This is a genomic window from Microbacterium sp. NPDC088619 (assembly GCF_044752825.1).
GTDB lineage: Bacteria > Actinomycetota > Actinomycetes > Actinomycetales > Microbacteriaceae > Microbacterium.
This window is the reverse complement of record NZ_JBIVLZ010000001.1, coordinates 449,070-892,263: the sequence shown is the minus strand read 5'-3', so window position 1 is coordinate 892,263 and position 443,194 is coordinate 449,070. Positions and strand designations below refer to the sequence as shown.

The window sequence follows — 443,194 nt, the reverse complement described above, 5'->3', positions numbered from 1 at the left end:
GGCCTGCGACCGGCAGACGACGGCGGGCGGAGGCGGCCTTCATGGCATGACTGTAGATCACGATCCCGCCGTCGCAAATTCCTACGCGTGACGCGCCGTAAACTGGGAGGCCTATGAACCCTGAAACGCTCGCCACAGCCCTCCTCGCCGTCCTCGCACCGATCGCCGAGGAACGACGTCCTGGCGAGCCGCTCGGGCTCACCGCAGCCGACATCGTCTTCGAGCGCCCTCGCAGCCGTGACCACGGCGACTGGGCCTCGAACATCGCCATGCGCCTGGCGAAGCCGTTCGGCACGAACCCGCGTGAACTCGCGCAGCAGATCGCCGACGGACTCGCGCAGGTCGATGGTGTGCAGACCGCGGAGGTCGCGGGCCCGGGCTTCATCAACATCCGCCTCGACGCGGCTGCCGCCGGCGCCCTGGCGAAGCTGATCGTCGATGCCGGCGCGGAGTACGGACACAACGATTCACGCGCGGACGAGTCGATCAACCTCGAGTTCGTGTCTGCGAACCCCACCGGTCCCATCCACCTCGGAGGCACCCGGTGGGCAGCCGTCGGCGACTCGCTGGCCCGCATGCTCAAGTCCCAGGGCGCACAGGTCACCCGCGAGTACTACTTCAACGATCACGGGGGGCAGATCGATCGCTTCGCGCGCAGCCTGGTCGCCGCGCACCTGGGAGAGCCGACCCCCGAAGACGGGTACGGCGGTGGATACATCCTCGACATCGCGAAGCGTGTCGAACTCGCGTACGACGGCGACCTCTCGACGCTGTCACCGGAAGACCTGCAGGAGGCCTTCCGCGCGAATGGCGTGAACCTGATGTTCGACGAGATCAAGGCGAGCCTGCATGAGTTCGGCGTCGACTTCGACGTCTACTTCCACGAGAACGACCTGCACGAGTCGGGGGCGGTCGAGCGCGCCATCTCTCGGTTGCAGGAGCTCGGTCACATGTTCGAGGCCGACGGCGCTCTGTGGCTGCGCACGACGGAGTTCGGCGACGACAAGGATCGGGTGGTGGTGAAGTCCGACGGTCAGCCCGCGTACATCTCCGGCGACCTGGCGTACTACCTGAACAAGCGGGAACGCGGCTTCAACCGGTGCATCATCATGCTGGGCGCCGATCACCACGGATACGTGCAGCGTCTCATGGCGATGTGCGCGGCATTCGGCGATGAGCCGAACGTCAACCTGCAGATCCTCATCGGGCAGATGGTCAACCTGGTGCGCGACGGCCAGCCGATGCGCATGTCGAAGCGTGCGGGAACTGTGGTGACGCTCGAAGACCTCGTCGAGATCGTCGGCGTGGATGCGGCGCGCTACGCACTGACTCGGAGCTCGACCGACTCCAACCTCGACATCGATCTCGACGTGCTGCAGAAGCGCACGAACGACAACCCGGTGTTCTACGTCCAGTACGCGCATGCCCGCACGCACAACGTCGCGCGCAACGCCGCCGACTCCGGGGTGGACCGCTCGGAATTCGCCCCCGAGACGCTCACGCACGAGACCGAGAGCGCGCTGCTCGGCGCTCTGCAGGAATTCCCTCGCATCGTGGCGTTCGCCGCTGAGGTTCGCGAGCCGCATCGTGTGGCGCGTTACCTCGAAGAGCTCGCCGGCCTGTACCACCGCTGGTACGACAACTGCCGCGTGATCCCTCAGGGCGACGACCCGATCGAGACCGTGCACCGCACGCGCCTCTGGCTCAACGACGCCGCAGGTCAGGTCTTCCGCAACGGGCTCGACCTGCTCGGTGTGTCTGCGCCAGAGCGGATGTGACTCCTGCTGCCGTCCGGCGCCGTAGGGCAGGATGGCAGCATGAGCGACGACAACCACACCCTTCCTTACCCCGCTGCGGATTCCGAGCATCCGACGCTCGTGATCCCCGGGGGAAAGGACGGTGCTGCTGTCGACGGTGCCGCGCCACCGGCACGCACGCGCAAGCGCTGGCCGTGGGTACTGCTGATCGTCGTCGTGGTTCTGGCCGCTCTTGTCGTCGCGGCCGAGCTCATCGCGCGCGCGGTCCTGCCTGGCATCGTGCGGGGGATCGTGGTCGAGCAGCTCGATCTGCCCGCTGACCAGCAGCTCGACGTCGAGGCCGACGGCATCCTGCTGCCCCAGCTGATCGGCGGAACGCTCGACAGCCTGCACCTCTCGACCGACTCCGTGACCCTGGAAGGGATCACAGGTGCCGTCGACGTCACCGCCACGGGTGTCCCGCTGCGCGGCGGCGACCTGCGCGGCGCATCGGGCACGATTCGCATCGACGAGTCGCAGTTCACCGATCTGCTGTCGAACACCGATCTGCCGATCGACACGGTCACCCTCGATGCGCCGAACGCGACGGTCGCAGGCTCCGTGAGCGTACTGGGCATCGCGATCCCGATCTCCCTCACGGTGACTCCTGGCGTCGCGGAGGGAGACCTCGAACTCACCCCCGTCGGGCTGACGATCGGCGGACTCGAGGTCGACGCGGATCAGGTCGGCTCGACCCTCGGCGCCCTGGGAGACCGGCTCACCGAGACGCAGCGCATCTGCATCGCCGATCAGCTGCCCGCCGGCATCACACTCACCGGCCTCGAGATCGATGGAGCGGAGGCTGTGATCGACGTCGACGTCGACGGGGCCATCGCGACCGACGAGAGCCTGCTCGAGAAGGGCACCTGCCCTCAGGGCTGACGCTCAGTCGTCGTCGGAGCCGAGGCGGGCCTCCCGCTCGGCCTTCTGCGCCGCGCGGAGCTCCGACGTCGCGAGCGCGACCTCGGCCTCAGCGCGCTGTACCCGTCGCTGCGGGAAGGTCGTCGCACCGAACCGAGCATGCACGCGGTCCTTGCGCTCCTCTTCCGACGTGACGATGTAGGCGCAGGAGATCAGGATGACCTGGGTCGACAGGTTGAGCCAGATCAGAAGCGCCAGCAGCGTGGCGAAGGAGGCGAGCAGCGGATTGCTCGTCGCACCGCCGATGAACAGCCCGGACAGCTCCTGCAGCACGAGCAGGCCGACGCCGCCGATCAGCGCGCCGATCCAGAGGGAGCGCGCCGCTGGGCGGAGACCGGAGAGCAAGCGGAACACGCCCGCGATGAGCACGGTGTCGAGCGCGAGCACGACGATCAGCGAGACGATCCGGATGCTCCATGACGCGACGGCTGATTCCTCGGAGAAGCCGAGCAAACCGCTGAGCCAGGTGATTCCGAGTCGGCCGGCAAAGGTGACGGCCGCCGCGGCGACGAACAGCACGGCGACGCCGGCCGCGAGCAGCAGGTTGCGGAGCATGACCCAGATGAACAGCACGTCTGCGTGCGCGGTTCCGGCGAGGACGCGCACCGCTGTGCGCAGAGACCCCACCGCACCGAGCGCCGACCCGATCAGAGCGATCGTCGACACCGCGCCGGCGATCGACAGTGAGATCGGCTCCTTGAGGTCGTCGGGATTCACCACGCCGTCCTCGCCGATGAGGCCCGGCACCACGGACTGCACGGCGGAGATGATCGCATCCCAGACATCGGGGTTGCCGGCGAGCCACAGTGCGGCGATCGAGAAGCCCAGGAGAACAGCGGCGAACACACTGAACAGTGCACGGTAGGTCACGCTGTCGGCGAGCATCGGACCCCGACGCTCGGAGTACAGAAGGAAGGCCCGCACCGGACGACGTGTCAGGGCCCAGCGGATCGCCGCAGTGCTGACGCGCGCGATCGGGCCGGGGCGTCGGGCATCGGGTGCTGCGGATTCGGTGCTCATCTGCACCACCTTACGAGGCGGCAGGATGTGTCCGCAGGGGGTTGACGCCGAGCGTCACCATGACTGATGCGGCATGCCTGGTGCCCTAGAATCGGGGGCAACCTCGCAGTGCGCGTATCCGCCCGAGACCCGTCCCACGATTGGTGTTCCTTGCTTTCCCCTGCCGATTCGCTCGCCCCGGAATGGCTCGTCGTGCCCGACGACGTGAATGATCTCCCCTCCGCCGTCTGGCCGGCCTCCGCGGTGCGCGGCGACGACGGAGCGTTGCAGATCGCCGGCATCTCCGCCACCGCTCTCGCTGAGACATACGGCACGCCGCTGCTGGTGATCGACGAGGACGAGGTGCGTTCCCGCGCCCGCTCCTTCCGCTCGGCTTTCGATGCCGCTGCGGCCGACCACGGCACGACCGCACAGGTGTACTACGCGGGCAAGGCGCTGCTGACCACGACGATCGCGCGCTGGGTGATCGACGAAGGACTCCGCATCGACGTGTGCACCGGGGGAGAGCTCGAGGTCGCGCTCGCGGCAGGCGTCTCCCCGGCATCCCTGGGCTTCCACGGGAACAACAAATCGGTCGCCGAACTCGAGCGCGCCGTGGAGGTGGGCATCGGCACGATCATCGTCGACAGCGCGATCGAGATCGAGCGTCTGGCGGCGATCACCGCCAGGACCGGCACTGTGCAGCGCGTGCTCGTGCGGGTCATCAGCGGAGTGCACGCCGAGACCCACGATTTTCTCGCAACTGCTCACGAAGACCAGAAGTTCGGCTTCCCGCTGCCCGAAGCCGAACAGGCCGTCGCGCGCATCCGTGAGATCCCCGGTCTCGACTTCGCCGGACTCCACTGCCACATCGGATCTCAGATCTTCGGTGTCGCAGGCTTCCGCGAATCGGCGTCGCGCGTGCTGGAACTGCACGCCGCACTGCTCGACGGCGGGCCCGTCCCTCAGCTCAACCTCGGCGGAGGGTTCGGCATCGCGTACACGAGCGTCGACGACCCCACTCCGATCGAGACGCTCGCGGGTGAGATCGTCGCGGCGGTCGCCGAGGGCTGTGCTGCTCGCGGGATCGCCGTGCCCGCCCTGTCGTTCGAACCCGGCAGAGCGATCGTCGGCACAGCCGGCGTGACGCTGTACGAGGTCGGAACCACCAAGGACGTCGCTCTCGACACCGGAGCCACTCGGCGGTACATCAGCGTCGACGGCGGCATGAGCGACAACGCCAGGACTGCCCTGTACGAAGCACAGTTCTCAGCCCGCCTCGCCTCACGGTTCGGCACGGGCGCGCCTCAGCTGAGCCGAGTGGTCGGCAAGCACTGCGAGTCCGGCGACATCGTCGTCGACCATGAGTACCTCCCCGCTGATGTGTCTCCCGGTGACCTGCTGGCTGTCCCCTCGACCGGCGCCTACTGCGCCCCGCTCGCGAGCAACTACAACCATGTCCCTCGCCCTCCGATCGTCGCCGTGCGCGACGGCCGGTCTGCGATCATCGTCCGCGGTGAGACCATCGCCGACGTCCTGTCACGCGATGTCGGTGTCGAGGCGCCTGAGAACCACGGGTGATCCGCGCGACGAACGACGCGATCGCCGACGAAGCATGACTGAACAACCCTCCTAAGGAGAGATGCAATGACGACTGAGTACCGACGACTTCGGGTGGCGCTCCTCGGCGCCGGAGCGGTCGGCTCCCAGGTGGCCGCACTCCTGCTGCGACACGGTGACGAACTCGCCGACCGTGCGGGTGCCACGCTGGAGCTGGCCGGTATCGCCGTGCGCAACCTCGACGCGCCGCGCGAGACGGATCTGCCCAAGGAGCTGTTCACGACGGATGCCGAGTCGCTGATCCTCGGCTCGGACATCGTGATCGAGCTGATCGGCGGCATCGAGCCTGCACGCACGAGCATCCTGCAGGCGATCGGCTCCGGTGCCGATGTGGTGACGGCCAACAAGGCGCTGCTCGCGACCCATGGTCCCGAGCTCTTCGAGGCGGCCGACCGCGTGGGCGCCTCCGTCTACTACGAAGCGGCCGCTGCGGGCGCGATCCCGATCATCCGCCCACTGCGCGACTCGCTCGCCGGTGACCGCGTGGTGCGCATCATGGGGATCGTGAACGGCACGACCAACTACATCCTCGATCGCATGGACACCGAGGGCGCCGACTTCGCCGACGTGCTCGCCGACGCGCAGCGCCTCGGTTATGCCGAAGCAGATCCGACTGCCGACATCGAGGGTTTCGACGCCGCGCAGAAGGCCGCGATCCTCGCGAGCCTCGCCTTCCACACGGCTGTTCCGCTGGACGCCGTCTACCGCGAGGGCATCACGACGATCACGGCGTCGATGATCGACGAGGCGCGAGCCGCCGGCTTCGTGATCAAGCTCCTCGCCGTGTGCGAGCGCATCGAGGCGAACGGCACCGAGTCGATCTCGGTCCGCGTCTACCCGGCACTCGTCCCCACGTCGCACCCCCTCGCCTCCGTGCACGGCGCCAACAACGCCGTCTTCGTCGAGGCTGAGGCGGCAGGCTCGCTGATGTTCTACGGCGCAGGGGCTGGCGGCGTGCAGACGGCATCCGCGGTGCTCGGAGATGTCGTGTCCGCCGCTCGCCGGCATATCGCCGGCGGCGTCGGCGTGGGGGAGTCCACCAGGGCCAACCTCCCCGTGGTGCCGATCGGTCACGTCACGACCCGATACCAGATCACTCTCGAGGTCGCGGACGCTCCGGGCGTTCTCGCGACCGTCGCAGGCATCCTGAGCGACGGAGCGGTGTCCGTCGCCACCGTCGTGCAGACCGTCGAAGGCGAGGGCGAGCCGACCGCTCGTCTCGTCATCGGCACGCACCGGGCCACGGATGCCGCGCTCAGCGCCACGGTCGATGCGCTCGCCGGCAGCTCTGTCGTCGAGCGGGTCGTCTCGGTGCTCCGCGTGGAAGGCGAGTGACGATGCCGGTGGGGCGCACGGTCGAGGTGACGGTTCCCGCGACCAGCGCCAACCTCGGGCCCGGTTTCGACACCCTCGGACTCGCGCTCAGCGTCTACGACACGCTCCTGGTGACGGAGCTCGCGGCAGGCGCGCTCGAGATCGAGGTCTCCGGGTCCGGCGCGGAGGAGATCCCGCGCGATGACTCGAATCTCATCGTCCGCACGATCGCGCATGTCTACGCGGACGTCGAACGACCCCTTCCGGGGCTGCGCATCGTCGCCGAGAACGGCGTACCGCACGGTCGTGGACTCGGATCCTCCGGTGCGGCGGTGGCTGCAGGCATCCTCGCTGCCAAGGGACTGCTCGAGGGCGATGTGGAGATCAGCGACGCAGACATGCTGCGCCTCGCCACCGAGATCGAGGGACACCCCGACAACGTGGCGCCCGCGCTGTTCGGCGGGCTGACGATCGCCTGGGTCGGTGAGCGAGGACCCCAGCACAAGAAGCTGCTGGTGCACCGCGGCGTCTCCCCGCTCGTGCTCGTGCCGTCTTACACGATGTCGACGTCGAAGGCGCGGTCTCTGCAGCCGCCGCATGTGTCGACCGCCGATGCCGTCTTCAACGTCTCGCGCTCGGCCCTGCTCATCGCTGCACTCATGCAGAGCCCCGAGCTGCTTCTCGATGCGACGGCCGATCGTCTGCACCAGGACTATCGAGCCGAGGCGATGCCCGAGACTCAGCGACTGGTTCAGGCTCTTCGCGCGGCAGGCTTCGCCGCGGTGGTGTCCGGTGCCGGCCCCAGCGTGCTGGTCCTCGCTGACGGCCCCGGAAGCCGACAGGACGCCGTGGAACTCGCCGAATCGACGACCGACACCCCGTGGGACGCGCTGCTGCTCGCGGTCGACGTGCGTGGTGGTACAGTGGGGAATCGAGCGGAGGGCTCCACGTAACTGCGTGAATCTGGCCCCATTGCAACTCTGCAAGACCCGCACGCAAACCCCTGTGGCACTGCTCTCACCGAGAATTCTGTTCTTTCCGAGAACCCAGTGCAGAGGCTGGCTGACGCCGAGCGTCAGTCCGTGCGATCGCGCGCAGCACCCGTTGTGCGCGTGCCGCTCATGTCCCCGAGACCAAAGAGGGAGTACTCGTGGAGAATTTCTCCGAGACCCAGAACGACCAGGCGGCACCTGCCGCCGAGGCTGTGGCGAAGGCCGCAAGCTCCGACGCCGCGACCACTGCCGCGACCGAGGTGGCACCGGCCCGCAAGCGCGCTCCGCGCCGCGCGAGCACCGCGACCGCCGCCGCGAAGGCCGAGAAGGCCGCCGCATCCGCAGACAGCGCACCGGCTGCCGAGGCCCCCGCAGCAGAGGCCCCCGCCGCTGACGCCGCCCCCAAGGCCAAGGCCCCTCGCCGCAGTCGTGCGAAGAAGACCGACGCCGACAACGCCGAGGCCTCCGCAGCAGCCGCCGAGGCTCCTGCGACGTCCGCTCCTGCTTCCGCCGAATCCGCCGAGGCTCCCGCGGCCAAGACCGCAGAGGGCAACGCCTCCGCCGACGCGGGGTCCGCAGACGCAGGTTCCGCAGACGAGCCGAAGAAGACCACCGGTCGCGGACGCCGCACCGCCAAGAAGCCCGCGGCCGACACCGAGGCTCCGGCCGCCGAGAAGCCCGCCGAGTCCGCCCCGGCAGACTCCGCTCCTGCCGCCGATTCCTCCTCCGACTCCGCTGACGGCGGCGACGAGCAGGGCGGCCGCAACCGCAACCGCAACCGCAGCCGCAACCGCGGTCGCGGTCAGAACGGCACCGGACAGGGCGGCGAGCAGCAGCAGCAGCAGCCGCAGAGCGCGCCCGCCGAGGACGAGGGCGGCAACGGCCGCAACCGTCAGCGCAACAAGCGCCGCGGCGGTGTGCCGACCGATGAGTTCGACACCGAGATCGGCGAGGACGACGTCCTGGTGCCGATCGCCGGAATCCTCGACGTGCTCGACAACTACGCCTTCGTGCGCACGACCGGCTACCTCGCCGGCCCGAGCGACGTCTACGTCTCACTCGGACAGGTCAAGAAGTACAACCTGCGCAAGGGCGACGCGATCGTCGGCTCGATCAAGCAGCCCCGCGAAGGCGAGCAGCAGGGCCGTCAGAAGTACAACGCTCTCGTGAAGGTCGACTCGATCAACGGCCTGTCGATCGACGACGCCGCGACCCGCGTGGAGTTCGGGAAGCTCACCCCTCTCTACCCGCAGGAGCGTCTGCGCCTCGAGACGGTTCCCGAGAAGCTGACCCAGCGCATCATCGACCTCGTCGCTCCGATCGGCAAGGGACAGCGCGGCCTCATCGTCGCACCGCCCAAGGCCGGCAAGACGATCGTCCTGCAGCAGATCGCGAATGCGATCGCGCAGAACAACCCCGAGGTCCACCTCATGGTCGTGCTCGTCGACGAGCGCCCCGAAGAGGTCACCGACATGGAGCGCACGGTCAAGGGCGAGGTCATCGCCTCGACGTTCGATCGTCCGGCAGAAGACCACACCACGGTCGCCGAGCTGGCCATCGAGCGCGCCAAGCGTCTCGTCGAGCTGGGCCGCGACGTCGTCGTCCTGCTCGACTCGATCACCCGCCTCGGCCGTGCGTACAACCTCGCGGCTCCGGCATCCGGTCGCGTGCTCTCGGGCGGTGTCGACGCTTCGGCGCTGTACCCGCCCAAGCGCTTCTTCGGTGCTGCGCGCAACATCGAGAACGGCGGATCCCTCACGATCCTCGCCACGGCTCTCGTCGAGACCGGCTCCAAGATGGATGAGGTCATCTTCGAGGAGTTCAAGGGCACCGGCAACAGCGAGCTGCGCCTGTCGCGTCAGCTCGCCGACAAGCGAATCTTCCCGGCAGTCGACGTGAACGCGTCGAGCACGCGCCGCGAAGAGATGCTGCTCTCGGCCGATGAGGTCAAGATCACGTGGAAGCTGCGCCGAGCCCTCGCCGGACTCGACCAGCAGCAGGCGCTCGAGGTCGTCCTGGGCAAGCTCAAGGAGACCCACTCGAACGTCGAGTTCCTCGTGCAGATGCAGAAGGCGATTCCGACGCTGCCTTCGGGTCCGCACGGACACGACAGCAACATCCGCTGAGCGGAGCCGGAGTGTTCGAGTCCGTCCAGACTCTGATCGACGAGCATCGCCGGGTGCAGGAGGAACTCTCCGACCCGGCGGTGCACGCCGATGCTGCGCGGGCGAAGCGTGTGAACCGCCGCTACGCCGAGCTGTCGAGGATCGTCGCCGCCTACGAGGCGTGGGTGGCGGCGTCAGACGACCTCGACGCCGCGCGCGAGCTCGCCCGTGAGGACGAGGCGTTCGCCGCAGAGGTCCCGTCACTCGAAGAGGGCGTCGAGGCGGCGCAGGAGAGGCTTCGACGGCTGCTCATCCCGCGGGATCCCGATGACGCGCGCGACGTGATCATGGAGATCAAGGCGGGGGAGGGCGGTGCCGAGTCGGCGCTGTTCGCCGCAGACCTGCTGCGCATGTACATCCAGTACGCGGCCTCGAAGGGCTGGAAGACCGAGCTCCTCGAGCGCAACGAATCCGACCTCGGCGGCTACAAGGACGTGCAGGTCGCGATCAAGGGCTCGTCCACAGACCCCGCTCAGGGCGTCTGGGCCCATCTCAAGTACGAGGGCGGCGTGCACCGCGTGCAGCGTGTGCCCGCGACCGAGTCCCAGGGGCGCATCCACACCTCGACCACCGGAGTGCTGGTGTTCCCCGAGGTCGATGAGCCCGACGAGATCGCGATCAATCAGAACGATCTCAAGATCGATGTCTTCCGCTCGTCCGGCCCCGGCGGTCAGTCGGTGAACACGACCGACTCTGCCGTGCGCATCACGCACCTGCCGAGCGGCATCGTGGTGTCGATGCAGAACGAGAAGTCGCAGCTGCAGAACCGAGAAGCGGCGATGCGTGTGCTGCGTGCGCGACTGCTGGCGAAGCAGCAGGAGGAGCTGGATGCGGCGGCATCCGATGCGCGCAAGTCGCAGATCCGCGGCATGGACCGCTCCGAGCGCATCCGCACCTACAACTTCCCCGAGAACCGGATTGCCGACCACCGCACGGGTTTCAAGGCGTACAACCTCGATCAGGTGATGGACGGTGCCCTCGAGCCGATCATCGTCAGTGCCATCCAGGCAGACGAAGAGGCTCGACTCGCCGCGGTGGGCTCCGACTCCTGAGCCGATCGCGCGTGTCTCCTGGTCTGTCCTTCGATCAGGTGCGGGCCGCGTACCGGTGCTCGGGTCGTCCGGTCGCACCGTAGCGCAAGCGCACCTCCACGACGGCTCGTGCGGCGAGAGCCGCGAGGTGCCTCTGTGCGGTGGCGCGGGAGATGCCCACGAGCTCCCCGACCTCGGCCGCCGAGGCCTCGCCGTCGCCGAGAGCGGCGAGCACCAGCTGCTCCGTCGCCGAGCGCGAGACCGATACCGGCTCTCCCGCCCCGTGGAGGATCGCGAGAGCGCGATCCGCGTCCTCCTGCCGCAGGGGTCGGTCGCCGGCGAGCAGGTTGCGGTACCGCGCGTAGCGCTCGAGCAGGCCGACCAGCGCGCGACGGTCGAACGGCTTGAGCAGGTATCCGACGGCACCTGATCTGAGCGCTCGGCGCACGGTCGGCGCGTCGTCGGCAGCCGAGATGAGGATCGCGTCGACACTGGCCTCCCGCACCAGGGCGATGCCGTCTCCGTCGGGGAGGAACACATCCGCCAGGAGCAGGTCAGGGCGCGACGAGCGGATGCCGTCCCTCGCCTCGGCGAGCGAGCGCACCGGCTCGAGCGCGGTGAACCCAGGTTGGTCGTCGACGATGCGCTGATGCAGCAGGCCGACGCGGAAGTCGTCGTCGAGGATCAGAACGCGGAGGGGATCGGTCATTGCTTCTCCTGGGTCGTCGGGGGGTCGGACACGGCGCGGCCGATGCGAGCAGCGAAGACAGCGCCGTGCTCCTCGCCCCCCGCGTCGATGATCCAGAGGTCGCCGCCGCGGCGGCGCGCGATGTCTCGAGCCAGGGGAAGACCGAGACCGTGCCCGTGCACGCGATCGGGCTCGTCCTCGCCCGGCGGACGCGGCGCCATCGGATCGACCCCCTCGAGTCCCGCCCCGGAGTCCGCGACCGTGACCACCAGCGCATCGCCGTCTCCCAGCACCGCGACCTCCACCCAGCGAGGAATCCGCTCTCCCGAGACTGCTGCCGTCACCGCGTTGTCGACGAGGTTGCCGAGCACGGCTGCGACGTCCTCCGGCTCTGCCACGCTCCCGATCAGGTGGGTGTCGTCCGCGATGCGCAGCGCGACCCCGCGCTCACCGGCTTCGATGCCCTTGGCGCCGAGGAACGACTGCAGGAATGGGTCGCTGAGCAGGTCGAGCCTGGCGACGGGGAAGCCGACCGAGCCGCGCTCGACGAGCTCGTCGAGAAAGTCCCTGGCGTCGTCGATCCTTGCCGCATCGATGAGTCCGGCGACCACATGCATGCGGTTGGCGAACTCATGACGTTGCACACGCAGGGCAGCGGTCACAGCGCGGACGGTCTCGAGCCGCTCCGTCAACGCGATGAGGTCGGTGCGATCGCGGATGATCAGCACGTCTCCGAGCGGTCGCCCGTCGCGGACGACCGGTCTGGAGTCGAAATACAGCACGCGTCGGTCCACGACGGCGGTCGACGTGGTGCGCCCGCCGGTCGCCGTCTCGACGACGGCCTGCGGCAGCCCGAGGCCCGCCAGCTGCAGTCCGACCGGCGAGTCGAGGCCGAGCATCCGATCGGCCGCGTCGTTGCTGACCCGAACGACTCCGGAGATGTCGACCGCGAGCACACCGTCGTCGACCCCGTTGAGCACTGCTGTCTGGTTCTGCACGAGCGCGACGAGCTCTTCCGGTTGCACACCGAGCGTGAGCCGCTCCCAGCGACGCCGCAGCAGGAGGAACGCGCTGATCGCCAGAGCGACGGCCGCCGCAGCGGTGGCCCCTATCACGGCGAGCAGCGGCGGAAGATCGTCGAAGACTCCGGTGCGCTCGAACCCCACGCTGACCTCGCCGACGGGCACCCCGGCGTCGTCGCGCACCGGAACCTTCGCCCTCGCCGACTCTCCGAGGGTCCCCGTCTGCCAGTCGACGACCTCGTTGCCGGCGAGAACCTCTGCGAACGGTGTGCTGACCATCTCGCCGATGCGGGAGCTGGTGGGGTGGGCGAGACGGATGCCGTCTGCGTCGGCGATCACCACGAACAGCGCGCCGGTGCGCTCGGCGACGCCCGACGCGATGCGCTGCAGGTCTCCGTTCCTGAGCGCCTCGGCATCGGGTTCCTCCTGGGCTGACGAGATGCGTGCGACTTCGGCTCGAACCTGAGGGTCCTCGGCGAGAGTCCTGGCGATGCCGAGTGCGGTCGACTCGGCCTCGGTGCGCAGCTGCTGCACGGCGAGCACGAGGTAGACGCCGGTGCACAGCGCGACCACGAGCGCGACCGTGGCGAGGTGCAGCAGCAGCGTGCGCGTCGCGAATCGAGGTCTCGTGGTCGCCTTCGACACTGTGATCCCTTCGCCCGCACGATCGCGCAATATGCGCAGAACTCACGCTACGCGCACAACGTCCGGGAATGCGGCATACCGCGCTCGCGAGCGTCGGATTGCCTAGTCTCGTCAGGATCCGTCGCAGTCGACGGAGCTTCGACGAAGGAGTCACAGCATGCCCGACGTACTCACCGGCCTGTCAGCGGCCGCAGAAGAGGCGCCGACGTACGACGTCGCGTTCGTTCCGCCGGAGTGGGTGCTCGTGCTCCTCGGATTCACCATGGTGCTGGCCTTCATGACCCTGATCATGACGAAGCGTCTGACTCCCATGGTGGCCTTGATCCTCGTGCCCACCGTGTTCGGACTGTTCGCCGGTGCCGGGCTCGGCATGGGCGACATGATCCTCGATTCGATCGCCACCATGGCGCCGACAGCCGCACTGCTGATGTTCGCGATCATGTTCTTCGGCATCATGATCGACGTCGGTCTCTTCGACCCGCTGATCCGCGTGATCACGCGAGTTCTGGGCGATGACCCCGCAAAGGTCGTGCTGGGCACGGCGATCCTCGCCGGTGCGGTCTCCCTCGACGGCGACGGTTCGACGACGTTCATCATCACGACCTCGGCGATGCTGCCGATCTACCTCCGTCTCGGCATGAGCCCGGTCGTCCTCACCTGCGTCGCCGGCTTGATGAACGGCACGCTGAACATCGTGCCGTGGGGTGGGCCCACCGTGCGCGCCGCGACCGCGCTGGGCCTGCAGCCGACCGACATCTTCGTTCCCATGCTGCCGGCGCTCGGCGTCGGCATCGTCGTGACGCTCGGCTTCGCCTGGATGCTCGGTCTGCAGGAGCGACGTCGCCTCGGACGTCTCGACTCCGAGGCGCTGCTCACGGGCGCAGACGGCGGTGCTCTGTCGACCGTTCCCAAGATCTTCCGCGGTGCCGGCCCGAAGCCCGGCGCCCGTGCGGCGCTTCGCACCGGCAACATCGTCGTCGTCGCGGGCGGGCACGGTCCCGTGGCCGCGGCGAGTGTCGATCCTGCGGACACCGCGATGGCTGACACCATGCTCGACCCGGCACGACCGACCCTGCGGCCGAGGCTCATCTGGTTCAACCTCGCCCTCACGCTCGCCGTGATGGTCCTGCTCGTGCTCGACATCATGCCGCTCCCATACGTCTTCATGGTCGGCGCCGCTGTCGCGCTGCTGGTCAACTTCCGGGGGATCAAGGAGCAGGCGTCCGAGATCGTCGCCCACGCCCCCAGCATCGTCGGAGTGGTGTCGATGGTGATCGCCGCCGGGGTGCTGGTCGGCGTCCTGACCGGCACCGGCATGGTCGACGCGATGGCCACGTGGATCACCGATGTGCTGCCGCCGGCGCTCGGGCCCTTCCTCGCACCCATCACAGGCGTCCTGTCGATCCCGTTCACGTTCTTCATGTCCAACGACGCCTTCTACTTCGGCATCCTGCCGGTGCTCGCTCAGAGTGCTGCGACCTTCGGCATCGACCCTGTCGAGATGGCGCGTGCGTCGATCATCGGTCAGCCGGTGCACCTGCAGAGTCCTCTGGTGCCGGCGATCCTGCTGCTCGTGTCGCTCGCGAGCGTCAACCTCGGCGATCACCACAAGAAGGTGCTCTGGCGTGCGGTGATCGTGTCGCTGGTGATGCTCGCCGTCGGCATCCTGTCCGGAGCCATCCCCTTCTTCGTCGCGCAGTGAGGGCGATATGCTCAGCGCGTGATCACGTTCCTCTTTCGCGCGCTTCTGTACGTCGTGTCCGCCGGGCTCGGCCTCATCGTCGCCGATCTCGTGCTCGACGGCTTCCAGATCCAGTGGGACAAGTGGTGGGGCTTCGTCATCTGCATCCTGATCTTCGCGATCGTGCAGAGCGTGCTCGCTCCCTGGGTCAGCAAGATCGCCGATCGCTATGCGCCCGTGCTGATGGGCGGCATCGGGATCGTGTCGACCCTGATCGCCCTGGTGGTGGTCGTCCTGCTGCCGATCGGCGGTCTGCGCATCGTCGATCTCACCGGCTGGCTGCTGGGCGCAGTGATCGTGTGGCTCGTCACGGCGCTCGGCAGCGTTCTGCTGCCGCTGATCTTCCTGCGCAAGAGGGTCGAGAAGGCACGCGCTCGCTGAGACATGCCGGCCGGCGCCGGGTGCTCTCTCAGATGGAGTAGTCGGGCGCCGTGAGCACGGCCTTGGTGTCTTCGCCGAGGATGCGTGCCCGTGCCTTCGCAGGAACACCGACGAGGATGCTGTCGGCGGGTGCGTCGCGGGTGACCACGGCGTTCGCGCCGACCACCGATCCCTCGCCGATCGTGATCGGTCCGAGGATCTTCGCCCCCGCACCCACGGCGACGCCGTCACCGAGCGTCGGGTGCCGTTTGCCGGAGTCCCTGGTTCGGCCGCCGAGCGTGACGCCGTGATACAGCATCACATCGTCGCCGACCTCGGCGGTCTCGCCGATGACCACGCCCATGCCGTGGTCGATGAAGAATCGGCGTCCGATCCGCGCGCCGGGGTGGATCTCGATGCCCGTCAGCCATCGCGAGACCTGTGACGTCGCGCGTGCCAGCAGGCGGAGCCGCCGGCGCCAGAGCGCGTGCGAGACCCGGTGCGCCCAGATGGCATGCAGTCCGGGATAGAGGAGCGCCACCTCCGCGGCGCTGCGAGCGGCGGGGTCGCGAAGTCGAGCTGCCGCGATGTCCTCGCGCATTCGGCCCATCATGCCCATCGGACGGATCAGGATTCGCGCAGGTGCTCGTACAGGGCGGTCGAGAGGTAGCGCTCACCGAACGAGGGGATGATGACGACGATGGTCTTCCCTGCGGCCTCGGGACGCTGCGCGACCTGCAGAGCGGCCCAGATCGCGGCACCGCTCGACATGCCCACGAGGATGCCCTCTCTGCTCGCCGTCTCGCGTGCGACCCGGATCGCATCGTCGAAGGTGACATCGATGACCTCATCGAGGATGTCTCGGTCGAGGATGGGCGGCACGAAGTTCGGTCCGATGCCCTGGATCTTGTGCGGTCCGGGGTGCCCCTCGGTCAGGATGGGCGAGTCCTTGGGCTCGACGGCGACGATCTGAACGCCGGGAATGCGCTCCTTCAGCACCTGTCCGACGCCGGTGATGGTTCCGCCGGTGCCGATGCCCGCGACGAAGTAGTCGACGGAGCCCTCCGTGTCACGAAGGATCTCCTCGGCCGTCGTCCGGCGGTGGATCGCGGGGTTCGCCTCGTTGGCGAACTGCTTCGCCAGCACGGCACCCGGCGTCCGGGCGGCGATGGCCTCCGCCTCGGCGACCGCGTGCGTCATGCCCTTGGTGGGGTCGGTGAGGACGACCTCGGCGCCGAACGCCTTGAGCAGCATGCGCCGCTCCTTCGACATCGACGCGGGCATCGTGAGGATCACCTTGTAGCCGCGCGCAGCGCCGACCATCGCCAGCGCGATGCCGGTGTTGCCGCTCGTCGCCTCGACGATCGTGCCCCCGGGCTTCAGCTCTCCGGACGCCTCCGCAGCGTCGACGATCGCGATGCCGAGCCGGTCCTTCACGCTCGACGCCGGGTTGTAGAACTCGAGCTTGGCCAGCACTGTGGCGCCGAGGCCCTCGGTGACCCGGTTCAGGCGAACCAGGGGAGTGTTGCCGAAAGCGGTGGTGATGTCGGAGTGGATTCCGGGCATGGGGAGAGCCTTCCTGTGCGGGGGGACTGCGCGCTCCAGCCTATGCGAGGGCCCTGGAGGGGTGGGCAATATGACACCTGCCGCGCTCTACGCTTGATCCATGCCCGATCTCTCCCTCGCCTCCGCCGTGCACGCCGCGGCAAGGCAGCTCGCCGATGCGGGCATCTCGGACCCCCTCGTCGACGCCGAGCTGCTGGCGGGCCACGTCCTCGGAATGCGACGAGGCGAGGTGCAGGCCGGCATCATCCGCGGCGATGCGCTCGATGAGGGGGGCGCAGAGTCTCTGCGAGCGCTGGTCGCCCGCCGCGCCGCGAGAGAGCCTCTGCAGCACATCACCGGGACCGCGCCGTTCCGGCATCTCGAGCTCGCGGTCGGTCCCGGAGTCTTCGTGCCCCGGCCTGAGACGGAGACGGTCGTGCAGTACGCGATCGACGCGCTTCTCGGCTCCCCGCTTCCGGAGCCGATCGGGATCGACCTGGGCACGGGCAGCGGGGCGATCGCTCTCGCCATGGCCACCGAGGTGCCCCACGCGCGCGTCTTCGCCACGGAGCTCTCGCCCGACGCCTATCCGTGGGCGGTGCGGAACACCACGGGTGTGGCGAACCTCACGCTCGTGAACGAAGACCTCGCGCATGCGTTCCCCGAGCTCGACGGCACGGCCTCCGTCGTGATCTCGAACCCCCCGTACGTCCCTGACGCAGCTGTTCCCCGTGACCCCGAGGTGCGGCTCTTCGATCCCTCGATGGCGCTCTACGGGGGAGTGGACGGTCTCGACATCGTGCGCGTGCTCAGCGTGCGCGCTCTCGAGCTGCTGCATCCGGGCGGACTGCTCGTCCTCGAGCACGGAGAGCTCCAGGGCGAGGAGATCCGGAGCATCCTCACTCGCGACGGATGGCGGGCGGCGGCGACGCATCGCGACCTCACCCTGCGAGACAGAGCGACGACTGCTCTGCGCCCGTGACGCGCAGACACGAATCGCACAGGCATCCCCAACTAGAATCAGATCGTCATGTCCTCCATCTTCGATTGCGGCGATGAGGCCCAGCTCCTCGCCGGCATGCGTCACGCCCGCCAGGCGATCAGCCGCGGCGAACTCATCGTCATGCCCACCGACACCGTCTACGGCGTCGCGGCCGATGCCTTCTCTCCCGCAGCGGTTCAGCGTCTCCTCGATGCCAAGGGGCGAGGGCGCAACCAGCCCCCACCCGTCCTGATCGGCACGAAGGAGACTCTGCATGCGCTCGCAGAGTCGGTGCCGGAGCCGGTACAGCGTCTCGTCGATGCGTTCTGGCCCGGCGGGCTGACCATCGTCCTCCCCGCCCAGCCGTCTCTCGTCTGGGATCTGGGCGACACGCAGGGCACAGTCGCCGTCAGGATGCCCGAAGGGCGCGTCGCGCTCGAGCTTCTCGCCGAGACAGGGCCGCTGGCGGTCTCCAGCGCCAACCTCACCGGTCGTGAGTCGGCGATCTCGGCGCTCGATGCCGAGCGCATGCTCGGAGACAGCGTCGCCGTCTACCTCGCAGACGGCGTCAGTCGCGACGGGATCGCGTCGACGATCGTCGACGCGACATCCCTGGTGCCCCGTGGTGCCGAGCCCACCGCCGGCGGCGTGCGCATCCTCCGCGTCGGCGCGGTCAGCCGTGAACGGCTGGAGGAGGTGCTCGGCGACCTGCTCGAGCCTGAGCCCGACGCATCGGAATCGGACGGGGATTCGTGAAGCAGTACCTCTTCACGATCATCCTCACCGCCGCGATCACATTCGCGTTGACCTGGGCGGTTTGGCGGCTGAGCCTGCGGTTCAAGCTCTACCCGACCATCCGCGAGCGGGATGTGCACACGACCCCCACCCCGCGTCTCGGCGGGGTCGCGATCTTCCTCGGCATCGCCGCAGCGATCGGATTCTCGGCCGCGAACCCGTTCTTCGCCACCATGTGGATGCCGCCGCAGACCATGTGGTCGATCCTCGCCGCGTCGCTGCTGATCGCCGTCATCGGCGTCGTGGACGACCTGTGGGACCTCGACTGGATGATCAAGCTCGGCGCGCAGTTCCTCGCCGCGGGGATCATCACCGTGGGCGGCGGGCTGCAGATCCTCTCGCTGCCGTTCGGCGATCTGATCGTGTTCTCGAGCTGGCTGAGCATCACCATCACCATGTTCGCGATCGTCATCGTGATGAACGCGGTCAACTTCATCGACGGACTCGACGGTCTCGTCGCCGGTGTCTGCCTGATCGCCAACGGAGTCTTCTTCGCCTACTCCTACATCCTGACGCGCGACACCGGAGCATCCAGCTACTTCAATCTCGCGTCATTCCTGGCGGCCGTGCTCATCGGCGCCTGCCTCGGATTCCTGCCCTTCAACTGGAGCCCGGCGAAGCTCTTCATGGGCGACTCCGGGGCGCTGGTCCTCGGCCTGCTGATGGCGACCTCGGCGATCGCCGTCACCGGCCAGCTAGAGCCGTCCGCCCTCGACCCGGAGCGCCTCGGGCGATCGCAGCTCCTCGGAGCGTTCATCCCGATCCTGCTGCCGCTGCTGGTGGTGCTGCTGCCGCTCCTCGATTTCGGGTTGGCCGTTCTGCGCCGCATGAACGCCGGCAAGTCGCCCTTCTCTCCCGACCGCAAGCACCTTCACCACCGCATGCTCGACCTCGGCCACCGCGACCGTGATGCCGTGCTGATCTTCTACGCCTGGACGGCGGTCATCTCCCTCGCCGTCCTCCTGATGTACGTGGGTGCCCGCGAGGACTGGCCCGGACAGTACCTCCCCGGCGTCGTGTTCGGCCTCGTGGGAATCGCCGCGTGCCTCGTCATCACCCTCAATCCCCTGCGCCGACGGAAGCCCGCGGCGTCTGCTGAGCCCGACCCGACACCCGTGGAGTCCCCGTGAGCCCGAGCCCCGTTTCCAGCAATCCGATCCTGCGGAGGACGCTGCTCTGGTCCGCCCTCGCGATGGTGGTCCTCGCCATCATCGCCGGCGGGATCGGTCTCCTCGTGGGTGGGGGAGAGGGGCTCGTGAGCGGGCTTCTCGGTGTCGTGCTCGCCATGCTCTTCCTCGGCATCACCGCGCTCAGCATCCTCATCGCCAACCGCTGGTTCGGCGACCCGCTCTACGTGCAGCTGTTCTTCGCGATCGTGCTCGGCGGCTGGCTGCTGAAGCTCGGTGTCTTCCTCCTCGTGATGATCCTCCTGGCCGGTCAGCCGTGGCTGAACCCCATGGTCTTCTTCCTCTCGATCGTTGCAGGCGTGATCATGTCGCTGGTGATCGACGTGATCGTGCTCACCCGGATGCGACTGCCCAATGTGAGCGACGCCTCTCTTCCCACCGAGGCTCCGACCGACCACGCCCCCGGCGTGCAGCTGCCGACAGTCGTGCCCGAGGATCGCGCCCCAGGACGGCACAACCTGATCCCCGAGCCCCGTGACCAGGAAGGGCCGAGCGAAGAGGCCCCGCGGTCTTAGGACACCCTCAGATTCTGATAGTGTTGACACGTGCCCGCCGCTCGTTCGCGAGCGCTTGCGCTTGAAGCACACCGACCATCGTCGCCCCGGTTCTGACCGGTGCCCCGAAGCTGGAGCCCGCGCTGTTCAATCTTGCTGCGACCCTGATGCCCAAACTCGCCTCTGACGGCGAGTTCCACGGACCTTCGATCGACGAGTTCTTCCCGGAGATCCTCTTCAACGCGTTCGGGGTCATCCCCGTTCACCGGATCCACCTCGTGCAGTTCCTCGCCGTCGTGGTGGTGGTCCTGCTCCTGGTTCTCGGAACCCGTCGTATGAAGATCGTCCCCGGACGCTTCCAGAGCGTCGTCGAGATGGGGCTGGACTTCGTCCGCAGCAACATCGCGCACGATCTGCTCGGTCGCAAGGACGGCAACCGATTCCTGCCGATCCTCACCACGATCTTCTTCATGGTGCTGTTCATGAACATCACCGGAATCATCCCGTTCCTGAACATCGCCGGAACGAGCATCGCCGCCGTGCCGCTGACGCTCGCTCTCGTGAGCTATGTCACCTTCATCTACGCGGGTATCAAGAAGAGCCCGCTCGGCTTCTTCAAGAACGCGCTCTTCCCGGCCGGGGTCCCGTGGCCGGTCTACATCATCGTGACGCCGATCGAGTTCCTCTCGACCTTCATCATCCGGCCCGTCACGCTTATGCTCCGACTCCTGATGAACATGGTCGTCGGCCACATGCTCCTGGTGCTGTGCTTCGCGGCCACCCAGTTCTTCTTCTTCACCGCAGGTGGCGGCTGGGCCGCTCTCGGTGTCGGAACCCTCGCCTTCGGCGGCGCCTTCACTCTCTTCGAGATCCTGGTCGCCGTTCTCCAGGCATACGTCTTCACCGTCCTCACCGCGGTCTACATCCAGCTCGCGGTCGCAGAAGAGCACTGAGCGGGTCGGCAACTGCCGTCCCACCCAACGAAAGGAAAAACCCGTGGACGCTACTACGGTTCTCGCAGACATCAACGGTCACCTCGCGTCGGTCGGCTACGGCCTCGCAGCGATCGGACCGGCTATCGGCGTGGGCATCGTCGTCGGCAAGACCATCGAGGGTGTCGCTCGTCAGCCCGAGCTGGCCGGCCGCCTTCAGGTCCTCATGTGGATCGGTATCGCCTTCACCGAGGCGCTTGCATTCGTCGGCATCGCCGTCGGATTCATCCCCTTCCCGTAATCTCTACCGACTTCTGAAGGAGACAGGATGCTGAACGCTCTTGTCACGAACCTCGCAGCAGAGGGTGAAACACCCAACCCGCTGATCCCTGCGTGGTACGACATCATCTGGTCGGGTTTGTGGTTCCTCGTCATCCTCGTCGTCGTGTGGAAGGTCGCCCTTCCGAAGTTCACGGCGATGCTCGACAAGCGGTCCGCCGCCATCGAGGGCAACATCGCCAAGGCTGACGAAGCACAGAAGCAGGCTGAGGCCGCGCTCGAGGAGTACACCCGGCAGCTCGCCGAGGCACGCACCGAGGCCGGTGAGATCCGTGAGGCCGCCCGCGAGGACGGCAAGAAGATCGTCGCCGAAGCCAAGGATGCCGCGTCGAGCGAGGCTGCTCGCATCACCGCGACCGCGCACACGCAGATCGAGGCCGAGCGTCAGACCGCTCTCGTCTCGCTGCGCAGCGAGGTGGGCTCGCTCGCCATCGACCTCGCCGGCGGCGTGGTCGGCGAGACGCTCTCCGACGATGCACGTGCGACCGCAGTGGTCGACCGCTTCCTCGCAGACCTCGAAGCATCCGAGAAGGCGGCTCAGTAATGGGCAGCGCGACCACTCAGGCACTCGCGGCATCCACTCAGGCGCTTGCTGCAGCGAAGGACGTCTCTCTCGACACGGCACGGGAGCTGTTCGCAGCTGCGCGTGCCGTGACGGAGTCGTCTCATTTGAGCGGCGCGCTCGCCGACGCCTCGGCTCCGGTCGTGGCGCGACAGAACGTCGTCGCAGCGGTCTTCGGCGGTTTCTCTCAGGATGCCCAGAGCGTCTTGAAGACCGTCGTCGCTGAGCGCTGGTCCTCGGCTTCACAGCTCGTGGACGGCATCGAGGAACTCGCCATCCGGGCTGCGGCTATCGCTGCACCTCAGGCAGATATCGGGGGAGAGCTGTTCGGCTTCACCCGTGTCATCGCCGCCAACGCGGAACTCGAGCTCGCGCTCGGAAGCCGCCTCGGGGGAGAAGACGCCAAGGGTGCACTCGTCGACAAGCTGCTCGCGGGTGGCGTCAGCGACGCGACTGCGGTGATCGTCTCGTCGCTGGTGCGTCAGCCTCGAGATCGCCGTGTCCGGCAGATGCTCAACCGGGCGACTCGGATCGTTGCAGATCAGGGCGACCGCGTGGTGGCGACGGTGCACAGCGCCAAGCCACTCACCGATGCACAGCGCACTCGTCTCAGCGACGCACTCTCGCGTCGTTACGACGGCAAGATCTCGCTCAACGAGGTCTCTGACCCCGCCGTCGTCGGAGGCCTGCGCGTGCAGATCGCCGATGACGTCATCGACGGCAGCATCTCCGCCCGTCTCGCCGATCTTCGCCAGAAGCTCGCCGGCTAACACGACTTCGCGCGGGGAACCGCGCACCCAGATACAAAGGGAAGACAATGGCAGAACTATCGATCAGCCCCGACGTCATCCGTGACGCGCTGAAGGACTTCGCCGCAGCATACGAGCCCACTGGGGCCGCGGCGACCGAGGTCGGCACCGTCATCGACGCGGCAGACGGCATCGCGCACGTCGAGGGACTTCCCGGCGTGATGGCGAACGAGCTCGTCACCTTCGCAGACGGCACCAAGGGACTCGCGCTCAACCTCGACGAGCACCAGATCGGTGTCGTCGTGCTCGGCGAGTTCACCGGCGTCGAGGCCGGTCAGGAAGTCACCCGCACGGGTGAGGTCCTCTCCGTTCCCGTCGGCGACGGCTACCTCGGCCGTGTGGTCGACCCGCTGGGAAACCCGATCGACGGCCTCGGCTCCATCGCCACTGATGGCGTGCGTGAGCTCGAGCTCCAGGCTCCCGGTGTCATGCAGCGCAAGTCGGTGCATGAGCCGATGCAGACCGGCATCAAGGCCATCGACGCGATGATCCCCGTCGGCCGCGGTCAGCGTCAGCTGATCATCGGCGACCGCCAGACCGGTAAGACGGCCATCGCGATCGACACGATCATCAACCAGAAGGACAACTGGGAGTCGGGCGACGTCAACAAGCAGGTTCGCTGCATCTACGTCGCCATCGGCCAGAAGGGCTCGACCATCGCTTCGGTGAAGGGCGCGCTCGAAGAGGCCGGCGCTCTGGAGTACACCACCATCGTGGCCGCTCCTGCATCCGACCCCGCCGGTTTCAAGTACCTCGCCCCGTACACGGGTTCGGCCATCGGCCAGCACTGGATGTACGGCGGCAAGCACGTCCTCATCATCTTCGATGACCTGTCGAAGCAGGCTGAGGCCTACCGTGCCGTATCGCTCCTCCTGCGCCGTCCGCCGGGCCGCGAGGCCTACCCGGGTGACGTCTTCTACCTGCACTCGCGTCTGCTCGAGCGTTGCGCGAAGCTGTCCGACGAGCTGGGCGCAGGCTCCATGACCGGTCTTCCGATCATCGAGACCAAGGCGAACGACGTCTCGGCGTACATCCCGACCAACGTGATCTCGATCACCGACGGCCAGATCTTCCTGCAGTCCGACCTCTTCAACGCCAACCAGCGTCCGGCGGTCGACGTGGGTATCTCGGTCTCGCGAGTCGGCGGTGACGCTCAGGTGAAGTCGATCAAGAAGGTCTCCGGAACCTTGAAGCTCGAGCTCGCGCAGTACCGCTCGCTCGAGGCGTTCGCGATGTTCGCGTCTGACCTCGATGCGGCTTCGCGTCGTCAGCTCTCCCGTGGTGCGCGTCTGACCGAGCTGCTCAAGCAGCCTCAGTACTCGCCGTACCCCGTCGAGGAGCAGGTCGTCTCGATCTGGGCCGGAACGAAGGGAAAGCTCGACACCCTCGAGGTCTCGGACGTCCTGCGCTTCGAGCGCGAGCTGCTCGACTACCTTCGTCGCAACACGAAGGTTCTCGAGACGCTGCGCGACACCAACGTCCTCGACGACGACACCGTCGCCGAGCTCGAGAAGCACACTGACGCTTTCATCCTGGAGTTCCAGGGTGGCAAGGGACACGCCATCGGCGCTCCCGGCCACGAGGAGCACGCTGCAGCAGAGGCTGAGGACGTCAACCAGGAGAAGATCGTCAAGGGTCGTCGCGCGTAACCGCGTGAGGAACTGAATTCATGGGCGCTCAACTCAGGGTCTACAAGCAGAAGATCAGCTCTGCTCAGACGACCAAGAAGATCACGAAGGCGATGGAACTCATCGCGGCTTCGCGCATCCAGAAGGCGATGGGACGTGTCAAAGCGTCCAGCCCCTTCGCGCGAGCCGTGACGAGGGCCGTGTCTGCCGTCGCGACGCACTCGAACGTCGACCACCCGCTCACCCGCGAGCCCGAGACGATCCGTCGCTCTGCGGTCGTGATCTTCTCCTCGGACCGCGGTCTCGCCGGAGCCTTCAACTCGCAGATCCTCCGTGAGGGTCTCGAGGTGGCGGAGCTCCTGCGCGGGCAGGGCAAGGAGCCGGTGTTCTACCTCGTCGGCCGCAAGGCCGTCGGCTACTTCCAGTTCCGCCGCATCGCGGCCGCTGCGGAGTGGACCGGCGACACCGACACCCCGTCGTTCCACACCGCAGAGGAGATCTCGGCGAAGCTGCTCGAGGACTTCGGGCGCGGTGCAGACGACGGTGGCGTCGACGAGATCCACCTCGTGTACAACCGTTTCGTCAGCATGATGACGCAGTCGCCGGAGTCCGTGCGTCTGCTTCCGTTGGAGATCACGGAAGCCGATGACTCGGAGGCGGGCAACGCCGTCTACCCGCTGTACGAGTTCGAGCCGGACGCCGAGACCGTTCTCGACGCGATCCTGCCGGTGTACATCCAGAGCCGCGTCTTCAACGCTCTCCTGCAGTCGTCTGCCGCCAAGCAGGCCGCGACGCAGAAGGCGATGAAGTCGGCCAGCGACAACGCCGACAAGCTCATCACCGACTACACCCGTCTGCGCAACAACGCGCGTCAGGCGGAGATCACGCAGCAGATCGCAGAGATCGTCGGCGGCGCCGACGCGCTCTCATCGAGCAAATAGACCATCAGGAGAGAGACGAAAATGACCCCCACCGCTACGGCTGACCAGCCGGCGACCGCGGTCGTCGGGCGCGTCGCACGCGTCAACGGTCCGGTTGTCGACATCGAGTTCCCGCACGACTCGATCCCCGACATCTACAACGCACTCAAGACCACGATCGTCATCGGCGATTCTTCGGTCGAGATCACCCTCGAGGTCGCTCAGCACCTCGGCGACGACCTCGTTCGCGCCATCGCTCTGAAGCCGACCGACGGCATCGTGCGCGGCCAGGAAGTGCGCGACACCGGCGAGGCCATCTCGGTCCCCGTCGGCGACGTCACCAAGGGCAAGGTCTTCAACGTCATCGGCGAGGTCCTGAACCTCGAGCCCGGTGAGACCATCGAGGTCACCGAGCGCTGGCCGATCCACCGCAAGGCTCCGAACTTCGACCAGCTCGAGTCGAAGACGACCATGTTCGAGACCGGCATCAAGTCGATTGACCTTCTGACCCCCTACGTGCTGGGTGGAAAGATCGGTCTGTTCGGTGGAGCCGGTGTCGGAAAGACCGTCCTCATCCAGGAGATGATCCAGCGCGTCGCGCAGGACCACGGTGGTGTGTCGGTGTTCGCCGGTGTCGGCGAGCGTACCCGTGAGGGCAACGACCTCATCCACGAGATGGAAGAGGCGGGTGTCTTCGACAAGACGGCCCTCGTCTTCGGCCAGATGGACGAGCCGCCGGGAACGCGTCTGCGCGTCGCCCTCTCGGCTCTGACGATGGCGGAGTACTTCCGTGACGTGCAGAAGCAGGACGTGCTGCTCTTCATCGACAACATCTTCCGCTTCACGCAGGCCGGTTCCGAGGTCTCCACGCTGCTGGGCCGCATGCCCTCCGCCGTGGGTTACCAGCCGAACCTCGCCGACGAGATGGGTGTGCTCCAGGAGCGCATCACGTCGACCCGTGGCCACTCGATCACCTCGCTGCAGGCGATCTACGTGCCGGCCGATGACTACACCGACCCGGCCCCGGCGACCACGTTCGCCCACCTCGACGCCACCACGGAGCTCTCGCGTGAGATCGCGTCGAAGGGTCTGTACCCGGCCATCGACCCCCTGACCTCGACGTCGCGCATCATGGACCCCCGCTACTTGGGCGAGGACCACTACCGCGTCGCCACCACGGTCAAGCAGATCCTCCAGAAGAACAAGGAACTGCAGGAGATCATCGCCATCCTCGGTGTCGACGAGCTCTCCGAAGAGGACAAGATCGTCGTGTCGCGTGCACGTCGCATCCAGCAGTTCCTCTCGCAGAACACCTACATGGCCAAGAAGTTCACGGGTGTCGAGGGTTCGACCGTCCCGCTCAAGGAGACCATCGAGTCCTTCGATGCGATCACCCGCGGTGACTTCGACCACGTCGCCGAGCAGGCCTTCTTCAACGTCGGTGGCATCTCCGACGTCGAAGAGCAGTGGGCGCGGATCCAGAAGGAGAACGGCTGATCATGGCATTGCATGTCAGCCTTGTCTCCGCGGATGCGGAGGTCTGGACGGGAGAGGCGAGTCTCGTGGTCGCCAAGACCGTCGAGGGCGAGATCGGATTCATGGCCGGCCACGAGCCGGTCCTGGCGATCCTCGCTCAGGGCGAGGTTCGGATCACGCAGACGGATGGCACCAAGGTGCTCGCCAACGCACAGGACGGATTCCTCTCGATGGAGAGCGATGTCCTGACGATCGTGGCAGGCAACGCGGCTCTCATCGCCTGAGCAGTCAGTTCATCGCGTCCGCCTCGGCTCCCCTGTGGAGCCGGGGCGGACGCGTCTGTATCCCCGAGGTCCCATGAAGATTCTGCTGCCCCCGTCGGAGACCAAGCGACCGGGAGGGAACGGTGCACCCCTCGACGTGAGCGCACTCGCGCTTCCCGGTCTGGCCGCTGCGCGGCACGAGGTGATCGACGCTCTCATCGATCTGGCGGGAGATGAGGATCACGCCCGGAGGGTGCTGAAGCTCAGTGCGAAGCAGGCGGGCGACATCGCGCACAATCGGATGTTGCGCTCGGCGGCCACCATGCCGGCGGTGGATCGCTACACCGGGGTTCTGTTCGATGCTCTCGACTCGGGCAGTCTCGCCCCCGCATCCCGTCGCTGGCTCGGTGCACACGTGTGGATCCACTCGGCGCCGCTCGGCCCCATCGGTGCGCTGGATCCCATACCGCCGTACCGACTGGCCGCGGGGACCTCGCTGCCAGGTCTGCCCCCGTTGCGCCGGCACTGGGCTGACGCGACCACCGAGGCGATAGCGGGGGAGGACCCCGACTTCATTCTCGACCTGCGGAGCGAGGCGTATGTCGCGCTCGGCCCGGTGCCGGACGCGGTGGCCTCCTGTTATGTCCGGGTCGTCACGGAACACGGTCGCGCCCTCAACCACTTCAACAAGAAGTCCAAGGGGCTGCTCGTGCGGGCTCTGGCGGAGGACCGGGCACGGCTGCGATCCCTTCGGATGCTGCGGACGTGGGCCGATCGCCGAGGATTCGTTCTCCGCAGCGCCGATGAACCCGGCGTCGAGGAGCTCGTCGTCGCGGAATGACCGCGCATGACGCGCAGCGGGCTCTCCGCGCGTGTGTCGTTGCCCCGCATATCGGCACACCGATATGGTTGGTGTCGCGGCGCGCACAGCGTCAGCTCCATCGGATCCGGAGGGGATCATGTACAACGACTATTACGACAACGGGGCGGCTATCGCCGGTCTCTTCGTCGTCTTCTTGATCAGTCTGCTCTTCGCACTGGCGTTCTATGTGATCTCGTCGATCTTCCTGATGAAGATCTTCGAAAAGGCAGGTGTCCAGGGCAAGTGGCGCGCGTGGGTGCCGGTGTACAACACGATGGTCTTCGCGAAGCTCGGAGACATCTCCCCGTGGGTCGTCCTGATCGGCATCGGTCTCTCGTTCATCCCGTACCTCAACTTCCTGACGGGCATCGCCCTGGCCGTGGTTCTCGCTCTCGCTGCATGGCGGGTCGGACTCAAGCTGCAGAAGGACGCTGTCTGGGTCGTCCTGTTCGTTCTGCTCTCGATCGTCTGGTACGGCATCAACGCCTTCGACAAGTCCCGCTGGAACCCGAACATCGTTCCTGCTCCGTGGGCAGGCAACGGCTTCCTTGCTGACTCCACCGTCTGGGACGGCGTTCCCGTACAGCCGCGCCCGGTAGCAGGCCCCGGCTATGGCGCTCCCCAGGGCTATGGCGCTCCTCAGCAGGGCTACGCGCCTCCCGCTCCTCAGGGGTACGCGCCGCCTGCCCAGCCCGGCTACGCGCCGCCGGCTCAGCCCGGGTACGCGCCGCCCGCTGCTCCGTCGACCCCGGCGGGCCCCGGTGTTCCCCCGGCTGCGCCGTCCAGTCCGCCCACGGCTCCGCCCGCACCGCCGGCAGCGCCTCCGGCGGCTCCGCAGGTTCCGCCCACGGATCCCACGCAGCCCCCGGCGTGATCTGAACGTCACACAGAGCCCTCGACTCCGGTCGGGGGCTCTGTGCTGTGCGGGGAAGACATCTCGCCGTGGCGAAGAGCGTCGGTGGAAGGCGATAACGTGGAGGAATGGTCATTTCGCAGCCGACGATCGACGCCGCGCGACTGCGCGTGACGGTCGGCGGTGCGAGTGCGACCGGGGCAGCGTCCACTACGATGTGTGAGTGTCCTGGGGTAGCCCGACCCGCAGGCGATCCGGAGGCGACGAGTGGCTGAGACGACGACGAAGACGCGCAGCGTCACGGTTGCGCAGCGCCCGCTGCTGCTTTCCTGGGCGGGCGTCACCGACGTGGGTCGGCGACGCGAGACGAATCAGGATGCGTTCTTCGCTGATTACCCGCTGTTCATCGTCGCCGACGGAATGGGCGGTCATGCCGGCGGCGAGATCGCGAGCCAGAGCACGGTCAAGCGACTCGATGCCGTCGTCGCAGCAGGAGCAGTCGATCGCGGATCCATCGAGGGAGCGCTGGAGCTTGCGGTGGCCGACATCGCCGACCACCCCGAGACCACGGACGAAGGAACCGGCACCACACTCACCGGAGTCTTCCTCGAGTTCGAAGACGACGAGCCGCACTGGACCTCTCTCAATATCGGCGACTCGCGCGTATATCTCCTCAGAGACGATCGTCTGGTGCAGATCACCACCGACCACTCGGTCGTCCAGGAGCTAATCGCCGCAGGAAAGATCAGCCCTGAAGAGGCCGAAGGGCATCCGTACAGCAACGTGATCACGCGAGCGGTGGGAGCGAGTGAGCTCACTGCTCCTGATTACGTCACGCTCGATGTCCGGCCGGGCGATCGGTTCGTCATCTGCTCGGACGGCCTGACGAAAGAGTTGACCGATTACGGCATCCAGCATTTCCTCCGCGAGAACGCCGATCCTGCGGCCGCTGTCGATGCGATGCTGGCGGCGGCGCTGGAGAACGGGGGCCGCGACAACGTGACGCTTGTGATCGTGCAGGTCGCGGACGAGTCCTCGTCTGCCGAGGGCGAGTCCTTCTCCACAGCGGGCCAGTCCTCCGAATAGCGTCCGATCGCTGTGGAGGGCGCTCTCCGCGCCTCTCCCGTGAGGTCCACTGGGAGCATGGACTCTCTGCCTATCGCGATCCCCGCCGCACCCGCGCAAGCGCGCAGACCACCGACGCCGTTCATAGCGGCGCTCGTGCCCGTGGCCGCCGGCGTGGTGCTCTGGCTCGTCACCGGTTCCCTCTTCTCCCTGTGCTTCGCCGCGCTCGGTCCGCTGATGATCTTCGCGTCGCTGCTCGACGGATCGCGCTCCCGGCGAAGGGCGCTCCGAGTCGCCGAGACGGAGAGCGCGGCGGCGTGGTCGCTCGCTGAGGCGCAGCTGTCGCGGCTCCACGATGATGAGCGTCAGATGCGATGGCACCGTCGTCCAGACGCGGCGGCCGCCCTGGCGCAGCCGCCCTTGCGCGGCCTCGAACCACCGGACGCCGATACGGAGATCGTCGTGGGCAGCGGCGTCGGCGACAGCGCAGTCCGTGCATCGGGGGGCGACGGGGAGCGTGAGCGCGACTTCCGGATGCGATGCGCCCGGCTCGAGCACGTGCCGGTGACGGTTCCGCTCAGCGGCGGCGTCGGACTCCGCGGAGCCCTCCCCGTCGTCGCCGCTGTCGCGAGAGCGCTCGTGATCCAGTTGTGTCTGAGATTCGGAGCCTCTCAGATGTCGGTGGTCGGCCCACATCTCGAGGAGTTGGGGATCTCGGGGTTTCCACAGGCGCGTTTCGCGCGGCGCGGTTCGTTTCGTCTCGCGGTGGCTCGAAGCGGTGACTCCCGTCCCGCGGCTGACGCTGTGATCTGGCTGCTCGGCCGAGACGAAGACGTCCCTGAGGGCATCACGACGGTCGTCGACGTCCTCGAACCGCACCGGGCGAGGGTTCGTACTCCGCATGGCATCGTCGAGGTCGCGACCGAGTGCATGTCTCGCGATCAGACGGTCGCGACCGGCGAAGAACGCTCGGTCGAGGGCGAGGAGCTGGACTCGCTCCCGGGCGGGGTGGCACTCAGCGATCTCAACCAGCCCGAGTCGCCGGTCGGGCTCGCTGCGGTGGTGGGCCGAGGCGAACGCGCAGACATCGTCCTCGACATCGTCGATGACGGGCCGCACGCCATCGTCACCGGCACGACGGGCAGCGGCAAGAGCGAGCTGCTGGTGTCGTGGGTGACGGCTATGGCGAGCGGCCATGGCCCGGACCGAGTGACTTTCGTCTTGGCGGATTTCAAGGGGGGCACGGCCTTCGAGCCGCTTCGGATGCTCCCGCAGGTCGCCGCGGTCATCACCGATCTCGACGAGGAGGGCGCCCGCAGGGGAGTCTCCAGCCTGACAGCAGAGCTGCGCCGCCGAGAGTCCGTTCTCGCGGAAGCAGGCGCACGGGATGTGCGGGAGATCGGAATGGCGAGGCTGGTGATCGTGGTCGACGAGTTCGCGGCGTTGCTCCAGGATCATGCCGATCTCGGGGTCGTGTTCACTGATATCGCCGCCAGGGGCAGAGCCCTCGGTATGCATCTGATCCTCGGGACCCAGCGTGCTTCCGGTGTGATTCGCGATGCTCTGGCCGCCAACTGTCCGCTCAGGGTGAGCCTGCGTGTCTCAGACGCCGCAGACAGCAGAGCCGTCATCGGCACCGACGACGCGGCCGAGCTTCCGGGCGGTGTGGAGTCCAGGGGGCTGGCGCTGGTCCGTCGTCCTCAGGACGCTGACCCGATGGCGATGAGAGTGGCTCTGACGGGCGCCGCAGATCTGAGGGCGATCGCATTGAGATGGGCTGATGCAGACATCCCGCCCAGCCCGTGGTTGCCTGCTCTTCCGCGCATGCTCCCGTTGGCGGCGCTACAGGCCGAGACCCGGAAGGGCGAAGCCATCCTGGGGCGTGCTGACGATCCCGAGCGTCAGCGACAGCCGCTCGAATTCCTCTCGATCGGCGCCGAGCGCGGAATCGTGTTCCTGGGCGGATCGGGATCGGGGCGTACTTCGGCCCTGCGTGCGCTTGCCAAACAGCACGCGGACCCGATCTGGATACCTGCTGATCCGGAACGTGCTTGGGACTCCGTCGTCGCGCTGGCGGCAGACGGAGCGCGTGTCGCAGGTCTCGTCCTGTGCGATGACATCGACGCCAGGATCAGCGAGCTGCCTCTCGAATACGGCCAGCATCTCGCTCAGCTCTGGGAGAGGATCCTGAGGCACGGCTCCGGAGCCACCTTCGCGCTCACTGCGACCAGAACCTCGGGACCCCTCGGGCGGCTTCTCGACGCGCTTCCGCGCCGAGGGCTGCTGAGAATGCCGAGCCGCGTCGATCATCTGGCCGCAGGCGGCGAGTCCGCGGGCTTCGATCGAGACCGACCGCCGGGGCGGATGCGGATGGGGGACCGGGAGATCCAGCTCGCCTGGGTCCCCGAAGAACGATTGAGATCGTCGGGCTCTGCGCGCGGTGCTTCTCGATATCGGGAAGACCACGATTGGGCGCCGAGGTCTGCTCTCACGGCGCTCATCAGCGGTGGAGTGTCGGCGGTCGCCGAATCACTGGCAGCCGCCCATCCAGGGTGCGACGTCGTGGTGCTTTCAGGTGAGCCTCGCGACTTCGAGGCCCCGGCGCGTCCGACGATACTGCTCGGCGAGGCGGATGCGTGGCAACGTAACTGGCCGCTGTGGCAGCGGGTGCGCAGGGGCGGGGAGGCGCTCATCCGGGCAGAGAACGCGGCCGAGCTCCGGCAGCTCGCGGGCGTGCGAGAACTCCCGCCCTACGCGCGACCGCATGCCGGACGAGCCTGGTCGCTGATCGGGGACGCCGGACCTCGTCGTGTCGTGATCCCTGCCCTCGCGCCCAGGTGATGAGCAGCGCGGTGCGCCGTGCGGTCAGATGCCGCTTCCGGGGCGGACGGCTCCGACCTCCGCGCCGCCGCCGAGCACCTCGAGAGGCAGAGCGGCAGCGAGCGTCGCGACCTCGGAGTCGGTGAGCCCGCCTGCGCGGGCGAGCAGAGTCGCAGCCACGATCGTCGACGCGCGGGCACCGCCATCGAGCATCTTCAGCGCGACGGTCGTTCCGTTCGGAGCGACCATGACCATGATGCCCTCGGCGCCGCCTTTCGCGAACACTCCGAGCTTCTCGATCGCGATGGTGTCAGGGCGACCGGGACCGTCGATGGTCCACGGGTGCTCACGCACCGCGCGAACCAGGGAGCCGGCGACCCGGTGCAGAGCGAAGGGGGAACGGTCCGAGGCGGTGCCGATCCGATGGATCGACCGCGCGAGGCCCGTCAGCGTGATCGCATAGACGGGAGCGCCGCACCCGTCGATCGCGGTGTGGGCGACCTTCTCACCGGTCAGACGCTCGATGACTTCGCGGATGTGCAGCTGAAGCGGGTGCGCGGGGTCCAGATAGCTGTCGGTGGGCCAGCCGGTCGCGACGCAGGCGCGAAGCATCGCCGCGTGCTTGCCCGAGCAGTTCATGCGGATCCGGGTCTGCGCGCCGTGCTCGCGCACGAGTTCGTCACGGGCGGAGGTATCACCGGGCCACGCCGGCGGGCAGCCCAGATGATCCTCGGTGAGACCGCCCTCGGTGAGCACGTCGCGCACCACGGCGGCATGGCGGTCGGTTCCGCTATGACTCGCGGTCGACATCGCGAGCTGCTCCCCGTCGAGAGTCGCCCCGGCGGTGATGCATGCCACCGCCTGCAGCGGCTTGAGGCTCGAGCGAGGCAGGATCACGGCATCCGCGTTTCCATAGCGCGCGACGACATCGCCGTCAGGCGAGAGAACGACCGCGGCCCCCGCATGGCGAGACTCGATGAATCCGCTTCTTTCGACGACGGCGAGTTCCACGGCATCTTGAACGGTGAGAGTCTCCAGCACCTCCCAAGGATATCGTCGGTTGGGCGAACGCAGCGCCAGCCTCCGTGATCGTCGCGCCCATCCTGGTGGCAGACTGTCGCCATGGCAGATCGATCAGCCCCGCTCGGCGAGCACCGCTATTCACTCAGCTCCACCTGGACGGGCAACTCAGGCACCGGCACGAGTGGCTATCGCGAGTATCGGCGCGATGTCACGCTCGAGGTCGCGGGCAAGCCCGACATCCTCGCCTCCGCCGACAAGCCGTTCCGAGGCGATCCGTCGCGGTGGAATCCCGAGGATCTGCTCCTCGCCTCGCTCTCCGAGTGCCACCTGCTCTCGTACCTGCACGCCTGCGTCACCGCAGGCGTCGTCGTCGTCTCCTATCGAGACACCGCCTCGGGGATGATGCGGGAGGACGGCAAGGGCGGCGGCGCTTTCGTCGAGGTGATGCTGCGTCCCGACGTCGTCGTCGCCGACGTATCGATGATCGACGCGGCAGAGCGCGCTCATGCGCAGGCCAACGAGTGGTGCTTCATCGCGAACTCGATGAACTTTCCCGTGCGACACGAAGCGTCGGTGCGCGCCGCGACGAGCTGAGCGGCCGGTGCGCGTCAGCGGCGCTCGTGAGGAAGCGCCTGCTTGATCTTCTCGATCGTGCCCTGCGCGGGAGCCTCGTTGTAGGCGTCGGCCAGCTCCTGGCCGGAAAGGGCATGGATGGCGGCCATGATCTCGTCCGTGGCGAGTCTGCGGGCGCGACCGCTCGTGGCGGGGCCATGGGGGGAGAGATCGAGCGGTTCTCCGAAACGCACCGTGATGCGTTCCTTCAGCGTCGGCATCTTCGCGCCGACCGGCATCACCTTGTCCGTGCCGATCAATCCGACAGGGACGACCGGTGCTCCGGTCTGCAGAGCCAGGAAGGCGACGCCGGTGCGCCCCTTGTACAGGCGTCCGTCGGTAGAACGTGTCCCTTCGGGGTAGAGCGCGACGGCGAGGCCTTCTTCGAGCAGCTGGCGCTGCACATCGAGGGCGTCGAGGGCGGCCTTCCCCGCGCCGCGGCGCACGGAGATGGCGCCGATCGACTCGAAGAACGTCTTGCTGAGCCAGCCTTTGAATCCCGTCCCCTCGAAATAGGTGGACTTCGCCAGGAAATGCACGGGGCGCGGTGCGGCCACCGGAATCGCGATCGAGTCGATGAACGACAGGTGGTTGCTCGCGAAGATGACCGCGCCGTCTTTCGGGACGTTCTCCCTACCCTCGATGCGGGGCCGGTAGATCGTGCGCGCAAGCGGGGTGATGAGGCTGCGACCGAGCGCATAGGCGAAGCCTGCGTGACGAGGCTTCTCAGTCTCTGCGGGCGAAGTTTCGGGCTCCACGGACTGATCTGACGTCATCAGAGCAGATTACCCCGGCAATCATGCCGCGGCGGGAATGAAGCGCCAGCGCGCGCCTCCCAGCATCAGCAAAGGGGCGTGAGGGATGATGGGGTGTCCCGCCCGCGATCCTGAGGTTCAACTGTGCGCAAGCGTCCGCTTATCGTCCTGTCCACCGTCGCCGCGGCGACCCTTCTGCTGGCGGGGTGCTCCGGCGGCTCGACGCCCGAGTCGACCGCCACCCCCGACGCCGGTGCCGAGAGCTCCTGCCTCGCCGACATCGCGTCGGGTGCAGGCTCTGATGCCGTGACCGTCGAAGGATCCGGTGCGGATGTCAAGGTCTCCGTTCCCGAGGGCGCGGATCTTGCTGAGGCCGAGCGCTCGGTGGTGGTCGAGGGCGACGGCGATGACGTCATGCCCGGAGATCTCGTATCCCTGCGGTACCAGCTCATCGATGCCACCACCAATGAAGTGCTCAGCACGTCGGAGCGCGGCCCCGACGGAGTCCTGTCCGCTCTCCTGGCCGTCCAGCAGCCACAGCAGATCGTCGATCCCACGCAGTCGACGGTGTTCACCGTCGCGGCCGAGTGCCTCCCGATCGGATCCAGCGTGGTGCTGACCCTTCCTTCGGCGCAGGAGGGCATGAACCCCAGCGTCCTCTACGTCGAGACGATCGAGCAGCTTCCGACGACGGCGACCGGTTCCGAGGTCGACGCGACCGATGGCATGCCCGTCGTCGAGCTCGACGATGCCGGATCGCCGACGATCACGATCCCCGACTCCGATGCCCCCGCCGAGACCGAGGTGGCCGTGCTCAAGCAGGGCGACGGCGCCGTCGTGGGTGCGGGCGACCTGGTCACGGTGCAGTACCGCGGCGTGAAGTGGTCCGACGGCTCCGAGTTCGACTCCAGTTGGAGCCGGGACGCCGCCCCGTCGCAGTTCCCCACCAGCGGAGTGGTCCCCGGGTTCAAGATGGCACTCGAGGGCCAGAAGGTCGGTTCGCAGGTCGTCGTCGCGATGCCTCCGAAGGACGGCTACGGCGAGGGCGAGATCAACGACGCGGATCTGACCGGCGAAACCCTGGTCTTCGTCGTCGACATCCTCGCGACGACGCCGGTCGAGCAGGCCCCGTAACGCAGAGGAGCCGAGGGCTTGCCATAGGCTGACGGCATGCGTCGCATCATCGTCCTCGGCTCCACAGGCTCCATCGGCACGCAGGCGCTCGACGTCATCCGCGCCAACCCTCGTCGTTTCGAACTCGTCGGCCTTGCCGCCGGGACGAACGCCGAGATGCTCGCGGAGCAGGCCGCGAACTTCCATGTCGACAGCACCGCATTGGGCGCCGCCGAGGCCGAACAGCTCGTGCGCGATGTCGAGGCCGACGTGGTGCTCAACGCGATCACCGGATCGATCGGGCTCGGTTCCACCCTCGCAGCGCTGAAAGCCGGCAGAACCCTCGCTCTCGCGAACAAGGAATCCCTCATCGTCGGCGGCGAACTGGTTCTCGCAGCAGCGGCCCCCGATCAGATCGTCCCCGTCGATTCAGAGCACTCGGCCCTCGCGCAGGCGCTGCGCAGCGGCACCCATGCCGAGGTGCGACGCCTTGTCGTGACGGCGTCCGGTGGGCCGTTCCGCGGTCGCGCGCGTGAACAGATGCTCGAGGTCACGCCGCAGGAAGCGCTCGCGCACCCGACATGGGACATGGGCCGCATGGTCACCACGAACTCCGCGACGCTGGTGAACAAGGGTCTCGAGGTGATCGAGGCGCACCTGCTGTTCGACATTGCCTACGACGACATCGAGGTCGTCGTGCACCCTCAGTCGATCGTGCACTCGATGGTCGAGTTCATCGACGGCTCGACGATCGCCCAGGCATCCCCGCCCGACATGCGTCTTCCGATCTCACTGGGGCTCGACTGGCCGAGTCGCGTCGGTGGGGTCGGACGCCCTCTCGACTGGACCCAAGCGACCTCGTGGACGTTCGAGCCGCTCGACGACGTCGCCTTCCCGGCCGTCGACCTCGCCAAGGCCGTGGGCCGTGCGGGCGCGACATTCCCTGCGGTCTACAACGCGGCCAACGAGCAGGCGGTCGATGCGTTCCACGAGGGACGGCTGCCGTTCCTCGGCATCGTCGACACGATCTCACGCGTGGTCGACGCCCACGAGCCGCCGCAGACGCTGACGGTCGAATCGCTCGCCGAGGCCGAGGAGTGGGCGCGCCGAAAGGCCGATCAGCTGATCGCGCGCGTCTGATCTCCGGCGAGGCCGCGACTCGCCTGAGGGGAGTGGCGGTCGAGGAGCCGGTGCGCAACCGCTGATCGCGACGGCACCGGCGCTCGAGTCAGTCTTCGTCGGGGTAGGGGACGGGCCAGTGCGAATCGGGCACGGGCCACCCGGCCGCGCGGAGCGCCCGTCGTGCCAGCTCTCGGGCGGAATAGGGCGTGCGCACTCCCCGGATGTCGCGATAGTCCTGATGCCCGGGGCCTGCCCACAGGATCGAATCGCCCTCTCCGACCAGTCCGACCGCCGCCACGATGGCCGCCTCGGGCGGCGAGTACTCGTGGATCTCGGCGTCGGGGCGCGCGGTGCGCGCGCCTGCGACGAGAGTGGCCCTGATCGAGTCAGGGTCTTCGAAGCGGGGGTGGTGGTCGGTCACGACGAGGATGTCGCTGCCCTCGACGGCGGTGCGCGCCATGTCGAAGCGTTTGCTGGCGTCGCGGTCCCCGTCGGCACCGAACAGCATCAGCACCTTGCCCGGGGTCACGCGGCGGACCGCGGCGAGCGTCTTCTCGAAAGCGTCGGGCGAGTGCCCGAAGTCGACGAAGACGACAGGGCCGGTGTCTCCGGAGACGAGCTGCGTGCGCCCGGGGAGATGAGCATGGATGCCGCCGTCACGATCGAGGGCGGCGACGATGCGATCCCAGGCATAGCCGCCCTCGAGCAGCATGACGATGGCCAGAGCGGCGTTCGCCGCCATGTGCGGACCGATCACCGGCACCGTGGTCGTCACGGATCCGGCAGGGCCGGTGAGCGTGAACGTAGTCCCCGAGGCTCGTTCGTCGTCGATCACGACGACCCAGTCGGCGCGGGCGGCGGCGTTGGGATCGGCCGCGATCGACGGGGTGCCGACGGTGACGACAGGGATCTCCGCACGCTGCACGACGATCGCGCCGTTGGGCGAGTCGAGGCACACCACTGCGCGCGTCGCCCGATCCGGTCGGAACAGCGGCAGCTTGGCCTCGAAGTACTCCTCCATGTCGGCGTAGTCGTCGAGGTGGTCGTGGCTGAGATTGGTGAAGCCGGCGACGTCGAAGCGGATGCCGTCGACGCGATGACGAGAGAGCGCCTGGGCACTGACCTCGACGGCCACGGCTTCGACATCGCGCTCGCGCATCAGCGCGAGCAGCGCGTGCATCTCCGACGCCTCCGGGGTCGTCAGTCTCGAGACGATGACCTCACCGGCGATGTGGCGCTCGGCGGTCGAGGAGAGTCCGGTGACGACGCCGAGCTGGTCGAGGATGCCCTCGAGCAGATGCGAGACGCTCGTCTTACCGTTGGTCCCGGTGGTGGCGAACAGCAGGGGGAGCGGCGCACCCGCGCCCGTGCCGTAGACCCACGCGCTCAGTGCGCCGAGGACGGCGCGGGGGTCGTCCACGATGAGCACAGGGAGTCCGGCCGGTTCGGCGATGTCGGCGCCGTCCTCGTCGGTGATGATCGCGACGGCCCCCTTCTCGGCGGCGGTGACCGCGAACTCGGCGCCGTGGCGATTCACGCCCCGGATCGCGACGAAGGCTTCGCCGGGACGGAGGTCGGCAGTGGCGAGGGTGATGCCCGACAGGGCGACACCGTTCACCTCGCCGCGGACGTCTCGTGCGAATCGAGAGGCGAGTTCGGACAGCTCGCGCCGGGGCGGGTTCGCGGGGCGGAGCACGGGAGGCAGGCTCGGTTGTTGTTCAATCGACATGTCGCATCCATGATCTCACGGCTCCGGTGGGATCACGGGGTGCGGCACGTCTCCCCGGCTCCATCGAGCCGAGGAGACGCGCCAGGGCGTCACGCCTTGCGGCGGTAGGCCACTACGGAGACGACGAGTGCGGCGATGCCGGCGACGAGGCCGCCCGCGCCCATCGCCGTGCCGAGCGCGTTCGAAGAGTCTGCTTCGTCGGCGGCATCCGAGTCGGCGGCATCCGCGTCTTCGGCTTCCTCCGCGGAGCCGTGCGCCCCGTGTCCGTCAGCGGACGCGGCGACGACCTCGACCACCGGAGCGGGCGCATCGAGGCTGTGCGGGTCTTCGCCGTCCTCTGCGAGCTGCGTCCATTCGGTGCTTCCCTCGACGCACGTCTGGACGACCGGGAAAGCGAGCGAGTCGGGCGTGTCCTCATCGAGCCCGACAGCCATGCTCACTGCGCCGCGCAGTTCGTTGGGCACCGGTGCGACGGCGGTGTAGGTCACGGCGCTGACGAGTCCGTCATCGCCTTTCTCGATGTCGATCGACCAGTTGCTGTCCATGGTGGGCGCGACGGAGGCGAGCCCCTCGGGCATCGTCACCTTGAGCGATGTCGTCGGGGAGTTCTCGCAGCCGTGGGCGAACGAGAAGGTCAGCACGCCGTGGTCTCCTGCGGTCAGCTCGTCCGGGCTGACACTGACGTGGGCGCTGGCCATCGCAGGGATGGCGAGGGCGAGGATCGCGCCTCCGACGAGTCCTGCGGTGACGTTGCGGCGGGTGGTGGTGGAACGCATGGTGGTACTCCTGTGTGCTGATCTGCGGGCGCGGCGGTGTGCGCGGCATCCGCGGGAAGGTGGAACGCCTCGGAGAGGCGATGCGAGATCAGACGTGTGCAGGAGGACCGCGGCGCGACACCGATACCGAGAAGTCGCTCTCGGCCGGCACTCGGATCGCGAACACCGGGAATGCGGGGCTTTCGTGGGCCGGTCGGAACAGCGCGACCGCCTGACGCAGGCGTGCCTGCACCCAGCCGGCGATCGCTCGCACCGACGACTCGCCGTGACAGACCAGAACGGTGGTGATGATCGCTGCGATGACGTGTCCGACGAGCATGAGGGCATCAGGAGCGGTCGTGGCGACCACCGGACCCAGAGCGGCGAGATCGAGATGGTGTGCGTGCCCCGCGAGCGCCGTTCCATCGGTCGGGGTGCCGAGCAGCTGGAACACGAGGTGGAAGAGCCCCTGGCTGACCAGCACGGTCAGAGCGACGCGCGTCCGGGACACTCGGGCGCCGATGAGCAGCGCTGCCAGAGGCACGAGGAGCGTCGCGACGGCGAGCACCAGAAGCGGGTGCGGGGCGGCTCCGCCCGCGGTGGTGTGCGACGCCGCAGCGACCAGAGTGGCGGCGCCGGATGCCGTGGCTGCGCGCAGAAGTCGCAGCTGGCGGGAGGTCACAGGACAAGCCTAACGGTGCGACGTCTGCGCCCCATGCAGCACATGGGGCTTATTCCTAGGCGGCGAGCACTAGCTTGGGGGAGTGGAAGCACTGCTCTATCTGGGTGGCATCGTGTTCATGCTGATCGGCCTCGGCCTGTCGATCGGTCTGCACGAGGTCGGCCACCTCCTGCCGGCGAAGCTGTTCGGCGTGCGCGTCGGCCAGTACATGATCGGCTTCGGCCCGAGGCTCTGGTCCAAGCGCATCGGCGAGACCGAGTACGGGTTCAAGCTTCTGCCGCTCGGTGGATTCATCTCGATGTCGGGGATGTACCCGGCTTCCGCCGCATCCGGTCCGGCGAAGGGCGTCTTCCGCGCACTCGTGCAGGACGCGAGGTCCGCGAACGACGAGACGATCGCGGAAGGCGCGGAGGACCGTGTGTTCTATCGCCTGCCCGTGTGGAAGCGCGTCGTCGTGATGCTCGGTGGTCCGCTGATGAACCTAATCCTCGCGGTCCTCATCTTCACCGTTCTCGTGTCGGGTATCGGGGTGCAGCAGGGAACCACGACGATCGCCTCGGTGAACCAGTGCGTCCTGCCCGCGGGATCGACGGCGACGGAGTGCGAGGCAGGCGACCCGGCGACGCCGGCAGCAGAAGCCGGGATCAGACCCGGTGATGTGCTGGTGTCCGTCGACGGGCAGCCCGTGTCGACGTTCGCGCAGGCGACCGCCATCGTGCAGGCGGCTCCAGGGGAGACCCTGCGACTGGTGGTTCTTCGAGACGGCGCCGAGGAGACGCTGAGCATCACGCCGATCGAGGCTGAGCGCACCATCACAGATGCGAGTGGACAGCCGGTTATGGGCGAGGACGGTCAACCCGTCGTCCGGGAAGTCGGATATGTCGGCATGGCGGCGCAGATGGGCTTCGTCCAGCAACCGTTGTCGGCAGGACCCCAGATGGCGGCCGACACCGTCGCGCGCGTCGGGTCGATGATCGTGACTCTTCCGGTTCGCATCTGGGACACCGGTGTCTCCCTGGTCACGGGGTCTGAGCGCGACCCGAACGGGCCGCTGAGCGTCGTGGGCGTCGGACGCATCGCGGGTGAAGTCGCGGCGATCGATGCGCCGATCCTCAACCGCTTCTCAGTCCTCCTCGGGCTCCTCGGATCTCTGAATGTGGCGCTGTTCGTGTTCAACCTGATCCCACTGCTGCCGCTCGACGGAGGTCATGTCGTCGTCGCGCTGTGGGACGGCATCCGCCGTGCCTGGGCCAAGCTGTTCCGTCGACCGCCGCCCCCGCCCGTCGACGCCACCAGGCTCGTGCCGCTGACCGTGGTCGTCGCCACGCTGCTCATCGTCATGGGGGCTGTGCTGCTCCTCGCCGATGTCTTCAACCCGGTGAACATCTTCGGAGGCTGAATCGCCTTCGAGGCGCGGCTACTTCGGTAGCCGAGTTGCCCCGGCATCCGCTCTCGGATCAGGCCAGCGCGTGCGAGACCAGACGCTCGAGCGTGCGGATGCCGTCCCGCGACAGGATCGATTCGAGGTGCCCCTGGACCGACGCGAATCGGTCGCCACGAAGCGCGTAGACATCGCCGGACTCGGGGTCGGCTGACACGTCGACCGGTCCCGTCGATGTCGTACCGGGGGCCACCCTGGCCGTGAAGGTGTTGTAGAAGCCGATCGATGCGTCCTCGCCGAACACGGGGACCGATTTCTGGAGTCCCTGATGCGGCGCGGCGAGTGGTGTCAGAGCGATGCCGAGACGATCGCTGAGGATCTGATGGCTCAGGCACACAGCGAGCAGCGGCGATCTCGCGTCCACGCGTCGGGCCACGACCTCGCGCAGCCTGCTGATGCGGTCGCTCTCGACGTCGCGGGGATCACCCGGCCCTGGGCCTGCGACCACGAGGTCGGCTGCGTCGAGCTCCGCATCGTCGACGTCGCTCCAGGCGCGGATCGTGACCCCGAGTCCGAGGTGACGCAGCTGGTGGGCGAGCATCGTGGTGAAGCGATCCTCGGCGTCGACGACGATCGCGGATCGGCCGGCGAAGGGCCCGGTCAGCTCATCGCCCTGCGGATTCAGCCAGAAGTCCGCCAGCCGCGCATTGCGCGAGGAGAGAAGCTCCGCGATCGCGGGGTCGTCGGCGAGAGGCTGCCGTTCACCCGGGGCGTCCGCATCATCGCGCGCTTCGGCGACGCTGTCGCGATCGATCGCCCCGATGGCGCCGAGAACACCGGCGGCTTTGCCGTGGGTCTCCGACACCTCGCCGTGCGGGTCCGAGTGCCGCACGAGAGTCGCGCCCACGGGCACACTGAGCGAGCCGTTCTGCAGGTACACGGTGCGGATCAGGATCGGCGCATCGAGGTCGTGCCCGCCCGCATCGTTCGGAGTGAACAGGGCGGCCACGCCGGAGTAGTACCCACGCGGCTTCTTCTCGTGACGGCGGATCACCGCGCACGCGTTCTGCATCGGCGAGCCGGTCACGGTCGGCGCGAACATCGTCTCGCGCAGGATGTCGCGGGGGTCCAGCGTGCTGCGGCCGCGGAGCATGTACTCGGTGTGGGTGAGGCGCGACATCTCTTTCAGATGCGGGCCGGTGATGCGTCCGCCGTCGGAGCACACCGCGCTCATCATCTTGAGCTCCTCGTCGACGACCATGAAGAGCTCTTCCGTCTCCTTCGTGGACGAGAGGAAGTCGATCAGGGTGTCTCGCGTGGCTCCACCGGAAGGGTGGCGGAAGGTGCCCGAGATGGGATTCATCGTCACGACGCCGCCGCGCGCGACGACGTGCGCCTCCGGGCTCGCGCCGACTGCGATGTGTCCGGGTGTGACGACCGCGAAGGTCCAGTAAGCGCCTCGCTCGTGCGTGAGGAGGGCGCGGAACCAGGTGAGCGCGGCTGTCCGGTCGTCGACGTCGATCTCGGCGGTGAAGTCGCGGCGGATCACGAAGTTCGCGCCTTCGCCCCGTCCGATCTCGTCGGCGATCACGGTCTCGACGATCCTGGCGTACTCCTCGTCGGGGATGTCGAACCCGCCGTCGCTCAGCGGCACGGGATCTGAAGGCAGCGTCGAGAGCAGCTCGGGCGTCGCGATATGCAGGTGCTCATCGACCACGATGCATCGCAGAGGTGCGCCGTCGTCCTGGGCGACGAAGCCGCGCTCGCGAACCTGACGGTATGGAACCATCGTGAAGATCTCGCGGGGGGTGCCGTCGATCGACAGCGGTATGTCAGCCAGCAGTTCGACATCGACGACCTCGCCGGTGAGCAGTTCCACCGATTCGGCGCCGTCGCGTGCGATGAGCACGAAGGATGCGGCCGGGTCTGCGGTGAGCTCGGCAAGACGTGAGAGGGTCATCGGGGTCTCCTGTGCGTGGCTCCGGCTCGGCTCAACGAAAAGACCGCCCCGGAGGCGGTCTGGATTCGTGGGAACGCGAACACACCGCCTAAGAGGCGGGCCACCAGGTGAAGTTCGCGAGCATGGGCTGAAAACTATCACACCGCACGCCAGGGCCCAGGCCGCATGACGCGCGTCAGGGGCGGGCGACTTCCAGCCTGCGTGCATTCAGGCGGCGTAGGCTGGGCGTTGTGCCAGCAGTGAATCTTGGGATGCCGAAGATCCCCGAAGTCCTCGCCCCGCGACGCAAGTCTCGTCAGATCAAGGTGGGCAAGGTGCTCGTCGGTGGTGACGCGCCCGTCACCGTCCAGTCGATGACCACGACGAAGACGACGGACATCAACGCGACCCTCCAGCAGATCGCGGAACTGACCGCATCCGGGTGTGAGATCGTCCGTGTGGCCGTCCCGCATCAGGACGACGCCGACGCGCTCAAGATCATCGCGATGAAGAGCCAGATCCCCGTCATCGCCGACATCCATTTCCAGCCGCGCTACATCTACACCGCCATCGATGCGGGGTGCGGCGCTGTGCGGGTCAACCCTGGCAACATCCGCGAGTTCGACGGCAACGTCGGCAAGATCGCCGAGGCCGCCAAGGCTGCGGGCGTCTCGCTGCGGATCGGCGTCAACGCGGGCTCGCTCGACCGCCGCATTCTGACCAAGTACGGCAAGGCGACCGCTGAGGCGCTCGTGGAGAGCGCCGTCTGGGAGGCTTCGCTGTTCGAGGAGCACGACTTCCACGACTTCAAGATCTCGGTCAAGCACAATGACCCGATCGTCATGGTGAAGGCGTACCGTCAGCTCGCCGAACGGGGCGACTGGCCGCTGCATCTCGGTGTGACCGAGGCCGGTCCCGCGTTCCAGGGCACGATCAAGAGCGCCACGGCTTTCGGCATCCTGCTCGGCGAGGGCATCGGAGACACCATCCGCGTGTCCCTGTCAGCGCCGCCGGCCGAAGAGGTGAAGGTCGGACACCAGATCCTGCAGTCGCTGAACCTCCGCGAGCGCAAGCTCGAGATCGTGTCATGCCCGTCGTGCGGGCGCGCTCAGGTCGACGTCTACTCGCTCGCCGAGAACGTCACCGAGGGGCTCAAGGACATGACCGTGCCGCTGCGCGTCGCCGTCATGGGCTGCGTCGTGAACGGTCCCGGTGAAGCGCGCGAGGCCGATCTCGGGGTCGCCTCGGGAAACGGCAAGGGGCAGATCTTCGTCAAGGGCGAGGTCGTCAAGACCGTTCCCGAAGCGGATATCGTCGCCACGCTGATCGAAGAGGCCAACCGGATCGCGGCCGAGATGGGGCCTGAGGCACCGCTCGGCACCGCTCAGGTCGTCACGGCCTGACCGACCTGCACCCCCCGCCGGTTCGACACGAGGAGTTCCATGCCGTCGTCCACGATCGTCTCCTTCGCGGGAGGCGACCTCACTGGGTCGAGCACCGTCGCACGAGTCGAGACGTCATCGCGGGGAACCGTCGTCGTCGTCGACGCGACCCCGTTCCATCCGGTCGACCACACCTGGCCGGACCAGCCGGGAGATACAGGTGAGCTGTCTGCAGAGGGGAATGCCGTCCGCATCGCCGAGGCCGTGATGGCCGCGGTGTCGGACGAGGGAGAGTTCGCCGTCGGAGCCGAGATCCCCGTCAAGCGGGGCGTGGAGGGATGGACCTGGCTCGTCGGACACCCGATCGACGGCGATGCTCCCGCCTGGCTCGCCGAGGGCGCACGCGTCGAATTGTCGGTCGATGCCCCGCGACGGGCAGGGCTCAGCCGCGGTCACACCGCCTGCCACCTGGCATCACTGGCGTTGGACATCGCTCTCGCCGACCTGTGGCGCAAGAACCCCGGTTCCGATGCTCTGGGCAACCCGAACTTCGAGGCACGGGCGAACCAGTCCAGCCGTATCCATGAAGACGGCGCGGTCGACGAGTACCGCCTGGGCAAGAGTCTTCGCAGGGCCGGATTCGACACCGAGACCTTCGCGACGACGCTCGAGGTTCGCGAGACCGCGATCAACTCGCAGCTGGCCACGTGGGTCGCCTCCGGCGCGACGAGCCGCGTGGTTCCCGAGGGCCCCACGATCGTGGACCGTCGCAGCTGGCACTGCGAACTGCCGGATGGTGACGCGGAGATCCTCTGCGGCGGAACCCACGTCGAGTCTCTCTCCGAGTTCGTCTCCATCTCGGTCTCGCTCGATCTGACCGATCCGCAGCTGCTGGTGATGACCACGAAGGCCGTTCCCGCAGTCTGAGCCTGCTCAGCGTACGAAACCGGCTTGGACGCGCCCGCCGGCGCGGTCGAGCTCAGCCGAGACGCGGGCCGCGAAGGTCGCATAGTCGCTCTCGATCAGAGGGAGCGCCAAACGGTCGGCTCGCTCCATGCTCAGCTCGCGGAGACGCCGAGGGAGCCATTTTCCCGCCCCGATCCAGCGTCCTTCGGTGAGCAGAATGAGCTCTGCGATTCGCTCGAACAGGATGGATGCCTCCACTCGCTGCTCGAGAGGGTCTGTCGAATCCTCCAGATCGTCGAGCACATCCGTGATGACGTACCGGCGGAACGCGCACTCCTGCGCGCTGAGCGAAGGCCCCGCGTCGAGCACGCTCTGCCAATGCGTGCGGAGTGATGCCAGTCGGCCATCGTCGCGGATCGCGGTGCCGTCGACGAGCATGTGCACCGTCACCGGCCGATGCTGCGCGATGCCTCGCGCCGCCCACTCGTCGAACCCCGTCGGGGTGTATGCGAACACCTCGAAGATCTCGCCCTCGAACTCGTGCGTCGAGGCTTCGCTCGTCTGCCCCTCGACGCTGAAGAGCCGATCTCCGAGCACCAGCAGGTCGATGTCACTCGTCGCGGTGCGGTCGCCCCGTGCAGAGCTCCCCGCCACGAGGGCGACGTCAGCTGTGGGGTAGTGAGCGGTGACGAATCGTGCTGCGACGGCGAGGTGATCCACCCCGTCAGCGTAGCCCTCGGTGCGCAGGCGGGTCGGGTCAGAGGGAGACGGCACCCAGCCTGGCGCCTAGCCCGCCGGCGAGCACATGCGCTTGAGCGAGAGGGATCCATCGACAGGTCCACGAGGCCGGAGAGCCGCCGGTCGCCGGATCGGCTTCGCCTGCGCGCCAGACCGCCGTCACCTCGGCGTCAGAGGCCTCCATCTGGAAGAAGTGACGCCGTGCGATCTCGTTCCGCGCCGGTGCCAGGTCGTACAACTCCGTTCCGAGACTCCGAGTCACGGAGCCTCGGAGACCCGTCTCCTCGAACAGCTCGCGTGCGGCAGCGTGCGCAGTTGCCTCGTGCTCTTGAACGGTTCCGGCGGGGACCTGGACGCCGGTGACCAGGATGTCGACATCATCGTGCGTGAACACCAGCAAGTGCCCCTCGGCGATCACGTAGCAGACGGCCTTCTCGACGATCGGGGTCGACGTCGCGGCAGGAGTCCGGATGAAGTCGGTCGCATCTGCGAGGATTCGGTCGACGCCTCGATCGCGTCGCAGCCCTGCGATCTCGTCTATCGCGAACCATCCCGTCTCGGCCAACTCTCCGTCGGCGAAGATCAGAGGCGAATCATCGGGGATCGTGCAGAGGAACGCGGTCGTGACGTAGCTGACGACGTCGTCGTTGGCGTACCGGACGAGGAGGTCCTCCCCGCCGTACGCTCCGACGAGACGATCGATGTCGGCGCGGACCCCGAGCTCTTCGCGCACCTCCCGCCGCACGGCATCCTTCGGATCCTCACCTGGTTCGACACCGCCGCCGACCAGGCCCCATTCCGACGAGTCCACCCGCCGACACATCAGGAAACGGTCACCGCGCCGGATGACAGCCGTCACCGCGGGGAGCAGCAGGAGATCGTGACCGATGCGTTCGCGGATCCCGCTGATATACGGCGATGTGGGCATGGAGCAGAGCCTAGGTGTCAGATCGCGAACTCGATCTCACCCCGGGCGATATCCGTGCTGACGACGCGCAAGGATACGCGCCCTCCGGGCACTGTTCCGGCGGGTACAGGTGCGGATGCGGTCACGGCGGGATCCGCGATCTGGACCGTCGCGCGCTCGCCGCGTATCTCGATCACGGTCGCCTCGACCGTCCCGCCCACGAGCGGGGTGAGCAGTGCGGCTTCGACGCAGTTGATGGTCGCCGAGTCGAGTCTGGACGCGCGCTGCCCCGAGCTCTGCATCAGCGCAGGGAGTTCGGGGAGCGACTCGCGAACCCAGCCGGGCACTTCTCGACCTTCTGACACGGCGAGACAGATCTCGAGGGACCAGCGATCGACGAGGCGACGCAGGGGAGCGGTCGCATGGGCGTACGGAGCCGCAATCGCGGCCTGCTCCGCGTCGCTCGGGGCCGCGCCGTCGAATGTCACATAGCCCGCGCCCCGGAACAGGGTCGCGGCCGCTTCGAGGACGGGCAGGGTCATCGGGTCGGCGCGATCCAGCTGACGGAGGTAGTCGCCGTATCGTCCGGTCGTCCAGGGGCGCCCGAGCGCCTCGGTCTGATGGCGGAACGCGTCGAAGGACTTCTCGTCGGGTTGCGGCATCGTTCGAAGGATGCCGATGCCGGCACCCAGCATGAGGGACGCGGCTGCCATGCCGGTCATGAGCGAAAGCTGCGCGTTCCACTCCTCGACGGGAAGCGGATGCCGGCGCTCGATCGCGTAACTGCCGTCGGCTGCTCTGGTCACCTCCTCATCCGGAAGGTTCAGACTGGCGCCGCCGCGGATCTTCTCCTGTTCGATCCGCAGCCCGCCGATCTCCGGCAGCAGCGCCGCCGGACCGCCCTCGCCGCGGTCGAGCGCGGCCTGGGCGCTGGCGTAGTCCAGCTGGGCTCGGGACCGGATCAGAGCCCGCTCCAGACGGAAGTCCGTGACGACGCCCGAGGAGTCGAGTGCGAACGTCCAGACGAGGGCGGAGCGATCGACATCGGGGAGGAGGGAGGCGCGGTCCTCGCTGAGGACCTTGGGGTGCAGAGGGATCGTCCCGTCCGCGGCGTACAGCGTCTGGCCTCGACGCTGAGCCTCCGCGTCGACCTCCCCACCGGGCGCGACGAACCCGGGGACATCGGCGATCGCGTAGCGGACCGCGTAGCCGGAACCGTCTCGTTCGAGGTGGAACGCCTGGTCGAGGTCGCGTGACCCGAGAGGATCGAGTGTCGCGAAGGGGATGTCGCGCAGATCGAGTTCGGGAGTCGCCGCTTTCGTTGCTTCTGCTTCGGCGATGACCGCGGCGGGGAAGTCTGCCGGCGCGTCGAGAGACTCTCGGAGGGCCGCGAGCGCTGCGGCCAGTTCGGTCTGCGCGGCGGACGGGGCAACGTGCGATCGGCGCTGAGGCATGCCCCCACACTATGACGCCGTGGACACAGGACGGCGTGATGGCGGGCATGGTCGCGTTGTCTTCCCACGGTCAGAAGGGTGGTGGGGAGTCGTCTTCTGGGACTGTGGTGGTGGCGACGGTGACGGCAGTTGCAGTGGTGGTGTTCTGTGGGGGTGGTGTGTCGATGTAGGTGTGGCCGGTGGGGCTGGTCCAGGCGAAGGTGCCGTCGCCGAGGTGTTCGAGGTGCCAGGGGGTGTGGTGTTTGAGGGTGTGGTGGCGACGGCACAGGACGCCGAGGTTGTCGGCTGTGGTTGCGCCGCCGAGGGCGTGGTCTCGGGTGTGGTCGAGGTCGCCGTCGCGGGCGGGGTGCCCGCAGGTCGGGAATCGGCATCGTTGATCGCGGGCTCTCAGGTGCCGTGTCAGGGCGGCCGAGGGGCGGTAGCGGTCGACGGCGAGCATCGCCCCGGTGATCGGATGGGTGAGGATCCGATCCCATCCGGTCGCGGCGCCGGCGAGCAGACGCGCGGTGCGGATATCGATCGGGATGCACCCGTTCAGCTCGGCCGGGACGGTGCTGGCACCGATCAGCGACATCACGGGGACGGCGACAGTGACGGTCGGAGTGATCGCGGCGAGCATGCCGTCGGCGGTGTCGTGACCGGCGGGTGCACCCGTGAGGAGCAGGTCGAGAGCGATATCACAGCGGGCCTGTCCGAGTGTCCGCGAGTCATGAGCCGACGGAGCACGGGAGTCGCTCGAGGAATCCGCGAGGGCGGCTTTCGCCATCGCCGTGACCCGATCGAACGCCCCGTGCACGAGAGTGGCCGGGCCGAAGATGCTCACCTCGGCCATCCCGTCTGCCCGGTTCTTCACCCATACCCCGCGCTCCCGGCGGGCATCCGTGTGACGATTGTCGATGCTGCGCCGCTGGAATCGATCGGCTACTCGCCGCGCCATCCGCCCCACCCGATTCGGGGATTCCGTTCGCGCGAACTCGACCATCTGCCCGGCGTACGCGTCACGGTCGGCCGCATCGTCGAGGTGCGCACCGGCGTCGACGATGACCCGGGCATGCGCGGCGCTGATCAGCCCCGCACCCTGCGCCTGCCACACCCGGGGAAACCGTGACACGACGAGTTCCGCATCGAGCATCCGCCGCTGCACCGTCCGGTCGCTGACCCGCAGCGCCGCCCCGAACTCCGCCGCCACCGCCCGCACCGCCAGATCGACACCATCCGCGCTCGGCTCGTCGCCCTGACCCGCCGCCTCGACAGCGATCCGCGACCCGAGCACGAGGAGACCGTCGCGCGCGGCCAGCAACGACCCGATCGTCCGATCGACCTCGACGAGCATCTCAGCCACCGCGCCCAGCGCACCCACCTGCTCAACCGTCGCGTCCATCAGTGCCGTCATACCCGCATCACACCACCCACCACCGACATTCCCACCCCAGATCAGCCACGAAAACAGCACCACAACACGAGAACAACAGCATCCCGGAATGTGCGAGCGCACAGCCTCCGCCGACACCTCCTCAGCGCGCCGAGAGGCGATGCTTCGGACGATCGCCGATGCGCCAGGCCCCTCGGGAACCTGTGATTCGCGTGTCCGTCCGACCTAGACCGGAATACTGGGCGCTAGCGTGGAAGCATGACCACTGCTGCGAAGGCCAAGACCCTGATCGGACTCTATGAAGCCCCGGAGATCCTCCGCGTCGTGAACGTGTGGGACGTCGTCTCCGCCCGCGCTGTCGCGAAACTTCCCGAGACGAAGGCGATCGCGACTGCCGGTCACGGCATCGCCGCCTCGTTCGGTTTCGAGGATGGCACGATCCCCCGAGACATCATGATCGACATGGTCGGTCGCATCGCGGCATCCGTCTCGGTTCCGGTCACCGCCGACCTCGACGACGGGTACGGCGACGCGGGGGAGACCACACGCCTCGCGATCGGTGCCGGCGTCGTGGGAGCCAACGTCGAAGACCGCCTGAAGCCGTTCGACGAGTCCGTCGCGGCGGTCGAGGCGATCGTCAAGGCTGCGGAGGCAGAGGGCGTCCCGTTCGCGCTGAACGCGCGCACTGATGCGTTCGTCCGCGCCGGTCACCGCCCCGTCGCCGAAAGCGTCGCCGACGCGATCCAGCGCGGCCGTGCCTTCCTCGACGCCGGAGCCACAGCGGTGTTCGTGCCCGGCATGCTCGACGCCAACATCACCAGGCAGCTCGTCGAGGGACTCGGCGAAGGCAAGCTCAGCGTGATCGGCCTCCCCGGCACCCTCGCGGCGTCGGAGTACGAGAAGCTCGGCGTCGCCCGCATCTCCTACGGACCCCTCCCGCAGCGCGTGGCCCTGACTGCCGTGCAGGAGCTCGCATCGAGCCTGTACGCCGGTGGCGTCATCCCCAACGGCCTGCCCGCACTCAACTGACGTGTAGCGACTGACGTATCGCGAAACCGAGTGACCACCGGTCAGTAGACTTGCCCGGTGGTCACTCGTCTTTCGAAATTCTTCCTCCGCACACTCCGCGAAGACCCTGCAGGCGCAGAGGTCGCGAGCCACAGGCTGCTGATCCGCGCCGGATACATCCGACCGCAGGCCGCCGGCATCTTCGCGTGGCTTCCGCTAGGGCTCCGCGTGAAGAGCAAGATCGAGACCGTCGTCCGCGAGGAGATGGCCTCGGCAGGTGCCCAGGAAGTGCACTTCCCCGCTCTGATGCCCCGAGAGTCGTACGAGGCGACCGGGCGTTGGGACGAGTACGGCGACCTGCTGTTCCGTCTTCAGGATCGCAAGGGCGGCGATTACCTGCTCGCCCCGACGCACGAAGAGGCCTTCACGCTGCTCGTCAAGGACCTCTACTCGTCCTACAAGGATCTGCCCCTCACGATCTACCAGATCCAGGACAAGTACCGCGACGAGGCGCGTCCCCGCGCGGGCCTGCTCCGCGGGCGGGAGTTCACCATGAAGGACGCATACTCCTTCGACGCGTCCGATGAGGGTCTGGACGTCAGCTACCAGGCGCAGCGCGACGCCTACGAGCGGATCTTCCAGCGCCTCGGTCTCGAGTACGTGATCGTGCAGGCGGATGCCGGGGCGATGGGCGGCTCACGCAGCGAGGAGTTCCTGCACCCGACGCCGGTCGGTGAAGACACCTTCGTGCGCAGCGCCGGTGGGTATGCAGCCAACGTGGAGGCGTTCTCCACCGCCGTCCCCGACGCGATCCCCTTCGACGCGGATGCAGCGCCGGTGATCTTCGACTCGCCGAACACGCCGACGATCGAGACGCTCGTGGCCCACGTCAACGCGAACCTCGACGGCGAGTACACCGCGGCCGACACGCTGAAGAACGTCGTGCTCGCGCTCACCCACCTCGATGGCACCCGCGAGCTGGTGATCGTCGGCATCCCGGGCGACCGTGAGGTCGACGAGAAGCGCGCCGAGGTCGCCTTCGCGCCCGCCGAGGTCGAGACTGCCACCGCCGAGGACTTCGAGAAGAACCCTCTGCTGGTCAAGGGCTACATCGGGCCGTGGTCGCCGACCGGGGCCGTGCTCGGCGAGGAGTCCGCCACCGGCATCCGCTATCTCGTGGACCCCCGCGTCAGCGAGGGCACCAGCTGGATCACCGGCGCCAATCTCGATCAGAAGCATGCGCACTCGGTGGTGGCCGGACGGGACTTCTTCGCCGATGGAATCGTCGAGATCGCGAACGTCAGGGCGGGTGACCCCGCGCCCGACGGCTCCGGGCCCGTCGAGCTGGCTCGGGGTATGGAGATCGGCCACGTCTTCCAGCTCGGACGCAAGTACGCTGAGGCTCTCGGTCTGAAGGTGCTGAACGAGAACGGCAAGCTCGTCACGGTCACGATGGGCTCGTACGGAATCGGCGTGACCCGCATCCTCGCGATCATCGCGGAGCTGAACAACGACGAGAAGGGTCTGATCTGGCCCGCATCGGTCGCACCGTTCGACGCGCAGGTCGTCGCGGCCGGTCGTGACCAGGTGGCTTTCGACGTGGCGGCTGATCTCTCTGCCCAGCTCGAATCCGCAGGCCTCGACGTGCTCTACGACGACCGCCCCAAAGTCTCTCCCGGAGTCAAGTTCGGCGACGCCGAGCTCGTCGGCGTGCCGAAGATCGTCATCGTCGGTCGCGGTGCTGCCGAAGGTCAGGTCGAGCTGTGGGATCGCAGCACCGGGGCTCGCGAAGCGGTGTCGGTCGCCGAGGCCGTGCAGCAGCTGACCCGTCGTCGCTGACGGTACAGACCACGAATGCCGCGCCCTCGACCGAGGTGCGCGGCATTCCGTCTGTACGGAGCCGAGTCGCCGGTCAGCAGACGATGTGGCCGTGGTTCATGATGTCGTCGTCAGGCGTGTCCTTCGTGACGAGAGCCTTCAGGGCCCCCGCCGCCATCGCGATCTTGCCCTTGGCGGGTTCCCAGAACTCGGTGACGGTGGGAGTGACCTTGAGAAGTGCGATGCCGGGGGTGTCGAGCCCGTCTTCGAACCAGATGTCGAGGGAGGGCGAGTAGAGCTCTTCCATCTTGGCGCGGTCGTGCACCACGGATGCATTGCCGGCCACAGACACGTAGCGCATTCCCTTCGCGTCGCAATACGAGAGGCCGACCTGGCGGTGGGCCCGCGCTTCTTCCACCTTCTCGGTGTCCTCTGCGGTGAAGAACCAGATGTCTCCCGCGTCGTCCATCTGCCTCGTCGACATCGGCCTGCTCACCAGGTTGCCGTCGTCATCGTTCGTCGTCAGCATCGTGAAGTCGATGTCCTCGACGAGTTCGTGTACGCGTGCGAGTGCTTCGGGTCCAGTGATCTCTGTCATGCGGCCACTGTGCCGCGGGCCGGCAGACTCCACACGGGCGTTGACAAGGCGCCGCGCGCGTGGTGAGGGCGGAGCGCGGCGTTGCGGAGACCCGCTCGACCGGGGCTCGTGACAGGCTGAGGGCATGACGGACGAACCGCTGCCCGAGTCTCTGAGCGCCGAGATCAACAACGTCCTCGACGAGGCCGGAGTGAAGACCGATCGCCGACTGGTCATGCGCATGATGCGCACGGCGGTGCTGCTGGGAGAGGACGGCACGAACCGCCTCGACCTCAAGATCGCCTCCGCCGCCCTCGCCGAGATGAGGGATGCCTTCCGCTTGTTCGCGCCGTTCGAAGGGGTACCGAAGGTCACGGTGTTCGGCTCGGCGCGTACCCTCCACGACGATCCGCTCTATGTCCAGGCGCGTGACGTCGCGGCTGCTCTCGCTGCGGACGGATGGATGGTGGTGACCGGAGCAGGACCGGGAATCATGCAGGCAGCCGCTGAGGGTGCCGGCCCCGCGCTGTCGCTCGGCGTATCGATCAGATTGCCGTTCGAGGAGAAGGCCAACAGCCTGATCGCGGCGAGCGAGCACGTGGTGGCGATGAAGTACTTCTTCACCCGCAAACTCATGCTCATCAAGGAGTCCAGCGGTTTCATCTGCCTCCCCGGTGGGTTCGGCACGCTCGACGAGATGTTCGAGCTGCTGACCCTCCAGCAGACCGGAAAGGCCGAGCCGACCCCGATCGTGCTGCTCGATGAGCCCGGCGGCACCTTCTGGCACGGACTCAAGCGGTTCATCGACGAGGATCTCGCGCCCACCGGCGTGATCTCCGAGGGCGATTTCGACCGCGTCGTCATCACAGACTCGGTCGAGTCGGCAGCGGCGGTGATCGCAGGTTTCTGGCGAAACTACGACTCACTGCGGTGGTTCGGAGACACCCTGGTGCTGCGCCTCCGGGCCGAGCCATCCGATGCCGAGGTGGAGCAGCTCAACGAGCAGTTCGCCGGGATGCTGGCGAGCGGACGCATCGAGCGGACTGCTCCGCGTTCGCCCGAGGTCGCCGATGATGACGTGCTGCATCTTCCTCGTCTTGCTCTGCACCTCGATCAGCGTCAGGTCGGCGGTCTCTTCCGCCTGATCGGCGCGATCAACTCCCTGGATTCCGCTCCCGCGCTGTGATGCCGGGAGTTCATTCGGCATTAACCCCGCCTTCATCTGTGACGACGATGCTGACCGCACCCTGTCGAGGAGGATCAGATGGCTGTGGACGACACTCGGAACCGGCTCCCGCTGATCGGCCATGCGCGTGGCAAGCGCTCGTCGGTCACCTGCGAACTCAAGTGCGCGAACGCGTGTCTGGGGCCGGAATGCAACACATCGTCGAACGACGACTTCCGTTCGATCGCGTCCGCGGTCTTCTCACGGCGCGCGCTGTTCGGTCTGGGGGCAGCCGCAGCCGTGGCGATCGCGGTCGGAGTGGACCGCTCAGCACCCGTGTCGGCACCGGCGGCGGCCGGAGCCGGGTCGGTCGGACTCGGAAAGCCGGGATCTGCCGGGCTCGCCTTCACCGCCATCGCCCCGGTCTCCGCCGATGTCGACGCGTTCACGGTTCCTGAGGGGTTCACGTGGGCGCCCCTGATCCGTTGGGGAGATCCGCTCTTCTCCACGACTCCGACCTTCGACTTCGCGGCCCAGTCGCCGCAGGCGCAAGCCGGTCAGTTCGGCTACAACAGCGACTACCTCGACATCGTCCCGGATCCGAGCGGCAAGTCCGGGGTCCTGGTCAACAACCATGAATACGTGAACCCCGGCATCATGTTCCCGCCGACGACCGACCTGGCCGAGCTCCGTCGGCGAGGCGACGTCTACAAGGCGGCCCAGGGGATGTCCGTGGTCGATATCCGTCGCCGACGCGTCGGCGACCCGTGGACCTACGTCGTCGCCGGGCGCCGGAACCGGCGCATCACCGTCGAGACGGTGTTCGAGCTGACGGGTCCTGCCGCGGGTTCGGATCTCGTCAAGACGGCGGCGGACCCGGACGGCCGGTGGGTCCACGGAACTCTCGGGAACTGCGCGGGTGGGACCACTCCGTGGGGGACGATCCTCTCGGGTGAAGAGAACTTCAACGGATACTTCGCCTGGGCTGCCGACACGACCGAGCAGAGACGGTACAGCGCATCGAGCACGGCGACGACCTCCACGGGCTGGGAGTCGTACGACCCGCGCTTCAACGCCCATGACCCGGGCTTCGTGAACGAGCCGAACCGCTTCGGGTACATCGTCGAGATCGACCCGCAGGACCCGACCTCCACCCCGCGCAAGCACACGGCGATGGGGCGCTTCAAGCACGAGGGCGCGAACGTGCACGTCGCCTCCGACGGTCGAGTCGTCGCGTACATGGGTGATGACGAGCGCAACGACTACCTGTACAAGTTCGTCTCGAAGAACCGCATCTCGGGTTCGCGCAAGAAGAACCTCTCGCTGTTGAGCGAGGGCGACCTCTACGTGGCGAAGTTCGCAGGCAACTCTCCGGCGACGGAGATCACCGGATCGGGAGCACTGCCCGCTGACGGCGCGTTCGACGGCACAGGAACCTGGATCCCTCTCACGCGGAGTGGCCGTAGCGCGGTCCCCGGCTTCACGACGGAGCAGGTGCTCGTCTACACGCGACTTGCCGCGGATGCCGTCGGCGCGACGAAGATGGATCGCCCTGAGGACGTGCAACCGAGCCCGACCAGCGGCAAGGTCTACGTCGCGCTGACCAACAACTCCAGCCGCAAGTCCGTCGACGAGGCGAACCCGGTGACGGGAAATCGCTACGGTCACGTGCTGGAACTCACGGAGACGAAGGGGCACAGCGGGACTTCGTTCGGTTGGAGCGTCCTGCTGCTGTGCGGCGACCCGGGGACGTTCGACAACGCGTACTTCGCCGGGTTCCCCAAGGAAGCGGTCTCGCCCATCTCCTGTCCCGACAACCTGGCCTTCGACTCTGCGGGGGATCTCTGGATCTCGACCGATGGCGCTCCGAGCACCATCGGCCTCGCTGACGGTCTCTTCAAGGTGCCCCTCACCGGATCCGAACGCGGACACGTGCAGCAGTTCCTCGCGGTGCCGCGTGATGCCGAGACCTGCGGTCCGGTGATCCATGACAAGGAAGGGCTCGTCTTCGTCGCCGTGCAGCACCCGGGGGAGGACGGGACGTTCGATGCGCCGACCTCCCTGTTCCCCGACTACGGCTCGGACGCGCCCGGTGATGTTCCGCACGCGCCGCGTCCCGCCGTCGTGCAGGTCTACCGTCGCTGACGCCGGAGGCGCGCGCCGCTCAGCCGCGCGGTGCGGCGACGGCGCGAGCTGCCACGCGCGCGGCGAAGCGGCTCGCGTCGACGTCGCGCCCGAGAATCCGCTCCGCCGCGCGGTGCCCTGAATAGAAGGCCGCCCCCACGGTCGCGGGCTCGTCACCCCACGTCGCTTCGCCGGCGAAGTGCAGCACTCCGTCGACGGGCCCCGCGAGTTCGTTATGGTCGTGGTGCGACGACCCGAGCGCGAGATGTGAGTACGAGCCTTTCGAGAACGCGTCCTTCCCCCAGCGGGTGATCCAGTGAGCGATGGGCTCGCCGACCGCATCAGGGTAGAGGGCGCGGAGAGCGCTCACGACATCCGCGACGATCTCTTCGTCGGAGAGCTCTTGCATCCTGCGGCCGAACGGGCCGGCAGCGAAGGTCAGCAACGTCGGAACTCCGCTCACCGCTGATACGTCATACCAGGAGTGCCAGTGTTCTCCCGCCTCGCCGAGGGCCCGCAGGACGTAGCTCTCCTCGTTCCAGAAGCGTTCGGGGAACTGGATGAATACCTTGTTGAACACCCCCATGCCCAGTCGGGCGATCGGCCCCGCGACACTATCGGGCAGGGGAGGAGAGAAGTCGATCGATCCCGCCTTGAGCACGCCCAGCGGCACCGTGACCAGCGCACTGCGCGCCGAGAACTCGCCGTCGTCGGTCGACACCATGACCCCGGCATCCGTGCGCGCGATGCGGGTGACCACCTGGCTCAGACGGATATCGAGCTCGGCGGCGATGCGCCGGGGGAGCTCGTCGTACCCACGGGGGAAGATGACCTCGTCTCCGTCGATCGCGTCCTCGTCGAGCCCGTGCGCGTCGAGGTCGCCGATCCATGCTCCGCACTGCTCCTCGACGCGATGACGGAAGAACTCCCGGATCTCGTCGATGCGCTCAGGATCGAAGCCGGTGCGGTCGAGCGCGCGCTCGGTGACTTCGAGATAGGTCTCACCGGGCGAGGACCGCTCGATCTCCTCGACCAGCAGACGGTCGGCCTCCTCGACATCGGACACCCACTGCGAGGTGCGCGCGGCATCCATCGGCCTGCCGTCGCCGTCGAAGTTCTCGATCGGCCGCCCTCCGACCTGGAAGCTGCCGACGGTGTACTCGAGCGTCGGGATGCCGAGTGCCTGCACGAGGTCCCACAGCTCGGAGCGCGCTATGCCGTGCACCCAGGACGCGCCGAGATCGACGGGGAAGCCTGCGGCGCGATCGGTGTGCATCCGTCCGCCGATGCGGTCCCTCGCCTCCAGGACGATGACGTCCGCTCCGGCGTCGGCGAGCATGCGAGCCGCCGTCACCCCGGACATCCCTGCCCCGATCACGATGGTGTCGTACGTCGTCACTGAGTCCTCCTGCACGCTCGGCACCGCATCGCTGCGGTTGCCCTCGTGGCGACCGGCGGTGGGCACAGGGTATCGTGGTACGGATGTCGCGCGTGCACACCCGCGCGACGAGAGCTGAATAGGGAGTCGTCATGGATATCGAACTGAGTCTGCTGCGTGGGATCGAGAAGGAGAAGGCGATCCCCTTCGATGAGCTGGTCTCGATCATCGAACAGGCCATCCTGACCGCCTACTCCAAGCACGTCTCCGCAGAAGGAGCCACCCCCGAGGGCGTCCGCGTCGAGCTCGATCGTCGAACCGGGCACGTCGCCGTGCTGCAGGTCGTCAAGGACGAAGAGGGCGCGATCATCGGTGAAGAGGACGCCACGCCGGATGACTTCGGCCGGATCGCCGCCTTCGCCGCGAAGCAGGTCATCAGCCAGCGTCTGCGCGACATCGCGGATGACGTGGTGCTGGGGGACTTCAAGGACAAGGAAGGCGACATCGTCGCGGGCGTGATCCAGCAGGGACCGAATCCCCGCATGATCCACGTCGATCTCGGAGCTGTCGAGGCGATCCTTCCGCCGGAGGAGCAGGTGCCCGGCGAGGAATACACCCACGGCTCACGCCTCCGCGTGTATGTGACGAGCGTCGCGAAGGGGCTCAAGGGGCCGCAGATCACCGTCTCCCGCACGCACCCCGGCCTCGTCCGCAGGCTGTTCGCACTCGAGGTTCCCGAGATCGCCGCAGGTCTTGTGGAGATCGTCTCGCTCGCCCGAGAGGCCGGTCACCGCACGAAGATCGCCGTCCGAGCCAACGACCCGGCGATCAATGCCAAGGGCGCGTGCATCGGTGAGATGGGGCGCCGTGTGCGCGCCGTCACCGAGGAGCTGTCAGGCGAGAAGATCGACATCGTCGATCACGACCCCGAGCTCGCCGCCTTCGTCGCGAATGCGCTCTCGCCTGCCAAGGTGACCAGCGCGTTCATCCTCGACGCGAACACCAGGGCCGTGCGTGCACTCGTGCCGGATTATCAGCTCTCCCTCGCGATCGGCAAGGAGGGGCAGAACGCCCGTCTGGCTGCGAAGCTCACCGGCGCGAAGATCGACATCCAGCCCGACAGCGTCCTGGACTGACCTCTCGTCACGTCCGACTCGCGCTCGTCGCGTGAGTCGGACGGGAACACAGGTGTAAGATGGAACCCGTACGAACGTGCGTCGGCTGTCGCACGCGTGCTCCCCGCGCCGCTCTTCTCAGAGTGGTGTCCCAGGACGAGATCCTCATCATCGATGAGCGAGGCGTTCTGCCAGGGCGAGGCGCGTGGGTGCATCCGACACCGGAATGCATGGATGCCGCTCTGCGGCGCCGTGCTTTCGGCAGAGCACTTCGCGTGTCCGGCAATCTGGACACGCGGATCATCGAACAATACCCACCAAGAAACAAAGGCTGAACGGCTATGGAAACAAAGTGAACGGCTCGAAATGAGACCCGTCCGCGACTAGTGGTCTGCCCTGTCTGGGTGGACCGACCCCAGACAGGAGAATTGTGGCTGGTAAACCACGCGTACACGAGATCGCCGCCGAACTCGGCGTCGACAGCAAGATCGCACTTGCAAAGCTCAAGGAACTCGGAGAGTTCGTCAAGAGCCCCTCTTCGACCATCGAACCGCCGGTGGCGCGCAAGCTTCGCGCTGCCATCGAGTCGGATGCCTCGCTGAAGGCATCCGCTGACGCGGCTCCCGCAGCGGCCAAGACCGGTGCAGCCAAAACCGGTGCAGCCAAGCCCGGTGCTGCAGCACCCGGTGCTGCAACACTCGGTGCCTCGAAGCCCGGCGCCGCCAAGACCGGCGGACCGACTCCCGGGCCCAAGCCCGGGCCCAAGCCGGCCCCCGCGCCGGAAGAGCCCGTAGCCGCCCCGGCTCCCGAGGCTCCCGCCCCGGCCGCTGAGGCTCCTGCCGAGGCTGCCGCTTCGACGGATGCAGCGTCCGGATCCGCTGCGCCGAAGTCGAACGACGGCGGCGCGCCGAAGCCCGGCGCACCGCGTCCCGGCAACAACCCGTTCTCGTCGGCGCAGGGCATGGGCCAGCGTCCGGCTGGTCCGCGCCCCGGCAACAACCCCTTCGCCTCGGCGCAGGGCATGGGCCAGCGGCCGAGTCCGACTCCCGGCAACATCCCGCGTCCGCAGGCTCCGCGTCCCGGTGCCCCGCGTCCGGGTGCGCCTCGCCCCGGTTCCCCCCGTCCCGGCGCTCCGCGCGGCGGGCAGGGCGGTCGTCCCGGTGGCGCACCGTTCCAGCAGCGTCCCGGCGGTCCCGGTCGTCCCGGCGGTGCCGGTGGACCCGGTGCCGGTCCCGGTGCTCGTCCCGGCGGTGGCTTCGCAGGCCGCCCCGGTGGTGGCGGCGGTCGCGGTCGTGGTCCTGGCGGAGGTACCGCAGGTGCCTTCGGCAAGGGCGGCGGCAAGAGCAAGCAGCGCAAGTCGCGGCGGGCGAAGCGGCAAGAGTTCGAGATGCGGAGCGCCCCGGTCGTCGGTGGCGTCAACGTCACCCGTGGCAACGGGGAGATCATCCGCATGCGCCGTGGTGCGTCGATCGCGGACTTCGCCGACAAGATCGAGACGCTGACCGGCTACACGGTTCAGCCCGGAACCCTCGTGACGATCCTCTTCAACCTCGGCGAGATGGCCACGGCCACCGAGTCGCTGGACGAGGCGACGTTCGAGGTGCTCGGTGAGGAGCTCGGATACAAGATCCAGATGGTCTCGCCCGAGGACGAGGACAAGGAGCTCCTCGAGGGCTTCGGACTCAACCTCGCGCAGGAGCTGGAGGAGGAGGACGAAGACGACCTCGAGATCCGTCCGCCCGTCGTTACCGTCATGGGTCACGTCGATCACGGTAAGACCCGACTGCTCGACGCGATCCGCCAGACCAACGTCATCGACGGTGAGGCCGGCGGCATCACGCAGCACATCGGTGCGTACCAGGTGTGGACGGAGCACGAGGGCATCGAGCGTGCCATCACCTTCATCGACACCCCGGGTCACGAGGCGTTCACCGCCATGCGTGCTCGTGGAGCGCAGGTCACAGACCTCGCGATCCTCGTGGTCGCAGCCGACGACGGCATCATGCCCCAGACGGTCGAGGCGCTGAACCACGCTCAGGCGGCGAATGTGCCGATCGTGGTCGCGGTGAACAAGGTCGACAAGCCCGACGCCAACCCGGCCAAGGTTCGTCAGCAGCTCACCGAATACGGTCTGGTCGCCGAGGAGTATGGCGGAGACGTCATGTTCGTCGACGTCTCGGCTCGGGCGAACACCGGCATCCAGGAACTCCTGGACGCTGTGCTGCTCACGGCTGACGCGGGTCTCGACCTCACGGCCAACCCGAACAAGGCCGCTCGCGGTGTCGCCATCGAGGCGAAGCTCGACAAGGGCCGCGGATCCATCGCCACGGTGCTGATCCAGTCCGGAACGCTCCGGATCGGTGACGCGATCGTCGCAGGAACGGCGTACGGCCGTGTGCGTGCGATGGCAGACGAGAACGGCGAGCAGGTCCTCGAGGCCTACCCGTCGCGTCCGGTGCAGGTGCAGGGTCTGAACTCGGTGCCGCGTGCAGGCGATGTCTTCATCGTCACCGAAGAAGACCGCATGGCCCGTCAGATCGCTGAGAAGCGTGAAGCGGTCGAGCGCAACGCCCAGCTGGCCAAGGCCCGCAAGCGCATCTCGCTCGAGGACTTCACCCGTGCTCTCGAAGAGGGCAAGGTCGAGTCGCTCAACCTCATCATCAAGGGTGACGTCTCCGGTGCCGTCGAGGCACTCGAGGAGTCGCTGCTCAAGATCGAGGTCGATGACTCGGTGCAGCTCCGCATCATCCACCGCGGTGTCGGTGCGATCACGGAGTCCGACGTCAACCTCGCGACGATCGACAATGCGATCATCGTGGGCTTCAACGTCCGCCCCGACACGAAGGCGCGCGAGCGCGCCCAGCGTGAGGGTGTGGACATCCGGTTCTACTCGGTGATCTACAACGCGATCGACGAGGTCGAGAGCTCGCTCAAGGGCATGCTCAAGCCGGAGTACGAAGAGGTCCAGTCGGGTGTCGCCGAGATCCGCGAGGTGTTCCGCTCCTCGAAGTTCGGCAACATCGCCGGTGTCATCGTGCGATCGGGAACGATCACGCGAAACGCCAAGGCTCGCGTCATCCGCGACGGTGTGGTTGTGGCCGATGGCCTCGCCATCGAGTCGCTGCGTCGCTTCAAGGACGACGTCACCGAGGTGCGTACGGACTACGAGGCCGGTATCGGCCTCGGCAAGTTCAACGACATCCAGATCGGTGATGAGATCGAGACGACAGAACTGATCGAGAAGCCTCGCGGCTGATCGAGTTCGATATCTTCGGGCGAGGGTGCGTGATGCATCCTCGCCCGAAGAGTACGTAGAGGGAGAGAACAATGGCTGGTGAACGACAGGCCCGACTGGCTGATCGCATTCGAGTGATCCTTGCGGAGCGGCTCGAGAAGGGGCTGCGAGACCCGCGCCTCGGCTTCGTCACGATCACGGATGTCCGTGTCACAGGAGACCTGCAGCATGCCTCCGTCTTCTATACGGTGCTCGGCACCGAAGAGGAACGTCTCTCCAGTGGCGAGGCTCTGACCTCCGCCACCGGAATGCTGCGCAGCGAGGTCGGGAAGCAGCTGAGCACGCGCCTCGTGCCCACGCTCGAGTTCATCCCGGATGCACTGCCCGAGAACGCCGACCACATCTCGGCTCTCCTGCGCGAAGCGCAGCAGCGAGACGCCGAGGTGGCGAGGCTCGCGTCCTCGGCATCCCACGCGGGCGAAGCGGACCCGTACCTCCGCCAGGAAGACGACGACACGAAGTCCTGAATATCGGAGCCCTCGTCTGCGGGTCCGACTGTCTTGATAACCTCAGCTCGACGGGCGTTCGCCCGCGGGGACTGGGGGGTTCGACATCGACGTTTCGCGTGCGCTGGGGGCGGCAGCAGTCGCGCCTGTGGCTGTCGAGAAGATCCTCGACGACCTGCTCGAGAACGACCTGAGTTGCGCGCCGCATGTCGCGGCGCGACTCGCGTTCGAGCTGTCAGAAGATCCGCGCACGATCCTGGCGGTCGCCGCTCGGCTCGACGCTGCTCAGCGCCACGGTCTCAGCGCGCTCCCGTCGCCGTTGCCGATGGTGCCATCGGTCGAGGCGCTGTTCGCTCAGTTGGAGCTCGATGATCGAGACCGTGAGGTCCTCGTCGCCGTGTCGCTGCGGCTCGACGACAGGCTCGACCCGCTGGTGGATTTCGCGGGTCGGTCCGCCGCAGAGCTCACCCGAGGTCCGCTCGGAGCGCTTCTCGACATCCACGCGGGCCGAGTCCGCCTCGCCGACCCCCGGCTGGCGATCTGGTTGCGCGCGACGACGGCGTCGGCCGCGGCCGCCTCGGTGCACGCGAGATTGAGCAGGCTCTTCGATGAACGTGGTGAGCGGGTCGACGCCGACTGGCATGGTGCTCGTGCAGCGATGCACGGGGAGCCCGTGACCGCCGACGAGCTCACCCGAATCGCCAGAGCGCATTCGGAGGCGGGCCTGAGCGAGCGGGCTTTCCACCTCGCGGCCGAGGCCGCGGCGCACTCGAGCGGCGTGGAGCGGGATGAGGCGACTCTCGTGGCCGGTGTCGCAGCGATCGCCGCAGGCTACGCCGTCGAGGCGGCGAGACGACTGGGGAGTCTCTTTCCGAACGGCGCAGAGCTCTATCGTCTGCAAGGTCTCGGCGGGTGGCTGGTCGCCGAGGCGCATCTCCGCGGCGGTGTGCCTGAGGTCGACATGAGCGCGGTCCAGCCTCGCGTCGATGATGCCGAGCATTGGTACTCGTGGGCACGGTCCACGGCGTTCGCAGCGATGCTGTGTGCCGAGCGCGGTGACCGCCGGGGGATGCGGTCGTGGCTCGAAGCTCTGCGGACGTCGAGTGCGCGGGTCGACGCTGACCAGGATCTTCGGGACCCGGTGATCGCTCTCGCCTGGCTCGTCATGGGCGACGGCGAGATCGACCATGTGCGCGGCGCGGGTCCGCTCACCGGAGGCATGCTCCGCGCTCTGCAGGCCGCGCTGGACGGGGACGTCGACAGGGGCCTCAGCCTGCTTGCAGCGGGAGACTCGCCGGTCGGCGGGGGAGTGGACCCGTTCGTGGCCGGTTTCGAGCTCAGCCCTCTCATCGCGGCGTATCGAGCGGTGGTCGAGGTGCTGCTGCTGATGTGGCGTGGTGACATCGGAGCTGCGCGCGACAGGATGATGCGTGCGGCCATCGAACTGCCCGTCGCCGTGCCGTTCGCCGGGCTCGGCGTCGTGATCGCTCGGCGCCTCGACCTCGCGGTTCTCGGTCGGCTGGGGCCGATCGCGAGGGCTCTCACTGCTGCGCTTCCCGCCCCTCTCCGCATCGATCAGCTTGTGGATCGAGGCATCGAGGCGTTCCTGTCAGGGCACTCAGCCGAGGCGGCGGCGTGCATGCGGCTCTGGAGAGATCGCGGCGCCCCGCAGCCGACGCTGTCGGTTCCCGGACTCGAGGAGGCCATCGTCGTCACGCATGGCGCATCGTGGACCCCTCGTCGGATCGAGCCGCCCGAGATCGCGCTCGCCCAGCGACTGCGGGTGCAGATCACCAGCTGCTCGGACGATGAATGGCGCGTCGAGCGTCCGCTCGTCGTCGCTGCCGCTCGCACCTTGACCTCGCCGTTCTCACGCGGGCGAGTCGAAGCGATGATCGGCACGAAGTCGCTGATCAAGGGCGATCTCGAACTCGGCCGAGAGCATCTGTCGATGGCACGGAACCTTCTGGAGGTCTCCGGTGCGACCGCCTGGGCGAGGGCCATCTCGGTGCGTCTCGAACGGGTGGAGAGGGCGGACGGGGTCAGCGTCCTCGGCGACCCGCTGTCGGCGTGCCGGCGAGTCTGGGAGTCGATGCTGACCGCTCGCGAGCTCGAAGTCGCGATGCTGGCGGTCGGCGGTGCCTCGAACCGCGACATCGCCGACTCGCTCCATGTGTCGGTGCGCACGGTGGAAGTGCATCTGGGCCGCGTCTTCGCGAAGCTCGAAGTGCGGACCCGCGTCGAGCTCACGGTGCTCGCCCACCGCATCGGGCAGTTCATCTGACCCGCATGATCAGCGGGGGAGCGACAGCATCTCTCCATCGGCTTCGGCGAGGCCGTCGACGATGAGAGAGTCGATCGCACGGTCGCGCTGAAGAGCATCCGGCCACTCGGCGAGCACGGAGTCGATCAGAACGGGCTCAGGTGCCGCGGCTCGCAGGATCCGGAGCACTGCTCCGCGGGCCTGACGGTCGGAGCCCTCGAAGGCGGCTTGACGCCTACGGGTGTCGCCGGTGTCCGGCCGCCCCGCAGCCACCCACGCGCACCCGTCGACCAGAGGGCATATATCGCAGCGCGGCGACCTCGCCGTGCAGACGGTCGCGCCCAGCTCCATCGCCGCAGCGTTGAACACGGCGGAATCCGCCACATCGGCGGGGAGCAGCGAATCCATCAGCTCCAGATCGCGGCGCGAGGGAGGGCCCGGCTGCGCCTGTCCGAGGATCGCCCGTGCCATCACGCGTCGTGTGTTCGTGTCGACGACGGGGTGTCGAGCTCCGTAGGCGAAGACGGCCACCGCTCTTGCTGTGTAGTCGCCGATTCCCGAGAGCCTGAGCAGGTCGTCCACGTCCTCGGGGACGATTCCGCCATGTCGTTCCGTGATCTCGACGGCAGCGCGGTGCAACCACAGGGCGCGGCGGGGATAGCCGAGGTTGGCCCATTGCTGCAGCACGTCGGAGGTCGAGGCGGCAGCCATCGCAGCGGGGGTGGGCCACCTGTCGAGCCACGCCTCGAGGTGCGGAATCACCCGGTTCACGGGGGTCTGCTGCAGCATGAACTCGCTGACCAGCGTGCCCCAGGCGCCGAAGTCCTCATGGAATCGCGGGCGCCTCCACGGCAGATCGCGTGCCGCGCGTCGATACCAGTGCGCAAGAGGCAGAGCCACCTCGGCGGCGGGACGCGATGTCGAAGGCACCTCGACAGCCTAGGCGAACAGGGATCCCCTAGGAGGGACCAGGGGGCATGGTCGGCGTGCGTGCGTGCGATGAAGCGCTCGCACGCATCGTAGGCTTGAGAGATGGTCTCGCCCGGCATCCTCCTCGTCGACAAACCAGCTGGACTGACCAGCCACGACGTCGTCGCACGCACCCGGCGTGCACTCGGCACCCGCAAGGTCGGGCATGCGGGAACCCTCGACCCCATGGCAACCGGTCTGCTCGTGATCGGCGTCGAGGGCGCGACGCGACTGCTGACCTACATCGTGGGAGCCGACAAGACCTACGAGGCCACGATCCGTCTCGGGCAGACGACGGACACGGACGACGCCGATGGCGAGATCCTGACGCGGGCCGCTGCGGAGTCCTGGGACTCGGTCACCCCCGACCGCGTGTCCGCCGGGATCCGGGCACTCACCGGGGCGATCTCGCAGGTGCCGAGTTCGGTGTCGGCGATCAAGGTCGACGGACGCCGCGCGTACGACCGCGTGCGCGCAGGGGAAGAGGTCGTGCTGGCCGCGCGCGATGTCACCGTCTCGCGCTTCGAGGTCATCGCCGAGCGCTCGACCGCAGGGTCTCTGGACCTCGACGTCGTCGTCGACTGCTCCTCCGGCACCTATATCCGCTCGCTCGCTCGTGATCTGGGTGCCGCCCTCGGTGTCGGTGGGCACCTCACAGCTCTTCGGCGCTCACGCGTCGGCGACTTCGACGTCGCAGATGCGGTGAAGGTCGACGATGTCGTGGAGACGGCGCTGCTGACCCCGGCCGCGGCGGCCGCGCGGGTCCTCGATCCGCTGCCGGTGTCGACCGAGGAAGCGAGAGACCTCCGTCACGGTAAGAGGCTGATCGGACAAGCCGATCGGATGACCGGCTCCCTGGCGGCCGCGATCGATGAGGACGGCGTCCTCGTCGGAGTCGTCGAAAGACGCGGGGCCGATCTCAAGAGCGCCATGAACATGCCGGAGGCAGTCGGATGATCCTCTGGCTGACCATCGCCCAGGTGGCGGTCGCGGCCGCTGCTGGCGTGTTCTGCGTCGTGCTCGGTCTGGCCGGTCGGCGTCCGAGCGACTACACCGTCGGAGCGCTCGCGCTGGTCGAACTGCTCCTCGTCGTCCAGGTGGTGGTCGCGATCGTGGCGCCGTTGGCAGGAAACCCTCCTACGGGTGATCTGCTCGAGTACTGGGTCTACCTCGTGTCTGCGGTGCTCCTGCCCGTGGGTGCCGTGCTGTGGGCGCTGATGGAGCGCAGTCGCTGGAGCACCGTGATCCTCGGTGTCGCTGCTCTCGCCGTCGCGATCATGGTCTGGCGTATGCACGTCATCTGGACCATCCAGGTCGCCTGAGCCGGTCGAGCGCGCATCCGAGTCCTCCCGCCCGGATCTAGAATGGGGGACGCTATGAGCACCACCGTTCCCACCTCCCGCATGACCGGCATCGGCCGTGTCCTCGTGATCGTCTACGCCGTGATGGCGCTGGCGGCGACCGGTCGAAGCTTCGTGCAGATCTTCCGACAGTTCGGCGAGGCACCGCTTGCCTACACACTCTCGGCACTCGCCGCAGTCGTGTACATCCTCGCCACTCTGGCGCTCGTTCTCGCGAGTCGTCGCGGCTGGTACGCGGTGGCGTGGGTGGCGATCGTCTTCGAGCTCGCCGGAGTCCTGGTGGTCGGTTCGCTCAGCATCTTCTTCCCCGAACTGTTCCCGCACGACACCGTCTGGTCGATGTTCGGGCGCGGATACCTGTTCATCCCGCTCGTGCTGCCGGTCTTCGGCATCTGGTGGCTGCGCACCCATCGGCCGGCCCGCGAGGCACAGCCATCTCTCCGCGCCGAGGTCGACGCATGATCGTCTTCCGGGACCCGAGCGAGGTGCCCGCCGGCTTCGGCCCCTCAGCGGTGGCCATCGGCAAGTTCGACGGCGTGCATGCCGGTCACCGAGCGGTGATCCGGCGCCTGAAGGAGATCGCGGCGCAGTCGGGAGTCCGGGCCGTGGCAGTCACCTTCGACCGCAACCCGCTCGCCGTGCTCCGACCGGATCGCTGCCCCGAGAACGTGGTCACCGTGGGCCGCAAGCTCGAACTGCTGAGCGAGCTCGAGCTCGATGCCACGCTGCTTCTGACCTTCGATGAGGAGTTCGCGGCGCGCAGCGCCGAGGACTTCGTCGCCGGCATCCTGACCGGTGCGCTCCATGTGTCCACGATCCTCGTGGGAGAGGACTTCCGGTTCGGCAGGGGCGGAGCAGGTGACCCCGAGCTACTCAGAGAACTGGGGCCGAAGTACGGCTTCACCGTCGAGGTCGTGGACGACGTGTTCCTCGACGGGTCGGACCGCCGAGTCTCGTCGACATGGATCCGAGAACTCCTGATGGCCGGCGACGTCACTGCCGCGGCACGCGTGCTCGACCGCAATGTCGATGTGCGCGGCGAGGTCGTGCATGGACTCAAGCGCGGACGGGAACTCGGTTTCCCCACCGCGAACCTCTCGGCATCGGTCGACTCGTTCGTCCCTGCCGACGGGGTGTACGCCGGTTGGCTCGTCGACCATGAGACCGGACTCCGGCATCGAGCAGCCATCTCGGTGGGCACGAACCCCACGTTCGACGATGTGCTCGAGCGGCAGGTCGAGGCGCACGTGATCGGCGAGACAGATCTCGACCTGTACGGTCACGACGTGACCGTCGAGTTCGTGGAGCGTCTGCGCGGCATGGTCGCGTTCGAGGGGATCGAGAAGCTGAAGACGCAGATGGCTTCCGACGTGACGGATGCCGAGAGCGTGCTGTCGCGTCGCTCCCGCTGAACTCCGCCCGAACTCTGCGTGTCCTGATCTGCGTCGCTCAGGCCGCATGGCATAGAATGGGTCTCGGTGGTCCTTGATCCTCGAGCGACATTCGCTCGTAGACGATCACCGGAAATACTGTTCGTACGGTCCTGGCTCACGCCACACGCGGACACCGAGAACGGCCGACTCATCCCATGGATGCTCCGGCCTTCACGCTCAGGAGGAGCATGCCGACCACGGCAACCGCCGCAACACGGCGCAAGAAGACATCTCGTCGCGATGATGAGGCACCCCTCATCCCGATTCTCGCCCGCAAGGTGCGTGAGATCGAGGCGAAGTCGCAGCGAGGAAAGCTCGGGCCCACCAACCGGGTCAAGTTCCAGGTCATCGCGTTCCTGGTGCGCGAGGAGCGCGCGAGAGTCAAGGCCGATCCCGAGATCGCCGACGCCGCGCGTGCCGAGCTGCTCAAGCGCCTCGACGGCGTGGCCACGATCCTGGCGAAGACGGCAGCACGCGACACATCGCTGATCCAGCTCCTCGAAGCCGATCAGGCGACCTCGCCCGTTGCGAAGCGCATGCGACGCGACTGGCTGCTCGAGTCCGGTGCCGAACTGGCCCCCGAAGAGCTCATCATCGCCGACGTCGCCCCCGTGCAGACGCCGATGGTGTCCGCCGGGATCGCGGAGCGCCAGGTGACGCCGCCCTCCGTCGAGGCGCGTCAGCTGGCGAACCCGTTCCTCGCCCCGGATCTCACCCCGCGTGCCACCACGACCCCTCGTCGACGCCTGGACGGCTGGGAGCTGATGGGGCCCCTGTACAAGGCATTCGAGACCGGAGCCGGGGGAGGAGCCGCGAGCATGGACCTGCCGCCGGCTCCCGAGTACGATCACCTCTCGCCCAAGGGCCTCGAGGTCATGGTGCACCAGTCGCGCTTCCTCGAAGCGGTGCGCGAAGGACACCGGAGCTTCCTGCTCGCCGACGAACCAGGCCTCGGCAAGACCGCGCAGTCGGTTCTCGCCGCATCCGTCGCCGGCGCCTACCCGCTGCTCGTCGTCGTTCCCAACGTCGTCAAGATGAACTGGGCGCGAGAGGTCGAGCGGTGGACTCCGCAACGCAGGGCGACGGTGATCCAGGGTGATGGCACCGACATCGACGCGTTCGCCGACGTGTTCATCGTGAACTACGAGATCCTCGACCGTCACATGTCGTGGCTCGCGTCGATCGGTCTTCGCGGCATGGTCGTCGACGAGGCCCACTTCATCAAGAACCTCAGCTCTCAGCGTTCGCAGAACGTGCTGTCGCTCGCGAACCGTGTGCGCGAGCGGACACCCGGCGGCAACCCGTTGATGCTCGCGCTCACGGGCACGCCGCTGATCAACGACGTCGAGGACTTCGATGCGATCTGGCGCTTCCTCGGCTGGACCACAGGTGAGAAGCCGGGGCCGGAGCTGATGGAGAAGCTCGATGCGACCGGCTTCACGCCTGCCGACAAGGCGTTCTACCCGGAAGCGCGTGAAGCCGTGATCTCGATGGGGATCGTCCGGCGCAAGAAGAAGGACGTCGCAGCCGATCTGCCCGACAAGCTCATCGCCGATCTGCCCGTGCAGCTGGACGATGAGTTCGGGCGCGGCATCCGTCAGGCCGAGCGCGAGCTGGGCGAGCGGCTCGCCGCTCGATACCGGCGGATCATCGAGGCCCGAGGGGACCGCGGACTCGCACCGGGCGAGATCGACCAGGACATCGTGCGTCTGGTCGCTCAGAACGAGCTCGAGGAGTCGAAGGCCGCCGGCACCGGCGGCGACAACGTCTTCACCATGGTGCGCCGCATCGGTCAGGCGAAGGCGCATCTCGCGGCCGATTACGCGGCCCAGCTCCAGCGTTCGGTGGGCAAGGTCGTGTTCTTCGCGAAGCACATCGATGTGATGGACCAGGCAGAGGCGCACTTCGCCTCCGCCGGCATCCGGTCGGTCTCCATCCGCGGTGACCAGACCTCGACCACGCGCCAGCAGGCGATCGACGACTTCAACAGCGACCCTTCGGTGGGCATCGCGGTGTGCTCGTTGACCGCTGCCGGCGTCGGCCTGAACCTGCAGGCGGCATCGAACGTCGTCTTGGCCGAGCTGTCGTGGACTGCGGCGGAGCAGACGCAGGCGATCGATCGCGTGCACCGCATCGGACAGGATGAGCCCGTGACCGCTTGGCGGATCATCGCGGCCCACACGATCGACGCGAAGATCGCGGAGCTCATCGATCAGAAGCAGGGGCTCGCAGCGCGTGCACTCGACGGCGAAGCTCTCGATGAGGCTGCTGCCGAGCCCGTGCAGCTCGGTGCTCTCATGCATCTGCTCCGAGAGGCTCTCGGAGCCGTCTGAGCCCTGCGTGATGCCACGGAGATCGGCGTTAAGAACCTCGGTTCTTGACGCCGATTTCTCGTGATGAGCGACCTGCTTTCTCATTTGTCACGAATCGTCTCGGATCACCCGCAAGATCACCGGTTTTCATCGCCTCGAATGGCGCCCGGTCGGTTCGGAGCGCTAGTGTCGATCGCAGGCACCGTCGCCTGTTCCCCCTTCCACTGAACCGTCTGAGGCAAGCATGAAGATCGGCATTCTGACGAGCGGCGGCGACTGCCCCGGACTCAACGCGGTCATCCGCGGCATCGTGCTCAAGGGCACCACCACCTACGACCTCGAGTTCGTCGGCATCCGCGACGGCTGGCGAGGCGTGGTCGACGGCGACTTCTTCCCCCTCACGCGGCATGAGGTGAAGGGCCTGTCGAAGGTCGGCGGCACGATCCTCGGCACCAGCCGTACCAACCCCTACGAGGGGGAACGTGGTGGCGCCGAGAACATCGCCAAGACGCTCTACGGGCACAAGATCGACGGCATCATCGCGATCGGCGGCGAGGGCACCCTCGCAGCGGCCGACCGCCTCGCCAAGGATGGCATCAACGTCATCGGCGTGCCGAAGACGATCGACAACGACCTTCGCGCCACGGACTACTCCTTCGGATTCGACACGGCTGTCAACATCGCCACGGACGCGATGGACCGCCTGCGCACCACCGGCGACTCCCACCAGCGCTGTATGGTGGCCGAGGTCATGGGCCGTCACGTCGGCTGGATCGCTCTGCACGCGGGCATGGCAGCGGGCGCGCATGCGATCTGCATCCCCGAGGTGCCGATGTCCATCGACGACATCACCGCACTCGTCTCGAGCGCGCACGACCGCGGGCGTGCGCCGCTCGTCGTCGTCTCCGAGGGGTTCAAGCTGCTCGGAATGGACGAGGCCTACAGCGACAAGGGCCTCGATGCGTTCAACCGCCCTCGTCTGGGCGGCATCGGCGACCAGCTCGCTCCTGCGATCGAGCGCATCACGGGCATCGAGACGCGCGCGACGATCCTCGGGCACATCCAGCGGGGCGGATCGCCGTCAGCGTTCGACCGTGTGCTCGCCACCCGCCTCGGACTCCACGCGGCAGACGCGATCGTCGAGAAGGCATGGGGCCAGATGGTCGCGATGCAGGGCACCGATATCGTCCGCGTCCCGTTCGCAGAGGCACTGGGCGAGCTGAACACGGTTCCCCGCAGCCGTTACGACGAGGCTGCAGCGCTCTTCGGCTGATGCCGGAGCAGTTCCCCGTCAGTCCGCACGGGCGTCGACGCGAGACCAGGGCCACCGACGTGAATCAGGAGGATTCCGATTGAAGTCTCCTGATCTCAGGCGGTTGTCCTGAACTCGGTTGGTGACGCGACTCATCCCCGCCGATGCAACTGCTGGGCGATCGCCGTACGCATCACGTTCAGGACCAGTTGTGGTTGGAACAGCACCTGGTGGTAGTCGAATCGGAGCACGGTGTAGCCGCGCACGCGCAATCGCGCGTCTGCCTCGATATCGCGCCGTCGATCCTGGGCACTGCTGTGGTGGGCGAATCCGTCCAACTGGACCGCGAGGCGATCACCGATCAGGGCATCCGGCGGGTGCCCGTCGATCCATACCTGCTGGACGACGACCACCCCGATCGAGCGCATCAGTATGACGAAGTGGGTCTCGAGCCCGGAATCGGACAGGACGTCAGCGACCGCAGCGATGCGTGATGCTCGCGCGCTGCGCCATTCGATGCGGCTCAGTACTTCCGGGGCGATCAGGCGCCTGTTGAGTGCGGACTCCCAGACGGCGAGCGCCGTGGCGGGCTCCTGGCATCGCGCGACGTGATGCAGCACGTTGATCAGCGGATCCAGGACAGCGTGTGGTCCGGTCGGTGCCGGTCCAGATGACCAGTGCACGTGCAGGCCGGCTGAGTCCAATCGCGCCGCATTCGGAGCGACGGCGATGTGGATCTCGGCGGTAGCCGGCGTCCACAGCGCGAGTCGTCGTGCGGCGGTCACGCACGTGAGACGCCCGCTGACGCCGACGGCTGCGAGAACCGCTGGATCGCATGTCCTCGATGCGATCCAAGAGCGGCGGAGCCGCAGCATCCGCCCGGAGTCGACAGCCGAGGCGACAGCGTGTCTGCTGAATCCGGCCGCGTAGATCTCCGTGGTGTGTGCTGCGCCGTCGCGCTCGCGAAGCCAGTCCTCCAGTTGCATCCAGTCACTCTGCAGCCGCACGCCCTCTCATGGGGCCAGGCGGCTCTGATGTGTATCGAATCGGATCAATCGCCGAATGTGCAGGAGCGAGTGCAGCTGTCGGAAGCAGGACAACGGTGCCAGATCAGGTTGATGCTGTGTGTTGCGTCCTGATCTCAGCACGTCGCCCTGAACTCAGATCACCGAGTGTGGAGCGTCAGTCCGAGGCGAGCCCGACAGTGTCGAGGATCCAGGCGAGCTCGAAAGCGCGCTCCTTCCACGAGTTGTACCGACCGCTGACACCGCCGTGTCCGGCCACCATCTCGCACTTGAGCAGCGCGTCGGTCGCGCCGGCGACGCGCAGGGCTGCGATCCACTTCGCGGGCTCGACGTAGAGGACTCGGGTGTCGTTGAGCGAGGTCACGGCGAGGATGCGCGGGTAGCGCACCCCGTCGCGAACGTTCTCGTACGGCGAGTACGACTTCATGTACTCGTAGACGTCGGCGCCGTGCAGCGGATCGCCCCATTCGTCCCACTCGATCACGGTCAGGGGGAGCGAGGGGTCGAGGATCGTCGTGAGCGCATCGACGAACGGCACAGCCGCCAGCACACCGGCGAACAGTTCGGGAGCGAGGTTCGTCACCGCCCCCATGAGCAGTCCGCCGGCGCTTCCCCCCTCGGCGACCAGGCGCTCGGGAGTCGTGACGCCCTGCTCGATGAGGTGCTCGGCGCATGCGACGAAGTCGGTGAAGGTGTTGCGCTTGTTCAGCAGCTTCCCGTCCTCGTACCACTGCCGGCCCATCTCACCGCCGCCGCGGACGTGTGCGACGGCGAAGACGATCCCTCGATCGAGTTCTGAAAGGCGTGCGACCGAGAATCCGGGATCGATCGAGTGCTCGTAGGAGCCGTAGCCGTAGAGGTGCACAGGTCGCGCCTCGGAGCCCGGCTCGCCGAATGAGCGCTTCCAGACGAGCGAGATCGGCACGCGCGTGCCGTCCGCTGCCGTGGCCCAGTCGCGCTTCTGGCCGTAGTCGAGGGGGTCGTACCCGCCGAGCACGGTGACCTGCTTGCGCAGGTGGAGCTCGCGGGTGGCGAGGTTCAGCTCGTAGACGGTTCCCGGGGTCACGAACGACGTGTATCCGAGTCGGAGGAAAGGCGAATGCCACTCCGGATTGCCGCTGACGCCCGCAGAGTACAGGGGCTCCTGGAAGACGATGTCCTCCACCGCATCCGTGGCGTAGTCGAGGAGCCCGACACGCTCGAGCCCCTCGCGGCGGTACTCCACCGTCGCGAAGTCGCGGAACGCGTCCATCCCGAGCAGCCGGCGGCCGGGCTCATGCGCCAGGACCACGCGACGGTCTCCCTGAGGGTCGGATGCTGAGACCGAGACGAGCTCGAAGTCCAGGGCCTCGTCGTTGTGCAGGATGAACAGGCGGTCCTCGCCGTCGACCACCGCGTGCTCGAGCGAGTACTCGACGCCCTCTCGGCGTGGCCACACGACCTGAGGTGCGGCGGTCAGATCGCCCGAGAGATCGACGAGGTACTCCTCGCTTGTGATGCTCGATCCGACAGCGATCACGAGGTACTTGCGGCTGCGGGTGATGCCGGCGCCGAGCCAGTACTTCTCATCTGGCTCATGGAAGAGCTTCACGTCATCCGAGACCGGCGTGCCGAGGCGATGCAGCCAGAGGGTGTCGGGGCGCCATGCGTCATCACGGGTGGTGTAGAGGATGCCGGTGCCGTCGGGCGTGAAGAACGCGCCCCCCGTGTCGGGGATCTCATCGGCGAGGGTCTCGCCGGTGACGAGGTCGCGCACGTGCACCGTGTAGAGCTCGTCGCCCTCGAAGTCGGTCGCCCAGAGCAGCTTCGTCGCGTCGTCCGAGGTGTCGAACGCGCCGAGGGAGAAGAACTCGTGGCCTTCGGCCTCGGCGTTGCCGTCGAGCACCACGGCCTCGCCCGGCACCGCCACGCCAGGCTCCAGCACCGGGGGAGTCCAGTCGTCCTCGGCCGCGGCGGTGCGGCAATGGATGCCGTACTGCGCGCCCTCCTCCGTGCGGCTGTAGTACCACCAGTTCCCGCGACGCGTGGGGACGGACAGGTCGGTCTCCTGCACGCGGCCCTTGATCTCCTGGAACAGCGTCTCGCGCAGGTCCGCCAGGTGGGCGAGTTCGTCCTCGGTGTGGGTGTTCTCTGCTTCGAGGTGTGCGATCACCTCGCCGGAGTCCTTCTCGCGGAGCCATTCATAGGGATCATCGAATGTATCGCCGTGGTGCGTGCGGAGGGTCGAGCGGCGGTCTGCGATCGGGGCATCAGTCACGAGTTCCACGCTAGCCCAGGTCGAGTTGACCGGTACCCGGGAGGGTGGGAGGATCTACCGGGGCCGGTTAACGGAAGTAAAACCCACGGTGAACTCTTCGTTCGTCACGTCGATCCCGTCGACACCTCTCCTTTCTTCCTCAACGACCGAAAGCGAACGGTGGAAACCGCAGCCCTCATCGTCGTGCTGGTTATCGTGCTGGCACTCTTCTTCGACTTCACCAACGGGTTTCACGACACGGCCAACGCGATGGCCACGCCCATCGCGACAGGTGCGCTCAAGCCCAAGACAGCTGTCCTTCTCGCGGCAGTGCTGAACCTCGTCGGCGCATTCCTCTCGACGGAGGTCTCCAAGACCGTGTCGCACGGGATCATCCGCGAGGACACCATCCAAGGCGACGTGTTCCTCCCGATGATCTTCGCCGGTCTGATCGGCGCGATCACCTGGAACATGCTGACCTGGCTGCTGGGCCTGCCTTCGAGTTCGTCCCACGCTCTCTTCGGCGGACTCATCGGGGCCACGCTGGTCGGCGTCGGGGTCGGCGGCATCGACTTCGGCATGGTGCTGTCGAAGATCATCCTCCCCGCGCTCATCGCCCCGCTGACGGCAGGCGTCATCGCGTTCGCCGCGACCAAGCTGGCCTACTCGATCACTCGGCGCTACGACGGCAAGCCCGATGGGCGGGACGGCTTCCGCTGGGGCCAGATCTTCACCTCATCGCTGGTGGCACTCGCGCACGGCACGAACGACGCCCAGAAGACGATGGGCGTGATCACCCTCGCCCTCATCACAGTCGGTTGGCAGAACAGCGAGCAGGCGGATCCGTACCTCTGGGTCATCATCGCCTGTGCGGTCACGATCGCCCTCGGAACGTACCTCGGCGGGTGGCGGATCATCCGCACGCTGGGCAAGGGCCTGACCGAGGTCAAGCCTGCGCAGGGCTTCTCTGCGGAGAGCTCGACAGCCGCGACCATCCTGGCCTCCAGCGCCTTCGGCTTCGCGCTCTCGACCACCCAGGTGGCATCGGGGTCGGTCATCGGCTCGGGACTCGGTCGCCGTGGATCGACGGTTCGCTGGCGGACCGCCGGTCGGATCGCGATCGGGTGGCTCCTCACGCTTCCGGCGGCAGGTGCCGTCGGCGCTCTCGCAGCCCTGCTCATCACGTGGCTCGGGCTCTGGGGAATCGCGATCGACACGGTCCTCGCTCTCGCCGTGATCATCGGCCTGTTCCTCCGCTCCCGCAAGGACGCCGTGACCCCGGCGAACGCGATGAGCGACGTCGCCGAATCGGGTCTCGCGATCGACCACCCCGACTCGCCTCCTCCCACGCGCCGGCAGCAGCGGATCATCGAGGCGAAGGCCGAGGCGAAGGCCCGCGCTGAAGCCCGAGAGACGGCCAAGGCCGCGGCCCGGGCCGACGCGAAGGCGAAGGCGGAGGCGAAGGCCGCGAAGAAGGCGCCGAAGACGGGCGCCGTGACGAAGACCGTCAGCCCTGAGAAGGCGGACAGCGAGGAGTCGAAGTGAGTGTCGGCATCGACTGGGGCGCATTCGTCCAGGTGTTCCTCGCGGCTCTGATCGGAGCCTGCGCGGTGGTGACGTTCTACGCGTTCGGCCTTCGACTGCTGGTCCGCAGCGGCCATGCGCCGGTCGTGAGCCCGGCGGAGTTCACCGACGCCATCACCGTGATCTCCGAGAAGGAACTCAAGCGGGCGGCGAAGCAGGCGGCCAAGGCGGCGAGGAAGAGTCCACTCACCGAGGGACAGCGACGCATCGCGCTATACGGCGCTTACGGGTGCTTCGCGCTCTGCGCAGTCGCTGTGGTGGCCGGCATCCTGATCATCGTCGTCGGGCACTGACCGCGACGTCCGGCATCGACCGGATTCAGCGCAGGAGGCCGGCGACCAGGTCGTCGACGATCTCGTCGGTCGACGTTCCGGGATCGATCGGAGTCGTCAGCCGATCGAGCAGGAGCCCGTCGATCGCGTAGTGGAAGAGTGCGATCTCGCGTCGACCCCCCGGGAGACCGGCTGCCGAGTTGAATGCGACGTCGGCGTCGAGCCCCGCTCTCTGCCACGCACCCAGGAGGGCGCCGACTTCGGGGCGCCGGCTGCTCTCGAGTCGCAGCTCGAACAGCGCCAGCGTGACATCGCGGTCGTCGGTCAGACGCCTGACGATATCTCTCACGTAGTCGGCGAAGAGCTCCCTGCTGGGCTGCGCGGTCGACCTTCGGGCGAGGTCGGCATCGCTCGGGGCGAGGCGTTCGCCGATCCGCTCGACGAGGCCTTCGACGAGTGCGTCCCGGCTGCGGAAGTAGTTCGACGTGGTCCCCGACGGCACACCGGCCACGGTGTCGACGGCGCGATGTGTGAGCCCGCGAGAACCGTCCGTCGCCAGGACGGTCAAGCCCGCATCCGCGATGATCCTTCGCCGTGCCTCGTTCTTCGCCATCCGAGCACACTATCGCGACTACTACAGCTGACGTGGAGCCGTCATGGTCCGATGTCGCCATGCGGCCTAGGCTGAGAGCATGTCAGCGCCTTCCGACAGCGAGTTCGTCTTCGGTCGACATGAGCCCGCAAGTCATGTCGTGATCCACGTGAGCGACCCGCACTTCCTGGCGGGGGGAGTGCGGCTCGGCGGACGCTACGACGTCGAATCGAATTTCGCCCGCACTCTCGAGGCAATCAGGGTCGTGCACCCGCACCCGGCGGCCATCGTCATCACCGGTGATCTGACGGATCTGGGGGAGCCGGATGCCTACCGGCGACTCCGCCTCGCGGTGGAGCCCGTCGCCCGGGAGCTCGGAACGACCGTCGTCTGGGTGGCCGGCAACCACGACGAGCGCCCTGCGCTGCGTGAGGGGCTGCTCGACCTGCCCCCGACCCAGGAGCCGGTGACGGGGGTATGGGATCTCGACGGACTGCGGCTGATCGCGCTCGACACGAGTGTGCCGGGCTGGCATCACGGTGACCTGGACGCAGATCAGCTCTCGTGGTTGGCAGAGGTTCTGCGCGAACCGGCGCCGCACGGCACTCTGCTCGCGATGCATCACCCGCCGCTGCCGAGCCACCTTCCGCTCTTCGACATCCTCGAACTGCGGCACCAGGACGAACTCGCAGCGGTCATCCGCGACACCGACGTGCGCGGCATCCTCGCCGGACACCTGCACTACTCGTCGCACGGCACCTTCGCGGGGGTGCCGGTGAGCGTGTCCTCGGCGACCTGCTACACGATGAACGTCGCCCGCCCTGCCGCCGACGTGAACGGCATGGATGCCGCACAGGCTTTTCAGATCGTGCATGTGCGTCCCGAGACGATCACGCACACAGTGGTGCCCGTGACGGACGCACCGACCGGTGATCACTTCTCACTGGCATGGCTGGAGAAGATGGCGCGCCTCAGCCCGGACCAGCGCCTCGAGGCCTTCTCGCGCAAACGCTGACCCGCCGTCGTATCCCCGGCAGCGCATGCATGCAGGCGTAGACTGGATGCATCCCCCGCACCACACACTCGCCACTACCCACAAGGATGTGACATGGCTTCTGCCGCGCCTGCCCCCACCCGCACCGAGACCGATTCGCTCGGGAGCATGGAGATTCCCGCCGACGCGTACTGGGGGATCCACACTGCCCGCGCCGACGCGAACTTCCCGATCACCAAGCGTCCGATCTCGGTCTATCCCGACCTCGTCGTCGCGCTCGCGATGGTCAAGCAGGCCAGCGCCAGGGCCAATCGCGAGATCGGGGTCCTCGACCCCGAGCGCGCCGATCTGATCGACCGAGCGGCTCAGCGTGTCATCGACGGAGAGTTCCACGACCAGTTCACCGTCGGTGTGATCCAGGGTGGGGCCGGCACCTCGACGAACATGAACGCGAACGAGGTCATCACCAACATCGCGCTCGAGCTGGCCGGACGGCAGAAGGGCGACTACGCGTTCCTGTCACCGATCGATCACACGAACCGCAGCCAGTCGACCAACGACGTCTACCCGACTGCCGTCAAGATCGGTCTGTCGCTGACGCTGCGGTCTCTGCTCGAAGAGCTCGATCTGCTGCGCATCTCGTTCCTGCAGAAGTCGCACGAGTTCCACGACGTGCTCAAGGTCGGACGCACGCAGCTGCAGGACGCCGTGCCGATGACTCTGGGCCAGGAGTTCCACGGCTTCGCGTCGACGCTCGGCTTCGATCACACCCGCCTCACCGAGAACGCCTCGCTCATGTTCGAGATCAACATGGGTGCTACGGCGATCGGCACCGGCATCACCACCCACGTCGACTACGCGCCCGCCGTGCTGAAGCATCTGCGCGAGATCACCTCGCTCGACCTCGTCACCTCCGCCGACCTCGTCGAAGCCACCAGCGACACCGGCTCGTTCATGTCGTTCTCGTCGACGCTGAAGCGCAACGCGATGAAGCTCTCGAAGATCTGCAACGATCTGCGGCTGCTGTCGTCGGGGCCGCAGGCCGGTTTCGGCGAGATCAACCTGCCCGCGATGCAGGCGGGTTCCAGCATCATGCCCGGCAAGGTCAACCCGGTGATCCCGGAGGTCGTCAATCAGGTCGCGTTCGCGGTCGCCGGTGCCGACATGACGGTCACGATGGCGGCCGAGGCGGGTCAGCTGCAGCTCAACGCCTTCGAGCCCGTGATCGCCCACTCGATCTTCCAGTCGATCACGTGGATGCGTCAGGCGATGTGGACGCTCCGGGTGAACTGCGTCGACGGCATCACCGCGAACCGCGACCGCCTCGGTGCGATGGTCGGCGCCTCGGTCGGCGTCATCACCGCCCTCACGCCGTTCATCGGATATGCGGCAGCGGCCGCTCTGGCGAAGACCGCGCTGCTGACCAACCGCAACGTGGCCGATCTGGTCGTCGAGGCGGGTCTGATGTCGCGCGAAGAGGTCGTCAAGCAGCTGTCGCCCGCGCGCCTGTCCGGTCTGGAAGCGATCACGGCCGCGATCCCGGTGATCTCAGCCGAGGACCTCATCGAGATCTGACGAGACGTGCAGAAGGGGCCCCGGCGGATATCCGCCGGGGCCCCTTCGCTCTGTGTACGTACGAGGCGTCAGTCCAGCACTCGACAGTGGGTGGTGAGCTCGCCGATCCCGTCGATGCCGACCGTCACGGTCGAACGATCACGGAGGAAGATCTGCGGGTCGCGAGAGTAGCCGGCTCCTCCGGGGCTGCCCGTGGAGATCAGCGTGCCGGGCAGCAGAGTCAGCGACTGCGAGAGGTGCGCGATGAGCTTCGCGACCGATCGGACCATCTGGTCGGTGCTCGCGTCCTGCACGGTCTGGCCGTCTACGACCGCCCAGATGTGGAGGTCCTGCGGGTCGGCGACCTCGTCGGCCGTGACCGCGAACGGACCGGTCGGGGTGAACCCGTCGAAGGACTTGCACCGTGACCACTGAGCTTCCGAGAACTGCACGTTCCTGGCGGTGATGTCGTTGACGACGGTGTAACCCCAGACATGCGAGAGGGCGTCGGCCTCGGCCACGTCCTTCGCAGGCGTGCCGATCAGCACGCCGAGCTCTGCCTCGTAGTCCACGGCCTCGCTCAGCGCTCGCGGCCACGACGTCGTCTGCTCATGGCCCGTCAGCGAGTTGGGCCACAGCGTGAAGACGGTCGGAGCCGCGTCGGTCTTCAGGCCGAGCTCGCTCGAGTGGGCGGCGTAGTTCAGGCCGACTGCGAGAACCGCGGGCGGGGCGATGACTGCTGACGAGAACGTCCAGTCTTCGAGCGGATGCCGGGTGGCGGTGCCGCTCTCGACAGCGGAACGAAGCGCGGCGAGCGTCTGCTCTCCTCCTTCGATCAGCTGCTGAAGCGTCGCAGGGGGGTCGGGAAGGAGGTCGGAGACGAGGATGGCATCGGCACCCTCCACGACTGCGAGATGCGCAGCAGGGGAGTCGGCACGACGCAGATGAGCGAACCGCATGTTCCTACGCTATCCGCTGCTCGGGTCGATTGGATGGAGGAAGTCACCAGACCCGAGGGAAGTTGGTTGTTCGCCATATGCTTTGGCTATGAATTCCGGAGGACCGTCCCAGCCATCGCCGTACACGCCGCCGCCCGCGCAGCAGCCGCACTCGCAGCAGCCGACGTATCCGCAGCAGCCGCAGCAGTACTCCGCTCAGCAGTATGCGCAGTCGAACTACGCGCCGGCCCAGTTCACCCAGCACCCGGGGTATGCGTCGGTCCTCGCCCAGCCGACTCCCTACTCCCCGCCGGCCCCGGCCGCCCCATCACCTGCCCCGGGTCTGCCTGCGCTGCCCGCAGCGCGCCGAGGTGGCCGGGCCGCCCTGTTCTCGCTGTTCGGGTTCCTCGGGCTGCTGATGCTCGGGCTGATCGCCTACTTCGGGTTGTTCCTCGGGCCGCTGGCGTCGATCATCGGTCTCGTTCTCGCGCTCGTGCCGCTTGCGATCGTCTTCTTCGTCGTGCGCATGATCGACCGATGGGAGCCCGAGCCCAAGTCGCTCGTGTTCTTCGCGATCGCCTGGGGCGCCATCGCCGCCGTGGGACTCACGCTTCTCGTCGACCTGGGCCTGACCGCCGTGCTGGGGCTCAGGGGGGAGGTCGCAGGCGCCGTGATCCAGGCGCCCATCGTCGAGGAGTTCTGGAAGGGCTTCGGAGTCTTCCTGATCTTCGTCATCGCGCGTCGATCGTTCGACGGACCGGTCGATGGGGTCGTGTACGGAGCCCTGGTCGGCGCCGGATTCGCGTTCACCGAGAACATCCAGTACTTCGCCATCAGTCTCATCGAGGGCGGGGGAGAGCAGCTGACGGTGACGTTCATCCTGCGCGCGATCATGTCGCCGTTCGCTCACGCCATGTTCACCTCGCTCACCGGCCTCGCGATCGGTCTGGCCGCTCGACGCCACGCCTCGACGGGTGCTGCGCTCGGTTTCGGTCTCCTCGGGATGCTGGGGGCGATGGTGCTGCACGGGCTGTGGAACGGATCGTCCTTCGCGAACTTCTTCCTCCTCTACTTCGTCCTCCAGGTGCCGCTGTTCGTCGGATTCATCCTCGGCATCATCGCCTTGCGGAGAGAGGAGTCGCGTCTGACGAAGGCGCGTCTGGGCGACTACGCGGCTGCCGGATGGTTCACCCCCGAGGAGGTCACGATGCTGGCCACCCCTGCGGGGCGCAAGACCGGTCTCGCCTGGGCGTCCCAGTTGCGCGGTGATCGACGTCCGCTGATGCGCGAGTTCATCAAGGACGCCACGACGTTGGCATCCGTCCGTCAGCGGGCGATCACGGGCCGCGACCCGATGGCTCCTGCAGACGAGCAGGCCCTGCTCGCTCGCACGCGCGCCGCCCGGGCCGCCCTGCTGGCGTACTGAGGCAGCCCCGTCATGACCCGCTTCATCCTCGTCCACGGAGCGGGTGACACAGGGTGGTCATGGTATCGGCTCGCTGCCGCCCTGCGGGAGCGCGGACACGAGGTGATCGCGCCGGATCTGCCGGGCGACGACGAGTCCCTCACGCTCGTCGACTATGCGGATGCCGTCGTGGATGCTGTCGGCGGACGACGAGGGGGAATCGTCGTCGGTCACTCGTTCGGCGGGTTCACCGCGCCGATCGTCGCCGAGAGGCTGGCGGCGGACTCTCTCGTGTTGCTCGCTGCGATGATTCCGATGCCGGGGGAGTCTCCGGATGACTGGTGGTCGAACACCGGCTTCAGTGCGGCGGTGGAGGCGCAGGCTGCTCGCGACGGCGGTCTCACGGGGAACGATGATCCGTTCGTCGGCTTCTATCACGATGTACCTCGAGCGACGGCGGAAGAGGCGATGGATCGCGAGAGAGCGCATCCTTCCGGAGCCGCGATGGCTGCTCCCTGGCCTCTCGCCGACTGGCCGAGCGTGCCGACGAGGTTCGTCGTCTGCACCGAGGACAGGTTCTTTCCACCTGCGTTCCTCCGAGAACTCGCGCGCGAGCGACTCGGCGTCGCCGCAGACGAGATCCGGGCCGGTCACTGCGTCGCGCTCAGTCGCCCGGAAGAGCTCGCGTCGATGCTCGTCGAGTATTCGGCCGAGGTGCGTGGCTGAGGATTTGCGAAGAGCTCCCCGTCGCAAGACTCAGCGCCCGGTGCTGCGGCGATGCCTGCATGTCTACCGGGCGCTGAGTTGGTCTGTAAACAGGGTGCACCCGGTGCGCACGAGTGTCAAGGGCTTGGAAAGGGAGAGCGACACTGAGCGCATCGCGGTTTCGCCCTCAGCGGAGCGATCCCGTTGACCGACGGCCCACGGCTCGGGTTGGATGGAGAGCATGACTGATCGCACAAAGCCTGAGTTCGACGCCCCCACCGGCCCCGCCCCCGCGGAGCTCGTGATCCGCGACATCATCGAGGGAGACGGTGCCGAGGCGAAGCCCGGTGACACCGTGACCGTGCACTACGCCGGTGTCGAGTTCGAGTCCGGCGAGGAGTTCGACTCCTCGTGGGGACGCGGCGAGACCATCCAGTTCCCGCTCCGCGGCCTGATCCAGGGCTGGCAGGACGGCATCCCCGGAATGAAGGAAGGCGGGCGCCGCGAGCTCGTCATCCCGCCGCACCTCGCCTACGGCCCTGTCGGCGGAGGACACTTCCTCTCGGGCAAGACCCTCATCTTCATCATCGACCTCGTCGCCGTCGGCTGACCGGATCACCGCCGGAAGGCGCCGTGCCCCATCGGGGTGCGGCGCCTTCTTGCGTGCGCGGAGGGGATTCCGCACATTCCGGGAATACATGCATGTGCATGTAAGTTGTAACGCGTGACGCCGTGAACGCGGCCCCTCATCCGTTGCCGCGCAATGCGGCTGATGTCTCCCGAGGAGAAACCATGACCAGCATCGACATTCCCGGTTACCGTCCCGGCACCTGGGTGCTCGACCCGTCGCACAGCGAGGTCACCTTCAGCGTGCGCCACATGATGATCTCGAAGGTCCGTGGCACCTTCGGCGTCAAGAGCGCGACCCTGATCGCCCCCGAGAACCCCCTCGACGCCCGCGTCGAGGCCAGCGTCGACGTCACGTCGATCGACACCAAGGACGAGGGGCGCGACACGCACCTCCGCTCCGGCGACTTCTTCGACACCGAGAACTTCCCGACCATGGAGTTCGTCTCGACCGGTGCGCGCACCGAGGGCGGCGAGCTCTTCGTCGACGGCGACCTGACGATCCGCGGCATCACAAAGCCCGTGAGCTTCGAGCTCGACTTCGGTGGCTTCGGTTCCGACCCGTGGGGCAACTACAAGGCGGGCGCGTCGGCCAAGACGGTCATCAACCGCGAGGACTTCGGCCTGACCTGGAACGCAGCCCTCGAGACCGGCGGAGTGCTGGTCGGCAAGGACGTCACGATCAGCCTCGACCTGCAGGGTGCTCTGCAGCAGGACTGATCAGCTGATCTCGAGAACCCCGGGCCCCTCAGGGCTCGGGGTTCTCTGCGTCGTACGCACGGAAGCCAGGGCTGCGGCGCGCGAGCAGAGCGACCAGGGCGATCACGAGCAGGCCGCCGATCAGCGGGGGGACCCACAGTGTCGTGAGGGTCGCGAGCGTGCCGGCATAGAGCGCGCCGATGCGAGGGCCACCGGCGACGACGATGATGAAGACGCCCTGCAGACGGCCGCGCATGCTGTCTGGCACCGCCGCCTGCATCATCGTGTTGCGATAGATCGAGCTCACATTGTCGGATGCGCCCGAGAGGGCGAGTGCGACGCACGCCGCAATGATCAGCCCGACATTCGGAACCTGTTCGGTCGCTCCGGCGGAGAGGGCCCCGGCCACCAGGACCGCGCCGAACAGCAGGATGGAGGCGCCGTATGCCTCGACCGCACGCTCGATGCCGCGTCCGTGCCAGCGGTACTGCACGACCCGTCCGGAGAAGAGGCTCGAAGCGAAGGTGCCGGCAGCGACGGCCGCGGTGAGGATGCCGGTCGTCACCGCTCCTCCGCCGAGGAGGACTGTCCCGAGAGCGGGGAACAGCACGAGCGGCTGTCCGAAAGTCATGGCGATGATGTCGACCACGTATTGCATCCGGATGTTGCTCGCTCGGCGCAGGAATCTCCATCCGTCCACGAGCGACGCGAAACCCGGCCTCACGATCTCGCCCTCGGGGCGAAGCGGAGGCAGGCTCCACAGCCCGAGGAACATCGACAGCATCAGGATCACATCGAGGGTGTAGGTCCATCCGTACCCGGTGAGTGCGACGAGGATTCCCGCGATGGCGGGTCCGGCCATCACCGTGAGTCCGAATGCCACCCCGTTGAGGGCGGACGCGGCGGCGAGCTTGTCGCGGGGGATGAGCCGCGGCACGATCGCCGTACGGGTGGCCATGCCGACCGAGTTCGCCGCGGAGTTTACGATGCTCAGCACATACAGCCACCAGATGGTCTCCGTGCCCGTCCAGGTGAGCGCAGCGAGCAGCGCGGTCGAGGCGAAGGTCACCGTGGCGGCGATCAGTGCCACCCTGCGACGGTCGAATGCGTCGGCGAGCATCCCGCCGTACAGCCCCGCGAGGATCATCGGCACGAGTCCGGCCACGGCGATCATCGAGACCGCGAAGGTGCTCCCGGTGAGTGCGAACACGTGCAGCATCACCGTGACGATCGTCAGTTGGCCGCCGATCCCCGCGAGGACCGAGCCGATCCACATCCGCGCGAACGCCGGGCTGGCCTTGAGGGGGCTGAGGTCGATCAGGTGGCTGCGCGCGGCGCTCACGCCGAGTGTCCGTCATGCATGGTTCGAGGTTATCCGAGGCGCCATCGGGCGCGCGCAGTCGCGGTCTTCCAGCGGCATCGAGTCCTGGTAGACTCTTCAGGTTGCCGTTTGATCGGCCGCGGATAAAGAGAGCTCACGCATCAGGCGTCGGGCACCGCGCAACAAGCAGAGAGGGGATCGAATCTATGGCACTGGAAGCAGACGTCAAGAAGGCGATCATCGAAGAGTACGCGACGCACCCCGGTGACACCGGATCCCCCGAGGTGCAGGCCGCGATGCTGACGCAGCGCATCAAGGACCTCACCGAGCACCTGAAGGAGCACAAGCACGACCACCACTCGCGTCGTGGCCTGTTCCTGCTCGTGGGTCAGCGCCGTCGTCTGCTCGGCTACCTCCAGAGCGTCGACATCGAGCGTTACCGCTCGCTGATCGCACGCCTGGGTCTCCGCCGATAACGCAGAGCGCTCCAGCGTACAATCGCGCAGAACATTCTTGAGAAGGCCGCCCCAGGTGTGGGGCGGCCTTCGTCATGTTCCAGGGGTTGACCTCGCACCAGCTTTCCCGTAGGAAAGTAGGGAGCTTTCCATCTGGAAAGTAAGAGGGGGGCATCATGGAGCAGAAGCCTGTCGACGGCTACGAGGTGCTCGCACCTCCCAGCGCGGACATCGCCAAGAGGTATCTCGACGAGGCTGAAGCGGTCGCCACGCGCCGTGAGCTCACGGTGGATCGTCGAGCGCTGGCATGGCTGCAGATCGTCAATGCCGTGGCCACGGCGGCGTATCTGGCGGTTTTGGCGTTCGCCCTCCGGGCTGACAGTGTCCTCGCCTCGCAGACCATCGTCTTCAGCTTCCTCGTGTGGGTTCAGCTCGCGAGCGGAATGGCGCAGCGCAGCGGCATGCAGCGTCGCCCCTCGTGGTCGAACTGGCCGATGCTGGTCGCAGGCGGGCTCCTCGTCACCGTGGCGCTGGTCGCTTTCGGCTTCGCTGTCTGGGCGCCGGGCTTTCCGGCGATCGGAGTGCTGATCCCGCCCGCACTCGTCCTGTTCGGCTTGGGCGGCTACGGAGCGGCACAGCTCGCCCGTGCGTCCGGCGACGTCCGCCCGCCGCGCTCGCGCCCACAGCCTCTTTCGCGCGTCATTCGATGGGGGACGATCCTCGTCGGCGTCGCGCTCGGGGTGCTGATCACGCTCGCGTCGGCGCCGAACGGAGTGCTCGCGAGCGTTCTGGTCATGCTCGTCCTGCTGATGCTGTTCGTCTGGATGTTCGCGTTCAGCAGCGATCTCGGGCTGCCTGCGATCGGTGCATCCTGGCGATGGCCGCACCTGACCGTTTTCGCTATCTCGGTCTCGGCGCTCTCCGCGGTCGTCCTGCTCCCCATTCCCTTCGATGGGGGAGCGCTGGCGGGGGCCTCCGTGATCATCCTGTTCGTCGCCGTCTCCTTCATACCCGGGCGTGATCTGCGTGACTGACGGGCCCGCGGCGCCCCACCCCCGCACCCGGCTCGACGACAACTTCGCGTCGCCGATCCGCTTCTCGCTGATGGCGTCGCTCGGGGATGGCATCGAACTGGATTTCGCGACGCTCCGCGAGATCCTCCAGTGCGGTGACTCGCCGCTGAGCAAGGCCATCACGCACCTGCAGGCGGCGGGGTACGTCATCGCGCGAAAAGGGAGCCTCGGCAGCCGTCCTCGCACCTGGGTCTACTCGACCGCCGCAGGCCGCGCGGCCTTCGCCGGCCACCTCCAGGCGCTGCGCGAGATCGTCGCGCTCGGAGGCGGTCCCGCGCTGTGACCGGTGTCAGACCTTCGCGCCGACCAGGTCGGGGTGATGGATCGCTGCGACATCAGGATGCGCGCGCAGACGTGACTTCATGGCGTTCTCGCCGTAGGTGGCGTGGATGGGGTTGCTCGGATCCTCGGTGATGCCGGTCGCCTCCGCGGCCAGGTCGGCCGGGAGAGACAGGAGCGGCAGCTGCTGGTCGAGCGCGGGGTTGAAGAAGAAGGGGATGGAGATGCGCTCCTCCGGTGCCTTGGGGGAGATCACCCGGTGATTGGTGGCCTTCAGGTAGCCCCCGGTCGCATACTCGAGCAGCTCCCCGATGTTGACGACGAACGCGCCGGGCACGGGCGGAGCCGACACCCACTCGCCGTTCCGCTCCACCTGCAGCCCACCCTTGCCGGGCTCGACCCAGAGCAGGGTGAGCACACCGGAATCCTTGTGCGCGCCGACGCCCTGCTGGGGCTCCGGCTCATGCGTGCCCGGGTAGCGGACGATCTTGATGAGCGTCGACGGGTCGCGGAACGGCACATCGAAGTACGACTCCTCCGCCCCGAGGGTGACCGCCCATGCGCGCAGCAGCTTGTGTGCGACCTCGGTCAGCGTGTCGTGCCACTCGGTGACGACCGCCTTGAGCTCGGGCTGGGCTGCCGGCCAGAGATTCGGTCCGGTGAGGCGGTTGAAAGCGGGTCCGCCCTCGATGGGTTCGCGCTCGGGGCCGATGTCGATCTGCTCACGCCAGTCCACCTTGCCCTGCGTCCGTTCGCCCCCGACGCGGGTGTATCCGCGGAAGTGGGGGCTGTTGACGTTCTCGATCGCGAGCTTCTCCTCTTCGGGAAGAGCGAAGAAGTCGAGCGCGGCCCGGTGCAGGCGAGCTTCGAGCTCGGGGGAGACGCCCGTGCCCGTGAGGTAGAAGAAGCCCACATCATGCGTCGCTGCGCGTAGTTCGTCTCGGAATCGCGCTGCGGCCTCGGGGCCGGCATCGAGCTGGGACAGGTCGAGGATGGGGAGCGAGAGATCAGCCATGCATCGAGCGTAAATCGGTCGTGAGGCGGACGGTCGAGTGTTGCGTCGCATTACTCTCCTCGCTCCTCGGCGCGTGTACGAGGCGACGGCGATCTGATGATAATCTCTCCGAGGTAAGGGATGCCTTACCTCAGTCTTATCGCAGAGAGTCTCATTCCGTGCTCGCAACGTTCCTGATCGGTCTTCGCGAAGGCCTCGAAGCCGCTCTCGTCGTCGGCATCCTCGTGGCCTACCTACGTCGCCTCGGCCGAAGCGACGCGCTGCCGCGACTCTGGGCCGGCGTAGGGCTGGCGATCGCTCTCGCTCTGGGCATCGGTGCGATCCTCACCTTCGGGGCGTACTCGCTGACGTTCGAAGCGCAGGAGCTCATCGGCGGACTGCTATCCCTGCTTGCTGTCGGCATGGTCACCTGGATGATCTTCTGGATGCAGAAGGCCGGGCGCACCATGAAGGCGACGCTCGAAGGGGGGCTCGATCGGGCTCTCACGCACGGCGGCCTCTGGGCCCTGATCGCGATCGGCTTCGTCTCCGTGGCCAGGGAGGGGATCGAGACGACTCTGCTCCTGTGGTCGATGGTCCAGTCGTTCGGAGACGCCCCCGCCGCACTGCTCGGAGCGATGCTCGGCCTCCTCACCGCCGTCGTGATCGGATGGCTGCTCGCCCGCGGCGCCGTCCGACTCGACCTCCGCCGGTTCTTCACCTGGACGAGCGGCTTCCTCGTGATCGTCGCCGCCGGCGTCCTCGCCTACGCGATCATGGACCTTCAGGAGGCCGGTGCGCTGCCCGGACCCTTCACTTCTGCAGCCCCCATCGACGCCCTCACCGGCGCCGTGGCACTCGGTTGGGCGGCGTTCCCGTTCGGGTGGGCGTTCGACGTGACGAACGTCATCGCCCCGGACGGAGCATGGGCCACCATCCTGCAGGCGACCGTCGGCTTCATGCCGCGGATGACGTGGCTCCAGGTCACGGCATGGGCCGTCTATATCGTCGTCGTCGGATTCTTCTTCGTCCGCGGACTGCGCGCGCGTCGGCCGAGCACGCCTCGTTCGTCGACGTCTGCAGACCGTGACGTCTCGACCCCCACTCTCACCCAGCAAGGAGCAGCATGACCACCTCTCGCCGAATCCTCGGTGCTGTCGCCGCAGCCGGCGCCGCAGCGCTCGTCCTCAGCGGCTGTGTCGCCAAGAGCGATGCCGCAGCAGGCGCCGCGTTCGACGTCTCGTCGACCGACTCAGAGTGCGCCGTCTCCGCGACGACTGCCGAGAGCGGCACGCTCACGTTCGACGTGACGAACGACAGTGCACAGACCTCGGAGTTCTACCTGCTCGCCGACGACGGACTGCGCATCGTCGGCGAGGTCGAGAACATCGCGCCGGCCGCCTCCCGCACACTCACCGTCGTGGCGCAGCCCGGCAAGTACTTCACGCTGTGCAAGCCCGGAATGATCGGCGAGGGCGTCGGCAAGTCGGAGTTCACGGTCACGGGCGACCGGGTGGAGGTCGAGGGAGAGGACTCGGAGCAGAAGCAGCAGGCGGTCGACCTGTACGCGGCATTCGTGAAAGACCAGGTCGGGCAGCTGGTCCCCTCCGTCGACGAGTTCGTCGCCGCGTACGAGTCGGGTGACGACGAGGCCGCTCGCGCTCTCTTCCCCCAGACCCGCGCCTTCTACGAGCGCATCGAGCCCGTTGCGGAGGCGCTCGGCACTCTCGACCCGCGCATCGACTTCCGCGAGGTCGACGCCGTCGCCGACGGGATCGACTGGACCGGCTTCCACCGCATCGAGAAGGATCTCTGGGTGCCGGCTCAGGATGCACTCAACGCCGACGGCGAGACGCCCGCCTGGCAGGACTGGGCTCCCTCGACGACCGAGGAGCGCGCCGATTATGGCGACCAGCTGCTCGCGGACGTGCAGGAGCTGTACGACTATGTGCACTCCGACGACTTCACGACGGCGCTGGACGACCAGGGGATCGGCGGGATCTCGAACGGTGCGATCGCACTGCTCGACGAGGTCGCGACCGGCAAGATCTCCGGTGAGGAGGACTGGTGGTCCGGAACCGACCTCTACGACTTCGCCGCCAACGTCGAGGGCTCCAAGATGGCCTTCTCTCTCGTGCAGGACTTCGTCACCGCGCAGGGCGATGACGGCGCAGCGCTCGTGACCGAGATCGAGGACGGATACGCGGCTCTCGAAGAGTCGCTTGCGGCGCACGGCTCGCTCGACGAGGGCTTCGTCGGTTACTCGGAACTGACCGACGCCGACAAGCGCGAGTTCACCGACCTCATCAATGCGCTCGCCGAGCCGCTGTCGCAGCTCACCGGCACAGTCCTCGACTGATTCGAAGGGTACGATCTCGCAGGTGAACGAACGCTCGAAGGATGCAGCGGCTGCCGACTCCACGCCGGAGTCGGCAGCTGCTGCCTCCTCTTCCACGGGCCTCAGTCGACGTGGCCTCCTCGGCCTCGCGATCGGCGGGGGAGTCGCCTCCCTCGCAGTGGGAGTGGGCGGCGGACTGGCCGGTGGCGTGGCCCTCGGCCGTGCCAGAGCAGACGCGGACTCGCAGGTCTCGTACGAGTTCTTCGGCGCGCATCAGGCGGGGATCACCACTCCGGTGCAGGAGCATCTGCACTTCGCCTCGTTCGACATGATGCCGCGGACTGATCGGGACGATCTGATCACACTGCTGCAGGACTGGACGTATGCGGCGTCGCGAATGACCAAGGGGCTCGAGGTGAGCGCGACGGGCGCCGTCGGAGGTGACTCCGAAGTGCCACCGGATGACACCGGTGAAGCTCTCGGCCTCCCGGCCGCCGGGCTCACGATCACGTTCGGCTTCGGGCCGAGCCTGTTCGAGAACGAGGACGGCGACCGCTACGGAATCGCCGCTCAGCGGCCGCAGAAGCTCGAGCGGCTTCCCGCGTTCGTGGGCGACGACCTCGACCCGCAGGCGTCGCACGGCGATCTGTGCATCCAGGCCTGCGCCGATGACCCGCAGGTGGCTGTGCACGCGATCCGCAACCTCAGCCGTATCGCCTTCGGGCGCGCACGCCTGCGCTGGTCGCAACTCGGTTTCGGCAAGACCTCTCGCACGACCTCCGCTCAGGCGACCCCGCGCAACCTGTTCGGATTCAAGGACGGCACGGCGAACATCCTCGCCGACGACGCCACCGCCCTCGACGCGAATGTCTGGGTCGGAGCATCGGATCAGCCCTCCTGGATGGCGGGAGGCTCGTATCTCGTCGCTCGGAAGATCGCGATGCTGATCGAGACCTGGGATCGGGTGCGGCTCTCGGAGCAGAACACGATCGTGGGGCGCGACAAGGGCGAGGGTGCTCCGCTCTCCGGCGGCGACGAGTTCGCCGCACCGGACTTCGGCTCCTCGGCGATAGACCAGAACGCGCACGTGCGGCTCGCGCACCCGGAGCAGAACAACGGCATCCGGATCCTTCGCCGGGGTTTCAACTACGTCAACGGCAACAACGACCTCGGCCGGCTCGACGCCGGGCTCTTCTTCCTGTCGTATCAGCGCGATCCTGCTCAGTTCATCTCACTGCAGCGACGGCTGTCGACCGACCGGATGAACGAGTACATCACGCATGTCGGCTCGGGCATCTGGGCGATCCCCGCCGGTGCGAAGCCCGGATCGTACGTCGGCGCCGGGCTCTTCGCCTGACGGTCGCGGGGCGCGGTCAAGCGCCCAGCGTTTCCGCCACGAAAGCCGACATGGCGTCTGCGCCGAAGTGGTCGTCAGCGGTGATCGTCACGACGGCATCGCCGCGGAAGATGAGCAGCTGCCCGTAGGCGCCGTGCAGTCGCCAGGCCGCGCCTGGGCCGTCCCATCCGGACAGCGCATAGCGCTCGTATCCGGGGTTCTGGCCCGCCGTCACCCAGTCGGAGTGCATCGCGTCGATGAGTGCCGGGGAGACGAGACTCCGCCCCTCCCATTCCCCGCGATCGCGGATCAGTCGGCCCAGGCGGGCCATCTCCTCGGTGCGCAACGCGATGCCGCCGCCGGCGACGATCCGGCCCTGCGGGCAGCGCTCCCACTCGATGTCGTCGAGGCCGAGAGGAGAGAGCAGCCGTGGACGCAGATAGTCGACGATGTCGCCCACCCGTGTTGAGAGGACCGCCATCGCCGCGTAGGTGCTGGCGTTCGAGTACTGGAAGACGGGTCCGCGCGATGGGCGCGAGAGGAATTCGTGTGCGAGGTCGGGCCAGTCGGTCATCATGGTCTCCGACCAAGCGAGGTCGATGCCGCTCGACATCGAGAGCAGGCGTCGGAGCGTGATCCGATCGACTCCGTCTCCGAGCGCGAGATCCGGGACGTACGCGGCGATCGGAGCGTCGAGTGACACGAGGCCCTCGTCGGCGGCGATTCCGGCCGCGAGGACGCACACGCCCTTCGCCACCGAATGGATGTCCTCGCGGACGTCGGCTGTCCACCGGTGCTCTGCGGCATCGCCCCCGACCAGCACATGAAGCCCATGGGCGCCGAACCCCGAGACGTTCACGTGGTCCACCAGGCGGTCGCGGATCGCTTCGGCTCTGGTCACTCCTTCAGGTTAGCCGCTGCCCTGTGGCGCGGCCGACGGGATCCGGTGGGGTCGCTGCGGTGGCCTTCGCGTCGGGCCAGCTCAGGGTCTCGGAAGAGCCATCGCGGACGGGGCTCGACCAGGGGGCGGAAGAGCCAGCGCACGGGCTTCGTCGCGAGTGCGAGGGCCAGCACCACGGACAACAGGGTCACGAGCGGCAGCCACAGCCATGTCGGATCGAGATCGCGCAGCACGCCGGACTCGCGGAACGGGTAGAGCACGAACGAGTGCAGCAGGAACACGTACATCGTGTACTGGCCGAATCTCGTCCACCAGTAGGTGCCGCGGGGGATCATGGCGAAGAACGCGGCGCTCAGGAGCACTGCCAGCAGCATCAGGGCGATGCGCACGCCACCCGCCCACCACTGCTCTCCACCGAGGTCCGCGTACGCATCCTCATAGAACAGCCAGTGGCGCAGGTCGATCTCCTTCCAGACGTCGATCCACTGCCAGGCGGCGAAGCCGGCCATGCCGAGCACGGCTGCGCTGGCTGCACGGATCCACCAGGGGCGGACTTCGAGGAGGCTGAAGCGGGCGACCACATCGCGCTCGCGCAGCCACCATCCGAGCGCGAAGAACGGCAGCAGGCCGAGAGTGCGCGACAGTGAGAACGTGCTGTCGACGTTGGGCAGATAGCCGACCCCGACCGAGATGATCACCGTCCACAGCAACGGCCATCGGAGCAGCGCGAGGTAGGGGAGCACGAGACGGAAGATGCCGAGTGCGAGCAGGAACCACAGTGTCCACGACGGCTTGGTGAAGTTCGGGTCGGCCTGTCCTTCGACCAGCCACTTCGTCAGAGTCCACAGGAATTCGAAGATGACATAGGGCAGCAGGATGTCGGTGATCACGCGCGCCATCTGAACTCGCGTGGGGGACCCGGACTTCGAGAAGTAGCCGGAGATGATCGCGAAGGCCGGCATGTGGAAGGCGTAGAGAGCGAGGTACGAAGCGAGTGCGATGTCGGAGTCGTAGGTGAGGCGCTGGATCGCGTGCCCGAGAACCACCAGGACGATGCAGGCGTAGCGGGCGTTGTCCCAGAACGGGACGCGCTTGCGGGGCTTCTGCACGGATCCGGTGGCGGGGTTCGTCGTGTCGGCTCCGGCACTGTTCATCCTCTGAGGCTACTCGGGGAATAAAGTTGCTCGCATCGCGTTGACTCAGATACATTCAAATGAATAGAACCGGATGCAGGGCACCCGATTCGGAGAAGACGGAGCAATCATGAGTGAGCAGGCAGGCGTCCCGGTGCAGTTCGGAATCATGTCGGTCAGCGACATCACCCGCGACCCGACCACCGGCGAGACGCCGAGTGAGCAGGAGCGGATCAAGGCGACCCTTGCGATCGCCAAGCACAGTGAAGAGGTCGGCCTCGACGTCTTCGCGATCGGCGAGCATCACAACCCTCCCTTCTGGTCGTCGAGCCCCACGACATTCCTCGCGGCACTCGCAGCGCAGACGGAGCGTCTGATCGTCTCGACGTCGACCACTCTCATCACGACCAACGACCCGGTGCGCATCGCCGAGGAGTACGCGATGCTGCAGCACGTCTCCGACGGGCGTATGGATCTCATGCTCGGCCGCGGCAACACCGGGCCGGTCTATCCGTGGTTCGGCCAGGACATCAGGCAGGGCCTCCCGCTCGCGATCGAGAACTACGCGCTGCTGCACAAGCTGTGGCGGGAGGACGTCGTGAACTGGGAAGGCAAGTTCCGCACCCCGCTTCAGGGCTTCACCTCGACCCCGCGTCCGCTCGACGGAGTCGCGCCGTTCGTCTGGCACGGATCGATCCGCACCCCGGAGATCGCGGAGCAGGCGGCCTACTACGGTGACGGCTTCTTCGCGAACAACATCTTCTGGCCGAAGGAGCACTATCAGCGTCTGATCGAGCTGTACCGTCAGCGCTACGCGCACTACGGTCACGGCACCCCCGAGCAGGCGATCGTGGGCCTCGGCGGGCAGGTCTTCATGGCTGCGAAGTCGCAGGACGCGGTGAACCAGTTCCGCCCCTACTTCGACAACGCCCCCGTGTACGGTCACGGACCGAGCATGGAGGACTTCACCGAGATGACCCCGTTGACGGTGGGCTCGCCTCAGCAGGTCATCGACCGCTACGCCGCGATGCGCGAGCACTACGGCGACTATCAGCGCCAGCTGTTCCTCATCGACCACGCGGGCCTGCCTCTGAAGACGGTGCTCGAGCAGCTCGACATCCTGGGCTCCGAGGTCGTGCCGGTGCTCCGCAAGGAGCTCGCGAAGGACCGCCCCGCATCGGTCCCCGATGCTCCGTTACACGCTGCGCGGGTGAAGGCGGAGTTCGGCGACGGGCCGACGCGTCAGGCGCGTCCCGGTGCGAACCGTGGCGACAACCTGACGGGCGATTCGCCCTATCAGGACTCTCCCGCCCCCGCGGGCGCAGCGTTCGGACTCAGCCGGAAGGAGGCTTGAGATGACCACTCGTCGTATCGCAGTCGTGTCTGCCGGGCTCTCGAACCCGTCGTCCACGCGGATGCTCGCGGATCGCCTCGCGGCGGAGACCGTGAAGGCCCTCGCGGGCCACGACATCGAGGCGAGCGTCGACGTGATCGAGCTGCGCGACTACGCCCACGACATCACGAACAACCTGCTCACCGGATTCGCGCCGCCCGCGCTCGAGACCGCGATCAACACCGTGGTGTCGGCGGACGCGCTCATCGCCGTCACGCCGATCTTCTCGACGAGCTACAACGGGCTCTTCAAATCGTTCATCGACGTGCTCGATCCGGACGCCCTCACCGGGAAGCCGGTGCTGATCGGAGCGAACGCCGGCACGGCTCGGCACTCGCTCGCGATCGATTACGCGATCCGACCGCTCTTCGCCTACCTGCATGCCGACGCGGTCTCGACCGGCGTCTTCGCCGCATCCAGCGACTGGGGCGGGGCCGGTGACGACGTCGCTCCGCTCGCGAAGCGGGTCGAGAAGGGCGCGCGCGAGCTCGCCGAGGCGATCGCTAAGCGCGAGGTGGCTGCGGCAGCCGACCCGTACGACCCGGCGACGTATCTCGGGGAGGGCCGTTCGTTCGGCCACATGCTCGGCGGTCTCGCCGGCGAGTAGACCGCGCGAGCCGGATCGCGGGTCGCCCGATGGGCCATGACGCCATCGACAATGTCCGTGGGGCATCGTACGGTGACGTCATGGCCCACCTGTCTGTGCTGGACGCTGCGCGACGCGCGCTGCGCGGAACCCTTCTTCTCCCCGGTGACGAGGCTTTCGATCGCGCCCGTCGACCGTGGAACCTCGCGATCGAACAGCATCCGGTCGGTGTCGCCGTTCCCGCCGGTCTCGACGATCTGCGCACGCTCGTCGGCGCAGCGCGCGATGCGGGTGTCACGATCGCCGTGCAACCCTCAGGGCACGGTGCCTCCGGCGATCTCTCCGGCGCCGTCATCCTGCGGATGACGGCATTCGACGAACTCGAGGTCGACCTCGAATCCGGAACAGTGCGCGTCGGCAGCGGTGTCCGCTGGGGAGCCGTGGTCGAGGCGCTCGAGGGCACCGGCTGGGTCGCCCCGGCGGGGACGAGCCCGGTCGTCAGCGTCGCGGGCTACACCCTCGGCGGCGGCCACTCGTGGTTCAGCCGCACGGCCGGGCTGGGGTCCGACAATCTCCGCGCTGTGTGGATGCTGCGCAGCGACGGCGCGCATGAGCGCGTCGACGACGACAGCGATCCCGAGCTCATGTGGGCGCTGCGGGGCGCGGGTGGGGTCATCGGCATCGTCACCGCGCTCGAGATCGACCTGGTGCCTGCACCCGCCGTGTGGGGGGCTGAGCTCACATTCGACGCCTCGGATGCTGGCGCGGTGGTGCGGGCCGTCCGAGACCTCGCCGCCGACGCGCCGTCTTCACTGAACGTGTTCATGAACTCGATGCGGATGCCCGATGTCCCGCAGCTGCCGGAGGAGATCCGCGGACGCAGCTTCATCACCGTGCAGGCGCTGTCGACGAACGGCGCTTTCGATGATCTGCTCGAGGGGGTGAGCCGAGCCGGCACGGTGCGCCGCTCGGTCTCCGGGGCCACATCACCGAGAACCATCGCCGCGTCGAGCGGGGAGCCCACCGATCCGACGCCCGGGCGAGGCGTGTCGGCAGCCCTCTCATCGCTCGACGACGAGACGATCGATGAGTTGATGCGTTTCCGCGAGCAGCCGGACCAGTGGCCGATCATGGGCATCGACATCCGCATGCTCGGCGGAGCGCTGGAGAATCCGAGACGTGCGGGTCTCGCGACTCTGCAGGGGGTCGATTGGCTGATGCACGCTCTGGTTCCTGTGTTCCCGGGAGCCCCGAGCGAGCCGGGAGACGCGAGCATGGCGGGGTTCAGTGACGTGCTGGCACGGGCGACGGCGCCGCACACGATACCCACCTTCCTGGGCCCGGGGCAGACCCTGGAGCGCTGCGCCGAGGCGGCATCGATCGACCGCCTCCGTCGCGCTCGCGCGCTCGCCGACCCCGAGGCGCTGCTGCACGAGGGGCGCCTTTCGCGCTGACTCGCGGCGAGCGGCAGGCAGGCAGGCAGCGGAGAGCGCTGAGAGCCGCGAACGGCAGCCGACGATCCGGCACTCAGACGGATCCGTCGGTGCGACGGTTCCACTCGTACTCGGTCTCGGGACGTCCGCGAGCGCCGTAGCGGGCGCTGCGGAGGACGATTCCCGATGCAGCGAGATGCTCGAGATACCGGCGTACGGAGACCCTCGACATCCCGAGTCTCTGAGCTGCCTCACTCGCCGAGAGGGCGCCGGCCGTGCGGAGCTCGGCGGTGACCTTCTGCAGAGTCGCCCCTGAGAGCCCCTTCGGAACCGGTATCGCTGTCGTCGTACGACCGAGCAGCGCGTCGATCTCCGCCTGGGTCGCCTCGCCATCCGTGGATCGTGCCTTCTCGCGGTGCGCTCGGTATGCCGTGAGACGCTCGTCGAACACCGCGAAGGAGAACGGCTTGACGAGATACTGATACACGCCGAGAGCGACCATCTGCCGCACGGTATCCGCGTCGCGGACGCCGGTGATCGCGATCACATCGACCGACGCCGCACGGGCACGGAGTGCGCGCAGCACGTCGATGCCCGAGCCGTCAGGCATCGTGATGTCGAGAAGGATGAGATCGAAGGCCTCTCCACGCGGCTGCTCGAGCACGGCGCTCACCGCGGCACGTGCTCGGGTGCTCTCGCCGGCGACGACGAAGCCATCGATCCTCTCGAGGTACGAGCGGTGGAGCTCCAGCGTGAGAGCGTCATCGTCGACGATCAGTGTGCGGATCACGGTGCGCGCCTCTTTCGCGTCGGTGGCAGAGCAACTCGGAATGTCGTCGGGTCGGCCTCGACGTCCACGGTCCCGCCGACGCCGAGGACCACGGATCGCACGAGTGCGAGTCCGACCCCGCGCCCCTGTGAGCCTGCCGGTTTCGTCGAGAACCCTTGCAGGAAGATCTTCGTCCGCAGCTCGGAAGCGATCCCCGGCCCGCTGTCCGCGACAGCAAGCACGATGCCGCCGTCGATCGACGGCTCGAGCGTCACCTGAACCCATCGTTCGGTTCCTGCGGACGCGGCATCCATGGCGTTGTCGATCAGGTTGCCGAGAACGGCCACACTGTCGACCGGCGAGAGGGGCGATCGCGGAGTGTCGGGATCGATCTGCAACCGCCAGTCGATCCCACGCTCCTTCGCCTGCGAGGCCTTGCCGAGCAGTAGTGCGCCCACCGTGGAGTCGCCGGCTTGTCGCGCAGTGACCTGATCGATGAGCGATTGGCTCTGACGTGAGGTCTCGGTCAGTATCTCGATCGCCTCGTCCGCGCGCCCCAGCTCCAGCAGAGCGACAGCAGTGTGCATGCGGTTGCCGTGCTCGTGCGTCTGCGCCCGCAGGGCATCGCCCAGCGTGCGCAGTGACTCATAGGACGACACGGCGTCGCGCACCTGCCCCGGCGGGAGATCGCCCGCGATGCGCCGCGTGAAGCGGCGAGCGGCCCAGGCTCCGAGAAGACCGAGGGCGACCAGGCCCGCGGTGATACCGAGCGACAGAGGGAGCCTGCGGATCAGGGTGTCGGAGATCGATTCCGTCGTCACGCCGGCTGACACCCAGCCGACCAGGTCGCCATCGGCCGCGGTGACCGGAACGATCGTCCGCACCGAAGGGCCGAGAGTGCCGGTGAAGACCTCAGTGAAGGTTCGGGGGGTGTCGGGGATCGTGCCGAGGTACCTCTCACCGATCTGCTCCGTGTCGGGGTGAGTCACCCGGGTGCCCTCCGGCGTCATGATCGTCACGAAGTCGAGATCCGCGCCGACGATCACGTCGAGTGCATAGGGCTCGAGAGCGCGAGTGGCCGCGTCGACGTCGCCGGCGTCCAACGAATCGGTCACCAGCGGTGACACGGCGAGTGTCACGGCTGCCGCCGCCGTGACCCGCTCAGCCTCTGTGTGCGTGGTGCGCTGCGCATCGGTGACGAGGAAGACGGCGACCAGGGCGCCGACGACGAGCGCCGCGATCAGGAGCACGACGAACACACGTGAGGCGACGCTGCGGGCGGGTCTCATCACGTCCTTCCGATCATCGGTGATCGCGGAGCCGGCATATCAGTGGTGACCAATACGACCACAAATGGCGTTGCCGTGTGAAGTCCGCGACGGTGAGCTTACCGAAGGCGACGGCGCCCGAGGGCATGCGACGAAGACGTTCATGATCAAGGAGGAAAACATGGCCATCACGACAGGGTTCTCACTTCCCGGATTCCACTGGCGGCGGGGCAAGCAGGCGTGGGACAGGCACACGTGGCTGTATGTCTCGGTGATCATCGCCGTCGTGCTCGGCGCGGCGGTCGGCCTCATCTGGCCTGAGGTCGGAAAGAGCCTCGAGCCGATCGGCACAGGCTTCGTCGCCCTGATCAAGATGATGATCGCGCCGATCATCTTCTGCACGATCGTGGTGGGCGTCGGGTCGATCGCCAAGGCTGCGACGGTCGGCAAGATCGGCGGCCTCGCATTGCTCTACTTCATGGTCATGTCCACGTTCGCGCTGGCGATCGGTCTGGTCGTCGGCAACATCATCCACCCGGGCGCCGGCCTCGACATGGCCAACTCGACCTACGACGCGACGAAGACCGAGGCGAAGACCACGACGGAGTTCATCCTCGGGATCATCCCGACGACCTTCTTCTCGGCCTTCACCGGCGAGAGCGTGCTGCAGGTGCTGTTCATCGCGCTGCTGGTCGGCTTCGCGCTCCAGGGGCTGGGCGACAAGGGCGCTCCGATCATGGACGCGGTGAAGAACCTGCAGAAGCTGGTGTTCCGCATCCTCGGCATGATCCTGTGGCTGGCACCTCTCGGCGCCTTCGGGGCGATCGCCGCCGTCGTCGGGAAGACGGGCATCGCCGCCATCTGGAGTCTCGGCGTGCTGATGATCGCGTTCTACATCACCTGCTTCCTGTTCATCGTGGTCGTGCTGGGGACGCTGCTCTTCGCGGTGACCCGGGTGAACATCTTCAGCCTCGTGAAGTACCTCGCCCGCGAGTACCTGCTGATCGTCGGCACTTCGTCGTCGGAGTCGGCCCTTCCGCGGCTCATCGCGAAGATGGAGCACATCGGCGTCTCGAAGCCGGTCGTCGGGATCACCGTGCCCACGGGATACTCGTTCAACCTCGATGGCACGGCGATCTACCTGACGATGGCCTCTCTCTTCATCGCGACCGGCATGGGTCAGCCGATGACGATCGGCGAGCAGATCGGCTTGCTCGTGTTCATGATCATCGCGAGCAAGGGGGCAGCCGGCGTCACCGGCGCCGGACTCGCCACGCTCGCCGGTGGCCTGCAGGCGTACCGTCCCGACCTGGTGGACGGGGTCGGCGTGATCGTGGGCATCGACCGTTTCATGTCGGAGGGGCGCGCGTTGACCAACTTCACCGGCAACGCGGTCGCGACCCTGCTCATCGGCACCTGGACGCACCAGATCGATCGCGCGCGGGTGCAGCAGGTGCTGAGCGGTGCGCTGCCGTTCGAAGAGTCGTCGCTCGATGGCGTCGACGACCACGGGATGGCAGACGAGAGCAACGCCGTCGACATCCAGGGACTCAAGGAGTCCGCCCTCGACGAGATGGCCGCGAAGGAGGAGAGGGCGCGAGCGCGAGCAGCGCAGAACTGAGCAGGAGACGGAGAAGAGGGATGCGGGAGCCGACGACGGTCGGCTCCCGCATCCGTGTGGTCAACCGCTCTTGCGTCGGAACTCGCGCCGCGTCTGCGGGGCGGGCGCGCCGTGGACGGCGGAGTCGCCATCCAGGTGGGCTTCGCCCTGCCGGTGGTGCGCGTTCTTCTTCTCGAGCGCTTCCTTGAACTTGCGCTTCATCTCCTCGCTGGAGGAGGCGCCTTCTTCGGTGCTCATGCTCGCCAGCCTAGGGCACGCTCCTGACCGGTGGGTGGATCACTTCCGGGCCCGGCGCGACACGACGTCGATCACAGCGCCGAGACCGACCGCGATGGCCACGGATACCGCGACCGCGACCACAGGGCCACCTGGCACCAGCGCGCCGACGACGGCACCGACGGACGCCTGGTAGACGGCCCACCCGAGGGCCGCCACTGAGACGAGCAGCAGATATCGGCCGGGGTGGATGCGCGAGGCGCCGGCGACGAGATTGATCGCCAGACGGGCGAACGGCACGAAGCGTGCGGTGAACAGCACTGTGGCGGTCCCGCCATCGAGGCGACGTCGCGCCCAGGCGAGGGCCTGGCGCACACGTGGCGCGCGCATCCATCTCCAGCGTTCGGTGCCGACGGTGCGGCCGATCAGGTAACACGCTGTGTCGCCGGCGGCGGCCGCCACTGCAGCGCACACGATCACCGCCCAGAGCGGGGGAGTGCCGGTGGTCGAGGCGACGGCACCGAGCGCGGTCACCGCGATCTCCCCCGGGATGACCACGAAGAATGCGTCGCCGAGGACGAGGAGGCTCATGATCACGAGGGCCCAGGGGCCGCTGAGCAGGTCGGTCGGCACACCTCCACAGTGCTCGGCGGAGGTGAACGGGAACCAACGTCCGGATAGCCGGTGACCAGCGCTCCAGCATCCGGTGAACTTCTGGTGCCAGGGGTCGTTTCCTGCATGCCGCGTGCGCCGGTGGCAGCATTCTGAGGATGTGAGAGTCGCGATCGTGACAGAGTCCTTCCTTCCGCACATGAACGGTGTCACCGGGTCAGTACTGCAGATCCTCAGCCACCTCGAACGCGCAGGCCACGACGCGCACGTGGTCGCCCCCGACGCGGTCGGCATGCCCGCCGAGCTCCACGGAGCGGCCGTCGAACCCATGCCCAGCCTCCCGCTCCCGGGTTATCGCAATGTACGGGTGGGGACCTCTCCGGCACGCCAGGTCGCGGCATCGCTGCGCCGCTTCGCTCCGGATGTCGTGCACCTGGCCTCGCCCTTCGCTCTCGGATGGCGAGGCGCGCTCGCCGCGGAGCAGCTCGGCGTGGCCTCGGTCGCCGCGTACCAGACCGATGTCGCGGCATACACGCAGAGGTACCGCATCCCCGTGGCGACGGGTGTCGCGCACGCGCACATCGCCCGGCTTCACCGCCGTGCGACCCTGACGCTCGCTCCATCGCCTGACTCGGCGCACCAGCTCGCCGCGCTGGGCGTCGATCGCGTCCGCCTGTGGGGCAGAGGGGTCGATTCCGAGAGATTCCAGTCGGGCCGCCGCAGCGCGTCGCTGCGTGCGGAGTGGGGGCCCGAGGTCGTGATCGGCTATGTGGGGCGGCTGGCCCCGGAGAAGCAGGTCGAGGATCTGGCGATCCTGCAGACGATCCCGGGGACGCGCCTCGTGATCGTGGGCGACGGACCGAGCAGGTCCCGGCTCGAAGCCCTGATGCCCGGCGCTCTGTTCCTCGGGCACCTCGAAGGCGACGTGCTCGCGGCGGCGATGGCATCGTTCGACGTGTTCGTGCACCCGGGGGAGAGCGAGACCTTCGGCCAGACCCTGCAGGAGGCCCACGCCAGCGGGGTGCCCGTCATCGCCACGGGTCGCGGCGGCCCCCTCGGCCTCGTGCGCATGGGGATCGACGGCTGGCTCTATCGGCCGGGGGATCTCGACGATCTGCGGATGCGCGTCGCCGACCTCACCGGGGACGCGCGCAAACGCCGGGCCTTCGGCGCCGCGGGACGCGAAGCGGTGCAGGGGCGCAGCTGGGCGAGCATCTGCGATCAGCTGCTGGGGCACTTCGACGAGGCACGCGAGCTCCGGGCAGTGGATGCCGGGCTGCGCGCGCGCCGCCTGTCGCGTCCCGAGCCCAGCATCCCGGTCGACTCCCGCCGTTGGCAGCGTTACGTGGCATTGGGGGACTCCCTCACCGAGGGGCTGTGTGACCCGGCACCGGACGGTGCCCTGCGCGGATGGGCCGACCGACTCGCGCTCCTGCTCGCCGCGCGTGGCGGGCTCCACTATGCGAACCTGGCCATCAGGTCGAAGCGCGTGCGCGACCTGTGCGTCACGCAGCTTCCTCGTGCTCTCGAACTCGAACCGGATCTCGTGTCGATCCTCATCGGCGCCAATGACCTCGTGAAACCGAACGCCGACGTGCCGGCGCTCGCCGCGGAGCTCGAAGGCGCGGTCATGCAGCTCCGGAGCATCGGAGCGGATGTCCTCCTCGTCACGCCCTTCCTTCCCCGTCGGCGCGCGGCCGCGATGTTCACGCGGCGGTTCGCGGCGTTCGCCACGGCCCTCACGGGCATCGCGGCACGCACCGGCGCCATCCTGATCGACACGGACCTGCACCCGTCGCTTCCCGATCGCCCGAACTGGGGCGAGGACCTCGTGCACCTCAGCAGTCGTGGCCACAGATTCCTCGCCTACCGGGCGGGGGAGGTGCTCGCTGTCCCGCACGCTGACGCCCTCGGAGTCCTCGACGCGGCTCTGCATGAGAACGAGCCCATCGGGCCGGGGCTCTGGTGGCGCCGACACGCGCTGCCGTGGGTATGGCGACGGCTGCACGGACGCGCTGCGGGAGACGGACGCGTCGCGAAGCACGACGGGTACGTCTACCTGGGGCGATCGAGCGCCCCGCGCAATGTCGCCGTCAGCTGACCTCTGGAGTCTCGCCGCGCGCGTGCGTGCGGTCGTCAGAGTCCTCCCGGAGCGCGCCGCCGCAGGCCGGTCCGACGACCCGGCGCTGCGATGCCGAGGAGTTTCGATGCGGCGCTGATAGGCTGGACGCGGTCGGCGTGTGCCGACCGGACAATTTCATATCGACTCATGGAGCGATCGGCGGAGAGCTGGTCCCCTGTGGTGGGTTCCTCGGCACGACGTCGGGTGGCTTTCTACTGGTGGCCAGCGCAGGTGAGATTCGCGGGAATGCCCGCGCGCCCATATCCGTCAGCATCCGCTCCTTCATGAATGCGCTCGCGCGTCATACGGACTCGCGAGTCTAAACAAAGAAGGAGAGACCTCTTGGAAGGTCCTGAAATCACCGCCACCGAGGCCGTTCTCGACAACGGCCGCTTCGGCACCCGCACCATCCGCTTCGAGACCGGCCGCCTCGCGCAGCAGGCTCAGGGCGCAGTCGCCGCGTACCTCGACGGCGAGACCATGCTCCTCTCGGCCACCAGCGCCGGCAAGCACCCTCGCGAGGGCTTCGACTTCTTCCCGCTGACGGTCGATGTCGAAGAGCGCTCGTACGCCGCAGGCAAGATCCCCGGCTCGTTCTTCCGTCGTGAGGGCCGCCCCTCGACCGAGGCGATCCTCGTCTGCCGCCTGATCGACCGTCCGCTGCGTCCGTCGTTCGTCGACGGTCTGCGCAACGAGGTCCAGGTCGTCATCACCGTGATGTCGATCGCTCCTGGCGAGTTCTACGACGCTCTGGCCATCAACGCCGCTTCCGCGTCGACGCAGATCTCCGGCCTGCCCTTCTCGGGTCCGGTCGCCGGTGTGCGCCTCGCGTTCGTCCCCGGCCACGGCGAGCACGCCGACCAGTGGGTCGCGTTCCCGACCGCCGAGCAGGTCAGCGAGGCCGTGTTCGACCTGATCGTCGCCGGTCGTGTCGTCACCAAGGCCGACGGCACCGAAGACGTCGCGATCATGATGGTCGAGGCTGAGGCGACCGAGGGCAGCTGGAACCTGATCAAGGCCGGAGCCACGAAGCCCGACGAGACCATCGTCGCGCAGGGACTCGAGGCCTCGAAGCCGTTCATCGCGCAGCTGGTCAAGGCTCAGGCAGAGCTGGCAGCCACCTCGTCGAAGGAGCCGGGCGTCTACCCGGTCTTCCCGGCGTACAGCCAGGAGGTCTACGATTTCGTCGCCGGCCGCTCGTACGACGACCTCGTCGGCGTCTACCAGATCGCCGACAAGGTCGAGCGTCAGACGTCCGACGACGCGATCAAGGATCGCGTCAGGGCCGAGCTCATCGAGGCGACCGAGGCGGGCAACCTCCCGGCCGCCGCTCCGCTCGAGTTCTCCGCGGCGTACAAGTCCGTCACTAAGAAGATCGTCCGTGGTCGCATCCTCACCGAGGGCGCTCGCATCGACGGTCGTGGACTCGCGGACATCCGTCCGCTCGACGCTGAGGTGCAGGTCATCCCGCGCGTGCATGGCTCTGCGATCTTCCAGCGCGGGGAGACCCAGATCCTGGGTGTCACCACACTGAACATGCTCAAGATGGAGCAGCAGATCGACTCGCTGTCTCCCGTCACGAGCAAGCGTTACATGCACCACTACAACTTCCCGCCGTACTCGACCGGTGAGACCGGCCGCGTCGGTTCGCCGAAGCGTCGCGAGATCGGGCACGGCTTCCTCGCCGAGCGCGCCCTCGTGCCGGTGCTGCCGAGCCGCGAGGAGTTCCCCTACGCGATCCGTCAGGTGTCCGAGGCGCTGAGCTCCAACGGCTCCACGTCGATGGGATCTGTCTGCGCGTCGACCCTGTCGCTGCTGAACGCGGGTGTGCCGCTGCGCGCAGCCGTCGCCGGCATCGCCATGGGTCTCGTCTCCGATGAGGTCGACGGTGAGACCCGCTACGCGGCGCTGACCGACATCCTCGGCGCGGAAGACGCTCTGGGCGACATGGACTTCAAGGTCGCGGGTACCGGTGAGTTCATCACCGCCATCCAGCTCGACACGAAGCTCGACGGCATCCCGACCTCGGTCCTCGCCGGTGCGCTCACGCAGGCCCGCGACGCTCGTCTGACGATCCTCAACGTCCTGAACGCCGCGATCGACGCGCCCGACGAGATGGCGCCGACCGCGCCTCGCGTCATCAGCGTGCAGATCCCGGTCGACAAGATCGGCGAGCTGATCGGCCCGAAGGGCAAGACGATCAACGCGATCCAGGACGAGACCGGTGCTCAGATCTCCATCGAGGAGGACGGCACCGTCTACATCGGCGCCACCGATGGCCCGTCGGCCGAGGCCGCTCGTGCCCAGGTCAACGCGATCGCCAACCCGACCAACCCCGAGGTGGGCGAGCAGTTCCTCGGAACCGTCGTCAAGATCGCGACGTTCGGTGCGTTCGTCTCGCTGCTTCCTGGCAAGGACGGCCTGCTGCACGTCACCGAGGTGCGCAAGCTCGCCGGTGGCAAGCGTGTCGAGAACGTCGACGACGTGCTGTCGGTCGGTCAGAAGATCCTCGTGAAGATCACGAAGATCGATGACCGCGGCAAGCTGTCGCTCGAGCCCGTGCTCGACGACGCTCCCGCAGCTGACGCAGCTTCTGCTGAAGAGGCCGCCGCCGAGTAATCGACGCCGTCTCCACACGGAGCCCGGGTCGTCCTTCACGGACGGCTCGGGCTTCGTCGTATCCGATGTGACCAAACCGTTATCGGAAGTTCTCGCGCCGTTCCCCGGATTGGTCGGCGCGTTCGCGGATCTCGCTTACTCTCGAAGTACGCACCGGGGGGTGCAATCGAGGCAGTGACGCAGGTCGGTACGCACCGATCGACGGGGGTGAGGATATGCGGTTGTTCAGCGTAGGCGCAGGAGCGTCGGCTGAGCGTGCGCAGCAGGGCACGGCAGAGCACCCGTCCGCGCCCATACCCATCGTCGGCCCCGGCATAGGAGAGAGCATCCGCGTACCTCTCGGCGAGACCGGTCTCGATACTTTTCCGCTGATGCTCGGCGCGGCCGAGTTCGGCTGGAACGTCGATCTCGAGACGAGCCACGGGATCCTCGACCGCTACGTGGAGTTCGGCGGCAACGCGATCCACACCGCTGACGGATTCTCCGGCGGCCGCAGCGAGCACATCATCGGTCAGTGGCTGCAGTCCAGGGGGCGGCGCGATCGTGCCCTGTTGAGCGTGCGGATCGGAGCCCACGCCGACAACCCGGGCCTCGGCTCGGTGAACCTCGTCCGCGCGGTCGAGGGCTCGCTCGTACGTCTCGGCGTCGACCGCATCGACGTGCTGTATCTCGACGCGACTCTCGATCGCACGACGAACCTCGAAGACACGCTCGCGACCGTCGAGTGGATGGTCGACGCCGGGAAGATCGGCGCGCTCGGGGCATTCGGCTTCGCGCCGGAGCGGCTCGTCGAGGCTCGAATCCTCGCCTCCGCGGGCTACCCGCGCATCGAGGTGATCGATTCGCCGTACAACCTCGTCCGTCGTCAGCCCTTCGAGGGCGATCTCCGTCTCGTCGCGGGCGCTCAGAACCTCGCCGTGACGCCGTCGCACGCTCTCGAGCACGGCTTCCTCTCCGGAAGGCACCGCAGCAAGGCTCTGACCTCGCGCGGTGTGCGCGGAGAACAGCTGCGCGGCCACCTCAACCGTCGCGGCACGAAGATCCTGCGGGCCCTCGACCAGGTGGCGACCGAGCTCGAGGTGCCGGTGGCTGCCGTGTCCATCGCCTGGCTGCTCGCGCAGCGCACCATCGCGGCACCGATCGTGAACACGTTCGCGACCGACCATGTCGACGAGCTGATGCAGGGCGCGGGCGTCACTCTCTCGCGCGCTCAGGTCGCCGAACTCACACGCGCCGGCAACTGAGCGTCGTAACGCCTCTGTCACAGACCTGACATAGGGTGGAGTGAATCCCGGCGGACGCTGTCGATGAAGCGAGCGAGTTTGTGACGCATTACATATATCTGGTCAGACACGGTGAACATCAGGACGCCGAACACGGTCTCGCTGACGGACCCCTGTCGCCACGCGGCCAGCGTCAGGCCGAGCTCATCGCCGACAGGCTCTCAGGACTCCCGCTCGATGCCGTCTGGCACTCACCCCTCCTGCGGGCGAACGAGACGGCTCGGGCGATCGCTCAGCGGCTCCCGTCGGTAGACCCTGAGCCCACCGCGCTGCTCTTCGACTGCGTGCCCACGGGGATGACCGACGAGACCCCGGCCGCCTACGAGCCGTTCTTCGGATCGGTCACCGAGGCCGAGCTCGACGCCGGCCGCGCCCAGATGTTCGACGCGGTCAACGAGTTCCTGGTGCGCAAGCCGGGCGACGTGCACGAGGTGCTCATCACTCACAACTTCGTGATCTCCTGGTTCGTGCGAGAGGTCCTCGGCGCCCCGGAATGGCGATGGATGACCTTGAATCAGGCGCACTGCGGGCTGACCGTGATCGCGCAGAAGCAGGGGCGTCCGTGGACGCTGCTCACTCACAACGACACCGGGCATCTTCCTGTCGAGCTGCGGACGGGCATTCCCGACGCGATGCCGGTCTGATTCCCGATACCCCGGCCCGCCGCGGCTGGCCGCGTGCCGTGGAGAAATAGACTGAGCGCATGACCACGCAGGTAGCACTCGTCGGCGGAACCGGGAAGCTCGGATCGATCATCGGTGCGGTGATCGATGGGCTCGAGGGCTTCGAGGTGAGTCGCGTGCTCACCTCTCGAAGTGATCTCGCGGAGCTCGACGGTGCGGATCTCGTGATCGATGCCACCACGCCCCAGGTGAGCGTCGACGTCGTGCGCGCTGCGGTGGAACGTCAGATCAACATCCTGGTCGCGACCTCCGGATGGTCCACGGAACGCATCGCTCTGGTGCGTCCTCTGGTCGAGAACGCGGGTACGGGGGCGGTCTTCATTCCGAACTTCTCGCTGGGCTCCGTACTCGGCTCCGCGCTGGCCTCCGCAGCTGCGCCCTTCTTCGGATCGGCTGAGATCGTCGAGGCGCACCACGAGGCGAAGGTCGACTCTCCGAGTGGCACCGCGGTGCGCACTGCCGAGCTCATCGCCGCCGCACGAGCCGAGCAGGGCCCCGTCAGTGCTCCGCATGCCGACCAGCGTGCGAGAGGGCAGCAGGTGGGCAGCGTGCCGATCCACTCGCTCCGGCGTCCTGGCGTCATCGCGAAGCAGGAGGTCATCCTCTCGGGACCGGGCGAATCACTGACGTTCACTCACGACACGGTCGAGCCTGCGCTCGCCTACGCGCCGGGCATCCGTCTGGCTGTCCCGTTCGCGGCCCAGGCGAATGGAGTCTTCGTCGGCCTGGAGAGCATGATCGACATCGGCATCCGCTCGTGATGTCGCGTATCGGCGTCGGCCTCATGGCCGCGGCGCTGCTGGTCTATCTCGCGGTCGCCGTCTGGTTGGCCGTGATGTTCTTCGCCGTCGGGACGCCGGTGTCGATCGGCATGGGCGTCGCCCTGATCGTCCTCGCTCCGATCGGCGCGTGGGCACTCGTCCGCGAGATGCAGTTCGGATTCGCGGCCGATCGCCTGGGACGTGCACTCGACGCGGAGGGCGGTATGCCCGAGGCGGAGTCCGAGCTCACGCCCAGCGGGCGTATCGCCCGAGCCGACGCCGACCCGCTGATCGCGAGATACGCGGAGATCTCCGACGCCGACCCGACGGATTGGCGTGCGCGGTACCGCCTGGGCGTCGTTCAGGATGCGGCGGGGCGTCGGAAGGACGCCCGCGCCAGCATCCGTGAGGCGATTCGAGTGGCTCGCGGCTGACCGGACTCAGGCGAGCGTCGCCTCGAGCGTGATCTCGATGCCGGCCAGAGCCTGGGAGACCGGGCAGCCGACCTTCGCCTCGGCGGCGATCCTCTGGAAGTCGTCGGGGGAGAGACCGGGAACGACGGCGTTGACGTTGAGGTGGCTTCCGCTGATTCCGACGCCGGGCTTGAAGGTGACCGATGCGCTCGTGTTGACGCGCTCCGGCGGAGTGCCGTTCTCCGAGAGCGCGTGCGACAGGGCCATGCTGAAGCACGACGCGTGAGCCGCGGCGATCAGTTCCTCGGGCGTGGTCGTCGTGTCGCTGCCCTCGCTGCGAGCCTTCCAGTTGATCGGGAAGGTGCCGAGCTTCGACGAGGAGAACGCGACGGTGCCCGAGCCCTCTGCGAGAGATCCGGTCCAGGTGGTGGTGGCTTCGCTGGTGACGGGCATGATTCCTCCGTTGTATCGCGCGCTGCTCGGTATGCGGATCGCGTGTCCGGCCAGCCTATCGACCGGGTGCGCCGGGCGGAACAGCGGCCTCAGGCTGCGCGTGCGGCGCGGCCGACGACACCTGCCCGCTGCAGCAGCAGATAGATCTGGCACCCGAGGCAGAACGAGAACGCGGCGTTGAGGAAGGCCGCGATGAACGCCGCTGCCGTCGCGACGGGCAGCGCCCAGGGCACCCCGGCGAGGTGAAGCACGAGTCCGATTGTCACGACGAAGAGACCGACGCCCTGAGCGAAGCGAGGAGGACGCGGGTCCTCGAGCTCGGTCGGAGGTGCCAGTCTCGGGCGCACGAACCGGCGGAACAGCAGACCCCAGGGCGCGGTCCTCGGCGACAGCACACTCCACAGGAACAGGAGCGCGATCACCACGGTGAGGAGGAACCCCGGGTCCAGCGCCCGCTGCGCGAGCGTCGCGGAGCTGACAGCCCATGTGTCCGAACCCAGGCCGGCCGAAGCCAGCGGCTGGTAGGCGAACCAGCCGAACGTCCTGGCGGTCGAGATGCCGACCAGCCCGAGGAACGTCGCGACGAGCAGCAGCACCGCCGTGATCGTCGCTGCGAATCGCGGCCCCCTGGGGTCGACGCCTGCGGGTGCGGTCATCTGTGTTCCATCCTTTTCCGTCTCATACGGCGGCCAGTGCTTCGTCGAGTGCATGGCGATGGGGCACGCCGTGGAATCGGGCGCGGACTGCGCCGGAGCCGTCGACGATGAAGGTCGTCGGTGTCTGCAGCACGCGGTAGCGGGCTGACAGGTCCGGCCGATGAGTCAGGTCGACCTCCACGTGGTGCAGGCCGACCGACTCGGCGGCGTAGCCCCTCAGCATCCGCCGCACCTGAGGACAGCGAGTGCACATCTCGGTGCTGAACTGCACGAAGGTCGCGCGGTCGCCCAGCTCCAGGTCGCCGGCGTCGGCCGGGTCGAATCTCAAGTGGCCGCCCCGGCGACGTCTTCCGTCCAGGAGACGCAGCACGATTCCGATGGCGACGGCGAACACCAGCAGCGCTGCGGCGATAGCGAGGGCGAGCGCGGGCGACATGGGTCGAGAATACGGTGATCCGAAAGCGTCGAGGCCGATGTGTCGCATCGTGACGATCCGACTCCTCCGCCCTCGGGGCGGGTAGTCTGGCACACATGAGCGCAGCCGTCCCGACGCCGTATGAAGACCTTCTCCGAGACGTCCTGGAGTCGGGCACCCACAAGTCGGATCGAACCGGCACCGGGACCACCAGCGTCTTCGGCAGGCAGATCCGCTTCGACCTCTCGAAGGGGTTCCCGCTGATCACGACGAAGCGCGTGCACTTCAAGTCGATCGCCTACGAACTCCTGTGGTTCCTCAGGGGAGATTCGAACGTGAAGTGGTTGCAAGACCACGGCGTCACCATCTGGGACGAGTGGGCCGACGCATCCGGAGATCTCGGCCCCGTCTACGGAGTGCAATGGCGAAGCTGGCCGACGCCCGAGGGCGAGAGCATCGATCAGCTCGCGCAGGTGATCGAGCAGATCCGTCAGACACCCGACTCCCGTCGCCTCATCGTGTCTGCCTGGAACCCGGCGGACATCCCCGACATGGCGCTCGCGCCCTGCCACGCCCTCTTCCAGTTCTACGTCGCAGACGGCAAGCTCTCCTGCCAGCTCTATCAGCGCAGCGCCGATCTCTTCCTCGGGGTCCCTTTCAACATCGCGTCCTACGCCCTGCTCACGCTGATGGTCGCGCAGCAGGTCGGACTCGAGCCCGGCGACTTCGTCTGGACGGGTGGTGACTGCCACATCTACGACAACCACCTGGAGCAGGTGAAGGAACAGCTCACTCGCGACCCATTCCCGTACCCCACGCTGCGGTTCGCTCAGAAGCCCGAATCGATCCTCGATTACGGCTACGAGGACTTCATCGTCGAGGACTATCAGCACCACGCTCCGATCCGGGCGGCGGTCGCGGTATGACCTGGGTGGGGCTCATCTGGGCGGAGGCGCATGGCGGCGTCATCGGCGCAGAGGGCGGCATGCCCTGGAACGTCCCCGAAGACCTGGCGCATTTCAAAGAGGTCACCCTCGGCGCTCCGGTGATCATGGGACGTAAGACGTGGGATTCGCTTCCTGAGCGTTTTCGTCCGCTCCCGAGGCGCGAGAACATCGTCGTCACCCGTCAGCAGGACTGGACCGCAGACGGGGCTCGTCGCGCGGCGGCCGTGACGGATGCCGTACGCGGCCACGACAGGGTCTGGATCATCGGGGGAGCCGAGATCTTCCGCCTCGTGATCACGGACGCGGACCGCCTCGAGGTCACAGAGCTCGACATCGACGTCGCCGGCGACGCCTACGCGCCTTCCAAGGCGGGGTGGCGCCTCGTCGACGAGGGGGAGTGGCAGACGTCACGCTCCGGAGTCCGATACCGCTTCCTCGGTTACGAGCGCTGATGCCCACCGCATTGATCACCGGTGCGAGCGCCGGACTCGGTGCCGAGTTCGCGCGCCAGCTCGCCCGACGACGAACCGACCTGATCCTCGTCGCGCGATCCGCGCAGTCCCTCGACGCCGTGGCAGCCGAACTTCGAGGTGAGTACGGGGTCGCGGTCGAAGTCATTCCTGCGGATCTCTCCGAGTCCGAGGGAGTCGAACGCGTGGCTGCGCGTCTGCGCGACACCGCGGATCCTGTGGATCTGCTCATCAACAACGCAGGATTCGGTCTGCCGCTCCGGTTCGCAGACAACGACATCGAAGACGAGGTACGCCACCTGCGCGTCCACGTCGAGGCGTCGATGCGTCTCATGCATGCTGCGCTCCGATCGATGCGCGGACGCGGCGGCAGGATCATCAATGTCGCCTCGGTGGCCGGCTTCATCTCGCGCTCGACGTATTCGGCGTGCAAGGGGTGGCTGATCGGGTTCAGCCGATGGGCGAATGCGGAGTACTCCCGGGACCGTGTCACGGTGACTGCAGTGTGCCCCGGGTTCACGCACACGTCCTTCCACGAGCGGATGGGGCTCGAACCGGGGCACGAGGGTGTTCCCGGATTCATGTGGCTCGATGCGCGCAACGTGGTCCGAGAGGCTCTGCGGGACGCTGCTCGCGGTCGTGCCGTCTCGATCCCGTCCCTGCGCTACAAGGCCATCGTGGCCGTGGCTTCCATCCTGCCGAGTTCGCTGACGTCCGGCGTCGCACGGCGCGGCCGCGTCTGACGAGAGCGCAGGTGCGCCTGCGTCAGCGGAATCTGCCCAGGCGGATACAGGCGTAGGCGATCGCCGCCACGGTCTCTCCATCGGTGATCCGGCCGTCCGCGATCATGTCGAGGACCTCGGCGAACGGAACCCAGGTGACGGCGTCGATGCCCTCCTCTGCCTGGCTGTGCGTCGAGTCATCCGCCGGCGTCATTACGCGGGCGAGGAACACATGCTCTGGCGCGTGGGCGATCCCGTTCAGGGCGTTCATGGTTCCGAGGGACGTCCAGTCCTCGGCGACGAACCCTGTCTCCTCGAGCAGCTCGCGCTGCGCGGCTGTGAGCGGATCCTCACCGTCGCTTCCTCCGGCAGGCACCTCGATGGAGACGCCTGTCGTGTATCGCTCGAGCGAGACGAGGCAGACACGGTCTTCGTCATCGAGCGCGACGACGAAGACAGCCGGATGCCGCATGGTCACGACGCCGTAGATTCCGTCGCCCCCGGGGCCGGTGACCTTGTCCTCCCGCACCTCGATCCACCGGTTCTCGTACACCGTCGACGACTCGCGTGTGACCCATGTCATGGAGTCGAGCCTATGCGGATCCCTAGTATCGACTGCATGGGATGGCTGTTCGGGAGGAAGCGCGACTCTGAGGATGCCAACGAGCTGCTGCGCCGGTACAACGAGGCCGAAGCAGCGCGACTCGCTGCGATGACCTCCGGCGTTGCCGAGGAGACGGCGATGGGCGTCAGTATTCGCGTTCCGGGGTCGGCTTCGCTGTCGGTGCCCTCGAGTTCGACCACGTTCCTGGTCGAGGACGTCTTCACCATCACCGGGCGCGGAACGGTGGCGACGGGAAAGGTCACGTCGGGCACGCTGCGGGTCGATGACGACATCGTGGTGCTGCGCGACGGAGCTCTGCAGGCCCGGACGCGGATCACCGGCATCGAGATGTTCCGGAAGCACGTGGACGAGGCGATGGTGGGAGAGCTGTCCGGTCTGGTGCTCCGTGAGAAGATCGCGATCGCGCGCGGAGATGTCATCCGCCTCGCCCCGTCTGGGTGAGCGGCACGCTAACCGATACGCTGGGGGCATGACGCACTCGGGCAACCCCTTCGGACAGGTTCTCGTCGCGCTCGTCACTCCGATGACGGCCGACGGTGAAGTCGATTGGCCCGCCGTCGAGAAGCACATCGATGACGTCATCACCGCTGGTGCTGACGGGATCGTCGTGACGGGAACGACCGGCGAGACCTCGACCCTGACGGACCCCGAGAAGCTCAAGCTCGTCGAGGTCGGGAAGTCGGTCTCCGCTGGCCGCGCCAAGATCATCACAGGCGGCGGGTCCAACGAGACCGCGCACGCGATCGAGCTGTACAAGGCCAGCGAGAAGGCCGGCGCAGACGGGATCATGATCGTCACGCCGTATTACAACAAGCCGACGCAGGCCGGCATCCTGACCCATTTCCGTCTCGTGGCCGATGCCACCGACCTCCCGGTGATCCTCTACGACATCCCCGGTCGCACAGGCGTCCCCATCAAGTACGAGACCATCCTCCGGCTCGCGAAGCACCCGAACATCCTCGCCATGAAGGATGCCAAGGGAGACTTCTCCGAGGTGAGCCGCGTGTTGAACCAGACCGACCTCATGTACTTCTCCGGAGACGACGCCAACGTGCTGCCGCACCTCGCGATCGGCGCGACCGGCTTGATCGGTGTGACCGCGAACGTCGCTGCGGCGCCATACCGCACCATCATCGACGCCGTCAACCGAGGCGATCTCGCGACCGCGACCGCTGAGCACAAGCGGCTCGAACCGCTGGTGCGCGCCGTCATGACCCACGTGCCAGGCACCGTCGCGGCGAAGTACATCCTGCACGGGCTCGGCCGCATCTCGAGCCCGCGCGTGCGTCTGCCGCTCGTCGGACCCGAAGAGTGGGAGGCCGCTCTCATCGAGGACGAGCTCGATCTCGTCAGGGACGTCCCCGGCGCAGACTTCTCCAACTTCCGCCCCGACCGCAACGCGGCCGCGGGCGGTGCCCTGCCGAAGGTGCACGGCACAACCCGCTGAGACCGAACGCGGTGAGCCGCGTCACAAGGAACGAACGGACGCGTCGCGCGTCCGACTGAGGAGACAGCATGTCCATCCCGATCGCAGACCCCGCAGCACTCGAAGAGGGGACGCTTCGGGTCACCCCGCTCGGCGGCCTCGGCGAGATCGGTCGCAACATGACGATCTTCGAGTTCGACGGCAAGATCCTGATCGTCGACTGCGGAGTGCTCTTCCCCGAGGAGCACCAGCCGGGGGTCGATCTGATCCTGCCGGACTTCGAGCCGATCAAGGGTCGACTCGATGACATCGTCGGCGTCGTCCTCACCCACGGGCACGAAGACCACATCGGCGCGGTTCCGTATCTTCTGCGTCTGAAGAGCGACATCCCGGTGATCGGTTCCGGCCTCACGCTCGCACTCGTCGAGGCGAAGCTCAAGGAACACCGCATCAAGGCATACACGCTCACTGTGAAAGAGGGGCAGCGCGAGAAGGTCGGGCCCTTCGACCTCGAGTTCATCGCGGTGAACCACTCGATCCCCGACGCCCTCGCGGTCGCGATCCGCACGCCCGCCGGCCTCGTGCTCGCAACCGGCGACTTCAAGATGGATCAGCTCCCGCTCGACGGGCGCATCACCGACCTTCGTGCCTTCGCCCGCCTGGGTGAGGAGGGGGTCGATCTCTTCCTCGTCGACTCGACCAACGCCGACGTGCCGGGGTTCACCCCCACCGAACGCTCGATCGGCCCGGTGCTCGATCAAGTCATCGGCAAGGCGCCGCGACGGGTCATCGTCGCGAGCTTCTCGAGCCATGTGCACCGAGTGCAGCAGGTCCTCGACGCCGCAGCGGCGCACGGCCGCCGGGTGGCTCTGCTCGGGCGCAGCATGCTGCGCAACATGACGATCGCCGAAGACCTGGGCTACCTGAAGGTCCCGAGCGGTCTGCTGATCGACTACAAGAAGGCGCGAGACCTTCCCGACGACAAGATCGTCTACATGTCGACCGGCTCTCAGGGTGAACCGATGGCCGTGCTCAGTCGGATGGCGAACCTCGACCACGCGATCGAGCCGGGTGAAGGTGACACCGTGATCCTCGCGTCGAGCCTGATCCCCGGAAACGAGAATGCCGTCTACCGTGTGATCGACGGACTCACGAAGCTCGGCGCGAACGTCGTGCACAAGGCGAACGCCAAGGTGCATGTCTCGGGGCACGCCGCGGCCGGCGAGCTGATCTACTGCTACAACATCCTCAAGCCCAAGAATGTCCTTCCCGTCCACGGCGAGTACCGTCATCTGATCGCCAACGCCAAGCTGGCTCAGGACACGGGAGTCGCCGCCGAACGCACGATCATCGCGTCGAACGGCACCGTCATCGACCTGAAGGACGGCGATGCACGCGTGGTCGGCCAGCTCGACCTCGGATTCGTCTACGTCGACGGGTCGACTGTCGGCGCGATCACCGACGCCGATCTCAAGGACCGCCGGATTCTGGCTGAGGAGGGCTTCGTCTCCGTGATCGTCGTGGTCGATGCTGCAACGGGGCGCATCATCTCTGGGCCGGAGATCCACGCTCGCGGCATCGCTGAAGACGACTCCGTCTTCGACGACGTCACACCGAAGATCATCGCCGCGCTGAAGGAAGCCTCCGGCAACGGCGTGCGCGACACCCATGCGCTCTCACAGGTGATCCGCCGCACGATCGGGCGCTGGGTCAATCAGAAGCTCCGTCGGCGCCCGATGATCGTTCCGCTCGTCATCGAGGCGTGATCGCAGCCGCGCCGCTCGCGGGTTCACAGTCGACCGACACTCGGCTGTAACGCGAGCGGCATACGCTCTCCTCATGCCGGACGACTTCTCGATCCGACCCGCCGAACAGGCGGACGGGAGCTTCCTCGGCGACATGGTCGTCGAGGCGGCGAATTGGCGCTCGGGCGGGGCGCGACCACGCCACGAGATCCTCACCGCGGTCGAGCATCGACGCTACGTCTCCGGATGGATGCGACCGGCGGATGCGGGCTTCCTCGCCATAGACGCGGACGGGCGGCCGATCGGCGCAGCGTGGTACCGAATGCTCGCGCCCGACGACGCGGGTTTCGGATTCGTCGGAACTGCGGTACCGGAGCTCATCATCGGCGTGCAGCCGATCTGGCGTGCGCACGGAGTCGGGCGGACTCTGCTCCGGCGCCTCGTGCTGCACGCCGGCGAGCAGGGGCACCCTCGGCTCAGTCTCAGTGTGGAACGGGACAACTTCGCTCGAACGCTGTATCGATCGGAGGGGTTCGTGGTCACGGACGAAGGAAGCGTGCGCGACACGATGGTGCATCGCGGGTCCTGACCCACGGCTGCTACGCGGGCGGATGACACCGGAATGCCGCGTCATTACGGGGATTGTCGGCCTCTCGACGTAACGTGAGATCATGGCCAGGAGTACCACGAAGTCAGCGCGCGCGTCCGAGAGCGCCACGCCTCGCCCGAAGAGGCAGGCTGCTCCGAAGGCTCAGGCAGCGCCCAAGAAGTACATCGACGAGATCGACAAGCCGCCTGTGGCGGTGCGGGCCTGGAACGGCCTCGCCCATGGTGTCGGCGGACTGTTCCGAGCATTCGGTCCCGAGACCCTCGAGAAGGACGATCGGCGCGACGGCTTCCCCCTCCTGCTCGTGCTGTTGGCGATCGCCGGAGCGGTCAACGAGTGGTTCTTCATCGGCAACGAGGTCGCTGCCAACATCAGCGCCTACTCGGTGGGGCTTCTGGTCGGACGCGTGGCCTTCGTCATGCCGGTCCTGCTCCTGCTGCTCGCCGGCTGGCTGTTCCGTCACCCGTCGTCCGTGCATGACAACGGGCGGATCGGCATCGGGTTCGGACTCTTCATCCTCGCGCTCGCGGGCTTCTGCCACACGGCTGCCGGCCGTGCCGATTCTGCGGGGCTGCTCGTGCGGCCACAGCCCAAGGACGGCATGCCCGCGCTCAGCGAGGCGGGCGGACTGTTCGGCTGGATGCTCGGCGAGCCGCTCTCCTACCTCACCGCGGTCGGTGCGTACGTCGTGCTGTCGGTCCTCGCCGTTCTCAGCGTCCTGATCCTGACCAAGACCCCGCCGAACCGCATCGGTCAGCGCCTCGGAGATCTGTATGCGTGGATGTTCGACGCCGAGCGCACCGAGAAGCCGGCCAAGGACGCCGCCGCGGTCGATGAGGCAGACAAGGTCGACGATCCGGATGTCCTGCCGTGGTGGCGACGCAACAAGACCGGTCGCGAGGAGGATCCCGACGAGGGGACTCTCGGATCCGACGACATCACCGCTCTGCTCACCACCTCGGAGCCGACTCCTGCATACGACCAGGCCGTCGTCGTGGAGAACCCCTCGGATGCCGCGACTGAGGTGCTGTCAGACGTGCGCTCGGTGACCGAGTCGTTGGCCGGGCAGCAGACCACCGCACTTCTCGATGACGAGTCCGACACAGGCGAGATGCCCGAGCTGCCGGGACTCGACGGCTTCGGAACCGCAGGGCCGGGGGAGCGGGGCCCGCAGGCGCCCGTGACTCCCTACGTGCTTCCCTCGCCGGGACTCCTGGTCGAAGGCCCACCCCCGGTCATGCGGTCCGAAGCGACCGACAAGGTGATCGAGCAGATCACGAGCGTGCTGACGCAGTTCAAGGTCGATGCGAAGGTCACCGGATTCTCGCGTGGTCCGACGGTCACCCAGTACGAGGTGGAGGTCGGCCATGGTGTCAAGGTCGAGAAGATCCTTCAGCTGAGCAACAACTTCGCCTACGCGGTCGCATCCAACGACGTGCGGATCCTGTCGCCGATCCCGGGCAAGAGCGCGATCGGCATCGAGATCCCGAACGCCGATAAGGAGATGGTCGCGCTCGGGGATGTGCTCCGGTCTCCGGCAGCGCACAAGAGCACTCATCCGATGACGATCGGCGTCGGAAAGGACGTCGGCGGCAACATCGTCATCGCGAACCTCGCGAAGATGCCGCACCTCCTGGTCGCCGGTTCCACAGGGTCGGGTAAGTCCAGCTTCGTGAACTCGATGATCACGAGCCTTCTCATGCGCGCTCGGCCCACCGACGTGCGGATGGTCCTGATCGACCCGAAGCGCGTCGAGCTGACCAGCTATGCGGGAGTGCCGCACCTGATCACACCGATCATCACGAACCCGAAGAAGGCCGCCGAGGCTCTCCAGTGGGTCGTGAAGGAGATGGACATGCGGTACGACGACCTCGCGTCGTTCGGATTCCGCCACATCGACGATTTCAATCGGGCGGTGCGCGCCGGAGAGGTCGAGCTCCCGGTCGGAAGTGAACGTGTCCTCAAGCCCTACCCGTATCTCCTCGTGGTGGTCGATGAGCTCGCAGACCTGATGATGGTCGCGCCGCGAGATGTCGAGGACTCGATCGTCCGCATCACCCAGCTGGCGCGCGCGTCCGGCATCCACCTGGTGCTCGCGACGCAGCGACCGAGCGTCGACGTCGTCACCGGTCTGATCAAGGCCAACGTGCCGTCGCGCCTCGCTTTCGCCGTGACGAGCGTCACGGACAGCCGCGTGATCCTCGACAGCCCCGGTGCTGACAAGCTGATCGGCCAAGGTGACGCCCTGTTCTCGCCGATGGGATCATCCAAGCCGTTCCGTCTGCAGGGTGCGTGGGTCGATGAGAAGGAGATCGACGCGGTCGTCAAGCACGTCACGCGTCAGGCCCGTCCCGACTACCGCGCGGATGTGCAGGAAGCGCTGGAGCCGACGAAGAAGAAGGAGGTCGACGAGGACATCGGGGACGACCTCGAACTCCTTCTCGCGGCAGCCGAACTCATCGTGTCTTCGCAGTTCGGCTCGACGTCGATGCTGCAGCGAAAGTTGCGTGTCGGCTTCGCCAAGGCAGGTCGCCTGATGGACCTCCTCGAGTCGCGAGAGATCGTCGGCCCGTCCGAAGGGTCCAAGGCACGTGACGTGCTGGCGACGGCCGAGCAACTGCCCCAGGTCATGGCGAAGCTGCGAGGTGACGATGCTCCGCCGAAGCCCGCCGCTCCCGCCGCCGCGACCGCGGCCGGAGCGCCGCACGACCCGATCGAGGCCCAGTTCCAGGGGCTGCCGGTGGTCGAGGCTGAAGACGACGGCGACGAAGACGCCTGGGGACTGACAGGAAGAGACTGATGAGTATTCCACGGCAGCTTCCCAACGCGATAACCATCGCGCGCATCCCGCTCGCGGTGATCTTCTTCATCCTGCTCCTGATGGGCGGAACGTACGGGCTCGACGACATCGTCATCCGATGGGTTGCGGCGATCCTCTTCGTCGTGGGCATCTCCACCGACTGGGTCGACGGCTACCTCGCACGTCGCCACAACATCGTCTCGGACTTCGGCAAGCTGTGGGACCCGATCGCCGACAAGCTGCTCACCGGGGCGGGCTTCATCGGCCTGGCCGTGCTCGGTGAGCTCAACTGGTGGGTCGTGATCGTGATCCTGATCCGCGAGTGGGGCATCACGATCCACCGCCTCATGGTCGCGAAGGAGCACGTCGTGGCTGCCGCGTGGATGGGCAAGATCAAGACTGCGGTCCAGGCCGTGGCGCTCTCCTGGGCGCTGCTCCCGCTGCACGTGGTGATCGGGGCCCAGCTGTGGGTGGTCGGGACCGCCATCCTGATGATCCTGGCGCTGATCCTCACGGTGGCGAGCGGCATCGACTACATCGTGGCTCAGGTGCGAGGGTCACGGAAGCCGTCGTGACGTCTGCGTCGGAGGTGCTCGCCGCGCTGGTAGATCGTGGCTGGACCCTCGGTATCGCGGAGTCGCTGACGGGCGGCGCTCTCGCTGCAGAGTTCGTCTCGGTGCCAGGTGCATCGGCGGTGTTGCGGGGAGCGATCGTCGCCTACGCCACCCCGGTGAAGCACACACTGCTGGGCGTCGACGACGGACTGCTCGACGCGCATGGACCGGTGCATCCCGGCGTCGCGCTGCAGATGGCAGCGGGGGTGTGCCGCGCCCTGGAGGTCTCGGGAACTCCCGCCGACGTCGGCGTCTCGACAACGGGGATCGCTGGACCGGAGTCACCGGACGGTCAGCCCGTCGGAACAGTGCACATCGCCGTCGTGACGCCGGATTCCTCTGTGAGCGAGTCATTCAGGTTCGACGGCGATCGCGCGCAGGTCCGGGCTCAAGCGGTCGACGCGGCCGTGGCGATGCTCGCGCGGATCCTCCGGGAATAGCTGATGCGGACGTTCCGTTATCCCCTATGTGCTCACACCGAAAGCACAGCGTGCGAAGGTAGATTTTGTGAAGGTCGGTAGGACTAGACTGGCGGTCTCCTTGAGGGAGACCTCGAGAAGGCGATCTGGGAGGAGGTTCCGATGATTCTTGTACGACAAGAAATCGGCGATGTGCTGAGGGACTTCCGCCTGCAGAAGGGGCGTACGCTCCGGCAGGTTGCGAGCAAGGCATCTGTGGCACTCGGCTATCTCAGCGAGGTCGAGCGGGGCCAGAAGGAGGCGTCGAGCGAGATTCTCGCCTCGGTGGCCGATGCTCTGGATGTTCCCATCTCGATCATCATGCGAGAGGTGGGAGACCGCATCTCCGTGCTCGAGGGCATCCAGGTCTTCCCTGATGTCGTTCCGGATGACCTCGTGGCTTCCGTAGAGCCAGAGCTCTCGCTCCACTGAGCTTCGGATCCTCTTCATCCTCTGATGCGTCGCAGTGAGTTCCTCCGCGCAGTCGACGCGGAATTCGGTGGTCGAGGGTCGTCTCTCATCAGCGACCTCATTCTGACTCAGCTGTCCGGCCGTACTGCCGACCAGGCATTGGATGCCGGCGTACCACCGCGTGACATCTGGCTGGCGCTGTGCGCCGAGACCGATGTGCCTCAGGAGCGCCGGCACGGCGCCGGGCGCCTCGAACCGCGCAAGCGATGACGCCCTGACGCGTTCGACACGCGTTCGACTAACGACACGCGGTAGCGGCGTGTCGTCGAATATGTGTTCGAAACGGGCGTAGTCTTCTGCACAAGTGGTTCAGAGACGGTGTTCTCCCTGTTTCGCGGAGCTGACGACGCAATGTCCGAGGTGCCTCGTACGGTGAAAAGCAAGCCGAAGAGCCATACGCCTTGTCGGAGAGTTCCGCCCAGCCGGGAGGACCGCGACAGCCTACAGGCGGCACCACGCGAGCATAAGGAGCACGTCATGCCATCACCCGCTGACCGCGAGAAGTCCCTCGAGACAGCCCTCGCCCAGATCGACCGTCAGTTCGGAAAAGGCTCGGTCATGAGACTGGGCAGCGACGAGCGCGCACCCGTCGCCGTCATCCCGACCGGTTCCATCGCTCTCGATGTCGCCCTCGGCGTCGGAGGGCTCCCTCGTGGACGAATCGTCGAGATCTACGGCCCCGAATCCTCGGGTAAGACGACGCTCACGCTGCACGCGATCGCGAATGCACAGCGCGCTGGTGGGATCGCGGCCTTCATCGACGCCGAGCATGCGCTCGACCCCGACTACGCCGCGAAGCTCGGTGTCGACATCGACGCCCTTCTCGTCTCGCAGCCCGATACGGGTGAGCAGGCTCTCGAGATCGCAGACATGCTCGTCCGCTCCGGCGCCATCGACCTGATCGTCATCGACTCCGTCGCGGCTCTCGTGCCCCGGGCCGAGATCGAGGGCGAGATGGGTGACTCACACGTGGGTCTGCAGGCCCGACTGATGTCGCAGGCGCTGCGAAAGCTCACCGGTGGGCTCAACCAGACGAACACCACGATGATCTTCATCAACCAGCTGCGCGAGAAGATCGGCGTCTTCTTCGGATCACCCGAGACGACCGCAGGTGGAAAGGCGCTGAAGTTCTATGCGTCGGTCCGCATGGACATCCGCCGCATCGAGACGCTGAAGGACGGCACCGACGCAGTCGGAAACCGCACCAGGGTCAAGGTGGTGAAGAACAAGATGGCTCCGCCTTTCAAGCAGGCGGAGTTCGACATCCTGTATGGCATCGGCATCTCGCGCGAGGGCAGCTTGATCGACTTCGGTGTGGAGCACGGCATCGTGAAGAAGTCCGGCTCGTGGTACACCTACGACGGTGACCAGCTCGGTCAGGGCAAGGAGAACGCTCGATCGTTCCTGCTCAAGAATCCCGACGTCGCGCTTGCGATCGAGACGCAGATCAAGCAGAAGCTCGGCATCGGGGGAGCCACCGAGGCGCCTGCCGACGAGCTCGCCGAGCGCCGTCCGGCATGACCATGATGGTTCGCGGTTGTGAAGCAGCCGGAGCGAACCGTGAGTGATGGCGGGGGCGGGCCCGAGCAGCTCGCCCCCATCATCCCTCTCTTCGGTCGTGATGACACGCGGGCGAAGCAGGCCCGCAGGGATCCGGAGGGCGAGGGCGTGACGACTCGTTCGTCCGCCGACGCCGGGCTGTGGAAGTCGACAGACGACGACGGATCGACCCGTGATTCGAACCCGGTCGCACCCATCGATTCGCGTGGCCCCAGTGAGCGTCATCCCGCCCGCGGCGCAGCAGCTCGGTCTGCCCCGAGGTTGCGTGCATTGCAGGCCCAGGACACGGGATCAGACGACGTCGTGGGAGTCGACCCCGCGCAGCTGCGCGCCGAGGCTGAGGAGCTTCTCGTCCGCAAGCTGCGGACTCGATCGCTCTCCCTGTCAGAGGCGCGGATGGTTCTGAGGGGCTATGGACAGAACGCCGAACGGCTCGATTCGGCGGCGATCGACGACGTGATCGACGATTTCTGTCGGCGCGGCTACCTCGACGACGCCCTTCTCGCGGGACAACTCGTGACGTCCGGAATCGAGCGCAAGGGGCAGGGACGGGTAGCGCTGTCGAGGGCACTGTCGCAACGCGGCATCCCTCGCGAGGTGATCGATGCGGCGCTCGACGACGTTCCCGACGATGACGCCGAGCGCGCGCTCGAATACGCGCGATCGAAGGCGCGAGCGATGTCTCGGCTGGACGGCGACACTGCGTTGCGGCGCCTCGTCGGTCAGTTGTCTCGCCGTGGCTACAACGGCGCCATCGCGATGACGGCCGCGAAATCTGCTCTTGCTGAGGCCTCTTTCGGGTCGTCGTCATCCGGCGTGCGATTCGTCGACTCGGACTGACGACGGCGAGGGCCTCGAGCTCTCGCCACAGCGGCGACGTCTGGGATCGGCTCGTAGAATGGGGAGATCATGACTATGCCTCGCAGTGAGCCGACGATCATCGCGTCGTCGTCAGCAGCAATCGACCTCGACGGGCGCCAGCGCTCGTACGAGGTCCGCACTTTCGGCTGCCAGATGAACGTCCACGATTCGGAACGACTCTCGGGTTCGCTCGAAAGCGCCGGATATGTCCGCGCGACTGATGGCGCCGAGGCCGACGTGGTCATCATCAACACGTGCGCGGTGCGCGACAATGCCGCAGGCAAGCTCTACGGCACACTGGGCCAGCTCGCGTCGGTCAAGCGACGCAAGGACGGGATGCAGATCGCCGTCGGCGGTTGCCTGGCGCAGATGGATAAGCAGGCGGTGCTCGATAAGGCGCCCTGGGTCGACGTCGTCTTCGGCACACACAACATGGGTTCGCTTCCCGGACTTCTCGAGCGCGCGCGCCACAACGGAGACGCGGAGCTCGAGATCCTCGAGTCGCTCGAGGTGTTCCCGTCGACGCTTCCGACCAAACGGGATTCTGCGCACAGTGGTTGGGTCTCGATCTCGGTCGGATGCAACAACACCTGCACCTTCTGCATCGTTCCAAGCCTTCGTGGCAAGGAGAAGGACCGCCGCCCGGGCGACATCCTGAATGAGATCCGCCTGCTCGTCGACGACGGCGCCATCGAGGTCACCCTGCTCGGACAGAACGTCAACTCCTACGGGGTGGAGTTCGGCGATCGGCAGGCTTTCGGCAAGCTGCTTCGCGCTGCGGGTGAGATCGACGGGCTCGAGCGCATCCGCTTCACGAGTCCCCACCCCGCCGCATTCACCGACGACGTGATCGACGCGATGGCGGAGACTCCCAACGTGATGCCGCAGCTTCACATGCCGCTCCAGTCGGGCAGCGACCGCATCCTCAAGGCCATGCGCCGTTCGTACCGCAGCGAGAAGTTCCTCGGAATCCTGGATCGCGTCCGTGATCGTATTCCGCACGCTGCGATCACCACCGACATCATCGTCGGATTCCCCGGTGAAACCGAGGAGGACTTCGAAGACACGATGCGGGTTGTCGAACAGGCACGGTTCTCGAGTGCCTTCACGTTCCAGTACTCGATCCGCGAGGGCACACCCGCTGCGACCATGGAAGACCAGGTTCCGAAGGCGGTCGTGCAGGCACGCTACAACCGGCTGATGGCGCTTCAAGAGCGCATCTGCCTCGAGGAGAACCAGAAGCAGGTCGGACGCATGGTCGAGGTGCTCGTCTCGACGGGTGAAGGCAAGAAGGACGCCGAGACCCACAGACTCACCGGACGCGCCGAGGACAACCGCCTCGTGCACTTCGAAGTCACCCCCGGATCCGCTGTCCCGCGACCCGGCGACGTGGTCTCGGTGACGATCACCCATGCGGCCCCGTTCCACCTGCTCGCAGACGACCCGACGGGCTCCGCGCTGCGGATCCGCCGCACACGCGGTGGGGATGCCTGGGACCGCGGACAGGCGGAGTCGTGTGCCGTGCCTGCACCGAGCTCCGGCGACGGCACCCGCGCCGTGTCACTCGGCCTTCCGACGCTCCGCGTCGGCAGGTGACCGCTGCTCGAGGCATGACTGATCCGGCGTCGAAGGGCGCGGACAGGGGGCCGAGGCTCTGGGCGGTCGTGGGTGCGACGGGCACGGGCAAGAGCGATCTCGCCCTCGATCTCGCAGAGGCGCTGCGCAGTCGAGGCAACGCCGCCGAGATCGTGAACGCCGATGCCATGCAGCTGTACCGCGGAATGGACATCGGCACAGCGAAACTCGCGCCGGCTGACCGCCGCGGTATCCCGCACCACCTGTTCGACGTCCGGGAGGTGCACGAAGAAGCCGCCGTCGCCTGGTACCAGCCGCTGGCGCGTTCCGTGATCACCGACATCCAACAGCGTGGCGCCGATGCCATCCTCGTAGGCGGGTCGGGTCTGTACGTCTCCAGCGTGGTGTTCGACTTCGCCTTCCCGCCGCGTGATCCGGTGATCCGTGAGCGGCTGGAGCGCGAGCTCGACAGTGAGGGCGTGCACGGAATGCTCGAGCGACTGCGTGCGCTCGACCCCGCGACGGCGTCCCGCGTCGATCCCAAGAACGGCAGGCGAGTGATCCGCGCTCTTGAGGTGATCGAACAGGGCAGTGCCACGCACGGCGCCGCTCTGCCCGAACAGCCTGCACTCTGGCAGTCCGGCACGCGTCTGATCGGTCTGCACGTCGAACGTGCAGCGCTGGTCGAGCGGCTGGACGCCCGGGTCGAACGCATGTGGAAGGCGGGACTGGTCGATGAAGCGCGAGAGCTCCGAGGGCACGGGCTCGAAGACGGCGTGACGGCGCAGCGCGCCATCGGCTACACCCAGGCTCTTGCGCAGATCGATGGCCGCCTCGCCCAGGTCGAGGCCATCGCCGAGACGCAGGCGCTCACTCGGCGCTACGCCCGCCGCCAGGTCTCCTGGTTCAAGCGGTATCCCGGACTCGCGTGGTACGAACCGCCCGTAGACGTCGCGTCGCTCGTCGCGCCCTGAGGCGCCCGACGCACCGGTCTCGGTGGCTGATGTCGGTGCCCGATGAGAAGGTTGGAAGATGGCAACGCACTTCTACACCGCGAGCAGCATCGACGGCTTCATCGCGACCGACCAGCACTCCCTCGACTGGCTGCTGAAGCAGGACATCGACGAAGACGGCCCCATGTCCTACGCGTCCTTCGAGAAGACGATCGGTGCGTTGGCGATGGGAGCATCGACCTTCGAATGGGTCATGAACCATGAGGAGGGCCGGTGGGGGTATGAGCAGCCCACCTGGGTCTTCGCCCACCGACCACTCGAGCTTCCGGCCGACGCGAACATTCGCATAGCCGAGGGCGATGTGACCGCGGTTCACTCCGAGATGGTCGCCGCGGCAGGCGGAAAGGATCTCTGGGTCGTCGGCGGTGGTGATCTGGCCGGGCAGTTCGCCGACACCGGTCTTCTCGATGAGGTGTGGGTGCAATACGCGCCTGTGACACTCGGTTCAGGGGCGCCGTTGCTGCCGAGGGCTCTGGATCTCGAGCTTCTCGAGGTCGCCCGCAACCGTGACTTCATGTGCGGCCGCTACCGCGTGCGTCGTGGCTGAGTCGTCGACTACCGTGCCCTCGACGGAGAACTGGGCGGTGAGGGCCTTCGATCCGTCCGACACTGAGTCTGTGGTCGCTCTGTGGACCGAGGCGGGACTCACACGGCCATGGAACGACCCCCGGCTCGACATCGAGCGCAAGCTCACCGTGCAGCCCGAGCTGTTCCTGGTCGTCGAGGACGGCGAGGCGAGGCCGACGTCACCGCGGATCATCGGCACGGTGATGGCTGGTTACGACGGGCACAGAGGATGGCTCTACTACCTGGCGACCGCAAAGTCGCACCGCCGTCAAGGGATCGCGCGCTCGCTCGTCCGAGAGGCCGAACGGCTGCTTCTCGATATGGGATGTCCGAAGGTGCAGCTCATGGTCAGAGAAGGCAACGAGGGTGCGCTGGGCTTCTACGATGACCTCGGGTACGAGCGCTTCTCCGTGTCGAACACGGGAAGGCGTCTGATCGTCGACGCCTAGCCGAGATCTCTAGACTGGGTGGATGGTCGCATTCACCAAAGGGCACGGGACCGGCAACGACTTCGTCATCATCGCCGACCCCGACGGCGTTCTCGAGTTGAGCGCCGAGCAGGTCTCCGTACTCTGCGATCGGCACCGAGGCATCGGCGCCGACGGCATCCTTCGCGTCGTTCGCTCGGCGGCGATCGCCGACGGGAAGGCGGCACTCGCGGAAGAGCCGGCTGCCGAGTGGTTCATGGACTACCGCAATGCAGACGGTTCCCTCGCCGAGATGTGCGGCAACGGCATCAGGGTCTTCGCGCACTACCTCGTGCGCTCCGGCCTCGCCACGATCGAGCCCGGCTCCACGCTCCCGATCGGGACACGTGCCGGCGTGCGTGACGTCACACGCAGCGATACGGGTTACCAGGTGGACCTCGGCCTGTGGAAGCTCTCCGGCGACGACCCGCTCGTCACCGCCGACGGGCTGCCCGTCACGAGGCCCGGCCTCGGTATCGACGTCGGAAATCCGCATGTCGTGGTCGCACTCGCCTCCGACGCAGAGCTGGCGTCCCTCGAGCTCCACCGCGCTCCCATCCTCGATCCGACACCGCCCGCAGGTGCGAACGTGGAGTTCGTCGTCCCGGGGGAGCCGCTCGTGAGGGACGGGATCGGACACGTCTCCATGCGCGTCTCAGAGCGCGGGGTGGGGGAGACCCTCAGCTGTGGCACGGGTGTCGCTGCCACTGCTCTGGCTGTGCGCTATTGGGCAGGTGAGAAGGCGCCGGACAATTGGCGCGTGGACGTGCCGGGCGGCACGCTCGGCGTGCGCATGTTCCCCGCCGAAGACGGTGAGCACGTCGCCCTCGCCGGACCGGCCCAGCTCGTCTTCAGCGGCGAGGTCGACCTGATCTGATGCAGGCGACCGACCGGCCCGACCTGGTCGTCTTCGACTGCGACGGTGTCCTCGTCGACAGCGAGAAGGTGTCGATCGAGGTGGACCGCAGGGTTCTCGCGGATCTCGGATGGGCGATCTCACACGACGAGATCCTGCACCGATTCGTCGGACGCTCCTCCGCGTATTTCCGTGCTGAGATCGAAGCGCATCTCGGGAGATCGCTTCCCGACGACTGGGAGGCGCCGTACCAGTCGTGGTACCTCGACGCGTTCGCACGCGAGTTGACGGCGGTGGCCGGGGTAGAGGCAGCGCTCGACGAGATCACGACGGCGACATGTGTCGCATCGAGCGGATCTCATGCGAAGATCCGGAGGAACCTGGCGCAGACCGGCCTTCTTCCGCGATTCGCTGGACGGATCTTCAGCGCCGACGACGTCGCGAACGGCAAGCCTGCTCCGGACCTGTTCCTGCACGCGGCCGAGCGTCTCGGTGTCGACCCGGAACGCTGCGTGGTGGTCGAGGACAGCCGATTCGGAGCGCAGGCAGCCCGGGCCGCGGGCATGCGGGTTCTCGGCTACGCCGGTGGACTGACCCCGGCCGAGTGGCTGGAACGCGAAGGCGCCACAGTGTTCACGGACATGCGCGATCTTCCCGAGCTCGTGCGTCGATGATCACCGACGACGCGACGCCTCAGACGAGCGTGATCGGCTCGGTGGGCGGGGTGCCGTGCTTGCGCACCTTGAGGATCCGGTATCCCTTCGAGGTCGCAGTCCGGTGGACGCTGAAACCGGGATGGAACGTCGCGCCGATCCAGCGCTGCAGCGAATCCGCGCCGAGGTTGCGCTGCACGACGAGCCACGCATCGCTGCGCTCGTCCAGCCGAGGGATCCACTTCTCGAGCAGTCCGTGAAGTTCGTTCTTGCCGACTCTGATCGGAGGATTCGACCGGATCGAACGGAATGTCACATCGGCGGGAACATCCTCGGGGAGAGATGCGTTGATGTTCTTGAGACCATGAGCCGCGGCGTTGCGCCGCACGAGATCGAGGGCTCGCTCGTTCACGTCGACAGCCCAGACGGTCGCGTGAGGTGAGGCCAGGGCCATCGACAACGTCACGGGCCCCCACCCGCTCCCGAGGTCGAGAAGATTGCCTCCCGGCGGAACGGGAGGCATGTTTGCGAGAAGGACGGCAGTACCGGCATCCAGCCGATCCGGGCTGAAGACGCCACCAGCGGTGGTGACGTCCAGCTCACGGCCTGCGAGCGTCACACGGATCGATCGCAGGTTCTCGGGGCTTGCCGGGGCCGCGGTGAAGTAATGGTCGGACCCCATACCGTGAGCGTAGCGGACAGTGCGGGCTAAGGTTAAGGCTCGCAACAAAACCCAGAGATAAGGGACGGATGACGGAGACCAGCACACACTCCACCGGTGACGAAGCAGTCGATCGCGTACTCGCGAATGCGGAGAAGCGAACGGAGGCACGTGTCTTCGGCGCCGCACAGGCGCTGCAGGACCATTCGACGGCCTCGCACGCGTCCTCGGACGGCGACCAGTGGGACCTCGAGGATCGTCATGCGCTGCGGCGCGTCGGCGGTCTCTCCACCGAACTCGAAGACGTCACAGAGGTCGAGTACCGTCAGCTCCGGCTCGAGAACGTGGTGTTGGTCGGCGTGTATCCGCAGGGTGCCCAGGACGATGCAGAGAACTCGCTCCGCGAGCTGGCGGCACTCGCCGAGACAGCAGGCGCGGTCGTGCTCGACGGCGTTCTCCAGCGACGGCCGCATCCGGACGCTGCGACCTACATCGGCCGCGGCAAGGCTCAGGAGTTGAAGGGCATCGTTGCAGCCACCGGTGCGGACACCGTGATCGCAGACACCGAACTCGCCCCCAGCCAGCGACGCGCCCTCGAGGACGTCGTCAAGGTCAAGGTCATCGATCGCACCACCGTGATCCTCGACATCTTCAGTCAGCACGCCAAGAGTCGCGAGGGCAAGGCCCAGGTCGAGCTGGCGCAGCTCGAGTACCTGCTGCCGCGTCTGCGCGGCTGGGGCGACTCGATGAGCCGTCAGGCGGGTGGCCAGGTCGGAGCCGGCGGTGCCGGTATGGGCTCACGTGGCCCCGGTGAGACGAAGATCGAACTCGACCGTCGCCGCATCCGCACCAAGATGGCGCTTCTGCGGCGTCAGATCCGCGACTTCGGTCCGGCCCGAGAAGCCAAGCGTGCCGAGCGCAAGCGCAACACGATCCCATCTGTCGCCATCGCCGGATACACCAACGCCGGCAAGTCGAGCCTGCTCAACGCGCTGACGAGCGCCGGGGTCCTCGTGGAGAACGCCCTGTTCGCGACGCTGGATGCGACCGTACGCCGGTCGGAGACCTCGGACGGGCGGGTCTACACGCTGACCGACACCGTCGGGTTCGTTCGCAACCTTCCGCACCAGCTCGTGGAGGCGTTCCGTTCGACGCTCGAAGAGGTCGGCGATGCGGATGTCGTGCTGCACGTGGTCGACGGATCGCACCCCGATCCCGCCGGTCAGCTGCAGACAGTGCGTGACGTGATGGGCGACGTCGGAGTCCGCGACATGCCGGAGCTTGTCGTCTTCAACAAGGCGGATCTGATCGCCGACGACGAGCGCCTCGTGCTGCAGGGCCTCGAGCCGAGAGCGCACTTCGTCTCGTCGCGGTCGGGTGAGGGCATCGAGGCGCTTCGAGCGGCCATCGAGGAGGCGCTTCCGAAGCCCGCAGTCGAGGTGCACGCGGTGGTTCCTTATGACCGCGGTGATCTGGTCGCAGCGATCCATGAGACGGGGATGCTGCTGTCGGTCGAGCACAGCGAACAGGGCACCGTCGTGCACGCGCGAGTGTCGGAGCGGCTCGCGGCCGATCTCGCGCCCTTCGCCGTGCGCGCCTGACGGGCGAGGTTCAACGCGCGAGGAACCGCGCCTCGACTGTTGTCGAGATGACGATCTCGTCGGGCTCGTACTCCATCGACGCTCCACCCGCGTCTGCGGACTCCTGCATCATGGCCCCACGCATCTTCGCCGTCCCGGTGAACGGCTGGACGGGGGCGGGCGCGATCAGTCCGACATCGGCGATCTCGACAGGGACGACGGTGCCGAGTCCGAGCGCTGTCGCGTACGCCTGTGCACGGGTGACGGCCACTCCGACCGCCTCGGCCGCGACCTCTCGTTCTATCCGCGAACTCGTCTCGGTGGTGAGATGCCAGTTGACCCAGCCGACCTCGACTCCGTCCCATGCCGATACGTCCGAGACCCAGAGCGAGAGCTCGGATGCCTCGCCGAAGGTCGCAGTCAGATCGATACTGGCGTAGTACACGGGCGCGAGTCGCTTGCCCTCGTTGTTCCAGGGCCGTTCGGCGCGAACGGAGAGGCGTTTGCTCGACCAGTCGACGACGATGCCCGTGTCCCGCCGCGTGGTGATGCTCTCGCGCACCGGCTCGGTGAGATGCATGACGCGGTCGACCACCGATGCGCGGTCGGCGCCTTCTGCGCGGACGGTGACACGGATGGTGGCGCGTTCGGGCGCGAGCCGCGCCTCGTGTTCGCCGCGGACGGTGACAGTGACTTCGCTCATGCCGTGACTCTACGCCAGCGCGCTGATGAGGCGAGGAATGGCGCAGCCGCTTCGAACGTTGTAGTCTATGAGGCTCGGGGACTCCGGTTCCCGAGGTGAAAAATCAACAGTGTGACAGCGGCTCCTTCGAGAGAAGGACCACGGGGCTGATCGGTTTCGACAGCGCCTGTGAATCCACGAGAAGCGGGCCGAGGATGCAGAGTTATCTCGTAAACGCTCTCTGCAAAAAAATAGTTGCCGAAACCAAGCGCAACGACTTCGCCCTCGCTGCATAAGCGAGCCCGATAGTCCGTCAGGCCGTATGTGATTCCGATACGGATCCTGGCGTCATTTAGGAATCTTGCTGCGTGATGGCGTCTGGACGTCACGTGGGACTCTTCCCAGGCTGGGCTCGTCGACTTAGGTGTCTGTGACAAAGGTCGGAGCCGAGCAGAACGGCTTCACAGACTGCGCCCGGAGAAGGCGTGGAGACTCAGCGTTGGACGGGGGTTCGATTCCCCCCAGCTCCACCACGTCGCTGTCACAAGCAAGAAGGCCCGCCTCCCTGGTGATCACTGGGGAGGCGGGCCTTTCTGCTCTGTCGTGAGTGCGGCGGCTCCAGCGGCGACGACGGCGCTGGCAGTGTGTCACCGGGGTCGCCCGGTCGCCCGGGTCGCTAAGGGCCGGGTACACCCGCGGCGGGCACGCGGAAGCTGTCGCCTTCGTGCCACCACACGCTGGACCACCTGGCGAGGACTGCATCCCGTTCGGCCGCGTCCGCCGTGTAGAAGTGATGGGCGGCGGAGTTCGACCAGAATCGAGCCACCGGAACGGTGTCGGCCTGCGGGGAGTCCACCGGGTACACGTAATAGGCGACCCCTTCGTCCTTCCAGATGTTCGGCCACCTGGCGGAGACCGCAGCACGCTCGGCCGGGTCTGCGGTGTAGAAATGCCCCGAGTACGTGCTGCTCCAGAATCTGTAGAGCGGGATGGTGCCTGCGACCTGGGTCGTGAACGCGGTGTAACGCTGTCCTTCATAGGTCCACACGTCGGGCCAGCGTGCGATGATCTGATCGCGCTCCGCCGGGTCTGCGGTGAAGAAGTGCCCCTGGTAGACGGGGCTCCAGAATCGGTGCACGGCGACGGGCTCTGGCAGCGGCGGTGCGGATGGCTGCCCGACAGACGGCATCGCGGGGAGCCAGGCGTCGGGTTGAGCGCCGCATTCTTTGAGGAGCGTCTGGATGGCGTTCTTCTCGGCAGGGTCGACGGACAGGTTCCAACGCCATTTCACCGCGACCCATTCGGCGACGTAGGTGCACCGAACGTGACGGTAGGACGGCAACCACGAGGCGGGATCCTTGTCGGCCTTCGCCGTGTTGACGGCCGCGGTGACCATGGTCAGAGTGCGGTAGTCGTCGACGTCGTTGGAGTACGCCCTTCGCTGTGCGTCGGTCCACGACCATGCGCCGGATACCCATGCCTCCCTGAGCGCGACGAGGTGATCCATCTCCACTGCGGCGGGGTCGACATGCGTGACGTTGTCGTAGTAGGACAACCACTGACCCGCGGAGACGGTGCAGACGCCGGTGACGGTCGCGGGCACGTCCGTCTCCTCGAGGAGCACCTCCTGGCGGGTGCGGCATCCATCCCGGTCGAGGTCCGCCCCTTCGAAGAACAGGTCGCGGTCGTACTTCACGGTGGCAGGCGCTTCGACGCGCAACTGATCCAGGAGCGTGGCGACGAGTATCCGTTCCTCCGAGGTCGGAGGCGCTGCCAGAGCCGTCGAAGGAGTGAGCCATACGACGACGACAGCGACCGCCACGAGAGAGGCACCCAGGATCCGATTGCGCATGCCGCTCCCTGTGAAACGGGCTCCGCCGTGGAGTCCCGCGCTCAGGATACACACAGAATACCGGTACGCTGACGAGCGCGTTCGGGTGCGCGTGTTCCAGCCGACCCGTCTTCGCCGCCGGTGATCAGCGGCCGGTGAGTCGGTCGAGGGCTTTCTGTGCGGTGCGGAGATCTTGTTCCGACTCGCGCACGCGCTGTGTGCGAACCTCTTGCTCGGTCTCCGCCTTCTCGGCGTCCCCCCGCACACGCTCTGCTTCGCGGCGCACTTTCGCCAGATCGGCTTCGAGATCCTGCTCGCGGCGTGTGAGGTCCTCGATCTTCACCACAGCATCGCGGAGCGCTCGATCGGCTGCCGCCGCTTCGCGCGCCGCGTCGTGGTGCGTCTTCTCCGCTTCTCTGAACGCCCTTTCCGCGTCCCGCCGCTCTCTGCGAGCCTTGACCTCGTCGAGAGGCTTGGCGGCGACCGAGGGCGTGCCCGGTGCCCCTCCACCGACGATGCTGTCGACGATGTCTGCGAACGTGCCAGCGGGTTCCAGCTCCCGGACGAGCCTGGCGGAGGCGACGGCCGCGGCGGCGGTCGGATCGAAGAAGGCGGCGCTGATCGTCTGTTGAACCGCCTCGCGCGTCGACGCAGTGATGCGCTGTCCCCGGGCTTCGGCGAGTCCGGCGGCGTCGGCGGCGAGTCTGCTCGTGAGTGCACGTCGATCTCGGCCGAGCTGCGCGAGAGCCCGAGCATCCAGATCTTCCTGCGCTTCGCGCAGCTCCTCCGCGAGCTGCAGGGCCTCTCCGAGCTGGGAGCTGCGCTCGTGGGCGAAGACGTTCACCACCCAGGCTGCGACCGACGGCTTCTTCAGAGCACGGATCCGAGCCGCGAGATCGGCGTCTTCGACGTCATCCGCTCTCCTGTCGCGTGCGGCCACGAAATCCGCCGGCGATCCGGTGTAGAGCGTCACCGCGATGTCAGCGAGCTCGGAGTCCATGCGAGCGACGATACACCGCGCAAGTCCCGTGCCCCGGGGCGGCGTCGCGTGCACGTCGAACGCCGCCTGAATCAGTATTCTGGTTGGCATGGCAACGCTGTTCTATGGCGCGTCGGACGTTCCGATCCACATCGAGGACCGGGCACTCGCGCATCTGAAGATCGTCATCGCGACGAAACTCCGCCGACAGGAGAGTTTCACTCTGTCGTGGCGTCACCCCGAAGGGGAGCCGGGCGGGCGGTCCACCATCTGGATCCATCCGTCCATCCCGCTTCGCTTCACCTTCGACGAGCCGGAGCAGCCTCAGCTGAACCCGCGGTGGATCGACGACCTCATGCAGTCGGTGAACTCCACCGGCGGCATTCTCCTGGTTGACGAGGTGATCGACGCACCGGCGCAGTGAGCGCGCCGCGCGGCCGGTCGGGGTCCGATCAGGCGGACCACTCGATCAGGATCAGGCCCTGGCGCGTGTCCGCGAACTTCACCCATCCATCGCCGAACAGGTAGGTCATGCCGTATCCGTCTTCGTCGGTGCCCATCGCGAACTGCGGGTTCTCGGTGATGTAGATGCCGTCAGGGCCGTCTTCTCGGGTCCAGCCTTCTGCCAACAGCGCGGACTGCGCCTTCGTGGCATCCTCAGCGCTGATCGGCGACCAGCCGTAGAGCTGACCATGGTCGGAGGCGACGCTGTAGTCGGCCCAGAAGCAGAGGAGGCCGTCGGCCAGCGTCACGCCGCCCACTACGAACTCCTTCTCCTCGAACGACCATCCCTCGTCGGTGAGGACCTGCACCGTGCCGGCTGACACGATCGTGTCGCATGCGGGCTCCCCTGAGGGCGTGGGAGGCGCAGTGCTGGCGGGCTGAGACGTGGCTGCGGGAGAGGGCTGCGGTGCGTCCGGCGTGGGGGACGCTGAGCCGTCGGGCGCGCCTGCGCAGGAGGTGAGCGCGAGAGTGAGCAGCAGAGCGCCCAGCGCGGCGGAGGTGAAGCGGTTCATCGGGCGAGCCTTCATCGGGGTTCAGTCGTGCAGAAGATCGAGGAAGGCGTCATGGAGGATGCCGTTGGTGGCCAGTGCCGACAGGTCCGAGATCGTCTCAGCGCCATCGAATCCGGTCATCCGGCCGCCGGCCTCGCGCACTATCGGCACGGCAGCGGCGACGTCGTATTCCTTGACGCCGAACTCCGCGACCATGTCGATTCGCCCCTCGGCGAGGAGCATGTAGGCGTAGATGTCGCCGTAGGCGCGATCACGCCAGACCCGGTCGGCGAGCGCGAGCAGCTGATCGATGTGCCCGGACTCGGCCCACTGGGTGATGCTCTGGAAGCTGACGCTGGCGTCGTCGAGAGACGACACTGAGGAGGCTCTGACACGACGGGGGCCGCTCTCCGTCGCGGTCCATGCTCCCGAGCCTGCGGCGGCCCACCAGCGGCGTCCGATGGCCGGCATGCTGACGACGCCCACCTGGGGGACTCCGTCGACCGCGAGGGCGATCATGGTGCCCCACAGCGGCACTCCGCGGAGGAAGTTCGCTGTTCCGTCGATCGGGTCGATGATCCACTGCCGGTCGGTGCTGCCCTCGGCGCCGAACTCCTCGCCGAAGATGCCGTCGCTCGGTCGTTCGGTGGCGAGGATCTCGCGGATCGCCCGCTCGGTCGCGAGGTCGGCATCAGTGACATGCGAGTGGTCGGCCTTGGTCGAGACCTCCAGGTCGGGGCTGTCGAACCGGGGGAGGGACTGCGCGTCGGCGGCGTCGGCGAGTCGGAGGGCGAGTGCGAGGTCGCGAGAGAGGTCGTCGACGCGGGGGGAGGCGGTCACGAGTCCAGGATAACCGCCCGGACACGGGACTCTGAGAGGGGTTGACATGATGCGACACGCGCGGCAAACGCCGAGGACCCGGCTCGATTTCGCCCGGCGGCGATCGGCTGGTAATGTAATTCCTCGGCCGGGGAATACCGCGCCACGCACCTCTAGCTCAATCGGCAGAGCAACTGACTCTTAATCAGTGGGTTCTCGGTTCAAGTCCGAGGGGGTGCACGGATCAGCCTCGATGACTCTCGCCAGTCATCGGGGCTTTTCTGCACCCACGGAGATGCCGAGGATCAGGCTTCCGGTGCGCTAGCGTGATGCAAACGCTAGGGGGGATGGCCATGTGGAGACTGGTGAAGGTCTGTGCCGTCGTGACTGTCGCGACATCTCTCGGCTGGGGACTGACGAGTTGCTCAGCCGCCGAGAAGACGGTCGACCACACGACCTCGTCTGTCACACTCGCGCCTGAGGAAGCCCTCGTCGTCGATTTCGGCGAGATCAATCCGTCGGTCGGCGACGCGTGGGTGATAACTCGCGAGCCCGACCCGGCCGTGCTCGGTCCCGGCGATGAGCGGACCCGATATCTCGGCCAAGACGGCGAGACCGGCGCTCCCAGTGAGGTGTCGTATCGTTTCGCGCCGGTCGGCGACGGCACCACGGTGATCCAGTTCGAGTACCAGTTCCGCGGGACAGTGCCCGAGGACGTCGACGATCAGCAGACCGCCGAGATCACGGTCACGGTGAAGTAGCGGTCGGTCACCCGACCGCGATGACGTCTCCGTCGGTGAGGTGCCGAAGGGAGTCGAAGGTCAACGGCATCACCGTGTGGGGGTGCCCGGCCGCTGCCCAGAGCTCTCGGTGCTCGCGGAGATCCTCGTCGATGTAGGTCCGCAGTCGCGTCGGATGCCCGACCGGGGCGACTCCGCCGATCGCCTGCCCGGTGGCGTCTCGGACGACGGATGCCGGTGCCATCGCGATCGTGGTGGCGCCGATGCTGCGTGCCAGGACCTCGAGATCGACCCGGTGTCCACCGCTCGTCATCACCAGCACGGGGGTCTCGTCGGCGACGAACACGAGGCTGTTCGCGATCGCTGAGACATCGCATCCGATCGCGGCGGCAGCCTCGCGGGCGGTCCGCGCGGAATCAGGCAGGACGCGTATCTCGGCCGTGACGCCCGCGTCGATGAGGTGCTGCTGGACGAGCCTGCTGCGCTCGGGGAGGTCGTTCATGACCCCACGGTATCGAACGCAGCAGGCGCGAGTCTCAGGCGGCGTCGCCCAGCAGGATGGCCTCTGCGTCTTCGACGGCGGCGTCATCCGGCTCGTCGTCGATGTGTGCGAGGATCCTGCGCCCGAGGAAGACGGTCAGAGCGGCGACGAGCACCGCGATGCCTGCCACGAGGTAGGGGACCGTCGCATCGAATGCGTGCCACAGAGCTGCCGCGAGCGGCGGAGCGATGGCTCCGCCGAGGAACCGCACCGAGGAGTACGCCGACGAGGCCACCGAGCGGGGCAGATCCGTCGCCTCCATGACCGCTTCCGTGAGCACGGTGTTCATCACGCCGAGGAGCAGCCCGCCGACCACGATGCAGACGACGAGGGCGACTGCCGACTCGACCAAGAGCCCGGCGACGATCAGATCGACCGCGAGAAGCGGGAGGACCGTGAGGAGGACACGCGTGCGTGACATCCTTCGCATCAGCAGCGGTGCGACCCACACGCTCGTCACGGCGAGCGCGATGCCCCAGCCGAAGAAGGTGAAGCCGATCCCCATCGCCCCGAAGCCCAGTGGGAACGGCGAGAAGGCGAGCAGGATGAAGAACCCGATGTTGTAGAAGAACGCCGCAGTCGCCAGCACCGCGAGCGCGGGGTTGCCGAGGGCCTTGAAGGGCGCCGAGAACGGCACGGGGGTGCGCTTCTCGCCCGGCCCGCGCAGCAGCACGAGGACGGCGAGGAACGCGATGGCCATCAGCGCCACGACGCCGAAGAACGGTGCGCGCCAGCTCTGTTCGCCCAGGAGGCCCCCGAGGAGCGGGCCGATCGCGATGCCGAGGCCGAGAGCCGCCTCATACAGGATGATGGCCGCGGAGCTGCCCCCTGCGGCCGAACCGACGATCGTCGCCAATGCGGTCGAGATGAAGAGCGCATTGCCGAGTCCCCACCCCGCGCGGAAGCCGATGACCGCGTCGACGCTGCCGCTGAGCGCGCAGAAGAGGGCGAACACGACGATGAGGGCCAGTCCGATCAGCAGGGTCTTCTTGGCGCCGATGCGGCTCGAGATCCAGCTGGTGACGAGCATCGCGAGTCCGGTGACCGCGAGGTAGCTCGTGAACAGGAGCTCGGTCTGGAACGGGGTCGCCTGGAGCGACTCCGCGATCGCCGGGAGGATCGGGTCGACCAGGCCGATTCCCATGAAGGCGACGACGCACGCGAAGGCGACGGCCCAGACCTGGGCCGGTTGCTTCCACACTGAGGTGGCGGGGGTGTTCACTCTGCTGCTCCTGTCGAGTCGGTGATGGTGTGTGCCGCGAGGATCTCGGCGGCGCGTGTCAGGATTCCCCACTCGTCGGCATCGAGGTCGGCGAAGCGCGGAGCGAGCGTGTCTCGGAACTCCTCGCGCCACGCCTGCAGTGCGCGGGAGCCGGCCGCAGTGATGGCGACGGCTGTCGCGCGGGAGTCCTCGGCGACGGGGGACCGGAGGACCAATCCCTCGCGCTCGAGATTCCCGATGAGCCGGGTCATCCCGGGCTGGGTCGTGCGTGCGGCTGCCGCTAGCTCTCCGACCCGTCTCGGCCCGGACTGCTCGAGCAGACTCAGCACCCGCCACTGCGCGGCAGGTGCGTCATTGCCGGCGTCCTGTGCGGCGATCCGGCCGAGCGCATACCCGGAGAGCACGAGCGAGGGGATGACATCCTGACGATTCATACCAACAAGTATATAACAGAAGGTATGTAATGATTCCGAGTCAGCGTCGGGCGCCGGCGATCCGCGCTGAGAGCTGGTGCGCGTGGGCGAGGAGTGTCCTGCCGAGGTCGCCGATGCGATCGGGGCCGAAGCGGAATCCGACACCGGTCAGACTCAGAGCCCATTCCGGTCGTCCGGAGCGATCGAACACGGCCGCGCCGAGTCCCCAACTGCCTTCGACGATGAGTCCTGGATTCACCGCGTAGCCCCGCTCCTTGGTCTCGCTCAGGCGAGTTCTCAGAGGTCGGGTGCTGTGCTGGCGACCCCAGGTGCTCTCCAGCTCGGGATGACGGTCGAGATAGGCGTCCACATCGTGGTCAGGCAGGAAGGCCAGGATGGCGAGGCCAGCGCTTGCCACTCCGAGCGGGAACCGGACTCCCTCGCTCAGCACGAAGGACCGGATCGGAAATGACCCTTCCTCGCGGAGCAGGCAGACCGTCTCGTCGGCCCTGCGCACCGAGAGGAAGGCGCTCTCCTCAGTCCTCACCGCGAGGGAACGGACGATGTCCCTGGCGAGTGCGGTCACATCGTAGCGCGCGGCAGCCACGGATCCCATGAGGAAGAGCTCCGGCCCGGGCATCCAGCGCGTGCTGGACTCTTCGCGGTCGACCAGCCCTTCCGCCCGGAGCGCGGACAGGAGTCGATGGGTGGTCGAGCGGGACAGGTCAGCGGAGCGGGCGAGATCCTGCAGTGACGCGCCCTCGTGCCCGCTGGCGGTGACGAGTCGGAGGAGCTTCGCGGCGCGAGCGATCGCCTGCGCTCCCGGAACGACGACGTTCGATTCCATAATGTGGACGCTACGCCCCGATGCGACCACATGGCAACATGCGCCTTTCACTCAGGCGACCAGGAGCGGATGCTGAACAGGTATGCCTTTCGAAGGAGCAAGCGTGATCGACAAGCAGTGGGCGAGCGCCGCAGAAGCGGTCGCAGACATCGAGGACGGTGCGTCCCTCGCCGTCGGGGGCTTCGGGCTCTCCGGAAACCCGATCGCGCTGATCGAGGCGCTCCTCGCTCAGGGCACGAGCGGGCTCAGCATCGTGAGCAACAACTGCGGAGTGGACGACTGGGGGCTCGGCATCCTGCTCGCGGCCCGCCGCATCCGCAAGATGACCTCGTCGTACGTCGGGGAGAACAAGGAGTTCGAGCGGCAGTTCCTCTCCGGCGAACTCGAACTCGAGCTGACCCCGCAGGGAACGCTCGCCGAGAAGCTCAGGGCGGGAGGGGCTGGGATCGCCGCGTTCTTCACCCAGACCGGCGTCGGCACGCAGGTCGCCGAAGGTGGACTCCCGCGACGCTACAACCCCGACGGCAGCACCGCGGTGGCGTCTCCGGCGAAGGATGTTCGCACCTTCGACACCGCGGAAGGACCACGTGAGTATGTGCTCGAAGAGGCGATCACCACCGATTTCGCGCTGGTTCATGCGCTGGCGGGGGACAGACACGGGAATCTGATCTTCAACAAGGCGGCCCGAAACTTCAACCCGCTCGCGGCGATGGCCGCACGAATCTGCATCGCGCAGGTGGAGCAGCTCGTCGAACCGGGCGAGCTGGATCCGGACCGCGTCCATCTGCCGGGTGTCTTCGTGCACCGTGTCGTCGAGGTCGGCACCGACATCCCGAAGCGCATCGAACGTCGAACCGTCACGCCGGAAGGAGTCTGACATGGCGCTCACACGCGATGAGATGGCCGCTCGCGCTGCCGCAGAGCTGCGGGACGGCTCCTACGTCAACCTCGGCATCGGGCTGCCCACGCTCGTGCCGAACCACGTGCCGGAGGGCATCACCGTCGTGCTGCAGTCGGAGAACGGCATCCTCGGAGTCGGGCCTTACCCGCACGAGGATGCGGTGGATCCCGACCTGATCAACGCAGGCAAGGAGACGGTCACCGTCCTGCCGGGTGCTGCGTACTTCGACTCCGCGATGAGCTTCGGGATGATCCGGGGCGGAAAGATCGACGCAGCGATCCTCGGCGCGATGCAGGTGTCCGCGAGCGGAGACCTTGCGAACTGGATGATCCCCGGAAAGATGGTGAAAGGCCCGGGCGGCGCGATGGATCTCGTCCACGGTGCCGCGCGCGTCATCGTGCTGATGGAGCACGTCGCGAAGGACGGATCGGCGAAGATCGTGCACGACTGCTCGCTTCCCCTGACCGGCCGTCAGGTGGTCGATAGGATCATCACCGACCTGGCGGTGATCGACGTCACACCGGAAGGTCTCGCCCTCGTCGAGCTCGCACCGGGCGTGACGGTGGAGCAGGTCGTGGCGGCGACGGAGCCGGCACTCACGATCCCCGAAGAGCTGCACGACAGATGAACGCACAGAACGGAGGGGCGAAGATGACCGCCCAAGACCACTTGAGCGACGCGGACGTCGTGATCGTCGCCGCGGCGCGCACTCCCCAGGGTCGCCTCAAGGGACAGCTGGCGAGCTTCAGCGCACCGGAGCTCGGCGCATTCGCGATCCGAGGTGCCCTCGAACAGGGATCCATCGATCCCTCGGACGTGGACGCCGTGATCGTCGGCCAGGTCCTCGCGGCTGGCTCCGGACAGAACGCCGCGAGACAGGCGGCGATCGGAGCCGGCATCGGCTGGGACGTTCCCGCCCACTCCGTGAACAAGGTGTGCCTCTCGGGTCTCACTGCGATCATCGACGCGGCTCGGATGATCCGGACGGGAGACGCGGAGGTCGTCGTCGCGGCCGGGATGGAATCGATGACCAGGGCCCCGCACCTGCTCATGGGGTCGCGGGACGGCTGGACGTACGGCAGCGTCGAGGTGCTCGATCACATGGCCCACGACGGCCTCACCGACGCGTACGACAAAGAGAGCATGGGCGCGTCCACCGAGCGCCACAACGCCCGCTATGAGCTGACGCGCGCGGCTCAGGACGAGGTGGCGTCGCTGTCGCATCAGCGTGCCTCGGCGGCTCAGACCGCCGGCGTGTTCGACGACGAGATCGTGTCCGTCGCCGTTCCCCAGCGCCGGGGTGAGCCGTTGCTCGTCACCGCCGATGAGGGCATCAGGCCTGACACGACCGTCGAGTCGCTCGCGGGCCTTCGGCCGGCGTTCGCCGAGGGCGGCTCGATCACGGCCGGCAATTCGTCTCAGATCTCCGACGGAGCGTCGGCGGTCGTCGTGACCACCCGCGCCACGGCGGCGACCAGAGGCTGGCCGGTGCTCGTGACCGTCGGCGCGAGCGGGCAGACCGCAGGGCCGGACAACTCGCTGCAGGCCCAGCCCGCGCGGGCGATCGAACGCGCGTGCGAGAAGCAGGGCATCACACCCGCAGACCTCGATGTCGTCGAGATCAACGAGGCGTTCGGAGCGGTGGTCGCACGGTCTCAGGTCGAGCTCGGTCTGAGCAGCGACGTCGTCAACATCCACGGCGGCGGCATCGCGATCGGTCATCCGATCGGAGCATCCGGCACGCGGCTCGTCGTGCACGTCGCGCATGAGCTCGCGCGCCGCGGTTCGGGCACCGCTGCCGTCGGGCTGTGCGGTGGCGGAGGACAGGGCGAGGCGCTGATCCTCACCCGCTGAGGCGAGTCAGCGCTTGAGGGGCTTGATGCCCTTCGACTCCTTCTTCGCTTCCTTCTCGTGCTCCCTCTGCTGCTTCGCGTAGACGGGCGAGTCCGGCGAGACCGGTCGTCCCTGCTTCGCGCGGCGCGTGTCGATGACTGCTCCGATGGCGAGGGCCAGACTGATGCCCCAGCTCACCCACGCGAGAGCGGATCGCCACGTGAGCCGCGTGTCGCGGGAGCCGCGAAGAAGGGTGGTTCCCGTCATGATGGCGCCGAGGAGTCCGGTTCCCGAGAGGTAGTTCATGCCCTCACGCTACCTTCCGTTGGCCAGGCCGCGCTCAGCCTTGACAATCGGGGCCGGATTCTGTCAGGCGAAGCTGCGATGAGCGTAAGGTACTCGGACGCCGTTCTGCCGCGCGCGGTACGATGGGGGAGTCGCGGCTGGTCCGCGGCCGCAATCCGTGTATCTACCGGCCGCCGGCTTTCCGGCGGACAGCGGCGGCACCCGACCCCGCGTCTGCGGACGCGCGAGAGCCCATGACACACGCAACTCCCAGCCCTCAGAACCACGCCCCGACGCCGACCCCGACGCCGGAGGCACCTGGACTGCTCCGCATCGCGGGCCTGCCGTACTTCATCATCGCGTTCATCGCCCGACTGCCGTTCGCGATGATGGTCGTCGGAGTCCTCACCGTCGTCGTCTCGGCGCGAGGCTCGCTCTCGCTCGGCGGTCTCACCTCCGCAGCCGTCGGCCTGGGCACGGCGTGCTTCGGTCCCCTGCTGGGCGCCGCGGCCGACCGTTTCGGCCAGCGCATGGTGCTGCTGATCCTGGCGATCGCCAACGGGGCGATGCTGGTGCTGTTCACCGTCGTCGTCTACACCGGGGGAGCGGACGCTCTCGTGCTGATCTCCGCCTTCGGCATCGGCGCGACGGCCCCGCAGGTCGCCCCGATGTCACGATCCAGACTCGTCACGATGATCGCCGACCGGATGCCGGAGTCCCTCCGCACCCGCACCGTCTCGGGAACCATGGCGTACGAGTCCGCCGCCGACGAGACCGTGTTCGTGTTCGGGCCCTTCATCGTCGGCATCCTCGCGTCGGCGATCGCGCCGTGGGCCCCGCTCATCGGTGCGGCTGCGCTCACGGTGGTGTTCGTCGGCGCATTCGCCCTGCACCCGAGTGCGCGTGCCGTCTCCGTGCACCGAGATGAGCACGGCAGGGCACCGTCGTCGGTGTCGGAGCTCTTCAGTGCGCGTCTGCTGATCGTCGTCATCGGCATCCTCGGAGTGGGGATGTTCTTCGGCACGATGCTCACGGCGCTCACATCCTTCATGGCCGATCGAGGCGCCCCTGAGCAGGCAGGGCTCCTCTACGGTGTCATGGGCGTCGGCTCGGCGATCCTCGCCCTCGGCGTCGCGTGGCTGCCGGTGCGCTTCTCGCTGCGCGCTCGCTGGTTGATGTTCTCCGGCATCCTGCTTGCGGGCAGCCTGCTGCTGCTCCTCGTCGACTCGCCCGCGATGATGATGATCGCACTGGCGATCATGGGCATCGGAATCGGACCGACCCTGGTGACGCAGTACAGCTTCGGCGCTGCGCGCAGTCCGCTCGGCCGCTCGGCCACCGTGATGACGATGCTCGGCTCGGGGATCGTCGTCGGCCAGTCCCTCGGAGCGGCCGTGGCAGGGGAGCTCGCCGAGAGCGTGGGAACGGGCAGCGCCCTCGTCCTGCCGATCATCGCCGCCGGCGTAGCGTTCGCTTCCGCCCTTGTCAATTGGCACCTCAGTGCGACCGGACCTCGCGTAGCCTCGGTCTGAGCTTCTGTAGCCTGAGGAGCAACCCCACTGCATCGTCAGGAGCACTCACCAATGTCAGTCGCAGATTTCGTCGTCGTCGCCAACCGACTTCCCGTCGACCGGGTCGTGGGTCCTGACGGAGACGAGGAGTGGCGGACCTCCCCGGGCGGTCTGGTCGCGGCTCTCGAGCCGATGATGCGCAGCGCGCGCGGTGCCTGGGTGGGATGGCCGGGACAGCCTGACATCGAGCTGGACCGATTCGAGATCAACGGCATCGACCTGATCCCCGTGCCGCTCAGCGCCGAAGAGGTCGCCGACTACTACGAGGGCTTCGCCAACGACACGATCTGGCCGCTGTACCACGATGTCATCGCGCCCCCGCAGTACCACCGCGAATGGTGGGAGGCGTATGTCAAGGTCAACCGTCGGTTCGCTGAGGCCGCTGCCGACGTCGTCGCACCCGACGGCACGGTGTGGGTGCACGACTATCAGCTGCAGCTCGTGCCGCAGATGATCCGGGAGCTGAGGCCCGACGTCACGATCGGGTATTTCCATCACATCCCGTTCCCGGCGCACGGTCTCTACGCGCAGCTGCCCTGGCGCGATCAGGTGCTCAAGGGACTGCTCGGCGCCGACGTCATCGGATTCCAGCGTGCGCAGGACGCCACGTACTTCCTGACTGCCGTGCGCCGTCGCCTCCGCTACGAGGTCAAGGGGTCGGCCGTGGCGATCCCGACGGACGACGGAGGCACCCGCACTGCGGTCGCCAGGGCCTTCCCGATCTCCATCGACACGGCTCCGTATCTCGAACTCGCAGCCCGCCCCGAGGTGAGGGCGCGGGCAGCCGAGATCCGAGCGAGCCTCGGCAATCCCAAGAAGATCCTGCTCGGCGTCGACCGGCTGGACTACACGAAGGGCATCCGGCACCGCATCAAGGCCTACGGCGAGCTGCTCGAAGACGGGCAGCTGAGTGTCGACGACGTCACGTTCGTGCAGGTGGCGAGCCCGAGCCGTGAGCGCGTCGATGCCTACGTGCACCTTCGAGACGAGATCGAGCTGGCGGTCGGCCGCATCAACGGCGATCACGACACGATGGGCCACACGGCGATCCGGTATCTGCACCAGGGCTATCCGCGCGAGGAGATGGTCGCGCTGTACCTGGCCGCCGACGTCATGCTCGTGACCGCCCTGCGCGATGGCATGAACCTCGTGGCGAAGGAATACGTGGCGACCCGGGCCGACAACCGCGGGGTGCTCGTGCTGAGCGAGTTCACGGGTGCCGCCGATGAGCTGCGACAGGCGGTGCGGGTCAACCCTCATGACATCGCCGGGCTGAAGGACGCGATCATGACGGCGGTCGCCATGACGCCGGCCGAGCAGGGCAAGCGGATGCGGTCCCTGCGGCGCCGCGTGCTGGAGAACGACGTGAACGCCTGGTCGTCGTCGTTCCTCCGCGCGCTCGCTGACGTCCGCCGACGCTGATCCGCCGGGTCATACTGGGAGGACACCGCCTCGATTGGAGACCCTGTGACCCGTAGCTGGACCCCCGGAGAAGCAGACCCGGCGCTGAGCGCCATCGCAGCCACGCCCAGGCTGGTCGTCGCCCTGGACTTCGACGGCACGGCGTCTCCGCTCGTCCCTGACCCGATGGCCGCGCGCGCTCTCCCAGAGGTCGCGACTCAGGTCGCTCGGCTCGCTGCCCTGCCAGACACAGTGGTCGCCTACGTGTCGGGGCGAAGCATGCACGACCTGAGGGTTATCACCGAGCACACGGACGATTCGCTGATCGCTCTGGCCGGTTCGCACGGCGCCCAGTACTGGTACCCGGGAGTCGGCGATGCCCCGACCGACGGTGCCGAGACCGCTGAGGGGTCCCGTGAGGAGCTGTGGGAGGCTGCGCGACCGATCATCGATCGTTACGAGGGTGCCGAGCTCGAGCCCAAGACCTTCGGGATGGGCGTGCACACGCGCACTGCCACGCCCGAGGTCGAGAAGGCGGTGTTCGCCGAGATCGACGCTCTCGTGGCCGAGCGGTTCCCGCACTGGCGTCGGCGTGCCGGGCACCGCGTGCTCGAGTTCTCGTCGAGGAACGAGGGCAAGGATGCCGCCATGGCGGCCCTCCGCGAGCACTTCGACGCGACCGGAATCCTGTTCGCGGGCGATGACGTGACGGATGAAGACGCGATGCGCGTGCTCACCGACGGTGATCTGGGCGTGCGGGTGGGCCCGGGGGAGAGCGCCGCCGTGCTCCGTGTGGGGAATCCACAAGAGATGGCTCAGCTTCTGGAGGCGCTCGCGGACGAGCGCACCTCTCGGCGGGAATAGACTTCCGTCATGTCCTCGCATGATCCCTCCAGCAGCGCGCCCATCGACATCAAGCCCCGCAGCCGCGTCGTCACCGACGGCATCGAGGCGACGACCTCCCGAGGCATGCTCCGTGCCGTCGGCATGGGCGACGCCGACTGGGACAAGCCCCAGATCGGCATCGCCTCCAGCTGGAACGAGATCACCCCCTGCAATCTGAGCCTGGACCGTCTCGCTCAGGGTGCGAAAGAGGGGGTGCACTCGGGCGGCGGCTACCCGCTGCAGTTCGGCACGATCTCGGTGTCCGACGGAATCTCGATGGGCCACGAGGGCATGCACTTCTCGCTGGTGTCGCGCGAGGTCATCGCCGACTCGGTCGAGACGGTCATGATGGCTGAGCGTCTCGACGGATCGGTGCTGCTCGCAGGCTGCGACAAGTCCATCCCCGGCATGCTCATGGCCAGCGCACGCCTCGACCTCTCCAGCGTCTTCCTCTACGCCGGCTCGATCGCACCCGGTTGGGTCAAGCTGTCGGACGGCACCGAGAAGGACGTCACGATCATCGACTCGTTCGAGGCCGTCGGCGCGTGCCGCGCGGGTCTCATGAGCGAAGAAGACCTCAAGCGCATCGAGTGCGCGATCGCCCCGGGTGAAGGCGCCTGTGGTGGCATGTACACGGCCAACACCATGGCGTCGGTCGCCGAGGCCCTCGGCCTGAGCCTTCCCGGCTCGGCCGCACCGCCCGCTGCGGATCGCCGCCGCGACTACTTCGCGCACCGCTCGGGCGAGGCCGTCGTGAACCTGCTCCGTCAGGGCATCACGACCCGTGACATCCTCACCAAAGAGGCGTTCGAGAACGCGATCGCCCTTGCGATGGCCCTCGGCGGTTCGACGAATGTCGTGCTGCACCTGCTCGCGATCGCGCGAGAGGCCGAAGTCGAGCTGAGCCTGCACGACTTCAACCGCATCGGCGACAAGGTGCCGCACGTCGCAGACATGAAGCCGTTCGGCAAGTACGTCATGAACGATGTCGACCGCCACGGCGGCATCCCGGTGATCATGAAGGCGATGCTCGACGAGGGTCTGCTGCACGGAGACGCGCTCACCGTGACAGGCAAGACGCTGGCCGAGAACCTCGCGGACCTCGACCCGCAGCCCATCGACGGCGAGGTCATCCACACGTTCGACAACCCGATCCACGCGACCGGCGGCCTGACGATCCTGCACGGGTCGCTCGCCCCCGAGGGCGCGGTCGTGAAGACCGCGGGCTTCGACGCCGCCGTGTTCGAGGGCTCCGCCCGTGTGTTCGAGCGCGAGCGTGCCGCCATGGACGCCGTCGCCAACGGCGAGATCGAGGCGGGCACCGTCATCGTGATCCGCTACGAGGGCCCGAAGGGCGGACCGGGTATGCGTGAGATGCTCGCGATCACCGCGGCCATCAAGGGCGCGGGGCTCGGAAAAGATGTACTACTCTTGACTGACGGACGATTCTCAGGCGGCACAACCGGCCTGTGCATCGGCCACATAGCACCCGAAGCGGTGGACGCAGGTCCCATCGCCTTCGTGCGCGATGGTGATCTGATACGGGTCGATATCGCAGCTCGCTCTCTCGACCTACTCGTCGACGAGGCGGAGCTCGCCTCCCGCCGTTCTGGCTGGGAGCCGCTACCCCCGCGCTATACCCGTGGCGTTCTTGCCAAGTACTCGCGTCTCGTGCGGTCCGCCGCCGAGGGCGCGACGACCGGCTGATCCACGTCGGCTCCGGCTTCCCGCCTCCGACGTCGCCAACAGACCATCAGAAGGAGTGTCATGACTGCTGACACCGTCTCGGCTGTGCCGAGGCCGCCCGCACCCAAGTCCGCCGCACCCGAGATATCCGGAGCCGAGGCCGTGGTCCGCACGCTCGAGCTCCTCGGCGTCAGGGACGTCTTCGGTCTTCCCGGTGGCGCGATCCTGCCCGTCTACGACCCGCTTATGGACGCCGCCGAGCTCCGGCACATCCTGGTGCGACACGAGCAGGGAGCAGGCCACGCTGCCGAGGGCTATGCCTCCTCGTCGGGCAAGGTCGGCGTCTGCATCGCGACCTCCGGTCCCGGTGCCACCAACCTCGTGACCGCGATCGCGGACGCCTACATGGATTCGGTGCCGCTGCTCGCGATCACCGGTCAGGTGTTCTCGACCCTGATGGGCACGGACGCGTTCCAGGAAGCCGACATCGTCGGCATCACGATGCCGGTGACCAAGCACTCGTTCCTCGTGAAGGACGCGTCAGAGATCCCCGGTGCCATCGCCGCGGCATACGAGATCGCATCGACGGGCCGTCCCGGTCCGGTGCTCGTCGACATCACCAAGGACGCCCAGCAGGCCATGGCGCCGTTCGTGTGGCCGCCCAAGTACGACCTGCCGGGGTACCGACCCGTCACGAAGGCCCACGGCAAGCAGATCCAGGCGGCCGCTGCGCTCCTGGCCGAGGCCAAGAAGCCGGTGCTCTACGTCGGAGGCGGTGTGATCCGCGGTCGTGCGTCGGCCGAGCTGCTCGCTCTGGCCGAGACGACGAACGCACCGGTCGTGACGACCCTCATGGCTCGCGGCGCGTTCCCCGACTCGCACCAGCAGCACCTGGGCATGCCGGGCATGCACGGCACCGTTCCCGCGGTGCTGGCGCTGCAGGAGGCCGACCTGATCGTGTCGCTCGGCGCGAGGTTCGACGACCGTGTGACCGGCAAGGCCGCACTCTTCGCACCGAACGCCAAGGTCGTGCACGTCGACATCGATCCGGCGGAGATCTCGAAGATCCGCACAGCCGATGTGCCGATCGTCGGTGACGTCCGCGACGTCCTGGTGGATCTCGAGTCCGCGTTCCGCACGGCCGTCAGCACGACGACCCCCGACACGGAGGAGTGGTGGTCGTACCTCGACGGGCTGCGCACCGAGTTCCCTCTCGGATACGCGCCGACCACCGACGGCCTGCTCGCGCCGCAGTACGTGATCCAGAGGATCGGCGAGCTGACCGGCCCCGAGGGCATCTATGCCGCGGGCGTCGGACAACACCAGATGTGGGCCGCGCAGTTCATCAAGTACGAGCGACCCAACGCCTGGTTGAACTCCGGCGGTGCGGGCACGATGGGTTACTCCGTCCCCGCAGCCATGGGCGCCAAGGTCGCCGAGCCCGATCGCGTGGTGTGGGCGATCGATGGCGACGGATGCTTCCAGATGACGAATCAGGAACTCGCCACCTGCACGATCAACAACATCCCGATCAAGGTCGCGATCATCAACAACTCCTCGCTGGGCATGGTGCGCCAGTGGCAGACGCTGTTCTACGACGGCCGCCACTCGAACACCGACCTGAACACGGGCCACGGCACCGTGCGCATCCCCGACTTCGTGAAGCTCGCCGAGGCCTATGGCTGCCTCGCGATCCGCGTGGAGAAGGAGGAGGAGGTGGACGCGGCGATCAAGCTCGCACTCGAGACGAACGACCGCCCCGTCGTCATCGACTTCGTCGTCAGCGCCGACTCGATGGTGTGGCCGATGGTTCCCCAGGGCGTGAGCAACAGCTACGTCCAGTACGCCCGCGAGCACGCGCCCGCTTTCGACGAGGAGGACTGACCATGTCGACTCACGTGCTGAGCCTCCTCGTGGAGAACACCCCCGGTCTGCTGACCCGTGTCGCGGGTCTGTTCGCACGCCGCGGATTCAACATCGACTCGCTCGCGGTGGGTGTGACCGAGGTGCCTGGCATCTCGCGCATCACCGTCGTCGTCGACCTCGAGGATCTTCCTCTGGAACAGGTGACCAAGCAGCTCAACAAGCTGATCAACGTCATCAAGATCGTGGAGCTCGACTTCCCGACCTCGGTGCAGCGGGAGCACATGCTCGTCAAAGTCCGCACCGACAACGCGAACAGGTCGAACGTCATCGAGGTCGCGAACCTGTTCCGCGCTTCTGTCGTGGACTACGCGTCCGATGCGCTGGTGATCGAGGTCACCGGCGATCGGGGCAAGGTCGACGCCCTGCTCCGCGCCCTCGAGCCGTTCGGCATCAAGGAGATCGCGCAGTCGGGTCTCCTCGCCATCGGCCGCGGCGGCAAGAGCATCACCGAGCGCGTCCTGCGCGGCTGATCAGACTTCACACACGTACACGAACACCAATCAAGGAGAAAACCAGTGAGCACCGAGATCTTCTACGACGCAGACGCCGATCTGTCGATCATCCAGGGCAAGAAGGTCGCCATCGTCGGCTACGGCTCGCAGGGTCACGCGCACGCGCAGAACCTTCGCGACTCGGGTGTCGAGGTCGCGATCGCTCTCAAGGAGGGCTCGAAGTCGGCGCCGAAGGCGGAGGAGGCCGGATTCGCGGTCAAGACCGTCGCGGACGCGACGCAGTGGGCCGACCTCATCATGATCCTGGCGCCGGACCAGCACCAGCGCACGATCTACAGCGAGTCCATCGCCCCGAACCTCGCCGAGGGCAAGACGCTCGCCTTCGCGCACGGCTTCAACATCCGCTTCGGTTACATCGACGCTCCCGAGGGCGTCGACGTCATCCTCGTCGCTCCGAAGGCCCCCGGTCACACCGTCCGTCGCGAGTTCGTCGCCGGTCGCGGCATCCCCGACATCATCGCCGTCGAGCGCGACGCATCGGGCAACGCCTGGGCGACCGCCCTGTCGTACGCGAAGGCCATCGGCGGCACCCGTGCCGGTGTCATCAAGACGACCTTCACCGAAGAGACCGAGACCGATCTGTTCGGCGAGCAGGCCGTGCTGTGCGGTGGCGTCAGCCACCTCGTGCAGGCCGGCTTCGAAACGCTCACCGAGGCGGGCTACCAGCCGCAGATCGCCTACTTCGAGGTGCTCCACGAGCTGAAGCTGATCGTCGACCTCATGTGGGAGGGCGGCATCGCCAAGCAGCGCTGGTCGGTCTCCGACACGGCCGAGTACGGCGACTACGTGTCGGGCCCCCGCGTCGTGACCCCGGAGGTCAAGGAGTCGATGAAGGCGATCCTCGCCGACATCCAGAGCGGCGCGTTCGCGAAGCGGTTCATCGACGACCAGGACAACGGTGGCGAGGAGTTCCTCGCACTGCGGGCCAAGGAGGAGACGCACCCCATCGAGGCCACCGGCAAGGAGCTGCGTTCGCTCTTCGCATGGAAGCAGCAGGACGAGGACTACGTCGACGGCAGCGCTGCGCGCTGATTCGCAGACGCAGAAGGGGCCCGGTGCGAATCGCACCGGGCCCCTTCTACATGTGTGAGAGGTCACTCGGACGGGGCAGCGTCCTCGACCTCGATGGGAGCATCCGCGGCATCGGCCCAGACGGGGGCGGGGAGAGCGGTGTCAGCCGCGCCGGCCTGGATCTCGCGCAGCGCGTCTTCGATCTCGTCGGCGTTCTGAGGCACGGGAAGCCCGCAGGCGTTCAGCTCAGACGCGAACTTCAGCGTGAGGCGGGATTTGCCGGCCTCCACGGCTTCTGCTGTGGTGCCGATGCGCTTCTCGCTGCCCGTCTGGATGTCCGACACGTCTTCGCAGACGTGGTAGACCGCGCCTCCGTCGACCCACACGACCTCGTCTTTGCCGAGGAGCTGGATCACCGCAGACTGATCTGCCGTGTACTTCTCGACGGACGGCGGGTTGAAGTCCACTCCGATCACCGTGGCGAGCAGAGCGAGGACCACGCCGACGATCCCGGCGGTGGTCTTCTGGCCCTTGCTCATGTCCTTGTTAAGGAAGATGAGGATGACCAGGGGCAGGAACGCGACGATCGCGATGATCGCGCCGAGTTGGTTCTGCACGAAGAAGCGCACCGTCTCGGACCTGCGCGCGGGGTCGAGACGGTTCGCCTTCTTCCACAGGATCGAACCGGTGATGGCGAGGGCTGCGATCAACACGAGCAGCACGAGGAGCGTGATGAACGCCCACTGCGGGAACACCACGGTGACGCCGCGGTCTTCAAGCAGACCGGTATCCGGATCACGGACGAGGGCACCGTCCTCGCCGACGTATTCACGCTGGCGGAGCAGCCAGAAGATCGCGACCGCTTCGGACGCGATGGCGATCGCCCACAGCGCGGCCGCTATCCAGCGGAACATCGTGGCCTTGGACTTGGCGGCGGCCGTCGGCTTCCACCCGGCCGCGGGTTCGTCGACGGAGCCGCCAGAGGGGCTCTGGTCGGCGCTCTTGTTCTGCTCGGCCACGATCGTCCTTCCGGAGAGGGCCCCGGTGGCCCAGATGCCCCCGAGCATAGTGGACGACGTGTCCTACGCTGGGGACATGACTTCCGATTCCGACGACGCCCTGAGCTGGGACGGTGACGACGGCGTCGCACCGAAGGCGCCCGCACCCGAGAAGTCCGACACAGAGGCATCCGCGCCCCGTGGTGGCGCCTCCGAAGATGCAGCCCTGCCGGACGGGTGGAACGCCGTCGGCCGGGGGAGCGAGGCCGTCGGGCGCGTCGAGACGGATGGCTCGGTCACGATGCCCGAGGAGCCGGAAGCGACTCACCTCAGCACAGCGATGCTCCTGACACTCGGGGTCGTCGGTGGGGTATACCTGCTCTACAGCATCGGCTGGGTCGTCGGAGGCCTGCGGCTCAAGCCGCTCGCCAATCTGATCGTCGCCGATGCCATGTACGTGCCGTGGTTCGTGCTCGCGGTGGCGGCGCCCGCGCTCTGGTTCCTCGCGGTGTGGGTCCTCACCCGGGCCAAGGCCGCCTGGATCCGCATCGGCCTGCTCCTGCTCGGAGTGGTGCTCCTCGTGCCGTGGCCCTTCGTGACGGTGGGGGTGATCGGATCATGACCGAGCAGCAGTCGGCACAGCCGGCAGCCACCGGATCCCCTCGGTGGCTGAGCGCGGTCGTGCTCGGCATCGCAGGGCTCTTCTACGCCTACGCGGTCTGGAACGCCGTGGCCCACCTGATCTCGATGGCACAGAGCGGACTCACCGGGATCGGCTGGGTGACGCTCCTCTTCGGTGTGGTCTTCCCGGTGATCGTCTTCGTCTTCGCCTATGGGATCGGTCGACGGCGTCGAGCAGGCGAACTCGCGTTGGTGCTGCTGGCCGGCCTCGGCGTGGTGGCGGTGTTCTGGCTCAGTCTGATCGGCTACAGCATCCTCAATCTGTCGGAGCTCGTGACGTCGGTGGTCTGATCCACACCGTCACACGGCACGGAGCAGCAGGAGCGCTCGGGTACAGTTGAGGTGATCGCGCCCCCATGGTGTGCGGCGCATCGGCCCCCTGTCGCGCTGCCCCGAAGGATCCCTGTGCCGAAGCCCGTCGTGCTCATCGCCGAAGTTCTCTCTCCCGCCACGATCGAGGCCCTCGGCCCCGACTTCGACGTCCGCAACGTCGACGGCACCGATCGTGAGGCGCTCTTCGCCTCGCTCGCGGAGGCCGATGCGGTGCTGATCCGCTCGGCGACGCACATCGACGAGGAGGCGCTGACGCACGCGCCGAAGCTCAAGGTCGTCGCCCGAGCAGGCGTCGGACTCGACAACGTCGACATCAAGGCGGCCACCGCGGCCGGCGTCATGGTCGTCAACGCTCCGACGTCGAACATCGTCTCGGCCGCGGAGCTCACTGTCGGACACATCCTCAGCCTCGCCCGCCGGATCCCTGCAGCGCATGCATCGCTTGCGGCCGGTCAGTGGAAGCGCAGCTCGTTCACGGGCGCGGAGCTCTTCGAGAAGACCGTCGGCATCGTGGGGCTCGGCCGCATCGGTGCGCTCGTCGCCGCCCGCCTCGCCGCGTTCGACATGCGCGTCGTCGCGTACGACCCCTACGTCACGTCGGCCCGCGCGCAGCAGCTCGGCGTGCAGCTCCTTTCACTCGACGAGCTCGTGGCTGAGGCGGACTTCCTCACGATCCACATGCCCAAGACGCCCGAGACGACCGGCATGATCGGCGCCGAGCAGTTCAAGGCCATGAAGAAGACCGCCTTCGTGGTGAACGTCGCCCGCGGTGGCCTCATCGACGAAGAGGCACTCCACACGGCCCTCGTCGCCGGTGAGATCGCCGGTGCAGGCCTCGATGTCTTCACCTCCGAGCCGCCCGCCGAGGGGGGAACCGCTCGTCCGCTGCTCGACCTCCCCAACGTCGTCGTGACGCCGCACCTCGGTGCGAGCACCGAGGAGGCGCAGGAGAAGGCTGGCGTCTCGGTCGCGCGTTCCGTGCGTCTCGCGCTCGGAGGCGACCTCGTTCCCGACGCGGTCAACGTCGCCGGTGGCGTCATCGATCCGTATGTCCGCCCCGGTATCTCGCTTGTCGAGAAGCTCGGTCAGATCTTCGCCGCTCTCGCGACCTCGCCTCTCACGAGCCTCGACGTCGAGGTGCACGGCGAGCTGAACGACTTCGACGTCAGTGTCCTGAAGCTCGCGGCGCTCAAGGGCGTCTTCACGAACATCGTCAGCGAGACGGTCTCGTACGTCAACGCTCCGCTGCTCGCCGACCAGCGCGGCATCGCGGTCCGCCTGCTCCAGGACGACGTGAGCGACGAGTACCGCAACGTGATCACCCTGAGCGGCGCGCTCTCGGACGGATCGCAGCTCTCGGTGTCCGGCACCCTCACCGGTCCCAAGCAGGCCGAGAAGCTGGTCGCCATCAACGACCACGCACTCGAGCTGCCGATCGAGAAGCACCACGTCGTGATGCTCTACACCGACCGCCCCGGAATCGTCGCGGTCTACGGGCAGAAGTTCGGTGAGGCGGGCATCAACATCGCGGGCATGCAGATCTCGCGTCTCGGCGCCGGCGACCAGGCCCTCAGCGTGCTCACGCTGGACTCGCCGGTGTCCGACGACCTCCTCGACGACCTGCGCAGCGAGATCGACGCCGACCTGTTCCGTCAGATCGAGATCACCGACATCTGACCAGCGCAGACCCGGATCAGCGGAGCGGGAGGGCAGGCCGAAAGGCCGCCCTCCCGCTTTCTGCGTGTGGGGCCGGGAGGTCAGGGTGCCGTCGCGCGGAGCACGAGAGCGATCAGGTCGGAGAGCTCGTCGCTGCGGGGGACCAATCGCTCCGGTCCGTGCACATCGAGCGAGTTGTTGAAATAGAGCCCGTCGCTCAGCAGCATCACGAGGTCGAGGCTCGCTGCATCCCGCACGTGGGGGCGGATCGTGTCCTCCCACCGGTCCCGGTTCCTGCGCAGCGCGTCGGCTGCCGGAGCCGAGCCGCCCTGGGCGAGTCGCGTCGCAGCGATCAGTACGCGATCCAGCGCATCGTCCTCCATGACGGAGGTGCGCACGTAGTACGCCACCGGCCCCTCTTCTGCCGTCGTCATACGCTCGAGATCCGCCGTCGTGAGCGCGTCGAGGCGTTCGATCAGCCCTGCGGCCAGATCTTCTTTCGATCCGAAGTGGTAGAGCAGCCCACCCTTCGACACGCCGGCGGCCTTGGCTGTCGCGTCGAGGGTGGCTGCGCGCTCACCGTCTTCGATGACGATCGCTTCGAAGGCGTCGAGAACGCGTTCTCGGGCCAGGGGAGGTCGGGGCATCGGGGTCCTCTGTTCGTCTTGCATCACAGTAGCGCGGCAGTGTGACGATTCTGTTACTATACCATCTGGACGGTTTAGTAACGAGGCCGTCGTGATCCTGAGAGGTGTTCCATGACCCGTACTGCGTCGATCCCGACGACAGAGACGGATGCTCCCCGCGTCGGAGCCCGCGGCTGGGCGGCGCTCGTCGTCCTCATGCTGCCGGTTCTCCTGGTGTCGGTGGACAACACGGTGTTGAGCTTCGCGCTCCCTGAGATATCGATCGCACTCGCACCGACAGGTGCCGAGCAGCTGTGGATCATCGACGTGTACCCGCTCGTGCTCGCCGGCCTGCTCGTGACGATGGGAACCCTCGGCGACCGCTTCGGACGTCGTCGGATGCTGCTGATCGGTGCGACCGGTTTCGCCGCAGTCTCGGCTCTCGCCGCCTTCGCGCCGACCGCGGGTCTGCTGATCGCCGCTCGCGCACTTCTCGGCTTCTTCGGGGCGATGCTGATGCCCTCGACGCTGTCGCTCCTGCGTTCGATCTTCCAGAACCGCGACCAGCGTCGCCTGGCCATCGCCGTGTGGGCGTCGGCGTTCTCCGCCGGTTCTGCGCTCGGTCCGATCGTGGGCGGGTTCCTGCTCGAGCACTTCGACTGGGGGTCCGTCTTCCTGATCGCCGTGCCGGTGCTCATCCCGCTCCTCATCGCCGCGCCTCTGCTGGTGCCCGAGAGCCGCGACCCGAACCCGGGGCGCATCGACATCGTCAGCATCGTGCTCTCGATGGCCGCGATGATCCCCGTCGTCTACGCGATCAAGTCGCTCGCCGTCGACGGTCCGAGTCTCACGGCCGCAGCATGGGCACTGCTCGGCGTCGCCATGGGCTATCTCTTCGTGCGACGTCAGACGCGCGCCGAGGTGCCGATGCTCGACATGGCACTGTTCCGCCGCGGCTCGTTCTCCGGAGCGATCCTGGTGAACCTGCTGAGCGTGGTCGCGCTGGTCGGCTTCCTGTACTTCGTCTCGCAACACCTGCAGCTGGTGCTCGGCCTCTCGCCGATGACCGCGGGAGCAGCACTCGTCCCGGGCATGGTCGCGATGATCGTGGCAGGGCTCTCGGTGGTGCCGATCTCGCGTCGGGTGCCCCCGCACATCCTCGTCCCGGCAGGACTCGTCTTCTCGGTGGCGGGCTACCTGCTCGTCGCGTTCACGACGGTCGACTACGGCGTCGCCCCCCTCATCCTCGCGTTCGTCGTGCTCGGGATCGGCATCGGCGGCGCCGAGACGATCTCGAACGAACTGATCCTCTCCAGCGCTCCGGCGGAGAAGGCCGGAGCCGCGAGCGCCGTGTCGGAGACGGCCTACGAACTGGGCGCCGTTCTCGGCACGGCAGTGCTCGGTGGCCTCATCACCGCGTTCTACCGAGGCGCGCTCGTGGTTCCGGATGGCATTCCCGCCGAAGCCGCGCATGCAGCGACCGAGACGCTCGCAGGCGCCTACACGGCCGCGCAGGAGCTTCCGGCACAGCTCGGAGATGCGCTGTGGGACGCGGCATCCGCGGCATTCGGCTCGGGCGTCATGGTGACCTCGCTGATCGGCGCGGGGCTGGTCGTCCTCGCCGGAGTGATCGCGGCCGTCACACTGCGCAAGGCTCCCACGCACTGACCAGTACTCTGGGAGAACCGGCCCGCTCGGCATCCGCCCGAGTGCTGGCCGGTTCATCCCGATGCAAGGAGTGTCATGTCGCGTGTCGTGAAGCTGGCCGTCATCCCCGGTGACGGAATCGGCCCAGAGGTCGTCGCCGAGGCCGAGAAGGTACTCGATGCGGTCACCGCCTCCAGCGATGTGACGTTCGACAAGACCCGCTTCTCGCTCGGTGCGGCCCGGTACCTCGAGACGGGGGACACGCTCACCGACGGCGACCTCCAGTCGATCTCCGAGCACGATGCGATCCTGCTCGGCGCGGTCGGCGGCACGCCGGGCGACCCCCGGCTCAAGGACGCGAACATCGAGCGCGGCCTGCTGCTGAAGCTGCGCTTCACGCTGGACCACTACGTCAACCTGCGTCCGTCCAAGCTGTTCGCGGGTGCTCCCGGACCGCTCGCGAACCCGGGCACGATCGACTTCGTCGTCGTGCGCGAGGGGACCGAGGGGCCGTACGTCGGCAACGGCGGCGCGATCCGCAAGGGCACACCTCACGAGGTCGCCAACGAGACCTCGGTGAACACGGCGTTCGGCGTCGAGCGAGTCGTGCGCTACGCCTTCGACCTCGCCGAGCGGCGCAGCAAGAAGGTCACGCTCGTGCACAAGACCAACGTGCTCGTGCACGCCGGTGCCATCTGGCAGCGAGTCGTGAACGAGGTCGCCGCCGAGCACCCCGATGTGGCTGTCGACTATCTGCACGTCGACGCAGCGACGATCTTCCTGGTGACCGACCCCTCGCGCTTCGACGTGATCGTCACCGACAACCTGTTCGGCGACATCCTCACCGACCTCGCCGGCGCGGTCACCGGAGGCATCGGCCTGGCCGCCTCGGGCAACATCAACCCCGACGGTGCGTTCCCGTCGATGTTCGAGCCGGTGCACGGATCCGCTCCCGACATCGCGGGTCAGCAGAAGGCCGACCCCACCGCGGCCATCCTGTCGGTCGCGCTGCTGCTCGACCACCTCGGATTCGCTACGGAGGCCGCTCGTGTGAGCGTCGCCGTCGAATCCGACATCGCGACCCGCTCGGGTGCGCGCAGCACGGCGGAGATCGGCTCCGCGATCACTGCTCTGCTCTGACCGACAGGCGTAGGCTGAGACGGCGCGAGGATGCGCGCCGCACGAGGAATGGATGACGAGATGACGACCATCGACGCCGAGACCACCGTGGCTCCACTGGAGTTCGCGGTGACCAAGAACCTGACCGCCGCGACGCCGGGACGCGTCGCCGAGGTTCACGAGAACCCCGGCTTCGGCGTGGTCTTCACCGATCACATGGTCGACATCTGCTGGTCCGTCAAGGGCGGATGGCACCGCCCGCGCGTGCAGCCGTACGGTCCGATCCCGCTCGACCCCGCCGCCTCCGTGCTGCACTACGCGCAGGAGATCTTCGAGGGCATCAAGGCTTACCGTCACGCAGACGGTTCGATCCACACCTTCCGCCCCGACCGCAATGCCGCCCGGCTTCAGGCCAGTGCACGTCGACTCGCGCTGCCCGAGCTGCCGACCGAGTACTTCATCCAGTCATTGCGCGAGATCATCGCGGTCGACGGCCGCTGGGTGCCGTCCGGGGCCGACCAGAGCCTCTACCTGCGCCCCTTCATGTTCGCCAAGGAGGCCTTCCTCGGCGTCCGCGCGGCGCAGAAGGTCGCGTACTACGTGATCGCCAGCCCCGCGGGCGCCTACTTCAGCGGCGGCGTGAAGCCCGTGCGCATCTGGCTCTCGGAGGACTACGCCAGAGCGGGCAAGGGCGGCACGGGCAAGGCCAAGACGGGTGGGAACTACGCGTCGAGCCTGCTCGCTCAGAGCGAGGCAGCGTCGAAGGGCTGCGACCAGGTCGTGTTCCTCGATGAAGAGCGCAACGTCGAAGAGCTCGGTGGCATGAACGTCGTGTTCGTCTTCAAGGACGGCCGGGTCGTCACGCCCGAGTCCGACAGCATCCTCGAGGGCATCACCCGGGATTCTCTGCTCCAGCTCGCAGAGGACCGCGGTTACACGGTCGAGAAGCGACCGATCTCGATCGACGAGTGGCGCGAGGGCGTGGCATCCGGCGACATCGTCGAGGTGTTCGCGTGCGGCACCGCCGCGGTCGTGACGCCGATCGGCGCCCTGGTGGGCGACGGATTCGACGAGCCGCAGCCGCTCGGCGAGCTCGCTCTGTCGCTGCGTGAAGAGCTCACCGACATCCAGTACGGCCGCCGGGACGACAAGCACGGCTGGCTCCTGCGCCTCGACGCCTGAGCACGTCGCACTGACGAGGCCCCGCTGTGCGCACGCTGCACAGCGGGGCCTCGTCGTCCGGCACTCTGGCTAGGCTGGTGGGATGAAGATCGCCCGATTCAGCCATGACGACGCCATCCTCTTCGGGATCGTCGACGACACCGACCTGGTCGTCCTCGCGGGCGATCCGCTCTTCGCCGGGTACGAGCCCACGGGAGACCGTGTCCCGATCGCCGATGCGGTGATCCTCGCGCCGGTCATCCCTCGATCCAAGATCGTGTGCGTCGGCAAGAACTATCACGACCATGCCGCCGAGATGGGGGGAGTGGCCCCCGACGAGCCGCTGCTGTTCCTCAAGCCCAACACCGCCGTGATCGGCCCCGGTGACGCCATCGTGCGCCCCTCGATCTCTGAGCAGACCGAATACGAGGGCGAGCTGGCTGTCGTCATCGGACGCGTCGCGAAGAACGTGAAGGCGGCGGACGCTCTCGACCACGTTCTCGGCTACACGATCGCGAACGACGTCACCGCGCGTGACCTCCAGCGCAAGGACGGCCAGTGGGCTCGGGCCAAGGGCTTCGACACGTTCTGCCCTCTCGGCCCGACCATCAGCACGGAGTTCGATCCGTCGGTCGCGACGATCGAGACCCGAGTCAACGGCGAGGTCCGTCAGAAGGCCCCGCTGACCGACATGATCCACTCCGTCGAGGCGATCATCGAGCACGCATCGGCTGCCTTCACACTGCTGCCAGGCGACGTCATCCTGACGGGCACACCGGCCGGTGTGGGCGAGTTCGTCGCCGGCGACACCGTCGAGGTCGAGATCACCGGTCTGGGTATTCTGCGCAACACCGTGCGCGACGCCGTGCGCGCATCATGACCGTGGTCGCCCTGACGGCGGCTCAGCAGACAGCGGTGCAACGGAGAACCGTGCTGGTTCTCTCCACAGGGCAGGTCCTGGGCGGGATCGCCTTCGGGGCGACGGTGTCTCTGGGTGCGCTTCTCGCAGCCGACATCTCCGGCAGCGACGCACTCTCGGGGCTCGCGACGGCGTCCGTCACCCTCGGCGCCGCGCTGTGCGCCATCCCGCTCGCGCGCCTGGCTGCCAAGATGGGCCGACGCCGAGCCCTCACATTGGGAAACCTCTTCGCCCTCGTCGGCATCGCGGTGGTGATCCTCGCGGCGTCGTTGCGGGTGTTCCCGCTGCTGCTCGTCGGCATCCTGATGATCGGCGCCGGCAATGCGGGTAATCTGCAATCGCGGTTCGCCGCGACCGACCTCGCCGCACCGCAGCATCGCGGAAGGGACCTCTCGATCGTGGTCTGGGCGACCACCATCGGCGGTGTCGCTGGGCCGTTGCTGCTGGGGCCGGGGGAGATCGTCGGGGCCGCGATCGGCATGCCGCCACAGACCGGTTCGTACGCCTTCTCGTTCGTCGCTCAGTGCGTCGCGCTCGTCCTGTACCTCGTTGCGCTCCGGCCCGACCCGCTTCTGGCAGCGCAGCGGCTCGCCTCGGCGGCCGCGAAGGCGACGGGCACTGTCGTCGCCGACCGACCTGTGGTCGCGCGCTACGCGATGTTCGCGGTGGCCGGTTCGCACGTGGTGATGGCCTCCGTCATGGCGATGACCCCTGTCCACCTCGCCCATATGGCGCACGGTGCACACGGCATGGCGCCCACCCCGGCCGATGTCTCGGCGCTCGTGGGCATCACGATCGCCCTGCACGTCGGAGGCATGTACGCGCTGTCGCCCGTCTTCGGCATCCTCGCCGACAGATGGGGGCGGCTACGAGTGGTTCTGCTGGGTCAGATCCTTCTCGCCGGGGCGCTCGCCTTCGCCGTCTTCGCGAACGATCGGGAATGGGGCGTGATCGTCGCTCTCATCCTGCTGGGGCTCGGATGGAGCGCGGCGACGGTGGCAGGGGCCGCGCTGCTGACCGAGTCGAGTGCCCCCGAGATCCGCACGCGCAGGCAGGGCCGCAGCGATTCGCTGATGAGTCTCTCGGCCGCAGCAGGCGCTGTGCTCGCGGGTGTGGTGCTCGCGAACTTCCAGTACGCAGGGCTCGGGATCGCGGCATCGGTGATCGTCATCGCCATCGTCGTGCTGTCGCCGCTCGGCCGCTCTCGCGGATGAAGGACTGGGCGGGCACCGGACGCGCATACGCCGACTCCTACGCGTCGCTCTGCGTCGGGACCGCGGAGGCCCTGCTCGGAGCGTTCGGAACCCCTGGGGAGCGGACGCTGCTCGACGTGGGGTCGGGCACAGGAATGCTCACGGCCGCATTCGCCGATGCCGGCTGGGAAGCGACCGGATGCGAGCCTGAGCCGACGATGCGAGACGTGGCGCTGCGCGAGCATCCCGCGATTCCGGTGCGCGACGGAACGCTGCCTGACCTGCCTTTCGAGGACGGCCAGTTCGACGTCGTCGTGGCGAACTTCGTGCTGAACCACGTCGCCGACCCGCGCGCATCGGCCGGTGAGCTGCTCCGTGTCTCCGCCGACCTCGTCGCGGCCACGATCTGGACGAACTCGCCGACGTGGCTCTGGCGAGAGGTGTGCGAGCGTGCGGCACTCATTCCTGCGACGGGGGAGCGACTGCCGCCGGAGAAGGACTTCGAGCGCACCGTCGAGGGCTTCGCGACGATGCTCGACGACGCGGGGTGGGTGCGCCCGCAGGTGAGGGAGATCACCTGGACGTGGTCGGTGAAGTCGACAGCGCTGTGGGCGTCCGCCGAGGGAGGCGTCGGGGGAGCCGGGCAGTTCTATCGAGCACTCGACGACACCGGTCGGCGGTCGTTCCGCGCGGCCTTCGACTCCGTGTGCGACGAGCGCTCAATCGCCGGCCGCCTTCCGCTGGCCCATTCTGCTGCGGTCGCCGTCGCGTCGCGGCGCTGAGTCCGGGCGCGGTCGGAGTGCTCCGCGATCCCTCGGCGCCGAGACCGCCTGCGCGGGAGCGGCGCCGAGGGTGCGGCAGCGCGGAGCTCAGGTGTACCAGGTCGGCTCGGGCACCTCATTGCGGAGCACGTAGTCGCCGACCTCCCGCTTCTTGTACGCGATCGGGTCGTGCAGGCTGTGCGTGCGCAGGTTGCGCCAGAAGATGTCGAGGCCGACCGAGTTGGCGGACGCGCGTGCACCGGTGAGCTCGTAGATCTTCGTGGCCACCTCCAGGCCGTCGTCGATGATGCGCAACTTCCCCGCCGCGATGCGCACGGCGATCTCGCCCCGTCTGCGTGCAGTGAGCTCTTCGCGCGGGGCGTGCAGCACCGCGCTGATCTCGGAGCCCACCGCATCCAGCAGTGCTTCGTCCGCCCACAGCTTCGAGGCCAGCTCGCCGTAGCCTTCGAGCAGATACCACTCGTCCGTCGCATGCTGCTTGTCGTCGCCGCCATACGGCCAAGGGCGGGTGGTGGATCGGGTGTAGGCGGATGCCGTCTCGAGCGCACCCTGTGCGATGCCGAGGTAGAAGTTCGCGAACACGAGCTGGATGGTCGGCACGTTCAGGGTGTTGTAGGTCAGAGGCTGGAACACCCGATCGACGAAGCCGGCCGCCGCGGACCAGGGGACGCGGACGTCCCGGATCTCGACCGAGCCCGATTCGGTGAGTCGCTGGCCCAGGTTGTCCCAGTCGTTCGCGAAGACGATTCCCTCCTGCGCCGTGGGGACGATCGCGAAGATGTGCGTCTCCGTGCCTTCGAGGACGCCTTCGAGAACGGTCAGATCTGAGATCTGTCCACCTGTCGAGAAGGACTTCCTGCCGGAGAACACCAGGTCGTCGCCGTCCTCGCGGACCACGAGGTCGGAGTCTCGGGGGTTGACGGCGCCGCCGAAGACGAGGTCGTTCGCGGTGTACAGCTCCTCGACCGCGGCGATCTGCTCTTCCGTTCCCACGAGACGGGCGGCCCACGCCCACAGGTAGTGGTAGCCGAGGACCTGTCCGAGCGAGCCGTCGCCGCGGGCCACCGCCCTGATCACCCGGTACGCGGTGTCCCAGCTCTCGCCGGCACCGCCGTGGTCGCGAGGGCCCAGCAGCGTGACGAGACCCGAGTCCTTGAGCAGCTGGACTTCGGCCCGGGGCGTCGCGTTCGCCCGGTCCCTCTCGACGGCATCCACCGCGAGGATGTCGGCCACCTCCTCGGCGCGGTCGATCCATTCGAGGCTCGTCTGAGGTCGTGGTGCGCCCCTCCAGCGATCGCTGAGGCCTGTCGTCACTGCATCCGTGATTGTCACGTCGTCACCCTTCCGGTTGGTCGATGCGGCAACGATAGGAGCGCGACGGGGCCGAGTGCGGGTTGTTACCCAGGGTGAGGGACTGTTACCCACGGTGACCACTCGTCACCGGGCCGCGATGGCGGGCGGATCGGAGCGGTCGAGACGGCACCCGGCAACTAGAATCAATGGGATATGGCTACCCCGCACCCCCTCACCACGACCGCCAGCGGAGCCGACGTACGCGTCCGCTTCTGCCCTTCGCCGACCGGACTGCCGCATGTCGGCATGGTCCGCACAGCCCTTTTCAACTGGGCGTACGCCCGCCACAACGGCGGGAAGATGGTGTTCCGCATCGAGGACACCGACGCTGCCCGCGACAGCGAGGAGAGCTTCCGACAGCTCGTCGACGCCCTGACCTGGCTCAAGATCGACTGGGACGAGGGCGTCGAGGTCGGCGGCCCGCACGCTCCCTACCGTCAGTCCGAGCGCCACGACATCTATCGTGGCGTGATCGACAAGCTCCTCGCTTCCGGTGCCCTGTACGAGAGCTTCTCCACCGCGGAGGAGATCGACGCTCGCAACGAGGCCGCCGGCCGCGCCAAGCAGCTCGGGTACGACAACCACGACCGGGACCTCACGGCGGAGCAGAAGGACGCGTTCCGCGCCGAGGGGCGTCAGCCCGCGCTCCGTCTGCGAGTGCCGGACGAGGACCTCACCTACGTCGACCTGATCCGTGGCGAGGTCACCTTCCCCGCAGGATCCTTCCCGGACTTCGTGGTGGTGCGTCCGAACGGCATCCCGCTGTACACCTTCGTGAACCCGGTCGACGACGCGCTGATGGGCATCACCCACGTCCTGCGCGGTGAAGACCTGATGCCGTCGACGGCTCGCCAGCTCGCGCTCTATGCGGCGCTGATCGAGGCAGAGGTCACCACGTTCGTGCCCCGCTTCGCCCACATGCCCCTGGTGCTGGGGGAGACCGGAAACAAGAAGCTGTCGAAGCGCGACCCGCAGGCTGATCTGTTCCTGCACCGGGATCGCGGCTTCATCCACGAGGGGCTGCTGAACTACCTCGCGCTCCTCGGCTGGTCGATCGGCCACGACCGTGATGTGTTCACACTCGACGAGTTCACCGAGGCGTTCGACATCGTCGACGTGAATCCGAACCCGGCACGCTTCGATCAGAAGAAGGCCGAGTCGATCAACGGCGACCACATCCGCAATCTCGACGAGAAGGACTTCGCCGAGAGGACGATCCCGTACCTCGCTGCCGCGGGCCTCTTCGATGAGCCCACGCACGAGCAGCTCGTGCGCGCTTTCCGCGTCGCGCCGCTCGTGCAGGAGCGCGTGCAGCTGCTCGGCGACGTGCCTGGCATGGTCGGGTTCCTCTTCACCGACGATGTCTCATACGACGCCGACGCGCTCAAGGGGCTGCCCGCGAACGCCGGTGAGGTCCTCGATGCCTGCGTCGTCGCGCTCGAGCCGGTCACCGAGTTCACGCCCGAGAAGATCCAGGAGGCGCTCGCCGAGGCGCTCGTCGAGAAGCTCGAGCTCAAGCCTCGCATCGCCTACGGCCCTCCCCGAGTCGCGATCACCGGCCGTCGGATCTCGCCCCCGCTGTTCGAGTCCATGGAGCTCCTGGGCAAGGACGAGTCGCTGCGGCGCCTCCGGTCGCTGTCGGAGTTCCTCGCGAACTGACGATGCCGTCGGGCGGGGGAGCATCGGCTCGGTGCTCTCCTGCCCGTCGTGATCGTCGAGTGCCTGCAGCGACCGGCGGGCGACGCGCCCGGACGGATCGAGGCGTTTTGGCATTCGGGCCACGGCTCGGGTAAGCTTGACTCTCGGTGCGAGACTCCGGTTTCGCCCTTGGGGTATGGTGTAATTGGCAACACGGCGGTTTCTGGTTCCGTTGTTCTTGGTTCGAGTCCAGGTACCCCAGCAAGACGAAAACCCCCGCTCAGGCGGGGGTTTCGTCGTTTCTGGCGGACTGCCTACTCGCACTCGCCGATGAACTCGAGGTAGCACACCGCCTCGTGGGTCACGGCAGGCTTGTAGTCGTCGTTGGAGACCTGGCGAGTGTCGATCTCAGGTGTCTGATGCAGGCTCCCATAGCTGCCGAGGGTCGCCACGTAGAAGCCGTCGCCGTCCTGTGCCTTCATCTCGTCGATCGCGGCGCTGTACTCCGTGCACAGGAGCGTCGCGGTCTCGGTCAGCTCGACATCGACGCAGGCGGCCGTATAGGTCGCGACCATCAGGTTCGTGCAGTCGGTCCAGTCCTGGTTCACCGAGCACGGGTTCACGTCATCCATCGTGACGTCGACGCGGCCGGTCTCGTATTCTTCGCTGTGGAAGGTCTCGGGTTGTTCAGCCACATCGGTCTTCGTCCAATGACGTGCGGTGGCGAAGGCGAAGACCACGACGATCGCCACGATCAGCAGCAGAGCACCGAGGATCGACAGGGTCACCCACAATCCGACCCGCTTCCTCTTGCCGGACTCGCCGTCGGGCGCCACCGGAGAACCCGGATACACGGGTGAAGCGCCGGGAGCGACCCCATACCCCGGGTACGCCTCAGCCGCTGCGTAGGCGGGTTCGGGCGAGCCTGCGAGCACGCCTGGCAGCGGTGTGGTCTGCTGCACGTCAGGGGAGGGGATGCCGTCGTATTGCGCGGGCGGAGGAGCGTCGTGCGACCGCGCGTCGTACGCGGGCGGAGGGGGTGTCGGCTGAGTCGACAGCCAGTACGAGTACCAGCTCTGAGTGGAGGCTGGGTCAGCGGCGACCTGCCCCGCCTCGATATCCGTCAGCTGCAACCCGAGGGCGGCCCGCAGATCTGCTCTGGTCAGGGATTCGCGGAACTCCTCGAGTGTCATCGTCATAGTGATGAGGATGTCAGACGCCCGGTGCTGTCGACAATCCTCATGCGTCGGCTCTGACGAGGGCCTCCTGGGCCTGATCGCCATCACCTAGCAGGTCGAAGGCATCCGGCGCCATGCCCTTCACCGGACGACGTGGCGACGGCATCGTGATCGACGACGCACGATGCGGCGAGAGGACGAGGATGGCGCTCACGAGAGTTGTGCCCGGCGAGACACCGGGGATCCGGCGTGTGAGATCGGGCTCCGGATTCCGATATGTCGATGCCGGCAACACGCCGGTGGACGAGCCGGATCGCGAGCGCATCCGCGATCTGGCGATTCCCCCGGCCTGGAAGGACGTCTGGATCGCCGCCGACCCGCTCGCGCACATCCAGGCGGTCGGCACCGACGACGCGGGCCGGCGCCAGTATCTCTACCACCCGCTCTGGCGCACGGGGAGGGATCAGCGCAAGTTCGCCCGAGCGCTCAAGCTGGCAGCGGCCCTGCCTGCGGCCAGGGCAAAGGTCACGCGCGCCATCGGCGGACCGGGCCTGACGCGAGAGCGGGCGCTGGCGGTGTCTTTCCGTCTGCTCGACGACGCCGCGCTGCGCATCGGGTCGGAACGATATCTCGTCAAGCACGGCAGCCGGGGGCTCAGCACGTTGCGTCGCCGTGACGTCCGAGTGGACGGAAGCACCGTCTCACTGAGTTTCCCCGCCAAGAGCAAGCAGGTCGCGTCCATCGAGATCACGGACGCACCGCTGGCCGATGCGCTCTCGGAGTTCGCCGTCGGGTCGCCGCGTGCGCCTCTGCTGGCCTATCGGAAGGGGAGGAGACGCGTGCGCCTGACGTCGGGCGAAGTCAACGACTACCTGCGGGAGGTCGCCGGGACGGCTTTCACGGCGAAGGACTTCCGCACGCTGCACGGCACGATCCTCGCGGCTGACGCCCTCGCACGGATCGGTCGACTCGAGACGAAGAACGAGCGGCGGCGCGCCGAGCGCCTCGCTGTCCAGGCGACGGCGACGGCACTCGGCAACACGCTCGCGGTGGCGCGGGGGAGCTATATCGACCCGCGCGTCTTCCGTCTCTACGCACGTGGGCGGACACTCGACCTGAGCGTCTCGCCCGAGACGGCGATCCGCCGGCTGCTCGGGCGCTGAGGGGACTCAGCTCTCTCGGGGGTAGGTGTAGAAACCTTCGCCGGTCGCCACGCCCAGCTTGCCCTTGTCGATGTACTGCTCCTTGAGCAGCTCGGCGAAGCGCTGCTGCTTCTCGCCTCCCATGCGGGAGATGTTGTATGCCGTGGTCAGCCCGACGATGTCGTAGATCTCGAAGGGGCCAGCCGGGGAGCCCGTGCCGATCCGCCACGTGGCATCGATCGCCTCCGGTTCGGCGATCCCGTCGACGAGCAGGTCGGCGCCGGCCTGGAGGAAGGGCACGAGGAGCGAGTTCAGCAGGTACCCGGCCTTCTCCTTCTTGATCTGGATCGGGACCATGCCGATCTGGGCCGCGAACTCGACGACCTTCTCGTAGACGGCGGCGTCGGTGGCGGGTGTGCCCATGACCTCGGCGGTGTTGTGAGACCAGATCTCGTTCGCGAAGTGCAGGGCGAGGAAACGGTCCGGGCGCCCCGTGGACTCTGCGAGTGCGCTCGGCAGCAAGGTCGAGGAGTTCGTCGCGAAGATCGTCGTCGCCGGTGCGGCGTCGGCGAGAGTCCGGTAGATGCCCTGCTTGAGCTCGATGTTCTCCGGAACGGCTTCGATGATGAGGTCGGCCGAGGCTGCGGCTTCTGCGAGGTCGGATGTGAGACGGATGCGGCCGATCGCCGCCTGCGCGCCGCCGTCTGCGGCGTTCTCGACACCTTCGGCGACGTAGCGCCCGACGAGACCGTCGAATCGCTCGGCCGCGCGGTCGAGCGCAGGCTGATCGATGTCATATGCGACGACGTCGAAACCGTGGAAGGCGGTCTGGAACGCGATCTGCGATCCGAGCACGCCGGTGCCGAGAACGGTGATGTTCTTCATTTCTCTTCTTCCTCTGGTGGCCTTGTGGGCCGTGGTCAAGCTTGGTCGTCACCTCTGTCGAAGCGCTGGAGGTCGTGCGCGAAGCGCTGCACCTCGGCATCCGTCCATCGGGCGAGATGCTCATCGATCACGCCCTGCAGCGAACGCAGCGTGTTGCGGAAGGCTTCTTCGCCCTCGGTTGTCAGCTCGAGCGGACGGCCACGCCCTGAAGATGACGGTGTCTCCTGCACCAGGCCGAGAGAGACGAGCGTCGAGAGCTGACGCGACACGGTCGATCGGTTGAGGCGGAACATGCGGGCGATGTCCGTCGAACGGATCCCAGGGGCGTCGGCGATCGCCATGACGATGGACTGATCGGTGATCGACAGGCTCGGTTCTTCGGCCCGTGCGTCGACGAGGCCGCGACGCGTGATCGCGACGAGGGATCGCAGGACGGCGGCGCTGTCGCTCTGGCGTCCGTATGAACCCTCCTGCTGTTGCATAGTGCAACTCTACGCCTGTTTGTTGCGTGATGCAACGCAATGGTCGTCCTCCTCCGCTGACCTCAGATGGAAGGATGGAGACATGGACACAGCCAATCTCTCGCGAGAGGAGACTGCGGCGCGATCCGCCGCCGTCTCCGTGAGCAGCATCCGCGTCGAACTCGACCTCACGGGTGCACCCGAGCGGGCGCGCAGCGGGTTCTCCACGACCACCACGTTGGAGTTCACCACGACTGCGCACTCGACCTGGCTGGACTTCATCGGAGAGAACGTCGAGCGAGTCGTCGTGAACGGCGTCGAGCGCGATGTGGTCTACGACGGTGCGCGCATCGAGCTGCACGACCTCTCCGACACGAACGTGGTGCGTGTCGAGGCGGTCGGAAGCTACAGCCGCTCCGGCGAGGGGCTGCACAGGTTCCACGACCCCGTCGATGACCGGACCTACTTGTACACGCAGTACGAGCCGGCCGACTCGCGACGCGTGATGGCCTGCTTCGAGCAGCCGGACATCAAGGCGCCGTACACCTTCGTGATCGATGCCCCTGCGGGCTGGGAGGTGCTCTCGAACCAGGTCGCGGCGACCGTCGACGCCGGAGTCGGGGTGCAGCGTGTGGAGTTCGCCCCGACGCTCCCGATCTCGAGCTACATCACCTCCGTCGCGGCGGGACCTTACGCCCGGGTCGACGGCGAATGGGCGCGCGGTGATCAGCGCATCGCGCTCGGCGTGTTCGCTCGGCAGTCGCTCGCGCAGTACCTGGAGTCCGAGGAGATCCTCGAGATCACGCGCCAGGGGCTCGACTTCTTCACGGATGCCTTCGCCTACCCCTATCCCTGGGGCAAGTACGACCAGATCTTCGTGCCCGAGTACAACCTCGGAGCGATGGAGAACCCGGGACTCGTGACGTTCACCGAGGCGTACCTCTCGCGTGGCGCTGCGACCGACGCCCAGCGCGCTGCACGGGCGAACACGATCCTGCACGAGATGGCGCACATGTGGTTCGGCGACCTGGTGACGATGAAGTGGTGGGATGACCTGTGGCTCAAGGAGTCCTTCGCGGACTACATGGGCTCGCATGCCTCAGCGGTGGCGACGCGCTTCCATGACGCCTGGGTCAAGTTCGCCGCCAACCGCAAGGCGTGGGCCTACCAGCAGGACCAGCTGCCGACGACCCACCCGATCGTCGCGGACATCACCGACCTCGAGGCGGCGAAGCTGAACTTCGACGGCATCACCTATGCCAAGGGTGCCGCGGTGCTGAAGCAGCTCGTCGCCTTCGTCGGTGATGAGGCGTTCTTCGAGGGTGCCCGTCGGTACTTCGCCGCGAACGCCTTCGGCAACACGACTCTCGACGACTTCCTCGTGCAGCTGAGCGCGGTGTCCGGCCGCGACATGACCGAGTGGTCGCAGGCATGGCTGCAGACGACCGGGGTCTCCACGCTGCGCCTCGAGCGTGAGGCGCATGGCGGCGCCGTACTCGTGCAGAGCGATCCTCGCCCGCATCGTCTGCGCATCGGTCTCTATCACCGCGTCGACGGGCGGGTGGTCCGTCGCGACCAGCTCGCGCTCGACATCCACGAGGAGCGGACGCCGATCGACGTCCCGGACGCCGATCTCGTGCTTCTCAACGACGACGACCTCACCTATGCCAAGGTTCGGCTCGACGACACCTCGTTGACGACGGTGCACGAATCGCTGTCTTCCATCGACGATCCGCTCGCGAGGGCCGTCGTGTGGTCGTCACTCTGGAACGCCACGCGCGACGGCGAGCTGACGGTGGCGAGATACACCTCGATCGTGCGCGCGCATGCCCCGCACGAGCCGAACATCGGTCTGCTCGCCGGCATACTCGCGAACACCCTCTTCGCGATCCGGAACTATGCGAGCGACCACGAGCGACAGGATGAGCAGCGGGCGTGGGTGGAGACGTCCTGGGCTGCGCTGCAGGCATCGGATGCCGGCAGCGATGCGCAGCTGTCATGGGCGCGTGCTCTCGCGTCCGCGTCGGTGTTCGACGACGTGCACGCGACGGAGGTCCGCGCGCTTCTGCGCGGCGAAGCCCCGGCGGGTCTCACCATCGACCCTGATCTGCGGTGGCAGCTGCTCACAGCTCTCGTCACGACAGGACACGCAGGGGCCGATGACGTCGCCGCCCAGCTGGAGTCCGACGATACGGGAAGCGGTCGCACGGCTGCTCGCAGGGCACTCGCCGCGCAACCGGATGCCGCGGTGAGGGCCGCAGCCTGGGATGCAGCCTGGAACGACGGAACGCTCAGCAACGATCATCTGGATGCCGTGATCGCGGGCTTCCGGGCTGGCGGACGCCGTGATCTCATCGCGGGGTTCGACGCCGAGTATTTCGAGAGGATCGGTGACGCGTGGGGCACGAGGAGCATCGAGCTGGCTCAGCGGCTGGTCGTGGGGCTGTTCCCCGCCTCGCCGTCGCTCGATCTCGTGGATGCGTGGCTCGAGGACAACAGCTCGGCGCCTGCGGCGCTGCGCCGGATCGTGATCGAGCAGCGTGATCACCTGACCCGAGCGCTGCGCGTTCGAGCGTTGCAGGGCTAGTCCGCGTCGAGTTCGTCGGCGGTGCTCGCCCCCACGGCGAAGTACTCGGGTCGGTCGTCGCTCTGGGTCAGGAGGACGAGGGCGATGTACGCCGCCCACGCTCTGGCGCGGATCCAGGTGGCCTCGTCGTATCGGGCTCCGGTCGCTCTGCGGAAGGTCTTGCGACCTGATGCGTCGAAGATCATCCACGACGACGCGAGGTCGTAGGCGGGGTCGCCGACCGTGACGTCGCCGAAGTCGATGAGCGCAGTGAGCGTGCCGTCTGCCACCAGCACATTGCCCGGGTGTAGGTCGCCGTGGATCCAGACCTGCTCCGAGCAGACCGATGCGGTGAGACCCGCGGCCCAGGCGTCTCGAAGCGTCGTGCGATTCGCGAATGCGTCGAGTCGTGGCCGTATCGCGTCGTCTCGAGTGCTCAGGGCGCGTCCTCGAACCGGGTTGAGCGGAGCATCCGCGGGGGCGGGGACATGCAGCGCACTCAGGGCGTCTGCGAGTCGCGGCGCCCACGCCGTGTTGTCCGAACGTGACGATGCGAGCGCTGTCGTTCCGGAGATCCAGGGGACGACCGACCAGGGGCGCGGGAACAGCGCGCTCGGCTCGCCGGCGACCAGGGGCACTGGAGTGCCGATGCCGACGGCCGCCAGTGCGGGGCCGATCGACGGGAGCGCACGCTGCTCGTTCTTGACTAGTGGCACGGCGAGCTCGCGCCGCGGCAGTCGCACGATGAGCTCCGAACCGAGCCTCCACATCGAGTTGTCCCAGCCATCGGCGAACAGTCGCAGCGGCAGTCCGGCGAGACCAGGGCTCGTCTGCCAGAGGAGCTCTCGCACACCGCTCTCGTCGAGCGAGTACTCGGCGGAGGGGGAGTCCGCCATGGTCAGATGTCGAGCGAGTCGCCCGGTTCGAGCACCGAGAACTCTCCGCCGCCCTGCTCGGTCGCCCACTGCAGTCGCTGGCGGTGCATCGTCTTGCCTGCGACAGACAGGGTCATGTCGTGAGTGCCGAACGCCCGACGCGGGTGCACCGCGAGGACGTAGTCCATGGCCTCGCCGATCTTCAGCCAGGGGGCCCCGAGCGGAGCGGCGAGCGTGCCGACCTCGACGCCCTCCGGCACCGCGTAGGAATCGCCGGGGTAGTAGAAGTCGTCGTTGACCAGCACGCCCACGTTCTCGATGGTGGGGAGTGACGAGTGGATCACCTCGTGCGTGCCGCCGAAGAAGCGGAGCGTGAACGCGCCGACCGTGACGGTCTCGCCCGGAGCGACCACGGAGATGTCGTATCCCTCGGCCGCACGGGCGACGCCGCCAGGAGCGTAGACCGGAGTGCCGGGGGCGGCGCGGAGGATCCGATCCAGGTGCTCGGGCGTCCAGTGGTCGGGGTGCTCATGGGTGATCACGACGGCGACGAGACCCGAGAGATCGGTCAGGGGAGCGGTGAACGAGCCGGGATCGATCAGGAGGATGTCATCGCCTTGCTGGATGCGAAGAGCGGCATGTTCGAATTTCGTGATGCGCATGAGGTGAGTCAACTCCTTCGCGGCCTCGCTGGCAAACCGTCGCGTCACTGCGCCACGCCCGGGAATCGACGATGCCTCGGCTCGATTTGGCGGCGCGAGAATCGTCATGGCATACTTGTTGAGTTGTCGCGGCACGGAAACGTTCCGCCAGACGGCCCCATCGTATAGCGGCCTAGTACGCTGCCCTCTCACGGCGGTAACGCGGGTTCGAATCCCGCTGGGGTCACAACAAGCGAAAGCCCTCGGTTCTCCGAGGGCTTTCGTCGTATCAGGGGCGCACCGCCGTCCGCGAGGAGGTCAGGCAGCGTTCCTGCGTGCCCCCGTCAACCACAGTGCGAGAGCGACGACTCTAGCGGCGACGGGAGGCTGTCGACGGGAGCGGCCGCAGGCGCGGTCAGGTCGTCGGTGCGAGGGCGAGCTGCCGGAATGTGCGGTTGCTCAGCGGCAGAACCATGAGCGCCATCATCGTGCCGCCGAAGAGAGCGAACGGCACCCAGACGGCCGTGATCGAGGCCAGCAGACCGAACCCCGCCATGGCGACGGGCATGAGACAGTCGTCACCGAGACGGGTGATCGAGCCCATCCGGCCGAGGTAGGCGGTGTCGACCGTGGCAGAGAAGGTGGCGCTCAGGAGGACCGAGGCGTATCCCGCGGTCGCGCCGATGACGAAGGCCGCGGTCGCGACCGCCCACGCCGGGCCCCAGCCGAGTGCGATGATTCCGGCGCCTTGCACGACGAGCGCCCAGAAACCGGCGAATGCCTCTCTTCGCGGTCGCCACTTCACGACCGAGACGGCGCCGAGAGCCGCACCCAGTCCGAGCAGCGCCTCGAACAGTCCCACCGCCTGGGCGCCCCATCCCTCGTCGTGCGCGCGCAGCGCGAGCCCGATCCCCACCGCCGGACCGACAGCGAGGTTGAGTCCTGAGAGCGCGATGACGAGGGTGCGGGTCGTCGGGTGACTGCCGAGGTGGGTGAATCCGCGGGCGATGCCGTGCAATGTGGACTCCTTCGCCGCACGGGCGAGCAGGAAGCGCGGCCGGAGCCAGATCGCGATGAAGGCGATGACGAGACTGAATGTGAGGGCGTTGACGGCCGCGCTGCCCACGAGCCCCGTGTAGGCGACGAGCACGCCGCCGATCGCCGCGCCGGCCATGGTTCCGAGGCGCGACGCGGTCTGTGCGAGCGCACCATAGGAGGGGAGATCGCCCGGGCGTACGAGCTGGCGGGCGACGGTTCCGGCCGACGGCTCGTAGAACGCGTCGCAGATTCCGAAGGCGATCGCTGCGAAGAGCAGGACGCCGACGGTCGGCGGGGTCGCGACGACCCAGACGGCCACGGCGACGAGCACGCCGACTCGCAGCACGGTGAAGAGCATCATCACCCGCCGGGCATCGGAGCGGTCGGCGATCACACCGCCGAAGAGCAGCACGATCGCCCGAGGGATCGTCCCGGCGGCGACGATGAGCCCGGCGATCGCGGGCGAGGCCGTCTGCACGGCCGTCCAGGCGAGGGCGATGGTCCACAGGGCATCCCCGGCATCGGAGAGCGCCTTGACCGCGATCCAGGCGTGCACACGGCGGTCTCGTCGAAACGCCGGTGGCTCCGACAGCTGCACGGGGCCGACCGCGGTGCTCATGGCGTCGTCGGGAACGCGTGCGCGAAGAAGAAGATCGGCGTGCGCTCCTGCCCGTCCTCGAGGTCGACGGACGCCCGCCATTCCTCCATCGTGCGCAGAAGGCGCGCGCTCAGATCCCGGAGCTCGTCAGGAGACGCCCAGGCGGTCGTCTCGGTGTTCGAGGCATCGTACGCCGCATAGGCGGGGTCGCCATGGCGTCGCTGCCACCGCTGAAGGCGATCGATCTGCATCCGGATTCCCTGGCGCTGCGCCTCGCGTGCCAGCAGAGCGTCGGCGGGGGAGTCGACGTAGTCCTCCGCCGACCAGGTGAGGCCGCGTCGAGCGAGCTTCCACCAGCTGGTACGACGGTCGCCGGAGGGGTCTTCATCGCGTTCGACGAGCCCGGCTCGTTCGAGCATCCTCAGGTGGTGACTGATGCTCCCGACCTGACTCCCGAGCGATCGTGCGAGCGTGGTTACCTGCGAGGTGCCGTACAGCAGCAGGTAGTCGTAGATGCGGCGGCGCAGAGGGTGGTGCACCGCCGTGATCACCGAGATGTCTTCCATGGATGCAACGGTAAAACCGGGTCCAAATTCGCACAAGACTTCTTGTATACCCCGGAAAAACAACGAAAAGGCCGCCCTCACTGGGAGGGACGGCCCTTTCGGGGGATGCGGCTCAGCCCTCGGCGGGCGGTTCGCCGACTGCCCGGCGAGTGCGCCGTGCGCGCCGGATGAGCCAGATCACCAGCACGACCGCGCCGGCGAGGGCGAGCCACGGCAGGAGGAAGCCGAGCGCCACGACCAGTGCGTTCAACGACACCACGAGGCCGTTCCAGCCGGCGAGGAGGCCGTCTGCGAAGCCGGCCGGATCGGCGGTCGTCGGCGGCGTCGTGCGGGTCAGCTGCACCTGGAGGCTCGACATGGCGACCTGGTCGTCGAGAGAGGCGAGCTGCTGTTCGTACGACTCGAGCTGCGCCTGGCGGTCCGTGAGCGCGACCTCGGCCTCGATGAGCTCCGCGACCGTGCCGGTCTGGGACATCAGCTCGGTGAGTCGCTGCACCGATGCTCGGGTGGCATCGATGCGGGCGCGCAGATCGATCGCCGTGGAGGTGACATCCTGTTTCGAGATCGACGACGAGAGCACGTCGCCCGAGTCGGCGAGGTCGTCCATGACGGCGGCGAGATCGGCCGAGGGCACGCGGATGCTGATCCAGCCGTATCCGGGGTCGGAGGGCGCAGGCTCCGAGGTGCCGTCGACGGCCACGCTCTGGCCGATCTCGGTGCTCTCGACATAACCGCCACGAGACTCGGCGAGTGCGGAGATCGCGGCGGCGGCGTCGCCGATGTCCTTCACCTGCACTGTGGCGTTCGCCGTCGCGATGATCTCGCGGTCGGCGACATCGACGGCGCCGGGTGCCAGGTTCGATGACTCCGCAGAGTCGGATGCGGCTCCGGGTGCGCTCTGATCGACGGATCCGGAGCGCGAGTCCTCCACGGCGACGCCCGCAGGCATCTCCCCGCTCCCCGCAGTGCTCATGGCGCTGCCGCCCACGATGCCGAGGATCGGGGGAGTGACCAGGACGCCCACCACGAACGCAGCGGCTATCCCGGTGCCGGTCAGCCAGCGGCGGCGGCGCGTTCGCGACCTGGCAGCGGCGGGGGTCTCGCGGGGGCGCTCGGCCGTGATCTCCGCGAATACCGAGCGCTCGATGCGCGCCACCGCGGCATCGGTGAGCTCGGGCAGCTGCTCGGAGGTGGTCTTGTCGTTCATGCGTCGCTCGCTTCCTTCACGGCACCGCGCAGTCGGGTGCGGACTCGGGAGAGACGGTTCCGGACGATCGCCTGGCTCACGCCCAGCTCCTCGGCCGCTGCCTGGTAGGCGTAGCCCTCTGCGGCGCAGAGGCGGAAGATCGCGCGGTCGAGGTCGCTCAGGGTGCCGACCTCGGCGGCGATCCGCTCCGCGAGTTCCGCGGTGATCACCTGCTCCTCGACGCTGATCGTCGAAGGCAGGGTCTCATCCGCCGCATCCGTCGTGTGGGCCTGGTCGCGCCTGCGCTGACGTAGGCGGTTCGCGGCCTGGAAGCGGCATATCGTTGCGAGCCACGGGAGGATCGAGTCCCCCTGCAGCTCGAACCCCGGCAGCTTCCGCCACGCAGTGACGAAGGTCTCCTGGGTCACATCCTCGGCATCGGCGGGGGAGCCGAGCATGCCATGGGCGATCCAGTAGACCGGGCGGACATACGAGCGGTACAGCTCGCGGAAGGCGCTCTCGTCACCTGCCGCGGCCTGAGCCGCCCATTTCTGATCACTCGTCTGCACTGGCATCCCGATTCCGTTCGGTGTCTCTCACCTGGGAAGTGTCGGAAGATGCCCCATCGTCTCAGATCAGTGCGCGGGCTGGGCGTGTGCCTTCGCGAGCGTCTGCTGAGACATGCGGTCGATCCAGGCGAGTGCCACTGCCGACACGATGAACACCATGTGGATGACGACCTGCCAGAGCACGCCGATGGGGGTGTACTTCTCGCCGTCTGTGCTGATCCCGTTCTCGCTCATGCCACCGACCTCGATGAAGGTCTTGAGCAGGTGGATCGAGGAGATCCCGATGATCGCCATAGCCAGCTTCACCTTGAGGACGTTGGCGTTGACGTGCGAGAGCCACTCGGGCTGGTCGGGGTGACCGTCGACATTGATGCGCGAGACGAACGTCTCGTAGCCTCCGATGATCACCATGATGAGCAGGTTGGCGATCATCACGACGTCGATCAGACCGAGCACGGCCAGCATGATCACCGCTTCGTCGAGGTGGGAGATGTCGTGGATGACGCCCTCGATGAGGTGCCACAGCTCGACCATGAAGACGATCACGTAGACGAGCTGCGCGACGATCAGCCCGAGGTACAGCGGGGCCTGCAGCCAGCGACTGACGAAGATGAGGGATCCGATCGCCCGAGCCCAGGAATTCTGCGGCCTGGAGGCGAGGGGAGGCATGTCGTTCGTGGCGCTGTCTGGGCGCGAGTTCGAGGTCACGTCGACTATTCCACCACGGCCCCTCCGCTCCGCTAACATTGGTGACGCGAGAGGGAGTATCCCGCAAGCGCATCCACCGTCATCACGAGCACCGTCATCGCTGCTCCGGTCGTGCGACGCACTCTGTGCGTGGGAGAGACTTTCGGCGTTCTTCCTACCCTCCCGAAAGGTGCTGTACGCCCTTGGACATCCCCGTCTGGTTCGAGATCACCTCGATGATCGTCCTCACGATCATCCTGATCGGCGACCTGCTTCTGATCCGCCTTCGCCCCCACATCCCCTCGACCAAGGAGTCGACGCTGTGGGTCGTGTTCTACGTCGGACTCGCACTGCTGTTCGCGGTGCTCCTCGGCAATGTCGCGGGGTGGCGCAATGCGGGCGACTTCATCACCGGCTGGGCGCTCGAATACAGCCTGTCCATCGACAACCTCTTCGTCTTCGTGCTGATCATGGCCCAGTTCGCGGTCCCGCGACGCCTGCAGCAGCAGGTGCTGATGGTCGGCATCATCATCGCGCTCGTCCTGCGTGGCGCGTTCATCCTCGTCGGAGTGGCGATCGTCGAGCACTTCTCGCCGATCTTCTACATCTTCGGTGCGTTCCTCATCTACACCGCTATCAAGCAGGCGATGCCCGAGGGCGATCACGACGGCGAGGTCAAACGCGAGAACTTCGTCGTGCGGCTGCTGCGTCGTCGCATCGACATCAGCGAGGAGTACGACGGAGCGAAGCTCCGCACGACCGTCGGCGGCAAGCGCATGTGGACGCCGATGGTCATCGTGTTCATCACGATCGGCGTCACCGACCTGATCTTCGCGATCGACTCGATTCCCGCCATCTTCGAGATCACCACCAACGGATTCCTCGTCTTCGCCGCGAACATCTTCGCGCTCATGGGGCTGCGTCAGCTCTACTTCCTGCTCGGCGACCTGCTCGACCGCCTGCGTTACCTGCATTACGGCATCGCCGTGATCCTCGGCTTCATCGGCATCAAGCTGATCCTGCACGCACTGCACGAGAACGAGCTGCCGTTCATCAACGGCGGCGAGCATGTCGAGTGGGTGCCCGACATCGACAACATGGTCTCGCTGGGCGTCATCGTCGTGGCGATGACCGTCGCGACGGTCGCGAGCCTCATCGCGTCTTCGCGCGAGAAGTCAGCGGCGAAGAAGGCACCGCTCGTCGAGTGATCGCAGCTCGCTCACTCGGCTGACCAGAGGAGCTCCGCTTCGAGGGTGAGATCGATGACCTGACCCAGCAGGGCGCCGAGTGAGTTCGACTGCAGCAGAGCGTACTGGTCGTACTCGCCCAGTGGTGCGATCGCGGCGAGCTGCCAGGCTGCGGCGAGCGGGTCCTCCGACAGCTCGGTGTCGGCATCCCAGGGCGAGTCCGCGCGCGCGAGGACCCGACGCACGATCGCCTCGGCTTCGGTGCGCAGGGGTGTGAGGGCGTCGTTCCAGGTCAGCTCAGGCAGCTGCGTCACCTCGGCGCGCGGGAAGGGCGCGTCGTCGAGCCACTGATCGACCGTGAAGCGGGCCGTGCCGACTGCGAGGGTGTGCAGCACCTGCGCATCCGCCGCCACGCTGACCAGCCTGGCCATGGTGCCGATCCTGCTGCGTCGATCGCCGCCGCCGACCTCGTGACCGCGCTCGATGAGCACGACGCCGAACTGCGGGTCGTCGTCGTCCAGCAGGCGCCCGATCATCGTGAGGTATCTCGGCTCGAAGACGCGCAGCGGCAGCGGCGTGTAGGGAAAGAGCACCGAGCCGAGCGGGAACATGGGCAGTTCAGCCATGCCCCCAGTCAACACCCCGGGACGTACAGTGAACAGATGCGCAGACCTCAGCCCGTCGTTCCATCGTCCGGACAGGAATCCGTGTGGGACTATCCGCGGCCGCCGCGGGTCGAGCAGGTGCGCGAGCGCATCACCATCCGCCTCGGAGGCGATCTCATCGCCGACACTCTGAGTGCTGTGCGGGTGCTCGAGACGAGTCACCCTCCGGTGTACTACCTGCCGATGGCCGACTTCATCGCGGGCGCTCTCGTGGACGCCCCTGGCTCATCGTTCTGCGAGTTCAAGGGCGCCGCGCGCTATCTCGACGTGCGCGGCGGAGGCCTGGTCGCACCCGGTGCGGCATGGAACTATCCGCATCCGTCCCCCGGCTTCGAGGTGCTCCGCAACAGCGTCGCGGTGTACGCAGGGCCGATGGACGCGTGCACCGTCGGCGGCGAGGTCGTCGTTCCGCAGCCGGGCGGGTTCTATGGCGGCTGGGTCACGTCGTCCGTCGTCGGGCCCTTCAAGGGCGTTCCCGGCTCGATGGGCTGGTAGCCCGCCCGATCAGAACGCGCGAAGGTTGGCCTGCAGTCCGCCGTCCACGTACTCGCGACGCAGGATCCCCCGGCGACGCAGCACCGGCACGAGCTCATCGAGCGTGCGGTGCAGCGTGACGGGGTGGAAATCGCCCCACAGCAGCACGCCGTCGTTGCCCCACTCGCCGAGTTCCTCGATCAGATCGGCAAACTCCTCGGCCGTCCCGACGAAGCCCGAACGGTCGGCGATGCGACCGGCGCGGGCGAGGGCGGTGAGGTGGGCGCGCAGCGGGGCATCCTCTCCGCGGTCGCCGATCAGACGCTGGATGCTGCCGCGCGAGACATGCTCCCCGAAGATCGACACGTCGAGCGGCCGGTCGAGATCGAGCGAGGTGAGGTCGGTCTCGAGATCGCTCGACTGCTTGCGCGCGATCTGCACGAGTGCCGTGTCATCGGGGTGTGCCGATGCGGCGACGATCCGGTCGGCCTCCTCCGCAGATGGAGTGATCACGGGCTGGATCGCGAAGAGGATCTTGATGTCGGCGGCTGAACGCCCGGCGGCGATCGCCGCACCGTGGATCTTCGCGCGATAGGCGCGCACGGATGCTTCGTCCAGCGGAGCGAGGGCGAGCTGGACATCGGAGTTGGCGCCGGCGAATCCGAGGCCGCGCCCCGAGCCGCCGGGGGAGACGATCGCCGGCTCACCGTCGGTGAAGGGCACGGCGTTCAGAGGGCCGTCGAACGAGAAGTGCTCTCCGCGGTGCCGCACGGTGTTCAGGTTCGACCCGTCCGCGAACACATCGGTCTCCCTGTCTCCGACCAGCGCTCCGTCTCCCCAGCTGCGCCAGAGCGAGCGGATGCCCGAGAGCCATTCCTCGGCTCGGTCGTAGGCGGCATCGTGGCCGAGCTGCGCTGCCGCTGAGAAGTGACGCGCGCTGCCCGTGTCGGTCACCACGTTGAGCCCGAGACGGTGGCCGCTGAGGTGCTGAAGGGTCGAGAACTGCCGCGCCGCCGTATAGGGGAGGTACGCCGCCGGATTCACGGTGGGCACGACTCCGAGATGCTGAGTCGCCTGGAACAGGTAGGGAGCGAGGAGCAGCGGATCGTGTTTGGGGCCGCCGAAGGCATGGCGCACGCGGAGGTCGATCGTGTCCGGCGAGCCGAGCGACGGCGCATCCTCGATGATGACGAGATCGAAGCCCGCCTGCTCGAGCGTGCGCGCCGCCTCCTGATAGATCTCGGGTCGGGTCCAGTCGTAGTCCCAGTCGAGAGAGGGGTATCCCCACCCCTGCGGGCCGAAACCACGGGCGAGGAACCAGCCGAAGTGCTGAGGCCTGCTCATGCGACGGCTTCCCGCGCCGGCTCCAGCACCCGCGCGAGGTCGGCGATGAGATCGGAGACGTCTTCGATGCCGACCGACACCCGGAGCGTTCCCGGCCGCACGCCGAGCAGGTCGCGCTCGTCGGGCGTCCGGTGCGAGTGGCTGGTGGTCGCGGGATGCAGCACGAGCGAGCGCACGTCGCCGATGTGGGTCATGTGCGTGAAGACCTCCACGCTCTCGATGAAGTCGCGTGCCGCGTCAAGCCCTCCGCGCAGCGTGAACGTGAAGATCGATCCGTACCCGCCGTGCAGGTACTTTCGAGCGAGTCGATGATCCGGGTGGCTCTCCAGGCCGACGTAGTCGACGCTCTCGACCGCGTCCTGGGCTGCCAGCCACCTGGCCACCTCGAGCGCGTTCCGGGACTGGCGCTCCACGCGGAGCCCGAGAGTCTCGGCGCCCTGTCCGATCAGGAACGCGTTGAGAGGCGACGGGGACGCGCCGAAGCGGGGAGCCACGGATTCGCGGGCGTAGGCGATCCGAGCGTTGCCGCCGTGGCGAGCGACGACACTGGGGAAGCCACCGCGTCCCGGAAGCACCAGGTGCGGTGCGTTGTGACCGGCCCTCTCCGCGTCGAAACGACCGTCGTCGAGGATCACACCGCCGAGCACCGATCCATGACCCGCGAGGAACTTCGATGCGGAGTGCACGACCATGGCGGCGCCGTGCTCGATCGGACGGAGCAGGAACGGCGTGGCGAGGGTGTTGTCGACGATGAGCGGGATCGCGAACTCATCCGCGATCGCGCTCACCGCGGCGATGTCGAGGATGTCGTTCCGTGCATTCGCGATCGACTCCGCGAACAGTGCGCGCGTGGTGGGGCGGATCGCATCCCGCCACGCACCCGGGTCGGCGATCTCGTCGATGAACGTCGTCTCGATGCCGAGACGAGCGAGGTTGTCGAGCAGGAGCCCCCTGGTGCCTTCGTAGATGTGCGTAGAGGAGACGATGTGGTCTCCGGCGCCGGCCACGGTGAGCAGTGCCGTGACGACGGCGGCCTGACCGCTCGCGACGAGCACCGCTTCCGCGGCTGACTCGAGGGAGGCGAGCTGTCGTTCGACGGCGCGGATCGTCGGGTTGCCCGTGCGGGTGTAGCCGAAACCCGCGCCGGTGCCGAAGTGGTCCGCGGCGTGATCGAAGTCGTCGAATTCGAAGCCCGCCGTCAGATAGATCGGTGTCGCCCTCGACGACGCGGCACCTTGATTCCGGGCGGCATGGACCGCTCTGGTGGCGAAGCCGGTCGTGTCGTCGGTCATGCGGATGCCTCTCGAAGGTGCGGGTGACAGTAGCGTGTCACGCGGCGACTCCGGTCGCTGAAGCGGTGGTAATCTGACGTCATGCGGATCGTGCTCCTCCTTAGCGGCCGCGACGAGACCTCGTTCTGAGCCCCTCCTCGTCGCGGAGTCCATCGTGGGCCGAACCGCCAGCCTCAGGAGAGACGCAATGAAGATCCCCGCAGCAGATACTGCTCCCGCCCGACCCAGGACCCTCGCTGAGAAGGTCTGGGACGACCACCTCGTCGTCAAGGGCGAGAACGGCGAGCCCGACCTCATCTACATCGACCTGCACCTGGTGCACGAGGTCACGAGCCCTCAGGCGTTCGACGGCCTGCGATCCGAGGGTCGTCCGCTGCGTCGGCTCGACCTGACGATCGCGACCGAAGACCACAACACGCCGACATGGGACATCGACAAGCCCATCGCCGACCTCACGAGCCGCACCCAGATCGAGACGCTGCGCCGCAACGCCGCCGAGTTCGGCGTCCGTCTGCACTCGCTCGGTGATGCCGAACAGGGCATCGTGCACGTCGTGGGTCCGCAGCTCGGACTGACCATGCCGGGCATCACCGTGGTCTGCGGAGACTCCCACACGTCGACTCACGGTGCTTTCGGTGCCATGGCGTTCGGCATCGGTACCAGCGAGGTCGAGCACGTCATGGCGACCCAGACGCTTCCGCTCAAGCCTTTCAAGACGATGGCGATCACCGTCGAGGGCACTCTGCGACCCGGGGTCACCGCGAAGGACATCATCCTCGCCGTGATCGCGAAGATCACCACCGGTGGTGGTCAGGGATACGTTCTGGAGTTCCGCGGCAGCGCGATCCGCGCGCTGTCGATGGAGGGCCGGATGACCATCTGCAACATGTCGATCGAGGCCGGCGCCCGCGCGGGCATGGTCGCCCCCGATGAGACGACCTTCGAGTACCTGAAGGGCCGCCCGCACGCACCCGAGGGTCAGGACTGGGACGACGCCGTCACCTACTGGCGCACGCTGCCGACCGACGAAGGGGCGGCGTTCGACGCTGAGGTCTTCATCGACGCCGACGAGCTCGAGCCGTTCGTCACCTGGGGCACCAACCCCGGTCAGGGCAGCTCGCTGTCGGCAGCGGTTCCGGACCCCGCTCAGATCGCCGATGCCAACGAGCGCGCCGCCGCCGAGCGTGCCCTCGAATACATGGATCTGACCCCCGGCACGCCACTCAAGGAGGTGCCGGTCGACGCCGTCTTCATGGGGTCGTGCACGAACAGCCGCATCGAGGACCTCCGGGCGTTCGCGTCGATCATCGAAGGCAAGAAGAAGGCCGACGGCGTGCGCGTCATGGTCGTGCCCGGTTCGGCCCGCGTCCGCCTGGAGGCCGAGGCTGAAGGCCTCGACAAGATCATCAAGGATTTCGGCGCTGAGTGGCGATTCGCGGGCTGCTCGATGTGCCTCGGCATGAACCCCGATCAGCTCGCTCCCGGGGAGCGTTGCGCATCGACATCGAATCGCAATTTCGAGGGACGGCAGGGCAAGGGCGGTCGCACGCACCTGGTGTCGCCGCTGGTCGCCGCGGCGACCGCGATCCGCGGCACGCTGTCGAGTCCCAGTGATCTGAACGAGATGGCGGAGGTCTGACCATGGAGAAGTTCCTCACCCACACCGGTATCGCCGCTCCGCTGAAGCGCTCGAACGTCGACACCGATCAGATCATCCCTGCCGTCTTCCTCAAGCGGGTCACCAAGACCGGCTTCGAGGACGCGCTGTTCCACGGTTGGCGCCAGGACCCCGATTTCGTGCTCAACCAGCCCGCCTTCCAGGGGGCGTCGGTGCTCGTCGCCGGACCGGACTTCGGCACCGGATCGAGCCGGGAGCACGCGGTCTGGGCGCTCCGCGACTTCGGGTTCGCGGTCGTGCTGAGCCCTCGGTTCGCCGACATCTTCCGAGGCAACTCGGGCAAGCAGGGCCTCCTCGCGGCCACCATCTCCGAAGAGGATCTCGAACGGATCTGGGCCGAGATCGACCGGAATCCCGGGGCATCCATCACAGTGGACCTCGAGGCGCGGGTCGCGTCGATCGGTGAAGTCCAGGCTGACCTCGGGATCGACGATTACACTAGATGGCGGCTCCTCGAAGGGCTCGATGACATCGGGCTCACTCTGCGCAACGAAGACAAGATCGCGCAGTTCGAGGCCCGTCGCGAGTCGTGGCGGCCCCGGACCCTTCCCGTTCAGTGAACGGCGGGGCGGGGGAGCAGAGGGCGACCCCGCCCCGAATTCCGTTGAATGAAGTGAGGCTCCGAATGACGACACCTGTGCGCGACGCTCTTCCGGACGGAGTCCCCCCTTTGACCGGAGACGTACTCGCCATTCGAGGCGGACGCCCGTTGCGCGGCCGTGTCGACGTCAAGGGCGCGAAGAACCTCGCGACCAAGGCGATGGTGGCCTCCCTGCTCGGCGAGACCGTCAGCGTGCTTCGCGACGTGCCAGCGATCAGCGATGTCGCAGTCGTCCGCTCGCTGCTCGAGGTGCACGGTGTCCGGGTCTCCGACGGCGATGAGCCGGGTGCTCTCGTCTTCGATCCGAGTGATGTCGAGTCGGCGCACTTCGAGGAGATCGACGCGCACGCCGGTGCCTCCCGCATTCCGATCCTGTTCTGCGGCCCGCTCCTGCACCGTCTCGGCCAGGCCTTCATCCCAGACCTCGGCGGATGTCGCATCGGCGACCGTCCGATCGACTTCCACCTCGACGCGCTCCGCAAGTTCGGCGCCATCGTCGAGAAGCTGCCGAGCGGCATCCGCCTCTCGACGGGCGGAGCCCGCCTGCACGGCGCCAACATCCACCTGCCCTACCCGAGCGTCGGTGCCACCGAGCAGGTGCTGCTGACCGCAGTCAGGGCCGAGGGCACGACCGAGCTGCGCAACGCCGCCATCGAGCCCGAGATCATGGATCTGATCGCCGTCCTGCAGAAGATGGGCGCGATCATCTCCTACGAGCCGAACCGCGTCATCCTCATCGAGGGTGTCGAGACACTGCGCGGTTACGACCACCGGTCGATCTTCGACCGCAACGAGGCGGCCTCGTGGGCGTCTGCGGCGCTGGCCACTGACGGCGAGATCTTCGTCGGCGGAGCCAAGCAGCAGGAGATGCTCACCTTCCTCAACATCTTCCGCAAGGCGGGCGGCTGGTTCGACATCCAGGAGGACGGCATCCTCTTCCGCCGCGACGGCGAGCTCAAGCCCGTCGTCGTCGAGACCGACGTGCACCCCGGCTTCATGACCGACTGGCAGCAGCCGCTCGTCGTGGCGCTGACGCAGGCGAACGGCCGCTCGGTCGTGCACGAGACGGTCTACGAGAATCGTCTCGGCTTCACCGATGCGCTCGTCAAGATGGGCGCCGACATCGTCGTGCACCCCCGCGGGCTGCAGGACGGGCCGCGGCGTGTCCCTCGCCGGGATCTCGAGCAGGCGGCCGTCATCACCGGGCCCACCCCGCTGCACGCCGCAGACATCGTCGTGCCCGACCTGCGCGGCGGATACAGCCACGTGATCGCAGCGCTGACGGCCGAAGGCGAGTCCAGGGTCTCCGGAGTCGACATCCTCAGCCGTGGCTACGAGAAGTTCCTCGCCAAGCTCGATGCCGTGGGCGCCGACTTCGACGTCATCCGGTGACCCGGATGGGTTCCCGATCGCGTGAGACGACGCGGCCCAGTGTGTTCTGGCCGCTCGCGGCGATCGCCGTGCCGTTGATCTCCCTGCTCGCGAAGATCCGTATCAGCGGGGCCGAGAAGCTCCCCCGGGACGGCTCGTTCGTGCTGGCGCCCAACCACTATTCGGAGTTCGATCCGCTCATCGTGGCGCTCGCGGTGTGGCGGATCGGGCGCGCCCCCCGATTCATGGCGAAGGAAAGCCTGTTCAAGGTCCCTGTGCTCGGTTGGATCCTCCGTCGCACCGGGATGATCCCCGTGGCTCGTTCGTCGTCGGCATCGGCCGCGAAGCAGACGCTGAAGCAGTCGGCCGAGCTGGTCGAGCACGGACGCGGCGTGATCGTGTATCCCGAGGGAACTCTGACGCGCGACCCGGACATGTGGCCGATGCGCGGCAAATCGGGTGCAGTCCGGCTGGCGCTGACCGACGGCATCCCGTTGATCCCGATGGCCCAGTGGGGCACGCAGGAGATCATGGGGCGCTATCAGAAGGGTCTGAGCCTGTGGCCGCTGCGCAAGCGGGTGGATGTCGTCATCGGCGACCCGGTCGACATTTCCGATCTGCGTGGTCGCGCAGGCGAGACGGCAGCACTGAACGAGGCCACCGACCGGCTGATGAACGCGATCACGGCGCTGCTCGAAGAGCTGCGCGGCGAGAAGGCGCCGGCTGAACGCTGGAACCCCGCCTCACACGGACAGAAGGAGACGGGTCGCCTTGACTCCTAAGCGCAACACGCCCGCGGGCCCGCGGGTCGCCGTCATCGGCGCAGGCAGCTGGGGAACCACGTTCGGAAAGATCCTCGCCGACGGCGGCGCACAGGTCACGATGTGGGCCCGCCGTGCCGAGCTGGCGCACGAGATCGACGAGGCCAAGCGCAACTCTCGCTACCTGCCGGGCATCAATCTGCCGCGCACGATGGCGGCGACGCATGAGCTGGCGATCGCGCTGCGTGATGTCGACCAGGTCTACCTCTCGGTGCCGAGCCAGTCTCTGCGTGAGAACCTCAAGGCGCTGCGGCCCCTGCTGGCCGAGAACGATGCGAAGATCGTCAGCCTGATGAAGGGCGTCGAGCGCACCACGGGGTTGCGGATGAGCCAGGTCATCGAACAGGAGCTGCGGTGCGATCCCGATCGGATCGCCGTGGCCTCAGGGCCGAACCTCGCGCTCGAGATCGCCCGTGAGCAGCCCACGGCCGCCGTGATCTCCTCGCGCAGCCAGGAGACGGCCGAGGAGGTCGCTCGCGCCGCACGCAACAGCTACTTCCGCACCTTCGTGAACACCGACGTGATCGGCACGGAGTTCGGGGGAGTGCTCAAGAACCTCATCGCCGTGGCGATCGGAATCGTCGACGGCGTCGGGTACGGCGAGAACACGAAGGCATCGATCATCACGCGCGGTCTCGTCGAGATGACCGACTTCGCCGTCGCGAACGGGGCCCACCCTGAGACGCTCCAGGGCCTCGCCGGGCTCGGGGACCTGATCGCGACATGCCAGTCTCCACTGAGCCGCAACAACACGGCCGGGCGCCTGCTCGGCCAGGGCTACAGCTTCCAGGACGTCGTCAAGCAGATGCAGCAGACAGCCGAGGGCCTCGCGTCCGTCGCGCCGGTACTGCAGCTCGCCCGCGAGTCCGAGGTGCACATGCCCATCGTCGAGCAGGTGAAGATGGTGCTCGACGGCAAGATGAACCCGCGCGACATCGCACCCCACCTGACGACGGACGACGACACCCCGCAGGGTGAGAGGACCAACCATGGACAAGCAGACGGTGGTGGTGCTCTTCGGAGGGCGCTCCAGCGAGCATTCGATCAGTTCCGCAACGGCGGGCGGAGTGCTGGGCGCGATTGATCGTGACCGCTACGCGGTGATCCCCGTCGGGATCACGCGCGAAGGGGCTTTCGTCCTCGAGGACGACGACCCGTCGAAGTTCCCCCTCGATGCCGCGCATCTCCCCGAAGTCGCAGACAACGGCACCAGGGTGCTGTGGCCGGAGCCCGGCGGAGACCGGACGCTGCGCGTGGTTCGCCCGGACGGAAACACCGAATCGCTCGGCCGCGTCGACGTCGTGCTGCCGCTCCTGCATGGACTGCATGGTGAGGACGGAGCCATCCAGGGGTTCTTCGAGGTCATCGACATGCCCTACGCAGGCTGCGGCATCCTGGATTCGGCGGTCTCGCTGGACAAGCACTTCACGAAGCTGGCACTCACATCCGCGGGTATCGCAGTCTCGCCCGGGATCACAGTGCGCAGGAACGAGTGGCAGGACGCTCCGGCGATGGTCCGCGATCGGATCGCCGCGCTGGGCGACGTGGTCTTCGTCAAGCCGGCGAGCGCCGGATCGAGCGTCGGCGTGTCACGCGTCGACCATGGGGACGGCCTCGACGCCGCGATGGAGATCGCGTTCGCCGAAGACGGCAAGGTTCTCGTCGAGACGCAGGTCGTCGGCCGTGAGATCGAGGTCGGTGTTCTCGCAGGGCGCGCCGGAGAGCGGGCCCGCGCCTCGCTGCCCGGAGAGGTCGTGCTCACCTCGCGGAGCTTCTACGACTTCGAGGGCAAGTACCTCGGCGGTGACGGTGTCGAGATCGTGTGCCCCGCCGACGTCGACGATGCGCTGATCGAGCGCCTCCGCGAGACCGCGGTGCGTGTCTTCGAAGCGGTGGATGGCAAGGGACTCGCCCGCGTCGACTTCTTCGTCACCCCGGCAGGCGACCTCGTCGTCAACGAGCTGAACACGATGCCGGGATTCACGCCGATCTCGATGTTCCCGAAGTGCTGGGTGGCATCCGGACTCAGCTACGGCGACCTGATCTCCGAGCTGATCGAAGCGGGTCTGCACCGCTGATCAGGGGGCGTCCGGTCAGCCTTCGGTCGATCCCGCGTCAGGGGAACCCTCGGTGGGCACCCGGTCTGTGCACTGAGCCGTCGCCGGTTCGAGGCCGGACTGGATGCTCGTCGAGAGGCTCTCGACCACCGCGCGGAAGTCGATCTCCTCGCCTCGGCGGATGATCACCTCGACGGCTGGATCGCGACCGTAGGTCACCAGACGCTGGCGTTCTTCCTCCTGGTCGAGAACGAGCCAGTCGACGCTGCCGATGGTCGTGCAGACTTCGGTCGATGGGGCCGGCGGTTCGACGCCGCAGCGGAGTACGACCGTCGGGTCGCCCCAGGCGCCGGTGGCTTGGGCATCGGTCCACACGCGGTCCAGATCGCCGACGGCGTCGGGAAGCAGCACGGAGACCTCTGCGCATGCCGGATTGTTCGCATCGTCCGCCGGCTCGAGGTGGATCGTGGTCGAGCATCCGGAGAGGGCTGCGACGAGGACCAGCGACCCCGCGATGACGGCGAGACGACGAGAGCGGGGCATGCATCCAGGCTACCTTTGACAGCATGCCCTCCCGACCTCGCGACGATGATCCGACCCTCGGCGATCTTTCGGAGGGGGAGATCCTGCGGGCGATCCTGGCGAGGACTGCGCAGGCCAGTCACACGATCATCGGTCCCGGTGACGATGCGGCGGTGATAGCTGCTCCGTCGGGGTCCGTGGTCGCCACGACGGACACGCTGGTGCACGGTCCTGACTTCCGACTCGCGTGGTCGTCGGGCTATGACCTCGGGTGGAAGGCTGCGGCAGTGAACCTCGCCGACGTGGCCGCCATGGGGGCGCGCCCGACCGCGCTGCTCGTCGCGCTGGCGGTTCCGCGCGATCTGAGGCTCTCTTTCATCGAACGGCTCGCCGACGGCTTCCGCGAGGCGTGCGCGGCCCTGGCTCCGGGCTGCGCGGTGGTCGGCGGAGACCTCACCGTCTCTGACGTCCTCACCGTGGCCGTCACCGCGCTCGGCGACCTCGAGGGGCGGACGCCGGTGACGCGGTCGGGTGCGCGGGTCGGCGATGTGGTCGCGGTGGCGGGCGAACTCGGTCACGCCGCGCACGGACTCGCCGTCCTCTTCGGCAGGTTCCGTGAGGGTGACACACCTGTCGCTGTCGACCCGTCGGTGCTCGGACAGGGGGAGAGGGCCGCGCTGGCGGCGCAGCTCCGCCCGTCGCCGCCGATCGGCCTCGGACCTTTCGCGGCTACAGCCGGAGCCACAGCGATGATGGACATCTCGGATGGCCTCGCACTGGACGCGCGGCGGATGGCGGCGGCCTCGGAGGTCACGATAGCCCTAGACAGCGCCGCGCTCGGAGACTCTCCGCAGCGTGCTCTCGCCGGCGGTGAGGATCATGCGCTGCTCGCCACCTTCCCTCCGGGGATGCTGCCGTCGGGCTTTCGCATCATCGGGGTCGTGAGCCCACAGGGCGAGCATGATCTGCTGGTCGATGACGCTCCCGCAGACGTGAGCGGCTGGGACCCCTATCGTGACTGGGATTCGGCCTCGGGCTGAGGTGTCTCGGGTGCGACCGCGGGCTCGGCCCACCACAGAGCGGTGTCGCCGTAGGCCCTCTCACGGATCAGATCCAGGCCGGCTGCCCGGAGGTCGGGAGGCGTGGAGCGCCGTGCACGCTCGATGATCACGAGGGCGTCGGGTGCGAGGCACGGTGCGAGCGCGATGAGATCCGCGGTCATCGCGTCGTCGTCGAGGTCGTAGGGCGGGTCCGAGAAGACGAGGTCGTATGGACCGGAGGCTCGCAGCAGGAACGACCTGACCGTGCTCTGGTGCACCCTCGCGCCGGGTGCGCCGGCCTTCGCGACCGTGGCTGCGTTACGACGGACGACTCCTGCAGCCTCTCTGCCGTGCTCGACGAGATCAGCACTGGCCGCGCCGCGGCTCAGCGACTCCAACCCCAGCGCGCCCGAGCCCGCGTAGAGATCGAGCACTCGGGCGCCGACGATCGCGTCGGCCGACTCCAGTGCTCCGAAGAGCGACTCCCTCACGCGGTCGCTGGTGGGTCGCGTTCCCGCGTGGGGGACGTCGAGCCGCGCGCCACGCGCCTTTCCGGCGATGATCCTCGTCACCCGTTCACGATACGACAGCTCCGGCGCACGTCGTGTCCGTGCGGCCTCCTAGACTCGGATCATGTCGCTCACGCTGGATTCGTCGCTGGAGGATGCGCTGGGCTCCACGCCGGCGAAGTCCCTCGATCGGGCGTTCGGCATGAAGACGGTCGGCGATCTCGTGTCGCACTATCCCCGGCGATATGCCGACCCTGGGGAGCTGACTCCCATTCGCGAGCTTCCGCTCGGTGAGACGGTGACGATCGTCGCCGAGGTGCTGTCGTCGAGCGCCAGGGCGATGCGCAATCGGCGGGGCGCGATGGTCGATGTCGTGATCGGCGACGGCATCGGCAAGATGTCTCTGACGTTCTTCGCGAAGAACCTCGGCGCGGCCAAGTGGCGCTCCGAGGATCTCGCCGTCGGTCGGCGAGGCGTCTTCTCGGGCAAGGTCGGCGAGTTCAATGGGATGACGCAGTTCGCGCACCCGGAGTACGAGCTGTTCGATGACGAGGATGCGGCCAGGCGGCGTGCGGACGCCCGCGCCGCCGTGCTGATCCCGATCTACCCCGCGACGTCGACGCTGCAGACCTGGCAGATCGCGAAGTTCATCACCCGCGTGCTCGATGGTCTCGGTGACGTGCCCGAGCCTCTCGCCGCGGATGTCCGGCAGCGGGAGGAGCTGCTGACCGCGAGAGAGGCGCTCGAGCAGATCCATCGCCCGAAGACCCGGAACGACATCGATCCCGCAGTCCGCACTCTGCGGATGCACGAGGCGCTCACGCTGCAGACAGCTCTCCTTCAGCAGCGCGATGCAGTGCGAGCGCTCTCCGCCACGGCGCGTGCGGCGAAGCCCGGCGGGCTGCTCGAGCGCTTCGACGCGTCGCTGCCGTACGACCTCACGCCCGATCAGCAGACCGTCGGCGAGCAGGTCGCGAAGGACCTCGTCGGCTCGTGGCCGATGAATAGGCTCGTGCAGGGAGAGGTCGGCTCCGGCAAGACGCTGGTCGCTCTGCGTGCGATGCTCCAGGTCGCCGAGTCCGGCGGCCAGGCCGCGCTCATCGCGCCGACCGAGGTCCTTGCGGGCCAGCATCTGCGGTCGATCTCGAAGATGCTCGGACCCCAGCTGGCTCCGCTTGTGATGCCCACGCTGCTCACCGGGCAGATGCCGGCCGCAGCGCGTCGCAAAGCCGCCCTGCGCGTCGCCTCCGGGCAGGCGCTGATCGTCGTCGGCACCCACGCACTGCTCGGCGAGAAGACGACCTTCGCAGATCTGGGGCTCGTCGTGGTCGATGAACAGCACCGGTTCGGCGTCGAGCAGCGCGAGGCTCTCCGTGCCAAGGGCTCCAGCCCGCACGCCCTCGTGCTCACCGCCACACCCATCCCGCGCACCGTTGCGATGACGGTCTTCGGCGACCTCGACACATCGGTGATCCGCACGATGCCGAAGGGGCGGGCGGGAATCGAGTCGTTCGTCGCCCCGCTCGCCGAGCATCCGGGGTGGTTCAACCGCGTCTGGGAGCGCGCCGCCGAGGAGATCGCCCAGGGGCGTCAGGTCTTCGCGGTGTGTGCCGCGATCGACACCACGAAGAAGACGGCAGAGGCGGGAGAGCCCGCAGTCCTTCAGCCCGAGGGTGCATCCGGACCGCGGTGGGGCGTCGTTCAGCTCGACGAGGCGCTCGCGACGCATCCGAAGCTCGGCGGTCTCCGTCGAGCCGTGTTGCACGGACGCATGCCGTCCGATGAGAAGGACGCGGTCATGCAGGCCTTCGCTCGGGGTGAGATCGATCTGCTGCTTGCGACGACGGTCATCGAGGTGGGCGTCGACGTGCCCAACGCCTCGACCATGATCGTCCTCGACGCCGACCGCTTCGGTGTCTCCCAGTTGCATCAGCTGAGGGGTCGCGTCGGCCGAGGTGGCGTACCAGGATTGTGTCTGCTCGTGACCGAGGCGGAGGCCGGCTCGGTGGCGCGCGAGAGGGTCGACGCGGTTGCAGCGACCCTCGACGGCTTCGCCCTCGCTGAGGTCGATCTCGAGCTCCGAGGCGAAGGCGACGTGCTCGGCGCAGCGCAGGCGGGCGTGCGGTCGTCGTTGAAGCTGCTGCGCGTGGTCAAGGACTCCGGCCTGATCGTCAGGGCGCGCGAGCTCGCAGAGGTGATCCTCGCAGCCGACCCTGGCCTCGATGCGAACCCCGGGCTCAGATCTGCCATCGAACGACGGGTGAGCGACGATGATCGCGCAGCCCTGGCGAAGAACTGACCAGCACGGCGTGCCCTAGGCTGGGGGCATGAGCAGCCGGATCGCCGTCGTCCCGGGTTCCTTCGACCCGCCGACCCTTGGCCACCTCGACGTCATCCGTCGGGCGGCCAAGCTGTACGACGAGCTGCATGTGCTCGTCGTTCACAACCCCGGCAAGGAAGCGATGCTGCCGATCGCGGCGCGACTCTCGCTCATCGAGCAGTCCATCGCCGATGAGGGCATGGACGGCAACGTCATCGTCGGATCGTGGAGCATGGGCCTGCTCGTCGACTACGCGCGTGACGTGGGAGCCGGCGTGCTGGTCAAGGGGATCCGGTCGCAGATCGACGTCGCCTACGAATCGCCGATGGCGATCGTCAACCGGCACCTCGCCGACATCGAGACGGTCTTCCTCCTGCCTGACCCCGCGCATGCTCTCGTGTCCAGCTCGCTGGTGCGACAGGTGGCCGGGCTCGGAGGCGATGTGTCGCCTTTCGTCCCTCCCGCGGTCGCCGCCTTCCTCGACACGGGGTCTCGCGGCATCTGACGCCGCGCTTCCGCACACCGCGCTCAGCCCGAAGCCAGCCTCCCGCCGCATCTAGCCGGTACCATTGCTGGGTGCGTTCCCGAATGAGTGGTCCTTTCGTCCTCCCCGTCCGCGACATCGTCCGCAAGCCGGGAGAGATGCGCGAACATGAGTTCTCCGTGACCCTGAAGGATGCCTGGGGAGAGGGCATCGTGTCGTACGAAGCCGGTTCCGAACTCGACCTGGATGTCCGTCTGGAGTCGGTCCACGAGGGCATTCTGGTCTCTGGAATCGTCGATGCGGAGTACTCCGGCGTGTGCGGTCGGTGCCTCATCGACATCACTCGGCCCGTCGAAGTCGAGTTCCAGGAGCTTTTCGCGTATCCTGGTGAGGAAGAAACTGACTTCGAGGTTCAAGACGACCACGTGGATCTTGAAACTCTAGTCAGGGATGCGGCCGTATTGGCGCTTCCATTTCAGCCGGTGTGTCAGCCGGATTGCCCCGGGCTCGACCCGGAGACGGGCGAGAGGCTGACAGCGAACACCGACAAGGAGCAGGCGGCTCCCATCGATCCTCGGTGGAGCGCGCTCCAGAACATCACAGACCAAGACGGCACGGAAGAATCTCGTGCCGCCGAGAAAGAAGAGAGCTAGTCATGGCTGGTAACCCCCCGAAGCGCAAGGTATCCCGTTCGAACACCCGCTCGCGCCGCGCGCAGTGGAAGGCGGCGCCCATCGCTCTCGTCAAGACCATCGAGAACGGCAAGGCCGTCTACAGCCGCCCCCACCAGGCGAAGGTCGTCACCGACTCGCAGGGCACCGAGCTGTTCCTCGAGTACAAGGGCCGCAAGGTCGCCGACGTCTGAGTCGCGACTTCACTTCTGTGACTGAGGTCCCTGGGGGGACGAGACCACTCCCAGAGAAGCTCCGCGTCGACATCGACGCGGAGCTTCTGGAGTTGGCGCTCACCCATCGCTCATATGCCTATGAGCATGGCGGCATCCCTCACAACGAACGTCTCGAGTTCCTCGGCGACTCCATTCTCGGCCAGGCCGTGACGGTGATGCTCTTCACGACCCATCCAGGGCTCGATGAGGGCGAACTCGCCAAGCGGCGCGCGAGTGTCGTCTCGACGGTCGCTCTCGCCGAGGTGGCGAGAGGCATCGATCTGGGCAGCCATCTGCTGCTCGGTCGAGGCGAGGAGCAGACGGGCGGACGCGACAAGGATTCGATCCTCGCCGACACGATGGAAGCCGTCATCGGCGCGACCTATCTGTCAGCGGGTCCTGAGTCGGCCACCGAGCTCGTGCTCCGTCTGACCGAGCCGCTGCTTGCAGACCCCGAGCGCTATGGCGCTGCGATGGATCCGAAGACCAGTCTTCAAGAGCTGGCTGCGCGCGTGGGTGCCATCCCGCCGCAGTATTCAGTGGAGGCGAGCGGTCCCGATCACGATCGTCGCTTCGTGGCGACCGTGAGCGTCGGCGATGTGCAGATGACCGGCAAGGGCAGCAGCAAGAAGACCGCAGAGATGGCGGCCGCGCTGAGCGCGTGGCGCTTCCTCAACGAGCGTGCCTGAACTCCCCGAAGTCGAGGTGGTGCGAGCAGGTCTCGCTCCTGCGGCGGTCGGTTCCGTCATCACCGGGGTGAGCGTGTTCGACGAACGTGCGCTGACTCGTCACCCCGCGGGGGCCTCCGACTTCGTCGAGCGACTCGAGGGGCGCACCTTCACCGCCGCCGAGCGACGAGGCAAGTTCCTCTGGCTTCCGCTCGATGCCGACGATTCCGCGTTGATCGCACACCTCGGGATGAGCGGGCAGATGCTGCTCCGCGCGCCGGATGCCGGAGCCGAGCGCCACGAACGGATCCGCATCGGCATCGAGCACCCCCAGCATGGCGAACTCGTGATCGTGTTCGCCGATCAGAGGACCTTCGGGTCGCTGGCGGTCGACCGCCTCGTGCCGGACGGTCCGACGATGATTCCCACGCAGGTCGTGCACATCGCTCGTGACCCCCTCGATCCGCTCTTCGACGACGGCACTTTCGAGCGCGCCGTCCGAAAGCGAGGCAGCGCTGTCAAGCGAGTGCTGCTCGATCAGCAGGTGATCAGCGGGGTGGGCAACATCTACGCGGACGAGGCGCTCTGGGCAGCGCGCATCCACCCGCAGATTCTCGCGACAGCCCTGTCGACATCGGCGACGCGGCGTCTCCTCGCCGAGATCCGAGTGGTGCTCGCCAAGGCCCTGGCCGAGGGAGGCACGAGTTTCGATGCCCAGTACGTCAACGTGAACGGCCAGGCCGGATACTTCGCGCACTCCCTCAACGCGTACGGTCGAGGCGGTCAGCCATGCCCTCGGTGCGGCACTCTGATCCGTCGCGAGGCTTTCATGAACCGGTCGAGTCATTTCTGCCCGCGCTGCCAGCGCCGACGCTGAGAATCATGCCGTCTCGAACGACCGCGCCAGCAGCGGCCGGGTGGCACGCGTGCTCAGCCAGACGATTCCGATGCCTGCCGATAGCACGATGCCGATGGTCAGCAGCGACTCTGGCGCGGTGATCAGGGCTATCCCGAGCAGAGGGAACACGAGCACGGCTGCGCAGGTCGCCGATCCGATGGCGGTGACGAGCAACGGTGACATGATCGCGCGGCGACGGGCCGAGTCGACGGTGTCGAGCGGCATCCCGAGATGGTGCAGACTACGGTGCAGCTCGCGCTGGTCGAGCACGGAAGCCGCCTGATTGACTCCCACGGACGCTGCGACCACCAGGAAAGAGGCGACGAGCGTGACGACGAGACCGGTGCGCATGTCCGCGGCGAGTGCTGCATCGGCGTGCGTCGCGTCGCCGCTGCTCATCACGTTCATCAGAGAGACGCCGGTCCCCGCGAACACCGCCATGAAGCTCGCCATCGCGATGCCACTCACCTGACGCCAAGCCGCCTTGGGCGAGTCAAGTACCAGACGGGCGGCGAGTAGACGCTCGGGTCGGTCGGCCCTGCGCAGCTGACGCGATGCTGTGACTTTGAGGATCCACGGCCCGATCACGTTGAGCACGGCCAGCGCCACCGCGAACAGCACTGCCAGAACGGTGATCGTCACCGCGAGACCCGCGACGGACGGGAAGATCTTGACGAGGACGAAGACGAGGGCGAGAACCGAGACGCCGATGATCGCACGGAACCAGTGCACCGGCGACGCCGTCGTCCGCAGGCGCACCCCGAGCGGTGACACGATCACTCGTCGGAGACCCAGCACGGCGCTGCCGGCCGCCACAAGGAGGACCCCGCCCACGACCGCCACGATGTTGAGGGGAGAGAGCAGCACAGCACCGGCACCGAGAGCCGTGCCACGGAACGGGATGAGCCCGATCAGGGGAGCGGTCGCCAGATGGACGACCACTCCGGCGACGGCACCTGCGGCCGCGACGAGCACCGACTCGATCACGGTGGCGACGCTGACACCCATCGGGGTCACGCCGAGAAGACGCAGGGTCGAGAGCCGCTCGTCGCGGCGGCGGGCCGAGAGGCGCGCTGCCGCTCCACCGAGGTTCATCAGCGGCACGACGAGGAGCACGAGAGCGATTGCAGCCAGTGCCTGATAGATCGGCGCGTAGTCGTCGGTCCATGTCCAGAAGGACTGCGCACCGCCCACGACGGTCAGCACCAGAGCGGTGACGACGCCGAAGGCGACCACAGGGAGCGCGAGGACAGCGCTCTCTCCTTTCGCCGGTCGGAGAAGGAGTGCGAGAACTCGCGCGTTCATGCGGACACCGCCGATGAGACGATCTGTCCGTCGCGAACCGCCACGACGCGCGAGCATCGCGCGGCGACGTCCGCATCGTGGGTGACGACGAGGAGCGTCCGCCCCTGCCCGGTCGTTGACCACAGCAGTGCGTTCATGACGTCTTGCGAGGTGTGGGAGTCGAGCGCACCGGTCGGCTCGTCGGCGAACACGAGGTCCGCGCCGGTGGCCTGGGCCCGTGCGATCGCGACGCGCTGCGCCTGCCCGCCGGAGAGCTCGCCGATGCGGCGGTCCTCCATCCCCGTGAGGCCCAGCGCGGCGAGCCAGGAGGCGGCATGGGCCGTGGCATCCGCTCTCTTCACTCCGTTGATCATCGAGGCGAGCGCCACGTTCTCGACGGCAGTGAGCTCGGGGATGAGGAGCCCCTGCTGGAAGACGAACCCGAATCTCTCCCTGCGCAATCGCGAACGAGCGGATTCACCGAGTCCCGCGATCTCCACAGGCTGCCCGGTCGAGGGGTGGAAGGTCACTGTGCCGGAGTCCGGCGTGACGATGCCGGCGAGCACATGGAGGAGTGTCGTCTTGCCGGATCCGGAGGCACCCATGATCGCCACCGACTCGCCGCGATGGATCGTGAGATCCACCCCGGCGAGTGCGCGGGTGGTGCCATAGGACTTGGTCAGGGAGCGTGCGTCGAGGACGGAGTTGTTCATGCTTCCAGCCTCGCGACGCCACCGGGGGTGCGGCATCGGCCAGGCGGATGATCAATCTGCGCGCGCCTACACCGCTCGGATGATCTCGGTCAGATCCGCTTCTGCCACGCTCCGGCATAGGAGACCGGCGCGAACCCGATCGCCTCGTTGATGCTCAGCATCGGCCGGTTCTCCTCTGCGTTGAAAGTGGAGACCGTGGGAGAGAGCGGCATCACCTCTCGCCAGTGCAGGAGATTCGCGCACTTCACTACAGTGCCGAGCCGATGCCCGCGGTGCCCCCGAGAGACCAGGGTGCCGAGCTGGTGTGTGACTCCAGAGCGGTCCGCTCCGACGAGCAGCTCGTTGTACGCCACGATGTCCCCGCTCGGCACGTGCTGCACCGCGACGATCGACAGAGCCTGACCGGCCCCGGTCAGCCGTCTCTCTCGTCGCACGACTCGCTCCGCGTCCCATTCCTCAGCGACGAAGTCCATCTCGCCGCTCGGGGCATCTGTCGAGAGGCGAGCGAGGATCGCCGCATAGCCGTCTCGGAACTCGGACGGTGTCGGAGCCATCCACTGCAGCACGCGATAGTCATCGCCCGCTGCCGCCTGCGCCGACTCCAGAGCTGCCAGGAGCGGAGCGGGATCCGACTGCAGATCCAGCTCGCTGTTGCGTTCGACCTGTTCGAAGTCGTATCCGCGGGCTTCGAGAGCATCCGACAGCGGATTCGCGGGGATTCGGCCCCAGCCCGTCTTCGGGGAGATCATCCGTTCGGATTCGACCGGTCGGTGGAGCGTCCAGATCTGCACCAGAGACCTACCATGGGCCCGAGCCTCCGACTCCGCGAGTGAGAGGAGGGCATCCTCGACGCCGATTCCCCAGTGCTTCTCGGGCACGAGGAGGTCGGCTTCGGCCGCCTTCGCATCCGCTTCCCTGGCGTAGGCGATCGTGATCATGCCCACGATCTCGTCACCGTGCCTGGCCACGAATCCGGTCTGCAGCGTGTCGCTGGAGTCCTGCCAGGATGCGAGCATCTGCGCGGCGTCGGGGGCGATGTCCGGCAGGCCGACCAGCTCGTCGCAGATCTGCCGGTTGAGCTCTCCGTAGGCGCGGAAGTCCGAGCCGTCCGCAGCGTCCAGGGTGGCGGGGATGACGAGCGGCGTGACCGTCAGTGTGGTGGTCGTCATGAGAGTTCCTTCTTCCAGGCGCCTTCATAGGCGATGGCCGTGAAGCCCATCGCCTCATTGATCGAGAGCATCGGCCGGTTCTCCTCGGCGTTGTAGGTGATCACGTCGGGGGACCCGGGGGCGACGCCCGCCCACGACAGGAACGCGTCGCACTTCACGAGCTGTCCCAATCGGTGGCCGCGATGCTCCTTGAGCACCAGAGTGTCGTGCTGATGAGTGGTGGCGCCCAGATCCGGTCCGATGCGGAGCTCGGTGAAGGCACTCAGCTCGCCCGTTCGGACGTGTTGCGCGACGGTGACCTGGATGATCTGACCCATCTCGTCCACTCGTTTCTCAGAAGCGATCAGGCGTTCGGCATCCCAGACCTCCTCGTCGGCCTCGAGATCGGCAGACGGCGCATCGGTCGACATGCGCGACTTGAGCCACGCGTAGCCCTCGACATGCTCGGGCGGCGTGGGGAGCATCCACCGGATGACGCGATAGTCCTGAGAGAACGCGCGTGCGTCTTCGCGTAGCTCCTGAGCACGCCGAACCGTCTCGGGATTCACCTCGAGTCGACTAACCCGGTAGACCTGCTCGAGGCTGAACCCGTGGCGGACGAGGAATCGCGCGACGTGATCGTCCGGCACGCTGCCGAAGCCGGTCCGGGCTTCGAGTCTCGGCCCTTCGCTCGCCTGCTGCTCCGTCCAGTTCTGCACGACCGTGCGGTCATGCAGTCGAGCGAACGCTTCGACGTGCGGCAGGATCGCCGTCCCGATTCCCCGTCCCCAGACGCGCGGGTGGATCTCGATCGAGGCGATGGCCACACGCGACCCCTCCTCGTGCGGGATGTCGATGACAGTGCGTCCGACGATCTCTCCTTCCACGCGAACCGTCCACACCGCGGTCGTGCGATCCTTGCGGGAGCGCAGGATCGGAAGCAGCGCCTCTGGTGTGAGGTCCTGTTCGGTGCGACCGGTGAGTTCGCGATAGACGGCGTTGCGTACCCGAGCGAGCTCGCGGAACTCAGCCGCGTCAGCCGCATCCGCCCGTGCCGGCAGCACGAGCGGATGCAGCGACGCATCTGCGGTGAGCGGAATGCTCATGGTGATCTCCAGGTCAGCGCAGCTGACGCTGCAGGTCGTAGGTGAGCAGGGCATACGTCTCGCCCGCGGTGCGGTTCCGCCGATCGAGATGCAGCGCGTCCGCCTCGAGGCCGGTGACGCGGTGCGCCGGACGAGGGCGCTGAGCCCGCTGGAGCAGCCAGAGGCCGATCCTGAGCGAGAGACGATCTGCCAGCGCGAGGCGCCGCAGCTCATCGGGTGCGGGGATGTGGAGGACCTGATGGTCCTCGGTATCCGGAGGGTGGGGGATGCTGCGATACAGCGTGGTGTTCACGATGATTCCTTCGAGGTGAGTGGTGGTGATGGGTCAGCGCTGACGCAGGGCGCCGCGAAGACGGCCGGCGGAGCGCGACGAGAGTCGAGAGCCCAGCGCGCCGGAAGGCGATCGCCGGGGTCGGCGGTGATCCGTGATCCGGTAGGGATCAGAGGGTGGGGCGCGGAGACACGCGAGCGAGAAGCCCCGTCATCGATCGGAGATCGGTGAGTGGTTCGGGGCAGAGTTCTCGGGCTGCGGTTCTACGAGAGAGCGCCGAAACGGACGCCGGTGGTTACCGAGTGCGCAAGGCGCGGCGCGAATGGCGCGGCGAGGCCAGTGGCCTGAGCAGTGAGCTGAGTGATCATCGGTAACCTCCTTTTCGTGTGGCGATCCGGAGGTTACGGTAGCGAAACCCGGGCGTGTCCGTCAAGCACCTCCGGCGTGGTTCGGCGTGTCGCGCCTGATTCCGGTTCACTCCGCTCCCGCGCGGGATGCCGGTTCTGGGCCGTCATTCCGGTAGCGTGTGGGCGTGATTCACCCCGGAAGCGCGGCACGCGCATGCATCTGAAGAGCCTGACCCTCAAGGGGTTCAAGTCCTTCGCGCAGCCGACCAGCTTCGTGTTCGAACCGGGCGTCACCTGCATCGTCGGACCCAACGGATCGGGTAAATCGAACGTCGTCGACGCCCTCGCCTGGGTCATGGGCGAACAGGGAGCGAAGACTCTGCGCGGCGGCAAGATGGAGGACGTCATCTTCGCCGGCACGTCGACGCGAGGGCCGCTCGGTCGCGCCGAGGTGCAGCTCACGATCGACAACAGCGACGGCGCCCTGCCGATCGAATTCGCCGAGGTGACGATCAGTCGGACGCTGTTCCGCAACGGGGCGAGCGAGTATGCGATCAACGGGGAGAACTGCCGGCTGCTCGATCTGCAGGAGCTGCTCAGCGATTCCGGTCTCGGCCGGGAGATGCATGTCATCGTCGGTCAGGGGCGTCTGGACACCGTGCTCCAGGCTTCGCCCGAGGACCGTCGTGGATTCATCGAAGAGGCCGCAGGCATCCTCAAGCACCGCCGACGCAAGGAGAAGACCCTCCGAAAGCTCGACGCGATGGAGACCAACCTCACTCGACTGAGCGACCTCGCGGGGGAGATCAGACGTCAGCTCAAGCCTCTGGGCCGCCAGGCCGAGATCGCCCGAGAAGCGCAGACGATCGCCGCTGTCGTGCGTGATGCCAAGGCGCGCATCTTCGCAGACGACGTCGTCGCGCTGCGCACGGCACTCGCCGATCACACTCGCACGGAGCACGAGCGGCACACCGAACGACTCGTGCTGTCCGATCAGGCCGAGGCGGTGCGAGGGAGCATCACGCGCCTTGAGCAGGATCAGAACTCGATCGCCGTGGATCAGGCGCGAGGAGTGGCATTCGGTCTCGAGCAGGTGCAGGAGCGGATGCGCGGGTTGTACACCCTCGCCAATCAGCGACTCGCGCTGCTCGGCTCGGAAGAGGACGACGCGGCGGTCACAGCCGTCACGGTCACTCAGAGCACGATCGACGAGGCCAAGGACCAGATCACCGAGATCTCCGCGGGCCTCGGCGACGCTCAGGACGCCGCGACCGTGGCGAGCCGCGAGGTGGTGCACGCACGCGCGGAACTCGACACGCTCGATGTGGACATCGCCGAGCAGAGCGCACTCGTGTCGGAATACGACATGCGGCTCAGCTCGTTGCGAGGAACAGCCGATGCGGCCGCGTCGGCCCTGGCCGCGGTGCGCGGTGCGGTTCTGCGGCAGGAGAACGCGCTCGAGGCGGCGAACGCGCGTCGCCGCGCCGCAGCCGAAGCACTCGAGGCGATCGATGACGCGGAAGCCCCGGAGGGGACAGCAGCAGAGCACTCCGCCGCATACGAGAGTGCGCAACGTGCCGCCACGGCAGCCGAGGCCGAGCGAGAGACACTCCGCGAACGCCTGCATGCGGCAGAGCGTGAAGTCGACGCGCTCACCGCCAAATCGGCGGCACTCGGAAGCGCGCTCGCGATCTCCGGAGGCGCCGCCGAGATCGTGAAGGCAGGCGGCGCGGGTGTTCGCGGCCTTGTGGGTGACTCCGTGCAGGTCAGGAACGGGTTCGAGGCCGCGATCGCTGCCGTGCTCGGTTCGCTGGCCGAAGGCGTCCTCGTGGAGAGGGCCACCGATGCATTCGCTCTCGCACGGGATGCGGCGGACCAGCGCAGGGGAGTGGTGGATTTCGTCGTCGCCGACGCGACGCGCCCGTCGATCGAGCTGCCCGCTCTCGACGGTGTGACGCCGGCGGTCGAAACGGTCACGGCTCCGGACGGCGTCCTCGGAATCCTGTCTCACGTCGTCATCGCCGCGAGCCTCGACGCGGCGCGCACTGCGAGAGCCGCGCTCGACGTCGCCGGCGACACCACCACGACGATCGTCACGACGGCCGGTGACGTCGTTACCGCCCAGACGCTTCGTACCGGATCCGGAGGCGAGCGCTCCCGTCTCGAGCTCGCCGCCGAACGGGACGCGGCGAACGAGCGCCTGGCCGAGGTGCAGGTCATCGTCGATTCACTGCGTGAGGCTCGCGAGGACGCCGACGAGGCTGTGGAGACGTCCCGTCGCCAGGCGAAGGACGCGCTTCGAGCGTTGCGGGAGCACGACGCCGCGCTGGCCACTCATGCGGAACAGGTGAATCGCATCACGGTGACCCACGAGTCGGCGGTCGCCGAATGCGAGCGGCTCGAGGCGGGACTCGCACAGGCGCAGGGCGCGGTGCAGGATGCGGAGGCGAAGGCCGAAGCCGCCAGGGCAGAGTTGGACGCGGCCGTCGCCGCTCCACGGCCCGTGCTGGATGCCTCTGCGCGTGATGGTCTGCTCGAAGCGCTCGAGCTGGCGCGCGAAGATGAAGTCCGAGCTCGTCTGGAGATCGAGACGCTCCGCGAGCGTGTTCGCGCTGCACAGGCGCGTGTTGTCGGCCTCGAGCGACAGCGCGAACAGGAGCGGGACGCCGCCGCCGAAACAGCACGTCGAGCGGTCATCCGGCGCGCGCAGCGCGAAGCGGCATCCGGAGTGGCGCAGGAGCTTCCCCGGATCCTGGACTCGATCGATCGGTCTGTCACCGAGGCTCGGGTCGCGCTGGCCGAGGCCGAAGCCGCCCGATCGGCACAGAACCACGAGCTCACCGCGCTTCGCGCGCAGGAGACCTCCCTGCGGGAGAGGCTCGCCGGGCTCACGGAAAGCGTCCACGGCCTCGAGCTGCAGATCCACGAGAAGAAGCTGCACCTCAACAGCCTGCTTGAGCGCGTGGCCTCCGAACTCGCGTTGGATGAAGATATTCTCGTTGCGGAATATGGCCCCGATCAGCCCGTTCCCCGTGATCCTGGAGTCGTGGTAGCGGAAGACGACCTCCTCGACGACACGGCGATCCCGTTCGATCGCCGGATTCAGCAGCGCCGGCTCGCCGACGCCGAACGCAAGCTCGCGCAGCTCGGTCGAGTCAACCCGCTCGCGCTCGAGGAGTTCGCGGCGCTCGAGCAGCGCCACGCCTTCCTCACAGAGCAGCTCGCGGATCTGACGCAGACGCGCCAGGACCTGCTGACCATCATCGCCGACCTCGACGAGCGGATGCAGACGATCTTCGCGAGCGCGTTCGAAGACACGAGGGTCGCGTTCGGTGAGGTCTTCCCTCTGCTGTTCCCGGGCGGATCCGGAAGCATCTCGCTCACGGATCCGGAGAACATGCTCACGACGGGCATCGAGGTCTCGGTGCGTCCGGTCGGCAAGAAGATCGAGCGGCTGTCTCTGCTCTCGGGCGGCGAACGCTCCCTTGCGGCCGTGGCCCTGCTGGTCGCGATCTTCAAGGCACGCCCGAGCCCGTTCTACATCCTCGACGAGGTCGAGGCGGCCCTAGACGATGCCAACCTCGGCCGCCTGCTCACCGTCTTCGAGCAGCTTCGCGAGAGCTCGCAGCTGCTCATCATCACGCATCAGAAGCGGACGATGGAGATCGCCGACGCCCTCTACGGGGTCTCGATGCGCCAGGACGGTGTGTCGGCGGTGGTCGGACAGCGCGTGGGCGACCGGGCGGCGGCCGGCTGACGGCGCTACCCGTAGGCTGGAGTCATGGCGGAGAAGTCGTGGTCCCTCACTCGCGCGCTGCGCGGGATGTTCGTCAAGCCCACTATCGACGAGACGACGTGGGAGGACCTCGAGACGGCCCTCATCACGGCCGACTTCGGCCCCGACATCAGCGAGCGTGTCGTCGAAGAGCTGCGCGAGAAGGTCGAGCGCTACCGCACGACCGATCCTCAGGATCTCCAGCGGATGCTGCGGGAGACGCTCGAGGAGCACTTCGCGAAGTTCGACACGACGCTGAAGCTCACCGAGCGGCCCGCGGTCGTGCTGGTCGTCGGCGTCAACGGCGTCGGCAAGACCACGACGATCGGCAAGTTCACGAAGTTCCTCCGCGGGTTCCAGCGCAGTGTGGTCGTCGGAGCAGCCGACACGTTCCGCGCGGCCGCGGTCGATCAGCTCGCCACCTGGGCTCAGCGTGGGGGAGCGGCCATCGTCCGCCCTCAGCAGGAGGGCCAGGATCCGGCGTCAGTCGCCTACCAGACCGTCGAGTTCGCTCAGCGCGAGGGGATCGAGATCGCGATCATCGACACGGCCGGCCGACTGCACACCAAGGGAGGGCTCATGGACGAGCTCTCGAAGATCCGCAGGGTGATCGAGAAGCAGGCTCCCATCAGTGAGGTCCTGCTCGTCCTCGACGCCACCACGGGTCAGAACGGCGTGATGCAGGCGGAGGCGTTCCTCGAGCATGCAGGCGTCACCGGACTCGTCCTGACCAAGCTCGACGGCTCGGCCAAGGGCGGCTTCGTCCTCGCTGTGCAGGAGCGCACCGGCATCCCCGTCAAGCTTCTCGGCCAGGGCGAGGGCATCGATGATCTGACCGGTTTCACCCCCCATGTCTTCGTCCAGTCGCTCGTCGGCTGATTACGGGACTACCGCCGCGAGCACGAGGCTGGTTTCATAGCGTTATGGCGATCGAACACGACTACTTCGGACTCCTGTCCTCAGGGCCCGACGGCTCGATCTTCTGGTCTGAGACCGTGGAGCTCGGTGACCAGAGCGTCACCGTCGATCTCACGGCTCCGGACCAGGACGATGTCTCTGCCGACGCGCTCGACATCGCCGCTTCGCTCATCGCCGGCATCGAGAACGTCGACGCCGTCTCGAGGCGGGGCATGCTCGCAGAGGTCGATGATCGCACCAGCGAGGTCACCGAGTACATCCTGCAGCAGCAGGAGGCCTACGGAGACGAACTCGAGGATGTCCTCGTCGACGTCAGCGGCGATGCCGCCGTCGACATCATCCGCTCCCTGCGACTCATGAGCATGACGATCCTCGCCGACGAACACGGTGGGTCCGAGCCTTTCGCCGTGCTGGAGTACGCGCTCGACGCCACCACCACTGACGACGTCCTGCTGGTGAATCTCGGCTCGGACGGCAGCGTGCAGTCGGTGATGAGCGCCGACTGACGCTCACCACCTCGGCTTCGGTCAGACCGCCTGAGCGAAGCCGAGATCCGCGCTCTCGGCGATGTGGGCCAGGTGCGGGGGGATCTCGCGTCCCTTCGACGCCATGGACTGCGCCCACAGGCGACCCGCTCGGTAGGACGAACGCACCAGAGGTCCGGCGAGCACGCCGAGGAAGCCGATCCGCTCCGCCTCCTCCTTGAACTCGACGAACTCCGCGGGCTTGACCCATCGGGCGACGGGGAGATGGCGAGGGGAGGGGCGCAGATACTGCGTGATGGTGATGATGTCGCATCCGGCATCGTGCAGGTCGTTCAGTGCCTGCACGACCTCCTCGGGCTCCTCGCCCATTCCCAGGATCAGGTTCGACTTGGTGATGAGACCGGCGTCCCGCGCCTGGGTGATCACGTCGAGCGAGCGCTCGTACCGGAATGCCGGACGGATGCGCTTGAAGATGCGAGGCACGGTCTCGACGTTGTGCGCGAAGACCTCGGGGCGGGCATCGAAGATCTGGCCGAGGAACGCGGGATCGGCGTTGTGTTCGTTGGCGAGCAGCTCGACGCCGGTGTTCGGGTTGAGCTCGTGGATCTTCCGCACGGTCTCCGCGTTCAGCCAGGCGCCGGTGTCGGGCAGATCGTCGCGTGCGACGCTGGTGACGGTCGCGTAGCGGAGGTTCATCCGCACGACGCTCTCGGCGACACGGCGTGGCTCGTCCGTGTCGTAGGCATCGGGCTTGCCCGTGTCGATCTGGCAGAAGTCGCACCGGCGCGTGCACTGCGATCCGCCGATGAGGAAGGTCGCCTCTCTGTCCTCCCAGCACTCGAAGATGTTGGGGCAGCCGGCTTCCTGGCAGACGGTGTGGAGGTCTTCGCTCTTGACCAGCGAGTGGAGCGCCGTGTACTCGGGCCCCATCTTCGCCTTCGTCTTTATCCATTCCGGTTTGCGTTCGATGGGAGTCTCGGCGTTGCGGATCTCGAGGCGGAGGAGCTTGCGTCCTTCGGGTGCGGCGGTCATGCGTATGCTCCTGCGTGGTCGGCTGTCATGTATTCAGCAAGGAAGGCTGCAGTGACCGAGTCGGCTATGTCGACGGGGGAGACGTCCGCCCCGATGACCTCGCTCACCGTGGTGACTCCGGCGTCGGTGATCCCGCAGGGGATGATGCCGCCGAACCCGGCGAGACTGTTGTCGCAGTTGATCGCGAAGCCGTGCATCGTCACGCCCTGCTGCACGCGCACGCCGATCGCCGCGACCTTGTCCTCGGACAGAGGACGGCGTACCCACACCCCGCTGCGCCCCTCCACCTGGTATCCGTCCACGCCGAGTGGCCGGAGCACGTCGATCAGGATGCGCTCGAGGCGACGCACGTGCGCGACGACGTCCATCGGCTCGGGCAGCCGGACGATCGGGTAGCCCACCAGCTGCCCCGGTCCGTGCCAGGTGATCTTGCCGCCGCGGTCGACGTCGATCACGGGTGTCCCGTCGGTCGGGCGCTCCTGCGGCTCGGTGCGCTTGCCGGCGGTGTACACCGCCTCGTGCTCGAGAAGGATGAGCGTGTCAGGGCGAGTGCCGTCGACGACGTCGGCGTGGGTGCGGCGCTGCAGATCCCAGCCGTCGGTGTAGGGGATGCAGTGCGGGGCGAACCCCGGGGTGAGGATGTCGAGCATGTGCGGTCGCTCTCGGTCAATTGATGGATTGCGTCTAAGAATACTCCTCCGTGCTGCCGAAGGCGCGTGGCGGCGACGCGCGGTAGCGTGTTGACATGAGCAGCACGAGCAGAGCGGGGCGGCCGAAGGCGTCTTCGCGCGAGACCCTCGCCGAAGCTGCCTGCGAGCTGTTCCTGGAGCGGGGATACGACGCGACCTCTGTCGCCGACATCACCCAGAGGGCAGGTGTGAGCCGCTCGAGCTTCTTCAACTACTTCTCGTCGAAGAGCGACGTGCTCTGGTCCGGCCTCGACGACCGGATCGGTCGCGCAGTCGAGGACCTGGTCGCAGAACCCGAGGATCGCGACGGCACGCAGGTGAGGCGCATCCTCTCGGCTCTCGTCGCGGACTTCGCGCCAGACAGCCTCGCTCTCGCGATGACGAACTCGTCGGCCATGGGTCTCGACGACGAACTCGAACAGGATGCCGCTCTGCGCCAGGCTCGTCTCGCGGCAGCGCTGGCCGATCTCGCCCGACGCTCCGGTGTCGCCGCCCTCACGGCGGACATCGCCGCAGCGACCTGGGCTGCGGCTGTGCTCGCCGCTGTGCGCGCGTGGGCTGAGGGCGGCGCCGGCCGAGGTTCCGTGGGCGACCGGTTCGCCGACGCCGTGCTGGCGATCGGCCGACTGCCGTGGGTCGTCTCGGCGCCCTGATCTCCCGCGGACGAAATCGCGCGAGCCGGACAGGTCAGGAGTGAGACACCGTTCCCGACCGAGGAGACACCATGGCCACCGACCCGCTCGACGAGATGCTCGATCTTTCCGCGCCTCCCCACTCGAAGCCGGAACCCGCGGACATCCGGGCCGTGATCCTCGCAGCGCGCGCCGAGACTCGATCGCCTCGTCGGGGTCGTCGGAGAACCGTGCTGAGCGCTGCGCTGGCTCTCTTCCTCATCGGCGGCACGGGTGTGGCGGTGGCGTCGTCCGATTGGCTCTGGAGCCCTGGTCTCGAGGATCCGGATCGGATCTACAGCTACACCTCGCCGACCTGGGGGCAGTGCGAGCTGAGGTTCAGCGCGCTCGACACACACGACCTGTTCATCGACGCCGAGGTCAATCGAATCATCGATGACTGGTTCGCGACCACCGATGTCGAGGCGGCGGCAGCCCCTCTCGTGCCGGGGATCCTGGCCGAGCTGGAGGAGGATCGGGCGGCGGACACGCAGGCCGAGCCCGACCCCCGGCAGGCCGACCTCGATGCCTGGACTGCGCACGGAGTGGCTGTCGACGAACTCGTGCACGAGGAGCTCGCCGAGAACGGCTTCCCCAGCGAGACGCTCGGGGGAGCCGAGTCCCACAGTCAGGTGCACTGCGACGACGAGGACTGGGGGGACGGGGAATGAGTCGAGATGCAGACCTGACCCGGGCGCTGGAGGTGAGCGCTGCCGACCTGCTCGCCTACCTCTCGCGTCGGGTCGGCCCCGACGACGCACCGGACCTCCTCGGCGAGACCATGGTCATCGCGTGGCGTCGGTCATCCGATCTTCCCGACGAACCGGAACGCGCTCGGATGTGGCTCTTCGGCGTCGCCCGAGGCACGCTCGCGAACCACGAGAGGGGCCAGCGGAGGCGCTGGGCGCTCGCGGATCGGCTGCGGATGCAGGGGCGGGAGAGGCACAGCTCGCCTGCTGCCGACGAGGGACTCGAGGTGCGGGACGCCATCGCGCGGCTCGATCCCGATCTCGCGGAGATCGTCCGGCTCGTGCACTGGGATCGGCTGCCGCTCGTGCACGCGGCGGAGCTTCTCGGCATCCCTTCGTCGACCGCGCGCGGGCGTTATGCCCGCGCCCGAGAACTGCTCAGGGCCGAGCTCGCGGTCGGTGCCGCTCCGAGCGCGGAGAATGGTGCCGGATTCGCGTAAACTCGGTCTCACCATGGCTACCTTTGGCACGCTCTCCGATCGGCTCACCGAGACCTTCCGCAACCTTCGCACGAAGGGAAAGCTCACTGCGGCCGACGTCGACGGCACCGTGCGCGAGATCCGTCGTGCACTGCTCGACGCCGACGTCGCGCTGACCGTCGTGAAGGAGTTCACCGCGAAGGTCCGCGAGCGAGCGCTCGGCGACGAGGTCAGCAAGGCGCTGAACCCCGCGCAGCAGGTCGTGCAGATCGTCAACGAAGAGCTCGTGCAGATCCTCGGCGGAGAGCAGCGTCGTCTGCAGTTCGCCAAGACCGCGCCGACCGTCATCATGCTCGCGGGGCTCCAGGGCTCCGGCAAGACGACCTTCGCCGGCAAACTGGCGAAGCAGCTCGAGGGCGAGGGGCACACGCCCCTTCTCGTCGCGGCCGACCTGCAGCGTCCGAATGCCGTCAACCAGCTCCAGGTCGTGGCCGAGCAGGCCGGCGCGACGGTCTACGCCCCGGAGCCCGGAAACGGCGTGGGCGACCCGGTCAAGGTGTCGCGCGACGGCGTGGAGCATGCGCGCCGCCACCAGCATGACGTCGTCATCATCGACACCGCGGGTCGCCTCGGTGTCGACGCGGAACTCATGAAGCAGGCGTCCGACATCCGCAAGGCGACCGACCCCGACGAGGTGCTCTTCGTGATCGACGCCATGATCGGTCAGGACGCGGTGAACACTGCTCGCGCGTTCCAGGAAGGCGTCGATTTCACAGGCGTCGTCCTCTCGAAGCTCGACGGCGACGCCCGCGGTGGTGCAGCGCTCTCCGTCGCATCCGTGACCGGTCGCCCGATCATCTTCGCCTCGACCGGTGAGCGCCTCGAAGACCTCGAGCCCTTCCACCCCGATCGCATGGCCAGCCGGATCCTCGATCTCGGCGACATCCTCACCCTCATCGAGCAGGCTCAGCAGGCCTTCGACGAGGAAGAGGCCGTCAAGATGGCCGAGAAGCTCGCGACCGAGCAGTTCACCCTCGAAGACTTCCTCGACCAGCTTCAGCAGATGAAGAAGATGGGCTCGATGAAGAAGATGCTGGGGATGCTTCCCGGCATGGGCCAGATGAAGCAGCAGCTCGAGGACTTCGACGAGCGCGAGATCGACCGCACCGAGGCGATCATCCGTTCGATGACACCGGGCGAGCGTCGCAACCCCAAGGTGCTCAACGGTTCGCGTCGTCTGCGCATCGCGCGTGGTTCGGGAATGACCGTCACGGACGTCAACCAGCTCGTGCAGCGCTTCGATCAGGCAGCCAAGATGATGAAGACCGTCGCCCGCGGCGGCACCCCGAACATCCCCGGAATGGGCTCCATGCCCGGTATGGGCAAGCCGGGTGCGTCGTCGAAGCGCGGCAAGAAGGGCAAGTCCTCGGGCGGATCCCGCTCGGGCAACCCCGCGAAGCGTGCTGCGGAGAATGCGGGTCTCACCTCGGCCTCCACGCCGACAGGCTCGGGTTTCGGTCTCGGTGGCGCCAAGGCGCCGAGCGAAGCAGATCTCGCAGAGATCCAGAAGCTCTTCGGCAAGAGCTGACGTTCTTCACGGGCGGGTCGCCGTGAGAGTCTCCTCGGTCGACGGTGTGAAGCCCCTTCGTGGCCTCCACAGCGCTGCAAGCTGTCCGGTGACGAGCGCGCCCAGCACGAGGGACATTCCGACGGCCTGAACCGGCGTGAACGTCTCTCCGGCGAGGAGCGTGCCCAGTATCGTCGCAATGACGGGGGAGAGCAGAGCGAGCAGTCCGGGGGCTATGACGGGCAGCTCCTGGATGCCGCGGAACCAGAGCGTGTACGCGATCAGACCGCCGACGGTACCCAGCCAGAGGTAGCCGAGCACTGCACGGCCGTCGATCGACGGAGGGAGCCCCTCGAACGCGAGCGCGAGAGGCAGCAGGAACAACCCGCCCGCCGTCAGCTGCCAGCCCGCGTATGCGACCGGCCCGACGCCGGACGGGCGGCCCCAGCGCTTGGTGAGGATCATCCCGAGAGCGGTCGCGCTGACGCCCCCGACCGCCGCGATGATCCCTGCGATGTCGAGCTCCGCGGCCGGCCCCAGAACCACGAGAGCGACACCGGCGGCACCGACCGCGGCTGCGGTAGCAGTGAGAGGGCGGATCCTGTCGCGGAGTACCAGTGCGCCCAAGCCCAGGACGATCAGCGGCTGCACTCCGGCGACGGCCGCGGCGACGCCGCCCGGCAATCGCTCGGCGGCCAGGAACAGCAGCGGGAAGAAGGCGCCGATGTTGAGGATGCCGAGAGCCAGCGACTTCAGCCACCAACCGTGCGGAGGCAGAGTGCGGCCTATCGCGAGCGCCACGAGACCCGCGGGCAGCGACCGGAGAAGGCCGGCCAGCAGCGGATGATCGGCGGGTAGCAGCTCGGTCGTCACGATGTAGGTCGTGCCCCAGGAGAGAGGCGCCAGCGAGGTGAGAAGCAACATGGTGAGCCGGTTCATGTGTGTCAGCCTGATCCAAGCGCAGCCATGAGTCCAACGCATGTTTGGCATGTAACTCATGAACATGGATCATGTAAGCATGGACCTGCAGCAGCTGAGATACGTCGTCGAGGTGGCGTCGTCGTCGAGTTTCACCCGCGCGGCGGAACGCTGCTTCGTCACTCAATCAGCGCTCAGTCATCAGATCGCCGCGCTGGAACGTGAACTCGGGCAGCGCCTGTTCGTGCGCTCGAGCCGCAGCGTGAGGACGACGGAGGCGGGGGACGCATTCGTCGCTCACGCGAGAATCGCGGTCGCTGCAGCGGATCACGCACGCGAAGCCGCAGCGCAGGCCGCTGGGCGAGTGGTCGGCACCCTTCGTCTCGGGGTGATCCCGACCGTCACCGCGGTCTCTGTTCCGCACGTGATAGCCCGATTCAGAAGGGCGCACCCCGAGGCGCGGGTGCACCTCATCATGGGCAACAGCGATGCCCTGGTCGCCGGCGTCCGTCGAGGGGAGCTCGACGTCGCACTGCTCGGTCTGCGCGACGAGGTAAGCCCCAGCGGTGTCGCGTCGAGAGAGCTCGCGCGCGAGAGCCTGGTCGCCGCCGTACCTTCGACTCATCGATTCGCGCGCCGCACAGATCTCTCGCTGGAAGAGCTCGCCGGAGAGGTCTTCGCGGACTTCCCTGCGGGCACGTCGGGGCGCGCGCAGAGTGACGCGGCGTTCGCGTCGTCCGGCGTGCCACGCGATGTGTCGTTCGAAGCGGACTCCGCGGAGCTCATTCTCGGACTCGTGTCGGCCGGGCTCGCGATCACACTGTTGGCGCCGGGTGTCATCGCCGCCACATCGTCCGACGCAGTCGCTGCGGAGATCATCGGCGGACCGGTGCGCGTCGAACATGTCGCCTGGGACGCGAAAGCACCGCGGGCCGTCGCCACTGCGTTTCTCGATGTCATCGCTTCGGTGACATCCGGGGGAGAAGACGAAACGGGCCCGGAGGAATCCTCCGGGCCCGCCTCCTCAGGATCCTGAGGTCACTTCACGTCCTCGTCGACCCAGTCCATCGACTTGCTGACGGCCTTGCGCCACAGGCGCAGCTGGCGGTCGCGCTCGCCGTCTTCCATCGACGGCTCCCAGCGACGGTCTTCCTGCCAGTTTGCGGAGAGGTCGTCGAGACCGTTCCAGAAGCCGACGGCCAGACCGGCGGCGTACGCGGCACCCAGCGCGGTGGTCTCGGCGACGACCGGGCGCACGACGGGCACGCCGAGCACGTCGGCCTGGAACTGCATGAGCGCATCGTTCGCGACCATGCCCCCATCGACCTTGAGTTCGGTGAGGTCGACACCGGCATCCGCGTTGACCGCGTCGAGAACGTCGCGGGTCTGGAATGCGACGGCTTCGAGCGCTGCGCGGGCGATGTGGTTCTTGTTCGCGTAGCGGGTGAGGCCGACGATCGCACCGCGGGCGTCCGGACGCCAGTACGGCGCGAACAGACCGGAGAACGCGGGGACGATGTACACGCCGCCGTTGTCGTCGACCTGCTTGGCGAGCTCTTCGACCTCGGGGGCCGAGCCGATGATCCCGAGCTGGTCACGGAGCCACTGGATCAGCGATCCGGTGACGGCGATCGAGCCCTCGAGAGCGTAGTGGGTCGGTCCGTCGCCGAGCTTGTAGCCGACGGTGGTGAGCAGTCCGTTCTTCGAGTGGACGATCTCCTCGCCCGTGTTGAAGATGAGGAAGCATCCGGTGCCGTAGGTGTTCTTGCTCTCGCCCTGGTTGAACGCGGCCTGGCCGAACGTAGCGGCCTGCTGGTCGCCCAGGATGCCGGAGATCGGCGTCTCGCGCAGCAGCGACGAGTCCTCGGCCGCACCGTAGACCTCGGAGGAGGAGCGGATCTCCGGCATCATCGAGCGCGGCACGCCGAACGCCTCGAGGATGTCGTCGCGCCACTCGAGCGTCTCGAGATCCATGAACATCGTGCGGGAGGCGTTGGTGACATCGGTGACATGCACACCGCCGTCGACGCCGCCCGTGAGGTTCCACAGCACCCAGCTGTCGGTCGTGCCGAAGACGAGGTCGCCCGCCTCGGCCTTCTCGCGCGCACCGTCGACGTTCTCGAGGATCCAGGCGATCTTGGTGCCCGAGAAGTAGGTGGCGAGAGGCAGGCCCACGACGGGCTTGAACCGCTCGACGCCACCGTCGGCCGCGAGACGGTCGACGATCTCCTGCGTGCGGGTGTCCTGCCAGACGATCGCGTTGTAGACGGCCTTTCCGGTCGTCTTGTCCCAGACCACTGCGGTCTCACGCTGGTTGGTGATTCCCACGGCGGCGATGTCGTGACGTGTCAGGTCGCCGCGGCTCAGCGCGAGGCCGATGACCTCCTGCACGTTGCGCCAGATCTCGGCAGGGTCGTGCTCGACCCAGCCGGCCTTGGGGAGGATCTGCTCGTGCTCCTTCTGACCGGTCGCGACGATGCTGCCCTTCTTGTCGAAGATGATCGCGCGGCTGGAGGTGGTGCCCTGATCGATGGCGATGATGTAGTCGGCCATTGTGTTCTCCTTTGAAGTCAGGTTCGGGTTCAGGCGAGGTTGAGCAGAACGGGCGCTGCGACGGCAGCGAGGACGCCACCGATCAGCGGACCGACGACCGGGACCCACGAGTACGACCAGTCGCTCGAGCCCTTGCCCTTGATCGGCAGGATCGCGTGGGCTATACGAGGTCCGAGGTCACGTGCAGGGTTGATCGCGTAACCGGTGGGGCCACCGAGCGACGCACCGATGGCGACCACGACGAGTGCGACCGGAAGGGCGCTGAGCGGGCCGAGGCCGCCGGGGACGCCGATCTCGATGTCGCCGTAGTCAGCGAACGCGAAGATCGCGAACACCAGGACGAACGTGCCGATGACCTCGGTGACGAGGTTCCATCCGTAGGAGCGGATGGCGGGGCCGGTCGAGAAGACGCCGAGCTTGTTGGCCGGGTCGGGCTCCTCGTCGAAGTGCTGCTTGTAAGCGAGCCAGGTGAGGATCGCACCGACGATCGCACCGAGAAGCTCGGCTCCGGTCGCCACCGCGAACTGCGAGAAGTCGATCTTGCCCGCGACGAGAAGGCCGATGCCGACCGCCGGGTTGAGGATGGCGCCGGAGTACGCCGAGACGAGGACACCCACGAAGACCGCGAGGCCCCATCCCCAGTTGACCATCAGGAAGCCGCCGCCGAAGCCCTTGTTCTTGGCAAGAGCGACGTTGGCGACGACACCGCATCCGAGGAGGATCAGCATCGCGGTGCCGACGAACTCCGAGAGGAAGTAGAGACCGAGATTCACTTCAGTCATGTCTTCATTGACCTTTCTTGAGTGCCAGAGCCCCATAGCTCTGGCACTTGTTGGGATTTACGCCGCGTGGAGGGCGGCGTTCGGATCTCTCGTCAGCCGCGTGCGCGGGACGAGATCTGGAGTCCATGTCGATCGTTCAGCATCGTACGCGTCTGGTCGAGCTCGGCATCCTGACGTGCACGGTCCCAGTGGAGCAGAGGAGCCAGGGCTGCGGCAAGCTCTTCGAGCACATCCGCATCGGCGTGGCCGGTGAATGCGATGCTGGTGCGTCGCATCACGACGTCCTGCAGGCGCGCCACCATCTCGTTCTCCACCATCCAGGCGAGCTCACGAGTGGAGAGGTCATCGCCGGCGAGAGGAGCGTCGTCACCCTGCTCGATGAACTCCCAGACCTGTGCCGCACGTGTTCCGTACCGGGCGAGGAGGCGCTCGGCGCGGTCACCGGCGCCCGGCAGGTTCTCCTGGATCCAGATGCGACGGGCCTTCTCGGTGCGCGGGAAGTCGCGACCTCCGCCGATGGCTCGTCCGGCGGTCGAGACCGTGCGAGTGCGGCCGATGAGATCGAGCACCACGTCGGACAGAGACTCGCCGAGTGCACGGAACGTCGTCCACTTGCCGCCGACGAGGCTCACCAGAGGAGCAGCGCCCTTCTCGTCCACCTCGATGCGGTAGTCACGGGACACGAACCCCGGTGCGGTGTCCTCGTGGCGAGGAAGCGGACGGATGCCCGAGAAGTTGAAGACGATCTGCTCGCGTGTCACGTCGATCTTCGGGAACACGTGGTGGATGAGGTCGAAGAAGTAGTCGATCTCCTCCTCCGTGCACACCGCCGGCTCGCGCGGATCCGCGTCGATGTCGGTCGTTCCGACGAGCACGCGGCCCTTGAGCGGGTAGATCAGCACGATGCGCCCGTCGGAGTGCTCGAAGAAGATCTCGCGTCCACGCGTCGCCTCGAGCAGCTCCGGGTGATCGAGAACGATGTGAGACCCCTTGGTCCCTCCCATGAAGCGCGTTTCGTTGCCGAGCGCGTCATTGGTGAGATCCGTCCAGGGCCCGGAGGCGTTCACGACCACGTCTGCCGTGACGGAGAACTCCGTGCCGCTCTCGCGATCGCGGAGGACGACCTTCTCTCCGTCGCGGGCGATCGCCTCGATGTAGTTCAGTGCCACGGCGCCCGGATGCGCGGCGCGACCGTCCTGAAGGACGTCGAGCGCCAGACGCTCCGGATCGTGCATGGAGGCGTCGTAGTAGGTCGCCGTGTACTTGATGTTCGGGTCGAGCGAGGGCAGCTCGGCGAGCGAGCGCTTGCGGCCCAGGAAACGGTGACGAGGGACCATGCCCCCGTCGCGCGAGAACGTGTCGTAGATCGTGAGCCCGACCTTGATGAGGAACGCGCCGCGCTCCTGCGGCTTGCCGCTCTTGTGCGTGAGGAAACGCAGGGGAGCGGAGAGGATCCCCGAGAAGGTGGAGTAGATCGGGATCGTGGTCTCGAGCGGCTTCACATAGTGAGGCGCGATCTTGAGCAGACCGTTCCGTTCCTCGACGGACTCGCGGACGAGCCGGAACTCGCCGTTCTCGAGGTAGCGGATGCCGCCGTGGATCATGTGGCTCGAGGCCGCGGAGGCCCCGGAGGCGAAGTCTCCCCGTTCGACGAGCAGGACGTCGACGCCCTGAAGTGCGAGGTCACGGAAAGCGGAGATCCCGTTGATCCCGGCTCCGATGACAAGGACGCTCGTGCGTCCGGACTCACGGACGGCGCGGACTTCGGCGCGTTCCGGTGATGAGTGTGTCGACTCGATCATCTTCGACCCTTCTCTGTGCGTGTTCCCAGCTTCGACCCGATCGACCACCATGCGCAAGCCCGCTGCACATATGTGCAAAGATCGACGCGAGGAGGTCGTCATGGGCCAGTCGGACGCGGGATCACGCGATTCAAAGCTGATCGCCGCGCTCACCGCCGCGCAGCTCTACTACATGCAGGACAAGACCATGGAGGTGATCGCGAAGGAGCTGAAGACTTCGCGATCGTCGGTCTCCCGTCTTCTGAGCTTCGCGCGCGAGAGCGGACTCGTCGACATCCGCATCAACTCTCCTCTGGAGCGTCTGGGGATGCTGGAGCAGCGCATCAGAGACAGACACCGACTGGTCGCGCACGTCGTACCCATCCCCGAGATCGTCAGCGAGGTCGAGCGCCTCGAGCGTGTGGCTCTGACAGCGGGGCGGCTGCTGTCGCAGTTCGTCGACTCCAACATGATCGTCGGCGTCGCGTGGGGATCGACGATCAGTGCAGTGAGCCGGGGGCTCACTCAGAAGGAGACGCACAACACGACGTTCGTGCAGTTGAACGGTGCGGGAAACACGCAGACGAGTGGCGTCGAGTATTCGAGCGACATCCTGCAGCGATTCGGCAGCGCGTTCGGCGCGCAAGTGCAGCAGTTTCCCGTGCCGGCATTCTTCGACGACCCTTCGACGCGCGAGGCGATGTGGCGCGAGCGAAGCACGCGGCGAGTGCTCGATCTGCAGTCGAAGATGGACATCGCGGTCTTCAGCCTCGGCTCTCCCGCTGCGGAGGTGCCCAGCCGTGTCTACGTCGGGGGCTACCTCGGGCGCGATGACTATCGGAGCCTCCGCGAGGACCACGCGATCGGCGACGTGGCAACGGTCTTCTTCCGCGCCGACGGATCATGGAGGGACATCCGTGTGAACGCTCGCGCTACCGGCCCTGGCCTCGACAGACTGCGGCGGGTGCCGAGGAGGGTCTGCGTCGTATCGGGAGTGCCCAAACTCGCAAGCCTCCGCGCGGCGATCGCCGCCGACCTCATCACGGACGTGGTTCTCGACGAAGGGCTGGCGCGCCGACTCGTGGAGGACTGACCCTTACGGCTCGTCGGTCGAAGATTCGGGGCCTGAGCGGAACTCCCGGATCAGGTGCTGCACGACCGCCCCCAGGTCACCACCTGTCGCGTTGGCGATCGTCAGCTGCCGTTCGTAGCTCGCGCCGCTCTCGAGTATCGTCTCGATGCTGCCGAATTCGCGCACGCAGCCGAGTTCGACTGCGACCGGTGCGAGCTCTTCGAGCACCTCGGACAGATGCTCCCGCACGGGGCGCTGGGTTCCCGCCGAGTCCACGATCACTCGGGCGTCCAGACCGTAGCGCGCCGCGCGCCACTTGTTCTCGCGGTGATACCACGCCGGCATATGTGCGAGAGTGCGGCCCTCGTCGAGCTGCCGCGATAGATGCTCCACCAGAACCTGCACGAGGGCGGCCACCGCTGCCAGCTCCGGCAGTGTGGAGAGTCCGTCGCAGGCCCGGACCTCGATCGTTCCCCACCGCGGGGCCGGCCGGATGTCCCAGCGCACCTCGGTGGCATCCGCCATCACGCCGGTGCGCACCATGTCGTCGAGATAGGCCTCGTAGTCCGACCAGTCGTTCAGCGGCCAGGGGAGTCCGGCAGTGGGCAGCTGCTGGAAGACGAGGGCGCGGTTGGATGCGTACCCCGTGCGTTCACCCGCCCAGAACGGACTCGACGCTGAGAGGGCCTGCAGGTGCGGGAGGTATGCCGCGAGGGCATTGATGATGGGGATGACCTTGCGCTGGTCCTCCACGCCGATGTGGACGTGGATTCCCCAGATCATCATGTTGCGCCCCCACCACTGGGTGCGCTCGATCAGGGTGTGATACCGGGTCTTGTCCGTCACTTCCTGCTGGTACCACTGCGCGAACGGATGACTGCCTGCAGAGAGCAGTTCGACACCGGCCGGATCCGTCGCCGAGCGCACGGCCGCTATCGCGTTGGCGATGTCATCGACCGCATGCGCCACCGAATCGCCGATGCCGCTCGTGACCTCGATGGTGTTGGTGAGCAGTTCACCCGTCACGGTATGACGTTCGTCGGCGCTCTCGTGCTCGAGCGCCGACAGCAGCTCGGGGGCGCGGCCGACGAGATCACCGCTCACCGGATCGGCGAGCATGATCTCCCATTCGAGGCCTACGGTGGACCGGGCCGATGACGCGAAATCGAGCTTCACGACCACAGTCTGACATGCGGTGTCGGCGACACGGCAACCGCCGTGTCGCCCCGTTTCGCTCCTTGGCCGCGGATCTGGCAGAATAGAAGGTCGGACGACGTGCTCGACCCTCTATCCAGCACTCGTCCTCCCTATTTGAGCTTCCGCCGGGTGTGCACCCCACTCTCCAGGCGATCGGTTCGTCAACTTCCACACAATTCAGGAGAATCGTGGCTGTCAAGATTCGTCTCAAGCGCCTGGGCAAGATCCGTGCGCCGTACTACCGCATCGTCGTCGCCGACTCGAAGACCAAGCGCGATGGTCGCGTGATCGAAGAGATCGGCAAGTACCACCCCACCGAGGAGCCCTCGTTCATCGAGATCGACTCCGACCGTGCGCAGTACTGGCTGTCCGTCGGCGCTCAGCCGACCGAGCAGGTCGCAGCGCTGCTCAAGATCACGGGCGACTGGGGCAAGTTCAAGGGCGACAAGGACGCGAAGTCCACGCTCAAGGTCAAGGAGCCCAAGGTTCCGTTCGAGATCGACGCTTCCAAGAAGTCCGTCGTGAAGCCCAAGGTCGAGAAGAAGGCAGAGGCTCCCGCTGAGGAGGCTCCCGCCAAGGCCGACGCGGAGGCCGCTGAGGCTCCCGCCGCCGACTCCGAGTAATCCGTCGTGCTCGCCGCCGCGCTCGAACACATCGTCAAGGGGATCGTCGATCACCCTGAGGATGTCCGCATCAACGCTTCCACCTCGCCGAGAGGCGATCTCCTCGAGGTGCGCGTGCACCCCGACGACCGTGGACGTGTGATCGGGCGCGGCGGCCGCACCGCGAAGGCACTGCGTACGCTCATCTCCGCTCTAGCGGACGGGCGTCGTGTCCGTGTCGATGTCGCGGATGACTGACGTGGTGTCGACAGACCGCAACCAGGGCAAGAACCAGCTGCGCGTCGGGCGCCTCGTCAAGGCCCATGGCCTCAAGGGTGCTCTCAAGCTGGAGCTCTACACCGACAATCCCGAGCGGCGTTTCACGACCGGCGCCGAGTTCACGTTGCAGGTGCCGGAGGCATCTCCGTGGCACGGGAAGACGGTCGTCGTGCGCGAGTATCGCGTCATGAACGGCAACCCCGTCGTCTTCTTCAAGGACGTCGACGACCGTGAAGGCGCTGAGACCCTCGTCCGAGCGATCCTGTGGATCGATCAGGACAACGACGAGGTCGAAGACAACGCGTGGTTCGATCACCAGCTCACTGGTCTCGACGTCGTCCGCGACGGAGTCGTGGTCGGCAAGGTCGTTCGAATCGAGCACTTCCCGGCACAGGATCTGCTCATCGTCAGGTCAGGCGACCAGGACATCATGGTGCCTTTCGTCGAAGCGATCGTTCCGACGGTCGACGTCAGCGCCGGACGCGTCATCGTCACGCCGCCCGCCGGGCTCTTCGAAGAGCTTCCCGACGCTTCCGAAGCGACGGAGGCGGCGGAGTCCTCGGACGCCGACGCCACCGAGTGACCACGGGTAGGGTCTGCCCGTGCGCATCGACGTCCTCTCCATCTTCCCGTCCTACTTCGACGGTCTGACGCTCTCCCTGCTCGGGAAGGCGCAGAGCGCCGGCATCCTCGACCTGCGCGTCCGAGATCTGCGGGACTGGACCTCTGACCGCCACCGCACCGTGGACGACACCCCGTACGGCGGCGGAGCGGGAATGGTGATGAAGCCCGAGCCCTGGGGGCTCGCGCTCGATGAACTGGCTTCGACGGCTCCTTCCGCCGACGGCCGGCCGCCGACGATCATCTTCCCCTCGCCCGCGGGCGAGGTGTTCACCCAGGCCACGGCACGCGATCTCAGCACTCGCGAGCACGTGATCTTCGGATGCGGTCGCTATGAGGGCATCGATGAGCGGGTGTTCGAATACGCGGCGTCGCTCGGCGAAGTGCGACTCATCAGCCTCGGCGACTACGTCCTCAACGGTGGAGAAGTCGCGACCATGGCGATGATCGAGGCGATCGGTCGCCTGATCCCCGGCGTCGTGGGAAATCCGGCGAGCCTGGTCGAGGAGTCCCACGAAGACGGGCTCCTGGAGTATCCGTCGTACACGAAGCCGTCAGTGTGGCGAGACCGGGCCGTGCCCGAGGTGCTGTTGAGCGGCAATCATGCCGTGATCGCCGCGTGGCGTCGCGATCAGCAGATCGAGCGCACGCGCCGCCGCCGCCCGGATCTGCTGCCGGACGATCAGCGCTAGAGCATACGTTCGGTCCCTCGATCGATCTCGAACACCACATCCTGCGGGTGTCTCAGCGACAACGCGGAGACGCCGTCCAGCCCCCGGAGGTCTGCGCGGAGCAGCCGGCCGAACATCTCGTGACTGACCAGCAGAGGGAGACCCCTCGAAGCCCAGCCGCACGATGAAAGCGCCCTGCGGGCCCGTCCTCTGGCCTGGGCATAGCTCTCGCCGCCCGGAAAAGCCCAGCCGTACCTGTTAGCAGCCCTGTCCTCGCGCGCCGTGGGGAATCGCTGATCGATCTCATCCCAGGTCAGTCCTGCCATCTCGCCATGATCGAGATCGGCGAGCTCCGGCACCTCGATGAGTTCTGCGTCGATCCGGTCCGCGATGATCACCGCCGTTTGTCGTGCGCGGCCGAGCGGGCTCGAGCAGACGGTCGTGATCCCACGATCGGCCACGCGCTCGGCAACGCTCTGCGCCTGTCTGACGCCGTCTTCGGTCAGGGGTGAGTCGAGCTGTCCTTGCAGCCGGCGCTCGAGATTCCATCGGGTCTGTCCGTGCCGAACCAGGAACAGATGATCAGGCACATGACGATCCTCCGGAATCATGCACTCAGGATGGCACAGCCTCACCGTCCCGGGCCGGGTCATCCCGCCGTCGTCTGATAGCGTCACGGCATGGTCGACGACGTGCTGGCGAGATCCTTCACCCTCACCGGCGCGGACTACGACCGCTACCGCCCAGGTTTCCCGCCAGCTGCAGCCGACGTCGTGATGCCCCACGCGGTGCGCACAGTCCTCGATCTCGGCGCCGGCAGCGGCAAGTTCACCGAACTGCTCGTGGGACGAGCACAGCGGGTCATCGCCGTCGAGCCGTCGGAGCCGATGCTCGCGATCCTGCGATCGAAGCTGCCGGGGGTCGAGGCGCATGCTGGCAGCGCCGAGCGCATACCGGTGGGGTCCGGCGCCGCAGACGTCGTCACGGTCGCGCAGGCCTTCCACTGGTTCGATCGGGATGCCGCGTGCTCGGAGATCGCGCGAGTGCTCGCTCCGTCGGGAGCGCTCGGACTCCTCTGGAATCGCTTCGATCCGTCGTGTGCGTGGGATCGAGCTGCTCACCGGATCGCGCACCCTGCGCTCGGGGACTCAGACGCGACCACGAGCGCAGCGGCGGATGAGCTTCCCGGCTTCGACTTCGTGCGTCGTGAGCAGCTTCACTCGACGGAGCGGATTCGACGGGACGCGTACCTCCGTCGCTGGTCGACCGTGAGCACGTTCCTCGTCGCCGACGAGGTCGCGCGCGCCCAGATGTTCGACGCCATCGAGGCGATACTGGATTCAGACCCCGAGACACGGGGCCATGACGAGTACGACCTGCCGATCGTCACGGATGTGTTCGTCTATCGCCGCGCATGAAGTCGCCGAGCAGAGCGGTGAGTGTCAGCGGACGCCGAGGAACGATCTGTCGGTGAGGATGACCGGACCATCGGCGGTCACTGCGACGGTGTGCTCCGAATGAGCGCCCCTCGATCCGTCGACGCTCCGGAGGGTCCAGCCGTCCGGGTCGGTGACGAGTTCGTCGGTGGTCTCGAGCAGCCACGGCTCGAGGGCGAACACCAGGCCCTCGCGCAGCGGGAATCCGCGCCCGGCCCGACCGTCGTTGGGAACGTGGGGGTCGCCGTGCATGATGCGCCCCACACCGTGCCCGCCGAAATCGGTGTTGATCGAGTAGCCCTCGCCGTGCGACACCGCAGCGATGGCCGCCGAGATGTCGCCGATCCGGTTGCCGACGACCGCAGCGCCGATCGCCGCGTCGAGCGCGCGCTCCGTCGTGTCGATGATGCGAAGGTCTTCCTCGCGCGGACTGCCCACGACGAACGAGAGGGCAGAGTCCGCCACCCAGCCGTCGACAGACACCGCGAAGTCCAGCGAGACCAGGTCGCCGTCGCGAAGCGCGTAGTCATGGGGGAGTCCGTGGAGCACCGCGTCGTTGATCGACGTGCAGATCACCTTGCCGAACGGGCTGGCGCCGAAGGACGGGTGGTAGTCGATGTAGCACGACTCCGCTCCAGCCTTGCGGATCAGATCGTGCGCGCGACGATCGATCGACAGCAGATTCGTGCCGACCTTCGTCTCGTCGCGCAGGGTTGCCAGTGTCTCAGCCACGAAGCGACCGGCGGCGCGCATCTCGTCGATCTCGGCAGGGGTGCGCAGTTCGATCATCGGGTGTCCTCTCGTCCCCTCCATTCTCCCCGATCTCCCGGACGCAGGCGTGCGCGCGGAGATCGCGCGCTCACAGCGAACACCGGGACGATGCCGAGCTCCTCGTCGTACCATTTGTGACATGTGGTTGCGTCAGGCGTTCTTCCGGTGGCTGATTCCGGCCGCGTTCCTGCTGCCGCTCTGGCTGCTGGTCGGGTGGGGCGTGTTCCAGGGCGGATGGGCGATCCTGTGGGTGCTGTTCATCGCTGTGCCGTCGGTCTTCGTCGGTCAGCTCCTTCTCACCCTCCTGACCCGATCCCGTCCGTCGGTGCGGGTCGAACGAGCGGTCTCCTGGTGGGATGTGGGTGGCTTCACGCTCTGGCACGGATTGACGATCGCGGTCGGCTGTTTCATCGACGGCGCGTTCGGCTGGCTGCTCGCGGCAGCGGTGGTGGTCGGCATCGGCCTCGTCTGGCTGCAGCTCTGGCAGCTGTGGAACGAGGCGAAGGGAAGCGGAGCGCGGATACGCGAGACCATCGCCTGGTCGTCGGTGCCCGGCGTCGACGAGCCCGCGCCTCAGACCCGCGTGCACGAAGTGATCGTGGTGCGAGAGAAGGATTCTCGGGACTGACGGAATAGCACGCGGCGTTTTGGCCGTGCGCAGCATCCATGGCAGAATGAGTGTTTGTGCCGTGACCGGTTCTGCCTCAGGGGAGCCCACGGATGCTTCGGCTCCGTTCAGCACACACCTCTTCTTGTTCCTACTTACATCATGCAACCGACCTGAGGCGAGTGCAGAGAGAGACGATCATGCAGATCCTCGACGCCGTCGACGCAGCTTCGCTGCGTTCAGACGTTCCCGTCTTCAACCCCGGTGACACGGTCAACGTGCACGTGAACATCACCGAGGGCACCCGCTCGCGTATCCAGGTCTTCAAGGGCGTCGTCATCGGCCGCCAGGGCGACGGTGTGCGCGAGACCTTCACCGTTCGCAAGATCAGCTTCCAGGTGGGCGTCGAGCGTACGTTCCCGGTGCACTCCCCGGTGATCGACCACATCGAGGTCGTCACCCGCGGTGACGTGCGTCGCGCGAAGCTCTACTACCTCCGCCAGCTGCGGGGCAAGAAGGCGAAGATCAAGGAGAAGCGCGACAACTGACGCGCAGGTTCTCCACAGCACCCCGGGACACGATGTCCCGGGGTGCTGTGTTCTCCCCGGGGTGTGCGACCCTTGATGATGCCGTCTCAGTGCGGTGCGAGACTGTGAAGGAACCCCTCATGACGACTGACTCCGCCGCCGCGTCCACTCCACCGACGAAGCGGCGTCGCGGGTTCCTGGTGTTCCTGCGAGATGTCCTGGTGATCGTGGTCATCGCCGCGCTCGTCTCGTTCGTCGTGAAGACTTTCGTCGTCCGCTCCTTCTACATTCCGTCTGCCTCGATGGAACGCACCCTCATGGTCAAAGATCGCATCCTCGTCGATGAGCTGACTCCCCGGTGGACCGCCTACGAACGCGGCGACGTCGTGGTCTTCAAGGATCCGGGCGGATGGCTCGACGGTCAGCCGCAGACCCCGGCTCAGCCTCCGCTCATCGAGGCCTTCGACTGGATGCTGAACGTCATCGGCATCTCGGCCACAGACTCTCAGGATCACCTCGTCAAGCGAGTGATCGGGCTGCCCGGCGACCACGTCGTGTGCTGCAACGCGCTGGGTCAGATCACGGTCAACGGCGCGCCGATCGACGAGCTCAGCTACCTGAACCTGCCGGACGGCGACACGGCGGCGTCCAACGATCCCTTCGACGTGGTCGTCCCGGAGGGATCCCTGTGGCTGCTGGGAGACAACCGTGACCGTTCGCGGGACTCCCGAGCGCACCAGGATCTTCCGAGCGGTGGCTTCGTGCCGATCGAGAACGTCGTGGGCAAGGCGTTCTTCACCACATGGCCGTTCGACCGGATGGGCACGATCGACGGTCATCACGACAGCTTCAACGGCGTCCCGGACTCGGAATGACGGTCGTCGCTCCGAAGCTCACTCTGGAGCGCAGGCTGCTGAGCGAGTGCGATCTCATCATCTCCCTCGACGAGGTCGGACGCGGCGCGCTTGCCGGCCCCGTGGCGGTCGGAGCCGCCGTGATGGATGCAGCCGGTGCGCGCCGCCGTGTCCCGGAAGGACTGCGGGATTCGAAGCTCGTCACCGAGAGACGACGACCTGATGTCGCCGCGAGGGCCGCGGTGTGGGTGCAGGCGTCGGGAGTCGGCTGGGCGAGTGCGGCCGAAGTCGATGAGGTGGGCATCATGCGTGCCCTCGGGCTCGCGGCGTCTCGCGCCGTGCAGAGTGTTGTCGACTCGGGCGTCGTCCTCGATGGAGCGCTCGTGCTGCTCGACGGCAATCACGACTACGTGTCGCCCGTGCACCCGGTTCCCCTGCGCGTCCGGCCGGTGGTCAAGGGCGACCGTGACTGCGCGTCGGTCTCGGCGGCATCGGTGATCGCGAAGGTCGCCCGCGACACGTACATGGCCGAGCTCCACGAAGGTCACCCCGCCTATCAGTGGGACAGGAACAAGGGATATGCGAGCCTCGAGCACCGCGACGCGATCAGGAGCCTCGGGCTCTCCCCGCACCACCGGTCGTCCTGGGCGATCGCAGATGTCCCGACTCTGTTCTGAGTCTGCGTGCGGCATCGAAGTGCCGCCGACTCTAGGATGGAGGGATCATGGATGAGGAAGCCTTCGACGACTACGACCGCGAACTCGAGCTCGCGCTGTTCCGCGAATACCGCGACGTCGTCGCACAGTTCCAGTATGTGGTCGAGACCGAGCGGCGGTTCTACCTCGCCAATGAGGTGAATGTCGTACGCCGCGACACCGAGCACGACTTCTACTTCGAGATCTCGATGAGCGATGTGTGGGTGTGGGACATCTATCGCGCCGACCGCTTCGTGAAGGCTGTGCGGGTGCTGACCTTCAAGGACGTCAACGTCGAAGAGCTGCAGCGCCGCGAGTTCGAACTGCCCCAGGAGTTGTCGCTCGACGGGGAGTGACATCTTCTGCACCGCCCGGGCTTCTGACGGGTTCTCCAAGGGTCTCGGCTCGTCGACCCCCTCGGGGCGCTGCGCGTCGAGGTCGATCGACAGGCTGTCAGCATGGCAGCGAAAGACGAACTCGGTAGATCCGGCGAAGAACAAGCGGTCCGGTACCTGAATGGCATCGGATACCAGGTGCTCGACCGCAATTGGCGATGTGCGCAGGGCGAGATCGACATCGTCGCGCGCCGCGGACGCCATCTCGCGGTCGTCGAGGTCAAGACGAGAAGGACGATCTCTCACGGGCACCCATTCGAAGCGGTGGACGCCCGCAAGATCCGCCGGCTCTGGCAGCTCGCGTATGCCTGGGCGTCCGATCATCCCGACCAGGCCGATGGGCTCAGGATCCGGATCGAGGCGATCGGGATCATCGGCACAGATCCACAGCACAGTACCCTCGAGCACCTCGTGGACGTGTCGTGAAGACTGCGCGCACCTGGGCGGTCGCGCTCACGGGGGTGGATGGGCACATGGTCGAGGTGGAAGCGGACATCTCGAACCAGACGCCCGAGTTCAAGATCATCGGGCTTCCCGACAAATCTCTCGGGGAAGCGGTTCAGCGTGTGCACAACGCGTGCAAGAACACCTCTCTCGCCCTTCCCCGTCGTCGGCTGACGGTCAACCTCTCGCCCGCGAGCCTGCCGAAGCAGGGCGCAGGCTTCGATCTCAGCATCGCCGTCGCTTCTCTCGCAGCCGGGGGAGCGTTGTCGAGCCGGTCCATCGCACGCGTGGTGCACCTCGGTGAGCTCGGGCTCGACGGTCGACTCCGGCCAGTACCTGGGGTGCTGCCGTCCGTGTTCGCTGCCGCCCGTGCAGGGTTCGACACCGTGATAGTCCCCTGGGGCAATGAGGCAGAGGCCAGGCTCGTGCCCGGCATAGAGGTGCGGCCCGCGGCGAGCCTTTCGCAGGTGGCTGTCTGGCATGGCGCCGAGGTCGACGTGCTCGATACCGATCCGGTCGCGTCGGCAGCGGTCGCGCGCGAGCGCCCGGAGGAGCTCGACCTCGCTGATGTGGTGGGGCAGGAGGACGCCGTGCGCGCCTTGATCGTCGCCGCGGCGGGTGGCCATCACATGCTGCTCAGTGGCCCGCCGGGGGCAGGCAAGACGATGCTCGCACGAAGGCTGCCGGGCATTCTGCCCAGCCTCACCGAAGATGAAGCGCTCGAGGTGGCCTCGATCCGCTCGCTCGCGGGGGAGTCTGTGCGGAGTCTCGATGTCATGCCTCCGCTGGAGTCGCCGCACCACAGCGCTTCCGTCGCAGCCCTCGTCGGAGGTGGATCGAGGTCTGTTCGCCCGGGGGCGATCTCTCGAGCGCACAGAGGCGTGCTCTTCTTGGACGAAGCGGCCGAGTTCTCGAGAGTCGCGCTCGACGCACTGCGGCAACCGCTCGAGTCAGGTGTCATCGAAGTGAGCCGATCGGGCGTCACGGCGCACTTTCCCGCGAGTTTTCAGCTGCTCCTGGCGCTCAATCCCTGCCCGTGCGGCAACTATGGAGTGCGTGGGGCGGAGTGCACGTGCCCGTCTCTGGCGATCCGGCGGTACTCGACGCGGCTCTCGGGTCCGCTGCGCGACCGCATAGATGTGGAGCTGCATGTCTCCCGGGTGTCCGCCTCCCAGGCGATGCGCGGAGACCGCACCGGCATGACGAGTGAGATCGCGCGAGCGATGGTCATCGAGGCGCGTGAGCGAGCAGCCGCACGGTGGCGCGGGACACCATGGCTTCGCAACGGTCAGGTGCCCGGATCTCGGCTGAGACAACTCGATCTGCAGATCTCCGGTGAGGCGAGAGCGCCGCTCGACCGGGCTCTTGAGCGGGGAACGCTCACTCTGCGCGGATACGACAGAGTCCTGCGGCTCGCGTGGACCATTGCGGATCTTGCGGGAGCCGACAGGCCAGGACGCGACGAGGTGGGCCAGGCGCTGTTTCTCAAGAGGGGATACGCATCATGATCGAATCACTCGCAGGCGACGCTGCGGTGCGGGCGCTGCTGGAAGAGGTCCGGCCGCCTGGTGACGTGGAGGACGCCCTCGCCCGGGTGTCGTGGTCGGTGCTCGCCGAGCCGGGCGATGGCGTGGCCGGGACCCTCATCGAGCAGCTCGGCCCCTCAGACGCACTCCGGTTCGCATTGGGCCGAGAGAATGCGGCGACCTCGGAGATCGGCGGTCGGGCTCTCGTCGACGGGCGGGCTCGGTGGACGATCCGCGCCGAGAGGCGCAGCGTGGTCGACGCGCTCCGTGGGGGTCGGGATGTCGGAGCCCGGCTGCTGCTCCCTGGAGATACCCTCTGGCCGAGTTCTCTCGACGATCTCGGGGTGCACGCGCCGACGCTGCTCTGGGTGCGCGGAGATCCGATGCTGCTGAGCGCGGCGCCCAGAGTCGCGATCGTCGGTGCCCGGGCATCGAGCGGATACGGTGAGATGCTCGCCGGCGACTTCGCAGGCGAGCTGGCCGCCGAGGGTGCGGTCGTCGTGTCCGGGGGAGCGTACGGCATCGACGGTGCAGCTCACCGCGCCGCGCTCGGGGTCGGCGGAAGGACCGTCGCCTTCCTCGCGGGCGGAGTCGATCGGGCGTATCCCATGGGACATCAGCAGCTTCTACGCCGAATCGTCGAGACCGGCGCCGTGGCGAGCGAGGTGCCCTGCGGCACGGCTCCGACGAAGTGGCGATTCCTGTCGCGCAACCGACTCATCGCCGCGGTGAGCGACGCGACGGTCGTGGTCGAGGCCGGCTGGCGAAGCGGGTCGTTGAACACGGCAGGGCACGCAGCTGCACTCGGGCGACCACTCGGCGCAGTGCCCGGGCCGGTGACATCCGCATCGTCGGCCGGCTGTCATCGGCTCCTGCGAGAGTACGACGCGCGTTGCGTCACCACGACGGCCGAGATACGCGAGCTCTGGGCCGGCGGGCGGCCAGAGACATCTCCCGGAAGAGGAACAGACCCGGACCAGTCCCGTGTGCTCGACGCCATGAGCACTCGTGCGGCGCGGGCCGTTCTCGAAGTTTCTCGAAGGTCGGGACTCGCCCCGGAGAGAGTGAGTGCGTTGCTCGGGCTGCTCGAGCTCGACGGAGCGGTCCAGCGCGCCGATGGGGGATGGCAGAGGACGCAGAACGGCGAGCGGCGCGGCTGATGCTTCGCTGATCCACGCTCCGGCACACTTGATCCATGGAGTTCGCGGCAGCCGCACATGCCTTCACCGACCACCTTTCCCTGGTACGTCGGCTGTCATCCGCGACGGTGCGCGCCTACCGGTCAGATCTGCGGGATCTCGCCGAGACCGTCGGAGAGCTCGAGCTCGACCAGGTCACACTGGAGACTCTCCGCGACTGGCTCTGGCGGGCGACTCAGCGCGGGGACGCCCGGTCGACGCTGGCACGGCGAGCGGCGGCGGCGCGGTCGTTCTTCAGCTGGGCTCAAGAGCAACAACTCGTCGACCACGATCCGAGTCTGCGTCTCATGGCCCCCAAGCGGGGGCGAACGCTTCCCACCATCGCCTCGCAGGACGCGATGACGACCCTGCTCGATGCGCAACGCCGGGCCGCCGCTGCCGGTGAGCCGATTCCGCTCCGCGACCACGCGATTCTCGAACTGCTGTACGGCGCCGGCATCCGCGTCTCCGAGCTCTGCGGACTCGATGTCGACGACCTGGACCTCGATCGAGGCACGGCGCGCGTGCTGGGCAAGGGGTCGAAAGAGCGAGTGGTGCCCTACGGGGTCCCTGCGCGCGATGCTGTCGGCTCGTACCTCTCTCGAGGGCGTCCCTCACTCGCCGCTCGCACAGCGCGGCCTTCTCCCGCCCTGTTCCTGGGCAGTCGTGGCGCGCGCATCGGACCGCGCGCGGTGTACTCGCTCGTCGCCGAAGTGCTCGCGCCTTTCGTCGGCGCAGATACCGTAGGTCCGCATGCGCTCAGGCACACCGCCGCAACTCATCTCCTGGACGGCGGCGCAGACCTGCGCGCGGTCCAGGAGATCCTCGGTCATGCGAGCCTGGGAACGACGCAGATCTACACGCACGTCTCTGCGGAGCGTCTCACTGCGACCTATCGTCTCGCCCACCCCCGCGCGTGAGCGCGGGCGCTGCGTCTCTCACGGTGCGGCGCAGCAGGGGAGGAGCACCGCTCGCGGAACCGGGCCGAAGAGCAGCATCGGGTTGATGTAGGCGCCATCGAGCCGTACTCCCAGATGCATCGCGCCGACCACCGTGTGGCCGCCCGCCGCGACGGTGCCGACCGCCTCGCCGGCGGAGACGGTGTCGCCGGGGGTCAGTGTGGAGGACAGCGGTTCGAACGTCGACACATAGCCTCCGGGATGCTCGATCGTGATCAGGGGTCTGTCCACGACGGTCCCTCGAAACGCGATCATCCCATCGGCAGGCGCCCGGACGATCGTCCCCTGCGCCGTCGCGATGTCGATCCCCCTGTGGCCCGCCCCGTACTCGTGGGCCGGAGCTCGATATGGGGACGCGACCACCCGGGGAGCATCGATCGGCCATCGCCAGAGCGGATGCGCACCGTCCGTTGCAGATGCGCTCGCAGTCGTCGGGATCGGCGGTACGAGAGCGACGACGATCATCAGAAGGAAGGCGGTGGTCGCGCGAGTGCCGGTACTCATGGGGCAATGCTCCGTCACGGAGGCGAAGAAGCATCGGGCTGGACGGACACCCCCGCGGATCGTGTGCGGAATGTGTGACGCGGCTCTGATGTGCAGGGTGAGTGAGGGCCCCGCTTCCTGTATGCTGGGGGAGCACCTCGATCTCGAGGTGACTACGCGTGCCCAAAGCGACTTCAGTCGTGGCATCCACTCCCACAGGTCCTGTTTTCACTCAGGCGGGAGTGCGCCGGGCACCAGGGAGTTCGATCGTCCGATCGACTTGACAACCTCAAAGGCGCAGAACCGCGCCAGAACCAGGAGACGACCATGGCTGTGGTCACCATCCGCCAGCTGCTCGACAGCGGCGTGCACTTCGGACACCAGACCCGTCGGTGGAACCCGAAGGTCAAGCGCTTCATCCTCACCGAGCGCAGCGGCATCCACATCATCGACCTGCAGCAGTCGCTCGGGTACATCGACAAGGCATACGACTTCGTCAAGGAGACCGTCGCCCACGGCGGCACCATCCTCTTCGTCGGCACCAAGAAGCAGGCGCAGGAGATCCTCGCCGAGCAGGCGACGCGCGTGGGCCAGCCCTACGTCAACCAGCGCTGGCTCGGTGGACTCCTCACGAACTTCCAGACGATCGCGAAGCGTCTCGCCCGCATGAAGGAGCTCGAGGAGCTCGACTACGAGAACCCGTCCGCTTCGGGCTTCACGAAGAAGGAGCTCCTCCTCAAGAAGCGCGAGCTCGACAAGCTGCACAAGTCGCTCGGCGGTATCCGCAACCTCACCAAGACGCCGTCCGCCCTGTGGGTCGTCGACGCCAAGCGTGAGCACCTCGCCATCGACGAGGCGAAGAAGCTCGGCATCCCGGTGATCGGCATCCTCGACACCAACGCGGACCCCGACGACTTCCAGTACCCGATCCCCGGCAACGACGACGCGATCCGCTCGGTCTCGCTGCTCACCCGCATCATCGCGGACGCAGCGGCAGAGGGCCTCCAGCAGAAGCACAACCCCGAGACGGGCGACGCTGAGCCGCTCGCCGACTGGGAGAAGGAGCTTCTCGAGACCCCCGTTCAGGAGTCCGCTGACGCCGCCGCCGTCGAGACGCCTACCGATGAGGCCGCCGTCGTCGAAACGCCCGCTGCCGACGAGACCGCTGCTGACGAGGCCGGTGCCGAGGCACACGACGAGGCGATCGCTGATGCTTCCGGTGAGGAGACCGCTGAGGTCGCCGACGCCGAGGCAGCAGACGCCAAGTAATTCCGCGACCACCACACACATCACGAAGCAAGGAGCCACCACACATGGCCAACTTCACCATCGCCGATCTCAAGGCGCTCCGTGAGCAGCTCGGCACGGGAATGGTCGACACCAAGAAGGCGCTCGAGGAGGCTGACGGCAACGTCGAGAAGGCCACCGAGATCCTGCGTCTCAAGGGTGCCAAGGGCAACGCGAAGCGCGCTGACCGCTCCACCAGCGAGGGCCTCATCGTCGCTCGCGAACAGGGCGGTTCGGTGACGCTGATCGAGCTCGCCTGCGAGACCGACTTCGTCGCGAAGAACGAGCGCTTCATCGCGCTGGCCGACAAGGTCGCCGACGCCGTCGCAGCCGTCAAGGCCGATTCGGTCGAGACCGCTCTCGCCGCCCAGGCGGGCGACAAGAGCGTCGAGCAGGTCATCTCGGAAGAGGCCGCGATCATCGGCGAGAAGGTCGAGCTGCGTCGCGTGCGCACGATCTCCGGCGACAAGGTCGAGGTCTACCTGCACCGCACGAGCAAGGATCTGCCTCCGCAGATCGGTGTCGTCGTCGCCTACACGGGTGATGACGCCGAGACCGCTCGCAGCATCGCGCAGCACATCTCGTTCGCGAACCCGTCGTACCTCTCCCGCGAGGACGTTCCGTCCGACGCCGTGGAGAAGGAGCGTCAGATCGTGACCGAGATCTCTCGCAACGAGGGCAAGCCGGAGGCGGCGCTGCCCAAGATCGTCGAGGGCCGTGTCTCCGCGTTCATCAAGCAGGTCGCCCTGCTCGAGCAGGACTACGCGAAGGACAGCAAGCTCTCCGTCGCTCAGGTGGCGAAGGACGCCGGGATCACCGTGACGGACTTCGCGCGCTTCAAGGTCGGCGCGTAACACCGTCGAAGGGGTTCGGATCAACGCGATCCGAACCCCTTCTTCATGCCCAGAAGGCACTATCTTGAATCGGGACGAGAGGATCACCCCCATGACCGAACGCACAGGACGCCGTCGCGTCCTTCTGAAGCTCTCCGGCGAGGCGTTCGGCGCCGGCCAGCTCGGCGTCAACCCGGACATCGTCAGTCAGATCGCGCGCGACATCGCTGCGGCGGTCGATCGGGTCGAGGTCGCCATCGTCGTCGGCGGAGGCAACTTCTTCCGCGGAGCCGAACTCAGCCAGCGCGGGATGGACCGCGGACGAGCCGATTACATGGGAATGCTCGGCACGGTCATGAATGCTCTCGCCCTGCAGGACTTCCTCGAGCAGGCGGGTGCGCCCACTCGCGTGCAGTCGGCCATCTCGATGACTCAGGTCGCTGAACCGTACATCCCGCTGCGGGCCGAGCGGCACATGGAGAAGGGCCGTGTCGTCATCTTCGGCGCCGGAGCGGGCCTGCCGTACTTCTCCACCGACACGGTCGCAGCACAGCGCGCTCTCGAGATCGGCGCGCAGGAGGTCCTCGTCGCCAAGAACGGCGTGGACGCGATCTATACGGCCGACCCGAACAAGCACGCCGACGCGGAGCGCATCGAGCGAGTCACGTATCGGGATGCACTCCAGCGGGGGCTCAAGGTCGTCGATTCCACGGCGTTCAGTCTCTGCATGGACAACAACATGGATATGCGCGTCTTCGGTATGGAACCTGCCGGCAATGTCACGCGTGCGCTCCTGGGAGAGCCGATCGGCACTCTCGTCACCGCCTGAGCGCCTGACGGTGCTCCCGGGCCATGCCCGATAGAATTTCAGAACACCCCGACGATAGGAGTCACCGTGATCGCGGATGTCCTCGCTGAAACCACCTCCCGTATGGCACGAGCGGTCGAGGCCGCCAAGGAGGACTTCTCCACGGTGCGCACCGGCCGCGCCAACCCGCAGCTGTTCCAGAAGGTGCTCGTCGACTACTACGGCACGCCCACTCCGCTCGCTCAGCTTGCCTCGCTGGCGAACCAGGAGGCGCGTACGCTCATCATCACGCCTTACGACAAGACGGCTCTGAAGGGCATCGAACAGGCGATTCGCGACATGCCCAATCTCGGTGCGAACCCCACGAATGACGGCAACCTCGTTCGCGTGACGATGCCTGAGCTCACGGCAGAGCGTCGCAAGGAGTACGTCAAGCTCGTCAAGACCAAGGCGGAGGACGCCAAGGTGCACGTGCGCGGCATCCGTCGTAAGGCGAAGGACGAACTCGACGGCCTCAAGAGCGAACTCGGTGAAGACGAGATCGCTCGGGGAGAGAAGGAACTCGACGCCCTCACGCGCCAGCACGTCGATCTCATCGACGACGCACTCAAGCGCAAAGAGGCTGAACTCCTCGAGGTATAGGCGGCATGTCCGACGAACCCACTGATGACGGCGCCGACAAGCCGCAGACGCGCCGCGCGGCGCGCGACTCGTCGACGTCGACCGGCGCCGTCCCGCTGGTCGACGGCGCCTTCGCGGCGTTCGACGCGACGAGCATCCCGCCCCGTCCGCCCCATCCCGCCGACGAGCGTGCGATGACAGAGTCGCCGCTGGACACTGCTGAACACAATGCGATCAGAGAGCAGTGGCGGGCCAAGCGCGACGAGTTCGGCACGCATGTGACGCATGCTCGAGGTCAGCTCGATCAGGCCAACGAGCGCATCAAGGAGCGCACAGGGCGCGACCTGATCCTCGCGACCCTGATCGGACTCGCGTTCGGGGCCGCGCTGCTCGCGTCGCTGTTGTTCATCAAGGTCCTCTTCGTGCCGTTCGCGCTGGCCGCTGCCTTGCTCGGGGTCTACGAGCTCTCATTGGCGTTGCGTGCATCGGGTCGACGGATCGACGTGATCCCGCAGTTCATCGCCGCGACCCTGCTCGTGCTGTCCGCGTTCTTCCTCGACCTGTGGTTCGTCTGGGTCATGCTGTTCTTCGCCGTCGCATTCGTGATCGTCTGGCGGCTGGTCGCCCAGATGATCGCCAAGGACGGCAGAACCTACGGGGATGTGCTGACGGATGCGGTCATCGGCGGGTTCGTCCAGATCTACGTGCCGTTTCTCGCTGCCGTCGCACTCATCCTGCTCAAGCAGGAGGGGGGCCAGTGGTGGGTGCTGAGCTTCATCGCGATCGCCGTCGTGGCCGACACCGGAGCGTATGCCGCAGGACTGGCCTTCGGGAAGCACCCCATGGCGCCGAAGATCAGCCCCAAGAAGACATGGGAGGGATTCGGGGGAGCTGTGGTCGGGTCGATCACGGCCGGTGTGCTCCTCGCTCTCTTCCTGCTGGACCTGCCGTGGTGGATCGGCGTGATCTTCGGCGTCGCCATACTCCTGTCCGCGACCCTGGGCGACCTCGGCGAGTCCATGCTCAAGCGCGATCTCGGCATCAAGGACATGAGTTCCTGGCTCCCGGGCCACGGAGGGCTCCTGGACCGACTCGACAGCATCCTGCCGTCGACCGTGCCCGCGCTGTGCCTGTATTTCCTCTTCTCCTCCTGGGTGGTGCTGTGATGGTCTCCGACGACGTACAGACATCGGACGCGGCCGTTCAAGGACCGCCGGCGTTCTCCTTGACCACCGGCCGTGTGCGCGGCTATCACCGGTCTGCGGTCGACACCTTCCTCGCGGCCGCCAGAGCGGCGTTCGAAGCCGACGCCGACGACCTCAGCGCAGCCGATGTCCGTGTGGCATCCTTCCCTCTGGTCAAGAACGGCTATGTCGTGGCCGAGGTCGACGCAGCGCTCGGGCGAGTGGAAGACGCGCTGGCAGCTCGCGCGCGCGATCGAGTCGTACGCTCGCAGGGCGCGGGAGCGTGGGTCGAGCAGGCCCGCGACGATGCCCAGGTCATCCTCGACCACCTCGCGCGTCCGAAGCGGCAGCGTTTCGCTCGCACAGGCCTTCTCACCTTCGGCTACCGGATCGATGAGGTCGATCATGTCGGCACCCGCATCGCACGCTATCTGCGGGATGGCGAGCCCCTGACGGCCGAGCAGCTGCGCTCCGCCGCGTTCCGCATGCAGCGCGGAGGGTACCGGGAGGAGCAGGTCGATGCTCTGCTCGATGCGACCGTCGACGTGATCCTGGCCGTTCGCTGAGCGTTCCGATGGCCTACTCGGGCCTCACCGGGTAGACTGCCACTCATCGTGAACTCCCGAAACGACATGACATCCCATCGAAACGACGTCGCGCCTGTGCCCGCATCGGCGACTCTTTCGGCGCGCAACGGCAGTCGTCGACGGGGCGTCGCAGGATTTTTCAGCGGTCTCGCGGTCGTCGGCTTCGCTGCGGCCATGGTGGCACCGACCGGCGTCGCTCTCGCCCAGCAGCCTGAAACGGTCGGCCCGGAGTCGGCATACTCGGCCGCACTCAGCGAGACCCAGAATCTCACCGTCACCGCAGAGGGCGCCGCGATCGCACCGGTTCAGCGAGGCACTTTCTCGGTCTACGTGACACCCAAGCCGACCCCGACACCGACGCCGACCACTGCGTCTTCAGGTTCGTCGGGATCATCGAAACCCGGTCCCAGCGCTCCTCTCTTCTACACCGGAGGGGGAGCTCCTGCCGAGTGGATGGCTGCTGCGGGCATCGCGGAGTCTGACTGGGGCTACGTCGACTACATCGTCTCCCGCGAGAGCGGGTGGAACCCGAATGCGACGAACAAGTCCTCAGGTGCATGCGGTCTCGTCCAGGCACTGCCCTGCAGCAAGGTTCCCGGCAACGGCTACGACCCGGTCGACAACCTGCGCTGGGCGACGGGATACGCCACGGGACGATACGGCAGCTGGGCCGGCGCTCACGCCTTCTGGACGAACAACCACTGGTGGTGAGCCGGCGTCATGCCTCGCTCTCGCAAACGGCGTCCGGCGCGCCCTGACGCTGAAGACTCGCTCGAACGCCTTCTGACGTCCTGGAAGCGCACAGAGATGCGTCGAGGGTCGGAGTGGACAGTGCAACCGGTGTCGGCGGTGCAGGCTCTCAAGGAGTACATCTGCCCGGGATGCGGGCGCAGCGTCGTGCCAGGCACCGCGCACCTCGTGGTCTGGCGTGCGGACGGAGTTCTCGGCGATGCCGCGGATCTCGCCGCACGAAGGCACTGGCACACACACTGTTGGAGGATTGCGTGAGCATGGAGATCCGTGGACCGATCGAACTCCCGGCACGCCGGGAAGACATCGTGCTGGAGACGGCGGATGAGCTGAGGCTCGTCGGCGAGTTGGCGATGCCCGAGTCATCGACGCCTGCGGCCACTCTGGTCACTCTGCACCCGCTGCCGACAGCCGGTGGGTTCATGGACTCGCACATCATCCGCAAGGCCGCAGCTCGACTGCCTGCGCTGGCTGATCTCGCAGTGCTGCGGTTCAACACCAGAGGCACCACCTCGCCACGCGGCACCAGCGATGGGGCTTTCGACGGGGGAGCGGCGGAGCAGTTCGACGTCGCAGCGGCGATGGAGTTCGTGCGCGAGCGAGCTCTTCCGCGCCCGTGGCTTCTCGGCTGGTCCTTCGGCACCGAACTCGCCCTGAAGTACGGGCGGGAGCACGACGTCGAGGGCATCATCCTCCTGTCTCCGCCGCTCCACCGTGCGACGGACGCCGAGGTCGCGGCGTGGGCGAACTCCGACGTCGACGTGGTCGTGCTCGTTCCCGAGCTCGACGACTACTTACGCCCGGCCGAAGCACGCGATCGCTTCTCTGCGATCCCTCACGCGAAGCTGATCGCCGTCAAGGGCGGCAAGCACCTCTGGGTGGGGGAGAGCCAGACGCGGCGTGTCCTCACCGAGATCGTCGCGGCGGTGAATCCGGCGGCACTCCCGCTTCCGACCGAGTGGCCAGAGGCCTAGAGCTCGTTCATCCGGGGGATCAGCACCTGCCTGTAGAGGATCAGGATGCTGGCTGCGACGGGGATCGCGATCAGCGCGCCGAGCAGGCCCAGCAGACTGCCTCCTGCAAGCGCCGCGACCACGACGACCGCACCGGGCACCGACACTGCTCGGCTCATGATCCTCGGGGAGATGATGTAGGCCTCGATCTGCATGTAGATGAGGTAGTAGATCGCGGCCGCGATCGCCGTCGCCGGCGAGCCGAGTCCGGGGATCAGACACACGAGGACGATGATCGTGGACCCCGTGAGAGTTCCGACGAGCGGGATCAGCGAGAAGAAGAAGGCCACGACGGCGAGCACCGCGGGGAACGGCGCATCGATGATCGTGAGGAAGATCATGCTCAGGATGCCGTTGATGACGCCCTGAGTCACCTGACCCATGACGTAGTAGCCGACCGAATCGGTTATCTGCTCGGCCAGGTCGATGAATCGCTCGCGCTTCGATGCGGGGGCGAGCTGATAGACGGCGCGCTTGAGCGACGGCGTGGATGCGGTGAGGTAGATCGTGAGGATGAGGATGATGAAGGCACCGAACAGTCCGCTCACGACGGCGCCGCCGGCCGCGAGGACGCTCTGGCCGATCGACCCGCCGATCTGGGCGAGGTTGGTCTCGAGCCAGTTCGTGACATAGGCGAACACATCGTCGACCTTGAGGTTGGGGAAGGTGTCGACCATCCACTGGCGCAAGTCGCTGAGGAACGTGCCTCGCTGGACGATGGCCGTGATCTCGGCGATGAGCTGCGAGATCTGATCGACGAGCACGGGGATGACGATCAGGATGATTCCCGCGAACACACCGAGAACGGCGAGGATCGTGATGAGCACGGCGAGCCAGCGCGGGAGCCTCCTGCGTTCGAGGAACGAGACGAGCGGGTCGAGCCCCAGGCTCAGGAAGAGCGCTGTGCCCACGTACAGCAGCACCGTCGAGAGGCTTTCGACGCTGCCGATCAGCAGGATGCCCAACCCCACGCCGAGCGTCGCCACGAGAGCGGTACGGAACGGGTTGTGGATCTTCATCGCGGCTCCTCGGAATGCGGGACTCTGCAAGCGTATCCACCGCATAGCGACAGGCCGCGACGACGTGCCGCGCGCGACCCCGGCGTGCCCCTCGTGGGCAATGCACAGGTGATTTCGCTAGTCTGAAATGTCGAGTGTTGCGACTCGGGCGTGCGTCCGGGCCGTGTGAGGAGACTATTCGTGCGTTTCGTATGGGCCGTTGTGGCCTTCGTGCTGGCTGCGGGACTGATCGCTGCAGGCGTCGCGCAGCGAACCATCTTCATGGGTCCGTCGACCCAGGAGGTCTCAGTCGCTGTAGAAGAACCCGCCCCCTACGTGCTGCTGGACGGCGACGTCCTGCGAGAGCACCCCGGGTCTCAGACCCTGCTCGTGCGGGGAGAAGGCGAGATCTTCGCGGCGTACGGTCGGACGGCCGACATGGAGGCGTGGCTGGCTGACGCCTCCTACAATCACGTGACCGCGGGCAAGGATGGCGAGCTCGAGGCGGAGCTGGTTCCTGCCGGTGCAACGGACGATGGTGATGAGCCCGCGGCTGCTCCGGCACCGACGGAGAGCCCCGCCCCCGCCGAGACGCCTGTCCCGTCCGCGACCCCCGCCGAGGACGGCGCGGCCGCGGAGACGGGCCGCAACCCGGCCGGCTCCGATCTCTGGCTCGATTCGTTCACCGAGACCGATGCTCTCATCGTGGACAACATGCAGATCCCCGAAGGCGTCAGCCTGATCATTGCGTACGACGGCACCCAGGACGCTCCCGACGACATCGCGATCTCGTGGCCGCTCGACACCTCGACGCCTCTTGCCGGTCCGCTCATGGCGGCAGGCGCCGCCATGCTCCTCGCCGGGCTGGTCCTCTATGTCCTCGCCATCCGTCACCAGCGGCGCGGGCGTGGACCGCGTCGCAAGGGTCCTGGCCCCCTTCCGGCTACGGAGCCGATCGATGTGGCCCAGCTGCCGCCGTCGGAACGCGCCGCGATCGAGGGCTCGGCAGCGGATGCACCTGAAGCCTCGGCACCCTCCGGGGAGGGAGCGGACACGGCTGGAGCGGGCAGCGAAGGCTCGGATGACGCGGCCGACGCGCAGAGCCCCGACCGGGATCGGAAGTCCGAGATGCGTGCGACGACAACGGATCGCAGGCGCCGCCTGCTCGCGCTGCCCGCGCTCGCGGTGACGGCGCTGCTCGCGAGCGGTTGCTCGCCCGACTCCTGGCCGCAGTTCGGAGAGGGTACGCCGTCGCCGTCGCCCAGCGCGACTGTGATCGCCCCGGAGAACCAGAAGCCACCCGCAGTGACCGAGTCGCAGGCGAAGAGAATCCTGCAGGAGGTGTCGACGACTCTCTCCGACGCGGACGCGGCGAAGGACATCGCTCTGGCGGGAACCCGTCTCGATGGGCCGGCGCTCACAGCGCGCACGACCGAGTACGCGCTCCGGACCGCTCTGCCGGAGACCCCGGTACCTGCAGTGATCCCGACCGATGACGTCGAGGTCGTGCTGCCCGAAGCCACCGACCGGTGGCCGCGCACCGTGCTTCTGCTCTCGAAGGATGCAGCGGACGACACCGTGCCGCCGGTGATCCTCACCATGACTCAGCAGGATCCGTGGTCGAGCTACAAGGTCACGAACATGGCCGAGATGTCGGCGGACGCCGTCTTCCCCGAGGTGGCCGCGCCGTGGCTCGGGACCTCGCTCGTGCCGGATGATTCCGCGTTCCTCAGCCTCCCGCCGAGTGAGCTGGCAGCGACATTCGCAGACATCGTCGATGCGGGGGAGACCAGCGCGTCCTACGGGCTCTTCGATGAGATCTCTCAGAATCTCGCCCAGTCGATTCGCGACAGTCGCCAGGCCGTCGTGCAGAACCTCGCTGACAACGGCGCTGCAGAGACCTCGCAGACCGCGTTCGACATCATCCCGGCGGATTCCGCACCGGTATCGATGGCAACGCTGGACAGCGGCGCCATCGTGGCTGTCTCGCTCGTCGACACGGAATCGGTGACGCCGACGTCGGCGGACGCCGTGATCCGCTTCGGCGACAACGCGCAGGCGAAGGCACTCACCGGCGTGACCGAGTCCGCCAAGGGAGTGACGACCAAGTACGAGTTCCAGCTGTTCTTCTCCGTTCCCTCGCAGGGATCGACGGAGCAGATCCGTCTTCTGGCAGTCCGACAGGACCTTCTCTCCGTCGAGGTGATCAAGTGACCGATATCTCTCCCGCCGCGCTCCGAGGAGCCGTCGACCTCTCCTCTCTGCGAAACCGCCCGGCGGCGCCGGCTGCGGGTGCGCCGAGTCCTGCTCCCGGAACCGCTGACATCGTGGTCGATGCGACCGACGAGTCGTTCGGCCAGATCCTCGAGCTCTCGCGCACCGTGCCGGTGGTCGTGGACCTCTGGGCGGAATGGTGCGGTCCGTGCAAGCAGCTGAGTCCGATCATCGAGAAGGTGGCGCGGGAACTCGGCGGCAAGGTGCTTCTCGCCAAAGTCGATGTCGATGCCAACCCGCAGCTCGCTCAGGGCTTTCGCGCGCAGTCGATCCCGATGGTCGTCGCCCTCATCGCCGGTCAGCCGGTCCCGATGTTCACGGGGGCGGTTCCCGAGCAGCAGGTCAGGGAAGTCTTCGCGCAGCTGCTCCAGCTCGCGGCTCAGAACGGCGTGACGGGAACGTTGAACGTCGGCGAGCCGGCCGAGGGACAGGAGGAGCCGGCGGAACCGCCGATGCCGCCTCTGCACGCTGAGGCCTTCGCCGCCATCGAGACGGGCGACTACGCTGCCGCGATCGTGGCGTATGAGAAGGCGCTGTCAGAGAATCCCCGCGACGAGGACGCGATCGCCGGTCTGGGGCAGGTTCGGCTCCTCGACCGGGTCCAGAAGCTCGACCTGCACGATGCGCGGGCGGCGGCTGCGGCTGGTCCGCGAGACATCCAGGCGCAGTTCGATGTCGCTGATCTCGACCTCGCCGGCGGACACGTCGACGATGCGTTCGGAAGGCTGCTCGATCTGTTCGCTCAGCTTCCCTCGGACGAGCGGACGCCGGTCAGAGAGCGCCTGATCGAGCTTTTCGGCCTGATCGGTGCCGCAGACCCTCGCGTCGTCTCTGCGCGGAACAGGCTCTCTTCGCTGCTCTTCTGACGCGACGCCATGGCTGACCAGCCCAGTGGGGCGGCCAGCCATGAACGGCGGCCGTGAAGGGTCAGCCGTGGCTGATCGTGGGCACGTGGGGGTCGCCCTCGTGTCGCAGCCACAGCGTGGACAGTGCAGGAATCGTGACGGTCGCGATTGCGGGTCCGCCGTCCTCGGCACGGGCGACGACCATGCCGAGATTGCCCGATCCGCGGCCGCCGTACTCTGCGGCATCCGTGTTGAGGATCTCCTGCCATACGCCGGCGACGGGCAGGGTCAGGCTGTGGCCGCTGCGCTCGACGCCGGCGAAGTTGCTGATCACGACGACGCGGCCACCGTGTGCGTCGCGGCGCTCGAACGCGATCACGTTCGGGTCCCAGCTCGGAGCGCCGAGACGCGCGAACGAGGAGCCGTCGTTGTCTCGCTCCCAGAGCGGGGCCTGGGCACGATAGGTGCGATTGAGCTGGCCGACGAAACCCTGCAGTTGCGCATGCGACGGCTGCTCCAGCAGCCACCAGTCGAGTTCGCGGGACTCGGACCACTCCGCGAGCTGCCCGAACTCCTGCCCCATGAAGAGCAGCTTCTTGCCAGGATGGCCCCACATGTACGCCAGGTAGGCACGAACGTTCGCGAGCTTGTGCCAGTGGTCCCCGGGCATCTTCGCGAGAAGGCTGCCCTTGCCGTGCACGACCTCGTCATGGCTGATCGGCAGCAGATAGTTCTCTCCGAACGCGTAGACGAATGAGAACGTCATCTCGCCTTCATGGTGCGATCGGTACATCGGGTCGCGTTCGATGTACTGGAGGGAGTCGTTCATCCAGCCCATGTTCCACTTGAACCCGAAGCCCAGTCCGGCGTGGTCGGTCGGCGCGGTCACCCCGGGGAAGCTCGTCGACTCCTCTGCGATCATCAGCACGCCCGGGTGCAGGCGATAGGCGGTCGCGTTCACCTCCTGCAGGAAGCGGATCGCCTCGAGGTTCTCCCTGCCCCCGTGGATGTTCGGCTCCCACTCACCCTCATTGCGGGAGTAATCGAGATAGAGCATCGAGGCCACGGCGTCGACCCGAAGGCCGTCGACATGGAACTCGCTCAGCCAGAAGAGCGCGTTTGCCACCAGGAAGCCACGCACCTCAGGGCGGCCATAGTCGAAGATGAGGGTTCCCCAGTCCTGGTGCTCGCCGCGTCGAGGGTCGGGATGCTCGTAGAGCGGCTGCCCGTCGAACTTCGCGAGGGCGAAGGCATCCTTGGGGAAGTGCCCTGGCACCCAGTCCATGATCACGCCGATCCCGGCCTGGTGGAGCCGGTCGATCAAGTACCGCAGATCGTCGGGGCTGCCGAAACGACTCGTCGCGGCGTAGTAACCGCTCACCTGGTATCCCCAAGAGCCGCCGAAGGGGTGCTCTGCGAGCGGCATGAACTCGACGTGCGTGAAACCGGCTTCGTTGACATGGGCGATGAGGGGATCGGCGGCCTCGCGGTAGCTCAATCCTCCGCGCCAGGAACCGAGGTGGACCTCGTAGATCGACAGCGGCTGGGCGACCGCATGTGTCGCCGCACGGCGCGTCATCCAGGCACCGTCCGACCAGGCGTACGTCGACTGCGTGATGACCGATGCCGTCTCGGGCGGGACCTGCGCCGCCTGGGCCATCGGGTCGGCCTTGAAGATCCAGGAGCCGCTGCGCGTGCGGATCTCGTATTTGTAGGTCGTGCCGATCGCGAGGTCGGGGATGAACAGCTCCCAGATGCCGCTCACACCCATCGAGCGCATCGCGTGGGCTTCGCCGTTCCAGCCGTTGTGCTCGCCGGCCACGCGTACGGCCGTGGCGTTGGGAGCCCACACGGCGAACGCGACACCGGGCTCGCCCCCTACGACCTGGGCGTGCGCACCCAGTACCTGCCACAGCCGCTCGTGTCGTCCCTCCGCGATCAGATGCAGGTCGACGTCGCCGAGCGTGGGGAGGTGTCGGTAGGGGTCGCCGCTGATCGTCTCGTCGTCGTCACCGTATGCGGTGGCGATCCGATAGGGGACGGGGGCGCCATCGTGCTGAGCCTCCCAGATCCCGTGTGCGACGTGATCGAGATCCAATCGGCTTCCGTCCGGGAAGACCGCGGCGACCGAGGAGGCGAGAGGACGACGGGCACGGATGACCGTGACGGTGCGCTCTCCTGCGTCTGTGAACGGGTGCGAGCCCAGCACGGCGTGCGGGTCGTGGTGGGCGCCGGCCGCCACTGCGGCCCAGTCCGATGACGTCGTGGCATCTTCGACGTAGCTCATGCTCGTCTCCTCACCTTCAGAATGTGCACCGGTTCGGCGAAGGCGTCGAGGCGCACGTAGTTGTGGTCGGCCCACGTCCAGACTGCTCCGGTCAGCAGGTCCTCCACTTCGAACGGCTCACCCGGCGGAACACCCCAGATCGTCGTGTCGAGATGAACTGTGGTCTCGCGAACCGAATGCGGATCCACGTTCGCGATCACGAGGACCGTGTCGGAGTGGCCGGTGCCGGTGAAAGCCGCATCGAGGTGCTTGCTGTAGACCAGCACGGAGTCGTCGTCACTCCAGTGCACGGAGAGGTTCCGGAGCTGGCGAAGCGCCGGATGCGCGCTGCGGATCTCGTTCAGCCGACGCAGCAGCGGGGCCAACGACTCACCGGCAGCCTCCGCACCCTCCCAATCACGGAATTTGAACTCGTACTTCTCGTTGTCGATGTTCTCCTCGGAACCCGGGCGTGCGACATTCTCGAAGAGCTCGTATCCGGCGTACACGCCGTAGACCGGAGCAGCGGTGGCCGCGATGCACGCGCGGATCCGGTAGGCGGCGCGTCCGCCGAACTGCAGGTATTCGGTGAGGATGTCATGCGTGTTCACGAAGAGGTTCGGTCGCATGTAGTCGCTGGTCTCGTGGGAGACGCTGGTGAGGAACTCCTCGAGCTCGGCCTTGGTGTTTCGCCATGTGAAGTAGCTGTAGCTCTGCTGGAATCCCACGGCGGCGAGGGCGCGCATCACTGCAGGTCGGGTGAAGGCCTCGGCGAGGAAGATCACGTCCGGGTCCTGCGCGTTGACCGTGGCGATGAGCCACTCCCAGAACTGGAGCGGCTTCGTGTGCGGATTGTCGACCCGGAAGATCTTCACACCCTCGCGCACCCAGTGCTGGACGATACGCAGCATCTCCTGGTAGATGCCGGCAGGGTCGTTGTCGAAGTTCAGGGGGTAGATGTCCTGATACTTCTTCGGCGGGTTCTCCGCGTAGGCGATGGTGCCATCGGGCAGGGTCGTGAACCACTCCGGATGCGCGTCGACCCACGGGTGGTCCGGAGATGCCTGCAGAGCGAGATCGAGAGCGACCTCCATACCTTCGCTCTTCGCAGCTCGCACGAAGGCACGGAAATCAGCAGGCTTGCCGAGCTCGGGGTGGATCGCGTCGTGGCCGCCATCGGCGGAGCCGATCGCATACGGCGAACCCGGATCGCCCGGCTCTGTCGTCAGCGTGTTGTTCCGGCCCTTACGGTTCGTGGTCCCGATCGGATGGACGGGTACCAGGTAGATGACGTCGAATCCCATGGCGGCGACAGCAGGAAGGCGTTTGGCGGCCGTTCGGAACGTCCCGCTCTTGATCGTGCCGTCCTTGAGGCGCTTCGCGCCCTCCGAGCGCGGGAAGAACTCGTACCATGCACCGACGCCTGCGGCTGTCCGCTCGACCAGCAGCGTGTGCGCTGCTGACGCCGAGCGCAGTGTCATGAGCGGGCGGTCCCGGAAGAGAGCGGCGAGCTCGGCATCCGTCGACGCAGCGATCGTGGTCGCGGCGTCTCCGCCGGACAGTGCGGCGGCGACGTCGTCGAGACGTCTGCGCTGAGCTGCAGGGCGGTCCTTCTGGGCCGCCGCGCGCGTGAACAGCTCGGCGCCGAGTGCCGCCATCACAGGCACGTCGACGCCGGCGGCGACCTTCACCTCGGCGGCGTGAGCCCAGGTCGCGAAGTCATCGGAGAACGCTTCGAAGCGAAACGTCCAGCGACCCTGCAGGTCTATCGCGATCTCGGCACCCCAGCGATCGCTCCCGTCCAAGAACGGGGTCAGTCTGTGCAGTGTCTCGTCACCGTCGGGGGAGGTCAACCGGAGCTGCACGCCGATGAGATCGTGCCCCTCCCGGAACGCGACCACGCTGAACGGAACCACCTCGCCGACGAAGGCCTTCGGTGCGAAACCGCCTGGTACGGCCGGTGTACCACCGACGAGCGGAATGCGAGTCGCTACGAGCCCGTCGCCGTCCGAGACGGCGCCCAAGGGGCGCGTCGGGATCTGCGCGGGGCTTCGGAGAGCCTTCGGACTGATGCTGCTCATACGTGCGGCCACCCCCCGAATGTACCGCTACGGACGTGGACCGGGTAGCTCGCTGAGAGCACCGGCGCGCCGCGGCTCATTCCACGCGGAAGAGTCGCATGGAGGTGCCGGGGATGGGCAGGATGTCGCCCGGGGCGAACACCTCGCCGCCGGCATCAGGGCGCTCATCCGCGCTCGACCACAGGGACACGAAGCGCGTCGCATCCTCGAGATCCTCCGGGAGGCGTACGTCGATGGGGGACTCCGTGCCGTGCACGATGAGGAGGATGCGGTTGGCCGCCTCGAGGTCGGGTGTCGAAGCCGCGACGTACTGCAGCGTCCGGTTCCCGGGATCCGTCCACTGCTCGCTCTCCATCGTCTCGCCGTTCTGGTCGAACCAGTCCATGACTGAGGCGTTGGGGATGTGCTCGCCGAGCCGCGCGTATCGACTCGGACGCAGAGCGGGGTTCTCGGAACGGAGCTGGATGAGCCGAGCGACGTGTGCTCGCAGGTCTTCCTGCCAGGGCTCGGCGTCCCATCCGAGCCAGGTCATCGACGAATCCTGGGCGTAGGCGTTGTTGTTGCCGCGCTGCGTGCGTCCGACCTCATCGCCTGCCGTGAGCATCGGGATCCCCGCCGACAGAAGCAGAGTGCCGAGCAGGTTGCGCATCGCCTTGCGGCGGGCTGCGAGGATGGCCGGATCGTCGGTCGGACCCTCGATGCCGTGGTTGAACGCGCGATTCATGTCGGCGCCGTCGCGGTTCTGCTCTCCGTTCGCCTCGTTGTGCTTGACGTCGTAAGACACGAGGTCGTGCAGCGTGAATCCGTCGTGTGCCGTGACGAAGTTGATGCTCGCGAGCGGGCCCCTCTCGTCCGCGAAGGTGTTCGAGGACCCGGCGAGACGCGTGGCGAAACCGCCGATGCCGACAGGAGCAGAGGCACGACGCGCGTAGTCGATGTCGCTCAGCCAGAAGTTCCGCACCCGGTCGCGGTATCGGTCGTTCCACTCCAACCAGCCGTTCGGGAAGTTGCCGGTCTGCCAGCCGCCCATGCCGACATCCCACGGTTCTGCGATGAGCTTGGTCTCGCGGAGGATCGGGTCGTTCGCGATCGCGGTGAGCAGGGGGTGCTCCGGTGTGTAGGTGTGCGAGCCGTCTCGCGCGATCGCAGCGGCGAGGTCGAACCGGAACCCGTCGATCTGCATCTCCTGCGCCCAGTAGCGCAGAGAATCGAGCACGAGCCGAGCGCCGGCGTCCGTCGAGGTGTCGAGAGTGTTGCCGCAGCCCGTCGTGTCGATGTAGGCGCCGGACGCGTCCTGCCGGTAGTAGCTCGCATTGTCGATGCCACGCAGACTCGAGCGGGGACCGCCGAGTCCCTCTTCCGACGTGTGGTTGTACACGACGTCCAGGATGACCTCGAGTCCGGCTTCGTGCAGCAGCCTCACCATGCCCTTGAACTCGGCGAGAACCGCTTCGGGGCCGCCCTTGCGCGCGTCCTCGGTCGCATAGGCGTTGTGCGGCGTGAAGAAGTTGAGGGTGTTGTAGCCCCAGTAATTCGTCAGGCCGCGCTCGAGCAACCGCGGTTCCGGCACGAAAGCCTGAACGGGAAGCAGTTCGATCGAGGTGATACCGAGAGAGTGGAAGTACTCGATCATCGCGGGGTGTGCGAGCCCGGCGTAGGTGCCGTGCAGGGCAGGAGGCACGTCGGGCTGCCGCTTGGTGAGCCCCTTCAGGTGGCCTTCATAGATCACCGTCCGATCGAGGGGGATCCGCGGCTTGACGGAGTCACCCCAGTCGAAGCCGTCGACGATGACGACGGAACGCCACTCCTCATAGCCGTCGCCCTGGGCGAGACCCCGGGCATAGGGATCCAGCAGCAGGGTCTCGGGGTTGAACGTGTTGCCTGGACCGTGCGGGCCTCCGACACGGACGGCATATCGGGTGCCGGGCTGGAGCAGCTCCGTGGTCACTTCCCAGATGCCGCCGGGAAGGCGGGCGAGGTCGACCTGATCGATCACCCAGTCGAGGTCGGTGGCATCGAAGACGACGAGTTCGATCGACGACGCGTTCTGCGACCAGACGCGGAGGGTCCCGACGCCGTCGTGAAGGCGCACACCGAGGTTGTCGAGTGCAGTACCGCCGGGCACGGTGATGTCTCGGATCGCGGGCATGAGTACACAATAGAGGGCTGCGCTCGGGTCTCAGGACCGCGTGCACTCAGTTCCATGTGCGCTCGGGAGGCTGGAAATGGGGGAGAGTTGAGGGATGCAGCACTATCTCGATCACGCCGCCACGACCCCGCTGCGCCCCGAGGCGCGCGAGGCGTGGCTGGACGCGAGCTCGATCGTCGGCAATGCGTCGTCTACGCATGGCGCGGGGCAGGAAGCGCGGCGCCTGCTCGAGGAAGCGCGTGAGCGCTCGGCTGCTGTGCTCGACTGCGACCCCATCGAGGTCGTCTTCACCTCAGGGGGCACCGAGTCGATAAACCTCGCGCTGCAGGGGCTCTGGCACGCGCGCCCGGCGGGGACGGATGCCATCGTGATGCCCGATGCGGAGCACCACGCAACCGTCGACACGGTCGAGGCCCTGGTGGCGGCTGGGGCGGTACTACGTGCTGTTCCGGTATATGGCACGGCAGCCATCGACCTGGGCGTCTTCGCCCAGCAGCTTCCGGGTGCGGCGCTGGCGACCGCGCTGGTCGCGAACAACGAGGCGGGGACGATCAACGACGCTGCGGTGCTCGCCTCGGCGACCGCGCGCGCACACGTTCCATTGCACCTCGATGCGGTGTCGGCACTCGGTCATCTTCCGTTGTCCTTCCGTGCGCTGAGGGGCGATGCGTCAGACGCAGTCGGCCTGGTCGCGATGAGCGTCGCGGGGCACAAGATCGGGGCGCCGGTCGGTGTCGGTGCCTTGGTCGCCGCTCGCACCGCCCGGCTCTCGGCGCTGCTCCGCGGCGGCGCACAGCAGAGGGGGCTCCGTGCCGGGACGCAGGATGTGGCGGGCGCAGCGGCGTTCGCCACCGCGCTCGAACTCGCCGAGTCGGAACGGGAATCGGAGTCGACTCGGCTCGCGGCGATGCGCGACCGGCTGGTCGACGGCATCCTGACCCGAGTGCCTCAGGCGGAGTTGCTCGGGCACCAGTCCGAGCGGCTCCCCGGCAACGCGCACGTGCTGTTCCCCGGCGCAGTGGGTGAGAGCCTGCTGTTCCTCCTCGACATGGCCGGCATCGCCGCGTCGACCGGATCGGCCTGCCAGGCAGGGGTCGCAGAGCCGTCGCATGTGGTGATCGCCATGGGACGCAGCGAGCAGGCTGCTCGCAGCGTGCTCCGGTTCACACTCGGGCGCACCTCGACGGACGCCGACGTCGATGCGGTTCTCGCCTCGATCGCCGACGTCTACACGAGGGCTTCCGGCACCGGCTCAGCTGCACGCTCGTAGACTGGTCGTATGAGGATTCTTGCGGCCATGAGTGGCGGAGTGGACTCCGCAGTCGCGGCCGCGCGTGCCGTGGAGGCGGGGCACGAGGTCGTCGGAGTGCATCTCGCGCTCTCCCGTGCGGGAGGCACGCTGCGGACGGGGAGCAGAGGCTGTTGCACCATCGAGGACGCTCTCGACGCACGGCGTGCAGCAGATCTCCTCGGCATCCCCTTCTACGTCTGGGATTTCTCGGAGCGATTCCGTGAAGACGTGATCGCCGACTTCGTCTCCGAGTACCAGGCGGGGCGCACTCCCAATCCGTGCATGCGCTGCAACGAGAAGATCAAGTTCGCCGCTCTGCTCGAGCGAGCGATCGAACTGGGCTTCGACGCCGTCTGCACGGGGCACTACGCGACGCTGATCCCTACTGACGCCGGGCTCGAGCTGCACAGGGCTGCCGACAACGCGAAGGATCAGTCGTATGTTCTCGGTGTCCTGACGGCCGAGCAGCTTGCGCACACCTACTTCCCGCTCGGAACCACGCCCTCGAAGGCCGTCGTGCGTGCGGAGGCGGAAGCGCGCGGTCTCAGCGTGGCCCAGAAGCCCGACAGTCACGACATCTGCTTCATTCCCGATGGCGACACCCGGGGCTGGTTGGCCGAGAAGGTCGGCACTGCGACCGGGGAGATCGTCGACCGCACGGGCTCCGTGGTCGGTTCGCATGAAGGTGCGCACGCGTTCACGGTAGGCCAGCGTCGCGGACTCAAGCTCGGCGTTCCGGCGGCAGACGGCAAGCCCCGGTTCGTGCTCGAGGTGCGGCCGGTGTCGAACACCGTGGTCGTCGGTCCGAAGGAAGCTCTCGCGACGCGAGAGATCTCCGGAGACAGGTTCAGCTGGGCGGGCGCGGCGCCCGTGGACTCGGAGTTCGACTGCGAGGTGCAGATCCGGGCCCATGCGGAGCCGGAGGTCGCTCGGGCCTTCGTGTCGGCGGACGGCGTGCGCGTCGTGCCGGTCGAGCCTCTCAACGGCGTTGCCCCTGGCCAGACGGCGGTGCTGTACGTCGGCACTCGCGTGCTCGGCCAGTTCACCATCGACCGCACGGTGTCTGCGGTGCCGGTCGACGCGTAGCGCCTCCCTGAGGATGTCGGTGGCCGCTCGTAGACTGGCGGAGTGCCGGAGAACATCTCGCTGGAAGAAGCCCGTATAGAAGCCGACGAGCTGACCACTCGCATCCTCGAGGCGAAGGACGCCTACTACGGGCGTGACACCTCGCTCGTCGACGACTCCACATACGACGGATGGATGCGCAGGCTCGAAGAGCTCGAACGGCTGCGTCCCGAGCTTCAGGGTCAGGATTCCCCCACCCAGATGGTGGGCGCTGCCGAAGCGACGGGCCTGGCGACCATCGAGCACGCCGAGCGGATGCTGAGTCTCGACAACGTGTTCTCCATCGAGGAGCTGAGGGAATGGGCCGCGAAGACGAGGGCCTCGGCAGGACGTGACGTCGACTGGCTGACCGAGCTGAAGATCGATGGTCTCGCGATCAATCTCCGTTACGAGAACGGCCGGCTGACCTCTGCGGCGACCCGCGGCGACGGCCGCGTCGGCGAGATCGTCACCGAGAACGCTCTGCGGCTGCCGGAGATACCGCTCGAACTCACCGGCTCGGGTCACCCCGCGATCGTGGAGGTTCGCGGCGAGGTGTTCATCCCCGTGGCTGCCTTCGAACGACTGAATGCCGCACAGGCGTCGTTCCGCGACCGCGCGTATGCCGACGCGCTGGCCCGTTGGGACGCGCGCGCGGGGGCGAAGAAGCCCTTCGACGAAGAGAAGGCTCGCACAGCTGCGGCGCGACGTTTCCCCTCCTTCGCCAACCCGCGGAACGCGGCCAGCGGGGGGCTCCGGCAGCAGATCGACAAGAAGAACGGTCTCGAGCTCGAGGCGGGGATGCTGCGCATCGAATCACTAGCACTCTACGTGCACGGCATCGGCGCGTGGCCGGACCCGCCCGTCGCCGCGCAGAGCCAGGTGTACGAGCAGCTCGCAGCATGGGGTCTGCCGACGAGCCCTCACACCAAGGTGTGTACGACCATCGACGAGGTCGCGGCGTTCGTCGAGTACTTCGGTGAGCACCGGCACGACATCGAACACGAACTCGACGGCATCGTGGTCAAGGTCGACGAGCTCTCGCTGCACGATGAGCTCGGCGCCACGAGCCGAGCCCCGCGCTGGGCGATCGCTTACAAGTACCCACCCGAAGAAGTGCAGACGAAGCTCCTCGACATCGTCGTCTCGGTCGGTCGCACCGGCAGGGCCACGCCGTTCGCGGTGATGGCTCCCGCCCAGGTGGCAGGCTCGGTGGTCAGACAGGCGACTCTGCACAACAAGGACGTGGTGAAGGCGAAGGGCGTGCTCATCGGCGACACGGTCGTTCTGCGTAAAGCAGGCGACGTCATTCCCGAGGTGCTCGGTCCTGTGGTCGACAAACGCGATGGCACGGAACGCGAGTTCGTCATGCCTGTCAAGTGCCCGGAGTGCGGCACACCGCTGCGTCCGATGAAAGAGGGCGACATCGACCTGCGCTGCCCGAACGCACGCTCGTGCCCAGCGCAGGTGCGTGGTCGTGTCGAACACATCGGATCCCGCGGCGCTCTCGACATCGAGGCTCTCGGCGAAGTCACGGCGGCGGCGCTCACTCAGCCGACATCGCCTGCCGTTCCGCCCCTCGAGACTGAGGCAGGGCTGTTCGCGCTCACTCTCGATGAGATCGTGCCGATCGAGCTGTTCGTCCGCGACGCGGAGACCGGCTTGCCGAAGGAGGACGACGACGGGCTCGTGAAGACCCGAGCGCCGTTCCGCCGCAATCCCACGGCCATCGAAAAGAAGTCAGGCCTCGAGGGGCCGCAACCGTCATCGCAGGCCGTCACGCTCCTGGCCGAGCTCGAGAAGGCCAAGACGAAGGACCTCTGGCGACTTCTCGTCTCTCTGAACATCCGTCACGTCGGCCCTGTGGCTGCGCGGGCGCTCGCCCAGTGGTTCGGCTCCCTCGATGCCATCCGCTCCGCATCTCGAGACGAGCTCGCCGCAGTCGAGGGAGTCGGAGGCATCATCGCCGACTCGCTGCTCGCGTGGTTCGAGATCGATTGGCACCAGGAGATCGTGCAGCGGTGGGCGGAGGCGGGTGTGCAATGGGCCACCCCTGGGCACCCGGGGCCGGGCGCGGCGATCGTAGAGGGCGGCGTCCTCGACGGGCTGACCATCGTGGCCACGGGATCCCTCGACGGCTACACTCGCGACGGAGCACAGGAGGCGATCATCAAGGCCGGCGGCAAGGCGGCGTCGAGTGTCTCCAAGAAGACCGACTTCGTGGCGGCCGGGCCGGGAGCAGGGTCGAAGCTCGGGAAGGCCGAGGAGCTGGGTATCCGAATCCTCGACGCGGCGCAGTTCCACATCCTCGTCACCGAGGGGCCGGACGCGCTCGGATGAAACGCTACGGGCCGCTGATCGTCGTTCCCGGCGCTCTGGCCGTCGGCGACCCGGGACGACACCACCTGCGACTCACGCCTGACGCTGTGCTCTTTCGCGAGGGCAGCGAGAATCGAGGAATCGTCCCATGGGGCCAGGTGGAGCGGGTGTTTCTCGACGTGCCGGTGACGCGCTTCCGGCTGCCGGGTCTGGTGAGCACGATCGTGATCGGTGCGCTCACGTTTCTCGCTCTCTCGGATCTGGGACTGGACCCGGATGACGGCACGGTCGACGTGCTCATCGACGGAGAATCGACCACCGCGCCACTCAGCCGCCACCATGTCGGCGGGTATTGGGCTCCCACGATCGACGGCGCCCACAGGCTGCTTCAGCACCTCATCGACAACCCGGAGCAGCGGGCGCTGCTCGCTCGCCCCGAACCGCTCATCGATGTGGCAGCGCGCCTCGCTCGCACCGCGTCGACCGGAACGTCAGGCTCCTGACGTGCTCATGCTCCGGCAATGCGTTGGAGCAACTTCGGTGATCCGGCGAACCCGAGTCTCCGATACACAGGAACTGCTCGCTCGCTCGAGTGCACGGTGATCCTCGACGCGCCGGCACTGTTCGCATGGGCTGTCGCTGCGTCGACGAGAGCTGTTCCCACACCTGAACCACGGTGCTCGGGCAACACGAAAACGCTCTGGATGTCTGCCGAGAGGCGGACGCTCGCACCGGGGCTCGGCACTCGGGGCAGCAGCGCGATCCAGGCGGCGCCGATCATCGCACCATCGACCGTCCGCGCGACGAACGCGGTGTGTGTGGCTCGATGAGCTTCCCACCATGACAGGAGCACATTCGCGAACGAGTCGAAATCCGCGGCGTCGGCACCGGCTCTGTCGATCCACTTCAAGCGCGCCAGGCCCCGGACGTCTTCGGGGCCGGCGCGCTCGATGTGCATGTCTCGGTCAGTCCTTGTGGCGCGGCTTGCGGAACGGCTTCTCGCCACGATCGTCGGTGCGGGCCGGACGGTCTTCGCGATCGTAGCGGGGGCGGTCGTAGCTCCCCCGAGCGCCGGCATCGCGGGGTCCGTCGTTGCGTCGCGACGCGGGGCCGCGGTCGGGCTTGATCTCGATCAGACGACCGGAGATGCGAGTGTCCTTCAGCTTCTCGAGCACTGACGAGTCGAGGTTCGCGGGCAGCTCGACGACCGTGAAGTCGGGCCGGATGTTGATGGCGCCGAAGTCGTCGCGGCCGAGGCCGCCCTCGTTGGCGAGCGCGCCGACGATCTGACGAGGCTCGACGCGGTGACGTCGACCGACCTCGATGCGGTAGGGCTTGTAGTCACCCCGCCCGCGACGCTCACGGGGCTCGCGCGGCTCGCGCCTGTCGCGGTTGTTGTTCTCGCGCGGCGGACGGTTGTCGTACTCGACGGCCTTCGTCAGCGGGTCATCCGAAGGGTCGAGCAGCAGCGGTGTGTCGCCCTGCGCGACGACCGCGAGTGCGGCTGCCACATCGGCCTCCGGCACGTCGTGGTTGCGCACATAGTGGGCGATGATGTCGCGGAACTTCTCGATGCGCGCGTTGTCGCCGAGCGCCGTCGTGATCGCGTCATCGAAGCGCGCGAGACGTGTGGTGTTGACATCGTCCATGCTCGGCAGCTGCATCTGCGCCGGCTGCTGGCGGGTCGCCTTCTCGATCGACTTGAGGAGGTAGCGCTCGCGAGGCGTGATGAAGCTGATCGCGTCGCCTTTGCGCCCGGCGCGGCCGGTGCGGCCGATGCGGTGCACGTAGGACTCGGTGTCGGTGGGGATGTCGAAGTTGATGACGTGGCTGATGCGCTCGACGTCGAGACCACGGGCGGCGACGTCCGTTGCGACGAGGATGTCGAGCTTGCCGTCCTTGAGCTGGTTCACGCTGCGCTCACGCTGCACCTGCGCCACATCGCCGTTGATCGCAGCGGCCGAGTAACCGCGAGCACGCAGCTTCTCGGCGAGCGTCTCGGTCTCGTTCTTGGTGCGGACGAACACGATCATGCCGTCGAAGTTCTCGACCTCGAGGATGCGGGTCAGCGCATCGACCTTCTGCGCGTAGGACACCACGAGGTATCGCTGCGTGATGTTGGTGCCCGTCGCGGTCTTCGACTTGATGCTGATCTCTTCGGGATCGCGCAGGTACTTCTGCGCGAGGCGCCGGATCTGCGGGGGCATCGTCGCGGAGAACAGGGCGACCTGCTTCTCGACGGGCGTCTGCGCAAGGATCTGCTCGACGTCTTCCGCGAAGCCCATCTTCAGCATCTCGTCGGCCTCATCCAGCACCAGGTACTGCAGCTGGGAGAGATCGAGAGTGCCCTTGGCGAGGTGATCCATGATGCGGCCGGGCGTTCCGACGATCACGTGCACGCCCCGGCGCAGAGCGGAGAGCTGCACGCCGTAGGCCTGGCCGCCGTAGACGGGCAGCATGTGCACGCCCTTCATCTTCGAGGCGTACGACTCGAAGGCCTCGCAGACCTGCAGGGCGAGTTCGCGCGTCGGTGCGAGCACCAGCGCCTGAGGCGTCTTCTGCGAGACGTCGAGGCGCTCGAGCACGGGGAGCGCGAAGGCGGCGGTCTTTCCCGTGCCGGTCTGCGCCATGCCGACGACATCGCGTCCCGCGAGAAGGGTCGGAATGGTCGCGGCCTGGATGGGGGAGGGGGTCTCGTAGCCGAGATCGCGGATCGCCTTGAGGACGGGTCCGGTGATACCGAGTTCCTCGAATCCAGGGGTCTCGGGGGCTTCGGTGGGTACAGCGTCTTCAGGGGTCACTGATCAAGGGTAGCGCGTCGCGTCTTCCCGCGCCTGTGAGGGCGCCCTCAGGAGCCCGAGGTCAGCGCCAGGAGCCGCTCTCTGACCTGTCGTCGCAGCACCTTGCCGATGAGGGACTTCGGCAGCTCGTCGACGACGAAGATCCGACGAGGCACCTTGTAGGGGGTGAGGATGCTGCGCGCGTACTCGCGGATCGCCTCGACGTCCACGTCGGTTCCGGCATCCACGACGATCGCAGCGACGACCTCCTCGCCGGAATGGTCGCTCGGCAGGCCGACTACGGCGGCATCCGCGACCTGCGGGTGCTGTCGCAGTGCGCTCTCCACCTCTGTCGGTGCGACGTTGAAGCCGCCGGTGATGATGAGCTCCTTGATGCGGTCGACGATGCGGATGAACCCCGCATCGTCGACCGTCACGATGTCTCCGGTGCGGAACCAGCCGTCGACGAAGACGGCGTCGGTCTCCTCCGGCTTGCCGTAGTAGCCCGAGAACACCTGAGGACCGCGCACGAGGAGCTCGCCCGCCGCGCCGGGTTCGACATCGACGGTCGGATTCTCAGGATCGACCACACGGCACTCGGTGCCGGGCAACGGGAGCCCGACGGTGCCGGGGACACGGTTGTCGGCGACCGGATTCGCCATCAGAACGGGGGAGCACTCGCTCAGCCCGTAGCCTTCGACGAGGAAGCCGTTCGTCGCAGCCTCGAAAGGCACCACGAGCTCGTGCGGCAGCGCCATCGCACCGGAGATCGCGACCTCGATGCCGTCGAGTGACACGCCCTGGGAGGTCGCCGCGGTGAGCAGCCGATCTGCGATCGGCGGCACGAGCGGAAGGAAGGTCGCCGGGTGCTTCTTCATCACATCGAGCACGAGATCCGGATCGAATTTCGGGAACAGCACGAGGCGTGCGCCCATCGACATCGCGAAGGTCAGGCACAGGGTGAGGCCGTAGGCGTGGAACATGGGCAGGACGGCGTAGACGACGCAGCCCTTGCCTCGCTGGATGGAGGGCACCCAGGCTTGCGACTGAGCGGCGTTCGCGAGCAGGTTTCCGTGGGTGAGCGCTGCTCCCTTGGGAGTGCCCGTGGTGCCCGACGTGTACTGGATGATGGCGAGGTCGCCGGTGGCCGGCTTCGGGTGGGTCGCCGCAACAGGGGGCGACTGCACGAGTGAGTCCCATGTGACGGTTCCGCGTACGCGCTCCGTGAGCGCCGCGCGAGATTCCCGCGCTTTCGCCACCGGCAGTCGCAGAGCCACGCGCGTGAGAAGAGGCATCGCCCGGGTGACGTCGACGGAGATGACGTTCGTCACGGCGAGATCTGCCGGGAACTCCTGCACCGTCGCCACGACCTTGTTCCAGACGATCGCGTGCTTCGCGCCGTGGTCCTCGAACTGCTTCCGCAGCTCGCGCGGCGTGTAGAGCGGGTTGTGTTCGACCACCACCGCGCCCAGACGGAGCACCGCGTAGAACGCCACGATGTGCTGAGGACAGTTCGGCAGGACGATCGCAACCGGATCCCCGGTGCGCACGCCCAGCTCGCGCAGACCCTCGGCGGCGCGGTCGATCGCCTCCTGCAGCTGCGCGTAGGTCGTCTCACGGCCGAAGAACTGCAGTGCAGGGGCGTCCGGGTAGTCGCGAGCGGATGCCGCGACGATGTCGATCAGAGATCCCGAGACGGGGGCGAGATCGTCGGGGACGCCGTCCGCGTAGCTGGCGATCCAAGGGCGGGGAGGCTGGTACGAGCTCACCCGCCCAGCATAGGACCGGCCCCGCTCGTCTGCGGGAGACGCCGGACACGGCAACTAGACTTGGGTCGTGTCTGAAATCACCCCTGATCTTGTGCGCCATCTTGGCGTCCTCGCGCGCATCCAGCTCAACGACGAAGAGGTGACCCGGCTGACGGGCCAGCTCGACGCCATCGTCGACAACATCGCGAAGGTGTCGGAGGTCGCAAGCCCCGACGTGGCCGCGACGAGTCATCCGATCCCGCTGAGCAACGTCTACCGCCCCGACGTCGTGGGCGAGACCCTCACGCACGAGCAGGTGCTCCAGAACGCGCCGGATCAGGCCGACGGCCGATTCCGCGTCACCGCGATCCTGGGAGAAGAGCAGTGAGCGACATCATCCGTATGACCGCGGCCGAGCTCGCCGACAAGCTCGCCAGTCGCGAGATCTCCAGCGTCGAGGCGACGCGCGCGCACCTCGACCGCATCGCCGCGGTCGACGGCGACGTGCACGCGTTCCTGCACGTGAACGACGGCGCGCTCGATGCCGCGGCGGCCGTCGACGCCCAGCGCGCCGCCGGTGAGCAGCTGGGGCCGATCGCCGGTGTGCCTCTCGCCATCAAGGATGTGCTGGTCACGACCGACCAGCCGACCACGAGTGGTTCGCGGATCCTCGAGGGTTATCGCTCGCCGTACGACGCCACCGTCGTCGCTCGCTCGCGTGCCGCGGGGCTCATCCCGCTCGGCAAGACCAACATGGACGAGTTCGCCATGGGGTCGTCGACCGAGCACTCCGCGTACGGGCCCACCCGCAACCCGTGGGACCTCGACCGTATCCCCGGCGGTTCGGGAGGCGGGTCGGCTGCGGCCGTCGCCGCGTTCGAGGCGCCGCTGGCGCTCGGCTCCGACACCGGCGGATCGATCCGCCAACCCGCGCACGTCACCGGCACGGTCGGCGTCAAGCCGACCTACGGCGGGGTCAGCCGCTACGGCGCGATCGCCCTCGCGTCCAGCCTCGACCAGGTCGGTCCCGTCGCGCGCACCGTGCTCGATGCAGGGCTTCTGCACGATGCGATCGGCGGTCACGACCCGAAGGATTCCACCTCGCTGCGCGATGAGTGGCCCTCGTTCGCCGACGCCGCTCGGGAGGGCGCGCGTGGAGACGTGCTCAAGGGACTCAAGGTCGGCGTGATCCGGGAGCTGCCCGACAGCGGCTTCCAGCCCGGCGTGGCCGAGTCGTTCCGCAGCGCGCTCGCGGTGATGGAGGCTCAGGGAGCGGAGATCGTCGAGATCGGCGCCCCGCACTTCGAGTACGGCGTCGCCGCGTACTACCTGATCCTTCCCGCGGAGGCATCCAGCAACCTGGCGAAGTTCGACTCGGTGCGCTTCGGTCTCCGCGTCACCCCCGACGGCAACCCGACCGTCGAGGACGTCATGTCCGCGACGCGTGACGCCGGTTTCGGCGACGAGGTCAAGCGCCGCATCATCCTCGGCACCTATGCGCTGTCGGCCGGATACTACGACGCCTACTACGGCAGTGCTCAGAAGGTCCGTACCCTCATCCAGCAGGACTTCGCCAGCGCTTTCGCGAAGGTCGACGTGATCGCGACGCCGTCGGCACCGACCACCGCGTTCAAGATCGGCGAGAAGATCGACGATCCGCTGCAGATGTACCTCAACGACATCACGACGATCCCGGTCAACCTCGCAGGCGTCCCGGGGATCTCGATCCCCAGCGGCCTCGCGGCAGAGGACGGGTTGCCCGTCGGCATCCAGTTCATCGCACCGGCGCGGGAGGACGCACGGCTCTACAAGGTCGGCGCGGCGGTCGAGACGCTTCTCGTGGATTCGTGGGGAGCGCCGCTCCTCACGCGTGCACCCCAGCTCGTGGGAGGGACCCGCTGATGGCCACCGCCAAGCTCATGGACTTCGACAAGGCGCTGGAGCTGTTCGAGCCCGTTCTCGGGTTCGAGGTGCACGTCGAGCTCAACACCAACACCAAGATGTTCTCCGACGCGCCGAACCCGGCGAACGAGCTCTACCACGCGGCTGAGCCGAACACGCTGATCGCTCCGGTCGACCTCGGTCTGCCGGGCGCGCTGCCCGTCGTCAACGAGACCGCCATCCGTTCGTCGATCAGCCTGGGTCTTGCGCTCGGCTGCTCGATCGCTCCGTCGAGCCGATTCGCCCGGAAGAACTACTTCTACCCCGACCTCGGCAAGAACTACCAGATCTCCCAGTACGACGAGCCGATCGCATTCGAGGGATCCGTCGAGGTCGAGCTCGAGGACGGCACGATCGTGCAGATCCCGATCGAGCGCGCGCACATGGAAGAGGACGCGGGCAAGCTCACGCACATGGGAGGCGCCACCGGACGCATCCAGGGTGCCGAGTATTCGCTCGTCGACTATAACCGCGCGGGTGTCCCGCTCGTGGAGATCGTGACGAAGGTCATCTTCGGCACCGAACACCGCGCACCGGAGGTGGCCAAAGCCTATGTCGCGACCATTCGCGACATCGTCCGCAGCCTCGGGATCTCCGAAGCACGCCTGGAGCGCGGCAACCTCCGCTGCGACGCGAACATCTCGCTGCGCCCTCGCGGCCAGGAGAAGCTCGGCACTCGTACCGAGACCAAGAACGTGAACTCGATGCGCTCCGTCGAGCGTGCCGTGCGTTACGAGATCCAGCGTCAGGCGCAGATCCTCGCCGACGGCGGAACGATCACGCAGGAGACCCGGCACTGGCACGAAGACAGCGGAACGACCTCGCCGGGTCGCCCCAAGTCGGATGCCGATGACTACCGGTACTTCCCCGAGCCCGATCTGCTCCCGGTGGAGCCGGCTGCCGAGCTGATCGAGGCGCTCCGAGCGCAGTTGCCCGAGCAGCCCGTGGCCCGTCGGCGCCGCCTGATGGCCGAATGGGGGTTCACCGACCTGGAGTTCCAGGACGTGCGGAACGGCGGGCTGTTGGAGGTCGTCGAGGAGACGATCGCGGCCGGCGCGACTCCTGCCACGGCCCGCAAGTGGTGGACGGGCGAGATCAGTCGTCTCGCGAACACGCAGGAGAAGGATGCCACGGAGCTGATCTCCCCCGAGAACGTCGTGGCGCTGCAGAAGCTCGTCGATGCCGGGACCCTCACCGACAAGCTGGCCCGTCAGGTGCTCGAGGGAGTCATCGCCGGTGAGGGGACTCCGCAGGAGGTCGTCGACAGCCGCGGACTGGCGGTCGTCTCGGACGACGGTGCACTCATCGCCGCGATCGACGAGGCCCTCGCGGCTCAGCCCGACGTGCTAGCCAAGATCAAGGATGGCAAGGTCCAAGCGGCCGGAGCCGTGATCGGTGCTGTGATGAAGGCGATGAAGGGTCAGGCGGACGCAGCCCGAGTCCGCGAACTCGTCCTCGAGCGCGCTGCACAGTAACCGGATCCCCCGGACCTCGTGTCTGAGGTCGGGGGGAGAATGGTCTCATGGGACACGGTGACGGCAGAGGGCGCATCGTGTCGTCCGCCGACGCCGACGACACCGGCACGAGCATCCTGCACGTCGACATGGATGCGTTCTACGCGGCAGTCGAGGTGCTGGACGACCCGACTCTGCGGGGCCTGCCGCTGATCATCGGGTCACCAGACGGCCGATCAGTGGTGTCCAGTGCCTCTTACGAGGCCCGTCGCTACGGCGTACGTGCGGCGATGCCCGTTTCCCAGGCGTTGCGCCTGTGCCCGTCGGCGCGCATCGTTCCTCCGCACTTCCATCGCTACCAGGCGGTTTCGCGTCAGGTGATGGCGATCTTCGAGTCGTTCACGCCACTGGTCGAGCCGCTGTCGGTCGATGAGGCGTTCCTCGACGTGCGGGGTGTACGACGGCTCTGGGGCAGCCCTGCGCAGATCGCGCATCTCGTGCGCGAGCGGGTCAAGGACGAGGTGGGCATCACGTGCAGCGTGGGGGTCGCGGCCACGAAGCATGTGGCGAAAATGGCGTCGACGATCTCGAAGCCCGATGGCATGCTCGTGATCGCGGCATCCGAGACCCAGGACTTCCTCGACCCGCGGCCGGTGCGCGCGATGTGGGGCGTGGGACCCAAAGCAGCCGAGGCTTTGGAGGGTCGCGGAATCCGCACGGTGCGCGACATCCGCACGGCGTCGCGGGCGATGCTCGACCGCGCCGTCGGTCCGGCTCTGAGCGCTCGGCTCGCGGATCTCGCACGGGGTGAGGACCCACGCGCCGTCGAGACGGAGCGCATCGAGAAGAGCATCGGGCATGAAGAGACCTTCGACACCGACATCTCGGATCGGTCGTTCCTGAGAGCGGAACTCTTGCGTCTCGCCGACCGTGTCGCGGCGCGCCTGCGGAAAGCCGAATGGGAGACGGCGACGGTCGCCATCAAGATCAGGTTCGACGACTTCCGCACGCTCAGCCGTTCGCAGACGCTCTCCGAGCCCACCGCGGTGGGCCAGCGCATCGGCGAGGCCGCTCAGGCGCTCTTCGACCAGATCGAACGACGAGACCCCGTGCGACTGGTCGGCGTGCGCGCAGAGAAGCTGCGGCCGGCTGGTGGCAGCGGATTCGGCCTCTGGGACGAGGACGAGGACTGGCGGCGGGTCGAAGGCGCAGTCGACGACGCCGTTGCACGGTTCGGCATCGCCACGATCAGCCGCGCGAGGCACATCGGCCGTGGCGACGGGCGTGGTGCCGCGCAGCACCCCCGCGCGCACGGGCTGGATTGACCCTTCTCCGGACTGATTCCTGGGCTAGCGTGGAGCCATGCCCAACATTGCACTGGAACTCGGACAGCAGGCCGCCTCCTTCGGCGTCAAGAGCGCGTACGGCGAGCCGCAGGATATAGATGGGGCGACCATCACCCCGGTGGCGTTCACCTACTCCGGCTTCGGCGGAGGAAGCGGTGATGGTGCCGAAGGCGGCGGGGGCGGTGGCGTGTCGATCCCGGTCGGCGTCTATGTGCGCCGTGAGGAAGGACTCAGGTTCGAGCCGAACATCGTGACGCTGCTTGTCGTCGCTGTGCCGTTCGTCTGGGCGACCGGACGTGCGCTCTCTCGCATCATCCGTGCCCTCAAGAAGTGATGACCCGGTCGCTGCAGCCCTCGAGCGTGCCGCGACCTCGATCGTCGACGACATCCACATGCTGGCGGCGGCGAATCCGGTCGTCCTGATCGACGGTCGCAGCGGAGCGGGAAAGACGACTCTCGCGCGCATGCTCATCGAACGCTGGCCGATCGCAGGACGGGTGCAGCTCGTCGCGCTGGACTCGATCTATCCGGGGTGGGACGGGCTCAGAGGCGGAGTCGAGCGCGCGTTGGAGGGCATCCTCCGCCCGCACGGCAGAGGTTACCTCGGCGAGTGGCGACGATGGGACTGGGGGAGTGGCACCGAGGCGGAGACTCACGCAGTGGACCCCGCACTCGGGGTGCTCATCGAGGGGAGCGGGATCCTCACTCCTGCCACGGCTGCGATCGCGGATGTCCGCGTCTGGGTCGAGTCCGCAGAGACCGGCCGTAAGGCGCGAGCGCTGGCGCGAGACGGCGACACGTACCGTCCGCATTGGGAACGCTGGGCCCAGCAGGAGGCGGATCACATCGTGCGCGACGATCCCCGCGCGCTCGCGACCCGAGTCGTCGAGGTGCCGTAGTTCTCAGAGGAGTTCGTCGGCGGCGTCGATCGTGAGTTCCAGACGGTATCCGAGCCAGTCGTAGACGCCGAACCTCGGGTCTTCGGGGTCATGATCGCCATCGCTCTCGATGCCGAGGCGCTCCGCGATCACGAGACGCAGTGCGGTGAGGGTGCGCAGCCACGCGTCGACGTCGGTCGGAGGGATGTCGAGGTCATGCTCTGCGAAGGCCTCGCTCTGTGACATCTCGTCGAGATCACCGCGCATGCCGGCGAGGGCGGTGCGAACGATGTCCGCGTCCAGAGCACGTCGATCGAGCAGGCCATCTCGAGTCGCCTCCCGGAATTCCCGAGATGATTCCTCGTCCTCGGGATAGGGATCGGGAACCAGGCGACCGATCGCGGGATCCTCGACGTCGCGATTCGCGCCGACGAGATCGCGGAAGTCATCGACGAGCTGCGCGAGCTGCGCGCCCTCGACTCGAGCCATACGTATCCGGACCATCGGCTCGATCATCTCGCGGTCCTTCGCACAGTCGCCCACAGGCCGTAATCGTGCATCGCCTGCGCGTGCACCTCCATGGTCTCGCGAGGCCCCGTCGCGACGATCGCCTGGCCGTCGTGGTGCACCTGCCGCATGAGCACCGTCGCGCGCTCGAGCGAGTAGCCGAAGTAGGTGCGGAAGACTCGCACGACATAGCTCATGAGGTTGACGGGGTCGTTCCACACGACGACCTCCCATGGCTCCAGTGGAGCTGCCGAGAGATCGACCAGTTCGTCGACGTCTGGCGTCGCGAGGGGACTCATGCCCACCCCAACGTGTGGAGCTGCTCGTCGTCGATGCCGTAGAAGTGGGCGATCTCATGCACCAGTGTGGTGTGCACCTCGTCGCGCAGTTCGTCCTCTGTGTCGCACCCAGCCAGATGCGGCTCGCGGTAGACGACGATCCGATCGGGGAGTTCGCCGGAGCCGTACTGCGTACGTTCGGTGAGGGCGAGCCCGTCGTACAGCCCCAGCAGGTCGAGGCTTCCGTCCTCCGGGCGATCCTCGACGACGAACACCACGTTCTCCAGACCATCGACCATCTCGTCGGGCAGCCGATCGAGCTCGTCGATCACGAGTTCCTCGAAGTGCGCAGCATCCATCTCCATCAGGTCCAGCCTATTGCCGGCAGAGCGCGCGGAGCATCAGTGGAGGAAGACGAGGATGCCTGCGACGGCGATGAAGAGGACTCCGAAGACGCCGTTGAGAGTCCGTTGTCCTCTCGCCGATCGTGTGAGTCGGCGGAAAGGCCGAGCCGCGGTGGCGAAGAACCCCCACATCACGACGATGTCGACGATGATGACCGTGACGATGAGGGTGAGGTACTGGGGGAGCTGCGGCTCGTCGAGGCGGATGAACTGAGGGATGAATGCGAGGAAGAACACGATCGCCTTCGGATTGAGGAGGTTCACCCAGAACCCTCGTCTGATCATCGACCAATGCCCCTCGTGAAGGTCGACAGTCGCCCCTTCGTCGGCGGCGGGGAGCTTCGGTCGCGTGAGGATCAGACGGATGCCGAGGAACACCAGGTATGCCGCGCCGGCGTATCGGATCACGTTGAACAGCACTTCGGACTGCGACACGACGAGTCCGAGGCCCGCCGCGACGATCACGACGTGCACGATGAGAGCGAGCTGCTGCCCGAGAATCCCCCAGATCGAACGACGCCAGCCCTGACTCAGAGCATTCGACATCGTGTTGATGGCGCCTGCCCCCGGCGTGAAGCTGATCACCACACAGGCAGTCAGAAGCGAGAACCACACGGGGAGCGACACCCCGCAATCCTATGGGTGGCTCACCTCCACCCGATCACGGTCGGTCGGGTCCGGTTCTGCGAAGGCGCCGAGACACAGAGAAGGCCCGAGTCTCTCGACTCGGGCCTTCTCTGAGTGGGGTGAGTAACGGGACTCGAACCGGTTACGCCGGTACCCCTGAAATGCCTGTTTTGCCGCGGAATCACGCGGGTTTTGTGGACTCACCTAATGGTGTGTCCGTAAGTACATTCTACGCGGAAATTCAGGGATCGCAACGACGCATTGTAGGCACGCCTTCACCGGCTAGGGGCGCGCCCACCGATGTAGCCACTGACCGACGCCCATGCGCGGGCGGGTGTAGGTCACGTCCCCGAGCCGCTGTAAGCAGTGGCGCCGATAGTCCTCCACGACTTCCGCCGTGACGCTCATCTCTTCCGCAATCCACTCGGCATGATGACTGATCTGCTCGAGCTCTGCATACATATCGGGGTCGATGAGCAGAGTGGCCGCGTAGATGTCCGCTTGACGCTCTGCAGCCGGGTCATCTTCACAGTCGTGTGCATAGTGATGGTGCCCGAGCTCGTGAGCGATCACCGATCGACGTTCCGATGGAGTGCAGAGCAGGTTGAAGTAGATGCGCTGCTCGTCGTGCGCGTAGTACCCGAGGTCGCCATCTGGCATTTCAATGGCGTGAACTTCAAGCCCCGCTCTCGCCGCCATCGTCAGTAGATCCTTCATCGTCCCCCTCGAACGCCTTGCGGACCTTTGGAGTGCCCCGCTTCGCTGCTTTGCGTGTCGGGGCCTGCTGATCTTCCGTGGCCTCTTGGATGTAGCTATCGTCCGTGATGCCACCGACATTGAATGTGCGTACAGTCAACGGCTGGCCCGCAGCGAGGCGTCGCGCGTCAGCAACCAGCTCCCATGGCGTGATGCCCATGAGGCTCGTTGCGATGTAGCTCACGTCGTTCGTGGTGAGGATGTTCTTCCCGTTGAAGATGTCCGCCCACCAACTGTTCCCCCGTTCGCCCGCAGACAACTCGGAGAGCTTGCGGATGGAGAGTCCGGTGTTGACGCGTACCGAATCGATGTAGCTCGTGATGTCCTTCGCGAACTGTGAATGCTCGGCGCGCGCGCCGACTGTTGCCTTACGTCCCATGTGAGAAGCGTACTCAATTATGGACAACTTCGTTCGATGGACTTGCGCTGTCCGTAAATACGGACGATGATGAAGTCATGCCAACCAACACCGACACCTACTCCTCCTCCATCGTTGACGCGGTGAGAGCGGAGATGGGAAGCCAGAAGAAGAAGCTCTACGAGCTCGCCGAGCCACTGGGCCTGAGTTGGCCCACCGTGTCGGGGAGACTCAACGGGCATAAGCCTTTCAACCTCGACGAGATCGCCAAGATCGCAGACTTCCTCGGAGTCACCGTCGACTACCTGCACGAAGCAGCGGCGCTCCGTGACAGGTCAGCAAGAAGAAGCGAACCCACTGAAGCGGCGCGGATTACCCCGCCTCAGCAGGACGCATGGGCTCAACCCTCCCGTTCGCGGTCGAGGAGAGCATCGTGATACGCAGCGGTGTGCTCGCGGTGGCATGTCATGCACACTCTCGCGCTCGAGTCAAGGCGCGTGCGGCTCTCGCAATCGAGGCGGTGGCATCATGACCTCCTCGGGTAAGTCGGCGCTGCTCGCGCTCTTCTTCGTCATCCTCGCGATCGTCTCTTTCATCCGCGACGATGCCCTCTTCGGATATGCGTTCTTCGCCGCGTCGATTGCACTCCTCAGCGTCTCGTACATCTGCGAAGCGATCGAGAAGGCGGTGAAGCGATGATCGACAACATCGCCCCCGAGCTCTGGCCGGCCGTACTGGTCTTCGGTATCGCAGCGTTCGTAGCATGGATTCGCCTCGAGGTGCGTGCATCGAACCGGTATTGGGCGGCTCGTGATGCGGCTGACCCGGTTGTGGTGACTGGTTCTGGCAACCGTCGAGACCGTTACCCGCGATCGTGTGGGGGTGTGCGATGAACGAGTCGTGCCGGATGTGCGAGGCGGACAGTATCGGCAATCAAATGGTCGACCGATCAGAAGACATCCCACTGTGCAACCGTCACTGGTCTCGCTGGGTGGCTACCTATCTGTGGCCGTCCGAACTCGAACCGCCGTGTTCTGCGCATCTGATCGAGGAGAGTGCATCGTGACTCAGTTCGCTTCCACCCTGTACCCGCAGACGAACCCGACGAACCCGATCCTGCTCAGCGTTCGGTCGCAAGTGGACTGGCAGAACATCACAAACCACGGCAAGCGCGAAGAGATCGCTGAGTGGCTTTGGTGGCTGACTAACGAAGGCCACAACGTCTACCTCTGGCAGCGCCGTGAACACATCGAGCATGCCATCCGTGTTCTAACCCGTCTGGCGAACTTCTCCGGCTGATCCCCGTCATCCGATCCCCGCACCTCCCTGTCGTGGGGAGGGGTGGACGAGTGCACCCAAAAGCAGGGTGCACGTCAACGAAACTCAATCCCTCATCGGCCCCTGGCTAACCGGCAGGCGCACACGGTGTGGATGCAACTACATAGAGCTCCATTGAGTACCTGTTCGCATAGGCCGTTGGTTGGCGTCGTGATCGCAGGGTCGGAGGAAAGGAACGCACCCATTGAGGGGTGCATAAGTTTTTCGACAGTTCGCCGCCATGGATGTACGGGCGGAACCAGCCGCGATGGGTCAAGCGGATGGCACGGGTTGGTCGCCGTGAACCATGCCACAGGGTTAGTGGCCGCCCCGAGCCTGAAATCGGTTGTCTGAGCGAAGAACTCAGCGGGGCACTCAGTAGGAGAGGAGCAGTCAAATGAGCGAAGAGCAGTGGAGATCCGTTGTTGGCTATGACCTGTATGAGGTTTCGGACCTGGGGAGAGTCCGTTCAAAGCGTGGACCTCGACGGATATTAAAGGCTCAACCGACTCGCGATGGGTATCTGGTCTTGAACCTCTCGCAGAAGGGGACGGTCACGAAGCGTCGAATCCATCAACTTGTCCTCGAAGCCTTCGTTGGGCCACGAGAAGAGGGGCAAGAGGCCTGTCACGGCGATGGCAGACGCTCCAACAATCGCCTTTCGAACCTGCGGTGGGATACGCATCTGGCCAACATGGCGGATAGGGACCGGCTCAACCCCCACTACCTGACACTGAGGACGCACTGCCCCTGGGGGCATCTGCTCCGCGAGCCGAATCTGACACGTTCGGGCATCCGTCGAGGGAAGCGAGAGTGCATGGCATGCACCCGAGCTCGAGGGGTAATCCGCGTGCGGGGCGGGGATCACCAGCAACTATCGGACGAGTACTACGCCAAGTTCTCTGGCTAGTCCATCCCACCCAGCTCATACGTGCGCTCGCAGATCGGCGTACGGGCACTCGATTCACGGTTTCTAGTAGTCGAACGCGGGCTGGATACCTGCTGTGACTCCCGTGAATCCTCGGGGCCGGTGTTTGTCAGCACCGGCCCCCTTCTCTTCCCGTTCGAAAGGAATCTGTCATGCCCAAGCGCCTGCACATCTATACGACCGAGGACGTGCTCAAGTCCGTCAAGGAGGGCGTCGAGGTGACCGCGAACTGCGGACTCCGAAAAACACTCACCCGCGGCGACATCGACGAAGCGGCGACATCCGATCGCAAGGGGTGCGCGAAGTGCCTCCAGGTCGTGAGCGATCTGACTAAGGAACGCGACGTGACGATTGGCAAACGCGGTTGGGATGCGCTCAACCGGCCAGTTTTCACCTACCGAATGACCATCAAGCCGGGTGGGAACACGACCTATACGAATGGCTGGCCTCTCGCCGGCTGACAAAAGACTTCCCGCTCCTGGGGGTGTGGGGATACGGCAGGCATTGGGGTGTGCTGTCGTGCGCGGTTCTGGGGACCGCGACAACCATGTGGAGGCCCGGACTGGGGATGTCACGGGCCTCCACATCACTACGACCATTCGAGATTTGAGGAGCACGAGATGAAGAAGATGCTGACGGAGTTTGCGACCGGGTTTCTTATGCTCACCGGCATGCTGACCTTCCTGGTATTGGCGCAGGAATTCGAGGACGCGCTGCGTTTCTGGATTCGCATCGGGGGCATGTCGGCATTCCTGATCGGCCTTGACTGGCGGATCACGACAGCCATTCGACGCAGCAGATCCGATGTCTGAGCGCAGACCGAATCCCGCGATCCCTGCCGACCAACGATGCGGTGACTGTTCTGGATGGGGCGGACACATTATCCACCGGGGAGCCGACAAATACGAGGACTCACAGAAGTGCTGGGACTGCAGAGGTTCCGGCGTGAACAGCGATGAAGGAGAGAAGCGATGAGCGACGCACATCAGCATTCGGCCGCAGAGGATCAGCCACTCACGGAGGAAGAGCGGATCATCCGCGCATGTGACTGGTCTGACTACCGCAAGGCCTACGGAGTATCACCCGACCCAACCCAGTTGAAGCTCGAGCACATCCTGTTCTGCGCCGGATGGGATGCAGGGCGACGTTCTGATTGGGAAGAGAGGAGCAAGTCATGAACACCCGCACTATGTCTCACACGTCTGACCCGGTGACGTCAACTCTGGCGGCTGAATCGGTTGACCCGCACGATTCCACACGTCTCAAGCTCGCACTCATCGACCTACTCGACGAGGCACCACGAACCGCAGATGAACTCACCGAGGCGTACTTCAACCTCGCATTCGTCAACGGGTGGCCATCGTTCCATGACACGCACAACTGCAAGCGTCGACTGTCCGACCTGCACCAGAAGCATCACGTCATCCGCGAATCGGGCGACAGGAGACCATCAGCACACGGCAGACCCGCCACTGTTTGGGAGCTCGCTGTGTCGGCTGAGGATGCTCGAGCGGTGGTGAACGCGTCATGAGCGCGACGTGGACCTACACCTGCGAAGGGTGCAAGGAGCGGCTAGACCCGTACGGCCTGGATGAGTTCGGACACGTGTGCGAAGGATGGTGGGATAACCACGGCGTCTTCGACGAAGTTCCCAAGATCCACGTCGCTCTTGCGACGAAATCACCAGGGATAGCGCCGTGAACGGCACGTGGCGTCGGTGGGCGCAGCAGAGGCGACTCATCGGAGTCATCTACCTCGGGACAGCGGCGATTGCATTGGCAGTCGCCGTTCTTCTTGTCATGGTCGGGATCTCCCTGCCGCTCACCGACACGGCGTCGAAGGTCACACTCGGCGCGGTTGGAGCATTTGCGGCGCTCTCCACGGTAGGTCTCATCGTCCTCGCCATGTACGCATTCGTCGACGGACACCGGTACGCGAAACAGGCACGCCGATGATCGAGTTCAGCCCTACTCTCGCCGATCCATCCGCACTCATCGAGGACTTTCTACCGAGGATGCAAGACGCGATCGACAGGCCACACGTCGAAGGGCTCTGGCAACCCATCCGATCAGACTTCCGCGAGGTCTTCACGGATGGCGGATTCGACGACGACGTGCCCGATGCGCTGTTCGACCTCATGGTGGCCTTCGCGACCATCGAACCCCGGATCATCCCGTGACCTACCCCGATTGCCACCGTTGCCTGAACCCGCAACCAGGGCAACCCGCACACAACCAGTCGAGTGCATGCCAGCACCGACCCACCATTCGCCCGCACTGCACATGCGCGGGCTGTTACTGAGGAGAAACTGACCATGAGTGTTGACACGTTCAAGCCCCGCGAGCTGACCGACATCGCGGAACTCGCCGTCCTTGTTCAGAACTTCAACCGCGACCAGCACGGCGACAAGCCGTTGTTCGCAGAGGTCGTCTTCTACCGGGGCGGCGATGACGTAGCCAGCCTGACCGAGACCGCTTCTCTAGGTCAGGCTGCCTCCGACGGTGCGCTCTCATTCGAAGTCAAGGAGAAGCCATGACGACATCGATAGCTGAGCTCGAGGCCGCTGTTCACGTCGAGGAGGAGGCCGTCGAACGTGCGTACATGGCACGGAACCCGACAGCCGCAGCACTCTTCGCCGCGAACCTCAGGAGAGCCACAGCCGCACTCGCCAAGGCACGCATCGAAGCAGGTGAAGCATGACTGAACGCATCCGGGTCGAACACTCCGAATCCGGCTACTGGAAAGTCATGCGCGGCGGATACGTGCTCGACGTGAAACCACCACACATGTGGCGGGACGCATACATCGAAGCACGCAGGGAAGCGATCTACAACAACCTCGGGATCGTCAGCATCGAGGTCTGCTCATGAACCCCTGCACCCTCTGCGATGACCACGGCGAAGTGATCATCACCAACAACCCGACCGTGTGGATGGACTGCCCACACCTCATCTGGAAGGCATGACATGACCGAATTCACTGCAAGCAACGGGGTGAGGGTCGTCCCCACGAACAACGGGGCAACGCTCTACTCACCCGGCGACTCGTGGCCCATGCCCGAGCCGCATCAGATGTTCGCCAATGCGGATGTTGTCATCGGCCTCCGCGAGTTCTTTCAGCATGAGCGTGACGAAGAACTCGGACGGTGGCGATGGCCCGAGAAACCTGAGTTCGTCGTTTACGGCGAGTACAGACGTGGCGAAGAGCAGCGATTCGTTCGCGTCATTCACGAGCACGATGGTGCCGCTGTGGTTGTTTACGAACAGGGCAGTGACATCCGGCCCAATCACCCCGCGGCCCAGGCTTACTTCGAGGCCCACCCGGATCGGAAGTCCTGGCATGACGCGAAGCCGGGCGAGCTGTGGGTGCTGACCCTAGATGGTGGAGAGACCCGGGCTGCTGCGGTTCGTCGGCGCCTGGATGACGGCGTCGCGCACTGGATTGGTGAGGGGATCAGTACCTACGACCTCACTGACCACCATGTTGTTTCTGGTCGTCGCATCTGGCCGGAGGACGCGTCGTGAACCCAATCGACATCATCCCCTGGGCATTCGCAATCGGTGCCTCAATACTCATACTCACACTCCCCGTCACCATCCTCGTGGCGGGGATCACTCTTGCAAGGGGGAAACTGTGATCGACCATCACATGCCCGACGAGATTTACCACGCGCGCCCCGAGCTATCCAGCACCGGGGCGCGAACTCTTCTCCCCGAGTTCAAGGGGTCGCCGGCCAAGTTCATCTGGAACCAGTCGCACCCGAGAACTACGAGAGCGTTCGACGTGGGTCATGCCGTCCACGCCAAGGTGCTCGGAACCGGACTGCAGGCCGTCGCGTACCCGGATGATGTGCTCGCATCGAACGGTGCAGCATCCACCAAGGCCGCGAAGGAATGGGCGATCGAGCAGCGCGACAACGGGTTCGTGCCCATGAAGTCCGTCGAGGTTCACATCATTAACCGCATCTCCGAAGCCGTACTCGCCAACACGGAAGCGCGAACGGTGCTCGAGATGCCACACCGCGAGTCATCCATCTTCGCCCGCTCGCCCGAAGGCGTCGCATGTCGTGCACGATTCGACATCTACGGCGACGGATCAGGCGGCGACCTCAAAACCGCCGACGACATCTCACCCCGCGGATTCAACAAGCACGTCGTCGAATACGGCTACTTCATGCAAGAAGCCTGGTACCGCGACGTGCACCGCTTCGAAACCGGCGAAGAACTCGACACGTTCAAGTTCGTCGTCGCCGAAACCAAAGGCCCATTCCAGGTTGCCGTCTACGAGCTCGACGTCATCTACCGCGACATCGGCCGCAAGCTCGCACGGGAAGCACGCGACCTGTATCAGCGGTGCGTCGAGTCGGGGGAGTGGCCTGGGGTTGAGGGCGAACTACTCGGGCCACCCAACTGGCTTGTGTACGAACACGAAGAGGAAGTGACTTTCTGATGGACATCACCGATGCGCTGGCACCGAACAGCGACCAGCTTGACGCGATCGAACTCGTCACGCCGCGTACGTTCACCATCGCGGCAGGCGGTCGGTTGGCAATGCGTGAAGGCAAGACGGTTGCCGAGATCCCCTTCGAAGGATTCCCGCGCGTGTGGCGACCCAGTAAGGGCATGTTGGATGTGCTCGCCAAGTGCTGGGGGACTGATGCGAAGCAGTGGGTCGGGCGTCGGGTCACGCTCTATCGTGACCCGGACGTCATGTTCGGCAAAGACCAAACTGGCGGCACGCGGATTAGCCACATGTCACACATTGACGGGGCTCAGTCCGTGCCGATCCGCGCAGCGGGCCGCGGTCGGGCCGCGAAGACGTGGAGGGTCGAACCACTCGGAGACGCACCCGCAGCACCCGAGCATCCATCGATCGCGCCACACCTCGACGCCATCGACACCGCCGCAACCATGGACGCACTCAAAGCCACATGGATGGCAATCGACGCGGCAGGACTCGGCAAGCACCCCGAGCTCTGGGCCGCGAAAGAAGCACGGAAGAAGGAACTCGAATGACGAGGAGGAGACATGGCGCGCATCAGAACGATCAAGCCTGAGTTCTGGGACAGCCCGGGAACTGGAAGAGCCTCACTTCGCGCGAGGCTCTTTTTCATTGCCATGTGGAACTACGCGGACGACTGGGGGATCGGAGACGCGCACCCGTTGCGGCTCCTCTCGTTCGCTTTCCCGAACGACGAATCGTCCGACGTTGAACCGCGGAACTTCCGACGCTTGGCGTCGGAGGTGGCGGAGTGCTTCGACGTGCAGTGGTACGAGGTCGACGGGCGCGCTTTCTACGCGATTCCGTCGTGGGAACTGCATCAGCGCACCGAGAAGAAGGCCAAGCGAAGAAATCCTGCCCCTGATCAGGCAGATTCCTTCCTCTACGAAACGGCGTCGGAAAATCCGCCGCACAGTGACGGATTGGCGACAGACGGAAAGGGGAAAGGGGAAAGGGGAAACGGGAACGGGGAAAGGGGAGAACAGACTTCCCCGCCTGCGGCGTGGGTGAGTGAGGGCTTCGATGCTGCATATGCCAGATGGCCCAAGAAGGTCGAACGGAAGCAAGCGCTCGAGCGGTTCAAGATCGCAGCCCGCAAGCGAGGCCTCGAAGAACTCGTCAACGACATCATCCGATTCGGAGACGCATACGCGGCAACCACAGAGAAGCAGTACATCCCCGCACTTGGCGTCTGGCTCGGGAAAGAGCGGTGGACAGACGAATTGCCGCAACCACGCGGCGCACAGATCAAACAGTCGAAGGCGTCACAGAACGCCGAGGAGTACAGGAGGTTGTTCGGTGGAGACGAGAGAAGCATTCCAGCTCTTGACCCTGGCTTCAGCGCGTGACGGGCGGACAGTAGACGCAGCAGTTGCCGCCGTGTGGGCAGACGACCTGTCCGATGTGACGCTGGCCGATGCGGTCATGGCTGCCCGGGATCACTACAGGGAGTCGAGCTCGTGGCTCATGCCGTCGCACATCATCGAACGGCTCAAGTCGATGCGTCGGTCCGCGCTGCCGCTGACGATGGCAGAGGAAGTCCCCGAGAACTGTGGCGCCCATCGGCGACTCACAGACGGCACATGCCTCTACTGCACGCACAGGGAGCCTGACGATGCCGAATGACTTCGACTGGCTCAACCTCATCAACAAGCGGGCCGCACTCAGAGAACAATTCCCACCGCTCTCGAGACTCATCCTCGAACGCCCCGGTTCCGACAGCGACAACCGCAGACAGCGACTCATCGCCGAAGAGAACCAGATGTCGAAAGCGCGCCACGACCTCGAACTGTGGCAGGAGAGCGTCAACAAGAACGCCCGCCGTGTTGAGCAGCTCGAAAACGACAAGAGACGCCGCGCCTACAAGGGGTACCAAGCGGCCAAACACGCAGAGAAGGACATCGCATGAACGACAACGAGAAAATCCCCCCGACCGACGACGAGCGGGAAGCCATGGCGCAGATCGTGAAAGACGTCTCAGTGAAGTGGGGTGGGCCGAGCATGGTCGAGTTCGCAGACACGCCACCCATCCGGAAGCACTACGCCACGGCTGATGCGATCCTCGCCGCTGGCTTCCGTCGTTCCGAGGTACCGGAGCCGAGCGGGCCGTGGGATAGCGCAACGGCTTGCTTCGGGCATTGCGACACGGAGGGCTGGTATTCCGAATGTGTCTCGAAGAGGGCTGACGCCGAGGTGGCGGAGCCGCAGGGCGAGCCGTCCGACGCGCAGGTGGCCGAGATCGAGCAGCGCGTCTACGACAAGCACCGAGGGCAGATCGCAGGAATGGCGAAGGCTCTCGTCCGCGCGGGCTGGGATGCCGCTCTGCGTGCTGCTGGGGGTGTGCGATGAACGCCGACATCATCACCGATCTCGACTACCCACACGGCACGGCTGACGGCTTCAAGCAGGGATGCAACACGTCCCACTGCCCATCCGAAGTCACCTGCCGCACCGTCCACACCCGCCTCGCAGGTGACTGGGCATTCCGCAGACAGTTCGAATCCGGGATGACACCGCTCGAGATCGTCACCCTCGAACGCAAACAGGCACAGGAAGCCGCAGAAGCCGCACAGACAGCCCGAAAAGCACGCCCAGGTGTACGCGCCAGTGGAAGCCCAGAAGATCGACTTGCAGCCGCCAACAAGGCACGCTCAGACGGACTCGCACTCATCCCACGCCATACACTCCGCGAACTCCTCAACCAAGGACTCACAGACCGCGAAATCGCAGACAAACTCGGACTCACACGCCGACAAGTCACCGGGACACGAGGAAACGCCGGATGGGAACGCAACCCCGACAGGAAAGGGCGAACGTTTGCCAAGACAGCCCCCGCGAAAGTGGGGGCTGAGTCATGAGGTCGGGGGAACTGTTCGCAGGAGTCGGCGGGCTAGGCATGGCTGTCGACGAGGTGTTCAACGCGTCGCCAGAGTGGTTCTGCGAGTTCGACGCCGCACCGTCGAAGGTTCTCGCGCACCACTTCCCGGACGTGCCGAACTTCGGTGACGTGCGTTCGGTCGACTGGGCTACCACCGAGCGGGTGAACATCCTCGCCGGCGGCTTCCCCTGCCAGGACGTGTCGCTCGCTGGCCGACGCCGCGGGATGAAAGACGGCACCCGCTCCGGGCTCTGGTCCGAGTATGCGAAAGCCATTGACGAGATTCGACCCGATTGGGTGGTGATTGAGAATGTCCGAGGACTCCTATCAGCGGATGCCACTGTCGAGCTGGAACCCTGCGCGCTCTGTGTGGGAGACGACCCAGGGCATGTTCTGCGGGCACTTGGAGCTGTACTCGGAGACCTGGCCGATCTCGGGTTCCATGCGGAATGGATCGGCCTACGAGCAGCCGATATTGGCGCCCCTCACGGGAGGTTTCGAGTCTTCATCCTCGCGTGGCCAATCGAGCGAACTGCTGCCAACGCCGATGGTGGGATCGAGCAATCCTGCGGCGCACGGTCAGATCAGCGGGGACTTCCGATCAGCGATGGATCGCGTGATCGAGCGCGTCACCCTTCTTTGAAGCTGCTCTCAACACCTGACACAGTTCCCGAAGCCCCCAACACGGGTAGCAACTCACACAAGGCGGGGAACATCGTCGGACTCGGCAATCAGGTGATGTCACTACTTCCGACGCCGCGCACCACCGACATGAATGGGCCGGGTGCTCACGGCGAGGGTGGCATTGATCTTCGCACCGCCGTGACGATGATGCCGACGCCCCGCGCGACTCGAGGAGGATCGGCTACGGAGATGGCCTATGCGATGGGTGGTACGCGTTCCGATGACGACCGCCCTCAGGGCGTTGTTGCTCCTGGCTCCGGCTGGGGGCCGTATGCCGACGCGATCGCGCGTTGGGAGGCCGTGCTGCGCCGACCCGCGCCATCCCCTGTTCGCATGGATGGGAAGGGCGGAAAGGCTCGCCTGAACCCGGAACTCACTGAGTGGATGATGGGTTGGCCTGCGGGCTGGGTGACAGCACCTGAGATCGGCCTGTCGCGCGCGGAGCAGTTGAAGGCCTGCGGGAACGGTGTCGTGCCTCAGCAGGCAGCGGCCGCACTGCGAATGATGCTCGCGCGCCCCGGAGTGCCAAGCCTTGAGCAGGTGTCGGCATGACATGGCTGCTCGAGCTGGGCTACACGAAACCACCCAAGGGCCTGTCCGCGAACGACCGCACACACTGGGCCGTCAAGTCGAAGTCAACGGCCGAGGTTCGTGCACTCGTGAAGCACCTCGCGATCCATGCAGGGATCGAACCCATGCAGCGATGCCAGGTGGAAGTGATCTGGGTCGTTAAGGATCGACGCCGCCGAGACGCTGACAACGCCGCACCGTTCGCGAAAGCAATCTTCGACGGACTCGCCGCTGACAAAGGGGTATCAGCGCACATTGTTGCCGATGACGACCCCGCACACATGGTCAAGCTCATGCCACGCATCGAGTACCGGAAAGGGGGCACGCCCCATTTCGAGGTATTGATCACGGATCTGAGTTTCCGGCCGGATTCGATTGATCAGGTGGCGCAAAACCTCTGATCAGAAAACAAAATCCGATAGAATGGGAACGGCCCCGACGAGTGCGTCAACACTCAAGCCGGGGCCTAACCATCCATCAAGGTCTAGTTGATAGGAGGGCTGAGATGGATACTACCCGTCGATGCTCCGTTAGTGATTGCTCGTCACCTGTTTCGGCTCGTGGTTGGTGCAGTAGGCACTACCACAGATGGCATCGCACCGGTTCTCCAGTAGCGCCTGCGTCACCTCAGGGCGAGAGCGAAGACCACAGTCAGTCGTGGCGTCCAGTGGTCGGGTTCGAGGGCATCTACGAGGTGAGCGACCAGGGGAACATAAGGTCACTTACCCGAATCGACCCGCATCCACGGCTTGGCGAGGTACACCGACTCGGGAAGCGGAGATCCCTAATCGAGATGGGCAACGGCTACATGCGAGTCATGCTGAGCTCTGGCGGAAAAAAGTCGCAAGTCTCGGTGCACCGGGTTGTCCTTGAGGCGTTTGTTGGCCCCTGCCCGCCAGGCATGGAGGCATGCCACGCCAACGGCATCAGGGGCGACAATCGCCTCTCGAACCTCCGCTGGGATACCCGAGTGAGCAATGCCGCCGACCGTGCTCAGCACGGCAATGACTGGCAGAAGAAGAAAACCCACTGCCCTCAGGGACACCCGTATACGGGCGACAATCTCGTCTTGGAATCCGCGGGCGCTAGGCGTTGCCGGACGTGCAAGAGGGCAAGCGACGCGCGGTACTCCGCACGGGACACAACACGATCAACAATCGACGACATCGCACACGAAAGGCTCTGAACATGAACACCACACCCGCACCCGAACTCAGCCCCGAAGAACTGGCTGAGGTCACACGGTTCGGCATCCACGACGAAGGACAGGAGGGGGAGGAATCATGACCGGGTCTGAGGATTTCGCACGCCTTCACGATGGGGCGACGCCCCATTGTGATGGATGCGCGAAGTTCCGGCATCACCACTGCTACCACTGCGGTAAGCGAGCGGGACTTCCGCATCCGACATGGTGCCCGAACTTCGCCGAGAGCGTCCCTGAGTCGCAGGGCGAACCGTCCGACGCGCAGGTGCTGGCCGCGCTGAACGCATACGGCCCCGAGTCCGCCACCGACGACCTGAGCGACTACCACGAAGTCAACCGAGACGCCATGCGAAACGCGCTCCGTGCTGCTTGGGGTCTGCGATGAGTGATCGTCGCGAACAGGATGCGCTTGCGTTCGAACTGCAGAACGCCGACCCCGAACCCTATGAAGGGACAGTCATGGCACCCGAGTACTACCGACTGTTCGCACAGAAACTGTTGGCCAACCGGAAGAAGGGGGAGGCGCATGAGTGATGTGTTTCAGCAGCTCAAGCTTTGTATCGCACCCGGCCAGCATAAGTTCACAGTCCACAACCCACCCGCAGGACAGTTCGGATATGCACTGGTTGTCTGCGAGCGCTGTGGCATGACTCGAGACGAGGCGAAACGATGACTGAGCTCAACGACGTCGTGGATGACCTCACACTCCCAAGCAACGTGAAGATCGAAACCGACGACGGACACACATGGGCGACCGAGGATGCGCTACTCGTGCAACTCGAGGAAGCGATCCACTCAACCACTGGCAGATCGGGAGGCAGATCGGCCAGCCACACACGCATGATCCTCGACGCCGACGCACTGATGCAGTTCCACCGCATCACATCGACCATTGGCGACTGGTGCAGGATGGCCGGCGCAACAGTCGAACGCAACCCGGTGAAGGATCTCCGCGCATGGCACGCCGCGATGCTCTCGAGCAACGACGACACCGACTTCTACCTGCGCGAGTTGCATTCATGGTCGACGCTCATCCGAAGCAAGCTCGCACCGCGATCGACCCTCGAGTGGTTGAAGCCATGCCCTGAATGCGACGCTGACGAATTCACCAACAAGGAAGGAGAGACGGTCAAGCACCCGGTCGTCATCGACTACGACCCCGAGGCGCCATTCGCATCCGTGCGATGGACGTGCCGAGCATGCGGTGAAATGCGGGCGGGGGAGTTCGCTCAACGTGCACTCGCGTACGACGGCGAGACACGCCAAGAAGACGTGAATGACAACGGTGTAGTTTTGCCGTAGTATCGACCACGCAGGGCACAAGTGTCTAAACTTCCGCCCTCCTCTTGTTCCCCGTCGTCATCCGTGACTGGCGGGGATTTTTGTACTCTCATCCGGCTCAGCGACTAAGACTCCTGGCGAGCGGTGACGAGACGCCGGATAACAACGGCACACAGCGAACCCATGCCGGTTCGCGACAACTTCATACGACGAAGCCTGCATTGCAGTGGTCGTCACATGCCTTCGTAGCTCAGAGGAAGAGCGCCCGCCTGTCGATCGGGAGGCCGGGGTGTCAGAATCCCTCGGAGGCGCAGAGGTGACAGCCGGTCACCCGCCCTGTGACGCGCTGGGTGCGTGTCTTGTGCAGGGAAAGTAAGTCCACCGCCGCCCAGGGTGATGGATCGAACGGCAAGCCCCTGGCCCGGTTGGAGAAACCGGAGCAACACAGTCTGCTGGCTGAGGCCAGGGCGCTCACACTTCCTTTCCTTCGACTCCACCCTCACTGCTGAGGAGGCGATCGTGCATGCCATCAGCGTCGACAGTGACGAATGCGATGCGTGCCCATTCGAAGCGCACGTGAAGGCATACGTCTTCGCCAAGATGCGATCCGGGCGCAGCGTCTCCTACTGCAGCCACCACGGCAGCATCTACTTCACCGAGCTCGCACGCCAGGCCGACACGCTAATCGACCTGCGCTACACGCTCACCCCATAAGAGAACCCCGCAACGGCTGGAACCGTCCGGGGTGATGACCGAACCCGTTGGAGGGATTCGATATGACTGATCGTACCTGCATGTTCGAGGGCTGCGACAAGCGCTCGAGGGCGCGTGGCCTTTGTGAAGCTCACTACAGGCAGCTAATGAAGGGCCAGGAACTCCGCCCACTCTTCTCCGATCGCGTGAAGCCAAGCGCCACTCTCTCCGAGAGGCTTGCGATCTACACCCGAAAGTCTGAGGGATGTTGGGAATGGATGGGCGGGCATAACCGATTCGGGTATGCCCGAATGAAATGGAATGGCACGGGTACGTCTGTTTACCGTGTCGTCTGGGAATCTGAACACGGCCCGGTCCCGAGAGGGATGCATGTTGATCACATGTGTCGCAACAAGGGCTGCGTGAACCCGGCACACCTTCAGGTGGTAACCCCTAAGGAGAACGGCGAGAACGCGAGCCTCTCCAAGGCGAACACATCTGGCGCGCGCGGCGTCACATGGAGCAAGGCGCACGGAAAGTGGGTCGCTCAAGTCACGCACCACAGGCGCAATCACTACGTCGGCTTATTTCGGACGATCGAGGAAGCGGATGCCGCCGTGAGAGAGAAGCGGAACGAGCTGTTTACCAACAACCTGGCCGACCTCGTGCACGCATAACTCACGAACATGCACAGGAAGCGCATATGAAGATCCTCCTCGCATTCATCGCCGGCGGAACACTCATCATCCTCGGGCACACACTCGGATGGCCCTGGCTCGGATGGCTACTCAGCCGCATCGAAACAGACGCCACCGACTGGACACCCAAGATGCGGACATGGATCAAAGGGGAGCTGCAACCGTGAGCGATCAGACGAAAGCCACACTCGATGCAGCAGTCGCCGCGCACGTATCGGAAACCGGCGATGGGGATCTAGTCACCGACTGGGCGCTCATCGCAGCAACTACCAGCGTCGAGAACATCGGCACAGGAACAACCCGCTACCTCCTCGAAGGCAACGACAACCAGCCCGTCCACGTCATGACCGGTTTGTTCCGGTATGCGTCAGAACGAGCCATCTGGGATGACGGAGACGACGATGAGTGACGCGTTCGGATTCCAGCACATCGGAGGCGGAACCTTTCGTGTTGCTGGTGCGCGCAGGTCTGCCATAACGGGGCGATACACGAAACAAGGGGAAGCCGTGAGCGCGAACGACAAGGTTGCTGCTGCACTCGGACCCGACGTTGACGCAGTTCGCAATGACCTCGTGCGACGACGAGAACTCAAGCAGATGACCAAGCCCGAGCTCATCGACTACATCGTGCGCCGTGAGAACGACCTGTACGACCTTGGACGGTCACTCGAGCACGCGTATGGGAACGAACCATGACCGAGTGTGAGATCTGCGGCGAGACATACCCCAGCCTCCGAGCCGCATGGATGTGCGAAGAACGCGATATCAACGAAGCGAAGGATGCACGTCGCCCCGTCCGGGCCGTCATGCGACCAGCCAGCTACTGGGAAGACGACTGATCATGCGTGTGTGCAACGTGCCCGGATGCCCGACACCCACCGATGCAGGTAGGTGTATCGCACACAGGCAGCAGGCAAGGGCAGCAAGGGTCGACAACAAGGTCTACTCGAGCACAGGACACGCAGCCTTCCGCACCGCAGTACTCGCACGCGAACCCATCTGTGTCGCATGCCACATGTCAGTCAGCACGGTGGCCGACCACTACCCACGCACACGCAGGGAACTGGTCGAGTTACACCTAGACCCCGACGACCCACAGTACGGACGCGGGCTCTGTGATCCGTGCCACAACCGACACACTGCACGCACCTCACCCGGAGGATGGAACGCGAACCGAACATCCGTTCGAACCTCGCGACTCTGACGGGGTGGCACCCCGCCCTCAGCCCCAACGTCTCATGGTCGCCTGGGAGGGCAACTTTTGGTTTGTCGGGTTCAAAGTGCTCCGGTGGGGCCAGTTTTCGAATCGATGTTCTATTTTCCCAGGGTCGTGCGATGCGGCTCCAGCGCGATGCTGAGGACGGAAATCATGAAGACTCTCCACACGGTTGTGCTGGCACGCCTTGATGCTGATCGTTCACACGTTGAGGCACTGGCTATGGACACTATTCGGTCGGAGCGCGTCGTGGTGGCGAACGGTTGGGCTGTCGAGGTGCCGATCCTTGAGCGCGTAGAAACTCAGGGCGAGTGCGGCGGCATTGAGCTCAGTGAAGCTACTGCAGCTTTCCATTTCCGGTCGGAGTTCTGCGATGCCTAGCGGTGGTGCTCGAGCGCGTAGTGGCCCTGCGCCTGATCCGTCTGCTCTGCGACGTGACCGCAAGGATGACAAGGAGTGGCTGAGTCTCCCGGCTGATGGTTTCAAGGGCGCAGTCCCAGTCTTCCCGTTGCCGAAGATTCTCTCTTACGACATCTACTGGGTGAACAAGGAGCGTGTCCGCGAGATCGACGAGGCCGCCACGGAGATCCGCGAGGATGCCGAGTTGTCGATGTGGTCGGAGTTGTGGCGCAAGCCGCAGGCTGCGATGTGGGACGCCTTGGGCTTGAAGTATCAGGTCGCCGCATATGTGCGCGCGTATGTCGAGTCTGTCGGCCCGGATTCCAACGCTGGGCTCAAGACTGCGGCTCTCCGCATGGAAGCCGAGCTCGGACTTTCCACTGTCGGCATGAACGCTCTGCGTTGGAAGTTCTCTGCTGACGAGGTTGGTGAGAAGCGAGCAGAACCAGCCAAGAAGGGTCCGACGATGAAGGACCGTCTGAAGGTGGTCGATGGAAGCGTCTGACACTCTCGGTGTTGTCGCGGCGTGGATCGAAGCGCATTGCGTGATTCCTGACGGCGACGATGTCGGTCGTCCGTTCGAGCTGGGCGCCGAGCAATTCGCTTTCGTGGTGAACCACTACAAGATTCGTGACGACGTAGACAGCCGGCGCCTTGTGAAGCCGGTTGATGCGTTCACGTTTCGCCGGTCGCAATTGGTGCGCGCTCAGAAGTGGGGCAAGTCGCCGCTGATCGGTGCATTCGTGTGCGCTGAGGGTGTCGGGCCGGTGGTTTTCACAGAGCGCGCCCAGGGTGGCGAGGTCTACGACTGCCGGGACTTTGGTTGCGGTTGCGGTTGGGAGTACGAGTATGACGAGCGGGAGCCGATGGGGCGTCCGTGGTCTACTCCGCTGATCCAGATCACGGCAACGTCTGAGGATCAGACCGACAACACGTATGACGCGCTGCGGCCGATGATCGACAAAGGCCCGCTGACTGAACTCATCCCGAAGACGGGTGAGGAGTTCATTCGCCTTCCTGGTGGCGGGCGGATCGATGTTGTGACGTCAAAGGCGAATTCTCGTCTCGGGCAGAGGATCACGTTTGCAGCTCAGGATGAGACGGGGCTGTGGGTTGCGTCTAACGGCGGGCACAAGCTCGCTCGGACTCAGCGTCGCGGTCTCGCTGGCATGGGTGGTCGCTCGATCGAGACGACGAACTCGTGGGACCCTGCACAGGATTCGGTGGCTCAGCAGACTTACGAGTCACAGGCCGCGGATATCAACAAGGACTTCCAGCAGCCGCCTGCGAACTTGTCGTTCCGCAATAAGGCTGAGCGTCGGAAGATCTTCGCGTTCAACTATCGTGCGGCGCCGTGGGTGTCTGTCGATGCGATTGAGGCGGAAGCCGCCGAGCTTCTTGAGAAGGACCCCGCTGATGCTGAGCGCTTCTTCGGGAATCGGATCGTCGCGGGCTCCGGTGCGTGGATGGATGCGAAGAAGTGGGCGCTCAAGCATGAGCCTCGCATCGTCGCTCCTGGCACTGCGATTGTTCTGGGCTTCGATGGATCTGATGTCAACGACTGGACGGGCATTCGCGCGGAAACGCTCGACGGCTACCAGTTCACCCCGTCGTATCACGGTGGGCGGTTGACGATTTGGGACCCGGCGCAGCATGACGGTCGGGTGCCTCGCGGTGAGGTGATGGCGGCGTTCGAGGAACTCTTCGACACGTTCGATGTTGCCCGCGCTTACTTTGACCCGCCGTACTGGCAGTCGGAGATCTCGGAGCTCGAGGGTCGATACCAGGGACGTGTCTTCCGCTGGGAGACGTATCGGCCGAAGCAGATGCATGCGGCTCTTGAACGGTTCAAGACTGACGTGGTGTCACCCGATGCCGGGTTCTCCCACGACGGCAACCCGACCGTTGCGACGCACATCCGCAATGCGGTTGAGGTTGCACGCAATCCGTACCCGTCCTACCTGATCTTCAAGGCGTCTGAGACGCAGAAGATCGACCTCGCGATGAGTTCTGTGCTCGCGCATGAGGCTGCAAGTGATGCCCGCGCGTCTGGTTACGAGCAGGTCGAATCCAAGGTTGTTGTTTTCAGGTAAGGGGGTGGGCGTGTGGTCCTTCTTCTGACGGGTAGCTCTCTCACGACTACAGAAGAGTCCTTCATCTCAAGCCTGCGAAACACTCTGGTGTCCTCTCGTGTTGCCACGCAGACTCTCGACGAGTACTACGAGGGTGCGCATCGGCTCGAGCAGTTGGGGTTGCAGATCCCGCCCGAGCTCGAAGCGTTCTCGGTGGTTCTGAACTGGCCACGCACGACTGTTGATGCGGTTGAGCGCCGGCTGGATGTGCAGGGGTTCCGCGCTGGCGACGGGAAGCCTGATACGGCGCTGTGGGATGTCTGGCAGTACAACAATATGGACGAGCGGGCGTCGTTTGCTCACACCGACGCCCTAGCTCTCTCACGGTCGTATGTCTGCATTGGCACGAACGAGAAGGACCGGGATTATCCTCTGATCACGGTCGAGTCTCCGTACGAGATGATCGCCCTGCGTGACTCTCGCACCCATCGCGTGACTGCAGCCCTTCGGTCGTATGACCCTGAGGATGGCACGGGGCAGGACAAGCGCCTGACCTTGTACATGCCGAATTACACTCGCTGGTTGGTCCGTAACGGCTCGCAGTGGGTTGATGAGTTCGAACGCGACGTGCACAATCTGGGCTCCGTCCCGGTGGTTCCACTGGTGAACCGCAACCGTGCGACGCGTCGTCCGGGCACTTCGGTTCTCGAGGGCGTGTCGGAGATGACAGACATCATCCCGATTGCGGATTCTGCTTCTCGTGCCCTCACGGGTGCACAGTTGCTGCAGGAGACGATGATCGCCCCGGCGCGTGGCGTTCTTGGTGCCACCAAGGGTGACTTCGTCGACCAGAACGGCGAGCAGCTCGGAGCATGGCAGTCGTACTTCGGTGCCGTCTGGGCGCTTTCGAACAAGGACGCGAAGACGTTCCAGTTCGACGCAGCGGACATGAAGAACATCGAGACGATCGTCAACGTGTACGCGCGTCTCGCATCTGGTGTCGGTTCTCTCCCGGTCGAGTACTACGGCCTGAACACGGAGAACCCGCCGTCCGCCGATGGGCAGCGTGCAGGCGAGACGCGTCTGATCAAGAACGCCGAGCGCAAACAGACGTCTTTTGGTCATTCATGGGAGACCGTGATGCGGTTCGTGCAGCGCTTCCGCACCGGCACGTGGGATCTCAACGCAACCCGTCTGGAGACGATCTGGCGCGATGCTGGAACGCCGACTGTCGCTCAGGTGACTGACGCGGTGGTGAAGCGGTTCCAGGTAGGCCTTGTCGACTGGGAGACGGCTCAGGAGCGTATCGGTGAGACGCCGGCCGCGATTGAGCAGATGAAGGAACGTCGCAAGGCAGACTTCGAGTCTTCCTTCACTGCCGGGGTGCAGAGGTTCGTCGAAGAGGTGTAGCACATGCTGATCGCCGACGAAGCTCGAGCTACCCAGGACCGTGCGATTCGACGTTCCGACCGTGCTGCGAACGCGGCGATGGCGAAGTGGCGGCGGGTTGATCCTGCCGCACTCGACCAGTCGTGGGCTGCAGTATCCGGCGACATCGCGATCGTCGCGGCCTCAACTGCTCGAGCCAATGCGGTTGGGGCGGCAACTCTGACGTCGAAGATCGCGGTGTCCGATGACATGACGGGCGACGTTCTCGTTCCCGACTCCTTCACGGGCGTTGACGGGTCAGGGCGTTCCCTATCGTCTCTTCTAGATGGCGCGATCACGACAACGAAGCAGGCGATTGCCGCAGGCATGTCGATCCCGGACGCGATGCTGACGGGCGGCACCTACCTGGCGCTGATGGTGAAGACCTCTCTTGCGGATGTCGAACGATCAGCATCCATGACGGCGGCGACGGGCAAGGGTTACGTCAGGTACGTGCGTCTGGTGAATCCTGGCGCGTGTTCTCGGTGTGCGATCCTCGCTGGTGCTGACCGGTTCCGGTCGAACTTCCGGCGCCACCCCGCATGTCGGTGCTCCACGGTTCCGGTCGTGGACGCTACACCCAACGGCTTGTTCGACACACCCGGTGATTACTTCGATTCCCTATCGACCGCAGAGCAGGACAGGGTCTTCACCAAGGCTGGCGCCGAGTCGATCCGCCTGGGGGCCGATCCGATCAAGGTTGTCAACGCGCGTCGCGGAGCTAATCGGGCGCGCATGGATGGCGCGGTGACGTTCAACCCATCGCGGATTCAGCCGAAGGTGATCGGTCGGAAGCCGGATGGGGCGCCTATCAATGGGTATGTCACCACCGAGGGGTCGACAAAGCGCGGTACGTACGGGCGGTCCCGTGCGGGTCTGAATGGACGGACGCCGCGGCTGATGCCCGAGTCGATCATCGACCTCACTGACGACCCAGAGATGCGCCGCATCCTCTTGCGTGATGCGGGTTACCTCGAGTCACCAATCCGCAATCTCGGCGACAACCGATGGATCTCAGAGCGCGCTACACAGCAGGCCCGCGACCATGCCGCAGCGATCGATTTCTACCGGTCCCAGGGCATCTTCGTCGGCTGACAACTTCCCGCCTCGCGCGGGTCACATACCCCGGCACGTGCGATGCGTGTCGGCAACTTGAGCGATTCAAGGAGATAACACATGTCGGATGACAAACCTCAGGGCGACCCTGAAAACACTCTCGGCGACGCAGGCAAGGCGGCTCTTGCCGCCGAACGCAAGCGAGCCAACGATGCGGAGAAGCTGGCGCGCGAAGCGCAGGCACGCATCACCGAACTTGAGCAGAAGGACGCGACGGAGATTGAGAAGGCCACGCGCCGGATCAGTGAACTCGAAACCGCGAACCAGACACTCACGGCGGATCTCGCAACCCGCGACAAGACCATTCTTCGCCTCAACACAGGCATCGACGAGGGGCTTCCTAAGAACCTCATCGCCCGCCTGCAGGGAGACGACGAGGAATCGATCAAAGCGGACGCCGCCTCACTCCGAGAACTCGTTCCCGACAACACTCCAAATCCGTTCCCCAAGGCAGACCCTTCCCAGGGTCCTAAGGGTGCGGGCAAATCATCCAACGCCGATCAGTTCGCGCAGCAGCTCGACTCGCTCGGCGTTTAAGCACCCCAAGGAGGGGACATGGCTGGTATTGACGTCAATCGGACTACCGCGGGCATCACTCTGACGCCCGAGCAGTCCGCAGAAATCTGGAGTGGTGCCGAGTACGCATCGGCCGCTCTGCAGCTCGCACAGCGGGTTGACCTTCCCGGTTCGGGACTCTCGGTCGACATCATCACGGGCGAGCCCGAGGCTGAGTGGGTTGGTGAGACCAACGAGAAGCCGGTTGATCGCCCCACGTTCAGCTCAAAGCTGATGACCCCGTACACGATGGCGGTCATCGTGCCGTTCTCGAACCAGTTCCGCCGCGACAAGGCGCGCCTTTACGCGGAGGTTGTTCGCAAGCTCCCGCAGGCGCTGGCGAAGAAGCTCGACAAGACGATCTTCGGCGGTGCGGCTGCACCGGGATCGAACTTCGACACCCTCGCAGGGGCGGCAACGGTCGGCATCGCGGGCGACACCTACGACGGTCTTGTGGCCGCCGACCAGGCTGTTGCGACCGGTGGTGGCACGCTCAACGGTTGGGCGCTGTCCCCTCAGGCTCGCGGTCTGCTTCTCGGCTCGAAGGATGCCGATGGTCGTCCGATCTTCATCAACAACGTGCAGACCGATGGTGCGGTTCCCGCACTGCTCGGCGCCCCCGTCTACCAGACGCAGGGCGTGTTCCTGGCGGACTACAACGGTGCCACCGCGGGCACGGACAATCAGCTCGGCTTTGCCGGCGACTGGACGTCCGCGCACATCGGTGTCGTCGAGAACATCCAGCTCGACATCAGCACGCAGGCCACCATCAACGACGGTGGCACGCAGATCAACCTGTGGCAGCGGAACATGTTCGCTGTCCGCGCTGAGTTCGAGGTCGGCTTCCGCGTCCGTGACATCGCACACTTCGTGCGCCTGTCCAACGCGGTCCAGGCGTGACCGCTCTGAACCTGCCTGACTCCACCGCGACCGTCGATGTTCCTGAGGAACTCGTCGAGCGGTACGAGAAGGCGGGCTGGATGCGAGTCGAGAAGCCGAAGCCGAAGACCACGGCGAAGAAGTAGCAGGAAAGGGGACGGAATGGCTAGTCCAGCAACCATCACGGATCTGATGGAACGGTCGTTTCGTCCCCTCACTGAACCCGAGCAGCAGGTTGGCGAAGTGCTGCTCGAGGACGCGTGGAATCTCATCGTCACGAACCGCCCGCACGCGGCGGACAGGATCAGTGAGCCGACGTATCTCGCGCTGGTCAAACAGATCCAGTGTGCGATGGTCCTCCGCGTCATCAAGAACCCAGACGGGCTTCTGTCGGAACAGATCGACGACTACCAGTACCGGCGTGACTCTGCCGTATCTGATGGGTCGCTATACCTCTCGGATGCCGAACTCGCGCTTTTGGGTGCAGGTGCGAGCGTTTCCGATGGAGCGTGGACGATACAGACGCGACCTCTTGGGTTGGGGCCGGGGTACTGGTCGTCGACTGACACGTGGGTGCCCCTGTGAGCGTCCTTCAGCGCGGCCGCGAGAGCTCCGAGCGGCGCATGACAGAAACGGTGCAGTCAGGCCCGTATAAGTCCGGTACTGATCCCGACTCGGGTGATGCCACCAATGAGATCGTCTCGACAACCTACTCAGGCAAGGGGCGGATCAAGTACGAGACGACGACGGTTTCCGATTCGGACACGTCGTCTCAGACGGTTGCTTCTCAGCGCCTGATCCTGAGTATCCCCACGGATTCGCCACGTCTGCAGGATGGCGATGGGGTGACAGTATCGGCGTCGTTGTCGGATGAACTGCTCATCGGGCGCTTCTACACAGTCGAAGGATCTCCAGAGTCTGGCCAGACCACGTCGCACAGGTACCCACTGAAGGAGCTGTCGTGAGCGACGACTTCTCTGAGCTCTACGAGCTCGCTCGCGATCTGTCCGATGTTCCCGCGGAGGCGAACAGGCGGATCAAGAAAGCTATCGAGTACACGGCTGTCGAGATCAAGCGCGACTGGCAACAGGGCGCTACGGCTTCGGGCCTTGAGAACTACTCGCGATCTATCGACTACGACATGAAGTATCCGGGAGATGCGATCGAGGCAGAGATCGGCCCGAACCTGTCTAAACGTCAGGGGCGGTTCGGTTTCGTTGAGGCAGGCGGCGGCGGCGTTCAATCCGCGCCACAGCATGCCGGCCGTGACGCACTCGAGGCAAACGAGTCCGATCTGGATCGTGGTCTTGAGATCGCGATCACTGACGCGGTCATCGACAAGTTGGGGGCCTGATGCTCGCTCACTTCCTCGCGTTCAAGGCGCTCATGCTGGCCGTCACAGTCCTGTCGAACAAGGTCTTCGCGAACGTCCGCGTCGCGGCTGGTCAACCTGTCCGCGCGAACTACGTGGTGTTGTTTCCTGACGCGCCGGCCGATTTGGGTGACAATCGCCTGACGGCTCTGCAGCGTGTCGATTCGCGCGCCCGGTACAGGTATGACGTGCGGATCGTTGCCGTGGATGCTGACGGGCTTCTGATGCTCGCTGATGCGGTCATGTCGTTGATCGGTAAGGCCCCGAACGTGTCTGGCCGCTCCTGCACACCGGTTCAGCTTGTTCCGGGTGTCGAGGAGGGTCGTGGTCGTTTCGACTCGGTGACCGACCTGCACTACATGGACCTCAGTTTTCAGTTCTGGTCTCAGCCCGTCTGAAATCCCCGGTATCGGTTAAACTAAAGACGGCCCCAAACCGAGTGCGCTAACACTCGCCGGGGCCTAACCGAATCGTTAGGGGATTCAGCTGTGGACAAGTCTACCCACTGTGTGGAGTCAGGTTGCGAAGCAGCGGCCTATGCAAAGCGTCTCTGCAAGGCGCACTACAACCAGGACTACTACCGCCGCACGACCGGGGCGAAGATTGCCGCTGAGGCTCAGCTCCGAGTTTCGCTGCCACCGGTAACTGAGAAGGCTTGCACAAGATGCTCGACGGTGAAGCCGCTGGAGAGCTTCAACGTTTCCAGCCGGAATCAGGCCACCGGGCGCGAACCCGTTTGCAAATCGTGTCGACACGACAGCTACTTGATCCGTCGCGAAGAAGCCCAGGCGCGCCAGCGCGAGTACTACTGGCGGAACCGGGACCAGATACGTACGCACAAAGCTCAGTGGTGGCTGGATAACCGAGATGTCGGACGATCCCGAAACGCCAGTAGCCACGAGAAGTTCAAGGAGAGCCGGAACGCCGCCTCTGCTGCTCGGCGTGGTGATCCTGAATATGCTGCGGGCGCTCGGCGCCGCACCGTCGAATGGCGGAGAGCGAATCCCGACCGGGCTCGGGTGCAGGATCTCCTGCGCAACAGACGCCTACGTGCCGCTGGGCGCATTCCGTTCACCGAAGCGCAACTAGCAGCACGTGTCGCTTACTTCGGCGGGAAGTGCTGGATGTGTCGCGGCCCGTTCGAGAATCTAGATCACGTCAAGCCGGTGTCGCTCGGTGGCATAACCACGCTTTCGAACCTGCGTCCAGCTTGCGTGAGTTGTAACTCGTTGAAGCGGGCTAGGTGGTACGGGCCACAGGAAGTCCATCGATTCATCCGAACTTAAATAGCAGACACAGACGAAGGGGCATCCATCCGGGTGCCCCTTTTTTGTGCCCAAAAACGGCTCACGCTGGGTGAGCTTCGCCCTCGGGGTACTCCGCAGGGTTCCAACATGAAGGAGACATTATGCCCCCGATCGACGCTATCCCCGCCAGCTCCCAGAGCGATGGCAAATGGAAGATCGCCTACGTTCCGGCCGGTAACCCGCTGTCGGCGGCGATCGTCAAGGGCGCGAGCTCAAAGAACCTGACGTACTCGTTCACCGCAGATGGTTTCAACTGGACGACCACGCAGGCCGAGGTTGCCGACCCCCGCCTGACGCTGATTCAGGATCTATCTCGTCCCGGAAAGAAGAAGGAAACCCTCGAGCTGAAGTACGTGGATTCGGCGGACGCAAACGCTGCGGCCACGATTCTCACTGAAGGCACGTCGGGGTTCTTTGTGGTTCGCCGCGGTACGGACAACGCGACCGACTGGACTGTTGGCGACAAGGTCGACGTGATCACGTTCACTGCCGGCGCTCAGCGCCCGGACGCGCCCGTGGAGAACGGCGTGGACACGGTTTCGCAGACCGCCTACATCACGTCTGTCACGCAGCGGAAGGCGACGCTGGTCGCTTGATTCCACCGCGGGCGGGGTTCCCTCACCAACCCCGCCCGCGGCTTCCTTTGGTGAGGAAGGTGAGAGGTGAGAAGTGACTCTGGATCTTGACGCGTTGCTCGTGAAGGCGCAGGAGATGGTGGATAACGCGGAACCCGAGCTGGTGCCAGTTGTGCTGGCGGGCCAGCAGATCGGTGTTCGCTTCCTGCCCGTTTCGGGCGCGGACTGGCGAGATCTCTCGCTGAAGCATCCGCCGCGCTCGGATGTCTTGCGCGACCTGAACGTCGGCTACAACATCGACGCGTTGGTGTCTGATTACCCGAACGTGGCGCTGGTCGATGGCGAATCAGTGGATGACATGATCCGCGAGGACTCCGAGGGCAAGTCGTTCTCGAAGTGGCCTGCGGTGCGTTGTCTAGTGCGCCTTGATAGGCCTCGCGCTGATCTTCGAATGTCTCACAGAACGTCATCCCGTCCCACGCGCTAGCCGCCTCTTCGGGGGCGGAGGTCGTGGGCGCGGGCGTTTCCTGGCTCGGCGTTGCCGTGCTGCACCCCGTGAGCAATATCCCTGCGCCTAGTAGCGCGATCAGTTTCTTCCGCATGCCCGGATCTTACGGGTTTTCGGCGACATCGGAGGTGCCAAGTGCGAGTTGTCAAGGTTCGCCTTTCGGCTGAAGTGTCGGACTACGAGAAGTCCATGCTCGACGCGGCCCGCGCCACTCGCACGGTGGGAACCGAGGCGGAGAAGCTCGAGCAGAAGAAGCAGGCCTTCGAGCGGCTGGGGCAGGGACTTGTTCTCACGGGTTCTGCGATCACCGCTGTCACTGCGCTTTCGGTCAAGGCTGCCCTCGATTGGGAGTCTGCATGGGCGGGCGTCACCAAGACGGTTGACGGCAACGAGCAGCAGATGGCCGAGCTCGAAGACGGTCTGCGGTCGCTTGCTCAGACGCTTCCCGCAACGCACCAGGAGATCGCAGCGGTTGCCGAGGCTGCCGGTCAGCTCGGTGTCGCTCGTGGGGATGTCGTCGACTTCACGAAGACGATGATCGACCTGTCGGAGACAACGAACCTCTCTGCGGACGAAGCTGCTACGTCGATCGCTCAGCTGATGAACGTGATGCAGACGGCGCCGGATGATGTTGACAACCTCGGGTCTGCTCTCGTAGCTCTGGGTAACGATGGCGCTTCGACCGAGCGTGACATCATTCAGATGGCTCAGCGTATCGCTGGCGCCGGAAGGATTGTCGGGCTGACGGAGCCTCAGGTTCTCGGGTTTGCGAACGCTCTGGCGTCCGTGGGCATCGAGGCGGAGGCTGGTGGGTCTGCCATTTCGCGGATCATGACGGACATCGCGATGTCGGTGTCTATTGGTGGGGAGAAGCTCGACGAGTTCGCGAAGGTTGCGGGCATGTCGTCGGCGGACTTCCAGGTGGCGTTCAAGGAAGCGCCGGCTGACGCTATCGCGACTTTCGTCGAGGGCTTGGGCCGGATCGACGCGTCTGGTGGCGACGTCTTCCAGACCCTGTCGAACCTGGGTCAGTCTGACATCCGGGTGTCGCAGGCGCTGTTGGGTATGGCGAACTCGGGCGATCTTCTGCGTGAGTCGCTTGAGCTTGGTTCGGCGGCGTGGGATGAGAACTCTGCGCTGGCCGAGGAGGCCGCGAAGCGGTACGAGACGACTGAGGCGAAGATTCAGATCGCGGGCAACGCGGTACGTGATGCGGCCATTGACTTCGGTCAGGTGTTCCTTCCTGCTGTGGCTGGGGCTTCGGATGCTGTTGCTGCGTTCGCGGGATTCATGACGGATCTGCCCGACCCTGTGAAGGGTGTCGTCGCTGTACTCACTTCTTCGGTGGGCGCTATGGCCCTGCTTGGCGGCGGGGCGCTGCTGGCGGTTCCGAAGATCGTGGAACTCAAGGTAGCCCTGGAGACACTGAACATCTCTGGCGCCTCGTCTAAGGCGGCACTGTCGTCGATGTGGCAGTTCCTGACGGGGCCGTATGGCATCGCAATGATCGCGGCCACAACCGCAGTCGTGGGCCTCTCGGTTGCGCAGGAGAAGTTGCGCACGTCGACTGAGGTGTTCCAGAACGTCCTGAAGAACGCGACGTCGGTGGCCGAGCTGTTCGACGCGGGTGACTCTGCCGTGCCGTTCCTGTCGCGTCTCGACGAAGCAGTGTCGACGGCGAAGGCGTTCAAGGAAAACCTGGACATCATCGCGAACAACGACTTCCTTCGAGGCCTGCGTGGCGAGACGAGTCAGCTTTCGGCCGTCCTCACCACGATGGGCGAGGAGATGGCGAAGCTCGCTCAGACGGATGCCCCGGCTGCTGCCCGGTCGTTCCGCATGCTGTCTGAAGAGATGGAGCTGTCTCAGTCCGAGCAGATCGACCTCCTGAACGCCATGAAGCCGTACCGCGACGAGCTCGTGAAGCTGGCGGACGCTCAGGATCGTGATGTCACCACCAAGGATGGCCAGATCGACATGACGGCTCTCCTCGCTTTCGCGATGGAGGACTCGGCAGAATCCGCGCAGACGGCTGCGGAAGCCTACATGGAGCAGGCCGAAGTTGTCGCCGATCTCACTTCGGATCTGTCCGACCTGATCGATCAGATCAACGAGGCGAATGGTGTCGCTCAGGATGCTGTGACTGCGAACTCGAACTGGTTGACCGCGCTGGCTGGCATCTCTGAGGAGGTGCAGCGACAGAGGGACGAGTTCGAAGAGGCGAACGGGACTCTTGACGGTTTCATTCTCTCTCTGGATCAGGCCACGGCTTCGGGTGCAGCCAATGCGGCGTCCCTGGCTGATGTCGCGGGTAAGGCGCAGGAAGCTGCTGCCGCTACCTATGAGAACGATCTGAAGACGATGAGTGCTGATGAGGCAACTCAGAAGTACCTCGGAACATTGGCTTCTCAGCGTCAAGCCTTTATCGATTCTGCTGTCGGTGCTGGTTACAACAGGGATGAAGTTGTGAAGCTGGCGGATCAGATCTTTGCGACACCGGATGCTCACTCGACGCAGATGCTTGTGGAGACGGCGCAGGCTCAGAACAAGATCCTCGATCTGATCAATAGCTTCAACCGTTTGCCCGCGTTCAAGAACATCACCATCCAGACGACGACAGTCGGCGTAGGTACCGTGCTGAAGCCTCCGGGTCAGGCGATGGGTGGACCTGTCGTCGGGCGCGGAACCAAGGGCGTCGACTCGGAACTGCGCATGCTCGCCCCCGGTGAGCATGTGCTTACCGCTGCCGAGGTAGACGCTGCTGGTGGGCATCGGGAGATTGAACAGTACCGATCCGCCCTCCGAAGCGGTTCAACCGGCGCATGGATGTCTGCGAGCGGGAGGCCATCTGGTTCGGCGGGGGACACCGCGTTGGCTACGACTCTCATCTCTGAGGTGCGTGCTCTTCGCGGTTCGCTCGATCGTCCGAACTACCACGTCCACAACCCGGTGTACCGAGACGGCAAGTCCTCGGACTGGGAAGCCGCGCAGGTTATCGGTTTCGATCTTTAGGGGGCCGGTGTGTTCACTGTGAACGGCGTGAGTTTGGATAACAACACGTATGACTGGCGGGTGATGAGTGATACGCGGCGTCGGTCGCAGTTGTCGCGGGATCGTGCGAGTTTGCGGGCGTCCGGGCGTGATGGTGTGGTGGCTGGTCTGGGTGCGACGGTTGATGCTTCGATGCTGAGCGTTGAGGTGGAGACGCCGACTGGGTTCTTGGAAGCGTTGTTGGCACTGGTGGGGGATTCGGGTGTGATCGCGGAGGGTTCGCGGGAAGCCGCATACGAGACCGTTGCCACGCCGGCGGAGGATATGGAGACCGCCACCCCTCGCACGTCGGTGTCTTTGTCTCTGCGACTTCCTGGCGCCTTCTGGCGTGACGTTACGACGACGACCACAAGCGAGCCGCTGGGTGCTGCTTCAGTCCCCGTGTCGGTATTCGGGAACATCTCGGCGCCGGTTGCGGATGCGGTGATCCGAGTACAGGGCGCGGCGACTGCGATTCGTGTGACGGATTCTTCTGGCGCATGGGTGACTCTCCCGAACGTGACGGCTGGCCAGTGGGTCCGCTTCGATTCCGCGACGGGCAAAGCATTCATCACAACTTCGGCCGCATGGTCGGGGGGTACGGATGTGTCGGGACAGGTCGATTTTGGCGGGCCTCGAGGCGTGTTCGAGATCACTCCCATCATCACGCCTGGCAACCCTGCCGTCCGGTTCGGTCAAGTCGCCGTGTCCACTGCGACTCGTAGTGGTGCGTCGATCGATATTCGCGGGAAAGCCGCGTATCTGCTCTGAGCCTTGGGGGTTCCATGTTCGATATTCGCCTTCGCGAGTACACCCCTGCTGGTGTTCGTGGCCGTGTCATCCCGACGCTGGAGATTGACAGCACAGATGCGGAGTCTGCCACTTCGACGCTGACGTTCTCCATGTCGGCTCATATTGCGGAGCGCATGGAAGCTCCGTTCGTGGTGGGTCTCGAGTACACCACGGGTTCGTCGTGGTCGACGCCGCGCAACAACCTGTACGTGGTGCTCGCTGATGCTGAGGATGCCGCTGATCAGACGGACGTGATGAAGTTCACGGCTCAGTCGTACGTGGGCTGGTTGCTGTCGAACGCACTGCACTGGTGGAACACCGACAGCGACGGCAATAACCGTACGTACGACATGACGCCGGGTCGTCTGGTGCGTCAGCTTGTCGCCGAAGCTAAGGGGACAACTGCGGGTGTTGTGCGCGGCTGGGCGCCGATGCTTACGACAGCATTCACCGACACCGCCGATTCGTTGGGTCAGGCGTGGACGGCTGATGACCAGATCAAGATGGAAGTCGACCTGTGGAGGCCGTACTCTGCCCTTTTCCAGACATGGATTGAGCAGGGGCACTTCGAGTGGTGGGCCGAGGGGACAACTCTCATGCTCGCCCGCCTGGGTACGGGCGCTGACCTGACGAGCAAGGTGGCACTCGGTGGGCCTGGGTTCGATTCGGCGCCTGCGAAGACGGACTTCAAGGGGACGTTCTCAACGATCGTTCTGATCCCTGACAAGGCGAACGCCACTCACGCGTACAACGCTGGGGCGGACACTCGTTTCGGTTCCCTGGAAACGTCGATCTCGATGTCGGGCGTGAGCGATTCGGCCACTGCTGTGCGGATGGCTCAGCCTGTGATGAAGGAGAACCGGGCGAAGAAGCTCGAGCTGTCGTTCGATTGGACGCCGGCTGTGGGTGGGCCTGCTCCTTGGGCGGACTTCACTGTGGGCGACCTGGTGATTGCTCGCCGCAAGGTGGGGAAGCTGTCGCAGCGTGTGGTCGGCATTCAGGTGTCGAAGCGTGACGGCGTGGTGTCGGCGCGTGCGATTGTCGGTTCGAAGCTCGTCGGCTTGCAGGCGAAGCTTGCCAAGCGTGTCGGCTCCACCACCACGGGCGGAATCATCGGTGGCAGTGGGGCGGGCGTCCCTTTCAAGCCGGGTGTGAAGCGCCCTGACCCGATTGCCCCGTCCGGTCTCATGGTCACCTCCGCGGCATACTTCGACGCCGTTGGCACCTCGTATGCCTCGGTGACGGCGACGTGCAGCACGGTCACCACTGACGTGATGGGCGGCACGGTCAAGATCAAGTGGTACGAGCTCTGGGCGAAGAAGAATTCGTCGGGGGAGTCGTGGACGCGTCTGGCGCGCACTGAGGTGGAACCGCCGTCGATGACGTACACGGGCCTGCTTGGTGGCGAGTCGTGGTCGTTCAAGGTGCGCGCGTACGCGGACGAGAACGTGATCAGTGCGTTCTCCCCGGTGTTCAGCCTCGTACTCGCGAACGACACGACCGCACCGCCCGTTCCCGCACCGCCCGTCGGCACTTCCCGTCTCGGCCAGGTGCTGATCACGCACAACGGGCTGACGGCAACGGGCGCGGCTCAGCCGATCGACTTCGCCCACTTCAACGTGTGGATGTCGACGACGGCGCTGGGCACTGGTTCCAAGGTTGGCGAGGTGCGCGGCAACGACACGTTCGTCGCACCGCAGCAACCATACGATCAGGCGCGCTGGTTCTTTGTGACGGCCGTGGACAAGTCGGGCAACGAGTCCGCCGCATCCACCCGTATCTCGGTGACGACCCAGTCCGTGGTGTCTACTGACATCACTGACGAGGCGATGGATGCGATCACGGAGATCGTGTCTCAGGATGTGGTGTCCAGTATTGGCGGCACGGTCACGTGGAGCGTGAATGCACCCGTGGTTGGCGATGGTTCGGGTAAGCCTGTTGGGGCCATGTGGTACCAGCGTGACGGCTCCAACAATGTCATTGGCATGTGGGAGTGGTCGGGGTCAGCATGGTTGCCTCGGGTTCTCGCGGACGCAACGCTCGGCAACATCAGCGCGGCGAAGATCACGCTCGGGTTCCTGGATGCCGCGCGTATCCAGTCGAACACGATCACGGCCAGCAAGATCGCTATCGGCGACTTCACGAACCTTGTGAACGGTTCCGATTTCGAGGATGACGCGAAGATCCCGTTCGTGCTCACGACCGGGTTCACGACGGCGGGCGACACGTTCCACACGGGGCTGCGTTCGTTGCGCATCGCAGCGGGGGCAACGACGCGGATCGCAGCAACCGGATATTACGACGTACAGGGTGGCGAGCAGTACTACGCCACTCTGTGGGCGCGTAGGTCTGGTACGTACAACGGCACCTCCGCCGACTCGAAGCTATCTGTCCGAATCCCCGGCTTGGGCCTGATCGGCGCTATCCCTTACGGCGTTGCGGACATTCCGACCACAAACACGTGGACGGAGCTGAAGACCATCTTCACGGTCCCAGCTGGGGCGTCAACGAGGATGTTCTTCGACGTTCGTGGCGATCACACTGCGGGCGATGTGCGACTTGATGACATCATCATCCGTCGCATGAACGCTGGCGAACTGATCGTCGATGGGGCGATCATCGCGCCGAAGCTGGCGACGAACTCTGTTGAGACGGACAAGCTCGCTGCGAATGCGGTCAAGGCCGACAAGATCGACGCCGGCGCCATCACTACGGTGAAGCTCGACGCGTTGGCGGTGACCACGGCAAAGCTGGCGGTTGACGCGGTTGATGCGAACAAGCTCACGGCGAATGCGATCACGTCGAAGCACACCATCACAGGTGCGAAGTTCCAGACGACGGCGACCCCTAGTCGTGGCATCGAGATCACGTCGGCGGGACTGAACGCGTACAACTCGTCGGGTCAAAAGACAGTCGAGATGGTCTCCAGCACCGGAGACGTCACGATCACGGGCACGATCCGCAACAGGATCAGTGGGCCGCGCGTGGAGATCAACAGCAATGACACGCGTGGACTCATCTGGTTCTACGGGGCCGCAGAGGGTGGCACGATCCGTCCCGCGTCGATCCAGAGCGACCCGAACGGGCAGAGCCTGCTTCTGTATGGAGGCAACAACAACACGGCGAGCCCGATCTACACGACGCTGCAGCTCAACGAGCGCAGCGCCACGGTGTCGTGGATGCTCGGTCGATCCGGGTTCGAGGGTGCGGCAGCGTACCCCCGCATCAGGGGTGACGAGAACACAACGACCTTCTGGGAACGCTCCACGGGTCACCGTCTCACTCTCGCCACTGACGGGTACACGGAGTTCGTTGGTAACGGCGTGAGGATCTACGGATCGCAGACCGTCACCGGCAGTAAGAGCTTCGCGATGGATCACCCGACCAAACCGGGCATGACTCTCACTCACGCGTCCACAGAGTCCCCTTACAACGGGGTCGAGTACTGGTCGGATGGGCTGGTTGAGATGCCCGCACAGGGCTTCAAGACGGTCACCCTGCCCTCGTACTTCGAAGCGCTCACGGCAGAGGATCACCGTGTGGCAATCCTCACTGCGGGGTCACCGGATGCGGGGCTGTGGTACGAGCCGATCACGGACGGAAAGTTCATCGTTCACGGCACAGCGGGCGCTCTGTTCAGTTGGGGTGTGAAAGCCCGGCGTGTGCAGATCGTCGATGGTCGGGATGTTCTCGCGTTCCCGATCGAATCAACATCGGTTGCCCCCTCGGTGCCGACCGAACCCGACAAGGAAATGAGTATCGAAGCATGATCGATCCCGTTACACAGAAGATTGCTATCCGCATGTGGAATGAGGCCGTCGCGATGGCCACCCACGAAGTGGAGATCGAGAAGTTGTCTGCCGAGGTCGCGCGACTGCAGGCCGCTGCTTCTGAGGTTGCCCCGTCGCCTGAGGGTGACGCGGACTGACCTAACGGCCCCGCCCATGTGGGCGGGGCCGCCTCATTCCCCTCACTGACCGGTGGGGGTTTCGTCGTTAAGGAGACCCCCATGTCGGATGACTTCATTGAAGCGAGGAAGATACTCGCCAACGCAATCACGTCGGAGATGATCGCGACGAACAACATCGAGGCGCCGAGAATCCTTCCAGGGTTCATCACCGCGGACAAGATCCGAGCCAGCGAGATCACGGTTGAGAAACTGATGCGCGGCAAGGGGAACTCATGACTGTATGGCCGAACGGTTCAGGCATGCCGATGATCCACGGCGTCGACTGTGGCGATACCATGCCGACGATCCCCACGCTGGGAGCGGGGATCGATGAGTCCCGGATTCGCGAGTTTGCGGATGCGGATGCGTTGCTCGCGTGGCTGGAATCCCCGGATGACGAAAGCGATGGGATGGAGTGATGGGCGGCTTGGTCATCGATACAGTCCGTCCGGGCGTGCAGTTCATCCCCGATGCGGCGGCGGCATTCCGACGCGCAGATGCGCAGGTTCGTACCGAGTTCGGCCGCGGCATCGACGTGAACTCCACGTACCGGTCATGGGCAGACCAGATGGTCATGTTCATCAACTGGGGCAGGTACGTCGCGGGTAAGGGGCCATATCCCGGACACAGCAAGGCTGTGCACCCATCCGAGTCGTTCCATGTCGCGGGGGTCGCACTCGACTCGGACGACTGGCGCATCCCCCGCATCGTCGAGATTCTCGCGGAGAACGGGTTCATTCGAAACCGGCTCCACGTACCGAACGAGAACCACCACTTCGAGTGGCTCCGAAACCGTGACCAGAACTATGGCAAGCCCATCGGAGGCAGTGCCGCATCTGCTGGCGGTTCCAGTACCCCCGACATCGAACAACTCTTGGAGGACGCTATGGCGAACCCGATCATCGACGTTGATAGCACCCTCTGGATTGCTCGCAACGATGGCACATTCGAGCAGTACGAGACGTGGAAGGCGCCGAACTCTCGAGGCATCATCTCGAAGGTCTTCTTCGGCGGGAAGGGTGGCACTGACGACAAGATCCCCAAGCTGAGCGCGCCCGACTTCGAGGTTGCGAAGACTGTGTGGCGTCAGATGTGCCGGGGGACTGCTGAGTCTGTCTGGTCGCACAAGATCCCGGCGCAGACTGCGGACGGCCAGCCGGTCAAGCCTGCTGTGTCGTATCGGGCTGACGGCTACATGGCATCGACGAACGCGATCGCCAACGAGCAGCGAACCAAGAAGTGACGGCTAGTCGGCGGCGAGCGTTGGGAGGTGCGCATGGACGTTGTATCTCTCTTCGCCAACGCAACGATCCGTGACATCGGAGCGACCGCGCTTCTGACCATCGTCGTGGTCATGATTCTGCTCGGCAGGTTGCGACCCAAGTCGGCGGTCGACGAGTGGCGCGACGCGTACCTCAAGGAACGTGCGGCCGGGGACGTGATGCGTCAGCAGATCAGCGCGCTGGTATCGACAGGCGTGGTCACGGCGCGCGTCCTGGATTCTCTACCCACTGCGGGGGGTGAGCCAAATGATGTGGAAGAAACTACGGAAACTCGTAGGCGCCGGCGACAAGGCTGAGGCGTCACGTGCGAACGCAGCGGCTGACAAGTCGTTGGCTGATGCTCACGCTCGCACTGACGAGATCGCACAGCTGGTCGGACGGATTCAACAGCACGGGTACGTGAATCACATCGGTGAGCGCGTCATGGCCGGAATTAAGGGGGCGTGATGCTCATCGACGATGTGATCCTGTTCGTCTTGTTCTCGTGGGTGATCCCACTGAGCTTGTTCGTCTTCTATCAACTGACCACCGCGAAGCACGGCACGAAGCATGCACGGCGTCGGCTGAAGTGGCGGGAGATCGCGCCTGTGATGCGCATCCTCGTCGCACAGAAAGCGGCTCTGATCCTGGTCGTCGCGTTCATCGCTCTCGTGCGGTTCATCGGCGACTTCCCCGGACGTGAATGGGTTGCGTTCGGCCTCTACACACTTTTGGTCGGCCTCGCCTGGGTCGTCCTCATATACCAGCGACGCGTGCAGCTCCCGCAAGAGCGCCGCATCCGAAACCTCTAAGGAGATCCCATGAAGACCCTGTTTGATTCGCTCGTGCGAACCTTCACCCCGATCATTGTCGGTGCTGTCCTCGGATGGTTCACCACGTCGGGTATCAAACTCGACCCGGAGTTTGAGACCTCGCTTACCCTCGTCATCGGTGCTGCGTTCGCTGGCCTGTACTACCTGGCTGTGCGTCTGTTCGAGCTCTACGTGTCTCCGAAGTTCGGGTGGCTTCTCGGACTCGCGAAGACACCCGCCTACGAGGTGACGTCTCGTGATGACGTGCTGGCATCCCTCGCCACCCTCACCCCTCAGGAGCGCGAGAACGACATCAACGCCGCTGCTGCACGCAAGGGTCTGTGAACCCCGCGATCACTGAACGAAGCCCCCACCCTGTCTACTCGACGGGGTGGGGGCTATTCGCGGTTCAACTTCAGATGCTGGCGAGTTCCCGCAATGAAGTAGTGGATTCGGTCTTCGAGGCAAAGCCGAGAGGAGTAGGCGGCGTCTCGCCGTCTTCCTTCATATCGGCGAGTACCTCAAGAAGTAGGTTTCGCATGCCCTGAGCGGCGAGGGATCGGTTGTACTCCGAGACCCAGCTCAGCGATGGGAACTCGCGAACGATCGCGACGTACTCACCAGTGGTGCGGTCGCGACCGACGAGGATGTCGTAGTCGTTTGCCTTGTAGTTCATTTCTCCGTGCCCCCTAGGTTCAGCTTGTCAACTGCGGCGAGGACTTGCAAGACCTGGTAACGCTTGGCTTGCCCGTTTTGTTTCTGGATGTTGATCCGAGGGTCGCCCAACCAGGGCGTTTTGAAGATCACGTGGCTGCCGCCGGATCTGCGGGGATCACCAAAGTATTCCACACATACCTTGTGTAGGTCTGTGAACCGCACGTTTTCGGGGCTCTCTCGCATCTGCTCGAGGATGTCATCGATTGAGTTGCCCACGCCGCACAGCCTAGCGATACATGCGTCGCCCTCATTCACGCCGCGGCCAACTCACACCCTCACGTGCGGATGGTGTGCGGTGATCTGGTATCGCCCGACGACGTGCACCCTCCACGATCCACGCATCAATTCCAGGGATCGCACGCAACGCATCGCAGAGAGTCCGCACATAGTCGTCCTCGTAGAACCCGATCCACGTACCCACCGCTTCCTGCAGCACCTCCACACGATCACCCGCAGTCTCGATCAATGATCGCGCCCAAGTGGATGCTCAGGAGCGTGTCAGGGGAGAGGCGCGAACTCCGCGACCACAGGTGCAGGGTTCGTCGTGTACCTGTTTCGCGACATTTCATGCGCGTCGAGTTCGTGGGCGTAGATCTCTTTCACCTCGGACGATTCGATCTCGCTCATGCCGTAGCTCGCGTCGTCGTAGTAGACGTGAAGATCCGGGTCGAGCTTTGAGAGCTGTTCGATGAGTTCCTTGACCGTTGACATCTCAGCCCGCCCGGTATGTGGCCGTGTGCTCCGGGCCGTGATCGTTCTCCAAGATGAACTTCCAGAGTGCCTGACGCACGACCTCGGAAACGTTCGTGTCGTTCTGTGCGGCAACGATCTTCGCGTCACCCCAGAGCTGGTCATCGACACGCACGTTTCGGAGGGTCGTCTTGGGCTGGTTCGGCACGCTACCCATCATGCACCATCACCGCGTCCGGAACGGCGATGCGCTTCTGCGACCAGGGCCGCGGCCTTCTCGTCACTTACGGTCTTGCGAAGCGCTTGGGCTTCGGGCGCACCGAGGCTCGACCGTCCGATCAGATCGACCATGCCCACCTTCTCTGCGGTGTATGTCCAGTTGACGGCCCAACGCTCACCGTATGCGTCGAAGTAAGCACCGATAGGCGAGAACCCCAAGATGACGTGTTCTTCTCCGACCTGGGGGATGCGCTCGAAGGCGATCGGTGACTTCGCTTCGATCTCACCCCAAGCATCTCCCGTAAGCCGAGCCGTATCGCCAACCTCAAATCTGGGGACGCTGCGGACGGCGAAAACTCCGTCGTGGATGGAAAGCTCCCAGAGGTATCCGTCTACCTCACCCGACTCCACGTACTTTCCCATCATGCCGCTTCCCTCTGCTCGCAATTTTTTGACCGTAGTGTTCTTTCCGCCGCGTCGAGGCCGAATGTGCGAGACGTTCTCGGGTTCGATGTCATCGCTTGGCCAATGCAGTCTTCCCATGTCCTCATCTTCCCAGCACCTTCCGACGTTCGGTCGGTGTACCTACACCTTACCACGGTGTACCTACGCCCGGAAGCCCTGAATGTCCGACCCCGCGAGGAACATGAACCCCATGACACCCGCACAACTACTCGACTTCGAACGACGCCACCCACACGCCACACCCGACAAGCACGCACGCATCCGACACGAACTCGGCATCAGTGAGATCCGGTACTACGTGCTGCTCGCGAGGGCTGCCGAATCGGTTGACGGGATCGCTGCTGACCCATTCACCGCGAGGGTAGTTCGAGAGCGGGCATACAAGCGAGCCCGCGAACGTGAGCGAAGGATCGCTTCATGAAACCAGGGAAGCCCCCGCCTGATGGCGGGGGCTTCTTCTGCGTTTACGGGAGACTTCATCGTCTCGGTTCAGCGGTTGTTGCGCTTCTTGCCGTTGGCGGGGTCACCGTTGACCCCGAAGTATCTTCTGGCGATCATCACTACCCGCCGGCCCGAGTCGTTGTGGTTGCTCATGTGACCATTATGTGTCCGTAATTACTGACATGTCAAGTCAGCTTTACGAATCGGCGTGTTGAGTTAGCGAAAGCGGTGACTGTACGCCCGACAGAGTGAGAGCGATCGCACTAGCCATCTGGTCGTGAGCATCCGCCACGAGGTGCCCGTACACGCCCACCGTCGTCGTCACAGACTCGTGACCCATGCGCGCCTGAATGTAGGGGAGAGGAATGCCCTGAGCGATCAGCCAGGAGGCGTGCGTGTGCCTGAGGTCGTGAACGGTAGGTTCGCGCCGCAGCGGCTCGAGACCCACCGCACGGCAAGCTTCCGGGTCGGACGCCTTGATCACAGCAGTGCGCCAGATGCGTGAGTAGAACGCACCGTGCCACATGTGGCCACCCTGGGGCGCGGTGAACACCCATTCGTCCGATGCGCCAGGTTCACCCATGATTGCGACGAGATCCGGGAACAGCGATACGGAGCGCCGCGACTTGGACGACTTCGGATAGCTGAGTAGTGGCCCACCCTTCGATTTCTTCCACGCGCGCGTCACGCGCACCGTTGGGGGAGATCCGTACAGATTCACGTCACCCCACGTCAGAGCGCTCATCTCACCCCACCTGAGCCCCGTGCCGGCTAGGAACAGGATCATGCGTCGGTACCGTTCGGGGATGAAGTGAAGCAGTGTCGAGAACTCGGTAGGCGTGAGGAACACGTTCTCGCGCTTCGTGCCGCGCGTGATCCGCATCTTGAATGCGGGGTTGTCCTTGCGGAATCCTTCGTCGACCGCAGACTTGAGCACGGCGGACAGTAGCGCGTGGTAGTTCTTGATCGTCTTGGATGACAGGTGCTTCTGCTCGGCTTTGGGCTTGTGTCGGTCACGCCAGACAGGTTGCTTCTCCTGCCACGCCAACCATGAGCCGACGTCAGGTTTAGTGATGAGATCGATCGGTATGTCGCCGAGCATCTGCAGCCATGACCGCTCAGCCTCAGCCTCGTAGCCCTCGCGCGTCCCCTTCTCCACGCCAGTCAGCAGTCCGCTGTCGGGGGAGAGGTAGCGGTGTGTGTACTCGCGCAGTGTCGGCGTGCCAGCGATGCGATCTAGGCGCGAGAGTCGGACCTGCTCGGCCGCTTCCCATCCGACGCGTTCAACGAGCCTCTTGTAATCCTCGGCGCCCTTGTGTTCCAGGAACGTTGTCTGCTTCATGCGCCCCTTGTGGCGCACCTGCACGCGCCACCGGATCTCGCCCGATTTCAGCTTTCGATCCGAGATGCTAGCCATGCTTGCCCAACGCCCTTTCGTGGAGGAATTGCTCTCGTTGGGCGAGGTCGCGGCGTGACTTTTCTGTGGCTCCTGAGTGGCTGGCTTCGAGGCGCTCCGCATTGCGAGCTACTTGCTCACCGACTCGACGCTGGGCGAAATGCTCCGTCAATACCCGACACGCGCGCATGACGCAGATGTTCGGATTGTCGGAACTGTCGAGCGCCTGCCAGATGCGATCGATCACAGCCTCAGCGTCGTCGGCCTGCGGGGATGGCTCAGTCATGGTCACTCCCCATTCCTACGCCGGGGGTCGGACACTGGATCTCCGCAGATGCAGCGGATCGGGTCTGCCATGGAGCCGGAAGCTCCGGGGCAGTTCTGGTGCGAACCGTTTGCATCAGCCTGCTCGTATCGCGAACGATCCTGCTCGAACTCGCGTCGAGGCTGGAAGGCGTAGTACGCGCCACTGATTGCGTGAAACCCTTTGTCCACTGCTGAGCGAACCCCGAAAACCTGATCGGACACGAACACGTACGGCTGAGGATCAAGGGTGGTCGGCGTGTTCCTACACTGGGGGTCGGACACTGCAACCTTGACGGGAGCAGAGGCCGGATCTGCGGACTTGCCGTTCGGTATGCACGCCCCCCATTCGCGGATTTCATCCGCTAGGGCGCGCGACGCTGCATCGTTCATTCGTCTTCACCGACATCCAGAAGGATGCCTGCGGACGGCCTTGGTCGCCAGCCAAGATTGATCAGCTCTTGGATGCCGTTCTCGACGCGATGCCCCGAAAGGCCTGCGGAGTCAGCGCGCTCCCATGCTGCCTTGAATGCGGCTACTGCCTGATCGAACTCAGAGATTGAGACCGTAGAGGCCATGATCACTCCCTCGATTGAGGCGTGATCCGAAGCGATGTAGGCGGGGATGTAGGCGGCGGGGGTTCTATCCCCCGCCCGCCCTACTCCCTACTGGGGTGAGTAACGGGACTCGAACCCGCGACATCCGGCACCACAAGCCAGCGCTCTACCAGCTGAGCTATACCCACCATGTGCCGATCGCGATCGGCAACCAGACGAGTCTATTACATGTTCGGGGTGAACTCTGACACGGTGCGCGCCGCGATGTCGCGAGCATCGTCGCTCGACGGGCCGGGCTCATCGACGAAGACCGCCTCGCGGTAATAGCGGAGCTCGCGAATGGACTCGAGGATGTCGGCGAGGGCGCGGTGCCCGCCGTCTTTCGCCGGCGCCTGGAAGAACACCCGGGGGTACCACCGCCGCGAAAGCTCTTTGATGCTCGAGACGTCGACATTGCGGTAATGCAGCCACTGGTCGACCTGAGTCATGTACTTGGCCAGGAACATCCGGTCGGTGCCGATGGTGTTGCCCGCAAGCGGAGCCTTGCGTTCGACAGGGGCGAATCTCTTGATGTATGCGAGGGTCTGCGCTTCGGCCTCTGCCAGCGAGACACCATGGGGGATCTCCGTGATCAGCCCTGACGTCTCGTGCATCTTCGTCACGAAGTCGTTCATGTTCTCGAGTGCTGCATCGCTCGGACGGATGACGACCTGGAAGCCGGGGTCGACCGGTCGGAGTTCGAAATCGGTGACGACGACGGCGATCTCGACGAGCTCGTCGACGGCCAGATCGAGACCGGTCATCTCACAATCGATCCATACGAGGCGGTCGTTCTCTGAGGCAGATACCATTTCGCTATCCTATCGACGGCTCCGACATCCGAGTCGGGCGCGGTACGGTAGATCTGTGCGCCTCCGTAGCTCAGGGGATAGAGCAGGAGCCTTCTAATCTCTTGGTCGCAGGTTCGAATCCTGCCGGGGGCACCATCACCCGAGCAGTGCGGTCATCCGTTGCGCAACGCGGCCACCGCATCATCTGCGCTCCAGAAGTCGCCGACGAGTCGGAACGATGCCGTGGCGAGATGGAGGCGTTCAGCCCGGTAACGCACCCCGAGAGGATCGGGCATGAGGCGCAGGTGTCCGAGGACCCGCTCCTTCGCGTCCTGAACCCGCCAGAGGCGAGCGGAGGCGCGCACGAGGTGCTCCTTCTTGGCCGTCAGCCTCGGTGTGGCGTAGGGAACCTCGGGTACGGAAGTGATCAGGGTTGCAGACATCGAATCTCCTTTCCTGATTCGAACGTATGACCGACCACCGACATTCGCGGCCTGGGACTGCGCAGTGCCCGAGACGCAGTCGCTCTGCACATTCGGACCCCGAGTCGGGTTGTTCAGGGTGCCCGTGTTCTCGGCATCGCCGAGGTCGTGACACGCCCCATTCTGAGGTTGTCCGGACGCACGCTCCGGGAACAGAGGAGAGAACATGCATGACACAGTGACCATCGTGGGCAACGTCGCCACCGATCCCACCCAAGGGCGAACGACCAGTGGAGTTCCCGTGACCAACTTCCGACTCGCCAGCACTCATCGGCGATTCGATGATGCGACGCAGACGTGGGTCGATGCGATGACGAACTGGTACTCGGTCGCGGCTTTCCGTCAGCTGGGGGAGCACGCGAAGGTCTCGCTGCGCTCCGGCGACAGTGTGATCGTGACGGGGAGGATGAAGATCCGTGCATGGGAGAACAACGGCAAGCAGGGCACGAGCGTCGACATAGATGCCGACGCGATCGGCCACGACCTCCGGTGGGGGACGACGGCGTATCGCCGAAGTGCGCGATCGGCGGCCGATGCCTCTCCCAGGAGTTCGATGACATCGGATCCGCAGGACGAGACACGGCACCCGTCGCAAGCGGAAGGCTCCATCTCGGACCTCGACACGTCATGGGCGGCGGCGGACAGCGGGCTGTCGGGAGATGGGGGCGACCTCGTGGACTCGTCTCCCGCAGGCACGAGCCCTCTCTGAGGCGTCGTGGCCGCTCGGCGTCGGCGCCCATGTCGCGCATGAGTGCGATCGCCGTGCGTGTGCGGGGGAGGACACCCTTAGACTCGATTCGTGCCTCGACGACCGGACTCCTCCGCACCGCGCGCGGCGATCGCGACAGGCGTCGCCGTGATGATGGCGCTGCTGCTGACCTCATGCGGTCCGACCTCATCGCCTTCAGTCACGCCGGAACCGACGGATGCCGGTGCGAGCCCCAGCCCGTCGACGCCCCCCTCCGATCCCGTGTATGTCGCGGACGGCACCGCGGACGACAATCTGCCGCTGTTCGCAGCCGTGACCGGTGAGGTGTGGGCGTCCGATCAGAGGGTGTCGGGTCGCGCATACATCGACGCCTTGACGGCCGCAGGATTCGACCGCGCCGCCATGCAGGTGACCCAGGACGTCACGACGGTCGGCAACCCGGTCGAGAGCCTGATGTTCGCCGTACGCTGGGGCGACACGGAGTGCCTCGTCGGTCAGGTGGGTCCGTCGACGGGCGAACCGGTCACGGTCGTCATGCCCCAGCTGGCCGAGGGGCGTTGTCTCGTCGGTGCGACGAGGACGATCGACTGGTGATTCGCCCTTTTGACGACGCGTGTGGCAGTTCGCGCATCCGCGTGTTCAGAGGTTGCGTCTGCCCTCGGTAGCGGCCCTCTCGATCGCCGGTAGGCTGGAGTGTCGATCTTCGACGCCAACAGAAGGAGCGTTTTTCGGTGGCTGAGTACATCTACTCGATGGTTCGTGCGCGCAAGGCGGTGGGCGACAAGCTCATCCTCGACGACGTCACGATGGCTTTCCTCCCCGGTGCCAAGATCGGCATGGTGGGCCCGAACGGCGCTGGTAAGTCGACGATCCTCAAGATCATGGCCGGTATGGACACGCCGTCCAACGGTGAGGCGAAGCTGTCTCCCGGTTTCTCGGTCGGGATCCTGATGCAGGAGCCCGAGCTCGACGAGACCAAGACGGTGATCGAGAACATCCAGGACGGTATCGCCATCAAGGCGAAGGTCGACAGGTTCAACGAGATCTCGATGCTGATGGCAGATCCCGATGCCGACTTCGACTCGCTCCTCGCCGAGATGGGAACCCTGCAGGAGGAGATCGACGCTGCGGACGGCTGGGACCTCGACTCGCAGCTCGAGCAGGCCATGGACGCCCTTCGCACGCCCCCCGGGGACGCGGCGATCGCCCCGCTCTCCGGAGGCGAGAAGCGACGGGTCGCACTCGCCAAGCTGCTTCTGCAGAAGCCCGATCTGCTGCTGCTCGACGAGCCCACCAACCACCTCGACGCGGAGAGCGTGCTCTGGCTGGAGCAGCATCTCCAGGCCTATAAGGGCGCGGTCATCGCCATCACTCACGACCGGTACTTCCTCGACCACGTCGCCGAGTGGATCGCCGAAGTCGACCGTGGCCGCCTGATCGGCTACGAAGGCAACTACTCGACCTACCTGGAGAAGAAGGGCGAACGCCTCGAGATCCAGGGCAAGAAGGACGCCAAGCTCGCCAAGCGCCTCAAGGAGGAGCTGGAGTGGGTCAGGTCCAGCGCGAAGGGTCGCCAGACCAAGTCGAAGGCTCGACTCGCGCGGTACGAGGAGATGGCGACGGAGGCGGAGCGGACCCGGAAGTTGGACTTCGAGGAGATCTCGATTCCCGCGGGGCCTCGCCTCGGCAGCATCGTGATCGATGCGAAGAAGCTGCAGAAGGGCTTCGACGGCCGGGTGCTCATCGACGGTCTCAGCTTCAACCTCCCGCCGAACGGGATCGTCGGCGTGATCGGGCCCAACGGTGTCGGTAAGACGACCCTGTTCAAGACGATCGTGGGCTTGGAGCCGCTCGACGGCGGTGACCTCAAGATCGGCGAGACTGTCAAGATCAGCTACGTCGACCAGTCGCGCTCGAACATCGACCCCGACAAGACGCTGTGGGAGGTCGTCTCTGACGGCCTCGATGTCATCACGGTCGGCAAGACGGAGATCCCCTCACGCGCGTACGTCTCGAAGTTCGGATTCAAGGGGCCGGACCAGCAGAAGAAGGCAGGTGTGCTCTCCGGTGGTGAGCGCAACCGTCTGAACCTGGCCCTCACGCTCAAGGAGGGTGGCAACCTGCTCCTCCTCGACGAGCCCACGAACGACCTGGACGTCGAGACGCTGGGTTCACTCGAGAACGCGCTTCTCGAGTTCCCCGGCTGCGCTGTGGTCATCACCCACGACCGGTGGTTCCTCGACCGCATCGCGACCCACATCCTCGCGTACGAGGGCACCGACGAGAAGCCCGCTCAGTGGTACTGGTTCGAGGGCAACTTCGAGGCGTACGAGGAGAACAAGATCCAGCGACTCGGCGCCGACGCGGCCAAGCCGCACCGCTCGACGCACCGCAAGCTCACGCGCGACTGATCGCTCGATGTCCGACCTGACACCGGGACCCCGGCTGCACATTCCGATCCACCTCCGCTGGGGCGATCTGGACGCATTCAATCACGTCAACAACACCTCGATGCTCAAGCTGCTCGAGGAGGCGCGCGTGCGCGCGTTCTGGCGTGCGGGTCCCGGTGAACAGGCGCCCTCGACCGCCGTGCTCGACTCAGGCATCGACGAGGGCACCCTGACGCTCATCGCGCGGCAGGAGATCGAGTACCTCGCACCGGTGCCCTATCAGCGTCGCCCGCTCGAAGTGCAGATGTGGTTCGGCAAGCTCGGTGGCTCCAGCGTCGAGGTCTGCTACGAGGTGCACAACGACCCTGCAGCCGAGCCCCGCACGATCTATGCGCGGTCGACCGCGATCATCGTGCTCGTCGATGCCAAGACGGGCCGGCCCACCCGACTCACCCAGGAGATGCGCGACGCGTGGGAGCCGTATGTCGGTCCCTCCATCGAGTACACCCACCGTTGACCCGAGGCGCCCGCGATCAGGCCGGGTCGGGCACTCTGACCATGATCTCCTGCGCCACGGAGGCCACCAGGTCGCCCGACTGCGTGTAGATGCGTCCCTGAGCAAGACCTCGGCCGCCACGAGCGTTCGGCGACTCCTGGAGGTAGAGCAGCCATTCGTCGACGCGAGCGGGCCGGTGCCACCACATCGCGTGGTCGAGGCTCGCCACCTTCAGCCCGGGAAGCCCCCAGTACACGCCATGGGCGCGCAGGATCGATTCCTGGATCGTCATGTCGCTCAGATACGCAAGAGCTGCCCGATGGATGCGCTGATCGTCAGGAAGAGGCGCCTTCATCCGCATCCAGACACCCTGCTGCGGTACCCGGGAATCCTCGCTCGGCAGGAACATCGGCGAGTCGATGTGGCGGACATCGGCGGCGCGATCGCTGAGCATGCGAACGACGCCGGACGGCAGGCCGTCGACGCGCTCCTCGTCGGGCAGTAGAGAGTCCGGACCAGGGATGCCGTCGGGCATCGGAACTGCGTGCTCGATGCCCGGATCGTCGTCCTGGAAGGAGGCGATCATCGAGAAGATCGGCACCCCGTTCTGATACGCCTGCGAACGACGGGTCGAGAAGGACCGCCCGTCGTGGATGCGATCGACCGCGATCGTGATGCCCTGGCTTGCGTCGCCGGGCCGAAGAAAATACCCGTGCATGGAGTGCACTGCACGATCTTCCGGAAGCGTCCGTTCCGCGGCGAGGAGGCTCTGGGCGAGCACCTGGCCGCCGTATATCCGCCCAGAGGGCATCGGATGCGAAGACCCCGTGAAGATGTCCTCCGTGGTGCGGGCCTGAGTCGAATCGAGGTCCAGCACGTCCAGGAGCTGTTCGACGGTGCGAATCGCGTGTGCGTCGGCGGTCATGAGTTCCTTTCCGCGACTGCGGATGCCGCTGGCGTTGCTAGTTTAGAGGGTGTGCCCCACCAGCTTCTTCTCGCAGACGCCGAGACCGCGAAGGACGTTCTGACCTTCCTCGGCCGAGCGACCCGCATCTCCGATGAGGGGGTTCGGCTGCAGGCGGCGCGGGGTGTTCTCGCGCTCACCGGGGCCGCTCTCTCGCCTCAGGGTCTGTTCGACCAGACCCCGACGGTGCTGGCGATGCGCGTCGTGCAGGCGGACCCTGAGCTCGAGTGCGATGTCGTCGTCGCATCTCTCACGGCGACCGACGATGAGCGCGCGCTGGGTCTCCCCGAGACAGGTCTTTCGCCAGCGTGGGCCGGAGTCGCTCCGCCGCGAGGCCAGTGGCTGACGGTCTCGACTCTGGCAGCATCCGTCATAGCCCGGCGTGCGCAGTGGGGGATCAGCGCCGTAGCGCGCGGAGCGACGCCCGGGTCGGGGGAGGAAGCCGTGAGAGCGCTCCGTGCAGCGATCTGGGGCGAACCCGATGAGGATCTCGGCGGCCTGCCGCGCGGAGTCGCCTTCGCAGCCGATGCGTTCGGCTTCATCTCCGGCGAGGAGGAAGTCCCTGTCATGCAGTCCGGGCGATGGACTCGACTCGCTTTCCGGCGGGGCCACGTTCTCGCTCGAGGGCCCGTTGCCACAGGGCTGACAGCGGTCCGAGGCACGGGCTCCGCCCGATAGCGGCGTCGGGCTAGAGGCGCGGTCACCCGAGGAGTGCCGTCGACCGACGGTGCGAGCGTGAGGTCACCGGGCCGCGGCGCGTCCGGCTTGGCGGCCCGAGAAGAGGCACCCGCCGAGGAACGTTCCCTCGAGCGCACGGTACCCGTGAACTCCGCCCCCGCCGAAGCCGCTCGCTTCGCCTGCCGCGTACAGACCGGGAATCGGTGAGCCGTCGGCTCCGAGAGCGCGGCCATCGAGATCGGTGGTGATCCCTCCGAGTGACTTCCTGGTGAGCACGTGCAGCTTGACGGCGACGAGAGGTCCGGCGGCCGGATCCTGAAGGCGATGCGGAGCTGCGGTGCGGATCAGCTTGTCGCCGCGGTAACCGCGCATCGAACGCAGCATGCCGATCTGGGCATCCTTCGTGAACTCGTTGTCCATCTCCAGGTCACGTGCGATGACCTCCCGCCGCACGTGATCGATGTCGAGTGATTCTCCGCCTGGATGCTTCTGCATCTGCTCGAGCAGCGATTCGAGGTCGTTCTCGACGATGAAGTCCTCTCCTTCGTCGAGGAACGCCTGCACCGGACCCGTCGGTCCCTTGGCGAGCCGGGACTTCACGAGCAGTCCGACATCCTTGCCTGTGAGATCGGGATTCTGCTCGCTCCCCGAGAGGGCGAACTCCTTCTCGACGATCTGACGTGAGGTGACGAACCACGAGTGGTCGTAGCCGGTGGCGCGGAGGTGAGCGAGCGTGCCCAGAGTGTCGAAGCCGGGGAAGAGCGGCACGGGCAGTCTCCTGCCCGTGGCGTCCAGCCAGAGCGAGGACGGCCCGGGGAGGATTCGGATGCCGTGCGACGGCCACACGGGATCCCAATTGGTGATGCCCTCGACGTAGTGCCACATGCGGTCGCCGTTGATGAGGCGCGCACCGGCCACCTCCGACACGGCGTGCATCGAACCGTCCACGTACGAGGGGACCCCCGTGAGCATGTGATCAGGCGGCACACCGAGACTGGCAGGCCATGCGGCGCGGACGAGGTCGTGGTTTCCTCCGATACCGCCCGACGAGACGATCGTGGCACCGGCGCTGATCTCGAAGTCGCCGATCGCGTGCCGTGACGATTCGACGCCGCGAGCGGCAGGGCTCGACTCCAGGATCGTCCCGCGCGCGCCGGTGACCGCTCCGTCCGTCATGATGAGCTCCGTCACGCGATGACGGGGGAGGATGGTGATCCGGCCTTCGCGCTCGCCCTGTTCGACCGCTGAAGCGAATGGTGCGACGACACCCGGCCCGGTGCCCCAGGTGATGTGGAATCGGGGGACCGAGTTGCCAGGGCCGAGTGCACCGTACCCTCCGCGCTCGGCCCAGCCGACGACCGGGAAGAAACCCACTCCGCGTTCGCGCAACCAGGAGCGCTTCTCTCCAGCGGCGAACTGCAGGTACGCTTCGGCCCACCGTCGCGGCCAGTCGTCTTCAGGGCGATCGAACGACGCGGTCCCGAACCAGTCCTGTGTGGCGAGGGCGAGCGAATCGCGGATGCCCATCCGTCGCTGCTCGGGAGAATCGATGAGGAACAGGCCGCCGAACGACCACCAGGCCTGCCCGCCGAGGTTCGTGCGCGGCTCCTGGTCGACCAGGATCACACGACGGCCGGCGTCCAGCGCCTCACCTGCTGCGACGAGACCGGCGAGCCCCCATCCGATGACCAGGACGTCTGCAGACAGGGGCGTGTTCGTCATGTGGTCTCCGTTGATTCCTGACGTGATCGGGTCTCGAGCGTGGGCCGCCCGGCCGAGGGCGTGCCGATGCCGGACGCCTCGAATGTGTTCACCATGGCATACGCGGCGCGTTCGAGGTAGTCCCACAGGGTCGATTCGTGGAGGGGCGACAACTGCGCCTCGTCCACAGCCGTCCGCATGTGTCGGAGCCACCGGTCACGAGCGTCGGGGTCGACGTGGAAGGGCATGTGGCGCATCCGCAGGCGGGGGTGCCCTCGCGTCTCGCCGTAGGTCGTCGGGCCGCCCCAGTACTGCTCGAGGAACATCAGCAGCCGCTCCTCGGCGGGGCCGAGGTCCTCTTCCGGGTACATCGGCTTCAGCACCGGGTCGAGGGCGACTTCGCGGTAGAAGACCGACACGATCTTCGCGAAGGTCTCGCGACCACCGACCTCGTCGTAGAACGTCACTTCTGGGAGCTCCCGTCGTCGTTCGTCTTCTTGCGCCGCCAGATTCCGCGATCCGGGATGACGGGCACTCCGGTGACGGCGTTCGGACGTGTCTTGGGCGGATTGGCGCCCCGCACGCGGCGGGCGCCTTCGAGACCGGTGGGCACCACGGTCGTCATGCTCGGGAGGACGATATCGTTCTCGAGCATCGCCGATCGCAGGCGCTTGCGGAGCTCCTGGGCGACATCGTCCTTGGCGTTGGCGCGAGCTTTGATGACGAGCCGGACGACCAGCGCCTCGCCGTCGATAGACTCGAGCCCCCACAGCTCCGGCTTCTCGATGATGCGGGTTCGCCACTTCGGGTCCTTCGAGAGCGCGAGCGCTGTGTCGAGCATCGTCTGCTCGACCTTCTCGAGGTCGGAGTCGAGCGGCACGCCGAGATCGATGATCGCCCTGGCCCAGCCCTGCGACATGTTTCCGATGCGGAGCACCTCGCCGTTGCGGACGTACCAGAGCGTTCCGTTCACGTCACGCACTTGCGTGATGCGCACACTGACGTACTCCACGACACCGCTCGCGAGGCCAAGGTCGACGACGTCGCCGATGCCGATCTGATCCTCCGCCACGATGAACATGCCGTTGAGCACGTCTTTGACGATGTTCTGGGCACCGAAACCGAGACCCGCGCCGACGGCGGCGGTGAGGAGTGTCAGCGAGCCGAGCAGGCTGTTGTCGAGAGCGTTCACGATCAGCACGACGGCGATCACGACGAGCATCACATTGACGATGTTCTGAAGGATCGTGCCCAGGGTGCGTGTGCGCTGCACGAGACGCATGTCAGCGAGGGGCGAACGCTCCAGCGCCTGGGTGTCGTCGACGGCGGCCTTGTTCTTGGCGCTGTCGACGATGCGATGTACCACCCGCCGGATCACCACACGCAGCACGAGTGCGATGATCACGCACGAGGCGATGATGATCGCCACGTGGAGCGCCCTCCAGCCAACCGTCGCGAGGATCGCGAGGAAGTCTGTCCATGCGGTGGCTGGCACCGTCTCAGCAGGCGGGGGAGTGGGTTCGAAGGGGATCATCATCACTCCAGATACTAACGATCAGGCCTCTGTGCGGGCTGGATGCACCGCGCAGAGGCCTGATCGCAGAAGCCGGCTCAGTCCTCGGCGTCGCGGGACTGTGCAGCGAGGGCGCGCTCGACGTCGGCGAGGTTCTCGAGCACGAGACGGCGCAGCGCCGGTGCCGCGTCCTGGTTGGCAGACAGCCAGGCCCGCGTCGCATCACGGAGTTCGACGTCCGCGATGGCCGTCGGGAACAGGCCGACGACCAGATACTGCGCGATCTGATAGCTGCGAGACTCCCAGATCGGCACCAGCATGTCGAAGTACGCGGGTACGAACTCGCGAAGAGCCTCGGCGCCCGCCGGGTGCACGAAGCCGAGCGCCGCGGAGCGCACAATCGTGTTCGGGGCGTCGTCACGCTCGATCAGCGACGCCCAGGCGGCCTTCTTCGAGGCGGAGTCGGGCAGCGCCGCACGTGCCTGTGCGGCGAACTCGCCGCCCTTCGACGTGTTGTCCGACGAGAGTGCGGCATCGATGGAAGCGGCATCCGTCGCACCGATCGTGGCGAGTCCGACGAGCAGCTGCCAGCTGAGGTCCGCGTCGATCTCGAGACCCGGGAGCGTTTCCTCGCCGGAGCGCAGCCGACCGATGATGCCCGCATGCTCTGGCGTCACGAGCGCGTTCGCGAACGCCGTCACGAACTGCAGCTGACTGTCGCTTCCCGACTCGGCGGACTCTGCGAGCGCCCAGAGCCCGTCCGCGACCTTCTGGCGGGCGGCGAGGCGAGCCTCCGGTGTGACGTAGAGCGTCGCGGCGCTGCGCAGCTGCGCCAGCGTGGTGCGGACAGTGGTGGACTCCGTCTCGCGGCCGATGTTGCCGAGTACGAGGTCGATGTAGTCGGAGGCCGCGGTCTCGGCATCGCGGGTCTGGTCCCATGCCGCTCCCCAGACGAGGGAGCGGGCGAGGGGATCGGTGATGTCGGCGAGGTGCGCGATCGCGGTGGCGAGGGAGCGTTCGTCGAGGCGGATCTTCGCGTAGGCGAGGTCGTTGTCGTTGAGCAGCACGAGATCGGGGCGCTTGAGGCCGTGCAGCTCGGGGACCTCTGTGCGGTCTCCGTCGACGTCGACCTCGGCGTAGTGCGAGCGCACGAGAGCGCCGCCCTGGAGGGAGTAGAAGCCGATGCCCAGGCGGTGAGGACGGATGGTCGGGTAATCGGCCGGAGCGGTCTGCGTCACGGCGAATCGCGTGATCGTGCCGTCGGAGTCATCTGCGATCACCGGTTCGAGAGTGTTGACGCCCGCGGTCTCGAGCCACTTCTTCGACCAGGTGCTCAAGTCGCGTCCGCTGGTGGCCTCGAGCTCGGTGAGCAGGTCGCTGAGCTCGGTGTTGCCCCAGGAGTGCTTCTGGAAGTACTGCGATACGCCGGCGAAGAACGCCTCGATGCCGACCCAGGCGGCGAGCTGCTTGAGGACCGAGCCGCCCTTCGCGTAGGTGATGCCGTCGAAGTTCACCTGCACGTCTTCGAGGTCGTTGATCTCGGCCACGATGGGGTGGGTCGAGGGAAGCTGATCCTGGCGGTAGGCCCAGGTCTTCTCCATGGCGTTGAACGTCGTCCACGCCTCGGTCCATTCGGTGGCCTCAGCCGTCGCGATCGTCGACGCCCATTCCGCGAACGACTCGTTCAGCCAGAGATCGTTCCACCACTTCATCGTGACGAGGTCGCCGAACCACATGTGCGCCAGTTCATGCAGGATCGTGACGACGCGGCGTTCCTTGACGGCATCGGTCACCTTGCTGCGGAACACGTAGGTCTCGGTGAAGGTGACCGCGCCCGCGTTCTCCATGGCACCCGCATTGAACTCGGGGACGAACAGCTGGTCGTACTTCGCGAAGGGGTACGGCACGCCGAACTTCGACTCGAAGTAGGCGAAGCCCTCGCGCGTCTTGTCGAAGATGTACTCGGCGTCGAGGTGCTGCCACAGGCTCTTGCGACCGTAGACGCCGAGCGGGATCACGCGGCCCGATGCGCTGGTGAGCTCGGAGAACGTCGCCTCGTAGGGGCCCGCGACGAGCGCCGTGATGTAAGAGGAGATGCGGGGCGTCGGCTCGAAGCCCCAGGTCGCCACCGAGTGGTCGTCGTGGACGATGGGCTCGGGCGTGGGGGAGTTGGAGACGACCTTCCAGGATGCCGGTGCCGTCACCGTGAACTGGAATGTCGCCTTCAGGTCGGGCTGCTCGAACACGGCGAACACGCGCCGCGAGTCGGGGACCTCGAACTGGGAGTAGAGGTAGACCTCGCCGTCGACCGGGTCGACGAATCGGTGCAGGCCCTCGCCGGTGTTCGTGTACTCGCAGTCGGCGTCGACCACGAGGACGTTCTCGGCCTGCAACCCGGCGAGCGCGATGCGCGAGTCGGCGAAGACCTCGTCGGGGTCGAGCTGCTCGCCGTTCAACGAGATCTCGCGAACGTCGCGTGCGATCAGGTCGATGAAGGTGTGGCTCTCCGGTGTCGCGGTGAACCGGACGACGCTGCGGGAGCCGAAGACCTCCGCACCCTTCGTCAGGTCGAGCGAGACTTCGTACGACTGGGTGTCGATGACGTCGCGGCGCTCCTGCGCTTCGATGCGGGTGAGGTTCTCTCCAGGCACAGCTGTACTCCCAGGGGTGAGGGGATGCTGCCGCAACCCAGCGCAGTTGGCGCCCACGGCAACCATGACAGCCTACGCCAGCACGGCGGCCTGACTCACTTCCAGGAGATGAAAGAATGGACGGGTGACCGCGATCGAGCCGAACACCGTCCTCTTTGCTTCCGATGCTGCTGCCTCCGGCGCGCCGTACATGACCACCCCCGTGGCCTATGACGGCATCCTGCTCGCCGGCTTCGGCGGCCCTGAGGGACAGGATGACGTCATCCCGTTCCTCCGCAACGTGACGCGGGGCAGGGGGATCCCGGATGAGCGTCTCGAAGAGGTCGCGCACCACTACCGCCACTTCGGGGGCGTGAGCCCCATCAACGGGCAGAACCGCATCCTCAAGGAGGCGCTCGAGGGCGAGCTCGCCCGCCGTGGCATCGATCTTCCGGTGTACTGGGGCAATCGCAACTGGAGCCCGTACCTCGAAGAGGTCGTCACCGAAGCGGCAGCCGATGGCAAGACGACGCTGCTCGCCTTCGCCACGAGCGCCTACAGCTCGTTCTCGAGCTGCCGGCAGTACCGCGAGGACTTCGCGCGAGTGCTCGAGGAGACGAAGCTCGGCGAGACGGTCACGATCGACAAGATCCGTCCCTTCTACGATCACCCCGGTTTCGTCGAGTCGTTCGAGACGGGCGTCCGCGAGGCCGTGGAGACCTTCCTCGCTCAGGGCATCGCTCCCGCCGACATCCAGATCCTCTTCTCGACGCACAGCATCCCGACCGCGGATGCCGAGCGTTCGGGCGCCCGCGACATCGATTGGGGAGAGGGCGGCGCGTATGCCGCTCAGCATCTCGCCGTCGCCGCCTGGGTGATGGATCGGGTCCGCGAGAGCGTCCCGGACGCAGCTGACGTCTCATGGGAGCTGGTCTACCAGTCCCGTTCGGGCCCCGCCTCGCAGCCGTGGCTCGAGCCTGATGTGTGCGACGTCATCGGCGAGCTGCCCGCACGCGGTCGCAAGGCCGTGGCAGTGGTGCCCGTCGGTTTCATGAGCGACCACATGGAGGTGCTCTGGGACCTCGACACCGAGGCCGCTGAAGCGGCGGAGGAAGCGGGACTCGCCTTCACGCGCACTCCGACGCCCGGGGTCGCTCCGTCGTTCGTCACCGGCATCGTCGACCTGATCGTCGAGCGCCTGGAGGGCCGTCCCAATGAGGAACGCCCCCATGTGACGTCTCTTCCCGGTGCGTTCGACGTGTGCCGCCCCGGTTGCTGCGAGAACGTGCGGGCGGGATTCAAGCCGGCCGCTGCCGGCGTGGCTCCGTGAGCACGCGCTGACCTTCGGCGCTTCTAGGATGGATGCCATGCGCATCCATATCGCCACCGATCACGCCGGTCTCGACTTCTCGACACAGCTGCAGGATCATCTGCGCCGTGCCGGGCATGAAGTCGTCGACCACGGTCCGGTGGAGTACGACGCGCTCGACGACTACCCCGCGTTCTGCATCCGCGCGGCACAGGCGGTCGTGTCAGACCAGGCAGCCGGCATCCGGACGCTGGGTGTGGTCTTCGGCGGCTCGGGCAACGGCGAGCAGATCGCCGCGAACAAGGTGGAGGGCGTCCGCGCCGCACTGGTGTGGAACACGTCGACGGCTGAGCTGGCCCGCGAGCACAACGATGCGAACGTGATCTCGATCGGGGCGCGTCAGCACACCTTCGACGAGGTCACCTCGTTCATCGACACCTTCATCGCGACGCCGTTCTCATACGACGAGCGCCACGTCCGTCGCATCGGTCAGATCGCAGATTTCGAGCGCGACGGATCGCTGCTTCCGGATCCGCGGGCCTGATATGCCCGAGGGTCACTCCGTCCATCGCATCGCTCGACAGTTCGAGCGGAACTTCGTCGGCAAGACGATGCTCGCCTCGAGCCCGCAGGGACGTTTCGCCGAGGGTGCGGCCGTTCTGAACGGTCGCGAAGCGATCAGCGTGCAGGCGGTGGGCAAGCAGATGTTCCTCGAGGCCGAGGGAGATGTGTGGCTGCGCGTGCACCTCGGTCTCTACGGAGCCTGGGACTTCGCGGGAGAGATCCTGGTCGACCCCACCATCGCCTCGGCGAACGGTCGAATGGGACAGACCAACCAGCGGGGCACGGTGGTCGACGAGGAGATCCTCGACGACGCGGGCGAGAACTCGCTCGCCTCGATCGGCGCCCCCCGACGCACTCGCGTGCACGTCCGCATGTCGGAGCAGACGAAGGGCCTTGCTGACGAGGGTCTGGAATGGCCGCCCCCGGTCGTCGGCCAGGTCCGACTGCGTCTGATGACCGACATCACCGCTGCAGATCTGCGGGGGCCCACCGCCTGCGTCCTTCAGACCCCTGAAGAGATGCTCGCCAGCGTCGCGAAGCTCGGTCCCGATCCACTCGTGGGTGATCCCGCACAGAACGAGGAGCGCTTCGTTCAGGCGGTCCGCAAGAAGCCGACGGTGATCGCGCTCCTGCTGATGGATCAGGCCGTGGTGAGCGGCATCGGCAACGTGTATCGCGCCGAGATGCTGTTCCGCCAGCGATTGAACCCGCACACGCCCGGCCGCGAGGTTCCGGAAGACATCGTGCGAGCCCTGTGGCACGACTGGGTGCGTCTCCTTGCCATCGGCGTCGAGACCGGGCAGATGATGACCATGGACGACCTCTCGCCCGATGCGTACCGAGCCGCGATGGCGAGCCGCGACGACCGGCACTGGGTCTACCATCGCGCCGGGCTGCCCTGCCGCATCTGCGGCACCGAGATCGCTCTCGAGGAGATCGGGGCACGCAAGCTGTACTGGTGCCCACGCTGCCAAGCGTGACCCGGCGGCCATAGGCTGAGGGGATGCGTCAGAACCCCAGTTTCACGCTCGCTGATGTGCCCGAGATCCGTCGCATCATCGATGCGAACCCTTGGGCGACGATCGTGAGCCACGGTCCCGATGGGCTCGTCTCGTCGCACTACGTCGTTCTGCTCGATGAGGATCGCGACGACCTCACGGTCGTGGGCCATGTCGGGCGGCCGGACGACCTGATCCACGGCCTGGGCGAGAGGGAGCTGCTGGTCGTCTTCCAGGGACCGCACGGCTACATCTCACCCGGATGGTACGGCGATGTGCAGTCGGTGCCGACCTGGAACTACACGGCCGTGCATCTCGCGGGGACTCCCGAGATACTCGGCGATGACGAGAACCTCGCCGTGCTGGACCGGCTGGTCGACCGTTTCGAGGGGCGTATGCCTGAGCCTCGGCGCATGTGGGAACGGCCGAACGATCCCGCATTCGTGACGCGGCTCGCCGGAGGGACAGTGGGCTTCAGACTCACCCCGATCAGAGTCGTCGCCAAGCGCAAGCTCAGTCAGAACAAGCCGCTCGAGACCGTGGAGACCGTGATCGCCGAGCTCGAGGGTGATGGCCCGTACGCACACCCCGAACTGGCGGCCGAGATGCGTCGCGCGCAGCAGGCGCGCGCCGGAGCACGTTCGTGATCGGGATCGGGGAGCGGGTCGGCACACTTGTCGGGGTGCGGGTCTCCGGCCCTGGGAAAGAATTCCTGATCGACGACGAACCCGTCGACATCTTCGTCGAGGACGGCCGAATCACTGACATCGCCCCGACGGGAGCTCTCGCGCCGCAGGGCGAGACCCTCGAAGGGAACGGAGCATGGGCGGTGCCCGGCCTCTGGGACAACCACGTCCACACCGTGCAGTGGGCACTGGCTGCGGAGCGCGTCGCCCTCGGCGGTGCGGCCTCCGCATCGGAAGCGGCTGCGATCATGGCGGCAGCGGCACCCCTTCCGGACGGGCGGAAGGTGGGCAGCGGATTCCGCGATGCGATGTGGCCCGATCACCCCACACTCGCGCTCCTCGACAGTGTCACCGGGGGCGTGCCCACCTACCTGATCAACGCGGATGTGCACAGCACGTGGCTCAACTCGGCGGCCCTGCGGATCGAGGGATTCGACAGCGTCGACGGAATGCTGCGCGAGCAGGACGCGTTCGAGATCTCCCGTCGACTGAATGCCGTGGATCCTGATCGCGGCGACGCGGCGGTCCGGGACGCGGGCGAGCGAGCAGCGTCCCGAGGGGTCACAGGTCTGGTGGACTTCGACATGGCCTGGAACGCCGACGCGTGGCCACGTCGAGTCGCGGCGGGGTTCGCCGCTCATCGCGTCGAGTTCGCCATCTATCCGTTCGACCTCGAGCGAGCCATCCGTGCGGGTCTGAGGTCGGGCGAGCTGCACCAGGCCGAGGACGCACCGGAAGCCGGGCGCGACCTGATCCACGTCGGGCCGCTGAAGATCATCAGCGACGGTTCGTTGGGCACGCGGACCGCCGCGTGCTCGCACGCATATCCGGGTGATCCTGAGAACTTCGGAGTGCTCACGGTGCCGCCGGCAGAGCTCGTGGATCTCCTCACCACCGCCACCGGAGCGGGACTCGCGGTCGCCGTGCACGCGATCGGCGATCGCGCCGTCACCGGTGCTCTCGACGCCTTCACCGCGTCAGGCGCGGTCGGGACGATCGAGCACGCCCAACTGGTCAGGCACGCCGATCTCGCGCGGTTCGGAAGGCTCGGCGTCGTCGCGAGCGTGCAACCGCAGCACGCGCTCGACGACAGAGATCTCGTCGGACGGCACTGGGCTGGGCAGACCTCGATCGGATACCCGCTGGGCGCCCTGCGCGACGCCGGAGTGGAGTTGCGCTTCGGATCCGACGCACCTGTGGCGCCGCTCGATCCGTGGCAGGCGATCGCCGCCGCTGTCACCCGCACGGACGACGACCGCGATCCCTGGCACCCCGAGGAGCGCCTGACGCGCGAGCAGGCTCTCCAGGCGAGCGTCCGCAGCGCCGTGCGTCCAGGCGAGCTCGCCGACATCGCGCTGTGCGGCTACGACCCTCTGACCGCCTCGGGAGCGGAACTGCGCGGGATGCCGGTGACGGCGACGATGGTGGCGGGTCGGCTCACCCACGGCGGATGACGCCCGGAGCACGAAGAAGGGCACCGGAGAACCGGTGCCCTTCTTCGTCAGACGGTTGCTTACGCGGCGATGTGCGACACGAGGAACCAGCGGTCCTTCTCGAGTCCGCGCATGATCTCGATCGCGACGTCCTGGCTCGTGAGGTCGACCTCGTCGAGCCCGTCGATCGCAGCCTTCACGTCGACGAGGATCGCGTCGATGTCGGAGATGACGGCGCGCACGAGCTCATCGGACTGGGTGAAGCCCGCGGGAACCGAGGTCGCGCTGCCCTTGGCAGCCACGGCGCTGATGCGCGCGTCGATCGGCAGACCGAGGGCGACGATCCGCTCGGCGGCGGTGTCTGCGAAGTCCCCAGCGTGCGCGACGATCGTGTCGAGGAGCTCGTGAACGCCGACGAAGTTGGCGCCGCGCACGTGCCAGTGCGCCTGCTTGCCATCGATCGTCAGCGCCTGAAGTCCGAGCACGACGGGGGAGAGGAACTGTGCCGCTGCAGCTGCCACGGTCGGGTCGCTGGCGGTGGTGGAAACGGTCTGTACCTTGCTCATCTTGACTCCTCCGGAGTTGTCTCTTCGTGCCTGATGATGACAACGCTACTCGTCTGAAAACATTCCGCAAGCAAGCGAAGGCTCGGCTTAGTGCCCCGGAATCACGCGGAAATTCGGCGTTCAGAGGATAGTCTCACCTCATGAGCATCGCAGCAGGAGCCTCTGTCCTCGCGCTCCCGGGGAAGGCACCGTCGTTAGCCGACGACGTGTTCATCGCCGAGGGAGCTCGCGTCGTCGGCGACGTCTCGATCGCTGCGGGTGCGAGCGTCTGGTACAACGCCGTGCTCCGGGGCGACTCGGCAGCCATCACCATCGGCCCCGGCAGCAACGTGCAGGACAACGTCTCGGTCCACGTCGATGCGGCTCATCCCGTCGTGGTCGGAGCGAAGGTGTCGATCGGTCACAACGCGGTTGTCCACGGATGCATGATCGGAGACGGTTCGCTGATCGGCATGGGGGCTGTCGTCCTCAGCGGCGCCGTCATAGGCGCAGGCTGTCTCATCGCTGGGGGAGCAGTGGTGCTCGGAGGCACCGAAGTGCCCGACGGTTCGTTGGTGGCCGGGGTTCCCGCGAAAGTGCGCAGATCGCTCAGTGACGATGAGCGCGCGGATCTGATCGCCAATGCCGACATCTATCTGGGGCACCTGGAGACCCACGGCGCCGCCACGCCGATATGACCGGGTTCGCCCGATAGGCTGGTCGTCACGGGGCGGTGGCCAAGCTGGTTAAGGCAGTGGGCTCATAACCCAACGATCGCGGGTTCAAGTCCCGCCCGCCCTACTCCTGACTCTCCAGAATCCGCGAGTTCCGCGTCGGGTCTCAGCCCGAGCGTCGAGGACCAGGGCAACAATTACGCAAGCACGGAATCTCCCGGGCGGAGCCGACGACCAAGCAGGACAACCCGCCCGTGTTCAGTCTCACGCCTGCGGGGCGCGGCTCCGCCATCTGCGGCGGCCCGAGGACGTGCCACACTCGCCGACGAAGACGGTGAGGCGAGCGATGGCGCGCTTCATATCGCCACGCTCTGGTCCTCCGTCCACCAACGGCGTACATTCGACCCACCAACACGTCGCGCGATGCCCCTTCTCCAGCGAAGCAACAGACCTTGCCCCAGAGTGTCGCCCAGCCGTTCTCGGCCGTGGTTCATGCAATCTCTCGAAGGAGAACCCGATGCGGAAGACGATCAAGGATGCCTTCGCTGCGTCTGGAGTTGCACTCTGCGGGATACTGCTCGCAGGGTGCGCATCGCCCTCATCCCACGTTGCGGAGACGTCAGTTCCAGTACCGACCGCGTACGACCTGATCGGGGACTGGAATTCCCCCGATTTCGACGTCGAACCTGTCACCGAGGTTGACGAGATGACTGCGTTCTCGGAAGCAGGAATCATCGGTAAAGTTGCCGGATTCACGCAAGGGGAGCTCGACACGAACGCACCCGAAGGCACTCCGAATTACTCGCCCGTTCTGCTGAGGATCGATGTCAGCCGAACAGTTGCCGGTGAACTGACGGACCCGACAAGTAAGTCGATCTACGTCGCCTTGCCTGGCACCCTGGGCGCCTCCGAGTACGAAAGGAGCGTCGGCGCGGGGACCCCCGTGGTGGTTTACGTCAACGACATCACTTCCGCCGACGGGCTCGTGGGCATGTCTCTGAGGAGTGGCGCACCTGAGGGGACGACCATCTACACAGTCACCCATCCCTCGGGATTGGCGTTTGAGCTCGGCGCCGGCGACGGGCCGAACCAGCGCTCGACCGCGAGCGACGAAGCCGTACTCGTCTTCCCGTATGAATCGGGAGTGGCGCGAGGCGTCGGCGTCGACGACTTGGTTCCTGGAGAAGAAGTCCCCGTGCTCGTCCAAGCCCCTTGAGCCCATCCCGCTTTCGTCTGCGGGTTCACGTCCCGCCCGCCCTACTCCTGCTGTTCGATCCGGCCACCTGACCTGTCGAGCGCGGTCGCCTCAGAGATGATGTCGCGAGGATGACGCCGGCGGCGACGCCGCCGAGTCCGCCGAAGACCATGTCGCCGATCGTGTCCTGGTACGTGACGAAGATCTCGTCGCTGAGGTAGGCCCAGCCCAGCCACTCGACCATCTCCCACATCGCGCTGAGTGCGAGGGCCAGGAGCGGTGCGAGGACGAGCGGAGTTCGCGGCCGGGCGCCGTGGTCGCGAGTCATCGTGACGACCTCTGCCCGGGTGAGGATCAGCGCGGCGATGATGGTCAGAACGCCCGTGCAGACCAGGTGCACGACCAGATCCCACCCCGGGATAGTCCGGTACAGGTCGAGGACGTTGCTCCACGCGGCCACGAGCACGGTCGCGCAGACCGCCAGATCGAACCACCCGCGCAGACCCAGCGCTCGTGGCAGCATCAGGGCCGGAAGAGCGAGTGCGGCGATGCCGGCGTCCGTCGGCCCGAGCCAGATCAGAGCAACGCCGACGCCGATGATCCCCAGAACGCGCAGAGCGTCTGCAGACCACTCCGCGAGGGAATGAGGCGGGCGGAGGAAGTCCTCTCTCACTGTGTCTTCTTTCACTGTGTCTTCCCGTCCAGATGCAGCAGCGCCTGCACTGCCAGGTGATCGGAGGGTCTGATCCCGTCGAAGACACGTGCGTTGATGGCGGCAGCACGCACCCGCACGTCTCGGCTGACGAGCATCCAATCGACGCGCCGCCCCGTGAGACGCGGTCGCCCATATCCGTTGAGTGTGCTCCACAGCGGCGTCAGCCGATCTTCCGCGGCGCTCCAGGTATCCGTGAGCTCCGCGTGCGAGAGAAGCGCGCGTACAGCGCCGGAGCGGGGACCGGCATTGAGATCCCCCATCACGATCGTCGGCAGGCCACGCTCGCGGACCACTGCGGAGATGGCCTCGGCCGATCGTCGTCGCGAACGAGAGGACAGGTGGTCGAGATGAGTGTTGACGACGAGGAACCGCACGCCCGTCGACCTGTCGGTGAACTCCGCTGTCACGAGAATGCGGGGGAGGACGTTGCCCCAGGACCGACTGCCCCGTTCGTCAGGGTGCGCCGAAAGGGCCCGCTGCTCCCATTCACGAAGCTCCAGTCGTTCCGCGTCGTAGACGAGGGGAGTGCCCTCGCCCGTGCCTTCGCGAGTTCTTCCTCTGCCCACGAACCGGTGAGCGGGGCTGAGTGCTCGGGTGACGACCGTCATCGCGTGCGGGAGCACCTCTTGCAGCCCAAGGATCGTCGGCAGTTCCGAGCCGAGCAGTTCGGCGACGGCCGGGGCACGGACGCTCCAGCGGTCGCGTCTCGGAGACAGGGGGCCGTCCATGGCGCGGCGGAGGTTGAACGACATCACGTGCAGCGACGGTGCGGCGGCCGAGCCGATCAGCGGGGACCTGGTCATCGCGTCCTCCGCGGTGCGGGGCCGAGCAGACGACGTCGGATCAACAGACGTGCCCATCGGACGGGCGGGAAGTCGCGCGGCCAGTGCACGAGCACGCTGCGAAAGCCTCGGTGCACACGCCTGCCGAACTGGCCTGCGGTGAATGGTCTCATCGACATCCCCATCGACTCACCCGGGAGCCGAGCGATCCGGTGGTTCTCGCCGAGGTGGAAGGCGAGGTCGAGGTCATCGTGGATGTGAGGGTCGCCCCGATGCACGTCGGCACGCACCGAGTGCCACGCCTCCCTGCGGAACGCGAGGTTCGAGCCGAACAGCGGCCGATGGCCGAGTGTCACGCGCAAGACGCTGGAGTAGGCCCCGAGATAGAGCCGAGCGAGCGGGATGCGAAGTGCGTGAGGTCCGTCGGTGAATCGTGCCCTTCCGGTGACCGCGTCGGTATTCTCGTCCTCCCGGAAGGCGGCGAGGACGGCGGAGATCCAGTCAGGATCAGGTACGCAGTCGGCATCGAGGCGGAGTATCAGATCACCGCGCGCGGCGTCGTATCCGGTGGACGCCGCAGCCGAGATGCCGGGTTCGAGGCATGTGAGCACCCGTGCGCCGGAGGCGTGAGCAACGGATGCCGAGGCGTCGGACGAGTCGTTGTCGACCACGATGATCTCGTCGGCCGGCGACTGCTGCGCGCCCAGAGCCCGCAGGCACCGCGCCAGCAGCACCGCGTCGTCCTTGACCGGGATGATCACGGAGGTCGTGGGGGAGCGGGCGGGTCGCGTCCACGGATCGATCGAAGGCGCACTACCCGTCACGTGGTCCTCGTTTCGTACCGTCATCGTGACGATCGTGTCATCGATCAGCAGAGCGGACGAGGGACTTGACACCGGCGGAGCGCACCCCGACTGCGCAGGGGAGTCAGCGAGCGTCCACGGCCTGCAGGTCGGACGAAGGCTCGATCAGCTCGTCGACGAGAGTGATGCCACCGCTCGAGTTCGCCGAATGAGCGAGATCCTCGATCCATCGACGGCTGAGTTCCGGCGCCTCACTCTCGTCGAAGACGAACCGCAGGGGGATGGAGGGATGCAACCACACCGTCGAGCGGCCTTCGGGATCGCCCTCCGGGTGCTTCCAGGTCAGTGTGAAGCTCTCGTTGCGACGCAGTTTCGTAGCGACGACGACTTTGAGGTGCGCGAGTGCCCGATCGTCGATATGGATCGGCTCCGAGGCGCCGTAATAGAGAGAACCCATATCTCGGAATATATGCGTCCGGGCGCATCCCTTCGCGCCGCCCGCCCTCGGCGCGCGACGCACACGAACAATCTGTTCGCAAACTGTCATCGGCGGTGCTTCGTCGCGGTCACAGAAGGAAGCACGCCGAAGGTGTCGCGATACGCGGCTGCGAACCGGGAAGGATGCGAGAAACCCCACCGGCGGGCGACTGCGGCGACCGTCGAATCCGCCCCGGACTGCAGGTCGCGATGGGCGCCGTCGAGGCGCGCTCGTCGCAGCGACTCAGCCGGTGTCGAATCGAGTGCTCGTCGGAACGCGTACTGCAATCCCCGTGTCGAGATGTGGACGGATGCCGCGACGTCATCGACGGTGATCGGACGGTGCGAGTTCTCGGCGATGAAGTCGAGAGCACGGCGCACCGTCACCGGGGCCGCAGTGCTCTGCGTCGGGCGATGGCGATCGAACCGGCTCGTCGTCGCGAAGGCCGCGAGCGTCGTCGCGGCCGCATGCCGTGCCAACTCGCTGCGGAGGATCTCGTCGTCGTCCGTGCTGTTCTCGAGAGGTGCGGCGCTCTGTTCGAGATAGGCGAACATGCGATCCCAGGTCGCGGCAGCGTACGCGGAGCGCGGGGAGAGATCGGCTATGCGAATGGAGAGGTCATCGTCACCACTGATCCGCTGGGCGAGTTGCGACAGCGAGTCGCGTTCGAAGACGAGTGCTGAGACTCGGGCTCCCGCGTCCCATCGCGCATGCACCCGTGGTCCGTCGGAGATCCACGGGCGACTCGCATCGAGATCGCCCCGATCGGAGTGCACCCGTGCGTCCGGACCGTCCACTCGGCACACCAGAACCTGGTCGTGGGGTTCTGCTGTCGAGCGGACCTCAGCCGCGAGGTCGTAACGAACGAGGCTCACACCCCCGAGATCCGCAGAGTGCCAATCGAAGCGGAACCGCGCGGGGTCGACGTCGTGCAGGACTGCCGAGGGGACATACTGCTTCCACGTGCTCTCCACGCGCGAGACGTCACTGGTTCGAAACCGCATCGCGAGGCACCTCCTCGGGGGTGCGGTGTGCTCGCACCGGCCACGTGCCGTCGAGGCGCTCCTCAGGGTCGAGGCGACCGATCCGGATGAAGTACTCCGTGAGGCTCGCCGCCTGGGAGCGGGCCCACCCGATCTGGCGGGTGTGCAGTTCTTCGAGAGTCTCGGGAAGCATGAACTGCCGCGCCAGTGCCTGAGCGACCCGGCCTGCGGCTACCGCATCCGCAGCCGCCTCATGGGCGTCCTCGAGTCGCACGGCGTAGAGAGCGGCGACCACCTGCAGGGTGCGTTTTCCCGGGCGATACCTGTCGTACGCTTTGTCGATCACGAGAGGGTCGATGATCGGGGAGGGATTCTCCAGCGGGGCGATTCCGTGGCGATGCGCTTCGTGCGCCAGGAGGGAGAAATCGTATGCCGCGTTGTACGCGACGATCGGAACCCCCTGCGAAAGCAGGGATCTGAGGGCAGCGGTCACTTCGCCGACGACCTCAGCACCTGGACGTCCGTGCCGGCGGGCGTGCTCGGTGGTGATGCCATGCACGGCGGTGGCACCGTCGGGGATCGGCATACCGGGATCCGACAACCAGTCTTTCGCGGCGATCTCGCGTCCGTCGGCATCGAGGAGCCCCACATGAGCGGTGACGACCCTGTCGTGCTCCACATCGACACCGGTGGTCTCGAGATCGAACACGCCTACACGGGTGATCCAGTGCGGGAGCGCGGGGATCGGGGGCATGATCTCACCGTAGAACCGGGGTCCGACATCCGCGCGGAGGCACACGGAGAGTACGCAACCGTCGACTCTAGACTTGGTGCATGAGCGTCCCCTCTCCCTACGCAGACCGCCTCAGCCGATTGCCGGTCGTTCGCCACGAGGTCGAGGTGAGAGGCGGGACCACCGTGTTCTGGGAGTACGGACCCGCTGACGCCGACGTGACGATCATCGCGGTGCATGGATTCCGAGGTGAGCACCACGGCCTCGAGCCGGTCCTCGCTTTCCTTCCCGAGGTTCGTGTGATCTCTCCCGATCTTCCCGGATTCGGCGAGACGGCACCCGTCGTCGGACGTTCCTACGATCTCGACGAGTACGTCGCGTGGCTCACGGAGTTCGCCGCGGCGGTGGCTCCCGGAGCGGTGGTGCTCGGACACTCTTTCGGATCGATCGTCGCCTCCGCGGCGGTCGCCGCGGGCCTCGAGACACCGCGACTCATCCTGATCAACCCGATCGGGGCACCTGCGCTCGAGGGGCCGAAGGGCATCATGACGCGCCTCGCCGTCCTGTACTACTCGCTCGGGGCGCGCCTGCCCGAGCGAGCGGGCACAGCGCTCCTGCGCAATCGTCTGATCGTCAGGGTCATGAGCATCACGATGGCCAAGACGTCGGATCCGCAGCTGCGGCGGTTCATCCACGACCAGCACGACACCTATTTCTCGCGCTTCGCCGACCGCGACGTCCTGCGGGATGCGTTCGTGACGAGCGTGTCGCATGACGTGAGCGAGTTCGCCTCATCGATCTCGACGCCCACGCTGCTCATCGCTGCCCAGCGAGACGACATCACCCCTATCGAGGTCGAGCGACAGCTCGCGACCCGCTTCGACGACGCCACTCTGGTCGAGATCGCCGAGGTCGGTCACCTCATCCACTACGAGACGCCTGCTGAAGCTGCGGGCGCGGTTCGCCGATTCCTCAGGATTCCCGTCGCGCGAGGCCGATGAGGCCGGCGACGCGGAATGGGATCACCTCGCCCATGGCGAGAGAGGTCTCGGTGCGTTCGACGCCTTCGATCGACAGGATGCGGGCGTCGGTGTCGAAGAGGTGCCGGGCGTCCCTGCACGCGACGCGCGCGAGCAGGTCGATCGATCCGCTGAGTCCATGCGCCTGCACGACCTCGGGGATGCGCGCCAGCTCGTTGATGATTCGCGGCAGCTCGGTCTGACGGACCCCGATGCTCACGAACGCCTGAAGAGGGAACCCGAGCACATCGGTCGAGAACGACCGCTCGTAGGACTGGAAGATCCCGGTCTGCTCGAGTCTCGCCATACGGGCCTGAATGGTGTTGCGCGACAACCCGAGGTTCTCCGCGAGCGCCACGATCGTGACGCGCGGGTCGTCGGCGAGGGCTGCGAGGAGTTCCAGATCAATGCGGTCAAGTCCGGCCATACTGCCAAACGATAGCAGGGTGGCTACCGCCGATATTTGGCAACATGCTCAAGCCGATCGCGGTTGCTTGAGCGAGGTGATGAGCGGACGTACGCTCAAGTCAACCGGCGATGAGGCCGGGGCCGAGCGTAGAACCCGTGACGACGGCCACGAATGAGGAGGACGATGATGTCACCGCAGATCACCCCGATCGCCGACACGGCACAGGATCTCGAACTCTCCGAGCGCATCCTCTCACCGGAGGGCGAGCGAATCCCGAACCCGTTGCTCGATCCCTACGTCGATGACGTCGATCCGGCGCAGCTGCGGGCGCTCCATCGCGACATGGTCATCCTCCGACGCATCGACGCAGAGGGCGTCGCGCTTCAGCGTCAGGGACAGCTCGGGCTCTGGGCGCCCTGCCAGGGACAGGAAGCGACCCAGATCGGCACCGCGCGGGCACTCGCTCCGAGCGACTACGTCTTCCCGAGCTACCGGGAGACAGGCGTCATCTACGCACGCGGCGCGAAGCCCGGCGACTTCGTCCGCATGTGGCGTGGCGAGGAGGGCGCCGGCCATGACCCTGCCGAGCTTCGGGTCGCTCCGCTGCAGATCATCATCGGAGCGCAGACGCTGCACGCCGTCGGCTATGCGCTCGGCATCCGCCATGAAGGAACGGACGAAGTCGCCGTCACCTACTTCGGCGACGGCGCCACGAGTCAGGGTGATGTCAATGAGGCGATGATCTTCGCCTCGTCGTATCAGGCCCCGGTCGTCTTCGTCTGCCAGAACAACCACTGGGCGATCTCGGAGCCTGTGACGGTGCAGTCGAAGTACCCGATCGCGGGACGGGCGCCCGGGTTCGGAATCCCGAGCCTCCGGGTCGACGGCAACGACGTTCTCGCGTGCATGGCCGCGATGCGCTGGGCGCTCGCGCACGCCCGCTCGGGAAGGGGCCCCGCTTACATCGAGGCCGTCACGTATCGGATGGGTCCGCACACGACGGCCGACGATCCGACTCGCTACCGCAGGGACGACGAGCTCGAGGCATGGCGTCGCCGCGACCCCATCGCGCGTCTGGAAGCGCATCTGCGGTCTATCGGCGAGCTGAGCGATGAGCATGTCGCTGAGACGCAGAACGCCGCGGACATCGCGGCACGCGAGATGCGCGCCGAGTGCCTGAGCATGGTGACGCGCACACCGCTCGCCGTGTTCGACGGCGTCTATGCGGAGCCGCACGCGGGGCTGGAGCGTCAGCGGGACGAGTACGCCGCGTACCTGGCCTCCTTCGACGGCGAGGTGTGAGCATGACCCAGCTCACTCTCGGCAAGGCGCTGGGCGCCGGTCTTCGCCAGGCGATGCGCGACGACGACAAGGTCGTGCTGCTGGGGGAGGACATCGGCAGGCTCGGCGGTGTCTTCCGCATCACGGACGGACTCCTCGACGAGTTCGGCTCGAAGCGCGTGATCGACACGCCCCTCGCGGAGTCCGGCATCGTCGGCATGGCTGTCGGGCTGGCGTTCCGTGGCTATCGGCCGGTCGTGGAGATCCAGTTCGACGGCTTCGTGTACCCCGCGTTCGATCAGATCGTCGCTCAGGTCGCCAAGCTGCACTATCGCACACAGGGTCGGGTCAGGATGCCGATCACGATCCGCATCCCGTGGGCCGGCGGGATCGGCGCGGCCGAGCACCACTCGGAATCGCCGGAGGCGTACTTCGTGCACACGGCAGGACTGCGGGTGATCGCCGTGTCGAATCCTGAGGACGCTTACCGGAGCCTGCGTCAGGCCATCGCGTCGGACGACCCGGTGGTCTTCTTCGAGCCCAAGCGGCTCTATCACCACAAGGGCGAGGTCGACCTGGACTCACCGCTGGCGGATTCTGCGCCGATGGGACTCGCGCGCGTCGTGCGAGCAGGCGACGATGCGACCCTCATCACCTACGGAGCGATGGTGGCGACCGCGTTGCAGGCGGCCGAGGCTGCCGAGGACGACGGCATCTCGCTGGAGGTGATCGACCTGCGTTCACTGTCGCCCGTCGACTACGACACGGTCGCGACGTCGGTCCGAAAGACCGGACGGGTCGTCGTCGCCCACGAGGCGTCGCGTGAGGCGGGCGTGGCTGCCGAGGTGATCGCGAGCATCACCGAGCGATGCTTCGAGTACCTCGAGTCTGCCCCGCTGCGTGTGACGGGGCATGATGTTCCCTATCCGCCGGCCAAGCTCGAGAAGTACCACCTGCCGGACCTCGACCGGCTGCTGGATGCCGTCGACCGCGTGCTCGATCGTCCGAACAGCCTGACGGGAGCAGACGCATGAACGCGGAATTCCGACTGCCGGATCTCGGTGAGGGGCTGACCGAGGCCGAGGTCGTTCAGTGGCTCGTCGCGCCCGGCGACACGGTCACGCTCAACCAGACACTCGCGGAGGTCGAGACGGCCAAGGCGATCGTCGAGCTTCCTTCTCCCTACGAAGGGGTCGTCGCCGCCCTGCACGCTGAGGCGGGAGAGACGATCGCAGTGGGGGCTCCTCTCATCGAGTTCGATGTGGAGGGAGTCGATGAGTCGCCGTCGGCGGACTCAGCCGCAGGCGAAGGGCAGGAGAAGGCACAGCCCAACCTCGTGGGCTACGGAGCCGCACCCACGGCGTCGGGGCGGCCCGCTCGCCGCGCCCGTCGCGCAGCCGGCGTCAGGGTGACGACCGACACCGCTGTGCTCGAGGCGGCACCGCATGACGCCTCGCCCACTGCGAACGTCGAAGTCGTCGTCGAACGGCCCCGCTCCACCCCTCCGGTGCGCGCGTACGCGAAACGCCTCGGCATCGACCTGGCTCTCGTGGCCGCATGGGTCGGAGATCGCGTGATCACTCGGGGCGACATCGACGATCACGTCTCTCGCACCGGAGCGTCCGCCGAACAGGCCGCCCCGGCCCCACGACATGCAGCGGTTCCGAATGACGCGAGCGGGCTCCAGGGACCCTCGCGAGAGACGCGAATCCCCATTCGCGGAATTCGCAAGCGCACCGCGGCCGCGATGGTCGAGAGTGCATTCACCGCGCCGCACGTCACGGTCTTCCACACGGTCGACGTGACATCGACGATGGAGTTCCTCGAATCGCTGCGAGGAGACCGGTCACTGGCCGAACACCGGATCGGTCCGCTCGCGGTCGTGGCTAAAGCGGTGTGTCTCGCGCTGAGCCGCGCGCCCGGTCTGAATGCGCGGTGGGACGAGGCCGCCGGAGAGATCGTGCAGTTCGGTTACGTCGATCTCGGCATCGCCGCGGCGACCGAACGCGGACTCATCGTGCCGCACATCCGCGACGCGGAGGCACTGAGTCTCATCGAGCTCGCGGATGCCGTGAAGTCACTGGCCACCACAGCGCGGGAGGGCAGGACATCTCCGGCGGAACTGTCCGGTGGCACGTTCTCGATCTCGAACATCGGGGTGTTCGGAGTCGATGCGGGCACGCCGATCCTCCCGCCGGGACAATCGGGGATCCTCGCTGTCGGTGCTGTCAGACGCCGTCCATGGGAGCACCGCGGCGAGATCGCCCTGCGCCAGGTGATGACTCTCAGCCTCTCGTTCGATCACAGGATCGTCGACGGAGCCGAGGGCGCGAAGTTCCTCAAGGACGTCGCCGATGTGCTGGAGGAGCCGGGTCGGGCGATGCTCCTCAGATAGTCGCTCGGAGCGCCGATTCCGCCATCGCGGCGAGCACTGCCGCGGTGGCGGAGTGCTGTCTGGCTGCTGCCCGCGTGCTGTGCGGTGTCGAGTTGATCAGCCCGAAGCACGCCTGCACTCGCAGCCGGAGCTCGTCGGCGTCGGCCTCGACGAGGGGCTGCAGTGTGTCTATCCAGAGCTCGATGTAGGCGCGCTGCAGTCGTCGGACCGCGGCGTGATCGTGAGGTGCGAGGTGCACGACGTCTCGATCGTGCACGCGGATCACGTCGGCGTTGCCGAGCGCGAAATCGACATGGAAGGCGACGAGCGCGCGGACGCGCTCCTCGGGAGTGGGGCCGTCAGCGGCGACCCGGGTGCCGCCCGCGACGAGATCGTCGCTCACCTTGATCAGCACGGCGCCGAGAAGCGCCTGCTTTCCCGCGAAGTGGCGGTATACGGCCGGGCCGGACACGCCCACTGCGGCGCCGATGTCTTCGAGACTGACGCCGTTGTACCCGCTTTCGGCGAATAGTCGGGCGGCCTCTCGGAGGATCGCGTCCGACCGCTCCGCCTTCGCGCGATCGCGCGCTGTGAGGGGGCTTGTCATCTCAGTTAATCCTCGCTAACCTGATGCGGTCGGTTAGTGAACACTAACCGAGAAAGCATCGAGTGCGCCAGGGCGATGACGCCGGCGCCCTGTGGTCGAGGAGGACGTCACGATGCCCGCAACCCAGCAGTCCCTCGCTGCCGAGCTGCACGAACGGCTGGCTGCAGCATCCAGCGGCGGTCCCGAAGCGTCTCGTGAGCGGCACATCGCTCGGGGCAAGCTGCTTCCGCGAGATCGAGTGACCAGACTCCTCGACGAGGGCAGCCCTTTCGTCGAGATCGCACCGCTCGCCGCGGACGGGCTTTACGGGGGAGAGGCGCCGGCCGCCGGAGTGATCGCCGGGATCGGTCTCGTGCACGGACGCCACGTGATGGTCGTCTGCAACGACGCCACCGTGAAGGGCGGAACGTATTACCCGCTGACCGTCAAGAAGCACCTGCGCGCGCAGGAGATCGCGCTCGAGAATCGTCTGCCCTGCCTGTATCTCGTCGACTCGGGCGGCGCTTTCCTTCCTAAGCAGGACGAGGTGTTCCCCGATCGGGAGCACTTCGGCCGCATCTTCTTCAATCAGGCGCTGATGTCCGCGGAGGGCATCCCGCAGCTGGCCGCTGTGCTCGGTTCGTGCACGGCCGGCGGCGCCTACGTCCCGGCGATGAGCGATGAGACCGTGATCGTCCGGGACCAGGGCACGATCTTCCTCGGTGGCCCGCCGCTCGTCAAGGCGGCGATCGGCGAGGTCGTCTCGGCCGAAGAGCTGGGCGGCGGCGAACTGCACGCCCGGCGCAGCGGAGTGGTCGACCACCTCGCCGAAGACGACGAGCACGCGCTGGAGATCCTGCGTGACATCGTGGCCACGCTGCCGGCGCCTCTCCACCCGGTGTGGGAGGTGCAGGACACTCGTGAGCCCGCGGAGTCGGGGTCGCTCTACGACGTCGTCCCCGTCGACGTCAACGCCGCATACGACGTGCACGAGGTCATCGCGAGGCTGATCGACGGCGACACGTTCCGGGAGTTCAAGGCGGAGTACGGCACGACGCTCGTCACCGGGTTCGCGCGGCTGCACGGGCATCCGGTCGGGATCGTGGCGAACAACGGCGTGCTGTTCAGCGAGTCCGCGCTGAAGGGCGCGCATTTCATCGAGCTATGCGATCAGCGCGGCATCCCCCTGGTGTTCCTGCAGAACATCTCAGGCTTCATGGTCGGGTCGGACGCTGAGGCAGGGGGCATCGCGAAGGACGGAGCCAAGATGGTCACCGCGGTCGCGAGCACGCGCGTGCCGAAGCTCACGGTGATCATCGGCGGCTCCTTCGGCGCAGGCAACTATTCGATGTGCGGACGGGCCTACTCGCCGAGATTCCTGTGGACGTGGCCGGCCAGTCGCATCTCGGTGATGGGCGGCGCCCAGGCGGCGTCCGTTCTCGGAACGGTCAAGGACGACCAGCTCGCGGTCCGCGGGCAGACCTGGAGCTCCGACGAGCGAACGGCCTTCGAACAGCCCATCCGTGAGCAGTACGAGACTCAGGGCGAGCCGTATTACGCCACTGCTCGCCTGTGGGATGACGGCATCATCGACCCGGTCCAGACCCGCGACCTGCTGGGGCTCGCCCTCGACGTGGTCGCGCGAAGCCCCCTGCCGGAGCCCCGCTTCGGCCTCTTCAGGATGTGACCGCCACTATGAACAGCTCTGCCGCCCGCGAGTTCGACACCGTCCTCGTCGCCAATCGAGGCGAGATCGCACGCCGCATCATCCGCACGCTGCGGACCATGGGCATCCGCAGCATTGCCGTGTACAGCGATGCGGATGCCGACGCGCCCCACGTGCGCGAGGCCGACGATGCTGTGCGGATCGGCGCGGCCCCGGCCGCCGAGTCGTACCTCGACATCGACGCCGTCATCGCCGCCGCGCGTGCGACCGGAGCGCAGGCCATCCACCCCGGCTACGGCTTTCTCTCTGAGAGCGTCGGGCTGGCGGAAGCCTGCGCTGAGAGCGGCGTCGTCTTCATCGGGCCGTCGATCGACGCGCTCCAGATCATGGGAGACAAAGCCAAGGCCCGCGATCATGTCGTCCGATCGGGAGTCCCCGTGGTGCCGGGGTTCGACGCGAGAGGTCTGTCGGATGCGGAGATCTCCGAGGAGGCGGACGCTGTCGGCTACCCCCTGCTCGTGAAACCGAGCGCGGGGGGAGGCGGAAAGGGGATGGAGGTCGTCGAGGCGCCGGCCGGCCTGGCCGCCGCCCTGGCCTCTGCGCGACGGGTCGCGCGATCGGCGTTCGGTGACGACTCACTGATCCTCGAGAAGCTCATCCGACGCCCCCGCCACATCGAGGTGCAGGTATTCGGCGACACGCATGGCACCGTGATCGCCCTCGGCGAGCGCGAGTGCACGCTTCAGCGTCGCCACCAGAAGGTCATCGAAGAGGCTCCCTCTGCAGGCATCCCCGACACGACCAGGGACCGTCTGCTCGAGGCCGCCACGCAGGCCGCGGCGAGCGTCGCGTACGTCGGTGCCGGCACGGTCGAGTTCCTGATCGACGCGGATGCCCCGGACCAGGTGTTCTTCATCGAGATGAACACACGCCTGCAGGTCGAGCATCCCGTCACCGAGGAGGTGACCGGACTCGACCTCGTCGCCCTGCAGATCCGTGTCGCCGCTGGAGGACGTCTCGACCCCGCGCCGCCGGTTCGCGGGCACGCCTTCGAGGCCCGCGTGTATGCCGAGGCGCCCGAGCGCGGGTTCCTTCCCTCGACCGGTCGCATCCTGCTCTTCGACCCGCCTCAGGGCGTGAGGGTCGATGCAGCGGTCGAGACCGGCAGCGAGGTGACGGGATTCTACGATCCGATGATCGCCAAGGTGATCGCTTTCGGAGATGATCGGAGCACTGCTCTCCGCCGCCTCGACGACGCCCTGAGCAGAACCGTCGTGCTGGGCGTGGACACGAACATCGCCTTCCTCCGGCGGCTCTGCCGCGATGAGCGGGTGGCGGCCGGCGACCTCTTCACCGGGCTCATCGAGACTCTTCTGCCGTTCGAGGAGGAGCCGCCGTCGCCGACGATGCTGGCGGCTGCAGGCCGCGCCGTATCGCACGTCGATGACGCGGTCGGCGAAGCGAGGAGGGGTCGACGGGCGGGTCAGGTGTGGGAGGCGCTCACCGCTCGCGATCGTCGAGAGGTCTCGTTCCTCACTGACCATGGCGAGGTGATCCCCGCGCCTGCGTCCGCCGGTCCTCGATCCCGTGCGGCGGTCGCGACGGACGTCGACGGCGACATCTGGGTGAGCGAGGAAGGGCGCACGGCACACCTGCGACCGCTGGATCGCAGGGCCCGCATGCTGCACCGCCTCGAGGCGCGAGAACGGCGTGCGTCCGAGAGCAGACCGGACGCGCGCTCCCCGATGCCGGGAAGCGTCGTGGCCGTGCACGTCCGCGACGGTGATGTGGTGACCGCGGGCACTCCTCTCGTCTCGATCGAGGCCATGAAGATGGAGCACCCGGTGCTCGCCCCCCACGACGGGACGGTGCGCCTGACGGTCGCCGTCGGCGACCAGGTACGACGCGATCAGCAGGTCGCACATATGACGACGGAGGAGATGTGAGCATGTACGAGCTGACCGAGGAGGAGCGCGAGCTCGCCGCGATGGTGCGCGACTTCGCCGAGACGGTCGTCGCGCCGCAGTCCTACGAAGCGGACCGCACGCACACCCTCTCGATGGACGTCGTGACCCAGATGGGTGATCTCGGACTGTTCGGTCTTCCATTCCCCGAGGAGTACGGCGGCCAGGGAGGCGACTACATGGCCCTGGGCATCGCGATCGAGGCGCTCGGGCGCGTCGATCAGTCGATCGCCATCACTCTCGAGGCCGGAGTCAGCCTCGGAGCGATGCCCGTGTTCCGCTTCGGGTCCGAGGACCAGAAGCACGAGCACCTGCCTGACCTGCTCGCCGGCCGCGCCCTCGCGGGGTTCGGTCTCACCGAGCCGGAGGCCGGCAGCGACGCGGGAGCGACCCGCACGACCGCTCGTCGTGACGGGGGTGAATGGGTCATCGACGGGTCGAAGCAGTTCATCACCAATTCGGGAACCCCGATCACCCGGTTCGTCACCGTCACCGCCGTCACCGGCAACGAAGGCGGGCGCAAGCAGATCTCGACCATCATCGTCCCCAACGGCACCCCGGGATTCACCGTCGAGGCACCGTACGACAAGGTCGGATGGAACGCGTCCGACACGCATCCCCTCAGCTTCGCGGGCGCACGCGTGCCCGCGGGCAACCTTCTGGGGAAGGAGGGGAGCGGCTTCCGCAACTTCCTCAGCATCCTCGACGAGGGACGGATCGCGATCGCCGCACTCTCGACCGGTGCGGCCGAAGGCTGCCTCGAAGCAGCAGTCGACTATGCGAAGAGTCGCACGATCTTCGGCAGCGCCCTCAGCACGCGGCAGAACGCGCAGTTCACTCTCGCGCGCATGCGCGCGAGAGTGCACACCGCTCGTCTCGCCTGGCATCATGCAGCGCGTCTCCGCGACGCGGGTCGACCGTTCGCCGAGCAGGCCGCGATCGCGAAGCTCGTCGCAGGAGAGGCTGCCATGGACAACGCCAGGGATGCGACGCAGATCTTCGGCGGCAACGGCTTCATGAACGAGTTCCCGGTCGCCCGTCACTATCGCGACTCGAAGATCCTCGAGATCGGTGAGGGCACCACCGAAGTGCAGCTGCTGGTCATCGCGCGGGCGCTCGGACTCGCCGGGTAGCGTGGCAGACATGACCGTGCACGACATCGTCCAGCGGGGGCTCTTCTTCGAGGAGTTCGTCACAGACGCGCGATACCTCCACCGCCCTGGACGCACCGTGACCGAGGCTGACAACGTCCTCTTCACGACCCTCACGATGAACACCCAGGCGCTGCACCTCGACGCGGCGTTCGCCGACGCGCAGCAGCCTTTCGGCGCGCGTCTGATCAATTCGATGTGGACGCTCTCGACGATGGTCGGGGCATCTGTCGCGCAGTTGACTCAGGGCACTCTCGTCGCTCAGCTCGGATTCGGTGAGATCGCCTTCCCGCACCCGCTGTTCGCCGGAGACACGCTGTACACCGAGAGCGTGATCGTCGAGAAGAGGCTCTCGACATCGCGACCGGGCCAGGGGATCGTGACCATCTCTCATACCGGACGCAATCAGGAATCCACGGTCGTCGCGACGGCGACCCGTGCCGTTCTCGTCCACTGCCTGCCCGGGGAGGAGGCATGAGCTTCGACCTCGGGCCCGCCCTGCTCTTCTGTCCGGCGGACCGCCCGGAGCGCTTCCAGGGGGCTCTCGAGAAGGCGGACGCGGTCATCCTCGACCTCGAAGATGCCGTGCTTCCCGACGCGAAGGCCGCCGCTCGCGGGCATCTCATCGACGCCGATCTCGATGCCGACCGAGTGATCGTCCGCGTGAACGCGCCGGGCACTGATGCCTTCACCGCGGATCTCGCTGCGCTTGTCCAGACCGAGTTCCGCACCGTCATGGTCGCAAAGACGGAGAGCGCGGACAGTCTCGCCGCCTTCGATGAGCGGTTCTCGCTGATCGCTCTGTGCGAGACGGCGAGGGGCATCCATGCCGCGGAACTCATCGCCGCGCACCCCCAGGTCGTCGCGATGATGTGGGGCGCCGAAGACCTCGTGGCCTCCCTCGGTGGGACATCGAGTCGCACGGCGCAGGGCGGCTATCGCGACATCGCGCGCTACGCGCGCTCACGGGTGCTCTTGGAGGCAGGCGCTCAGGGCAAGGGCGCCATCGACGCGGTGCACGTCGACATCGAGGATGTCGCCGGTCTCGAGTCCGAAGCGGTCGACGCTGCGGCATCGGGGTTCGTCGCGACCGCGTGCATCCACCCGAGTCAGGTCGCGGTGATCCGCTCGGCGTATGCGCCCGATGAAGCCAGCCTCGAGTGGGCCCGCGGAGTCCTCGCGGCCGCCGCGGGCGAGCGCGGGGTCTTCCGCTTCAGAGGACGCATGATCGACGAGCCCATGCTCAGGCACGCTCGCTCGGTGCTCGGCCGCGCGCGCTGATCAGACGCTGATCAGACGCGGGTCAGACGAGGATCCCCTGGTCGATCAGGCGCAGTGAGCCTGGAGAAGCCTCGAAACGGTGCACCGAGCCGTTCGCGAGGACCTCGCCCGCCCGCGGCAGCGTGCCGCCGGAGACGTGGTCGATCAGCGATCGGATCACACCCCCGTGCGTCACGACGATCACGGACTCCGCCACCGGTGCCGATCGACGTCGGGCGTCACGCGCGATCGTGTCGAGTGCGACGAGCGCTCTCTCTGCGACTCCTTTCAACGTCTCCGCCCCGGGAACCGGCGACAGCCAATCGCCGTACTTCTCGATGTACTCCGACACGAGCATGCCCTCGCCTTCGCCGAACTCGCGCTCGCGCATGTCCGGCACCAGCACGGGGGAGCCGAGACCCAGGCTCTCGGAGATGATCTCGGCCGTCTCCCGTGCGCGCTTCAGCGGGCTGGCGTAGATCGAGTGGTGCGTGACGCCTTCGAGGAGACCTGCGGCGGTCCGTGCATCCGCGCGGCCCTTCTCGTTCAGAGGGATGTCGGTGGACCCCTGGATCCGGCGTGCCAGGTTCCAGTCCGTCTGGCCATGGCGGATCAGGGTGAGCAGAGTCATTCGAGGAGCTCCTGGATCGCGGGGAGCACATCGCTGGTGCCTGCGGCGATGGTGGCATCGGCCCAGACATCCGCGCGCGTGGGCTCACGGTTGATGATGATGAGCGGGATGCTCCGCCGTCGTGCGCGTTCGACGAGCCGCACGCCGGAGTTGACGACGAGGGACGAGCCGGCGACGATCAACGCGTCGCTGGCTCGGAGCAACGACTCAGCGGCTTTGAAGCGGTCCTGCGGGACGTACTCGCCGAAGAACACGACGTCAGGCTTCAGCATCCCCTCGCATACCGTGCACACGGGGACGATGAAGCCGTCGGTGCTCTCGGGGAGCACATCGCCGTCGGGGTTCAACGCCACGTTCTCGGGGACGGTGATCCATGGGTTCCGCTCTTCGATCTGCACGGCGATGTCGCGACGGTCGAAGACCTGGCCGCATTTCAGGCAGAGCACCCTGCGCATCGTTCCGTGCACTTCGATGACATGGGAGCTGCCTGCTCGCAGGTGCAGACCGTCGACGTTCTGGGTGATCACACCGCTGACCTGGCCCGACGACTCCATCGCCGCGAGGGAGAGATGCCCGGGATTCGGCTGGGCCCGAGCGAACGCCCGCCATCCGAGGTGGCCGCCGACCCAGTAGCGGCGCCGTGCAGCCTCGTCGGCGAGGTACCGCTGGATGGTCATCGGATCGGACCGGTTGCGGGATCCCTCGCCACGGTAGGCGGGGATTCCCGAGTCCGTGGAGATGCCGGCGCCGGTGAGCAGTGCGATCTTGCGACCGCGCAGGAGTTCGGCGGTGCGAGCGATGGTGGCCGACAGTTCGACCGGACTCGATGCGCTCACAGGACCTCCCTGTGCGAGTCTACGGCGTGCGCAGCGTGGTCGATGCGTCGTGGCTCACCGCGGAGTCGGGGATCGAGCGATGGCAGACTGGGGCTCGTGGAACTGCTGCGCGTGACGAATCCGGACGACCGACGACTCGACGACTACCGCGGGCTCACCGACACCGCGCTCCGGACCGTGAAAGAACCGGCCGGCGGGCTGTACATCGCCGAATCGACGAAGGTGATCGCTCGGGCGGTCGCCGCGGGCCATCGTCCGCGTTCCGTGCTCGTGCAGGAACGCCGGGTGGATGACATCGGAGCGATCGTCGGCGACCTCGACGTGCCGGTGTACGTCGTCCCTGACCAGGTGGCCGAATCTGTGACCGGTTTCGCCGTGCACCGGGGCACGATCGCATCGATGCATCGTCCCGTGCTGCCGACGGTGAGCGAAGTGCTCGCTGGCGCCTCGCTCGTGCTGATCCTCGAGAACGTCGGCGATCACACCAACGTCGGCGCGGCGTTCCGTGCGGCCGCCGGCCTCGGAGCAGACGCCGTGCTGGTGTCGCCCGGGGGAGCGGATCCGCTGTATCGCCGCAGCGTGCGCGTCAGCATGGGGACCGTGTTCCAGGTGCCATGGACTCGCATCACGGACTGGGAGTCGGCAGTGGCGGACCTTCACGCTGCGGAGTTCGACGTCGCCGCTCTGGCTCTGCGCGATGATGCGATGACGCTCGACGCCTATGTCGCGAACCGCCCCGAGCGCGTGGCTGTCGTCATGGGCGCCGAGGGCGACGGGCTCTCCCGGACAGCGCTCGACAAAGCGGACACCGTCGTGACGATTCCCATGTCCGGCGGGGTCGATTCGTTGAACGTCGCGTCGGCCGCGGCGGTCGCGCTGTGGGCACTCAGGTCGAGCTGAACGACCCCGAGGGGTGGTCAGTCGGCCTTCGGGAAGATGATCGGGGAGGGCTCGGGGCGCTTGGCCACGACGTGATCGCCGGATGACTCGTGGCGCAGGCGCCGCAGGACCCAGGGAACGAGGTGCTCCCGTGCCCAGCCGAAGTCCTCGGTGCGTGCCTCGCGCCAGGTGCGGAGCGGGATCGTCTCGGGCTGCATGGCCTCGAGCTCGTTGGGCACGTTGAGCGCACGCAGTGCCATGCGGGCGACCTCGTGGTGGCCGAGCGAGTTGTAATGCAGCCGGTCGTCGTCGAAGAACCGCATGTCCTGCACGACCTTCAGCGCCCACTGGTCGGCGACGATGCAGTCATGCCGCTCGGCGATCGCGCGGACGTTCTCGTTGTAGATGGCGACCTTGCCGCGGAAGGCCCGGAAGACGGGGGTGAATGCCGTGTCGACTCCGGTGAAGAGCAGAATGGCGGCGCCCGTCGACGACAGCCGGGCGACGGCATCCTCGAGCTGGGCGGCGATGGCGTCGGGGTCGGTGCCTGGACGGATCACATCGTTGCCGCCGGCGCAGATCGAGATGAGGTCTGGGTGCAGCGCCACGGCGGGCTCGATCTGATCGCGCACGATCTGGGCGATCAGCTTGCCGCGCACGGCGAGATTCGCGTAAGCGAAGTCGTCGACCTGGCTCGAGAGCACCTCGGCGACGCGGTCCGCCCAACCGCGGTGGTCGCCGGGGCGGGAGGGATCGGGATCGCCGATGCCTTCGGTGAACGAATCGCCGATCGCCACGAACCGTCGCCACGGGTGCGAGGTCTCGTTGTCGGCGTGCGTGGTGGGGGTCGAATCCGGGTCTGTCATCCAGCTCTCCTTCACGGACGGACGCTGCCGTAGACGGCGACTGCGCAGTGACCGAGCCTACTCGGGTGCGAACGGCGAGTGAGGACGCGCGCGGGTGAGCGCTCGAGCGTGCCGAGTGTCCGCGGCAGCGATTATCGTTGTCTCGATGCTCTCTCCGTCCTTTCCTCAGCGCGCCCCTTGGGGAACCGCTAACAAGCTGCGCGCGTGGCAGCAGGAGGCGCTCGAGCAGTACTTCCAGGCGGATCAGCGTGACTTCCTCGTGGCGGCGACACCGGGTGCGGGAAAGACGACGTTCGCCCTCACCCTGGCTGTCGAGCTCATGCGCATGGGCGAGGTGAACCGGATCATCGTGGTCGCGCCGACCGAGCATCTCAAGACGCAGTGGGCTGATGCCGCGGCTCGCGTGCACATCCGTCTCGATCCCCGATTCCGCAACAGCCACTGGGCTCCGGCGCGTCACTACCACGGAGCCGTGGTGACCTACGCGCAGGTGGCCGCGAAGTCGTCGGTCCACCGTCATCTGACCGAGGACGCGAAGACGCTCGTCGTCCTCGACGAGGTGCATCACGGCGGCGACGCGCTCAGCTGGGGCGACGCGATCCGCGATGCGTACGGACCGGCCAAGCGCCGACTGCTTCTCTCCGGCACCCCGTTCCGGAGCGACACCGCGCCGATACCGTTCGTCGAGTATCACCCCGACGAGTCCGGTGCCCGGATCTCCCGCACCGACTACAACTACGGCTACGGGCGGGCGCTGGCCGACGGCGTCGTCAGGCCCGTGCTGTTCCACATGTATGCGGGCAAGATGCGGTGGCGCACGAGCAGCGGCGACGAGCTCGAGACGCATCTCGGTCAGGACAACACCAAGGACGTGACCTCGCAGGCATGGCGCACCGCGCTCGATCCCGAGGGCGAGTGGATGCCTGCGGTGCTCTCGGCGGCGGATCGTCGTCTGACCGAGATCAGGCATCATGTGCCGGATGCCGGGGGACTGGTGCTCGCGACGGACCAGACTGTCGCGCGCGCCTACGCCAAGATCCTGCACAGCATCACCGGCCAGCAGCCGACTATCGTCCTGTCCGATGACGCGACGGCCTCCGAGCGCATCGAGAAGTTCAGCAACAGCGAGGATCGCTGGATGGTCGCGGTGCGCATGGTGTCGGAGGGCGTCGACGTGCCCCGACTCGCGGTCGGGGTCTATGCGACGTCCTCTTCGACCCCGCTCTTCTTCGCGCAGGCGATCGGCCGCTTCGTGCGGGCGCGCCGCAGGGGTGAGGCGGCGAGTGTCTTCCTCCCTCAGGTTCCGGTGCTCATGGGGCTCGCCAACGAGATGGACAAGCAGCGCGACCACGCGCTCGATCGTCAGTCGAAGGACGACGATGGTCTCGAGGACTCCCTGCTCGAGTCGGCCAACCGCGAAGACGACGCATCGGACGCGTTGACCCAGGAGTTCAGCTATCAGGCGCTCTCATCGGTGGCGCACTTCGACCGGGTCGTGTTCGAGGGCCAGGAATTCGGTCAGCTCGCCGAGCCCGGAACGCCGGAGGAGGAGGAGTTCATCGGCTTCCCCGGCCTCCTCGAGCCCGAGCACGTGCACGAGCTGCTGATGCAGCGCCAGGCGCGTCAGACCCGTCTGCGGGAGACGAGAGAAGCCGAGGCCGGGCCGACCGAGACGACCACGCTCCCCGCGCCGCTGCATCGCACGCTTCGCGAGCAGCGCCAGCTGTTGAACAGCCTCGTGGGCCTGTATGCCCGTCAGAAGGGCGAGCCGCACGGTGCGGTGCACGCCGAGTTGCGCCGAATCTGCGGTGGGCCTGCGGTCGCACAGGCGACAGTCACACAGTTGCAGTCGCGCATCGACGTGCTCCGCAAGCGCGTCCGGTCCTGAATCCGGCCCTCTGTTCGGAAGCCCGAAAAGCTGGCAATCCTGCTTCCGGTGCGCCCGTGACAGGAGCTCGAAGCTAGCGTTGAACGGTTGCCCCGTCCTCGGGCACCGTCGATCAGGAGACTTCATGACAGCCCCCGCTGCCGCAGAGCCGACCACAGCAGACCGTCGCCGCTGGGCTCGCTACCTCGTGGAAGAACGCGCCGAAGGGCTCGTGTACCAGAAGCTCGCCAGCCGTCGCACGGGGGAGGAGCGCGAGATCCTGCTCAGCCTCGCCGATGCCGAGCGTCGACACGAACAGCACTGGCTCGATCTGCTGGGCGCCGAGCCCGGGCGACTGCCGCGAGCAGGCGTCCGGTCACGCCTGCTCGGATGGATGGCCGGCCGGTTCGGGTCCATCTTCGTCCTCGCGCTCGCGCAGAGCGCCGAGGCCAGATCCCCGTACGACTCAGAGCAGTACGCGACTCCCGCCATGCGCGCAGACGAGAAGGTGCACTACGAAGTGGTCCGCGGCCTCGCCGCGCGTGGCAGACGCCGCCTGTCGGGTTCCTTCCGTGCGGCTGTCTTCGGAGCGAACGACGGCCTCGTGAGCAACCTCGCCCTCGTGCTCGGTATCGGGGCCACAGGTGTGAGCTCCGCTTTCGTCCTGTTCAGCGGGATCGCGGGTCTGCTCGCCGGGGCGCTGTCGATGGGAGCGGGGGAGTTCGTCTCCGTGCGCTCTCAACGCGAGCTGCTGGCGTCGACGGAAGCGAACGAGGACGCCGCGGCGTCCGCTGCCGATCTCGACATCGACGAGAACGAACTCGCTCTGGTCTACCGTGCGCGCGGTATCGGACAGCAGGAGGCCCTCGAGCGCGCACGTCGGATCGTCGATGCCGCACGCGCCGGAGTCGAGCGCACGTCGACAGGGCCGATCCACATCCACGCAGCAGACGACCACGAGATCGTCGGCAGCGACTGGACAGCGGCCATCTCGAGCTTCCTTCTTTTCGCGTCTGGCGCGATCATCCCTGTCCTGCCGTGGATCTTCGGTCTCGAAGGGACCACTGCGGTCATCGTCGCGCTCGTGCTGGTGGGTGTCGCTCTGCTGTCGACGGGAGCGATGGTCGGGATCCTGTCGGGAGGTCCGCCCCTGCGTCGAGCGCTGCGGCAGCTGGCGATCGGTTTCGGCGCTGCGGCTGTCACCTACGTGCTCGGTCTGGTGTTCGGCGTCGGAGCGCTCTGACGCCGACGCCATCCGTCGGCCGGGATTCGAGGAATTCACCTCGAGTTCTGGCCGAGGACACGACAAAGACGCGGGTACGAAGAAGGCCTCGGATATCGTGTGGATATCCGAGGCCTGTCTGTGCGCGGAGGGGGACTTGAACCCCCACGCCCTTACGGGCACTACGACCTCAACGTAGCGCGTCTACCATTCCGCCACCCGCGCAGGTGTTGGATGTTCGTTGCCGAACGAAGATTTACATTAGCACGAGCTTCGAGGCACTCAGAAACCGACGGTGACGCCCGGGCGCGCCACGTCGTTTCGATAGCCTGGACCTCATGACTGACCTGGCTCTCCCCGAGGTGGTTCGCATCGCGAGCGACCTGATCCGATTCGACACCTCGAACTTCGGCGGAGGCAACGCGAAGGGCGAGCGTGAGGCCGCCGAATACGTAGGCGCCTATCTGCAGGATCTCGGCCTGGACGTCGAGTACTACGAGCCGATCCCGCGCCGCACGAACGTCATGGCGCGCGTGCCCGGACGTGATCGCAGCAAGCCGGCGCTGGTCGTGCACGGGCATCTCGACGTGGTGCCGGCGATGGCCGACGACTGGAGCATCGACCCGTTCGCGGGAATCGTGAAGGACGGCATGCTCTGGGGCCGGGGTGCGGTCGACATGAAGAACATGAACGCGATGATCCTGACCGCGGTGGGCGACCTCCTGCGTGCGGGGGAGCAGCCCGAGCGGGATCTGGTGCTCGCGTTCTTCGCCGACGAAGAGAACGGCGGCGTCGAAGGATCGGCGCTCGTCGTGCAGAACCACCCGGAGTGGTTCACGGGAGCGACCGAGGCCATCAGCGAGGTGGGTGGCTATTCGATCACGGTCGACGAGCGCCGCGCCTACCTGCTGCAGGTGGGGGAGAAGGCGCTCATCTGGATCCGCCTGGTCGCCAGGGGACGTGCCGGCCACGGAAGCCGTCTGCACGACGACAACGCCGTCACGAAGCTCGCCGAGGCCGTGGCAGCCCTCGGGCGCACGCGGTGGCCCCTTCGGCTCACGCCCACCACCGAGGCGCTGCTGCAGGGGTTGAGTGCGTTGACCGGGCGCTCGGTCGACGACCCCGATGCTCTCGCGGCAGCCGCCGGCCCCGCTGAGGCGTTTCTCCGCTCATCGTTCCGGACGACGACGAACCCCACTGCTCTCACCGCGGGGTACAAGCACAACGTGATCCCGGAGCGGGCCGAGGCGTTGATCGACGTTCGTGTCATCCCCGGCACCGAAGACGATGTGCTCGCAGAGCTTCAGCAGATCGTCGGCGACGACATCGAGATCCAGACCGTCGTGCGGGACATCGGGATGGAGACGCCGTTCGCGGGAGAACTCGTCGACGCGATGGTCGCGAGTCTCGGTCGTCACGACCCGGGGGTGCCGGTCATCCCGTATCTGCTGGGTGCCGGCACCGACAACAAGGCGTTGGCCTATCTCGGGATCACCGGGTACGGGTTCGCGCCCCTCCGCCTGCCTGCCGACCTCGACTTCACCGGTATGTTCCACGGGGTCGATGAGCGAGTGCCCGTAGAATCGCTTGTCTTCGGTCAGCGGGTGCTGGCCGATCTGCTGCGCACGTATTGAGCTCTCTGCTCCGCGTCCGCGCACCACGAATCAGAAAGCTCCTCCATGCACTTGTTCGAAGCGCTCATCCTCGGCATCGTCCAGGGACTGACCGAGTTCCTCCCGATCTCCTCCAGCGCCCATCTGCGCATCCTCGGCACCTTCCTGCCGTCCGGCGAAGACCCTGGCGCGGCGTTCACCGCCATCACGCAGATCGGCACAGAGGCGGCGGTGGTGGTGTTCTTCTGGCGCGACATCGTCCGCATCATCGCGCAGTGGTTCCGCTCGCTGACGGGCCGGGTTCCGCGAAGCGATCCGGATGCTCGGATGGGGTGGATGATCATCATCGGCAGCATCCCCATCGTGGTGCTCGGACTGCTCTTCCAGGATCAGATCGAGACGGTCTTCCGGTCGCTCTGGATCGTCGCGATCATGCTGATCGTGTTCGGCATCCTGCTGGGCATCGCCGACCACGTGGGTGCGAAGCGACGGAAGCTCGATCAGCTCACCTATCCGCACGGCATCGCCTACGGCTTCGCGCAGGCGCTCGCGCTCATCCCCGGCGTGTCGCGCTCAGGCGGGACGATCACGATGGGGCTGTTCCTCGGTTATGAGCGGGCGGCAGCCGCACGCTATGCGTTCCTCCTGGCGATCCCGGCCGTGTTCGGCAGCGGCTTCTACCAGGTGTTCAAGAGCTGGGACGAGCCCTCGTTCTTCTCCTTCGGAGACACTCTCGCGGCGACAGGCATTGCATTCGTCGTGGCCCTCGGAGTGATCGCGTTCTTTATGAACTACATCTCGAAGCGCAGTTTCCTGCCGTTCGTGATCTACCGCATCCTGCTGGGAACGGTGCTCCTGGTCCTGCTCGGCACCGGAGTCATCGCGGCATAGCAGAGCGCCCCGGAGCTCCGAGCTCAGCGCTTGTGGTCTCCGGGGCCGTCGCCGCGACGCTTCAGATAGCGCTCGAACGCCTGGGCGATCGCGTCACCCGAGGCATCGGGGGAGTCCCACGTGTCGCGCGTCTGCTCGAGCTGTCGGATGTACTCCGTCATGTCCTCGTCATCGGCGGCGGCGGCGTCGATCGACGCCTCCCATGCAGCGGCCTCTGTGCGCAGGTGATCGCGGGGGACGTCCACTCCGGTCAGCTCCTCGAGCCGGTCCAGCAGCGCGAGGGTCACCTTCGGTGACGGAGTGGCCGACGCGACATAGTGCGGGACGCTCGCCCAGAGGCTGGCGGTCGGGATGCCGGCGCTCTCGGCGAAGTGCTCGAACACGCTGAGGATGCCGACCGGCCCCTCGTAGAGCGAGCGCTCGAGGCCATGGGCCTCGCGGACCTGCTCGTTCTGGCTCGAGGCGAAGATGGAGATCGGTCGAGTGTGGGGCACATCCGAGAGCATCGCGCCGAGGGTCACGAACCCGGTGATGTCGTCGCGAAGGGCGACGTCGATGAACTCCGCCGCGAACGACTGCCAGGTGCGCGCGGGCTCCACTCCGGTGAGCACCCAGAACTCGGGGCCGGGCCCGGGGTCGCGCGGACGCCACAGCCCGGCTTCGGGCCAGGTCAGCTGACGCCGGCCCTCGGCATCCATCTTCGTGGCAGGGCGGGTGTACTGATAGTCGAAGTACAGCTCCGGGTCGATGGAGTGCACGAGGTCGTAGTCTTTCGCGGAACGCAGCGCGGCGACCGCGCCGCTCGCGGCCTCACCCGCGTCGTTCCAGCCATCGAAGGCGACGATGACGATGCGTGAACCGAGGACATCCATCGTGGGCTCCCTTCGCCAGTTCCGGATCGGTATCCCTCCAGGCTAGTCCGACGGCGCGGGGACCGGGCGGAGCCACGGGTAACATGGTTCGGTGAGCAGACAGCCCCGCGCGATCCTCTGGGACATGGACGGAACACTCGTCGACACCGAGCCGTATTGGATGGCAGCCGAGACGGCGCTTGTCGAATCGTTCGGCGGAAAGTGGACCCACGAGGACGCTCTCCAGCTCGTCGGCAACGGTCTCATCGACAGCGCGATCATCCTCCAGAACGCGGGTGTCGACATGGATGCCGAGTCGATCATCTCGCTCCTCACCGATGGAGTGCAGCATGCGCTGCGGACGCAGGGCGTGCCGTTCCGCCCCGGTGCCCGCGAGCTTCTGCAGGATCTGAAGTCGGCGGGGATCCCCACCGGCCTCGTCACGATGTCGTTGCGTCGCATGGCTCTGAGCGTGGTCGACCTGATCGAGTTCGAGGCCTTCGACATCGTCGTCGCGGGCGACGACGTGACCCACCCCAAGCCCCATCCCGAGCCGTACCTGCACGCTGCGTCGTTGCTCGAGATCGATATCACCGATGCCGTGGTCATCGAGGACTCTCCGACCGGACTCCGCGCGGGCATCGCCTCCGGCGCCGTCGCTCTCGGCGTGCCGCACATCGTCTCCCTCGACGACGTCGGGGCGCACGAGCTCTGGCCGAGCCTCGAGGGCCGCACCGCCGCCGACCTGATCGAACTCTTCGACCGCAAGACCTCCATGACGGGAGCCACCCGATGACCGACATCACCTCACAGCGGCCGAGCGGGCCGTTCAGAGAGGGCGATCGGGTGCAGCTGACCGGGCCCAAGGGACGCCTGCACACCGTGACCCTCCGCGAGGACGGGGAGCTGCACACCCATCAGGGAGTTCTCCGGCACAGGGACCTCATCGGGCTTCCCGACGGTTCGGTGGCCGCGAACAGCTCGGGGCACGAGTACCTCGCCCTGCGGCCTCTGCTCCGTGACTTCGCGATGTCCATGCCACGCGGTGCGGCGATCGTCTACCCGAAGGATGCGGCGCAGATCGTGATGCAGGCCGACATCTTCCCCGGCGCCGTCGTGGTCGAGGCGGGCGTCGGATCAGGTGCCCTCTCGCTCTCCCTGCTTCGGGCCATCGGTCCGGTCGGGCGTCTGGTGTCATTCGAGCGCCGCGAGGACTTCGCCCAGGTCGCGCGCGGGAACGTCGAGACCTTCTTCGGAGAGACACCCGACACCTGGAACGTGGTGGTCGGGGACCTCGCGGATGCGCTTCCGAGCGAGTTCCCCGCGGGCTCGGTCGATCGCGTCGTCCTCGACATGCTCGCACCGTGGGAGTGCATGGACGTCGTCGCCGACGCGCTCACCCCCGGTGGCGTCGTGCTCTGCTACGTGGCGACAGCCACCCAGCTGTCGCGGGTCGCCGAGTACATCCGCGGCACCGGGCTGTTCACCGATCCGGAGGCATCCGAGACGATGGTGCGAGGCTGGCACGTCGAAGGACTCGCCGTCAGGCCCGATCACCGCATGGTGGCTCACACCGGGTTCCTGCTCACGGCACGTCGGCTCGCACCCGGTGCCGTAGCTCCCCAGGTGAAGCGCAGGGCTTCGAAGAGCAGCTACGGCGATGCGGATGTCGACGCGTGGACCCCCGGCGCCGTCGGCGATCGGGAGATCAACGACAAGAACCTCCGCAAGAGAGCCAGGGAGGCGGCCAAGGCCGCCGAAGGGGCGCGTCTTGCATCCGGTTCGCGCGAATCCGAGCCACCGACGGAATAGACTGGAGCGCGTGCGTAAAACGTCCGCCGTTCTGGCCACCCTCAGCCTCGCCGTCCTCACTCTGACCGGGTGCGCTTCGGCGCCTTCGTTCGCCGGGGAAGCCTGCGATCGTGCGGCCGCGTCGACCGCGTCCGTCAAGGATTCGGTGTCCGTGGACGGCGATCTGGGCGAAGCTCCCGACGTCACGGTCTACAGTCCGGTCAAGGCGGACGAGACCTCCTTCGCCGACGTGATCACCGGCGAGGGGAACACCCTCACGTCGACTTCGCAGCCCATGGTGCTCGACATCGCCTTCTACGGCGGAGAGAGCGGCGAGAAGCTGTACGAATCCGAGTTCAACGGCGACCCGAGCCGGGTGCACAGCATCTCCTACTGGGCTGAGCGGTCGGCCGGGCTCGAGACGGTGCTCGAGTGCGCCACCGGCGGCAGCCGGATCGTCGCCGTGCTGACACCCGAGGACTTCGGCGAAGCCAATGTCGAGGCATTCGGACTCGCCAAGGACGAGAACGTCGTAGCGGTCGTCGACCTGCAGGACGTCTATCTGGCACACGCCGAAGGAGCGTCACAGTTCAACGACGCCCGTGGCCTGCCGACCGTGGTTCGTGCTCCCGATGGAACCCCGGGTGTGATCATCCCCGACAGCGATGCCCCCAAGGAGACCGTGACCCAGACTCTCATCAAGGGTGATGGAGCGAAGGTCGAGAAGGATTCGACGATCGTGACCAACATCATGGCCCTGGGCTGGGACGACAAGACCGTCACCTCGAGCAGCTGGGGTGCGGAGCCCAACATCGGTCCGGCTGCGAAGGAGCTCGTCGGAGCGACCGTCGGGTCGCAGCTGCTCGTCGTCGTGCCGGAAGCCGACGGCACCCCGGCGACCGCGATCGTGGTCGACATCCTGGGCATCGTTCCCGTCCCGGAGCAGTGATGGCTGCCCGTATTCCCGCGGAAGAGCGTCTGACGAACCTCGTCGTGGCGCTCATGGCCACGGAGATCGGGCTCACCAAGCAGCAGATCCTGGACAACGTGTCGGGCTATCGTCAGCGTGCCGACGCGGGAGTGCGCTCCGACGCGCTCGAGAAGATGTTCGAACGCGACAAAGACGAACTGCGCACTCTCGGCGTCCCGGTCGAGACGATCGGCGACCAGGCCGATCCCAACGACCTGCGCGAAGCCCGTTATCGTATTCCGCAGGCGGAATACGATCTTCCGAGCGATATCGAGTTCACCGCGGCGGAGCTCGCCGTGCTGCAGCTGGCCGGCAGCGTCTGGAGCGCCGAATCCGCATCGGGCGATGCCAAGGCCGGCGTGCGCAAGATCCGGGCGCTCGGGATCGACGGCGACGAGCCGATCATCGGCTTCGCGCCAAGGATCACCGCTCGCGATGCCGCATTCCCGCAGCTGCAGGACGCGATCGAGAAGAGTCGAGTCGTCGTCTTCGACTACCTCAAGCCGGGGGAGGACGCTCCGCGCCGTCGGAGCATTCGTCCGCTCGCTCTCGTCGACTACGAGGCGAGATGGCATGTGTTCGGCGTCGACGTGGACATCGAGGAGGATCGCATGTTCCTGCTCAGCCGAATCGTCGGCGACGTCAAGATGACAGCGAAGGCCTTCGACCCGTCCCTGCGCGAAGGAGCCGGCGAGCGTGCACTGAGCGGTCTCGATCGCGTCGCGTCTCAGAACTCCGCGCTGCTCGAAGTCACCCCTGGAACGGAGGCGTCGCTGCGTCTGGGCCGCCGCGCGACGCCGGCGGCACCCCAGGGCATCCTCGTTCCCTTCGTCGACCTGCACATCTTCGCCGATGAACTCGCCTCGTACGGTCCCGAGGTGCGCGTGGTCGAGCCCGTGGCGCTCCGCTCCGCCGTCGTCGATCGCCTGACCGCAGTCGTCGCGAAGAACTCAGAAGCAGGGGAGGCGCGATGAGCGCCCCGTCCAAGCCGCTGCTCGCGGCCGACCGCGTACGCGTCTACCTCACGCTCGTTCCCTATCTGCTCGAGCACGGTCAGGTCTCCCTCGCTGAGGCGGCCGCGGAGTTCGGGGTGACCCCGGCGGAGATGCGTCAGATGGTCGAGAAGCTGACCGTCATCGGACTGCCGGGTGACTCAGGTTTCTGGCAGCAGCCACAGGAGATGTTCGACATCAACTGGGACCTCCTCGACGAAGAGGACGTCATCGAGATCACGAACGATGTCGCGCTGCGACGGGTTCCGCGCTTCACCGCCCGCGAGGCAGCGGCTCTGCTCGCAGGGCTGCAGATGGTCGCGGCCGTGCCGGCGGTCTCCGACTCCGGACTCGTCAGCGGTCTCATCTCGAAGCTCTCGCGCGGTGCGGCAGACGCTCCGGCAGAGGTGGTCGTCGCGCCGAGCGCCGTCGACGAGGTGCGCCAGGTCGTCTCACGGGGTGTGCAGAACGGCGTCGCCGTGTCGTTCACCTATCAGGCACCCGATGCCGCGCCCACGACGCGCACCGTGGATCCGGTGCAGGTGTTGATCACCAACGCGCAGTGGTATCTGCAGGGCTGGTGCCATATGCGGCAGGCGATGCGGACGTTCCATCTGGATCGGGTGAGCGACGCGCATCTGACCGAGATCCCGATCACCCATGCCGGAGACCACGTCCCTGAGGCATTCGCGGCCGTCGAGGACGAGGGCGAGGTTCGAGTTCGCGTGCCCGAGCGGATGGCGCCACTGCTCGGAGACTTCCTCACCGCCGACAACGCGGAAGTCAGCGACGGGATCGTCACCGTGCGGCTGCACCTCGCCGACCCCCGGGGAGTGAAGCGCCTGGCGGCGAAGTTCGGCGGAGCCCTCGAAGTCGTGGACCCCGGCGTCGCCCGCACCGCAGCGCGAGAATGGGCTGCTGCGGGACTCGCCCTGTATCACCACCCTGACGGCGACAACGCCCGGTAGACTTTCACAAACGACGAAGGAGAATCATGGGCGCTTTCGGTTGGCCACATCTGCTGATCATCCTCGCCGTCATCCTGCTGCTCTTCGGTGCGGCGAAGCTGCCGGCACTCGCGAAGAGCCTCGGTCAGTCCGCCCGGGTATTCAAGGGCGAGATGAAGGCGATGAAGAACGAGGACGCGACTGACACCGCGAACCCCGCATCCCCGACCCCCGCGGCTTCGGTCGCAGACACGACGGTGACGGCTCGCGACACGGATCCGGGTCAGCCTCCTCGATCCGCATAGTTCGTGTCCGCTCTCGAATCCGCCGACCAGGAGACGCCGGGCCGCGACAGGCGGATGTCTCTCGGCGCGCATCTGGTCGAGCTGCGACGACGACTCTTCATCGCGGCCGGTGCGCTCGTGGTCGGGATGATCATCGCGTTCGTCATCACCGGGCCGGTCATCGATCTGCTGTCGATCCCGATCGCCGCCATCGCCGAAGAAGAAGGCCGTGAGTACGTCGGTCTCAACTTCACGACCGTGACCAGCGGGTTCGATCTGCGCATGCGCATCGCCTTCGCCATCGGCCTCCTCATCTCCGCACCGGTGTGGCTCTGGCAGGTATGGGCATTCGTGATGCCGGGGCTCACCAAGAAGGAGACCCAGTACACCTGGGGGTTCCTGGGGGCAGCCATCCCTCTGTTCTTCGGCGGGTGCACAGTCGCCTTCTTCGTCCTGCCACACGTCATCGAGATCATGGCCTCGTTCGTGCCCACGGGCATGGCGCAGTTCTTCGACTACGCGACGTATTACGACTTCGTCTTCAAGTTCCTGCTGGTGCTCGGCATCGCCTTCGTCCTCCCCGTCTTCCTCGTCGCGCTCAACCTTGCGGGCATCGTCTCGGGCAAGGAGATCCTCAAGGGCTGGCGCGTGGCGATCCTCGTCTGCACGATCTTCGCGGCGGTCACCACGCCGCCCGCGGATGTCTTCTCGATGCTGCTGCTGATGGGGTCGATGATCGTGCTCTACTTCGCGGCGACATTCATCTCGATGCTGTTCGATCGGCGCAAGCGCAAGGCTGACGCGGCCGCGGGCATCGAACCCGTGAGCGCATGAGCTCGCCGGCCGAACGGTACGCTGCGGCTCGCGAAGCCGCGGGGCATCCGGCGACCATCGGCTTCGCTGCCAACCAGAAGTTCGAGCTCGACCCGTTCCAGATCGAAGGGTGCCATGCGCTCGAGGACGGGCGGAGTGTGCTGGTCGCGGCACCGACGGGTGCGGGAAAGACGATCGTCGGGGAGTTCGCGATCCACCTCGCGATGCAGACGCCGAGCGACAAGGCCTTCTACACGACGCCGATGAAGGCGCTCTCCAACCAGAAGTTCCGCGAGCTGGTAGACGTCTACGGGGCCGACGATGTGGGTCTGCTGACCGGCGATACGAACATCAACGGCAACGCCCGGATCGTCGTCATGACGACCGAGGTGCTGCGCAACATGATCTACGCCGATTCCGCGGCGTTGCGCGACCTCCGGTATGTGGTGATGGACGAGGTGCACTACCTCGCCGACAGGTTCCGTGGGGCCGTGTGGGAAGAGGTCATCATCCATCTGCCGCAGCAGGTGCGACTGGTCTCGCTGAGTGCCACGGTCTCGAATGCCGAGGAGTTCGGCGACTGGCTCGACACGGTTCGCGGCGACACCGAGGTGATCGTCTCGGAGATCCGACCGGTGCCACTCGAGCAGCATGTGCTGGTGCGCGACGACCTGCTTCCGCTCTTCGACGACCGCGCGGGAATCGCGACGGCGCAGGTGAATCAGGAGCTGATGCGCATCCGCTCCTTCACCGGTTCCAACTATGAGAACAACCGCGAGGCGCAGTCGTATCGCAGCAATCGTCATGCCGGACGGCAGGCGCAGCGTCCGCCTCGCGGAGGACGTCGACCCGTCCGCTCGGCGAACGTGCGACGGATCGAGCGCATGGACCGCCCCGATGTTGTGCGGTTGCTCGAGCAGGCGAACCTTCTGCCGGCGATCTTCTTCATCTTCAGCAGGGTCGGCTGCGACGCGGCGGTCCAGCAGGTGCGCAGATCGGGTGTCCGGCTGACATCGACCGAGGAACGGGCCGAGATCCGCGCCATCGTCGAGGACAGAACCCGGTCGCTGCAGGACGAAGATCTCGGAGTTCTCGGTTATTGGGACTGGCTGGAGAACCTCGAACGCGGCGTGGCCGCACACCACGCCGGGCTTCTGCCCGCCTTCAAGGAGGTGGTGGAGGAGCTCTACAAGCGCAAACTCGTGAAGGTCGTGTTCGCGACCGAGACGCTGGCGCTGGGCATCAACATGCCTGCGCGCACCGTGGTGCTCGAGAAGATGGAGAAGTTCAACGGCGAGGCCCGCGTGGCGATCACCTCGGGGGAGTACACGCAGCTCACCGGACGAGCCGGGCGACGCGGCATCGATGTCGAGGGCCATGCCGTGGTTCAGTGGACCGAGGGGATGGATCCGCAGGCGGTCGCTGCACTCGCCTCGCGACGCACCTATCCGCTCAACTCGAGTTTCCGTCCGACCTACAACATGGCCGTCAACCTGATCGATCTGTTCGGCAAGCAGCGGGCTCGCGAGGTGCTCGAATCGTCCTTCGCTCAGTTCCAGGCGGATCGGGCCGTCGTCGGACTCGCCCGTCAGGTGCGCGAGGCGGAGGAGTCTCTCGAGGGCTACAAGGCGGCGATGGTCTGTGACCATGGTGACTTCCTGGATTACGCCTCGATCCGTCGAGAGCTCAGTGACCTCGAGAAGAAGAACCGCCAGGACTCGAACGCTCCCCGGGCGTCGCGCGACAAGCGCATGAAGCAGATCCAGGGTCTGCGCACCCGGATGCAACGTCACGGTTGTCACCGTTGTCCAGATCGTGAATCCCACGCCCGCTGGGCCGAGCGCTACTGGAAGCTCAAGCGGCAGAACGACCGTATCCGTCGTCAGATCGAGACGAGGACCGGAACTGTGGCTCGTGTCTTCGACCGCGTCGTCGAGGTGCTCGAGACCCTCGACTACCTCCATCGAGACGAGGATGACGAGACCACCCTCACCGAAGCCGGCCGGACCATGCGTCGCATCTACGGGGAGCGTGACCTGCTGGTCGCCGAATCTCTGCGGCAAGGGCTGTGGAGCGGTCTGGATGCACCCTCGCTCGCCGCGATGGCCTGCTGCCTCGTCTACGAGCCACGCCGCGACGAGGCGAACTCGGGCGAGCGCGATCTGCCACGGGGGGCTTTCCGCGCGGCGTACGAGAAGACCACGACGCTGTGGGCCGAGCTCGACGACCTCGAGAAGGATCACCATCTCCCGGGTTCCGAGCCGTTGGCCGCCGGTCTCGCCGGAGCCATGCACTCGTGGGCCCGTGGCGGGATGCTGGATCGCGTCCTGGTCGACGCCGACATGGCCGCAGGAGACTTCGTGCGCTGGGCCAAACAGACCATCGACCTGCTCGACCAGCTCTCCATCGTCGCCGAGGACGGTGCGCTGGCACGCAATGCGCGCGTCGCTCTCGATGGTGTGCGCCGCGGCATCGTCGCCTACTCCTCGATGTGAGACCAGGACCCATGCCTGATTCCCGAGTGCGACAGCGCCCTCTTCTACCCCTTTCGCTCGCCCTTCCGGCCGCCGCGGCGGCTGCCCTCCTGATGGATCTCGCCTACCCGGACACCGCGGTGTGGGCGCTGGCGTTCCCGGCCACCGCGCTGCTGCTCGTCGCGCTGATCGGCCGTCGGGCCGGAGGTGCGCTCGCGGTGGGACTCGTCTACGGGGTGATCTTCTTCGGACTCCTCGTGTCGTTCACATCGCGCTATCTGGGTCCGCTGCCCTGGGCCGCGCTGAGCGTCCTCGAAGGCGTTCTCACGGCAGCGGCCTTGATCCTGACCACCCTGGCCTATCGCTGGATCCCCAAGGCCTTCCCGAGCGCCTGGGTGCGGCTCCTGCTCGTTCCGGTCGTCGTGGCCGCCCTGTGGGTCGGGCGAGAGCTGTTCGTCGGCTCCTGGCCCTACGGAGGCTTTCCCTGGGCACGGCTGGGCATGAGCCAGGCCGAGAGTCCGCTGGCCCCCGTCACATCGTGGGTCGGCGTCAGCGGACTCAGCTTCCTGATGGTGTTCCTCGTCGCCCTCGTCATCCAGGTGGTTCGCGAACGTGCTTGGCGCCGCCCGACCGCGCTGATCGCACCGGTCATCGTCATGGTGGCCCTGCTGGTCACTCCTCTGTTCCCCACGACAGTCAGCGGGTCTATGCGCATCGCCGCCGTGCAGGGGAACGGGCCGAGCGGGTATTTCGACGAGCGCCAGCCGTACTCGCTCATCGACGCGCAGACGGACGCGACCGAACCGCTCTACGGCGAGGACGTCGACCTTCTGGTCTGGCCCGAGGGATCGCTCGACTACGACCCGTTCCAGTCGGATTCGCTGGCGCGAAGGATGAGCGCGATCGCCTCACGGATCGGCGCGCCGCTGCTCGCCAATGCCGCGACGGAGCGTGAAGGTCTGTTCTACAACACGTCGATGCTGTGGACGCAGGACGGCGCCGACGGCCAGCTGCATGACAAGCGGCATCCGGTTCCCTTCGGCGAGTATGTACCCGACCGCGGCTTCTTCAACGCCCTCGCCCCCGACCTGATCGGTCTCATCCAACGCGAGTACACGCCGGGCACGAATCCGCCGGTCATCGATGTCGACGGAGTGAAGGTCGGGCTGGCGATCTGCTTCGACGTGATCTACGACGACGTCATCAACGAGGGGATCGGAGACGGCGCGGAGGTGCTCGTCTTCCAGACGAACAACGCCGACTTCCGTGGAACCGATGAGAATCTGCAGCAGCTCGCTTTCGCGCGGATGCGTGCGATCGAGACGGGGCGCAGCGTGGTCAACATCTCGACCGTCGGAACCAGTCAGGTCATCCGACCTGACGGGTCGACCGTCTCGAGTCTGGATGCGGGAAAGGCCGGAGCGCTGCTCGAGGATGTCGAACTACGCTCCGGCCTGACCGCTGGAATGGTTCTCGGCCCCTGGATCCAGCAGATTCTGCTGTGGGGCGGGTTGGGCGCGCTGGCCTTCGGGTGGTTGCGCGCCCGCCGGCGCTAGGCGCCGATCTTCTCGCGGGTCGGGTCTTCGCCCGCACCGCGGCGTGCGCGGATGAAGGCGAGTCGCTCTTCGAGGAGCTCTTCGAGCTCCGCGCGGGTGCGACGCTCCAGGAGCATGTCCCAGTGCGTGCGTGCTGCCTTCTCGTCGGTGGCGTCGAGCGTGACGGCCTGGCCGTCGACGTTCAGGCGGGCGTCCGCTCCGCAGGCACGGCATTCCCAGGTCTGGGGCGGCTCTGCGTCCGCCGAGAACATCAGGTTCGTGACATGGCCGCAGGTGTCACAGATGTAGGTGGTTTCACGGCGCTCCATGAAAACGACGCCCTCTTCGCTCTGTAGGCTCTGGGCGCCGAGTCGGATGCCGCGTAGGCTGCGATCTGCCATTGTGTGGTCCTCTCGTCGCTGTCAGGTATAACGCTCCAGCCTGTGCGCTTCATCCACGCGAGCGGATTCTCGGCGCGATTCACAGCGGAATCCCAGCGCCACAGCGTAAAGGCGGCGTGGCGCGATCAGCGGCCGACTGTGGCCAGGGCGACGTCGGCGCGGTCGGTGACGATCCCGTCTACGCCGGCCTCGACGAGCCGTCGCATCGAGCCGGCATCGTTCACGGTCCACACGTGGACCTCGACGCCGCGTCGATGCGCGGCGCGCAGCAGCGACGTGGTGAGGATCTTCACTCCGCGATGACGCTCGGGGATCTGCAGGACGTCGATGTCGCGCAACGCCCGGCCGGGGGAGAGGCGGACGGCCGAGAGCGCGCGGACGGCGGCGATGGTGCGGCTGCCACCCGAGGTGGCCGGTCTGAGAGCGGCACCGGCCCGGAGCACGGATGCGATCGTGGCGCGACGGTCGGCATCCGAGAAGCTGGTAACGAGCACACGATGCGTGTGGTCCGCAAGAATCGGGCCGAGGGGCACGGCGGCCTCGGTCGTCTTCACGTCGATGTTGAAGCGTGTCGTCGGGAACGCGGCCAGCGCTTCCGCGACGGTGAGGAGTCCGCCGTGGTCGGCGAAGATCCTGGCGAGCTCACGTGTGCGCACATCCCGCACGGGTCGGGGATCATCGACAAGGCGCTGCAGCGTCGCATCGTGGAACAGCACGACGTCACCGTCTGCCGTCATCCGGCAGTCCGTCTCGATGTACTCGGCGCCGGCGGCGTGAGCCGCTGCGAACGCCGCTGCCGAGTTCTCCCAGACGCCGGAGTCCTCGCCCGCCGCGGTGATCAGACCGCGGTGGGCGAGGACTCTGGGGTGGGCCGCCTTCTCGAAGTAGGGGTGCGTCACGCGCCCGGGTAGTTCGTCGGAGGCTGGCCGGGCTTCGGCGTGAACGCGGAGCCGATGCCCTTGAGAGCTTCGGTCAGTTCGCTCGGGATGATCCAGAGCTTGTTCGACTGCCCCTCGCTGATCTTCGGCAGCATCTGCAGGTACTGGTAGGCCAGCAGCTTGTCGTCCGGCTCGCCCTGGTGGATGGCGGTGAAGACGTTCTGGATCGCTTCGGCCTCACCCTGTGCGCGCAGCACAGCGGCCTGCTTGTCACCCTCTGCGCGGAGGATCTCCGCCTGCCGCGCGCCCTCGGCCTCGAGAATCGCCGACTGCTTCGTTCCCTCAGCGGTGAGGATCGCCGCGCGCCGGTCACGCTCGGCGCGCATCTGCTTCTCCATCGAGTCCTGGATCGAGATCGGCGGGTCGATCGCCTTCAGTTCCACTCGGCCGACGCGGATGCCCCACTTGCCCGTCGCCTCGTCGAGCACGACGCGGAGCTGGCCGTTGATGTTGTCGCGGCTGGTGAGAGCCTCTTCGAGGTTGAGACCACCGACGACGTTTCGGAGCGTCGTCGTCGTGAGCTGCTCGACGGCGCCGAGATAGTTCGCGATCTCGTACGTCGCAGCCCGGGCGTCGGTCACCTGGAAGTAGACCACGGTGTCGATCGAGACCACCAGGTTGTCCTCGGTGATCACAGGCTGCGGCGGGAACGACACGACCTGCTCGCGCATGTCGATGAGGGGGCGCAGCCGATCGATGAAGGGCACCAGGATATTGAGTCCCGGCATCAGCGTCTTGTGATAACGGCCCAGACGCTCGACCACCCCGGCGGTGGCCTGGGGGATGATGCGGATGGACCGAGCCAGCGTGACCACCACGAAGATGATGATCGCGATGACGAGGATCCACCCGATCGCTGCGGGAATGAACGATGCATCGTCCAAGAGGTTCTCCTAGTCGTTGACGGGACGGACGGTCGCGGTCGCGCCGTTGATCGCGATCACTGCGATCGGTGACCCCTGGGGGATCGGCACGGCCCCGGCGGTGCGGGCGGTCCAGGTGTCGCCGTTGCTCAGCTTCACCTGGCCCGAGATCTGGGTGATGTCCTGCAGCGCGGTGCCGCGCAGGTCGAGCAGCGCTTCGACGTTGGACTTGGTCGGGTCCTCACCGCGATGCAGGCGTTTGATCAGCGGTGGACGGAGGAAGAGGATGAAGAGCGCGGCCGCCGCTGCGGCGATCAGCACTTGCACCCACACCGGGATCCCGAGGAAGTCGGTGACGAGTCCGACGACGCTGCCGAAGCTCAGCATCAGGAAGGTGAAGTCGAGAGTCAGCATCTCGATCACGAGGAAGATGGCGATCAGGATCAGCCACCCGATCCATGCCCATTGGTCGATGAACTGTACGAATGTCGCGAAGTTGTCCATGCGGCCTCCTTTGCGGTCAACCTATCACGCAGCGCGAGCCCGGTCCCGGCTCGACGGGGTCGGCTTGATAGTCTGAAACCGCCGTGTCATCACGGCGATTCACGCATCAGAGGAGTCACCGTGACCGACGTTCTTCCCGCAGGTTCTCTCGAGGGCAAGGTCGCCCTTGTCACCGGCTCGTCACGAGGGATCGGGGCGGACACCGTGCGCTACCTCGCTGAGGCCGGCGCCGACGTGGTCATCAACTTCCGCAACAAGGCGCCGCGCGCCGAGAAGCTCGCCCGCCAGCTGCGCGAGCTCGGACGACGTGTGCTCGTCGTCGGCGCGGATCTCACGGATCCCGCGTCGGTCGGTGAGATGTTCGATGCGGTGAAGGCCGAGTTCGGTCGCCTCGACGTGCTGGTTCTCAACGCATCCGGGGGCATGGAATCCGGGATGGCGGAGGACTACGCCCTGACGCTCAACCGCGATGCGCAGCTCAACGTCCTCGACGCGGCTGCCCCTCTGCTCGGCGACGGGTCCCGAGTCGTGTTCGTCACGAGCCACCAGGCGCACTTCATCCGCACCACGCCGACGATGCCGGAGTACGAGCCGGTCGCGCTGTCGAAGCGCGCCGGCGAAGACGCGCTCCGGGAGCGCATCCCGGCTCTCGGGGAGAAGGGCATCGGATTCACCGTCGTCTCGGGCGACATGATCGAAGGCACGATCACGGCGACGCTGCTCGAGCGTGCGAATCCCGGCGCGATCGCCGAGCGCCGCGAATCCGCAGGCAAGCTCTACAACGTCTCGGAATTCGCGGCAGAGGTCGCACGCGCGGCGGTCGATGCTGTGCCTGCTGACAACACCCGCCTCGTGGGTGACGTGAGCGCCTTCGCAGCGGAGTGAATCGCTGAGACGAACGCAGAGAGCCCCGTCCGGACGGACGGGGCTCTCTGCGTTGCGAGGAGAGTCAGATCGCGGAGTCGGCCTTCGCCGAGGCCACGAACTCCTTCGCGTCCTTTCCGAGGGTGATCGCGCGGACGATCTGCACGATTCCGAGGACGACGAGAGAGATGCCGAGAACCAGCCAGAGGACCGCCGCCGCGTACAGCGGGGAGAAGAGCACGACGATGCCGGCGATGATGCTGAGGAGCGCGTAGAGCAGCGTCCACACCCGCGAGCCGTCTCGGCCGAGGAGGGACAGCGCCACCACTCCGTCGACGATCCAGCTGATGCCGATGAAGATGACGACGACGAGCGCGAGCGTCGCAGCGGCGACGCCGAGGTTGGCGAACGCGATGACGCCGGCCACGATGTAGACGAGGCCGAGCACGATGTGCCCCACTCGAGCCCAGCCGCCCTTGACGCGCGAGAAGATGCCGAGGCCGACATAGACGAGGCCGGCGATCACGAGGTAGGTGGCGAAGATGCCGGTGACGATGACGGCGGACTTGGCAGGCCAGACGAGCAGGACGATGCCGGCGATCAATGCGATGGCGCCGGAGACCGCGAGGACGACGCGGATGGACTTGAACAGAGATTTCGCTTCGGTAGCGAGGGGATCAGTCATGGTGGGGGACCCTTTCTGAGAAAATCCTGTGAGGGATGCTGACAGAGTAGCGCTGTCCGGGGCGAGATTGGGGAAGCTGATATCGATATGTCGTGGGAGTTCACACTCGGATACGAGAGGACATGCGAAAGTCGTGAGGTGAACCCGGACGACGATGCGCGGCTCCGCGAGCTCGTCGTGATGCGCAGAGTGCGGGATCGCATCGATCGCGACTACGCCACGCCCCTCGACGTCGAGGCGCTCGCGCGCGGCGCGCACATGTCGGCGGGGCACCTCAGCAGGCGCTTCAAAGAGACCTACGGCGAATCGCCCTACTCCTATCTGATGACCCGTCGGATCGAGAGGGCCATGGCGCTGCTGCGTCGTGGCGATCTCAGCGTCACCGAGGTGTGCTTCGAAGTGGGATGCTCCTCACTCGGCACCTTCAGCTCTCGATTCACCGAGCTCGTCGGTGTCCCACCCCGCGTGTATCGTGAGCGCGCAGCCGATGTCGAGGGAATTCCCACCTTCCAGGCGAAACACGTCATCAGACCGATCAGGAATCAAGAAGCACCGCGCACCGATGCGCATCTAACGTGAACCCATGAACATCAGCATCCACTACGCATTCCTCCCACACACCGACGCCGAGGCCGCCCTCGGCTTCTACCGAGATGCCCTCGGTTTCGAAGTGCGCAACGACGTCGGCTATGACGGCCTGCGATGGCTCACTGTCGGTCCGCAAGGGCAACCAGGGACTTCGATCGTGCTGCACCCGCCGGCCACGGACCCCGGTATCACCGACACCGAACGCCAGACGATCCTCGAACTGATAGCCAAAGGAAGCTACGGCGCGCTGATGCTCGCGAGCGACGATCTCGACGCCGTGTTCGAGCGGCTCGTCGACAGCGGTGCCGACGTGGTCCAGGAGCCCATGGACCAGCCATACGGGGTGCGCGACTGCGCGTTCCGCGACCCCGCGGGCAATCTGCTCCGAATCAACCAGGCCGGCTGACGCCGGTCCCTACTCGAGGATCACCATGACGACGACGCACCCCGCAGACGGCCACGACATCATCCGCGTGCAGGGTGCGCGCGAGAACAACCTGAAAGAAGTGAGCGTCGACATCCCCAAGCGTCGTCTCACGGTGTTCACCGGGGTCTCCGGATCGGGCAAGAGCTCGCTGGTCTTCGACACGATCGCCGCCGAATCGCGGCGCATGATCGACGAGACCTACAGCGCGTTCGTCCAGGGGTTCATGCCGTCGGTGCCACGCCCGGACGTCGACGTGCTCGAGGGTCTCACGACCTCGATCATCGTCGACCAGGAACGCCTCGGGGCGAATCCACGGTCGACCGTCGGCACGGTCACCGATGCGAACGCGATGCTGCGGATACTCTTCAGCAAGTTGGGCCAGCCTTACATCGGCGGCCCCACGGCGTTCTCCTTCAACATCCCCACGCAGAAGGCCAGCGGCGTGATGACAGGGCCGGGCGGAGAGAAGAAGATCGTCAAGGACGCGATCTACCTCGGCGGGATGTGCCCCCGATGCGAGGGCAGGGGGTCGGTGTCCGACCTCGATCTCTCCCAGATCGTCGACGAATCGAAGTCCCTCGATGAGGGGGCCATCATGGTCCCCGGGTACACCGCGGACGGCTGGATGGTCAAAGGCTTCTCCGCGTCGGGTTTCTACCCCGCCGACAAGCCGGTCGCGGAGTTCACCGAGAAGCATCGTCAGCTCTTTCTCTACGGTGAGGTCACCAAGGTCAAGATCTCGGGCATCAACATGACCTACGAGGGGCTCATCCCCAAGATCACCAAGTCGATGCTGTCAAAGGATCTCGACGCCCTGCAGCCCCACATCCGGGCATTCGTCGAGCGCGTCGCGACCTTCGCAACCTGCCCCGAGTGCGACGGTACGCGTCTCACCGAGGGCGCTCGATCATCGAAGATCGAAGGCGTCAGCATCGCCGATGCATGCCGCATGCAGGTCACCGATCTCGCTGAATGGGTGCGCGGTCTGGAGCTTCCGGGCGCCGCTCCGCTGCTCGAGGCGCTCAGCGCCAACCTCGACGCGTTCGTCACGCTCGGCCTGGGGTACCTGAGCCTCGACCGTCCCTCCGGGACGCTGTCCGGGGGAGAGGCACAGCGGATCAAGATGCTGCGTCACCTCGGCTCGTCGCTCACCGACGTCACCTACGTGTTCGATGAGCCGACCATCGGCCTCCATCCCCACGACATCCAGCGGATGAACACGCTCCTGCTGCGTCTGCGAGACAAGGGAAACACCGTGCTGGTCGTGGAGCACAAGCCCGAGACCATCGTGATCGGCGACCACGTGGTCGACCTCGGTCCCGGCGCCGGGAGTGCAGGAGGCGAGATCTGCTTCGAGGGGACGGTCGAAGGACTGAAGGCCAGCGGCACGCGCACCGGCGATCACCTCGACGATCGCGCAGTGCTCAAGGGATCGGTGCGCGGCAGCACCGGTGCGATCGAGATCCGTGGCGCGACCGCGAACAACCTGCAGAACGTCGACGTCGACATCCCCACCGGAATCCTCACCGTGGTCACCGGGGTGGCCGGCTCAGGCAAGAGCTCGCTGATCCACGGATCGGTGTCGAAGCTCGAGGGGGTCGTCGCGATCGACCAGGGGGCGATCAAGGGGTCCCGGCGCAGCAATCCGGCCACGTACACCGGCATGCTCGAACCCATTCGCAAGGCGTTCGCGAAGGCCAATGGGGTCAAGCCCGCGTTGTTCAGTGCGAACTCCGAGGGAGCCTGCCCGACATGCAAGGGTGCGGGAGTCATCATCACCGAGCTCGGTTTCATGGACACGATCGAGACTCCCTGCGAGGACTGCGGCGGCAAGCGATTCCAAGCTGCCGTCCTCGAGTACAAGCTCGCTGGTAAAGACATCACCGAGGTGCTCGACCTGCCCGTCGCGGAGGCGAGGGTGTTCTTCTCCGAGGGCGAAGCGAAGCTCCCGGCCGCAGCCGCGATCCTCGGACGCCTCGAAGATGTCGGCCTGGGCTATCTCTCTCTCGGGCAGCCGTTGTCGACTCTGTCAGGCGGCGAGCGTCAGCGCATCAAGCTGGCGATCCAGATGGGGGAGAAGGGCGACACCTACGTCCTCGACGAACCGACCACGGGGCTCCATCTGGCTGACGTGCAGAACATCCTCGGTCTCCTCGATCGACTCGTCGAATCAGGCAAGACCGTGATCGTGATCGAGCATCACCAGGCCGTCATGGCCCACGCCGACTGGATCATCGACATCGGGCCCGGTGCAGGTCATGACGGCGGTCGTGTCGTCTTCGAGGGCAGCCCTGCAGATCTCGTCGCAGCGAGGTCGACGGTCACGGGGGAGCACCTGGCGGAGTACGTCGGCGCGTAGGGGAGAGGCCGGGTCAGGCCACGTCGGGCCGGGTCATCAGCGGCGATGTCAGGTGCACCGTCAGATCCGTGCCAGTGAGCGGACTGGTCACCCAGACGAGTTCTGCAGTTCCACCCCGAACTGTCAACCGCACCCGATGCGGTGTGCTCACGATGCGCATCTCACACACGAACGCCTCGTCCTGCCATGCCCCGCATGCGACGACCGGGCGCCCCAGAGGACTGCTCTCGGACCAGCAACCGTAGCCTGCGTGCACGGCGAACGAGTCCGCGAACTGGATCACCCACCCGCCCGGCCGCGCGTCGATCACGAGCGGAGTACCGTCCGGCAACGCGGATCCTTCGAGCGCGCCGTCGACGGTGGCGGTCACAGGCATCGAGGCTCGCCGCTCGTCACCGTCGACCGTGGGCATGGTCAGCTGTCGAAGCCGCCGAGCCAAGATGGCATCCGCATCAGGGCCGCCGGGTATATCGACGCCGGGGAGCAGACAATCCCAGATCGCGTCGAGCACCTCCTGGGCGTGTTCGACCTCGGTGTGCGCGGCTGTCAACACGACGACCAGATCGAAGTCGGGAACCACGACGCATTGCTGGCCGAAGGCGCCGTTGCCGTGGAAGCCGTGTCTGGACATCCAGATCTGATATCCGTAACCGGCGTGAAAGTCCTTGCCGGGCGCACCCGGCGAGTAGTGCCGACTGTCGATGTGCTTGCGAGTCGCACGGTCCATCCACTCCCGAGACAGCAACTGTCGTCCTCGCCAGGCGCCGCCGCGCAGCATCAACTCACCGAAGGCTGCCACGGCCTCCGTGGTGAGATGCAGGCCGTGAAAGCCGAACTCGGCGCCGCTGCCGACTCGATCCCACTCGACATCGGTGATACCCATCGGCTCGAAGAGCCGCTGGGCCAAGAGCGTGGACAGCGACCTACCGCCGACCTGCTCGACCATTCTGGCCAGTACGAAGGTGGTCGCGTTGTCGTAGGTGTGCTGGATCCCGGGTTGGGCCTCGATCGACATCCGCAGATAGCCTCGCACCAGATCCTGCGGCTCGAGTTCCCACGCACCCGCCAGCGTGTCCTCGGCGTGTCCGGCGGTCATCGTCAGCAGGTGGTGAACCGTGAGCAGACGTGCGCGGGGCGGCATGTCTGGGGGGACGTGAGCCGGGAGGATGTCGATGACCCGATCGTCGAGTTTCAGCAGCCCGTCGTCAATCATCATCCCCACGGCCATCGCCGTGAAGGATTTCGTCAGCGAGTAGAGCAGGTGCGGCCGAGTGGCCGAATATGGCGCCCACCATCCCTCCGCGACGACCCGGCCTCGGCGCGTGATCATGAGCGAATGGCACTCGATGTCGAGATGCTGCAGTCGATCGAGTAGTGCGCCGATCGCCGGAGATGAGATGGCAACGGACGAAGGGGTCGCACGTGGCAGAATCACGACGTCATCGTACGGGTACCTCGCCGATATGGCAGGTCTCCGAAGGTCAGTCCTTGTGGGCGACGATCGTGTAAGTGCACGGCACGAGGTTGCGCTCGGCCTCGGGCCAAGCGTACCCGCGGGGGACGTCGACCATTCGAGGGCTGAATCGCCAGGGGAGGGTGCGGCCCTCGTCGAAGTGGACGAGACGGAGCCCTGCGCGAAGCAAGGAGCCGAGGATCTCGGAGAGGGGGTGCGGCCACTCGTACGTGCGCGGGTGAGTGACCTTGCCGTCTCCGGCATAGGTGGACTCGTCGTCCCATTGCTGTGCGCGGCCGTCGCCGAAGTACGGGTAGCGCGTCGTGAGCCCGGGTGCATCCTCGTCGAGTGCGAGCAGCGCCGGATGGCCGTCGCGGATGAAGAACGTGCCGCCCGGGCGCAGCAATGCGACGATCTGCGCAGCCCACCGATCGAGATCCTCGAGCCAGCAGATCGTCCCGATGCTCGTGTACACGACGTCGAAGTCGCCAGACACTGCGTCGCGCGCATCGAGCACGTCGGTGTGGACCCAGGTGGCTGAGACGCCCGTGCGGTTCGCGAGCGCTTCTGCAGCGCGGAGCGCGGGCTCTGAGAAGTCGACGCCCGTCACGATCGCCCCGGAGCGTGCCAGCGAGATGGTATCCGTGCCGATGTGGCACTGGAGATGGCAGAGATCGAGTCCTGACAGGCTCGCGCCGGGCAGGAAGCGAGTGAGCACCGGCAGGTCGTCGGTCACGACGTCGCTGATGTGACCCGGCTCGTCGAACGCATCCAATCCGTACGCAGCTTGGTGCAACGGCACGCGGTCGTTCCAGTTCTGCAGATTCGCGCTGCGCGCGGCTTCCCAATCGATCTCGACGTTGCTTCCGTTCACGTCTCGAGCCTATCGACAGCCTCGTTCACGCTGATCACGGTAATGCCGATAATGCACATTATGTCAGCTCGAACCACAACAGGCCTCTACTCTCCGGTGGGGTTCGTCTTGATGGAAAGCGCCGCATCGGAGGTCTGCTGCGCAAGTACACCCGTCGGAAGCGCAGCAGCAGAGGGATTCCTCTGTCGGCCGACGCTCGTGAGGGTCATCACCAGGGAGTGCCACGAAGGTCGATGTCACCCTGCGGCCACGGATCTGCGCCGGCGCCTGAGGTGGACGCGAATACGAATATCGGCCCCGCTGAAGATGTCACCGTCTCGCTCGCGTCGCTCATCGACACGTGACGCTCCACCGCATCCACCCGCGACCACCCGGTGCGTTCGTAGAACGACGCCACCTCTTCTCGGCACCCGAGGTAGCCGAAGTCCACGCGATCGTCGTCGCGCATGACCTGTTGGGCGTGAGCCATCACGCGACTGCCGACTCCGTCGGAGCGCCACTCCGGATGGACCAGGACTCCCCCGGTTCCAGCCACCGCGACCTCTCGTTCGCCGACGCGTATGACGCGCCGTTGGAATCCGACATGCGCGACCGCGATCGCGCCATGGAAGATCACCGTGTGGACGTCAGCCGGTGAGTAGCCGTACGGGCGGTCTGGGTTCCATGCTCCGTGCTCTGCTCGGTACTCGCGGTCGAAGAGATCTCGCAGTGCGGCCGACTGAGAATCGGACAGAGCGTCGTGCTCGACGATGACGACGTGCTCGGTCATTCAGAATCCTCCGCGAGTCGGATCGACGATGGTGGCGTCGGACGTAGCGCCCTCACCGTCAGGATGTTCCGCCCGTGCTCGCTCGCGGGGCGATCACGGGCTGAGTCCACGAAGCCGAGCTTCTCGAGCACGCGGTGCGAGGCGACATTCCATTCCCAGACGCTCGCCCACGCTCGCTCGTGGCCTGCTGAAACCGCCCAGGCGAGAACGGCTGTGGCGGCCTCCGTCGCGTACCCGCGATTGTGGGCGCTGCGCAGAAGTTCGAACGCGATCTCCGGCTCGCCCTCTGCTCCGTTGTCCTCGAAGATGAGTCCGCAGTAGCCGTACACGTCGCCGGTCGCAGCGTCCTCTACAGACAGCAGGTCGGAGCGCTGCCTTCCCTCGTTCGCGATCCGGGCCGCCATGTCGGAGACCGTCGGGCGCCCGTCGGCATCGAGCTTCCGATGAGCCGGCACGCGCTCGTCGCGTTCGGTCCACAACCGGTGAAACACCTCCGCATCCGTGACCGCCTGGGGGCGGAGCATCAATCGCTCGGTCCGCAGGAACTCCCCGCCCAGAGCGCCCCGTGCCCGGAGAGCGGTGTTCACGGTCGCGCCGCCGATCCGGTCTCGACGAGTTCGGCCAGCGCCGACGTCACCGAACCCCAGCCTTCGAAGAAGCCGAGGTCTTCGTGTAGATTCCGCGCGGCGGGATCACCGTGGCACACGATCACACGATACGCCGTACCGTCGGCGTGTTCGTCGAGGACGATCTCCGCCGTCATCGAGACCGGCTCGGGCTTCGCCGGCCGCAAGGAGCTGTCGATGGCGTTCGTGAAGACCAGTCGCCTCTCGGGTTCCACGACGAGGAAGATCCCATTCGTATGCGGCAGGTACTCCCCTGCAGTCTCGCGCATGCTTGTGACGAAGGCACCACCGGGTTGCGCGTCGAGCCGATCGACCCGTGCCTGCATGGGCGCGGGTACCCACCACCGGGCGAGAAGCTCAGGGTCGGTCCACGCGCGCCACACCGACGACGGCGATGCCCGGATCGTCCTCTGCAGAGTCAGGTCGAGTCGCGGGTCGAGTGCGGTGCTGGTCATCGGGTCTCCTCCGGATCGGTCACGAGGGCTTCGAGGCGGTCTGTCCGGTCATCCCAGACATGCCGTTGCTCCTCGATCCAGTCCTCCACGACTGCGAGACGGTCGCGGTCGAGTATGCACGTGCGCACGCGACCGCTCTTGGAAGTGCGGATGAGCCCGCTGTCCTCCAGCGTGCGAATGTGCTTCATGAACGACGGGAGCGTGATCGCGAAGGGGTGGGCGAGCTCCCCCACGCTCGCGGGGCCGCGTCCGAGCGCGCGGATGACCTCGCGCCGTGTGGGGTCGGCGAGAGCAAGAAACACCTCGTTCGCGCTGTCATGGTTAGCCATGCGGATAAGTATTGCGCAGGCAGATGGTTAGCGCAAGGGCATAGTATCTGCGGGTCTCACCATGCAGATGAGTCCCTCCCGATCGTCCCAGGAAGCGACCCTCTCGAAACCGCGAGATTCGTAGAGGCCGATCGCCGGAGCCCGCCACTCCCAGACGGACAGACGGACGCGCTCGGATGTCCGTGCCAGCGCAGCATCCAGCAACGCGGATCCGAGTCCACGTCCGCGGAGGTCCGGATCTGCCCAGAGGCGCTTGATCTCGCCCTCGCCCCCATCGACCCGGACGACCACTACTCCGACGGGCCGCTGTTCGGTCGAGGCGAGAAGAGTCGTGCAATCCGCGTAGGCTGCGCGTGGATCCTCTGCCTCCCGCTCATATCTCTGCGGCAGCACTGTCGTCGGCGCAGCCGACTCTCCCCTGCCATGCGTGACCTTCTCCATCTCGGTCTGCAGGAGATAGGTGCGAACGAGCTCACTCACCGCGGTCGTATCGGCGTCGTCCCACAGCGACTCACGAACACGGATCGACGGGCGGCGCTCGTCGTGCGAAGGGTGAGAATGAAGTTGGGACGTCACATCCTCATTCTGCCTTCACTGTGCGGCCCAGACTCCCAGCTCGTTGCCGCTGGGGTCGACGAAATGCAATCGCCGACCACCAGGGAAGTCGTACGGCCCCTGGGTCACCGCGCCACCCGCTTCCGCGATCGCAGCCTGAGTCGCATCGAGGTCGTCCGAGTAGAGCAGCACGAGGGGACCGCCGGCCGGTCGTGCCTGGTCGGATGCCAGTAGGCCGCCCACCTCCGACCCGTCGCCCGTCGGTGAGGCGATGCCGGCGTACGCGGGGCCATAGTCGACGAAGACCCACCCGAATGCATCTCGATAGAAGCGCTTCGCGGTGTCGAGATCATTGACGACGAGCTCGACGTAGTTGATGGAGTGGTGCACAGGTGCAGGAGTCATGCGGCCACGGTAGCGAGAGCGTCGGACATTCGACAGCCCCTGCTCCGAGAGTCCGCGCGTCGGGATACCGCCGGACCAGGAGTACCGTGGGAGGAGTGCAACAGGTTCCCCGCTCCCCCGTGACCACCCCGGGTTGGAGGGCCTGGCTCGTCTGGGGCGTAGGTGTCGCGGCGTACGTCCTCGCGATCACGAACCGAACCTCCCTCGGTGCCGTCGGTGTGGAGGCAGCCGACCGGTTCCAGGCGGACGCTTCGACCCTCGCCCTGTTCGCCGTCGTTCAGCTCGCCGTCTACGGCGGCATGCAGATCCCCATCGGCATCCTGCTCGATCGTTTCGGCTCCCGCCCGATCATGACGATCGGCATGCTGCTGATGGCCGCAGGCCAGCTCACCATGGCCCTCTCCCCCGGTATCGGGATCGCCATCTTCGCTCGCGTCCTGCTCGGCGCCGGCGATGCGGCGATCTTCCCCGCGGTGCTCCGGCTGGTGGCGACCTGGTTCCCCGCACAGCGGGGACCGATCATGGTGCAGTTCACCGGCATCATCGGTCAGGCGGGCCAGCTGGTCGCTCTCGTTCCTCTGGCGGCTCTTCTGCACGCGACCACGTGGACGATCACCTTCGGCAGCATCGCCGGACTCGGCGTCCTGTTCACGATCCTCGTCGCGCTCGTCATCCGCAATCACCCGGCCGAGCGTGGTGCTGACGTGACGGTCAACACCGACACGGGCGTGATCCGCGTGGTCACCTCGGCGATCGACACCGGCGTCGGGATCCGAGCGGCGTGGGCTCACCCCGGCACCCGACTCGCCTTCTGGTCTCATTTCACGACTCCGTTCGCCGGCACCGCCTTCATCCTGCTCTGGGGAATGCCGTTCCTCACCGCGGCTCAGGGCCTCGACACCGCGCACGCGGCGGGGATCATCTCCGTGTACGTGGTCGCCGGAATGGCGCTCGGTCCCATCATCGGCGACCTGTCGCGGCGTCTGCCGAATCAGCGCTCGCTCGCACTCGTCCTGCCTGCGGTCGGGGTGCAGTTCGTCGCCTGGGTGGTCGTTCTCGCTCTGCCCGAGCCGGCGCCACTCTGGCTGCTCTACGTGCTCGCCGTCGCTCTCGCGACGGGGGGCCCGGCGAGCATGATCGCCTTCGACCACGCGCGCACCCACAATCCGTCGCACCGCCTGAGCACGGCGACCGGAGTGACGAACGCGGGCGGGTTCATCGCGGCTCTGATCGCGATCTTCCTCATCGGCCTCGCGCTCGACCTTCAAGGGGCAGGGACCCCGGAGACCTATTCGCTGGAGGCGTTCCGGGTCGCGTTCCTCATGCCCATCCCGCTCTGGATCCTCGGCGTCACCTTCATCCTGATCGAACGCAAGCGCACGCGCATCAGGATGGGCTTGGATCCCGAGAGGCGGCGCTGACTGCTTCTAGGATGGTGCTCATGCCCGCGACCTACACCTTCTCGAACGACCGCGCCCTGATCGATCGCGCACTGGTGCATCGCTGGCTGAGTGAGGAGTCGTACTGGGCGAAGGGCCGTAGTCGCACGGCCCAGGATGCCGCGATCGACGCATCGCGCAACTACTCGATCCGCGACCAGGACGACCGGCAGGTGGGGTATGCCCGCGTCGTCACCGATGGAGTGACCTTCGCATGGCTCTGCGACGTGTTCGTCGACACGAGCGCACGCGGGCACGGAATCGGGCGGATGCTGGTCGAAGGCGTGCTGGACGACCTTCGCGACTCCTCGACGGTCAAGCGCATCATGCTCGCCACCAGCACCGCCAGCGGCCTGTACGCGCAGTACGGCTTCGCACCGTCGGCCGACCCGAAGCACTACATGGTGAAGCTGATCGATCGCGGGTGATGTCAGCGCCCGGGTCGCCTCAGCGGCGTCCAACCGAACGGCACGGCGCCGTCGACGAACGCCCGCTCGCGATCTGCTCGCACCGACCACCCCTGTGCATCGTCCGGGGTGTCGAAGGCCCCTCGGGCGACGCGCATGCCGACGTCCTCGTGATGCATCCGGGGTCCTCCCCCTCGGCGCACGGATGCCCGCACACTCCAGGAATCGTCCGCGAATCCGCCGCCACGGAACACCCGGTAGTCGCCGTATCGCGCGGGATCCAGAAGATCCCAGCACCACTCCCACACGTTGCCGAGCGTGTCGAAGAGTCCGTTGAGGTTCGGCAGCTTGCCACCGACTTCCTGCGGCGAGGAGATCGCATCGGCACTCGTCCAGGCGGCGTCAGCAAGAGGGGCGTAGTGAGGACCCACCGAGCCCGCCCGGCAGGCGTACTCCCATTCCGCCTCGGTGGGCAGCCGATACCCGTCCCCTGTCGCATCCCAGCTGACCTCCTCGCCGTCGAACCGATATACCGGATCGAGGCCTTCCCATTCGGAGGCGGCATTGCAGAAATGGACGGCGCGCAACCAGCTGACATCGACAGCGGGTCGCCGAGGATGCCGTGACGCGATGGGCAGGATCTCCGCGAGCTGCTCCTCGGTGATCGGGAACACCCCGATCTCGAAGTCCTCGACGGCGACCGTGCGCTCGACTTTGCGGCGCGCATCGTGGAGGGTGACGGAGCCGCCGGAGATGTGGCGCATCTCGATGTCGGTCACGCGTGCGGAACCCTCTCGACCCAGTCGGGGTACTTCGCCGCACGGCCGTCACCGGAGGAGGTGCGTGTGACTCGCCGCCTGACCCAGGGGCCGACGTACTCGCGGTAGTAGGCGAGTCCTGCCGGGCCGCCCGCAGTGAGGGAGGTCGGGGACCACCACGTCGACGGCGGCTCGAACCCCAAGCCCTGCAGCACCCGCGCGGCGACGCGGTGGTGACCGGCGGCGCTCATGTGCAGGCGATCGGCCGACCAGTACTTCGCGTCCGCGAGCTCTCGATCGGGCCAGTTCAGCGCCCGCACGACGTCGTCGCGACCCTCGACCCTGCGCAGCACGGCGTCGGAGAGCAGGTCGCCGCGACGTTGCACGAGCGACCCCATCGGAAGCTGCCCGCTCGGGTTCGCCCCGGAGAGCAGAATCAGGGTGACGCCCTCTTCGTCGCACCGGCGCAGAACCCGACTGAACGCGTCCGCGATGTGCTCGAGGTCGGTCCTCGGTCGGAGCATGTCATTGCCGCCGCCGTTGAACGAAAGATGAGTCGGGCGCAGCGCGAGCGCGGGCTCCAGCTGCTGCTCGACGATCGGCCAGGCCAGCTTGCCGCGGATCGCGAGGTTCGCGTAGCTGATGGAGTGACCGGCGGCATCCGCCCAGCCCTGAGCCACGAGATCCGCCCACCCTCGTTCGCGACCGTCCGGCAGAACGTCACCCACTCCCTCGGTGAAGGAGTCTCCGATGGCCACATAGCGAACGTCAGTCACCTCGACAGCCTATTCCCGCGCACGGACACGGCGGGCATCAGCGGTCGTCGAGTGCCATCCCGCCGCGATCGACCAGGCCCCACGCTGCCGCCGCGGCGACGACGAAGCACGCCCCGAACACCGCGAACAGCACAGGTGCTCCCCCGGCGACGAGCACGACCGGCACGGCCAGCGGGGCGACGATCGACGCGATGCGGCCCACCCCCGCGGCCCAGCCCGCCCCGGTTCCTCGCAAGGATGTCGGGTAGATCTCCGGGGTGACGGCGTACAGCGCACCCCAGGCGCCGAGATTGAAGAACGAGAGTGCCATGCCGGAGGCGATGATGGTCGCCTCGGTCGTCGAAGTCCCGAAGAAGACGGCCGACACGGCCGATCCGACGAGGAAGACCGAGAGCGTCGTGCGCCTGCCCCACACCTCGATGAGCCATGCGGCGACCGCATAGCCCGGAAGCTGCGCGAGAGTGATGATGAGCGTGAACCCGAAGGAGCGCACGAGATCGAAACCCGCGTCGACCAGGATGCTGGGGATCCAGATGAAGGCGCCGTAATACGCGAAGTTCACGCAGAGCCAGACGATCCACAAGCACAGGGTGCGCACCCGGAACTCCGCGTTCCACAGAGTGGTCAAACGCGCGCGTGCGGTGACGGCGATCGCTCGCGAGACCGGCTCTCGCCTGATCGCCGGCCCCGGTTCGACACCCGCGTCCGCTTCGAAGGTCGCGACGATCCGGTCGGCCTCGGCGATGCGCCCGCGTGAGGCGAGCCATCGCGGAGACTCGGGCAGCCCCCACCGCACGATGAGGGCATAGACGGCGGGGATCGCGCCGAGGGCGAAAGCCCATCGCCAGCCCTCGTCGGACGCGGGGATCACGAAGAAGCCGATCAGCGCGGCGGCCGTCCAGCCCAGTGCCCAGAACGCCTCGAGGATGACGATGAGCCGGCCTCGGATACGGGCCGGCGCGAACTCGCTCACATAGGTGGAAGCCACGGGAAGCTCGGCGCCGAGCCCCAGCCCGACGAGGAACCGCAACACGAGGAGAGCAGCGAGCCCACTCACGAGGGCGCTCGCTCCCGTTGCGACGCCATAGATCAGGAGGGTCAAGGCGAAGACCTGGCGCCGCCCGAGCCGGTCGGCGAGGAGGCCGCCGAGGGTCGCGCCGATCGCCATTCCGATGAAGCCGACGGACGCGATCCATCCCGCATCCGTCTTCGTCAGGCCCCACTGCTGGGTGAGCGCCGCGAGGATGAAGGAGATGAGTCCGACGTCCATCGCGTCCAGCGCCCAGCCGACACCTGAGCCGGTGAGAAGACGGAGGTGGCGGCGCGTGAACGGGAGCTCATCGAGACGCCCGGCGATCGACGCCCGGCTCGGCAGCGCGGTGTTGGCCATTCCTTCATCGTAGAGGGCCGCACCGCGCTGCCGAGCTGCGCGTCAGTCGCGGTCGGCGAGCAGGCGGCGCACCCGAGGGATGACCTCGGAGCCGTAGAGTTCGATGCTGCGCATCATCGCATCGTGTGACAGCGTTCCGGTCGCGTACTTCATGTCGAATCGACCGAGCCCGAGTGTCGTGACGGTGTCGGCGATCTTCGCCGCGACGCGATCGGGCGAGCCGACGTAGAGCGCTCCGGCCGGGCCCACGTCGTTCTGGAAACGTGCCCGGCTGTACGGAGGCCATCCACGCTCGCGGCCGATGGTGTTGTTCATCGCCTCGAACCCGGAGTAGGCGGCCTCCCATGCCTCTTCGTCTGTGTCGGCGATGTGGCCCGGCGAGTGCACGGCGATCGGGTGCGAGGTCGTGCCGAAGGAGGCCACCGAACGGTGGTACAGGTCGACGAACTGACGGAAGCGACCGGCGGGGCCTCCGATGATCGCGAGCATCAAGCCCAATCCATGACGTGCGACCCGCACGACGGACTCCGGGCTGCCGCCCACCCCCACCCAGGTGCGCAGGCCGTTCTCCGTCTTCGGGAAGACGTTCGCATTCTCGAGCGACGCGCGCATCGTTCCGGACCACGTCACAGGCTGCTCGGTGAGGAGTTCGACGAAGAGTTCGAGCTTCTGCTCGAAGAGGGCGTCGTAGTCGCGGAGGTCGTAGCCGAAGAGCGGGAACGATTCGATGAACGAACCGCGGTCGAGCACGACCTCTGCTCGTCCGTTCGAGAGAGCATCGAGAGTGGCGAAGCGTTCGAAGACGCGCACGGGGTCGTCCGAGGACAGCACGGTGACGGCGGTGCCGAGGCGGATGTCCTTGGTGCGACCTGCGATGGTGGCGAGCACCATCTCCGGCGCCGACACCGCGAACTCCGTGCGGTGGTGCTCCCCCACGCCGAAGAAGTCGACCCCGACGCTGTCGGCTCGCTCCGCCTGCTCGACGATGTTGCGGATCGTCTGCGCGCCGGTGAGGAGCTCGCCGTCGTCGCCTCTCGTGATGTCGCCGAAGGTGTCCAGCCCGAACTCGATGCTCATGTCAGCCCTTTCTATTCAGCTGAATGAACAGCGGACCCGACCGTCGCATTCCCTCAGCGCGTCAGAAGGGCGGTTCGGAGCGTGTCGAGTCCGACACCTCCCATGTCGAGAGCGCGCTTGTGGAACTCCTTGACGTCGAAGTCCGCGCCCCGTTCAGCCTGATAGGCGTCACGCACCTGCTCCCAGATGCGCTGGCCCACCTTGTAGGACGGCGCCTGGCCCGGCCAGCCGAGATAGCGGTTGACCTCGAACTGGACGAACTGATCCGACATGTTCACGTTCCTGCGCATGAAGTCCAACGCGTAATCCGCGTCCCAGATGCCTTCGCCGTCGAGGCGCGGCTTTCCGAGGTGCACACCGATGTCGAGCACGACGCGGGCCGCACGCATCCTCTGGCCGTCGAGCATGCCGAGGCGGTCGGCCGGGTCGTCGAGATAGCCGAGCTGCTGCATCAGGCGCTCGGCGTAGAGCGCCCATCCCTCGGCGTGACCGGAGGTGCCGGCGAGCAGACGACGCCAGGAGTTGAGCTCGGCACGGTTGTAGACCGCCTGTGCGATCTGCAGATGGTGCCCCGGTACGCCCTCGTGGTACACCGTAGTCAGTTCGCGCCACGTGTCGAACTCGGTGACGCCCTCGGGAACCGACCACCACATCCGGCCCGGCCGCGAGAAGTCATCGGTCGGACCGGTGTAGTAGATGCCGCCCTCCTGGGTCGGCGCGATCATGCACTCGAGGGTGCGGATCGCCTCAGGGATGTCGAAGTGCGTCGCGCCGAGCTCCGCGACCGCACGGTCGCTCGTCTCCTGCATCCAGCGCTGCAGCGCCTCGGTGCCGACGAGCTTGCGAGCCGGGTCGGCCTCGAGATGGGCGACGGCCTCTTCGACCGACGACCCGGGAAGGATCTCGTTCGCGATCGCGGTCTGTTCGGCGACCATGCGGGCGAGCTCTTCGCGGCCCCATTCGTAGGTCTCGTCGAGGTCGATGGTCGCACCGAGGAAGCGACGGGAGTTCAGCGCATAGAGCTCTCGACCCACGGCATCGGTCTCGGTCGCCGCCGGCGCCAGCTCCTCCGCGAGGAAGCTGCGCAGCTCGTCGTATGCGACTCGCGCCGCAGCGGAGTTGTCGGCGAGGGTGCGGGCGAGGGATGCGGGGAGGTTGCCCTCCTGGGGAGACGCCTCGGCGACGAACGCGGCGAAGAATCCGTCATCAGCGGTGTACCGGTCGATCTGCGTCGCGACCTCGACCACCTGACGCCGAGCGGGGGTGACTCCGGCGGCGATGCCTGCGCGCAGGGTCTCGGTGTAGCCCCGGAGGGCGCCCGGCACCGCAGCGAGACGGGTCGCGATGACGCTCCAGTCGTCGCTGGTGGCCGTCGGCATCAGATCGAATGACGAACGCACATCCTGGGGCACGGAAGCGATGACGTTCAGGTCGCGGAGGTGCCAGTCGGCGTCATGGAGCTCGAGGTCGAGGCTGAGTTCAGCGGAGAGATCGGTCTTCGTGACAGCGTCGATCGCATCGACCGGCTCGAGTGCCTCCAGCTTCGCGAGCGTCGAACGGGTCGCTGACGCGATCTGCTCGTGCCCTTCGGGGCTCAGGTCGCCGAAACGGTCATTGACCTCGTCTCGGCCGATGTAGGTGCCGAGCGTCGGGGCGAGCACCGCGATGGTGTCGACCCACTCATCGGCGACTCTGTCGATGGCAGACGGTGTGCGAGGGGATGAGGTCATCCCTCCAGCGTAGCCCTGCACCTCAGGCGCAAGATATCGGCATGCCCGTCACAGGGCTCCAGGCCCTGCCCCTGCCGTCGCGCCCACCCTTGCGCGGTGGCGCTCAGTGAGCTGCTTCGTTCCAGTCCTGTCCGCGCCCGACCTGGACGTCGAGCGGCACGGTGAGATCCGCTGCGTCGCCCATCCGCGCTCGAACGATCCGCTCGGCCGCGTCCCACTCCCCCGGAGCCACTTCGACGACGAGCTCGTCATGGATCTGCAGCAGTGCGCGCGAGGCGAGGCCCTCTGACCTCAGATCCTCGTGGATGTGCAGGAGCGCGATCTTCATGATGTCGGCCGCGCTTCCTTGGATGGGCGCGTTGAGCGCCGCGCGCTCCGCGTTCTCGCGCAGCACACGGTTCGGGCTCGAAAGATCGGGGAACGGTCGGCGCCGTCCGAAGATCGTCTCTGTATACCCGACCTCCTTGGCCTTCATGACGGATGCCCTGAGGTAATCGCGCACCGCCCCGAACCGCGCGAAGTACTCGATCATCAGCTGCTTCGCCTCCGACTGCTCGATGCGGAGCTGCTTCGAGAGCCCGAAGGCCGAGAGACCGTAGACGAGCCCGTACGACATCGCCTTCACCTTGGTGCGCATCGCAGAGGTCACATCGCTCGGCTCGACTCCGAAGACGCGCGCGCCGACGAACCGGTGCAGATCCTCACCGCTGTTGAACGCTTCGATGAGACCTTCGTCGCCCGAGAGGTGGGCCATGATCCGCATCTCGATCTGGGAGTAGTCGGCGGTGAGCAGCGACTCGAAGCCCTCTCCCACCTGGAAGGCGCTGCGGATGCGACGGGATTCCTCGGTGCGCACCGGGATGTTCTGGAGGTTCGGGTCGGTGCTCGACAGACGTCCGGTCTGGCTGCCGGTCTGCACGTACGTCGTGTGCACGCGCTGATCGGCCTGGATGGCGGTGTCGAGGGACTCGATGATCTGGCGCAGCTTCGTCGCCTCGCGGTGCTGCAGCAGCAGACCGAGGAACGGGTGCGGGTGGGACTCCTGCAGGTCAGCGAGCACCGCGGCATCCGTGGAGTAGCCGGTCTTGGTCTTGCGGGTCTTGGGGAGCTGCAGGTCGTCGAACAGCACCTCCTGCAGCTGCTTCGGAGATCCGAGATTGAACTCGCGCCCGACGATGCCGAACGCCTCCTGTGCGAGGCCCTCGGCGCGGGTCGCCAGCTCTCCGGAGAACGTCGAGAGCACGTCGTGCGAGACGGCGACTCCGGCGACCTCCATGTCGGCCAGCGTGAGCAGCGTCGGAAGTTCGATGTCGGTCAGCACGGTCGCGACCGACTCGGGGATGTCCTCGCGCAGTGCGGTGGCGACGCGAAGCGCGAACCATGCCTCCTGCGAGGGCGTGGCGCCTTCGGTCTCGGGAACGAGCTGCGATGGGTCTGCCTCGGGGAGCTTCTCACCGAGATAGCGCTCGACCAGGTCGGAGAGGGTCTTGTCGGGGAAGCTCGGACGCAGCAGCCACCCGGCGAGGCTCGTGTCGTACGCGAGTCCCTGGAGGCGGATGCCGAGGCGCAGCAGCGCCTTCACCTGTGGCTTGGCGTCGTGCAGCACCTTGGGACTCGCGGACTCGAGCCATGGGCGAAGCACGCCGGCTGCCTCATCGTTCCAGTCGAGTTCACGGAGCTCCTTCTCCGTCGCGGCCCCCACACGGGTGGGCGCGCCGTTCTGCACCAGGATCCGCAGCGCGACGTCGTCCGTCTGGGCCTCGGCCCAGCTGATGAAATCCGCCGCGGTGACCTGGGTCGGCTCCGGCAGCACCACAGACGTCGCCGGGTCATCGGCCACCTCGCCCGCACCGACCGCCTCGAACACGCGAGGCAGCAGAGTGCGGAACTCGAGACGGGCGAAGATGTCGCGCACGGCCTGGGCATCGATCGGCGTGACGGCGAGATCGTCCGGTGCGACGGGAAGTTCGACGTCACGCAGCAGTCGGTTGAGTCGCCGGTTGCGGCGAACGTCTTCGATGTGGTCGCGCAGATTGCCGCCCACGACGCCTTTGATCTCGCCTGAGCGCTCGAGCAGATCGTCGAGCGAGCCGAACTGGGTCAGCCACTTGACGGCGGTCTTCTCGCCCACCTTCGGCACACCGGGAAGGTTGTCACTCGTCTCGCCTACGAGGGCGGCGATGTCGGGGTACTGCTCTGGCCTGACTCCATAGCGCTCCTGCACCGTCACCGGGTCGTACCGCTTGAGCTGCGAGACGCCCTGCACCGATGGGTACAGCAGCGTCACGTCGTCGGTGACCAGCTGGATGGTGTCACGGTCGCCAGAGACCACGAGGACGTCGTAGCCCTGCTCCGCACCCTGCGCCGCAAGCGTGGCGAGGATGTCGTCGGCCTCCACGCCCTCTTTCGTGAGCACCGGGATCGACATCGCTGCGAGGCAGTCCTGCAGCAGCGGGATCTGCCCACGGAACTCCTGGGGCGACTCCGACCGGGTCGCCTTGTATTCGGGATAGACATCCGTGCGGAACGAATGGCGAGACGTGTCGAACGCGATCGCCATGTGCGTCGGCTGCTCGGCCTTGATGAGGTTGACCAGCATCGACAGGAAGCCGTAGATGGCGTTCGTGTGCTGATTGTCTTTGGTCGTGAAATTCTCGACCGGGAGGGCGAAGAAGGCACGATAGGCGAGCGAATGGCCGTCGACGACCATGAGGGTAGGCTTTGCGGAGTCCGTCACCCTGTCAGCCTAACGAGGACGACAGACACCCGCTGAGGAGGAACCATGAGCGACACCGCGACCAGTGCAGGACTCGACTGGGCGACAGCCCGCGGCATGGGCGCGCTCGCTCAGAAGATGGGCATGGAGTTCCTCGAGTTCACCACCGAGCGCTGCGTCGCCACGCTGCCCGTCGAGGGCAACACTCAGCCCGTCGGTCTGATGCACGGCGGCGCGTATGTCGTGCTCGGCGAGTCGCTGGGATCCATGGCCGCGAACCTGCACGCGGGTCCGGGGCGACTTGCCGTGGGGGTCGACATCAATGCGACCCACACGCGATCGGCGACTTCCGGCGTGGTGACCGGCGTGTGCACGCCGGTCCACCTCGGCCGCAGCATCACGGTCCACGAGATCGTCGTCTCGGACGATCAGGGTCGCAGGTGCTCGACGATCCGGATCACGAACATGATCAAGGACGTTCCCGAAGCGCGCTGAGCGGCTCGTCCAGCAGCAGCTGGAACAGCAGGTGGTCCTGCCACTCCCCCGCGATGCGCAGATACTGAGGCGCGATGCCGATGCGCTCGAAGCCGTTGTCCGCGAGCACCAGCTGTGAACCGGAGTTGTGCAGCAATGTCGCCGCCTGAAGGCGGTGCAGTCGTACCTCGTCCCGTGCATATGCGGCGACGCGGCTAACCCCGCGGGAGGCGAGACCACGACGGAGCCGAGTCTTGTCGACCCAGTAGCCCAGGTCCGCGTTCCAGAACGCACCGCGGACGATGTTGTTCAGGTTGATCCGTCCGCGGATCTCACCGTCGGACGACTGGATCACGAAGCGGATGTTCCGACCGGCGGAGGCTTCGATGACGCACTGCTCCGCGTGGAACTCCTGCCACTCCGGAGTGAAGAACTCCGACTCCCTCAGCGGCTCCCACGGTGCGAGATGCTCGCGATTCGCTGAATACGCTCGTGCGAGCGCGGCACCGTCGCCGATCCGCACCGGACGAAGCACATGGTCCGCGTCGAGCGGCTCCACAGACTACTTCTTCGGTGCGAGCTGCTCGATGATCGCCTTGGCGACATCCTGCATCGTGAGGCGGCGGTCCATCGATGCCTTCTGGATCCAGCGGAACGCCTCGGGCTCGGACAGCCCCATCTTCTCGTTCAGCAGCCCCTTGGCCCGGTCGACGAGCTTGCGGGTCTCGAAGCGCTCGACCATGTCGGCGACCTCGGCCTCGAGCGTGATGATCTGCTCGTGGCGGGCGAGGGCGATCTCGATGGCGGGCAGCAGGTCGTTCGGGGTGAAGGGCTTGACCACGTAGGCCAGCGCTCCGGCCTCGCTCGCTCGCTCGACGAGCTCCTTCTGGCTGAACGCCGTGAGGAGGACCACGGGGGCGATGTTGCCCTTGTGCAGCTTCTCGGCTGCGCTGATGCCATCGAGCTGCGGCATCTTGACATCCATGATGACGAGATCCGGGCGCAGCTCGGTCGCGAGAGCCACAGCGGTCTCACCGTCACCTGCCTCACCGACGACATCGAAGCCGTTGTCGCGGAGGATCTCGACGATGTCGAGACGGATCAGCGACTCGTCCTCGGCGACGACGACGCGTCGGGGTGCGGATGACGTGGGCTGTTCTGCTGCCTGTTCTTGCTCGGTCACAGACCCATCCTAGTGGAGACCGCCTCCGAGGTCCCCCGATGGCGCGGCGGGTGAAGGTGAAGGCGGATCGCCTGCGCTAAAGTCGAAGGCGCGACACACGAGCCGGCGTGGCGGAATGGCAGACGCGGAGCACTCAAAATGCTTTGTCCGAAAGGGCGTGTGGGTTCGAGTCCCACCGCCGGCACATCAGTTCAGATGCTGATCCATACCCGACCGTCGATCAGCAGATACCGGTCGAGGGCGGGGCGTATCGCCGCGAGGATCATCCGCTCCGCGGCCGCAGGGTGATCGGCGGTGACGACGTCCCCCGGGACCATGGCCCTCAGGATCGCGTCGAGGTTCTCGTCGGTCGCATCGACGTACAGTCCGCCGACCAGAACCGGTTCGTAGAGCTGTCCGTCGTACACCCGGTGTCCGTCGGGTCCGAGGATGGTGTCGCCGGAGCGCGTCTGCGCGAGGTACGCGGGAACGCACGCGACGGCGTCGTAGGTGCGGAAGCGGCGCCGGAGTCGGTATCGGACGCCGATGCTCCCCGGTTTCCTGGAGAGCGACGGCGCGTCGTCGGACTCCGATTGCTCGCCGATGCCGTGGCACGGAAGTGCGGATGGCGCTCCGACCAGCGGGCGGGAGCGCTCGGGTGGCTCGGCCACGGCGGGGTCGATGGTCAGGTCATCCATGGTTGGGGGTGCGGGGCCGCCGAGATGCGGGCGGCCTGCGCCTGCACCAGAGTACAGGGCTGTGGCTGAGAAGCAGCGAGGCCGCAGGCGGGCGGTAGCGACTGCGGAGCGCCGACCTGCAGCTCATCGCTCCGCCAACGCGGCGACCTCGGCGAGGACTCGGGGATTCGCGAGGACCCGAAAATGCCCGCCGGAGTCGAGACGCACGTTCTTCATCGCGCCGGCGAGCTCGCTGCCCTCGGGGATGTGCGGATCGAACTCGGCGTAGACGGATACGATCCGTTCGTTCACGTCCCGCTGGCGCGCGAGCTGGACGATGGAAGGGTCCGAGGGCGCGAACGCGCGGAGCGAGCGCACCGGCAGCATCCGCGCGTAGCTGGAGCCGCCGAAAGGCGTGGCGACTGCCACCATCGCGCGCACGCGAAAGCCCGCTGGACCTGCCATCGCCATCTTGCCGGCGAGGCCTCCCTTGCTGTGCGCGACGATGAGCGCATCGGTGAGCTGCGTCGTCTCGAGGAAGTCGGTCATGAGCTGGGCCGATTCTACGACGGGCCGGCGGTTGCGCCTGAGCGAGTCGAGGACATGCACGGGGTGGCCTCTGGCGTGGAGTGCCGTGATGAGCGGCTGCATGAACCGCCACGTCTCGTACACGCCGGGAAGGATGATGATCGGAGCCTCCGAGCCGCTCGCGAAGGATCCGGCGTCCCGTCGGTCGAAGGCGGCACGCAGCTGCCAGTACACGGCGTAGGTGTAGTCGGCGATCCACCAGCCGGCTCGTCTCAGCGCGCGGATTGCGTCCACCCCTCGATCACCGCGCCGAGAGAGAAGGGTCATGTCATCAGCGTAGTTTCGGTGCGCGACCTCGCACCAGCGGCTTGACACGGTCCGGCGAAGCTTCGCCGAGGGACGAGGAAAGGGGCGGAACAATCGTTCCGCCCCTCTCCTGTTCGACCTGGATCAGATCGTCGCTTCCTTGTAGATCGGAGCAGCGCCGTTCACGGCGTCTCCGACCTTGTGGACGCGGATGTCGTTGGTCGAGCCCACGATTCCGGGAGGGGAACCGGAGATGACGACGACCTTGTCTCCCTCGACGGCGAGACCGCTCGAGAGCAGGTAGTCGTCGACCTGCAGGTACATCAGGTCGGTGTGCTGGACCATGTCGACGAGCTTCGACTGGATCCCCCACGTCAGCGCCATGCGGCGACGGATGTTCGGCTCCGGCGTGAACGCGATCATCGGGATGCGCGAGCGCAGACGCGACAGACGACGCGCCGAATCGCCCGACTGGGTGAAGACGCAGAGGTACTTCGCCTCGACGAACTCGGCGACCTCGAGAGCGGCCAGGGTGATCGCGCCACCCTGGGTGCGGGGCTTGGTCGTCAGAGGCGCGATGCGCTCCAGACCGTGCTCCTCGGTCGACTCGATGATGCGGGCCATCGTCTCGACGACGACGACCGGGTAGTCGCCCACGCTGGTCTCTCCCGAGAGCATCACGGCGTCGGCTCCGTCGAGCACCGCGTTCGCGACGTCCGACGTCTCGGCGCGGGTCGGCACGGGGCTGTTGATCATGGACTCGAGCATCTGCGTCGCCACGATGACCGGCTTGGCCATACGACGCGCCAGCTCGACAGCGCGCTTCTGCACGATCGGCACGGCCTCGAGCGGCAGCTCGACACCGAGGTCGCCACGCGCGACCATGATCGCGTCGAACGCGTCGACGATCCCCTCGAGCGCATCGACGGCCTGCGGCTTCTCGACCTTGGCGATGACCGGGACCTTGACGCCCTCTTCGGCCATGATCTCGTGCACGCGGGTGATGTCCTCCGCGTTGCGGACGAACGACAGGGCGATGAGGTCGGCGCCGATGCGAAGGCCCCAGCGGAGGTCGTCCTCGTCCTTCTCGCTCAGAGCGGGGACGTTGACCGCGACACCGGGAAGGTTGATGCCCTTGTTGTTCGACACGGCGCCGGCGACGATGACGCGGGTCGTGACGGTGACGCCGTCGGTCTCGACGACCTCGACGCGGACCTTGCCGTCATCGATGAGCAGGAAGTCCCCCGGCTTGACGTCGTTGGGCAGGCCCTTGAACGTCGTGCCCGAGATCTCCTTGTTGCCGATGATGTCTTCGGTCGTGATCTTGAAGATGTCTCCGGCAGCGAGCTCGTAGGGGCCGCCCTCGAACTTGCCGAGACGGATCTTGGGTCCCTGCAGGTCGACGAGGATGGCGACGGCGCGGCCCGCGTCGTCGGCTGCCTTGCGGACGTTGGCGTAGTTGTTCTCGTGCACGGAGTAGTCACCGTGGCTGAGGTTCAGACGGGCGACGTCCACGCCGGCGTCGATGAGTGCACGTACGGTTTCATACGTGGAGGTGGCGGGGCCCAGGGTGGCGACGATTTTCGCGCGTCTCAAAGATTGCTCCAGGGTAGTGGGGGATGGAAATCAGGCGACGGTGCCGCGGCTCAGCCTACGCGGGCTGGAGGCCGATAGCGACTTCATGCGGGCGCACCGGCTCGGGCAGCACGGTCGTGCCCATGAGGAAGCGGTCGACGTTCGCCGCTGCCGCACGGCCCTCGGCGATCGCCCAGACGATGAGCGACTGCCCCCGACCGGCGTCACCGGCGACGAAGACACCGGGAACGGTTGATTCGTAGCTGTCGTCGCGCCGGAAGGCACCGCGGTCGGTGACCTGGGGAAGCGTGTCCTCCGAGTAACCCTCCTGCTCGGGCCCGGTGAAGCCCATCGCGATGAGCACGAGGTCTGCGGGGATCTCGCGCTCGGTGCCGCTCTTGGGCACGCGTCGTCCGTCGATGTACTCGGTCTCTGCGACGCGCAGCGCGCGCACCTCTCCGACATCGTTGGAGAGGAACTCGACGGTCGAGGCGAGGAAGACTCGCTCACCGCCTTCTTCATGTGCGGAGGCGATCTCGAACAGCGTCGGCATCATCGGCCAGGGCTGGTGCTCCGGGCGCTCGGTGCTCGGCTGCTTGCCGATGGCGAGATTCGTGACGCTGATCGCGCCCTGGCGATGCGCGGTGCCGATGCAGTCAGCACCGGTGTCACCTCCACCGATCACGATGACGTGCTTGCCCTCAGCGGTGATCTGCTCGGGGACCTTGTCTCCGGCGACCGCATGATTGGACTCGACGAGGTACTCCATCGCGAAGTGCACTCCGTCGAGATCGCGACCCGGAATCGACAGGTCGCGGGGAACCGTGGAGCCGGTGGCGATCACGACGGCGTCATAGCGAGCGCGGAGGTCGGACCACGAGATGTCCTTGCCGATCTCCACTCCGGCGCGGAACCGCGTTCCCTCCTCCTGCATCTGGCGAAGGCGCGACTCGAGCTGACCCTTCTCCATCTTGAAGTCGGGGATGCCGTACCGCAGCAGACCGCCGATGCGGTCGTCCCGCTCGAACACTGCGACGGTGTGACCCGCACGGGTGAGCTGCTGCGCGGCTGCGAGCCCCGCGGGACCGGAGCCGACGACGGCGACAGTCTTGCCGGTCAGACGGGCGGGAGGCTGCGGCTCGACCCAGCCCTTGGCGAAGGCCTCGTCGATTATCGAGACCTCGATCTGCTTGATCGTGACTGCGGGCTGGTTGATGCCGAGCACGCACGAGCTCTCGCACGGTGCCGGGCACAGCCGACCGGTGAACTCAGGGAAGTTGTTGGTCGCATGAAGGCGATCGATCGCCGCACGCCCTTCTCCGCGCCAGGTCAGGTCGTTCCACTCGGGGATGAGATTGCCCAGCGGGCAGCCCTGATGACAGAACGGAACGCCGCAGTCCATGCAGCGCCCGGCCTGACGCTTCAGCACAGCCTGGTCGCCGGCCTCATAGACCTCTTTCCAGTCCATGATGCGCACGGGCACAGGTCGACGCTTCGGAAGCTCACGCTCGGTGACCTTCAGAAAACCTTTGGGATCAGCCACCGGTCACCTCCAGGATGCGGTTCCAGACGATGTCGCCGTCGGGGTCGATGCCCTCGGCGACTGCTTCTTCGCGCATGCTGCGCACGGCGGCGTAGTCCCGCGGAAGCACCTTCGTGAACTGGCCGGCGGTCTCATCGAACCGCGCCAGGATGTCGGAGCCGAGCGGCGAAGCCGTGCGCTCCACGTGTGCGACGATCAGGCTGCGCAGCACTTCGAGGTCGGCACGGTCGAGCGGTTCGAGCCTGAGCTCTCCGCTGCCGAGCGACTGGGCGTTGATCTTGCCGCTGTCGAGCGAGTGGATGTACGCCACTCCCCCGGACATGCCGGCGCCGAGGTTGCGACCCGTCGAGCCGAGGATCACCGCGACTCCCCCGGTCATGTACTCGAGCGCGTGGTCTCCGACGCCCTCGACGACAGCGGTGGCACCGGAGTTGCGGACGAGGAATCGCTCGCCGACGACGCCGGAGAGGAACATGGTTCCCGACGTCGCGCCGTATCCGATGACGTTGCCGGCGATCACGTTCTCGTGCGGCGCGATGGCAGAGCCTCGAGCCGGACGGATCGAGATGTCGCCACCCGAGAGCCCCTTGCCCACATAGTCGTTCGCGTCGCCTTCGAGGCGCAGCACGATGCCCGAGGGAAGGAACGCTCCCAGTGACTGACCGGCCGTGCCATGCAGTGTGACGTCGATGGTGCCACTGGGAAGCCCCGCCGCGCCGTGGCGCGAGGTGACCTGGTGGCCCAGCATGGTGCCGACGGCGCGCTCGGTGTTCGCGATGGGCAGTTCGACCACGACCGGCTCTCCGTTGAGGAGAGCGGGCTTCGCGATGTCGATGAGCTGCACATCGAAGTGCTTCTCGAGCTCGTGATCCTGGGTGCGACGGCTGCGACGCGGCTCGCTCGCGGGGAACGCCGGGCCCTCGAGCACGGGGCTCAGGTCGAGACCCTCTGCCTTCCAGTGCTGCAATGCCGCGTTCGCCTCGATGAGCTCGGCGCGTCCGACGATCTCGTCGATCGAGCGGAAGCCGAGCTCCGCCAGGATCTCGCGCACCTCTTCGGCGATGAACTCCATGAAGTTCACGACGAACTCCGGCTTGCCGGTGAACCGCTCGCGCAGCACGGGGTTCTGCGTCGCGACGCCGACAGGGCAGGTATCGAGGTGGCAGACCCGCATCATGATGCACCCGCTGACGACCAGCGGCGCAGTGGCGAAACCGAACTCCTCGGCGCCGAGGAGAGCGCCGATGATCACATCGCGCCCGGTCTTCAGCTGGCCGTCGACCTGCACCACGACGCGGTCGCGCATGCCGTTCAGCATCAGCGTCTGCTGCGTCTCGGCGAGACCGAGCTCCCAGGGGGTGCCCGCGTGCTTGAGCGAGTTCATCGGGCTCGCGCCCGTGCCGCCGTCGTGGCCCGATACCAGGATGACGTCGCTGAGCGCCTTCGCGACGCCCGCGGACACCGCGCCGATACCCGACTGGCTGACCAGCTTGGTGTGGATCCGCGCCTCGGGGTTCGCCCGCTTCAGATCGAAGATGAGCTGCTTCAGGTCTTCGATCGAGTAGATGTCGTGATGCGGCGGCGGCGAGATGAGGCCGACGCCGGGCGTTCCGCCGCGCGTGCGGGCGACCCAGGGGTAGACCTTCTGCGGAGGCAGCTGGCCGCCCTCGCCGGGCTTGGCGCCCTGGGCGAGCTTGATCTGGATGTCGTCGGCTTCGGTGAGGTACAGGCTCGTGACACCGAAGCGTCCGGAGGCGACCTGCTTGATCGCGCTGCGACGCTCGGGGTCGAGCAGACGGTCGGTGTCCTCGCCGCCTTCACCGGTGTTCGACTTGCCGCCGAGCCGGTTCATGGCGATCGCCAGCGTCTCGTGAGCCTCTTTGGAGATCGAGCCGTAGCTCATGGCGCCGGTCGAGAAGCGCTTCACGATCGCCGAGACCGGTTCGACCTCGTCGAGCGGCACCGGCTTGCGCGTGCCTGTGCGCAATGTGAACATGCCGCGGAGGGTCTTGAGCTCCGCCGCCTGATCGTCGACCATCTTCGTGTACTCACGGAAGATGTCGTAGCGGCGTTCGCGTGTCGCGTGCTGCAGCTTGAACACCGTCTCCGGGTTGAAGAGGTGCGGTGAGCCGTCGCGACGCCACTGGTACTCGCCACCGGTCCACAGTCGCTCGTGCGCACGAGCGGCCTCATCCTCGGGATAGGCGTAGTCGTGACGCGCCTGGTTCTCGATGAAGATCTCTTGGATGCCGATGCCGCCGAGCTTCGACTCGGTGCGGGTGAAGTAGCGGTCGATGAACTCCTCGCTCAGACCGACGGCCTCGAACACCTGAGCGCCGGCGTACGAGGACACCGTGGAGATGCCCATCTTCGACATGATCTTCAGGACGCCCTTGCCGAGCGCATAGATCAGGTTGCGGACGGCCTTCTCGGGGCTGATGCCCGTGATGTAGCCGGTGCGCACCAGGTGCTCGACCGTCTCCATCGCGAGGTAAGGGTTGACCGCCGAGGCGCCGTAGCCGATCAGCGTCGCGACGTGGTGCACCTCGCGCACATCGCCCGCCTCGACGATCAGACCGACCTTCATGCGGTTCTCGCGACGGATCAGGTGGTGGTGCACCGCCGACACCATGAGCAGCGAGGGGATCGGGGTCAGATCCTTGTTCGAGTCGCGGTCCGACAGGATGATGAACTCGGCGCCGCTCTCGATGGCCGCGTCGACCTCGTCGCACATCTCGGTGAGACGCTTCTCGAGCGTGTTCGAACCGGCGTCGAAGTGATAGAGCCCGCGGATCGTGACGCTCGAGCGGTCGGGCATCGCCTTGTCGATGTGGCGGATCTTCGCGAGCTCGTCGTTGTCGATGACCGGGAAGTCCAGCGACACGGTGCGCGTGTGGTCAGGGCCCCAGGTGAGCAGGTTGCTCTCCGGGCCGAGACCCAGCTTCAGGCTCGTGACGACCTCTTCGCGGATCGAGTCCAGCGGCGGGTTCGTGACCTGCGCGAACTGCTGCGTGAAGTAGTCGAAGAGCAGGCGAGGACGCTTGCTCAGCACGGCGATCGGCGTATCCGATCCCATGGCGCCGAGCGGCTCGACACCGGTCTGGCCCATCGGCGTCAGGAGGAGGCGCACTTCCTCCTCGGTGTAGCCGAACGTGCGCTGGCGGCGGGTGATCGACGCCGGCGGGTGCACGATGTGCTCGCGCTCGGGCAGGTCGGCGAGACGGACGGAACCGGCATCCAGCCACTCCTGCCAGGGGTGCATCGTCGCGAGGTCGTGCTTGATCTCCTCGTCCTCGATGATGCGCTGCTGCGAGGTGTCGACGAGGAACATCTTGCCCGGCTGCAGGCGCCCGCGGCGCTTGATGCGCTCGGGCTCGAAGGTGAGCACGCCGGTCTCCGAGCCGATGACGATCAGACCGTCGGTCGTCTCGGTCCAGCGACCGGGGCGCAGCCCGTTGCGGTCGAGAGTCGCGCCGACCACGGTGCCGTCGGTGAAGATGAGGGCGGCCGGGCCGTCCCACGGCTCCATCTGGTTCGAGTGGTACTCGTAGAACGAGCGCAGCTCGGGCGAGATGTCGGACTGCTTCTCGTAGGCCTCGGGCACCATCATCATGATGGCGTGGGGCAGGCTGCGGCCGGTGAGGGTCAACAGCTCGAGCACCTCGTCGAACGATGCCGAGTCACTGGCGCCGTCGGTGCAGATCGGAAGCAGCGGTGCGACATCGCCGAGGAGCTCGGATTCGAGCTGCGACTGACGCGCCCGCATCCAGTTGCGGTTGCCGCCCACGGTGTTGATCTCGCCGTTGTGCGCGAGCATGCGCAGCGGCTGAGCGAGCGGCCACGACGGGAAAGTGTTCGTGGAGTAGCGGGAGTGCACGACCGCGAGCTCGGACATGAAGCGCTCGTCCTGCAGATCCGGGTAGAACGGCTCGAGCTGCAGGGTGGTGACCATGCCCTTGTAGCCGAGCGTGCGAGCCGAGAGGGAGACGAAGTAGGCGCCCAGCTCGTGACCCGCGCGCTTGCGCAGACGGTACGCGACGCGATCGAGGGCGATGCCCGTGAGCGGGGCATCGGAGTGGGTCGCTCCCCCGGCGCTCACGAAGAGCTGCTCGAACGCGGGACGGGCCTCGTCGGCGAGCTTGCCGAGGTTGTCGTTGACCGTGGGGACCTCGCGCCAGCCGAGGACGCGCAGGCCCTCGGAGCGGGCGATCTTCTCGATGCCGGCCTTCTGCTGACGACGCTCGCTGGAATCACGCGGGAGGAACGCCAGACCCGCGGCGTACTCGCCGACCGGGGGCAGTTCGAAATCGGTGACCGCTCGCAGGAACGCATCGGGCATCTGCGTCAGGATGCCCGCACCGTCTCCGGTGCCGGCATCCGAGCCGATCGCACCGCGGTGCTCGAGGTTGCGCAGCGCTTCGAGCGCCAGCGCGATGATGTCGTGGCCCGCTTCGCCACGCAGGGTAGCGACCATGGCGAGGCCGCAGGCGTCCTTCTCGAACGCCGGGTTGTACATGCCCTGCTTCGGGGGGTAAGCGCCGGAAGCGCCGTAGGGAGGCTGAAAATACACCAGTACCGTCCTCAGATCTGCAGCTGACCCGGGGACGTCATTGGCCGGGTGGATGTGGTGGGGTCCGCACGGACCGGTCGGCTATCGAGCGCCTTCGGTGTCCGTGGGAGCGGTGCTTGTGGCGCTGGCTCCTGCGGCGACTTCTTCGGACGGAGGCTCACTCACGTCCACGAAATCGGAGGGATTGTCCTGCGATTCTACATCAGCGTTCAGGTCGGTCCGGCCGCGACCGGGCTGGTACGGCGACGGCTCGAGTCCGGGGTGACGACGCGACTGCACGATGAGGATCGCGAGACCCACGACGATGCCGATGATCGCGGCCCAGACGTTGCTGCGCAGGCCCAGGATGATCTCGCTCGGATCGATGCGGATCGACTCCCAGACGACTCGGCCGGCGCTGTACCAGATGAGGTAGATCGCGAAGAGACGACCCCACTGGAACGCGGTCGCCTTGCGGCTGAGCCACAGCAGGACGATAACACCGAGACCGTTCCAGATCACCTCGTAGAGGAAGGTCGGGTGGAAGAGCGTGCCTTCCGGGAGCCCAGGGGGGAACGCGGAGTTGTCAGCGGGGATCTCGAGACCCCACGGCAGGTCGGTGGGGAGGCCGTAGAGCTCCTTGTTGAACCAGTTGCCGAAACGGCCCATGGCCTGCGCGAGCAGAAGTCCGGGTGCCAGCGCGTCGGCGAACGTCCAGAAGCGGATGCCGGTCCAGCGGCACCCGAGGTACGCGCCGATGGCGCCGCCGATGAGCGCGCCGAAGATCGCGATGCCGCCCTCCCAGATCGCCCAGACGGAGCCTGGTTCGAACGGGTTCCAGGTGTTCTTGCCCTCGCCGAAGTAGAAGTTCGGGTGGGTGAGCACGTGGAAGATGCGCGCGCCGATGATCGCCAGCGGAACGGCGAGGATCGAGATGTCGATCACGACCCACGGCTCTGCCCCGCGCCTCGTGAGGCGGTGGTTGGTCAGCAGCACGGCGGCGATGATGCCGGCGATGATGCAGAGCGCGTAGAAGTGGATCCGGAGCGGGCCGAGGTCGATGTAGGAGACCGGGGGGCTCGGGATGCTGGCGAGCACGCCGCTGAAGGTGCTGTGAAGCGCGAGGGACATGAGTGCGATTCTAGTTCTCGTGTACGGGGCGTGCCGACGACGTGCCGACTGCCAGGTTTCGGGTGACCTCCGCGAGAGCGGGGATGCCGCCGTCACGCAGGGCTCGGACGAGTGCGGTGCCGACGATGGCGCCGTCCGCATACTCGGAGACGCCGGCGATCTGGTCGGCGGTCGAGATGCCGATGCCGACGCAGGCTCGAACGTCGCCGTGCTCGCGCAGGCGGCCGACGAGAGTGCGGGCGGCCCGGTCGAGCTCGGTGCGCTCACCCGTGATGCCCATGGTCGAGACCGTGTAGACGAACCCGGTCGAGGACTTCACGACCAGCTCGAGCCGCTCGTCCGACGAGGTGGGCGCGGCGAGGAAGACACGGTCGAGACCGGTGCGCTCGCTCGCGGCGATCCACTCCCCCGCGACTTCCGGTGTGATGTCGGGGGTGATGAGCCCGGCGCCACCTGCGGCGAGCAGGTCGTCGGCGTAGCGATCGACCCCGTACTGGAACACGGGGTTCCAGTACGTCATGACCAGCACGGGCACGTCGGTTGCGGCGGTGATCGCGCGCACGGCGGTGAAGAGGTCCTTCATCTTGAACCCGTTCGCGAGCGCCGCAGTGGTCGCTTCCTGGATCACCGCGCCGTCCATGACCGGGTCGCTGTAGGGCGGGCCGAGTTCGATGATGTCCACGCCGTTCTCAGCGAGGGCGATGGCCGCCTGGATGCTGGTCTCGAGGTCGGGGAACCCGACCGGCAGGTACCCGACGAAGGCGCTGCGACCGGCCTCATGGGCTGCGGCTATCGCCTGTTCCACGCGGCTCACAGTTCCGGCTCCCCCTTCGACGCGGCTGCCTCGGTATCGCTCTCCTCTTCGACGTCGTGCGCGAGCGCCTCGGCGTCGTAGAGGTCGAAGTAGCGGGCGGCCGTGTCCATGTCCTTGTCACCCCTGCCGGAGAGGCAGATGGCGAGCACCGCATCAGGGCCGAGCTCGCGACCGAGGCGCATCGCGCCGGCGAGGGCGTGCGCCGACTCGATCGCGGGGATGATCCCCTCCGTCCGGCTGAGCAGACGCAGCGCCTGCATGGCCTCGTCGTCGGTCGCCGGAATGTACTCGGCACGTCCGATGTCAGCGAGCCAGGAGTGCTCCGGCCCCACGCCCGGGTAGTCGAGACCTGCGGAGATCGAGTGCGACTCGACGGTCTGCCCGTCCTCGTCCTGCAGCACATAGGTCTTCGCGCCGTGGAGGATTCCGGGTCGTCCTCGTTCGATGGACGCCGCATGCCGGGGGGTGTCGACGCCGTCGCCGGCCGCCTCGACTCCGTAGAGCTTGACACCCTCGTCGTCGAGGAAGGCATCGAACATGCCGATCGCGTTCGATCCTCCTCCCACGCACGCGATGACCGCGTCGGGCAGGCGGCCGACCTCGTCGAGGAGCTGCTCTCGCGCCTCTTCGCCGATGATCTTCTGGAAGTCGCGGACCATCGCGGGGAACGGGTGCGGGCCCGCGGCGGTGCCGAAGATGTAGTTGGTGGTCTCCACAGACGCGACCCAGTCGCGGTAAGCGTCGTTGATCGCATCCTTCAGGGTGCGCGAGCCCGACGTGACAGCGACGACCTCGGCCCCGAGCAGTCGCATCCGAGCGACGTTCAGCGCCTGACGCTCGGTGTCGACCTCACCCATGTAGATCGTGCACTCGAGGCCGAACAGCGCGGCCGCGGTGGCCGTGGCGACGCCGTGCTGGCCCGCACCGGTCTCGGCGATCACACGCTTCTTGCCGAGGCGCTTGGTCAGCAGCGCCTGCCCGAGCACGTTGTTGATCTTGTGGGAGCCGGTGTGGTTCAGATCCTCGCGCTTGAGGAAGACTCGCGCACCACCGGCGTGCTCGGCGAACCGCGCGACTTCGGTGAGCGGAGACGGACGGCCCGCGTACGAGCTGAGCAGCGACGCCAGCTCTTCGCGGAACTCCGGGTCGACGATCGCATCGGCGTACGCCGCGGAGAGCTCGTCGATCGCGGCGATCAGGGATTCGGGCATGTAGCGCCCGCCGTATTCGCCGAACAGTGGACCGTGCTGGTCTCGCAGGCTCATCACGCCTCCAGGAAGCTCTTGAGTGTGGCGACCGGGTCGCCCGTGACGAGCGCCTCCCCGATCAGTACGACATCCGCGCCCGCAGAGCGGTAGTGCGTGACGTCTTCAGGTGTGAGGACCGCGGATTCGGCGATCTTGACCGCGGAATCCGGGATCCGGTCGACCAGGCGACCGAACAGGTCGCGGTCGAGCTCGAGGGTCTTCAGATCGCGCGCGTTGACGCCGATCAACGGAGCGCCGAGGTCGATCGCGACCTCGAGCTCGTCGGCCGAGTGCGTCTCGACCAGCGGAGTCATCCCGAGCTCGGTGATGAAGCCGAACAGATCGCTGAGCACGTGCGGGTCGAGACCGGCGACGATCAGCAGCACGAGGTCGGCACCGGCCGCACGTGCTTCGAGCACCTGGTATCGGTTCGCGATGAAGTCCTTGCGCAGCACAGGCAGCGACACGCGGGCCGTGACGGCCTCGAGATCGGCGAGGCTGCCGCCGAATCGACGCTCCTCGGTGAGGACGCTGATCGCCGATGCACCGCCTGTCTCATACAGAGAGGCCTGGAGTGCGGGATCGGGGATCTCGGCGAGGGCACCGCGTGACGGGCTGGCGCGCTTCACCTCCGCGATGATCTTCACTCGCTCGGAGGGAGCGAGGAACGCGAGAGCATCCTTGGCGGCGGGGCGTGCGAGAGCCTCGCGTTCCACCTCGGCCAGAGGCCGGGTGAGAGCGCGACGTTCAGCGTCTGCGACTGCGCCGGCCGTGAGGTCGGCGAGCACCATTAGTGCGCCTTCGGAGAGTACTTGGGGCCCTTCACGCCATAACCGGCCCTCGAGACGAGCCATCCCACGAGCGCACCGATCGGAACGATCGCGGCACCCACCCAGATCAGGGCGACCCAGACCGGGCTGAACTCGGCGAGGCAGAAAGCCAGCGTGCCGATCGTGAAGCCGGCGAGCATGATGATGACGCCCGTCCATGCGGCAGGCGAATGTCCGTGGCCGGGGTCAGCGATCGGGTTGGTCATGGTCTCCTCCGGGGGACGACGGGCGGTTCGGGTCAAGTCTATCGGGGTCAGCGTGTCGGGTCGGTTCCGCGGGACAGGTCGTCCCACGAATCGATCGCGTCCACCGGCCCGGCGGTCGCATCGACGTGCGCCGCATCCGTGCGATACCGGCGACCCCCGCGCTTCCATCCCCGCCACGTGAGAAGCACGACGAGCGATGCCGCCAACAGGATGACCCAGCCGATCAGCGTCATGACTGGCCAGGCCGAGAGCTCGATGCCGGCGACGACATCGGCGATCGCCGCGCTGCCCGCGAGCCCGGTGGTCTCGGTGACCGTCGCGCCCACAGCGCTCAACGGCTCGGTCAGGAGCAGCTGGAGAGTGGTCCAGCCGAGGAAGAGCGCGGCTGCGGTGGCGAGCACGCCGAACACGAGTCGCATCACCGGGCCGACGATCGAGAGCGCGATGCCGAGTGCCAGGACTGCGAGGCTCAGAGGAGCGAGCAGCGGCAGCGCTGACGCGCCGGGCACGAGGATCGACTCCCCGGCATCCGCGCGTTCGACCGTGAGCCATGTCTGCGTCGACGAGATGATCCCGATCGCGCCGGAGAGAAGAAACCCGGAGACGGCGATCGAGCGACCTCTGCGAGCGAGCGTCATTCGGCCGAGCTCCCCTCGACGGCGTGCAGATCCGTCGTGTCGAAGCAGGTGCGGGTGCCGGTGTGACACGCGGGACCCGTCTGGTCGACGCGCAGCAGGATCGCGTCGCCGTCGCAGTCGAGCCTCGCCTCGTGCACGACCTGGATATGGCCCGAGGTGTCTCCCTTGCGCCAGTACTCCTGACGCGAGCGCGACCAGTACACCGCGCGTCCCGTCGTGAGGGTGCGGCGGAGTGCCTCGGCATCGACCCAGGCGAGCATCAGAACCTCTGCCGTGTCCCACTGCTGCACGATCACCGGGGCGAGGCCGTCGTCGTTGAAGGCGACCTGAGCGATGCGCTCCTCGACATCGCTCATCGGACGAGCACCCCCTCCGCACGCAGCGCGTCCTTGACGTCGCCCACCGTGAGCGCGCCGGTGTGGAACACACTGGCTGCCAGGACCGCATCCGCCCCTGCCTTGATCGCCGGGCCGAAGTCTGAGGCCTTTCCCGCACCGCCCGACGCGATCACGGGCACCGAGGCGGCCTCGCGCATCAGCTTCACCAGTTCGAGGTCGAAGCCGTCTCGCGTGCCGTCGGCGTCGATCGAATTGACCAGCAGCTCGCCTGCCCCGCGCTCTGCCGCCTCACGCGCCCAGTCGAGCGCGTCGAGGGTGGTCTGAGTGCGCCCGCCGTGGGTGGTGACCACGAAGCCGGAGGAGGTGCCCGCCGCCCGCTTGACGTCGAGAGACAGCACCAGCACCTGCGCACCGAAGCGGTCGGCGATCTCGCCGATCAGCTCTGGGCGAGCGATCGCGGCGGAGTTGACCCCGACCTTGTCGGCGCCGACCGAGAGCAGCCGCGCCACGTCGTCGACACTGCGCACTCCCCCGCCGACTGTCAACGGCACGAACACCTGCTCAGCCGTGCGCTGCACGACGTCGTACGTCGTCGCGCGGGCGTCGACGGTCGCGGTGACGTCGAGGAACGTGATCTCGTCTGCGCCCTGCGCCGCGTAGTGGCGAGCGAGTTCGACCGGGTCGCCCATATCGCGCAGGTTCTCGAAGTTGACGCCCTTGACCACGCGACCGGCGGCGACGTCGAGGCACGGGATGACGCGACTCGCGAGCGTCATCAGAGCCTCGCGTTGTGGATCGCCGTGACGAGGATCGCGCGAGCGCCGAGCGCGTACAGCGCGTCCATCACGGGATTGACCCTGGCACGCGCCACCATGACGCGGACGGCGACCCATTCCGGGTCGCGCAGCGGCGAGACGGTGGGCGATTCGATGCCGCCCGCGATCTTCACAGCCTCGTCGAGGAGAGCAAGCGGCAGGTCGTAGTCGATCATGACGAAACGGCGAGCGACCATGACACCACGCAGGCGTCGGAGCAGGGTCTCAGATCCCTCGGCATCCTGGGGGCCGGCGATCAGGACGGCCTCGGACTGCAGGATCACCGGTCCGAACACATCGAGCCCGGCCTGACGCAGCGTCGTCCCTGTCTCGACGACATCGGCGACGGCGTCCGCGACGCCGAGCCGCACTGCTGACTCCACTGCGCCGTCGAGGGGCACCAGGTCGACGGCGATGCCCCGCTCGTCGAGGAACGCGTCGACGAGGCCGGGATACGACGTCGCGATGCGCAGACCGTCGAGCTCGGAGACGTCGGTGTAGCGCCCCGAGGGCGCGGCGAAGCGGAAGGTCGACCCGGCGAAGCCGAGCGCCTCGATCTCGCGCGCACCGGGCATGCGGGCGTCGAGGAGCAGGTCGCGACCGGTGATGCCGACGTCGATGGCGCCGGAGCCGACGTAGGTCGCGATGTCCTTCGGGCGGAGATAGAAGAACTCGACGTCGTTGTCGGCATCGACGACGTGGAGCGTCTTGGGATCACGGCGACCGGCGTAACCGGCCTCCGCGAGCATGTCGGCGGCCGTCTCGGAGAGAGAGCCCTTGTTGGGAACAGCAATGCGCAGCATGGGAAGCCTTCAGATCGAAGCGAGTGGGGCGGAGCGCTTCACAGATGTCGGTAGACGTCCTGCAGGCTCAGGCCTTTCGCGATCATCATCACCTGGACGTGATACAGCAGCTGCGAGATCTCCTCGGCCGCGGCCTCGTCGGACTCGTACTCGGATGCCATCCAGACCTCGGCGGCCTCCTCGACGATCTTCTTGCCGATCGTGTGCACGCCGCCGTCGAGCTCTGCGACCGTGCCCGATCCCTCAGGACGGGTCTCGGCCTTGACGCTGAGCTCGGCGAACAGCTCGTCGAAAGTCTTCACGATTCCAGGCTAGCGGCTCTGGCGCGGTCTCTGAGCCGAGTGACGGCCGCCTCGACGTCATCGGCCCCGTAGATCGCCGATCCCGCGACGAACGTGTCGGCGCCGGCGGCGGCCGCCGCCTCGATGGTCGCATCGGAGATGCCGCCGTCGACCTGGAGCCAGACGTTCGAGCCTCTGCGCTTCGCCTCGTCGGCGAGAGCACGCAGCTTCGGCATCGTCTCGGGCATGAAGCCCTGACCGCCGAACCCCGGTTCGACGGTCATGACGAGGATCTGGTCGAACTCCTCGAGCACACTGTAGAGCCCCTCGGCGGGAGTGTCGGGCTTGATAGCGACGCCCGCCCTGGCCCCGATGCCGCGGAGAGTGCGAGCGAGCGAGATCGGATCAGCGGCGGCCTCGAGATGGAAGGTGACGCTGGCGGCCCCCAGCTCGGCGTAGGCGGGCGCCCAGCGCTCCGGTTCGGTGATCATCAGATGGACGTCGAGTGGAATCGGGCTGGTCGCCTGGATGCGCTCGACCATCTGCGGCCCGAATGTGAGATTCGGCACGAAGTGGTTGTCCATCACATCGACGTGCGCGAAGTCCGCGGTCGCGATCTTCGCGAGATCGCGCTGCATGTTCACGAAGTCGGCGGCGAGGATGCTGGGGTTGATGCGCGGTGCGCTGGGGAGTTCCACGTCTCTAGTCTCTCTCTTCGGAGTTCGCGTCGCCCTGCTCGGTGCCCCTGCGCTGGAGAAGCGCCAGGAACATGGCATCCGTGCCGTGACGATGCGGCCACAGCTGCACCCGACCGGAACCGTCGTCGCCGAGGTCGATCGGCGAGTCGGAGATGCTCCGGAGCACGGCACGCGCGTCGATCTCGCCGAAGTCGGAGCGGCCACGGAGCACCTCTTGGACGACGCCCGTCGTCTCGGCGAGATGCGGCGAGCAGGTCACGTACGCGACGATCCCGCCAGGCGCGAGTGCGTCGAGCGCGGAGCTCAGGAGTTCGACCTGCAGCGGCACGAGCTCTGCGACGTCGGCAGGGGTCTTTCGCCAACGCGCCTCCGGCCGCCGTCTGAGGGCACCGAGGCCGGTGCAGGGCGCATCCACGAGGATGCGATCGAAGGCACCGGGGTGGGTGGCACCGAACGAGCGCCCGTCCTCCTCGTGCACCACGACCTCGCCCGGCACGGCACGCAGCGCGTTGCGCACGAGACGTGCGCGTGTCGGGATGACCTCGTTGGCCTCGAGCGTGACGTCGTGCTCGCGGGCGACAGCGGCGAGCAGCGCGGTCTTGCCGCCAGGACCGGCGCACAGATCGAGCCAGCGCTCGCCAGACGCGATCGGGGCGGCCGCCGTCAGCGCGAGCGCCACCAGCTGAGAGCCCTCGTCCTGAACGCGAACAGTGCCGCCGGTCGCGGCGATCACACGATGCGGGTCGCCGCCCGGCGATCCGTAGGCCGTCGGCGCATACGGTCGCCGGGGCTCACCCGGCTCGGCGAGTCCGGGGAGGGCGACCAGCGTCACCTCCGGCGAGGCGTTGTCGGCGTCGAGGAGGTCGTCGAGTTCGTCGGCGCGTCCCTCGGCCGCGAGAGCACGCCGCAGCGCTCTGATGACCCAGACGGGGTGCGCGGAGCGCAGTGCCAGACGCTCGTCATCGGACCGCGCCGAGCTCTCGATGCGCTCCTCCCACTCCCCCGGAGTCTCGCGGGAGATCCGGCGCAGCACGGCGTTCGCGAAGCTCGATGCGCCTCGGCCCTGAGTCGAGGCGACCAGGTTCACGGACTCGTTCACAGCTGCGTGGGAGGCGACCCGTGTGGCGAGCAGCTGATGGGTGGCCAGACGCAGTGCGTCGAGCACGCCGGGGTCGATCTCCTCCGCCGGCCGATCGGCGGCCGCGGCGATGATCGCATCGTAGGTGCCACGACGGCGAAGCGTTCCGTACGCGAGCTCCGTCGCGAGCGCGGCGTCCTGCGGGTCGAGGCGCGCCTCGGCGATCGCCGGAGGCAGGATCAGGTTGGCGTAGGCATCCGACTCGGACACCGCACGAAGCACGTCGTACGCGACACGACGCGCGGGCTGCACCGTGCGCTGCGCCCCGCGAGACTGGTCGCCGCGCTGGCCCTGAGACTGACCATCCCGCGCGTGACCTCCCCGAGTCTGACCGCCTCGCTGCCCTTGCGGTCGCCCCTGCGACCTGCTCTGCGAACCGCCCGGACGGCCGTCGCGACGCTTCGCGTCTTCCTGGCCGCTCATGCTCCGGCTCGCAGACCGTCGGTGTCGCGTTGACCGCGCCACCAGTCGACCGCGTTCATCGCACCCTTGCCTGCCGGCTGCACACGAGTGACCGCCAGGGGGGTTGAGCCCGTGCCGATGAGGAGCGACGACTTCGTCGCCGTGATCTCCCCCGGTTCGAGCGGGACGACGTCGCTCGACGGTGCTGCCTCGAGGATCTTCAGGCGGAGCCCGTCGACGGACGTGTGCGCCCCGGGCTCGGGAGTGACGCCCCGGAAGCGCGCGAACACCTGCGCGAGGGGCTGGCTCCAGTCGAGCAGTCCGTCGTCGAGAGTCAGCTTCGGTGCCAGGGTCGGCTCTCCGTGCTGAGGCACCGCTCGTGCTGTGCCGTCGACGATGGCCTGCACGACCTCTGCCGTCAGCTGCGCCCCATCGATGGCGAGGGTCTCGAGCGCCGCGTCGGCCGTCGCCCCTGCGGCCACGTCGACGACGCGAGTGGCGAAGACATCGCCCGCGTCGAGGGCGGGGACGAGCTGGAAGACGCTTGCTCCGAGCTCGGCATCGCCGGCGATCAGCGCGCGCTGCACGGGGGCAGCGCCCCGCCACTGGGGCAGGAGCGAGAAGTGCAGGTTGATCCATCCTCTGGTCGGGGTCGAGAGCAGCGGCTCTCGCACGAGTCCGCCGTACGCGACGATCACGCCGAGCTCGACCTCCAGCGCGGCGATGGCCTCTGTCGCCTCGTCGTTGAGACGCGCAGCCTTGATGATCGGCAGGCCGAGGTCCATCGCAGCCTGAGCGACCGGCGACGGCGTCAGAACCTTCTTGCGGCCCAGGGGCGCATCAGGTCGCGTGACCACAGCCGCGATGTCGTGCTCGGCCGCGAGGCGGAGGAGGGTGGGGACTGCTGCCGATGGTGTGCCGGCGAAGACGAGACGCATGAAGGTGCTCCGGAGGGATGCTGTGTGTGGATCGGGGAGATCGGATCGGTGCGGACTGATCAGAGCTCTGGGTCGAGGATATCGAGCCGAACCGAGAGCGTGCTCCTAGTCGACTTGCCCTTGCCCCGACGATTGCTGACGGCTTCGGCGACGACGACTGCTCGCAGCGCCGCCGCGACCTTCGATCCGGCGCCGTACTCGAATCGCACGAGCGCGCGCACGCGCGGCGGATAATCGTCGGACTCGATGGGCACAGGGCCCAGGACCGCATCGGACGGCAGCGCGAGCTCCTGCAGCGCTGCCAGCGCACGGCCGACCGCCGCAGCGGACCCTTCGACGAGGGCGACGCGCGCGGCCGGCGGCATGTGCAGCGGGGCGCGCTCGGCGAGCTCGGCGCGTGCGTAACCGGACTGGTTCCATGTCGCGAGCGCTCGGGCGATCGTGCCGTCGACTCCGACGAGGTGGATGGGCGCCCCCGGCGCTGCGAGTGCGGCCGCGTTCGACCACCACCGCAGGCAGGACTCGCCGATGCGCAGATCGGGGGCCTGGAGCATCCGCGGGCCGTCGAGCAGCACCACCGCGCGGTAGCCCCCTTCTGCGAGCGGCTCGGCACCGCGCGTCGCGACCACCAGAGCCGGTTTGTCCGCGACGTGCTCGACCGGGTGCGCGCTGTCTGCGACGATCACGCGGACCCCGGGGAACGCCTTTCCCAGCTCATCGGCGGTCCGCTCGCTTCCCGAGGAGGCCAGACGCAGCTTGGTCGATGAGCACGTCGGGCAGGCCCAGGCTCGCGCGCCCCTGCCGCACCAGGCACAGACCGGCACCGCACCACGATGCTTGGCCCCCAGAGGCCCGCCGCAGTGCGCGCATCTGGCGGGCGCGCGGCACTCGGCGCACACGAGGGACGGCGCGAAACCCGGGCGCGAGACCTGAACGAGCACCGGCCCCTCGGCTGCGGCGTTTCGCGCCGACAGGAACGCCGACGACGGCATCCGCTGTGCGGTCGGCGCGTCCATCTCTTGCGGGGTGCTCAGGATCACCCTCGGCATCACACGCCGCGCGGCTCGCACGTCCTGCAGATAGCCGTGCGCGACGAGGCGCTCGACGTCTGTCGTGCGGGTGTGACCGACGAACAGCAGCGCGGAGTCCTCCTGCTCCTGACGGAGCAGCGCCGCGTCGCGCGCGTTGATGTAAGGGGCGAGCGGCTCACCGAGCAGCGGATCGCCGTCGTCCCACACCGCGACGAGCCCGGCACGCACCGGGGCGTACACGGCAGAGCGGTTGCCGACCACGATGCACGGCGCATCCTCGAGAGATCTGAGGAAGGAGCGGTATCGATCGGGGTTCGTCTGTCGCGAGTCGTGTCGCACGACGGCCTCGGGCGGGACGAGCGCCCCGAGCGCAGCGAGCAGCAGATCGAGGTCTCGATGATCCGGCACGATCAGGATGCTGGAGCGTCCGGCGGCGAGCATCCGCGTCGCGGTCGAGGAGAGCAGAGCGGCCCAGCCCGGCTCGCCCTCATGCTGCATCGGGATGGCCTCCACCGCAGCCCTGCCCGCGTTCTCGAGAACCTCCTCGAGGTGGTCGTACGAGGCGAGGAGCGAGGCGGCGGAGGCGACGGCGTCCTCGGTCGGCACTGGCGCCGGCGCGTCAGCGGTCCAGGCCTTCTCGACCCGCACCTGGCGCTTGGGGATGACGAGACGCAGCACATCCGACGCCGACCCGGCCGCGCGGTCGGCTGCACGACGAGCCAACCGGTACGTGCGTTCGGGGAGCACGGGAACCTGCGAGACGACGCTCTCGACCTCGGAGAGGGGCCTGTCGGCGTCGTCCTCCGTGTCGATCTCGACCACATACCCGTCGATCATGCGGCCGGCTGTGCGAAGCGGCACTCGCACGCGCACCCCGACCGGCACGTCCCCGAGCTCAGTCGGGAGCGCGTAGTCGAAGAGCCGATCGAGCTGAGGAAGCGGCGAGTCGAGCAGAACGCGCGCGATACGACGGCTCTGTGTCGTCATGAGCGGATCGCCATCAGGCCTTCGCTCCGTCAGAGGCCAGCAGCGCGTCGCAGCTCGTCAGCGCGGTCGGTGCGCTCCCAGGTGAACTCGGGCAGCTCGCGACCGAAATGCCCGTAGGCGGCGGTCTGGGCGTAGATCGGGCGCAGCAGATCGAGGTGCTCGATGATCGCCTGCGGACGGAGATCGAAGACCTCGTCGATCGCGCGGGTGATCGCCTCGTCCGACACCTTGCCGGTGCCGAAGGTCTCGACGTAGAGACCCACCGGGCGTGCGACGCCGATCGCGTACGCCACCTGGACCTCGAGCCGGTCGGCGAGTCCAGCCGCGACCGCGTTCTTGGCCACCCATCGAGTCGCATAGGCACCCGAACGGTCGACCTTCGACGGATCCTTGCCGCTGAACGCGCCGCCACCGTGACGTGCCGCTCCCCCGTAGGTGTCGATGATGATCTTGCGTCCGGTAAGACCCGCATCGCCCTTGGGCCCACCGGTGACGAAGGGACCCGCAGGGTTGATGTAGTAGGTGATGTCGTCGAGATCGAGTCCCGTGGTCTCGAGGATCGGGTCGATGACGTGCTCGCGTACCTGCGCCTGGAGCTCGTCCTGAGAGATCTCGGGGTGATGCTGGGTCGAGAGCACGATCGCGTCGACGGTCTTGGGCGTGAGGCCGTCGTACCCGAGCGTGACCTGGGTCTTGCCGTCGGGGCGGAGGAACGGCAGCGCGCCGGAGCGGCGGACCTCGGCGAGACGCTCCGCGATGCGGTGTGCGGTCCACGCCGCCATCGGCATCAACTGGGGCGTCTCGTTCGTGGCGAACCCGAACATGATGCCCTGGTCGCCGGCCCCGAGTCCGTCGAGCGGATCGACCGACGAGCCGTCGCGGTGCTCCTGGGCGTTGTCGACTCCGTGGGCGATGTCTGTCGACTGCTCGCCGACGGAGATGCTCACGCCGCACGAGTCTCCGTCGAAGCCGGTGTCGCTCGACGTGTAGCCGATGCGGTTGACGACCTGTCGGACGATCGTCGGGATGTCGACGTACGCCTCGGTGCGGATCTCGCCGGCGACATGCACGAGGCCGGTGGTCACCAGCGTCTCGACCGCGACCCGCGAACCGGGGTCTTTCGCGATGAGGCCATCGAGGATGCTGTCGGAGATCTGGTCGCAGATCTTGTCCGGGTGTCCTTCGGTGACGGACTCGGACGTGAACAGACGCAGCGCGCTCATCAGGGCTCCAGAACGGAATCGGACAGCAGGAAGGGGGTGGCTCCCATGATGGACCGCACCGCCGACATCAGTCGGCGGTGCGGTCATCGGACGTCACTCGGCGTGACGGAGGCGGAGCTTGTCCTCGTTGATCTCGTGCAGAGCGATGGTCAGCGGCTTGTCCTCGACGGAGGAGTCGACGAGCGGACCGACGTTGTCGAACAGGTTGCCCTCGTGGAGGTCGGAGTAGTAGTCGTTGATCTGACGGGCGCGCTTGGCCGCGTAGATCACGAGTTCGTACTTCGAGTCGACACGGTCGAGCAGGTTGTCGATGGGGGGATCGATGATTCCGTTTGTGTGGTGTCCGGCCATGGTGGGACCTCCTGATCAGGCGACGGGATCGTCGCGAAGACGGTGCAGCGGGCGCGCGAAGACGCTCAGCGCGCAGAGCTCGAAGACAATTCTACGACCTCCGCGGCCGCTGCGGCGACGTCCTCGTTCACGATGAGGTGGTCGAACTCGTTCTGCGCGGCCAATTCGACCTTCGCAGTGCGCAGTCTGCGAGCACGTTCCTCGGCGCCTTCGGTGCCTCGACCGACCAGTCTCTGAACCAGTTCGTCCCAGGTCGGCGGCAGCAAGAAGATGAGTGTCGCCGCCGGCTCGGCCTTGCGCACCTGGCGGGCACCCTGCAGGTCGATCTCGAGCAGCACGGTCTTGCCCGCGGCCAGCGCGGCATCGATCGGCGCCCGGGGAGTGCCGTATCGCGACTTGTTGTGCACGACCGCGTATTCGAGGAGCTCGTCCTCGGCGATCAGCCGATCGAACTCGGCATCGTCGACGAAGTAGTAGTGCACGCCGTCGATCTCGCCCGGTCGCGGCGCACGGGTCGTCGCCGAGACCGAGAGGTGGATCTCGGGGTTGTTCTCGCGGATATGGGCTGCGACCGTCCCCTTGCCCACTGCGGTCGGGCCGGCGAGCACGAGCAGCCGGCTCCGTGCGCCGCGTGGCTGCAGGCGAGGGAAGCGCGAGTCGAGCCACTGCGACAGCGCCGCCCGCTGCCGGACTCCGAGACCCCCCAGTCGTTTGACCGGCGAGATGTGCAGCTCGGCGAGGATCCGGTCTCGCTTGCCCGCTCCGATCGCGGGGAGAGCGAGCAGGAAGTCCGTGATGCGCATCGAGCCCTCGACCGAGTCGGGATCGGCGGTCGCCCGCTCGAGCACCGACTGCGGGGTCACGACGCGCGTCGTCATATCGCGCTTGAGGGATGCACGGGCACGGCGTCGCTCGACCGCCTTGCGTGCGGCGGCAGCACGGTCGACCTCGGGGACGGGACGGGACTCAGCCACGGCCGGCCTCCCTATACTCTGCGACGCGAGCGTCGATGGCGGCGGCGAGACCGGCGGGTCCGGCCGAGAGGATGCTGCGGCTCTCGCTCGCGATGACCGCGGGGCTCATCGAGCCGAACCGACGGTGCAGGTCTGCCGGAGTCGCACCCTGGGCGCCGAAACCGGGGGCGAGGATGGGCGCCATCGGCGCGAACGCGGCGATGCCGGCATCCGTCCAGTCGACCGTCGCTCCGATGACGAAACCGAGGCTCCCCCACTCGCCCGCGTCCGTGTGCTCGGCGTTGCGGGCCGAGACGACCGAGATGATGTCCGCGGACACCGCACGGCCGGTCTCCGAGACCGAGCGCTGCAGCGTCTGCGCCTCGGGGTTGCTCGTGGCGGCGAGCACGAAGAGACCCTTGTCATGCTCATCGGCGAGGGCGAACGCGCCGTCGAGCGCGCCGACCCCGAGGAACGGGTTCACAGTCAAGGCATCGGCTTCGAGCGGAGAGCCAGGGGTGAGCCACGCCGCGGCATAGGCATCCATGGTCGAGCCGATGTCCCCGCGCTTCGCGTCGGCGATGACGATGAGCCCGGCCTCCCGTGCAGCCGCCAGCACCTCTTCGAGCGCTGCGAATCCCGCGGAGCCGAAGCGCTCGAAGAACGACACCTGCGGCTTCACGATCGCGGCACGGCCGACGGAGGCATCGACTGTGCGGAGGCCGAATTCGCGGACGCCGGACGCGTCGTCGCCGAGCCCCCACGACGCGAGCAGCGCCGCATGCGGGTCGATTCCCACGCACAGCGGGCCGTGCTGCGCCACGGCGGCACGGACCCGTTCGCCGAAGCGTGCGCTCACACCGCAGCCTTCCGGTCGAGTGCGTACTCCTGCAGGCTCTTCACCTGGAAGCCCTCGTGCGCCGCATCCATGCCGCTCACCGCGGCGCCGAGCACCGCCATCGTGGTGAACAGCGCCTTGTCTGCGGCGACGGCCGCAGCGCGGATCTCGTATCCGTCTGCGCGCGCCGCGCCACCCGAAGGCGTGTTCACGACGATGTCGATCGACCCGTCGTTGATGAGATCGACGATATTGGTCGCTCCCGACTCCTGGGTCTCGCTGTACTTCTCGACCACCGTCACCGCGATGCCGTTGCGCGAGAGGATCTCGGCGGTGCCCTCTGTGGCCACGATCGTGAAACCGAGCTGCTGCAGGCGGTGCGCCGGCAGGATCACCGCGCGCTTGTCGGAGTCGGCCACCGAGATGAACACGGTGCCGGAGGTCGGCATCCCGCCGTATGCGGCAGCCTGGCTCTTGGCGAACGCGGTCGGGAAGTCGCGGTCGATGCCCATGACCTCGCCGGTCGAGCGCATCTCCGGTCCGAGGATCGAGTCGACCGTCTTGCCGTCTGCGGTGCGGAAACGCTTGAAGGGCAGCACAGCCTCCTTGACCGAGACAGGGGCATCGAGAGGCACGCGCGAGCCGTCCTGCTGTGGCAGCATGCCCTCGGCGCGGAGCTCGGCGATCGTCGAGCCCACCATGATGCGGCTCGCCGCCTTGGCCATCGGGATGCCCAGAGCCTTCGAGACGAACGGCACCGTGCGGCTCGCGCGCGGGTTCGCCTCGATGACGTAGAGCACGCCGGCGCTGATCGCGAACTGCACATTCAGCAGTCCGCGGACGCCGACGCCCTTGGCGATCGCGAGGGTCGCCTCGCGCACGCGGTCGATGTCGGTGCGGCCCAGCGAGACGGGCGGCAGGGTGCAGCTGGAGTCGCCGGAGTGGATGCCGGCCTCCTCGAGGTGCTCCATCACGCCGCCGATGTACAGGTCGGTGCCGTCGTAGAGCGCGTCGACGTCGAGCTCGATCGCATCGTCGAGGAACCGGTCGACGAGCAGGGGCTTGCCCTCCTCGATGATGACCTCCCCCGCCGTGCGCACGAAGTACTCGCGCAGCGACTCGGCGCTGTACACGATCTCCATGCCCCGGCCGCCGAGCACGAAGCTCGGACGCACGAGCACGGGGTAGCCGATCTCGTCGGCCACGGCCACCGCGCCGTCGGCGTTCACAGCGGTGCCGTGACGCGGTGCGATGAGCCCGGCCGAGTCGAGCAGCTGCGAGAACAGCTCGCGCTCCTCGGCGATGTCGATGGCCTCGGGGCTCGTGCCGAGCACCTTGTAGCCAGCGGCCTCGATGCCCTTGGCGAGGCCCAGCGGCGTCTGGCCGCCGAGCTGGCAGACGACGCCGAGGATGGTGCCGCTGGCGGCTTCCGCGTCGAGCACCTCGAGCACGTCCTCGAGCGTGAGCGGCTCGAAGTAGAGCCGATCCGACGTGTCGTAGTCGGTGGACACCGTCTCAGGGTTGCAGTTGACCATGATGGTCTCGAAGCCGGCGTCCGACAGCGCGAACGACGCGTGTACGCACGAGTAGTCGAACTCGACGCCCTGGCCGATGCGGTTGGGACCCGAACCGATGATCACGACCTTGGTGCGATCGGACGGCGTGACCTCGGTCTCGAAGTCGTAGCTCGAGTAGTGATACGGCGTGAGGGCCGGGAACTCGCCGGCGCAGGTGTCGACCGTCTTGAAAACGGGGCGGATGCCGAATCCGTGGCGCACGCCGCGGATCTCGGCCTCGTCGTCGCCCCGGAGCTGCCCGATCTGCACGTCGGAGAAGCCGTGCTCCTTGGCGTAGCGGAGCGTGGCCGCGTCGAGCTCGGGCGCCGTGCGCACGGTCTCGGCGACCTCGTTGATCAGCACGATCTGGTCGATGAACCACGGGTCGATCGCGGTCGCCTCGAACGCCTGCTCGACCGTCGCTCCCTTGCGCAGCGCCTGCTGCAGGGTGACGATGCGGCCGTCGGTCGGGATCTTCGAGATCTCGAGCAGCTCGGCCGCCGAGCGGTTCTCCTCGCCCCAGTGGAAGCTCGAGCCCCGCTTCTCGAGCGAGCGCAGAGCCTTCTGCAGCGCGGTCGCGTAGTTCCGACCGATCGCCATGGCCTCGCCGACCGACTTCATGGTGGTCGTCAGCGTCGCGTCGGCGGCCGGGAACTTCTCGAACGCGAACCGCGGCACCTTGACGACGACGTAGTCGAGCGTGGGCTCGAAGCTCGCGGGAGTGACACCGGTGATGTCGTTGGGGATCTCGTCGAGGCGGTAGCCGAGAGCGAGCTTCGCCGCGAGCTTGGCGATCGGGAACCCGGTGGCCTTCGAGGCGAGGGCGCTCGAACGTGAGACGCGCGGGTTCATCTCGATCACGATGATGCGACCGTTGCTGGGGTCGACGGCGAACTGGATGTTGCATCCGCCGGTGTCGACGCCGACGGCGCGGATGATGTCGATGCCGATGTCACGGAGCTTCTGGTACTCGCGGTCGGTCAGCGTCAGCGCCGGGGCGACCGTGATCGAGTCGCCCGTGTGCACGCCGACGGGGTCGACGTTCTCGATCGAGCAGACGACCACCGTGTTGTCGGCGGTGTCCCGCATGAGCTCGAGCTCGTATTCCTTCCAGCCGAGGATGGACTCCTCCAGGAGCACCTCGGTGGTCGGCGAGTCCCGGAGCCCCGCGCCACCGATGCGGCGCAGGTCCTCCTCGTCGTAGGCGAAGCCGGAGCCGAGGCCGCCCATGGTGAACGACGGACGGACGACGAGCGGGTAGCCGAGCTCAGCTGCGCCCTCGAGCAGATCGTCCATGGTGTGCGCGATGATGCTGCGCGCCACGTCTGCGCCGGCATCCAGCACCAGCTGCTTGAAGATCTGGCGGTCCTCGCCCTTGTTGATGGCCTCGAAGCTCGCACCGATCAGCTCGACGTCGTACTTCTCGAGGATGCCGTGGTTGTGCAGCTCGATCGCGGCGTTGAGCGCGGTCTGACCGCCGAGGGTCGGCAGGATGGCATCCGGACGCTCCTTGGCGATGATGGTCTCGATGACCTGCCACGTGATCGGCTCGATGTACGTCGCGTCGGCGAAGTCGGGGTCGGTCATGATCGTCGCCGGGTTGGAGTTGACCAGGATGACCCTGACGCCCTCTTCGCGGAGGACGCGGCACGCCTGGGTGCCGGAGTAGTCGAACTCGCAGGCCTGACCGATGACGATCGGGCCGGAGCCGATGACGAGAACGGAGTTGATGTCGTCGCGCTTGGGCATTACTTGGCGTCCTTCTTGCTGGCGATGACCATGTCACGGAACCGGTCGAAGAGGTAGTTGGCGTCGTGGGGGCCTGCGGCCGCCTCCGGGTGGTACTGCACCGAGAATGCGGGGATGTCGAGGGCGCGGAGGCCTTCCACCACGTTGTCGTTCAATCCGACGTGGCTGACCTCGACCTTGCCGTAGCCGTGCGGGCTGTCGAAGGAGCCCTCGAGCGGGGCGTCCACCGCGAAGCCGTGGTTGTGCGCGGTGATCTCGACCCGACCGGTCGACTTGTCGAGCACGGGCTGGTTGATGCCGCGGTGACCGAACGGCAGCTTGTAGGTGCCGAGGCCCAGCGCGCGACCGAGCAGCTGGTTGCCGAAGCAGATGCCGAAGAACGGGAGGCCGTCGTCGAGGACCGCACGGAGCAGCTCGACGTGATCGCCGGACGCTGCGGGGTCGCCGGGTCCGTTCGAGTAGAAGACCGCGACCGGATCGATCGAGCGAATGTCGTCGATCGTGACGTTCTGGGGCAGCACGTGCACCTCGAAGCCGCGGGCCGCGAGGTTGTCGATCGTGGCCTGCTTGACGCCGAGATCGAGGACCGCCAGGTTGCCGACCCTCTCGCCCATGGCCGTCGTCACCGTGGCGACGTCGACGGACACCTGCGCCGAGAGGTTCTGACCGGCCATCTGCGGCGCCTCGCGCACGAGGCGCAGCTGCTCCTCGGCGTCGATCTTCGCGGCGTCGCCCGAGAACACGCCCCCGCGCATCGAGCCGGCCGAGCGGATGTGTCGGGTGATCGACCGGGTGTCGATGCCGCTGATGCCGACGATTCCGTCGCGCTCGAGGATCTCGTCGAGCGAGGCGTTGGCTCGCCAGTTCGAGACGACGCGCGAGGGGTCGCGGACGATGTAGCCGGCCACCCAGATGCGACGGGACTCGGGGTCCTCGTCGTTCATGCCGGTGTTGCCGATGTGCGGGGCCGTCTGCAGGACGATCTGACCTGCGTACGAGGGATCGGTGAGCGTCTCCTGGTAGCCGGACATGCCGGTGGCGAAGACGACCTCGCCGAAGGTGGTGCCACGCGCGCCGTATGCACGGCCCGTGTGGCGGGTCCCGTCTTCGAGGACGAGGACGGCGGGTTCGGGGAGGGCTGTCATGACGTTGCTCCTGTGTCGGGGGCGGCGGTGTCGTCCGTGGCCGGGACGAGACGCTGCAGTTCAGAGATGAAGTTCTGGGGGTCACCGTCGGTGAGGCGCAGGTACGAGTCGACGATCGTGTCGTCGTCTGCGCTCCAGGCGACGCGGACGAGCCCGCCGGGTTCCACGACGCGATCGATCGTCACCGTCGCACGGTCGACGCTCGCGAGCCGTGCGGAGGCGATGAAGACTGTCGGCGCGCCGTCGAGGCAGAGTGCGAGCCCGCGATCCGTGACGGCGACCTCTCCCCTGGCACGGTAGGCGAGCGGATGCAGGGTCAGCCGTTCGAGAGGCTGTCCGTGCTTGGTCGTCGAGACGTAGAGCACCTCGTGACGGTCGATCACCTCGGCGTGCTCCGGCACACCGAGAGGTGCCGCGAGACCCGAGTCGCGTCGGAGTCGTCGTCGCCATGCGGTGAACATCACGACGAGCACGAGGGCCGCCACGGCGATCGTGATCGCGATGGCGATGTCGCGTGCGCTCATGCGTTCAGCTCCTCGACGACATCCGCGCAGTCGACCGTCAGAATTCCGCGATGCACCGTGAACTCGACGCGACCGGGAAGATCGCGGCCGAGGTACGGCGAGTTCACGCTGCGGCCGTGCAGGTCCGCCTCGGTGAAGACACCCGCGACCGAAGGGTCGTAGAGCGTGATCTGGGCGGGAGCACCTGCTTCCAGAGGCAGCCCGTGGCCCGAGAGCCGTCCGATCCGTGCGGGCGCGGCACTCATCACGCGAGCGACGTCCTCCCAGCCGATCAGGCCGGTCTGCACCATGGACTGGTGCACGACGCGCAGCGCGCTCTCGAGTCCGACCATGCCGTTAGCGGCAGCCTGCCACTCGCACGACTTGTGCTCGCTCGGATGCGGTGCGTGATCGGTCGCGACGATGTCGATGGTGCCGTCTGCGAGTCCTTCACGCACCGCGAGCACGTCCTCTTCACGACGCAGCGGCGGATTGACCTTGAAGCGCGCGTCGTAGCCGCGCACGAGTTCATCGGTGAGCAGCAGATGATGCGGGGTGACCTCGGCCGTGACGTCGATGCCCCGCTTCTTGGCCCAGCGGATGATGTCGACGGAGCCTGCTGTCGAAAGGTGGCAGACATGCAGACGCGAGCCCACGTGCTCGGCGAGGAGCACATCGCGGGCGATGATCGATTCCTCGGCGACCGCGGGCCATCCGGCGAGTCCGAGTTCGGCCGAGACGGTGCCCTCGTTCATCTGGGCACCCTCGGTGAGGCGGGGATCCTGTGCATGCTGCGCGATGACTCCGCCGAAGGACTTCACGTACTCGAGAGCACGCCGCATGATGAGCGGGTCGAAGACGCAGAAGCCGTCGTCGCTGAAGACGCGGACGCGAGCGCGCGACGTCGCCATCGCTCCGAGCTCGGCGAGTCGTTCGCCCTTCTGCCCGACGGTGACGGCGCCGATGGGCTGCACCGTCGCGTACCCGGCGGCTTCACCGAGAGCGAGCTCCTGCTCCACCACGCCGGCGGTGTCAGCCACCGGTGAGGTGTTCGGCATCGCGAAGACTGCCGTGAAGCCGCCTGACGCGGCCGCCCTGGTGCCGGTGAGGATCGTCTCGGACGCTTCGTAACCGGGCTCGCGCAGATGGGTGTGCAGATCCACGAGTCCGGGAAGGGCGACCAGGCCGTCGGCGTCGATGACTCGCGCGCCCGCACGGCTCAGCCCGGTGCCGATCTCGGCGATCAGACCGTTCTCCACGATGATGTCGGCGCGCTCGGCACCGAGAAGCTGTGCGCCGGTGATGACGAGGGTCTCGCTCACTGGTCTCCCCCTCGTTCGTCGTCTCGTTCTCCTGCAAGGAGCAGGTACAGCACCGCCATGCGGATGGACACTCCGTTCGTCACCTGTTCCAGCACGGTCGAGCGCGGGGAATCGGCGGCTTCGGAGGAGATCTCCAACCCTCGGTTCATGGGTCCGGGGTGCATGACAATGCTACCGTCCGGAAGTCCGGCCACACGCAGTGCGTCAAGACCCCATCGCCTGGAATATTCCCGCTCAGTGGGGAAATATGCGGCGTTCATGCGCTCGAGCTGGATGCGGAGCATCATCACGGCATCCGGCCCGTCTGCCAGAGCCTGGTCGAGGTCGTAGACGACCCTCGCAGGCCAGAGGGAGACGTTCTGCGGCACCAGGGTGGGCGGAGCGACCAGAGTGACCTCGGCGCCGAGCGTGGCGAGCAGCCAGACGTTCGACCGCGCGACTCGCGAGTGCAGCACGTCGCCGACGATCACGACCCGGATGCCGGCGAGATCGCGACCTCGGCTGTCCGCTCCGAAGCGACGCTTGCGGATCGTGAACGCGTCGAGCAGCGCCTGGGTCGGGTGCTCGTGTGTGCCGTCGCCTGCGTTGACCACTCCGGCGGAGATCCATCCGCTGGTGGCGAGGGTCTGCGGCGCACCTGACGCGGGATGGCGGATGACGACCGCATCCGCGCCCATCGCCTGCAGCGTCTGGGCGGTGTCCTTGAGGCTCTCTCCCTTGGAGACGCTGGATCCCTTGGCCGCGAAGTTGATCACGTCGGCCGACAGCCGCTTCGCCGCGGCCTCGAAGGAGATGCGGGTTCGCGTCGAGTCTTCGAAGAAGAGATTGACGACGGTCTTGCCGCGAAGGGTCGGGAGCTTCTTGACCTCGCGCGACTGCGTGTCGGACATGTCCTCGGCGACATCGAGGATGCGCAGAGCGGTCTCGCGATCGAGGGTGCGGGTATCGAGGAGGTGTCTCATGCTTCGATCGTCACCTCCTCGGCGCCATCGTGCTCGGCCAGCCGCACGTTGACTCGCTCCTGCCGGGAGGACGGGATGTTCTTGCCGACGAAATCAGGGCGGATCGGCAGCTCGCGATGGCCCCGATCGACGAGGATCGCGAGGCGGACGATCGACGGGCGCCCGATCGACTGCAGCGCATCGAGTGCGGCACGGATGCTGCGCCCGGAGAAGAGCACGTCGTCCACGAGGACGACGGTCTTGCCGTCGATGCCACCGGCGGGGATGTCGGTCGGACGAGGAGACCGCGTCGGCTGGGTGGCGAGATCGTCGCGGAAGAGCGTGACATCGAGGGCTCCCACCGGAACGGTGGTCTGCGCGATCTCGCCGATCACGGCGGACAGGCGATGTGCGAGAGTGACTCCGCGGGTCGGAATGCCCAGCAGGACGAGGTTCTCGGCCCCTCGATTGGATTCGAGGATCTCATGTGCGATGCGGGTCAGTGCCCGCGAGATATCGGCTTCATGCAGCACGGTTCGTGCACTCATCGGCCGCTCCCTTCTCCGCCTCACAGGACGGTGTTAAAGGTTGCTTGATGCACCCAGTCTAGCGCGGCTCAGCGCCACTGCAGGACTTCGCGCACGACCGCCTGGGAGGCGGGCGACCCGTCGTTCGCTATGCCCGAGAGAGACTCATGCGAGAGCATGGCGCCCTCGGCCCCTGCGGCGGCGGTGATCTGTTCCAGCGCGGCAGTGACCCGTGGAGCCGCCGCCCGCGCATGCGTCGCGTCTCCGCGTGCCGAGGTGTGGGGGAAGACGACGAGCTCGCCGACGCCTGCCGCGACGGGCCGCGCGGCGGCGACGACGAGTGTCGGGGGCAGCACGGGCTGCAGCGCATGCGGCAACGGGAACGGGAGGTCTTCGGTCAGCAGTCCGCGCCACCAGCTGCGCTTCGAGCCTCTCTCATCGCCGATCTGCAGCGCCGTCGCCGTCCACTCCGAGCCTCGCTCGCGAAGACGGCGCTCGAAGTCATCGTCGAGGCGCTCGAAGCCCACGCCGGTCAAGAAGTCTGCGGCGATGCGCACGAGCCGTTCAGGATCCGAGCGCACGATCCACCGGGCACCACGCAAAGGCCCGTTGTATTCGAACCGCGACGTTCGGGCGTCGCGACCTGACCCCTGCGGATGCGGGGACCGCGACACGTCAGCTGGCCTCACGGAGCACAGCGTCGCTGACCTCGTCGATCTTCGTGGAACGGATGGGGTGGCCGCTCGTCGACAGGCAGCGGCCCGTCTTGAGGTCCCACTTCCAGTCATGCATGCTGCAGGTCAGGATGCCGTCCTCGTCGACCTTCCCGGTCTTCGTCAGGTCGGCACGCAGATGCGGGCAGCGGCGCTGCACGAGCCACTCGCCGATCTCGGCATCCTCGGTCTGATCCGTCTGCTCCTGGTACCAGTTCTCGACGTACTCGATGCGGTCGACCGACAGGCACTTGAGGAAGGTCGTCAGGAACTCGTTGAACTTTCCGCTGCGCCCCACCTGGAACTGCATCGAGAGGAAGATCGAGTTCGACCAGTCGATCTCATGTTCGCGGATGTTCGTGGAGACGAGGTCTGCAGGGATCGTGTACCAGTAGATGCATTCCTCGCCGGCGTACTCGCGGACCTTCGCCCGAGGGAAGTCCACGACCATGTCGAGGTCGCCGATCTTGAATCGGACGCAGCCGCCGACTCCCAACCGGATGGTGCGTGACTTCTTGAGGAGCGGCTCCCACCAGGCCTTCAGCTCTTCGAGCATCTCGGCGGCGGGCAGGACCTCGGCGCGCGAGGCTTCCTCATCGAGGATCTCCTGCTGACGCGAGGCGCGCTGCTCTTCGAGGTAGTCCCACTTCTCGTCGAAGATGTGGGCGAGTTCGGCCTCGGTGTACAGCGACTGCTCGGAGGACACCTCACCGGCATCGACGGTCACGACCGTGCCCGGTACGAACAGGTGCCCGTCGTACTGCGGCGAGAGCTCGTTCATATGCGCGAGGAACTGCTTCTGATCGGTGAAGATCGACTCTCCGTTGCGGCCGAGCCCGTTGAAGTCGAAGAGATCGTCGCGGAGGAACATCGGCGGGCCGGCCATCGGGAAGACATGCGGCGCATCGACCTTGTCGATGTAGTACATGGCGCGCTTGTTCTGCGCGTCGCGCTTGAGCTTCGCGAAGTTCTGCTTCGCGTCCAGCGGCAGGTCGTAGACCATGGGCCACCAGATCGCGCCGGAGACCTGCGTGAAGTACGCGTCGGGTTTGCCGAAGTGCAGCAGGGTGTCGAGGTCGAGGGGGTGGGAGTCGTTCTGGTTCAGCATCGATCCCGTGCCGTCGTCGACGCTCAACGACGAGTCGCCGATCGGGCCGTCACTCGGCGCCCGGAGCGGCGTGATCATGATCTTCAGATCGCCGCGCTCGATGATCTCGCCCGCGGGCGCGTAGGTGATGTTCGTGTAACCGAGCGCCCTGATGTCCCGCTCGAGATCATCGATCGGGTATTCGGGAAGCAGCACCTCGATATCCTTGCGGATGTAGCGCTCGAGCAGCGCGGGATCGAAGTGGTCGCGGTGCCGGTGCGAGATGTAGAGGAAGTCCGCCTCACGGCCGAATCGCTCCCAGTCGAGCCCGCGGTTGTCGGGGAACGGGAACCACGAGCCGAAGAAAGAGGGCCCGAGAACCGGGTCGCAGATGATGTTCCCGCCGACTGTCTCGATGAACATCCCGGCGTGGCCGAGTCCCGTGATCCGCATGCATTCCTCCTGAAGTGAACCGTTCGATTCTACCGACGGGGTCCTGGGCGGATGCGGTGACCCGGCCGGAACAAATCAAGCCTCGTCGAACAGACCCTTGATGTCGTCGGCCGTGAGCGACTGTGCGAAGAGCTCGTCGTCGTCCATCACCGCGGTGAAGAGCCTGGCCTTGCGACGCTGGAGCTCGAGGACCTTCTCCTCGATCGTGCCGGTCGAGATCATCCGATAGACGAACACCTGATTCGTCTGCCCGATGCGGTGCGTGCGGTCGATCGCCTGCTCTTCAGCGGCGGGGTTCCACCAGGGGTCGAGCAGGAAGACGTAGTCGGCCTCGGTCAGCGTGAGTCCGAATCCGCCGGCCTTCAAGCTGATCAGGAAGACGGGCTGCTCCCCCGCCTTGAACCCGTCGATCACCTGCTCTCTGCGCCGCGTGGACCCGTCGAGATGCGCATAGGGGATGCCCGCGGCCTCGAGTCGCTCCGCCGCGAGATCGAGGAACGAGGTGAACTGGCTGAAGACGAGCGCGCGGTGCCCCTCGGCCTGAAGCTCGACCACGCGCTCCAGAAGGGTGTCGAGCTTGCTCGAGCCGATCTCCGCGTCGGCCTCGTCGACCAGTGCGGGCGCGAGACTCAGCATGCGCAGCAGTGTGAGGGAGCGGAAGACGATGAAGCGGTTGCGATCGAGATCGTCGACGAGCCCGAGGACCTTCTGACGCTCGCGCTGAAGCACGACGTCGTAGAGGGCCCGGTGTTCCGGGCTCATCTCGACCTCGAGAATCTGCTCCTGCTTGGCAGGGAGGTCGGGCGCCACGAGCTCTTTCGTCCGTCGCAGCATCAGAGGCCTGACGCGACGGCGAAGCTGCGCGAGGCGCCGAGCCCGGTACGCGCCGCCCTCCTCGTTCTCGGGGATCTTCCCCTTCTCGATGGGCTGGATGTAGCGGTCCTTGAACTTGCGAGCCGAGGGGAACAGGCCAGGGGCCGCGAGTTTGAGCAGCGACCACAGCTCGGAGAGGCTGTTCTCCATCGGCGTTCCCGTGACGGCGTAGGTGACGTCGGCGTGGAACGTCGAGATGGCGCGGTGGAGTCTGGTCTTGGGGTTCTTCACGAACTGCGCCTCATCGAGGATCAGTCCGGCCCACTCGACCTCGCGGAACTCCTCTTCATCGAGTCGTGCGACCGTGTACGAGCTCACGACCAGATCACTCGACCGGGCAGCCTCCCTCAACGCGTCAGCTCGCTTGCCACTCGTGCTGTCGACGATCGAGACACGAAGCCCCGGGGTGAACCGGGCGGCTTCAGACCGCCAGGTGCTCAGCACCGATGTCGGAGCGAGCACGAGGAACGGCCGGGTCTCGCCGGCTTCTCTGGTGTGCTGCACGAACGTGAGCAGCTGCAGGGTCTTGCCCAGGCCCATGTCGTCGGCGAGGATCCCTCCCAGCCGATGACGCCACAGGAAGACCAGCCAGTCGAAGCCGGTCTTCTGGTACGGGCGCAGGTCGGCGTGCACTCCTGCAGGCACCGGCGTCGCAGGAACCCCGGTGGCCTGGCGAAGACCGTCAGCCGTCGCGCGCCAGCTGACAGCCGGCTCTGCCTCATCCGCGAGATCCTCGAACTCCTCCCAGAGATCCGTCTGGTAGCGACTGATCCGTGGACCCGTCTCCCATTCGTCGAGTTCGCCCGCCTCCTCGATGAGGTCACGGAGACGATCCAGCGACGGATGGTTGAGCGAGAAGTACCCGCCGTCGGAGAGCAGCAGCTTCTTGCGCCCCTTGCTCAGCGCCGTGAACAGCGGTCCGAACGGGATCGTCCGGCCGTCGATCGTCACGAGGATGCCGAGATCGAACCAGTCGGAATCCGTCGACTCGACGGTCGTGACCTTGACCTCAGGGTCACCCGTGAGCTCGCGGTAGGCCTTGCGCTCACCGCTCGATTCGACGCGGACACCCACGGCCTCGAGCGCGGGCACACCCTCCGCGACGAACGCCGCCGCGTCGATGTCGTGGAAGGAGCCGCTCGGCCTGAAGCTCGTCGTGCGGAACTCCTGCCATGCGGATTCGATCGCCGCCCGTTTGGCGGTCTCGACGGCGGCGTCGCGCACAGCCGCGTCGTTCCAGGCGAACGGCACACGCCCGAACTGGCCGTAGGTCCACTCGAAGGAGTAGCTCACGACATCGCCGCGCTCGTAGCTCACGGTCAGCACGGGCTCCGGTTCCGGAACGTCCGGCAGCGCGACGGCTCCGACCGTGCGCACCGTGCTGCGCCTCGCCAGCAGCGGATAGGCGTCGGTGATGAACGCCTGCTCGTCATCGGAGGGCACGACGATCGGATCGGATGCCGCGAGCAGCGCCCTCGTCTGCTCGCTCAGCGGCGCCTCGGCGAGGACGATCTCGATCCGTGCGCCCACAAGGCCAGCCGAGTACACACCCGTGCGGCCGATCGGGTGCACCTCGCGGTCGGGAACGTCTCGATCATCGATGCGCACTTCCGCGGACACCGCCAGGGAGCCGTCGTCCGTGCGCGAGATGCGTGCCGAGACCTCAGCGCTGGTCGCGATGCGCACCGATGCGCTCTTCTGGCTCGCGACGAGCGGGATGCCGAGCTCGGCTCCGGATCGGAGATGCCGCCAGAGCAGCGGGGACTCGACCTGATCGAGTACGAGCCACTCGCCGGCGTTGCCTGAGAGCAGTGAATCCCGCGAGATGCTGAGCAGGTCGCCGAACCAGCGGTTCTGGTCTCTGCCGAACTGCGACGCATCGCGACGCACGGCGTCCCAGCCTGCGCCGCCCTGGATCCAGGCCCCGGTCTGCGCGCTCCGCATCATCGGGCGGATCGCCAGCAGCAGCTCACCGTTCGGACGAGCGAGGTCGCGTGCCGTCGCTGCACGAACGGGACGCGGTCCCCAATGGTTCTCGCTCCGGGACTCGCGGTGCCGCAGCTCGATCCCGAGCGCGAGTCGCTGCGGGTGCCGAGACACTGACGGGTCGAGCAGGCTGCGCCACGACGGCGCCGAGGCGCTGCGAGGCGCGGTCGTCTCGGGCTGCGCGTCGGGCTGTCGCTGAAGAACAGCGGCTTGCTGGGAGTACTCGTGCACGTTGGACGCGAGCAGCGTGGCGACCACGTGCTTGCAGCCGCTCCGCACCGGGCACGAGCAGCGGGTCGTCCGCGCCCGCCGTGTCCCGTTCGACGAGTGGAAGAGGATCTCGGTCACATACTGGGCATCCGCGCTGCCGCGAACGTGCCCCTCGAGTTCGAGGAGGTCCTCATGCCAGACCACGTCCAGCACGTTGCCCGCGCGGAAGTATGCGAGACCACGTTGGTAACCACCCGCATCGGTGATGTGCATGAGATCTCGAAGATCGACGTGCGGCGCGGGCATGCCCCCATCCTTCCCGCGGCCTCCGACATCTCGGCGACCGCGCCCTGAGTCGTCGCTCAGGCCGCGCGAGAGACGCGGGCGAGCACGCCGTGCACGAATGCGCCCGAATCGTCGGTGGAGAACTCCTTGGCGAGCTCGACCGCCTCATCGATGGCGACGGCCGTCGGCACCTCGGCGTTGAAGAGGATCTCCCAGACGCCGATGCGCAGCAGCGCACGGTCGACTGCGGGCATCCGCTCGAGCTTCCAGTCGCGGCTGTGCGTCGTGATGAGCTCGTCGATCTCGTCACGGTGATCGATGATGCCGTCGACGACTTCACGCGCATACAGCCAGGAGGCCTCACGGGCGGGCTCGCTCGCGGCTCGCTTGGCCTCTGCGGCCAGGGTCACCGAGACCTCGTCGCCTCGGACGTCGGCGGAGAACAGGATGTCGAGTGCGCGCTTGCGCGCCTTCGTACGGGCGCTCACGCCTTACTTCTCGCGACCGAGGTAGTCGCCGGTGCGCGTGTCGACCTTGACCTTGGTGCCGGTCTCGACGAACAGCGGCACCTGGATCTCGTAGCCGGTCTCGAGCGTCGCCGGCTTCGTGCCTGCAGACGAACGGTCTCCCTGCACACCGGGCTCGGAGTACGTGATCTCGAGGATCACGGAAGCCGGGAGGTCGATGTACAGCGGGTTGCCGTTGTTGAGTGCGATCGTGACCTGCTGGTTCTCGAGCAGGAAGTTCTTCGCGTCGCCGACGGTCGCAGCGGGGACCGTGATCTGGTCGTAGTCGGTCTGATCCATGAACACGTACCCGTCACCATCGGTGTACAGGTACGTGTAATCACGACGGTCGACGTTCTCGATCTCGATCTTCGCGCCGGCGTTGAACGTCTTGTCGACGACCTTGCCGCTCATCACGTTCTTGAGCTTGGTGCGGACGAACGCGCCGCCCTTGCCGGGCTTGACGTGCTGGAACTCGACGACGCTCCAGAGCTGCCGCTCGATGCTGAGGACGACGCCGTTCTTGATGTCTGCGGTAGATGCCATGCGCTGGGCTTTCCGTTTCTGGAGTCTGGGGGCCGCTCGCGTCCGAGGTGGACTGGGGTGGGCCGAGAGTCGATTCTACGCGATGAGCGCTGCGAGCTGCCGCACGGCGCTCGCATACCCGTCGACACCCTCGCCGATCACACGCACCGCCGCGACGTCGTGAAGGTAGGAATGATGCCGGAACTCCTCCCGCGCGTACACATCGGAGATGTGCACCTCGGCGAAGGGCAGCGCCACTCCGGTCAGGGCGTCTCGCAGCGAGACGCTCGTGTGCGTGAGCCCCCCGGGGTTGATGATGATGGCTGTGCAATCCTCCCTGGCGGCATGGATGGCGTCGATCAGCACCCCCTCGTGGTTGCTCTGCAGGGCCCTGAGCTCATAACCCTCCTCCGCGGCGGCCTCAGCCGTGAGCCTCTCGACATCGGCCAGAGTCGCCGTGCCGTAGACCTCGGGCTCTCGGCTGCCGAGCAGGTTGAGGTTCGGTCCGTTGACGAGCAGGATGCGGCGGGTCACTCGCCGATCTCCTGATAGGCGGCGAAGAGCAGCGACTCGTCGGGGGCCTGCAGCACGGTGGGCTTGGCGATGTCGTCGAGGAGGATGAACCGCAGCATGCCGCCCCGGCTCTTCTTGTCGCGCTGCATGGTGGCGAGCAGCTGCGGCCACGCACCGGCACGGTAGCCGGTCGGCAGCCCGAGCGAGTCGAGGATCGTGCGGTGGCGCTCGGCGGCGGAGTCCGACAGCCGCCCGGCGAGCCGTGACAGCTCCGCCGCGTACAGCATGCCGATCGAGACCGCCGCACCGTGTCGCCAGCGGTATCTCTCCGCGTGCTCGATCGCGTGGCCGAGGGTGTGACCGTAGTTGAGGATCTCGCGCTGCCCCGCCTCCCGGAAGTCGTCGGAGACGACCTGGGCCTTCATGTCGATCGCGAGCTCGATCGCCCGGCGGAACTCCGGCGTCGTCGTGTCCACGGCGCGCGCGGGGTCCGCTTCGATGATGTCGAGGATCTCGGGGGACCAGATGAATCCGGCCTTCACCACCTCCGCGAAGCCGGCGGTCGCCTCGTTCGGGCTGAGGCTGGCGAGTTCATCGAGGTCTCCGATCACCGCACGGGGCGCCCAGAACGCGCCGACGAGGTTCTTGCCCTCGGCGGTGTTGATCCCGGTCTTGCCGCCGACGGATGCGTCGACGAGGCCGAGCACGGTGGTCGGCACCTGAACGAGCTGCACCCCGCGCAACCAGGTCGCCGCGACGAAGCCGGCGAGATCGGTCACGGCTCCGCCGCCGTATCCGACGACCGCGTCCGAGCGCGTGAAGTCGGCTTGGCCCATCACCTGCCAGCAGAAGGCGGCCACCTCGATGCGCTTGCCCTGTTCGGCATCCGGCACCTCGGCGAGCAGAACCTCTCGCTGTCCGTTCTCGACGTCGGCGAGCAGCCGATCCCTGAGCTCCGCCGCGCGCGCGGCGAGCGTGGGCGGGTGCACGACGAGCACCTTGCGCACTCCGGCGTCGAGGGCCGCGGACACCCGATCGAGGATGCCCCGTCCGATCGAGATGTCGTAGGGGTTCTCCCCCGTCACGCTGATGCTTGTCGTACTCATCCCAGTTCTCTCCTCCATGCCACGATGTCGTCGGCTATGCGCTGCATGGGGCGCCGCGACGTGTCGAACGTCACCGATGCCACCTCGTCATACCAGTCTCGACGTTCTTCGAAGATCTGGGTCCATCGGCCGACGGGGTCATCGCCCGCGAGCAGCGGGCGTCCGTCGCTGTGGATGCGTTCGGCCACCGCCGCAGGGGTGACGGTCAGGAACACGACCGGCTGCTCGAGCAGCAGCGTCCGCGTGGCCGGGTCCGTCACCGCTCCTCCGCCGAGAGAGACCACCCCGCCCGCCTGCAGAGCCGCTGCGACCTCGGCGCGCTCGAGCGATCGGAAATGCGCCTCTCCGTGCTCCGCGAAGATCGCGGGGATGGGGCCGTGTGCGGCGACCACGCGCTTGTCGGTGTCGACGAAGGGCACCCCGAGCTTGCGTGCGACGCGACGCCCGACGCTGGTCTTGCCGGCCGCCATCGGACCGACCAGTACCAGCGTCAGCCGGTCAGCCTCGCTCGTCATGCGCGATGAGCGCCGCCTCGGACGCGGGCGTGGTGCGCAGCTCGGCCGGAATCGCCGCGAGATAGCCGTCGAGGTTGCGGCGCGTCTCGCCGATGCTGTCGCCTCCGAACTTCTCGAGCACGGCATTGGCGAGCTCGACCGCCACCATGGCTTCGGCCACGACACCGGCCGCAGGCACAGCGCAGACGTCGGATCGCTGATGGTGCGCGGTGGCATCCTCTCCGGATGCGATGTCGATGGTGCGCAGAGCGTGCGGCACGGTGGCGATCGGCTTCATGCCCGCGCGCACACGCAGCACGGTGCCGGTCGACATGCCGCCTTCGGTGCCTCCCGCGCGGTCCGAGCCGCGCGAGATGCCCTCTGCGGTCGCGAACAGCTCGTCGTGCGCGGCGGAGCCACGTCGACGCGTGGTCTCGAAACCGTCGCCGACCTCGACCCCCTTGATCGCCTGGATGCTCATCAGGGCCTGCGCGAGACGCGCATCCAGACGGCGGTCCCAGTGCACGTGCGAGCCGAGCCCCGGCGGAAGACCGTAAGCGAGGACCTCGACGATTCCGCCGAGGGTGTCGCCGTCCTTCTTCGCGTCATCGACTTCGGCCACCATGAGAGCGGAGGTCGCCGCGTCGAAGCAGCGCAGCGGATCGGCATCGAGCCGCTCGACGTCATCCGGGGTCGGAAGCGCAGCACCGTCCGGCACCCGGACGGGACCGATCGACAGCGTGTGGCTGACCAGGCGGATGCCCAGTTCGCCGAGGAACGAGCGGGCGATGGCGCCGAGGGCGACCCTGGCGGCCGTCTCCCGGGCGCTGGCACGCTCGAGGATGGGACGCGCCTCGTCGAAATCGTATTTCTGCATGCCCACGAGATCGGCATGTCCCGGTCGCGGGCGCGTCAACGGTGCGCTCCGGCCACGGGACTTGTCGGTCAGCTCGACGGGTTCGGGATTCATGACCTCGATCCACTTGGGCCATTCCGTGTTGCCGATGCGGAGAGCGATCGGGCTGCCGAGGGTCTTTCCGTGGCGGACGCCGCCCGAGATCGTCAGCTCGTCCTGCTCGAACTTCATGCGCGAGCCGCGCCCGTAGCCGAGCTTGCGACGTGCGAGATCGGCCTGGATCGCCTCGGAGGACACCGGGACGCCCGAAGGCAGACCCTCCATGACGGCAATGAGTTCTGGGCCGTGCGATTCGCCGGCAGTGAGCACGCGGAGCATTGCTCTAGTCTCCCACGCGTTTCGACCCGGATCGTGCCGCGTGACGACCGTTCACTGCAGAGCGGCCCTCATCGCGGCGACCACGGCGTCTTCGGACGGCAGCGGAACGCTCTGGTCGCCGTGCAGGAAGATCCGGACCTGACGCACGGCCTGACGCAGCAGCATCCCCTCGCCGGAGACGGCGCGTCCGTCTCTCCAGGTGGAGGCGAGCGCCGAGGGCCAGGGCGAGTAGGCGACATCGAACAGCACTCCCCCGCTCGCACTCAAGCGTGCGGAGGTCGCGTCGTCGAGGGCCGTTCCCCCGGGAAGCGTCGCAACGGTGAGACCGACGTCGACCGCATCTGCGTCGAACGGGGACGACGAGACCTCGACCCCGAGCCGTCGACCGATAGCCACGAGCTCGGCTGCACGCTCAGGTCGGCGTGCGCGCACCTCGATGGAGCGGGATCCTCCTTCGACGCACGCGACCAGGGCGGATGCGGCTGTGGCGCCGGCCCCGAGGATGCGCACGCTCCCGATGCCGAGGAGCGCATGCTCGCCCAGAGCGTCCACGATGCCGCCGACGTCGGTGTTGAAACCGCGGATGCCGTCCGTCAACAGCAGTGTGTTCACCGCGCCGGTGAGGTCCGCGTAGCGATCGTGTGTTCGCGCTGCTCGATGCGCCTGCTCCTTGAGGGGCATCGTGAGCGACAGCCCGCGCCATGAATCGTCCAGAGCGCCCAGAGCGCCGCTGAACGAGGCCTGATCGACCTGGAGACGCGTGTACTCCCAGTCGAGTCCGAGCGCCTCGTATGCCGCAGCATGCAGTCGAGGGGACTTGGAGTGCGCGATCGGGTCTCCCCACACCGCGAGGCGCCGCTGGGTCATCCGGCCGAGCATCCCCCGTCGGGGTTCTCCTGGCACCACTGCTCCCACTTCTCGACTCCCTGCAGGTGCTCCTCGTAGGTGACCGAGAACTGGGTCTCTCCGGTGGCGAGGTTCGTCGTGACGAAGTAGAGCCATGGACCGTCTGCGGGATGCATCGCCGCGTCGATCGCCGCGTAGCTCGGGCTGGCGATCGGCGTGACCGGCAGGCCCGTGTGCACGTAGGTGTTCCACGGGTTGTCGTCCTCGAGGGCCTCGGCGGAACTCGAGACGACACCCTCGTGGAGCGAGCCGTATCCGTACTGCGCAGTCGAGTCCATCTGCAGCTTCATGTCGATGTCGAGACGGTTCTCGATCACGCGAGACACCTTCGGGAAATCTGCGGTGAGGCCTTCACGCTGGATGATCGATGCGATGGTCAGGACGCGCTGCGCGTCCTCCGCAGGCACAGCGGCTTCCGTGAGCGCTTCCTTCGTGCGATCGACCATGCGCTGGACGACCTGGGTGGCGGTCACCTCCGGATCGAACGTGTAGACGGCCGGGAAGAGCCACCCCTCGAGGCTCTGCGCGCTGACACCGTAAGTCGCAGGATCCGCATCGACCGCCGCCTGGAGCTCCTCGACGGGCATCCCCAGAGATTCGGCCATGTCAGGCAGCGAAGATTCGATGGTTGCACCCTCACCGACGCTTGCAGAGTTCTCGCGCTTGTTCTCGGGGTTCTGGAGCGCCTCGAGCGCCGCTTCGGCCGTCATCTTCTCCTTCAGGGAATAGATTCCCGGGTAGAAGGTCACCGCGACGTTCTCGGTGACGAGATAGTCGTAGAAGACGTCCTCCGTGCGTGTGACGCCGGCCTCGTACAGTGCGGTCGACACCGGTGAGCCCGTGTCGCCCTCATGGATCGTGACGAGCACCTCACCGGTGGCCATCCCCGGCTCCCAGTCCTTGGGATCGCCCCAGCCGAGGGCATCGCTGATCTTGTCGCCGTACGCGTTCCACGCCCAGACGCCTGCGCCGACGATGCCGCCGATGACGGCGAGGACGATCACGAGGGCGACGAGGCATCCGGTGCGTCGCTTCTTCTTCGCCGGCGGTCGGTTTCCGGTGTGGTCCTCCGGATGTCCGTGGAAGAGGTCCTCGAGCCGGCCGCCAGCTGCGGAGCCATCCCCGGCCCGGGCGGGCGGCACGTCGCCGGCGGGCCCGTCAGAGGTGAGATCGGAGGCTCCGTCGGCGGGAGCAGCCGCATCCTCCGACGGCATGGACGACGCGGCCGAGCGAGCGTCGGCCGCGTCGCGGGTCGCGGCCGTCGGCATCGCGCGGGTCGACACGTCCTCACCTGTCGAGGTATCCGGAGACGTGCCTGCAGGAGCAGCGGACGGCTGTGCGGCCGCGGCTTCGCGCGCGGCTCTCCGAGACCCGGGTGCGGGTGGCGTGTTGTCGACCGTCGGTATCCGCTGCGACGGGTCGGGAAGGTTCTCGAACAGGTCACCCAGGCGGGCGTCCGGATCGTGCTGAGGCGAAGCACTCTCACGTTCGGGCATTATCGGGGGGACTCCTCGTCGAGCGGAATCGTGGCACCGGTCGGGTTTCCGGTGCTCTTCTCCGTGTCGATCGCCTGCTGCAGCAGGACCACCGCGGCGATCTGATCCACAATGCTACGAGAGTTCTTCTGTGATCTGCCCGAAGAACGCAACGCGGCGTGTGCCGTGACGGTGCTCAGTCGCTCATCGACCAGCCTGACGGGCGTGCCGGTGCGAGCATGCAGAGCAGCGGCGAACTCCCGGGAGTCCGTCGTCGACGCAGTGTCCGCACCCATGAGGTTCACCGGAAGCCCGACCACGAACTCGAGCACGTCGAAGTCCTCGGCGATCGCGGCGATCCGGTCGATCGCCTGTTCGTTCCGCTGAACCGTCTCGACAGGCACCGCGAGCATGCCGTCCGGATCGCAACGAGCGACCCCGACGCGTGCCCGTCCGACGTCGACACCGATCCGCACGCCGCGGCGGAAACCGCTCACGCTGACTGCAGCTCCTGCGACACGGCCTCGAGCGCGGCCGACAAGGCGGCCACATCCGTGCCTCCGCCCTGAGCGACGTCGTCACGACCACCGCCGCCTCCTCCGAGCACCGAAGCGGCGCGCTTCGCGAGTGCTCCGGCCTTCGCTCCGGCTGCGCGAGCGGCATCGTTCGTCGCGACGACCACCACAGGGCGACCGTTGACCGAGGCACCGAGGGCCACGACCGCAGCGTCGGAACCGAGGCGGTCCCGGACACCGAGGACGAGCTCGCGCACGTCGTCGGCCGAAGCCACCTCGCCGAGCGACTGCGCAGCGACCCGGAACGCGCCGACGCGGCTCGCCGCATCGGCGATGGCGGGAACACGACCTGCGCGCTCCTTGGACTCGAACTGCGCGATGCGCTTCTCGGCCGCCTTGAGGCTCGCAGAAAGATCGGCGATGCGCTCGGCCAGCTGGTCGCGAGGTGTCTTGAGCGAGGTCGTCAGCTGCGACACCAGCGCCCGCTCCGCCGCGAGCTCCCGGAAGGCGTCCTGACCGACCAGCGCTTCGATACGGCGGTTCGACGCGCCGACGGACGATTCGCCGACGACGCTGACGAGACCGATCTCCGCGCTCGTGCTGACGTGGGTGCCCGCGCACAACTCGCGCGACCAGGGACCTCCGATGTCGACCATGCGCACGACATCGCCGTACCTCTCGCCGAAGAGAGCCATGGCTCCGGCTTCCTTCGCCTCGTCGAGCGTGACGATGCGGGTGGTGACCTCGAGAGCGTCGTTGACGGCGCGGTTCGTGATCTCCTCGATCTCGGTGCGCGTGTCTGCCGAGAGCGCCTGAGACCAGGAGAAGTCGAATCGCATGTACCCGGCGCGGTTGAGCGAACCGGCCTGCGTGGCGGTCGGCCCCAGAGTGTCGCGGAGCGCCGCGTGCACGAGGTGAGTCGCCGAATGAGCCTGGCGTGCAGCGCGGCGATTCGCCGCGTCGACGACGGTAGTGGCCGCATCGTCGACGGCGACGACACCACGAGTGACCTCGACGGTGTGACTGATGAGTCCGGGCACCGGGCGCTGCACATCGAGCACCTCGAGTTCGAACCCGGGTCCGACGATCACCCCCTTGTCGGCGACCTGGCCCCCGGACTCGGCGTACAGCGTGGTCTCGGCAAGCACGACCTCGGCGATCTGTCCCTCGGCCGCGCTGCGAACCGTGTGACCGTCGACGAGGATACCGAGGATGCGCGAATCGACCTCGAGCTCGGAGTATCCGTCGAAGCCCGTCTCGCCCAGCGCACGGAGATCGCGGTACACCGAGACGTCCGCGAGCTGACGCTTGCGATTGCGTGCATCGGCCTTGGCGCGTGAGCGCTGCTCCTGCATCAGCGTGTCGAACGCCTCGCGGTCGACCGCGAGACCCGCTTCCTCCGCGACCTCGAGCGTGAGATCGATCGGGAACCCGTACGTGTCGTGCAGCAGGAAGGCCTCGGAGCCGCTCAGCGACGCTCCGCCGCTCTTCTTGGTCTCGTCGAGCGCGAGGTCGAGGATCGTGGACCCCGATGCCAGCGTGCGCCGGAAGGTCTCCTCCTCGGCGATGGCCGAAGCGGAGAGGGTCGCCCACTCCTTCTCGAGCACCGGGTAGGCGGACTTCATCGCGTCTCGCGAGGTGGCGAAGAGCTCGGGGAAGACCGGCTCGTCGACGCCGAGCAGTCGCATGGAGCGGACCGTGCGCCGCATGAGGCGTCGGAGGATGTAGCCGCGTCCTTCGTTGGACGGGCGGACGCCGTCCGACAGCAGCATGAGCGACGAGCGCACATGATCAGCCACCACTCGGAAGCGCACATCGTCTTCGTGCACCGCACCGTAGCGGCGGCCTGAGAGCTCGACCGCGCGGTCGAGCACCGGGCGCACCTGATCGGTCTCGTACATGTTCTCGACGCCCTGCTTGAGGAAGGCGACGCGCTCGAGCCCCATGCCCGTGTCGATGTTCTTCTGGGGCAGTTCCCCCACGATGTCGAACTCGGTCTTGCCACGGATGTTCTCGATGAAGTCCTGCATGAACACGAGGTTCCAGATCTCCAGGAACCTCGAGTCGTCGGCCGCCGGGCCGCCGTCCTTGCCGTACGCGGGACCGCGGTCGAAGAAGATCTCGCTGTCGGGTCCACCGGGGCCGGGCTGACCGGTGTTCCAGTAGTTGTCGGCGCGTCCCAGACGCTGGATGCGCTCGGGCTTGAGGCCGATGATGTCGCGCCAGATGGCCTCGGCCTCGTCGTCCGTCTCGTACACGGTGACCCAGAGGTCCTTCTCGTCGAACCCGAGCCCGCCGTCGGCCTCGGAGCTCGTCAGCAGCTCCCACGCGTAGCGGATCGCGCCCTCTTTGAAGTAGTCGCCGAACGACCAGTTGCCCATCATCTGGAAGAAGGTGCCGTGACGCGCGGTCTTGCCGACCTCTTCGATGTCATTGGTGCGGATGCATTTCTGCAGGTCGGCGATTCGCGGATGCGGTGCGGGCACGACTCCGGTGAGGTACGGGATCATCGGCACCATCCCGGCGACCGTGAACAGCAGCGACGGATCGTCGCTGACCAGAGAGGCCGAAGGGACGATGAGGTGGTCGTGCTTCTCGAAGAAGTCGAGATACCGTTCCGCGATCTCCGCAGTTTTCATAGGGGTGCCAGGTGTCCTTGCGTACAGGGTGTGGAAGGGCGTGCCGACTGACGAGAGGTCGCGGCGAGGGTGCCGTGACGGTCAGTCGTCAGCGGGGTCGGTGAGACGAGCCTGCTCCTCGCGGAAGGCATCGCCGACGATCCCGGTGAACTCGTTGAAGCGGGCGTCGACCTCGGCGAGGATTTCATGACCGCGCGGGTCGTTGTTCATGAGATGCGCCGCGATGAAGCCGCCGATCACACCGATCAGGAACCACTGCACGTTCTTCATGTCGCCATCCTTGCCTCTGGCCCGCGTGGGCGCGGTGCTTCCATCGTATGCGGAAACGACAGAAGGCGTCGGGTGACCCCGACGCCTTCTGCGGAAAAGCTGAACTCAGCGAGCTGCGTAGTACTCGACGACGAGCTGCACTTCACAGGTCACGGGGACCTCGGCGCGCTTCGGGCGACGAACCAGGCGAGCCTGGAGCTTGTCGAGCTCGACCTCGAGGTAGCCGGGAACGGGAGGCAGGACCTCGGCGTGACCGCCGGCTGCTGCGACCTGGAAGGGCTCGGTGCCCTCGCTCTTGGCCTTGACGTGGATGAGCTGACCCGGCTTCACGCGGAAGGACGGGCGGTCGACGAGCTGACCGTCGACGAGGATGTGACGGTGCACGACGAGCTGACGAGCCTGTGCCGTGGTGCGGGCGAAGCCCGAACGCACGACGAGGGCGTCGAGACGCATCTCGAGCAGCTCGACCAGGTTCTCACCGGTCAGGCCGTCCTGACGGCGAGCCTCGTTGAACGTGTTGCGCATCTGCTTCTCGCGGATGCCGTACTGCTCGCGCAGACGCTGCTTCTCACGCAGACGGACGGCGTAGTCGCTGTCAGCCTTGCGCTTGGTGCGGCCGTGCTCACCCGGAGCGTAGGGACGCTTCTCGAGGTAGCGGGCGGCCTTCGGGGTGAGCGGGATGCCGAGTGCACGGCTCAGACGCACCTTGCGGCGGTCCTGGGACTTCGTGGTCACGAAGTTATCCTTCCGATGACGTGGTCGCGTCTTTCACGACTCACGGACGTATCGTCCGCGTTCTTCCTTGGAGCGCACGCCGGGGCGCCAGCAAGGTGGTGTGTGAACGAGGAGATGCCCGAAAACTTGGTTTCGAGCCGATCCAGTCTAACAGATTCGCGTCAGCGGCCGTCGAGGATGCGACGGATGCGCTCCGGGCGCGCCGAGATGTCGCGTTCGGCACCGAGGTTCTTGGGCTCGTAATAGCGTTTTCCCCGCAGCTCGTCAGGCAGATACTGCTGCGGAAGGATGCCGAACTCGCTGTCGTGCGGGTAGACGTATCCCCGACCGTGGCCGAGCCGCTTGGCACCCGGATAGTGCGCATCTCGCAGATGCAGCGGCACCCGCCCGAAGCCTCCGGATCGGATGTCGGCGATCGCCTGGTCGATCCCCACATACGCCGCGTTCGACTTGGCGGTCGTGGCGAGGTAGACGGTCGCTTCAGCGAGCGGAATACGCCCCTCCGGCATGCCGATGAAGGCGACCGCATCGGCAGCGGCGACCGCGATAGAGAGCGCCTGGGGGTCGGCGAGTCCGACGTCTTCAGATGCGGAGATCACGAGACGCCGCGCGATGAAGCGGGGGTCCTCCCCCGCTTCGATCATCCTGGCGAGGTAGTGCAGTGCGGCGTCGGGATCTGATCCGCGGATCGACTTGATGAACGCGCTGATGACGTCGTAGTGCTCGTCGCCCTGGCGGTCGTATCGCAGCAGCGCCTTGTCGACGGCCTGAGCCACGTCATCGGCGGTCGCGGCGGGCACCGCGCCTTCCTCGCCCTTGGACAGAGCGACGGCTGCCGCCGCCTCGAGCCCGGTGAGCGCGCGACGCGCGTCGCCGGAAGCCAGTCGGATGAGGGCAGCGCGCGCGTCATCGGCCAGAGTGACCGCACCGTTGAGTCCGCGCGCATCGATCACCGCCCGATCGACGAGCAGCCCGATGTCGTCGTCCGTCAGCGGCTGCAGGGTGAGGAGCAGCGACCTCGACATCAACGGCGAGATCACCGAGAAAGAGGGATTCTCGGTGGTCGCGGCGATCAGCAGGACCCAGCCGTTCTCGACCCCGGGCAGCAGCGCGTCCTGCTGCGCCTTGGTGAATCGGTGGATCTCGTCGAGGAACAGGATCGTGGTCTGGCCGTACAGGTCGCGCTGGGTGATCGCCTCCTGCATGACCTCACGCACGTCCTTCACGCCGGCGGTGATCGCCGAGAGCTCGACGAACCTGCGACCGGACGACCGCGCGATCGCCTGCGCGAGGGTCGTCTTGCCCGTGCCCGGCGGCCCCCACAGGATGATCGACACGGCGCCCGGCGAGGTGGCGGCAGGGTCGGCCAGGGCGACGATCGGGGAACCGGCACGCAGCAGGTGCTTCTGACCGGCGACCTCGTCGAGAGACACAGGGCGCATGCGCACGGCGAGAGGGGTCTGCCCGGAGAGCAGTGCGGCTGCGGAGGTCATTCGTCCAGGCTAACGCGGGGCGCCGACACTTCGGGCGGGAGAGGCCGGCGCGATCTCGACGGTAGGCTCTCAGGCGACGTTGCACATTCACGTCCAGTAAGGGAGCACGCAATGGCCGGACGCGGGAAGAGCACGCAGCAGTCGCGCACCGAGGCGGAGCGCGCGCGCCTGCACACCGCCCGCAAGACCTGGCACGAGGGGCAGATCCGCCGTCGCGCCCGCGACAACGTGAT

At 66.7% G+C, this 443,194-nt stretch carries 459 protein-coding genes, 9 tRNA genes and 1 other RNA gene (2 of these 469 only partly in view); 281 read left to right on the top strand and 188 right to left on the bottom strand.

Features of this window, described 5'->3' with window-relative positions; translation table 11 throughout:
• A protein-coding gene (locus ACIP5T_RS04650; RefSeq protein ID WP_400860944.1) for an SGNH/GDSL hydrolase family protein crosses the window boundary here: on the bottom strand, nucleotides 1-43 show its beginning. 767 nt of this gene lie to the left of the window's left edge; only the first 43 of its 810 coding nucleotides appear in the window; the start codon lies at nucleotides 41-43; its stop codon lies beyond the left edge, outside the window.
• A 70-nt stretch (nucleotides 44-113) separates the two neighbouring features.
• On the opposite strand from ACIP5T_RS04650, the gene argS reads away from it, so the two are divergent.
• Together argS and ACIP5T_RS04640 are read left to right on the top strand one after the other, a co-directional pair.
• Nucleotides 114-1,778, top strand: coding sequence for an arginine--tRNA ligase (gene argS / locus ACIP5T_RS04645; RefSeq protein WP_400860942.1), 1,665 nt, complete (start codon nucleotides 114-116; stop codon nucleotides 1,776-1,778).
• A 39-nt stretch (nucleotides 1,779-1,817) separates the two neighbouring features.
• Nucleotides 1,818-2,678 (top strand): DUF2993 domain-containing protein, encoded by an 861-nt coding sequence (locus ACIP5T_RS04640; protein WP_400860941.1) that lies wholly within the window; start codon nucleotides 1,818-1,820, stop codon nucleotides 2,676-2,678.
• 3 nt (nucleotides 2,679-2,681) lie between these two features.
• On the opposite strand, the gene ACIP5T_RS04635 is transcribed toward ACIP5T_RS04640, so the two are convergent.
• Nucleotides 2,682-3,737: a YihY/virulence factor BrkB family protein gene (locus ACIP5T_RS04635; protein WP_400860939.1), complete on the bottom strand. Its 1,056-nt coding sequence runs from the start codon at nucleotides 3,735-3,737 to the stop codon at nucleotides 2,682-2,684.
• A 150-nt stretch (nucleotides 3,738-3,887) separates the two neighbouring features.
• Here ACIP5T_RS04635 and lysA point away from each other — a divergent pair, with 150 nt between their 5' ends.
• The 5 genes from lysA to prfA all read left to right on the top strand — a co-directional run bounded on the left by lysA (nucleotide 3,888) and on the right by prfA (nucleotide 10,859).
• Complete coding sequence (gene lysA / locus ACIP5T_RS04630) at nucleotides 3,888-5,297, top strand: diaminopimelate decarboxylase (RefSeq protein ID WP_400860937.1); 1,410 nt, start codon at nucleotides 3,888-3,890, stop codon at nucleotides 5,295-5,297.
• Between the two features lie 66 nt (nucleotides 5,298-5,363).
• Nucleotides 5,364-6,671 carry a homoserine dehydrogenase gene (locus tag ACIP5T_RS04625; protein WP_400860935.1) on the top strand — a complete coding sequence of 436 codons (1,308 nt, stop codon included), beginning with the start codon at nucleotides 5,364-5,366 and terminating at the stop codon, nucleotides 6,669-6,671.
• A gap of 2 nt (nucleotides 6,672-6,673) precedes the next feature.
• Nucleotides 6,674-7,603 (top strand): homoserine kinase, encoded by a 930-nt coding sequence (gene thrB / locus ACIP5T_RS04620; protein WP_400860934.1) that lies wholly within the window; start codon nucleotides 6,674-6,676, stop codon nucleotides 7,601-7,603.
• Between the two features lie 197 nt (nucleotides 7,604-7,800).
• The gene (gene rho, locus ACIP5T_RS04615; RefSeq protein ID WP_400860932.1) at nucleotides 7,801-9,768 is read left to right on the top strand and encodes a transcription termination factor Rho; all 1,968 of its coding nucleotides are present in this window, start codon (nucleotides 7,801-7,803) and stop codon (nucleotides 9,766-9,768) included.
• Nucleotides 9,769-9,779: 11 nt separating this feature from the next.
• Nucleotides 9,780-10,859: a peptide chain release factor 1 gene (gene prfA, locus ACIP5T_RS04610; protein ID WP_400860930.1), complete on the top strand. Its 1,080-nt coding sequence runs from the start codon at nucleotides 9,780-9,782 to the stop codon at nucleotides 10,857-10,859.
• A 34-nt stretch (nucleotides 10,860-10,893) separates the two neighbouring features.
• Here prfA and ACIP5T_RS04605 read toward each other — a convergent pair whose 3' ends face one another.
• A complete protein-coding gene (locus tag ACIP5T_RS04605) occupies nucleotides 10,894-11,547 on the bottom strand; it encodes a response regulator (protein ID WP_400860929.1) in 654 nt (217 codons plus the stop codon).
• Nucleotides 11,544-13,193, bottom strand: coding sequence for an ATP-binding protein (locus ACIP5T_RS04600; RefSeq protein ID WP_400860928.1), 1,650 nt, complete (start codon nucleotides 13,191-13,193; stop codon nucleotides 11,544-11,546). Before ACIP5T_RS04600 ends, ACIP5T_RS04605 begins: the two co-directional genes overlap by 4 nt.
• 157 nt (nucleotides 13,194-13,350) lie before the next feature.
• Between ACIP5T_RS04600 and ACIP5T_RS04595 the strand changes: the two genes are divergently transcribed.
• Complete coding sequence (locus ACIP5T_RS04595) at nucleotides 13,351-14,895, top strand: CitMHS family transporter (protein WP_400860926.1); 1,545 nt, start codon at nucleotides 13,351-13,353, stop codon at nucleotides 14,893-14,895.
• 18 nt (nucleotides 14,896-14,913) lie between these two features.
• Complete coding sequence (locus ACIP5T_RS04590; RefSeq protein ID WP_400860924.1) at nucleotides 14,914-15,315, top strand: hypothetical protein; 402 nt, start codon at nucleotides 14,914-14,916, stop codon at nucleotides 15,313-15,315.
• Nucleotides 15,316-15,343: 28 nt separating this feature from the next.
• Here ACIP5T_RS04590 and epsC read toward each other — a convergent pair whose 3' ends face one another.
• Nucleotides 15,344-15,913 carry a serine O-acetyltransferase EpsC gene (gene epsC / locus ACIP5T_RS04585; protein WP_400860922.1) on the bottom strand — a complete coding sequence of 190 codons (570 nt, stop codon included), beginning with the start codon at nucleotides 15,911-15,913 and terminating at the stop codon, nucleotides 15,344-15,346.
• Nucleotides 15,914-15,921: 8 nt separating this feature from the next.
• Complete coding sequence (gene cysK / locus ACIP5T_RS04580; protein ID WP_400860920.1) at nucleotides 15,922-16,860, bottom strand: cysteine synthase A; 939 nt, start codon at nucleotides 16,858-16,860, stop codon at nucleotides 15,922-15,924.
• A gap of 100 nt (nucleotides 16,861-16,960) precedes the next feature.
• On the opposite strand from cysK, the gene prmC reads away from it, so the two are divergent.
• The 16 genes from prmC (at nucleotide 16,961) to ACIP5T_RS04500 (ending at nucleotide 32,847) form a co-directional block, all read left to right on the top strand.
• Nucleotides 16,961-17,821: a peptide chain release factor N(5)-glutamine methyltransferase gene (gene prmC / locus ACIP5T_RS04575; RefSeq protein WP_400860918.1), complete on the top strand. Its 861-nt coding sequence runs from the start codon at nucleotides 16,961-16,963 to the stop codon at nucleotides 17,819-17,821.
• A 48-nt stretch (nucleotides 17,822-17,869) separates the two neighbouring features.
• Nucleotides 17,870-18,577, top strand: a complete 708-nt coding sequence (locus ACIP5T_RS04570; protein WP_400860916.1) for an L-threonylcarbamoyladenylate synthase — start codon at nucleotides 17,870-17,872, stop codon at nucleotides 18,575-18,577.
• Complete coding sequence (locus ACIP5T_RS04565; RefSeq protein ID WP_363570963.1) at nucleotides 18,574-19,746, top strand: MraY family glycosyltransferase; 1,173 nt, start codon at nucleotides 18,574-18,576, stop codon at nucleotides 19,744-19,746. The genes ACIP5T_RS04570 and ACIP5T_RS04565 overlap by 4 nt, the downstream gene beginning before the upstream one ends.
• A complete protein-coding gene (locus tag ACIP5T_RS04560; protein WP_400860914.1) occupies nucleotides 19,743-20,318 on the top strand; it encodes a hypothetical protein in 576 nt (191 codons plus the stop codon). The genes ACIP5T_RS04565 and ACIP5T_RS04560 overlap by 4 nt, the downstream gene beginning before the upstream one ends.
• A 146-nt stretch (nucleotides 20,319-20,464) precedes the next feature.
• Nucleotides 20,465-21,250, top strand: coding sequence for a F0F1 ATP synthase subunit A (gene atpB / locus ACIP5T_RS04555; protein WP_400860912.1), 786 nt, complete (start codon nucleotides 20,465-20,467; stop codon nucleotides 21,248-21,250).
• 43 nt (nucleotides 21,251-21,293) lie between these two features.
• Nucleotides 21,294-21,530: an ATP synthase F0 subunit C gene (atpE, locus tag ACIP5T_RS04550; protein WP_042541851.1), complete on the top strand. Its 237-nt coding sequence runs from the start codon at nucleotides 21,294-21,296 to the stop codon at nucleotides 21,528-21,530.
• Between the two features lie 27 nt (nucleotides 21,531-21,557).
• A complete protein-coding gene (locus ACIP5T_RS04545; protein ID WP_311257589.1) occupies nucleotides 21,558-22,112 on the top strand; it encodes a F0F1 ATP synthase subunit B in 555 nt (184 codons plus the stop codon).
• Nucleotides 22,112-22,900 (top strand): F0F1 ATP synthase subunit delta, encoded by a 789-nt coding sequence (locus tag ACIP5T_RS04540; protein WP_400860910.1) that lies wholly within the window; start codon nucleotides 22,112-22,114, stop codon nucleotides 22,898-22,900. Before ACIP5T_RS04545 ends, ACIP5T_RS04540 begins: the two co-directional genes overlap by 1 nt.
• Before the next feature lie 47 nt (nucleotides 22,901-22,947).
• Entirely contained in the window at nucleotides 22,948-24,588 is a 1,641-nt protein-coding gene (gene atpA / locus ACIP5T_RS04535; RefSeq protein ID WP_400786124.1) for a F0F1 ATP synthase subunit alpha, read from the top strand.
• Nucleotides 24,589-24,608: 20 nt separating this feature from the next.
• Complete coding sequence (locus ACIP5T_RS04530) at nucleotides 24,609-25,508, top strand: F0F1 ATP synthase subunit gamma (protein WP_056376573.1); 900 nt, start codon at nucleotides 24,609-24,611, stop codon at nucleotides 25,506-25,508.
• Between the two features lie 21 nt (nucleotides 25,509-25,529).
• A complete protein-coding gene (gene atpD, locus ACIP5T_RS04525) occupies nucleotides 25,530-26,984 on the top strand; it encodes a F0F1 ATP synthase subunit beta (RefSeq protein WP_400860906.1) in 1,455 nt (484 codons plus the stop codon).
• 2 nt (nucleotides 26,985-26,986) lie between these two features.
• A complete protein-coding gene (locus ACIP5T_RS04520; protein ID WP_053095764.1) occupies nucleotides 26,987-27,247 on the top strand; it encodes a F0F1 ATP synthase subunit epsilon in 261 nt (86 codons plus the stop codon).
• A gap of 73 nt (nucleotides 27,248-27,320) precedes the next feature.
• On the top strand, nucleotides 27,321-28,067 hold the full coding sequence (locus ACIP5T_RS04515) for a YaaA family protein (protein ID WP_400860904.1): 747 nt from the start codon (nucleotides 27,321-27,323) through the stop codon (nucleotides 28,065-28,067).
• A gap of 118 nt (nucleotides 28,068-28,185) precedes the next feature.
• The gene (locus ACIP5T_RS04510) at nucleotides 28,186-28,962 is read left to right on the top strand and encodes a large exoprotein (protein WP_400860902.1); all 777 of its coding nucleotides are present in this window, start codon (nucleotides 28,186-28,188) and stop codon (nucleotides 28,960-28,962) included.
• A gap of 246 nt (nucleotides 28,963-29,208) precedes the next feature.
• The gene (locus ACIP5T_RS04505) at nucleotides 29,209-30,027 is read left to right on the top strand and encodes a PP2C family protein-serine/threonine phosphatase (RefSeq protein ID WP_400860900.1); all 819 of its coding nucleotides are present in this window, start codon (nucleotides 29,209-29,211) and stop codon (nucleotides 30,025-30,027) included.
• 57 nt (nucleotides 30,028-30,084) lie between these two features.
• Nucleotides 30,085-32,847, top strand: a complete 2,763-nt coding sequence (locus tag ACIP5T_RS04500; protein WP_400860898.1) for an FtsK/SpoIIIE domain-containing protein — start codon at nucleotides 30,085-30,087, stop codon at nucleotides 32,845-32,847.
• A gap of 24 nt (nucleotides 32,848-32,871) precedes the next feature.
• Here ACIP5T_RS04500 and ACIP5T_RS04495 read toward each other — a convergent pair whose 3' ends face one another.
• Nucleotides 32,872-33,867, bottom strand: a complete 996-nt coding sequence (locus ACIP5T_RS04495; RefSeq protein ID WP_400860896.1) for an asparaginase — start codon at nucleotides 33,865-33,867, stop codon at nucleotides 32,872-32,874.
• Nucleotides 33,868-33,948: 81 nt separating this feature from the next.
• Here ACIP5T_RS04495 and ACIP5T_RS04490 point away from each other — a divergent pair, with 81 nt between their 5' ends.
• Nucleotides 33,949-34,443, top strand: a complete 495-nt coding sequence (locus ACIP5T_RS04490) for an OsmC family protein (RefSeq protein ID WP_400860894.1) — start codon at nucleotides 33,949-33,951, stop codon at nucleotides 34,441-34,443.
• A 14-nt stretch (nucleotides 34,444-34,457) separates the two neighbouring features.
• Here the strand turns inward: ACIP5T_RS04490 and ACIP5T_RS04485 are convergent, their stop codons facing one another.
• Complete coding sequence (locus ACIP5T_RS04485; protein WP_400860892.1) at nucleotides 34,458-35,237, bottom strand: lysophospholipid acyltransferase family protein; 780 nt, start codon at nucleotides 35,235-35,237, stop codon at nucleotides 34,458-34,460.
• 123 nt (nucleotides 35,238-35,360) lie between these two features.
• Here ACIP5T_RS04485 and ACIP5T_RS04480 point away from each other — a divergent pair, with 123 nt between their 5' ends.
• The gene (locus ACIP5T_RS04480) at nucleotides 35,361-36,350 is read left to right on the top strand and encodes an FKBP-type peptidyl-prolyl cis-trans isomerase (RefSeq protein WP_400860891.1); all 990 of its coding nucleotides are present in this window, start codon (nucleotides 35,361-35,363) and stop codon (nucleotides 36,348-36,350) included.
• Nucleotides 36,351-36,386: 36 nt separating this feature from the next.
• A complete protein-coding gene (gene dxr, locus ACIP5T_RS04475) occupies nucleotides 36,387-37,469 on the top strand; it encodes a 1-deoxy-D-xylulose-5-phosphate reductoisomerase (RefSeq protein WP_400860889.1) in 1,083 nt (360 codons plus the stop codon).
• A gap of 88 nt (nucleotides 37,470-37,557) precedes the next feature.
• Here the strand turns inward: dxr and ACIP5T_RS04470 are convergent, their stop codons facing one another.
• The 3 genes from ACIP5T_RS04470 to ACIP5T_RS04460 form a co-directional block, all read right to left on the bottom strand.
• On the bottom strand, nucleotides 37,558-39,180 hold the full coding sequence (locus ACIP5T_RS04470; protein ID WP_400860888.1) for a Mur ligase family protein: 1,623 nt from the start codon (nucleotides 39,178-39,180) through the stop codon (nucleotides 37,558-37,560).
• A gap of 89 nt (nucleotides 39,181-39,269) precedes the next feature.
• The gene (locus ACIP5T_RS04465; RefSeq protein WP_400860887.1) at nucleotides 39,270-39,956 is read right to left on the bottom strand and encodes a YcnI family protein; all 687 of its coding nucleotides are present in this window, start codon (nucleotides 39,954-39,956) and stop codon (nucleotides 39,270-39,272) included.
• A gap of 88 nt (nucleotides 39,957-40,044) precedes the next feature.
• Nucleotides 40,045-40,617, bottom strand: a complete 573-nt coding sequence (locus ACIP5T_RS04460) for a hypothetical protein (protein ID WP_400860885.1) — start codon at nucleotides 40,615-40,617, stop codon at nucleotides 40,045-40,047.
• Nucleotides 40,618-40,699: 82 nt separating this feature from the next.
• Here ACIP5T_RS04460 and ACIP5T_RS04455 point away from each other — a divergent pair, with 82 nt between their 5' ends.
• Nucleotides 40,700-42,016, top strand: a complete 1,317-nt coding sequence (locus tag ACIP5T_RS04455) for a M50 family metallopeptidase (RefSeq protein ID WP_400860883.1) — start codon at nucleotides 40,700-40,702, stop codon at nucleotides 42,014-42,016.
• 58 nt (nucleotides 42,017-42,074) lie between these two features.
• On the opposite strand, the gene ACIP5T_RS04450 is transcribed toward ACIP5T_RS04455, so the two are convergent.
• Nucleotides 42,075-43,958 carry a chorismate-binding protein gene (locus ACIP5T_RS04450; RefSeq protein ID WP_400860882.1) on the bottom strand — a complete coding sequence of 628 codons (1,884 nt, stop codon included), beginning with the start codon at nucleotides 43,956-43,958 and terminating at the stop codon, nucleotides 42,075-42,077.
• 251 nt (nucleotides 43,959-44,209) lie between these two features.
• Here ACIP5T_RS04450 and ispG point away from each other — a divergent pair, with 251 nt between their 5' ends.
• Nucleotides 44,210-45,340, top strand: coding sequence for a flavodoxin-dependent (E)-4-hydroxy-3-methylbut-2-enyl-diphosphate synthase (ispG, locus tag ACIP5T_RS04445; RefSeq protein ID WP_400786086.1), 1,131 nt, complete (start codon nucleotides 44,210-44,212; stop codon nucleotides 45,338-45,340).
• Nucleotides 45,341-45,379: 39 nt separating this feature from the next.
• A complete protein-coding gene (locus ACIP5T_RS04440) occupies nucleotides 45,380-46,246 on the top strand; it encodes a hypothetical protein (RefSeq protein WP_400860881.1) in 867 nt (288 codons plus the stop codon).
• A gap of 6 nt (nucleotides 46,247-46,252) precedes the next feature.
• On the opposite strand, the gene ACIP5T_RS04435 is transcribed toward ACIP5T_RS04440, so the two are convergent.
• From ACIP5T_RS04435 to ACIP5T_RS04420, 4 genes are all read right to left on the bottom strand, one after another.
• The gene (locus ACIP5T_RS04435; RefSeq protein ID WP_400860879.1) at nucleotides 46,253-46,999 is read right to left on the bottom strand and encodes a nucleotidyltransferase domain-containing protein; all 747 of its coding nucleotides are present in this window, start codon (nucleotides 46,997-46,999) and stop codon (nucleotides 46,253-46,255) included.
• Nucleotides 46,983-47,891, bottom strand: a complete 909-nt coding sequence (locus ACIP5T_RS04430) for an NUDIX domain-containing protein (protein ID WP_400860878.1) — start codon at nucleotides 47,889-47,891, stop codon at nucleotides 46,983-46,985. The genes ACIP5T_RS04435 and ACIP5T_RS04430 overlap by 17 nt, the downstream gene beginning before the upstream one ends.
• A 17-nt stretch (nucleotides 47,892-47,908) precedes the next feature.
• Nucleotides 47,909-49,324, bottom strand: a complete 1,416-nt coding sequence (locus tag ACIP5T_RS04425; RefSeq protein ID WP_400860876.1) for an RNB domain-containing ribonuclease — start codon at nucleotides 49,322-49,324, stop codon at nucleotides 47,909-47,911.
• A gap of 70 nt (nucleotides 49,325-49,394) precedes the next feature.
• On the bottom strand, nucleotides 49,395-50,717 hold the full coding sequence (locus ACIP5T_RS04420) for a DUF222 domain-containing protein (protein WP_400860875.1): 1,323 nt from the start codon (nucleotides 50,715-50,717) through the stop codon (nucleotides 49,395-49,397).
• Nucleotides 50,718-50,954: 237 nt separating this feature from the next.
• Here ACIP5T_RS04420 and ACIP5T_RS04415 point away from each other — a divergent pair, with 237 nt between their 5' ends.
• Entirely contained in the window at nucleotides 50,955-51,725 is a 771-nt protein-coding gene (locus tag ACIP5T_RS04415; protein ID WP_400860874.1) for an isocitrate lyase/phosphoenolpyruvate mutase family protein, read from the top strand.
• Between the two features lie 57 nt (nucleotides 51,726-51,782).
• Nucleotides 51,783-53,543, top strand: coding sequence for a proline--tRNA ligase (locus tag ACIP5T_RS04410; protein ID WP_400860873.1), 1,761 nt, complete (start codon nucleotides 51,783-51,785; stop codon nucleotides 53,541-53,543).
• A gap of 73 nt (nucleotides 53,544-53,616) precedes the next feature.
• On the opposite strand, the gene ACIP5T_RS04405 is transcribed toward ACIP5T_RS04410, so the two are convergent.
• Nucleotides 53,617-54,120, bottom strand: coding sequence for a pyridoxamine 5'-phosphate oxidase family protein (locus ACIP5T_RS04405; RefSeq protein ID WP_400860871.1), 504 nt, complete (start codon nucleotides 54,118-54,120; stop codon nucleotides 53,617-53,619).
• A gap of 124 nt (nucleotides 54,121-54,244) precedes the next feature.
• Between ACIP5T_RS04405 and ACIP5T_RS04400 the strand changes: the two genes are divergently transcribed.
• Nucleotides 54,245-55,285: a TIGR00730 family Rossman fold protein gene (locus ACIP5T_RS04400; protein ID WP_400860869.1), complete on the top strand. Its 1,041-nt coding sequence runs from the start codon at nucleotides 54,245-54,247 to the stop codon at nucleotides 55,283-55,285.
• A 78-nt stretch (nucleotides 55,286-55,363) separates the two neighbouring features.
• Nucleotides 55,364-57,409: a PhoX family protein gene (locus tag ACIP5T_RS04395; RefSeq protein ID WP_400860868.1), complete on the top strand. Its 2,046-nt coding sequence runs from the start codon at nucleotides 55,364-55,366 to the stop codon at nucleotides 57,407-57,409.
• A gap of 19 nt (nucleotides 57,410-57,428) precedes the next feature.
• Here the strand turns inward: ACIP5T_RS04395 and ACIP5T_RS04390 are convergent, their stop codons facing one another.
• Entirely contained in the window at nucleotides 57,429-58,853 is a 1,425-nt protein-coding gene (locus tag ACIP5T_RS04390; protein ID WP_400860866.1) for a flavin monoamine oxidase family protein, read from the bottom strand.
• A 65-nt stretch (nucleotides 58,854-58,918) separates the two neighbouring features.
• Between ACIP5T_RS04390 and nusA the strand changes: the two genes are divergently transcribed.
• The 5 genes from nusA to ACIP5T_RS04365 all read left to right on the top strand — a co-directional run bounded on the left by nusA (nucleotide 58,919) and on the right by ACIP5T_RS04365 (nucleotide 65,906).
• Complete coding sequence (gene nusA, locus ACIP5T_RS04385) at nucleotides 58,919-59,902, top strand: transcription termination factor NusA (RefSeq protein WP_400860865.1); 984 nt, start codon at nucleotides 58,919-58,921, stop codon at nucleotides 59,900-59,902.
• A 59-nt stretch (nucleotides 59,903-59,961) separates the two neighbouring features.
• On the top strand, nucleotides 59,962-60,216 hold the full coding sequence (locus ACIP5T_RS04380; protein WP_400860864.1) for a YlxR family protein: 255 nt from the start codon (nucleotides 59,962-59,964) through the stop codon (nucleotides 60,214-60,216).
• 95 nt (nucleotides 60,217-60,311) lie between these two features.
• The gene (gene infB, locus ACIP5T_RS04375; RefSeq protein WP_400860862.1) at nucleotides 60,312-63,137 is read left to right on the top strand and encodes a translation initiation factor IF-2; all 2,826 of its coding nucleotides are present in this window, start codon (nucleotides 60,312-60,314) and stop codon (nucleotides 63,135-63,137) included.
• Nucleotides 63,138-63,208: 71 nt separating this feature from the next.
• Nucleotides 63,209-63,643, top strand: a complete 435-nt coding sequence (gene rbfA / locus ACIP5T_RS04370; protein ID WP_400860861.1) for a 30S ribosome-binding factor RbfA — start codon at nucleotides 63,209-63,211, stop codon at nucleotides 63,641-63,643.
• A 127-nt stretch (nucleotides 63,644-63,770) separates the two neighbouring features.
• Nucleotides 63,771-65,906: a LuxR C-terminal-related transcriptional regulator gene (locus ACIP5T_RS04365; RefSeq protein ID WP_400860860.1), complete on the top strand. Its 2,136-nt coding sequence runs from the start codon at nucleotides 63,771-63,773 to the stop codon at nucleotides 65,904-65,906.
• Nucleotides 65,907-65,915: 9 nt separating this feature from the next.
• Here ACIP5T_RS04365 and ACIP5T_RS04360 read toward each other — a convergent pair whose 3' ends face one another.
• Nucleotides 65,916-66,815 (bottom strand): A/G-specific adenine glycosylase, encoded by a 900-nt coding sequence (locus tag ACIP5T_RS04360; protein ID WP_400860858.1) that lies wholly within the window; start codon nucleotides 66,813-66,815, stop codon nucleotides 65,916-65,918.
• A gap of 102 nt (nucleotides 66,816-66,917) precedes the next feature.
• On the opposite strand from ACIP5T_RS04360, the gene truB reads away from it, so the two are divergent.
• The 6 genes from truB to ACIP5T_RS04330 all read left to right on the top strand — a co-directional run bounded on the left by truB (nucleotide 66,918) and on the right by ACIP5T_RS04330 (nucleotide 73,233).
• Nucleotides 66,918-67,811 carry a tRNA pseudouridine(55) synthase TruB gene (gene truB / locus ACIP5T_RS04355; RefSeq protein WP_400860857.1) on the top strand — a complete coding sequence of 298 codons (894 nt, stop codon included), beginning with the start codon at nucleotides 66,918-66,920 and terminating at the stop codon, nucleotides 67,809-67,811.
• Nucleotides 67,808-68,176, top strand: coding sequence for a hypothetical protein (locus ACIP5T_RS04350; protein WP_400860855.1), 369 nt, complete (start codon nucleotides 67,808-67,810; stop codon nucleotides 68,174-68,176). The genes truB and ACIP5T_RS04350 overlap by 4 nt, the downstream gene beginning before the upstream one ends.
• A gap of 54 nt (nucleotides 68,177-68,230) precedes the next feature.
• A complete protein-coding gene (locus ACIP5T_RS04345) occupies nucleotides 68,231-68,677 on the top strand; it encodes a hypothetical protein (protein ID WP_400860853.1) in 447 nt (148 codons plus the stop codon).
• Complete coding sequence (locus tag ACIP5T_RS04340; protein WP_400860852.1) at nucleotides 68,674-69,627, top strand: bifunctional riboflavin kinase/FAD synthetase; 954 nt, start codon at nucleotides 68,674-68,676, stop codon at nucleotides 69,625-69,627. The genes ACIP5T_RS04345 and ACIP5T_RS04340 overlap by 4 nt, the downstream gene beginning before the upstream one ends.
• 209 nt (nucleotides 69,628-69,836) lie before the next feature.
• The gene (locus ACIP5T_RS04335; protein ID WP_400860850.1) at nucleotides 69,837-71,981 is read left to right on the top strand and encodes a DEAD/DEAH box helicase; all 2,145 of its coding nucleotides are present in this window, start codon (nucleotides 69,837-69,839) and stop codon (nucleotides 71,979-71,981) included.
• Nucleotides 71,982-72,204: 223 nt separating this feature from the next.
• Nucleotides 72,205-73,233 (top strand): ATP-dependent 6-phosphofructokinase, encoded by a 1,029-nt coding sequence (locus tag ACIP5T_RS04330; protein ID WP_042541814.1) that lies wholly within the window; start codon nucleotides 72,205-72,207, stop codon nucleotides 73,231-73,233.
• Between the two features lie 131 nt (nucleotides 73,234-73,364).
• On the opposite strand, the gene ACIP5T_RS04325 is transcribed toward ACIP5T_RS04330, so the two are convergent.
• Nucleotides 73,365-74,198: a DUF559 domain-containing protein gene (locus tag ACIP5T_RS04325; RefSeq protein ID WP_400860847.1), complete on the bottom strand. Its 834-nt coding sequence runs from the start codon at nucleotides 74,196-74,198 to the stop codon at nucleotides 73,365-73,367.
• A 196-nt stretch (nucleotides 74,199-74,394) separates the two neighbouring features.
• Nucleotides 74,395-76,494, bottom strand: coding sequence for a S9 family peptidase (locus tag ACIP5T_RS04320; RefSeq protein ID WP_400860846.1), 2,100 nt, complete (start codon nucleotides 76,492-76,494; stop codon nucleotides 74,395-74,397).
• Nucleotides 76,495-76,653: 159 nt separating this feature from the next.
• Here ACIP5T_RS04320 and ACIP5T_RS04315 point away from each other — a divergent pair, with 159 nt between their 5' ends.
• Both ACIP5T_RS04315 and ACIP5T_RS04310 read left to right on the top strand, forming a co-directional pair.
• The gene (locus ACIP5T_RS04315; RefSeq protein WP_400860844.1) at nucleotides 76,654-78,018 is read left to right on the top strand and encodes an anion permease; all 1,365 of its coding nucleotides are present in this window, start codon (nucleotides 76,654-76,656) and stop codon (nucleotides 78,016-78,018) included.
• The gene (locus tag ACIP5T_RS04310; protein ID WP_400860843.1) at nucleotides 78,015-78,350 is read left to right on the top strand and encodes a peptidase; all 336 of its coding nucleotides are present in this window, start codon (nucleotides 78,015-78,017) and stop codon (nucleotides 78,348-78,350) included. The genes ACIP5T_RS04315 and ACIP5T_RS04310 overlap by 4 nt, the downstream gene beginning before the upstream one ends.
• 25 nt (nucleotides 78,351-78,375) lie before the next feature.
• On the opposite strand, the gene ACIP5T_RS04305 is transcribed toward ACIP5T_RS04310, so the two are convergent.
• The gene (locus tag ACIP5T_RS04305; RefSeq protein WP_400860842.1) at nucleotides 78,376-78,942 is read right to left on the bottom strand and encodes a TetR/AcrR family transcriptional regulator; all 567 of its coding nucleotides are present in this window, start codon (nucleotides 78,940-78,942) and stop codon (nucleotides 78,376-78,378) included.
• Between the two features lie 79 nt (nucleotides 78,943-79,021).
• Between ACIP5T_RS04305 and ACIP5T_RS04300 the strand changes: the two genes are divergently transcribed.
• The gene (locus ACIP5T_RS04300; protein WP_400860841.1) at nucleotides 79,022-79,936 is read left to right on the top strand and encodes a metallophosphoesterase; all 915 of its coding nucleotides are present in this window, start codon (nucleotides 79,022-79,024) and stop codon (nucleotides 79,934-79,936) included.
• Nucleotides 79,937-80,029: 93 nt separating this feature from the next.
• Nucleotides 80,030-81,490, top strand: a complete 1,461-nt coding sequence (locus ACIP5T_RS04295) for an aspartate ammonia-lyase (RefSeq protein ID WP_400860840.1) — start codon at nucleotides 80,030-80,032, stop codon at nucleotides 81,488-81,490.
• Nucleotides 81,491-81,558: 68 nt separating this feature from the next.
• Here ACIP5T_RS04295 and ACIP5T_RS04290 read toward each other — a convergent pair whose 3' ends face one another.
• Nucleotides 81,559-82,428: a fumarylacetoacetate hydrolase family protein gene (locus ACIP5T_RS04290; RefSeq protein WP_400860838.1), complete on the bottom strand. Its 870-nt coding sequence runs from the start codon at nucleotides 82,426-82,428 to the stop codon at nucleotides 81,559-81,561.
• An 88-nt stretch (nucleotides 82,429-82,516) separates the two neighbouring features.
• Between ACIP5T_RS04290 and ACIP5T_RS04285 the strand changes: the two genes are divergently transcribed.
• From ACIP5T_RS04285 to ACIP5T_RS04270, 4 genes are all read left to right on the top strand, one after another.
• Nucleotides 82,517-83,833: a PrsW family intramembrane metalloprotease gene (locus ACIP5T_RS04285; protein WP_400860836.1), complete on the top strand. Its 1,317-nt coding sequence runs from the start codon at nucleotides 82,517-82,519 to the stop codon at nucleotides 83,831-83,833.
• A 12-nt stretch (nucleotides 83,834-83,845) separates the two neighbouring features.
• The gene (locus tag ACIP5T_RS04280; RefSeq protein WP_400860835.1) at nucleotides 83,846-84,538 is read left to right on the top strand and encodes an alpha/beta fold hydrolase; all 693 of its coding nucleotides are present in this window, start codon (nucleotides 83,846-83,848) and stop codon (nucleotides 84,536-84,538) included.
• A gap of 220 nt (nucleotides 84,539-84,758) precedes the next feature.
• Complete coding sequence (locus tag ACIP5T_RS04275; RefSeq protein ID WP_053095804.1) at nucleotides 84,759-85,127, top strand: FKBP-type peptidyl-prolyl cis-trans isomerase; 369 nt, start codon at nucleotides 84,759-84,761, stop codon at nucleotides 85,125-85,127.
• A 182-nt stretch (nucleotides 85,128-85,309) separates the two neighbouring features.
• Nucleotides 85,310-85,864 (top strand): YceI family protein, encoded by a 555-nt coding sequence (locus ACIP5T_RS04270; RefSeq protein WP_400860833.1) that lies wholly within the window; start codon nucleotides 85,310-85,312, stop codon nucleotides 85,862-85,864.
• A 28-nt stretch (nucleotides 85,865-85,892) separates the two neighbouring features.
• On the opposite strand, the gene ACIP5T_RS04265 is transcribed toward ACIP5T_RS04270, so the two are convergent.
• Entirely contained in the window at nucleotides 85,893-87,185 is a 1,293-nt protein-coding gene (locus ACIP5T_RS04265) for an MFS transporter (RefSeq protein ID WP_400860831.1), read from the bottom strand.
• Between the two features lie 185 nt (nucleotides 87,186-87,370).
• On the opposite strand from ACIP5T_RS04265, the gene rpsO reads away from it, so the two are divergent.
• From rpsO to ACIP5T_RS04250, 3 genes are all read left to right on the top strand, one after another.
• On the top strand, nucleotides 87,371-87,640 hold the full coding sequence (rpsO, locus tag ACIP5T_RS04260; protein WP_017203073.1) for a 30S ribosomal protein S15: 270 nt from the start codon (nucleotides 87,371-87,373) through the stop codon (nucleotides 87,638-87,640).
• A gap of 155 nt (nucleotides 87,641-87,795) precedes the next feature.
• Nucleotides 87,796-88,653: a hypothetical protein gene (locus ACIP5T_RS04255; protein ID WP_400860829.1), complete on the top strand. Its 858-nt coding sequence runs from the start codon at nucleotides 87,796-87,798 to the stop codon at nucleotides 88,651-88,653.
• On the top strand, nucleotides 88,646-88,975 hold the full coding sequence (locus ACIP5T_RS04250; RefSeq protein ID WP_400860827.1) for a transcriptional regulator: 330 nt from the start codon (nucleotides 88,646-88,648) through the stop codon (nucleotides 88,973-88,975). Before ACIP5T_RS04255 ends, ACIP5T_RS04250 begins: the two co-directional genes overlap by 8 nt.
• Nucleotides 88,976-88,981: 6 nt before the next feature.
• Here the strand turns inward: ACIP5T_RS04250 and ACIP5T_RS04245 are convergent, their stop codons facing one another.
• On the bottom strand, nucleotides 88,982-89,986 hold the full coding sequence (locus ACIP5T_RS04245) for an isopenicillin N synthase family dioxygenase (RefSeq protein ID WP_400860825.1): 1,005 nt from the start codon (nucleotides 89,984-89,986) through the stop codon (nucleotides 88,982-88,984).
• Between the two features lie 158 nt (nucleotides 89,987-90,144).
• Between ACIP5T_RS04245 and efeU the strand changes: the two genes are divergently transcribed.
• From efeU to efeB, 3 genes are read left to right on the top strand one after another with little or no spacing between them, the layout of a single operon-like run.
• Nucleotides 90,145-91,095 (top strand): iron uptake transporter permease EfeU, encoded by a 951-nt coding sequence (gene efeU / locus ACIP5T_RS04240; RefSeq protein ID WP_400860823.1) that lies wholly within the window; start codon nucleotides 90,145-90,147, stop codon nucleotides 91,093-91,095.
• Nucleotides 91,092-92,324, top strand: a complete 1,233-nt coding sequence (gene efeO, locus ACIP5T_RS04235) for an iron uptake system protein EfeO (protein ID WP_400860822.1) — start codon at nucleotides 91,092-91,094, stop codon at nucleotides 92,322-92,324. The genes efeU and efeO overlap by 4 nt, the downstream gene beginning before the upstream one ends.
• 22 nt (nucleotides 92,325-92,346) lie before the next feature.
• Nucleotides 92,347-93,660 (top strand): iron uptake transporter deferrochelatase/peroxidase subunit, encoded by a 1,314-nt coding sequence (gene efeB, locus ACIP5T_RS04230; protein ID WP_400860821.1) that lies wholly within the window; start codon nucleotides 92,347-92,349, stop codon nucleotides 93,658-93,660.
• 16 nt (nucleotides 93,661-93,676) lie between these two features.
• Here efeB and ACIP5T_RS04225 read toward each other — a convergent pair whose 3' ends face one another.
• Entirely contained in the window at nucleotides 93,677-94,540 is an 864-nt protein-coding gene (locus ACIP5T_RS04225) for a serine hydrolase domain-containing protein (protein WP_400860819.1), read from the bottom strand.
• Nucleotides 94,537-95,694, bottom strand: coding sequence for an acyltransferase family protein (locus tag ACIP5T_RS04220; protein WP_400860818.1), 1,158 nt, complete (start codon nucleotides 95,692-95,694; stop codon nucleotides 94,537-94,539). Before ACIP5T_RS04220 ends, ACIP5T_RS04225 begins: the two co-directional genes overlap by 4 nt.
• 109 nt (nucleotides 95,695-95,803) lie before the next feature.
• Here ACIP5T_RS04220 and ACIP5T_RS04215 point away from each other — a divergent pair, with 109 nt between their 5' ends.
• The 3 genes from ACIP5T_RS04215 to ACIP5T_RS04205 all read left to right on the top strand — a co-directional run bounded on the left by ACIP5T_RS04215 (nucleotide 95,804) and on the right by ACIP5T_RS04205 (nucleotide 99,106).
• On the top strand, nucleotides 95,804-97,027 hold the full coding sequence (locus ACIP5T_RS04215; protein ID WP_400860816.1) for an LLM class flavin-dependent oxidoreductase: 1,224 nt from the start codon (nucleotides 95,804-95,806) through the stop codon (nucleotides 97,025-97,027).
• Nucleotide 97,028: 1 nt separating this feature from the next.
• Complete coding sequence (locus ACIP5T_RS04210) at nucleotides 97,029-97,673, top strand: FMN reductase (RefSeq protein ID WP_400860813.1); 645 nt, start codon at nucleotides 97,029-97,031, stop codon at nucleotides 97,671-97,673.
• Nucleotides 97,674-97,753: 80 nt separating this feature from the next.
• Complete coding sequence (locus ACIP5T_RS04205) at nucleotides 97,754-99,106, top strand: FAD-binding oxidoreductase (RefSeq protein ID WP_400860812.1); 1,353 nt, start codon at nucleotides 97,754-97,756, stop codon at nucleotides 99,104-99,106.
• Between the two features lie 73 nt (nucleotides 99,107-99,179).
• Here the strand turns inward: ACIP5T_RS04205 and ACIP5T_RS04200 are convergent, their stop codons facing one another.
• Nucleotides 99,180-99,875, bottom strand: coding sequence for a response regulator (locus tag ACIP5T_RS04200; protein ID WP_400860811.1), 696 nt, complete (start codon nucleotides 99,873-99,875; stop codon nucleotides 99,180-99,182).
• Nucleotides 99,872-101,143: an ATP-binding protein gene (locus ACIP5T_RS04195; protein WP_400864598.1), complete on the bottom strand. Its 1,272-nt coding sequence runs from the start codon at nucleotides 101,141-101,143 to the stop codon at nucleotides 99,872-99,874. Before ACIP5T_RS04195 ends, ACIP5T_RS04200 begins: the two co-directional genes overlap by 4 nt.
• A gap of 160 nt (nucleotides 101,144-101,303) precedes the next feature.
• Between ACIP5T_RS04195 and ACIP5T_RS04190 the strand changes: the two genes are divergently transcribed.
• Nucleotides 101,304-102,743, top strand: coding sequence for a cation:dicarboxylate symporter family transporter (locus tag ACIP5T_RS04190; RefSeq protein ID WP_400860810.1), 1,440 nt, complete (start codon nucleotides 101,304-101,306; stop codon nucleotides 102,741-102,743).
• A gap of 60 nt (nucleotides 102,744-102,803) precedes the next feature.
• Here the strand turns inward: ACIP5T_RS04190 and ACIP5T_RS04185 are convergent, their stop codons facing one another.
• Nucleotides 102,804-102,980, bottom strand: a complete 177-nt coding sequence (locus tag ACIP5T_RS04185) for a DUF5302 domain-containing protein (protein ID WP_091232420.1) — start codon at nucleotides 102,978-102,980, stop codon at nucleotides 102,804-102,806.
• Between the two features lie 39 nt (nucleotides 102,981-103,019).
• Nucleotides 103,020-103,592 carry a DedA family protein gene (locus ACIP5T_RS04180; protein WP_400860808.1) on the bottom strand — a complete coding sequence of 191 codons (573 nt, stop codon included), beginning with the start codon at nucleotides 103,590-103,592 and terminating at the stop codon, nucleotides 103,020-103,022.
• A 154-nt stretch (nucleotides 103,593-103,746) separates the two neighbouring features.
• Between ACIP5T_RS04180 and ACIP5T_RS04175 the strand changes: the two genes are divergently transcribed.
• From ACIP5T_RS04175 to ACIP5T_RS04150, 6 genes are all read left to right on the top strand, one after another.
• Nucleotides 103,747-105,672 (top strand): GDSL-type esterase/lipase family protein, encoded by a 1,926-nt coding sequence (locus ACIP5T_RS04175; protein ID WP_400860807.1) that lies wholly within the window; start codon nucleotides 103,747-103,749, stop codon nucleotides 105,670-105,672.
• A gap of 363 nt (nucleotides 105,673-106,035) precedes the next feature.
• Entirely contained in the window at nucleotides 106,036-108,312 is a 2,277-nt protein-coding gene (locus tag ACIP5T_RS04170) for a polyribonucleotide nucleotidyltransferase (protein ID WP_400860806.1), read from the top strand.
• 215 nt (nucleotides 108,313-108,527) lie between these two features.
• Entirely contained in the window at nucleotides 108,528-109,556 is a 1,029-nt protein-coding gene (locus tag ACIP5T_RS04165; protein WP_400860804.1) for an aldo/keto reductase, read from the top strand.
• A gap of 80 nt (nucleotides 109,557-109,636) precedes the next feature.
• Complete coding sequence (locus tag ACIP5T_RS04160; protein WP_140036848.1) at nucleotides 109,637-110,239, top strand: histidine phosphatase family protein; 603 nt, start codon at nucleotides 109,637-109,639, stop codon at nucleotides 110,237-110,239.
• 59 nt (nucleotides 110,240-110,298) lie between these two features.
• Nucleotides 110,299-111,039: a 4-hydroxy-tetrahydrodipicolinate reductase gene (dapB, locus tag ACIP5T_RS04155; RefSeq protein WP_400860802.1), complete on the top strand. Its 741-nt coding sequence runs from the start codon at nucleotides 110,299-110,301 to the stop codon at nucleotides 111,037-111,039.
• The gene (locus tag ACIP5T_RS04150; RefSeq protein WP_400860801.1) at nucleotides 111,039-111,473 is read left to right on the top strand and encodes a hypothetical protein; all 435 of its coding nucleotides are present in this window, start codon (nucleotides 111,039-111,041) and stop codon (nucleotides 111,471-111,473) included. Before dapB ends, ACIP5T_RS04150 begins: the two co-directional genes overlap by 1 nt.
• Before the next feature lie 6 nt (nucleotides 111,474-111,479).
• Here ACIP5T_RS04150 and ACIP5T_RS04145 read toward each other — a convergent pair whose 3' ends face one another.
• From ACIP5T_RS04145 to ACIP5T_RS04135, 3 genes are all read right to left on the bottom strand, one after another.
• The gene (locus ACIP5T_RS04145) at nucleotides 111,480-111,905 is read right to left on the bottom strand and encodes an OsmC family peroxiredoxin (RefSeq protein WP_400860799.1); all 426 of its coding nucleotides are present in this window, start codon (nucleotides 111,903-111,905) and stop codon (nucleotides 111,480-111,482) included.
• A gap of 89 nt (nucleotides 111,906-111,994) precedes the next feature.
• Nucleotides 111,995-112,561, bottom strand: a complete 567-nt coding sequence (locus tag ACIP5T_RS04140) for a DUF4395 domain-containing protein (protein ID WP_400860797.1) — start codon at nucleotides 112,559-112,561, stop codon at nucleotides 111,995-111,997.
• Nucleotides 112,562-112,583: 22 nt separating this feature from the next.
• A complete protein-coding gene (locus ACIP5T_RS04135; RefSeq protein WP_400860795.1) occupies nucleotides 112,584-112,997 on the bottom strand; it encodes a thioredoxin family protein in 414 nt (137 codons plus the stop codon).
• 95 nt (nucleotides 112,998-113,092) lie between these two features.
• Here ACIP5T_RS04135 and ACIP5T_RS04130 point away from each other — a divergent pair, with 95 nt between their 5' ends.
• Genes ACIP5T_RS04130 through ACIP5T_RS04120 form a run of 3 tightly spaced genes read left to right on the top strand, consistent with a single transcriptional unit; the run spans nucleotide 113,093 to nucleotide 115,136 of the window.
• Nucleotides 113,093-113,902: a thymidylate synthase gene (locus ACIP5T_RS04130; RefSeq protein WP_400860793.1), complete on the top strand. Its 810-nt coding sequence runs from the start codon at nucleotides 113,093-113,095 to the stop codon at nucleotides 113,900-113,902.
• A complete protein-coding gene (locus ACIP5T_RS04125; protein ID WP_400860791.1) occupies nucleotides 113,899-114,375 on the top strand; it encodes a dihydrofolate reductase in 477 nt (158 codons plus the stop codon). The genes ACIP5T_RS04130 and ACIP5T_RS04125 overlap by 4 nt, the downstream gene beginning before the upstream one ends.
• Complete coding sequence (locus ACIP5T_RS04120; protein ID WP_400860789.1) at nucleotides 114,375-115,136, top strand: SDR family NAD(P)-dependent oxidoreductase; 762 nt, start codon at nucleotides 114,375-114,377, stop codon at nucleotides 115,134-115,136. The genes ACIP5T_RS04125 and ACIP5T_RS04120 overlap by 1 nt, the downstream gene beginning before the upstream one ends.
• Before the next feature lie 22 nt (nucleotides 115,137-115,158).
• Here ACIP5T_RS04120 and ACIP5T_RS04115 read toward each other — a convergent pair whose 3' ends face one another.
• Complete coding sequence (locus ACIP5T_RS04115; protein WP_400860787.1) at nucleotides 115,159-115,698, bottom strand: NUDIX domain-containing protein; 540 nt, start codon at nucleotides 115,696-115,698, stop codon at nucleotides 115,159-115,161.
• A gap of 36 nt (nucleotides 115,699-115,734) precedes the next feature.
• Here ACIP5T_RS04115 and ACIP5T_RS04110 point away from each other — a divergent pair, with 36 nt between their 5' ends.
• The 17 genes from ACIP5T_RS04110 to ACIP5T_RS04030 all read left to right on the top strand — a co-directional run bounded on the left by ACIP5T_RS04110 (nucleotide 115,735) and on the right by ACIP5T_RS04030 (nucleotide 131,434).
• Nucleotides 115,735-116,181, top strand: a complete 447-nt coding sequence (locus tag ACIP5T_RS04110; protein WP_400860785.1) for an EF-Tu/IF-2/RF-3 family GTPase — start codon at nucleotides 115,735-115,737, stop codon at nucleotides 116,179-116,181.
• A gap of 28 nt (nucleotides 116,182-116,209) precedes the next feature.
• Nucleotides 116,210-117,187, top strand: a complete 978-nt coding sequence (dapA, locus tag ACIP5T_RS04105; protein WP_400860782.1) for a 4-hydroxy-tetrahydrodipicolinate synthase — start codon at nucleotides 116,210-116,212, stop codon at nucleotides 117,185-117,187.
• Between the two features lie 68 nt (nucleotides 117,188-117,255).
• Entirely contained in the window at nucleotides 117,256-118,932 is a 1,677-nt protein-coding gene (locus tag ACIP5T_RS04100; protein ID WP_400860781.1) for a ribonuclease J, read from the top strand.
• Between the two features lie 73 nt (nucleotides 118,933-119,005).
• Entirely contained in the window at nucleotides 119,006-119,500 is a 495-nt protein-coding gene (locus ACIP5T_RS04095) for a GNAT family N-acetyltransferase (protein ID WP_400860780.1), read from the top strand.
• 82 nt (nucleotides 119,501-119,582) lie between these two features.
• A complete protein-coding gene (locus tag ACIP5T_RS04090) occupies nucleotides 119,583-122,318 on the top strand; it encodes a DNA translocase FtsK 4TM domain-containing protein (RefSeq protein WP_400860779.1) in 2,736 nt (911 codons plus the stop codon).
• Complete coding sequence (pgsA, locus tag ACIP5T_RS04085) at nucleotides 122,318-122,893, top strand: CDP-diacylglycerol--glycerol-3-phosphate 3-phosphatidyltransferase (protein WP_400860778.1); 576 nt, start codon at nucleotides 122,318-122,320, stop codon at nucleotides 122,891-122,893. Before ACIP5T_RS04090 ends, pgsA begins: the two co-directional genes overlap by 1 nt.
• Nucleotides 122,890-123,372, top strand: a complete 483-nt coding sequence (locus ACIP5T_RS04080) for a CinA family protein (RefSeq protein ID WP_400860776.1) — start codon at nucleotides 122,890-122,892, stop codon at nucleotides 123,370-123,372. The genes pgsA and ACIP5T_RS04080 overlap by 4 nt, the downstream gene beginning before the upstream one ends.
• 141 nt (nucleotides 123,373-123,513) lie before the next feature.
• Nucleotides 123,514-123,822 carry a helix-turn-helix domain-containing protein gene (locus ACIP5T_RS04075; protein ID WP_042541772.1) on the top strand — a complete coding sequence of 103 codons (309 nt, stop codon included), beginning with the start codon at nucleotides 123,514-123,516 and terminating at the stop codon, nucleotides 123,820-123,822.
• Nucleotides 123,823-123,846: 24 nt separating this feature from the next.
• Nucleotides 123,847-124,071 carry a DUF3046 domain-containing protein gene (locus ACIP5T_RS04070; RefSeq protein ID WP_400860774.1) on the top strand — a complete coding sequence of 75 codons (225 nt, stop codon included), beginning with the start codon at nucleotides 123,847-123,849 and terminating at the stop codon, nucleotides 124,069-124,071.
• A 267-nt stretch (nucleotides 124,072-124,338) separates the two neighbouring features.
• Nucleotides 124,339-125,382 (top strand): recombinase RecA, encoded by a 1,044-nt coding sequence (gene recA, locus ACIP5T_RS04065; RefSeq protein WP_311257506.1) that lies wholly within the window; start codon nucleotides 124,339-124,341, stop codon nucleotides 125,380-125,382.
• A 39-nt stretch (nucleotides 125,383-125,421) separates the two neighbouring features.
• A complete protein-coding gene (locus ACIP5T_RS04060) occupies nucleotides 125,422-126,261 on the top strand; it encodes a regulatory protein RecX (RefSeq protein ID WP_400860772.1) in 840 nt (279 codons plus the stop codon).
• 69 nt (nucleotides 126,262-126,330) lie between these two features.
• On the top strand, nucleotides 126,331-127,878 hold the full coding sequence (gene miaB / locus ACIP5T_RS04055; RefSeq protein WP_400860771.1) for a tRNA (N6-isopentenyl adenosine(37)-C2)-methylthiotransferase MiaB: 1,548 nt from the start codon (nucleotides 126,331-126,333) through the stop codon (nucleotides 127,876-127,878).
• Between the two features lie 14 nt (nucleotides 127,879-127,892).
• Nucleotides 127,893-128,831 carry a tRNA (adenosine(37)-N6)-dimethylallyltransferase MiaA gene (gene miaA / locus ACIP5T_RS04050; protein WP_400860770.1) on the top strand — a complete coding sequence of 313 codons (939 nt, stop codon included), beginning with the start codon at nucleotides 127,893-127,895 and terminating at the stop codon, nucleotides 128,829-128,831.
• Between the two features lie 58 nt (nucleotides 128,832-128,889).
• A complete protein-coding gene (locus ACIP5T_RS04045) occupies nucleotides 128,890-129,417 on the top strand; it encodes a dihydrofolate reductase family protein (RefSeq protein WP_400860769.1) in 528 nt (175 codons plus the stop codon).
• Nucleotides 129,410-129,886, top strand: a complete 477-nt coding sequence (locus ACIP5T_RS04040; RefSeq protein ID WP_400860767.1) for a GNAT family acetyltransferase — start codon at nucleotides 129,410-129,412, stop codon at nucleotides 129,884-129,886. The genes ACIP5T_RS04045 and ACIP5T_RS04040 overlap by 8 nt, the downstream gene beginning before the upstream one ends.
• Before the next feature lie 22 nt (nucleotides 129,887-129,908).
• On the top strand, nucleotides 129,909-130,781 hold the full coding sequence (gene dapF, locus ACIP5T_RS04035; protein WP_400860765.1) for a diaminopimelate epimerase: 873 nt from the start codon (nucleotides 129,909-129,911) through the stop codon (nucleotides 130,779-130,781).
• Nucleotides 130,781-131,434 carry an HAD family hydrolase gene (locus ACIP5T_RS04030; RefSeq protein WP_400860764.1) on the top strand — a complete coding sequence of 218 codons (654 nt, stop codon included), beginning with the start codon at nucleotides 130,781-130,783 and terminating at the stop codon, nucleotides 131,432-131,434. The genes dapF and ACIP5T_RS04030 overlap by 1 nt, the downstream gene beginning before the upstream one ends.
• Before the next feature lie 19 nt (nucleotides 131,435-131,453).
• Here the strand turns inward: ACIP5T_RS04030 and ACIP5T_RS04025 are convergent, their stop codons facing one another.
• The gene (locus ACIP5T_RS04025) at nucleotides 131,454-132,095 is read right to left on the bottom strand and encodes a class I SAM-dependent methyltransferase (RefSeq protein WP_400860762.1); all 642 of its coding nucleotides are present in this window, start codon (nucleotides 132,093-132,095) and stop codon (nucleotides 131,454-131,456) included.
• A 68-nt stretch (nucleotides 132,096-132,163) separates the two neighbouring features.
• On the opposite strand from ACIP5T_RS04025, the gene hflX reads away from it, so the two are divergent.
• Nucleotides 132,164-133,675 carry a GTPase HflX gene (hflX, locus tag ACIP5T_RS04020; protein ID WP_400860761.1) on the top strand — a complete coding sequence of 504 codons (1,512 nt, stop codon included), beginning with the start codon at nucleotides 132,164-132,166 and terminating at the stop codon, nucleotides 133,673-133,675.
• Nucleotides 133,676-133,685: 10 nt separating this feature from the next.
• Here the strand turns inward: hflX and ACIP5T_RS04015 are convergent, their stop codons facing one another.
• A complete protein-coding gene (locus ACIP5T_RS04015) occupies nucleotides 133,686-134,357 on the bottom strand; it encodes an SIMPL domain-containing protein (RefSeq protein ID WP_400860760.1) in 672 nt (223 codons plus the stop codon).
• A gap of 142 nt (nucleotides 134,358-134,499) precedes the next feature.
• Here ACIP5T_RS04015 and ssrA point away from each other — a divergent pair.
• Nucleotides 134,500-134,869, top strand: a transfer-messenger RNA (tmRNA) gene (ssrA, locus tag ACIP5T_RS04010).
• 143 nt (nucleotides 134,870-135,012) lie between these two features.
• On the opposite strand, the gene ACIP5T_RS04005 is transcribed toward ssrA, so the two are convergent.
• On the bottom strand, nucleotides 135,013-136,188 hold the full coding sequence (locus ACIP5T_RS04005) for a DUF1524 domain-containing protein (protein ID WP_400860759.1): 1,176 nt from the start codon (nucleotides 136,186-136,188) through the stop codon (nucleotides 135,013-135,015).
• Between the two features lie 124 nt (nucleotides 136,189-136,312).
• Nucleotides 136,313-137,167, bottom strand: a complete 855-nt coding sequence (locus ACIP5T_RS04000; protein WP_400860758.1) for a transposase — start codon at nucleotides 137,165-137,167, stop codon at nucleotides 136,313-136,315.
• Between the two features lie 88 nt (nucleotides 137,168-137,255).
• On the opposite strand from ACIP5T_RS04000, the gene ACIP5T_RS03995 reads away from it, so the two are divergent.
• Complete coding sequence (locus ACIP5T_RS03995) at nucleotides 137,256-137,570, top strand: hypothetical protein (protein WP_400860757.1); 315 nt, start codon at nucleotides 137,256-137,258, stop codon at nucleotides 137,568-137,570.
• A gap of 28 nt (nucleotides 137,571-137,598) precedes the next feature.
• Here ACIP5T_RS03995 and ACIP5T_RS03990 read toward each other — a convergent pair whose 3' ends face one another.
• Together ACIP5T_RS03990 and hisN are read right to left on the bottom strand one after the other, a co-directional pair.
• On the bottom strand, nucleotides 137,599-138,162 hold the full coding sequence (locus ACIP5T_RS03990) for a hypothetical protein (protein WP_400860755.1): 564 nt from the start codon (nucleotides 138,160-138,162) through the stop codon (nucleotides 137,599-137,601).
• Nucleotides 138,163-138,183: 21 nt separating this feature from the next.
• Nucleotides 138,184-138,981 carry a histidinol-phosphatase gene (gene hisN / locus ACIP5T_RS03985; protein ID WP_400860754.1) on the bottom strand — a complete coding sequence of 266 codons (798 nt, stop codon included), beginning with the start codon at nucleotides 138,979-138,981 and terminating at the stop codon, nucleotides 138,184-138,186.
• Between the two features lie 146 nt (nucleotides 138,982-139,127).
• Between hisN and ACIP5T_RS03980 the strand changes: the two genes are divergently transcribed.
• Both ACIP5T_RS03980 and ACIP5T_RS03975 read left to right on the top strand, forming a co-directional pair.
• Nucleotides 139,128-139,200: transfer RNA gene (locus ACIP5T_RS03980), tRNA-Lys, on the top strand.
• A 107-nt stretch (nucleotides 139,201-139,307) separates the two neighbouring features.
• On the top strand, nucleotides 139,308-139,721 hold the full coding sequence (locus tag ACIP5T_RS03975; RefSeq protein WP_400860753.1) for a hypothetical protein: 414 nt from the start codon (nucleotides 139,308-139,310) through the stop codon (nucleotides 139,719-139,721).
• A gap of 7 nt (nucleotides 139,722-139,728) precedes the next feature.
• Here ACIP5T_RS03975 and ACIP5T_RS03970 read toward each other — a convergent pair whose 3' ends face one another.
• The 4 genes from ACIP5T_RS03970 to ACIP5T_RS03955 are packed head-to-tail and all read right to left on the bottom strand — an operon-like array spanning nucleotide 139,729 to nucleotide 142,723.
• Nucleotides 139,729-140,202, bottom strand: a complete 474-nt coding sequence (locus ACIP5T_RS03970; protein WP_400860751.1) for a YbaK/EbsC family protein — start codon at nucleotides 140,200-140,202, stop codon at nucleotides 139,729-139,731.
• Between the two features lie 34 nt (nucleotides 140,203-140,236).
• The gene (locus tag ACIP5T_RS03965; RefSeq protein WP_400860750.1) at nucleotides 140,237-141,463 is read right to left on the bottom strand and encodes an MFS transporter; all 1,227 of its coding nucleotides are present in this window, start codon (nucleotides 141,461-141,463) and stop codon (nucleotides 140,237-140,239) included.
• On the bottom strand, nucleotides 141,460-141,897 hold the full coding sequence (locus ACIP5T_RS03960) for a MarR family winged helix-turn-helix transcriptional regulator (RefSeq protein WP_400860748.1): 438 nt from the start codon (nucleotides 141,895-141,897) through the stop codon (nucleotides 141,460-141,462). Before ACIP5T_RS03960 ends, ACIP5T_RS03965 begins: the two co-directional genes overlap by 4 nt.
• 40 nt (nucleotides 141,898-141,937) lie before the next feature.
• On the bottom strand, nucleotides 141,938-142,723 hold the full coding sequence (locus ACIP5T_RS03955; protein WP_400860745.1) for an IclR family transcriptional regulator: 786 nt from the start codon (nucleotides 142,721-142,723) through the stop codon (nucleotides 141,938-141,940).
• A gap of 103 nt (nucleotides 142,724-142,826) precedes the next feature.
• On the opposite strand from ACIP5T_RS03955, the gene ACIP5T_RS03950 reads away from it, so the two are divergent.
• The 3 genes from ACIP5T_RS03950 to ACIP5T_RS03940 are packed head-to-tail and all read left to right on the top strand — an operon-like array spanning nucleotide 142,827 to nucleotide 145,478.
• Nucleotides 142,827-143,600: a CoA transferase subunit A gene (locus tag ACIP5T_RS03950; protein ID WP_400860743.1), complete on the top strand. Its 774-nt coding sequence runs from the start codon at nucleotides 142,827-142,829 to the stop codon at nucleotides 143,598-143,600.
• 1 nt (nucleotide 143,601) lies between these two features.
• Nucleotides 143,602-144,252 carry a CoA transferase subunit B gene (locus ACIP5T_RS03945; protein WP_400860741.1) on the top strand — a complete coding sequence of 217 codons (651 nt, stop codon included), beginning with the start codon at nucleotides 143,602-143,604 and terminating at the stop codon, nucleotides 144,250-144,252.
• Between the two features lie 23 nt (nucleotides 144,253-144,275).
• Nucleotides 144,276-145,478 carry an acetyl-CoA C-acetyltransferase gene (locus tag ACIP5T_RS03940; protein ID WP_400860739.1) on the top strand — a complete coding sequence of 401 codons (1,203 nt, stop codon included), beginning with the start codon at nucleotides 144,276-144,278 and terminating at the stop codon, nucleotides 145,476-145,478.
• Nucleotides 145,479-145,484: 6 nt separating this feature from the next.
• Here ACIP5T_RS03940 and ACIP5T_RS03935 read toward each other — a convergent pair whose 3' ends face one another.
• Nucleotides 145,485-145,763 carry a hypothetical protein gene (locus ACIP5T_RS03935; protein ID WP_140036887.1) on the bottom strand — a complete coding sequence of 93 codons (279 nt, stop codon included), beginning with the start codon at nucleotides 145,761-145,763 and terminating at the stop codon, nucleotides 145,485-145,487.
• A gap of 233 nt (nucleotides 145,764-145,996) precedes the next feature.
• Here ACIP5T_RS03935 and ACIP5T_RS03930 point away from each other — a divergent pair, with 233 nt between their 5' ends.
• Genes ACIP5T_RS03930 through ilvC form a run of 7 tightly spaced genes read left to right on the top strand, consistent with a single transcriptional unit; the run spans nucleotide 145,997 to nucleotide 154,755 of the window.
• Nucleotides 145,997-147,274: an MFS transporter gene (locus ACIP5T_RS03930; protein WP_400860737.1), complete on the top strand. Its 1,278-nt coding sequence runs from the start codon at nucleotides 145,997-145,999 to the stop codon at nucleotides 147,272-147,274.
• 51 nt (nucleotides 147,275-147,325) lie between these two features.
• Nucleotides 147,326-148,735, top strand: coding sequence for a trehalose-6-phosphate synthase (locus ACIP5T_RS03925; RefSeq protein ID WP_400860735.1), 1,410 nt, complete (start codon nucleotides 147,326-147,328; stop codon nucleotides 148,733-148,735).
• Between the two features lie 45 nt (nucleotides 148,736-148,780).
• Nucleotides 148,781-149,578, top strand: coding sequence for a trehalose-phosphatase (gene otsB, locus ACIP5T_RS03920; protein ID WP_400860734.1), 798 nt, complete (start codon nucleotides 148,781-148,783; stop codon nucleotides 149,576-149,578).
• A gap of 9 nt (nucleotides 149,579-149,587) precedes the next feature.
• Nucleotides 149,588-151,306, top strand: a complete 1,719-nt coding sequence (ilvD, locus tag ACIP5T_RS03915) for a dihydroxy-acid dehydratase (protein WP_311257481.1) — start codon at nucleotides 149,588-149,590, stop codon at nucleotides 151,304-151,306.
• A 60-nt stretch (nucleotides 151,307-151,366) separates the two neighbouring features.
• Nucleotides 151,367-153,169, top strand: coding sequence for an acetolactate synthase large subunit (locus ACIP5T_RS03910; protein ID WP_400860733.1), 1,803 nt, complete (start codon nucleotides 151,367-151,369; stop codon nucleotides 153,167-153,169).
• Between the two features lie 2 nt (nucleotides 153,170-153,171).
• Nucleotides 153,172-153,681 (top strand): acetolactate synthase small subunit, encoded by a 510-nt coding sequence (gene ilvN / locus ACIP5T_RS03905; RefSeq protein WP_400785880.1) that lies wholly within the window; start codon nucleotides 153,172-153,174, stop codon nucleotides 153,679-153,681.
• Between the two features lie 45 nt (nucleotides 153,682-153,726).
• Entirely contained in the window at nucleotides 153,727-154,755 is a 1,029-nt protein-coding gene (gene ilvC / locus ACIP5T_RS03900) for a ketol-acid reductoisomerase (protein ID WP_400860731.1), read from the top strand.
• Between the two features lie 62 nt (nucleotides 154,756-154,817).
• On the opposite strand, the gene ACIP5T_RS03895 is transcribed toward ilvC, so the two are convergent.
• Nucleotides 154,818-155,753 carry a hypothetical protein gene (locus ACIP5T_RS03895; protein ID WP_400860729.1) on the bottom strand — a complete coding sequence of 312 codons (936 nt, stop codon included), beginning with the start codon at nucleotides 155,751-155,753 and terminating at the stop codon, nucleotides 154,818-154,820.
• 76 nt (nucleotides 155,754-155,829) lie between these two features.
• On the opposite strand from ACIP5T_RS03895, the gene ACIP5T_RS03890 reads away from it, so the two are divergent.
• The 3 genes from ACIP5T_RS03890 (at nucleotide 155,830) to serA (ending at nucleotide 158,423) form a co-directional block, all read left to right on the top strand.
• Complete coding sequence (locus tag ACIP5T_RS03890; RefSeq protein WP_400860727.1) at nucleotides 155,830-156,354, top strand: hypothetical protein; 525 nt, start codon at nucleotides 155,830-155,832, stop codon at nucleotides 156,352-156,354.
• Complete coding sequence (locus tag ACIP5T_RS03885) at nucleotides 156,351-156,704, top strand: hypothetical protein (RefSeq protein WP_400860725.1); 354 nt, start codon at nucleotides 156,351-156,353, stop codon at nucleotides 156,702-156,704. The genes ACIP5T_RS03890 and ACIP5T_RS03885 overlap by 4 nt, the downstream gene beginning before the upstream one ends.
• Nucleotides 156,705-156,818: 114 nt before the next feature.
• Entirely contained in the window at nucleotides 156,819-158,423 is a 1,605-nt protein-coding gene (serA, locus tag ACIP5T_RS03880; RefSeq protein WP_400860723.1) for a phosphoglycerate dehydrogenase, read from the top strand.
• An 80-nt stretch (nucleotides 158,424-158,503) separates the two neighbouring features.
• Here serA and ACIP5T_RS03875 read toward each other — a convergent pair whose 3' ends face one another.
• Nucleotides 158,504-159,049 carry a TetR/AcrR family transcriptional regulator gene (locus ACIP5T_RS03875; RefSeq protein ID WP_311243407.1) on the bottom strand — a complete coding sequence of 182 codons (546 nt, stop codon included), beginning with the start codon at nucleotides 159,047-159,049 and terminating at the stop codon, nucleotides 158,504-158,506.
• A gap of 111 nt (nucleotides 159,050-159,160) precedes the next feature.
• On the opposite strand from ACIP5T_RS03875, the gene ACIP5T_RS03870 reads away from it, so the two are divergent.
• From ACIP5T_RS03870 to ACIP5T_RS03845, 6 genes are all read left to right on the top strand, one after another.
• Nucleotides 159,161-160,696: an MFS transporter gene (locus ACIP5T_RS03870; protein ID WP_400860721.1), complete on the top strand. Its 1,536-nt coding sequence runs from the start codon at nucleotides 159,161-159,163 to the stop codon at nucleotides 160,694-160,696.
• A gap of 75 nt (nucleotides 160,697-160,771) precedes the next feature.
• The gene (locus ACIP5T_RS03865; protein WP_400860720.1) at nucleotides 160,772-161,815 is read left to right on the top strand and encodes a 3-isopropylmalate dehydrogenase; all 1,044 of its coding nucleotides are present in this window, start codon (nucleotides 160,772-160,774) and stop codon (nucleotides 161,813-161,815) included.
• A gap of 60 nt (nucleotides 161,816-161,875) precedes the next feature.
• Nucleotides 161,876-162,976, top strand: a complete 1,101-nt coding sequence (locus ACIP5T_RS03860; protein ID WP_400860718.1) for a branched-chain amino acid aminotransferase — start codon at nucleotides 161,876-161,878, stop codon at nucleotides 162,974-162,976.
• An 82-nt stretch (nucleotides 162,977-163,058) separates the two neighbouring features.
• A complete protein-coding gene (locus tag ACIP5T_RS03855) occupies nucleotides 163,059-163,835 on the top strand; it encodes a fumarylacetoacetate hydrolase family protein (RefSeq protein ID WP_400860716.1) in 777 nt (258 codons plus the stop codon).
• Nucleotides 163,832-165,088 (top strand): MFS transporter, encoded by a 1,257-nt coding sequence (locus tag ACIP5T_RS03850; RefSeq protein WP_400860714.1) that lies wholly within the window; start codon nucleotides 163,832-163,834, stop codon nucleotides 165,086-165,088. The genes ACIP5T_RS03855 and ACIP5T_RS03850 overlap by 4 nt, the downstream gene beginning before the upstream one ends.
• Entirely contained in the window at nucleotides 165,085-165,849 is a 765-nt protein-coding gene (locus ACIP5T_RS03845; protein WP_400860713.1) for a class I SAM-dependent methyltransferase, read from the top strand. The genes ACIP5T_RS03850 and ACIP5T_RS03845 overlap by 4 nt, the downstream gene beginning before the upstream one ends.
• An 87-nt stretch (nucleotides 165,850-165,936) precedes the next feature.
• Here ACIP5T_RS03845 and ACIP5T_RS03840 read toward each other — a convergent pair whose 3' ends face one another.
• Nucleotides 165,937-167,181, bottom strand: coding sequence for an acyl-CoA dehydrogenase family protein (locus tag ACIP5T_RS03840; RefSeq protein WP_400860711.1), 1,245 nt, complete (start codon nucleotides 167,179-167,181; stop codon nucleotides 165,937-165,939).
• A 174-nt stretch (nucleotides 167,182-167,355) separates the two neighbouring features.
• Between ACIP5T_RS03840 and gltX the strand changes: the two genes are divergently transcribed.
• Both gltX and ACIP5T_RS03830 read left to right on the top strand, forming a co-directional pair.
• The gene (gltX, locus tag ACIP5T_RS03835) at nucleotides 167,356-168,861 is read left to right on the top strand and encodes a glutamate--tRNA ligase (RefSeq protein WP_400860709.1); all 1,506 of its coding nucleotides are present in this window, start codon (nucleotides 167,356-167,358) and stop codon (nucleotides 168,859-168,861) included.
• Nucleotides 168,862-169,030: 169 nt separating this feature from the next.
• Nucleotides 169,031-169,102: transfer RNA gene (locus ACIP5T_RS03830), tRNA-Gln, on the top strand.
• Between the two features lie 52 nt (nucleotides 169,103-169,154).
• On the opposite strand, the gene ACIP5T_RS03825 is transcribed toward ACIP5T_RS03830, so the two are convergent.
• Complete coding sequence (locus tag ACIP5T_RS03825) at nucleotides 169,155-170,039, bottom strand: hypothetical protein (protein ID WP_400860707.1); 885 nt, start codon at nucleotides 170,037-170,039, stop codon at nucleotides 169,155-169,157.
• 182 nt (nucleotides 170,040-170,221) lie between these two features.
• Between ACIP5T_RS03825 and ACIP5T_RS03820 the strand changes: the two genes are divergently transcribed.
• Nucleotides 170,222-171,181 (top strand): DNA topoisomerase IB, encoded by a 960-nt coding sequence (locus ACIP5T_RS03820; protein WP_400864595.1) that lies wholly within the window; start codon nucleotides 170,222-170,224, stop codon nucleotides 171,179-171,181.
• A gap of 6 nt (nucleotides 171,182-171,187) precedes the next feature.
• Here the strand turns inward: ACIP5T_RS03820 and ACIP5T_RS03815 are convergent, their stop codons facing one another.
• Nucleotides 171,188-172,045 (bottom strand): 3-hydroxyacyl-CoA dehydrogenase, encoded by an 858-nt coding sequence (locus tag ACIP5T_RS03815; RefSeq protein WP_400860706.1) that lies wholly within the window; start codon nucleotides 172,043-172,045, stop codon nucleotides 171,188-171,190.
• Between the two features lie 35 nt (nucleotides 172,046-172,080).
• Nucleotides 172,081-172,527 carry a MarR family winged helix-turn-helix transcriptional regulator gene (locus ACIP5T_RS03810; protein WP_400860704.1) on the bottom strand — a complete coding sequence of 149 codons (447 nt, stop codon included), beginning with the start codon at nucleotides 172,525-172,527 and terminating at the stop codon, nucleotides 172,081-172,083.
• An 82-nt stretch (nucleotides 172,528-172,609) separates the two neighbouring features.
• Here ACIP5T_RS03810 and pepN (ACIP5T_RS03805) point away from each other — a divergent pair, with 82 nt between their 5' ends.
• Complete coding sequence (gene pepN, locus ACIP5T_RS03805; RefSeq protein ID WP_400860702.1) at nucleotides 172,610-175,093, top strand: aminopeptidase N; 2,484 nt, start codon at nucleotides 172,610-172,612, stop codon at nucleotides 175,091-175,093.
• Here pepN (ACIP5T_RS03805) and ACIP5T_RS03800 read toward each other — a convergent pair.
• Nucleotides 175,090-175,968: an aminoglycoside phosphotransferase family protein gene (locus ACIP5T_RS03800; protein ID WP_400860701.1), complete on the bottom strand. Its 879-nt coding sequence runs from the start codon at nucleotides 175,966-175,968 to the stop codon at nucleotides 175,090-175,092. The genes pepN (ACIP5T_RS03805) and ACIP5T_RS03800 overlap by 4 nt on opposite strands.
• 2 nt (nucleotides 175,969-175,970) lie before the next feature.
• Complete coding sequence (locus tag ACIP5T_RS03795; protein ID WP_400860699.1) at nucleotides 175,971-176,609, bottom strand: MBL fold metallo-hydrolase; 639 nt, start codon at nucleotides 176,607-176,609, stop codon at nucleotides 175,971-175,973.
• 153 nt (nucleotides 176,610-176,762) lie between these two features.
• Here ACIP5T_RS03795 and ACIP5T_RS03790 point away from each other — a divergent pair.
• Nucleotides 176,763-176,835 (top strand) — tRNA-Glu (locus tag ACIP5T_RS03790).
• A gap of 168 nt (nucleotides 176,836-177,003) precedes the next feature.
• Here ACIP5T_RS03790 and ACIP5T_RS03785 read toward each other — a convergent pair.
• The 5 genes from ACIP5T_RS03785 to ACIP5T_RS03765 form a co-directional block, all read right to left on the bottom strand.
• A complete protein-coding gene (locus ACIP5T_RS03785; protein WP_400860697.1) occupies nucleotides 177,004-178,245 on the bottom strand; it encodes an MFS transporter in 1,242 nt (413 codons plus the stop codon).
• Complete coding sequence (locus ACIP5T_RS03780) at nucleotides 178,242-178,790, bottom strand: helix-turn-helix domain-containing protein (protein ID WP_056308008.1); 549 nt, start codon at nucleotides 178,788-178,790, stop codon at nucleotides 178,242-178,244. The genes ACIP5T_RS03785 and ACIP5T_RS03780 overlap by 4 nt, the downstream gene beginning before the upstream one ends.
• Nucleotides 178,791-178,902: 112 nt before the next feature.
• Nucleotides 178,903-179,997 carry a DUF4349 domain-containing protein gene (locus ACIP5T_RS03775; RefSeq protein WP_400860695.1) on the bottom strand — a complete coding sequence of 365 codons (1,095 nt, stop codon included), beginning with the start codon at nucleotides 179,995-179,997 and terminating at the stop codon, nucleotides 178,903-178,905.
• Nucleotides 179,994-180,551: an RNA polymerase sigma factor gene (locus tag ACIP5T_RS03770; RefSeq protein ID WP_400860693.1), complete on the bottom strand. Its 558-nt coding sequence runs from the start codon at nucleotides 180,549-180,551 to the stop codon at nucleotides 179,994-179,996. Before ACIP5T_RS03770 ends, ACIP5T_RS03775 begins: the two co-directional genes overlap by 4 nt.
• Nucleotides 180,552-180,611: 60 nt before the next feature.
• A complete protein-coding gene (locus ACIP5T_RS03765; RefSeq protein WP_400860691.1) occupies nucleotides 180,612-181,253 on the bottom strand; it encodes a TIGR00645 family protein in 642 nt (213 codons plus the stop codon).
• Between the two features lie 182 nt (nucleotides 181,254-181,435).
• Here ACIP5T_RS03765 and ACIP5T_RS03760 point away from each other — a divergent pair, with 182 nt between their 5' ends.
• A complete protein-coding gene (locus tag ACIP5T_RS03760) occupies nucleotides 181,436-182,440 on the top strand; it encodes a TerC/Alx family metal homeostasis membrane protein (protein ID WP_400860690.1) in 1,005 nt (334 codons plus the stop codon).
• Nucleotides 182,441-182,451: 11 nt separating this feature from the next.
• Here the strand turns inward: ACIP5T_RS03760 and ACIP5T_RS03755 are convergent, their stop codons facing one another.
• Entirely contained in the window at nucleotides 182,452-183,045 is a 594-nt protein-coding gene (locus ACIP5T_RS03755) for an LON peptidase substrate-binding domain-containing protein (protein WP_400860688.1), read from the bottom strand.
• A 36-nt stretch (nucleotides 183,046-183,081) separates the two neighbouring features.
• On the opposite strand from ACIP5T_RS03755, the gene ACIP5T_RS03750 reads away from it, so the two are divergent.
• A complete protein-coding gene (locus tag ACIP5T_RS03750) occupies nucleotides 183,082-183,579 on the top strand; it encodes a DUF427 domain-containing protein (RefSeq protein WP_400860686.1) in 498 nt (165 codons plus the stop codon).
• 9 nt (nucleotides 183,580-183,588) lie between these two features.
• Here the strand turns inward: ACIP5T_RS03750 and ACIP5T_RS03745 are convergent, their stop codons facing one another.
• Nucleotides 183,589-184,902 carry an LLM class flavin-dependent oxidoreductase gene (locus ACIP5T_RS03745; RefSeq protein ID WP_400860684.1) on the bottom strand — a complete coding sequence of 438 codons (1,314 nt, stop codon included), beginning with the start codon at nucleotides 184,900-184,902 and terminating at the stop codon, nucleotides 183,589-183,591.
• A complete protein-coding gene (locus ACIP5T_RS03740; protein WP_400860682.1) occupies nucleotides 184,899-186,194 on the bottom strand; it encodes an O-acetylhomoserine aminocarboxypropyltransferase/cysteine synthase family protein in 1,296 nt (431 codons plus the stop codon). The genes ACIP5T_RS03745 and ACIP5T_RS03740 overlap by 4 nt, the downstream gene beginning before the upstream one ends.
• Nucleotides 186,195-186,381: 187 nt before the next feature.
• Here ACIP5T_RS03740 and leuC point away from each other — a divergent pair, with 187 nt between their 5' ends.
• From leuC to ACIP5T_RS03710, 6 genes are all read left to right on the top strand, one after another.
• The gene (gene leuC / locus ACIP5T_RS03735; RefSeq protein ID WP_400860680.1) at nucleotides 186,382-187,833 is read left to right on the top strand and encodes a 3-isopropylmalate dehydratase large subunit; all 1,452 of its coding nucleotides are present in this window, start codon (nucleotides 186,382-186,384) and stop codon (nucleotides 187,831-187,833) included.
• Between the two features lie 2 nt (nucleotides 187,834-187,835).
• Complete coding sequence (gene leuD, locus ACIP5T_RS03730) at nucleotides 187,836-188,432, top strand: 3-isopropylmalate dehydratase small subunit (protein ID WP_400860678.1); 597 nt, start codon at nucleotides 187,836-187,838, stop codon at nucleotides 188,430-188,432.
• Nucleotides 188,433-188,497: 65 nt separating this feature from the next.
• Nucleotides 188,498-189,865 (top strand): UDP-N-acetylglucosamine 1-carboxyvinyltransferase, encoded by a 1,368-nt coding sequence (murA, locus tag ACIP5T_RS03725; RefSeq protein ID WP_400860676.1) that lies wholly within the window; start codon nucleotides 188,498-188,500, stop codon nucleotides 189,863-189,865.
• A 5-nt stretch (nucleotides 189,866-189,870) separates the two neighbouring features.
• Nucleotides 189,871-190,626 carry a lysophospholipid acyltransferase family protein gene (locus tag ACIP5T_RS03720; RefSeq protein ID WP_400860674.1) on the top strand — a complete coding sequence of 252 codons (756 nt, stop codon included), beginning with the start codon at nucleotides 189,871-189,873 and terminating at the stop codon, nucleotides 190,624-190,626.
• Entirely contained in the window at nucleotides 190,616-191,749 is a 1,134-nt protein-coding gene (locus ACIP5T_RS03715) for an NAD(P)H-dependent glycerol-3-phosphate dehydrogenase (protein ID WP_400860673.1), read from the top strand. The genes ACIP5T_RS03720 and ACIP5T_RS03715 overlap by 11 nt, the downstream gene beginning before the upstream one ends.
• Nucleotides 191,655-192,743 (top strand): D-alanine--D-alanine ligase family protein, encoded by a 1,089-nt coding sequence (locus tag ACIP5T_RS03710; protein ID WP_400860671.1) that lies wholly within the window; start codon nucleotides 191,655-191,657, stop codon nucleotides 192,741-192,743. Before ACIP5T_RS03715 ends, ACIP5T_RS03710 begins: the two co-directional genes overlap by 95 nt.
• A gap of 15 nt (nucleotides 192,744-192,758) precedes the next feature.
• On the opposite strand, the gene ACIP5T_RS03705 is transcribed toward ACIP5T_RS03710, so the two are convergent.
• The gene (locus ACIP5T_RS03705; RefSeq protein WP_400860669.1) at nucleotides 192,759-193,265 is read right to left on the bottom strand and encodes a DUF3515 family protein; all 507 of its coding nucleotides are present in this window, start codon (nucleotides 193,263-193,265) and stop codon (nucleotides 192,759-192,761) included.
• A gap of 23 nt (nucleotides 193,266-193,288) precedes the next feature.
• On the opposite strand from ACIP5T_RS03705, the gene thiL reads away from it, so the two are divergent.
• Nucleotides 193,289-194,284: a thiamine-phosphate kinase gene (thiL, locus tag ACIP5T_RS03700; protein ID WP_400860668.1), complete on the top strand. Its 996-nt coding sequence runs from the start codon at nucleotides 193,289-193,291 to the stop codon at nucleotides 194,282-194,284.
• On the opposite strand, the gene rsmD is transcribed toward thiL, so the two are convergent.
• Nucleotides 194,254-194,856 carry a 16S rRNA (guanine(966)-N(2))-methyltransferase RsmD gene (rsmD, locus tag ACIP5T_RS03695; RefSeq protein ID WP_400860667.1) on the bottom strand — a complete coding sequence of 201 codons (603 nt, stop codon included), beginning with the start codon at nucleotides 194,854-194,856 and terminating at the stop codon, nucleotides 194,254-194,256. The two genes, thiL and rsmD, sit on opposite strands and share 31 nt — an antisense overlap.
• A 61-nt stretch (nucleotides 194,857-194,917) precedes the next feature.
• Here rsmD and ACIP5T_RS03690 point away from each other — a divergent pair, with 61 nt between their 5' ends.
• The 6 genes from ACIP5T_RS03690 (at nucleotide 194,918) to mutM (ending at nucleotide 200,028) form a co-directional block, all read left to right on the top strand.
• Complete coding sequence (locus tag ACIP5T_RS03690; RefSeq protein ID WP_400860665.1) at nucleotides 194,918-197,092, top strand: ATP-dependent DNA helicase RecG; 2,175 nt, start codon at nucleotides 194,918-194,920, stop codon at nucleotides 197,090-197,092.
• Nucleotides 197,093-197,120: 28 nt separating this feature from the next.
• Nucleotides 197,121-197,618, top strand: coding sequence for a pantetheine-phosphate adenylyltransferase (gene coaD / locus ACIP5T_RS03685; protein ID WP_042541696.1), 498 nt, complete (start codon nucleotides 197,121-197,123; stop codon nucleotides 197,616-197,618).
• A gap of 83 nt (nucleotides 197,619-197,701) precedes the next feature.
• A complete protein-coding gene (locus ACIP5T_RS03680) occupies nucleotides 197,702-198,250 on the top strand; it encodes a YceD family protein (protein ID WP_400864592.1) in 549 nt (182 codons plus the stop codon).
• A 2-nt stretch (nucleotides 198,251-198,252) separates the two neighbouring features.
• A complete protein-coding gene (gene rpmF / locus ACIP5T_RS03675) occupies nucleotides 198,253-198,462 on the top strand; it encodes a 50S ribosomal protein L32 (protein ID WP_314841597.1) in 210 nt (69 codons plus the stop codon).
• A 17-nt stretch (nucleotides 198,463-198,479) separates the two neighbouring features.
• Nucleotides 198,480-199,172: a ribonuclease III gene (gene rnc, locus ACIP5T_RS03670; RefSeq protein ID WP_400860664.1), complete on the top strand. Its 693-nt coding sequence runs from the start codon at nucleotides 198,480-198,482 to the stop codon at nucleotides 199,170-199,172.
• Complete coding sequence (gene mutM / locus ACIP5T_RS03665) at nucleotides 199,165-200,028, top strand: bifunctional DNA-formamidopyrimidine glycosylase/DNA-(apurinic or apyrimidinic site) lyase (protein WP_400860663.1); 864 nt, start codon at nucleotides 199,165-199,167, stop codon at nucleotides 200,026-200,028. Before rnc ends, mutM begins: the two co-directional genes overlap by 8 nt.
• Before the next feature lie 3 nt (nucleotides 200,029-200,031).
• Here the strand turns inward: mutM and ACIP5T_RS03660 are convergent, their stop codons facing one another.
• The 5 genes from ACIP5T_RS03660 to ACIP5T_RS03640 all read right to left on the bottom strand — a co-directional run bounded on the left by ACIP5T_RS03660 (nucleotide 200,032) and on the right by ACIP5T_RS03640 (nucleotide 204,592).
• Nucleotides 200,032-201,354 carry an FtsX-like permease family protein gene (locus tag ACIP5T_RS03660; RefSeq protein WP_400860661.1) on the bottom strand — a complete coding sequence of 441 codons (1,323 nt, stop codon included), beginning with the start codon at nucleotides 201,352-201,354 and terminating at the stop codon, nucleotides 200,032-200,034.
• On the bottom strand, nucleotides 201,351-202,046 hold the full coding sequence (locus ACIP5T_RS03655) for an ABC transporter ATP-binding protein (RefSeq protein WP_400860660.1): 696 nt from the start codon (nucleotides 202,044-202,046) through the stop codon (nucleotides 201,351-201,353). The genes ACIP5T_RS03660 and ACIP5T_RS03655 overlap by 4 nt, the downstream gene beginning before the upstream one ends.
• Nucleotides 202,047-202,135: 89 nt before the next feature.
• Nucleotides 202,136-203,215, bottom strand: a complete 1,080-nt coding sequence (locus ACIP5T_RS03650; protein WP_400860658.1) for a GNAT family N-acetyltransferase — start codon at nucleotides 203,213-203,215, stop codon at nucleotides 202,136-202,138.
• Complete coding sequence (locus tag ACIP5T_RS03645; RefSeq protein ID WP_400860657.1) at nucleotides 203,212-204,300, bottom strand: GNAT family N-acetyltransferase; 1,089 nt, start codon at nucleotides 204,298-204,300, stop codon at nucleotides 203,212-203,214. Before ACIP5T_RS03645 ends, ACIP5T_RS03650 begins: the two co-directional genes overlap by 4 nt.
• Before the next feature lie 13 nt (nucleotides 204,301-204,313).
• On the bottom strand, nucleotides 204,314-204,592 hold the full coding sequence (locus tag ACIP5T_RS03640; RefSeq protein WP_400860655.1) for a hypothetical protein: 279 nt from the start codon (nucleotides 204,590-204,592) through the stop codon (nucleotides 204,314-204,316).
• Nucleotides 204,593-205,132: 540 nt separating this feature from the next.
• Here ACIP5T_RS03640 and smc point away from each other — a divergent pair.
• From smc to ACIP5T_RS03625, 3 genes are read left to right on the top strand one after another with little or no spacing between them, the layout of a single operon-like run.
• Complete coding sequence (gene smc / locus ACIP5T_RS03635) at nucleotides 205,133-208,675, top strand: chromosome segregation protein SMC (RefSeq protein WP_400860653.1); 3,543 nt, start codon at nucleotides 205,133-205,135, stop codon at nucleotides 208,673-208,675.
• A 24-nt stretch (nucleotides 208,676-208,699) separates the two neighbouring features.
• Nucleotides 208,700-209,572 (top strand): signal recognition particle-docking protein FtsY, encoded by an 873-nt coding sequence (gene ftsY / locus ACIP5T_RS03630; protein ID WP_400785749.1) that lies wholly within the window; start codon nucleotides 208,700-208,702, stop codon nucleotides 209,570-209,572.
• A gap of 44 nt (nucleotides 209,573-209,616) precedes the next feature.
• Entirely contained in the window at nucleotides 209,617-210,117 is a 501-nt protein-coding gene (locus ACIP5T_RS03625) for a DUF2004 domain-containing protein (protein ID WP_053095921.1), read from the top strand.
• A 21-nt stretch (nucleotides 210,118-210,138) separates the two neighbouring features.
• Here the strand turns inward: ACIP5T_RS03625 and lipA are convergent, their stop codons facing one another.
• Nucleotides 210,139-211,128, bottom strand: a complete 990-nt coding sequence (gene lipA / locus ACIP5T_RS03620) for a lipoyl synthase (protein ID WP_400860652.1) — start codon at nucleotides 211,126-211,128, stop codon at nucleotides 210,139-210,141.
• Nucleotides 211,125-211,778, bottom strand: coding sequence for a lipoyl(octanoyl) transferase LipB (gene lipB / locus ACIP5T_RS03615; RefSeq protein WP_400860651.1), 654 nt, complete (start codon nucleotides 211,776-211,778; stop codon nucleotides 211,125-211,127). Before lipB ends, lipA begins: the two co-directional genes overlap by 4 nt.
• Before the next feature lie 95 nt (nucleotides 211,779-211,873).
• Between lipB and ACIP5T_RS03610 the strand changes: the two genes are divergently transcribed.
• The 4 genes from ACIP5T_RS03610 to ffh all read left to right on the top strand — a co-directional run bounded on the left by ACIP5T_RS03610 (nucleotide 211,874) and on the right by ffh (nucleotide 215,244).
• Complete coding sequence (locus tag ACIP5T_RS03610) at nucleotides 211,874-212,470, top strand: TetR/AcrR family transcriptional regulator (protein WP_400860649.1); 597 nt, start codon at nucleotides 211,874-211,876, stop codon at nucleotides 212,468-212,470.
• A gap of 71 nt (nucleotides 212,471-212,541) precedes the next feature.
• The gene (locus ACIP5T_RS03605) at nucleotides 212,542-213,159 is read left to right on the top strand and encodes a hypothetical protein (protein WP_400860647.1); all 618 of its coding nucleotides are present in this window, start codon (nucleotides 212,542-212,544) and stop codon (nucleotides 213,157-213,159) included.
• Nucleotides 213,156-213,677, top strand: coding sequence for an RNA polymerase sigma factor (locus ACIP5T_RS03600; RefSeq protein ID WP_400860646.1), 522 nt, complete (start codon nucleotides 213,156-213,158; stop codon nucleotides 213,675-213,677). Before ACIP5T_RS03605 ends, ACIP5T_RS03600 begins: the two co-directional genes overlap by 4 nt.
• Before the next feature lie 13 nt (nucleotides 213,678-213,690).
• On the top strand, nucleotides 213,691-215,244 hold the full coding sequence (gene ffh / locus ACIP5T_RS03595) for a signal recognition particle protein (protein ID WP_400860645.1): 1,554 nt from the start codon (nucleotides 213,691-213,693) through the stop codon (nucleotides 215,242-215,244).
• A gap of 6 nt (nucleotides 215,245-215,250) precedes the next feature.
• On the opposite strand, the gene ACIP5T_RS03590 is transcribed toward ffh, so the two are convergent.
• On the bottom strand, nucleotides 215,251-216,162 hold the full coding sequence (locus ACIP5T_RS03590; protein ID WP_400860643.1) for an EamA family transporter: 912 nt from the start codon (nucleotides 216,160-216,162) through the stop codon (nucleotides 215,251-215,253).
• 79 nt (nucleotides 216,163-216,241) lie between these two features.
• Between ACIP5T_RS03590 and ACIP5T_RS03585 the strand changes: the two genes are divergently transcribed.
• On the top strand, nucleotides 216,242-217,177 hold the full coding sequence (locus tag ACIP5T_RS03585) for a LysR family transcriptional regulator (RefSeq protein ID WP_400860642.1): 936 nt from the start codon (nucleotides 216,242-216,244) through the stop codon (nucleotides 217,175-217,177).
• Between the two features lie 2 nt (nucleotides 217,178-217,179).
• Here ACIP5T_RS03585 and glpK read toward each other — a convergent pair whose 3' ends face one another.
• From glpK to ACIP5T_RS03570, 3 genes are all read right to left on the bottom strand, one after another.
• Nucleotides 217,180-218,694 (bottom strand): glycerol kinase GlpK, encoded by a 1,515-nt coding sequence (glpK, locus tag ACIP5T_RS03580; protein ID WP_400860640.1) that lies wholly within the window; start codon nucleotides 218,692-218,694, stop codon nucleotides 217,180-217,182.
• A 29-nt stretch (nucleotides 218,695-218,723) separates the two neighbouring features.
• Complete coding sequence (locus ACIP5T_RS03575) at nucleotides 218,724-219,476, bottom strand: MIP/aquaporin family protein (RefSeq protein WP_400860638.1); 753 nt, start codon at nucleotides 219,474-219,476, stop codon at nucleotides 218,724-218,726.
• Nucleotides 219,477-219,568: 92 nt separating this feature from the next.
• The gene (locus ACIP5T_RS03570) at nucleotides 219,569-221,278 is read right to left on the bottom strand and encodes an FAD-dependent oxidoreductase (protein ID WP_400860636.1); all 1,710 of its coding nucleotides are present in this window, start codon (nucleotides 221,276-221,278) and stop codon (nucleotides 219,569-219,571) included.
• Between the two features lie 100 nt (nucleotides 221,279-221,378).
• Here ACIP5T_RS03570 and ACIP5T_RS03565 point away from each other — a divergent pair, with 100 nt between their 5' ends.
• Nucleotides 221,379-222,350 (top strand): sugar-binding transcriptional regulator, encoded by a 972-nt coding sequence (locus ACIP5T_RS03565; RefSeq protein ID WP_400860634.1) that lies wholly within the window; start codon nucleotides 221,379-221,381, stop codon nucleotides 222,348-222,350.
• A gap of 3 nt (nucleotides 222,351-222,353) precedes the next feature.
• On the opposite strand, the gene ACIP5T_RS03560 is transcribed toward ACIP5T_RS03565, so the two are convergent.
• Nucleotides 222,354-223,505 (bottom strand): glutamate--cysteine ligase, encoded by a 1,152-nt coding sequence (locus ACIP5T_RS03560; protein ID WP_400860633.1) that lies wholly within the window; start codon nucleotides 223,503-223,505, stop codon nucleotides 222,354-222,356.
• Nucleotides 223,506-223,714: 209 nt separating this feature from the next.
• Between ACIP5T_RS03560 and rpsP the strand changes: the two genes are divergently transcribed.
• Genes rpsP through trmD form a run of 4 tightly spaced genes read left to right on the top strand, consistent with a single transcriptional unit; the run spans nucleotide 223,715 to nucleotide 225,720 of the window.
• Nucleotides 223,715-224,149 carry a 30S ribosomal protein S16 gene (gene rpsP / locus ACIP5T_RS03555; protein ID WP_400860631.1) on the top strand — a complete coding sequence of 145 codons (435 nt, stop codon included), beginning with the start codon at nucleotides 223,715-223,717 and terminating at the stop codon, nucleotides 224,147-224,149.
• 6 nt (nucleotides 224,150-224,155) lie between these two features.
• Nucleotides 224,156-224,386 carry an RNA-binding protein gene (locus ACIP5T_RS03550; protein ID WP_042541671.1) on the top strand — a complete coding sequence of 77 codons (231 nt, stop codon included), beginning with the start codon at nucleotides 224,156-224,158 and terminating at the stop codon, nucleotides 224,384-224,386.
• Nucleotides 224,379-224,990 carry a ribosome maturation factor RimM gene (gene rimM, locus ACIP5T_RS03545; RefSeq protein ID WP_400860629.1) on the top strand — a complete coding sequence of 204 codons (612 nt, stop codon included), beginning with the start codon at nucleotides 224,379-224,381 and terminating at the stop codon, nucleotides 224,988-224,990. The genes ACIP5T_RS03550 and rimM overlap by 8 nt, the downstream gene beginning before the upstream one ends.
• Nucleotides 224,991-225,009: 19 nt before the next feature.
• Nucleotides 225,010-225,720 (top strand): tRNA (guanosine(37)-N1)-methyltransferase TrmD, encoded by a 711-nt coding sequence (gene trmD / locus ACIP5T_RS03540; RefSeq protein ID WP_400860627.1) that lies wholly within the window; start codon nucleotides 225,010-225,012, stop codon nucleotides 225,718-225,720.
• On the opposite strand, the gene ACIP5T_RS03535 is transcribed toward trmD, so the two are convergent.
• Complete coding sequence (locus ACIP5T_RS03535; protein WP_400860626.1) at nucleotides 225,717-226,289, bottom strand: histidine phosphatase family protein; 573 nt, start codon at nucleotides 226,287-226,289, stop codon at nucleotides 225,717-225,719. The two genes, trmD and ACIP5T_RS03535, sit on opposite strands and share 4 nt — an antisense overlap.
• A gap of 90 nt (nucleotides 226,290-226,379) precedes the next feature.
• On the opposite strand from ACIP5T_RS03535, the gene ACIP5T_RS03530 reads away from it, so the two are divergent.
• Nucleotides 226,380-227,117, top strand: coding sequence for a class I SAM-dependent methyltransferase (locus ACIP5T_RS03530; RefSeq protein ID WP_400860624.1), 738 nt, complete (start codon nucleotides 226,380-226,382; stop codon nucleotides 227,115-227,117).
• Between the two features lie 24 nt (nucleotides 227,118-227,141).
• Here ACIP5T_RS03530 and map read toward each other — a convergent pair whose 3' ends face one another.
• Nucleotides 227,142-227,924, bottom strand: a complete 783-nt coding sequence (gene map / locus ACIP5T_RS03525) for a type I methionyl aminopeptidase (RefSeq protein ID WP_400860623.1) — start codon at nucleotides 227,922-227,924, stop codon at nucleotides 227,142-227,144.
• Nucleotides 227,925-228,045: 121 nt separating this feature from the next.
• On the opposite strand from map, the gene ACIP5T_RS03520 reads away from it, so the two are divergent.
• From ACIP5T_RS03520 to ACIP5T_RS03480, 9 genes are all read left to right on the top strand, one after another.
• Nucleotides 228,046-228,534: an MFS transporter permease gene (locus tag ACIP5T_RS03520; RefSeq protein WP_400860622.1), complete on the top strand. Its 489-nt coding sequence runs from the start codon at nucleotides 228,046-228,048 to the stop codon at nucleotides 228,532-228,534.
• Nucleotides 228,535-228,713: 179 nt separating this feature from the next.
• Nucleotides 228,714-229,061: a 50S ribosomal protein L19 gene (gene rplS, locus ACIP5T_RS03515; protein ID WP_042542128.1), complete on the top strand. Its 348-nt coding sequence runs from the start codon at nucleotides 228,714-228,716 to the stop codon at nucleotides 229,059-229,061.
• A 119-nt stretch (nucleotides 229,062-229,180) separates the two neighbouring features.
• Nucleotides 229,181-229,915, top strand: coding sequence for a signal peptidase I (gene lepB / locus ACIP5T_RS03510; RefSeq protein WP_400860620.1), 735 nt, complete (start codon nucleotides 229,181-229,183; stop codon nucleotides 229,913-229,915).
• The gene (locus ACIP5T_RS03505; protein WP_400860618.1) at nucleotides 229,912-230,571 is read left to right on the top strand and encodes a ribonuclease HII; all 660 of its coding nucleotides are present in this window, start codon (nucleotides 229,912-229,914) and stop codon (nucleotides 230,569-230,571) included. The genes lepB and ACIP5T_RS03505 overlap by 4 nt, the downstream gene beginning before the upstream one ends.
• A 47-nt stretch (nucleotides 230,572-230,618) precedes the next feature.
• Nucleotides 230,619-230,945: a DUF2469 family protein gene (locus ACIP5T_RS03500; RefSeq protein ID WP_042541663.1), complete on the top strand. Its 327-nt coding sequence runs from the start codon at nucleotides 230,619-230,621 to the stop codon at nucleotides 230,943-230,945.
• Nucleotides 230,946-231,047: 102 nt separating this feature from the next.
• On the top strand, nucleotides 231,048-231,410 hold the full coding sequence (locus ACIP5T_RS03495; protein WP_400860616.1) for a YraN family protein: 363 nt from the start codon (nucleotides 231,048-231,050) through the stop codon (nucleotides 231,408-231,410).
• Nucleotides 231,407-232,936, top strand: coding sequence for a YifB family Mg chelatase-like AAA ATPase (locus ACIP5T_RS03490; RefSeq protein ID WP_400860615.1), 1,530 nt, complete (start codon nucleotides 231,407-231,409; stop codon nucleotides 232,934-232,936). Before ACIP5T_RS03495 ends, ACIP5T_RS03490 begins: the two co-directional genes overlap by 4 nt.
• Nucleotides 232,933-234,114, top strand: a complete 1,182-nt coding sequence (dprA, locus tag ACIP5T_RS03485; protein WP_400860613.1) for a DNA-processing protein DprA — start codon at nucleotides 232,933-232,935, stop codon at nucleotides 234,112-234,114. The genes ACIP5T_RS03490 and dprA overlap by 4 nt, the downstream gene beginning before the upstream one ends.
• A 35-nt stretch (nucleotides 234,115-234,149) precedes the next feature.
• The gene (locus ACIP5T_RS03480) at nucleotides 234,150-235,052 is read left to right on the top strand and encodes a tyrosine recombinase XerC (RefSeq protein ID WP_400860612.1); all 903 of its coding nucleotides are present in this window, start codon (nucleotides 234,150-234,152) and stop codon (nucleotides 235,050-235,052) included.
• Nucleotides 235,053-235,070: 18 nt separating this feature from the next.
• Here ACIP5T_RS03480 and ACIP5T_RS03475 read toward each other — a convergent pair whose 3' ends face one another.
• A complete protein-coding gene (locus ACIP5T_RS03475; RefSeq protein ID WP_400860611.1) occupies nucleotides 235,071-235,595 on the bottom strand; it encodes a murein hydrolase activator EnvC family protein in 525 nt (174 codons plus the stop codon).
• Nucleotides 235,596-235,901: 306 nt separating this feature from the next.
• Here ACIP5T_RS03475 and rpsB point away from each other — a divergent pair, with 306 nt between their 5' ends.
• From rpsB to ACIP5T_RS03430, 9 genes are all read left to right on the top strand, one after another.
• A complete protein-coding gene (gene rpsB / locus ACIP5T_RS03470) occupies nucleotides 235,902-236,843 on the top strand; it encodes a 30S ribosomal protein S2 (protein WP_400860609.1) in 942 nt (313 codons plus the stop codon).
• A 44-nt stretch (nucleotides 236,844-236,887) separates the two neighbouring features.
• Nucleotides 236,888-237,715, top strand: a complete 828-nt coding sequence (gene tsf / locus ACIP5T_RS03465; protein WP_400860608.1) for a translation elongation factor Ts — start codon at nucleotides 236,888-236,890, stop codon at nucleotides 237,713-237,715.
• Between the two features lie 91 nt (nucleotides 237,716-237,806).
• Nucleotides 237,807-238,523 carry a UMP kinase gene (gene pyrH / locus ACIP5T_RS03460; RefSeq protein WP_042536766.1) on the top strand — a complete coding sequence of 239 codons (717 nt, stop codon included), beginning with the start codon at nucleotides 237,807-237,809 and terminating at the stop codon, nucleotides 238,521-238,523.
• A 66-nt stretch (nucleotides 238,524-238,589) separates the two neighbouring features.
• Nucleotides 238,590-239,144 (top strand): ribosome recycling factor, encoded by a 555-nt coding sequence (gene frr / locus ACIP5T_RS03455; RefSeq protein ID WP_400785667.1) that lies wholly within the window; start codon nucleotides 238,590-238,592, stop codon nucleotides 239,142-239,144.
• A gap of 5 nt (nucleotides 239,145-239,149) precedes the next feature.
• Complete coding sequence (locus tag ACIP5T_RS03450; protein WP_400860607.1) at nucleotides 239,150-240,289, top strand: phosphatidate cytidylyltransferase; 1,140 nt, start codon at nucleotides 239,150-239,152, stop codon at nucleotides 240,287-240,289.
• Nucleotides 240,289-240,873 (top strand): DivIVA domain-containing protein, encoded by a 585-nt coding sequence (locus ACIP5T_RS03445; RefSeq protein ID WP_400860605.1) that lies wholly within the window; start codon nucleotides 240,289-240,291, stop codon nucleotides 240,871-240,873. Before ACIP5T_RS03450 ends, ACIP5T_RS03445 begins: the two co-directional genes overlap by 1 nt.
• A gap of 66 nt (nucleotides 240,874-240,939) precedes the next feature.
• Nucleotides 240,940-241,605, top strand: a complete 666-nt coding sequence (locus ACIP5T_RS03440) for a transglycosylase SLT domain-containing protein (protein ID WP_400860603.1) — start codon at nucleotides 240,940-240,942, stop codon at nucleotides 241,603-241,605.
• Between the two features lie 9 nt (nucleotides 241,606-241,614).
• Complete coding sequence (locus tag ACIP5T_RS03435; protein ID WP_400860601.1) at nucleotides 241,615-241,902, top strand: hypothetical protein; 288 nt, start codon at nucleotides 241,615-241,617, stop codon at nucleotides 241,900-241,902.
• A 2-nt stretch (nucleotides 241,903-241,904) separates the two neighbouring features.
• On the top strand, nucleotides 241,905-242,618 hold the full coding sequence (locus tag ACIP5T_RS03430) for an alpha/beta hydrolase (protein WP_400864589.1): 714 nt from the start codon (nucleotides 241,905-241,907) through the stop codon (nucleotides 242,616-242,618).
• Here ACIP5T_RS03430 and ACIP5T_RS03425 read toward each other — a convergent pair.
• The gene (locus tag ACIP5T_RS03425; RefSeq protein WP_400860599.1) at nucleotides 242,615-243,676 is read right to left on the bottom strand and encodes an AI-2E family transporter; all 1,062 of its coding nucleotides are present in this window, start codon (nucleotides 243,674-243,676) and stop codon (nucleotides 242,615-242,617) included. The two genes, ACIP5T_RS03430 and ACIP5T_RS03425, sit on opposite strands and share 4 nt — an antisense overlap.
• A gap of 180 nt (nucleotides 243,677-243,856) precedes the next feature.
• Between ACIP5T_RS03425 and ACIP5T_RS03420 the strand changes: the two genes are divergently transcribed.
• Nucleotides 243,857-245,869: a glycosyl transferase gene (locus tag ACIP5T_RS03420; RefSeq protein WP_400860597.1), complete on the top strand. Its 2,013-nt coding sequence runs from the start codon at nucleotides 243,857-243,859 to the stop codon at nucleotides 245,867-245,869.
• Complete coding sequence (locus ACIP5T_RS03415) at nucleotides 245,866-246,795, top strand: tetratricopeptide repeat protein (RefSeq protein WP_400860596.1); 930 nt, start codon at nucleotides 245,866-245,868, stop codon at nucleotides 246,793-246,795. The genes ACIP5T_RS03420 and ACIP5T_RS03415 overlap by 4 nt, the downstream gene beginning before the upstream one ends.
• A gap of 61 nt (nucleotides 246,796-246,856) precedes the next feature.
• Here the strand turns inward: ACIP5T_RS03415 and glgB are convergent, their stop codons facing one another.
• From glgB to glgX, 3 genes are all read right to left on the bottom strand, one after another.
• Nucleotides 246,857-249,061, bottom strand: coding sequence for a 1,4-alpha-glucan branching protein GlgB (gene glgB, locus ACIP5T_RS03410; protein ID WP_400860594.1), 2,205 nt, complete (start codon nucleotides 249,059-249,061; stop codon nucleotides 246,857-246,859).
• The gene (locus ACIP5T_RS03405) at nucleotides 249,058-251,121 is read right to left on the bottom strand and encodes an alpha-1,4-glucan--maltose-1-phosphate maltosyltransferase (protein WP_400864586.1); all 2,064 of its coding nucleotides are present in this window, start codon (nucleotides 251,119-251,121) and stop codon (nucleotides 249,058-249,060) included. The genes glgB and ACIP5T_RS03405 overlap by 4 nt, the downstream gene beginning before the upstream one ends.
• 76 nt (nucleotides 251,122-251,197) lie before the next feature.
• Entirely contained in the window at nucleotides 251,198-253,270 is a 2,073-nt protein-coding gene (gene glgX, locus ACIP5T_RS03400; protein WP_400860592.1) for a glycogen debranching protein GlgX, read from the bottom strand.
• 94 nt (nucleotides 253,271-253,364) lie between these two features.
• Here glgX and ACIP5T_RS03395 point away from each other — a divergent pair, with 94 nt between their 5' ends.
• From ACIP5T_RS03395 to ACIP5T_RS03380, 4 genes are read left to right on the top strand one after another with little or no spacing between them, the layout of a single operon-like run.
• On the top strand, nucleotides 253,365-254,540 hold the full coding sequence (locus tag ACIP5T_RS03395) for a cysteine desulfurase family protein (RefSeq protein WP_400860590.1): 1,176 nt from the start codon (nucleotides 253,365-253,367) through the stop codon (nucleotides 254,538-254,540).
• Between the two features lie 9 nt (nucleotides 254,541-254,549).
• Complete coding sequence (gene mnmA / locus ACIP5T_RS03390; protein WP_400860588.1) at nucleotides 254,550-255,647, top strand: tRNA 2-thiouridine(34) synthase MnmA; 1,098 nt, start codon at nucleotides 254,550-254,552, stop codon at nucleotides 255,645-255,647.
• A 42-nt stretch (nucleotides 255,648-255,689) separates the two neighbouring features.
• Nucleotides 255,690-258,005 carry an NAD-dependent DNA ligase LigA gene (gene ligA / locus ACIP5T_RS03385; protein WP_400860586.1) on the top strand — a complete coding sequence of 772 codons (2,316 nt, stop codon included), beginning with the start codon at nucleotides 255,690-255,692 and terminating at the stop codon, nucleotides 258,003-258,005.
• Nucleotides 258,002-258,487 carry a hypothetical protein gene (locus ACIP5T_RS03380; protein ID WP_400860584.1) on the top strand — a complete coding sequence of 162 codons (486 nt, stop codon included), beginning with the start codon at nucleotides 258,002-258,004 and terminating at the stop codon, nucleotides 258,485-258,487. The genes ligA and ACIP5T_RS03380 overlap by 4 nt, the downstream gene beginning before the upstream one ends.
• A 5-nt stretch (nucleotides 258,488-258,492) precedes the next feature.
• Here the strand turns inward: ACIP5T_RS03380 and ACIP5T_RS03375 are convergent, their stop codons facing one another.
• Genes ACIP5T_RS03375 through ACIP5T_RS03365 form a run of 3 tightly spaced genes read right to left on the bottom strand, consistent with a single transcriptional unit; the run spans nucleotide 258,493 to nucleotide 262,533 of the window.
• Entirely contained in the window at nucleotides 258,493-258,942 is a 450-nt protein-coding gene (locus ACIP5T_RS03375; RefSeq protein WP_400860583.1) for a GNAT family N-acetyltransferase, read from the bottom strand.
• Nucleotides 258,943-258,949: 7 nt separating this feature from the next.
• On the bottom strand, nucleotides 258,950-260,785 hold the full coding sequence (locus ACIP5T_RS03370) for a DEAD/DEAH box helicase (RefSeq protein ID WP_400860582.1): 1,836 nt from the start codon (nucleotides 260,783-260,785) through the stop codon (nucleotides 258,950-258,952).
• 47 nt (nucleotides 260,786-260,832) lie between these two features.
• Nucleotides 260,833-262,533 (bottom strand): long-chain-fatty-acid--CoA ligase, encoded by a 1,701-nt coding sequence (locus ACIP5T_RS03365; protein ID WP_400860580.1) that lies wholly within the window; start codon nucleotides 262,531-262,533, stop codon nucleotides 260,833-260,835.
• A gap of 67 nt (nucleotides 262,534-262,600) precedes the next feature.
• On the opposite strand from ACIP5T_RS03365, the gene gatC reads away from it, so the two are divergent.
• The 6 genes from gatC to ACIP5T_RS03335 are packed head-to-tail and all read left to right on the top strand — an operon-like array spanning nucleotide 262,601 to nucleotide 268,152.
• Complete coding sequence (gene gatC / locus ACIP5T_RS03360; protein WP_400860578.1) at nucleotides 262,601-262,900, top strand: Asp-tRNA(Asn)/Glu-tRNA(Gln) amidotransferase subunit GatC; 300 nt, start codon at nucleotides 262,601-262,603, stop codon at nucleotides 262,898-262,900.
• The gene (gene gatA / locus ACIP5T_RS03355) at nucleotides 262,897-264,414 is read left to right on the top strand and encodes an Asp-tRNA(Asn)/Glu-tRNA(Gln) amidotransferase subunit GatA (protein ID WP_400860576.1); all 1,518 of its coding nucleotides are present in this window, start codon (nucleotides 262,897-262,899) and stop codon (nucleotides 264,412-264,414) included. Before gatC ends, gatA begins: the two co-directional genes overlap by 4 nt.
• Entirely contained in the window at nucleotides 264,414-265,928 is a 1,515-nt protein-coding gene (gatB, locus tag ACIP5T_RS03350) for an Asp-tRNA(Asn)/Glu-tRNA(Gln) amidotransferase subunit GatB (protein WP_400860575.1), read from the top strand. Before gatA ends, gatB begins: the two co-directional genes overlap by 1 nt.
• 47 nt (nucleotides 265,929-265,975) lie before the next feature.
• Complete coding sequence (dinB, locus tag ACIP5T_RS03345; protein WP_400860573.1) at nucleotides 265,976-267,232, top strand: DNA polymerase IV; 1,257 nt, start codon at nucleotides 265,976-265,978, stop codon at nucleotides 267,230-267,232.
• 37 nt (nucleotides 267,233-267,269) lie between these two features.
• Nucleotides 267,270-267,587 carry a hypothetical protein gene (locus ACIP5T_RS03340; RefSeq protein WP_400860572.1) on the top strand — a complete coding sequence of 106 codons (318 nt, stop codon included), beginning with the start codon at nucleotides 267,270-267,272 and terminating at the stop codon, nucleotides 267,585-267,587.
• On the top strand, nucleotides 267,571-268,152 hold the full coding sequence (locus tag ACIP5T_RS03335; protein ID WP_400860570.1) for a hypothetical protein: 582 nt from the start codon (nucleotides 267,571-267,573) through the stop codon (nucleotides 268,150-268,152). The genes ACIP5T_RS03340 and ACIP5T_RS03335 overlap by 17 nt, the downstream gene beginning before the upstream one ends.
• 3 nt (nucleotides 268,153-268,155) lie before the next feature.
• Here ACIP5T_RS03335 and ACIP5T_RS03330 read toward each other — a convergent pair whose 3' ends face one another.
• The 6 genes from ACIP5T_RS03330 to ACIP5T_RS03305 form a co-directional block, all read right to left on the bottom strand.
• Nucleotides 268,156-268,647: a DUF2017 family protein gene (locus ACIP5T_RS03330; protein ID WP_400860568.1), complete on the bottom strand. Its 492-nt coding sequence runs from the start codon at nucleotides 268,645-268,647 to the stop codon at nucleotides 268,156-268,158.
• Entirely contained in the window at nucleotides 268,644-268,937 is a 294-nt protein-coding gene (clpS, locus tag ACIP5T_RS03325; protein ID WP_400860567.1) for an ATP-dependent Clp protease adapter ClpS, read from the bottom strand. Before clpS ends, ACIP5T_RS03330 begins: the two co-directional genes overlap by 4 nt.
• Nucleotides 268,934-269,281, bottom strand: coding sequence for a metallopeptidase family protein (locus tag ACIP5T_RS03320; protein ID WP_400860565.1), 348 nt, complete (start codon nucleotides 269,279-269,281; stop codon nucleotides 268,934-268,936). Before ACIP5T_RS03320 ends, clpS begins: the two co-directional genes overlap by 4 nt.
• Nucleotides 269,282-269,317: 36 nt before the next feature.
• Entirely contained in the window at nucleotides 269,318-269,947 is a 630-nt protein-coding gene (locus tag ACIP5T_RS03315; protein WP_400860564.1) for a LysE family transporter, read from the bottom strand.
• Between the two features lie 282 nt (nucleotides 269,948-270,229).
• Complete coding sequence (locus tag ACIP5T_RS03310; RefSeq protein WP_400860561.1) at nucleotides 270,230-270,664, bottom strand: ImmA/IrrE family metallo-endopeptidase; 435 nt, start codon at nucleotides 270,662-270,664, stop codon at nucleotides 270,230-270,232.
• Nucleotides 270,624-271,082 carry a hypothetical protein gene (locus ACIP5T_RS03305; RefSeq protein ID WP_400860559.1) on the bottom strand — a complete coding sequence of 153 codons (459 nt, stop codon included), beginning with the start codon at nucleotides 271,080-271,082 and terminating at the stop codon, nucleotides 270,624-270,626. The genes ACIP5T_RS03310 and ACIP5T_RS03305 overlap by 41 nt, the downstream gene beginning before the upstream one ends.
• A gap of 77 nt (nucleotides 271,083-271,159) precedes the next feature.
• On the opposite strand from ACIP5T_RS03305, the gene ACIP5T_RS03300 reads away from it, so the two are divergent.
• From ACIP5T_RS03300 to ACIP5T_RS03025, 56 genes are all read left to right on the top strand, one after another.
• Complete coding sequence (locus ACIP5T_RS03300) at nucleotides 271,160-271,498, top strand: helix-turn-helix domain-containing protein (protein ID WP_400860557.1); 339 nt, start codon at nucleotides 271,160-271,162, stop codon at nucleotides 271,496-271,498.
• A gap of 91 nt (nucleotides 271,499-271,589) precedes the next feature.
• Entirely contained in the window at nucleotides 271,590-271,760 is a 171-nt protein-coding gene (locus ACIP5T_RS03295) for a hypothetical protein (protein ID WP_400860555.1), read from the top strand.
• A 363-nt stretch (nucleotides 271,761-272,123) separates the two neighbouring features.
• The gene (locus tag ACIP5T_RS03290) at nucleotides 272,124-272,360 is read left to right on the top strand and encodes a hypothetical protein (RefSeq protein ID WP_400860554.1); all 237 of its coding nucleotides are present in this window, start codon (nucleotides 272,124-272,126) and stop codon (nucleotides 272,358-272,360) included.
• Nucleotides 272,361-272,775: 415 nt separating this feature from the next.
• Nucleotides 272,776-273,288 carry an NUMOD4 motif-containing HNH endonuclease gene (locus ACIP5T_RS03285; RefSeq protein WP_400860553.1) on the top strand — a complete coding sequence of 171 codons (513 nt, stop codon included), beginning with the start codon at nucleotides 272,776-272,778 and terminating at the stop codon, nucleotides 273,286-273,288.
• 170 nt (nucleotides 273,289-273,458) lie between these two features.
• Nucleotides 273,459-273,767 (top strand): hypothetical protein, encoded by a 309-nt coding sequence (locus ACIP5T_RS03280; protein WP_400860552.1) that lies wholly within the window; start codon nucleotides 273,459-273,461, stop codon nucleotides 273,765-273,767.
• Between the two features lie 159 nt (nucleotides 273,768-273,926).
• Entirely contained in the window at nucleotides 273,927-274,118 is a 192-nt protein-coding gene (locus tag ACIP5T_RS03275; protein ID WP_400860550.1) for a hypothetical protein, read from the top strand.
• Between the two features lie 159 nt (nucleotides 274,119-274,277).
• Nucleotides 274,278-274,484 carry a hypothetical protein gene (locus tag ACIP5T_RS03270; protein ID WP_400860549.1) on the top strand — a complete coding sequence of 69 codons (207 nt, stop codon included), beginning with the start codon at nucleotides 274,278-274,280 and terminating at the stop codon, nucleotides 274,482-274,484.
• Nucleotides 274,481-274,837 (top strand): hypothetical protein, encoded by a 357-nt coding sequence (locus ACIP5T_RS03265; RefSeq protein WP_400860548.1) that lies wholly within the window; start codon nucleotides 274,481-274,483, stop codon nucleotides 274,835-274,837. The genes ACIP5T_RS03270 and ACIP5T_RS03265 overlap by 4 nt, the downstream gene beginning before the upstream one ends.
• Before the next feature lie 166 nt (nucleotides 274,838-275,003).
• Entirely contained in the window at nucleotides 275,004-275,261 is a 258-nt protein-coding gene (locus ACIP5T_RS03260) for a hypothetical protein (RefSeq protein ID WP_400860547.1), read from the top strand.
• The gene (locus tag ACIP5T_RS03255) at nucleotides 275,258-275,485 is read left to right on the top strand and encodes a hypothetical protein (RefSeq protein ID WP_400860546.1); all 228 of its coding nucleotides are present in this window, start codon (nucleotides 275,258-275,260) and stop codon (nucleotides 275,483-275,485) included. The genes ACIP5T_RS03260 and ACIP5T_RS03255 overlap by 4 nt, the downstream gene beginning before the upstream one ends.
• 135 nt (nucleotides 275,486-275,620) lie before the next feature.
• The gene (locus ACIP5T_RS03250) at nucleotides 275,621-275,842 is read left to right on the top strand and encodes a hypothetical protein (protein WP_400860545.1); all 222 of its coding nucleotides are present in this window, start codon (nucleotides 275,621-275,623) and stop codon (nucleotides 275,840-275,842) included.
• Nucleotides 275,839-276,006, top strand: a complete 168-nt coding sequence (locus tag ACIP5T_RS03245) for a hypothetical protein (protein WP_400860544.1) — start codon at nucleotides 275,839-275,841, stop codon at nucleotides 276,004-276,006. The genes ACIP5T_RS03250 and ACIP5T_RS03245 overlap by 4 nt, the downstream gene beginning before the upstream one ends.
• Complete coding sequence (locus tag ACIP5T_RS03240; protein ID WP_400860543.1) at nucleotides 276,003-276,176, top strand: hypothetical protein; 174 nt, start codon at nucleotides 276,003-276,005, stop codon at nucleotides 276,174-276,176. The genes ACIP5T_RS03245 and ACIP5T_RS03240 overlap by 4 nt, the downstream gene beginning before the upstream one ends.
• Before the next feature lie 96 nt (nucleotides 276,177-276,272).
• Entirely contained in the window at nucleotides 276,273-276,830 is a 558-nt protein-coding gene (locus ACIP5T_RS03235; RefSeq protein ID WP_400860542.1) for a hypothetical protein, read from the top strand.
• A gap of 109 nt (nucleotides 276,831-276,939) precedes the next feature.
• Nucleotides 276,940-277,755, top strand: a complete 816-nt coding sequence (locus ACIP5T_RS03230) for a PD-(D/E)XK nuclease-like domain-containing protein (RefSeq protein WP_400860541.1) — start codon at nucleotides 276,940-276,942, stop codon at nucleotides 277,753-277,755.
• The gene (locus ACIP5T_RS03225) at nucleotides 277,755-278,321 is read left to right on the top strand and encodes a hypothetical protein (RefSeq protein ID WP_400860539.1); all 567 of its coding nucleotides are present in this window, start codon (nucleotides 277,755-277,757) and stop codon (nucleotides 278,319-278,321) included. The genes ACIP5T_RS03230 and ACIP5T_RS03225 overlap by 1 nt, the downstream gene beginning before the upstream one ends.
• 12 nt (nucleotides 278,322-278,333) lie before the next feature.
• Nucleotides 278,334-279,155 (top strand): hypothetical protein, encoded by an 822-nt coding sequence (locus tag ACIP5T_RS03220; protein WP_400860537.1) that lies wholly within the window; start codon nucleotides 278,334-278,336, stop codon nucleotides 279,153-279,155.
• Nucleotides 279,156-279,421: 266 nt separating this feature from the next.
• A complete protein-coding gene (locus tag ACIP5T_RS03215; protein WP_400860536.1) occupies nucleotides 279,422-279,715 on the top strand; it encodes a hypothetical protein in 294 nt (97 codons plus the stop codon).
• Nucleotides 279,712-280,155: a hypothetical protein gene (locus ACIP5T_RS03210; protein WP_400860534.1), complete on the top strand. Its 444-nt coding sequence runs from the start codon at nucleotides 279,712-279,714 to the stop codon at nucleotides 280,153-280,155. Before ACIP5T_RS03215 ends, ACIP5T_RS03210 begins: the two co-directional genes overlap by 4 nt.
• Nucleotides 280,152-280,664, top strand: a complete 513-nt coding sequence (locus ACIP5T_RS03205) for a hypothetical protein (RefSeq protein WP_400860533.1) — start codon at nucleotides 280,152-280,154, stop codon at nucleotides 280,662-280,664. The genes ACIP5T_RS03210 and ACIP5T_RS03205 overlap by 4 nt, the downstream gene beginning before the upstream one ends.
• Nucleotides 280,665-280,702: 38 nt before the next feature.
• On the top strand, nucleotides 280,703-281,920 hold the full coding sequence (locus ACIP5T_RS03200; protein ID WP_400860531.1) for a DNA cytosine methyltransferase: 1,218 nt from the start codon (nucleotides 280,703-280,705) through the stop codon (nucleotides 281,918-281,920).
• A complete protein-coding gene (locus ACIP5T_RS03195; RefSeq protein ID WP_400860530.1) occupies nucleotides 281,917-282,339 on the top strand; it encodes a hypothetical protein in 423 nt (140 codons plus the stop codon). The genes ACIP5T_RS03200 and ACIP5T_RS03195 overlap by 4 nt, the downstream gene beginning before the upstream one ends.
• Nucleotides 282,340-282,443: 104 nt before the next feature.
• Nucleotides 282,444-283,124, top strand: a complete 681-nt coding sequence (locus ACIP5T_RS03190) for an NUMOD4 motif-containing HNH endonuclease (RefSeq protein WP_400860529.1) — start codon at nucleotides 282,444-282,446, stop codon at nucleotides 283,122-283,124.
• A 399-nt stretch (nucleotides 283,125-283,523) separates the two neighbouring features.
• Nucleotides 283,524-283,676, top strand: a complete 153-nt coding sequence (locus ACIP5T_RS03185; protein WP_400860527.1) for a hypothetical protein — start codon at nucleotides 283,524-283,526, stop codon at nucleotides 283,674-283,676.
• A 135-nt stretch (nucleotides 283,677-283,811) separates the two neighbouring features.
• Nucleotides 283,812-284,444 (top strand): hypothetical protein, encoded by a 633-nt coding sequence (locus ACIP5T_RS03180; protein WP_400860526.1) that lies wholly within the window; start codon nucleotides 283,812-283,814, stop codon nucleotides 284,442-284,444.
• A 218-nt stretch (nucleotides 284,445-284,662) separates the two neighbouring features.
• Nucleotides 284,663-284,734: transfer RNA gene (locus tag ACIP5T_RS03175), tRNA-Asp, on the top strand.
• 208 nt (nucleotides 284,735-284,942) lie between these two features.
• Complete coding sequence (locus ACIP5T_RS03170) at nucleotides 284,943-285,137, top strand: hypothetical protein (RefSeq protein ID WP_400860524.1); 195 nt, start codon at nucleotides 284,943-284,945, stop codon at nucleotides 285,135-285,137.
• A 62-nt stretch (nucleotides 285,138-285,199) separates the two neighbouring features.
• Complete coding sequence (locus ACIP5T_RS03165) at nucleotides 285,200-285,793, top strand: HNH endonuclease (RefSeq protein WP_400860523.1); 594 nt, start codon at nucleotides 285,200-285,202, stop codon at nucleotides 285,791-285,793.
• 26 nt (nucleotides 285,794-285,819) lie between these two features.
• Nucleotides 285,820-285,981 carry a hypothetical protein gene (locus ACIP5T_RS03160; RefSeq protein WP_400860522.1) on the top strand — a complete coding sequence of 54 codons (162 nt, stop codon included), beginning with the start codon at nucleotides 285,820-285,822 and terminating at the stop codon, nucleotides 285,979-285,981.
• Nucleotides 285,978-286,223: a hypothetical protein gene (locus tag ACIP5T_RS03155; protein WP_400860520.1), complete on the top strand. Its 246-nt coding sequence runs from the start codon at nucleotides 285,978-285,980 to the stop codon at nucleotides 286,221-286,223. The genes ACIP5T_RS03160 and ACIP5T_RS03155 overlap by 4 nt, the downstream gene beginning before the upstream one ends.
• 97 nt (nucleotides 286,224-286,320) lie before the next feature.
• Nucleotides 286,321-286,509, top strand: a complete 189-nt coding sequence (locus ACIP5T_RS03150; RefSeq protein WP_400860517.1) for a hypothetical protein — start codon at nucleotides 286,321-286,323, stop codon at nucleotides 286,507-286,509.
• Between the two features lie 673 nt (nucleotides 286,510-287,182).
• Nucleotides 287,183-287,410 (top strand): hypothetical protein, encoded by a 228-nt coding sequence (locus tag ACIP5T_RS03145; RefSeq protein WP_400860516.1) that lies wholly within the window; start codon nucleotides 287,183-287,185, stop codon nucleotides 287,408-287,410.
• A gap of 127 nt (nucleotides 287,411-287,537) precedes the next feature.
• Entirely contained in the window at nucleotides 287,538-287,933 is a 396-nt protein-coding gene (locus tag ACIP5T_RS03140; RefSeq protein WP_400860514.1) for a hypothetical protein, read from the top strand.
• On the top strand, nucleotides 287,920-289,521 hold the full coding sequence (locus ACIP5T_RS03135) for a hypothetical protein (protein ID WP_400860513.1): 1,602 nt from the start codon (nucleotides 287,920-287,922) through the stop codon (nucleotides 289,519-289,521). Before ACIP5T_RS03140 ends, ACIP5T_RS03135 begins: the two co-directional genes overlap by 14 nt.
• An 87-nt stretch (nucleotides 289,522-289,608) precedes the next feature.
• Entirely contained in the window at nucleotides 289,609-290,910 is a 1,302-nt protein-coding gene (locus tag ACIP5T_RS03130; RefSeq protein WP_400860511.1) for a phage portal protein, read from the top strand.
• A 3-nt stretch (nucleotides 290,911-290,913) separates the two neighbouring features.
• On the top strand, nucleotides 290,914-292,023 hold the full coding sequence (locus ACIP5T_RS03125; protein ID WP_400860509.1) for a hypothetical protein: 1,110 nt from the start codon (nucleotides 290,914-290,916) through the stop codon (nucleotides 292,021-292,023).
• A gap of 81 nt (nucleotides 292,024-292,104) precedes the next feature.
• On the top strand, nucleotides 292,105-292,581 hold the full coding sequence (locus ACIP5T_RS03120) for a hypothetical protein (RefSeq protein WP_400860508.1): 477 nt from the start codon (nucleotides 292,105-292,107) through the stop codon (nucleotides 292,579-292,581).
• Nucleotides 292,582-292,599: 18 nt separating this feature from the next.
• Nucleotides 292,600-293,499, top strand: coding sequence for a phage major capsid protein (locus ACIP5T_RS03115; RefSeq protein WP_400860507.1), 900 nt, complete (start codon nucleotides 292,600-292,602; stop codon nucleotides 293,497-293,499).
• The gene (locus ACIP5T_RS03110; protein ID WP_400860505.1) at nucleotides 293,496-293,624 is read left to right on the top strand and encodes a hypothetical protein; all 129 of its coding nucleotides are present in this window, start codon (nucleotides 293,496-293,498) and stop codon (nucleotides 293,622-293,624) included. The genes ACIP5T_RS03115 and ACIP5T_RS03110 overlap by 4 nt, the downstream gene beginning before the upstream one ends.
• A gap of 16 nt (nucleotides 293,625-293,640) precedes the next feature.
• Nucleotides 293,641-294,063 carry a Gp19/Gp15/Gp42 family protein gene (locus ACIP5T_RS03105; protein WP_400860503.1) on the top strand — a complete coding sequence of 141 codons (423 nt, stop codon included), beginning with the start codon at nucleotides 293,641-293,643 and terminating at the stop codon, nucleotides 294,061-294,063.
• A complete protein-coding gene (locus ACIP5T_RS03100) occupies nucleotides 294,060-294,443 on the top strand; it encodes a DUF6093 family protein (RefSeq protein WP_400860502.1) in 384 nt (127 codons plus the stop codon). The genes ACIP5T_RS03105 and ACIP5T_RS03100 overlap by 4 nt, the downstream gene beginning before the upstream one ends.
• Nucleotides 294,440-294,832 carry an HK97 gp10 family phage protein gene (locus tag ACIP5T_RS03095; protein ID WP_400860500.1) on the top strand — a complete coding sequence of 131 codons (393 nt, stop codon included), beginning with the start codon at nucleotides 294,440-294,442 and terminating at the stop codon, nucleotides 294,830-294,832. The genes ACIP5T_RS03100 and ACIP5T_RS03095 overlap by 4 nt, the downstream gene beginning before the upstream one ends.
• Entirely contained in the window at nucleotides 294,832-295,248 is a 417-nt protein-coding gene (locus ACIP5T_RS03090; protein ID WP_400860499.1) for a hypothetical protein, read from the top strand. Before ACIP5T_RS03095 ends, ACIP5T_RS03090 begins: the two co-directional genes overlap by 1 nt.
• A 726-nt stretch (nucleotides 295,249-295,974) precedes the next feature.
• Entirely contained in the window at nucleotides 295,975-296,136 is a 162-nt protein-coding gene (locus tag ACIP5T_RS03085) for an HNH endonuclease (RefSeq protein ID WP_400864583.1), read from the top strand.
• 122 nt (nucleotides 296,137-296,258) lie between these two features.
• Complete coding sequence (locus tag ACIP5T_RS03080) at nucleotides 296,259-296,753, top strand: hypothetical protein (RefSeq protein ID WP_400860497.1); 495 nt, start codon at nucleotides 296,259-296,261, stop codon at nucleotides 296,751-296,753.
• A 73-nt stretch (nucleotides 296,754-296,826) separates the two neighbouring features.
• Nucleotides 296,827-297,219 (top strand): hypothetical protein, encoded by a 393-nt coding sequence (locus ACIP5T_RS03075; protein WP_400860495.1) that lies wholly within the window; start codon nucleotides 296,827-296,829, stop codon nucleotides 297,217-297,219.
• A gap of 210 nt (nucleotides 297,220-297,429) precedes the next feature.
• Nucleotides 297,430-300,252 (top strand): phage tail tape measure protein, encoded by a 2,823-nt coding sequence (locus tag ACIP5T_RS03070; RefSeq protein ID WP_400860493.1) that lies wholly within the window; start codon nucleotides 297,430-297,432, stop codon nucleotides 300,250-300,252.
• A gap of 9 nt (nucleotides 300,253-300,261) precedes the next feature.
• A complete protein-coding gene (locus ACIP5T_RS03065) occupies nucleotides 300,262-301,041 on the top strand; it encodes a hypothetical protein (protein ID WP_400860492.1) in 780 nt (259 codons plus the stop codon).
• A gap of 14 nt (nucleotides 301,042-301,055) precedes the next feature.
• Nucleotides 301,056-304,832, top strand: a complete 3,777-nt coding sequence (locus ACIP5T_RS03060; RefSeq protein ID WP_400860490.1) for a hypothetical protein — start codon at nucleotides 301,056-301,058, stop codon at nucleotides 304,830-304,832.
• Nucleotides 304,829-304,990 (top strand): hypothetical protein, encoded by a 162-nt coding sequence (locus ACIP5T_RS03055; protein WP_400860488.1) that lies wholly within the window; start codon nucleotides 304,829-304,831, stop codon nucleotides 304,988-304,990. The genes ACIP5T_RS03060 and ACIP5T_RS03055 overlap by 4 nt, the downstream gene beginning before the upstream one ends.
• An 81-nt stretch (nucleotides 304,991-305,071) precedes the next feature.
• On the top strand, nucleotides 305,072-305,248 hold the full coding sequence (locus ACIP5T_RS03050; protein WP_400860486.1) for a hypothetical protein: 177 nt from the start codon (nucleotides 305,072-305,074) through the stop codon (nucleotides 305,246-305,248).
• 23 nt (nucleotides 305,249-305,271) lie between these two features.
• A complete protein-coding gene (locus ACIP5T_RS03045; protein WP_400860484.1) occupies nucleotides 305,272-305,430 on the top strand; it encodes a hypothetical protein in 159 nt (52 codons plus the stop codon).
• Between the two features lie 149 nt (nucleotides 305,431-305,579).
• Entirely contained in the window at nucleotides 305,580-306,254 is a 675-nt protein-coding gene (locus ACIP5T_RS03040; RefSeq protein ID WP_400860482.1) for a hypothetical protein, read from the top strand.
• 33 nt (nucleotides 306,255-306,287) lie between these two features.
• Nucleotides 306,288-306,590 (top strand): hypothetical protein, encoded by a 303-nt coding sequence (locus tag ACIP5T_RS03035; RefSeq protein WP_400860480.1) that lies wholly within the window; start codon nucleotides 306,288-306,290, stop codon nucleotides 306,588-306,590.
• 150 nt (nucleotides 306,591-306,740) lie between these two features.
• Nucleotides 306,741-307,085, top strand: a complete 345-nt coding sequence (locus ACIP5T_RS03030; RefSeq protein ID WP_400860478.1) for a hypothetical protein — start codon at nucleotides 306,741-306,743, stop codon at nucleotides 307,083-307,085.
• Between the two features lie 9 nt (nucleotides 307,086-307,094).
• Complete coding sequence (locus ACIP5T_RS03025; RefSeq protein ID WP_400860476.1) at nucleotides 307,095-307,430, top strand: hypothetical protein; 336 nt, start codon at nucleotides 307,095-307,097, stop codon at nucleotides 307,428-307,430.
• 70 nt (nucleotides 307,431-307,500) lie between these two features.
• Here the strand turns inward: ACIP5T_RS03025 and ACIP5T_RS03020 are convergent, their stop codons facing one another.
• The 5 genes from ACIP5T_RS03020 to ACIP5T_RS03000 form a co-directional block, all read right to left on the bottom strand.
• A complete protein-coding gene (locus tag ACIP5T_RS03020) occupies nucleotides 307,501-307,761 on the bottom strand; it encodes a hypothetical protein (RefSeq protein WP_400860474.1) in 261 nt (86 codons plus the stop codon).
• On the bottom strand, nucleotides 307,758-308,018 hold the full coding sequence (locus ACIP5T_RS03015; RefSeq protein ID WP_400860472.1) for a toxin HicA: 261 nt from the start codon (nucleotides 308,016-308,018) through the stop codon (nucleotides 307,758-307,760). The genes ACIP5T_RS03020 and ACIP5T_RS03015 overlap by 4 nt, the downstream gene beginning before the upstream one ends.
• A gap of 282 nt (nucleotides 308,019-308,300) precedes the next feature.
• Nucleotides 308,301-308,513 (bottom strand): hypothetical protein, encoded by a 213-nt coding sequence (locus ACIP5T_RS03010; protein ID WP_400860470.1) that lies wholly within the window; start codon nucleotides 308,511-308,513, stop codon nucleotides 308,301-308,303.
• 1 nt (nucleotide 308,514) lies between these two features.
• Nucleotides 308,515-308,700: a hypothetical protein gene (locus ACIP5T_RS03005; protein WP_400860468.1), complete on the bottom strand. Its 186-nt coding sequence runs from the start codon at nucleotides 308,698-308,700 to the stop codon at nucleotides 308,515-308,517.
• Between the two features lie 8 nt (nucleotides 308,701-308,708).
• Nucleotides 308,709-309,254 carry a hypothetical protein gene (locus tag ACIP5T_RS03000; RefSeq protein ID WP_400860466.1) on the bottom strand — a complete coding sequence of 182 codons (546 nt, stop codon included), beginning with the start codon at nucleotides 309,252-309,254 and terminating at the stop codon, nucleotides 308,709-308,711.
• Nucleotides 309,255-309,336: 82 nt separating this feature from the next.
• On the opposite strand from ACIP5T_RS03000, the gene ACIP5T_RS02995 reads away from it, so the two are divergent.
• Complete coding sequence (locus ACIP5T_RS02995; protein WP_400860464.1) at nucleotides 309,337-309,597, top strand: DUF3263 domain-containing protein; 261 nt, start codon at nucleotides 309,337-309,339, stop codon at nucleotides 309,595-309,597.
• 216 nt (nucleotides 309,598-309,813) lie between these two features.
• Here the strand turns inward: ACIP5T_RS02995 and ACIP5T_RS02990 are convergent, their stop codons facing one another.
• The 5 genes from ACIP5T_RS02990 to orn all read right to left on the bottom strand — a co-directional run bounded on the left by ACIP5T_RS02990 (nucleotide 309,814) and on the right by orn (nucleotide 312,724).
• Nucleotides 309,814-311,034 carry a tyrosine-type recombinase/integrase gene (locus tag ACIP5T_RS02990; RefSeq protein ID WP_400860462.1) on the bottom strand — a complete coding sequence of 407 codons (1,221 nt, stop codon included), beginning with the start codon at nucleotides 311,032-311,034 and terminating at the stop codon, nucleotides 309,814-309,816.
• Nucleotides 311,027-311,299 (bottom strand): hypothetical protein, encoded by a 273-nt coding sequence (locus ACIP5T_RS02985; protein ID WP_400860460.1) that lies wholly within the window; start codon nucleotides 311,297-311,299, stop codon nucleotides 311,027-311,029. Before ACIP5T_RS02985 ends, ACIP5T_RS02990 begins: the two co-directional genes overlap by 8 nt.
• 406 nt (nucleotides 311,300-311,705) lie before the next feature.
• On the bottom strand, nucleotides 311,706-311,894 hold the full coding sequence (locus ACIP5T_RS02980; protein WP_400860458.1) for a hypothetical protein: 189 nt from the start codon (nucleotides 311,892-311,894) through the stop codon (nucleotides 311,706-311,708).
• A 91-nt stretch (nucleotides 311,895-311,985) separates the two neighbouring features.
• Nucleotides 311,986-312,061: transfer RNA gene (locus ACIP5T_RS02975), tRNA-His, on the bottom strand.
• 36 nt (nucleotides 312,062-312,097) lie between these two features.
• Complete coding sequence (orn, locus tag ACIP5T_RS02970; RefSeq protein ID WP_400860456.1) at nucleotides 312,098-312,724, bottom strand: oligoribonuclease; 627 nt, start codon at nucleotides 312,722-312,724, stop codon at nucleotides 312,098-312,100.
• A gap of 59 nt (nucleotides 312,725-312,783) precedes the next feature.
• Between orn and ACIP5T_RS02965 the strand changes: the two genes are divergently transcribed.
• Nucleotides 312,784-312,859 (top strand) — tRNA-Arg (locus ACIP5T_RS02965).
• Between the two features lie 17 nt (nucleotides 312,860-312,876).
• On the opposite strand, the gene ACIP5T_RS02960 is transcribed toward ACIP5T_RS02965, so the two are convergent.
• Nucleotides 312,877-313,146 carry a hypothetical protein gene (locus tag ACIP5T_RS02960; protein WP_400860454.1) on the bottom strand — a complete coding sequence of 90 codons (270 nt, stop codon included), beginning with the start codon at nucleotides 313,144-313,146 and terminating at the stop codon, nucleotides 312,877-312,879.
• 205 nt (nucleotides 313,147-313,351) lie between these two features.
• On the opposite strand from ACIP5T_RS02960, the gene ACIP5T_RS02955 reads away from it, so the two are divergent.
• From ACIP5T_RS02955 to ACIP5T_RS02940, 4 genes are all read left to right on the top strand, one after another.
• Entirely contained in the window at nucleotides 313,352-313,894 is a 543-nt protein-coding gene (locus ACIP5T_RS02955) for a single-stranded DNA-binding protein (RefSeq protein ID WP_400860452.1), read from the top strand.
• Between the two features lie 90 nt (nucleotides 313,895-313,984).
• Complete coding sequence (locus tag ACIP5T_RS02950) at nucleotides 313,985-314,488, top strand: DUF6993 domain-containing protein (RefSeq protein WP_400860450.1); 504 nt, start codon at nucleotides 313,985-313,987, stop codon at nucleotides 314,486-314,488.
• A 137-nt stretch (nucleotides 314,489-314,625) separates the two neighbouring features.
• Nucleotides 314,626-316,305 (top strand): energy-dependent translational throttle protein EttA, encoded by a 1,680-nt coding sequence (gene ettA, locus ACIP5T_RS02945; RefSeq protein ID WP_140036997.1) that lies wholly within the window; start codon nucleotides 314,626-314,628, stop codon nucleotides 316,303-316,305.
• A gap of 7 nt (nucleotides 316,306-316,312) precedes the next feature.
• Nucleotides 316,313-316,801 carry an acyl-CoA thioesterase gene (locus ACIP5T_RS02940; protein WP_400860448.1) on the top strand — a complete coding sequence of 163 codons (489 nt, stop codon included), beginning with the start codon at nucleotides 316,313-316,315 and terminating at the stop codon, nucleotides 316,799-316,801.
• 16 nt (nucleotides 316,802-316,817) lie between these two features.
• On the opposite strand, the gene ACIP5T_RS02935 is transcribed toward ACIP5T_RS02940, so the two are convergent.
• On the bottom strand, nucleotides 316,818-317,705 hold the full coding sequence (locus ACIP5T_RS02935) for an acyl-CoA thioesterase (RefSeq protein WP_400860446.1): 888 nt from the start codon (nucleotides 317,703-317,705) through the stop codon (nucleotides 316,818-316,820).
• Nucleotides 317,706-317,756: 51 nt separating this feature from the next.
• Here ACIP5T_RS02935 and ACIP5T_RS02930 point away from each other — a divergent pair, with 51 nt between their 5' ends.
• A complete protein-coding gene (locus ACIP5T_RS02930) occupies nucleotides 317,757-318,422 on the top strand; it encodes a hypothetical protein (RefSeq protein WP_400860445.1) in 666 nt (221 codons plus the stop codon).
• A 63-nt stretch (nucleotides 318,423-318,485) separates the two neighbouring features.
• Here ACIP5T_RS02930 and ACIP5T_RS02925 read toward each other — a convergent pair whose 3' ends face one another.
• The 4 genes from ACIP5T_RS02925 to pepN (ACIP5T_RS02910) all read right to left on the bottom strand — a co-directional run bounded on the left by ACIP5T_RS02925 (nucleotide 318,486) and on the right by pepN (ACIP5T_RS02910) (nucleotide 324,287).
• Nucleotides 318,486-320,144: an FAD-binding dehydrogenase gene (locus ACIP5T_RS02925; RefSeq protein ID WP_400860443.1), complete on the bottom strand. Its 1,659-nt coding sequence runs from the start codon at nucleotides 320,142-320,144 to the stop codon at nucleotides 318,486-318,488.
• Complete coding sequence (locus ACIP5T_RS02920) at nucleotides 320,141-320,590, bottom strand: globin (protein ID WP_400860441.1); 450 nt, start codon at nucleotides 320,588-320,590, stop codon at nucleotides 320,141-320,143. The genes ACIP5T_RS02925 and ACIP5T_RS02920 overlap by 4 nt, the downstream gene beginning before the upstream one ends.
• Nucleotides 320,587-321,660, bottom strand: coding sequence for a mechanosensitive ion channel family protein (locus ACIP5T_RS02915; protein ID WP_400860439.1), 1,074 nt, complete (start codon nucleotides 321,658-321,660; stop codon nucleotides 320,587-320,589). Before ACIP5T_RS02915 ends, ACIP5T_RS02920 begins: the two co-directional genes overlap by 4 nt.
• A gap of 74 nt (nucleotides 321,661-321,734) precedes the next feature.
• Complete coding sequence (gene pepN, locus ACIP5T_RS02910) at nucleotides 321,735-324,287, bottom strand: aminopeptidase N (RefSeq protein WP_400860438.1); 2,553 nt, start codon at nucleotides 324,285-324,287, stop codon at nucleotides 321,735-321,737.
• A 124-nt stretch (nucleotides 324,288-324,411) separates the two neighbouring features.
• On the opposite strand from pepN (ACIP5T_RS02910), the gene ACIP5T_RS02905 reads away from it, so the two are divergent.
• The 5 genes from ACIP5T_RS02905 to ACIP5T_RS02885 are packed head-to-tail and all read left to right on the top strand — an operon-like array spanning nucleotide 324,412 to nucleotide 329,277.
• On the top strand, nucleotides 324,412-325,596 hold the full coding sequence (locus ACIP5T_RS02905; RefSeq protein WP_400860436.1) for a ferrochelatase: 1,185 nt from the start codon (nucleotides 324,412-324,414) through the stop codon (nucleotides 325,594-325,596).
• 37 nt (nucleotides 325,597-325,633) lie between these two features.
• The gene (locus ACIP5T_RS02900; protein ID WP_400860435.1) at nucleotides 325,634-326,119 is read left to right on the top strand and encodes a ribose-5-phosphate isomerase; all 486 of its coding nucleotides are present in this window, start codon (nucleotides 325,634-325,636) and stop codon (nucleotides 326,117-326,119) included.
• A 1-nt stretch (nucleotide 326,120) separates the two neighbouring features.
• The gene (locus ACIP5T_RS02895; protein ID WP_400860434.1) at nucleotides 326,121-327,119 is read left to right on the top strand and encodes an Fpg/Nei family DNA glycosylase; all 999 of its coding nucleotides are present in this window, start codon (nucleotides 326,121-326,123) and stop codon (nucleotides 327,117-327,119) included.
• A gap of 23 nt (nucleotides 327,120-327,142) precedes the next feature.
• Nucleotides 327,143-327,784 (top strand): FMN-binding negative transcriptional regulator, encoded by a 642-nt coding sequence (locus ACIP5T_RS02890; protein ID WP_400860433.1) that lies wholly within the window; start codon nucleotides 327,143-327,145, stop codon nucleotides 327,782-327,784.
• Between the two features lie 35 nt (nucleotides 327,785-327,819).
• On the top strand, nucleotides 327,820-329,277 hold the full coding sequence (locus ACIP5T_RS02885) for an amidohydrolase (RefSeq protein ID WP_400860432.1): 1,458 nt from the start codon (nucleotides 327,820-327,822) through the stop codon (nucleotides 329,275-329,277).
• 59 nt (nucleotides 329,278-329,336) lie between these two features.
• Here the strand turns inward: ACIP5T_RS02885 and ACIP5T_RS02880 are convergent, their stop codons facing one another.
• Entirely contained in the window at nucleotides 329,337-329,822 is a 486-nt protein-coding gene (locus tag ACIP5T_RS02880; protein WP_400860431.1) for a Dps family protein, read from the bottom strand.
• A gap of 140 nt (nucleotides 329,823-329,962) precedes the next feature.
• Between ACIP5T_RS02880 and ACIP5T_RS02875 the strand changes: the two genes are divergently transcribed.
• The 3 genes from ACIP5T_RS02875 (at nucleotide 329,963) to ACIP5T_RS02865 (ending at nucleotide 331,691) form a co-directional block, all read left to right on the top strand.
• A complete protein-coding gene (locus tag ACIP5T_RS02875; protein ID WP_400860429.1) occupies nucleotides 329,963-330,499 on the top strand; it encodes a gamma carbonic anhydrase family protein in 537 nt (178 codons plus the stop codon).
• 29 nt (nucleotides 330,500-330,528) lie between these two features.
• Nucleotides 330,529-330,602 (top strand) — tRNA-Ile (locus ACIP5T_RS02870).
• A 390-nt stretch (nucleotides 330,603-330,992) separates the two neighbouring features.
• Nucleotides 330,993-331,691: a hypothetical protein gene (locus ACIP5T_RS02865; RefSeq protein WP_400860426.1), complete on the top strand. Its 699-nt coding sequence runs from the start codon at nucleotides 330,993-330,995 to the stop codon at nucleotides 331,689-331,691.
• Between the two features lie 25 nt (nucleotides 331,692-331,716).
• Here the strand turns inward: ACIP5T_RS02865 and ACIP5T_RS02860 are convergent, their stop codons facing one another.
• The 6 genes from ACIP5T_RS02860 to ACIP5T_RS02835 all read right to left on the bottom strand — a co-directional run bounded on the left by ACIP5T_RS02860 (nucleotide 331,717) and on the right by ACIP5T_RS02835 (nucleotide 336,185).
• Nucleotides 331,717-332,343 carry a hypothetical protein gene (locus tag ACIP5T_RS02860; RefSeq protein ID WP_400860424.1) on the bottom strand — a complete coding sequence of 209 codons (627 nt, stop codon included), beginning with the start codon at nucleotides 332,341-332,343 and terminating at the stop codon, nucleotides 331,717-331,719.
• 11 nt (nucleotides 332,344-332,354) lie between these two features.
• Nucleotides 332,355-333,188 (bottom strand): endonuclease/exonuclease/phosphatase family protein, encoded by an 834-nt coding sequence (locus tag ACIP5T_RS02855; protein WP_400860422.1) that lies wholly within the window; start codon nucleotides 333,186-333,188, stop codon nucleotides 332,355-332,357.
• Nucleotides 333,185-333,991: a glycosyltransferase family 2 protein gene (locus ACIP5T_RS02850; RefSeq protein ID WP_400860421.1), complete on the bottom strand. Its 807-nt coding sequence runs from the start codon at nucleotides 333,989-333,991 to the stop codon at nucleotides 333,185-333,187. The genes ACIP5T_RS02855 and ACIP5T_RS02850 overlap by 4 nt, the downstream gene beginning before the upstream one ends.
• Before the next feature lie 103 nt (nucleotides 333,992-334,094).
• Complete coding sequence (locus tag ACIP5T_RS02845) at nucleotides 334,095-334,427, bottom strand: hypothetical protein (protein WP_400860419.1); 333 nt, start codon at nucleotides 334,425-334,427, stop codon at nucleotides 334,095-334,097.
• A gap of 86 nt (nucleotides 334,428-334,513) precedes the next feature.
• A complete protein-coding gene (locus tag ACIP5T_RS02840; RefSeq protein WP_400860417.1) occupies nucleotides 334,514-335,452 on the bottom strand; it encodes a helix-turn-helix transcriptional regulator in 939 nt (312 codons plus the stop codon).
• Nucleotides 335,433-336,185, bottom strand: a complete 753-nt coding sequence (locus ACIP5T_RS02835) for an exonuclease domain-containing protein (protein WP_400860415.1) — start codon at nucleotides 336,183-336,185, stop codon at nucleotides 335,433-335,435. Before ACIP5T_RS02835 ends, ACIP5T_RS02840 begins: the two co-directional genes overlap by 20 nt.
• 80 nt (nucleotides 336,186-336,265) lie before the next feature.
• On the opposite strand from ACIP5T_RS02835, the gene ACIP5T_RS02830 reads away from it, so the two are divergent.
• Nucleotides 336,266-337,165, top strand: coding sequence for an alpha/beta fold hydrolase (locus tag ACIP5T_RS02830; protein WP_400860413.1), 900 nt, complete (start codon nucleotides 336,266-336,268; stop codon nucleotides 337,163-337,165).
• Here the strand turns inward: ACIP5T_RS02830 and ACIP5T_RS02825 are convergent.
• Complete coding sequence (locus tag ACIP5T_RS02825; RefSeq protein WP_042536698.1) at nucleotides 337,137-337,610, bottom strand: Lrp/AsnC family transcriptional regulator; 474 nt, start codon at nucleotides 337,608-337,610, stop codon at nucleotides 337,137-337,139. The genes ACIP5T_RS02830 and ACIP5T_RS02825 overlap by 29 nt on opposite strands.
• A gap of 168 nt (nucleotides 337,611-337,778) precedes the next feature.
• On the opposite strand from ACIP5T_RS02825, the gene pdhA reads away from it, so the two are divergent.
• The 3 genes from pdhA to ACIP5T_RS02810 are packed head-to-tail and all read left to right on the top strand — an operon-like array spanning nucleotide 337,779 to nucleotide 341,268.
• Entirely contained in the window at nucleotides 337,779-338,894 is a 1,116-nt protein-coding gene (pdhA, locus tag ACIP5T_RS02820; protein WP_400864580.1) for a pyruvate dehydrogenase (acetyl-transferring) E1 component subunit alpha, read from the top strand.
• 2 nt (nucleotides 338,895-338,896) lie between these two features.
• The gene (locus tag ACIP5T_RS02815) at nucleotides 338,897-339,907 is read left to right on the top strand and encodes an alpha-ketoacid dehydrogenase subunit beta (RefSeq protein ID WP_400860411.1); all 1,011 of its coding nucleotides are present in this window, start codon (nucleotides 338,897-338,899) and stop codon (nucleotides 339,905-339,907) included.
• On the top strand, nucleotides 339,904-341,268 hold the full coding sequence (locus ACIP5T_RS02810) for a dihydrolipoamide acetyltransferase family protein (RefSeq protein ID WP_400860409.1): 1,365 nt from the start codon (nucleotides 339,904-339,906) through the stop codon (nucleotides 341,266-341,268). Before ACIP5T_RS02815 ends, ACIP5T_RS02810 begins: the two co-directional genes overlap by 4 nt.
• Here the strand turns inward: ACIP5T_RS02810 and ACIP5T_RS02805 are convergent.
• Nucleotides 341,261-341,854, bottom strand: a complete 594-nt coding sequence (locus ACIP5T_RS02805; protein ID WP_400860407.1) for a TetR/AcrR family transcriptional regulator — start codon at nucleotides 341,852-341,854, stop codon at nucleotides 341,261-341,263. The genes ACIP5T_RS02810 and ACIP5T_RS02805 overlap by 8 nt on opposite strands.
• 112 nt (nucleotides 341,855-341,966) lie before the next feature.
• Between ACIP5T_RS02805 and ACIP5T_RS02800 the strand changes: the two genes are divergently transcribed.
• From ACIP5T_RS02800 to ACIP5T_RS02780, 5 genes are read left to right on the top strand one after another with little or no spacing between them, the layout of a single operon-like run.
• Entirely contained in the window at nucleotides 341,967-343,520 is a 1,554-nt protein-coding gene (locus tag ACIP5T_RS02800; RefSeq protein WP_400860406.1) for a carboxyl transferase domain-containing protein, read from the top strand.
• An 8-nt stretch (nucleotides 343,521-343,528) separates the two neighbouring features.
• The gene (locus ACIP5T_RS02795) at nucleotides 343,529-345,445 is read left to right on the top strand and encodes a biotin carboxylase N-terminal domain-containing protein (RefSeq protein ID WP_400860404.1); all 1,917 of its coding nucleotides are present in this window, start codon (nucleotides 343,529-343,531) and stop codon (nucleotides 345,443-345,445) included.
• Between the two features lie 2 nt (nucleotides 345,446-345,447).
• Nucleotides 345,448-346,596 (top strand): acyl-CoA dehydrogenase family protein, encoded by a 1,149-nt coding sequence (locus ACIP5T_RS02790; protein ID WP_400860403.1) that lies wholly within the window; start codon nucleotides 345,448-345,450, stop codon nucleotides 346,594-346,596.
• Between the two features lie 10 nt (nucleotides 346,597-346,606).
• Nucleotides 346,607-347,092, top strand: a complete 486-nt coding sequence (locus tag ACIP5T_RS02785; protein ID WP_400860401.1) for a MaoC family dehydratase — start codon at nucleotides 346,607-346,609, stop codon at nucleotides 347,090-347,092.
• Nucleotides 347,089-347,895 carry an HpcH/HpaI aldolase/citrate lyase family protein gene (locus ACIP5T_RS02780; RefSeq protein ID WP_400860399.1) on the top strand — a complete coding sequence of 269 codons (807 nt, stop codon included), beginning with the start codon at nucleotides 347,089-347,091 and terminating at the stop codon, nucleotides 347,893-347,895. The genes ACIP5T_RS02785 and ACIP5T_RS02780 overlap by 4 nt, the downstream gene beginning before the upstream one ends.
• Before the next feature lie 22 nt (nucleotides 347,896-347,917).
• Here ACIP5T_RS02780 and ACIP5T_RS02775 read toward each other — a convergent pair whose 3' ends face one another.
• Together ACIP5T_RS02775 and ACIP5T_RS02770 are read right to left on the bottom strand one after the other, a co-directional pair.
• Nucleotides 347,918-348,505 carry a histidine phosphatase family protein gene (locus ACIP5T_RS02775; protein WP_400860397.1) on the bottom strand — a complete coding sequence of 196 codons (588 nt, stop codon included), beginning with the start codon at nucleotides 348,503-348,505 and terminating at the stop codon, nucleotides 347,918-347,920.
• The gene (locus ACIP5T_RS02770; RefSeq protein ID WP_400860395.1) at nucleotides 348,502-349,341 is read right to left on the bottom strand and encodes a Sir2 family NAD-dependent protein deacetylase; all 840 of its coding nucleotides are present in this window, start codon (nucleotides 349,339-349,341) and stop codon (nucleotides 348,502-348,504) included. Before ACIP5T_RS02770 ends, ACIP5T_RS02775 begins: the two co-directional genes overlap by 4 nt.
• A gap of 96 nt (nucleotides 349,342-349,437) precedes the next feature.
• On the opposite strand from ACIP5T_RS02770, the gene ACIP5T_RS02765 reads away from it, so the two are divergent.
• A complete protein-coding gene (locus ACIP5T_RS02765) occupies nucleotides 349,438-350,241 on the top strand; it encodes a TrmH family RNA methyltransferase (protein WP_400860393.1) in 804 nt (267 codons plus the stop codon).
• 17 nt (nucleotides 350,242-350,258) lie between these two features.
• On the opposite strand, the gene ACIP5T_RS02760 is transcribed toward ACIP5T_RS02765, so the two are convergent.
• Entirely contained in the window at nucleotides 350,259-351,086 is an 828-nt protein-coding gene (locus ACIP5T_RS02760) for an SGNH/GDSL hydrolase family protein (RefSeq protein WP_400860392.1), read from the bottom strand.
• A gap of 145 nt (nucleotides 351,087-351,231) precedes the next feature.
• On the opposite strand from ACIP5T_RS02760, the gene ACIP5T_RS02755 reads away from it, so the two are divergent.
• Both ACIP5T_RS02755 and ACIP5T_RS02750 read left to right on the top strand, forming a co-directional pair.
• The gene (locus ACIP5T_RS02755; RefSeq protein WP_042536686.1) at nucleotides 351,232-352,974 is read left to right on the top strand and encodes a DEAD/DEAH box helicase; all 1,743 of its coding nucleotides are present in this window, start codon (nucleotides 351,232-351,234) and stop codon (nucleotides 352,972-352,974) included.
• Between the two features lie 124 nt (nucleotides 352,975-353,098).
• Nucleotides 353,099-354,196 carry a VIT1/CCC1 family protein gene (locus ACIP5T_RS02750; RefSeq protein WP_400860390.1) on the top strand — a complete coding sequence of 366 codons (1,098 nt, stop codon included), beginning with the start codon at nucleotides 353,099-353,101 and terminating at the stop codon, nucleotides 354,194-354,196.
• 121 nt (nucleotides 354,197-354,317) lie between these two features.
• Here the strand turns inward: ACIP5T_RS02750 and ACIP5T_RS02745 are convergent.
• Nucleotides 354,318-354,400 (bottom strand) — tRNA-Leu (locus ACIP5T_RS02745).
• A gap of 113 nt (nucleotides 354,401-354,513) precedes the next feature.
• On the opposite strand from ACIP5T_RS02745, the gene ACIP5T_RS02740 reads away from it, so the two are divergent.
• Together ACIP5T_RS02740 and ACIP5T_RS02735 are read left to right on the top strand one after the other, a co-directional pair.
• Nucleotides 354,514-355,809 (top strand): M20/M25/M40 family metallo-hydrolase, encoded by a 1,296-nt coding sequence (locus ACIP5T_RS02740; RefSeq protein WP_400860389.1) that lies wholly within the window; start codon nucleotides 354,514-354,516, stop codon nucleotides 355,807-355,809.
• A 45-nt stretch (nucleotides 355,810-355,854) separates the two neighbouring features.
• Nucleotides 355,855-356,679, top strand: coding sequence for an undecaprenyl-diphosphate phosphatase (locus tag ACIP5T_RS02735; protein ID WP_053096057.1), 825 nt, complete (start codon nucleotides 355,855-355,857; stop codon nucleotides 356,677-356,679).
• 23 nt (nucleotides 356,680-356,702) lie between these two features.
• On the opposite strand, the gene ACIP5T_RS02730 is transcribed toward ACIP5T_RS02735, so the two are convergent.
• Nucleotides 356,703-357,551, bottom strand: coding sequence for a PAC2 family protein (locus ACIP5T_RS02730; protein ID WP_400860387.1), 849 nt, complete (start codon nucleotides 357,549-357,551; stop codon nucleotides 356,703-356,705).
• A gap of 91 nt (nucleotides 357,552-357,642) precedes the next feature.
• Between ACIP5T_RS02730 and ACIP5T_RS02725 the strand changes: the two genes are divergently transcribed.
• From ACIP5T_RS02725 to lnt, 9 genes are read left to right on the top strand one after another with little or no spacing between them, the layout of a single operon-like run.
• Nucleotides 357,643-358,326 (top strand): HAD family hydrolase, encoded by a 684-nt coding sequence (locus tag ACIP5T_RS02725; protein WP_400860385.1) that lies wholly within the window; start codon nucleotides 357,643-357,645, stop codon nucleotides 358,324-358,326.
• Complete coding sequence (locus ACIP5T_RS02720; protein WP_400860383.1) at nucleotides 358,323-359,342, top strand: tRNA (adenine-N1)-methyltransferase; 1,020 nt, start codon at nucleotides 358,323-358,325, stop codon at nucleotides 359,340-359,342. The genes ACIP5T_RS02725 and ACIP5T_RS02720 overlap by 4 nt, the downstream gene beginning before the upstream one ends.
• 10 nt (nucleotides 359,343-359,352) lie before the next feature.
• A complete protein-coding gene (locus ACIP5T_RS02715) occupies nucleotides 359,353-360,270 on the top strand; it encodes a hypothetical protein (RefSeq protein ID WP_400860381.1) in 918 nt (305 codons plus the stop codon).
• Entirely contained in the window at nucleotides 360,270-361,265 is a 996-nt protein-coding gene (locus ACIP5T_RS02710) for a helix-turn-helix transcriptional regulator (protein WP_400860380.1), read from the top strand. The genes ACIP5T_RS02715 and ACIP5T_RS02710 overlap by 1 nt, the downstream gene beginning before the upstream one ends.
• Nucleotides 361,262-362,251: a helix-turn-helix transcriptional regulator gene (locus ACIP5T_RS02705; RefSeq protein ID WP_400860378.1), complete on the top strand. Its 990-nt coding sequence runs from the start codon at nucleotides 361,262-361,264 to the stop codon at nucleotides 362,249-362,251. The genes ACIP5T_RS02710 and ACIP5T_RS02705 overlap by 4 nt, the downstream gene beginning before the upstream one ends.
• A gap of 26 nt (nucleotides 362,252-362,277) precedes the next feature.
• Entirely contained in the window at nucleotides 362,278-362,535 is a 258-nt protein-coding gene (gene tatA / locus ACIP5T_RS02700) for a Sec-independent protein translocase subunit TatA (RefSeq protein WP_400860376.1), read from the top strand.
• Between the two features lie 54 nt (nucleotides 362,536-362,589).
• The gene (gene tatC, locus ACIP5T_RS02695) at nucleotides 362,590-363,348 is read left to right on the top strand and encodes a twin-arginine translocase subunit TatC (RefSeq protein ID WP_400864577.1); all 759 of its coding nucleotides are present in this window, start codon (nucleotides 362,590-362,592) and stop codon (nucleotides 363,346-363,348) included.
• On the top strand, nucleotides 363,345-365,822 hold the full coding sequence (locus tag ACIP5T_RS02690; RefSeq protein ID WP_400860374.1) for a DEAD/DEAH box helicase: 2,478 nt from the start codon (nucleotides 363,345-363,347) through the stop codon (nucleotides 365,820-365,822). Before tatC ends, ACIP5T_RS02690 begins: the two co-directional genes overlap by 4 nt.
• Before the next feature lie 11 nt (nucleotides 365,823-365,833).
• Entirely contained in the window at nucleotides 365,834-367,357 is a 1,524-nt protein-coding gene (gene lnt / locus ACIP5T_RS02685) for an apolipoprotein N-acyltransferase (RefSeq protein ID WP_400860373.1), read from the top strand.
• Here lnt and ACIP5T_RS02680 read toward each other — a convergent pair.
• The 4 genes from ACIP5T_RS02680 to ACIP5T_RS02665 all read right to left on the bottom strand — a co-directional run bounded on the left by ACIP5T_RS02680 (nucleotide 367,354) and on the right by ACIP5T_RS02665 (nucleotide 370,042).
• Entirely contained in the window at nucleotides 367,354-367,737 is a 384-nt protein-coding gene (locus ACIP5T_RS02680; protein WP_042536672.1) for an RNA polymerase-binding protein RbpA, read from the bottom strand. The genes lnt and ACIP5T_RS02680 overlap by 4 nt on opposite strands.
• A gap of 125 nt (nucleotides 367,738-367,862) precedes the next feature.
• Complete coding sequence (locus ACIP5T_RS02675) at nucleotides 367,863-368,636, bottom strand: glycerophosphodiester phosphodiesterase family protein (protein WP_400860371.1); 774 nt, start codon at nucleotides 368,634-368,636, stop codon at nucleotides 367,863-367,865.
• Nucleotides 368,633-369,559: an SPFH domain-containing protein gene (locus ACIP5T_RS02670; protein ID WP_400860370.1), complete on the bottom strand. Its 927-nt coding sequence runs from the start codon at nucleotides 369,557-369,559 to the stop codon at nucleotides 368,633-368,635. Before ACIP5T_RS02670 ends, ACIP5T_RS02675 begins: the two co-directional genes overlap by 4 nt.
• Before the next feature lie 9 nt (nucleotides 369,560-369,568).
• On the bottom strand, nucleotides 369,569-370,042 hold the full coding sequence (locus tag ACIP5T_RS02665; protein ID WP_400860368.1) for an NfeD family protein: 474 nt from the start codon (nucleotides 370,040-370,042) through the stop codon (nucleotides 369,569-369,571).
• 120 nt (nucleotides 370,043-370,162) lie between these two features.
• On the opposite strand from ACIP5T_RS02665, the gene ACIP5T_RS02660 reads away from it, so the two are divergent.
• Nucleotides 370,163-370,927, top strand: a complete 765-nt coding sequence (locus ACIP5T_RS02660; RefSeq protein ID WP_400860366.1) for an SDR family oxidoreductase — start codon at nucleotides 370,163-370,165, stop codon at nucleotides 370,925-370,927.
• Nucleotides 370,928-370,991: 64 nt separating this feature from the next.
• Here ACIP5T_RS02660 and ACIP5T_RS02655 read toward each other — a convergent pair whose 3' ends face one another.
• Nucleotides 370,992-371,591, bottom strand: coding sequence for an HdeD family acid-resistance protein (locus ACIP5T_RS02655; RefSeq protein ID WP_400860364.1), 600 nt, complete (start codon nucleotides 371,589-371,591; stop codon nucleotides 370,992-370,994).
• Nucleotides 371,592-371,771: 180 nt separating this feature from the next.
• Here ACIP5T_RS02655 and ACIP5T_RS02650 point away from each other — a divergent pair, with 180 nt between their 5' ends.
• The 3 genes from ACIP5T_RS02650 to ACIP5T_RS02640 are packed head-to-tail and all read left to right on the top strand — an operon-like array spanning nucleotide 371,772 to nucleotide 374,965.
• Nucleotides 371,772-372,170, top strand: coding sequence for a helix-turn-helix transcriptional regulator (locus tag ACIP5T_RS02650; RefSeq protein WP_400864574.1), 399 nt, complete (start codon nucleotides 371,772-371,774; stop codon nucleotides 372,168-372,170).
• A 4-nt stretch (nucleotides 372,171-372,174) separates the two neighbouring features.
• Nucleotides 372,175-372,585: a VOC family protein gene (locus ACIP5T_RS02645; protein WP_400860362.1), complete on the top strand. Its 411-nt coding sequence runs from the start codon at nucleotides 372,175-372,177 to the stop codon at nucleotides 372,583-372,585.
• A 25-nt stretch (nucleotides 372,586-372,610) separates the two neighbouring features.
• Nucleotides 372,611-374,965, top strand: coding sequence for an ATP-binding cassette domain-containing protein (locus ACIP5T_RS02640; protein WP_400860361.1), 2,355 nt, complete (start codon nucleotides 372,611-372,613; stop codon nucleotides 374,963-374,965).
• 13 nt (nucleotides 374,966-374,978) lie between these two features.
• On the opposite strand, the gene ACIP5T_RS02635 is transcribed toward ACIP5T_RS02640, so the two are convergent.
• The 8 genes from ACIP5T_RS02635 to ACIP5T_RS02600 form a co-directional block, all read right to left on the bottom strand.
• Complete coding sequence (locus tag ACIP5T_RS02635; protein WP_400860360.1) at nucleotides 374,979-376,400, bottom strand: serine hydrolase domain-containing protein; 1,422 nt, start codon at nucleotides 376,398-376,400, stop codon at nucleotides 374,979-374,981.
• A 46-nt stretch (nucleotides 376,401-376,446) separates the two neighbouring features.
• The gene (locus tag ACIP5T_RS02630) at nucleotides 376,447-377,292 is read right to left on the bottom strand and encodes a class I SAM-dependent methyltransferase (protein WP_400860358.1); all 846 of its coding nucleotides are present in this window, start codon (nucleotides 377,290-377,292) and stop codon (nucleotides 376,447-376,449) included.
• Between the two features lie 208 nt (nucleotides 377,293-377,500).
• Nucleotides 377,501-378,061, bottom strand: coding sequence for a GNAT family N-acetyltransferase (locus ACIP5T_RS02625; protein WP_400860356.1), 561 nt, complete (start codon nucleotides 378,059-378,061; stop codon nucleotides 377,501-377,503).
• On the bottom strand, nucleotides 378,058-378,648 hold the full coding sequence (locus ACIP5T_RS02620; RefSeq protein ID WP_400860355.1) for a GNAT family N-acetyltransferase: 591 nt from the start codon (nucleotides 378,646-378,648) through the stop codon (nucleotides 378,058-378,060). The genes ACIP5T_RS02625 and ACIP5T_RS02620 overlap by 4 nt, the downstream gene beginning before the upstream one ends.
• Nucleotides 378,645-379,142 carry an SRPBCC domain-containing protein gene (locus ACIP5T_RS02615; RefSeq protein WP_400860353.1) on the bottom strand — a complete coding sequence of 166 codons (498 nt, stop codon included), beginning with the start codon at nucleotides 379,140-379,142 and terminating at the stop codon, nucleotides 378,645-378,647. Before ACIP5T_RS02615 ends, ACIP5T_RS02620 begins: the two co-directional genes overlap by 4 nt.
• Complete coding sequence (locus ACIP5T_RS02610; protein ID WP_400860351.1) at nucleotides 379,139-379,471, bottom strand: ArsR/SmtB family transcription factor; 333 nt, start codon at nucleotides 379,469-379,471, stop codon at nucleotides 379,139-379,141. Before ACIP5T_RS02610 ends, ACIP5T_RS02615 begins: the two co-directional genes overlap by 4 nt.
• A gap of 27 nt (nucleotides 379,472-379,498) precedes the next feature.
• Complete coding sequence (locus tag ACIP5T_RS02605; protein ID WP_400860349.1) at nucleotides 379,499-380,047, bottom strand: GNAT family N-acetyltransferase; 549 nt, start codon at nucleotides 380,045-380,047, stop codon at nucleotides 379,499-379,501.
• A gap of 15 nt (nucleotides 380,048-380,062) precedes the next feature.
• On the bottom strand, nucleotides 380,063-380,431 hold the full coding sequence (locus ACIP5T_RS02600) for a VOC family protein (RefSeq protein ID WP_400860348.1): 369 nt from the start codon (nucleotides 380,429-380,431) through the stop codon (nucleotides 380,063-380,065).
• A 95-nt stretch (nucleotides 380,432-380,526) separates the two neighbouring features.
• On the opposite strand from ACIP5T_RS02600, the gene ACIP5T_RS02595 reads away from it, so the two are divergent.
• Together ACIP5T_RS02595 and ACIP5T_RS02590 are read left to right on the top strand one after the other, a co-directional pair.
• Complete coding sequence (locus tag ACIP5T_RS02595; protein WP_400860346.1) at nucleotides 380,527-381,852, top strand: nitrate/nitrite transporter; 1,326 nt, start codon at nucleotides 380,527-380,529, stop codon at nucleotides 381,850-381,852.
• Between the two features lie 20 nt (nucleotides 381,853-381,872).
• Nucleotides 381,873-382,298 (top strand): GNAT family N-acetyltransferase, encoded by a 426-nt coding sequence (locus ACIP5T_RS02590; RefSeq protein WP_400860344.1) that lies wholly within the window; start codon nucleotides 381,873-381,875, stop codon nucleotides 382,296-382,298.
• A 2-nt stretch (nucleotides 382,299-382,300) separates the two neighbouring features.
• Here the strand turns inward: ACIP5T_RS02590 and ACIP5T_RS02585 are convergent, their stop codons facing one another.
• From ACIP5T_RS02585 to polA, 6 genes are all read right to left on the bottom strand, one after another.
• Nucleotides 382,301-383,041 carry a formylglycine-generating enzyme family protein gene (locus ACIP5T_RS02585; protein WP_400864571.1) on the bottom strand — a complete coding sequence of 247 codons (741 nt, stop codon included), beginning with the start codon at nucleotides 383,039-383,041 and terminating at the stop codon, nucleotides 382,301-382,303.
• 11 nt (nucleotides 383,042-383,052) lie between these two features.
• The gene (locus ACIP5T_RS02580) at nucleotides 383,053-383,811 is read right to left on the bottom strand and encodes an SGNH/GDSL hydrolase family protein (protein ID WP_400860343.1); all 759 of its coding nucleotides are present in this window, start codon (nucleotides 383,809-383,811) and stop codon (nucleotides 383,053-383,055) included.
• Nucleotides 383,812-383,848: 37 nt separating this feature from the next.
• The gene (locus tag ACIP5T_RS02575; protein ID WP_400860342.1) at nucleotides 383,849-385,201 is read right to left on the bottom strand and encodes an MFS transporter; all 1,353 of its coding nucleotides are present in this window, start codon (nucleotides 385,199-385,201) and stop codon (nucleotides 383,849-383,851) included.
• Nucleotides 385,202-385,243: 42 nt separating this feature from the next.
• Entirely contained in the window at nucleotides 385,244-386,278 is a 1,035-nt protein-coding gene (locus ACIP5T_RS02570; RefSeq protein WP_400860340.1) for an LLM class flavin-dependent oxidoreductase, read from the bottom strand.
• Between the two features lie 53 nt (nucleotides 386,279-386,331).
• Nucleotides 386,332-388,008: a DUF885 domain-containing protein gene (locus ACIP5T_RS02565; protein WP_400860338.1), complete on the bottom strand. Its 1,677-nt coding sequence runs from the start codon at nucleotides 388,006-388,008 to the stop codon at nucleotides 386,332-386,334.
• 103 nt (nucleotides 388,009-388,111) lie between these two features.
• On the bottom strand, nucleotides 388,112-390,745 hold the full coding sequence (gene polA, locus ACIP5T_RS02560; protein WP_400860337.1) for a DNA polymerase I: 2,634 nt from the start codon (nucleotides 390,743-390,745) through the stop codon (nucleotides 388,112-388,114).
• A 45-nt stretch (nucleotides 390,746-390,790) separates the two neighbouring features.
• On the opposite strand from polA, the gene ACIP5T_RS02555 reads away from it, so the two are divergent.
• On the top strand, nucleotides 390,791-391,219 hold the full coding sequence (locus ACIP5T_RS02555; protein WP_056376870.1) for a hotdog fold thioesterase: 429 nt from the start codon (nucleotides 390,791-390,793) through the stop codon (nucleotides 391,217-391,219).
• Here ACIP5T_RS02555 and ACIP5T_RS02550 read toward each other — a convergent pair.
• Nucleotides 391,194-391,757: a GNAT family N-acetyltransferase gene (locus tag ACIP5T_RS02550; RefSeq protein ID WP_400860334.1), complete on the bottom strand. Its 564-nt coding sequence runs from the start codon at nucleotides 391,755-391,757 to the stop codon at nucleotides 391,194-391,196. The genes ACIP5T_RS02555 and ACIP5T_RS02550 overlap by 26 nt on opposite strands.
• Nucleotides 391,758-391,760: 3 nt before the next feature.
• On the bottom strand, nucleotides 391,761-392,381 hold the full coding sequence (locus ACIP5T_RS02545) for an ANTAR domain-containing response regulator (protein WP_042536652.1): 621 nt from the start codon (nucleotides 392,379-392,381) through the stop codon (nucleotides 391,761-391,763).
• A gap of 101 nt (nucleotides 392,382-392,482) precedes the next feature.
• Here ACIP5T_RS02545 and ACIP5T_RS02540 point away from each other — a divergent pair.
• Nucleotides 392,483-392,565: transfer RNA gene (locus ACIP5T_RS02540), tRNA-Leu, on the top strand.
• Nucleotides 392,566-392,572: 7 nt separating this feature from the next.
• Here ACIP5T_RS02540 and ACIP5T_RS02535 read toward each other — a convergent pair.
• The 45 genes from ACIP5T_RS02535 to ACIP5T_RS02315 form a co-directional block, all read right to left on the bottom strand.
• Complete coding sequence (locus tag ACIP5T_RS02535) at nucleotides 392,573-393,058, bottom strand: hypothetical protein (protein WP_400860332.1); 486 nt, start codon at nucleotides 393,056-393,058, stop codon at nucleotides 392,573-392,575.
• 123 nt (nucleotides 393,059-393,181) lie between these two features.
• A complete protein-coding gene (locus ACIP5T_RS02530; protein ID WP_400860330.1) occupies nucleotides 393,182-393,892 on the bottom strand; it encodes an esterase/lipase family protein in 711 nt (236 codons plus the stop codon).
• A 123-nt stretch (nucleotides 393,893-394,015) separates the two neighbouring features.
• Nucleotides 394,016-395,467, bottom strand: coding sequence for a pyruvate kinase (pyk, locus tag ACIP5T_RS02525; protein ID WP_400860329.1), 1,452 nt, complete (start codon nucleotides 395,465-395,467; stop codon nucleotides 394,016-394,018).
• A 55-nt stretch (nucleotides 395,468-395,522) separates the two neighbouring features.
• A complete protein-coding gene (locus tag ACIP5T_RS02520; RefSeq protein ID WP_400860327.1) occupies nucleotides 395,523-396,989 on the bottom strand; it encodes a glutamate synthase subunit beta in 1,467 nt (488 codons plus the stop codon).
• Nucleotides 396,982-401,505: a glutamate synthase large subunit gene (gene gltB, locus ACIP5T_RS02515; RefSeq protein WP_400864568.1), complete on the bottom strand. Its 4,524-nt coding sequence runs from the start codon at nucleotides 401,503-401,505 to the stop codon at nucleotides 396,982-396,984. The genes ACIP5T_RS02520 and gltB overlap by 8 nt, the downstream gene beginning before the upstream one ends.
• A 135-nt stretch (nucleotides 401,506-401,640) precedes the next feature.
• Nucleotides 401,641-402,669: a prolipoprotein diacylglyceryl transferase gene (gene lgt, locus ACIP5T_RS02510; protein ID WP_400860325.1), complete on the bottom strand. Its 1,029-nt coding sequence runs from the start codon at nucleotides 402,667-402,669 to the stop codon at nucleotides 401,641-401,643.
• A 10-nt stretch (nucleotides 402,670-402,679) separates the two neighbouring features.
• Nucleotides 402,680-403,483, bottom strand: coding sequence for a tryptophan synthase subunit alpha (gene trpA / locus ACIP5T_RS02505; protein ID WP_400860323.1), 804 nt, complete (start codon nucleotides 403,481-403,483; stop codon nucleotides 402,680-402,682).
• Nucleotides 403,480-404,748, bottom strand: coding sequence for a tryptophan synthase subunit beta (gene trpB / locus ACIP5T_RS02500; RefSeq protein ID WP_400860321.1), 1,269 nt, complete (start codon nucleotides 404,746-404,748; stop codon nucleotides 403,480-403,482). The genes trpA and trpB overlap by 4 nt, the downstream gene beginning before the upstream one ends.
• Nucleotides 404,748-405,518, bottom strand: a complete 771-nt coding sequence (gene trpC, locus ACIP5T_RS02495; RefSeq protein ID WP_400864565.1) for an indole-3-glycerol phosphate synthase TrpC — start codon at nucleotides 405,516-405,518, stop codon at nucleotides 404,748-404,750. The genes trpB and trpC overlap by 1 nt, the downstream gene beginning before the upstream one ends.
• 2 nt (nucleotides 405,519-405,520) lie before the next feature.
• Nucleotides 405,521-405,766 carry an HGxxPAAW family protein gene (locus tag ACIP5T_RS02490; protein WP_400860320.1) on the bottom strand — a complete coding sequence of 82 codons (246 nt, stop codon included), beginning with the start codon at nucleotides 405,764-405,766 and terminating at the stop codon, nucleotides 405,521-405,523.
• 47 nt (nucleotides 405,767-405,813) lie between these two features.
• Entirely contained in the window at nucleotides 405,814-406,404 is a 591-nt protein-coding gene (locus ACIP5T_RS02485) for a Trp biosynthesis-associated membrane protein (RefSeq protein WP_400860318.1), read from the bottom strand.
• A complete protein-coding gene (hisI, locus tag ACIP5T_RS02480; RefSeq protein ID WP_400860316.1) occupies nucleotides 406,401-406,760 on the bottom strand; it encodes a phosphoribosyl-AMP cyclohydrolase in 360 nt (119 codons plus the stop codon). Before hisI ends, ACIP5T_RS02485 begins: the two co-directional genes overlap by 4 nt.
• Nucleotides 406,757-407,518: an imidazole glycerol phosphate synthase subunit HisF gene (hisF, locus tag ACIP5T_RS02475; protein ID WP_400860314.1), complete on the bottom strand. Its 762-nt coding sequence runs from the start codon at nucleotides 407,516-407,518 to the stop codon at nucleotides 406,757-406,759. Before hisF ends, hisI begins: the two co-directional genes overlap by 4 nt.
• Nucleotides 407,518-408,360, bottom strand: a complete 843-nt coding sequence (gene hisG, locus ACIP5T_RS02470) for an ATP phosphoribosyltransferase (RefSeq protein ID WP_400860312.1) — start codon at nucleotides 408,358-408,360, stop codon at nucleotides 407,518-407,520. The genes hisF and hisG overlap by 1 nt, the downstream gene beginning before the upstream one ends.
• A gap of 38 nt (nucleotides 408,361-408,398) precedes the next feature.
• Nucleotides 408,399-408,662, bottom strand: coding sequence for a phosphoribosyl-ATP diphosphatase (locus tag ACIP5T_RS02465; protein ID WP_042536637.1), 264 nt, complete (start codon nucleotides 408,660-408,662; stop codon nucleotides 408,399-408,401).
• Complete coding sequence (rpe, locus tag ACIP5T_RS02460) at nucleotides 408,659-409,339, bottom strand: ribulose-phosphate 3-epimerase (RefSeq protein ID WP_400860311.1); 681 nt, start codon at nucleotides 409,337-409,339, stop codon at nucleotides 408,659-408,661. The genes ACIP5T_RS02465 and rpe overlap by 4 nt, the downstream gene beginning before the upstream one ends.
• 4 nt (nucleotides 409,340-409,343) lie before the next feature.
• Nucleotides 409,344-410,729, bottom strand: a complete 1,386-nt coding sequence (locus tag ACIP5T_RS02455; RefSeq protein WP_400860309.1) for an RsmB/NOP family class I SAM-dependent RNA methyltransferase — start codon at nucleotides 410,727-410,729, stop codon at nucleotides 409,344-409,346.
• 167 nt (nucleotides 410,730-410,896) lie between these two features.
• Complete coding sequence (fmt, locus tag ACIP5T_RS02450) at nucleotides 410,897-411,817, bottom strand: methionyl-tRNA formyltransferase (protein ID WP_400860307.1); 921 nt, start codon at nucleotides 411,815-411,817, stop codon at nucleotides 410,897-410,899.
• A 59-nt stretch (nucleotides 411,818-411,876) separates the two neighbouring features.
• Nucleotides 411,877-413,835: a primosomal protein N' gene (locus ACIP5T_RS02445; protein ID WP_400860305.1), complete on the bottom strand. Its 1,959-nt coding sequence runs from the start codon at nucleotides 413,833-413,835 to the stop codon at nucleotides 411,877-411,879.
• A gap of 29 nt (nucleotides 413,836-413,864) precedes the next feature.
• Nucleotides 413,865-415,058, bottom strand: a complete 1,194-nt coding sequence (gene metK / locus ACIP5T_RS02440; RefSeq protein WP_400860303.1) for a methionine adenosyltransferase — start codon at nucleotides 415,056-415,058, stop codon at nucleotides 413,865-413,867.
• A 93-nt stretch (nucleotides 415,059-415,151) separates the two neighbouring features.
• Complete coding sequence (gene rpoZ, locus ACIP5T_RS02435; RefSeq protein ID WP_042536631.1) at nucleotides 415,152-415,409, bottom strand: DNA-directed RNA polymerase subunit omega; 258 nt, start codon at nucleotides 415,407-415,409, stop codon at nucleotides 415,152-415,154.
• A 65-nt stretch (nucleotides 415,410-415,474) separates the two neighbouring features.
• Nucleotides 415,475-416,383, bottom strand: coding sequence for a guanylate kinase (gene gmk / locus ACIP5T_RS02430; RefSeq protein ID WP_400860302.1), 909 nt, complete (start codon nucleotides 416,381-416,383; stop codon nucleotides 415,475-415,477).
• The gene (gene pyrF / locus ACIP5T_RS02425; RefSeq protein ID WP_400860300.1) at nucleotides 416,376-417,221 is read right to left on the bottom strand and encodes an orotidine-5'-phosphate decarboxylase; all 846 of its coding nucleotides are present in this window, start codon (nucleotides 417,219-417,221) and stop codon (nucleotides 416,376-416,378) included. The genes gmk and pyrF overlap by 8 nt, the downstream gene beginning before the upstream one ends.
• Nucleotides 417,218-420,505 (bottom strand): carbamoyl-phosphate synthase large subunit, encoded by a 3,288-nt coding sequence (carB, locus tag ACIP5T_RS02420; RefSeq protein ID WP_400860297.1) that lies wholly within the window; start codon nucleotides 420,503-420,505, stop codon nucleotides 417,218-417,220. The genes pyrF and carB overlap by 4 nt, the downstream gene beginning before the upstream one ends.
• Nucleotides 420,505-421,650 (bottom strand): glutamine-hydrolyzing carbamoyl-phosphate synthase small subunit, encoded by a 1,146-nt coding sequence (gene carA, locus ACIP5T_RS02415; protein ID WP_400860294.1) that lies wholly within the window; start codon nucleotides 421,648-421,650, stop codon nucleotides 420,505-420,507. The genes carB and carA overlap by 1 nt, the downstream gene beginning before the upstream one ends.
• The gene (locus ACIP5T_RS02410; RefSeq protein WP_400860292.1) at nucleotides 421,647-422,174 is read right to left on the bottom strand and encodes a hypothetical protein; all 528 of its coding nucleotides are present in this window, start codon (nucleotides 422,172-422,174) and stop codon (nucleotides 421,647-421,649) included. The genes carA and ACIP5T_RS02410 overlap by 4 nt, the downstream gene beginning before the upstream one ends.
• Nucleotides 422,171-423,475 carry a dihydroorotase gene (locus ACIP5T_RS02405; RefSeq protein WP_400860290.1) on the bottom strand — a complete coding sequence of 435 codons (1,305 nt, stop codon included), beginning with the start codon at nucleotides 423,473-423,475 and terminating at the stop codon, nucleotides 422,171-422,173. Before ACIP5T_RS02405 ends, ACIP5T_RS02410 begins: the two co-directional genes overlap by 4 nt.
• Complete coding sequence (locus ACIP5T_RS02400) at nucleotides 423,472-424,437, bottom strand: aspartate carbamoyltransferase catalytic subunit (RefSeq protein WP_400860288.1); 966 nt, start codon at nucleotides 424,435-424,437, stop codon at nucleotides 423,472-423,474. The genes ACIP5T_RS02405 and ACIP5T_RS02400 overlap by 4 nt, the downstream gene beginning before the upstream one ends.
• Nucleotides 424,434-424,964 (bottom strand): bifunctional pyr operon transcriptional regulator/uracil phosphoribosyltransferase PyrR, encoded by a 531-nt coding sequence (pyrR, locus tag ACIP5T_RS02395; RefSeq protein WP_400860286.1) that lies wholly within the window; start codon nucleotides 424,962-424,964, stop codon nucleotides 424,434-424,436. The genes ACIP5T_RS02400 and pyrR overlap by 4 nt, the downstream gene beginning before the upstream one ends.
• Nucleotides 424,965-425,032: 68 nt before the next feature.
• Nucleotides 425,033-425,545: a hypothetical protein gene (locus ACIP5T_RS02390; protein WP_400860284.1), complete on the bottom strand. Its 513-nt coding sequence runs from the start codon at nucleotides 425,543-425,545 to the stop codon at nucleotides 425,033-425,035.
• Between the two features lie 73 nt (nucleotides 425,546-425,618).
• Nucleotides 425,619-427,196, bottom strand: a complete 1,578-nt coding sequence (locus ACIP5T_RS02385) for a Rieske 2Fe-2S domain-containing protein (RefSeq protein WP_400860283.1) — start codon at nucleotides 427,194-427,196, stop codon at nucleotides 425,619-425,621.
• A gap of 75 nt (nucleotides 427,197-427,271) precedes the next feature.
• Nucleotides 427,272-430,571 carry an SNF2-related protein gene (locus tag ACIP5T_RS02380; RefSeq protein ID WP_400860281.1) on the bottom strand — a complete coding sequence of 1,100 codons (3,300 nt, stop codon included), beginning with the start codon at nucleotides 430,569-430,571 and terminating at the stop codon, nucleotides 427,272-427,274.
• A gap of 56 nt (nucleotides 430,572-430,627) precedes the next feature.
• Entirely contained in the window at nucleotides 430,628-431,038 is a 411-nt protein-coding gene (gene nusB / locus ACIP5T_RS02375) for a transcription antitermination factor NusB (RefSeq protein ID WP_400860280.1), read from the bottom strand.
• Nucleotides 431,039-431,041: 3 nt separating this feature from the next.
• Complete coding sequence (gene efp, locus ACIP5T_RS02370) at nucleotides 431,042-431,602, bottom strand: elongation factor P (RefSeq protein WP_140037127.1); 561 nt, start codon at nucleotides 431,600-431,602, stop codon at nucleotides 431,042-431,044.
• Nucleotides 431,603-431,677: 75 nt separating this feature from the next.
• Nucleotides 431,678-432,115 carry a type II 3-dehydroquinate dehydratase gene (aroQ, locus tag ACIP5T_RS02365; RefSeq protein WP_400860278.1) on the bottom strand — a complete coding sequence of 146 codons (438 nt, stop codon included), beginning with the start codon at nucleotides 432,113-432,115 and terminating at the stop codon, nucleotides 431,678-431,680.
• Complete coding sequence (gene aroB / locus ACIP5T_RS02360; protein WP_400860277.1) at nucleotides 432,112-433,200, bottom strand: 3-dehydroquinate synthase; 1,089 nt, start codon at nucleotides 433,198-433,200, stop codon at nucleotides 432,112-432,114. The genes aroQ and aroB overlap by 4 nt, the downstream gene beginning before the upstream one ends.
• Nucleotides 433,197-433,715 (bottom strand): shikimate kinase, encoded by a 519-nt coding sequence (locus tag ACIP5T_RS02355; RefSeq protein WP_400860276.1) that lies wholly within the window; start codon nucleotides 433,713-433,715, stop codon nucleotides 433,197-433,199. Before ACIP5T_RS02355 ends, aroB begins: the two co-directional genes overlap by 4 nt.
• Nucleotides 433,699-434,928 (bottom strand): chorismate synthase, encoded by a 1,230-nt coding sequence (gene aroC / locus ACIP5T_RS02350; RefSeq protein WP_400860275.1) that lies wholly within the window; start codon nucleotides 434,926-434,928, stop codon nucleotides 433,699-433,701. The genes ACIP5T_RS02355 and aroC overlap by 17 nt, the downstream gene beginning before the upstream one ends.
• Nucleotides 434,929-434,979: 51 nt before the next feature.
• Nucleotides 434,980-435,795, bottom strand: coding sequence for a shikimate dehydrogenase (locus ACIP5T_RS02345; protein ID WP_400860273.1), 816 nt, complete (start codon nucleotides 435,793-435,795; stop codon nucleotides 434,980-434,982).
• Nucleotides 435,792-437,330: an endolytic transglycosylase MltG gene (mltG, locus tag ACIP5T_RS02340; protein WP_400860271.1), complete on the bottom strand. Its 1,539-nt coding sequence runs from the start codon at nucleotides 437,328-437,330 to the stop codon at nucleotides 435,792-435,794. Before mltG ends, ACIP5T_RS02345 begins: the two co-directional genes overlap by 4 nt.
• Nucleotides 437,330-437,806, bottom strand: coding sequence for a Holliday junction resolvase RuvX (gene ruvX / locus ACIP5T_RS02335; RefSeq protein WP_400860270.1), 477 nt, complete (start codon nucleotides 437,804-437,806; stop codon nucleotides 437,330-437,332). Before ruvX ends, mltG begins: the two co-directional genes overlap by 1 nt.
• Complete coding sequence (gene alaS, locus ACIP5T_RS02330; protein WP_400860267.1) at nucleotides 437,803-440,463, bottom strand: alanine--tRNA ligase; 2,661 nt, start codon at nucleotides 440,461-440,463, stop codon at nucleotides 437,803-437,805. Before alaS ends, ruvX begins: the two co-directional genes overlap by 4 nt.
• Nucleotides 440,464-440,544: 81 nt before the next feature.
• Nucleotides 440,545-440,733 carry a hypothetical protein gene (locus ACIP5T_RS02325; RefSeq protein WP_400785398.1) on the bottom strand — a complete coding sequence of 63 codons (189 nt, stop codon included), beginning with the start codon at nucleotides 440,731-440,733 and terminating at the stop codon, nucleotides 440,545-440,547.
• 105 nt (nucleotides 440,734-440,838) lie between these two features.
• The gene (rpsD, locus tag ACIP5T_RS02320) at nucleotides 440,839-441,468 is read right to left on the bottom strand and encodes a 30S ribosomal protein S4 (protein ID WP_052677824.1); all 630 of its coding nucleotides are present in this window, start codon (nucleotides 441,466-441,468) and stop codon (nucleotides 440,839-440,841) included.
• A 161-nt stretch (nucleotides 441,469-441,629) separates the two neighbouring features.
• On the bottom strand, nucleotides 441,630-442,961 hold the full coding sequence (locus ACIP5T_RS02315; RefSeq protein ID WP_400860265.1) for a replication-associated recombination protein A: 1,332 nt from the start codon (nucleotides 442,959-442,961) through the stop codon (nucleotides 441,630-441,632).
• Between the two features lie 111 nt (nucleotides 442,962-443,072).
• Between ACIP5T_RS02315 and ACIP5T_RS02310 the strand changes: the two genes are divergently transcribed.
• On the top strand, nucleotides 443,073-443,194 hold the 5' end (the start) of the coding sequence (locus ACIP5T_RS02310; RefSeq protein ID WP_400860264.1) for a hypothetical protein. Its footprint extends 175 nt past the window's final position; the window shows 122 of its 297 coding nt (coding positions 1-122); its start codon is at nucleotides 443,073-443,075; its stop codon lies off the right edge, out of view.

What these genes read in the sequence shown, in the direction of transcription:
- ACIP5T_RS04625 (WP_400860935.1), top strand. Translation starts at nt 5,364, where the DNA reads ATGACGACTGAGTACCGACGACTTCGGGTGGCGCTCCTCGGCGCCGGA.
- ACIP5T_RS03610 (WP_400860649.1), top strand. Translation starts at nt 211,874, where the DNA reads ATGAGCAGCACGAGCAGAGCGGGGCGGCCGAAGGCGTCTTCGCGCGAG.
- ACIP5T_RS03800 (WP_400860701.1), bottom strand. Translation starts at nt 175,968, where the DNA reads ATGGCGGACTCCCCCTCCGCCGAGTACTCGCTCGACGAGAGCGGTGTG.
- ACIP5T_RS03055 (WP_400860488.1), top strand. Translation starts at nt 304,829, where the DNA reads ATGATCGATCCCGTTACACAGAAGATTGCTATCCGCATGTGGAATGAG.
- ACIP5T_RS02355 (WP_400860276.1), bottom strand. Translation starts at nt 433,715, where the DNA reads ATGACGAGCGAGGCTGACCGGCTGACGCTGGTACTGGTCGGTCCGATG.
- ACIP5T_RS04350 (WP_400860855.1), top strand. Translation starts at nt 67,808, where the DNA reads ATGATCCTCTGGCTGACCATCGCCCAGGTGGCGGTCGCGGCCGCTGCT.
- ACIP5T_RS02845 (WP_400860419.1), bottom strand. Translation starts at nt 334,427, where the DNA reads ATGGGTTCTCTCTATTACGGCGCCTCGGAGCCGATCCATATCGACGAT.
- ACIP5T_RS02775 (WP_400860397.1), bottom strand. Translation starts at nt 348,505, where the DNA reads ATGACTCTGCTCACCCTGATCCGCCATGGCCAGACGGACTGGAACCTG.
- ACIP5T_RS04125 (WP_400860791.1), top strand. Translation starts at nt 113,899, where the DNA reads ATGACCTGGGTGGGGCTCATCTGGGCGGAGGCGCATGGCGGCGTCATC.
- recA (WP_311257506.1), top strand. Translation starts at nt 124,339, where the DNA reads ATGCCATCACCCGCTGACCGCGAGAAGTCCCTCGAGACAGCCCTCGCC.
- ACIP5T_RS03480 (WP_400860612.1), top strand. Translation starts at nt 234,150, where the DNA reads ATGGAGTTCGCGGCAGCCGCACATGCCTTCACCGACCACCTTTCCCTG.
- ACIP5T_RS03375 (WP_400860583.1), bottom strand. Translation starts at nt 258,942, where the DNA reads ATGCACATCGAGCGCGCCGGCCCCGAAGACGTCCGGGGCCTGGCGCGC.
- leuD (WP_400860678.1), top strand. Translation starts at nt 187,836, where the DNA reads ATGGAGAAGTTCCTCACCCACACCGGTATCGCCGCTCCGCTGAAGCGC.
- ACIP5T_RS02840 (WP_400860417.1), bottom strand. Translation starts at nt 335,452, where the DNA reads ATGCGGTTTCGAACCAGTGACGTCTCGCGCGTGGAGAGCACGTGGAAG.
- ACIP5T_RS04500 (WP_400860898.1), top strand. Translation starts at nt 30,085, where the DNA reads ATGGACTCTCTGCCTATCGCGATCCCCGCCGCACCCGCGCAAGCGCGC.
- dprA (WP_400860613.1), top strand. Translation starts at nt 232,933, where the DNA reads ATGATCGAATCACTCGCAGGCGACGCTGCGGTGCGGGCGCTGCTGGAA.
- ACIP5T_RS02325 (WP_400785398.1), bottom strand. Translation starts at nt 440,733, where the DNA reads ATGAAGAACGTGCAGTGGTTCCTGATCGGTGTGATCGGCGGCTTCATC.
- ACIP5T_RS02760 (WP_400860392.1), bottom strand. Translation starts at nt 351,086, where the DNA reads ATGACAGACCCGGATTCGACCCCCACCACGCACGCCGACAACGAGACC.
- ACIP5T_RS04570 (WP_400860916.1), top strand. Translation starts at nt 17,870, where the DNA reads ATGTCCTCCATCTTCGATTGCGGCGATGAGGCCCAGCTCCTCGCCGGC.
- ACIP5T_RS03815 (WP_400860706.1), bottom strand. Translation starts at nt 172,045, where the DNA reads ATGAAGAACATCACCGTTCTCGGCACCGGCGTGCTCGGATCGCAGATC.
- ACIP5T_RS03495 (WP_400860616.1), top strand. Translation starts at nt 231,048, where the DNA reads ATGGCAGCGAAAGACGAACTCGGTAGATCCGGCGAAGAACAAGCGGTC.
- ACIP5T_RS03770 (WP_400860693.1), bottom strand. Translation starts at nt 180,551, where the DNA reads ATGCCAGTGCAGACGAGTGATCAGAAATGGGCGGCTCAGGCCGCGGCA.
- ACIP5T_RS03475 (WP_400860611.1), bottom strand. Translation starts at nt 235,595, where the DNA reads ATGAGTACCGGCACTCGCGCGACCACCGCCTTCCTTCTGATGATCGTC.
- rplS (WP_042542128.1), top strand. Translation starts at nt 228,714, where the DNA reads ATGCAGATCCTCGACGCCGTCGACGCAGCTTCGCTGCGTTCAGACGTT.
- coaD (WP_042541696.1), top strand. Translation starts at nt 197,121, where the DNA reads ATGAGCAGCCGGATCGCCGTCGTCCCGGGTTCCTTCGACCCGCCGACC.
- ACIP5T_RS04205 (WP_400860812.1), top strand. Translation starts at nt 97,754, where the DNA reads ATGGCCCACCTGTCTGTGCTGGACGCTGCGCGACGCGCGCTGCGCGGA.
- ACIP5T_RS02730 (WP_400860387.1), bottom strand. Translation starts at nt 357,551, where the DNA reads ATGGATGTCCTCGGTTCACGCATCGTCATCGTCGCCTTCGATGGCTGG.
- ACIP5T_RS02650 (WP_400864574.1), top strand. Translation starts at nt 371,772, where the DNA reads ATGCGCAGAGTGCGGGATCGCATCGATCGCGACTACGCCACGCCCCTC.
- ACIP5T_RS03250 (WP_400860545.1), top strand. Translation starts at nt 275,621, where the DNA reads ATGAGTGTTGACACGTTCAAGCCCCGCGAGCTGACCGACATCGCGGAA.
- ACIP5T_RS03275 (WP_400860550.1), top strand. Translation starts at nt 273,927, where the DNA reads ATGAAGAAGATGCTGACGGAGTTTGCGACCGGGTTTCTTATGCTCACC.
- ACIP5T_RS04545 (WP_311257589.1), top strand. Translation starts at nt 21,558, where the DNA reads ATGCTGAACGCTCTTGTCACGAACCTCGCAGCAGAGGGTGAAACACCC.
- ACIP5T_RS02655 (WP_400860364.1), bottom strand. Translation starts at nt 371,591, where the DNA reads ATGACTGATCCCCTCGCTACCGAAGCGAAATCTCTGTTCAAGTCCATC.
- ACIP5T_RS03265 (WP_400860548.1), top strand. Translation starts at nt 274,481, where the DNA reads ATGAACACCCGCACTATGTCTCACACGTCTGACCCGGTGACGTCAACT.
- ACIP5T_RS02835 (WP_400860415.1), bottom strand. Translation starts at nt 336,185, where the DNA reads ATGCCCCCGATCCCCGCGCTCCCGCACTGGATCACCCGTGTAGGCGTG.
- ACIP5T_RS03105 (WP_400860503.1), top strand. Translation starts at nt 293,641, where the DNA reads ATGGCTAGTCCAGCAACCATCACGGATCTGATGGAACGGTCGTTTCGT.
- ACIP5T_RS03395 (WP_400860590.1), top strand. Translation starts at nt 253,365, where the DNA reads ATGCAGCACTATCTCGATCACGCCGCCACGACCCCGCTGCGCCCCGAG.
- ACIP5T_RS03945 (WP_400860741.1), top strand. Translation starts at nt 143,602, where the DNA reads ATGGCGCTCACACGCGATGAGATGGCCGCTCGCGCTGCCGCAGAGCTG.
- mltG (WP_400860271.1), bottom strand. Translation starts at nt 437,330, where the DNA reads ATGCCCGAACGTGAGAGTGCTTCGCCTCAGCACGATCCGGACGCCCGC.
- ACIP5T_RS03910 (WP_400860733.1), top strand. Translation starts at nt 151,367, where the DNA reads ATGACTGCTGACACCGTCTCGGCTGTGCCGAGGCCGCCCGCACCCAAG.
- ACIP5T_RS03855 (WP_400860716.1), top strand. Translation starts at nt 163,059, where the DNA reads ATGAAGATCGCCCGATTCAGCCATGACGACGCCATCCTCTTCGGGATC.
- ACIP5T_RS04510 (WP_400860902.1), top strand. Translation starts at nt 28,186, where the DNA reads ATGTACAACGACTATTACGACAACGGGGCGGCTATCGCCGGTCTCTTC.
- ACIP5T_RS04540 (WP_400860910.1), top strand. Translation starts at nt 22,112, where the DNA reads ATGGGCAGCGCGACCACTCAGGCACTCGCGGCATCCACTCAGGCGCTT.
- ACIP5T_RS03750 (WP_400860686.1), top strand. Translation starts at nt 183,082, where the DNA reads ATGCGCAGACCTCAGCCCGTCGTTCCATCGTCCGGACAGGAATCCGTG.
- ACIP5T_RS03870 (WP_400860721.1), top strand. Translation starts at nt 159,161, where the DNA reads ATGACCCGTACTGCGTCGATCCCGACGACAGAGACGGATGCTCCCCGC.
- ACIP5T_RS02875 (WP_400860429.1), top strand. Translation starts at nt 329,963, where the DNA reads ATGAGCATCGCAGCAGGAGCCTCTGTCCTCGCGCTCCCGGGGAAGGCA.
- ACIP5T_RS03955 (WP_400860745.1), bottom strand. Translation starts at nt 142,723, where the DNA reads ATGGAATCGAACGTCGTCGTTCCGGGAGCGCAGGCGATCGCTCGCGCC.
- ACIP5T_RS03035 (WP_400860480.1), top strand. Translation starts at nt 306,288, where the DNA reads ATGGACGTTGTATCTCTCTTCGCCAACGCAACGATCCGTGACATCGGA.
- ACIP5T_RS04115 (WP_400860787.1), bottom strand. Translation starts at nt 115,698, where the DNA reads ATGACATGGGTCACACGCGAGTCGTCGACGGTGTACGAGAACCGGTGG.
- ACIP5T_RS04100 (WP_400860781.1), top strand. Translation starts at nt 117,256, where the DNA reads ATGTCCATCCCGATCGCAGACCCCGCAGCACTCGAAGAGGGGACGCTT.
- ACIP5T_RS02600 (WP_400860348.1), bottom strand. Translation starts at nt 380,431, where the DNA reads ATGACTCCTGCACCTGTGCACCACTCCATCAACTACGTCGAGCTCGTC.
- aroC (WP_400860275.1), bottom strand. Translation starts at nt 434,928, where the DNA reads ATGCTCCGCGTGCTCACTGCCGGCGAATCGCACGGCCCAGAACTCATT.
- ACIP5T_RS03210 (WP_400860534.1), top strand. Translation starts at nt 279,712, where the DNA reads ATGAACGACAACGAGAAAATCCCCCCGACCGACGACGAGCGGGAAGCC.
- rpsO (WP_017203073.1), top strand. Translation starts at nt 87,371, where the DNA reads ATGGCACTGGAAGCAGACGTCAAGAAGGCGATCATCGAAGAGTACGCG.
- ACIP5T_RS04415 (WP_400860874.1), top strand. Translation starts at nt 50,955, where the DNA reads ATGACCACTGCTGCGAAGGCCAAGACCCTGATCGGACTCTATGAAGCC.
- ACIP5T_RS02575 (WP_400860342.1), bottom strand. Translation starts at nt 385,201, where the DNA reads ATGGCCAACACCGCGCTGCCGAGCCGGGCGTCGATCGCCGGGCGTCTC.
- ACIP5T_RS03200 (WP_400860531.1), top strand. Translation starts at nt 280,703, where the DNA reads ATGGCTGTCGACGAGGTGTTCAACGCGTCGCCAGAGTGGTTCTGCGAG.
- dapB (WP_400860802.1), top strand. Translation starts at nt 110,299, where the DNA reads ATGACCACGCAGGTAGCACTCGTCGGCGGAACCGGGAAGCTCGGATCG.
- ACIP5T_RS02915 (WP_400860439.1), bottom strand. Translation starts at nt 321,660, where the DNA reads ATGATGATCCCCTTCGAACCCACTCCCCCGCCTGCTGAGACGGTGCCA.
- ACIP5T_RS04075 (WP_042541772.1), top strand. Translation starts at nt 123,514, where the DNA reads ATGATTCTTGTACGACAAGAAATCGGCGATGTGCTGAGGGACTTCCGC.
- ACIP5T_RS02555 (WP_056376870.1), top strand. Translation starts at nt 390,791, where the DNA reads ATGAGCGACACCGCGACCAGTGCAGGACTCGACTGGGCGACAGCCCGC.
- ACIP5T_RS04285 (WP_400860836.1), top strand. Translation starts at nt 82,517, where the DNA reads ATGAATTCCGGAGGACCGTCCCAGCCATCGCCGTACACGCCGCCGCCC.
- gltB (WP_400864568.1), bottom strand. Translation starts at nt 401,505, where the DNA reads ATGTACAACCCGGCGTTCGAGAAGGACGCCTGCGGCCTCGCCATGGTC.
- ACIP5T_RS02790 (WP_400860403.1), top strand. Translation starts at nt 345,448, where the DNA reads ATGTACGAGCTGACCGAGGAGGAGCGCGAGCTCGCCGCGATGGTGCGC.
- ACIP5T_RS03040 (WP_400860482.1), top strand. Translation starts at nt 305,580, where the DNA reads ATGGTCATGTTCATCAACTGGGGCAGGTACGTCGCGGGTAAGGGGCCA.
- ACIP5T_RS04305 (WP_400860842.1), bottom strand. Translation starts at nt 78,942, where the DNA reads ATGGCGAAGAACGAGGCACGGCGAAGGATCATCGCGGATGCGGGCTTG.
- ispG (WP_400786086.1), top strand. Translation starts at nt 44,210, where the DNA reads ATGCCGAAGATCCCCGAAGTCCTCGCCCCGCGACGCAAGTCTCGTCAG.
- ACIP5T_RS02960 (WP_400860454.1), bottom strand. Translation starts at nt 313,146, where the DNA reads ATGTCTGCAACCCTGATCACTTCCGTACCCGAGGTTCCCTACGCCACA.
- ACIP5T_RS03785 (WP_400860697.1), bottom strand. Translation starts at nt 178,245, where the DNA reads ATGAGCACCGCGGTCGGCCCCGTGCAGCTGTCGGAGCCACCGGCGTTT.
- alaS (WP_400860267.1), bottom strand. Translation starts at nt 440,463, where the DNA reads ATGAAAACTGCGGAGATCGCGGAACGGTATCTCGACTTCTTCGAGAAG.
- ACIP5T_RS02755 (WP_042536686.1), top strand. Translation starts at nt 351,232, where the DNA reads ATGCTCTCTCCGTCCTTTCCTCAGCGCGCCCCTTGGGGAACCGCTAAC.
- ACIP5T_RS03115 (WP_400860507.1), top strand. Translation starts at nt 292,600, where the DNA reads ATGGCTGGTATTGACGTCAATCGGACTACCGCGGGCATCACTCTGACG.
- ACIP5T_RS03705 (WP_400860669.1), bottom strand. Translation starts at nt 193,265, where the DNA reads ATGCCCCGCTCTCGTCGTCTCGCCGTCATCGCGGGGTCGCTGGTCCTC.
- ACIP5T_RS03825 (WP_400860707.1), bottom strand. Translation starts at nt 170,039, where the DNA reads ATGACGATGACACTCGAGGAGTTCCGCGAATCCCTGACCAGAGCAGAT.
- lipA (WP_400860652.1), bottom strand. Translation starts at nt 211,128, where the DNA reads ATGACCGCCGCACCCGAAGGACGCAAGCTCCTCCGCCTCGAGATCCGC.
- ACIP5T_RS04110 (WP_400860785.1), top strand. Translation starts at nt 115,735, where the DNA reads ATGGGATGGCTGTTCGGGAGGAAGCGCGACTCTGAGGATGCCAACGAG.
- ACIP5T_RS04400 (WP_400860869.1), top strand. Translation starts at nt 54,245, where the DNA reads ATGACGGACGAACCGCTGCCCGAGTCTCTGAGCGCCGAGATCAACAAC.
- ACIP5T_RS04150 (WP_400860801.1), top strand. Translation starts at nt 111,039, where the DNA reads ATGTCGCGTATCGGCGTCGGCCTCATGGCCGCGGCGCTGCTGGTCTAT.
- pyrR (WP_400860286.1), bottom strand. Translation starts at nt 424,964, where the DNA reads ATGAGTGCACGAACCGTGCTGCATGAAGCCGATATCTCGCGGGCACTG.
- ACIP5T_RS02900 (WP_400860435.1), top strand. Translation starts at nt 325,634, where the DNA reads ATGCGCATCCATATCGCCACCGATCACGCCGGTCTCGACTTCTCGACA.
- ftsY (WP_400785749.1), top strand. Translation starts at nt 208,700, where the DNA reads ATGGCGGAGAAGTCGTGGTCCCTCACTCGCGCGCTGCGCGGGATGTTC.
- ACIP5T_RS04345 (WP_400860853.1), top strand. Translation starts at nt 68,231, where the DNA reads ATGAGCACCACCGTTCCCACCTCCCGCATGACCGGCATCGGCCGTGTC.
- tatA (WP_400860376.1), top strand. Translation starts at nt 362,278, where the DNA reads ATGGGCGCTTTCGGTTGGCCACATCTGCTGATCATCCTCGCCGTCATC.
- ACIP5T_RS03570 (WP_400860636.1), bottom strand. Translation starts at nt 221,278, where the DNA reads ATGATCGAGTCGACACACTCATCACCGGAACGCGCCGAAGTCCGCGCC.
- efp (WP_140037127.1), bottom strand. Translation starts at nt 431,602, where the DNA reads ATGGCATCTACCGCAGACATCAAGAACGGCGTCGTCCTCAGCATCGAG.
- ACIP5T_RS04005 (WP_400860759.1), bottom strand. Translation starts at nt 136,188, where the DNA reads ATGCGCAATCGGATCCTGGGTGCCTCTCTCGTGGCGGTCGCTGTCGTC.
- ACIP5T_RS04485 (WP_400860892.1), bottom strand. Translation starts at nt 35,237, where the DNA reads ATGACGTCAGATCAGTCCGTGGAGCCCGAAACTTCGCCCGCAGAGACT.
- ACIP5T_RS04465 (WP_400860887.1), bottom strand. Translation starts at nt 39,956, where the DNA reads ATGCGTTCCACCACCACCCGCCGCAACGTCACCGCAGGACTCGTCGGA.
- ACIP5T_RS03225 (WP_400860539.1), top strand. Translation starts at nt 277,755, where the DNA reads ATGGACATCACCGATGCGCTGGCACCGAACAGCGACCAGCTTGACGCG.
- ACIP5T_RS03860 (WP_400860718.1), top strand. Translation starts at nt 161,876, where the DNA reads ATGACGACCATCGACGCCGAGACCACCGTGGCTCCACTGGAGTTCGCG.
- hisG (WP_400860312.1), bottom strand. Translation starts at nt 408,360, where the DNA reads ATGCTGCGCATTGCTGTTCCCAACAAGGGCTCTCTCTCCGAGACGGCC.
- ACIP5T_RS03850 (WP_400860714.1), top strand. Translation starts at nt 163,832, where the DNA reads ATGACCGTGGTCGCCCTGACGGCGGCTCAGCAGACAGCGGTGCAACGG.
- atpA (WP_400786124.1), top strand. Translation starts at nt 22,948, where the DNA reads ATGGCAGAACTATCGATCAGCCCCGACGTCATCCGTGACGCGCTGAAG.
- ACIP5T_RS03690 (WP_400860665.1), top strand. Translation starts at nt 194,918, where the DNA reads ATGTCGCTCACGCTGGATTCGTCGCTGGAGGATGCGCTGGGCTCCACG.
- ACIP5T_RS03135 (WP_400860513.1), top strand. Translation starts at nt 287,920, where the DNA reads ATGGAAGCGTCTGACACTCTCGGTGTTGTCGCGGCGTGGATCGAAGCG.
- epsC (WP_400860922.1), bottom strand. Translation starts at nt 15,913, where the DNA reads ATGGGCATGATGGGCCGAATGCGCGAGGACATCGCGGCAGCTCGACTT.
- ACIP5T_RS03520 (WP_400860622.1), top strand. Translation starts at nt 228,046, where the DNA reads ATGTGGTTGCGTCAGGCGTTCTTCCGGTGGCTGATTCCGGCCGCGTTC.
- ACIP5T_RS04195 (WP_400864598.1), bottom strand. Translation starts at nt 101,143, where the DNA reads ATGAGACCCGCCCGCAGCGTCGCCTCACGTGTGTTCGTCGTGCTCCTG.
- ACIP5T_RS03085 (WP_400864583.1), top strand. Translation starts at nt 295,975, where the DNA reads ATGTGTCGCGGCCCGTTCGAGAATCTAGATCACGTCAAGCCGGTGTCG.
- carA (WP_400860294.1), bottom strand. Translation starts at nt 421,650, where the DNA reads ATGACAGCCCTCCCCGAACCCGCCGTCCTCGTCCTCGAAGACGGGACC.
- atpD (WP_400860906.1), top strand. Translation starts at nt 25,530, where the DNA reads ATGACCCCCACCGCTACGGCTGACCAGCCGGCGACCGCGGTCGTCGGG.
- ACIP5T_RS03025 (WP_400860476.1), top strand. Translation starts at nt 307,095, where the DNA reads ATGAAGACCCTGTTTGATTCGCTCGTGCGAACCTTCACCCCGATCATT.
- ACIP5T_RS04420 (WP_400860875.1), bottom strand. Translation starts at nt 50,717, where the DNA reads ATGACGGCACTGATGGACGCGACGGTTGAGCAGGTGGGTGCGCTGGGC.
- ACIP5T_RS03330 (WP_400860568.1), bottom strand. Translation starts at nt 268,647, where the DNA reads ATGATCGAGCCGATGGTCCGGATACGTATGGCTCGAGTCGAGGGCGCG.
- ACIP5T_RS03655 (WP_400860660.1), bottom strand. Translation starts at nt 202,046, where the DNA reads ATGAACAACTCCGTCCTCGACGCACGCTCCCTGACCAAGTCCTATGGC.
- ACIP5T_RS03020 (WP_400860474.1), bottom strand. Translation starts at nt 307,761, where the DNA reads ATGAACTACAAGGCAAACGACTACGACATCCTCGTCGGTCGCGACCGC.
- ACIP5T_RS03060 (WP_400860490.1), top strand. Translation starts at nt 301,056, where the DNA reads ATGTTCGATATTCGCCTTCGCGAGTACACCCCTGCTGGTGTTCGTGGC.
- ACIP5T_RS04530 (WP_056376573.1), top strand. Translation starts at nt 24,609, where the DNA reads ATGGGCGCTCAACTCAGGGTCTACAAGCAGAAGATCAGCTCTGCTCAG.
- ACIP5T_RS03975 (WP_400860753.1), top strand. Translation starts at nt 139,308, where the DNA reads ATGGCCATGTGGAGACTGGTGAAGGTCTGTGCCGTCGTGACTGTCGCG.
- ACIP5T_RS03070 (WP_400860493.1), top strand. Translation starts at nt 297,430, where the DNA reads ATGCTCGACGCGGCCCGCGCCACTCGCACGGTGGGAACCGAGGCGGAG.
- ACIP5T_RS03745 (WP_400860684.1), bottom strand. Translation starts at nt 184,902, where the DNA reads ATGAGCAGGCCTCAGCACTTCGGCTGGTTCCTCGCCCGTGGTTTCGGC.
- ACIP5T_RS02980 (WP_400860458.1), bottom strand. Translation starts at nt 311,894, where the DNA reads ATGGCCTCTACGGTCTCAATCTCTGAGTTCGATCAGGCAGTAGCCGCA.
- thrB (WP_400860934.1), top strand. Translation starts at nt 6,674, where the DNA reads ATGCCGGTGGGGCGCACGGTCGAGGTGACGGTTCCCGCGACCAGCGCC.
- ilvN (WP_400785880.1), top strand. Translation starts at nt 153,172, where the DNA reads ATGTCGACTCACGTGCTGAGCCTCCTCGTGGAGAACACCCCCGGTCTG.
- ACIP5T_RS02345 (WP_400860273.1), bottom strand. Translation starts at nt 435,795, where the DNA reads ATGACCCAGCGGCGCCTCGCGGTGTGGGGAGACCCGATCGCGCACTCC.
- ACIP5T_RS03650 (WP_400860658.1), bottom strand. Translation starts at nt 203,215, where the DNA reads ATGACGACCACCACACTGACGGTCACGCCGCTCGTCATCCCCGCCACC.
- lnt (WP_400860373.1), top strand. Translation starts at nt 365,834, where the DNA reads ATGCCTGATTCCCGAGTGCGACAGCGCCCTCTTCTACCCCTTTCGCTC.
- rpmF (WP_314841597.1), top strand. Translation starts at nt 198,253, where the DNA reads ATGGCTGGTAACCCCCCGAAGCGCAAGGTATCCCGTTCGAACACCCGC.
- glpK (WP_400860640.1), bottom strand. Translation starts at nt 218,694, where the DNA reads ATGGCCGACTACATCATCGCCATCGATCAGGGCACCACCTCCAGCCGC.
- ACIP5T_RS02690 (WP_400860374.1), top strand. Translation starts at nt 363,345, where the DNA reads ATGAGCTCGCCGGCCGAACGGTACGCTGCGGCTCGCGAAGCCGCGGGG.
- ACIP5T_RS02785 (WP_400860401.1), top strand. Translation starts at nt 346,607, where the DNA reads ATGACCGTGCACGACATCGTCCAGCGGGGGCTCTTCTTCGAGGAGTTC.
- ACIP5T_RS03190 (WP_400860529.1), top strand. Translation starts at nt 282,444, where the DNA reads ATGGATACTACCCGTCGATGCTCCGTTAGTGATTGCTCGTCACCTGTT.
- ACIP5T_RS04270 (WP_400860833.1), top strand. Translation starts at nt 85,310, where the DNA reads ATGACCAGCATCGACATTCCCGGTTACCGTCCCGGCACCTGGGTGCTC.
- glgB (WP_400860594.1), bottom strand. Translation starts at nt 249,061, where the DNA reads ATGAGCTACGTCGAAGATGCCACGACGTCATCGGACTGGGCCGCAGTG.
- cysK (WP_400860920.1), bottom strand. Translation starts at nt 16,860, where the DNA reads ATGCCCGGAATCCACTCCGACATCACCACCGCTTTCGGCAACACTCCC.
- ACIP5T_RS03080 (WP_400860497.1), top strand. Translation starts at nt 296,259, where the DNA reads ATGCCCCCGATCGACGCTATCCCCGCCAGCTCCCAGAGCGATGGCAAA.
- ACIP5T_RS03165 (WP_400860523.1), top strand. Translation starts at nt 285,200, where the DNA reads ATGACTGATCGTACCTGCATGTTCGAGGGCTGCGACAAGCGCTCGAGG.
- ACIP5T_RS03755 (WP_400860688.1), bottom strand. Translation starts at nt 183,045, where the DNA reads ATGGCTGAACTGCCCATGTTCCCGCTCGGCTCGGTGCTCTTTCCCTAC.
- ACIP5T_RS03125 (WP_400860509.1), top strand. Translation starts at nt 290,914, where the DNA reads ATGCTGATCGCCGACGAAGCTCGAGCTACCCAGGACCGTGCGATTCGA.
- tatC (WP_400864577.1), top strand. Translation starts at nt 362,590, where the DNA reads ATGTCTCTCGGCGCGCATCTGGTCGAGCTGCGACGACGACTCTTCATC.
- ACIP5T_RS03295 (WP_400860555.1), top strand. Translation starts at nt 271,590, where the DNA reads ATGACCTCCTCGGGTAAGTCGGCGCTGCTCGCGCTCTTCTTCGTCATC.
- nusA (WP_400860865.1), top strand. Translation starts at nt 58,919, where the DNA reads ATGGATATCGAACTGAGTCTGCTGCGTGGGATCGAGAAGGAGAAGGCG.
- ACIP5T_RS04030 (WP_400860764.1), top strand. Translation starts at nt 130,781, where the DNA reads ATGCAGGCGACCGACCGGCCCGACCTGGTCGTCTTCGACTGCGACGGT.
- ACIP5T_RS03935 (WP_140036887.1), bottom strand. Translation starts at nt 145,763, where the DNA reads ATGAACTACCTCTCGGGAACCGGACTCCTCGGCGCCATCATGACGGGA.
- metK (WP_400860303.1), bottom strand. Translation starts at nt 415,058, where the DNA reads ATGAGCGCGCTGCGTCTGTTCACGTCCGAGTCCGTCACCGAAGGACAC.
- ACIP5T_RS03600 (WP_400860646.1), top strand. Translation starts at nt 213,156, where the DNA reads ATGAGTCGAGATGCAGACCTGACCCGGGCGCTGGAGGTGAGCGCTGCC.
- ACIP5T_RS02780 (WP_400860399.1), top strand. Translation starts at nt 347,089, where the DNA reads ATGAGCTTCGACCTCGGGCCCGCCCTGCTCTTCTGTCCGGCGGACCGC.
- ACIP5T_RS03045 (WP_400860484.1), top strand. Translation starts at nt 305,272, where the DNA reads ATGCCGATGATCCACGGCGTCGACTGTGGCGATACCATGCCGACGATC.
- rpoZ (WP_042536631.1), bottom strand. Translation starts at nt 415,409, where the DNA reads ATGGCCGGACACCACACAAACGGAATCATCGATCCCCCCATCGACAAC.
- prmC (WP_400860918.1), top strand. Translation starts at nt 16,961, where the DNA reads ATGCCCGATCTCTCCCTCGCCTCCGCCGTGCACGCCGCGGCAAGGCAG.
- ACIP5T_RS03940 (WP_400860739.1), top strand. Translation starts at nt 144,276, where the DNA reads ATGACCGCCCAAGACCACTTGAGCGACGCGGACGTCGTGATCGTCGCC.
- ACIP5T_RS03990 (WP_400860755.1), bottom strand. Translation starts at nt 138,162, where the DNA reads ATGAACCGCTTCACCTCCGCCGCGCTGGGCGCTCTGCTGCTCACTCTC.
- ACIP5T_RS04425 (WP_400860876.1), bottom strand. Translation starts at nt 49,324, where the DNA reads ATGCCTCAGCGCCGATCGCACGTTGCCCCGTCCGCCGCGCAGACCGAA.
- dapA (WP_400860782.1), top strand. Translation starts at nt 116,210, where the DNA reads ATGACGCACTCGGGCAACCCCTTCGGACAGGTTCTCGTCGCGCTCGTC.
- ACIP5T_RS02640 (WP_400860361.1), top strand. Translation starts at nt 372,611, where the DNA reads ATGACGACGACGCACCCCGCAGACGGCCACGACATCATCCGCGTGCAG.
- ACIP5T_RS02380 (WP_400860281.1), bottom strand. Translation starts at nt 430,571, where the DNA reads ATGCCCGCGCCGCACGTCGATCTTCGAGATCTCATGCACATCACCGAT.
- ACIP5T_RS03050 (WP_400860486.1), top strand. Translation starts at nt 305,072, where the DNA reads ATGTCGGATGACTTCATTGAAGCGAGGAAGATACTCGCCAACGCAATC.
- ACIP5T_RS04515 (WP_400860904.1), top strand. Translation starts at nt 27,321, where the DNA reads ATGAAGATTCTGCTGCCCCCGTCGGAGACCAAGCGACCGGGAGGGAAC.
- ACIP5T_RS02410 (WP_400860292.1), bottom strand. Translation starts at nt 422,174, where the DNA reads ATGAGCGCACGCGACATCGCCATCGCGATCACGATCGCCGTGGCGGCC.
- ACIP5T_RS02680 (WP_042536672.1), bottom strand. Translation starts at nt 367,737, where the DNA reads ATGGCAGATCGCAGCCTACGCGGCATCCGACTCGGCGCCCAGAGCCTA.
- ACIP5T_RS04275 (WP_053095804.1), top strand. Translation starts at nt 84,759, where the DNA reads ATGACTGATCGCACAAAGCCTGAGTTCGACGCCCCCACCGGCCCCGCC.
- ACIP5T_RS04595 (WP_400860926.1), top strand. Translation starts at nt 13,351, where the DNA reads ATGCCCGACGTACTCACCGGCCTGTCAGCGGCCGCAGAAGAGGCGCCG.
- ACIP5T_RS02570 (WP_400860340.1), bottom strand. Translation starts at nt 386,278, where the DNA reads ATGAGCATCGAGTTCGGGCTGGACACCTTCGGCGACATCACGAGAGGC.
- ACIP5T_RS03285 (WP_400860553.1), top strand. Translation starts at nt 272,776, where the DNA reads ATGAGCGAAGAGCAGTGGAGATCCGTTGTTGGCTATGACCTGTATGAG.
- ACIP5T_RS03245 (WP_400860544.1), top strand. Translation starts at nt 275,839, where the DNA reads ATGACGACATCGATAGCTGAGCTCGAGGCCGCTGTTCACGTCGAGGAG.
- ACIP5T_RS04405 (WP_400860871.1), bottom strand. Translation starts at nt 54,120, where the DNA reads ATGACAGAGATCACTGGACCCGAAGCACTCGCACGCGTACACGAACTC.
- ACIP5T_RS03845 (WP_400860713.1), top strand. Translation starts at nt 165,085, where the DNA reads ATGAAGGACTGGGCGGGCACCGGACGCGCATACGCCGACTCCTACGCG.
- ACIP5T_RS02805 (WP_400860407.1), bottom strand. Translation starts at nt 341,854, where the DNA reads ATGACAAGCCCCCTCACAGCGCGCGATCGCGCGAAGGCGGAGCGGTCG.
- ACIP5T_RS03775 (WP_400860695.1), bottom strand. Translation starts at nt 179,997, where the DNA reads ATGAACGACAAGACCACCTCCGAGCAGCTGCCCGAGCTCACCGATGCC.
- ACIP5T_RS03255 (WP_400860546.1), top strand. Translation starts at nt 275,258, where the DNA reads ATGATCGAGTTCAGCCCTACTCTCGCCGATCCATCCGCACTCATCGAG.
- ACIP5T_RS03010 (WP_400860470.1), bottom strand. Translation starts at nt 308,513, where the DNA reads ATGTCAACGGTCAAGGAACTCATCGAACAGCTCTCAAAGCTCGACCCG.
- clpS (WP_400860567.1), bottom strand. Translation starts at nt 268,937, where the DNA reads ATGAGTCCCCTCGCGACGCCAGACGTCGACGAACTGGTCGATCTCTCG.
- ACIP5T_RS02935 (WP_400860446.1), bottom strand. Translation starts at nt 317,705, where the DNA reads ATGACCGCCGACGCACACGCGATTCGCACCGTCGAACAGCTCCTGGAC.
- fmt (WP_400860307.1), bottom strand. Translation starts at nt 411,817, where the DNA reads ATGCGTCTCGTCTTCGCCGGCACACCATCGGCAGCAGTCCCCACCCTC.
- map (WP_400860623.1), bottom strand. Translation starts at nt 227,924, where the DNA reads ATGATCGAACTGCGCACCCCTGCCGAGATCGACGAGATGCGCGCCGCC.
- ACIP5T_RS02665 (WP_400860368.1), bottom strand. Translation starts at nt 370,042, where the DNA reads ATGGACAACTTCGCGACATTCGTACAGTTCATCGACCAATGGGCATGG.
- aroB (WP_400860277.1), bottom strand. Translation starts at nt 433,200, where the DNA reads ATGAGTACGACAAGCATCAGCGTGACGGGGGAGAACCCCTACGACATC.
- ACIP5T_RS02825 (WP_042536698.1), bottom strand. Translation starts at nt 337,610, where the DNA reads ATGGCCGGACTTGACCGCATTGATCTGGAACTCCTCGCAGCCCTCGCC.
- pepN (WP_400860702.1), top strand. Translation starts at nt 172,610, where the DNA reads ATGGACACAGCCAATCTCTCGCGAGAGGAGACTGCGGCGCGATCCGCC.
- ACIP5T_RS04220 (WP_400860818.1), bottom strand. Translation starts at nt 95,694, where the DNA reads ATGAACAGTGCCGGAGCCGACACGACGAACCCCGCCACCGGATCCGTG.
- ACIP5T_RS04470 (WP_400860888.1), bottom strand. Translation starts at nt 39,180, where the DNA reads ATGTCGATTGAACAACAACCGAGCCTGCCTCCCGTGCTCCGCCCCGCG.
- ACIP5T_RS02565 (WP_400860338.1), bottom strand. Translation starts at nt 388,008, where the DNA reads ATGACCTCATCCCCTCGCACACCGTCTGCCATCGACAGAGTCGCCGAT.
- ACIP5T_RS03780 (WP_056308008.1), bottom strand. Translation starts at nt 178,790, where the DNA reads ATGGAAGACATCTCGGTGATCACGGCGGTGCACCACCCTCTGCGCCGC.
- ACIP5T_RS02995 (WP_400860464.1), top strand. Translation starts at nt 309,337, where the DNA reads ATGTCCGACCCCGCGAGGAACATGAACCCCATGACACCCGCACAACTA.
- ACIP5T_RS03740 (WP_400860682.1), bottom strand. Translation starts at nt 186,194, where the DNA reads ATGACCGACGACACGACCGGCTTCGCCACCAGAGCGGTCCATGCCGCC.
- ACIP5T_RS03160 (WP_400860522.1), top strand. Translation starts at nt 285,820, where the DNA reads ATGAAGATCCTCCTCGCATTCATCGCCGGCGGAACACTCATCATCCTC.
- ACIP5T_RS03280 (WP_400860552.1), top strand. Translation starts at nt 273,459, where the DNA reads ATGCCCAAGCGCCTGCACATCTATACGACCGAGGACGTGCTCAAGTCC.
- ACIP5T_RS04520 (WP_053095764.1), top strand. Translation starts at nt 26,987, where the DNA reads ATGGCATTGCATGTCAGCCTTGTCTCCGCGGATGCGGAGGTCTGGACG.
- ACIP5T_RS04045 (WP_400860769.1), top strand. Translation starts at nt 128,890, where the DNA reads ATGGCAACGCACTTCTACACCGCGAGCAGCATCGACGGCTTCATCGCG.
- ACIP5T_RS04290 (WP_400860838.1), bottom strand. Translation starts at nt 82,428, where the DNA reads ATGCGGTTCGCTCATCTGCGTCGTGCCGACTCCCCTGCTGCGCATCTC.
- orn (WP_400860456.1), bottom strand. Translation starts at nt 312,724, where the DNA reads ATGGTATCTGCCTCAGAGAACGACCGCCTCGTATGGATCGATTGTGAG.
- ACIP5T_RS04330 (WP_042541814.1), top strand. Translation starts at nt 72,205, where the DNA reads ATGAAGATCGGCATTCTGACGAGCGGCGGCGACTGCCCCGGACTCAAC.
- ACIP5T_RS02315 (WP_400860265.1), bottom strand. Translation starts at nt 442,961, where the DNA reads ATGACCTCCGCAGCCGCACTGCTCTCCGGGCAGACCCCTCTCGCCGTG.
- ACIP5T_RS03445 (WP_400860605.1), top strand. Translation starts at nt 240,289, where the DNA reads ATGGTCTCCGACGACGTACAGACATCGGACGCGGCCGTTCAAGGACCG.
- ACIP5T_RS02740 (WP_400860389.1), top strand. Translation starts at nt 354,514, where the DNA reads ATGACTGACCTGGCTCTCCCCGAGGTGGTTCGCATCGCGAGCGACCTG.
- ACIP5T_RS02865 (WP_400860426.1), top strand. Translation starts at nt 330,993, where the DNA reads ATGCGGAAGACGATCAAGGATGCCTTCGCTGCGTCTGGAGTTGCACTC.
- ACIP5T_RS03960 (WP_400860748.1), bottom strand. Translation starts at nt 141,897, where the DNA reads ATGAATCGTCAGGATGTCATCCCCTCGCTCGTGCTCTCCGGGTATGCG.
- ACIP5T_RS03885 (WP_400860725.1), top strand. Translation starts at nt 156,351, where the DNA reads ATGACCGAGCAGCAGTCGGCACAGCCGGCAGCCACCGGATCCCCTCGG.
- hisI (WP_400860316.1), bottom strand. Translation starts at nt 406,760, where the DNA reads ATGAGCGATGTCGAGGAGCGCATCGCTCAGGTCGCCTTCAACGACGAC.
- ACIP5T_RS04190 (WP_400860810.1), top strand. Translation starts at nt 101,304, where the DNA reads ATGGCCATCACGACAGGGTTCTCACTTCCCGGATTCCACTGGCGGCGG.
- ACIP5T_RS04255 (WP_400860829.1), top strand. Translation starts at nt 87,796, where the DNA reads ATGGAGCAGAAGCCTGTCGACGGCTACGAGGTGCTCGCACCTCCCAGC.
- ACIP5T_RS03195 (WP_400860530.1), top strand. Translation starts at nt 281,917, where the DNA reads ATGACATGGCTGCTCGAGCTGGGCTACACGAAACCACCCAAGGGCCTG.
- ACIP5T_RS02720 (WP_400860383.1), top strand. Translation starts at nt 358,323, where the DNA reads ATGACCGACATCACCTCACAGCGGCCGAGCGGGCCGTTCAGAGAGGGC.
- ACIP5T_RS04325 (WP_400860847.1), bottom strand. Translation starts at nt 74,198, where the DNA reads ATGCAACTGGAGGACTGGCTTCGCGAGCGCGACGGCGCAGCACACACC.
- ACIP5T_RS03215 (WP_400860536.1), top strand. Translation starts at nt 279,422, where the DNA reads ATGCCGAATGACTTCGACTGGCTCAACCTCATCAACAAGCGGGCCGCA.
- ACIP5T_RS04295 (WP_400860840.1), top strand. Translation starts at nt 80,030, where the DNA reads ATGGCTTCTGCCGCGCCTGCCCCCACCCGCACCGAGACCGATTCGCTC.
- glgX (WP_400860592.1), bottom strand. Translation starts at nt 253,270, where the DNA reads ATGCCCGCGATCCGAGACATCACCGTGCCCGGCGGTACTGCACTCGAC.
- ACIP5T_RS02385 (WP_400860283.1), bottom strand. Translation starts at nt 427,196, where the DNA reads ATGCGGATCACGGGACTCGGCCACGCCGGGATGTTCATCGAGACAGTC.
- ACIP5T_RS03710 (WP_400860671.1), top strand. Translation starts at nt 191,655, where the DNA reads ATGGACAAGCAGACGGTGGTGGTGCTCTTCGGAGGGCGCTCCAGCGAG.
- ACIP5T_RS04490 (WP_400860894.1), top strand. Translation starts at nt 33,949, where the DNA reads ATGGCAGATCGATCAGCCCCGCTCGGCGAGCACCGCTATTCACTCAGC.
- ACIP5T_RS03425 (WP_400860599.1), bottom strand. Translation starts at nt 243,676, where the DNA reads ATGAAGATCCACAACCCGTTCCGTACCGCTCTCGTGGCGACGCTCGGC.
- ACIP5T_RS03300 (WP_400860557.1), top strand. Translation starts at nt 271,160, where the DNA reads ATGCCAACCAACACCGACACCTACTCCTCCTCCATCGTTGACGCGGTG.
- ACIP5T_RS03605 (WP_400860647.1), top strand. Translation starts at nt 212,542, where the DNA reads ATGGCCACCGACCCGCTCGACGAGATGCTCGATCTTTCCGCGCCTCCC.
- ACIP5T_RS02625 (WP_400860356.1), bottom strand. Translation starts at nt 378,061, where the DNA reads ATGACCGAGCACGTCGTCATCGTCGAGCACGACGCTCTGTCCGATTCT.
- ACIP5T_RS02445 (WP_400860305.1), bottom strand. Translation starts at nt 413,835, where the DNA reads ATGACGACACAGAGCCGTCGTATCGCGCGCGTTCTGCTCGACTCGCCG.
- ACIP5T_RS02750 (WP_400860390.1), top strand. Translation starts at nt 353,099, where the DNA reads ATGACAGCCCCCGCTGCCGCAGAGCCGACCACAGCAGACCGTCGCCGC.
- ACIP5T_RS04090 (WP_400860779.1), top strand. Translation starts at nt 119,583, where the DNA reads ATGGCCAGGAGTACCACGAAGTCAGCGCGCGCGTCCGAGAGCGCCACG.
- ACIP5T_RS02645 (WP_400860362.1), top strand. Translation starts at nt 372,175, where the DNA reads ATGAACATCAGCATCCACTACGCATTCCTCCCACACACCGACGCCGAG.
- trpB (WP_400860321.1), bottom strand. Translation starts at nt 404,748, where the DNA reads ATGAGCCTGCGAGACCAGCACGGTCCACTGTTCGGCGAATACGGCGGG.
- ACIP5T_RS03625 (WP_053095921.1), top strand. Translation starts at nt 209,617, where the DNA reads ATGGCGATCGAACACGACTACTTCGGACTCCTGTCCTCAGGGCCCGAC.
- ACIP5T_RS04635 (WP_400860939.1), bottom strand. Translation starts at nt 3,737, where the DNA reads ATGAGCACCGAATCCGCAGCACCCGATGCCCGACGCCCCGGCCCGATC.
- ACIP5T_RS03120 (WP_400860508.1), top strand. Translation starts at nt 292,105, where the DNA reads ATGTCGGATGACAAACCTCAGGGCGACCCTGAAAACACTCTCGGCGAC.
- ACIP5T_RS04140 (WP_400860797.1), bottom strand. Translation starts at nt 112,561, where the DNA reads ATGACCGCACCCGCAGGCGTCGACCCCAGGGGGCCGCGATTCGCAGCG.
- pgsA (WP_400860778.1), top strand. Translation starts at nt 122,318, where the DNA reads ATGAGTATTCCACGGCAGCTTCCCAACGCGATAACCATCGCGCGCATC.
- ACIP5T_RS03440 (WP_400860603.1), top strand. Translation starts at nt 240,940, where the DNA reads ATGACATCCCATCGAAACGACGTCGCGCCTGTGCCCGCATCGGCGACT.
- ilvD (WP_311257481.1), top strand. Translation starts at nt 149,588, where the DNA reads ATGTCCTCGCATGATCCCTCCAGCAGCGCGCCCATCGACATCAAGCCC.
- lipB (WP_400860651.1), bottom strand. Translation starts at nt 211,778, where the DNA reads ATGCTCGACATCCTCACCCCGGGGTTCGCCCCGCACTGCATCCCCTAC.
- ACIP5T_RS02985 (WP_400860460.1), bottom strand. Translation starts at nt 311,299, where the DNA reads ATGACTGAGCCATCCCCGCAGGCCGACGACGCTGAGGCTGTGATCGAT.
- ACIP5T_RS04245 (WP_400860825.1), bottom strand. Translation starts at nt 89,986, where the DNA reads ATGGCTGATCTCTCGCTCCCCATCCTCGACCTGTCCCAGCTCGATGCC.
- mnmA (WP_400860588.1), top strand. Translation starts at nt 254,550, where the DNA reads ATGAGGATTCTTGCGGCCATGAGTGGCGGAGTGGACTCCGCAGTCGCG.
- ACIP5T_RS02855 (WP_400860422.1), bottom strand. Translation starts at nt 333,188, where the DNA reads ATGACCAGGTCCCCGCTGATCGGCTCGGCCGCCGCACCGTCGCTGCAC.
- dapF (WP_400860765.1), top strand. Translation starts at nt 129,909, where the DNA reads ATGGTCGCATTCACCAAAGGGCACGGGACCGGCAACGACTTCGTCATC.
- ACIP5T_RS04280 (WP_400860835.1), top strand. Translation starts at nt 83,846, where the DNA reads ATGACCCGCTTCATCCTCGTCCACGGAGCGGGTGACACAGGGTGGTCA.
- ACIP5T_RS03680 (WP_400864592.1), top strand. Translation starts at nt 197,702, where the DNA reads ATGAGTGGTCCTTTCGTCCTCCCCGTCCGCGACATCGTCCGCAAGCCG.
- ACIP5T_RS03810 (WP_400860704.1), bottom strand. Translation starts at nt 172,527, where the DNA reads ATGCAACAGCAGGAGGGTTCATACGGACGCCAGAGCGACAGCGCCGCC.
- ACIP5T_RS04640 (WP_400860941.1), top strand. Translation starts at nt 1,818, where the DNA reads ATGAGCGACGACAACCACACCCTTCCTTACCCCGCTGCGGATTCCGAG.
- ACIP5T_RS03310 (WP_400860561.1), bottom strand. Translation starts at nt 270,664, where the DNA reads ATGAAGGATCTACTGACGATGGCGGCGAGAGCGGGGCTTGAAGTTCAC.
- ACIP5T_RS04120 (WP_400860789.1), top strand. Translation starts at nt 114,375, where the DNA reads ATGCCCACCGCATTGATCACCGGTGCGAGCGCCGGACTCGGTGCCGAG.
- ACIP5T_RS04185 (WP_091232420.1), bottom strand. Translation starts at nt 102,980, where the DNA reads ATGAGCACCGAAGAAGGCGCCTCCTCCAGCGAGGAGATGAAGCGCAAG.
- ACIP5T_RS03575 (WP_400860638.1), bottom strand. Translation starts at nt 219,476, where the DNA reads ATGACTGAAGTGAATCTCGGTCTCTACTTCCTCTCGGAGTTCGTCGGC.
- ACIP5T_RS03180 (WP_400860526.1), top strand. Translation starts at nt 283,812, where the DNA reads ATGACTGAGCTCAACGACGTCGTGGATGACCTCACACTCCCAAGCAAC.
- ACIP5T_RS03660 (WP_400860661.1), bottom strand. Translation starts at nt 201,354, where the DNA reads ATGAACGCGCGAGTTCTCGCACTCCTTCTCCGACCGGCGAAAGGAGAG.
- ACIP5T_RS03590 (WP_400860643.1), bottom strand. Translation starts at nt 216,162, where the DNA reads ATGAACCGGCTCACCATGTTGCTTCTCACCTCGCTGGCGCCTCTCTCC.
- ACIP5T_RS03450 (WP_400860607.1), top strand. Translation starts at nt 239,150, where the DNA reads ATGTCCGACGAACCCACTGATGACGGCGCCGACAAGCCGCAGACGCGC.
- ACIP5T_RS03930 (WP_400860737.1), top strand. Translation starts at nt 145,997, where the DNA reads ATGACACACGCAACTCCCAGCCCTCAGAACCACGCCCCGACGCCGACC.
- gltX (WP_400860709.1), top strand. Translation starts at nt 167,356, where the DNA reads ATGGCTACCCCGCACCCCCTCACCACGACCGCCAGCGGAGCCGACGTA.
- ACIP5T_RS02705 (WP_400860378.1), top strand. Translation starts at nt 361,262, where the DNA reads ATGAGCGCCCCGTCCAAGCCGCTGCTCGCGGCCGACCGCGTACGCGTC.
- ACIP5T_RS02895 (WP_400860434.1), top strand. Translation starts at nt 326,121, where the DNA reads ATGCCCGAGGGTCACTCCGTCCATCGCATCGCTCGACAGTTCGAGCGG.
- ACIP5T_RS02735 (WP_053096057.1), top strand. Translation starts at nt 355,855, where the DNA reads ATGCACTTGTTCGAAGCGCTCATCCTCGGCATCGTCCAGGGACTGACC.
- ACIP5T_RS04605 (WP_400860929.1), bottom strand. Translation starts at nt 11,547, where the DNA reads ATGACCGATCCCCTCCGCGTTCTGATCCTCGACGACGACTTCCGCGTC.
- rbfA (WP_400860861.1), top strand. Translation starts at nt 63,209, where the DNA reads ATGGCTGGTGAACGACAGGCCCGACTGGCTGATCGCATTCGAGTGATC.
- ACIP5T_RS03430 (WP_400864589.1), top strand. Translation starts at nt 241,905, where the DNA reads ATGGAGATCCGTGGACCGATCGAACTCCCGGCACGCCGGGAAGACATC.
- rimM (WP_400860629.1), top strand. Translation starts at nt 224,379, where the DNA reads ATGACTGACGTGGTGTCGACAGACCGCAACCAGGGCAAGAACCAGCTG.
- truB (WP_400860857.1), top strand. Translation starts at nt 66,918, where the DNA reads ATGGTCTCGCCCGGCATCCTCCTCGTCGACAAACCAGCTGGACTGACC.
- ACIP5T_RS04450 (WP_400860882.1), bottom strand. Translation starts at nt 43,958, where the DNA reads ATGACCCTCTCACGTCTTGCCGAGCTCACCGCAGACCCGGCCGCATCC.
- ACIP5T_RS02815 (WP_400860411.1), top strand. Translation starts at nt 338,897, where the DNA reads ATGACCCAGCTCACTCTCGGCAAGGCGCTGGGCGCCGGTCTTCGCCAG.
- ACIP5T_RS04395 (WP_400860868.1), top strand. Translation starts at nt 55,364, where the DNA reads ATGGCTGTGGACGACACTCGGAACCGGCTCCCGCTGATCGGCCATGCG.
- ACIP5T_RS04070 (WP_400860774.1), top strand. Translation starts at nt 123,847, where the DNA reads ATGCGTCGCAGTGAGTTCCTCCGCGCAGTCGACGCGGAATTCGGTGGT.
- ACIP5T_RS03405 (WP_400864586.1), bottom strand. Translation starts at nt 251,121, where the DNA reads ATGAGCAGCATCAGTCCGAAGGCTCTCCGAAGCCCCGCGCAGATCCCG.
- ACIP5T_RS04440 (WP_400860881.1), top strand. Translation starts at nt 45,380, where the DNA reads ATGCCGTCGTCCACGATCGTCTCCTTCGCGGGAGGCGACCTCACTGGG.
- ACIP5T_RS03000 (WP_400860466.1), bottom strand. Translation starts at nt 309,254, where the DNA reads ATGGGAAGACTGCATTGGCCAAGCGATGACATCGAACCCGAGAACGTC.
- ACIP5T_RS03530 (WP_400860624.1), top strand. Translation starts at nt 226,380, where the DNA reads ATGGTCGACGACGTGCTGGCGAGATCCTTCACCCTCACCGGCGCGGAC.
- ACIP5T_RS02590 (WP_400860344.1), top strand. Translation starts at nt 381,873, where the DNA reads ATGCCCGCGACCTACACCTTCTCGAACGACCGCGCCCTGATCGATCGC.
- ACIP5T_RS02830 (WP_400860413.1), top strand. Translation starts at nt 336,266, where the DNA reads ATGAGCGTCCCCTCTCCCTACGCAGACCGCCTCAGCCGATTGCCGGTC.
- ACIP5T_RS03305 (WP_400860559.1), bottom strand. Translation starts at nt 271,082, where the DNA reads ATGGGACGTAAGGCAACAGTCGGCGCGCGCGCCGAGCATTCACAGTTC.
- ACIP5T_RS03925 (WP_400860735.1), top strand. Translation starts at nt 147,326, where the DNA reads ATGTCAGTCGCAGATTTCGTCGTCGTCGCCAACCGACTTCCCGTCGAC.
- ACIP5T_RS03995 (WP_400860757.1), top strand. Translation starts at nt 137,256, where the DNA reads ATGGCAACGCTGTTCTATGGCGCGTCGGACGTTCCGATCCACATCGAG.
- carB (WP_400860297.1), bottom strand. Translation starts at nt 420,505, where the DNA reads ATGCCCAAGCGCGACGACATCAACTCCGTTCTCGTCATCGGCTCCGGC.
- ACIP5T_RS04130 (WP_400860793.1), top strand. Translation starts at nt 113,093, where the DNA reads ATGAGCGCAGCCGTCCCGACGCCGTATGAAGACCTTCTCCGAGACGTC.
- ACIP5T_RS04165 (WP_400860804.1), top strand. Translation starts at nt 108,528, where the DNA reads ATGCGGTTGTTCAGCGTAGGCGCAGGAGCGTCGGCTGAGCGTGCGCAG.
- ACIP5T_RS03505 (WP_400860618.1), top strand. Translation starts at nt 229,912, where the DNA reads ATGACGGTCGTCGCTCCGAAGCTCACTCTGGAGCGCAGGCTGCTGAGC.
- ACIP5T_RS02530 (WP_400860330.1), bottom strand. Translation starts at nt 393,892, where the DNA reads ATGACCCTTCTCTCTCGGCGCGGTGATCGAGGGGTGGACGCAATCCGC.
- hisF (WP_400860314.1), bottom strand. Translation starts at nt 407,518, where the DNA reads ATGACGCTCGCGAGTCGCGTCATCCCGTGCCTCGACGTCGCCGCCGGT.
- ACIP5T_RS02940 (WP_400860448.1), top strand. Translation starts at nt 316,313, where the DNA reads ATGTCCGACCTGACACCGGGACCCCGGCTGCACATTCCGATCCACCTC.
- ACIP5T_RS02535 (WP_400860332.1), bottom strand. Translation starts at nt 393,058, where the DNA reads ATGGATGACCTGACCATCGACCCCGCCGTGGCCGAGCCACCCGAGCGC.
- ACIP5T_RS04135 (WP_400860795.1), bottom strand. Translation starts at nt 112,997, where the DNA reads ATGTCGCCCGCGCTCGCCCTCGCTATCGCCGCAGCGCTGCTGGTGTTC.
- ACIP5T_RS03145 (WP_400860516.1), top strand. Translation starts at nt 287,183, where the DNA reads ATGAAGACTCTCCACACGGTTGTGCTGGCACGCCTTGATGCTGATCGT.
- ACIP5T_RS02795 (WP_400860404.1), top strand. Translation starts at nt 343,529, where the DNA reads ATGAACAGCTCTGCCGCCCGCGAGTTCGACACCGTCCTCGTCGCCAAT.
- ACIP5T_RS03720 (WP_400860674.1), top strand. Translation starts at nt 189,871, where the DNA reads ATGGGTTCCCGATCGCGTGAGACGACGCGGCCCAGTGTGTTCTGGCCG.
- smc (WP_400860653.1), top strand. Translation starts at nt 205,133, where the DNA reads ATGCATCTGAAGAGCCTGACCCTCAAGGGGTTCAAGTCCTTCGCGCAG.
- ACIP5T_RS03240 (WP_400860543.1), top strand. Translation starts at nt 276,003, where the DNA reads ATGACTGAACGCATCCGGGTCGAACACTCCGAATCCGGCTACTGGAAA.
- ACIP5T_RS03795 (WP_400860699.1), bottom strand. Translation starts at nt 176,609, where the DNA reads ATGCGCATCACGAAATTCGAACATGCCGCTCTTCGCATCCAGCAAGGC.
- ACIP5T_RS02485 (WP_400860318.1), bottom strand. Translation starts at nt 406,404, where the DNA reads ATGACGCTCGCTCGCAGAGGTCGCTCGATCGCCGTCTCCGGGTTTCTT.
- ACIP5T_RS02490 (WP_400860320.1), bottom strand. Translation starts at nt 405,766, where the DNA reads ATGACCAACCCGATCGCTGACCCCGGCCACGGACATTCGCCTGCCGCA.
- gatB (WP_400860575.1), top strand. Translation starts at nt 264,414, where the DNA reads ATGGCCACCGCCAAGCTCATGGACTTCGACAAGGCGCTGGAGCTGTTC.
- ACIP5T_RS04340 (WP_400860852.1), top strand. Translation starts at nt 68,674, where the DNA reads ATGATCGTCTTCCGGGACCCGAGCGAGGTGCCCGCCGGCTTCGGCCCC.
- leuC (WP_400860680.1), top strand. Translation starts at nt 186,382, where the DNA reads ATGAAGATCCCCGCAGCAGATACTGCTCCCGCCCGACCCAGGACCCTC.
- ACIP5T_RS02610 (WP_400860351.1), bottom strand. Translation starts at nt 379,471, where the DNA reads ATGGCTAACCATGACAGCGCGAACGAGGTGTTTCTTGCTCTCGCCGAC.
- ACIP5T_RS03565 (WP_400860634.1), top strand. Translation starts at nt 221,379, where the DNA reads ATGGGCCAGTCGGACGCGGGATCACGCGATTCAAAGCTGATCGCCGCG.
- ACIP5T_RS04380 (WP_400860864.1), top strand. Translation starts at nt 59,962, where the DNA reads ATGGAACCCGTACGAACGTGCGTCGGCTGTCGCACGCGTGCTCCCCGC.
- ACIP5T_RS03185 (WP_400860527.1), top strand. Translation starts at nt 283,524, where the DNA reads ATGAGTGATCGTCGCGAACAGGATGCGCTTGCGTTCGAACTGCAGAAC.
- ACIP5T_RS02990 (WP_400860462.1), bottom strand. Translation starts at nt 311,034, where the DNA reads ATGGCTAGCATCTCGGATCGAAAGCTGAAATCGGGCGAGATCCGGTGG.
- ACIP5T_RS04025 (WP_400860762.1), bottom strand. Translation starts at nt 132,095, where the DNA reads ATGGGGTCCGACCATTACTTCACCGCGGCCCCGGCAAGCCCCGAGAAC.
- ACIP5T_RS02615 (WP_400860353.1), bottom strand. Translation starts at nt 379,142, where the DNA reads ATGACCAGCACCGCACTCGACCCGCGACTCGACCTGACTCTGCAGAGG.
- ffh (WP_400860645.1), top strand. Translation starts at nt 213,691, where the DNA reads ATGGCTACCTTTGGCACGCTCTCCGATCGGCTCACCGAGACCTTCCGC.
- ACIP5T_RS04215 (WP_400860816.1), top strand. Translation starts at nt 95,804, where the DNA reads ATGAGTGAGCAGGCAGGCGTCCCGGTGCAGTTCGGAATCATGTCGGTC.
- miaA (WP_400860770.1), top strand. Translation starts at nt 127,893, where the DNA reads ATGACTGATCCGGCGTCGAAGGGCGCGGACAGGGGGCCGAGGCTCTGG.
- miaB (WP_400860771.1), top strand. Translation starts at nt 126,331, where the DNA reads ATGACTATGCCTCGCAGTGAGCCGACGATCATCGCGTCGTCGTCAGCA.
- ACIP5T_RS03205 (WP_400860533.1), top strand. Translation starts at nt 280,152, where the DNA reads ATGAACGCCGACATCATCACCGATCTCGACTACCCACACGGCACGGCT.
- hflX (WP_400860761.1), top strand. Translation starts at nt 132,164, where the DNA reads ATGACGGAGACCAGCACACACTCCACCGGTGACGAAGCAGTCGATCGC.
- ACIP5T_RS03030 (WP_400860478.1), top strand. Translation starts at nt 306,741, where the DNA reads ATGCTCATCGACGATGTGATCCTGTTCGTCTTGTTCTCGTGGGTGATC.
- ACIP5T_RS03270 (WP_400860549.1), top strand. Translation starts at nt 274,278, where the DNA reads ATGAGCGACGCACATCAGCATTCGGCCGCAGAGGATCAGCCACTCACG.
- ACIP5T_RS03435 (WP_400860601.1), top strand. Translation starts at nt 241,615, where the DNA reads ATGCCTCGCTCTCGCAAACGGCGTCCGGCGCGCCCTGACGCTGAAGAC.
- dinB (WP_400860573.1), top strand. Translation starts at nt 265,976, where the DNA reads ATGGGACACGGTGACGGCAGAGGGCGCATCGTGTCGTCCGCCGACGCC.
- ACIP5T_RS03875 (WP_311243407.1), bottom strand. Translation starts at nt 159,049, where the DNA reads ATGCCCCGACCTCCCCTGGCCCGAGAACGCGTTCTCGACGCCTTCGAA.
- ACIP5T_RS02890 (WP_400860433.1), top strand. Translation starts at nt 327,143, where the DNA reads ATGCGTCAGAACCCCAGTTTCACGCTCGCTGATGTGCCCGAGATCCGT.
- ACIP5T_RS04015 (WP_400860760.1), bottom strand. Translation starts at nt 134,357, where the DNA reads ATGAGCGAAGTCACTGTCACCGTCCGCGGCGAACACGAGGCGCGGCTC.
- ACIP5T_RS03220 (WP_400860537.1), top strand. Translation starts at nt 278,334, where the DNA reads ATGGCGCGCATCAGAACGATCAAGCCTGAGTTCTGGGACAGCCCGGGA.
- ACIP5T_RS04145 (WP_400860799.1), bottom strand. Translation starts at nt 111,905, where the DNA reads ATGCCCGTCACCAGCGAAGCCACCACCACCTGGACCGGATCTCTCGCA.
- ACIP5T_RS03820 (WP_400864595.1), top strand. Translation starts at nt 170,222, where the DNA reads ATGGCGCTCACGAGAGTTGTGCCCGGCGAGACACCGGGGATCCGGCGT.
- ACIP5T_RS04095 (WP_400860780.1), top strand. Translation starts at nt 119,006, where the DNA reads ATGCCGGACGACTTCTCGATCCGACCCGCCGAACAGGCGGACGGGAGC.
- atpB (WP_400860912.1), top strand. Translation starts at nt 20,465, where the DNA reads ATGCCCAAACTCGCCTCTGACGGCGAGTTCCACGGACCTTCGATCGAC.
- ACIP5T_RS02880 (WP_400860431.1), bottom strand. Translation starts at nt 329,822, where the DNA reads ATGAGCAAGGTACAGACCGTTTCCACCACCGCCAGCGACCCGACCGTG.
- ACIP5T_RS02585 (WP_400864571.1), bottom strand. Translation starts at nt 383,041, where the DNA reads ATGCGCCACATCTCCGGCGGCTCCGTCACCCTCCACGATGCGCGCCGC.
- ACIP5T_RS03970 (WP_400860751.1), bottom strand. Translation starts at nt 140,202, where the DNA reads ATGAACGACCTCCCCGAGCGCAGCAGGCTCGTCCAGCAGCACCTCATC.
- ACIP5T_RS03500 (WP_042541663.1), top strand. Translation starts at nt 230,619, where the DNA reads ATGGATGAGGAAGCCTTCGACGACTACGACCGCGAACTCGAGCTCGCG.
- ACIP5T_RS03890 (WP_400860727.1), top strand. Translation starts at nt 155,830, where the DNA reads ATGACTTCCGATTCCGACGACGCCCTGAGCTGGGACGGTGACGACGGC.
- thiL (WP_400860668.1), top strand. Translation starts at nt 193,289, where the DNA reads ATGCCCTCCCGACCTCGCGACGATGATCCGACCCTCGGCGATCTTTCG.
- lepB (WP_400860620.1), top strand. Translation starts at nt 229,181, where the DNA reads ATGACGACTGACTCCGCCGCCGCGTCCACTCCACCGACGAAGCGGCGT.
- ACIP5T_RS03320 (WP_400860565.1), bottom strand. Translation starts at nt 269,281, where the DNA reads ATGGAGATGGATGCTGCGCACTTCGAGGAACTCGTGATCGACGAGCTC.
- ACIP5T_RS03865 (WP_400860720.1), top strand. Translation starts at nt 160,772, where the DNA reads ATGTCGCGTGTCGTGAAGCTGGCCGTCATCCCCGGTGACGGAATCGGC.
- dxr (WP_400860889.1), top strand. Translation starts at nt 36,387, where the DNA reads ATGCGTCGCATCATCGTCCTCGGCTCCACAGGCTCCATCGGCACGCAG.
- ACIP5T_RS02955 (WP_400860452.1), top strand. Translation starts at nt 313,352, where the DNA reads ATGCATGACACAGTGACCATCGTGGGCAACGTCGCCACCGATCCCACC.
- ACIP5T_RS03380 (WP_400860584.1), top strand. Translation starts at nt 258,002, where the DNA reads ATGAAACGCTACGGGCCGCTGATCGTCGTTCCCGGCGCTCTGGCCGTC.
- murA (WP_400860676.1), top strand. Translation starts at nt 188,498, where the DNA reads ATGACGACACCTGTGCGCGACGCTCTTCCGGACGGAGTCCCCCCTTTG.
- ACIP5T_RS04210 (WP_400860813.1), top strand. Translation starts at nt 97,029, where the DNA reads ATGACCACTCGTCGTATCGCAGTCGTGTCTGCCGGGCTCTCGAACCCG.
- ACIP5T_RS04430 (WP_400860878.1), bottom strand. Translation starts at nt 47,891, where the DNA reads ATGCCCACATCGCCGTATATCAGCGGGATCCGCGAACGCATCGGTCAC.
- ACIP5T_RS03585 (WP_400860642.1), top strand. Translation starts at nt 216,242, where the DNA reads ATGGACCTGCAGCAGCTGAGATACGTCGTCGAGGTGGCGTCGTCGTCG.
- ACIP5T_RS03235 (WP_400860542.1), top strand. Translation starts at nt 276,273, where the DNA reads ATGACCGAATTCACTGCAAGCAACGGGGTGAGGGTCGTCCCCACGAAC.
- ACIP5T_RS02925 (WP_400860443.1), bottom strand. Translation starts at nt 320,144, where the DNA reads ATGACGAACACGCCCCTGTCTGCAGACGTCCTGGTCATCGGATGGGGG.
- ACIP5T_RS03090 (WP_400860499.1), top strand. Translation starts at nt 294,832, where the DNA reads ATGCTCGCTCACTTCCTCGCGTTCAAGGCGCTCATGCTGGCCGTCACA.
- ACIP5T_RS02800 (WP_400860406.1), top strand. Translation starts at nt 341,967, where the DNA reads ATGCCCGCAACCCAGCAGTCCCTCGCTGCCGAGCTGCACGAACGGCTG.
- argS (WP_400860942.1), top strand. Translation starts at nt 114, where the DNA reads ATGAACCCTGAAACGCTCGCCACAGCCCTCCTCGCCGTCCTCGCACCG.
- efeO (WP_400860822.1), top strand. Translation starts at nt 91,092, where the DNA reads ATGACCACCTCTCGCCGAATCCTCGGTGCTGTCGCCGCAGCCGGCGCC.
- lgt (WP_400860325.1), bottom strand. Translation starts at nt 402,669, where the DNA reads ATGTCCCTCGCGCTTCACAGCACCTTCAGCGGCGTGCTCGCCAGCATC.
- ACIP5T_RS04000 (WP_400860758.1), bottom strand. Translation starts at nt 137,167, where the DNA reads ATGGACTCCGAGCTCGCTGACATCGCGGTGACGCTCTACACCGGATCG.
- ACIP5T_RS04300 (WP_400860841.1), top strand. Translation starts at nt 79,022, where the DNA reads ATGTCAGCGCCTTCCGACAGCGAGTTCGTCTTCGGTCGACATGAGCCC.
- ACIP5T_RS03645 (WP_400860657.1), bottom strand. Translation starts at nt 204,300, where the DNA reads ATGAGCATTCCGCTCACCGCAGATGCGTCGCTGCATCCGCTCGTGCTG.
- ACIP5T_RS02710 (WP_400860380.1), top strand. Translation starts at nt 360,270, where the DNA reads ATGGCTGCCCGTATTCCCGCGGAAGAGCGTCTGACGAACCTCGTCGTG.
- ACIP5T_RS04335 (WP_400860850.1), top strand. Translation starts at nt 69,837, where the DNA reads ATGCCGACCACGGCAACCGCCGCAACACGGCGCAAGAAGACATCTCGT.
- ACIP5T_RS02400 (WP_400860288.1), bottom strand. Translation starts at nt 424,437, where the DNA reads ATGAGACACCTCCTCGATACCCGCACCCTCGATCGCGAGACCGCTCTG.
- ACIP5T_RS03340 (WP_400860572.1), top strand. Translation starts at nt 267,270, where the DNA reads ATGCCCAACATTGCACTGGAACTCGGACAGCAGGCCGCCTCCTTCGGC.
- pdhA (WP_400864580.1), top strand. Translation starts at nt 337,779, where the DNA reads ATGTCACCGCAGATCACCCCGATCGCCGACACGGCACAGGATCTCGAA.
- pyrH (WP_042536766.1), top strand. Translation starts at nt 237,807, where the DNA reads ATGACCGAACGCACAGGACGCCGTCGCGTCCTTCTGAAGCTCTCCGGC.
- ACIP5T_RS02810 (WP_400860409.1), top strand. Translation starts at nt 339,904, where the DNA reads ATGAACGCGGAATTCCGACTGCCGGATCTCGGTGAGGGGCTGACCGAG.
- tsf (WP_400860608.1), top strand. Translation starts at nt 236,888, where the DNA reads ATGGCCAACTTCACCATCGCCGATCTCAAGGCGCTCCGTGAGCAGCTC.
- rpsB (WP_400860609.1), top strand. Translation starts at nt 235,902, where the DNA reads ATGGCTGTGGTCACCATCCGCCAGCTGCTCGACAGCGGCGTGCACTTC.